426 protein-coding genes and 1 riboswitch (2 of these 427 only partly in view) are annotated in these 453872 nt (G+C 64.8%); of the genes, 225 read left to right on the top strand and 201 right to left on the bottom strand.

The genetic code is table 11. The features are described from left to right. Both X268_RS22335 and X268_RS22330 read left to right on the top strand, forming a co-directional pair. A protein-coding gene (locus tag X268_RS22335) for an ABC transporter permease (protein ID WP_128929346.1) crosses the window boundary here: on the top strand, nt 1–442 show its 3' portion. The gene continues 323 nt to the left of window position 1, outside the view; the window shows 442 of its 765 coding nt (coding positions 324–765); its start codon lies off the left edge, out of view; it ends in the stop codon at nt 440–442. 35 nt (nt 443–477) lie between these two features. Continuing rightward, the gene (locus X268_RS22330; protein ID WP_128926920.1) at nt 478–1524 is read left to right on the top strand and encodes a 2,5-dihydroxypyridine 5,6-dioxygenase NicX family protein; all 1047 of its coding nucleotides are present in this window, start codon (nt 478–480) and stop codon (nt 1522–1524) included. On the opposite strand, the gene X268_RS22325 is transcribed toward X268_RS22330, so the two are convergent. The 5 genes from X268_RS22325 to X268_RS22305 are packed head-to-tail and all read right to left on the bottom strand — an operon-like array spanning nt 1521 to nt 7248. Then, on the bottom strand, nt 1521–2513 hold the full coding sequence (locus X268_RS22325; protein WP_128926919.1) for a 3-hydroxybutyryl-CoA dehydrogenase: 993 nt from the start codon (nt 2511–2513) through the stop codon (nt 1521–1523). The genes X268_RS22330 and X268_RS22325 overlap by 4 nt on opposite strands. Nucleotides 2514–2516: 3 nt before the next feature. Further along, nucleotides 2517–3605: an NAD/NADP-dependent octopine/nopaline dehydrogenase family protein gene (locus X268_RS22320; RefSeq protein ID WP_128926918.1), complete on the bottom strand. Its 1089-nt coding sequence runs from the start codon at nt 3603–3605 to the stop codon at nt 2517–2519. After that, complete coding sequence (locus X268_RS22315) at nt 3602–5128, bottom strand: class I adenylate-forming enzyme family protein (RefSeq protein WP_128926917.1); 1527 nt, start codon at nt 5126–5128, stop codon at nt 3602–3604. Before X268_RS22315 ends, X268_RS22320 begins: the two co-directional genes overlap by 4 nt. Nucleotides 5129–5130: 2 nt before the next feature. Beyond that, entirely contained in the window at nt 5131–6420 is a 1290-nt protein-coding gene (locus X268_RS22310; RefSeq protein WP_128926916.1) for an acyl-CoA dehydrogenase family protein, read from the bottom strand. 12 nt (nt 6421–6432) lie between these two features. Further along, on the bottom strand, nt 6433–7248 hold the full coding sequence (locus X268_RS22305) for an alpha/beta fold hydrolase (protein ID WP_128926915.1): 816 nt from the start codon (nt 7246–7248) through the stop codon (nt 6433–6435). Nucleotides 7249–7443: 195 nt separating this feature from the next. Between X268_RS22305 and X268_RS22300 the strand changes: the two genes are divergently transcribed. The 4 genes from X268_RS22300 (at nt 7444) to X268_RS22285 (ending at nt 12846) form a co-directional block, all read left to right on the top strand. After that, entirely contained in the window at nt 7444–8205 is a 762-nt protein-coding gene (locus tag X268_RS22300) for an SDR family NAD(P)-dependent oxidoreductase (protein WP_128926914.1), read from the top strand. A gap of 43 nt (nt 8206–8248) precedes the next feature. Then, the gene (locus tag X268_RS22295) at nt 8249–9085 is read left to right on the top strand and encodes an enoyl-CoA hydratase family protein (protein WP_128926913.1); all 837 of its coding nucleotides are present in this window, start codon (nt 8249–8251) and stop codon (nt 9083–9085) included. A gap of 103 nt (nt 9086–9188) precedes the next feature. Then, complete coding sequence (locus X268_RS22290; RefSeq protein ID WP_128926912.1) at nt 9189–11540, top strand: bifunctional salicylyl-CoA 5-hydroxylase/oxidoreductase; 2352 nt, start codon at nt 9189–9191, stop codon at nt 11538–11540. Between the two features lie 55 nt (nt 11541–11595). Beyond that, nucleotides 11596–12846, top strand: coding sequence for a flavin-dependent oxidoreductase (locus X268_RS22285; RefSeq protein WP_128926911.1), 1251 nt, complete (start codon nt 11596–11598; stop codon nt 12844–12846). Between the two features lie 40 nt (nt 12847–12886). Here X268_RS22285 and X268_RS22280 read toward each other — a convergent pair whose 3' ends face one another. Both X268_RS22280 and X268_RS22275 read right to left on the bottom strand, forming a co-directional pair. Continuing rightward, on the bottom strand, nt 12887–13339 hold the full coding sequence (locus X268_RS22280) for a cupin domain-containing protein (RefSeq protein ID WP_128926910.1): 453 nt from the start codon (nt 13337–13339) through the stop codon (nt 12887–12889). Between the two features lie 32 nt (nt 13340–13371). Beyond that, a complete protein-coding gene (locus tag X268_RS22275) occupies nt 13372–14544 on the bottom strand; it encodes an ABC transporter substrate-binding protein (protein ID WP_128926909.1) in 1173 nt (390 codons plus the stop codon). Nucleotides 14545–14796: 252 nt separating this feature from the next. Between X268_RS22275 and X268_RS22270 the strand changes: the two genes are divergently transcribed. The 3 genes from X268_RS22270 to X268_RS22260 all read left to right on the top strand — a co-directional run bounded on the left by X268_RS22270 (nt 14797) and on the right by X268_RS22260 (nt 17632). Then, a complete protein-coding gene (locus X268_RS22270) occupies nt 14797–15315 on the top strand; it encodes a MarR family winged helix-turn-helix transcriptional regulator (protein WP_164937862.1) in 519 nt (172 codons plus the stop codon). Between the two features lie 145 nt (nt 15316–15460). Continuing rightward, nucleotides 15461–17152 (top strand): benzoate-CoA ligase family protein, encoded by a 1692-nt coding sequence (locus tag X268_RS22265; RefSeq protein ID WP_128926908.1) that lies wholly within the window; start codon nt 15461–15463, stop codon nt 17150–17152. Between the two features lie 21 nt (nt 17153–17173). After that, nucleotides 17174–17632: a RidA family protein gene (locus tag X268_RS22260; protein WP_128926907.1), complete on the top strand. Its 459-nt coding sequence runs from the start codon at nt 17174–17176 to the stop codon at nt 17630–17632. Nucleotides 17633–17653: 21 nt separating this feature from the next. Here X268_RS22260 and X268_RS22255 read toward each other — a convergent pair whose 3' ends face one another. Then, nucleotides 17654–18382, bottom strand: a complete 729-nt coding sequence (locus tag X268_RS22255) for a CBS domain-containing protein (protein WP_128926906.1) — start codon at nt 18380–18382, stop codon at nt 17654–17656. Between the two features lie 203 nt (nt 18383–18585). On the opposite strand from X268_RS22255, the gene X268_RS22250 reads away from it, so the two are divergent. Further along, entirely contained in the window at nt 18586–20439 is a 1854-nt protein-coding gene (locus X268_RS22250; RefSeq protein WP_128926905.1) for a PHA/PHB synthase family protein, read from the top strand. Here X268_RS22250 and X268_RS22245 read toward each other — a convergent pair. Genes X268_RS22245 through X268_RS22235 form a run of 3 tightly spaced genes read right to left on the bottom strand, consistent with a single transcriptional unit; the run spans nt 20436 to nt 23964 of the window. After that, on the bottom strand, nt 20436–21407 hold the full coding sequence (locus X268_RS22245) for a CHAD domain-containing protein (protein ID WP_128926904.1): 972 nt from the start codon (nt 21405–21407) through the stop codon (nt 20436–20438). The two genes, X268_RS22250 and X268_RS22245, sit on opposite strands and share 4 nt — an antisense overlap. After that, complete coding sequence (locus X268_RS22240) at nt 21394–22956, bottom strand: bifunctional aminoglycoside phosphotransferase/ATP-binding protein (protein WP_128929345.1); 1563 nt, start codon at nt 22954–22956, stop codon at nt 21394–21396. The genes X268_RS22245 and X268_RS22240 overlap by 14 nt, the downstream gene beginning before the upstream one ends. Before the next feature lie 24 nt (nt 22957–22980). Further along, a complete protein-coding gene (locus X268_RS22235; protein WP_128926903.1) occupies nt 22981–23964 on the bottom strand; it encodes a zinc-dependent alcohol dehydrogenase family protein in 984 nt (327 codons plus the stop codon). A 175-nt stretch (nt 23965–24139) separates the two neighbouring features. Here X268_RS22235 and X268_RS22230 point away from each other — a divergent pair, with 175 nt between their 5' ends. Continuing rightward, entirely contained in the window at nt 24140–24979 is an 840-nt protein-coding gene (locus X268_RS22230; RefSeq protein ID WP_128926902.1) for a universal stress protein, read from the top strand. Between the two features lie 65 nt (nt 24980–25044). Further along, nucleotides 25045–27738 (top strand): bifunctional acetate--CoA ligase family protein/GNAT family N-acetyltransferase, encoded by a 2694-nt coding sequence (locus X268_RS22225; RefSeq protein WP_128926901.1) that lies wholly within the window; start codon nt 25045–25047, stop codon nt 27736–27738. A gap of 115 nt (nt 27739–27853) precedes the next feature. Here the strand turns inward: X268_RS22225 and X268_RS22220 are convergent, their stop codons facing one another. Beyond that, on the bottom strand, nt 27854–28354 hold the full coding sequence (locus X268_RS22220) for a phage holin family protein (RefSeq protein WP_128926900.1): 501 nt from the start codon (nt 28352–28354) through the stop codon (nt 27854–27856). After that, complete coding sequence (locus X268_RS22215) at nt 28355–28630, bottom strand: hypothetical protein (protein WP_128926899.1); 276 nt, start codon at nt 28628–28630, stop codon at nt 28355–28357. Between the two features lie 172 nt (nt 28631–28802). Here X268_RS22215 and X268_RS22210 point away from each other — a divergent pair, with 172 nt between their 5' ends. Genes X268_RS22210 through X268_RS22200 form a run of 3 tightly spaced genes read left to right on the top strand, consistent with a single transcriptional unit; the run spans nt 28803 to nt 31816 of the window. Continuing rightward, the gene (locus X268_RS22210) at nt 28803–29939 is read left to right on the top strand and encodes an ABC transporter permease (RefSeq protein WP_128926898.1); all 1137 of its coding nucleotides are present in this window, start codon (nt 28803–28805) and stop codon (nt 29937–29939) included. Nucleotides 29940–29941: 2 nt separating this feature from the next. Further along, complete coding sequence (locus tag X268_RS22205; RefSeq protein WP_164937861.1) at nt 29942–30709, top strand: ABC transporter ATP-binding protein; 768 nt, start codon at nt 29942–29944, stop codon at nt 30707–30709. A gap of 3 nt (nt 30710–30712) precedes the next feature. Then, nucleotides 30713–31816, top strand: coding sequence for an ABC-type transport auxiliary lipoprotein family protein (locus X268_RS22200; protein ID WP_128926896.1), 1104 nt, complete (start codon nt 30713–30715; stop codon nt 31814–31816). Between the two features lie 6 nt (nt 31817–31822). Here the strand turns inward: X268_RS22200 and X268_RS22195 are convergent, their stop codons facing one another. Further along, nucleotides 31823–32140: a c-type cytochrome gene (locus X268_RS22195; RefSeq protein WP_128926895.1), complete on the bottom strand. Its 318-nt coding sequence runs from the start codon at nt 32138–32140 to the stop codon at nt 31823–31825. Nucleotides 32141–32294: 154 nt separating this feature from the next. Here X268_RS22195 and X268_RS22190 point away from each other — a divergent pair, with 154 nt between their 5' ends. The 3 genes from X268_RS22190 to X268_RS22185 all read left to right on the top strand — a co-directional run bounded on the left by X268_RS22190 (nt 32295) and on the right by X268_RS22185 (nt 34233). Further along, complete coding sequence (locus X268_RS22190; RefSeq protein WP_128926894.1) at nt 32295–33008, top strand: helix-turn-helix domain-containing protein; 714 nt, start codon at nt 32295–32297, stop codon at nt 33006–33008. Nucleotides 33009–33098: 90 nt separating this feature from the next. Beyond that, a complete protein-coding gene (locus X268_RS40560; protein WP_283818303.1) occupies nt 33099–33227 on the top strand; it encodes a hypothetical protein in 129 nt (42 codons plus the stop codon). Between the two features lie 277 nt (nt 33228–33504). Beyond that, nucleotides 33505–34233 carry a Crp/Fnr family transcriptional regulator gene (locus X268_RS22185; RefSeq protein WP_128926893.1) on the top strand — a complete coding sequence of 243 codons (729 nt, stop codon included), beginning with the start codon at nt 33505–33507 and terminating at the stop codon, nt 34231–34233. A 36-nt stretch (nt 34234–34269) separates the two neighbouring features. Here the strand turns inward: X268_RS22185 and X268_RS22180 are convergent, their stop codons facing one another. Then, nucleotides 34270–35046, bottom strand: coding sequence for a cyclase family protein (locus X268_RS22180; protein WP_128926892.1), 777 nt, complete (start codon nt 35044–35046; stop codon nt 34270–34272). Between the two features lie 293 nt (nt 35047–35339). Here X268_RS22180 and X268_RS22175 point away from each other — a divergent pair, with 293 nt between their 5' ends. The 4 genes from X268_RS22175 (at nt 35340) to X268_RS22160 (ending at nt 39044) form a co-directional block, all read left to right on the top strand. Beyond that, complete coding sequence (locus tag X268_RS22175) at nt 35340–36311, top strand: TRAP transporter substrate-binding protein (protein WP_128926891.1); 972 nt, start codon at nt 35340–35342, stop codon at nt 36309–36311. Nucleotides 36312–36379: 68 nt separating this feature from the next. Continuing rightward, entirely contained in the window at nt 36380–36931 is a 552-nt protein-coding gene (locus tag X268_RS22170; RefSeq protein ID WP_128926890.1) for a TRAP transporter small permease, read from the top strand. After that, nucleotides 36922–38214 (top strand): TRAP transporter large permease, encoded by a 1293-nt coding sequence (locus tag X268_RS22165; protein ID WP_128926889.1) that lies wholly within the window; start codon nt 36922–36924, stop codon nt 38212–38214. The genes X268_RS22170 and X268_RS22165 overlap by 10 nt, the downstream gene beginning before the upstream one ends. A 23-nt stretch (nt 38215–38237) precedes the next feature. After that, nucleotides 38238–39044, top strand: coding sequence for an SDR family NAD(P)-dependent oxidoreductase (locus tag X268_RS22160; protein ID WP_128926888.1), 807 nt, complete (start codon nt 38238–38240; stop codon nt 39042–39044). Nucleotides 39045–39053: 9 nt separating this feature from the next. Here X268_RS22160 and X268_RS22155 read toward each other — a convergent pair whose 3' ends face one another. The 4 genes from X268_RS22155 to X268_RS22140 are packed head-to-tail and all read right to left on the bottom strand — an operon-like array spanning nt 39054 to nt 43337. Further along, a complete protein-coding gene (locus X268_RS22155) occupies nt 39054–39752 on the bottom strand; it encodes a molybdate ABC transporter substrate-binding protein (RefSeq protein ID WP_128926887.1) in 699 nt (232 codons plus the stop codon). After that, a complete protein-coding gene (locus tag X268_RS22150) occupies nt 39749–41881 on the bottom strand; it encodes a xanthine dehydrogenase family protein molybdopterin-binding subunit (RefSeq protein WP_128926886.1) in 2133 nt (710 codons plus the stop codon). The genes X268_RS22155 and X268_RS22150 overlap by 4 nt, the downstream gene beginning before the upstream one ends. Next, nucleotides 41878–42348 (bottom strand): (2Fe-2S)-binding protein, encoded by a 471-nt coding sequence (locus tag X268_RS22145; RefSeq protein ID WP_128926885.1) that lies wholly within the window; start codon nt 42346–42348, stop codon nt 41878–41880. The genes X268_RS22150 and X268_RS22145 overlap by 4 nt, the downstream gene beginning before the upstream one ends. Nucleotides 42349–42362: 14 nt before the next feature. After that, nucleotides 42363–43337 carry a tripartite tricarboxylate transporter substrate binding protein gene (locus X268_RS22140; RefSeq protein ID WP_164937860.1) on the bottom strand — a complete coding sequence of 325 codons (975 nt, stop codon included), beginning with the start codon at nt 43335–43337 and terminating at the stop codon, nt 42363–42365. Nucleotides 43338–43571: 234 nt separating this feature from the next. Here X268_RS22140 and X268_RS22135 point away from each other — a divergent pair, with 234 nt between their 5' ends. Both X268_RS22135 and X268_RS22130 read left to right on the top strand, forming a co-directional pair. Then, nucleotides 43572–45659 (top strand): molybdopterin-dependent oxidoreductase, encoded by a 2088-nt coding sequence (locus tag X268_RS22135; RefSeq protein ID WP_128926883.1) that lies wholly within the window; start codon nt 43572–43574, stop codon nt 45657–45659. Nucleotides 45660–45788: 129 nt separating this feature from the next. Continuing rightward, on the top strand, nt 45789–46571 hold the full coding sequence (locus X268_RS22130) for an enoyl-CoA hydratase/isomerase family protein (protein WP_128926882.1): 783 nt from the start codon (nt 45789–45791) through the stop codon (nt 46569–46571). A 211-nt stretch (nt 46572–46782) separates the two neighbouring features. Here X268_RS22130 and X268_RS22125 read toward each other — a convergent pair whose 3' ends face one another. The 3 genes from X268_RS22125 to X268_RS22115 all read right to left on the bottom strand — a co-directional run bounded on the left by X268_RS22125 (nt 46783) and on the right by X268_RS22115 (nt 51033). Continuing rightward, on the bottom strand, nt 46783–47211 hold the full coding sequence (locus tag X268_RS22125; protein ID WP_128926881.1) for a GlcG/HbpS family heme-binding protein: 429 nt from the start codon (nt 47209–47211) through the stop codon (nt 46783–46785). Continuing rightward, nucleotides 47204–50179: an FAD-binding and (Fe-S)-binding domain-containing protein gene (locus tag X268_RS22120; RefSeq protein ID WP_128926880.1), complete on the bottom strand. Its 2976-nt coding sequence runs from the start codon at nt 50177–50179 to the stop codon at nt 47204–47206. The genes X268_RS22125 and X268_RS22120 overlap by 8 nt, the downstream gene beginning before the upstream one ends. A gap of 104 nt (nt 50180–50283) precedes the next feature. Continuing rightward, the gene (locus X268_RS22115) at nt 50284–51033 is read right to left on the bottom strand and encodes a GntR family transcriptional regulator (protein WP_164937859.1); all 750 of its coding nucleotides are present in this window, start codon (nt 51031–51033) and stop codon (nt 50284–50286) included. Between the two features lie 132 nt (nt 51034–51165). Between X268_RS22115 and X268_RS22110 the strand changes: the two genes are divergently transcribed. The 6 genes from X268_RS22110 to X268_RS22085 all read left to right on the top strand — a co-directional run bounded on the left by X268_RS22110 (nt 51166) and on the right by X268_RS22085 (nt 57901). Next, nucleotides 51166–52368, top strand: a complete 1203-nt coding sequence (locus X268_RS22110) for a pyridoxal-phosphate-dependent aminotransferase family protein (RefSeq protein ID WP_128926879.1) — start codon at nt 51166–51168, stop codon at nt 52366–52368. 137 nt (nt 52369–52505) lie between these two features. Continuing rightward, complete coding sequence (locus X268_RS22105; RefSeq protein ID WP_128926878.1) at nt 52506–53705, top strand: pyridoxal-phosphate-dependent aminotransferase family protein; 1200 nt, start codon at nt 52506–52508, stop codon at nt 53703–53705. A gap of 57 nt (nt 53706–53762) precedes the next feature. Beyond that, a complete protein-coding gene (locus X268_RS22100) occupies nt 53763–54560 on the top strand; it encodes an enoyl-CoA hydratase/isomerase family protein (protein ID WP_128926877.1) in 798 nt (265 codons plus the stop codon). A 181-nt stretch (nt 54561–54741) separates the two neighbouring features. Then, complete coding sequence (locus X268_RS22095; RefSeq protein WP_128929343.1) at nt 54742–55677, top strand: Bug family tripartite tricarboxylate transporter substrate binding protein; 936 nt, start codon at nt 54742–54744, stop codon at nt 55675–55677. A 152-nt stretch (nt 55678–55829) separates the two neighbouring features. Beyond that, nucleotides 55830–56372, top strand: coding sequence for a tripartite tricarboxylate transporter TctB family protein (locus X268_RS22090; RefSeq protein WP_128926876.1), 543 nt, complete (start codon nt 55830–55832; stop codon nt 56370–56372). 11 nt (nt 56373–56383) lie between these two features. Next, nucleotides 56384–57901 carry a tripartite tricarboxylate transporter permease gene (locus tag X268_RS22085; protein ID WP_128926875.1) on the top strand — a complete coding sequence of 506 codons (1518 nt, stop codon included), beginning with the start codon at nt 56384–56386 and terminating at the stop codon, nt 57899–57901. A gap of 7 nt (nt 57902–57908) precedes the next feature. Here the strand turns inward: X268_RS22085 and X268_RS22080 are convergent, their stop codons facing one another. After that, complete coding sequence (locus X268_RS22080; protein ID WP_164937858.1) at nt 57909–59102, bottom strand: CaiB/BaiF CoA transferase family protein; 1194 nt, start codon at nt 59100–59102, stop codon at nt 57909–57911. Between the two features lie 117 nt (nt 59103–59219). Beyond that, complete coding sequence (locus tag X268_RS22075; protein ID WP_347341900.1) at nt 59220–59432, bottom strand: hypothetical protein; 213 nt, start codon at nt 59430–59432, stop codon at nt 59220–59222. 288 nt (nt 59433–59720) lie between these two features. Here X268_RS22075 and X268_RS22070 point away from each other — a divergent pair, with 288 nt between their 5' ends. After that, nucleotides 59721–63047: a M10 family metallopeptidase C-terminal domain-containing protein gene (locus X268_RS22070; protein ID WP_128926872.1), complete on the top strand. Its 3327-nt coding sequence runs from the start codon at nt 59721–59723 to the stop codon at nt 63045–63047. 193 nt (nt 63048–63240) lie between these two features. On the opposite strand, the gene X268_RS22065 is transcribed toward X268_RS22070, so the two are convergent. The 3 genes from X268_RS22065 to X268_RS22055 all read right to left on the bottom strand — a co-directional run bounded on the left by X268_RS22065 (nt 63241) and on the right by X268_RS22055 (nt 66532). Then, nucleotides 63241–64203, bottom strand: coding sequence for a UDP-glucuronic acid decarboxylase family protein (locus X268_RS22065; protein WP_128926871.1), 963 nt, complete (start codon nt 64201–64203; stop codon nt 63241–63243). 166 nt (nt 64204–64369) lie between these two features. Next, a complete protein-coding gene (locus tag X268_RS22060) occupies nt 64370–65119 on the bottom strand; it encodes a glycosyltransferase family 2 protein (RefSeq protein ID WP_128926870.1) in 750 nt (249 codons plus the stop codon). 12 nt (nt 65120–65131) lie between these two features. After that, on the bottom strand, nt 65132–66532 hold the full coding sequence (locus X268_RS22055) for a capsular polysaccharide export protein, LipB/KpsS family (RefSeq protein ID WP_128926869.1): 1401 nt from the start codon (nt 66530–66532) through the stop codon (nt 65132–65134). A 142-nt stretch (nt 66533–66674) separates the two neighbouring features. On the opposite strand from X268_RS22055, the gene pseG reads away from it, so the two are divergent. The 12 genes from pseG (at nt 66675) to X268_RS21995 (ending at nt 79548) form a co-directional block, all read left to right on the top strand. Beyond that, entirely contained in the window at nt 66675–67784 is a 1110-nt protein-coding gene (gene pseG, locus X268_RS22050) for a UDP-2,4-diacetamido-2,4,6-trideoxy-beta-L-altropyranose hydrolase (RefSeq protein WP_128926868.1), read from the top strand. Between the two features lie 139 nt (nt 67785–67923). Beyond that, nucleotides 67924–68583 carry a formyltransferase family protein gene (locus X268_RS22045; protein WP_128926867.1) on the top strand — a complete coding sequence of 220 codons (660 nt, stop codon included), beginning with the start codon at nt 67924–67926 and terminating at the stop codon, nt 68581–68583. Next, nucleotides 68576–69268, top strand: a complete 693-nt coding sequence (locus X268_RS22040) for a formyl transferase (protein WP_128926866.1) — start codon at nt 68576–68578, stop codon at nt 69266–69268. The genes X268_RS22045 and X268_RS22040 overlap by 8 nt, the downstream gene beginning before the upstream one ends. Continuing rightward, nucleotides 69265–69933 carry a PIG-L deacetylase family protein gene (locus tag X268_RS22035; RefSeq protein ID WP_128926865.1) on the top strand — a complete coding sequence of 223 codons (669 nt, stop codon included), beginning with the start codon at nt 69265–69267 and terminating at the stop codon, nt 69931–69933. Before X268_RS22040 ends, X268_RS22035 begins: the two co-directional genes overlap by 4 nt. Before the next feature lie 96 nt (nt 69934–70029). Further along, complete coding sequence (gene pseI / locus X268_RS22030; protein ID WP_128926864.1) at nt 70030–71139, top strand: pseudaminic acid synthase; 1110 nt, start codon at nt 70030–70032, stop codon at nt 71137–71139. Continuing rightward, the gene (locus X268_RS22025; protein ID WP_128926863.1) at nt 71132–72526 is read left to right on the top strand and encodes a surface carbohydrate biosynthesis protein; all 1395 of its coding nucleotides are present in this window, start codon (nt 71132–71134) and stop codon (nt 72524–72526) included. The genes pseI and X268_RS22025 overlap by 8 nt, the downstream gene beginning before the upstream one ends. A gap of 3 nt (nt 72527–72529) precedes the next feature. Beyond that, nucleotides 72530–74038 carry a lipopolysaccharide biosynthesis protein gene (locus X268_RS22020; RefSeq protein ID WP_128926862.1) on the top strand — a complete coding sequence of 503 codons (1509 nt, stop codon included), beginning with the start codon at nt 72530–72532 and terminating at the stop codon, nt 74036–74038. A gap of 177 nt (nt 74039–74215) precedes the next feature. Further along, complete coding sequence (locus X268_RS22015; RefSeq protein ID WP_245477597.1) at nt 74216–75070, top strand: hypothetical protein; 855 nt, start codon at nt 74216–74218, stop codon at nt 75068–75070. 358 nt (nt 75071–75428) lie between these two features. Beyond that, on the top strand, nt 75429–75995 hold the full coding sequence (locus X268_RS40070; protein ID WP_245477595.1) for a class I SAM-dependent methyltransferase: 567 nt from the start codon (nt 75429–75431) through the stop codon (nt 75993–75995). Between the two features lie 123 nt (nt 75996–76118). Further along, nucleotides 76119–77456, top strand: coding sequence for a DUF6418 domain-containing protein (locus tag X268_RS22005; protein WP_128926859.1), 1338 nt, complete (start codon nt 76119–76121; stop codon nt 77454–77456). Nucleotides 77457–77475: 19 nt separating this feature from the next. Continuing rightward, nucleotides 77476–78324: a GumC domain-containing protein gene (locus tag X268_RS22000; RefSeq protein WP_128926858.1), complete on the top strand. Its 849-nt coding sequence runs from the start codon at nt 77476–77478 to the stop codon at nt 78322–78324. A gap of 15 nt (nt 78325–78339) precedes the next feature. Beyond that, nucleotides 78340–79548 (top strand): HAD-IIIA family hydrolase, encoded by a 1209-nt coding sequence (locus X268_RS21995; protein WP_128926857.1) that lies wholly within the window; start codon nt 78340–78342, stop codon nt 79546–79548. Nucleotides 79549–79685: 137 nt separating this feature from the next. Here X268_RS21995 and pseF read toward each other — a convergent pair whose 3' ends face one another. From pseF to X268_RS21945, 10 genes are read right to left on the bottom strand one after another with little or no spacing between them, the layout of a single operon-like run. Then, nucleotides 79686–80375: a pseudaminic acid cytidylyltransferase gene (gene pseF, locus X268_RS21990; RefSeq protein ID WP_128926856.1), complete on the bottom strand. Its 690-nt coding sequence runs from the start codon at nt 80373–80375 to the stop codon at nt 79686–79688. Further along, nucleotides 80372–81550: a UDP-4-amino-4,6-dideoxy-N-acetyl-beta-L-altrosamine transaminase gene (gene pseC / locus X268_RS21985; protein WP_128926855.1), complete on the bottom strand. Its 1179-nt coding sequence runs from the start codon at nt 81548–81550 to the stop codon at nt 80372–80374. The genes pseF and pseC overlap by 4 nt, the downstream gene beginning before the upstream one ends. Next, nucleotides 81547–82548 carry a UDP-N-acetylglucosamine 4,6-dehydratase (inverting) gene (gene pseB / locus X268_RS21980; protein ID WP_128926854.1) on the bottom strand — a complete coding sequence of 334 codons (1002 nt, stop codon included), beginning with the start codon at nt 82546–82548 and terminating at the stop codon, nt 81547–81549. Before pseB ends, pseC begins: the two co-directional genes overlap by 4 nt. 49 nt (nt 82549–82597) lie before the next feature. Beyond that, on the bottom strand, nt 82598–83437 hold the full coding sequence (locus tag X268_RS21975; protein WP_128926853.1) for an SDR family oxidoreductase: 840 nt from the start codon (nt 83435–83437) through the stop codon (nt 82598–82600). Nucleotides 83438–83451: 14 nt separating this feature from the next. Then, nucleotides 83452–84213, bottom strand: coding sequence for an SDR family NAD(P)-dependent oxidoreductase (locus tag X268_RS21970; RefSeq protein ID WP_128926852.1), 762 nt, complete (start codon nt 84211–84213; stop codon nt 83452–83454). Further along, complete coding sequence (locus X268_RS21965; RefSeq protein ID WP_128926851.1) at nt 84210–85058, bottom strand: sugar phosphate isomerase/epimerase family protein; 849 nt, start codon at nt 85056–85058, stop codon at nt 84210–84212. Before X268_RS21965 ends, X268_RS21970 begins: the two co-directional genes overlap by 4 nt. Further along, nucleotides 85055–85819: an SDR family oxidoreductase gene (locus tag X268_RS21960; RefSeq protein WP_128926850.1), complete on the bottom strand. Its 765-nt coding sequence runs from the start codon at nt 85817–85819 to the stop codon at nt 85055–85057. Before X268_RS21960 ends, X268_RS21965 begins: the two co-directional genes overlap by 4 nt. Further along, on the bottom strand, nt 85812–86501 hold the full coding sequence (locus tag X268_RS21955) for an acylneuraminate cytidylyltransferase family protein (RefSeq protein WP_128926849.1): 690 nt from the start codon (nt 86499–86501) through the stop codon (nt 85812–85814). The genes X268_RS21960 and X268_RS21955 overlap by 8 nt, the downstream gene beginning before the upstream one ends. Next, nucleotides 86501–88420, bottom strand: coding sequence for an N-acetylneuraminate synthase family protein (locus tag X268_RS21950; protein WP_245477594.1), 1920 nt, complete (start codon nt 88418–88420; stop codon nt 86501–86503). The genes X268_RS21955 and X268_RS21950 overlap by 1 nt, the downstream gene beginning before the upstream one ends. Nucleotides 88421–88442: 22 nt before the next feature. Beyond that, nucleotides 88443–89819 carry a GHMP family kinase ATP-binding protein gene (locus tag X268_RS21945; protein ID WP_128926847.1) on the bottom strand — a complete coding sequence of 459 codons (1377 nt, stop codon included), beginning with the start codon at nt 89817–89819 and terminating at the stop codon, nt 88443–88445. 311 nt (nt 89820–90130) lie between these two features. Between X268_RS21945 and X268_RS21940 the strand changes: the two genes are divergently transcribed. After that, complete coding sequence (locus tag X268_RS21940; protein ID WP_128926846.1) at nt 90131–90886, top strand: hypothetical protein; 756 nt, start codon at nt 90131–90133, stop codon at nt 90884–90886. Continuing rightward, nucleotides 90883–91680: a hypothetical protein gene (locus X268_RS21935; protein ID WP_128926845.1), complete on the top strand. Its 798-nt coding sequence runs from the start codon at nt 90883–90885 to the stop codon at nt 91678–91680. The genes X268_RS21940 and X268_RS21935 overlap by 4 nt, the downstream gene beginning before the upstream one ends. A gap of 13 nt (nt 91681–91693) precedes the next feature. Here the strand turns inward: X268_RS21935 and X268_RS21930 are convergent, their stop codons facing one another. Next, on the bottom strand, nt 91694–93910 hold the full coding sequence (locus X268_RS21930) for an acyltransferase family protein (RefSeq protein WP_245477592.1): 2217 nt from the start codon (nt 93908–93910) through the stop codon (nt 91694–91696). A 289-nt stretch (nt 93911–94199) separates the two neighbouring features. Between X268_RS21930 and X268_RS21925 the strand changes: the two genes are divergently transcribed. Continuing rightward, the gene (locus X268_RS21925) at nt 94200–94601 is read left to right on the top strand and encodes a hypothetical protein (protein WP_128926844.1); all 402 of its coding nucleotides are present in this window, start codon (nt 94200–94202) and stop codon (nt 94599–94601) included. 138 nt (nt 94602–94739) lie between these two features. Here the strand turns inward: X268_RS21925 and X268_RS21920 are convergent, their stop codons facing one another. Continuing rightward, on the bottom strand, nt 94740–95963 hold the full coding sequence (locus X268_RS21920; RefSeq protein ID WP_128926843.1) for a phenylacetate--CoA ligase family protein: 1224 nt from the start codon (nt 95961–95963) through the stop codon (nt 94740–94742). A gap of 86 nt (nt 95964–96049) precedes the next feature. Between X268_RS21920 and X268_RS21915 the strand changes: the two genes are divergently transcribed. After that, the gene (locus tag X268_RS21915; RefSeq protein ID WP_164937857.1) at nt 96050–97201 is read left to right on the top strand and encodes an AGE family epimerase/isomerase; all 1152 of its coding nucleotides are present in this window, start codon (nt 96050–96052) and stop codon (nt 97199–97201) included. Here the strand turns inward: X268_RS21915 and X268_RS21910 are convergent. From X268_RS21910 to X268_RS21880, 6 genes are all read right to left on the bottom strand, one after another. Then, complete coding sequence (locus X268_RS21910) at nt 97198–98037, bottom strand: ABC transporter ATP-binding protein (RefSeq protein WP_128926841.1); 840 nt, start codon at nt 98035–98037, stop codon at nt 97198–97200. The two genes, X268_RS21915 and X268_RS21910, sit on opposite strands and share 4 nt — an antisense overlap. 161 nt (nt 98038–98198) lie before the next feature. Then, entirely contained in the window at nt 98199–99482 is a 1284-nt protein-coding gene (locus X268_RS21905; RefSeq protein WP_128926840.1) for an ABC transporter substrate-binding protein, read from the bottom strand. A 44-nt stretch (nt 99483–99526) separates the two neighbouring features. Next, nucleotides 99527–100600: a branched-chain amino acid ABC transporter permease gene (locus X268_RS21900; RefSeq protein ID WP_128926839.1), complete on the bottom strand. Its 1074-nt coding sequence runs from the start codon at nt 100598–100600 to the stop codon at nt 99527–99529. A gap of 3 nt (nt 100601–100603) precedes the next feature. Beyond that, nucleotides 100604–101497, bottom strand: a complete 894-nt coding sequence (locus X268_RS21895; RefSeq protein ID WP_128926838.1) for a branched-chain amino acid ABC transporter permease — start codon at nt 101495–101497, stop codon at nt 100604–100606. A gap of 118 nt (nt 101498–101615) precedes the next feature. Continuing rightward, nucleotides 101616–103547, bottom strand: coding sequence for a long-chain fatty acid--CoA ligase (locus X268_RS21885; RefSeq protein WP_128926836.1), 1932 nt, complete (start codon nt 103545–103547; stop codon nt 101616–101618). Next, nucleotides 103544–104365: an ABC transporter ATP-binding protein gene (locus X268_RS21880; RefSeq protein WP_128926835.1), complete on the bottom strand. Its 822-nt coding sequence runs from the start codon at nt 104363–104365 to the stop codon at nt 103544–103546. Before X268_RS21880 ends, X268_RS21885 begins: the two co-directional genes overlap by 4 nt. A gap of 334 nt (nt 104366–104699) precedes the next feature. Here X268_RS21880 and X268_RS21875 point away from each other — a divergent pair, with 334 nt between their 5' ends. Next, nucleotides 104700–105374: a Crp/Fnr family transcriptional regulator gene (locus tag X268_RS21875; RefSeq protein WP_128926834.1), complete on the top strand. Its 675-nt coding sequence runs from the start codon at nt 104700–104702 to the stop codon at nt 105372–105374. 8 nt (nt 105375–105382) lie between these two features. Here the strand turns inward: X268_RS21875 and X268_RS21870 are convergent, their stop codons facing one another. After that, nucleotides 105383–106645, bottom strand: coding sequence for an MFS transporter (locus X268_RS21870; protein WP_128926833.1), 1263 nt, complete (start codon nt 106643–106645; stop codon nt 105383–105385). 122 nt (nt 106646–106767) lie between these two features. Then, nucleotides 106768–107610, bottom strand: a complete 843-nt coding sequence (locus tag X268_RS21865) for a uroporphyrinogen-III synthase (protein WP_128926832.1) — start codon at nt 107608–107610, stop codon at nt 106768–106770. Nucleotides 107611–107760: 150 nt separating this feature from the next. Between X268_RS21865 and purU the strand changes: the two genes are divergently transcribed. Next, nucleotides 107761–108624 (top strand): formyltetrahydrofolate deformylase, encoded by an 864-nt coding sequence (purU, locus tag X268_RS21860; protein WP_128926831.1) that lies wholly within the window; start codon nt 107761–107763, stop codon nt 108622–108624. 72 nt (nt 108625–108696) lie between these two features. Here the strand turns inward: purU and X268_RS21855 are convergent, their stop codons facing one another. Beyond that, on the bottom strand, nt 108697–108981 hold the full coding sequence (locus tag X268_RS21855) for a hypothetical protein (RefSeq protein WP_128926830.1): 285 nt from the start codon (nt 108979–108981) through the stop codon (nt 108697–108699). A gap of 532 nt (nt 108982–109513) precedes the next feature. Here X268_RS21855 and X268_RS21850 point away from each other — a divergent pair. The 6 genes from X268_RS21850 (at nt 109514) to X268_RS21825 (ending at nt 115452) form a co-directional block, all read left to right on the top strand. Beyond that, a complete protein-coding gene (locus tag X268_RS21850) occupies nt 109514–110704 on the top strand; it encodes an ABC transporter substrate-binding protein (protein ID WP_128926829.1) in 1191 nt (396 codons plus the stop codon). Nucleotides 110705–110884: 180 nt separating this feature from the next. Further along, nucleotides 110885–111754: a branched-chain amino acid ABC transporter permease gene (locus X268_RS21845; RefSeq protein WP_128926828.1), complete on the top strand. Its 870-nt coding sequence runs from the start codon at nt 110885–110887 to the stop codon at nt 111752–111754. 8 nt (nt 111755–111762) lie between these two features. Next, the gene (locus tag X268_RS21840) at nt 111763–112791 is read left to right on the top strand and encodes a branched-chain amino acid ABC transporter permease (protein WP_128926827.1); all 1029 of its coding nucleotides are present in this window, start codon (nt 111763–111765) and stop codon (nt 112789–112791) included. Continuing rightward, nucleotides 112788–113543 carry an ABC transporter ATP-binding protein gene (locus X268_RS21835; RefSeq protein WP_128926826.1) on the top strand — a complete coding sequence of 252 codons (756 nt, stop codon included), beginning with the start codon at nt 112788–112790 and terminating at the stop codon, nt 113541–113543. Before X268_RS21840 ends, X268_RS21835 begins: the two co-directional genes overlap by 4 nt. Further along, entirely contained in the window at nt 113536–114252 is a 717-nt protein-coding gene (locus tag X268_RS21830) for an ABC transporter ATP-binding protein (protein WP_128926825.1), read from the top strand. Before X268_RS21835 ends, X268_RS21830 begins: the two co-directional genes overlap by 8 nt. An 81-nt stretch (nt 114253–114333) precedes the next feature. Continuing rightward, the gene (locus tag X268_RS21825) at nt 114334–115452 is read left to right on the top strand and encodes a cobalamin-independent methionine synthase II family protein (protein ID WP_128926824.1); all 1119 of its coding nucleotides are present in this window, start codon (nt 114334–114336) and stop codon (nt 115450–115452) included. A gap of 106 nt (nt 115453–115558) precedes the next feature. Here the strand turns inward: X268_RS21825 and X268_RS21820 are convergent, their stop codons facing one another. Further along, the gene (locus X268_RS21820; RefSeq protein ID WP_128926823.1) at nt 115559–117277 is read right to left on the bottom strand and encodes a caspase family protein; all 1719 of its coding nucleotides are present in this window, start codon (nt 117275–117277) and stop codon (nt 115559–115561) included. A gap of 173 nt (nt 117278–117450) precedes the next feature. Between X268_RS21820 and X268_RS21815 the strand changes: the two genes are divergently transcribed. The 4 genes from X268_RS21815 to X268_RS21800 all read left to right on the top strand — a co-directional run bounded on the left by X268_RS21815 (nt 117451) and on the right by X268_RS21800 (nt 123230). After that, nucleotides 117451–118806 carry a hypothetical protein gene (locus X268_RS21815; protein ID WP_128926822.1) on the top strand — a complete coding sequence of 452 codons (1356 nt, stop codon included), beginning with the start codon at nt 117451–117453 and terminating at the stop codon, nt 118804–118806. A gap of 60 nt (nt 118807–118866) precedes the next feature. Next, the gene (gene metK, locus X268_RS21810) at nt 118867–120063 is read left to right on the top strand and encodes a methionine adenosyltransferase (RefSeq protein ID WP_128926821.1); all 1197 of its coding nucleotides are present in this window, start codon (nt 118867–118869) and stop codon (nt 120061–120063) included. A gap of 124 nt (nt 120064–120187) precedes the next feature. Then, complete coding sequence (gene ahcY / locus X268_RS21805) at nt 120188–121609, top strand: adenosylhomocysteinase (RefSeq protein WP_092300482.1); 1422 nt, start codon at nt 120188–120190, stop codon at nt 121607–121609. Nucleotides 121610–121769: 160 nt separating this feature from the next. Beyond that, entirely contained in the window at nt 121770–123230 is a 1461-nt protein-coding gene (locus X268_RS21800) for a flavin-containing monooxygenase (RefSeq protein WP_128926820.1), read from the top strand. 20 nt (nt 123231–123250) lie between these two features. Here the strand turns inward: X268_RS21800 and X268_RS21795 are convergent, their stop codons facing one another. From X268_RS21795 to X268_RS21785, 3 genes are read right to left on the bottom strand one after another with little or no spacing between them, the layout of a single operon-like run. Beyond that, nucleotides 123251–124483, bottom strand: coding sequence for a YbfB/YjiJ family MFS transporter (locus tag X268_RS21795; protein ID WP_128926819.1), 1233 nt, complete (start codon nt 124481–124483; stop codon nt 123251–123253). Nucleotides 124484–124513: 30 nt separating this feature from the next. Further along, a complete protein-coding gene (locus X268_RS21790) occupies nt 124514–124750 on the bottom strand; it encodes a tautomerase family protein (protein WP_128926818.1) in 237 nt (78 codons plus the stop codon). A gap of 15 nt (nt 124751–124765) precedes the next feature. Continuing rightward, entirely contained in the window at nt 124766–125476 is a 711-nt protein-coding gene (locus X268_RS21785; RefSeq protein WP_128926817.1) for an SDR family NAD(P)-dependent oxidoreductase, read from the bottom strand. Nucleotides 125477–125680: 204 nt separating this feature from the next. On the opposite strand from X268_RS21785, the gene X268_RS21780 reads away from it, so the two are divergent. From X268_RS21780 to X268_RS21770, 4 genes are all read left to right on the top strand, one after another. Further along, on the top strand, nt 125681–126604 hold the full coding sequence (locus X268_RS21780) for a LysR family transcriptional regulator (RefSeq protein ID WP_128926816.1): 924 nt from the start codon (nt 125681–125683) through the stop codon (nt 126602–126604). A gap of 239 nt (nt 126605–126843) precedes the next feature. Then, the gene (locus tag X268_RS39590; RefSeq protein ID WP_014493894.1) at nt 126844–126999 is read left to right on the top strand and encodes a hypothetical protein; all 156 of its coding nucleotides are present in this window, start codon (nt 126844–126846) and stop codon (nt 126997–126999) included. A 141-nt stretch (nt 127000–127140) separates the two neighbouring features. Then, the gene (locus X268_RS21775) at nt 127141–128070 is read left to right on the top strand and encodes an aspartyl/asparaginyl beta-hydroxylase domain-containing protein (RefSeq protein ID WP_128926815.1); all 930 of its coding nucleotides are present in this window, start codon (nt 127141–127143) and stop codon (nt 128068–128070) included. A gap of 13 nt (nt 128071–128083) precedes the next feature. Beyond that, a complete protein-coding gene (locus tag X268_RS21770; protein WP_164937856.1) occupies nt 128084–128542 on the top strand; it encodes a YybH family protein in 459 nt (152 codons plus the stop codon). A 64-nt stretch (nt 128543–128606) separates the two neighbouring features. Here the strand turns inward: X268_RS21770 and X268_RS21765 are convergent, their stop codons facing one another. From X268_RS21765 to galE, 3 genes are all read right to left on the bottom strand, one after another. Continuing rightward, nucleotides 128607–129308, bottom strand: a complete 702-nt coding sequence (locus X268_RS21765; protein ID WP_128926813.1) for a fumarylacetoacetate hydrolase family protein — start codon at nt 129306–129308, stop codon at nt 128607–128609. 33 nt (nt 129309–129341) lie between these two features. After that, complete coding sequence (locus X268_RS21760; protein ID WP_128926812.1) at nt 129342–131144, bottom strand: ABC transporter ATP-binding protein; 1803 nt, start codon at nt 131142–131144, stop codon at nt 129342–129344. A 118-nt stretch (nt 131145–131262) separates the two neighbouring features. Then, on the bottom strand, nt 131263–132276 hold the full coding sequence (galE, locus tag X268_RS21755) for a UDP-glucose 4-epimerase GalE (RefSeq protein WP_128926811.1): 1014 nt from the start codon (nt 132274–132276) through the stop codon (nt 131263–131265). A 126-nt stretch (nt 132277–132402) separates the two neighbouring features. Here galE and X268_RS21750 point away from each other — a divergent pair, with 126 nt between their 5' ends. Then, nucleotides 132403–133440: a glycosyltransferase family 4 protein gene (locus X268_RS21750; protein ID WP_128926810.1), complete on the top strand. Its 1038-nt coding sequence runs from the start codon at nt 132403–132405 to the stop codon at nt 133438–133440. A 173-nt stretch (nt 133441–133613) separates the two neighbouring features. Here X268_RS21750 and waaF read toward each other — a convergent pair whose 3' ends face one another. Next, nucleotides 133614–134684 (bottom strand): lipopolysaccharide heptosyltransferase II, encoded by a 1071-nt coding sequence (gene waaF, locus X268_RS21745; protein ID WP_128926809.1) that lies wholly within the window; start codon nt 134682–134684, stop codon nt 133614–133616. Between the two features lie 158 nt (nt 134685–134842). Between waaF and rfaD the strand changes: the two genes are divergently transcribed. From rfaD to X268_RS21720, 5 genes are all read left to right on the top strand, one after another. Further along, on the top strand, nt 134843–135823 hold the full coding sequence (gene rfaD, locus X268_RS21740) for an ADP-glyceromanno-heptose 6-epimerase (protein WP_128926808.1): 981 nt from the start codon (nt 134843–134845) through the stop codon (nt 135821–135823). Between the two features lie 12 nt (nt 135824–135835). Continuing rightward, a complete protein-coding gene (rfaE1, locus tag X268_RS21735) occupies nt 135836–137320 on the top strand; it encodes a D-glycero-beta-D-manno-heptose-7-phosphate kinase (protein WP_128926807.1) in 1485 nt (494 codons plus the stop codon). Further along, nucleotides 137317–138603 carry an O-antigen ligase family protein gene (locus X268_RS21730; RefSeq protein WP_128926806.1) on the top strand — a complete coding sequence of 429 codons (1287 nt, stop codon included), beginning with the start codon at nt 137317–137319 and terminating at the stop codon, nt 138601–138603. The genes rfaE1 and X268_RS21730 overlap by 4 nt, the downstream gene beginning before the upstream one ends. A gap of 84 nt (nt 138604–138687) precedes the next feature. After that, a complete protein-coding gene (locus X268_RS21725; RefSeq protein WP_164937855.1) occupies nt 138688–140595 on the top strand; it encodes an SDR family NAD(P)-dependent oxidoreductase in 1908 nt (635 codons plus the stop codon). A 90-nt stretch (nt 140596–140685) separates the two neighbouring features. Continuing rightward, entirely contained in the window at nt 140686–141630 is a 945-nt protein-coding gene (locus X268_RS21720; protein WP_128926804.1) for an NAD-dependent epimerase/dehydratase family protein, read from the top strand. On the opposite strand, the gene X268_RS21715 is transcribed toward X268_RS21720, so the two are convergent. Both X268_RS21715 and X268_RS21710 read right to left on the bottom strand, forming a co-directional pair. After that, entirely contained in the window at nt 141618–142598 is a 981-nt protein-coding gene (locus tag X268_RS21715; RefSeq protein ID WP_128929341.1) for an MraY family glycosyltransferase, read from the bottom strand. The two genes, X268_RS21720 and X268_RS21715, sit on opposite strands and share 13 nt — an antisense overlap. Before the next feature lie 41 nt (nt 142599–142639). Next, complete coding sequence (locus X268_RS21710; protein WP_128926803.1) at nt 142640–143599, bottom strand: lysylphosphatidylglycerol synthase transmembrane domain-containing protein; 960 nt, start codon at nt 143597–143599, stop codon at nt 142640–142642. Between the two features lie 207 nt (nt 143600–143806). Here X268_RS21710 and X268_RS21705 point away from each other — a divergent pair, with 207 nt between their 5' ends. The 10 genes from X268_RS21705 (at nt 143807) to X268_RS21660 (ending at nt 155906) form a co-directional block, all read left to right on the top strand. Continuing rightward, a complete protein-coding gene (locus tag X268_RS21705; protein ID WP_128929340.1) occupies nt 143807–144796 on the top strand; it encodes an NAD-dependent epimerase in 990 nt (329 codons plus the stop codon). Nucleotides 144797–144800: 4 nt separating this feature from the next. Continuing rightward, a complete protein-coding gene (locus tag X268_RS21700) occupies nt 144801–146213 on the top strand; it encodes a mannose-1-phosphate guanylyltransferase/mannose-6-phosphate isomerase (protein WP_128926802.1) in 1413 nt (470 codons plus the stop codon). A gap of 183 nt (nt 146214–146396) precedes the next feature. After that, nucleotides 146397–147401 (top strand): Gfo/Idh/MocA family protein, encoded by a 1005-nt coding sequence (locus X268_RS21695; RefSeq protein ID WP_128926801.1) that lies wholly within the window; start codon nt 146397–146399, stop codon nt 147399–147401. Between the two features lie 51 nt (nt 147402–147452). After that, nucleotides 147453–148604: a DegT/DnrJ/EryC1/StrS family aminotransferase gene (locus tag X268_RS21690; RefSeq protein WP_164938170.1), complete on the top strand. Its 1152-nt coding sequence runs from the start codon at nt 147453–147455 to the stop codon at nt 148602–148604. A gap of 91 nt (nt 148605–148695) precedes the next feature. After that, entirely contained in the window at nt 148696–150222 is a 1527-nt protein-coding gene (gene murJ, locus X268_RS21685) for a murein biosynthesis integral membrane protein MurJ (RefSeq protein WP_128926799.1), read from the top strand. 259 nt (nt 150223–150481) lie between these two features. After that, the gene (locus X268_RS21680) at nt 150482–150757 is read left to right on the top strand and encodes a YjiS-like domain-containing protein (RefSeq protein ID WP_128926798.1); all 276 of its coding nucleotides are present in this window, start codon (nt 150482–150484) and stop codon (nt 150755–150757) included. Between the two features lie 52 nt (nt 150758–150809). Then, on the top strand, nt 150810–151334 hold the full coding sequence (locus X268_RS21675) for a GNAT family N-acetyltransferase (RefSeq protein ID WP_164937854.1): 525 nt from the start codon (nt 150810–150812) through the stop codon (nt 151332–151334). A gap of 161 nt (nt 151335–151495) precedes the next feature. Continuing rightward, nucleotides 151496–153805 (top strand): xanthine dehydrogenase family protein molybdopterin-binding subunit, encoded by a 2310-nt coding sequence (locus X268_RS21670; RefSeq protein WP_128926796.1) that lies wholly within the window; start codon nt 151496–151498, stop codon nt 153803–153805. Nucleotides 153806–153959: 154 nt separating this feature from the next. Beyond that, a complete protein-coding gene (locus X268_RS21665; protein ID WP_128926795.1) occupies nt 153960–154406 on the top strand; it encodes a c-type cytochrome in 447 nt (148 codons plus the stop codon). Nucleotides 154407–154622: 216 nt separating this feature from the next. Next, entirely contained in the window at nt 154623–155906 is a 1284-nt protein-coding gene (locus X268_RS21660; protein WP_128926794.1) for a cystathionine gamma-synthase family protein, read from the top strand. Between the two features lie 72 nt (nt 155907–155978). On the opposite strand, the gene X268_RS21655 is transcribed toward X268_RS21660, so the two are convergent. Beyond that, nucleotides 155979–156395, bottom strand: a complete 417-nt coding sequence (locus tag X268_RS21655; protein ID WP_128926793.1) for a CHRD domain-containing protein — start codon at nt 156393–156395, stop codon at nt 155979–155981. Between the two features lie 155 nt (nt 156396–156550). On the opposite strand from X268_RS21655, the gene X268_RS21650 reads away from it, so the two are divergent. Beyond that, a complete protein-coding gene (locus tag X268_RS21650; protein ID WP_128926792.1) occupies nt 156551–157477 on the top strand; it encodes a c-type cytochrome in 927 nt (308 codons plus the stop codon). 148 nt (nt 157478–157625) lie between these two features. On the opposite strand, the gene X268_RS21645 is transcribed toward X268_RS21650, so the two are convergent. Further along, nucleotides 157626–157871 carry an Lrp/AsnC ligand binding domain-containing protein gene (locus X268_RS21645; protein ID WP_018642903.1) on the bottom strand — a complete coding sequence of 82 codons (246 nt, stop codon included), beginning with the start codon at nt 157869–157871 and terminating at the stop codon, nt 157626–157628. A 75-nt stretch (nt 157872–157946) separates the two neighbouring features. Next, on the bottom strand, nt 157947–159890 hold the full coding sequence (locus X268_RS21640) for a PAS domain S-box protein (RefSeq protein ID WP_245477591.1): 1944 nt from the start codon (nt 159888–159890) through the stop codon (nt 157947–157949). Nucleotides 159891–160234: 344 nt separating this feature from the next. Between X268_RS21640 and thiD the strand changes: the two genes are divergently transcribed. The 4 genes from thiD to X268_RS21620 all read left to right on the top strand — a co-directional run bounded on the left by thiD (nt 160235) and on the right by X268_RS21620 (nt 164171). Beyond that, nucleotides 160235–161035 (top strand): bifunctional hydroxymethylpyrimidine kinase/phosphomethylpyrimidine kinase, encoded by an 801-nt coding sequence (thiD, locus tag X268_RS21635; RefSeq protein ID WP_128926790.1) that lies wholly within the window; start codon nt 160235–160237, stop codon nt 161033–161035. Nucleotides 161036–161237: 202 nt separating this feature from the next. Further along, nucleotides 161238–162050: a UDP-2,3-diacylglucosamine diphosphatase gene (locus X268_RS21630; protein WP_128926789.1), complete on the top strand. Its 813-nt coding sequence runs from the start codon at nt 161238–161240 to the stop codon at nt 162048–162050. Nucleotides 162051–162063: 13 nt separating this feature from the next. Then, entirely contained in the window at nt 162064–163122 is a 1059-nt protein-coding gene (locus X268_RS21625; protein WP_128926788.1) for a glycosyltransferase family 4 protein, read from the top strand. A 65-nt stretch (nt 163123–163187) separates the two neighbouring features. Then, nucleotides 163188–164171: a threonine/serine dehydratase family protein gene (locus tag X268_RS21620; protein WP_128926787.1), complete on the top strand. Its 984-nt coding sequence runs from the start codon at nt 163188–163190 to the stop codon at nt 164169–164171. 180 nt (nt 164172–164351) lie between these two features. On the opposite strand, the gene X268_RS21615 is transcribed toward X268_RS21620, so the two are convergent. Continuing rightward, on the bottom strand, nt 164352–166169 hold the full coding sequence (locus tag X268_RS21615) for a caspase family protein (RefSeq protein WP_164937853.1): 1818 nt from the start codon (nt 166167–166169) through the stop codon (nt 164352–164354). Nucleotides 166170–166334: 165 nt separating this feature from the next. Between X268_RS21615 and X268_RS21610 the strand changes: the two genes are divergently transcribed. Continuing rightward, entirely contained in the window at nt 166335–166778 is a 444-nt protein-coding gene (locus X268_RS21610) for an RbsD/FucU family protein (protein ID WP_128926785.1), read from the top strand. Between the two features lie 71 nt (nt 166779–166849). Then, the gene (locus X268_RS21605; protein WP_128926784.1) at nt 166850–167209 is read left to right on the top strand and encodes a hypothetical protein; all 360 of its coding nucleotides are present in this window, start codon (nt 166850–166852) and stop codon (nt 167207–167209) included. A gap of 168 nt (nt 167210–167377) precedes the next feature. Here X268_RS21605 and X268_RS21600 read toward each other — a convergent pair whose 3' ends face one another. Continuing rightward, nucleotides 167378–168811 (bottom strand): hypothetical protein, encoded by a 1434-nt coding sequence (locus X268_RS21600; RefSeq protein ID WP_164937852.1) that lies wholly within the window; start codon nt 168809–168811, stop codon nt 167378–167380. 75 nt (nt 168812–168886) lie between these two features. On the opposite strand from X268_RS21600, the gene X268_RS21595 reads away from it, so the two are divergent. Beyond that, nucleotides 168887–170083: an MFS transporter gene (locus X268_RS21595; protein ID WP_128926782.1), complete on the top strand. Its 1197-nt coding sequence runs from the start codon at nt 168887–168889 to the stop codon at nt 170081–170083. Here the strand turns inward: X268_RS21595 and dgcA are convergent. Beyond that, nucleotides 170053–171048: an N-acetyl-D-Glu racemase DgcA gene (gene dgcA / locus X268_RS21590; protein WP_128926781.1), complete on the bottom strand. Its 996-nt coding sequence runs from the start codon at nt 171046–171048 to the stop codon at nt 170053–170055. The genes X268_RS21595 and dgcA overlap by 31 nt on opposite strands. 134 nt (nt 171049–171182) lie before the next feature. Between dgcA and X268_RS21585 the strand changes: the two genes are divergently transcribed. From X268_RS21585 to X268_RS21575, 3 genes are read left to right on the top strand one after another with little or no spacing between them, the layout of a single operon-like run. Further along, nucleotides 171183–172316, top strand: coding sequence for an MlaE family ABC transporter permease (locus X268_RS21585; protein ID WP_128926780.1), 1134 nt, complete (start codon nt 171183–171185; stop codon nt 172314–172316). Between the two features lie 2 nt (nt 172317–172318). Continuing rightward, the gene (locus X268_RS21580) at nt 172319–173101 is read left to right on the top strand and encodes an ABC transporter ATP-binding protein (RefSeq protein WP_164937851.1); all 783 of its coding nucleotides are present in this window, start codon (nt 172319–172321) and stop codon (nt 173099–173101) included. Nucleotides 173102–173117: 16 nt separating this feature from the next. After that, nucleotides 173118–173990 carry an MlaD family protein gene (locus tag X268_RS21575; RefSeq protein WP_128926778.1) on the top strand — a complete coding sequence of 291 codons (873 nt, stop codon included), beginning with the start codon at nt 173118–173120 and terminating at the stop codon, nt 173988–173990. 87 nt (nt 173991–174077) lie between these two features. Here X268_RS21575 and X268_RS21570 read toward each other — a convergent pair whose 3' ends face one another. Together X268_RS21570 and X268_RS21565 are read right to left on the bottom strand one after the other, a co-directional pair. Then, nucleotides 174078–179792, bottom strand: a complete 5715-nt coding sequence (locus X268_RS21570; protein ID WP_128926777.1) for an apolipoprotein A-IV repeat region-like domain-containing protein — start codon at nt 179790–179792, stop codon at nt 174078–174080. Nucleotides 179793–179935: 143 nt separating this feature from the next. Then, a complete protein-coding gene (locus tag X268_RS21565) occupies nt 179936–180190 on the bottom strand; it encodes a hypothetical protein (RefSeq protein WP_128926776.1) in 255 nt (84 codons plus the stop codon). Between X268_RS21565 and X268_RS21560 the strand changes: the two genes are divergently transcribed. Together X268_RS21560 and X268_RS21555 are read left to right on the top strand one after the other, a co-directional pair. Continuing rightward, entirely contained in the window at nt 180189–180563 is a 375-nt protein-coding gene (locus X268_RS21560) for an Hpt domain-containing protein (protein WP_128926775.1), read from the top strand. The two genes, X268_RS21565 and X268_RS21560, sit on opposite strands and share 2 nt — an antisense overlap. 165 nt (nt 180564–180728) lie before the next feature. Then, nucleotides 180729–181049: a 2Fe-2S iron-sulfur cluster-binding protein gene (locus X268_RS21555; protein ID WP_028137518.1), complete on the top strand. Its 321-nt coding sequence runs from the start codon at nt 180729–180731 to the stop codon at nt 181047–181049. 15 nt (nt 181050–181064) lie between these two features. On the opposite strand, the gene X268_RS21550 is transcribed toward X268_RS21555, so the two are convergent. Then, on the bottom strand, nt 181065–181532 hold the full coding sequence (locus tag X268_RS21550) for an acyl-CoA thioesterase (RefSeq protein ID WP_128926774.1): 468 nt from the start codon (nt 181530–181532) through the stop codon (nt 181065–181067). 182 nt (nt 181533–181714) lie between these two features. Between X268_RS21550 and X268_RS21545 the strand changes: the two genes are divergently transcribed. From X268_RS21545 to X268_RS21535, 3 genes are all read left to right on the top strand, one after another. Then, entirely contained in the window at nt 181715–182743 is a 1029-nt protein-coding gene (locus X268_RS21545) for an NAD(P)/FAD-dependent oxidoreductase (RefSeq protein ID WP_128926773.1), read from the top strand. Nucleotides 182744–182848: 105 nt separating this feature from the next. Then, on the top strand, nt 182849–183442 hold the full coding sequence (locus X268_RS21540) for a DUF2147 domain-containing protein (protein ID WP_128926772.1): 594 nt from the start codon (nt 182849–182851) through the stop codon (nt 183440–183442). 259 nt (nt 183443–183701) lie between these two features. Then, nucleotides 183702–184058: a hypothetical protein gene (locus X268_RS21535; protein ID WP_128926771.1), complete on the top strand. Its 357-nt coding sequence runs from the start codon at nt 183702–183704 to the stop codon at nt 184056–184058. A 53-nt stretch (nt 184059–184111) separates the two neighbouring features. On the opposite strand, the gene X268_RS21530 is transcribed toward X268_RS21535, so the two are convergent. The 3 genes from X268_RS21530 to X268_RS21520 all read right to left on the bottom strand — a co-directional run bounded on the left by X268_RS21530 (nt 184112) and on the right by X268_RS21520 (nt 186614). After that, nucleotides 184112–184381 (bottom strand): hypothetical protein, encoded by a 270-nt coding sequence (locus X268_RS21530; RefSeq protein WP_128926770.1) that lies wholly within the window; start codon nt 184379–184381, stop codon nt 184112–184114. 191 nt (nt 184382–184572) lie between these two features. Next, nucleotides 184573–185937, bottom strand: coding sequence for a sensor histidine kinase (locus X268_RS21525; RefSeq protein ID WP_128926769.1), 1365 nt, complete (start codon nt 185935–185937; stop codon nt 184573–184575). After that, nucleotides 185934–186614, bottom strand: coding sequence for a response regulator transcription factor (locus X268_RS21520; protein WP_128926768.1), 681 nt, complete (start codon nt 186612–186614; stop codon nt 185934–185936). Before X268_RS21520 ends, X268_RS21525 begins: the two co-directional genes overlap by 4 nt. A 349-nt stretch (nt 186615–186963) precedes the next feature. On the opposite strand from X268_RS21520, the gene X268_RS21515 reads away from it, so the two are divergent. Then, nucleotides 186964–187851: a MipA/OmpV family protein gene (locus X268_RS21515; protein WP_164937850.1), complete on the top strand. Its 888-nt coding sequence runs from the start codon at nt 186964–186966 to the stop codon at nt 187849–187851. Between the two features lie 6 nt (nt 187852–187857). Continuing rightward, nucleotides 187858–188598: a hypothetical protein gene (locus X268_RS21510; protein ID WP_128926767.1), complete on the top strand. Its 741-nt coding sequence runs from the start codon at nt 187858–187860 to the stop codon at nt 188596–188598. A gap of 15 nt (nt 188599–188613) precedes the next feature. On the opposite strand, the gene garD is transcribed toward X268_RS21510, so the two are convergent. The 8 genes from garD to X268_RS21465 all read right to left on the bottom strand — a co-directional run bounded on the left by garD (nt 188614) and on the right by X268_RS21465 (nt 200107). Then, entirely contained in the window at nt 188614–190155 is a 1542-nt protein-coding gene (gene garD, locus X268_RS21505) for a galactarate dehydratase (protein ID WP_128926766.1), read from the bottom strand. Between the two features lie 118 nt (nt 190156–190273). After that, nucleotides 190274–191722 (bottom strand): aldehyde dehydrogenase family protein, encoded by a 1449-nt coding sequence (locus tag X268_RS21500; RefSeq protein WP_128926765.1) that lies wholly within the window; start codon nt 191720–191722, stop codon nt 190274–190276. Nucleotides 191723–191799: 77 nt separating this feature from the next. Next, a complete protein-coding gene (gene gudD / locus X268_RS21495) occupies nt 191800–193143 on the bottom strand; it encodes a glucarate dehydratase (RefSeq protein ID WP_128926764.1) in 1344 nt (447 codons plus the stop codon). A gap of 25 nt (nt 193144–193168) precedes the next feature. Then, nucleotides 193169–194113 carry a 5-dehydro-4-deoxyglucarate dehydratase gene (kdgD, locus tag X268_RS21490; protein WP_128926763.1) on the bottom strand — a complete coding sequence of 315 codons (945 nt, stop codon included), beginning with the start codon at nt 194111–194113 and terminating at the stop codon, nt 193169–193171. Between the two features lie 131 nt (nt 194114–194244). Then, on the bottom strand, nt 194245–195150 hold the full coding sequence (locus X268_RS21485; protein ID WP_128926762.1) for a LysR family transcriptional regulator: 906 nt from the start codon (nt 195148–195150) through the stop codon (nt 194245–194247). Nucleotides 195151–195273: 123 nt separating this feature from the next. Then, nucleotides 195274–196626: an MFS transporter gene (locus X268_RS21480; RefSeq protein WP_128926761.1), complete on the bottom strand. Its 1353-nt coding sequence runs from the start codon at nt 196624–196626 to the stop codon at nt 195274–195276. 362 nt (nt 196627–196988) lie between these two features. Further along, on the bottom strand, nt 196989–198941 hold the full coding sequence (locus X268_RS21470; RefSeq protein WP_128926760.1) for an SGNH/GDSL hydrolase family protein: 1953 nt from the start codon (nt 198939–198941) through the stop codon (nt 196989–196991). 83 nt (nt 198942–199024) lie between these two features. Further along, nucleotides 199025–200107 (bottom strand): lysylphosphatidylglycerol synthase transmembrane domain-containing protein, encoded by a 1083-nt coding sequence (locus X268_RS21465; protein WP_128926759.1) that lies wholly within the window; start codon nt 200105–200107, stop codon nt 199025–199027. A 427-nt stretch (nt 200108–200534) separates the two neighbouring features. Between X268_RS21465 and X268_RS21460 the strand changes: the two genes are divergently transcribed. Beyond that, on the top strand, nt 200535–201041 hold the full coding sequence (locus X268_RS21460; RefSeq protein ID WP_128926758.1) for a YciE/YciF ferroxidase family protein: 507 nt from the start codon (nt 200535–200537) through the stop codon (nt 201039–201041). 450 nt (nt 201042–201491) lie between these two features. Beyond that, on the top strand, nt 201492–203891 hold the full coding sequence (locus X268_RS21450; RefSeq protein ID WP_128926757.1) for a bifunctional diguanylate cyclase/phosphodiesterase: 2400 nt from the start codon (nt 201492–201494) through the stop codon (nt 203889–203891). A 6-nt stretch (nt 203892–203897) separates the two neighbouring features. On the opposite strand, the gene X268_RS21445 is transcribed toward X268_RS21450, so the two are convergent. Continuing rightward, nucleotides 203898–204332, bottom strand: a complete 435-nt coding sequence (locus tag X268_RS21445; protein ID WP_128926756.1) for a hypothetical protein — start codon at nt 204330–204332, stop codon at nt 203898–203900. 78 nt (nt 204333–204410) lie between these two features. Here X268_RS21445 and X268_RS21440 point away from each other — a divergent pair, with 78 nt between their 5' ends. Both X268_RS21440 and X268_RS21435 read left to right on the top strand, forming a co-directional pair. Next, complete coding sequence (locus X268_RS21440; RefSeq protein WP_128926755.1) at nt 204411–204998, top strand: hypothetical protein; 588 nt, start codon at nt 204411–204413, stop codon at nt 204996–204998. A 145-nt stretch (nt 204999–205143) separates the two neighbouring features. Further along, nucleotides 205144–205734 (top strand): YdcF family protein, encoded by a 591-nt coding sequence (locus X268_RS21435; RefSeq protein WP_128926754.1) that lies wholly within the window; start codon nt 205144–205146, stop codon nt 205732–205734. Nucleotides 205735–205737: 3 nt separating this feature from the next. Here the strand turns inward: X268_RS21435 and X268_RS21430 are convergent, their stop codons facing one another. Then, the gene (locus X268_RS21430; RefSeq protein ID WP_128926753.1) at nt 205738–207081 is read right to left on the bottom strand and encodes an aminotransferase-like domain-containing protein; all 1344 of its coding nucleotides are present in this window, start codon (nt 207079–207081) and stop codon (nt 205738–205740) included. Nucleotides 207082–207315: 234 nt separating this feature from the next. Here X268_RS21430 and X268_RS21425 point away from each other — a divergent pair, with 234 nt between their 5' ends. Next, the gene (locus tag X268_RS21425) at nt 207316–207504 is read left to right on the top strand and encodes a DUF1127 domain-containing protein (RefSeq protein ID WP_245477590.1); all 189 of its coding nucleotides are present in this window, start codon (nt 207316–207318) and stop codon (nt 207502–207504) included. A gap of 319 nt (nt 207505–207823) precedes the next feature. On the opposite strand, the gene X268_RS21420 is transcribed toward X268_RS21425, so the two are convergent. After that, complete coding sequence (locus X268_RS21420) at nt 207824–208249, bottom strand: universal stress protein (RefSeq protein WP_128926751.1); 426 nt, start codon at nt 208247–208249, stop codon at nt 207824–207826. An 87-nt stretch (nt 208250–208336) separates the two neighbouring features. Beyond that, on the bottom strand, nt 208337–208867 hold the full coding sequence (locus X268_RS21415) for a SixA phosphatase family protein (protein ID WP_164937849.1): 531 nt from the start codon (nt 208865–208867) through the stop codon (nt 208337–208339). Nucleotides 208868–209020: 153 nt separating this feature from the next. Between X268_RS21415 and X268_RS21410 the strand changes: the two genes are divergently transcribed. The 9 genes from X268_RS21410 to X268_RS21370 all read left to right on the top strand — a co-directional run bounded on the left by X268_RS21410 (nt 209021) and on the right by X268_RS21370 (nt 222577). Next, nucleotides 209021–210478: an NAD(P)/FAD-dependent oxidoreductase gene (locus X268_RS21410; RefSeq protein WP_128926749.1), complete on the top strand. Its 1458-nt coding sequence runs from the start codon at nt 209021–209023 to the stop codon at nt 210476–210478. Nucleotides 210479–210564: 86 nt separating this feature from the next. Continuing rightward, nucleotides 210565–211077 (top strand): peptide-methionine (R)-S-oxide reductase MsrB, encoded by a 513-nt coding sequence (gene msrB / locus X268_RS21405; RefSeq protein WP_164937848.1) that lies wholly within the window; start codon nt 210565–210567, stop codon nt 211075–211077. A 177-nt stretch (nt 211078–211254) separates the two neighbouring features. Beyond that, on the top strand, nt 211255–213507 hold the full coding sequence (locus tag X268_RS21400) for a flagellar hook-basal body complex protein (protein WP_128926747.1): 2253 nt from the start codon (nt 211255–211257) through the stop codon (nt 213505–213507). 34 nt (nt 213508–213541) lie between these two features. Next, nucleotides 213542–215425: a flagellar hook-associated protein FlgK gene (gene flgK, locus X268_RS21395; RefSeq protein ID WP_128926746.1), complete on the top strand. Its 1884-nt coding sequence runs from the start codon at nt 213542–213544 to the stop codon at nt 215423–215425. A 21-nt stretch (nt 215426–215446) separates the two neighbouring features. After that, nucleotides 215447–217330 (top strand): flagellar protein, encoded by a 1884-nt coding sequence (locus X268_RS21390; protein ID WP_128926745.1) that lies wholly within the window; start codon nt 215447–215449, stop codon nt 217328–217330. A 71-nt stretch (nt 217331–217401) separates the two neighbouring features. Further along, complete coding sequence (locus tag X268_RS21385) at nt 217402–218187, top strand: methylenetetrahydrofolate reductase (RefSeq protein WP_128926744.1); 786 nt, start codon at nt 217402–217404, stop codon at nt 218185–218187. Beyond that, nucleotides 218177–219826, top strand: a complete 1650-nt coding sequence (locus X268_RS21380; RefSeq protein WP_164937847.1) for a hypothetical protein — start codon at nt 218177–218179, stop codon at nt 219824–219826. The genes X268_RS21385 and X268_RS21380 overlap by 11 nt, the downstream gene beginning before the upstream one ends. Nucleotide 219827: 1 nt before the next feature. Further along, entirely contained in the window at nt 219828–221081 is a 1254-nt protein-coding gene (locus tag X268_RS21375; RefSeq protein ID WP_128926742.1) for an ATP-grasp domain-containing protein, read from the top strand. Next, nucleotides 221078–222577, top strand: coding sequence for a pyridoxal phosphate-dependent decarboxylase family protein (locus X268_RS21370; RefSeq protein WP_128926741.1), 1500 nt, complete (start codon nt 221078–221080; stop codon nt 222575–222577). Before X268_RS21375 ends, X268_RS21370 begins: the two co-directional genes overlap by 4 nt. A 105-nt stretch (nt 222578–222682) precedes the next feature. On the opposite strand, the gene flbT is transcribed toward X268_RS21370, so the two are convergent. Then, nucleotides 222683–223123, bottom strand: a complete 441-nt coding sequence (gene flbT / locus X268_RS21365) for a flagellar biosynthesis repressor FlbT (RefSeq protein ID WP_128926740.1) — start codon at nt 223121–223123, stop codon at nt 222683–222685. A gap of 319 nt (nt 223124–223442) precedes the next feature. On the opposite strand from flbT, the gene X268_RS21360 reads away from it, so the two are divergent. The 5 genes from X268_RS21360 (at nt 223443) to flaF (ending at nt 234102) form a co-directional block, all read left to right on the top strand. Further along, nucleotides 223443–225710 (top strand): DUF1522 domain-containing protein, encoded by a 2268-nt coding sequence (locus tag X268_RS21360; RefSeq protein WP_128926739.1) that lies wholly within the window; start codon nt 223443–223445, stop codon nt 225708–225710. A 359-nt stretch (nt 225711–226069) separates the two neighbouring features. Further along, nucleotides 226070–228337, top strand: coding sequence for a DUF1522 domain-containing protein (locus X268_RS21355; protein ID WP_128926738.1), 2268 nt, complete (start codon nt 226070–226072; stop codon nt 228335–228337). Nucleotides 228338–228666: 329 nt separating this feature from the next. After that, the gene (locus X268_RS21350; protein WP_128926737.1) at nt 228667–230934 is read left to right on the top strand and encodes a DUF1522 domain-containing protein; all 2268 of its coding nucleotides are present in this window, start codon (nt 228667–228669) and stop codon (nt 230932–230934) included. A 219-nt stretch (nt 230935–231153) separates the two neighbouring features. Continuing rightward, entirely contained in the window at nt 231154–233439 is a 2286-nt protein-coding gene (locus tag X268_RS21345; RefSeq protein ID WP_128926736.1) for a DUF1522 domain-containing protein, read from the top strand. A 294-nt stretch (nt 233440–233733) separates the two neighbouring features. After that, on the top strand, nt 233734–234102 hold the full coding sequence (gene flaF, locus X268_RS21340) for a flagellar biosynthesis regulator FlaF (RefSeq protein ID WP_063682345.1): 369 nt from the start codon (nt 233734–233736) through the stop codon (nt 234100–234102). Between the two features lie 219 nt (nt 234103–234321). On the opposite strand, the gene X268_RS21335 is transcribed toward flaF, so the two are convergent. From X268_RS21335 to X268_RS21320, 4 genes are all read right to left on the bottom strand, one after another. Next, complete coding sequence (locus X268_RS21335) at nt 234322–234681, bottom strand: hypothetical protein (RefSeq protein WP_128926735.1); 360 nt, start codon at nt 234679–234681, stop codon at nt 234322–234324. Nucleotides 234682–234840: 159 nt separating this feature from the next. Continuing rightward, a complete protein-coding gene (locus X268_RS21330) occupies nt 234841–235338 on the bottom strand; it encodes a hypothetical protein (protein WP_128926734.1) in 498 nt (165 codons plus the stop codon). An 11-nt stretch (nt 235339–235349) separates the two neighbouring features. Next, the gene (gene flgJ / locus X268_RS21325) at nt 235350–235718 is read right to left on the bottom strand and encodes a flagellar assembly peptidoglycan hydrolase FlgJ (protein ID WP_164937846.1); all 369 of its coding nucleotides are present in this window, start codon (nt 235716–235718) and stop codon (nt 235350–235352) included. Then, entirely contained in the window at nt 235718–236842 is a 1125-nt protein-coding gene (locus X268_RS21320; protein WP_128926732.1) for a flagellar basal body P-ring protein FlgI, read from the bottom strand. Before X268_RS21320 ends, flgJ begins: the two co-directional genes overlap by 1 nt. Before the next feature lie 284 nt (nt 236843–237126). Between X268_RS21320 and X268_RS21315 the strand changes: the two genes are divergently transcribed. Further along, the gene (locus tag X268_RS21315) at nt 237127–237540 is read left to right on the top strand and encodes a flagellar assembly protein FliX (protein WP_128926731.1); all 414 of its coding nucleotides are present in this window, start codon (nt 237127–237129) and stop codon (nt 237538–237540) included. Between the two features lie 154 nt (nt 237541–237694). Here X268_RS21315 and X268_RS21310 read toward each other — a convergent pair whose 3' ends face one another. Then, on the bottom strand, nt 237695–238066 hold the full coding sequence (locus X268_RS21310; RefSeq protein ID WP_128926730.1) for a winged helix-turn-helix transcriptional regulator: 372 nt from the start codon (nt 238064–238066) through the stop codon (nt 237695–237697). 149 nt (nt 238067–238215) lie between these two features. On the opposite strand from X268_RS21310, the gene X268_RS21305 reads away from it, so the two are divergent. The 3 genes from X268_RS21305 (at nt 238216) to X268_RS21295 (ending at nt 240471) form a co-directional block, all read left to right on the top strand. After that, entirely contained in the window at nt 238216–238827 is a 612-nt protein-coding gene (locus X268_RS21305) for an NAD(P)-dependent oxidoreductase (protein ID WP_128926729.1), read from the top strand. A 216-nt stretch (nt 238828–239043) separates the two neighbouring features. Then, on the top strand, nt 239044–239409 hold the full coding sequence (dksA, locus tag X268_RS21300; protein ID WP_008554760.1) for an RNA polymerase-binding protein DksA: 366 nt from the start codon (nt 239044–239046) through the stop codon (nt 239407–239409). 261 nt (nt 239410–239670) lie between these two features. Further along, the gene (locus tag X268_RS21295; RefSeq protein WP_128926728.1) at nt 239671–240471 is read left to right on the top strand and encodes a phytanoyl-CoA dioxygenase family protein; all 801 of its coding nucleotides are present in this window, start codon (nt 239671–239673) and stop codon (nt 240469–240471) included. A gap of 251 nt (nt 240472–240722) precedes the next feature. Here the strand turns inward: X268_RS21295 and X268_RS21290 are convergent, their stop codons facing one another. Continuing rightward, a complete protein-coding gene (locus X268_RS21290) occupies nt 240723–241121 on the bottom strand; it encodes a winged helix-turn-helix transcriptional regulator (RefSeq protein WP_208764387.1) in 399 nt (132 codons plus the stop codon). Nucleotides 241122–241214: 93 nt separating this feature from the next. On the opposite strand from X268_RS21290, the gene X268_RS21285 reads away from it, so the two are divergent. Both X268_RS21285 and X268_RS21280 read left to right on the top strand, forming a co-directional pair. After that, on the top strand, nt 241215–242243 hold the full coding sequence (locus X268_RS21285; protein WP_128926727.1) for an SDR family oxidoreductase: 1029 nt from the start codon (nt 241215–241217) through the stop codon (nt 242241–242243). 84 nt (nt 242244–242327) lie between these two features. After that, nucleotides 242328–243107: a 2-keto-4-pentenoate hydratase gene (locus X268_RS21280; protein WP_128926726.1), complete on the top strand. Its 780-nt coding sequence runs from the start codon at nt 242328–242330 to the stop codon at nt 243105–243107. Between the two features lie 178 nt (nt 243108–243285). Here the strand turns inward: X268_RS21280 and flgH are convergent, their stop codons facing one another. Genes flgH through flgF form a run of 4 tightly spaced genes read right to left on the bottom strand, consistent with a single transcriptional unit; the run spans nt 243286 to nt 246779 of the window. Continuing rightward, complete coding sequence (gene flgH / locus X268_RS21275; protein WP_128926725.1) at nt 243286–244047, bottom strand: flagellar basal body L-ring protein FlgH; 762 nt, start codon at nt 244045–244047, stop codon at nt 243286–243288. A 9-nt stretch (nt 244048–244056) separates the two neighbouring features. Beyond that, complete coding sequence (flgA, locus tag X268_RS21270; protein ID WP_164938168.1) at nt 244057–245190, bottom strand: flagellar basal body P-ring formation chaperone FlgA; 1134 nt, start codon at nt 245188–245190, stop codon at nt 244057–244059. A 22-nt stretch (nt 245191–245212) separates the two neighbouring features. Beyond that, nucleotides 245213–246001, bottom strand: a complete 789-nt coding sequence (flgG, locus tag X268_RS21265) for a flagellar basal-body rod protein FlgG (protein WP_128926723.1) — start codon at nt 245999–246001, stop codon at nt 245213–245215. Between the two features lie 16 nt (nt 246002–246017). Further along, nucleotides 246018–246779 carry a flagellar basal-body rod protein FlgF gene (flgF, locus tag X268_RS21260; protein ID WP_128926722.1) on the bottom strand — a complete coding sequence of 254 codons (762 nt, stop codon included), beginning with the start codon at nt 246777–246779 and terminating at the stop codon, nt 246018–246020. 377 nt (nt 246780–247156) lie between these two features. Between flgF and fliL the strand changes: the two genes are divergently transcribed. From fliL to X268_RS21235, 5 genes are all read left to right on the top strand, one after another. Then, entirely contained in the window at nt 247157–247657 is a 501-nt protein-coding gene (gene fliL / locus X268_RS21255; protein ID WP_128926721.1) for a flagellar basal body-associated protein FliL, read from the top strand. A 30-nt stretch (nt 247658–247687) separates the two neighbouring features. Further along, the gene (gene fliM / locus X268_RS21250; protein WP_018321852.1) at nt 247688–248890 is read left to right on the top strand and encodes a flagellar motor switch protein FliM; all 1203 of its coding nucleotides are present in this window, start codon (nt 247688–247690) and stop codon (nt 248888–248890) included. After that, entirely contained in the window at nt 248887–249333 is a 447-nt protein-coding gene (locus X268_RS21245; RefSeq protein ID WP_128926720.1) for a DUF6468 domain-containing protein, read from the top strand. The genes fliM and X268_RS21245 overlap by 4 nt, the downstream gene beginning before the upstream one ends. 9 nt (nt 249334–249342) lie before the next feature. Then, nucleotides 249343–250107, top strand: coding sequence for a MotE family protein (locus X268_RS21240; protein WP_128926719.1), 765 nt, complete (start codon nt 249343–249345; stop codon nt 250105–250107). Between the two features lie 102 nt (nt 250108–250209). Then, nucleotides 250210–253962 (top strand): tetratricopeptide repeat protein, encoded by a 3753-nt coding sequence (locus tag X268_RS21235; protein ID WP_128926718.1) that lies wholly within the window; start codon nt 250210–250212, stop codon nt 253960–253962. Between the two features lie 178 nt (nt 253963–254140). Here X268_RS21235 and fliP read toward each other — a convergent pair whose 3' ends face one another. Next, a complete protein-coding gene (gene fliP, locus X268_RS21230; RefSeq protein ID WP_128926717.1) occupies nt 254141–254899 on the bottom strand; it encodes a flagellar type III secretion system pore protein FliP in 759 nt (252 codons plus the stop codon). Continuing rightward, nucleotides 254896–255858: a flagellar biosynthetic protein FliO gene (locus X268_RS21225; protein ID WP_128926716.1), complete on the bottom strand. Its 963-nt coding sequence runs from the start codon at nt 255856–255858 to the stop codon at nt 254896–254898. The genes fliP and X268_RS21225 overlap by 4 nt, the downstream gene beginning before the upstream one ends. Before the next feature lie 354 nt (nt 255859–256212). Between X268_RS21225 and flgB the strand changes: the two genes are divergently transcribed. From flgB to X268_RS21180, 9 genes are all read left to right on the top strand, one after another. Beyond that, nucleotides 256213–256617 (top strand): flagellar basal body rod protein FlgB, encoded by a 405-nt coding sequence (gene flgB, locus X268_RS21220; protein ID WP_128926715.1) that lies wholly within the window; start codon nt 256213–256215, stop codon nt 256615–256617. Nucleotides 256618–256656: 39 nt separating this feature from the next. Further along, complete coding sequence (gene flgC / locus X268_RS21215) at nt 256657–257082, top strand: flagellar basal body rod protein FlgC (protein WP_128926714.1); 426 nt, start codon at nt 256657–256659, stop codon at nt 257080–257082. A gap of 16 nt (nt 257083–257098) precedes the next feature. Continuing rightward, a complete protein-coding gene (gene fliE, locus X268_RS21210; protein WP_128926713.1) occupies nt 257099–257407 on the top strand; it encodes a flagellar hook-basal body complex protein FliE in 309 nt (102 codons plus the stop codon). A gap of 92 nt (nt 257408–257499) precedes the next feature. After that, nucleotides 257500–257763 (top strand): flagellar biosynthesis protein FliQ, encoded by a 264-nt coding sequence (fliQ, locus tag X268_RS21205; RefSeq protein ID WP_128926712.1) that lies wholly within the window; start codon nt 257500–257502, stop codon nt 257761–257763. 180 nt (nt 257764–257943) lie between these two features. Further along, the gene (fliR, locus tag X268_RS21200; RefSeq protein WP_128926711.1) at nt 257944–258714 is read left to right on the top strand and encodes a flagellar biosynthetic protein FliR; all 771 of its coding nucleotides are present in this window, start codon (nt 257944–257946) and stop codon (nt 258712–258714) included. A gap of 9 nt (nt 258715–258723) precedes the next feature. Continuing rightward, complete coding sequence (flhB, locus tag X268_RS21195) at nt 258724–259803, top strand: flagellar biosynthesis protein FlhB (protein WP_128926710.1); 1080 nt, start codon at nt 258724–258726, stop codon at nt 259801–259803. 155 nt (nt 259804–259958) lie between these two features. Next, a complete protein-coding gene (gene cckA / locus X268_RS21190) occupies nt 259959–262541 on the top strand; it encodes a cell cycle histidine kinase CckA (RefSeq protein ID WP_128926709.1) in 2583 nt (860 codons plus the stop codon). Nucleotides 262542–262796: 255 nt separating this feature from the next. After that, the gene (locus X268_RS21185; protein WP_128926708.1) at nt 262797–263792 is read left to right on the top strand and encodes a Tim44 domain-containing protein; all 996 of its coding nucleotides are present in this window, start codon (nt 262797–262799) and stop codon (nt 263790–263792) included. A gap of 230 nt (nt 263793–264022) precedes the next feature. Continuing rightward, nucleotides 264023–264730, top strand: a complete 708-nt coding sequence (locus X268_RS21180) for a glutathione S-transferase (protein WP_128926707.1) — start codon at nt 264023–264025, stop codon at nt 264728–264730. A 105-nt stretch (nt 264731–264835) separates the two neighbouring features. On the opposite strand, the gene X268_RS21175 is transcribed toward X268_RS21180, so the two are convergent. The 4 genes from X268_RS21175 to X268_RS21165 all read right to left on the bottom strand — a co-directional run bounded on the left by X268_RS21175 (nt 264836) and on the right by X268_RS21165 (nt 267986). Beyond that, nucleotides 264836–265510 carry a methyltransferase family protein gene (locus X268_RS21175; protein WP_128926706.1) on the bottom strand — a complete coding sequence of 225 codons (675 nt, stop codon included), beginning with the start codon at nt 265508–265510 and terminating at the stop codon, nt 264836–264838. An 85-nt stretch (nt 265511–265595) separates the two neighbouring features. Then, the gene (locus tag X268_RS21170) at nt 265596–266717 is read right to left on the bottom strand and encodes a helix-turn-helix transcriptional regulator (protein WP_128926705.1); all 1122 of its coding nucleotides are present in this window, start codon (nt 266715–266717) and stop codon (nt 265596–265598) included. Nucleotides 266718–267115: 398 nt separating this feature from the next. Then, complete coding sequence (locus X268_RS39585) at nt 267116–267289, bottom strand: hypothetical protein (RefSeq protein ID WP_164937146.1); 174 nt, start codon at nt 267287–267289, stop codon at nt 267116–267118. A 223-nt stretch (nt 267290–267512) separates the two neighbouring features. Next, nucleotides 267513–267986, bottom strand: a complete 474-nt coding sequence (locus X268_RS21165) for a hypothetical protein (RefSeq protein WP_128926704.1) — start codon at nt 267984–267986, stop codon at nt 267513–267515. 212 nt (nt 267987–268198) lie between these two features. On the opposite strand from X268_RS21165, the gene X268_RS21160 reads away from it, so the two are divergent. Continuing rightward, nucleotides 268199–269854 (top strand): fumarate hydratase, encoded by a 1656-nt coding sequence (locus tag X268_RS21160; RefSeq protein ID WP_128926703.1) that lies wholly within the window; start codon nt 268199–268201, stop codon nt 269852–269854. Between the two features lie 174 nt (nt 269855–270028). Here the strand turns inward: X268_RS21160 and X268_RS21155 are convergent, their stop codons facing one another. The 6 genes from X268_RS21155 to X268_RS21130 form a co-directional block, all read right to left on the bottom strand. After that, entirely contained in the window at nt 270029–270952 is a 924-nt protein-coding gene (locus X268_RS21155; RefSeq protein WP_128926702.1) for an SH3 domain-containing protein, read from the bottom strand. A gap of 15 nt (nt 270953–270967) precedes the next feature. Then, nucleotides 270968–271264: a hypothetical protein gene (locus tag X268_RS21150; RefSeq protein ID WP_036013050.1), complete on the bottom strand. Its 297-nt coding sequence runs from the start codon at nt 271262–271264 to the stop codon at nt 270968–270970. Between the two features lie 95 nt (nt 271265–271359). Then, nucleotides 271360–271914: an inner membrane-spanning protein YciB gene (locus X268_RS21145; protein WP_128926701.1), complete on the bottom strand. Its 555-nt coding sequence runs from the start codon at nt 271912–271914 to the stop codon at nt 271360–271362. 12 nt (nt 271915–271926) lie between these two features. Then, entirely contained in the window at nt 271927–272502 is a 576-nt protein-coding gene (locus X268_RS21140; protein ID WP_128926700.1) for a hypothetical protein, read from the bottom strand. Nucleotides 272503–272577: 75 nt separating this feature from the next. Further along, nucleotides 272578–272835, bottom strand: coding sequence for a hypothetical protein (locus tag X268_RS21135; protein ID WP_430648234.1), 258 nt, complete (start codon nt 272833–272835; stop codon nt 272578–272580). Between the two features lie 134 nt (nt 272836–272969). Further along, nucleotides 272970–274367 (bottom strand): carotenoid oxygenase family protein, encoded by a 1398-nt coding sequence (locus tag X268_RS21130; protein ID WP_128926698.1) that lies wholly within the window; start codon nt 274365–274367, stop codon nt 272970–272972. 102 nt (nt 274368–274469) lie between these two features. Here X268_RS21130 and X268_RS21125 point away from each other — a divergent pair, with 102 nt between their 5' ends. Together X268_RS21125 and X268_RS21120 are read left to right on the top strand one after the other, a co-directional pair. After that, a complete protein-coding gene (locus tag X268_RS21125) occupies nt 274470–275201 on the top strand; it encodes a TetR/AcrR family transcriptional regulator (protein ID WP_128926697.1) in 732 nt (243 codons plus the stop codon). Between the two features lie 48 nt (nt 275202–275249). Further along, nucleotides 275250–275879 carry a DUF6321 domain-containing protein gene (locus X268_RS21120; protein ID WP_128926696.1) on the top strand — a complete coding sequence of 210 codons (630 nt, stop codon included), beginning with the start codon at nt 275250–275252 and terminating at the stop codon, nt 275877–275879. A 10-nt stretch (nt 275880–275889) separates the two neighbouring features. Here the strand turns inward: X268_RS21120 and X268_RS21115 are convergent, their stop codons facing one another. Then, nucleotides 275890–276495, bottom strand: a complete 606-nt coding sequence (locus X268_RS21115; RefSeq protein ID WP_128929338.1) for a hypothetical protein — start codon at nt 276493–276495, stop codon at nt 275890–275892. A 163-nt stretch (nt 276496–276658) separates the two neighbouring features. Between X268_RS21115 and X268_RS21110 the strand changes: the two genes are divergently transcribed. Continuing rightward, nucleotides 276659–277222, top strand: coding sequence for an SET domain-containing protein (locus X268_RS21110; RefSeq protein ID WP_128926695.1), 564 nt, complete (start codon nt 276659–276661; stop codon nt 277220–277222). 143 nt (nt 277223–277365) lie between these two features. On the opposite strand, the gene X268_RS21105 is transcribed toward X268_RS21110, so the two are convergent. Then, the gene (locus tag X268_RS21105) at nt 277366–277764 is read right to left on the bottom strand and encodes a hypothetical protein (RefSeq protein WP_128926694.1); all 399 of its coding nucleotides are present in this window, start codon (nt 277762–277764) and stop codon (nt 277366–277368) included. Nucleotides 277765–277801: 37 nt separating this feature from the next. After that, nucleotides 277802–278032, bottom strand: a complete 231-nt coding sequence (locus X268_RS21100; RefSeq protein ID WP_208764386.1) for a hypothetical protein — start codon at nt 278030–278032, stop codon at nt 277802–277804. A 101-nt stretch (nt 278033–278133) separates the two neighbouring features. Between X268_RS21100 and X268_RS21095 the strand changes: the two genes are divergently transcribed. Both X268_RS21095 and X268_RS21090 read left to right on the top strand, forming a co-directional pair. Then, nucleotides 278134–278955, top strand: coding sequence for a helix-turn-helix domain-containing protein (locus X268_RS21095; protein ID WP_128926692.1), 822 nt, complete (start codon nt 278134–278136; stop codon nt 278953–278955). Between the two features lie 67 nt (nt 278956–279022). Then, complete coding sequence (locus X268_RS21090) at nt 279023–279688, top strand: DsbA family oxidoreductase (RefSeq protein WP_128926691.1); 666 nt, start codon at nt 279023–279025, stop codon at nt 279686–279688. Between the two features lie 6 nt (nt 279689–279694). Here the strand turns inward: X268_RS21090 and X268_RS21085 are convergent, their stop codons facing one another. The 5 genes from X268_RS21085 to X268_RS21065 all read right to left on the bottom strand — a co-directional run bounded on the left by X268_RS21085 (nt 279695) and on the right by X268_RS21065 (nt 284459). After that, a complete protein-coding gene (locus tag X268_RS21085) occupies nt 279695–280864 on the bottom strand; it encodes a GNAT family N-acetyltransferase (RefSeq protein ID WP_128926690.1) in 1170 nt (389 codons plus the stop codon). Nucleotides 280865–281025: 161 nt separating this feature from the next. Beyond that, entirely contained in the window at nt 281026–282465 is a 1440-nt protein-coding gene (ccoG, locus tag X268_RS21080; protein WP_128926689.1) for a cytochrome c oxidase accessory protein CcoG, read from the bottom strand. 39 nt (nt 282466–282504) lie between these two features. After that, on the bottom strand, nt 282505–282708 hold the full coding sequence (locus tag X268_RS21075; protein ID WP_028181089.1) for a YgaP family membrane protein: 204 nt from the start codon (nt 282706–282708) through the stop codon (nt 282505–282507). Between the two features lie 24 nt (nt 282709–282732). Then, the gene (gene trxC / locus X268_RS21070) at nt 282733–283176 is read right to left on the bottom strand and encodes a thioredoxin TrxC (protein WP_128926688.1); all 444 of its coding nucleotides are present in this window, start codon (nt 283174–283176) and stop codon (nt 282733–282735) included. After that, nucleotides 283173–284459, bottom strand: coding sequence for an NAD(P)/FAD-dependent oxidoreductase (locus X268_RS21065; RefSeq protein ID WP_128926687.1), 1287 nt, complete (start codon nt 284457–284459; stop codon nt 283173–283175). The genes trxC and X268_RS21065 overlap by 4 nt, the downstream gene beginning before the upstream one ends. A 114-nt stretch (nt 284460–284573) precedes the next feature. Between X268_RS21065 and X268_RS21060 the strand changes: the two genes are divergently transcribed. From X268_RS21060 to X268_RS21045, 4 genes are all read left to right on the top strand, one after another. Beyond that, nucleotides 284574–284873, top strand: coding sequence for an ArsR/SmtB family transcription factor (locus X268_RS21060; protein ID WP_208764385.1), 300 nt, complete (start codon nt 284574–284576; stop codon nt 284871–284873). A gap of 128 nt (nt 284874–285001) precedes the next feature. Continuing rightward, nucleotides 285002–285997 (top strand): efflux RND transporter periplasmic adaptor subunit, encoded by a 996-nt coding sequence (locus X268_RS21055; RefSeq protein WP_245477588.1) that lies wholly within the window; start codon nt 285002–285004, stop codon nt 285995–285997. Then, nucleotides 285994–289218, top strand: coding sequence for an efflux RND transporter permease subunit (locus X268_RS21050; protein ID WP_128926684.1), 3225 nt, complete (start codon nt 285994–285996; stop codon nt 289216–289218). The genes X268_RS21055 and X268_RS21050 overlap by 4 nt, the downstream gene beginning before the upstream one ends. A gap of 10 nt (nt 289219–289228) precedes the next feature. Continuing rightward, nucleotides 289229–289585 (top strand): carboxymuconolactone decarboxylase family protein, encoded by a 357-nt coding sequence (locus X268_RS21045; protein WP_128926683.1) that lies wholly within the window; start codon nt 289229–289231, stop codon nt 289583–289585. A 77-nt stretch (nt 289586–289662) separates the two neighbouring features. On the opposite strand, the gene X268_RS21040 is transcribed toward X268_RS21045, so the two are convergent. From X268_RS21040 to X268_RS21025, 4 genes are all read right to left on the bottom strand, one after another. Next, on the bottom strand, nt 289663–289995 hold the full coding sequence (locus X268_RS21040) for a hypothetical protein (protein ID WP_128926682.1): 333 nt from the start codon (nt 289993–289995) through the stop codon (nt 289663–289665). Between the two features lie 115 nt (nt 289996–290110). Further along, nucleotides 290111–290581 (bottom strand): PaaI family thioesterase, encoded by a 471-nt coding sequence (locus X268_RS21035; RefSeq protein ID WP_128926681.1) that lies wholly within the window; start codon nt 290579–290581, stop codon nt 290111–290113. A 10-nt stretch (nt 290582–290591) separates the two neighbouring features. Next, on the bottom strand, nt 290592–291182 hold the full coding sequence (locus tag X268_RS21030; protein WP_128926680.1) for a bifunctional transcriptional activator/DNA repair enzyme AdaA: 591 nt from the start codon (nt 291180–291182) through the stop codon (nt 290592–290594). A gap of 96 nt (nt 291183–291278) precedes the next feature. After that, entirely contained in the window at nt 291279–291683 is a 405-nt protein-coding gene (locus tag X268_RS21025; RefSeq protein ID WP_128926679.1) for a hypothetical protein, read from the bottom strand. 164 nt (nt 291684–291847) lie between these two features. Between X268_RS21025 and X268_RS21020 the strand changes: the two genes are divergently transcribed. Further along, nucleotides 291848–292072 (top strand): hypothetical protein, encoded by a 225-nt coding sequence (locus tag X268_RS21020; RefSeq protein ID WP_128926678.1) that lies wholly within the window; start codon nt 291848–291850, stop codon nt 292070–292072. A 118-nt stretch (nt 292073–292190) separates the two neighbouring features. On the opposite strand, the gene X268_RS21015 is transcribed toward X268_RS21020, so the two are convergent. Then, on the bottom strand, nt 292191–292433 hold the full coding sequence (locus X268_RS21015) for a PilZ domain-containing protein (RefSeq protein WP_128926677.1): 243 nt from the start codon (nt 292431–292433) through the stop codon (nt 292191–292193). Nucleotides 292434–292672: 239 nt separating this feature from the next. Further along, nucleotides 292673–293137 carry a PaaI family thioesterase gene (locus X268_RS21010; RefSeq protein WP_128926676.1) on the bottom strand — a complete coding sequence of 155 codons (465 nt, stop codon included), beginning with the start codon at nt 293135–293137 and terminating at the stop codon, nt 292673–292675. A 363-nt stretch (nt 293138–293500) separates the two neighbouring features. Between X268_RS21010 and X268_RS21000 the strand changes: the two genes are divergently transcribed. Together X268_RS21000 and X268_RS20995 are read left to right on the top strand one after the other, a co-directional pair. Further along, nucleotides 293501–293797: a hypothetical protein gene (locus X268_RS21000; protein ID WP_128926675.1), complete on the top strand. Its 297-nt coding sequence runs from the start codon at nt 293501–293503 to the stop codon at nt 293795–293797. 106 nt (nt 293798–293903) lie between these two features. Next, entirely contained in the window at nt 293904–294158 is a 255-nt protein-coding gene (locus X268_RS20995) for a hypothetical protein (RefSeq protein WP_128926674.1), read from the top strand. Between the two features lie 75 nt (nt 294159–294233). Here the strand turns inward: X268_RS20995 and X268_RS20990 are convergent, their stop codons facing one another. Together X268_RS20990 and X268_RS20985 are read right to left on the bottom strand one after the other, a co-directional pair. Further along, complete coding sequence (locus X268_RS20990; RefSeq protein ID WP_128929336.1) at nt 294234–294467, bottom strand: DUF6894 family protein; 234 nt, start codon at nt 294465–294467, stop codon at nt 294234–294236. 162 nt (nt 294468–294629) lie between these two features. Further along, a complete protein-coding gene (locus X268_RS20985; protein WP_128926673.1) occupies nt 294630–294830 on the bottom strand; it encodes a hypothetical protein in 201 nt (66 codons plus the stop codon). Between the two features lie 248 nt (nt 294831–295078). Here X268_RS20985 and X268_RS20980 point away from each other — a divergent pair, with 248 nt between their 5' ends. Further along, nucleotides 295079–295336: a DUF2798 domain-containing protein gene (locus X268_RS20980; protein ID WP_128926672.1), complete on the top strand. Its 258-nt coding sequence runs from the start codon at nt 295079–295081 to the stop codon at nt 295334–295336. Between the two features lie 667 nt (nt 295337–296003). On the opposite strand, the gene X268_RS39580 is transcribed toward X268_RS20980, so the two are convergent. The 3 genes from X268_RS39580 to X268_RS20970 all read right to left on the bottom strand — a co-directional run bounded on the left by X268_RS39580 (nt 296004) and on the right by X268_RS20970 (nt 297090). Further along, on the bottom strand, nt 296004–296171 hold the full coding sequence (locus X268_RS39580; protein WP_164937845.1) for a hypothetical protein: 168 nt from the start codon (nt 296169–296171) through the stop codon (nt 296004–296006). Between the two features lie 143 nt (nt 296172–296314). After that, nucleotides 296315–296515 carry a hypothetical protein gene (locus X268_RS20975; protein ID WP_128926671.1) on the bottom strand — a complete coding sequence of 67 codons (201 nt, stop codon included), beginning with the start codon at nt 296513–296515 and terminating at the stop codon, nt 296315–296317. A 236-nt stretch (nt 296516–296751) separates the two neighbouring features. Next, complete coding sequence (locus X268_RS20970; protein WP_128926670.1) at nt 296752–297090, bottom strand: hypothetical protein; 339 nt, start codon at nt 297088–297090, stop codon at nt 296752–296754. A 585-nt stretch (nt 297091–297675) separates the two neighbouring features. Here X268_RS20970 and recA point away from each other — a divergent pair. Further along, nucleotides 297676–298764 (top strand): recombinase RecA, encoded by a 1089-nt coding sequence (gene recA / locus X268_RS20965; protein WP_128926669.1) that lies wholly within the window; start codon nt 297676–297678, stop codon nt 298762–298764. Nucleotides 298765–299061: 297 nt separating this feature from the next. Here recA and gcvP read toward each other — a convergent pair whose 3' ends face one another. The 3 genes from gcvP to gcvT are packed head-to-tail and all read right to left on the bottom strand — an operon-like array spanning nt 299062 to nt 303489. Then, nucleotides 299062–301944, bottom strand: coding sequence for an aminomethyl-transferring glycine dehydrogenase (gcvP, locus tag X268_RS20960; protein ID WP_128926668.1), 2883 nt, complete (start codon nt 301942–301944; stop codon nt 299062–299064). A gap of 17 nt (nt 301945–301961) precedes the next feature. Further along, on the bottom strand, nt 301962–302330 hold the full coding sequence (gcvH, locus tag X268_RS20955) for a glycine cleavage system protein GcvH (RefSeq protein WP_128926667.1): 369 nt from the start codon (nt 302328–302330) through the stop codon (nt 301962–301964). Nucleotides 302331–302340: 10 nt separating this feature from the next. After that, nucleotides 302341–303489 carry a glycine cleavage system aminomethyltransferase GcvT gene (gene gcvT, locus X268_RS20950; RefSeq protein ID WP_128926666.1) on the bottom strand — a complete coding sequence of 383 codons (1149 nt, stop codon included), beginning with the start codon at nt 303487–303489 and terminating at the stop codon, nt 302341–302343. A 144-nt stretch (nt 303490–303633) separates the two neighbouring features. Further along, a riboswitch (glycine riboswitch) is annotated at nt 303634–303724 on the bottom strand. Nucleotides 303725–304040: 316 nt separating this feature from the next. Between gcvT and alaS the strand changes: the two genes are divergently transcribed. Beyond that, nucleotides 304041–306719: an alanine--tRNA ligase gene (gene alaS, locus X268_RS20945; RefSeq protein ID WP_164937844.1), complete on the top strand. Its 2679-nt coding sequence runs from the start codon at nt 304041–304043 to the stop codon at nt 306717–306719. A 6-nt stretch (nt 306720–306725) separates the two neighbouring features. Next, nucleotides 306726–307955: a cyclic nucleotide-gated ion channel gene (locus tag X268_RS20940; RefSeq protein ID WP_128926664.1), complete on the top strand. Its 1230-nt coding sequence runs from the start codon at nt 306726–306728 to the stop codon at nt 307953–307955. 3 nt (nt 307956–307958) lie between these two features. Here X268_RS20940 and X268_RS20935 read toward each other — a convergent pair whose 3' ends face one another. The 3 genes from X268_RS20935 to X268_RS20925 all read right to left on the bottom strand — a co-directional run bounded on the left by X268_RS20935 (nt 307959) and on the right by X268_RS20925 (nt 310079). Further along, a complete protein-coding gene (locus tag X268_RS20935; RefSeq protein ID WP_128926663.1) occupies nt 307959–308243 on the bottom strand; it encodes a DUF3303 domain-containing protein in 285 nt (94 codons plus the stop codon). 5 nt (nt 308244–308248) lie between these two features. Beyond that, nucleotides 308249–308764, bottom strand: a complete 516-nt coding sequence (locus X268_RS20930; RefSeq protein ID WP_128926662.1) for a DUF3455 domain-containing protein — start codon at nt 308762–308764, stop codon at nt 308249–308251. Between the two features lie 100 nt (nt 308765–308864). After that, complete coding sequence (locus tag X268_RS20925; protein WP_128926661.1) at nt 308865–310079, bottom strand: NADP-dependent isocitrate dehydrogenase; 1215 nt, start codon at nt 310077–310079, stop codon at nt 308865–308867. Nucleotides 310080–310418: 339 nt separating this feature from the next. Here X268_RS20925 and X268_RS20920 point away from each other — a divergent pair, with 339 nt between their 5' ends. Then, on the top strand, nt 310419–311618 hold the full coding sequence (locus X268_RS20920) for a TrmJ/YjtD family RNA methyltransferase (protein ID WP_128926660.1): 1200 nt from the start codon (nt 310419–310421) through the stop codon (nt 311616–311618). 137 nt (nt 311619–311755) lie between these two features. Here the strand turns inward: X268_RS20920 and X268_RS20915 are convergent, their stop codons facing one another. From X268_RS20915 to X268_RS20905, 3 genes are all read right to left on the bottom strand, one after another. Beyond that, nucleotides 311756–313459: an amidohydrolase gene (locus tag X268_RS20915; protein WP_128926659.1), complete on the bottom strand. Its 1704-nt coding sequence runs from the start codon at nt 313457–313459 to the stop codon at nt 311756–311758. A 163-nt stretch (nt 313460–313622) separates the two neighbouring features. Then, on the bottom strand, nt 313623–314378 hold the full coding sequence (locus tag X268_RS20910) for a hotdog family protein (RefSeq protein ID WP_128926658.1): 756 nt from the start codon (nt 314376–314378) through the stop codon (nt 313623–313625). Nucleotides 314379–314413: 35 nt separating this feature from the next. Then, nucleotides 314414–315391 carry an NADPH:quinone oxidoreductase family protein gene (locus X268_RS20905; RefSeq protein WP_128926657.1) on the bottom strand — a complete coding sequence of 326 codons (978 nt, stop codon included), beginning with the start codon at nt 315389–315391 and terminating at the stop codon, nt 314414–314416. Between the two features lie 207 nt (nt 315392–315598). On the opposite strand from X268_RS20905, the gene X268_RS20900 reads away from it, so the two are divergent. Continuing rightward, nucleotides 315599–317140 (top strand): bifunctional AfsR/SARP family transcriptional regulator/alpha/beta hydrolase, encoded by a 1542-nt coding sequence (locus X268_RS20900; protein WP_128926656.1) that lies wholly within the window; start codon nt 315599–315601, stop codon nt 317138–317140. Between the two features lie 80 nt (nt 317141–317220). Here the strand turns inward: X268_RS20900 and X268_RS20895 are convergent, their stop codons facing one another. Next, nucleotides 317221–317865, bottom strand: coding sequence for a TetR/AcrR family transcriptional regulator (locus X268_RS20895; RefSeq protein ID WP_128926655.1), 645 nt, complete (start codon nt 317863–317865; stop codon nt 317221–317223). 282 nt (nt 317866–318147) lie between these two features. On the opposite strand from X268_RS20895, the gene X268_RS20890 reads away from it, so the two are divergent. From X268_RS20890 to X268_RS20880, 3 genes are read left to right on the top strand one after another with little or no spacing between them, the layout of a single operon-like run. Then, on the top strand, nt 318148–318690 hold the full coding sequence (locus X268_RS20890) for an OsmC family protein (protein WP_128926654.1): 543 nt from the start codon (nt 318148–318150) through the stop codon (nt 318688–318690). 35 nt (nt 318691–318725) lie between these two features. Next, complete coding sequence (locus X268_RS20885; RefSeq protein WP_164937843.1) at nt 318726–319880, top strand: acyl-CoA dehydrogenase family protein; 1155 nt, start codon at nt 318726–318728, stop codon at nt 319878–319880. 50 nt (nt 319881–319930) lie between these two features. Further along, the gene (locus tag X268_RS20880; RefSeq protein WP_128926652.1) at nt 319931–320809 is read left to right on the top strand and encodes a sulfurtransferase; all 879 of its coding nucleotides are present in this window, start codon (nt 319931–319933) and stop codon (nt 320807–320809) included. Between the two features lie 8 nt (nt 320810–320817). Here X268_RS20880 and X268_RS20875 read toward each other — a convergent pair whose 3' ends face one another. Continuing rightward, nucleotides 320818–322743: a sigma 54-interacting transcriptional regulator gene (locus X268_RS20875; protein ID WP_128926651.1), complete on the bottom strand. Its 1926-nt coding sequence runs from the start codon at nt 322741–322743 to the stop codon at nt 320818–320820. A 160-nt stretch (nt 322744–322903) separates the two neighbouring features. Here X268_RS20875 and X268_RS20870 point away from each other — a divergent pair, with 160 nt between their 5' ends. From X268_RS20870 to cynS, 4 genes are read left to right on the top strand one after another with little or no spacing between them, the layout of a single operon-like run. Further along, nucleotides 322904–324286, top strand: coding sequence for a CmpA/NrtA family ABC transporter substrate-binding protein (locus X268_RS20870; protein WP_128926650.1), 1383 nt, complete (start codon nt 322904–322906; stop codon nt 324284–324286). 4 nt (nt 324287–324290) lie between these two features. After that, the gene (ntrB, locus tag X268_RS20865; protein ID WP_128926649.1) at nt 324291–325130 is read left to right on the top strand and encodes a nitrate ABC transporter permease; all 840 of its coding nucleotides are present in this window, start codon (nt 324291–324293) and stop codon (nt 325128–325130) included. A gap of 5 nt (nt 325131–325135) precedes the next feature. Continuing rightward, the gene (locus tag X268_RS20860) at nt 325136–326059 is read left to right on the top strand and encodes an ABC transporter ATP-binding protein (protein WP_128926648.1); all 924 of its coding nucleotides are present in this window, start codon (nt 325136–325138) and stop codon (nt 326057–326059) included. 15 nt (nt 326060–326074) lie between these two features. Continuing rightward, nucleotides 326075–326563 carry a cyanase gene (gene cynS, locus X268_RS20855; RefSeq protein WP_104462481.1) on the top strand — a complete coding sequence of 163 codons (489 nt, stop codon included), beginning with the start codon at nt 326075–326077 and terminating at the stop codon, nt 326561–326563. On the opposite strand, the gene X268_RS20850 is transcribed toward cynS, so the two are convergent. Next, nucleotides 326550–327377: an isocitrate lyase/PEP mutase family protein gene (locus X268_RS20850; RefSeq protein WP_128926647.1), complete on the bottom strand. Its 828-nt coding sequence runs from the start codon at nt 327375–327377 to the stop codon at nt 326550–326552. The two genes, cynS and X268_RS20850, sit on opposite strands and share 14 nt — an antisense overlap. A 103-nt stretch (nt 327378–327480) precedes the next feature. On the opposite strand from X268_RS20850, the gene X268_RS20845 reads away from it, so the two are divergent. Continuing rightward, on the top strand, nt 327481–328455 hold the full coding sequence (locus tag X268_RS20845; RefSeq protein ID WP_128926646.1) for a LysR family transcriptional regulator: 975 nt from the start codon (nt 327481–327483) through the stop codon (nt 328453–328455). A 5-nt stretch (nt 328456–328460) separates the two neighbouring features. On the opposite strand, the gene X268_RS20840 is transcribed toward X268_RS20845, so the two are convergent. Then, complete coding sequence (locus X268_RS20840) at nt 328461–328784, bottom strand: DUF1476 domain-containing protein (protein WP_128926645.1); 324 nt, start codon at nt 328782–328784, stop codon at nt 328461–328463. A 323-nt stretch (nt 328785–329107) separates the two neighbouring features. Between X268_RS20840 and purC the strand changes: the two genes are divergently transcribed. Together purC and purS are read left to right on the top strand one after the other, a co-directional pair. Next, nucleotides 329108–329875 carry a phosphoribosylaminoimidazolesuccinocarboxamide synthase gene (gene purC, locus X268_RS20835; protein ID WP_172782948.1) on the top strand — a complete coding sequence of 256 codons (768 nt, stop codon included), beginning with the start codon at nt 329108–329110 and terminating at the stop codon, nt 329873–329875. A 13-nt stretch (nt 329876–329888) separates the two neighbouring features. Next, entirely contained in the window at nt 329889–330128 is a 240-nt protein-coding gene (purS, locus tag X268_RS20830; protein ID WP_014494125.1) for a phosphoribosylformylglycinamidine synthase subunit PurS, read from the top strand. Nucleotides 330129–330286: 158 nt separating this feature from the next. Here purS and X268_RS20825 read toward each other — a convergent pair whose 3' ends face one another. Continuing rightward, nucleotides 330287–331303 (bottom strand): magnesium and cobalt transport protein CorA, encoded by a 1017-nt coding sequence (locus X268_RS20825; RefSeq protein WP_128926644.1) that lies wholly within the window; start codon nt 331301–331303, stop codon nt 330287–330289. Between the two features lie 161 nt (nt 331304–331464). Between X268_RS20825 and purQ the strand changes: the two genes are divergently transcribed. Together purQ and X268_RS20815 are read left to right on the top strand one after the other, a co-directional pair. Beyond that, entirely contained in the window at nt 331465–332166 is a 702-nt protein-coding gene (purQ, locus tag X268_RS20820) for a phosphoribosylformylglycinamidine synthase subunit PurQ (RefSeq protein ID WP_128926643.1), read from the top strand. Continuing rightward, nucleotides 332163–333146, top strand: a complete 984-nt coding sequence (locus X268_RS20815) for a tripartite tricarboxylate transporter substrate binding protein BugD (protein WP_128926642.1) — start codon at nt 332163–332165, stop codon at nt 333144–333146. The genes purQ and X268_RS20815 overlap by 4 nt, the downstream gene beginning before the upstream one ends. A 12-nt stretch (nt 333147–333158) precedes the next feature. On the opposite strand, the gene X268_RS20810 is transcribed toward X268_RS20815, so the two are convergent. Then, the gene (locus tag X268_RS20810; protein ID WP_128926641.1) at nt 333159–334124 is read right to left on the bottom strand and encodes a DMT family transporter; all 966 of its coding nucleotides are present in this window, start codon (nt 334122–334124) and stop codon (nt 333159–333161) included. Between the two features lie 75 nt (nt 334125–334199). After that, complete coding sequence (locus tag X268_RS20805; protein WP_164938167.1) at nt 334200–334679, bottom strand: PaaI family thioesterase; 480 nt, start codon at nt 334677–334679, stop codon at nt 334200–334202. Nucleotides 334680–334862: 183 nt separating this feature from the next. Here X268_RS20805 and purL point away from each other — a divergent pair, with 183 nt between their 5' ends. After that, nucleotides 334863–337073 (top strand): phosphoribosylformylglycinamidine synthase subunit PurL, encoded by a 2211-nt coding sequence (gene purL / locus X268_RS20800; protein WP_128926640.1) that lies wholly within the window; start codon nt 334863–334865, stop codon nt 337071–337073. A gap of 90 nt (nt 337074–337163) precedes the next feature. Here the strand turns inward: purL and X268_RS20795 are convergent, their stop codons facing one another. Continuing rightward, nucleotides 337164–338351 carry an acyltransferase family protein gene (locus X268_RS20795; protein WP_128926639.1) on the bottom strand — a complete coding sequence of 396 codons (1188 nt, stop codon included), beginning with the start codon at nt 338349–338351 and terminating at the stop codon, nt 337164–337166. A 175-nt stretch (nt 338352–338526) separates the two neighbouring features. On the opposite strand from X268_RS20795, the gene X268_RS20790 reads away from it, so the two are divergent. Further along, nucleotides 338527–338700: a DUF1328 domain-containing protein gene (locus tag X268_RS20790; RefSeq protein ID WP_092228199.1), complete on the top strand. Its 174-nt coding sequence runs from the start codon at nt 338527–338529 to the stop codon at nt 338698–338700. 124 nt (nt 338701–338824) lie between these two features. Here X268_RS20790 and X268_RS20785 read toward each other — a convergent pair whose 3' ends face one another. Continuing rightward, on the bottom strand, nt 338825–339184 hold the full coding sequence (locus X268_RS20785) for a DUF427 domain-containing protein (RefSeq protein WP_128926638.1): 360 nt from the start codon (nt 339182–339184) through the stop codon (nt 338825–338827). A 211-nt stretch (nt 339185–339395) separates the two neighbouring features. On the opposite strand from X268_RS20785, the gene X268_RS20780 reads away from it, so the two are divergent. Together X268_RS20780 and X268_RS20775 are read left to right on the top strand one after the other, a co-directional pair. Then, nucleotides 339396–339632 carry a BolA family protein gene (locus tag X268_RS20780; RefSeq protein WP_011088461.1) on the top strand — a complete coding sequence of 79 codons (237 nt, stop codon included), beginning with the start codon at nt 339396–339398 and terminating at the stop codon, nt 339630–339632. A 26-nt stretch (nt 339633–339658) separates the two neighbouring features. Next, nucleotides 339659–340852 (top strand): low temperature requirement protein A, encoded by a 1194-nt coding sequence (locus X268_RS20775; protein WP_128926637.1) that lies wholly within the window; start codon nt 339659–339661, stop codon nt 340850–340852. A gap of 200 nt (nt 340853–341052) precedes the next feature. Here X268_RS20775 and egtD read toward each other — a convergent pair whose 3' ends face one another. Together egtD and egtB are read right to left on the bottom strand one after the other, a co-directional pair. Continuing rightward, nucleotides 341053–342024 (bottom strand): L-histidine N(alpha)-methyltransferase, encoded by a 972-nt coding sequence (egtD, locus tag X268_RS20770; protein WP_164937842.1) that lies wholly within the window; start codon nt 342022–342024, stop codon nt 341053–341055. A 48-nt stretch (nt 342025–342072) separates the two neighbouring features. Next, nucleotides 342073–343368, bottom strand: a complete 1296-nt coding sequence (gene egtB / locus X268_RS20765) for an ergothioneine biosynthesis protein EgtB (RefSeq protein WP_164937841.1) — start codon at nt 343366–343368, stop codon at nt 342073–342075. Between the two features lie 238 nt (nt 343369–343606). Between egtB and grxD the strand changes: the two genes are divergently transcribed. Genes grxD through X268_RS20745 form a run of 4 tightly spaced genes read left to right on the top strand, consistent with a single transcriptional unit; the run spans nt 343607 to nt 347082 of the window. Continuing rightward, on the top strand, nt 343607–343933 hold the full coding sequence (gene grxD / locus X268_RS20760) for a Grx4 family monothiol glutaredoxin (RefSeq protein WP_128926634.1): 327 nt from the start codon (nt 343607–343609) through the stop codon (nt 343931–343933). 3 nt (nt 343934–343936) lie between these two features. After that, a complete protein-coding gene (locus X268_RS20755) occupies nt 343937–344491 on the top strand; it encodes an O-acetyl-ADP-ribose deacetylase (RefSeq protein WP_128926633.1) in 555 nt (184 codons plus the stop codon). Between the two features lie 43 nt (nt 344492–344534). Further along, nucleotides 344535–345821 carry a serine hydrolase domain-containing protein gene (locus X268_RS20750; RefSeq protein WP_164937840.1) on the top strand — a complete coding sequence of 429 codons (1287 nt, stop codon included), beginning with the start codon at nt 344535–344537 and terminating at the stop codon, nt 345819–345821. 1 nt (nt 345822) lies between these two features. Continuing rightward, nucleotides 345823–347082, top strand: a complete 1260-nt coding sequence (locus X268_RS20745) for a serine hydrolase domain-containing protein (protein WP_164937839.1) — start codon at nt 345823–345825, stop codon at nt 347080–347082. Here X268_RS20745 and X268_RS20740 read toward each other — a convergent pair whose 3' ends face one another. The 8 genes from X268_RS20740 to X268_RS20705 all read right to left on the bottom strand — a co-directional run bounded on the left by X268_RS20740 (nt 347083) and on the right by X268_RS20705 (nt 354356). Next, complete coding sequence (locus X268_RS20740; protein ID WP_128926630.1) at nt 347083–348150, bottom strand: threonine aldolase family protein; 1068 nt, start codon at nt 348148–348150, stop codon at nt 347083–347085. An 88-nt stretch (nt 348151–348238) separates the two neighbouring features. Then, nucleotides 348239–348856 carry a 30S ribosomal protein S4 gene (gene rpsD, locus X268_RS20735; protein ID WP_128926629.1) on the bottom strand — a complete coding sequence of 206 codons (618 nt, stop codon included), beginning with the start codon at nt 348854–348856 and terminating at the stop codon, nt 348239–348241. Between the two features lie 200 nt (nt 348857–349056). Next, nucleotides 349057–349824 carry an acyltransferase gene (locus X268_RS20730; protein WP_128926628.1) on the bottom strand — a complete coding sequence of 256 codons (768 nt, stop codon included), beginning with the start codon at nt 349822–349824 and terminating at the stop codon, nt 349057–349059. A gap of 105 nt (nt 349825–349929) precedes the next feature. Further along, nucleotides 349930–350313, bottom strand: coding sequence for a cupin domain-containing protein (locus X268_RS20725; RefSeq protein ID WP_128926627.1), 384 nt, complete (start codon nt 350311–350313; stop codon nt 349930–349932). Between the two features lie 67 nt (nt 350314–350380). Continuing rightward, nucleotides 350381–351154, bottom strand: a complete 774-nt coding sequence (locus X268_RS20720; protein WP_128926626.1) for an HpcH/HpaI aldolase family protein — start codon at nt 351152–351154, stop codon at nt 350381–350383. Between the two features lie 62 nt (nt 351155–351216). Continuing rightward, entirely contained in the window at nt 351217–352014 is a 798-nt protein-coding gene (murI, locus tag X268_RS20715; RefSeq protein WP_128926625.1) for a glutamate racemase, read from the bottom strand. Nucleotides 352015–352214: 200 nt separating this feature from the next. Next, nucleotides 352215–353021: a Crp/Fnr family transcriptional regulator gene (locus tag X268_RS20710; RefSeq protein ID WP_128926624.1), complete on the bottom strand. Its 807-nt coding sequence runs from the start codon at nt 353019–353021 to the stop codon at nt 352215–352217. Between the two features lie 240 nt (nt 353022–353261). Next, nucleotides 353262–354356 carry a SecDF P1 head subdomain-containing protein gene (locus X268_RS20705; RefSeq protein WP_128926623.1) on the bottom strand — a complete coding sequence of 365 codons (1095 nt, stop codon included), beginning with the start codon at nt 354354–354356 and terminating at the stop codon, nt 353262–353264. Between the two features lie 250 nt (nt 354357–354606). Between X268_RS20705 and X268_RS20700 the strand changes: the two genes are divergently transcribed. The 3 genes from X268_RS20700 to X268_RS20690 all read left to right on the top strand — a co-directional run bounded on the left by X268_RS20700 (nt 354607) and on the right by X268_RS20690 (nt 360365). After that, complete coding sequence (locus tag X268_RS20700; RefSeq protein ID WP_128926622.1) at nt 354607–356514, top strand: acyl-CoA synthetase; 1908 nt, start codon at nt 354607–354609, stop codon at nt 356512–356514. Nucleotides 356515–356718: 204 nt separating this feature from the next. Beyond that, nucleotides 356719–358524, top strand: coding sequence for a caspase family protein (locus X268_RS20695; protein WP_245477585.1), 1806 nt, complete (start codon nt 356719–356721; stop codon nt 358522–358524). 23 nt (nt 358525–358547) lie between these two features. After that, a complete protein-coding gene (locus tag X268_RS20690) occupies nt 358548–360365 on the top strand; it encodes a caspase family protein (RefSeq protein WP_128929333.1) in 1818 nt (605 codons plus the stop codon). Nucleotides 360366–360476: 111 nt separating this feature from the next. On the opposite strand, the gene X268_RS20685 is transcribed toward X268_RS20690, so the two are convergent. After that, entirely contained in the window at nt 360477–361649 is a 1173-nt protein-coding gene (locus tag X268_RS20685; RefSeq protein WP_128926621.1) for a M20 aminoacylase family protein, read from the bottom strand. Nucleotides 361650–361776: 127 nt separating this feature from the next. Then, nucleotides 361777–363084: an adenylosuccinate lyase gene (gene purB, locus X268_RS20680; RefSeq protein ID WP_128926620.1), complete on the bottom strand. Its 1308-nt coding sequence runs from the start codon at nt 363082–363084 to the stop codon at nt 361777–361779. Nucleotides 363085–363640: 556 nt separating this feature from the next. On the opposite strand from purB, the gene X268_RS20675 reads away from it, so the two are divergent. Beyond that, nucleotides 363641–364228, top strand: a complete 588-nt coding sequence (locus X268_RS20675; RefSeq protein WP_164937838.1) for a TetR/AcrR family transcriptional regulator — start codon at nt 363641–363643, stop codon at nt 364226–364228. 37 nt (nt 364229–364265) lie between these two features. Here X268_RS20675 and X268_RS20670 read toward each other — a convergent pair whose 3' ends face one another. The 3 genes from X268_RS20670 to X268_RS20660 all read right to left on the bottom strand — a co-directional run bounded on the left by X268_RS20670 (nt 364266) and on the right by X268_RS20660 (nt 366711). Then, the gene (locus X268_RS20670; RefSeq protein WP_128926618.1) at nt 364266–364571 is read right to left on the bottom strand and encodes a hypothetical protein; all 306 of its coding nucleotides are present in this window, start codon (nt 364569–364571) and stop codon (nt 364266–364268) included. Between the two features lie 111 nt (nt 364572–364682). After that, a complete protein-coding gene (locus tag X268_RS20665) occupies nt 364683–365333 on the bottom strand; it encodes a response regulator (RefSeq protein ID WP_128926617.1) in 651 nt (216 codons plus the stop codon). A gap of 7 nt (nt 365334–365340) precedes the next feature. Next, a complete protein-coding gene (locus tag X268_RS20660) occupies nt 365341–366711 on the bottom strand; it encodes a sensor histidine kinase (RefSeq protein WP_128926616.1) in 1371 nt (456 codons plus the stop codon). Nucleotides 366712–366909: 198 nt separating this feature from the next. Here X268_RS20660 and X268_RS20655 point away from each other — a divergent pair, with 198 nt between their 5' ends. The 5 genes from X268_RS20655 (at nt 366910) to X268_RS20635 (ending at nt 371280) form a co-directional block, all read left to right on the top strand. Continuing rightward, a complete protein-coding gene (locus X268_RS20655) occupies nt 366910–367695 on the top strand; it encodes a MotA/TolQ/ExbB proton channel family protein (RefSeq protein ID WP_128926615.1) in 786 nt (261 codons plus the stop codon). After that, nucleotides 367692–368378 carry a DUF2135 domain-containing protein gene (locus tag X268_RS20650; RefSeq protein WP_128926614.1) on the top strand — a complete coding sequence of 229 codons (687 nt, stop codon included), beginning with the start codon at nt 367692–367694 and terminating at the stop codon, nt 368376–368378. The genes X268_RS20655 and X268_RS20650 overlap by 4 nt, the downstream gene beginning before the upstream one ends. Then, on the top strand, nt 368371–368976 hold the full coding sequence (locus X268_RS20645; RefSeq protein ID WP_128926613.1) for a hypothetical protein: 606 nt from the start codon (nt 368371–368373) through the stop codon (nt 368974–368976). Before X268_RS20650 ends, X268_RS20645 begins: the two co-directional genes overlap by 8 nt. A 117-nt stretch (nt 368977–369093) precedes the next feature. Beyond that, entirely contained in the window at nt 369094–369834 is a 741-nt protein-coding gene (locus X268_RS20640; protein WP_128926612.1) for a metallophosphoesterase family protein, read from the top strand. 6 nt (nt 369835–369840) lie between these two features. Continuing rightward, nucleotides 369841–371280, top strand: a complete 1440-nt coding sequence (locus X268_RS20635) for a serine/threonine protein kinase (RefSeq protein WP_128926611.1) — start codon at nt 369841–369843, stop codon at nt 371278–371280. Nucleotides 371281–371302: 22 nt separating this feature from the next. On the opposite strand, the gene X268_RS20630 is transcribed toward X268_RS20635, so the two are convergent. The 4 genes from X268_RS20630 to rpe form a co-directional block, all read right to left on the bottom strand. Then, nucleotides 371303–371494 carry a hypothetical protein gene (locus X268_RS20630; protein WP_128926610.1) on the bottom strand — a complete coding sequence of 64 codons (192 nt, stop codon included), beginning with the start codon at nt 371492–371494 and terminating at the stop codon, nt 371303–371305. A 22-nt stretch (nt 371495–371516) separates the two neighbouring features. Further along, nucleotides 371517–371690 (bottom strand): hypothetical protein, encoded by a 174-nt coding sequence (locus X268_RS20625; protein ID WP_245477584.1) that lies wholly within the window; start codon nt 371688–371690, stop codon nt 371517–371519. An 11-nt stretch (nt 371691–371701) separates the two neighbouring features. After that, on the bottom strand, nt 371702–371845 hold the full coding sequence (locus tag X268_RS39575; protein ID WP_164937837.1) for a hypothetical protein: 144 nt from the start codon (nt 371843–371845) through the stop codon (nt 371702–371704). A gap of 165 nt (nt 371846–372010) precedes the next feature. Further along, nucleotides 372011–372712: a ribulose-phosphate 3-epimerase gene (rpe, locus tag X268_RS20620; protein ID WP_128926608.1), complete on the bottom strand. Its 702-nt coding sequence runs from the start codon at nt 372710–372712 to the stop codon at nt 372011–372013. A 251-nt stretch (nt 372713–372963) separates the two neighbouring features. Here rpe and X268_RS20615 point away from each other — a divergent pair, with 251 nt between their 5' ends. Continuing rightward, nucleotides 372964–373752: an EF-hand domain-containing protein gene (locus X268_RS20615; protein ID WP_128926607.1), complete on the top strand. Its 789-nt coding sequence runs from the start codon at nt 372964–372966 to the stop codon at nt 373750–373752. Between the two features lie 13 nt (nt 373753–373765). On the opposite strand, the gene X268_RS20610 is transcribed toward X268_RS20615, so the two are convergent. Genes X268_RS20610 through X268_RS20600 form a run of 3 tightly spaced genes read right to left on the bottom strand, consistent with a single transcriptional unit; the run spans nt 373766 to nt 377893 of the window. After that, nucleotides 373766–373978: a KTSC domain-containing protein gene (locus X268_RS20610; protein WP_128926606.1), complete on the bottom strand. Its 213-nt coding sequence runs from the start codon at nt 373976–373978 to the stop codon at nt 373766–373768. Nucleotides 373979–374031: 53 nt separating this feature from the next. Next, the gene (locus tag X268_RS20605) at nt 374032–375027 is read right to left on the bottom strand and encodes a P1 family peptidase (RefSeq protein WP_128926605.1); all 996 of its coding nucleotides are present in this window, start codon (nt 375025–375027) and stop codon (nt 374032–374034) included. Between the two features lie 58 nt (nt 375028–375085). Continuing rightward, complete coding sequence (locus X268_RS20600; RefSeq protein WP_128926604.1) at nt 375086–377893, bottom strand: PAS domain S-box protein; 2808 nt, start codon at nt 377891–377893, stop codon at nt 375086–375088. 244 nt (nt 377894–378137) lie between these two features. Here X268_RS20600 and X268_RS20595 point away from each other — a divergent pair, with 244 nt between their 5' ends. After that, nucleotides 378138–378524: a response regulator gene (locus tag X268_RS20595; RefSeq protein ID WP_128926603.1), complete on the top strand. Its 387-nt coding sequence runs from the start codon at nt 378138–378140 to the stop codon at nt 378522–378524. 78 nt (nt 378525–378602) lie between these two features. Here X268_RS20595 and X268_RS20590 read toward each other — a convergent pair whose 3' ends face one another. The 5 genes from X268_RS20590 to X268_RS20570 all read right to left on the bottom strand — a co-directional run bounded on the left by X268_RS20590 (nt 378603) and on the right by X268_RS20570 (nt 383705). Beyond that, entirely contained in the window at nt 378603–379721 is a 1119-nt protein-coding gene (locus X268_RS20590) for a branched-chain amino acid ABC transporter substrate-binding protein (protein WP_128926602.1), read from the bottom strand. A gap of 161 nt (nt 379722–379882) precedes the next feature. After that, entirely contained in the window at nt 379883–380626 is a 744-nt protein-coding gene (locus tag X268_RS20585; RefSeq protein ID WP_128926601.1) for an ABC transporter ATP-binding protein, read from the bottom strand. Beyond that, nucleotides 380623–381468, bottom strand: a complete 846-nt coding sequence (locus X268_RS20580; protein ID WP_128926600.1) for an ABC transporter ATP-binding protein — start codon at nt 381466–381468, stop codon at nt 380623–380625. The genes X268_RS20585 and X268_RS20580 overlap by 4 nt, the downstream gene beginning before the upstream one ends. After that, on the bottom strand, nt 381465–382760 hold the full coding sequence (gene livM / locus X268_RS20575; protein WP_128926599.1) for a high-affinity branched-chain amino acid ABC transporter permease LivM: 1296 nt from the start codon (nt 382758–382760) through the stop codon (nt 381465–381467). The genes X268_RS20580 and livM overlap by 4 nt, the downstream gene beginning before the upstream one ends. Nucleotides 382761–382787: 27 nt before the next feature. Next, a complete protein-coding gene (locus X268_RS20570; protein WP_128926598.1) occupies nt 382788–383705 on the bottom strand; it encodes an ABC transporter permease subunit in 918 nt (305 codons plus the stop codon). 287 nt (nt 383706–383992) lie between these two features. On the opposite strand from X268_RS20570, the gene X268_RS39570 reads away from it, so the two are divergent. Beyond that, complete coding sequence (locus X268_RS39570) at nt 383993–384166, top strand: hypothetical protein (RefSeq protein WP_164937836.1); 174 nt, start codon at nt 383993–383995, stop codon at nt 384164–384166. Between the two features lie 246 nt (nt 384167–384412). Beyond that, nucleotides 384413–384949 carry a hypothetical protein gene (locus X268_RS20560; protein WP_128926597.1) on the top strand — a complete coding sequence of 179 codons (537 nt, stop codon included), beginning with the start codon at nt 384413–384415 and terminating at the stop codon, nt 384947–384949. Here X268_RS20560 and X268_RS20555 read toward each other — a convergent pair. From X268_RS20555 to X268_RS20545, 3 genes are all read right to left on the bottom strand, one after another. Continuing rightward, the gene (locus tag X268_RS20555) at nt 384911–385303 is read right to left on the bottom strand and encodes a carboxymuconolactone decarboxylase family protein (protein ID WP_128926596.1); all 393 of its coding nucleotides are present in this window, start codon (nt 385301–385303) and stop codon (nt 384911–384913) included. The two genes, X268_RS20560 and X268_RS20555, sit on opposite strands and share 39 nt — an antisense overlap. 127 nt (nt 385304–385430) lie before the next feature. After that, nucleotides 385431–386213 carry a 3-oxoadipate enol-lactonase gene (pcaD, locus tag X268_RS20550; RefSeq protein ID WP_128926595.1) on the bottom strand — a complete coding sequence of 261 codons (783 nt, stop codon included), beginning with the start codon at nt 386211–386213 and terminating at the stop codon, nt 385431–385433. 125 nt (nt 386214–386338) lie between these two features. Further along, a complete protein-coding gene (locus X268_RS20545) occupies nt 386339–387694 on the bottom strand; it encodes a 3-carboxy-cis,cis-muconate cycloisomerase (protein ID WP_128926594.1) in 1356 nt (451 codons plus the stop codon). Between the two features lie 172 nt (nt 387695–387866). On the opposite strand from X268_RS20545, the gene X268_RS20540 reads away from it, so the two are divergent. The 12 genes from X268_RS20540 (at nt 387867) to X268_RS20485 (ending at nt 398274) form a co-directional block, all read left to right on the top strand. Continuing rightward, nucleotides 387867–388313 carry an SRPBCC family protein gene (locus X268_RS20540; RefSeq protein ID WP_128926593.1) on the top strand — a complete coding sequence of 149 codons (447 nt, stop codon included), beginning with the start codon at nt 387867–387869 and terminating at the stop codon, nt 388311–388313. Nucleotides 388314–388447: 134 nt separating this feature from the next. After that, entirely contained in the window at nt 388448–388933 is a 486-nt protein-coding gene (locus X268_RS20535; protein ID WP_014494194.1) for a (2Fe-2S)-binding protein, read from the top strand. A 27-nt stretch (nt 388934–388960) separates the two neighbouring features. Then, nucleotides 388961–389767 carry an FAD binding domain-containing protein gene (locus tag X268_RS20530; RefSeq protein ID WP_128926592.1) on the top strand — a complete coding sequence of 269 codons (807 nt, stop codon included), beginning with the start codon at nt 388961–388963 and terminating at the stop codon, nt 389765–389767. A gap of 60 nt (nt 389768–389827) precedes the next feature. Next, on the top strand, nt 389828–390751 hold the full coding sequence (locus tag X268_RS20525) for an AAA family ATPase (protein ID WP_128926591.1): 924 nt from the start codon (nt 389828–389830) through the stop codon (nt 390749–390751). A gap of 146 nt (nt 390752–390897) precedes the next feature. Beyond that, nucleotides 390898–392100, top strand: coding sequence for a vWA domain-containing protein (locus tag X268_RS20520; protein ID WP_128926590.1), 1203 nt, complete (start codon nt 390898–390900; stop codon nt 392098–392100). 10 nt (nt 392101–392110) lie between these two features. Further along, nucleotides 392111–392434, top strand: coding sequence for an XdhC family protein (locus tag X268_RS20515; protein ID WP_097658284.1), 324 nt, complete (start codon nt 392111–392113; stop codon nt 392432–392434). Between the two features lie 2 nt (nt 392435–392436). After that, nucleotides 392437–393138 carry an XdhC family protein gene (locus tag X268_RS20510; protein ID WP_128926589.1) on the top strand — a complete coding sequence of 234 codons (702 nt, stop codon included), beginning with the start codon at nt 392437–392439 and terminating at the stop codon, nt 393136–393138. Further along, entirely contained in the window at nt 393135–394739 is a 1605-nt protein-coding gene (locus X268_RS20505; RefSeq protein WP_128926588.1) for an NTP transferase domain-containing protein, read from the top strand. The genes X268_RS20510 and X268_RS20505 overlap by 4 nt, the downstream gene beginning before the upstream one ends. Before the next feature lie 202 nt (nt 394740–394941). Then, nucleotides 394942–395331 (top strand): DUF4189 domain-containing protein, encoded by a 390-nt coding sequence (locus X268_RS20500; RefSeq protein WP_128926587.1) that lies wholly within the window; start codon nt 394942–394944, stop codon nt 395329–395331. Nucleotides 395332–395397: 66 nt separating this feature from the next. Beyond that, the gene (locus X268_RS20495) at nt 395398–395808 is read left to right on the top strand and encodes a DUF2000 family protein (RefSeq protein WP_128926586.1); all 411 of its coding nucleotides are present in this window, start codon (nt 395398–395400) and stop codon (nt 395806–395808) included. A 140-nt stretch (nt 395809–395948) separates the two neighbouring features. After that, on the top strand, nt 395949–396974 hold the full coding sequence (gene adhP / locus X268_RS20490; protein WP_128926585.1) for an alcohol dehydrogenase AdhP: 1026 nt from the start codon (nt 395949–395951) through the stop codon (nt 396972–396974). A 19-nt stretch (nt 396975–396993) separates the two neighbouring features. Continuing rightward, on the top strand, nt 396994–398274 hold the full coding sequence (locus tag X268_RS20485; RefSeq protein ID WP_128926584.1) for a family 4 glycosyl hydrolase: 1281 nt from the start codon (nt 396994–396996) through the stop codon (nt 398272–398274). Between the two features lie 29 nt (nt 398275–398303). On the opposite strand, the gene X268_RS20480 is transcribed toward X268_RS20485, so the two are convergent. The 3 genes from X268_RS20480 to X268_RS20470 are packed head-to-tail and all read right to left on the bottom strand — an operon-like array spanning nt 398304 to nt 399535. Further along, the gene (locus tag X268_RS20480; RefSeq protein ID WP_128926583.1) at nt 398304–398717 is read right to left on the bottom strand and encodes a GFA family protein; all 414 of its coding nucleotides are present in this window, start codon (nt 398715–398717) and stop codon (nt 398304–398306) included. A gap of 15 nt (nt 398718–398732) precedes the next feature. Beyond that, complete coding sequence (locus X268_RS20475; protein ID WP_128926582.1) at nt 398733–399203, bottom strand: SRPBCC family protein; 471 nt, start codon at nt 399201–399203, stop codon at nt 398733–398735. After that, on the bottom strand, nt 399200–399535 hold the full coding sequence (locus X268_RS20470; RefSeq protein WP_128926581.1) for an ArsR/SmtB family transcription factor: 336 nt from the start codon (nt 399533–399535) through the stop codon (nt 399200–399202). Before X268_RS20470 ends, X268_RS20475 begins: the two co-directional genes overlap by 4 nt. Nucleotides 399536–399642: 107 nt before the next feature. On the opposite strand from X268_RS20470, the gene X268_RS20465 reads away from it, so the two are divergent. The 6 genes from X268_RS20465 (at nt 399643) to X268_RS20440 (ending at nt 405818) form a co-directional block, all read left to right on the top strand. Then, nucleotides 399643–400338, top strand: a complete 696-nt coding sequence (locus X268_RS20465; RefSeq protein WP_128926580.1) for a TetR/AcrR family transcriptional regulator — start codon at nt 399643–399645, stop codon at nt 400336–400338. Further along, nucleotides 400335–401252: an HlyD family secretion protein gene (locus tag X268_RS20460; protein WP_245477582.1), complete on the top strand. Its 918-nt coding sequence runs from the start codon at nt 400335–400337 to the stop codon at nt 401250–401252. The genes X268_RS20465 and X268_RS20460 overlap by 4 nt, the downstream gene beginning before the upstream one ends. After that, a complete protein-coding gene (locus tag X268_RS20455; RefSeq protein WP_128926579.1) occupies nt 401249–402178 on the top strand; it encodes an ABC transporter ATP-binding protein in 930 nt (309 codons plus the stop codon). Before X268_RS20460 ends, X268_RS20455 begins: the two co-directional genes overlap by 4 nt. Further along, nucleotides 402175–403338 carry an ABC transporter permease gene (locus X268_RS20450; RefSeq protein WP_128926578.1) on the top strand — a complete coding sequence of 388 codons (1164 nt, stop codon included), beginning with the start codon at nt 402175–402177 and terminating at the stop codon, nt 403336–403338. The genes X268_RS20455 and X268_RS20450 overlap by 4 nt, the downstream gene beginning before the upstream one ends. Before the next feature lie 107 nt (nt 403339–403445). Beyond that, the gene (locus tag X268_RS20445) at nt 403446–404753 is read left to right on the top strand and encodes an adenylate/guanylate cyclase domain-containing protein (protein ID WP_128929330.1); all 1308 of its coding nucleotides are present in this window, start codon (nt 403446–403448) and stop codon (nt 404751–404753) included. Nucleotides 404754–404903: 150 nt separating this feature from the next. Beyond that, nucleotides 404904–405818 carry a PhzF family phenazine biosynthesis protein gene (locus X268_RS20440; RefSeq protein ID WP_128926577.1) on the top strand — a complete coding sequence of 305 codons (915 nt, stop codon included), beginning with the start codon at nt 404904–404906 and terminating at the stop codon, nt 405816–405818. A gap of 83 nt (nt 405819–405901) precedes the next feature. Here X268_RS20440 and X268_RS20435 read toward each other — a convergent pair whose 3' ends face one another. Both X268_RS20435 and X268_RS20430 read right to left on the bottom strand, forming a co-directional pair. After that, on the bottom strand, nt 405902–406363 hold the full coding sequence (locus X268_RS20435; protein WP_128926576.1) for a DUF488 domain-containing protein: 462 nt from the start codon (nt 406361–406363) through the stop codon (nt 405902–405904). A gap of 7 nt (nt 406364–406370) precedes the next feature. Then, nucleotides 406371–407207: a DUF72 domain-containing protein gene (locus X268_RS20430; protein ID WP_128926575.1), complete on the bottom strand. Its 837-nt coding sequence runs from the start codon at nt 407205–407207 to the stop codon at nt 406371–406373. A 104-nt stretch (nt 407208–407311) separates the two neighbouring features. On the opposite strand from X268_RS20430, the gene X268_RS20425 reads away from it, so the two are divergent. The 4 genes from X268_RS20425 to X268_RS20410 all read left to right on the top strand — a co-directional run bounded on the left by X268_RS20425 (nt 407312) and on the right by X268_RS20410 (nt 410940). Beyond that, on the top strand, nt 407312–407689 hold the full coding sequence (locus tag X268_RS20425) for a hypothetical protein (protein ID WP_128926574.1): 378 nt from the start codon (nt 407312–407314) through the stop codon (nt 407687–407689). A gap of 147 nt (nt 407690–407836) precedes the next feature. Then, nucleotides 407837–408040, top strand: coding sequence for a hypothetical protein (locus X268_RS20420; protein WP_128926573.1), 204 nt, complete (start codon nt 407837–407839; stop codon nt 408038–408040). Between the two features lie 257 nt (nt 408041–408297). Continuing rightward, nucleotides 408298–409431, top strand: coding sequence for a glycosyltransferase family 2 protein (locus X268_RS20415; RefSeq protein WP_128926572.1), 1134 nt, complete (start codon nt 408298–408300; stop codon nt 409429–409431). Nucleotides 409432–409437: 6 nt separating this feature from the next. Continuing rightward, nucleotides 409438–410940, top strand: coding sequence for a glycosyltransferase family 39 protein (locus tag X268_RS20410; protein ID WP_128926571.1), 1503 nt, complete (start codon nt 409438–409440; stop codon nt 410938–410940). Nucleotides 410941–411015: 75 nt separating this feature from the next. Here the strand turns inward: X268_RS20410 and X268_RS20405 are convergent, their stop codons facing one another. Both X268_RS20405 and X268_RS20400 read right to left on the bottom strand, forming a co-directional pair. After that, nucleotides 411016–412902: a CHASE2 domain-containing protein gene (locus tag X268_RS20405; protein ID WP_128926570.1), complete on the bottom strand. Its 1887-nt coding sequence runs from the start codon at nt 412900–412902 to the stop codon at nt 411016–411018. 71 nt (nt 412903–412973) lie between these two features. After that, the gene (locus tag X268_RS20400; protein ID WP_164937834.1) at nt 412974–413498 is read right to left on the bottom strand and encodes a FecR domain-containing protein; all 525 of its coding nucleotides are present in this window, start codon (nt 413496–413498) and stop codon (nt 412974–412976) included. A 648-nt stretch (nt 413499–414146) separates the two neighbouring features. Here X268_RS20400 and X268_RS20395 point away from each other — a divergent pair. Continuing rightward, nucleotides 414147–415238, top strand: a complete 1092-nt coding sequence (locus X268_RS20395; protein WP_164937833.1) for a DUF2778 domain-containing protein — start codon at nt 414147–414149, stop codon at nt 415236–415238. 46 nt (nt 415239–415284) lie between these two features. Here the strand turns inward: X268_RS20395 and X268_RS20390 are convergent, their stop codons facing one another. Both X268_RS20390 and X268_RS20385 read right to left on the bottom strand, forming a co-directional pair. Further along, a complete protein-coding gene (locus X268_RS20390; RefSeq protein ID WP_128926567.1) occupies nt 415285–415914 on the bottom strand; it encodes a glutathione binding-like protein in 630 nt (209 codons plus the stop codon). Nucleotides 415915–415924: 10 nt separating this feature from the next. Next, nucleotides 415925–416518: a cysteine hydrolase family protein gene (locus X268_RS20385; protein ID WP_128926566.1), complete on the bottom strand. Its 594-nt coding sequence runs from the start codon at nt 416516–416518 to the stop codon at nt 415925–415927. Nucleotides 416519–416648: 130 nt separating this feature from the next. Here X268_RS20385 and X268_RS20380 point away from each other — a divergent pair, with 130 nt between their 5' ends. Continuing rightward, nucleotides 416649–417488 (top strand): LysR family transcriptional regulator, encoded by an 840-nt coding sequence (locus tag X268_RS20380; protein WP_128926565.1) that lies wholly within the window; start codon nt 416649–416651, stop codon nt 417486–417488. A gap of 124 nt (nt 417489–417612) precedes the next feature. Continuing rightward, nucleotides 417613–418359: a signal peptidase I gene (gene lepB / locus X268_RS20375; protein ID WP_128926564.1), complete on the top strand. Its 747-nt coding sequence runs from the start codon at nt 417613–417615 to the stop codon at nt 418357–418359. Nucleotides 418360–418469: 110 nt separating this feature from the next. Here lepB and X268_RS20370 read toward each other — a convergent pair whose 3' ends face one another. From X268_RS20370 to X268_RS20360, 3 genes are all read right to left on the bottom strand, one after another. Next, nucleotides 418470–418700, bottom strand: a complete 231-nt coding sequence (locus tag X268_RS20370; RefSeq protein WP_347341899.1) for a GIY-YIG nuclease family protein — start codon at nt 418698–418700, stop codon at nt 418470–418472. Between the two features lie 195 nt (nt 418701–418895). Beyond that, nucleotides 418896–420536, bottom strand: a complete 1641-nt coding sequence (groL, locus tag X268_RS20365; protein ID WP_128926563.1) for a chaperonin GroEL — start codon at nt 420534–420536, stop codon at nt 418896–418898. Between the two features lie 45 nt (nt 420537–420581). After that, on the bottom strand, nt 420582–420896 hold the full coding sequence (locus X268_RS20360) for a co-chaperone GroES (protein ID WP_128926562.1): 315 nt from the start codon (nt 420894–420896) through the stop codon (nt 420582–420584). 376 nt (nt 420897–421272) lie between these two features. Between X268_RS20360 and X268_RS20355 the strand changes: the two genes are divergently transcribed. Further along, nucleotides 421273–421560, top strand: coding sequence for an usg protein (locus X268_RS20355; protein ID WP_028177340.1), 288 nt, complete (start codon nt 421273–421275; stop codon nt 421558–421560). 171 nt (nt 421561–421731) lie between these two features. Here X268_RS20355 and X268_RS20350 read toward each other — a convergent pair whose 3' ends face one another. Further along, on the bottom strand, nt 421732–423861 hold the full coding sequence (locus tag X268_RS20350; RefSeq protein ID WP_128926561.1) for an O-linked N-acetylglucosamine transferase, SPINDLY family protein: 2130 nt from the start codon (nt 423859–423861) through the stop codon (nt 421732–421734). A gap of 221 nt (nt 423862–424082) precedes the next feature. On the opposite strand from X268_RS20350, the gene X268_RS20345 reads away from it, so the two are divergent. Continuing rightward, nucleotides 424083–424610, top strand: a complete 528-nt coding sequence (locus X268_RS20345) for a cupin domain-containing protein (protein WP_128926560.1) — start codon at nt 424083–424085, stop codon at nt 424608–424610. A gap of 159 nt (nt 424611–424769) precedes the next feature. Here X268_RS20345 and X268_RS20340 read toward each other — a convergent pair whose 3' ends face one another. Beyond that, nucleotides 424770–426020 (bottom strand): NupC/NupG family nucleoside CNT transporter, encoded by a 1251-nt coding sequence (locus X268_RS20340; RefSeq protein WP_128926559.1) that lies wholly within the window; start codon nt 426018–426020, stop codon nt 424770–424772. A gap of 160 nt (nt 426021–426180) precedes the next feature. Between X268_RS20340 and X268_RS20335 the strand changes: the two genes are divergently transcribed. Continuing rightward, nucleotides 426181–427419 (top strand): MFS transporter, encoded by a 1239-nt coding sequence (locus X268_RS20335; RefSeq protein WP_128926558.1) that lies wholly within the window; start codon nt 426181–426183, stop codon nt 427417–427419. A gap of 157 nt (nt 427420–427576) precedes the next feature. On the opposite strand, the gene X268_RS20330 is transcribed toward X268_RS20335, so the two are convergent. The 6 genes from X268_RS20330 to X268_RS20305 all read right to left on the bottom strand — a co-directional run bounded on the left by X268_RS20330 (nt 427577) and on the right by X268_RS20305 (nt 433075). Then, nucleotides 427577–428335, bottom strand: a complete 759-nt coding sequence (locus X268_RS20330; RefSeq protein ID WP_128926557.1) for an SDR family oxidoreductase — start codon at nt 428333–428335, stop codon at nt 427577–427579. Between the two features lie 26 nt (nt 428336–428361). Further along, on the bottom strand, nt 428362–429120 hold the full coding sequence (locus X268_RS20325) for a proteasome-type protease (RefSeq protein ID WP_027575998.1): 759 nt from the start codon (nt 429118–429120) through the stop codon (nt 428362–428364). 140 nt (nt 429121–429260) lie between these two features. Continuing rightward, complete coding sequence (locus X268_RS20320; protein WP_128926556.1) at nt 429261–429668, bottom strand: carboxymuconolactone decarboxylase family protein; 408 nt, start codon at nt 429666–429668, stop codon at nt 429261–429263. Nucleotides 429669–429738: 70 nt separating this feature from the next. Next, nucleotides 429739–430587 (bottom strand): transglutaminase family protein, encoded by an 849-nt coding sequence (locus X268_RS20315; protein WP_128926555.1) that lies wholly within the window; start codon nt 430585–430587, stop codon nt 429739–429741. Between the two features lie 119 nt (nt 430588–430706). Continuing rightward, nucleotides 430707–431651, bottom strand: coding sequence for an alpha-E domain-containing protein (locus X268_RS20310; RefSeq protein WP_128926554.1), 945 nt, complete (start codon nt 431649–431651; stop codon nt 430707–430709). 5 nt (nt 431652–431656) lie between these two features. Continuing rightward, nucleotides 431657–433075 (bottom strand): circularly permuted type 2 ATP-grasp protein, encoded by a 1419-nt coding sequence (locus tag X268_RS20305; RefSeq protein ID WP_128926553.1) that lies wholly within the window; start codon nt 433073–433075, stop codon nt 431657–431659. A 277-nt stretch (nt 433076–433352) separates the two neighbouring features. Between X268_RS20305 and X268_RS20300 the strand changes: the two genes are divergently transcribed. The 3 genes from X268_RS20300 to X268_RS20290 are packed head-to-tail and all read left to right on the top strand — an operon-like array spanning nt 433353 to nt 435341. Then, the gene (locus X268_RS20300) at nt 433353–434090 is read left to right on the top strand and encodes a competence/damage-inducible protein A (protein ID WP_128926552.1); all 738 of its coding nucleotides are present in this window, start codon (nt 433353–433355) and stop codon (nt 434088–434090) included. A 36-nt stretch (nt 434091–434126) separates the two neighbouring features. Beyond that, nucleotides 434127–434654, top strand: coding sequence for a xanthine phosphoribosyltransferase (gpt, locus tag X268_RS20295; RefSeq protein WP_128926551.1), 528 nt, complete (start codon nt 434127–434129; stop codon nt 434652–434654). Nucleotides 434655–434678: 24 nt separating this feature from the next. Further along, nucleotides 434679–435341: a hypothetical protein gene (locus tag X268_RS20290; protein ID WP_128926550.1), complete on the top strand. Its 663-nt coding sequence runs from the start codon at nt 434679–434681 to the stop codon at nt 435339–435341. A 25-nt stretch (nt 435342–435366) separates the two neighbouring features. Here the strand turns inward: X268_RS20290 and X268_RS20285 are convergent, their stop codons facing one another. Continuing rightward, nucleotides 435367–436389, bottom strand: coding sequence for a methionine synthase (locus X268_RS20285; protein ID WP_128926549.1), 1023 nt, complete (start codon nt 436387–436389; stop codon nt 435367–435369). Nucleotides 436390–436509: 120 nt separating this feature from the next. Here X268_RS20285 and X268_RS20280 point away from each other — a divergent pair, with 120 nt between their 5' ends. The 3 genes from X268_RS20280 (at nt 436510) to X268_RS20270 (ending at nt 438932) form a co-directional block, all read left to right on the top strand. Then, nucleotides 436510–437211, top strand: coding sequence for a glutathione S-transferase N-terminal domain-containing protein (locus X268_RS20280; protein WP_128926548.1), 702 nt, complete (start codon nt 436510–436512; stop codon nt 437209–437211). Nucleotides 437212–437346: 135 nt separating this feature from the next. After that, a complete protein-coding gene (locus X268_RS20275) occupies nt 437347–437955 on the top strand; it encodes a 2-hydroxychromene-2-carboxylate isomerase (RefSeq protein WP_128926547.1) in 609 nt (202 codons plus the stop codon). Next, nucleotides 437955–438932 (top strand): NADPH:quinone oxidoreductase family protein, encoded by a 978-nt coding sequence (locus X268_RS20270; protein WP_128926546.1) that lies wholly within the window; start codon nt 437955–437957, stop codon nt 438930–438932. The genes X268_RS20275 and X268_RS20270 overlap by 1 nt, the downstream gene beginning before the upstream one ends. A gap of 55 nt (nt 438933–438987) precedes the next feature. On the opposite strand, the gene X268_RS20265 is transcribed toward X268_RS20270, so the two are convergent. From X268_RS20265 to X268_RS20230, 8 genes are all read right to left on the bottom strand, one after another. Beyond that, nucleotides 438988–439878 carry a crotonase/enoyl-CoA hydratase family protein gene (locus tag X268_RS20265; RefSeq protein WP_128926545.1) on the bottom strand — a complete coding sequence of 297 codons (891 nt, stop codon included), beginning with the start codon at nt 439876–439878 and terminating at the stop codon, nt 438988–438990. A gap of 119 nt (nt 439879–439997) precedes the next feature. After that, nucleotides 439998–441419, bottom strand: coding sequence for an amidase (locus X268_RS20260; protein WP_128926544.1), 1422 nt, complete (start codon nt 441417–441419; stop codon nt 439998–440000). Then, nucleotides 441412–442584 (bottom strand): M20 aminoacylase family protein, encoded by a 1173-nt coding sequence (locus X268_RS20255; protein ID WP_128926543.1) that lies wholly within the window; start codon nt 442582–442584, stop codon nt 441412–441414. Before X268_RS20255 ends, X268_RS20260 begins: the two co-directional genes overlap by 8 nt. Before the next feature lie 14 nt (nt 442585–442598). After that, the gene (locus X268_RS20250) at nt 442599–444104 is read right to left on the bottom strand and encodes a M81 family metallopeptidase (RefSeq protein WP_128926542.1); all 1506 of its coding nucleotides are present in this window, start codon (nt 444102–444104) and stop codon (nt 442599–442601) included. Nucleotides 444105–444355: 251 nt separating this feature from the next. Further along, entirely contained in the window at nt 444356–446005 is a 1650-nt protein-coding gene (locus tag X268_RS20245) for an ABC transporter ATP-binding protein (RefSeq protein WP_128926541.1), read from the bottom strand. A 136-nt stretch (nt 446006–446141) separates the two neighbouring features. Continuing rightward, the gene (locus X268_RS20240) at nt 446142–447029 is read right to left on the bottom strand and encodes an ABC transporter permease (RefSeq protein ID WP_128926540.1); all 888 of its coding nucleotides are present in this window, start codon (nt 447027–447029) and stop codon (nt 446142–446144) included. 20 nt (nt 447030–447049) lie between these two features. After that, a complete protein-coding gene (locus X268_RS20235; protein WP_164937832.1) occupies nt 447050–447991 on the bottom strand; it encodes an ABC transporter permease in 942 nt (313 codons plus the stop codon). Nucleotides 447992–448233: 242 nt separating this feature from the next. Then, on the bottom strand, nt 448234–449364 hold the full coding sequence (locus X268_RS20230) for a M20/M25/M40 family metallo-hydrolase (protein WP_128926539.1): 1131 nt from the start codon (nt 449362–449364) through the stop codon (nt 448234–448236). 268 nt (nt 449365–449632) lie between these two features. On the opposite strand from X268_RS20230, the gene X268_RS20225 reads away from it, so the two are divergent. From X268_RS20225 to X268_RS20215, 3 genes are all read left to right on the top strand, one after another. Then, the gene (locus X268_RS20225) at nt 449633–451243 is read left to right on the top strand and encodes an ABC transporter substrate-binding protein (protein WP_128926538.1); all 1611 of its coding nucleotides are present in this window, start codon (nt 449633–449635) and stop codon (nt 451241–451243) included. Between the two features lie 135 nt (nt 451244–451378). After that, a complete protein-coding gene (locus X268_RS20220; protein ID WP_128926537.1) occupies nt 451379–452986 on the top strand; it encodes an ABC transporter substrate-binding protein in 1608 nt (535 codons plus the stop codon). Nucleotides 452987–453216: 230 nt separating this feature from the next. Next, nucleotides 453217–453872: the 5' end (the start) of a glycosyltransferase family 39 protein gene (locus X268_RS20215; RefSeq protein WP_164938164.1), read on the top strand. 940 nt of this gene lie beyond the right edge of the window; the window shows 656 of its 1596 coding nt (coding positions 1–656); the start codon lies at nt 453217–453219; its stop codon lies off the right edge, out of view.

Here is a 453872-nt window from a genome sequence, read left to right as displayed (position 1 = left end):
TGCGCTCTATCCGGCACTCCTGCTCCTGCTCGGATTTGGCCACGGCTCGAAGATCACATTGGTGACTGCGGATGCGCTCTTTCCCATTCTGCTCTCGACCTATTATGGTGCATCGACCGTCGAGCAGAAGCTGATCTGGTCGGCCATGGCGGCGGGAACGCCGCGCACAGCAATTCTGTTCAAGGTGGTACTGCCAGCGGCGATGCCGTCAATCCTGACCGGATGCCGGATCGGGCTTGTCATTTCCTGCATCGTGGTGTTTCTGGCCGAAATGATCACGTCGACGGACGGGCTGGGGCACGCGCTCGTGACCGCCGCCCGTACTTTCCAGGCCGTCGACATGTTCGTGCCGCTGATCACGATCTCGCTGTTGGGGTTGATCCTGAACGCCCTATTGGGTGCTTTGCGGTCTTACCTCTTGCGGGGTTTTCCAGAAGCGTGATCTGGAGGAAGAAGAAACAAGACCGGGAGTGAACTATGCTGGCTGATCGCATCGAGGCAAAATGGATCGACGCATTCTGCGAGATCTTCGAACGTTGCGCCGTCAAGCCCGGCGATACCGCGGCGATCCTCTCGGAAACCCAATCGCGGGCCTTGAATGTTCATCTGGCGGAGCTTGCCCTGCTGCGCATGGGGGCGCGGCCGTTTCACGTCGTGATGCCGACACCGCGCAACCGAAACATCGTTCCGGTTCGTTCCACGGGGGCGAGTGAGGCGATCCAGAAGCTTGGCCCGGTCATCACCGCGCTTCAGCAGGCTGGCTTCGTGGTGGATTGCACCATCGAGGGTCTGATGCATGCGGTGGAGACGCCGGAGATCCTCAAGGCCGGCGCTCGGATCCTGGTGATCTCCAACGAGCATCCCGAGGCGCTGGAGCGGATGGTGCCGGATTCGGCGCTCGAGAAACGCGTTCGGGCGGCGGCGAAGATGCTGCGAGGGACCAAGCGGATGCGGGTGACCTCGAACGCCGGCACGGCGCTCGACGTCGACATGGTCGGTGCGTCTACGGTCGGTGTGTGGGGCTGGACCGATAAACCCGGAACGCTGGCGCATTGGCCTGGTGGAATCGTCGTCAGCTTCCCCAAGAGCCGAACCATCAACGGCACGCTGGTGATGGCGCCGGGCGACATCAATCTCACCTTCAAACGCTACCTGACGTCGGCTGTGAAGATGACGCTGAAGGACGACTATGTCGTCGAGCTTGAAGGCGAGGGCACGGATGCCGCGATGATGCGCGCCTATCTCGCTGCCTGGGGCGACCGCGAGGCCTATGCCGTGTCGCATGTCGGCTTCGGCATGAATCCCGGGGCGCGTTATGAGGCGCTCTCGATGTACGACCAACGCGACACCAACGGCACGGAAATTCGCGCCGTCTCCGGCAATTTCCTGTTCTCGACCGGCGCCAACGAGTTCGCCGGCCGCTACACGGCGGGGCATTTCGACCTGCCGATGATGGGAACGACGATCGAGCTCGATGGCGTTGCCGTGGTCCGGGAGGGCGTGCTCCAGGACGTCTTCGGCTAGTTGTGGTCGAGCACCGGAGGGCGTGCCAGTTCGAAGTGACGGAGCAGGTCGACCATGGCCTGCAGTCGCTTCGCGCGATAGGCGTCCACGTCCAATCCGGAATAATCGAGAAAGCCTGCGCCCGTGCGCAGGCCGATCCGGCCTTCATGCATGTTGCGGGAAATGACCTCCGGCGCTCGATAGCGGTCACTGCCGAGCGCACCCTCGAGATACCGGCTCGCGTAGAAGAGGATGTCGCCGCCGCCCCAATCGATGAATTCGAGCAGCCCGAGCACGGCGTAGCGGAAGCCGAAGCCGTAGCGAATCGCCTTGTCGATCTCTTCCGCGCTAGCGACGCCTTCCTCGACCATGCGTGCGGCTTCGTTCATCGCCAGTGCCTGGATGCGCGGAACGATGAAGCCGGGCGTCGCGGCACAGACCACGGGCACCTTACCAATGCCTTCGAGCAGAGCCTTGACCTCCTCGATGATGGCGAGATCTGTGGCTTTCCCGGGCGAAATCTCGACAAGCGGGATCAGATAGGCCGGATTGAGCCAGTGCACGTTGAGAAAGCGGTGCGGATTCACGATCGCGCCTGAGAGATCGTCGACGAGGATGGTCGAGGTCGTCGATGCGATAATCGTGTCGGGGCCGACCTGTTTTGAAGCCGCCCCCAGCACCTCTCGCTTGAGCTCGACCACTTCAGGAACTCCCTCGAAGACCATTCCGGCTTCCGCCAACGCCGCATCGCTTCGGTTCGCCGGGGTCACCGAGACCCGCGCGATCAGCGGATCAACATCTGCCTCGGTCAGCAGCCCCAGCTTCGACAGGCTGGTGAAGGTCGTCCTGACCTCGGCGAGTGCGTCCGCCTCCAGCCTGGCAAACTCCTCTACTGAGCGAGCCTTGACGTCGATCATCGTGACGTGATGCCCCGCATAGGCGAAGGCGACGGCAATCCCACGGCCCATGCGGCCAGCGCCGAGACAGGCGATATTGGCGCGATTCGTCATTGATCAGAATCCATTGCGAAGCAAGGTCTGCAATTCAGCCTTGTTGAGATTGTCGAGCCCCAGCGTCTCGAGCGTTCGGCCGCCTCGCGCAAAATCCTCGCCGCAGATCGCGCCGCCGATCGACAGGAACGCTTTGGCGAGCGGCGTCGCGACGCCAGCGAGACCAGCGACGGAAGCCAGCAGTGACAGTCCTAGCCGCAGATCCTCCCGCATGTAGCGGTGCTCGGTCAGCACGATCCGCTCGCGCCAGTCGCCGGAATCGGTCAACCGGTCGTGCGAGCCGCGGCCATACATCCAGATCTCGCCTTCCTTGGCGTAGTGATGGGCGAGCGGAAAATGCGGCGCGCCGTAGCCGAGTGCTTCGCGCACGGCGATCCGCTCGGCGTCTAGTGCGTCGGTGACCCGACGAATAGCGGCCTGCGTGCCTTCCTTGTGAATGTCCCAGCGCTCGAAATGCTCGATCGGGCCGGCATTCATCACGATCAACGGCGGATGGATGATGGGTCCCGCGTTCATCAGCGCGCCGGACAGCGCATCTCCGCACGCCTCGATCGCATCGGGAAAAGCACGTCCGATCACTTCGAGGGCATAGGGCGCCTCGTCAAGCGGGAACACGCCGACCGGAAGCCGCTTGGCACGGATGGTGATGGCGACCTCGAACGGCCCGTGCTTGCGGGTCAGCCACGGCAGCGTGCCGGTTTCGGCAAAGCTTGCCTTCGCATGGTTGCCGGCCTCACGCGCTGCCTGCGCGAAGATCATCGAGCCGAATGTCGCCGGCGGCAGAAAGACGACCTGACTGTCCCGCAGATGCGGCGCGAGCAAGCGTGCGATATCTGCTTGCGCGAAGGCAGGGGCCGGGCACAGGATCAGCTCGACGCCGTCGACGGCCTCGGCGATGTCGGTCGTGACCAGCGCCAGCTTCACGTCGTGGCGGCCGTTGTGATCCTTCACCAGGATGCGCGAGCCGGCGGCGCGATGCGCCGCGACCTGATCGGCATCGCGGCGCCAGAGCCGCACCTCATGCGCCGACAGCGCAAAATCGCCCGCGGCCGCGAAAGAGCCGTTTCCCCCACCCAGAACCGCGATCTTCAAGATGCTCCTCCTTGCGCGCGCGATTGCGTATCAAGCTGCTTCAGCAGGAAATGCTGGACCTTGCCCAGCGCCGTGCGCGGCAGGTCGGTGACGAAGACGATCTCGCGCGGAACCTTGTAGCGTGCGAGCTGCGCCTGAAGATGCGTCCTCAGTTCGTCCGCTTCGAGCCGGCAGCCGGATCTCGCAATGACATAAGCGATCGGCACCTCGTCCCAACGCGGGTCCGGCCGGCCGATCACGGCGCATTCGCTGACATCGGGGTGTTCGAGCAGGACGCGCTCGACCTCGGCCGGGTAGACGTTCTCTCCGCCTGAAATGATCATGTTCTTCTTGCGGTCGCGGACCCAGAAATAGCCGTCGGCGTCGCGCAGGCCGATATCGCCGGTGCGATACCAGCCGTCATGCAACGCGTCGCGCGTTGCAGCCTCATTACCCCAATATTCAAAGAACACGTTCGGCCCACGCACCGCGATCTCGCCCGGCGTGCCCGCGAGCGATTCGTTTCCGGCCTGGTCGATCACCTTGGCTTCGCAGCACAGACCGGCAAGACCGGTTGATCCCGCGCGCGAAAGGTCGCCACCAAGCCGCGTGTAGACGGCGATCGGGCAGGTTTCCGTCGAACCGTAGACTTGAAGCACCGGTACGCCCCGGGCGACAAAGCGGTCGATCAGGTGTGGCGGCACGATGGTCGAGCCCGTGGCGACGGCCTTGAGCGACGATAGGTCGGTAGTAGGCCAAGCGGGATGTTCGCTCACCGCCTGGATGATCGCGGGCACCATCACCGTGAGCGTCGGCCGTTCCCGTTCAATGGCTGCAAGCGCGGTATCCGGTGTGAAGCGCGCATGGACCGTCACGGTTGCGCCCAGCTGCAATGCCGGCGTGGTCTGGATGTTGAGGCCGCCGACGTGGAAGAATGGCAGCACCGTCAACACGTGGTCGTCGGACGTCATGTTGTGCATGTGCTGGCTCATGACGCCGTTCCAGAACAGCGCCTCCTGGCGCAGCACCGCGCCCTTTGGCCGCCCGGTCGTTCCCGAGGTGTAGACGATCAGGAGGGGGCATGAGAGATCGGTGTGCGGGTTGCGTCCACCGCCATCGCCGCAAAGCAACAAGTCTTCGAATGTCTTGCCGCGCGGCGGCACGAAATCGAGGCCCACAACGGCTATCCCCGGCGCAAGCTCGGGGAGAACGCCCTCGAACGCCCGTTCGAGCACCAGCACCTTGGCGCCCGCGTCTGTGAGAATGAAGAGTTGCTCGGCGATAGCGAGCCGCCAGTTCAGCGGTACCAGCATCGCGCCAAGTCGCGCGCATGCATAAAGCAGAACCAAATAATCGGGCCGGTTCAGGCTCAGGACGGCGACGCGGTCGCCGCGGCCGACGCCGAGCTCCTGCTTCAATGCCGTCGCGGTCCGCTCGATGCGTGCGGCGAACGCCGCGTAGCTCAGCCGTTGCCCCTCGAAGGCAATGGCCGTCTTGTCTGGCGCGAACGCCGCGTTGCGATCGATCAGACTGCAGAGATCCACCGTCAGTCGTCCGTCTCGCCGGCCTCGTACAGCGCTTCGCGCCCGATGCGATCGAGGCATAGCTCGGCCGTCCAGGGCAGCATCAGCGAGCCGCAGCGGCTATCGCGATAGATTCGCTCCAGCGGCAGCGAGCGGAGCATGGCCTGACCGCCGCAGGTGCGGATCGCAAGCGCGGCAAGCTCATTGGCGCCCTCCATCACCGAATATTGCGCGGCATAAGCTCGCAGCACCTGCTCCTTGCTCGGATTGGCACGGGCTTCGGTGACGGCCTGGAACCAGATCCCCTTGATCTGCTCCAGCTTGATCTGCATCTGCGCAACCGCGATCTGCTTGGTCGGGTACATCCGCCGCTTGACCGGCGGCATGCCCGGAACCTCGCCACGCAAATATCGCACGGTGAAGTCGTAGGCGGCTTGTGCGAGGCCCATATAAGTCGGCGACAAGGTCAGGAACATGTGCGGCCAGCGCATCGCGGCTTGGAAATAGACACCGCGCGGCATCAGTGCAGAATCCTCGGGCACGAACACGTCCTTGAACAGGAGCGTCCGCGAAACTGTTCCGCGCATGCCGAGCGGGTCCCAATCACCGACGACCGAGACGCCCTCAGATTTTGCCGATACCGCGAGGTAAAGCGTGTTGCGTCGAGACGCCTTCTCGCCCTCCTCGATCTCGGTGCAGAGGACGCCGTAATAGTCCGCGTGGCCGGAGAGCGATGCGAAGATCTTCTTGCCGTTGACGATCCAGCCGCCCGAGACCGGCCTTGCTTCCGTGCCGAATGCGACGCCGCCCGCGGCCGCGGCGCCGCCTTCGGAGAAGGGTTGCGAATAGATCGCGCCGTCCTGGACGATGCGCTTGTAGTGGATTGCCCGCCGCCGTTCGTGCTCGTCACGGGTCGCAGTATCCATGTCGAGATCGTCCGCGAGGGGGCCCGACCACAGGGTCGAACACACGTGCATGTTCCAGGTCAGCGCGGTCGCGCCGCAATAGCGGCCGATCTCGGCGGCGGCCAAGGCATAGGTCTGGTAATCCGCGCCGAGCCCGCCGTGCTTCTTGGGAACGGCGATGCCGAGCAGGCCGACGCGATGCAGGTCGCGATAGTTCTCGATCGGAAAGGTCGCCTCGCGATCGTAGGTGGCGGCGCGCGCGGCGAACACGCTCTGGCCGATCTCCCTTGCCCGCGCAATGATGCCGGCCTGCTCGTCGCTGAGGCGGAATGCAATGGGATCGAAGATCGGCGCATCCAGCGCGACCTTGTCGGTCGTGCCGATAGTGTTGCTGACTTGCACGGTCATTGCGCGGTCACCTTACGCTTTGGTCGTAACGAAATTCAGGAAGCGGTCGATCGCCTCGTCGAAGGCGTCGGGACGCTCGAGGTTGGCGAGATGGCCGACGCCGGCGAGCTCAACATATTGAGCCCCAGGGATGTAGGTCGCGGTCTTCGCCATCATGGGCGCGGGCGCGTTGTTGTCCTTGGATCCTGACAGCAACAGCGTCGGGACGGAAATATCGCCAAGCGTGCTGCGCTGATCGAAGCCGATCAAGGCCAGCATCATGTCGCGATAGCTCGCCTCCGGCACGCTGCTCATGCATTCGCGCGCGAGTTCCATTCCCGCCGAATCGGGATCGTCGCCGACCAGCTCCTTCACCAGCGAAGGCGCCAGCGATTTCATCGTCTCGCCGCGATCGAGCGGTCCGAGCCGCGCCGCGATGAATGATTTCTGCCAGTCGCCGTCGGCCTTGCCGAAGGCAGGGCTGGTCTGTGCCAGCACGACCGCGCGCGCCAGTCTTGGGGACTGTGCCAGCCATTTCTGGACGATCATGCCGCCGATCGAATGACCGACCAGGATGGGTCTGGTTGCGCCGAGCTGCTCGATGAACTGCTGGAGCGCCTCCGCCAGGGCAGTGATGCTGACCCGGGCGAGCGGCGCTGATCCGCCATAGCCGGGCATATCCCAGGCGATTGCGCGGAAGCGGCTGCCGAATGTGGCAAGCTGCCTTCGCCAGGCTCGTGCCGCGCCACCGATGCCATGCAGGAAAATCAGAGGTATCGCGTTCGGATCGCCCACCGCTTCATAGGCGAAGCGTCTGTCCTTTGTTATCATTGGCATAGGCTGCGACACGCGACATCCTTTTGCTTGGCCCTTCGATGCTAACAGGCCTTTCGGGGATGGGAAGCGATAATTTTATACTTAAAGCAATTTTCGGGCCGTCTCTCGTGCTGCGGCATTTGCGGCGGCGAGCGCCGCTTTCATTGCAAAAATTTGAAGGTTAAAATATATCGGAGCAACGATCACGAGATCCGAGGGAGCCAGCGCATGTCCGGATTGCCGCACTCGCCGCACGCGCTGGTGACCGGTGGCGGTCGCGGCATCGGCCGTGCGATCGCGGCAGCTCTCGTCGGTGCCGGCGCGACCGTAACCGTGCTTGGCCGGAATGCGGCAGTTCTCGATGAGGCGGTCAAGACGGGTGCCGCGCACTTTGCGGCGGTCGCTGACGTCTCGAACGAAGCGTCGTTGACGGCCGCCATTGCCGCGGTCAGCGCGCGAAAGCCGATCGACATACTGGTTGCCAATGCGGGCAGCGCTGAATCGGCGCCATTCGCGAAGTCGGACACTGCCCTTTTCAAGCGCATGATGGATGTCAATTTCATGGGCGTGGTCCACGCCGTCCACGGTGCGTTGCCGGGCATGAGAAATCGTCCCTACGGCCGCATTGTCGCGATCGCCTCGACGGCCGGGCTGAAGGGCTATGCCTATGTCAGTGCTTACAGCGCGGCCAAGCATGCGGTGATCGGTCTGGTGCGTTCTCTCGCCATCGAGATGGCTGGAAGCAATGTCACCGTGAATGCGGTGTGTCCCGGCTTCACGGACACCGATCTCGTTGCCGGCAGCATCGAGAACATCATGAGCAAGACGGGGCGCAGCCGTGAGCAGGCGATCGCTGAACTCGCGAAGCATAATCCGCAAGGACGTCTGATCACGCCTCAAGAGGTGGCAGACACGGTTCTCTGGCTGTGCGGCGAGGGCGCCGGCGCGATCACCGGGCAGGCGATTGCCGTGGCCGGGGGCGAGGTCTAGCGTGCAAGGCGCGGGCACGGAACAAGGAAGCTAAGGAGATCGCATGAGCAGGCCAGCAAATCCCGTCACCGTGCCGCTTGCGGGCTATTCGCCGCAGCATTTTCTGCTGGCCGTGGTCGAGGGCGTTGCGACGGTCACGCTCAACCGGCCCGAACGGAAAAATCCGCTGACATTCGAAAGCTATCGGGAGCTGACCGATTTCTTCCGCGCCTGCGCGTTCGACGACGAGGTCAAGTCCATCGTCGTCACCGGTGCCGGCGGCAATTTCTCCTCGGGCGGCGACGTGTTCGAGATCATCGGTCCCCTGGTGAAGATGGACACCAAGGGGCTGACCGCCTTCACGCGGATGACGGGCGACCTGGTCAAGGCGATGCGGGCCTGCCCCCAGCCGATCGTGGCAGCCGTCGAGGGCATCTGCGCCGGGGCGGGGGCGATTGTCGCCATGGCCTCGGACATGCGACTTGCCGCAAGTGGGGCAAAAGTTGCGTTCCTGTTCAACAAGGTCGGCCTTGCCGGTTGCGACATGGGCGCCTGTGCGATCCTGCCGCGGATCATTGGACAGTCACGCGCCGCCGAACTGCTCTATACCGGCCGGTTCATGACTGCCGAGGAAGGGGAGCGCTGGGGCTTTTTCAGCCGCATCGTGACGTCGGAGCAGGTGCTGACCCAGGCCCAATTGCTCGCCAAGCAGGTCGCGGAAGGGCCGACCTTCGCCAACACCATGACCAAGCGGATGCTGGCGATGGAATGGGCCATGTCGGTGGAGGAGGCGATCGAGGCGGAAGCCGTCGCCCAGGCCTTGTGCATGACGACCGCGGATTTCGAGCGCGCCTTCGAGGCGTTCGCCAACAAGGTCAAGCCGGTATTCAGGGGCGACTAAACCGGCATTCACGTTTGAAGGCTGGCCCCAGCAACGGGGGGCTTGCGTGAAATTATTTTAGGCTTAAAATAGTTTCATGGCCGGGTGAATTGGCGAGGCTCCCATGAAAGTCGCGATCATCGGTGGCGGACCTGCGGGTCTCTACGCTGCGATCCTGCTCAAGAAGCAGCGGCCGGGCGCCGACATCACCGTGTATGAGCGCAATCGGGCTGACGATACGTTCGGCTTCGGCGTGGTGTTCTCGGATGCCACGCTGGACAATTTCGAAAGGCACGATCCGCCGAGCTATCGCCGCATCACCCAGGAGTTCGCGTATTGGGACGACATCGCCGTGCATTTCCGCGGCACCGTGCACCGAGTCGGCGGTAATGGCTTTTGCGGCTGCTCCCGGCGCAAGCTGCTTCTGATCCTTCAGGAGCGGGCCCGCGAGCTGGGCGTCGTCCTGCACTTCGAGGTGGACGTCGACGACGAATCTCGCCTTGCTGATGCCGATCTCGTCCTGATTGCCGACGGCATCAACAGCCGCTTCCGCGAGAAATATGTCGATCATTTCCAGCCGGAGGTGGACGTCCGCTCCAACAAGTTCGCCTGGATGGGGTCGACCAGGCCGCTCGACGCGTTCACCTTCATCTTCCAGGAGACCGAATGGGGGCCGTTCATCGCCCATGCCTATCAGTACGAGGCCGGGCACTCGACCTGGATCTTCGAGACCGATCCTGAAACATTCGAGCGCGCCGGCCTGACGGGGCTGGACGAGGCACAATCCGCCGCACGGATGGCGGAGATATTCGGCTGGTTCCTCGATGGACACAAGCTGCTCACAAACCGCTCGATGTGGCGCAACTTTCCGATGATCCGCAGCAAGCGCTGGGTCAAGGACAACATGGTGCTGCTCGGCGATGCCAAGGCGAGCGCGCATTTTTCGATCGGCTCCGGCACCAAGCTCGCGATGGAAGACGCGATCGCGCTCGCCGAAGCGGTGGAGAAAGCTCCCAGCATCAAAGCCGCGCTCGATCTCTACGAGCACGGCCGCCGCGAAGAGGTGGAGAAGACACAGCACGCCGCCGACGTTTCGCTGGTCTGGTTCGAGCACGTCGACCGCTTCTGGGATTTCGACCCCGTGCAGTTTGCCTTCGGCGTGATGACGCGATCGAAGGCGATCACCTATGACAATCTGAAGCTCCGTGCGCCCGATTTCGTGGCCGAGGTCGAGACGTCATTTGCCAAACAGGTTCGCGCCGGCGGCTTCGATGTCGATACGGAAAAGCCGGCGGTGCCGCTGTTCCAGCCGTTCAGGCTGCGCGAGATGGAGATCGCCAACCGCGCCGTGATGTCGCCGATGTGCATGTATTCGGCCAAGGAAGGCGTGCCCGGTGATTTCCATCTCGTGCACTATGGCTCCCGTGCCATCGGTGGTGCCGGTCTCATCTTCACGGAGATGACCTGCGTCAGCCGCGATGCGCGCATCACGCCCGGCTGCGCTGGCCTGTGGAACGACGACCAGGAGGCTGCCTGGCGGCGCATCGTGGATTTCGTCCACGGTAATTCGGCTGCAAAGATCTGCCTCCAACTCGGCCACGCCGGTCGGAAGGGCGCCACCAAGTTGATGTGGGACGGCATCGATCGTCCTCTAGAAGAGGGCGGCTGGGACGTCGTCTCGGCGTCCCCGCTGCCCTATTTCCCGGACAGCCAGGTGCCGCGCGAGCTCGATCGTGCCGGCATGACTGCGGTGAGGGAGTCTTTCGTCGCGGCGGCCGAGCGCGGCGAGCGCTGCGGCTTCGACATGTTGGAGCTGCATTGCGCCCACGGCTATCTGCTCGCGAGCTTCGTCTCGCCACTGACCAACACCCGCACGGACGAATACGGCGGCTCGCTTGAAAACCGGCTGCGGTTCCCGCTCGAGATTTTTGAGGCGCTCCGCGCTGTCTGGCCGTCGCACAAGCCGATGTCGGTGCGCATTTCCGCAACCGACTGGGCTGAGGGGGGCATCACCGGTGACGACGCCGTCGCCATCGCGCGCGCTTTCGCCGAAGCTGGTGTCGACCTCGTCGACGTCTCGACGGGACAGACCGTGCGCGATGCGCAGCCAATCTACGGGCGCATGTTCCAAACGCCGTTCTCGGATCAGGTCCGCAACGAGGCGCGCGTGGCCACAATGTGCGTCGGCAACATCACCACGGCGGACCAGGCCAACACCATCCTGGCCGCCGGCCGAGCGGATCTCGTCGCGCTCGGCCGGCCGCACCTGGTGGATCCGTTCTTCGCCATGAGAGCGGCGGCCTGGTACGGGGCAGATGCGGCGTTCTGTCCGCCGCAATATCTGCCGGGAAAAGAGCAAATTTTCCGCAACAGCGTGCGCGACCGGCAGGATCTCGAGGAGCTGAGAATTAAGGCTAAGCCCAAGACCCGGGCCGAGCTCAAGGCGGAGGCGACAAAGCCGCTTGCGGCGGAGTGACCGCCCGTGCGACGTTAACCTCATTGCCTGGCATGTTTCGAGTGGAGTAAGGGCGATGAAAGCGATTATCGTCGGTGGCGGTATCGGTGGCCTCACCACCGCTTTGATGCTGCGCTCGCGCGGCATCGGATGCGAGATTTTCGAACAAGCCGACACCATTCGCGAACTGGGCGTCGGCATTAACACCCTGCCGCACGCCATGCGCGAGCTTGCCGGACTCGGCCTGCTCCAGAAGCTCGACGACGTCGCGATCCGTACCGACCAGCTCTACTACCTCAACCGCCATGGCCAGGAGGTCTGGCGCGAAGCCCGCGGCATCGACGCCGGCCATGACGTGCCGCAATTCTCGATCCACCGTGGCCGCCTTCAGGGTGTCATCCACCGCGCGGTCGAGGAGCGGCTCGGGGCTGATGCCATCCACACCGGTTGCAGGCTCGGTGCGTTCACGCAGGACGAGGGCGGCGTCACCGCCTACTTCTTCGATCGTGCCGGCGCGCATGTCCACACCGCGCGCGCTGACATCCTGATCGGTGCCGACGGCATCCATTCCCGCGTCCGGGAGACGCTGTTCCCGAACGAGGGCCCGCCCTGCTGGAATGGCTTGATGCTCTGGCGCGGTGCGCGCGACTGGCCGCTGTTCCTCACCGGCAGATCGATGATCGTGGCCGGTGGCCTCAATGCCAAGGTGGTGATCTATCCGATCGCGGAGGGATCGAGCGCGGCGAGCCGCCTGACCAATTGGGCCGTGCTGGTGAAGGTCGGCGAGGGCAATGTGCCGCCGCCGCGCAAGGAAGACTGGTCGCGCCCGGGTCGGCGCGAGGAGCTGATGCCGCACGTCGCGCGTTTCTCGGTGCCTTACATCGACGTGCGGAGCCTGATCGCGGCGACGCCCGAATTCTACGAGTATCCGACTTGCGACCGCGATCCTCTGCCATACTGGTCATCAGGACGCGTCACGCTGCTCGGCGACGCCGCGCATCCCATGTACCCGGTCGGCTCCAATGGCGCCTCGCAGGCGATCCTCGATGCGCGATGCCTTGCCGACGCGCTGGTGCGCGCCGAGCATCCGCGCCAGGCGCTGCTCGAATACGAGAAGAAGCGCCTGCCGATGACGGCCGATATCGTTCGCTCCAACCGGCGCGGTGGCCCCGAAGGCGTCATCGACGCCGTCGAGCAGCTCGCGCCCGACGGCTTTGATAATGTCGATAATGTCCTCAGCTATTCCCAGCGCGAAGCGATCGTGCGCGGCTATGCGACCAAGGCCGGTTTTGCCGCCGTGCCGGGGCTTGCCGCGGTGCGTGCTTGAAGCGCGATGCTAAAGCATGATCCGGACCCGCAGGGCCGCGTTAGCCGGGCGGCGGCGGCAGGAAGTGGATGTTGAACTCGGCCGCCAGCGCCACCACGTCTTCGGGCTTCTGCTCCTTCATGTTGTGAAGGCCCCAGAACAGGTCGAACAGTTTGCGGCTGGGTGAGACCCAGAACAGCACTTTTGCGGTCTGCTCCGACTTGTTGAAGATGCCGTGCGGCACGCCCATGCCGAGGCGGATCAGGTCGCCTGCGGTTGCCTGTGCCTCCGAATTGCCGAGCACGAAGTCGAGCTTGCCCTCGAGCATGTAGAGATACTCATCCTGGTCGGGGTGAATGTGCGGCGGCACGAATGTGCCCGGCGGCAGCGTCGCGTGCCAGGAGAAGCTGTTCTCGGCATAGCTCTTCGGCACATAGGTCTGGCCGAGGATGTTCCAGGAGATGCCTTGAATCCCCTCATTGGCCCGCGTGATGCCGGTGATTTCGCTCTTCATTGCAGCAGTCCTCCCTTAATGCGACGCGCGGCTTAGTTCGCCGCCTTGCAGTCCTTGGCATAGCGGTCGCCGTAATTCTCGAAGACCTTCTGGACGATCTCCGTCTGGAACTTGCCGTCCGGACGCTTGGCGACCTTGGTCAGATAAAAATCCTGGATCGGATACCCGTTGGTGTTGAACTTGAAGGCACCGCGCAGCGAGGTGAAGTCAGCCTTCTTCAGCGCGGCCTGGACCGCGCCCTTGTTCGACAGGTCGCCCTTCACGGCCTTGACCGCGCTGTCGATCAGCATCGCGGCGTCATAAGCCTGGAAGGCGTAGGTGCCGGGCACGACGTTGTAGGCGGCCTCATAGGACATGACGAATTTCTTGTTCTGGGGATTGTCGAGATTGGGCGCCCAGTTCGCGCCGCCGAACATGCCAACGGCCGCGTCCTGCTGCGCCGGCAGGGTCGATTCATCCACCGTGAACGCCGAAAGCACCGGAATGCTGTCGGCAAGGCCGGCCTGTCGGTACTGCTTGACGAGATTGACGCCGAGGCCGCCCGGCATGAACGTGAAGAGGGCATCGGGCTTCTGCGAGGAGATCTTGGACAGCTCCGGCTGGAAATCCAGCGTGTTCAGCGGCATGTAGGATTCCTCGACGATCTCGCCCTTGTAGTCGAGCTTGAAGCCTGCCACCGAATCCTTGCCGGCCTGATAGTTCGGCACCATCAGGTACATCCGCTTGTAGCCGCGATCCTGCGCGACCTTGCCGAGGATCTCGTGAACCTGATCGTTCTGGTACGAGGTCACATAGAAGAACGGGTTGCAGTCCTTGCCGGCGAAGGTCGACGGACCGGCATTGGGGCTGATCAGGAAGGTCTTCGATTCCGTGATGGGCCGGTGGATCGCCTGCAGGATGTTGGAGAAGATCGGGCCGACCACGAAGTCGACCTTGTCGCGTTCGAGCAGGCCCTTGACCTTGGTCACTGCGGCGTCCGGCTTCAGCTCGTCGTCTGCAACGATCACCTCGACGTCACGCCCGCCCATCTTGCCGCCGAGATCCTTCACCGCGAGCGCAAAGCCGTCGCGCACCTGCTGACCAAGCGCAGCGGCGGGCCCTGACAGGGGCACGATCACGCCGAGCTTGATCTTCTCCTGGGCGAGGGCAGGGCTCACGGCAGTGCCGAGCAGCAAGGCAGCGGCCAAGGTCAATTGCGTCTTCATGATCTGTCCCTCGTGACGTCAGGGCTTGCGCTACAAGCCTCGTGCTCCAATCCAAGCTTATGCCGACGATGGCTGCCGCGGCAAGCAGCGCTCCAAGTGTCGTCATCCCGTGGGTGGCGGTGCATGCAAGCGGCGCGCCAATTATTTGAAGCCTAAAGAAGTTGGCGTGCGGTCGATTGTTGCAGCTTTGGACTTGCGGCCGGCCTCAATTTATTTGAAGCTCAAAACGTTGGGGAATCCGTGCCGGCGCCAATGCCCGCCAAGAGTGACTGCACCGAGATGCTCGATTCCGAGACCAAGGCCGTCGAAACGCCGGAGGACCATGCCGACGAGCTGCGGCTGTGGTTGCGCCTTCTGACCTGCACGACCCTGATCGAGGGCGAGGTTCGCGGCCGGCTGCGGCAGCGTTTCGACGTCACGCTGCCCCGCTTCGATCTGATGGCGCAGCTCGACAAGGCGCCTGACGGCATGACGCTGTCTGACGTCTCTAAACGCATGATGGTGTCGAACGGTAACGTCACCGGTCTCGTCGAGCGCCTTGTCGAATCCGGCCATCTCGATCGTAGAACCTCGGAAACGGATCGCCGTGTCCAGGTGATCCGCCTGACAAAACTCGGCCGAGCCGAGTTCCGCCGGATGGCTGCGGAGCATGAGACCTGGATCGCGGATCTGTTCGCCGACCTCTCGCCGAAGGATGTGCGCGAATTGATGCGGCTGCTCGCCAAGACCAAGGCGTCGGCGCAGAAATCGGCCGCGCGCCGCCGGCCGTGAGCGCAGGCCGCCAGGCCTCCAATCCTTTTTGCCGCAGGAAAAAGCACGGGATGCCCAAAATCCGCTATTGCGCCGAATTGTTTTAAGCCTAAAATGTTTTCCAGATCGTGCTGCCGGGTGCAATCCATGCTGAAAGGAGCGTGCGATGGCCAACGCCGCCAAGATTCAAGTCACGGGCTCGCATGACGGCACCGCCGCGACGGCCCATATCGATACGTTTGCGCAGCAGCATCTGCCGCCGCGCGAGCTCTGGCCCGAATTCATCTTCACGCGGCCGGAGCTGCACTATCCGCCGCGATTGAATTGCGTCAGTTATTTTCTCGACCGCTGGGTCGAGCAGGGCCATGGCGAGGCGCCTTGCGTCATCAGTCCCGCCGTCAGCTACACCTATCGCGAGCTGCAGGCGCTGGTGAACCGCATCGCCAACGTGCTCGTCGGCAAGCTCGGTCTCGTCCCCGGCGGGCGGGTGCTGCTGCGCTCGGCCAACAATCCAATGATGGTCGCGACCTATCTCGCGGTGATCAAGGCCGGCGGCATCGTCGTGGCCACGATGCCGCTGCTGCGCGCCAAGGAATTGTCCTATCCGATCCAGAAGGCGGAGATCGCGCTGGCGCTGTGCGACGGCAAGCTCGCCGAGGAAATGGAGAAGGCGAAAGCTGCCGCGCCGAATCTCAAGCGGGTGGTTTATTGGAGCAACGGCGCCGCTGATTCGCTCGAGGCGCTGATCAGCGATGCGAGTCCGGAGTTCAGGGCTCTCGATACCGCCTCGGACGATATCTGCCTGATCGCCTTCACGTCGGGCACGACAGGCGATCCCAAGGGCACCATGCATTTTCATCGCGACATGCTCGCGGTCTGCGACGGCTATGCGCGCAACATCTTGCGGGCCGAACAGAAGGATCGCTTCGTTGGGTCGGCGCCGCTCGCGTTCACCTTCGGCTTCGGCGGCGTGCTGTTTCCGATGCACATCGGCGCCTCCTTCGTCGTGCTGGAGAAGACGACGCCCGACGATCTGCTGGCGGCGATCGAGCAATACAAGACCACCGTCTGCTTCACGGCGCCGACAGCGTACCGCGCCATGGTCGGCAAGCTGCCGGGCCGCGACATTTCCTCGCTGCGCAAATGCGTCTCAGCCGGCGAGACGCTGCCGAAGCCAACCTTCGATGCCTGGCTCAATGCCACCGGCATCAAGTTGATGGACGGCATCGGCTCGACCGAGCTGCTGCATATCTTCATCAGCGCGACGGAAGACGAAATTCGTCCGGGCGCGACCGGCAAGCCCGTGCCCGGCTATGAGGCCAGGATCGTCGATGATGACGGCCGGGACGTGCCGCCGGGAACGATGGGCAGGCTTGCGGTACGCGGGCCGACCGGCTGCCGCTATCTCGCCGACGAGCGCCAGCGCAAATACGTCCAGAACGGCTGGAACATCACCGGCGATACCTATCTGATGGATAGCGACGGCTATTTCTGGTACCAGTCGCGTTCCGACGACATGATCGTGTCGGCCGGCTACAACATCGCAGGGACGGACGTCGAGGCGGCCCTGCTCACGCATCCGGCGGTCGCCGAATGCGGTGTGGTCGGCGCCCCGGACGAGGCGCGCGGCATGATCGTGAAGGCCTATGTGATCGCTGCGCCCGGTGTGACGCCGGATGCAAAGCTCGTGGCCGAGTTGCAGGAGCATGTCAAACGCGAGATCGCGCCATACAAATATCCGCGCGCCATCGAATTCGTGACGCAACTCCCGAAGACCGAGACCGGGAAACTGAAGCGCTTTGCTTTGCGGCAACTGGCGCAGGCCGCCGCAACGTCCTCGGGCGTCGCGGCCGAATGAGAGAAGGATGAAGAATTGTCCGTGACGACGCCGAAAGGCCCGCAGCTCGCGGTGCTACCGACAGCCGCTGAGGATGACGCCCCTCCGCGGGTGCAGGTGCTCCAGCCGTCGGGTTGGCCGATGCCGAAGGGCTATGCCAATGGCATAGCTGCCGAGGGACGCATCGTCGTCACCGGTGGGGTGATCGGCTGGGATGCCGAAGAGCGTCTCGCCGACGGCTTCGTCGCGCAGGTGCGCCAGACCTTGCGCAACATCGCCGCGATCCTGGCCGAGGCCGGCGCGCGGCCCGAGCACCTCGTGCGGTTGACCTGGTACGTCGTCGACATGGACGAGTACCTGTCCAACCTGAAGGAGCTCGGCAGGATTTACCGTGCCACCTTCGGCGCCCATTACCCCGCGATGGCGCTGGTGCAGGTGGTGCGTCTCGTGGAGAAGGGGGCGCGCGTCGAGATCGAGGCCACCGCCGTCATTCCACGCTGAGTCTGGCTCAGCTCGCCCTTTCTAGCTTGCCTTGGCGAGCTCGTCGTCCTCAGGCGAGTTCAGATAGATCCCTGACATGGTGTCGACCCAGCACAGATGGTCGTGCACCTTCTTCACGCCCTCGACATTTTCCGCTGCGACCATCGCGGCCTGCCGGGTGCGCTCTTCGGTGATGACGCCGCTGAGGTGAACGATGCCGTCACGGACGATGACGTTCAGCCCGAACGGGCACCAGTCGTTCTTCTCCATGGTCTCGATGATGCGGCTGCGAATGTGATCGTCATCTGCCGTCGGATCCGGCACTTCGCGGGCGAGCCCCGCCACGGCCTGCAGCAGGTTGGCGCGGGAGACGATCCCGACGACCTTGTCGCCGCGCACCACCGGCAACCGCTTGACGTTGTTGCGCTCCATGAGCTCGACGATCTCGGCGAGCGCCGTATCTTCCGTGATTGTCACGACCGTGTCGGTCATCACCTCGGCGACCTTGCGGCCGTGCTCGTGGACGAAATCGCTGGCGGATTTGCCCGGACCGAGGATGAACCGCAGCCAGCGTCCGCGCTTGCGCCCGGTGCCGATCTCACTGCGGCGGATGAAATCGCCTTCGGAGACGACACCGACCAGCTTGCCTGTTTCGTCGACCACCGTGAGGCCGCTGACATGCCGCTTCAGCATGATATTGGCCGCCTCCACGATGCTGGTGTCGGGGGAGACCGAAATGACCGACCGGGTCATGATCTGATGGGCGCGCATGGATAACTCCGCTGGCTTGTTGAATGTCGATGCACGAAAACTAGCTCGGGTATCGAGGTGCGGCTTGACCCAGGTCAATCGGACGACGCCCTTTCATCCCGATTAAGCAGACGTGATCTGCGTCCCGGATTTGATGCAGCTCAACCCGCACGCGAAGGCTGGCCATATCCTGTCAATGAACAGAGCCGACAGGAAATTGAGCCATGAGCGTCGTGCGGATACTTCCACGGGCCGAGGAGCCGGCAGTACAGGCTCTTCCCGTCAATCTCATCGTTGGCCCCGAAGGCCGGACGGTGAGCGCTGAAAAGCCCGTGCCGATGCCGGCTGCCGCCGATCTCTTGCCTGTATCAGAGCCATATCCCTTCGACCGCGCGTTTCACGCCCTACTGGCACGGTTCACGGGCGGAATTTCACCTCTGTCCTTGTCGCTTGCCTGGCTCGACTGGAGCTCGCATCTCGCTGCGGCGCCGCAGCGCCAGATGGAGATCTCCCGCAACATCCTGCGCGACACCGGCCGGCTGGCGCAAGCCGCCGCGCATGCAGCGTCGCCGCAGCAAAAGCCGTGGTCCGTGATCCAACCGCAGGGGCGGGATCGCCGTTTCAGTGGACCACAATGGGAGACCCCGCCGTTCAATCTACTCGCGCAGGCATTTCTGCTCACAGAGAGCTGGTGGCGCGATGCCGCGACGGGCGTGCGCGGCGTCTCGCACGCAAACGAAGCCATCGTCGAGTTCTCGATGCGCCAGATGCTCGACATGCTGGCACCGTCGAATTTCGCGGCAACCAATCCGAAGGTCCTGGAGAAGGCGTTCCAGAGCGGCGGGGAGAATTTCGTCTTCGGCTGGCAGAACTGGTGCAGCGACTTGATGCGCCTGCTCTCCAGCTCGAAGCTGACGGACGACGGGCAGTTCGTGGTCGGCAAGACGGTGGCAGCTTCCGCCGGCAAGGTCGTCTACCGCAACGACCTGATCGAACTGATTCAGTACCATCCGACCCCCGCGCAGGTGCGCCCCGAGCCGATCCTGATCGTGCCGGCCTGGATCATGAAGTATTATATCCTCGATCTCTCGCCGCAGAACTCGCTGGTCAATTATCTGACCAATCAAGGTTTCACCGTGTTCGCGATCTCCTGGCGCAATCCGGATGCCCGGGATCGGGATATCGCCTTTGACGACTACCGCAAGCTGGGCGTCATGGCTGCGCTGGACATGATCGGCCTGATTATGCCGGGGCGGAAGATTCATGCGCTCGGCTATTGTCTCGGCGGTACGTTGCTGTCGATCGCCGCCGCGGCGATGGAACGCGACGGCGACAACCGTCTCGGCACCGTCACTCTTCTTGCGGCCCAGACCGATTTTACTGAGGCCGGAGAGCTGACGCTTTTCATCAACGAGAGCCAGGTCGCCTTTCTCGAAGACATGATGTGGCAGCGAGGCTATCTCGACACGGCGCAGATGGCCGGTGCTTTCCAGCTGTTGCGCTCCAACGAATTGATCTGGTCGCGTTTGTCGCACGATTATCTGATGGGCGAGGGCGCGCCGCCGAGCGATCTCATGGCCTGGAACGCCGACGCCACGCGGCTGCCCTATCGCATGCACTCGGAGTATCTGCGCAAGCTGTTTCTGGACAACGATCTGGCGGAGGGTCGCTATCGCGTCGAACGCAGGAGTGTCTCGCTATCCGACATTCACACCCCGATGTTCGTGGTCGGCACGCTGGCCGATCACGTCGCGCCGTGGCGATCCGTCTACAAGATCCACTACCAGGTCGATGCCGACGTGACGTTCCTGTTGACCAGCGGCGGTCACAACGCTGGCGTCGTCGCGCCTCCGCAGGAGGAGGGCCACTTCTATCAGGTGCTGACCAAGGCTGCCGATGCGCCCTATGTTGGTGCAGACGAGTGGCTGAAGCTGGCTCCCCATGTTGAAGGCTCGTGGTGGCCGGAATGGACCAATTGGCTGGGGGCGCGCTCCGGCGCGCCCTGTGATCCCCCGCAGATCGGGGTTGGAGGCGCTCCAGGTCTGCCCGATGCGCCGGGGGACTACGTCCACACCTAAGCCTCCGGCTCCGAACTCGGCGCGAGATCCGAGGACCGGAACGGTTTGGTCTTGTCCAATTTGCGGTAGGCCGCCGAGGCCTTCCGCAACAGCTTCTTCTCCCGCTTGCGATTGAGGAAGCGTTTGCCGGCTTCGAGGCCGGCGCCGTTCAACGACGCCGCCAATGCTTGTCCTCGTGCGTCGTCGTTCAATTGTCCGAGCGACCGCTGCGCCTTGCGCAATTTCTTGAGGATGGACTTCTGCTTCGTCAATGACTCCTCGGCGAACAGGTCCTGCAGCGACTCGACCGAATAAGTCATCCGCTTGTTGAGAAGTCGTACCTTGTGGCGCTTGTCGACGTCGAGCTTGCGGAGCTTGCGCGCCTTCTTGAGCAGCGTCGTCTCCCAGTCGGTCAGCCGTTCCGTCGCGTGGTCAGCGAGCGTGCAGCGGCGCAATCGGATGGCTTCCTTGCTGCGCCGGGTCGACCAGGGACCGCTCTCGATCCAGCTCGAGGTCTGCTCCACGAGGCGGCGATACCGCGCCGATTGCAGTGCGCGCGCCAGCTGGCGGTGACTCTCGGCGCGCTTTTCGTCCCAGTGTTGAAGCTCGGCGACCACGGCGAGCTCGTCGCCGCTCTCGGCGACGACCCGCTCGATCGCCACGTCGAGGTCGCGCACCATGCCGAGCTGATTGTTCAGCCATTTCAGTTCGGCCCAGACATTCGGCCGCAGAGCGTCGTCGACCATCGGCGAGAAGAAGCGGATGGCCGTCCGCAGATGCGTCAATGCGATGCGGATCTGGTGCAGCGCGTCGGGATCGCCGCGGCAGGTACCGTCATGCTGGGCGAGGACGGCATCGAGGTGGCGGCGCGCGATGATCCGGAACGCTGTATCGCAGGCCATGCCGGGACTGAGACGGCCGGGCAGCGCATTGCGCCGCGCCGCCGGAGTGGCGCGAGCGGCCGTCGAGATTGTGCTAGGTCGTGCCATCTTTGCCAGCGCCAATCAGATTGCCCTGTTTGCCTTCAGCGATCGCATTCCAGCAGTGCTGGAGCGTCTGCTCTTGTGACCCGGATGCATCGATGGCCCCCCAACCGATGCGGCCGATATTATAGTGCTCTTGCAGCGCGGCAACCTCTTGCGTGGCGTCCGATGCGTCGCCCTCTCGGCTTCCGATCCGCCTCTGCCGGGTCGCGAGGTCCGCAACCAGAAACAGCCCGTTCAGCGGCACGCCGCACTCGCGCGCCAGCGCGGAAACCGCGTTCCGTTCGTCCTCGCGGGCGAATACGCCGTCGATGATCGCCGAATGGCCTTGCGCCAGCACCCGCCGGGCGTGCTGGGCCAGCGTGCCGTAGACGCGGGCCGCATGCTCCGGCGTGTAGGCGGACGGCGGCAGGCGCTGCGTATCCTCGACCCCGAACATCCGCTTGCGCACGATATCGCTGCGCAGCACGACAGCCCCGGGCGGCGGCGCGATGCCGGGCGCCAGCGCTTGCGCCAGAACCGTTTTGCCGGTGCCTGATAGTCCACCAACGGCAATCAGGCGCGGGGCCGACGGATGGATCAGTGTCCTGGCGAGGCCAAAATATCGTTGTGCCTGCCCGAGAATGCCGGGGTCGTCGGAGTGCGGCGGCCTCATCCGTGCCAGGGCCACCTGGGCGCGGATCGCCGCCCGGACGGACATGAACAGCGGCAGGGCCGAGAGTGCGTCGAGATTGTCGGCCGGCGTCGCGGCGAGATAGCGGTTCAAGACGATGTTGGCCGCGCGTGGCTGTTCGTGGTGCAACAGGTCCATCAGCGTGAAGGCGAGATCGTAGAGTACGTCGACGGTTGCCATCTGTGCATCGAACTCGATGGCGTCGAACAGCACGGGCCGGTCGTCGATCAGAACGATGTTTGCAAGGTGTAAATCGCCGTGGCAGCGGCGCACGAAGCCCTGATGGCCGCGCTCCGTGAGCAGGGGACGAATACGTCGAAATGCCTCCTGCGAGGCCTTGCCTAGCTTTTCGACGTCGTCAGCGTTGAAATACCCGCCAGCCCGCAGTCCGTCACTGTTGCCCTCAATCAGCGCCGGGATCGATGAGACCCATGCCGTTCCGTCGGCGCAAGTCGCCGCCGCGTGCGAAGCCACGATCGCGTCGGCGGCTGCCGAGGCGAGCTTCGCATCCAGCGGGCCGCCCTTGGCCAGATGATCCAGTGTTCTGCTTTCGTCGAAGCGCGACATGTCCACCGCATACTCGATCGGCCGGCCCCGACCGCCGACTTGCACGGATCCATCCGGCTCTTCCGTGATCGCCACGACGCGATGATAGATCTGCGGCGCCAGCGGCCGGTTGATCCTGATTTCCTCCTCGCACGCCAGCTTGCGCTTTTCCAACGTCGAATAATCGAGGAAGGGAAACCGCACGGCGCGCTTGATCTTCAACGCGCGCTTCCCGTCGAGGAACACCGACGCTCCATGCGTGTCGATCCGCGTCACCCCGGAATGGCTGGTCAGCGTCCGGAAGATCCGCTCCTGGGCCGCCATTTCATCTTTCATGGAAACGGGCATCCGAAAGCACCATCAGGGCGTCAGCACGGCCGTGCCGAGAATCTGACCCGCCCGCAGCATGGTCAGAACTTCATTGGCCTGCTCGAGGGGAAATGCGGTCGTTTCGGCGCGCACGCCGGCTTGTGGAGCGATCTTGAGAAAATCGAGGCCATCCTGCCGGGTCAGATTGGCCACCGAGATAAGCTGGCGTTCCTGCCAGAGCAGATCATACGGAAAGCTTGGAATGTCGGTCATGTGGATCCCGGCGCATACGACGCGACCGCCTTTGCGTACGGCGCGCAGCGCGGCCGGGACAAGCTGGCCGGCCGGCGCGTAGATGATGGCGGCATCGAGCGGCTCGTCAGGCTCCTCGTCCGATGCCCCCGCCCACACGGCGCCGAGGCGACGTGCAAGATCCTGCGCTGCGGCGTCGCCACGCCGCGTGAATGCGTAGACGGATCGTCCCTGCCAGACCGCGACTTGCGCAATGATGTGGCCGGCCGCGCCGAAACCATAGAGGCGGAGCCGGTCGGCCGGGCCGGCTAGCACCAGCGAGCGCCAGCCAATCAGTCCCGCGCATAGCAGAGGAGCAATCTCCACGTCGTTGCCGGCCTCCCCGAGGGGAAAAGCGTAGCGTGCGTCAGCGATGGTGTGGGTCGCGTAGCCGCCGTCGCGCGTGTAGCCGGTGAACAGCGGTGCGTCACACAGGTTCTCCATGCCCTCCCGGCAGAAGCGACAATGTCCGCAGGTGAAGCCGAGCCAGGGAATACCGACGCGATCACCGGGCGCATGCGTTGCCACATTCGGGCCCACGAGATCGACCCGGCCGACGATCTCGTGGCCAGGCACGATCGGATAACGGATATCGGGCAGTTCGGCATCGACGAGGTGAAGATCGGTCCGGCATACGCCGCAGGCGCCGATTTTCACCCGCAGCTGACCCGCGCCGGGTATCGGGTCAGGCCGCTCCTCCATCTGGAGCCGCGTTCGCGGGGCCGGCAACACCATCGCACGCATGAGTCTCTCCGGGGCGAACCGCTCCGACTGAAGTTATTCATAGAGTAGCAGAGCGACCAGTCCTTGACGTCGGTCAACGCGAGTTCCCGGTCGAGCGGACCGGGTTCCCTTGGCTTGACGAGGATCAACTGTCTCGATGAAAGCCAGCCTATTGTGGCGGCCAAGGAGAATCCCGATGCCCATCAAGGATGTCTTTCTGCCGCTTGTCGGCCAGCCGCATGGGCCGGCCTTGGTTGCGATCGAAAAATGTGTGAGCGTCGCCGCCGACCTCGGCGCCAGGATCACGGCGCTCGCGCTCGAGGAGGAGGTTTTCGAGCGACCGAAAGTGATGCTGCTCGACGATCGCGATTCGGCTGATGTCGGCAGGTCGCGTGAGACGAACGATCTGCAGCAGCTCCTGAACGCATTCACCAATGCGGCGTCCCGCGCCAACATTCGCGCCCAGAGCCGAACGGGCAAGGTGCCGGCAGACCAGATCGCAGCGATTCTGGCCGAGCACGCCCGTTTCAGCGATCTCACGCTGCTTCCCGTGAAGCCGCACGACAGCCGAACGGAGCGCATTGTCGAAGCCTTCCTGTTCGGATCCGGCCGGCCGCTGCTGCTCTGTCCGGAACATCTTGCGGACGAGCTTCTGCCCGAATTCGAGAACGTCATGATCGCCTGGGATCACTCCGCGCGTGCGGCGCGAGCGGTGGGCGATGCGTTGCCGTTTCTTCAGGCTGCCAGCTCGGTCCGAGTGTTGACCGTGGCGGAGGACAAGACGGATGCGGTCGTACAATCCGGAACGGCTCTCGTCGACCACCTGCGGGAACACGGGGTCTATGCCGCGTTCGAAACCACCGAAAGCCGCGGCAGCTCGGTCGGCAAGATCTTGGCAAGCTGGGCGAAATCCCATGGCATTGATGCCATCGTGATGGGGGCCTACCATCATTCGCGCCTGAACGAGATCGTCTGGGGCGGTGTGACAAAGACCGTCATTGGCCAGCCACCGTGCTGGGTTATGATCTCACACTAGGCTCTCTACTTTCAGGCCTGATCGTCAACCATCGGAACCGCCACGGACCCGGCGCATTTGCTTTCATGTCCACCTATCGTCTGAACAACCTGCTGTCTCCGCGTTCGGTCGCGCTCGTTGGGGCGAGCGCCCGTCCGGCCTCCGTGGGGCGCGCCGTCCTGGACAACATTCGTAAGGCCGAATTCAAGGGGCAGTTCGGCCTGGTCAACCCGCGGCATGCCGAGATTGGTGGCTTCGCAGCGGTGAAGCACCTGGACAGGCTGGACTTCGTGCCCGAGCTCGTCGTCATCACTGCTCCGGCAGGCGAGATTCCAGGAATTATCGACCAGGCCGGCCGTCGCGGCTCCGCGGGCGCCCTGATAGTGTCGGCCGGGCTCGGCCAGGGGCCGGGATCTCTGCACGAGGCCGCGAGCACGGCTGCCCGCAAATACGGCATGCGGCTGATCGGACCGAACTGCCTCGGGATCATGATACCCGGCGTGAGCCTCAATGCCAGCTTCGCCGCGCATATGCCGGGGGCGGGCAACCTCGCACTGATCTCGCAATCGGGTGCGATCGCGGCCGGCATGGTCGACTGGGCTGCGCAGCGTGGCGTCGGCTTCTCCGGCATCGTCTCGATCGGCGATCAGATCGACGTCGATATTGCCGATTTACTTGACCATTTCGCCATGGATCACAAAACGCGGGCGATCCTGCTCTATATCGAGTCCATCAAGGACGCGCGCAAGTTCATGTCGGCAGCGCGTGCCGCCGCGCGCGTGAAGCCTGTCGTCGTGGTGAAGTCCGGCCGCATGGCGCAGGGCGCGAAGGCAGCGGCCACCCATACCGGCGCGCTCGCTGGTGCCGACGCCGTCTACGACGCCGCATTCCGCCGGGCGGGTGTGCTGCGGGTGTCAGATCTGCGCGAGCTGTTCGATTGTGCCGAGACGCTTGGGCGCGTTGAATCCCCGGCCGGAAAGCGTCTCGCCATCCTGACCAACGGTGGCGGCATCGGAGTCCTCGCAGTCGATCGATTGGTCGAACTCGGCGGAATTCCGGCAACCATCTCGGCCGAAGTGCGCAAGAAGCTCGATGCCGCACTGCCGCCGACCTGGTCCGGTGCAAATCCCGTCGACATCGTGGGCGACGCCGACGCCCCGCGCTACGCGGCGGCGCTGCAGGAACTGCTCGCCGATCGCGACAACGACGCGGTCCTGGTCCTCAACGTGCAGACAGCCATTGCCTCTGCGGCCGATATCGCCACCACCGTGACGGAGCTTGTCGGCAAATATCGCGAGCAGCACCACCGATGGGCCAAGCCGGTGCTGGCGGCTTGGGTCGGGGCCGATCAGCCCATCATTCAGGCACTTTCCGGTGCCGGCATGCCGAACTATCCGACTGAGGATGATGCGGTGCGCGGCTTCATGCATCTGGTCCGGCACCGCGAAGTGGTGGAGGAGCTGAGCCAGGTTCCCCCCGCGATGCCCGATACTTTCGTTCCGGACGCCCAGGGGGCAAGGGAGATCGTTCCCGCCGCGATCGCGGATGGCCGCCAATGGCTCGAGCCGGTCGAGATCAAGCATCTGCTCGAAGCCTACGACATCGCGATGGTGCCGACCTATGCGGCAACCGACGTCGAGCAGGCGGTGACCTATGCGAAGGACATTTTCGCACAGGGCGGCACCGTCGTGCTGAAGATCCTGTCGCGGGATATCATCCACAAATCCGATGTCGGCGGCGTTATGCTCAATCTGACGACGCCGGAGGCCGTGCGGGCGGCGGCTTCCGACATTCTCGCGCGGGCAAGAAAGCTGCGGCCCGAGGCTCGCATCGGCGGTGTCATCGTCCAGGCCATGGTGGTCAAGGCGAAAGCGCGCGAGCTGATCCTGGGCCTCGCCGACGATCCCACTTTCGGCACCGTCGTGGTGTTCGGCCGTGGCGGCACGGCGGTGGAGATCATCAACGACAAAGCGCTTGCGCTGCCGCCGCTGGATTTGCAGCTCGCCCGCGATTTGATCGACCGCACGCGTGTATCGCGGCTGCTGAAGGCCTATCGGGATGTGCCCGCGGTCAAGCAAGACGCGGTGGCCATGGTGCTGGTCAAGCTGGCGCAGATGGCCGCCGATATTCCGGAAATCCACGAATTCGACATCAATCCGCTGCTGGCGGACGAAACCGGCGTGACCGCGGTCGACGCCCGCGTTGCGGTCGGGCCGCCGCAACGGAAGTTTGTCGGCTCCGGCCCGGCCAATTTCGCGGTTCGCGCCTATCCATCGCAATGGGAGCGCCGCCTCAAGATCAAGGATGACTGGCGTATCTTCGTGCGGCCCATGCGCCCCGAGGACGAGCCGACCATCCACGAATTCCTGCGTCATGTCACCCCGCACGATCTTCGCCTGCGCTTCTTCGCGCCGATGAAGGAGTTTACCCACGAGTTCATCGCGCGCCTGACCCAGCTCGACTATGCGCGGGCGATGGCCTTCATCGCGTTCGACGAGGCCTCCGGCGAAATGGTTGGCGTGGTCCGGCTGCATTCGGATTCGGTCTATGAGCGCGGCGAATACGCCATCCTGCTGCGGTCCGATCTCAAGGGCAGGGGGCTCGGCTTGGCCCTCATGCAGCTCATCATCAACTACGCCAAGTCGGAAGGGCTGAAAGTCATATCGGGCGACGTTCTGAAGGAGAATACGGTGATGCTCGAACTGTGCCGGCACCTCGGCTTCGAGGTCAAGCCGGATTCGACCGAGCCTGATATCTGCGATGTCAGGTTGAAGCTCTGAGCGCGTCCGCTAGAGCATGATCCGGAAAAGTGCGAAGCGGTTTTCCGCAAAGATAGAGATCATGCGCAAACAACGACCTAAAGCGCGATGACGATTCACCCAGTCTCATCGGGCTTTAGGGGCGCGCTTCGGCCGAGCTTGCCGCGGCGGATGTCTTGGCGGATGTCTTGGCCGCCGTCCGCAAATTCTTGACGATGATCGCGATCAACGGCACCAGCACCGGCACGATCGTACTGAGCGGATGATGCACCGCGCCCGACACCTCGGCCTGGAGCGCGCGTGCCTCGAGCTGAAGTGCTTCGATGGAGGAATCGTGAATTTCGTTGGCGAGCTCGATGTCACGGCCTGACGGAGCGCGGCCGGCAATCAGAAAGAGAGTGGCCGCGATGGCAAAATTGACGGCGCCGAGAATGGCCGCCGCGGCGATTGCACTCCAGATCTGCACCAGCGCGAAATAGGCCGATAGTTCCAGCATCAGAAGCCCGAACGCTGCGATCAGGGCCGCAAAGGCGCGCAAGCCGAGGCCGACCAGCAGATGGCGCAGCCTGATGTCCGCGATGATTCTGTCGGTGCGCCACAGCACGCGCAGGTGTTTGACGATGTTCTCGGTATTCACCTAGTGTCTCCTCAGCATGAAGCCGACGACCACGCCGAGCGCGAAGGCGGAGGCGAGTGATGTGATCGGACGGTCCGCAATGAGCCCCTGAAGCTGCTCCTGCTCTTCCTCGACAGTCTCGCCGAGCTCGGTCAGCGCGGCCCGAATCTGACCAGCGAGCGCCTCGGCGCGGTCTTTCGAGCTCTCGAACGCCTCCTCGCCGGCGGTGCTCAGCAAGCGCGTGACGTCGACCTTCAGTGCGTGCAGTTCTTCGCTCATGCTGTCACTGTCGAACATGGATATATCCCCATTGAACAAAAACAAGCCTAGGACCCGCGCGCGCGATCGCGCTTGATTTGCGTCAATCCGCGGCATGGTCCAGGGTTTTGAGACAGGTCAAGCCGGCCGCCATATGCCGGCCTAGAAATACCGAATGAATGGGGGCCAATTGCCCCGATGAGGTGGAAGCGTGAACCACGAACCGCTGTTGCTCGCGACGCCGTCCGGCGACGTGCTGAACTTGCGCCCCGAAGGGCCCTGGACCGCCGCGAATGTGGTAACGTTGGAAAACTTGTCCCGGTCGGTCGGAGCCGACGTCGATCGGTCGCGTGTCGTCACGCTGGACATGTCGGGCGTCAGTGCGCTCGACACGCTCGGCGCCTGGGTGCTGGAGAAACTGTCGCGCAGGGCCGCGTCGTCGGGCAGATCGGCTGAATTCGTCGGCGTCGCCGATCACTTCAGCGGGCTGATGGATGAGGTGCGCCAGGTCAACCGCCACACACACGCGCCGACGGTTGCGCCCAATCCGATTCTGGCAAGGCTCGGCGATCTCGGCAAGTCCACGCTCGGTGCGCGGGAGGACATCACGATCTTCCTCCAGATGCTCGGCGCATTGTTCATGGCCATAGTCGGCGTGCTGCGCCGGCCAGCTTCGCTGCGGCTGACCTCGCTGGTGTATCAGCTCTACCGCATCGGATGGCAGGCGATCCCCATCGTCGCGCTGATCACCTTCCTGATCGGCGCCATCATCGCGCAGCAGGGCTTCTTCCATTTCCGCAGATTCGGCGCGGAGTCCTACACTGTCGACATGGTCGGCATCCTGGTGCTGCGTGAACTCGGCGTGCTGATCGTCGCCATCATGGTCGCCGGTCGGTCGGGAAGCGCCTACACGGCCGAGCTCGGCTCGATGAAGATGCGCGAGGAGATCGATGCGCTCTCGACCATGGGGCTCGATCCCGTCGACGTCTTGATCCTGCCGCGCGTCGCGGCCCTGGTCATTGCGCTGCCGATCCTCACCTTCATCGGCTCGATTGCCGCGCTCTATGGCGGCGGGCTCGTCGCGCAGTTCTATGGCGACATGGGGCCGGCGATCTACATCGCGCGGCTGCACGAGGCAATCTCCGTCACGCATTTCGAGGTGGGCATCCTGAAGGCGCCGTTCATGGCGCTGGTGATCGGGATCGTGGCCTGCAGCGAGGGACTGCGCGTCAAGGGCAGCGCGGAGTCGCTCGGGCGGCAGACCACGACGTCGGTGGTGAAGTCGATATTCCTGGTGATCGTGCTTGACGGCCTGTTCGCGGTCTTCTTTGCCTCGATCGGAATGTGACGATGGACGTATCGCAGGACCAGTTCGCGATTCGCGTCCGCAACCTCGTGGTCGGCTTCGGTCGCCAGACCGTGCTCGACCATCTGTCGCTCGACGTCCGCCGAGGCGAGATCCTCGGGCTGGTGGGGGCGTCCGGCGGCGGCAAGTCGGTGCTGATGCGGACCATCATCGGCCTCATCCCGCGTCGGAGCGGGACCATCGAGGTCATGGGGCAACCGACCGGCGGTCACGGTCGAGGCGCGGCCACGACGTGGGGCATCCTGTTCCAGCAGGGCGCATTGTTCTCCTCGCTGACGGTCCGCCAGAACGTGCAGTTTCCCTTGCGCGAAAATCTGGTCCTGTCGCAGGAGCTGATGGACGAGATCGCGATCGCCAAACTCGAAATGGTGGGCTTGCGTGCCGAGGACGCCGACAAATATCCAGCGGAGCTGTCCGGCGGCATGACCAAGCGCGTGGCGCTGGCGCGCGCGCTCGCACTTGATCCGCCGATCTTGTTCCTGGACGAGCCGACCTCGGGCCTCGATCCGATTGCCGCCGGCGATTTCGATGTGCTGATCAAGACGCTGCAAAAGACGCTGGGGCTGACCGTGTTCATGGTGACCCACGATCTTGCGAGCCTGACCACGGTCTGCGACCGCGTCGCCGCGCTCGCCGACGGCCAGATCGTGGCGATCGGCCCGATGCGCGAATTGCTGCAATCCGAACATCCCTGGGTGCGCGCCTATTTCCACGGCAAGCGCTCGCAGATGCTGCAACACGAGATGAGATGAGACATGGAAACCCGCGCTCCCTACGTGCTGATCGGCAGTTTCGTGCTGGCCGCGATCCTTGCGGTGTTCGGCTTCGTCTATTGGCTGAACAACACCGGCGGGATCGGGCCGCGCACGAACTACCACGTGCAATTCCAGGGCCCGGTGCCGGGCTTGCTGGTCGGCGCCGGCGTGCTGTTCAATGGCATTCGTGTCGGTGAGGTAACCCAGCTCGGGCTCGCGCCGGACAACCCGCGCTTCGTTAATGCGACGATTTCCGTTGCGACGGCCACGCCGGTCCGTTCCGATACCAAGGTCGGTCTCGAATTCCAGGGCCTGACCGGCGTGCCGGTGGTGACGCTCGAGGGCGGTATGGTCGTCGCCAAATCCGGCGAGCCGCTGACCTTGATCGCTGAGGCCGGCGCCGGTCAGAGCATGACGCAGGCGGCGCGCGATGCGCTGCGGCGGGGCGATACGGTGCTGCAGGACAATTCCGGCCCGCTCAAGGACACCATCGCGAACTTCAAGACCTTCTCCGACGGGCTCGCGCGCAACACCGGCAAGATCGATGGCATTCTGGCCGGTCTGGAGAAGATGACCGGCGGCGGCGCTCCTGCGCAAAAGGTCACCTACGACCTGCACGCGCCGCAAAATCTCGGCCCCGCCGGCAAGACGCTCTCCACGTCACTGGCCATTCCCGAGCCGAGCGCGGTTGCAATGCTGCAGACCCAGCGCATGCTGTTCGCGCCCGTCGGGGACAGGCCGGGCTTTGCCGACTTCCTCTGGGCCGATAGCATTCCGAAACTGATGCAGGCGCGCTTGATCGACAGTTTCGAGAATTACGACATCGCTCACGCCCCGCTGCGCACGAGCGATCTCGGTCAAGCGGATTACCAGCTCCTGATCGACATCAGGCGCTTTCGGATCGCGACGGAGGGGGAAGCAAAGGTCGAGATCGGACTGTCGGCCCGGATCGTCGACAAGGCCGGCAAGGTGGTGGCCTCGCGCCTGGTCGAGACCAGCGAAAAGCTCGACAAGGTCGAACCAGCCGCTTCGGTCGCGGCCTTCGACGCGGCTTTCGCGCGCATCGTCAAGGAGCTGATCGGGTGGACCGTGCAGGCGGTATGACGCCGTCTATTCCAGCGTCTTCAGGTAGGACAGCAGGTCGTGGATCTGGTCCGGACTGAGCTCGAAGGCCGGCATGTCGGCGTGACCAGTGTAGATCCCTTCGGCCAGCGCTTCACCAAGGGTCTCGATCGGATAACGCAGATGCAGAGTGCGGAGCGGGGGAGCGCCCTCCAGCGAGCTGCGGGAGGCCCGGTCGATCGCGTGACAGCGTGCGCAATTGGCCCGAGCAAAGGCCTTGCCGCGTTGTTCGGCGCTGGGGGCCGCCAGTGCGGGCGTAATCAGAAGCAGCCCAATCAGGCCGTGACGCAGGGCGCCTTGCAGCATGGAAAGTGATCCCGTCGAAGTCCGGAGGCAGAATATGATGGGGATGCCACTCAAATTTGATCTGAGTCAATTGGCTTTGGCGCGGTGCAGTAAAATGCAGCCGCGTGGCGGACTCGGCCGGGGGGCGGAGCTGGACCGACGCTAGGAGCGGTGGATGAAGCCTTCCGTGGTCACGATCGAGCCGAACGGGCACTTCTGCAACGATTGCGCCGTACGCGGAGCGGCGGTTTGCTCGTCGCTGGATGCAGCCGAGCTCAGAGAGTTCGAGCATCTCGGACGTCGCGTTCGTTTCGACGTTGGCGAGACCGTGTTCTCAGAGGAGGACATCACGACCTCCTTCTACAACGTCCTCGAAGGCGTCATGCGGCTGTACAAGCTGCTGCCCGACGGCCGGCGGCAGATCGTCGGCTTTGCCTTGCCCGGCGATTTCCTGGGGATGAACCTTTCCGGCCGGCACAATTTTTCGGCCGATGCAATCGGCGTGGTGATCGTGTGCCAGTTCGCCAAGGCGCCCTTCGGCCGTTTCATCGAAGACCGGCCGCAGCTGCTCAAGCGGATCAACGAGCTGGCCATTCGCGAGTTGGGCCAGGCACGGGACCATATGGTCCTGCTCGGCCGCCGCTCGGCTGACGAGAAAGTCGCGACCTTCTTGCTCGGCTGGCGTGAACGGCTGGTCGCGCTCAAGGGGTTGTCCGACACGGTCCCGCTTCCGATGAGCCGTCAGGACATCGCTGACTATCTCGGTCTGACCATCGAAACCGTCAGCCGCACCTTCACCAAACTGGAGCGTCACGGCGTGATCGAGATCATTCATGGCGGCATCAGCCTGCTCGATCCTGCCCGCGCCGAGGCGTTGGCCGCAGCCTGAGCTTCCGTCCGCAGTGCCTTGCCGTTTTTGATCTCGATCAATGACGCCGTCCGGCTGCAGCAAATAATGCCACGAACTATTGGGAGGAGCATGATGCCTGCGGACGCGTTGCTGGTGACTGTTGTCGTCGTTGCGATCTTCGTCGCATTCGCCGCTGCTCTCGTCTGGGCGGATCGGCAAACCAGCGCAGGTCGGCTCGATCCGGATTCCAAAGGCTGAAGTCTTCGAGGCCTTAGCACGTTCAGACAAACCGACGGCGGACGCTCATCCCGGCGGCCGCCGTACGTTAGCGTCTCAACGCAACATGACTTGCGATGCCTGCAACTCTGCATCGTGCGAAACCTATCGGCGCATCCTTTGGATGCGGATTCCCGGCTCGACCGCGGCTTTTTCGCGGCATTTGCCTTAAATCGCGGGCGTGCTTTCCGGTTGAAAACCCTGGTAACGTTGACTACGCAGGAACTTCAGTGCCTCGCAGTCTTAGGAGCCCCGCGGCGTGCCTCAGGACAAGACCGGCGACCCCCGACAGTCGGCGGGCAACAAACTATCGGTCCTGCGCAAGCACCCGATCTTCGCGGATCTGGAGCCGGAGGCGCTCGATCAGCTCTGCCGCTACGCCAAGCACACCACCGTCAAGCGCGGCGCGACGATCGCCGCCAAGGGCGATCCCGGCAACAATCTGTTCGCGGTGATCTCCGGGACGGTCAAGATCTCCTCCTCCTCGCCGGATGGGCGGAACGCCATTCTCAACCTGATCGGTCCCGGAGAGATATTCGGAGAGATCGCGGTGCTCGACGGCGCGCCGAGGTCGGCCGATGCGACCGCCAACACCAATTGCGAGCTCTACGTCATCGATCGCCGGGACTTCCTGCCGTTCGTGAAGAGCCAGCCGGCGCTGGCGATGAAGTTCATCGAGCTGCTCTGTGCGCGCCTGCGCTGGACCAGCCAGCAGGTCGAGCAGGTGATCCTGCAAAATCTGCCGGGCCGGCTCGCGAGCGCGCTGCTCGGTCTCACGGAGGAGCGCAAGCTCGACTCCGGGAGCGGCACGCTCGCCATCACTCAGCAGGAGATCAGCGAGATGGTCGGAATGACGCGCGAGAGCATCAACAAGCAATTGCGCGCCTGGGCCGGCCGCAACTGGGTTCGTCTCGAGCACGGCGCCATCGTCGTGCTGGATATCGACGCGCTGCGCGAACTCGCCGAGAGCGGTCTCGACGGCGCGTGACCTCCGTTGCAACGATCAGCCTGATCTTATCACGCTCTAGCTATCGATGATGGCGACCGCGCGGGTCCAGCCCGCCGAGGCACGTTCGATCTTCACCGGGAAGCACGAGACCGTGAACCCGGTCGAGGGCAACTGGTCGAGACTATGCAACTTCTCGAGATGGCAGTAGCCGATGTGCCGTCCCGCCTTGTGACCCTCCCAGATCAGGCCGGCATTCTTCGTTTCTGCATATCTCTTCGCTGTGTAGACAAACGGCGCATCCCAGCTCCAGCCGTCGGTGCCGGTCAGCCGCACGCCGCGTTCGAGCAGGTACATAGTGGCTTCATAGCCCATACCGCAGCCGGAATTGACGTAGTCGGCCTTGCCGAACTTCGCGCCGGCGCTGGTGTTGACGACGACGATCTCCAGCGGCGAAAGCGTGTGCCCGATGCGCTTCAGCTCCTTCTCGACGTCCTCGGCGCCCGCCACGTAGCCGTCCGGCAGATGCCGGAAGTCGAGCTTCACGCCGGGCTGAAAGCACCATTCCAGCGGGACCTCGTCGATCGTCCATGACCGTTCGCCGCGGTTCATGGTCGGATGGAAATGCCAGGGCGCATCGAGATGCGTGCCGTTATGGGTCGAGAGCGTGACCTGTTCGACGGCCCAGCCCTGTCCATCAGGCAGATCCTGCGCCTTGAGCCCATCGAAGAATTGCAGCATGCGGGGCAGGCCCTGCTGGTGATCGATATACTGGATGGTCGGATGGTTGCCCGGCGGATCGGCCGTCACGTCGTTTTTGAGCGGCACCGAGATATCGATCAGCTTCCGCGGCATGGGCATTCCTTCGAGATGGTCCGCTGTCTCGGATATCTTGCGGGGCTTCCATTGGCCGCGTCAAGTAACGTGCCGGCGACGCAAGCGGTCCCGCCGCCTTCCACAACGATACGAATTGGGGCAAATTGATCGATGCAACTGTTGCATCGATCAATGCCGGATTTGGCTTGGACAGAGAATGCCGCCCGCCCTAGGGACGACATTGGCGCTTGACTGCACACCTGGAGTGGAGCGACCCAAGGCGGCTGCAGCCTGCCCGACAACGACATAATCAACCCCGGAGGAACGCCCAGATGAAGACACTCACCGGTATCGTCACAGCCGTCGCGTTGGCGCTCTCGGCGCCCCTGGCGACCGCTCGCGACTTCCGCTCCGCCGACGTCCATCCTGCCGATTATCCGACCGTCGAGGCCGTCAAGTTCATGGGCAAGCAGCTCGCGACGGCGAGCGGCGGTAAGCTCGGCGTCAAGGTGTTTCCCAACGGAGCCCTGGGCTCGGAGAAGGACACCATCGAGCAGCTCAAGATCGGTGCGCTCGACATGATGCGGATCAACGCATCGCCGCTCAACAATTTCGTGCCGGAAACCATTGCTTTGTGCCTGCCCTTCGTGTTCCGCGATACGCAGCATATGCGCACCGTGCTTGACGGTCCGATCGGCGACGAGATCCTGGCGGCGATGGAGCCCGCCGGCCTGGTCGGCCTCGCCTATTACGACAGCGGCGCACGCTCGATCTACACCGTCAAGGCACCGGTCAAGTCGCTCGCGGATCTCAAGGGCCTGAAGATCCGCGTCCAGCAGTCCGACCTGTGGGTCGGCATGATCCAGAGCCTCGGCGCCAACCCGACGCCGATGCCGTATGGCGAGGTCTATACCGCGCTCAAGACCGGCCTGGTGGATGCTGCCGAGAACAACTGGCCCTCCTACGAATCGTCGCGCCATTTCGAGGCCGCCAAGTTCTACAACATCACCGAGCACTCCCTGGCACCCGAAGTCCTCGTGATGTCCAAGAAGGTCTGGGACACGCTGAGCAAGGAGGATCAGGCGATGATCCGCAAGGCGGCCAAGGAGTCCGTGCCGGTCATGCGCAAGCTCTGGGACGAGCGTGAGCAGGCCTCCCGCAAGACCGTCGAAGCCGCCGGCGTGCAGGTCGTCACGATCGCCAACAAGGCTGAGTTTGTCGATGCGATGAAGCCGGTATATCAGAAGTTCGCCGGCGACGAGAAGCTGCAGAGCCTCGTCAAGCGCATCCAGGACGTCAAGTAAGCCTATTATCGCATCGGGGCCGGTGTTGCCGCGGAGGCGACACCGGATCCGCGCAGGGAGCTGCGGGAATGACAGACCCACACGTCGCAAGTCACGAGCAGGGTGACACGGCAGCACGTCCGTCGACAGGCTTGCTGACGCGGATCAACGCCCCCGTTGCGCGCGCCGGCATGTATCTGTCCGTGACCGGACTGCTCGTCATCGTCGTCATCGTATTCTATCAGGTGTTCGGACGTTACGTGCTCAATTCCAGTCCGACCTGGACGGAGAACCTCGCACTGGTTCTGATCCTGTATGTCACGCTGATCGGCGCCGCCGTCGGCGTGCGCGATGCCGGACATATCGGCATGGACAGTCTGCTGGTGATGCTTCCCGACCACGCGCGCGAGAAGATCGAGCTCGCGATCCACGTCCTGGTCGCCGTGTTCGGCATCGCGATGGCCTATAATGGCTGGATACTGGGAGCGTCGGTCGGAACCGTGAAGATCCCCAATCTCGGGCTGCCTGAGGTCGTCCGCTACGTGCCGCTGATCGCCTCCGGCGTCCTGATCGTCTCTTTTTCAATCGAGCACATCATTGCTCTCCTGCGCCGCGAAGAGGTCGTCCCCTCATGGAGTTGATCATCCTCGGCGCCACCTTCTTCGGCTTCCTGATCCTCGGCGTCCCCGTTGCCTTTGCCATCGGCCTCTCGGCGATCTGCACAATTCTCTATGAGGGGCTGCCGGTCGCCGTCATCTTCCAGCAGATGATGTCGGGGATGAATATCTTCTCCTTCCTCGCGATTCCATTCTTCGTCTTCAGCGGCGAGCTGATGCTGCATGGCGGCGTCGCCGACAAGATCGTGCAACTCGCCAAGAATCTCGTCGGGCACATCCGCGGCGGGCTCGGCATGTCGAACGTGGTCGCCTGCACCCTGTTCGGTGGCGTCTCCGGCTCGCCCGTGGCCGACGTATCGGCGATGGGCGCGGTGATGATCCCGATGATGAAGAAGGAAGGCTTCGACACCGACTACGCCGTCAACGTCACCACCCACGCGTCGCTTGTGGGAGCCTTGATGCCGACCAGTCACAACATGATCATCTATGCGCTCGCCGCCGGCGGCAAGGTCTCGATCGGCGCGCTGATTGCTGCCGGCCTTCTGCCGGCGATCGTGCTGATGGTGTGCATGCTGGTCGCCGCTTACGCCGTCGCGGTGAAGCGCGGCTACCCGGCCGGCAAGTTTCCTGGCTGGACCGAGGTTTTTCGTTCGTTCGCGGCCGCGCTGCCCGGTCTTCTGATCGTCGGCATCATCCTGGCCGGCATCCTGTCCGGCGTCTTCACGGCAACTGAATCTGCAGCCGTCGCAGTCACCTACACGATGCTGCTGACGTTCTTCATCTACCGCACCATGACCTGGAACAACTTCCTGCGCGCCGCCGCCAAGGCGGTGAAGACGACAGGCGTTGTCCTGCTGCTGATCGGCGTCTCCACCATGTTCCAATATCTGATGGGACTTTACGAGGTTGCCGACCTCGCCGGCGAAATGATGAGCAAGGTGTCGACGCAACCCTGGATGATCTTCTTGCTCATCAACGTCATCCTGTTCGTGCTCGGCACGTTCATGGACATGGCTGCGACCATCCTGATCTGCACGCCGATCTTCCTGCCGATCGCGATGAAGGCGGGCATGGACCCGGTGCAGTTCGGCATGCTGATGCTGATCAACTGCGCCCTCGGGCTGAACCCCCCGCCGGTCGGAACTACGCAGTTCGTGGGCTGCGCCATCGGCGGCATCTCGGTGGGCGCGGTGATGCGCACCATCCTGCCGTTCTACGCTGCGCTGATCGCAGCTCTGATGTTCGTGACCTACGTCCCCGCGTTCTCGCTGTGGCTGCCGCGCCTGTTGATGGGCTACAAGGGATAGCGGCAATACAGGAGAATCCGTTCGTGACTGACTATCGCAAGCTCTTCGATCTCACCGGCAAGACGGCTGTGGTCCTCGGCGCCGGATCGGGCATCGGCAAATCGTCGGCCGAAGCGCTGGCCGGGCTCGGGGCCCGGATCGTCTGCGCCGATCGTGCGCTTGAAGTGGCGGAAGCGACTGCTGCCGGCATTCGCAACAAGGGCGGCTGGGCGGAAGCAGCGAGCTGCGACGCTGCGAGCGCTGCGGACATCGATGCGCTGGCCAAGACCGTGATGCAGAAATTTCCGCGGCTCGACATCGCGGTGACGACACCCGGGCTCAACATCCGCAAGACCATCCTCGACTACACCGAGGAGGATCTCGATCGCGTCCTGAGCCTCAACGTCAAGGGCACCGTCTTCTTCTTTCAGGCCTTCGGCCGCATCATGGTCGCGCAGAAGGGCGGCAGCATCATCGCCTGCTCCTCGGTGCGGGCGGTGACCATCGAGCCGGGCCTCGGCGTCTACGGCTCGACCAAGGCGGCGATCGGCCTTCTGGTGAAGGGCTTTGCCTCCGAGGTCGGCCATGCCGGCGTGCGCGTCAACGCGATCGCGCCCAGCATTGCCGAGACCGCGCTCACCGGTCCGTTCAAGCAACGGCCCGACATCTACAATCTCTATGCGGGCCACACCGTGTTCAACCGCTGGAGCAGTGCCGACGAGGTCGCGACCGCCGTCGCCTATCTCGCTTCGGACGCCGCAAGCTATGTCAGCGGCAGCACGCTGTTCGTCGACGGCGGCTGGACCGCCGTCGACGGTCCGCCGACCGGTCTCACCCAGCTGCACAAATAGGGCGGGCGTTTAGCCGGCGAAGCCCACGCGATGGCGCAGCTCTCGGTGATCTGCACCGGTCAGCAGTGCGATCAGCGCAGCTGCCTCTTTCGGATGTGCGGACTGCGCGGTTACGCCGGCCGTGTACATCGTCACGAGCTCGCATCCCGGCGGCAGAGATCCCGATAGTGCGATACCGTCGGTCGCGATGATCTCGGTCGCCTGCGTGCAGCCGATCGGTCGCGTCGCAGTCGAAGTCGCAAGCTCGCGCATCGCGGTCGCGCCATTTGGAAAGATCTTGAGACGCGAGGCGACCTCATAGGCGATGCCGAGCTGATCCAGCACCTTTGCGACGTGATGTCCTGCGGTCGAGGCTTTGGTGTCGGGGACGTAGATCGCGTCGGCGCCTCTCAGCACGTCGCGCAAATCGGCCTCGGTCTTCACCGTCACCCTGGGATCGCGGTTGCGGACCGCCAGCGCGGTCTCGACCCGGCCGACATCGGCGATCGAGGAGGGAACGACGAGCTTCTCCTCCGCCAGCTTCGCAAGCAGCGCCTGAGTCAGGATCACGAGATCGGCCGACGTGCCCGCCCGCAGCATGTCGGCCATGATGCCGACTGCGCCGAATTCGCCATCGATGTCGAAGCCGGTCCGCACCCTGAAGGCCTCGGCGAGGCCGCGCACCAGGCCTTGCGCCGCGCCGCCGCTCAAGATGGTTACTGTCGTCACGAGGCAAGCTCCGCAGCTGCAATGATCTTGTCGCGCGTAATCGGCAGGTCGCGCACGCGCACGCCCAGGCAATCATGGACGGCATTGGCGATCGCCGCCGTCACCGGGCCGTGTGCGGCCTCACCGGCGCCGACCGGCTCGATCTCCGGCCGCTGGATGATCTCGACATCCACCGCCGGCACTTCGCTGAATGTCAGAATCGGATATTCCGTCCAGGAGGTCGAAGTGATGCGCGTGCGGTCGAAACGGACGCGCTCCTTCAGCACCCAGCTCGTCGCCTGGATCGCGCCACCCTCGATCTGATTGATGACGCCGTCCGGATTGATGGCCTCGCCGACATCGACCGCCAAGGTCAGCCGTCTCACACGGATATCGTCGGCACCCTCGATCTCGGCAATGGCGGCGCAATAGGCACCCATGTTCTTGTAGCGCGCAAAGCCGATGCCGTGGCCGATACCGGGGCGCTTCTTCGGCTTCCATTCGGCACGTCGCGCCGCGGCGCTGATGACGTCTCGCGCCCGTTCGTCGCGCAGATGCCGCAGGCGGAACGCGATCGGATCTTCGCCGCGCAAGGCGGCGATCTCGTCGAGCAGTGACTCGATCGCGAACACGTTGCCTTGCCCGCCCAGCGTCCGCAGCGCCGAGGTGCGCACCGGCATGGTCAGCAGCCGGTGGCTCGTGACGATCCAGGCCGGGAAATCATAGAGCGGAACCGAGTTGCGGTCGCCGCCGCCGCCATTGGCCGCCGGCGGGTTGGACGAGATCATGCGCGGATAGGGATTGGCGATCTCGCTTGCCGCCAGCAGCGCCGGCTGCGCCGCGCGTCCCGGCCTTGCCGTGTGGCCATTGCTCCAGATCGCATGGCGCCAGCCGACGATCTCATTGTCGTTGTCAAGGTCAGCCTCGATCTCGATGGCCATGGCCGCACCGAACGGCGCATGGGACATCTCGTCGTGGCGCGACCATTGCACCCGCACCGGACGGCCGCTTGCCGCCTTGGCCAGCAGCACGGCATCGAGCGCGACGTCGTCGGCCGCGTTGTGTCCGTAGCAGCCGGCGCCCTCCATGTGCTCGACGACGATGTTCTCCGCCGGCAGCCTGAGCACGATCGCGAGGTCGGCACGCAGCAGGTAGACACCCTGGCTGTGCGTCCAGACGTGGACGCGATCACCGTCCCATCGCGCCATGGCACAGGAGGGCGCGATCGAGGCGTGGGCGATGTAGGGGCGGGTGTATTGCCGGCGGAGCGTTCGCGCGGGCTTGTGGGCCGACGCCGGCGCCCTGGTGTCGATGATGGTGGTCTCGACCGGCTGGCTCCGCAGGAAGCCAGCGAGGTCGTCTTCGTCGGGCAGCGGCTCGCCGACTGACCATGCCGCGCTTTTGCGCAGGGCCTTAAGCCCCGCTTCCGCCGCCGGCTCGTTATCGGCGACCACGCCGGCAAAGCCGCCATCGCGGACGATCGCGATGAGGCCGGTGACCGCGCGCGCAGCCTCCTCATCGAGTGCGATCAATTTGGCGCCCGAGATGTCCGGCCGCAACACGCGTCCATGCAGCAGGCCCGGCGGGGGGCAATCATGAATGAAGCGCCGCCGCGCGAACACCTTGTCGGGAATGTCGATGCGCTGGACTGAATGTCCGGCGACGGTGCGCCTGACGATGCTCTTTGCGGTCACGTCCGCGGTGGCATCGCGGTCGAGCGAGACTTCGCCGGCCAGTTCCCAATAGCTGGTCCTGATATTGCCGGGACCCGAGATCGTTCCGTCATCGACATCGAGCAGCGAGGCATCGACGCCGAAGCGGTCCGATGCCGCGCGTAGGAAGCGTTGCCGCACCTCGGCGCAGACGTGCCGGAGTGCGCGGCCGGATTGCTGGATCGAGAGACTCCCCGAGGTGACGCCTTCGTTCGGGCTGGTCGCCGTCGAGGCGCGGATCATGTCGATTCTGGCGGTCTCGACATCGAGCTCGTCCGCGGCGATTTGTGCCAGCGCCGTGACGATGCCCTGGCCGATCTCGACCTTGCCGGGCGAGATCGCAACACGGCCCTCATGGGTGAAACGCACCCAGGACGACAGTCTGGGATTGGCCGCGAGGCTGACCGGCAGCTTCGGGGCAGGGGATGGCGCGCTCATGACGCCGCAATCTCCGCGGCCGCACGAAGCACGGCGCGGACCATGCGGTTATGCGACCCGCAGCGGCACAAATTGCGATCCAGTGCGGTCCTGACTTCCGCCTCCGTAGGTGACGGATTGCGCTTCAGCAGCGCCGCCGCGCTGACAAGGATTCCGGAGACGCAATAGCCACATTGCATGGCCTGTTCGGAGATGAAAGCGCGCTGCAGCGGGTGTGGTCGCTCTGACGTGCCGAGGCCTTCCAGCGTGACGACCTCCTTGCCCGCGATCGACCACATCGGCAGGTCGCAGGAGGCCATTGCGCGGTCGCCGACCATGACGTGACAGGCGCCGCATTCACCCGCACCGCAGCCGAAATGCGGACTGGTGATGCCGAGCCGGCTGCGGAGCACGTCGAGCAGTGACTGGTCAGGATCGATCTCGACCGTCGTCGCCGCGCCGTTGAGCTGGAACTGGATGATGGTCATTGCGCGCTGCGGCCTCAGGACTTGTCGAACTTCTTGACGACGTCGGACCATTTCTCGATATCGCCGCGCAGGAATTTGTCGAACTGCTCCGGCGTCATCGACATGGGCACGGCGCCTTGTTCCGTCCAGAGCTTGACGATGTCGGCCCGCTTCACCATTGCGTTGACGGCGGCATTAAGCTTGTCGATCACAGGCTTCGGCGTGCCGGCCGGCGCCATCAGGCCGAGCCAGATCGTCGCCTCGTAGCCAGGGACGCCAGCTTCGATCGTGGTCGGCACGTTCGGCAGCACAGTCGAGCGCTGCTTGCCGGTCGTCGCGAGCGCGCGCACCTGGTTCTCGGCAATGTTCGGCGCCATCGCCGGCACCGCGTCGATCATCATCTGCACCTGTCCGCCGATCACGCCGCTACGCGCTTCACCGCTGTTGCGATAGGGGACATGGACGAGGTCGATGCCGGCCATGGCTTTGAACAGCTCGCCGGCCATGTGATAGGGCGTGCCCTGACCCGAGGAGGCATAGTTCAGCTTTCCGGGCTGCGATTTGGCGAGGGCGATGAACTCCTGGAGGGTCTTCGCCGGCACACCCGGGTTCACCACGATGACGAGATCGGAATAGTTCACCGGCGCGATGGGCGCGAGGTCGCGCATCAGCTCGTATTTGCGTTTGTCTGGCGTCAGCAGCGATTCATTCGCGGTCTGGGTGTTGGACATCATCAGCAGGGTGTAGCCGTCGGCCGGCGACTTCGCCGCTTCCACGGTGCCGATGACCCCGCCGGCACCGGTGCGGTTCTCGACCACGAAGGGCTGGCCGAAGCTCTCCTGGAGCACATTGCCGATCAGCCGGGCCGCGACGTCGGCCGGTCCGCCGGCTCCGAAGGGCACGACGATCCGGACCGCGTGGGTGGGATAATCCTGTGCGAATGAGGGGGCGGCCGGAACCATGGCCAGCAGGCCGGCAGCCAGCGCCAGCATGAAGCTTCGGGCTGTCATGCCCACCTCCCTGATGTCGTTCTTGTTGGCTGGCACAGTAGCGGGAGGAAATGCGGACTGTCGATGGCCTACAAAACTGGTCGGGCCGGGAATATCGAGCGGTTTTCGGTGTGCTTGCGCCGCATTTCGCGGCCGCAGCAGGAACCCTTGGCGCGCGCGGTTTGAGCAAATCGCATGGGCGTTGCCGGATAAATGCCCTCGGCTGACCGGTATTTTGGTGTTACGAACTGGGACATGAACCAGCACGCCAAGATCGAGATCCGCCATTCGACCTGCCCACATGATTGCCCCTCGGCCTGCGCCCTCGATGTCGAGGTGGTCGAGGGCCGCAGCATCGGTCGTGTTCGTGGTTCGAAAAAGCAGACCTACACGGCCGGCGTCGTCTGCGCCAAGGTCGCCCGCTACGCCGAGCGCATTCATCATCCCGAGCGGGTGATGTATCCGATGCGCCGCACCGGATCGAAGGGCTCGGGGCAATTCGCGCGGATCTCCTGGGACGAGGCGCTGGACGAGATCGGGCACCGCTTCAATGCGGCCGAGCGCGAGTTCGGCGCGGAATCGATCTGGCCCTATTACTACGCCGGCACGATGGGCCTCGTGATGCGCGACGGGCTCAACCGCCTCACCCATGTGAAGAAATATTCGCGCTTCTATCAGACCATCTGCGCCAATGTCGCCCGCGTTGGCTATGCCATCGGCACCGGCAAGATCGCCGGCGTCGACCCGCGCGAGATGGCGCTGTCCGATCTCGTCGTGATCTGGGGCACCAATCCTGTCAACACCCAGGTCAACGTGATGACGCACGCCTCCCGTGCTCGCAAGGAGCGCGGCGCGAAGATCGCGGCGGTCGACATCTACGACAACGAGACGATGAAGCAGGCTGACATCAAGATCATCCTGCGGCCCGGCACCGACGGCGCCTTCGCCTGCGGCGTCATGCATGTCCTGTTCCGGGACGGCTACGCCGACGGAGCCTATATGGACAAATACACGGACTGTCCTGCCGAGCTCGAGGCGCATCTGAAGACGCGCACGCCGGAATGGGCGTCGGCCATCTCAGGGGTGCCGGTGGCGGAGATCGAGGCCTTTGCCAAGGCAGTCGGCGAGACCCAGCGGACGTTCTTCCGTCTCGGCTACGGCTTCACCCGTTCACGCAATGGCGCGACGCAGATGCATGCGGCGCTGTGCATTCCCGCGGTGACCGGCGCCTGGCAGTATGAGGGCGGCGGCGCCTTCTTCAACAATTACGCGCTGTGGCACTTCAACGAATCCATCATCGAGGCCCACGACGCGATTGATCCGAGCGTCCGCGCGCTCGACCAGTCCAAGATCGGCCGCATCCTCACCGGCGATGCCGAAGCCCTGCACGGCAAGGGGCCGGTCAAGGCGCTGCTGATCCAGAACACCAACCCGATGACGGTGGCGCCGGAGCAGGCGCTGGTGCGACAGGGCTTTGCGCGCGAGGATCTGTTCGTCGCGGTGCACGAGCAGTTCATGACCGAGACGGCGCAGATGGCCGACATCGTGCTGCCAGCGACTATGTTCATGGAGCACGACGATCTCTATTACGGCGGCGGTCACCAGCACATCTCGGTCGGCCCGAAGCTGATCGCCCCGCCCGGCGAATGCCGCTCCAACCATGAAGTGTTGCAGGCGCTGGCGCCGCGGCTCGGTGCCAAGCATCGAGGTTTCGAGATGACGCCGCGCGAATTGATCGACGCGACGCTGAAGCTGAGCAACCACGGCGACATTGCCGGCCTCGAAGCCGACATCTGGCGCGACCTGCAGCCGGACTTCCGCACCTCGCATTTCCTCGACGGCTTTGCCCATGCCGACGGGAGATTCCATTTCAGGGCCGACTGGGCGCATCCGCCGTTCGGCGTGACGATGGGCGATGTCGACAAAATGCCTGAGCTGCCGGACCATTGGGGGATGATCGAGCACTCCGACCAGGCGCATCCGTTCCGGCTTTCGACCAGCCCGTCGCGCAGCTTCCTCAACACCACCTTCAACGAAACGCCGTCCTCGCAGGCGCACGAGGGCAAGGCGAGCGTGATGATCCACCCGTTGGATGCAGCCTCCCTCGACATCGCCGACGGTGATGCGGTGACGCTCGGCAACACCCGCGGCGAGACCACGCTGGTTGCGACGCTGTTCGACGGCGTGCGGCGCGGCGTGCTGATCGCGGAGTCGGTTCATCCCAACAAGAACCACATCGGTGGGCGCGGCATCAACATGCTGACCGGCGCTGAAACCGTCGCGCCGATCGGCGGGGCCGCATTCCATGACAACAAGGTCTGGATCAGGAAAGCGGTCGCCTGAGCGCGCCCGGCTATCGCCGCGCAGTTTGCGTCGAGGCGCTAAAGCAGCGCCGCGCGGCAGTTTGCGCTTGCACCCTTCGCCCGAGCTGCTGCAAATGGCGGCAATCGGAGCCACGGAAGCGAACGTGCCATGAGCGACACCACAGCCATCATCACCGAAAAGCGCGGACAGGCGTTCTGGATCACCATCAACCGGCCGGAGAAACGCAACGCGCTGAACGGAGACGTCATCGCCGGCGTCACCAAAGGCTATCGCGATGCGCATGACGACAAGGACGTCCGCGTCATCGTGCTGACGGGCGCGGGCGACAAGGCGTTCTGCGCGGGCGCCGATCTGCAGAATTCCGGCGCCGCGTTCGCGATGGATCATTCCAAACCAAATGTCGACTATGCCGATCTGCTACGTTTGTCACAGAACGCCACCAAGCCAGCGATTGCGCGGGTCGGCGGCGTCTGCATGGCCGGCGGCATGGGCCTGCTCTGCATGACCGACATGGCGGTTGCGGCCGATCACGTCGTATTCGGCCTGCCGGAGGTGAAGGTCGGTGTCTTCCCGATGCAGGTGCTGAGCCTTCTCCAGAGCATCGCGCCGCCACGGCTCGTGAATGAATGGGCGCTCACGGGCGAGCCGTTCGACGCCAGGGCCGCGCACGCTGCAGGTCTCCTCAACTACGTGGTGCCCGCGGCCGAGCTCGATGCCAAGGTCGATTGGCTGATCGGCCGCATTGTCGACAAATCCCCGACCGCGATCCGCCGCGGCAAATACGCCATGCGCGCCATCGCCTCGATGTCGTTCGACGAGAGCATCGCCTACACCGAGAGCCAGATCGCGCTGCTCGCGATGACCGAGGACGCCAAGGAAGGCCTGAAGGCGTTCAGCGAGAAGCGGAAGCCGGTCTGGACGGGGCGTTGAGAACGCGGCCACTGCCCTCTGCTGTCAAGCCCCGCCTAATTGCGCAATTGCGCACGGGGGCGAGGCATCCAGTACGCCGCGGCCTATCCGTATGCTCGCACTGTCTCGGAGTACTGGATCGCCCGCTTTGCGGGCGATGACACCGAGTCTGTTTTCAAGTGCGTGCCACAAGCTCACAATGGCGGAACATGACGACGCGACGTCTCGGGCCTCACCCCGCATTGGCCTTCAGCCCGGCGGCCTGGATGCCCGCGACGGCGCAAGCTTCGTCATTGTCGGAGGTGTCGCCGGACACGCCCACGGCGCCGAGCAGCGTAGTACCGTCCATGATCAGCACGCCGCCGGGGACCGGCACCAGCGCGCCCTTGGCGATCGTGTTCACCGCGTCGATGAAATAGGCCTGCTCCTGCGCGCGCTGGAACAGGGCGCGCGAGCCCATGCCCATGGCGAGCGCGCCATAGGCCTTGCCGTGCGCGATCTCCGCGCGCATCAGGCTGGTGCCGTCCTGCGCGGCGGCCAGCTTGAGCACGCCACGCGCGTCCAGGATGGTGACGACCAGCGGCTTGAGCTTCAGCTCGGCGGGTTTGGCGAAGGCGGCGTCGAGGATTTTTCGGGCGGTATCGAGCGTGAGGTCAGCCATGGCTGGTTTCCTTTGTAGCGGTTGAGGTTGAATTGGTGTCGGCGCGATCGATGCTCAGCGCCAGCACGCGTGCGACGTGAAGCGCCTCGCGCTGCGTGCCGTCGTGGATCTGGTGGCGGCAGGAGGTGCCGTCGGCGACGACGAGGGTATTCTGATCAGCCTTGCGCACGGCGGGCAGCAGCGACAGCTCGGCCATCTCGATCGAGGCGTCATAGGTGTCCGCGCCGTAACCGAACGCTCCGGCCATGCCGCAGCAGCTCGACTCGATGGTTTCGACCTTGAGGCCGGGGACGAGACGCAGCACCTGCTCGATCGGCTTTAAGGCGCCGAAGGATTTTTGATGGCAGTGGCCGTGCACGACGGCCTTCTCGGCAACGTGGCCAAGCGGCAGTTGCAGCCTTCCGGCTGCGGCTTCGCGCACCAGAAACTCCTCGAAGGTGAGGGCATGCGCGCCGATCGCCTTGGCGTCGGCGTCCTTGCGGAGCGAAGCGAGCTCGTCCCGCAGCGTCAGCAGGCAGCTTGGCTCCAGGCCGACGATCGGCACGCCGCGCGCGGCAAAAGGCGCGAAGGCGCTCCCCAGCCGGTCGAGCTCGGCCTTCGCTTCGTCGACGAGGCCGGCAGAGAGGAAGGTTCGGCCGCAGCAGAGCGGGCGGCTGCCGCTTGCAGGCCTGGGCAGATGCACGCGATAGCCGCCCGCTGCCAGCACACGCAGCGCGGCGTCGAGGTTTTCGCGCTCATAGATGCGGTTGAAAGTATCCGTGAACAGCACGACCTCCCGGCCGCTCTCCGGCCCGACCACATCCGCCGGCGGTGCGAATATATCGCTGCGGAAGGCGGGCAGGGTGCGGCGCGCGCTGATGCCGGCAAAGCGTTCGAACAGTTCTCGGAGCAAGGGGCTGCGGTTGCGCAAATTCGCTAGCGGTGCAAAGCGCGAGGCGAGGCCAGCATAGCGCGGCAGATAGCCGACCAGCCGGTCGCGCAATGTCAGCCCGTGAGAAGCGACGCGCGCCGCCAGCACTTCGATCTTCATCTTGGCCATGTCGACGCCGGTCGGGCACTCATGGCGGCAGGCCTTGCAGGAGACGCAGAGTTTCAGCGTCTCCATCATCTCGTCGGAAGAGAGTGCATCCGGGCCGAGCTGGCCGGAGATCGCAAGCCGCAGCGTGTTGGCGCGGCCGCGCGTGACGTCCTTCTCGTTGCGCGTGGCGCGATAGGACGGGCACATCACGCCGCCCTCGAGCTTGCGGCAGGCGCCGTTGTTGTTGCACATCTCGACCGCGCCCTGGAAACCGCCGCCGGCGCCGGGATAGGCAGACCAGTCGAGCCTGGTCCTCAGCTCGCCGACACGATAGTCCGGCTTGAAGCGAAACAGCGAGCGGTCGTCCATCTTCGGCGCATCGACGATCTTGCCGGGATTGAGCACGCCATCGGGATCGAAGCGCTGCTTTACTTCCCTGAAGTCGGCGACGAGGCGCTCGCCGAACATCGTCGCGTGGAATTCGGAGCGCACCAGGCCGTCGCCATGCTCGCCGGAATGCGAGCCCTTGTATTCGCGCACCAGCGCAAACGCCTCTTCGGCGATGGCACGCATCGCCTTGACGTCCTTTTCCTGCTTCAAGTTCAGCACCGGGCGCACATGCAGGCAGCCCTCGGAGGCGTGCGCGTACATCGTGCCGCTGGTGCCATGCCTGGCGAACACCTCGTTCAGCCGCGCGGTGTAGTCGGCCAGATGCGGCAGCGGCACGGCGCAGTCCTCGACGAAGGAGACGGGCTTGCCTTCCTGCTTCATCGACATCATGACGTTGAGGCCGGCGGCGCGGAAATCGGCGATGCCGCTCTGCAGTGCCGGTTCGATGATCTCAACCACGCCGCCCCATTTGCGCGGCTCATTATTCCAGCCGAAGCCGAGATCACTCATCAATTCGCCGAGCTGCTTGAGGCGCACGAGGTTGTCCGCCTGGTCCTCCTCCGCGAACTCCACCACCAGCACCGCGTCCGGATCGCCCTTGATCGCCGTATTGATGATCGGCTTGAACATCGCGATGTCGCGCCCGAGCGCGATCATGGTGCGGTCGACCAGCTCGACCGCGATTGGCTTCAGCTTGACCAGGTGCTGGGCCGCATCCATTGCCTCGTAAAAACTGCCGAAATGGCAGACGCAGAGCGCCTTGTTGCGGATGACGGGCCACAGCTTCAGCTCGACCTTGGTGGTGAAGGCGAGGGTGCCCTCGGAGCCAACCAGTAGGTGCGCCATGTTGTTCGGCGCATTGCGCGGCACCAGCGCATCGAGATTATAGCCGCCGACGCGGCGCTGCACTTTTGGGAAGCGCGCGGCGATCTCATCGGACTCGCGCATTCCGAGATCGAGCATGTCGCGGAACAGGGCGCGGGTGCTGTCGCCGGCGTCGAGATCGGAGAGATCGCGCGAGACCTCGCCGTATCGGCTCAGCGTGCCGTCGGCGAGCGCGGCCTCCATCGACAGTGTGTTGTCGCGCATGGTGCCGTAGCGCAGGCTGCGGCCGCCGCAGGAATTGTTGCCGGCCATGCCGCCGATGGTGGCGCGCGAGGCCGTGGAGACGTCCACCGGGAACCAGAGCCCGTGCTTTTTGAGCTGGCGGTTGAGGTCGTCGAGCACGATACCGGGCTCTACCACGCAGGTGCGGGCCTCGACGTCGAGCGACAGGATCCGGTTCAGGTGCTTTGAGAGATCGACCACCAGCCCGTCATTGACGGTCTGGCCGCATTGCGAGGTGCCGCCGCCGCGCGGGGTGACCTTCAGCCCCCCGTCGCGAGCGATCGCCAGCGCCCGCAGCGCTTCGTCCATGGTCCGGGGGACGACCACGCCCGCCGGCACGATCTGGTAGAACGAGGCGTCGGTGGCGTAGCGGCCGCGGCTGAAGGGGTCGAACAAGACGTCGCCGGTCAATTCCGACCGCAGGCGCTGTTCGAGCGTGGAGGCGTTTGTCATCCCTGATCCCGGACTGCCTCAGCGGGGCCTAGGCCTTGCCGAGTTATTCATTACGGTTCCAGACCGATTATGTTATGAATGCAAAATGAGCAAGTCGACGGCCCTCAAGGCGCTGCCGGCGCGTCATCTTGAGGTTCGGTCAGGTGCTCGATCGCCGCCGTCCGCTTGTTGCGCAGGTGCTGGAACAGGATGTCGCTGAGTTCGCTGCCGGCGCGGCGGCGCAGTGCATCGAGGATGGCCTCATGCTCGCGCATCGCTTCGGCCCAGCGCTGCCGCTTGCGGGCGAAATTGGCGGAGTAGCGGACGCGGCGGATCCGCCCGGCGAAGTTGGCGTAGGCGCTCTTCAGCGTCTCGTTGCGCGCGGCCGCGACGATGCTCTCGTGAATACGCTGGTTGGTCTGGAAATAGCCGTGCATGTCGCGGTGCAGATAGTGGCCGTACATCTCGTAATGCAGTTGCTCGATCGCGATGATTTCCGCATCCGTAATAGCCTCGCAGGCGAGGCGCCCGGCCAGGCTTTCCAGCCCTGCCATCACGTCGAACAGTTCTTCGAGGTCGCGCTGGCTGAGTTGGCGCACGCGTGCGCCGCGGTTGGGTAATAGCTCGATCAGGCCTTCGGCGGCGAGCACTTTCAGCGCTTCACGCAAAGGCGTACGGGAGATGCCGAGCATCTCGCAGAGCTGGCGCTCTGGAACGCGGGCTCCTTCCGAAATGTTGCCTTCGACCACGTAGTCGCGCAGCCGCAGCAGGATTTCGCCATGGAGCGAGGCCTCGTGATGGTTTTCCTGCCGGTCGCCGCCGCTGCCGGCGGGTGGGGTGATCGGAACCCCGGTGTCGGGAATCGTGGATTTCATTTGCAGCACAGTAGTTTGCCCGTTCGGTCGCGTCGATGTCCTCAATCGAATACCAAATTTCGATTGAAAGGACAAAAAATGAATGCAAAATAGCCCCAGGACCGGACATAACCCGTCGCCAGGGAGGTTTTCATGCATCAGGGGCGCCATTTCCTTCAGATTCCGGGCCCGAGTCCGGTCCCCGAGCGCGTCCTGCGCGCCATGGACATGCCCGTGATCGACCACCGCAGCGCGGAGTTCGGCGAGCTCGGCCGCACCGTGCTCGAAGGCAGCCAGAAGATCTTCCAGACCAAGGGGCCAGTGGTGATCTTCCCCTCGTCGGGGACCGGTGCCTGGGAAGCCGCGATCGTCAACACGCTGTCGCCGGGCGACAAGGTGCTGATGGTCGAGACCGGCCATTTCGCGACGCTGTGGCGGCAGATGGCCGGGCGCTTCGGCATCGAGGTCGACTTCGTGCCCGGCGACTGGCGCCGCGGTGCTGATCCCGCGGTGATCGAGGCAAGGCTCACCGAGGACAAGGCGCGCGCGATCAAGGCCGTCATGGTCGTGCACAACGAGACCTCGACCGGCGCGCCCAGCCGCATCGCCGAGATCCGCGCCGCGATCGACCGCACCGGCCATCCTGCCCTGCTGATGGTCGACACCATCTCCTCGCTCGGCTCTGTCGACTACCGCCACGACGAATGGAAGGTCGACGTCAGCGTCAGCTGCTCGCAGAAGGGTTTCATGCTGCCGCCCGGTCTCGGCTTCAACGCGATCTCGGAGAAAGCGCTGGCTGCGTCCAAGACCAACAAGATGCTGCGCTCCTATTTCGACTGGGAGGAGATGCTCAAGCCGAATGCCAAGGGTTTCTTCCCCTACACGCCCGCAACCAACCTGCTCTACGGCCTGCGCGAGGCGATCGCGATGCTGCTCGAGGAGGGGCTCGCCAACGTTTTCGCCAGGCATCAGCGGCTTGCCGCGGCGACGCGCGCCGCCGTCAATCATTGGGGGCTGGAAGTGCTCTGCCAGGAGCCGGCGGAGTTCTCGCCGGTGCTGACGGCCGTGCTGATGCCGCCCGGCCATGACGCCGATCAGTTCCGCAAGATCGTGCTCGACAACTACAACATGTCACTCGGTTCGGGCTTGTCGAAGGTCGCCGGAAAAGTCTTTCGCATCGGCCATCTCGGCGAATGCAACGCGCTCACTTTGCTCGGCGCGCTCATCGGCGTCGAGATGGGCCTGTCGGTGGCCGGCGTGCCGCATCGCTCCGGCGGCGTCGACGTCGCGATGAAGCTCCTGGAGCAGCGTCCGCAAGGCAACGCATCGCCGCATCTGAAGATCGTCGGCACGTAAAGGTGGTCCGCAACGGGGCCGCTCGGGGGCAGGCCGGCCCGCTATGCACGAACGGTCCCTTTGGAGGAGGGGACAAGCCGGCCAAATGGTGCTATTCGGCGGCCATCAAAACCAAGGCTAGACCGGGAAGGACGCCTATGACCGTGCATACTGGAAGGCATTTCTTACAGATTCCAGGACCGACCAATGTGCCCGACCGCGTGCTGCGGGCGATGGACATGCCGACGCTGGACCATCGCGGTCCGGAATTCGCCGAGCTCGGTTTTGCGGTGCTTGCCGCAATGCAGCGCGTGTTCCGCACCAAGCAGCCCGTGATCATCTTCCCCTCGTCTGGCACCGGCGCTTGGGAAGCGGCCATGGTCAACGTGTTTTCGCCCGGCGACAAGGTTTTGATGTGCGAGACCGGCCAGTTCGCCGTGCTGTGGCGCGGCATTGCCGACAAGTTCAAGCTCGACGTCGACTTCATCCCGAGCGACTGGCGCCATGGCGCCGATCTCGCCGAGATCGAGAAGCGCCTTGCTGCCGACAAGCAGCACGCAATCAAGGCGGTGTGCGTCGTGCATAACGAGACCTCGACCGGCTGCGTGACGCCGCCGCTGCAGGTCCGCGAGCTGCTCGACCGCGTCAAGCATCCGGCGCTCTTGATGGTCGACACCATCTCTGGCCTTGGCTCGATGGAATACGAACACGACGCCTGGGGCATCGACGTCTCGGTCGCTGGCTCCCAGAAGGGCCTGATGCTGCCGCCCGGCCTCGGCTTCAATGCCGTCTCGGCGAAGGCGCTCGCGGTCGCCAAGGCCAATCCGGGCATGCGCTCCTACTGGGACTGGCAGGAGGGCATCACCTTCAACAAACTCGGCACCTTCCCCTATACACCTGCGACCAATCTGCTCTACGGCCTGCGTGAAGCCGTGAAGATGCTGGAGGAGGAGGGGCTGGAGAACGTCTGGACCCGCCACAAGCGCCACAGCGCGGCAACGCGCGCGGCGGTCAAGGTCTGGGGCCTGGAGACGCAGTGCTCCGACCCGGCTGCGCACTCGCCTGCGCTGACCGGCGTGCGCGTGCCCGAGGGCTTTGATGCCGACGCCTTCCGCAAGGTCGTGCTGGAGAACTTCGACATGTCGCTCGGCACCGGTCTGAACAAGGTCAAGGGCAAAGTGTTCCGCATCGGGCATATCGGCCATTTCAACGATCTGATGCTGATGGGCACGCTCGCCGGCGTCGAGATGGGCCTGGATCTTGCAAAGATCCCGCACCGGAGCGGCGGTGTGCTGGCGGCAATGGACGTCCTGAAGGGACGCGACGTGGTGCCGATGACCAAGGTTCAGGTGGCCTAAGGATCAGGTCGCTTAAGGGCGGCCTGATTGAACTGTAGTGAAGAAAGTGAGCGCGCGATGAACGCACCGGCAACGACCAACGAAGACCTGCTCTACTCCGTCACCGACGGCATCGCGCGGATCACCTTCAACCGCCCCCAGGCGCGCAACGCCATGACCTTCGCCATGTATGACCGCATGGCGGAGATCTGCCAGGAGATCAACGCCGACCGTTCGATCAAGGCGCTGATCCTGACCGGCGCCGGCGACAAGGCGTTCGCCTCCGGTACCGACATTTCCCAGTTCCGTGCGTTCAAGACCGCGCAGGACGCACTCGACTACGAGGCGCGCATCGACCGCGTGCTCGGCACGCTCGAGCAGTGCCGCGTGCCCGTGATCGCGGCGATCGCGGGGGCCTGCACCGGCGGTGGCGCCGGGATTGCCGCCTGCTGCGATCTGCGCATCGGCACCGAGACGACGCGGATGGGCTTTCCGATCGCGCGCACGCTCGGCAACTGCCTGTCGATGTCCAACATCAGCCGCGTCGTCGCACTGGTCGGACCTGCCCGCACCAAGGATCTGATCTTCAAGGCGCGCCTCGTCGAGGCGCCGGAAGCGCTGGCGCTGGGCCTGCTCAACGAGGTCGTGCCCGACGTCGAGACGCTGCAGCGCCGCGCCGACGAGACCGCAAAGCTCGTCGCCAGCCATGCGCCGCTCACGCTGGAAGCCACCAAGGAAGCGGTGCGCCGCATCCGCCGGACGCTGTCGCGCGAGGAAGGCGAGGATCTGATCCTCAAGGCCTATATGAGCGAAGATTTCCGCGAGGGCATGGACGCCTTCCTCAACAAGCGCGCGCCGGTCTGGAAGGGCAAGTAGCGCGCCTCGTCAGCCGAAAGTCATATGCGACGGAATGTCCACCGGCTTGAACTCACAACCTTTAGTCCGCACAATGCATCGATAAATTTCCCGGCATCACAAAGCCAATAATAACCAGGGGACGAAACTCGTGCGTATTCCAGTGAAAGCCGTCGGGGCTGCGACGGCCCTGTTGTTGAGCATGCCGGCGTTCGCCGGCTGGGAGCCGGCAAAACCGGTGGAGATCGTCGTGGCGGCGGGCGCGGGCGGGGCCTCCGACCAGATGGCCCGGATGATGCAGGCCGCGATCCAGAAGAACAATCTGATGAAGCAGCCGATCGTCGTCTCGCTCAAGGGCGGCGCTTCGGGCGCGGAAGCGCTGATGTACATGAAGTCCAGCGAGGGCGATCCGAACAAGGTGCTGATCGCCTATTCGCTGATCTACATGCTGCCGCTGTCAGCGAAGATCCCGTTCAACTGGCGCGAGCTGACCCCGGTCTCGGTGATCGCGCTCGACCAGTTCGTGCTGTGGGACAACAGCGCCGGGCCCAAGTCGGTGAAGGAGTTTGTCGCGGCCGCGAAGGCTGCGAGCGCACCCTTCAAGATGGGCGGCACCGGCTCCAAGCGCGAGGATCACGTGCTGACCGTCTTCCTCGAGCAGAAGACCGGCGCGAAGTTCTCCTATCTGCCCTACAAGTCCGGTGGCGAGGCCGCGACCCAGCTGGTCGGCAATCACACCGAAGCCAACGTCAACAATCCATCCGAAAATCTCGAAGTCTGGCGCGCGGGCCAGGTGCGTCCGCTCTGCGTGTTCGACAAGGAGCGCATCTCCTACACCAGCAAGGTGACGGACACCCAGTCGTGGGCCGACATTCCGACCTGCAAGGAGGAGGGTGTCGACGTGCAATATCTGATGCTGCGCGCGATGTTCCTGCCCGGCAAGGTCACGCCGGAGCAACAGGCGTTCTACGTCGAGCTGTTCCACAAGGTGACGCAGACTGCGGAGTACAAGGAGTACATGGAGAAGCAGGCGTTGAAGCCGATCTTCCTCACCGGCAAGGACATGGTCCAGTTCCTCGAGGAGGATGATGCGCAGAACAAGTCGCTGATGACCGAAGCCGGGTTCGTCGCGAAGTAACCACCTCCGGTGTCATGCCCTGCCTAGTGCGCAATTGCGCACGGGGGGCGGGGGATCCAGTATCGCACAGAGCTCAACGATACGGCCTCTGCACGGACTACTGGATCATCCGCTTTCGCGGATGATGACAGCGCAATTTGATCTGGCAGCTCATGTCCCAAACCGATCTGGAAATCGTCGTCGACGATCCGACCGCGCCTGAAGACGACTCGCCCTCCGTCGTGTCCTCCGGCACGATCGAGATCGTCGTCTGCGTTCTGCTGCTCGCGCTGGCCGTCACGCTCGGCTACGACAATTGGCGCACCGGCGCGTCCTGGGATACGACCGGCCCCGAGCCTGGCTATTTCCCGTTCTATCTCTCCATCGTCCTCGGCGGCGGCAGCCTCTATGGCCTGATCGCCGCACTGGTCGCGCACCGCAGGGCGCCCGAGACCTTCGTCACGCACGCGCAGGCGCGCCGCGTGATGGCGGTGTTCGTGCCGACCCTGCTGTTCTGCCTGGTCACACAGTTCCTCGGCCTCTATGTCGCGAGCTTCCTCCTGATCGCGGGCTTCATGCGTCTCGTCGGCAAGATCGCGCCGTGGAAGTCGCTGCTCACCGCGTTCGTGTTCACGGCGATCATGTTCGTCACCTTCGACATCGCCTTCGACGTCATCATGCCGAAAGGGCCGCTCGAAGCGGCCTTCGGCCGTTAGGCGGTCGCGCGATGGAAGCTCTTGGTCTCCTGCTTCACGGCTTCGCCGTCCTGCTCACCTGGAAGACACTCGTGCTGATGATGGTCGGGCTGGTGCTCGGCATCTTCGTCGGCGTGCTGCCGGGGCTCGGCGGCCCCAACGGCGTCGCTATCCTGCTGCCGCTGACCTTCACGATGGATCCGACCTCAGCGATCGTGATGCTGTCCTGCATCTATTGGGGCGCGCTGTTCGGCGGCGCGATCACCTCGATCCTGTTCAACATTCCCGGCGAAGCCTGGTCGGTCGCAACCCCCTTCGACGGTTATCCGATGGCACAGCAGGGCAGGGCGGCGGAGGCCCTGACGGCGGCGTTCACGTCCTCCTTCGTTGGTTCGCTGGTCGCGGTGCTGCTGATCACCTTCCTCGCGCCGATGATCTCGTCCTTTGCGCTGAAATTCGGCCCGCCCGAGTTCTTTGCGGTGTATCTGCTCACCTTCTGCTCCTTCGTCGGATTGGGGCGTGAGGCCAAGCACAAGACGGTCATCTCGATGTCGCTGGGCCTGCTGCTGGCCGGCATCGGCATGGACACCGTGTCGGGCAATCTCCGCATGACCTTCGGCTCGCCGGAGCTGCTGCGCGGCATCAACTTCCTGGTCGCCGTCATCGGCCTGTTCGGCATCAGCGAGATCCTGCTGACGATGGAGGAGCGCCTCGCGCTGCGCGGACACGCCGCGAGCATTTCGCTGCGCGTCGTGCTCGGCGTCTGGAAGGACCTGCCGAAATACTGGGTGACGCTGCTGCGCTCATCCTTCATCGGCTGCTGGCTCGGCATCACCCCTGGCGGCGCGATCGCGGCCTCCTTCATGGGCTACAATCTTGCAAAACGCTTTGCGAAAGAACCCGAGAGCTTCGGCAGGGGGCGCATCGAGGGCGTGTTCGCGCCGGAGACGGCGGCGCATGCCTCCGGCACCTCGGCGCTGCTGCCGATGCTGGCGCTCGGCATTCCCGGCTCGGGCACCGCGGCGATCCTGCTCGGCGGGGTGATGGTGTGGGGGCTCAATCCGGGCCCGCTGCTGTTCGTCGAGCACAAGGACTTCGTCTGGGGCCTGATCGCCTCGATGTATCTCGGCAATGTCGTCGGCCTCGTGCTGGTGTTGACGACGGTGCCGATCTTCGCCTCGATCCTGCGCGTGCCGTTTGCCGCGGTGGCTCCGATGATCGTGGTGTCCTGCGCGATCGGCGCTTACGCGATCCAGAACGCGATGTTCGACATCTGGCTGATGCTCGGCTTCGGCGTGGTCGGTTACGTCTTCAAGAAGATCGGCATTCCGCTGGCGCCGTTCACCCTCGCGCTGGTGCTCGGCAACCGCGCCGAGGACGCCTTTCGTCTGTCGATGATCGGCGCCGGCGGCGATCTCAAGGTGTTCTGGTCGAACGGCCTGGTCGGCTCGATCACGACGCTGGCGATCGTGCTGCTGTTCTGGCCGGTGATCGACGGTGTGCTTGCTCGCGTCGGGCTGACCCAGGGGACGAGAGCGACATCGCAATAGGTCGGACTCACACCACCTTGGCGTCCCTGAGCCCCGCAATCTCGTCGGCGCCGAAGCCGAACTCTTTCAGCACCTCGTCGGTCTGCTCGCCGAATTCCGGCGGCCGCGCCACCATCTTGCTCGGCGTGCGGGACAGCGTCACGGGCTGACCGACCAGGCGGATAGGGCGGCCCTCCTCGTTTGGCACATCCTGGGCGATGCCGAGATGCCGGACCTGGGCGTCATCGAACATCTGGTCGATGGCGTAGATCGGCCCGCAGGGCACGCCGGCCTCGTTGAGCTCGCGGACCCAGGTCTCGGTCGACTTCGTCACGGTGCGCTTCTCGATCTCGGCGTTGAGCGCGTCGCGGTTCTTGGAGCGGGCAGGGGCGGTGGCATAGTCGGGATGGGCATAGAGTTCCGGTGCGCCGATTGCCTGCGCGCAGCGTTCCCAGATCCGTCCGCCGGTGGTGGCGATGTTGATGTAGCCGTCAGAGGTCTTGAACACGCCGGTCGGGATGCTGGTCGGATGGTTGTTCCCGGCCTGCTTGGCGACCTCTTTCTCCATCAGCCAGCGCGCGGCCTGGAAGTCGAGCATGAAGATCTGTGCCTGGAGCAGCGAGGTCTGCACCCACTGGCCCTTGCCCGAGACTTCGCGCTCGAGCAGCGCGGTGAGGATGCCCATGGCGCAGAACAGGCCGGCCGTCAGGTCGGCGACGGGAATGCCGACGCGCATCGGGCCTTCGCCCGGCGCCCCGGTGATCGACATCAGCCCGCCCATGCCTTGCGCGATCTGATCGAAGCCGGGCCGCTTGTGATAGGGGCCATCCTGGCCGAAGCCGGAGATGCTGCCATAGACGATGCGCGGGTTGATCTTGGCGAGGCTGTCGTAGTCGATGCCGAGCTTCTTCTTCACATCGGGCCGGAAATTCTCGACCACGACGTCGGCCTTGGCTGCAAGGCGCTTGAACACGGCCAGCCCGCGCTCGTCCTTCAGGTTCAGCGTCATGGCCCGCTTGTTGCGATGCAAATTCTGAAAGTCGGAGCCTCGCCGGGGGCCGCCCGGCTGCTCGCCGCCGGCGTCTTCGGTCAGCGCATCGATCTTGATGACATTCGCCCCCCAGTCCGCCAGCTGCCGCACGCAGGTGGGCCCGGACCGGACGCGGGTCAGATCGAGCACGGTGAAGCGCGACAGGGCTTCCGAGGCATGCGGAAAGGGCATCTTGCAAGGCTCCAGGACAGATTGCGGGCCTACCATAGTGCCGAAAGACCACGCGACAAGCCCGGCCCGGCGCCGGTCCCGCCTGCCGAAATGCCATGCCTGATGCGGTGTCTGCGATCAGCGCGGCAGGCGCTTCAACCCGGCCCGCGCCTGCTCGGCCAGGGGATCATCGCCGTGACGCGCAATGAAGAGCTCGAGCGCCTCGCGCGTTCCCTTGCGGCGCGCAGCTTGGTATTCCTCCGCCACCGCAACGGCGGGATCGCGGGCCATCGGCATGGAGGGCGCGCGCGCCGCCTTGCCGCTGTCGTCCGCCTTGGCCTTCTCCACCATGACAGGCAGTCCTCCGAGGGGGTGATGGGCCGATCCGGCAAGTACGACCAGGGCGCCAAGCAGGCCGGCCCGAAGTGAACGTCGTTTCATGAAGACCCTATAAGTTACGGGTGTTCCGGGAACGAAACCTTTGCGCGTCTCCCGTATGACTACGGGATTTGATGGCTAACACTGCCTTAGGGAAGCGCCGCGAACGCCGCTGCCCCATTTAAACCAAACGTTTAACTCTCTAGCTAGAATCATGTGCCCTCGCGGCGAATCACACGACGCGTTGCTTTGGAGATTCAATTGGCTACCGCTGTAAATGTCAGTGCCACCAACAACGCCGAGATCGATGGCCTGCTGTCGGGCTACAAATGGTCAGGCACGATCACCTACAGCTTTCCTGACGCACCGAGCGACTATGCCAATCCCTACAGCGGCGGCGACAGCGAGCCGACTACGTCGGGCTTTGCCGCGGCGCCCACCCAGATCCAGGCGGCGATCAATTACGCGATCGGGCTGATCCTCAGCTACACCAACGCCAACATCCAGTACGCGGGCACGAACGGCGCCGACATCATGATCGCGCAGTCGCCGGCGGCCAATCCGACCGCCTACGCCTACTATCCCGGTAACTACGCGCCCGGCGGCGACGTCTGGTTCGGCACCCAATATAATTTCTCGCTGGCCAAGCTCGGCAACTATTACTTCACGACCGCGCTGCACGAGCTCGGCCATGCCTTTGGCCTCAAGCACAGCCAGGAGGCCGGCGGCCCCGCCAACGTCGCGGTGCCGAGCGCGCATGACGACAGCGAATACACCGTCATGAGCTACCGCAGCTATGTCGGCGCTTCGACCACGTCCGGCTACACCAACGAGGCGTATGGCTATCCTCAGACCTACATGGCCAACGATATCCTCGCGCTCCAGACGATGTACGGCGCGGACTATACGACCCAAAGCGGCAACACCGTCTACACCTGGAATCCGACCACCGGCCAGGAGTTCATCAACGGTGTTGGGCAGCTGGCGCCGGGCGGCGGCGCCGGCGGCTCGGCCAACCGCATCTACGAGACGGTCTGGGACGGCGGCGGCGTCGACACCTATGACCTGTCGAACTACACGACCAACCTTAGCATCAACCTCAATCCCGGCGCCTCGTCGGTGTTCTCCTCGGTGCAGCTGGCGTATCTCGGCGACGGCCATTACGCGTCGGGCAACGTCTACAACGCCTATCTCTATAGCGGCGACGCCCGCTCCTACATCGACAACGCCATCGGTGGATCCGGCAATGACACCATCGTCGGCAACTCCACCGCCAATACGCTGAACGGCGGCAGTGGTAACGACACCATTACCGGCGGGGCGGGCAACGACACCATCATCGGCGGCGTCGGCACCGACACCGCCGTGTTTTCGGGCAACCGGGCGAGCTACACGATTTCGTACAACGCGAGTACGCAGACCTTCACCATAGCCGATCAGCGCTCCGGCTCGCCTGACGGTACCGACACCATCACCGGCGTCGAATATCTTCAGTTCGCCGATAGCACGATTGCAAGCGTCAGCGTGATCAACGTTGCGATCGAGGCGATCGGGTCGACTAGTCTGGTGCAGACGGGAGACAATTTCTATCTTAAGGCCATCAGCACGGGCAGCGGGCCTGTCCTGAAGTACTCCGGCTCGCCGGTCAGCGCCACTGCGTTTGGGACCTGGGCGCCTATCGCAGCGGAGCAGACCGGCAGCGGATACGACGTGGCCTGGAGGGACACGGCGACAGGTCTCTACACGGTCTGGAGCACGGACAGCAACGGCAACTACACGGCCAATATCGTTCCCCAGGTGACGGGGACGAACGCATCACTTCGATCGATCGAGACCACCTTCCAGCAAGACCTCAATGGCGATGGGACCATCGGTATTCCCAGCGCCACGCTCGAGGCGCAGGGCTCGACCAAGCTGGTGCAGACGGGAGACAATTTCTATCTCGAGGCCATCAGCACGGGCAGCGGGCCTGTCCTGAAGTACTCCGGCTCGCCGGTCAGCGCCCTTGCGTTCGGGACCTGGGCGCCCATCGCAGCGGAGCAGACCGGCGGCGGATACGACGTGGCCTGGAGGGACACGGCGACAGGTCTCTACACGGTCTGGAGCACGGACAGCAACGGCAACTACACGGCCAATATCGTTCCCCAGGTGACGGGGACGAACGCATCACTTCAATCGATCGAGACCACCTTCCAGCAAGACCTCAATGGCGATGGGACCATCGGTATACCCACCGTCACGCTTGAGGCGCAGGGCTCGACCAAGCTGGTGCAGACGGGAGACAATTTCTTTCTCGAGGCCATCAGCACGGGCAGCGGACCTGTCCTGAAGTACTCCGGCTCGCCGGTCAGCGCCACTGCGTTCGGGACCTGGGCGCCTATCGCAGCGGAGCAGACCGGCGGCGGATACGACGTGGCCTGGAAGGACGCGGCGACAGGTCTCTACACGGTCTGGAGCACGGACAGCAACGGCAATTACACGGCCAATATCGTCCCCCAGGTGACGGGGACGGACGCATCACTTCGATCGATCGAGACCACCTTCCAGCAAGACCTCAATGGCGATGGGACCATCGGTATTCCCAGCGTCACGCTTGAGGCGCAGGGCTCGACCAAGCTGGTGCAGACGGGAGACAATTTCTATCTCGAGGCCATCAGCACGGGCAGCGGGCCTGTCCTGAAGTACTCCGGCTCGCCGGTCAGCGCCCTTGCGTTCGGGACCTGGGCGCCCATCGCAGCGGAGCAGACCGGCGGCGGATACGACGTGGCCTGGAAGGACGCGGCGACAGGTCTCTACACGGTCTGGAGCACGGACAGCAACGGCAACCACACGGCCAATATCGTTCCCCAGGTGACGGGGACGAACGCATCACTTCAATCGATCGAGACCACCTTCCAGCAAGACCTCAATGGCGATGGGACCATCGGTATTCCCACCGTCACGCTTGAGGCGCAGGGCTCGACCAAGCTGGTGCAGACGGGAGACAATTTCTTTCTCGAGGCCATCAGCACGGGCAGCGGACCTGTCCTGAAGTACTCCGGCTCGCCGGTCAGCGCCACTGCGTTCGGGACCTGGGCGCCTATCGCAGCGGAGCAGACCGGCGGCGGATACGACGTGGCCTGGAAGGACGCGGCGACAGGTCTCTACACGGTCTGGAGCACGGACAGCAACGGCAACTACACGGCCAATATCGTCCCCCAGGTGACGGGGACGAACGCATCACTTCGATCGATCGAGACCACCTTCCAGCAAGACCTCAATGGCGATGGGACCATTGGAGTTCCTCCGGCGGCTGCTGGGGCCGACGCATCATCTGCAACGGAGCTTCTCCAGCGGCACAACGAAGGTTTCGTTTTCCAACCTGGAATCGAGCTCACTGGTAAGACGGATACCAGTTCTATCCATAGCGGATTGCCGGATCTTTCAAGCCGCCTGCTTGACATTGGATTGCTCTTGGAGACGCAAGCGTCCTCGTTTGATCATGGATCTTGGGAAGGCCAGCGGAGTGATCAGGCCTTCTCCTCTACTGACCATTCAAGCCCATCCCACATCACTGAGCTTCTGATGCGAACCTTCCTATTTCACTAAAGCGCGATGAGATTTAGATGAATCGTCATCGCGCTTTAGGTTGTTGTTTGCGCATGATCATTCCCGGAAAACCGCTTCGCACTTTTCCGGATCATGCTTTGGGCTGAAAAGTGCACCCGCCAAGCGCCGCAGTCGAGATCGCGGACTGAGATGATGTTCGAGAGGCAAGCCATCGTGGGAGCCGTGCATCAAATCAGGCGAACTCGAGCGAGTGCTTGAAATAGGCAATCGTCTCCTTCAGGCCGTCCTCGAGCGCGACTTTCGGTTCCCAATTCAAGATGGCCTTGGCCTTGGTGAGGTTGGGTTGCCGCTGTCGCGGATCGTCCTGCGGCAGCGGCTTGAACTCGAGCTTGGAGCGCGAGCCGGTGAGCTTGATGACCTTCTCGGCCAGCTCGCGGATGGTGAACTCGGAATTGTTGCCGAGGTTGATCGGACCGGTGACGTCTTCGTTCGTCGCCATCAGCCGGGTGATGGCCTCGACGAGGTCGTCGACATAGCAAAACGAGCGAGTCTGGCCGCCGTCGCCGAACACTGTAATCGGTTCGCCCTGGAGCGCCTGGACGATGAACGACGACACCACGCGGCCGTCGTTGGGCTGCATCCGCGGCCCGTAGGTGTTGAAGATGCGCGCGATCTTGATCGGCAGGCCGTGCTGGCGCCAGTAGTCGAAGAACAGCGTCTCGGCGCAGCGCTTGCCCTCGTCATAGCAGGAGCGGATGCCGATCGGGTTGACGTTGCCCCAATAATCCTCGGTCTGCGGATGGATCAGCGGGTCGCCATAGACCTCGCTGGTCGAGGCCTGGAAGATGCGTGCCTTGAGCCGTTTGGCGAGGCCCAGCATGTTGATCGCGCCGTGCACCGAGGTCTTGGTGGTCTGCACGGGATCGCGCTGGTAATGGATCGGCGAGGCCGGGCAGGCCAGGTTGAAGATCGCATCGACCTCGATATAGAGGGGGAAGGTAACATCGTGCCTAACCGCCTCGAACAGCGGATTTGCAAGCAGATGGGCAATGTTGCGCCGGCTGCCGGTGAAATAATTGTCCGCGGACACAACTTCGGCCCCGGCCGCGAGCAGTCGTTCGCAGAGGTGCGATCCGATGAACCCGGCGCCGCCTGTCACGAGGATGCGGCTGTTCTTGTAGCTTTCAAACGGCATCATCGGTTCCAAAATACCCGGCCGGGCAGCTTGAGGAGTGGTATCGGCAACGGCCGGACTCGCCAATAGCCAAATGGCTTAGAGAGAGGTAATTAAACACCGCTACTGTGCATGGGGTTGTTTTCGCACTTTTTCAAACCGGTCGTCCCGCGGTGCCGCGATCAGCTTAGAACTCTCGCCGCTTCAACCACGCCCGCGCGCCCCAATGGCCGAAGCACCAGGCCGATTTGAGCAACGGCAGCTGCTCGATGTTGCGATAGATGTTCCAGACCCATTTGGCAGAGCGCACCGGGCGGCTGGAGACGGACGAACCTCTGACACGATAACGCGCCAGGTCCTCGTTGAGGCCGTGGGCAATGTGACCGCGGCGGAGGATAGACAGCCACAGGCAAAAATCGTCATAGCCCTCGTTGGTCATGGCGACGGGACCTGAAATCTCGCGGTCAACCAGCGCCGTCAGTGTCGCGATTGAGGTGTTCTTCAGGAGCTGGTCATAGCTCAGCTCTGCCGGCACTTCGATCAGCCGGCCCGCCATGGTATTGGCTTCATCGATGCGGCGAAACGCGGTGTAGCTGAGCGCCGCGCGCTTGTCGCGGGCAAAGGCGAGCTGGTGTTCGAGCTTCGTGGGCAGCCATAGGTCGTCGCTGTCGAGGAATGCGAGATAGCGACCTTCGGCCTTGTCGATCGCCGCCTGGCGCGCCAGCGCCGGACCGCCGTTCTTCGGCATCCGGATCAGCTTGACGCGCGGATCGCGCGCGCCGATCTCGGCCACGATCGCGGGCGTGCGATCGGTCGAGCAGTCATCGGCGATCAGCAGCTCCCAGTCACCGAAGGTTTGGGCCTGTACCGAAGCGACTGTTTCCTCGATGAAGCGTTCGACGTTCCAGGATGGCGTGATGATCGAGACGAGGGGCATCTCGCAATCCATTCAACCGGCAACGGCGGTCTCGACTACCGCGGCGCGCAACGAGTCCGCGAAAGTGTCGAGCTGTGTGGCGTCGCTGATATAGAGCTCGCCCGGAAACGACCGCCGCCAGGCGGCCTCGAAATAGGGGGCGCCCCTGGCCGGGTCGAATGGGCCGTCCCGCAGCGCCTCGCGCAGGCGTGTCGGCACGTCGCGCAGGCGGTCGGCGGCATAGATCAGCGGACATGAGCTGTAGAAGGCGTCACCCATCACCACGACCGGCTTGCCGAGCAGGAGCGCCTCAGCGCCGGATTTGCTGTTGACGGATATGACGGCGTCGGAGCGGTTCAGCACGGTGTAATTGTTGGTCTGCGGCGGCAGCAGCACGAAATTGTCGAAGCGGCGCGCCAGCTCGAACAGGCGATCGGCGGAGATCGCGCCGATTTGGGCGGGGTGCTCCTTCGCCACCAGCACGTGCGAATCCGGAATCGTCCGCAGCAGGAAATCGACGGTCGCAACCTGATCGAGATAGTCCGGCGAGCGCAGGGTCAGGGCCATGTCGGCCGGCACGTGGAAGGGATAATAGACGAACCGCTTGTCCGGGATTGGACGATAGAGCTTCTTCAGCCGTGTCGCGTTGAGTGCCATCGCGGCATGCACGCGGGCGTGGCGCAGATTGTGCCCGAATTCCTGGTGCTTGCCGAGCGCGAACTGGTCCCAGAGTTTCTCGGCGAAGCGGCGCGAGTTGCGCAGGTTGACCACCTTCTTGAAGGCCGCCGAATAATGATGCTGGTCCTTCTTGGGGATAACGATGGCCTGCTGCTTCAGGGTGTCGTCGAGATAGCTGCGCACTTCGCGCGACACCTCATCCGCAGGTCTTGCCATCACCTGCGGCGCGGCAAGACTGTCCGGCGTGAAGTACATCCGGCCGCGGAAGAATGACGGCTCGATGAACCAATTGCGGATACCGCGACGCTTCGCAGCGTAGAAGCTCGAGATCACCGAGAGAAAGCCGCCGAGCTCCTGCACCAGCACGGCATGCTTGCCTTGCCCCGCGAGACGGTCGAGCAACGCCTCCATGGCGTTGGCGTAAATCATGAAACGCCGGCGCAGCGCCGCGCTGTCGCGGATTCCGAAAGTGAAGCGCTCATGGCTGAACAGGAAATTGGAGCCGTCGAGGCCATAGGCTTCGATCCGTGCATCAAAAGCCGCCCGCTCATCGGGCGAGGGGCCGGCCTTGAGGCCCTCGCGGTACATGTTCGTGACCGGCACGCCCGCGGCCGCCGCCATCTCGGCGCTGCGATCGTCAAAGGCGAGCAGTTCGACCCCGCATCCTGACGCGCGCAGACGCTGCGCCACCGGAATCCAGAACCGGGTCTGGTATTCGGCAAGCGTCGTGATCAGGATCGTCTTGGAGGAGCTCATGGTAGGTTTGCAGTACGCTTGGTTGCGGTTTCCGCATATAGAAGCTTGCGCGATAGCTCAAGGGTGGATTGAAGTGAGTTCCGGTCCCTGATTGTGGTAGCCGACGGTCTCATCAGCTACGATCGCGGGCAGGACAAGATCGTTGGTTGGGTTCACGAACAGCATGCAGCGAGTCGTCTTTCGCGTTGACGCATCGGTCCAGATGGGTATGGGGCACCTCACCCGATGCCTCACGTTGGCGAATGCGCTCGCCGAAAGGGGAGCGAAGTCGTGCTTTCTCCTGCGCAGCCACGCCGCGGGATTGAGAGCATTCGTCGAAGGATGCGGACACGATGTGCGCCTATTGTCGGATCCGCCGGGGGGCCGTCCCGAAACGGACGACGCCGGCCCGTATGCGGATTGGCTGCCGACGACATGGCGACAGGACGCAGAACAGACCTCGCAAGCCATGGACCGGATCGGCGCGGCCGATTGGCTCATTGTCGATCACTACGCCCTCGATTTTCGCTGGGAAAGCGCATGTCGGCGCGATGCCTTGAGGATTCTCGCAATCGACGATCTGGCCAATCGCCAACATGATTGCGACGTCCTGCTCGACCAGAATCTCGTTCGGGAGATGCACACGCGCTATAAGGACCGTGTGGCCGAGACCTGTACGCAGCTGCTTGGACCGCGATATGCGCTGTTGCGCCCCGATTTCACCCAGCAGCGTCGCCTGTTGACAGCCCGCAGCGGCCAGATTGGCCGTATTCTGGTCTGCTACGGGGGCTCCGATCCCACCAATGAGACCGCCAAAGCGGTGCGAGCGATCGCGAGCCTCGCGACGCCGTCAGTTAAGGTGGATGTGGTCGTCGGGCCGACCAATCCTCATGCGCATGCGATTGTGCAATTGTGCAGCGGGTTATCGGGGGCACGGGTCTATCGGGGGGCTGACAACATTGCTGAGTTGATGCGTCGGGCCGATCTGTCGATCGGGGCCGGCGGGGGGATGAGCTGGGAGCGCTGTTGCCTCGGCTTGCCTGCCGTGGCGGGGGACATCGCCGAAAACCAGGTCGGTGCGCTGACGGCCCTGGCTGATGTGGGAGCGGCGCTTTATTTGGGTTCCGCGCCGGCCGTCACGATTGAGATGCTTGCCGAAAGTCTGCTTTCGCTGCTCGACGATGCGCTTCGCGTCAGGGCAATGGGGGAGGCCGCTCTCGCGCTGGTCGACGGCGAAGGGCGGAACCAGGTCGTGGCCCATATGCGCAACTAGGTCGTTGATTCTGGGCTATAATTCCGCCAAGTGTCCAAAAATTCCGGGGGGTGGGCAGCCAGCTGGTGGCCAAATCGGACTTTCGTGCTAAAGGCGGGACGAAACTCGAGAATCCCGCTGTTCGGTCCGTCGGTTGAAGATGAAGATTTCGATCCTCTGCTCCAGCGCGTCGCATCCGGTCTACCCTTATCTGGAGAACTGGGTCAGCGCGGCTTCGGCCACGCATAGCGTGGAGCTGGTGCAGACCAAAGCGAAACTGAGCGGCGGCGACATCCTATTCCTAATCTCCTGTCACGAGATCATTTCGCGGCAGGATCGTGCACGCTACGGGGCCGCGCTCGTCATTCATTCTAGTGACCTGCCCGAAGGCCGCGGATGGTCGCCGCAGAACTGGCAGATACTCGAAGGCAGAAACAAGCTCGTGGTCTCGTTGCTGGAGGCCGACGACAAGGTCGATTCGGGAGCGATCTGGGCCAAGCGGCCTGTCGAGTTCGAGGGGCACGAGCTTTGCGACGAAATCAATCATAGGCTGTTCTCGGTATGGCTCGAACTGATGGATCATGCGGTCGAACATTTCGGACGCGTGGTGCCGCAGCCGCAGGACGGTCGCGAACCCACCTATTACCGGCGGCGGACCTCGGAAGATTCCCGGCTCGATCCCATCCAATCCATTTCCGCGCAGTTCGATCTTCTGCGCGTCGCCGATCCGGATCGCTTTCCCGCCTTCTTCGATTTCCGCGGTCACCGGTACCATGTGCGTATCTCGAAGGTGTCCGTGTCCGAGGTATCCGATGAGTGAGGTTGCTCCGGTCTATTGCGTTGCCACGGTCAGGCCCTGGAACGTCCTGCAGTTCGAAAGGACGATCCGCCATCTTCCCGGGCAATGGCACCTTATTGCAGGGCAGCCGGACCTCACGCTCGAGAAGCTGCAAGCAATCGGACCCAAGGCGATCTTCTTCCCGCATTGGAACTGGAAGGTCCCCGACCAGATCGTGTCCGCATTTGAATGCGTAGCGTTCCATGCAGCGCCGCTTCCGTACGGAAAAGGCGGTAGCCCGATCCAGAATATGATCGAGCGGGGCTTCGAACAGACCAAGCTAACGGCATTCCGGATGAATGCCGGTTTCGACGATGGCGATATCTATCTTCAGCGCGATCTGTCACTCGCGGGGTCGGCGCATGACATTTTCATCCGCATGGCCGAACTGACCGCGTCGATGATCGGGGACATGGTCAGGGAGTGGCCGACGCCTATTCCCCAAGTCGGCGAAGCCATGACTTTCAAGCGCCGGAAGCCGGAGCAGTCCAGGCTCGACGGCAGCAAAACGCTCGCCAGGCTCTATGATCACATCCGGATGCTCGACGCGCCGGAATATCCCAAATCATTCATCGAGATCGAAAACACGCGGATCGAATTCAGCAATGCTGAATTGGAGGACGGCGCGCTGCGTGCCACCGCGACATTCAGAAAGATCGAGCCGTGACCGAAAGGGTGTTGATTGTCGCTGCGCACGCCGATGATGAGGCGCTCGGCTGCGGCGGAACGATGGCGAGGCACGCCGACGACGGCGACTCCGTGGAGGTCGTGTTCCTTGCCGATGGAGTGTCGAGTCGCGGCGACCGGGCGCTTGCAGCTCGCCATGCGTCGGCCGAAAAAGCGTGCAAGATACTCGGTGCAAATGTACCAATGTTTTTCGACTTCCCGGACCAAAGGCTGGACAGCGCCGGTCTTCTGCCGGTGGTGCAGACCCTTGAACCACTGATCGCAAGAATCCAGCCGACGATCATCTACACCCACCATGGCGGCGACCTTAATCTCGATCATCGCATTGTCCATCAGGCGGTGATGACGGCATTGCGGCCCATGCCGGCAAGCACGTACAAAGCCATCTATGCCTTCGAGGTGGCTTCGTCGACCGAATGGGCGAGCTCCGCAATTGGTGAGGCCTTCCGGCCGGATCGTTTCGTATCGATCGAAAGCACGATTGAGCGGAAGATAGAAGCGCTACAGGCTTACGATCAGGAAATGCGGGACTTTCCCCATGCCAGGTCCTATGCTGCGTTGCGCGCTCTTGCTACCTTGCGCGGCGCCAGCGTTGGTCTCGTTGCCGCAGAAGGTTTCGTGACGCTGAGAAGCGTCGTTCGCTAGAGACAGGATTTTCGCAGCGGTGTTTTCGGATTCCGCAATCAGCGCGATGCGCGGCCGGCGACTCCGGGATAGCTGCGACAGACCGAGGAGTAACCGATGAGCACAACCATCTCCATTGCCGGGCGCGAGATCGGCCAGTCTCACGAGCCGTTCATCATTGCGGAGATGTCGGGAAACCACAATCAGTCGCTCGAGCGCGCGTTGGCGATCGTGGAGGCCGCCGCGAAGGCGGGGGCTCACGCGCTCAAGCTGCAGACCTATACGGCCGACACGATGACGCTTGCGCTCGCGCGCGACGAATTTTTCATCGATGATCCCGACAGCCTGTGGAAAGGTCGTTCGCTGCACGAGCTTTACCAGCAGGCCTATACCCCCTGGGAGTGGCATGGACCGATCTTCGACCGTGCGCGCTCACTTGGCATGATTCCGTTCTCGACTCCGTTCGATGCGACCGCTGTCGATTTTCTCGAAGGTCTCGGTGTCGCCTGCTACAAGATCGCCTCGTTCGAGAACACCGATCTGCCGCTCATTCGCAGGGTTGCGGCCACTGGCAAACCCATGATCATCTCGACCGGCATGGCCACGGTGGCCGATCTCGACGAGACGGTGAGAGCTGCCAGGGCGGCGGGCTGCAAGCAGCTCGTCTTGCTGAAATGCACCAGCACCTATCCGGCGACGCCCGCCGACACCAATCTGCTGACCATTCCCCATATGCGCTCGCTGTTCGGCTGCCAGGTCGGGCTGTCGGACCACACGTTCGGCATCGGTGCGTCGGTCGCAAGCGTTGCGCTCGGTGCGACCGTGATCGAGAAGCATTTCACGCTTGCCCGCGCCGACGGCGGCGTCGATTCGACCTTCTCGATGGAGCCGGAGGAGATGGCCGCCCTTGTGGTCGAGACCAAGCGCGCCTGGCTCGCACTCGGCCACGTCTATTATGGTTTGACCGAAAAAGAGGGCAAGTCGCTCGTGTTCCGCCGGTCGCTGTACGTGGCGGAGGATCTCGCCCCCGGCGACGTGCTCAGCGAGCAGAACCTCCGCATCATCCGGCCCGGTCTTGGCTTGCCGCCGAAATATTTCGAGACGCTGCTTGGCAAGCGTGTAGGGCGCGCGGTTCGGCGAGGACCCCCGATGAGTTGGGATCTGCTCTCGTCTGCAGATGATGCGGTCCCGACGCCGCAAGGCGCGGCGAGGAGCGCCCGTGGCTGATCAGCCGCATGTCTGTCTGGTCGTCGATAACCCGCTTCGCGATCTCGAGGGACTGGTGCTGCTCGCGCGGCAACTGTCGACACGCGGCGTGCAGGCTACGCTGGTGCCCATGTACGAGCAGGGATTCGACGTCCCGGCGTTGCGGCCTGATCTCGTGCTGGTGAACTACACGCGTCCCAATAATGCCGACCTAATCAAGTCCTACAAGAGCGCCGGAATCCTCGTCGGCGTTCTCGATACGGAAGGAATTGGCGGCAAGAACGCGGACCAGTTTGCCAGCATGGTGAAGAGTGCGGGCTGCCCCGACCTTGTCGATCTCTACTGCGTCTGGGGGCAGGCACAGTACGCGGCGTTCCTCCGGCAGGACACGGTCGCGGCCGATCGCCTGCGCGCCACCGGTTGTCCTCGCTATGATTTCTGCGCGCCTCCCTGGCGTGCGGCGTTGCCGAAGCCGTCCGTTGGCTCGGGCTACGTTCTCATCAATACGAACTTCCCGACCGTGAATCCGCGCTTCTCCGGCAGCACCTCTCACGAGGAAGAGTCGATGGTCAAGGCGGGCTTCGAGCGCGAATTCGCCCGGCAGTTCATCGCCGACGGCGCCCATGCCTATCGCAGCGCGCTGGATATGGCGATCAAGCTCGCGCAGCACTTTTCCGACGTGCAATTCGTGCTGCGGCCGCACCCATTCGAGAACATCAGCTCGTATGATGCGTTCGCGACTCTGCCGAACGCCAAGGTCATTCAGAGCGGAACGTCGCTCGAATGGATCAGCGGTGCGCGCCTGCTGGTTCATCAGAATTGCTCCACCGCGATCGAGGCCACCATGCTGAACGTCGAGCCGTTGAGCATGGAGTGGTTCAACACTCCGGCTCTGCGCCTCGACGCGGCGACGCGGGTCAGTCGAGGTGCGGCCCGGGAGGCCGAAATGATCGAGCTGGTCCGGCAGGGTCTCGAGGACCGCATGCCGCCGCTGCCTGCCGAAACCGCCACGTTTCGCCGCGAAATTCTCAGCGAGCTCTATACCGCCGTGGATGGCGCGAGTTCTGCTCGCGTGTCCGAGGTGGTGCTCGCGACAATCTCCGCCGGGCGGGACGAGGCGCCGATGCCTGCCTCAGCGCGGCCTTCGGTGCGCGGGATGGCCGCGGCTGCGGTTCGTCGAAGTCTGGGCCACAGGACAAGTTCGTTGCTGCGTCGTGCTTACAGCTCGGCCGAAGGCGAGCGTCGCCGGGACGGCAAGGCGTTCGGCATCGAGACCGTGAATTCTATATTGAAGCGTCTCGATGGGGCTTCCGTCGACGGCAGGCGCTTTGTTGCGCGGCCAGCCGAGAACGCGCGTGTGAAACGCATGCTGAGTGGAGCGAGCGTGCAACTCGCGGAATTGAACTGACCCGTGCTGCGCCGCTTTGTGCATAACACTGCGATCTCGGCCGTTGCCTACAGCTTTTCTGGCGTGCTGGGCCTGTTTGCCGTCGGCTTGATCGCGAAGTCCTACGGATTGGCCGTGCTCGGCCTGATCGTCCTGGTGCGCGGCTTTCTTCCGAGCGGTTTTCTCGTTCTGATCGATTTCGGCGTATCGGAGGTCGCGACCCAGGCGATCGCTCGCGGGCGGCTCGGGGATTGGGCGGCGGCTGGCGAGAAGATATCGCTGTTGACTGTAATCGCGGTGTTCGCCGGCATCGCCTCGAGTATCGTGCTGTGGGTTGCGGCACCCGGCCTTGCTCTCGTTTTCAGGGTGGCTCCCGAACAGGCCCAGGCGTTCGTGTCGATCCTCCGGATCACCGCGCTCGTCCTTCCGATCGCCTTCGTCGGATTGGTGGTCGAGGGCGCGCTCAAAGGCTTCGAGGAATATAGCTGGCTTCGGTTGACGGAAGTCGGAAGCAGCATTCTCTACGTTGGCTCGATCTATCTCGCCTTCTGGCAAAACGCTGCGTTCGAGTGGATTGCCTATGCGTATCTGGGCGCCATGGCTGCAAAATACTTCGTGCTGGCGTTGGTGATCTACCTTGCGGCACGCGGTACTCCGCTGCGTTTCAGCGTCTGGACGCCTGCGAGCCGGCACGATGTCGCTGATCGCTGTTGGCTCATGTTCAACAACAGGATAGCGGGCGCACTACAGCAAACCCTCATTCCGCTGATGATTGGCGCATTGTATGGACCGGTCGAGGTCGGGACCTTTGACCTGCTGACGCGGCTTCCACGGTTTCTGAAGACGACGATGAGCCCTCTTTACTCGGCGATTCTTCCGATCTCCACCCATCTGGACGAGAAAACCGACGTTCGGCGGCTGCAATTGCTGGGGCGGAACGGTCTGGTTCTACCGGCTGCGATCATTGTCCCGATCCTCGTCGTCATCGGGCTCTTCTCCGAGGACATATTGAGGGTGTGGGTCGGCCCGCAGCATGCGGATCAATGGCCCTGGCTTGCCTTGGCGCTGTTGGTTCCTGCCGTAACGGCCATGTTGGGGGCGGGTCAGACAGCGCTGATGGTGCGATCGGATTTTCTCCGCACTAACACGCGTCTTCTCTATTTCCAGGTGCTAACACAATACATCGCCACAGCGCTCGCCGCGGCTTGGTTGCGCGAGCGTGCCTTTCTTCTCGGTTGGGCAATATCCTACATCCTCTTTGCGCCGATCATCGCCCATCGGATGCTGTCCCTCATGGGCCTGCCAAATTCGCTGTTCTGGCAGCAACTGGGCAGACAGTTGCTGGTGGCGGCGATCCTCGCAGCGATGGCGGCCGGCTACAAGATGTACGACACACCGGCGACCTTGCCGGCTCTCGCCGTCGTGGGAGGGGGCGCGTGCATCGCCGCATGGGCGTTGAGCATCGGCCTGATACTGTCCCGTAGCGACCGGACAATGGTCGGCAAATTTGCCCGGGCGTTGACGCAGCGCTGAAATGTCCGGCGCCCCATGGCGTCGTGGAGTTCCCGACCGACACTCTGCGGTTGCTCGCGTTTGGGGGATTTGCTAAGGCCAAATCGCTTGACTGAGCCCATTGGGAACAGCGCGAGTTCTAGATCCGGCAGGGGCGGGGACGGCAAAATGGGATTGATGTCCAGGGCGCTTTGGCACGTGAACCGTTCGCCGCTCCGTTGGGCGGTCAAGACGGGCGTCAGCACATGGCACCTCAGCGAGAAGCAGGAGCGGCGTCGCCAGGCCGAGCTCCTGACCGTATCGGCGCAGGAGAAAGCCAAGGCCGAGGATTTGAACCGGGACGGCTATGCGGTGGTTACCGAGCTGATGGACCCGTCAATCCAGCAGGCGTTCGCGGACGCGGGCATGATGAGGCTGAAGGATATCGAGGGTCTGGAGGCCAAGCAGAGTTCGACTTGGAAGAAATTCTGGGTGCGCCTGCTCGATGCCGAGATGCAGAATGGTCAGCTCAGCGCGGACAACATCTTCGTCCGCTATGCGATGCAGAAGTCGGTTGTCAACGTTGTCTCGACGGCGCTGGGTGAGGTCCCCTGGCTTGACTACGTGCTGTTGTCCTACTCCCGTTACACTGGTGAGAGCCTGGCCTCTTCGCAGCTTTGGCATCGTGATCATGACGACGTGCGGGTGATCAAGTTCTTCAGCTATCTGACCGACGTCGAGGACGACGCCGACGGTCCGTTCACTTTCCTCCCGAAGCAGTCGACGGACAAGTTCGGCTACCCTCTTCTGGGGAGCCACTTCCCTGACGAGCAGGTGTTCGACAAGGTGCCGCGCGAGGAGATCAAGGTGATGAGGGCACCGCGGCTTTCATCCTTCATGGTCGACACCACGAGATGCCTGCACATGGGGAGCCGAATGGGGCCGGGGCATGGACGGCTGCTGTACACCGCGACGTTCTTCTCGTTTCCGCGGATGTTCCCCGGTGCCAAGAACCGACCATTCTTTGCGACGCCGAATACGACGGCGTTCGAAAAGCTTCTGCTGGGCCTGTGATGGATAGGCACTCCGATCTCATGATCAATCTCTGAAAGGGCGTTTGGTGACGTTTGCGCCTGATTTGAAGCCTGCTTCACGGCTGGAGCTGTCGAGAGCCTATGCCGTCGATATCGCGCGCAGCCTTCGTCGGATCGCGTTCAAGAACGTCAGGCGGACGCACGACATCGTTGATGCCGAATACAATTCGGGGGAATGGGGCCGCATCCTATCCGAGCGCGCTTGGCTTCGCGAACGCTCACTCGAGGACTTTCTGGTCGGCCATAACGAGGCATCGCGCCTCGCCAAGGTCGATGGCCGGATCGTCCGGATTTCCACCAGAGAATACTATCGGTACCGGCTGGGCGCGCTCTCGCGGTTGATCGCGCGGCACGCCGGCGAAGAGACGTCGCTCCTCGAACTTGGCGCGGGCTTTGGATACAATCTCTTCTCGCTGTCGATCGACCGGCGATGGACCAGGCTGCGCGGTCTCGACATCGCCCCGAATGGGATCGAGGCCGGCCGGCAGATCGCGGGCCATTTCGGGCTGGGCGACCGGATCAGCTTCGGGCGTATCGACCTGACCGATCCCGCCGATCCTGCCTTCCAGGAACTCAAAGGCGCGACAATACTGACTTATTTCTGCATCGAGCAGATTCCCCATGCCGTCGAGGCCGTCGTTGATCACATCCTGAAAGCGCGACCGGCGCGCGTCATCAATATCGAGCCCGCAGTCGACATGTTGGACCTTTCCGATCCGCGGGACATCGCCAGCCGGATCTACATTCGATCGATGGACTATCAAACCAGGCTGTGGACGCTGCTCGACGAATTGGATCGCGCTGGCCGGATCCGCGTGAGCGCGAGGGAGCGAATGAACTTTGCACCCACCCTGCACAATGACGGATTGCTCTATGCTTGGGCGCCGCTGGGCGATTCGGACTGATCCGGAACCTGCCCACGTCAGTGGTTCGGCGATCCAGCTGTCGGTGGGGATGAGATGCAGGTCTCTTGGTGGAACATGGAGAGCTTGTTTCCAGCGATGCTTTGCATCAGCGTTGTCGGAGTCATGCTCGCAGCCATGGGTCGCATCGCGATAAGCCGACCCGGCCTCCTGCTGATCCTTTTCTTCTTCTTCTTTGCATTTGCCTGGCGGCTCCTCTCCGTTCTCTACATCGACGTGTTCGGACCAGTCTACTCCGAGCAACTCGAGCGCGAGCTCGGTCCAGGATGTGCCGTGCTGCCGCTGGCGGCGTCCCAGGCGCTCGTCCTGGCGGCATTGCTCGTCTCCTTTCGCCCGCGGCGCCTGCGTGCACTTTCGGATGATTCGGTCATCCGGCTATCTGCTGTGCTGAAGACCGGCGATTGGAGTTTGACCGACGCGGCCTTTCGCGTTGTCGGCTTGTTCGTGCTCGCGCTTTGGATCGAGTTGCTGATCCGCGGTCATATCCCGCTGTTCGCGGGCCTCGAGCGCTTCGACTATGCGCGGCTCTACGGCGGCCCCTTGCATCAGCGGCTGTTGGAATGGGGGCCGATGCTGGCATTTCAGCTCGGCGTTCTCCTGTCACTGCCCGCACTCTACGACAAGCCTCTGGACAAGCGCTTTGGTGCATTGTTTGCGGCCTTGATACTGTATCTGTTTGCGGTTGGGCATCGCTTCTCGTCGTTTTATCTCTACCTTTCATTCCTCATGGTTCCGATGGGAGCCGCGTTGCTTGGCAAGCAGTTCAAGGGCCAGATCTCCTTGGCGAAGGTGTTGCGCCGCGTCTGGTTGCCTGCGCTTGGCTTCGTTCTTCTGGTTGGAGTTGCGCTCGTCTATTCCTACGTGGTCGTTCGCGCCGGTGAAACGGTTGCCCTCCAGACCAAACTCGTCCAACGCATCCTGGTTCAGCAGGGCGAGATGTGGTGGATGACATATGAACGCGTCTTCCTGCACAACGACTGGAATAGCGATCATGCCTTCTTCAAGCTGTTCGTGGACCCGTTCAATCCGAACCGCAACTCGACCATGCAATTCCTGATGGAAATTGGACTGCCGCTCGAGCGCGCCCATTTCATCATCGCGCAGGGATCGGCTTACACCGGAGGGTGGCCAGAGGTCCTTTTCGAGCTGGCAGGTCCAGCCGGAGGCCTCTGTCTCGTCGCCATCTCGGCCATACTGTTCTCCGAATTCATGTTCCTGTTGACCCGCTGCCTCGTGGAAGAGCGTTACGTCACTTGTTTTTTTCTGACTCCGATCTTCTACGCGCTTTCGATCTTCCTCGTGTCCGGGATGGTCAATTCGTTCATACAGGTCACATTCATGATAAAGATTGCTGCCGCTATCTTCGCATATGTTCTGGAGGACAGGTGGCGCTGGAGTATGATCACGGCTACGGCTTCGGTTGCCGGCAAGCCCGTCGTGTGAGACCGGAAGGAATAGCAGTATGAGTAATGCACAGCCGCAGATATCTATTCTCGAGTATTTCGGCGGACTGTCGACGTTTCTCGATCGCTCGGTCCGGAAGCGGTTGGGCATGATCGCGATAGGAACGCTGGCGGTCATGTTCGCGGTGTTCCTCGTCAGTCAGATGGCGCCCGCGACCTATACCGCGACGGCCGGGGTTCGCCTCGCTCGGGTCGACGGCGCGGATCTGATGACGCCGCAGGCGACGGCCGCCCAAATGAATCAGCGGATGTTCCTGGTTCGTGCCCTGGGCGCCTCGGGTGCGGTAGCCGGTCCCGACGACCGGGGTCGGAGCCTCATCCTGGATAGTTTCAACGCACGTCCGAATGTGGCCGATGCATTGACGCTCGTCGTGACGGCGGCGAGCGAGAAGCAGGCCCGAGATGCGTTGGAGGCCGCGGTCAACGAGTTGAACAAGGAGCAGGAGAAGCTGCGCGCTCCCTTGGTCTCCGAGCTCAGCGCTCAACTTGCTCTGGAAGATGAAAACATCGTTAGCCTGACTCGAATCCGAGAATCCTTGGCGACTAGCGATTTGATCTCGCCCTCCGCACCCGGCGATGCCTCCGCGCTAGTGCTGCGCCGCGTGTGGCTGCTGGATCTGACGACGAAGAACGAAGAGAGGTTGGCTGCCGCAAACGCGGAGCGGCGCAGACTGGTGAGCAGGATGGGACCGTCGAAGACCTATCCGGCATCCCTGAGCGAGGACGTGATAGTTGTCCAGTCATCGCCTCGAGCCATCCGACATGCGATCTTTGCCGGAGCAATTGCATTGCTGGCTTTGCTCGTGTACGCCATGATCCGCATGCCGGGCTCTGCCCGCGCACACTAGGGGCGCCGCGCGAACATGTTGAGGCAGGCCGTCATCCTGGTCGGTGGTCTCGGGACACGGCTGGGGGAGCGAACCCGGCTCGTTCCCAAACCACTGCTGGAAGTCGCCGGCAGACCCTTTCTCGACCATCTGCTCGACGAGTTGACGCGCTATCCGACGGTCGAGGAGGTCGTGCTGCTCGCCGGCCACCGCGCCGACGTCGTCGTCGAGGCCTACCACGGCAAGCGCTGGCGCCATGCTTCGGTGACGGTCGTTTGCGAGCCAGCGCCGTGCGGCACGGGTGGTGCGTTGAAGCATGCCGCTGGAGTGCTGCAGGATCGCTTTTTTCTTCTGAACGGCGACTCCTGGTTCGATTTCAACTTGCTGGATCTCGCCCTGCGCGCGCGGAGTTCGTCCGCCATCGTCCATATGGCACTCAAGCGTGACCAGGAGGGAGATCGCTACGGTCGTGTTGTGCTCGAAGGGAGTCGCGTCAGGCGTTTTCTCGGAGCCGGTGCCCAGCCGAACGGGCCGATCAATACGGGCGTCTATTGCATCGACCGGGCAGTTCTCCGGTATATTGACGAACTGCCATGCTCGCTGGAGCAACAGGTGTTTCCGAGGCTGGTCGCCGAAGGACAACTCGAGGCGAGTCTCTACGACGGCTTCTTCATCGACATCGGCATCCCCTCTGATTTCGAGCGGGTCCAGCACGAACTCCCGGAGCGGCGACGCCGCCCAGCGGTTTTCTTCGATCGGGACGGCGTGCTCAACGTCGACAAGGCCTATGTGCACCGGATCGAGGATTTCGAATGGATCGACGGCGCACGCGAAGCGATCAAGCTCTGCAACGATCTCGGGTATTACGCCTTCGTCGCCACCAATCAGTCGGGAGTTGCACGCGGCTATTACGGCGTCGAGGACGTTCACCGCCTGCATGACTGGATGAGCGGAGAACTCGCGGCGGTGGGCGCTCACATCGACGACTATCAATATTGCCCGTATCATGAGGAGGGCACGATTGAGGCGTTTCGGCGCGTCAGCGACCGGCGCAAGCCTGCTCCGGGCATGATCATCGATTGCATGAACGGTTGGCCCGTCCGGACGGAAGGAAGCCTTCTGGTCGGTGACAATGATCGCGATGTCGAAGCGGCTCCCGCCGCCGGGCTGCCCGGGCACTTGTACAAGGACGGCGACCTGGCGGCATTCCTTCGCCCGCTGCTCAAGGCGACTGCGGCGCCTTAGGATTACCGCTGGTCGGGGCTGGCATGTAGCGGGCGGCCTAAAGCATGATCCGGAACAGTGCGAAGCGTTTTCCGGAAAAATCATGCGCAAACAACAACCTTAAGCGCGATGACGCTTCATCTAAGTCTCATCGCGCTTTAGCCGCGACTGATGGCGCGAAACATGTATTCCGCCTGCTCCCAGTCCTCGAGCGTGTCGATGTCCTGCACATACTTCCGCGGAAGAACGATGCCGATCGATCGCTCGGAAAACAGCGGCACATCATCACGAAAGGCGTCGCCCGTTCCCCAGTAGAACTGGCCCGCATCGTGATAGGCCGGCTCGAGGTCCTGAGAGCGGGTCAGACGGTGTTCAGGATAGAAAGCGTCCACCCGTCCTGACGTCGTGATACGCACGGCCCGCTGGATCGGAAAGGCGTAGCTGGTGACCGAAAAGGCGAAGGCGGCGTCCGAGCAAGTGAGGGCCTCGTACCCCTCGCGCAGGTAACGCGGCTGAATCAGCGGTGCGGTGGCGTAAATGCAGCAGGCGTGGCTGATCTCATTGCCTCGTTCGCGGAACCACGTGACGGCGTGTTTGACGACTGCATTGGTGCCGGTGAAATCGTCGGCAATCTCCCTCGGCCGGACGAACGGCGTCGTCGCGCCCAGTTGGCGCGACACCGCTGCGATCTCCTCGTCGTCGGTGGACACGATGATCTCGTCGAACAGGCCGCTCTGGCGCGCCGCATCGATCGAGTATGAGATGATGGGTCTGCCACAGAACGGACGGATGTTCTTGCGGGGAATCCGCTTGCTTCCGCCGCGCGCCGGAATGACTGCGATCTTCACGAGAGGATCTTCGTGAGTGCGCTGACGACGGTGTCTTGTTCGGCATCCGTCATCTTCGAAAACAGCGGCAACGTGATGGCGTCCTGATAGTAACTTTCGGCTTCAGGAAACATGCCTGCGCGGAAGCCGAGACGCTGATAGTAGGGCTGGGTGTGCACCGGGATATAGTGCACGTTGACGCCGATGCCTGCCGAACGCAATGCATCGAAGACCTCACGTCGCGAGAGCTTGATCTCGTTTCGCCGCAGCCGGATCACATAGAGGTGCCAGGCAGAATTCGTGTCAGGGTGTTGCCATGGACTGGTTACCGGCAGCCCGGCGAGCAGGGCATCGTAGCGCTTCGCAAGCTCGCGCCGGCGTGCGACAAAGGCGTCGAGCCGGCCCAGCTGGCTGGCGCCGAGCGCAGCCTGAATGTCGGTCATGCGATAGTTCAGGCCGAGCTCGATCTGCTCGTAGGTCCAGGGACCATGCCGGTCCTCGTTGGAGCGATCCGCTTCAGGCGGATCGGTCTGCACCGGGCGTACAATGCCGTGGGTGCGCAGATAAGCAAGTCGCTCCCCGAGCCTTGGATCGTTGGTGAGCGCCATGCCGCCTTCGCCGGTCGTGATGATCTTCACCGGATGGAAGCTGAAGACCGCGATATCGCTGAGCTGCGCAGCTCCGATCTTCCGTCCCAGATATTCGCCGCCGACTGCGTGCGACGCATCCTCGATGATGCGAAAGCCATAGCGATCAGCCAGCGCGCGGATCGGCGTCATTTCGCAGGACTGGCCGGCAAAGTGGACGGGAATCACCACCTTGGGCAATCTTCCCTCGGTGCTGGCCTGCGCTAGCTTCTCCGAGAGCGCAGCCACACTCATGTTGTAGGTGCGCGGATCGATGTCGACAAAGTCGACGCTGGCTCCGCAATAGAGCGCACAATTGGCCGAAGCTACGAACGTGTTCGGCACGGTCCAGAGGATGTCACCCGGTCCGAGATCGAGCGCAAGACAGGCGATATGAAGGGCTGCCGTTGCGTTTGATACCGCGATTGCGTTGCGGGCACCGCAGTATCCGGCCATCGCCTGCTCGAAGCGGGGACCGGCCTGTCCTTGGGTCAGCCAGTCCGATTGCAGCACCTGCGTGACTGCGTCGATATCCTCAGCGGAAATATCCTGGCGCCCATAGGGGATCATTGGAGGGCAATCTTGTTGAAGTCCCGGATCTCGGCGGGGTCGAGGAAGTGGTCGTTTCGACCGGAATTGTACTCGAAGCCATCAGGAACCGGCTCACCACGTTCGCCGATCTGGTTCGTGAGATAGTCCACATCGCGGCGGAAGAACTTGATCGTCGGCTTGATCACGAAATGATCGTGAAACTTCACCGTCAGATGCGAATCGTCGGTCGGGCACATGACCTCGTGGAGCTTTTCGCCCGGACGGATGCCGATTACCCGGGTCGGCAGTGTTGGGGCCATTGCCGCAGCCAGATCCGGAATGCGAACTGAAGGGATCATCGGAACGAAGATCTCGCCGCCCGACATGCGCTCGAAGCTCTTGATCACGAAGTCGACGCCCTGCTGCAACGAGATCCAGAACCGCGTCATCCGCGGATCGGTGATCGGCAGATGATCCGCACCTGCGGCGATCAGCTTGTTGAATAGCGGCACGATCGAGCCGCGCGAACCGACGACATTGCCGTAACGCACCACGGCAAAGGCCGTGCGATGGCCGCCAGCCATGTTGTTTGCCGCAATGAACAGCTTGTCGGACGCCAGCTTGGTCGCGCCGTAGAGATTGATCGGCTGCGCAGCCTTGTCCGTCGAGAGAGCGATCACCTTCTCGACGTTCGCCGCGAGCGCCGCCTGAATCACGTTCTCCGCGCCATGAACGTTGGTCTTGATGCACTCCATGGGATTGTATTCGGCGGCCGGCACCTGCTTTAGCGCAGCGGCGTGAACGACGAAGTCGATCCCTTCCATGGCCGTGCGGAGGCGCTCGCCGTCCCGGACGTCGCCGATGAAATAGCGCATCGGGGGCTGATCGAACTCCTGCTGCATCTCGTATTGCTTCAGCTCATCGCGCGAGTAGACGACGACGCGGCGCGGCTTGAAGTCCGTCAGCAGGCGGCCGACGAACTTCTTCCCGAACGATCCTGTGCCCCCAGTGATCAGAATGGCTTTTTGATTGAACATGTTCGCTCTTGCGCCGGATCGTTATCTGGAATGGGGAGAATGCCGCTGGTTACCATACGCTCCTGCCGCCGTCCATCACCAGGTTCTGTCCTGTCATGTAGCTCGATGCATCCGAACAGAGGAACTGTACCGCCGCGCGGTACTCGTCCACATCGGCCATGCGGCCCATCGGAATCAGGCGCGTCAGTCGTTCGACGAAAGCCGGGTCCTGGTTGTTGAAGACGCCCCCCGGCGAGATCGCATTGACCCGCACGCCGTGGTCGGCCCAGTAGGTCGCCAGATATTTCGTCAGCCCGATCAAGCCGTGCTTGATCACCGAATAAGTCACCGGCTTCACCGGCTGCTCTTCTTCACGCATCACCTGCGGCTGGCGGTACAGCCGTTGGTCCGGCGCGATCACGCCGAGATCCGAGGCGATGTTGAGGATCACGCCGCGGCCACGCGCCGCCATGGCGCCGCCGAACACCTGCGCACACAGCATCGCACCGGTCAGGCCTACGGCGATCTCCGTCTGCCATTGCGGGACCGGAAATGCTTCGAAGCGCGAAGAATGCATTACCCCCGGTGCGGAGGTCACCTTGGGGTCGATCGCTGCGTTGTTGACGAGGATGTCGACGGAGACGCCGCGCCCGGAAAGTTGCTCGCTGGCTGCCCGCACCGAGTCGAGTGTGGTGACATCGATCGCCAGCGCGATCAGGTCGGCGGACGGCGCCTGCTGCCTGAGCGCGGCAACGGCCGCTTCAGCCTGCGCAAGCCCGACGTCGGTGACGACGACACGCGCGCCGGCCTCGGCAAGCGCGGCGACATGCTGGCGCCCGAGCAACCCGCCTGCGCCGGTTACGAGAGCAGTGCGGCCGGTCAGGTCATAGCGTGAAGACGGGCTTGCCATCCGGAGGCTCCTGTTCAACTGCGCAACTGGCCGCCGTCGGCGACCATGACGCTGCCGGTGATGAATGCCGCGCGGGGTGAGGCGAGGAATGCGACGAGGTCGGCGACCTCGTCCGGCTTGCCAAGCCGGCGCAACGCCACCTCGCGCTCGAGCATCTCCTCGACCGCGGGTCTGTTTTCCGCAAGCTTGCGCGCCCAGGTACCGTCCACCGAGAGGATGTTGCCGGGCGCAACCGCATTGACGCGAATGCCTTCGAGCGCCAGCGGGCGGGCCAGGCCGCGAACGGTCGCATTCAGCGCGGCCTTTGCAGCGTAGTAGGTGACGGGTGCGCCAAGCGCCGCCATGCCTGCGATCGAAGAGATGCAGACGATCGTGCGGTCGCCGCTGCCGCGCGCCATCAGCGGCCGGGCGGCCTCGATCATGTTGGTCGTGGCGAACAGATTAAGGTCCATTACTCGCGACCACTCCGCCGCGGTTTCCTTCCCGGGCGGTACGGAAGCGCCGCTGCCAACGTTGCAGACGAGGATGTCGAGGCGCCCCCAGCGCCGCTCAACCTCGTGTACCAGCGTCGCGGCAGCGACCGGGTCGGTAACGTCGGCCGCGTGCGCCGATGTGCTCCCGCCGATCGCAGCTCGAGCCGCATCAAGTGCATCGGCCCCCCGCGCGGCGAGCGCGACCTTGGCTCCTTCCGCAGCGAGCGTCGTCGCGATCGCAAGTCCGATCCCGCGGCTGGCGCCGGTGACGAGAGCGACCCGATCGTTCAGCTCGAGCTTCATCGCGCCGCGTCCTCGATCCAGCCGATCGTCATGTCGCGATAGCTGGCGAGCGCTCCGGCGTGATCGCCGTCGGCGGCGCGCGCAGTTTGCAGAATGTACTGACCCTTGTAGCCGGAACGCTCGATCAGGCGGATGGTCTTGGGAAGGTCGGCGTTGCCGGTGCCGAGCGGCACGGTGGTGCCGCCGCGAATGCGGTCCTTCACATGCACATTGAGGATGCGCGGCGCGTAAGCGGCGATCTCCTCCTCGCTGTCATAGCCCAGCGAGGCACTGTTGCCGCTGTCGTAGTTGATGCCGAAAACGTCAGTCGGAAACGCCTCCATGAACCTGGCAAGCTCCCGCGGCGGCAGATCGGATTCGAAGACGATCTTGACGTTCCGCCTTGCGAGCTGCTCGGAGCGGGCGAGCAGCACACGCTTCAATGTATCGCTCTCGCTCGCGCGCTCGATCTTGCCGTTGTCGACCAGCGGGATCACGACGAACTCGATGCCGATGCGGCTGCAGGCGGCGATCAGGAGGTCGAGGTCGGCGACGAGCGCGTCACGCACGACGGCATCGACCTTCCAGAATGGCGCCTGCATGAAGCAGTCGCCGGTCAGGCTCGGGATGCGGACGCCGTTCTGGCGCGACAGTGCCAGAATCTCCTGCTGCCCCGGCTCTGTCGCCAGCGGGTTCTCACGCAGCCGTTCCTGATCGATGGTCCATTCCATCCGCGTCAGGCCGAGCTCTTTCGCGCGCGGGAATTCCTCACGCCATTCATTCCATGGGAACGCCTGGATCTTGCCGTCGACGAGCGCCGACAGGCGTCCCTGCATGAAGCCGATGCGTTCGAGCGTTGCGGTCACGATTTGCTATCCGAACTGATGGCGAGGCCTTTGGCGGTCCAGCCGCCGTCGATGAAGATCTCCTGACCGGTCACGTAGGCGGAGGCTTCCGACGCCAGGAAAACGGCCGCTCCCACCATGTCGGCAGGCTGTCCCCAGCGACCGAGCATGGTGTGGCGGCGTCGATCCTCGTGCATGGCAGGATCGGCGAAGCTCCTCGCGGTCATCTCGGTCGCGACGTAACCCGGCGCCAGTGCGTTGACGCGAATGCCGTCGGGCGCGTAGTCGGCGGCGAGGGCGCGCGTCAACCCGGCAAGGCCCGCCTTCGCCGCAACGTAGCCGGGATTGCCGGGAAAGCCGCGGATCGAATTGATGCTGGTGACGTTGACGATTGCGGCCGAGCCCGCCTTCTTCAGGAGCGGATAGGCGGCAAGGATGGTGGCGTAGACGCCGGTGAGGTCGGTCGCGACCGTAGCGCGGAAGCGCGAAAGCTCGCTTTCAGCGCTGTTTGCGGGCAGGCTGATGCCGGCGGCATTGACCAGCGCGTCGATACGCCCGCCTTGCGCCGCGATCATGCCGAATGCGTCTTCGATCGCGTTGTCGTCGGAGAGATCGCAGGCAATCGCGGTGATGTCCCGCGGCGCGGTCCCGGACCGGCTGAGGCCGAACACTGTAGCGCCCGCATCTTGGAGGCCGGCCGCAATAGCGGCGCCGATGCCCCGCGAGGCGCCGGTGACAACCGCGATCTTGCCTTTGAGCGAGAAGGCGCTGAGGTCAGGCATAGCCGTAACTTCGCATGATGGCGGCGCAAAGCTTGACGTCCTCGGGACGGTCGATCTGGAACATCTTGTGACGCTCCATGACGTGGAAACCGATCTTGCCGCCGAGACGGTTATTCTGCTCGCGCAGGAGAGATGGGATCAGGACGTAGAACGAGCCGTTCTCCAGATAGCGCTTCTCGATCTGCTGCCGCATGCGGCGGTTGCGGAAATCGTAGTTGATCGGCTCCGGGCCGTTGGCGCCGATCCGCCAGTTGAAATAGTCCTCGACCTCGCACACCGAGAGCAGGCTGTCGAGGTGCTCGCGGTCGAAGGTCTCGAGGGCCTGCTCGATGTCGGCGGATTCGCGGATCGGCGAGGTCGCCTGGAGCGCGACGATGCGCTCGAAGCGCCCGAGGCGCGCATCGATGGCCTCGAGCGCATGCAGCCAAGCGGATTCGGAGGAAGCGAGGTCGCCGGAAATGTCGTCCGGGCGCCGCACGCCGACAGCTCCAGCGGCCTCAGCCGCGGCGAGGATGTTGTCGCTGTCCGACGAGACCGCCACCACGTCGACGCCCCGCGCCGCGCGGGCCTGCTCGACGGTCCAAGCGATCAACGGTTTGCCGCAGAGATCGAGCAGGTTCTTGTGCGGGATGCCCTTCGAGCCGCCGCGCGCGGCGATCACGGCCAGCGTCTTGCGCGCCATCAGATGTGTCCCTCGAGGCGCTCGAGCGCGGTCCAGAAGCCTTCGCCCATGTTCTTGTGGCCTTGCCATATCTCGGGAATGAACGAGGCGGTCGGTGCATGCTTGCGCAGGACCTGGCCGATCTCGTCGAAATCGATCTCGCCTTCGCCGATCTGGAGGCCTTCGCCGTCGAGCCCTTTGGCGTCGCCGAAGTGCAGATGCGCGGTGTGTGGCCCGAGCTGGGCGAGACCTTGCGCGAAGTCGAAGCCGAAATGATTGGCGGCGAGTTTCGTGTGCGAGATGTCGACGCACATGCGTAAGTTATGCTTGGCGCAGAATGCGGCCGACTCCTCGGGGAAGATAAAGATGTTCTGGTGGCGCTGGCCGCCGAAATGCCAGGGGAACGGCGCCATGGTCTGCGGCGTCAGCTCGACACCATCCATGTCGAGCTCAGTCAAGCTCTGCGCGAAGATGCGGTAGCGTTCCGCCTTCTCCTCTGGCGGCAGCGGCTCGTCCATGGTGAAGCCGCCGATATTGGCGACGATGGGCGGGCGCTTGGTCTTTGGAAAGTACTTCTTCAGGCCGCGGGTGATGTCGATCACCGCCTGTGTCTGCTCCAGTGAATAGCGCCGCAGCGCCTCGTCCGGCGTTGCAAGGTCCATCAGCTTGGAGCCGGCGAACAGCTCGGGCGCGTGCACGACGAAGCCGAGATCGTAGGTACCGGAAAGATAGGCCGCGGGATCGCGCTCCATGTCGCTGTAGCTGAGATGGAACTCGATGATGTCGGGCTTGCAGATTTCCAGAAAGCGCTCGGCGTCGTGATAACGCACGGGCACGCCCCAGGGGCGGTCGAAGCGGTATCGCCGTGCCTTTGCCGCGCCTTCGTCGAGATCGCTTTGGAAGAAATAGTCGTCGGCCGCCATCGTCCGCGTCAGCTTGCGACCGAGCAGCGCTGGCATCTTCAGCGGCGACAGGCCCTGTCCCGGGCTCTTCACGGCGATGTCGGCTTCGGAGATCACGGTGCCGGCCGAAAGGTCGCGCGCGGCCACCAGGCTCTTGGCGAGATTTTCGCGGTTGATCAACTCGCCCTGGCTCAGCGCGCGCTCGGCCCGCTTCTCGCCCCGCGCCGCCTCGACCTCGCGGATGCCGGAGACGAGTGCCTTGAATTCTTCCGGCTCCAGGCTCGCGGCATGGTCCGGCCCCTCCATCTCGCGGTCGAGGGTGATGTGGCGCTCGATGACGACGGCGCCGAGCGCGACGGCGGCGGTCGAAACGGCAATCCCGCGCTCGTGGCCCGAATAGCCGACGACCGGATGGATCTCGCGCAGCGTCTCCATGAAACGCAGATGGATGTTGTGGAGCGCGGCCGGATAAGTGCTCTGGCAATGCAGCAGCACGTAGCTCGCGTTGCGTTCGTCGAGGAATCTTGCCGCGGCCCTGATCTCCTCCGTCGTGCTCATGCCGGTCGAGACGATCAGCGCCTTGCCGGTGGTGGCGAGGCGCGCGAGCAGGGGCAGGTTGGTGAGGTCGGCCGAGGCAACCTTGTAGGCCTGCACGCCGAAGCTTTCGAGCACGGCGACGCTGCTCGCGTCCCAGGGCGTGCAGAGATACTGGATGCCCTTCGCTGCGCAGTACTCGGCGATCTTCTTCTGCTGCGCGGTCGGAAGCTCGAAGCGCCGCAACAGATCGAGCGTATATTCGACCGCGAGGTCGTCGTCCTTGCCGGAGAGGCTCGATGCACGATAGACCTCGTCAAGCTTGCGCATCTGGAACTTGGCGCAATCGGCCCCGGCGGCGACCGCGGCATCGACCAGCGCGATGGCGCGGTCGAAGTCGCCATTGTGGTTGTTGCCGATCTCGGCGATGACGTAGCAGGGTTCGCCGTCGCCCAGAAGATGGTTGCCGATGCGGACCGGAGCGGGCTGCTTGGGCGATGTCATCAACATTCTCGTCTCATAAACGTCAGGTGAATCGCGTGGGAAAGCGCGACTTCCACGTCCTCAGGCCGTTCTCTTCGAACATCACGCGCGAACAGTTGTGCCCCTGTTGTTCCAGTGCACCGATGAGCTGGTAGCGCTCGAATGGACGTACGAAGAACATGAAATATCCGCCGCCGCCGGCGCCCAGCAGCTTGCCGCCGACCGCACCATGCTGCTTGGCGAAATCGTAGACCGCATCGATCGCGTCCGACGAGATCTTCGAGCTCAGCTTCCGCTTGGCGTGCCAGGCCTCGTCGATCAGCCGACCGCATTCGAGCAGCTGGCCGCGCAGGAGGTGTCGCCGGATATCGCGCGTGACTTCCTTCTGCTTGGCAGCCGCGGCGACGGCGTCGCTGGTCTCGTGCTGTGCCTTCTGGTCGCGGTGGATGGCGCCGGAATCGCGGCCGGAGCCGGTGTAGCAGAGCACCAGGCTCTCCTCGAGCTCGGCGATGATGTTGGGGTCGAGACGCAGCGGTACGATGGTGTTCTGGTCGGAGAAGAACTCCATGTGATTGAAGCCGCCGAACACGGTGGCGTACTGATCCTGCCAGCCGCCGGGGATGTTGAGCATCAGCCGCTCGGCCTGGAACGCCATCTCCGCGATTTCGTGGCGGTCCCACTGATCGCTGCGGAATTCGTTGAAGCAGCCGATGATGGCGGAGGTGACCACCGCCGAGCCGCCGAGGCCGGAGCCGACCGGGAAGTCGGCGGAGACTTCGAGCTCGAACCCGTAAGCGGGCTTGATCAGGCGTACGACGGATTTGATCAGCGCCAGATCTCCGTCCGTTCCGAGGTCTGCGAGGTTGTTCGCCTCGATTGTGCGCCGGAAATCGTGCGAATAGATCCGGATGCTGGAATCGTTCCGCCGTCGCAGCGTCGCGTGAGCGTACATCTTGATCGTGGCGTTGATGACCGCGCCGCCGTCATTCGCCACGAAATAGTGCGTGAGATCGGTCCCGCCACCGGAGAAGGAGATGCGGACCGGCGAGCGGGCGCGCGCGAACACCTCGCTCTCCTCGGACAGGTTGAACAGCTCGCGGCTGAACACGTCGACCAGCCGTCCTTCGCCATCCAGCATCGGAACCACATGCACACGCTGGTCGAGCAGTTTGAGAATTTGCTCGCGTGGTCCGCCGGAGCGCGCCCAGACGAAGTTGCGATTCACGCAGGTCGCTACCCGATCGTGGATGGTGAGGCCCGTCAGCATGCGCCTGCGGATATCGCCGTCGGTTACCGCGCCGACGATTCGTCCGCTCGCATCCTGTGCGAATAGAATGCCGAGCATGTTTGCATTGAGGCGCCGGAAGGCTTCTTCAATGGTCTCGGTCTCGGCGATGGTGACGTGGCTCTTGTCTGCCAAGGTTCTGGGTCCAAAAAGCGGAGGCAATTCCAGCCCTTATCCCCGGTGGCGAGCCGCTCGAAAAGGCCTCGATCAGGGTCGTAGATACGGCAGGGGGCCGAACGATGCAAGTTTCCCGGGACTGCCGGAAATGGGGCGCATCTCTTGGTGAGCTCACGAAGGTCCGCCTTGAGTGCGCTCGTATTATTCGACGGAACTCGAACATTGTGTCCGCAGACGTGGTCTGTGACGAGTGTCCGCGGGGCTTGTGCACGGGTCGGTTGACGGGTACCTTCCCGCAACCTTTCGACATTGTATTTTGGGGGACACCCTTGCAACGAAGATTGCTGGTCCCGTCGCTTGCCTCTATCGGGCAAGAGTCGGGCTTCGCGGTAAAAACGAAGGCGACCTCGATCCGGGTTAGGACGTTTCAGGGTGGCTTACTTGCTTCGGTTGCGGAGTTCGATCCAGCTCCGATCGTACGCCTGCGGCGGTCCCAATGGGCTTCACATCTTCCCGTGTCGAACGACGAGTTGAACACGGTTGAGCTTGTGGGCGAGCCCGGGTCCGAGAGTGAAGGCGAACTGCTGTATCGCGATGGCGCGCAGCAGGTCTCGGTGTTGACTGGCCTCGTTCCGCTCCGGGATGCGGGCTTCAAGTTCAGCCCGATCGTGCATCAGGCGCACTACAACGTGCTACTGCCGAATGTCGAGACCTTCGTCGTGCTTGCGAATCTCGTTGCTGAGAGCGACAAGCCGGCGCGACCCAATAAGATGCAGGTCGAGATTAGAAACATGTCGGCGCAAGTCCTTGCAGTCACCGAGATCGATGCTGGCTTGAATTCGACCTACCTTTTGCCCGTTGCAGAATTGGCGCGAAGTCACGGGATCGATCCCAGTCAAGGGCTGTCGCTTCGTATCCGCGGTGGGGCAAGTCAGTTTGCGGTCTTCACCGTATTCCGAAACCTGACCAGCGGCGCACTCGGGATCGAGCACTCGCTTCCCCCGATTTACTTCACGGAGGCACCATTCAATCCGGCTCTCAGAGGACGCTTCCAGAAGGCGGCGTTCGGGGATTTGAAGCTATGACCAATCTCCTCCCTGCGGCACTTGCCCGCGCCGGTCGCGCCCTTGATGCGGCCCATATGAAGCTGAAGAAGGCCAAACCTCACCTGTTCGGGTCGCCGATCCGGCAGAACATGGTTCAGCTATATCGACACGACGCGGATTTCGACACGATCATCAGCATTCCGCACCATCTGAGCTTTCTTGCGCCGGACACCAACATCGACATCACGTACGGTATTCGGGCCTTTGACCGGAATGGCAAGCTGGTGGCCGACCGCGAGCACAGGGTGAAGCATTTCGAGACGCTTCAGAGGCCGATCTCCGAATTGTTGGGGTGTGAACCGGACGAGCACGGCATGTTCTCGATCCGCTGCCACTACAGTTCCCCGTCGGGCATCGACTTCCTTGGCATGACGTCTCCGCAATTCATGACGATCTTCATGCCGCGAAGCGAGCGCGGTGCGCCGCAGATTACGCATTCGCACAAATATATGGATCGATTCCCACCCTTGAAGAACGCATTCGTCCGTCGCTCCGCGCTTCTGGAGGGGGATCCGAACCTGACCGGGATCAGCTACTTCCTTATGAACTCCAGCGGTGTGACCGCGAGCGCCGCGCTCACGTTGACTGGCCCATCCTACTCGGCCAGACACCCTGTCACGGTGAAACCGCACGGCGCCGCGCGGATTGATTTCGATGCCGCGGGCGAAGGTCCCTTCGAACTTGCTTGCGAATGGGATCGCGTCGTGAATCATCGAAAACCCATCGCCTTCCGACGGTTTTCGTCGGGCCTCGTGACCGCCGCGCATTCATAGCGCGGCGGCGTACTCATCGAGCCCTGACGTCCGCCGGGCTCGCTTGAGCGGCGGCTTTTTGGCGATCGTCGGCGAGCGCAGCCGTCAAGCCGATCCTGTCGGCAAAATCCTTTCGCGTCTGCAGGCGCAGATTGCGACGGATATGGCCGATGTCCCGCCAGAGAAACTCATCGTCGAGATGGACGTCACAACCGTCGCTCCGGCACAGTTTCTCGGCCGGAATGACCGCGGTGACGTGAGGGACCGTCTTTGCGAGCTCGGCGAATAGCGCGTCGATGAAGTCCGTCTTCCGCCTGATGATGCGCGCATCCGCCGGCCCGATCGTCGCGGTGCAGGGTGCTCGGAGCAGCGTCGAATTGCTTTGATGGCCGCACTCGACGACGTTACGGGGAAGCTCAGGCACTGTTCCCATCAGGAAATAGCGGCGCTCCGGCCTCGATGTCGCATCGAATAGCTTCAACAGCGCGTTGCGCATCGCCTGAATTCCGAACTCGACATCTCCTTTGCCGATCCTCACGGGCAGATCGAGCCAGTTGGAGGTGATGACGAGTTGATCGATCGCGTCGTCTTCTGCGATGATCTTCATGCCGTTCGCATGAAAGCTCTGGCATCGCTCAGGATATTTGGGAACGTCGACGGAGATGATGTAGTAGTCATCGCCGAGCACCGCTGAACAACCGGCATAAACAAGAAAGGCCCGGTCGGGATCGGTATTGATGGCGGCGAAGATGGGCGCAAAATGCTGCGCATGGCTGTCGCCCCAGATCATTGTCTTTCGTTTCGCGCTTTGCCAGGGAGCGCCAAAGGTGCAAAAGCCGCCAGGGATACCGTTGATTCGCGTCGTCTCTGGACAGGGCCAGTCCCACATGACCTGCATGCTGCGCATGGCTTGCGCTTCGAGTGGGAGTCGCTGCGGAAGCCCGTCGGCGCTGTCGACATACATCGAAGCGCAGAAGACGAACATGATCGAGGCGAAGCCGGCCGCGACCGTACGAGGGGCTGTCCAGCGCGGCTTCCGGAACGGCTGCTCGATGTAGCGATACGACAGGGTTGATATGATGATCGAAACGACCGCAAGGCCGATTGCTTGGGCAATGCTCGGCTTTCCGTTTTCGATATAGATCCGGAAATACACCCAGATCGGCCAATGCCATAGATACAGGCTATAAGAGATCAACCCGATCGGCGCGAGCAATCCGAGGAGTCGGCTCGCGTTCGTGATTTGCGCGCGCGGCCAAATGACGAGGGCAGCGCCGATGCAGGGGAAGAGGGCGGACGCCCCGGGAAATCGCGATGGCGACACGACGAGGAATCCCGCGGCAATCAGCGCCAATCCGACCCAGGCGGCGATCTCGCCGGCAAGCAGCGGTAGAGCGGGGAGAAAGGCCAGAAGAGCGCCGAGCGCAAGCTCCCATGCCCTGGGTAGCGCCATGTAGAACGCACTTTTGGGGTCAACGTGAAAATAGACGATGCTTGCGACGCATCCGATCGTCACGATGACGGCAAGGATCGCGGCAAGCGCCGTTCTCGAACCGACGGTGGCCAACGCGAGCAGCAGCAGCGGCCACACGAGATAAAACTGCTCCTCGACCGCGAGCGACCAGGTGTGCAGCAGCGGCAGAAAATCTGCGACTTGGTCGAAGTAGCCAGTATTAGCCAGAAAAAAGAAGTTCGAGACGCCGAACGCGGCAGCGGCGCTGCTCTTCGCCAGCGAGGCATAATCCCCAGGCATGAGCAGGAACTTGCCAGCCAGAAGAGCAAAAGCCAGCATCGTCAGCAGGGCCGGCAGAATACGTCGCATCCGTCGCTCGTAGAAGCCAAGGACCGAGAACGTTCCGGCGGCAATTTCACCTGCCAGAATCTGCGTGATCAGAAATCCGCTGATGACGAAAAACACGTCAACGCCGGTGACCCCGCCGCGGAGCGGCGCGCCGTAGTGAAAGGCAAGGACCGAAAGAACCGCGATCGCGCGCAGCCCGTCGATTTCGGCGCGATAGCCGGGCCTTGTTGAAAGCTCCATCGTCTCACCTGCCCATTCGCTTGCAGGCGGCATAACATCACGATCTATCCAGAACAAGGCGGGCCGCCACCCCTTGCTCGCCCAACAAGCCCTTGAAACGAGCGATTTTCCGCCTGCCCACAGTCTTTTGGACGGCAGGAACAAGCCGCGGCAGTGGAGGGTTGCCGCGAGCTGTGTTAGGTGCTCTCGACAGCCGACCAATTCGTCCATCGTCTATTTCCGCAAGAAGCTCACCCGCGTGCAATCCCCGGCACACTCTTCAAGTCAGTGGTTCCCGATCAGTGTCAGCGCCCGTCTCGTGCGTCATCGACCCATGTCCCCCGTAAGCTGCATTCGATCATTGCGATAATTCGGCGGTCGGACTTCGTCGGATATCTGAGGCGGGAGCGGCCAGTTTAGGGGCGGCGTCGCGCCAGGCGCGACAATTTGCCCGTAGTTTCGGCGTTCATGGTGCATTCAGCACCATCCGGCGATGCTCCCCTGCGCAGGAGAAAACAAGATGCTGCTGACCACGATTGCGACAATCCTTGCTCTCTATGGAGCTCCAGCACCGCTGACCGAAAGCTCCAACCGCGCACTCGAGGTACAGTATGGCGTGCCGAGGCATCCGCCCCCTTGCGGGCATGGCTGGGACTTGAGCGCTCGAGACGGTCTTTGTTATCCAAACGGTTACCTGCCTCCTCAAGACCAGGAGGCGCGGCAGCGATATTATCGCCCGCGATACGACGGGCCGGGGTACGATGATGAAACTCCGTACCGGTCGTACGGAATGCGCAGACGCCCGGTCCCCTGCGGTCACGGCGCCGATCTCGATATTCGCGATGGCCTCTGCTACCCGAACGGGATGGTTCCGCGCGAGTTTCAGAACCGGCCAGACAATTATTACTACCGCCGCTATTGAGGTGCGAACGCTTCGGGCATCGGTCAGCCAGATCGCTAACTGCGGGGAGACCTGACTGGCGCGATGGTCCAATCCCGACGTTCGATCGAAGCCGGCTGAGATAGGACATCATCAGCCGGCTACGTAGCCAGGCAAGATTCATCGTTCGTCGGCGATCACCTTGCCGTCATTCGGCAGCACGCCGGGGCTGACCAGTTCGACGGTGCCTCCGAGCTTCGTCACGCTGCGCAACGTGCCAGCGATCTCTTCGCGTAGCGCCTCGCTCGCGGCCGCCGTCTCAGCTCGCAATGTCATCGCGTCAGTCTCGCCCTGTCGTGTGACGACGAGGCGTAATCTTCCGAGCGAGGAATGGCGCTTGCCGATCTCGGCGATCTGCTCAGGACGGACAAACATGCCCTTGACCTTGGTGGTCTGGTCGGCGCGGCCCATCCAGCCCTTGATGCGCATGTTGGTGCGACCGCATTTGCTCGGCCCCGGCAGCGCGGCGGTGAGGTCGCCGAGCGCAAGGCGGATCCAGGGATGGTGCGGATCGAGCGAGGTCACCACGATCTCGCCGACGTCGCCGGGCGCGACGGGATCGCCGGTACCGGGCTTGACGATCTCCAGGATCAGGTCCTCGTTCACGACCATGCCCTCGCGCGCCTCGGTCTCGAACGCGATCAGCCCGAGATCGGCAGTGCCGAAGGCCTGGTAGGCGTCGATGCCGCGCGCCTTGATCTCGGCCTGGAGTGAAGGCGGGAACGCGGCGCCCGAAACCAGTGCGCGCTTGATCGAGGAGACGTCGCGGTTCGAGCTCGCTGCCGCATCGAGCAGTATCTTCAGGAAGTCCGGCGTGCCGCTGTAGCCGACCGGCCGGTAGGCCTCGATCAGCTCGAATTGCTGCTCGGTATTGCCGGGCCCTGCGGGGATCACGGCGCAGCCGAGTGCACGCGCCGACGCATCGAAAATGAAGCCGCCGGGGGTGAGATGGTAGCTGAAGGTGTTGAGAACGATGTCATCGGGACGGAACCCGGCCGCGAACAGGGCCCTTGCGCCGCGCCAGGGATCGGCCTGCCGCCCCTCCGGCTCGAAGATGGGGCCGGGCGAGGTGAAGAGGCGGGCAAATGAGCCAGGGGCCGCCGCCACAAAGCCTCCGAAGGGCGCTGAGGCCTTATGCAGCGAGGGCAGTTCCGACTTGCGCAACACCGGCAGGGCCGCCAGCGCCGCCCTGGAGGTCACGGCGGCGGCATCGAGGCCTCTCAGCCGCTCGGCATAGGCCGGGGCGGCCATCGCGGCTCGCAGCACCGCCGGCAGGCGGGAGAACAGATCGGCCTCGCGGGCTGCCGGCTCACGGGTCTCGCGGGCGTCATAATGGGCGGTCATGGCTGTTCTTTCCGTGTTGGCATCCGTTGCGCGCCGCCACCGGCATGGGTATCAGACCGCCATTGGTGAGGCCGAGAGAGGACCCGATGGCGGACGTAAGAAGCATTGCGGCAGATGAGGCTGCGGATGTCGTCGCGCGCCTGAAGCGCCGCATGATCGACGAGGCGCTGCCGCTGTGGTCGACCGTCGGGTGGGATCATGCCGCGGGCGGCTTCATCGATCGGCTGCACCGCGACGGCACCGCGGACACGGCCGCGCCACGGCGCGTATTCGTGCAGGCCCGCCAGATCTATTGCTATGCCAAGGCTGCGCAGTTGGGCTGGTATTCCGAAGGGCGCGCCATTGCGCTGAAGGGATTGGAGCATTTCCTGGCCAAAGCCAAGGCGCCCGACGGCCGGCCCGGCTATGTGCACCGGTTGACGCCGGAGGGGGCGGTGCTGGACGGCCGGCGCGATGCCTACGACCACGCCTTCATCCTGTTTGCTCTCGCGACCGTCTATGCGCTCGACCAGGACGCGCAGATTCGAGCCGAGATCGACGCGCTGCTCGCCTTCCTCGACGGCCATCTCCGTTCGCCGCACGGCGGCGTGCACGAAGGCCTTCCGGTTTCGTTGCCGCGCCGGCAGAACCCGCACATGCATCTGTTCGAGGCGATGATCGCCTGTTTCGATGCGACCCACGATCTGTCGTTCCAGAACCGCGCCGGCGAGTTCTTCGCGCTGTTCCTCGCCAACCTCTACGACAAGCAGAAGCATGTGTTGTCGGAGTATTTCGAGGAGGATTGGTCGAAGATCGAGCCGGTCAGTGTCGAGCCCGGCCACCAGGCGGAATGGGTCTGGCTGCTGAAGGGCTTCGAACGCATCACGGGTTGTCCGACCGGGCAGCGGCGCGCGGAGCTGCTGGCGACCGCGCTGCGCTATCGCGACGAGGCCACGGGCTGCCTGATCGATGAGGGCGATGCGAGCGGCAACATCCGTCGCAGCACGCGCCGGCTGTGGCCGCAGACCGAGATCGCGAAGGCTTGGATCGCGCAGGCCGAATCCGGTGAAGCGGGCGCGACCGAGGAGGCGCGCGCGGCGCTGGTGCGGCTCGAACGGCATTATCTCAGCCATCCCGTGAGGGGTGGCTGGTACGACCAGTTCGACCGCGACGGCAAATCGCTGATCGACACCATTCCCGCATCGTCGTTCTATCATGTTCTCTGCGCAGTCACGGAAGCGGAGCAGGTGCTCGGTTAGAGCCACCGCTTGCGCCGCTTGAAGCTCTTGAGGTTCTTGAAGCTCTTGCGCTGGTCGCCGGCGCCGCCGAGGTAGAATTCCTTGACGTCCTCGTTGTCGCGCAATTCGTCGGCAGTGCCGTCGAGCACGACCTTGCCCTGCTCCATGATGTAGCCGTGGCTCGCCACCGACAGCGCGGCGCGTGCGTTCTGCTCGACCAGGAGGATGGTGACACCGAGGTCGCGGTTGATCTTCTGGATGATCGAGAACACCTCTTTCACCAGCAGCGGCGACAGGCCCATCGAGGGCTCGTCCATCAGGATCATCTTCGGGCGCGCCATCAGGGCGCGGCCGATGGCGAGCATCTGTTGCTCGCCGCCGGAGAGATAGCCGGCAAGCCCGGTGCGCTCCTTCAGGCGCGGGAAGTAGTTGAAGACCATGTCGAGGTCGGAATCGACCTCGCGGTCCCGGCGAGTGAAGGCGCCGAGCTTGAGATTCTCGAGCGAGGTCATGTCGGCGACGATGCGGCGGCCCTCCATGACCTGGAAGATGCCGCGGCGGACGATCTTGTCGGGGTCGATACCGTTGATCCGCTCGCTATCGAACACAATTTCGCCGCGCGTGACTTCGCCGTCCTCGGTCTTGAGCAGCCCCGAGATCGCCTTCAGCGTCGTCGACTTGCCGGCGCCGTTGGCGCCCAGCAGCGCCACGATCGCGCCCTTGGGGACGTCGAGGCTGAGGCCGCGCAGCACCAGGATGACGTCGTCATAGACGACCTCGATGTTACGCACCGCGAGGAGGGGCGGCGTCGCGACAGCGGTGGGAGTTGAGCGGGTTGCTTCAATGGTTTGGGACATGCGTCTTCATTCTCCGCTGTCGTCACCTGCGAAGGCGGGTGACCCAGTATTCCAGAGGCGCCGGAGATTCCTCGAGAAGCTGCGGCGTACTGGATCCCCCGCTCCGGTTCGCAATGCGCACAAGGCGGGGGATGACAGTGTTCGTGTGGTCAAAGCCGGCCTCACCAGCCCAGCAATTCCGGCTTGCGCGGCAGCTCGACGGTCTTCACCTTCTCGAGCTTGATCGTGCCCTTGGCCATGAGGTCGTTGAGATCGCCGTCGGTCGCGCCCGAGACCTTGGTACGGTAGAGATCGACCTTCAGCGTGCCGCGATGGTCCTTGTCGGTCCAGGTCGAGGGATTGCAGACGCCTTCCATTCCGGCCGGTACCCAATCCTTCTTCTGGTAGAAGCCCTTGGCGACGTTCTCACCGGTGGCGCCACCGTTCTTGACGGCCCAATCGATCGCCTCCTTCATGTACAGCGCCGAGCAGACCGCTGCGACGTAGTGCACGGGACGATAGACCTTGCCGCTGGGGTCGGACATCTTCGAGATTTCCATCACCGTCTTCATGCCGGGCGCATCGCCGCCCCAGCTCACCGCGGTGCGCAAGGGGAAGATCACCCCGTTGGCTGAATCGCCTGCCGTCTTGGCGGCGTTCTCGTCCATGCCCCAGACGTTGCCGAGGAACTGGATCTCGACGCCGGCGGTTTTGCAGGCCTTCATCACCGAGATGTTCGAGGCCGCGGTGTTGCCGAGATAGGCGTAGTTGGCTCCGGAGGATTTCAGGCTCAGGCACTGCGCGCTGTAGTCGCCCGGCGTCAGCGCGAACACCAGTGGCGGCAGCACTTCGAAGCCGAGCTCCTGCGCCATGGCTTCGCCGGCGGCCTTCGGTGCGTTCGGATAGGGATGGTTGGCGCCCATATGCACGAATTTCGGCTTGCCGGACTTGCCCTTGGCTTTCCAATCCTCGGCGGCCCACATCAGCATCGCGCGTAGCGAGTCCGAATAGCTCGGGCCATAGAAGAAGTTATAGGGCGCGGGCTTGGCCTTGCCGCTGACGCCTTCTGGATCGGTGAGTGCTGCGGCATAGGAGCCGGACATGTCGGGGATCTTGTCCTGGGCGAGGAAGCCGGTCAGCGCCTCGGTGTCGGCGGTGCCCCAGCCCATGATCGCGGCGACCTTGCTGTCCGGCGCGGACCACTTCTTGTACAGCGCGATCGCGCGCGGCACCTGGTAGCCGTAGTCGTTGGTGTCGACGTTGACCTGCTTGCCGCCGACGCCGCCGTTCTTGTTGACCCAGGCGAAGGTGTCTGCGACGGCCTGGCCATAGGGCGTGCCGACGTCGGAGGTGCCGCCCGAATAGTCGGCGAGGTGCCCGATCGCGATCTGCGCCTGCGCGCCGGCCGAGAATGCGGCGATCGCGAACGCGAGCGATGCGGTGCTCAAAAGGGACTTCATCGTCATGGGTCGGTTCCTCCTGTTTATTGTTTAAGTGAAGTTGCCCGCGCTCAATGCGAGAACGGGTAGAGTTTCCAGTATGCCTTGATCTGCCGCCAGCGATGCGCGAGCCCGTCAGGCTCGAACATCAGGAATGCGATGATGATCACCCCGATCGCGATCTCGCGCAGGAAGGTGATGTTGGTGTTGAGGGAGAGCGCCTTGTCGATTGCGCCGCCCTTCAGGTACAGGCTGATGAATTCCATGGATTCCGGCAGCAGCACCACGAAGGCGGTGCCCATCAGCGTGCCCATGATCGAGCCGGTGCCGCCGATGATGATCATGGCCAGGAATAGGATCGAGCGCTCGATGCCGAAGCCCTCCTGCGACACCACGAGCTGATAGTGCGCGTAAAGCGCGCCGGCGATGCCGGCGAAGAAGGCGGCGAGCCCGAACGACAGCGTGCGGTATTTCGTCAGGTTGATGCCCATGATCTCGGCGGAGAGATAATGGTCGCGGATCGCCACCAGCGCGCGGCCGTCGCGGGTGCGCATCAGATTGGTGACAAGGATGTAGCTCAAGAGCACGTAAGCCAGCACGACGTAGAAATATTGCCGGTCGCCCCGCAGCGTGTAGCCGAAGATCGAAAACGGCTCCGCGCTCGCCGGCACCGAGCCGCCGGAAAACCATTCGGCGCGGGAGAAGAAGTCGAGCAGGATGTATTGCGCGGCCAGCGTCGCGATGACGAGATAGAGTCCCTTCAGCCGCGCCGCCGGGATGCCGAAGATCAGGCCGACCAGCGCGGTGATGACGCCAGCGAGCGGGATTGCGAAGAACACGGGGATCGGCGCGTTGTTGGAGATGTAGGCCGAGGTGAAAGCGCCGAGCAGGAAGAAAGCGGCATGCCCGATCGAGATCTGGCCGGTGAAGCCGACCAGGATATTGAGGCCGAGCGCCGCGATCGAGAAGATGCCGATCTGGATCAGGATGCTGAGCCAGTAGCCGCTGAAGAATTGCGGCGCGAGGCACAGCAGCGCTACGCCTGCAATGGCGAAGTTGCGGCTCGTCGTCGTCGGGGAGATCGTGGTGTCGGCCGCATAGGAGGTGCGGAAATCACCAGCAGGAATGAGGGCAGGGCCGGCCATGGGTCAGATCCGTTCGATGTCGTGGGTGCCGAACAGGCCGTAGGGCTTGATCATCAGCACGATGATGAGGACGTAGAACGGCGCGATCTCGTAGAGATTGCCCCAGTGCAGGTACTCGCTGTCGACATATTGCGCGACGTTCTCGAGCAGTCCGATGATGATGCCCCCGAGCACGGCGCCGCCGACGGAGTCGAGCCCGCCCAGGATCGCCGCCGGAAACACCTTGATGCCGTAGGCGGCAAGGCCCGAAGACACGCCGTTCACGACCGCGACGACGACACCCGCGACCGCCGACACCGTCGCCGAGATCGCCCAGGCCATCGCGAACACGCTCTTCACGGAAATGCCGAGCGACTGCGCGACCTGCTGGTTGAACGCGGTGGCGCGCATCGCAAGACCGTATTTGGAGGCACGGAAGAACCAGGCCATGCCGACCATCATGGCGACCGACACCACGAGGCTCATGACGTAGACGGTCTGGATCTGCAGTCCGAACAGGCTGACCGACTGGCTCTCGAACACGCGCGGGAACGGCTGCGGATTGACCCCGAACATCCATTTCAGCGTCGCCTGCAGCACGGTGGAGAGACCGATCGTCACCATGATCACCGAGATGATCGGCTCGCCGATCATCGGCCGCAGGATCAGCACCTGCACCGCGATGCCGAACACGAACATGAAGACCAGCGTGATCGGCATGCCGATCCAGAACGGCACCTGGTATTTCGCAAGCAAGGCCCAGCACACCCAGGCGCCGACCAGCAGCAGCTCGCCTTGCGCGAAGTTGACGACCTGTGTCGCCTTGTAGATCAGCACGAACGACATCGCGACCACGCCATAGAGCGTGCCGACCACGAGACCGTTGACCAGGAGCTGGATGAGAAAGGCGGTGTTCATGTTGGGTGGCTCGGCTCGTCATTGCCGGGCTTGACCCGGCAATCCATCGATGCGGAAGGAAGATTGTTCGGAAGAGGATGGATGCGCGGGGCAAGCCCGCGCATGACGACTATTTGTGTCACTCCGCAGCCTCCGCCATGTGGCCATGTCCGCCGAGGTCCACCACGCGCAGCGTCGTTCGCACCCGCTGCGTGGTGCCGTCCTGGAAGCGGATCACGGTGTCGACGGGGATGTCGGAATCACCGCGGTAGATGGCGTCGATGATGCCGGCGTATTTCTCGTTGATGACGCCGCGGCGTACCTTTCGCGTCCGGGTGAGCTCGCCGTCGTCGGCGTCGAGCTCCTTGTAGAGCAGCAGGAAGCGCGAGATGCGCTGCGCCGGCGGCAGCGTGGCGTTGACGGTCTCGACCTCCTTCTGCAGCAGCGCGTAGACTTCGGGCCGCGAGGCGAGATCGCTGTAGGTCGTGAAGGAGAGGCGGTTCTTCTCCGCCCATTTGGAGATGATGGAGTAGCGGATGCAGATCATCGCCGCGAGCGCGTCGCGGCCGGCGCCCAGCACCACGGCTTCGGCGATATAGGGCGAGAATTTCAGCTTGTTCTCGATGAATTGCGGCGAGAAGCGCTCGCCGCGCGAGGTCTCGGCGAGGTCCTTGATGCGGTCGATCACGACGAGCTGGCTGTTGGCGTTGAAATAGCCGGCATCGCCCGACAACATCCAGCCGTCTTTGATGTCGGCGACACTCGCTTCCGGGTTCTTGTAGTAGCCCAGAAACATGTTGGGGTGCCGCACCACGATTTCGCCGACGCCATGGACGTCGGGATTGTCGATGCGGATCTCGACATTGTCGGCCATCGGCACGCCGGTGGTGTCAGGATCGACCTTGCCCTCGGGATGCAGCGTATAGGCGCCTAACAGCTCGGTCTGGCCGTACAGCGTGCGCAACGGCACGCCCATGGCCTGGAAGAACTTGAAGGTGTCAGGCCCGAGCGCCGCGCCGCCGGTGGCGGCTGAACGCAGCCGGGTAAAGCCGAGGCGGTCGCGGAGCGCGCGGAACAGGATGGCATCGGCAAAGCCGGACCGCTTGCCCTGTTCGAGGGCGGCGAGGCCGTTCTTCATGCCGATATCGAACAGGCGCTGCTTGAAGGGCGTTGCGTCCATCACCTTGGCGCGGACATCGGCGGCGATGGATTCCCAGACGCGAGGGGCGAACAGGACGAAGGTCGGCGCGATCTCGCGCAGATCGTTCATCATGGTATCGGGCTCTTCGACGAAGTTGATCTTCATCCGGCACAAGAGGCCTTTGCCGAGCACGTAGACCTGCTCCATGATCCAGGGCAGCGGCAGCACCGAGACATATTCGTCGTCCGGTCCCTTCGGATCGAAGGCGAGATAGGTCGCGCAGTGGCCGAGCACGCGGCCGGCGGCGAGCATCGCGAGCTTGGGATGGGACGTGGTGCCCGACGTGGTGCAGAGGATCGCGACGTCCTCGCCCTTGGTGGCATCGACGAGCTTGTCGTAGAGCTCCGGCTCGCGCGTGGCACGTGCCCGGCCGAGCTCGGCAAACTTTTCGGCCGACATCAGCCTGGGATCGTCGTATTTCCGCATCCCGCGCGGATCGGAATAGATGATGTGCTTCAGCTTCGGCGCGCGCTCGGCGAGGGCGAGCAGCTTGTCGACCTGCTCCTCGTCCTCGGCGAAGACGAGCTGCGCCTCGCCATAGTTGAGGAGATAGGAGGCCTCCTCGTCGAGCACGTCGCGATATAGTCCGAGGCTGAGGCCGCCGATGGCGTGCGTCGCCACTTCCGCCGCCACCCAGTCCGGCCGATTGTCGCCGATGATGCCGATGACGTCGCCGCGGCCGAGGCCCATTTCGACGAGACCGAGGGCGAAGTCGCGCACGCGGGCCTGGTAGTCGTTCCACGTGAACAGCCGCCACAGTCCGAGATCCTTTTCGCGCAATGCGATCTCGTTGCCGTGCTCCTTCGCGTTGAGCCGGAGCATCTTCGGATAGGTGTCGGCCTGCGCGACGCGGCCTGAGTAATCCATCATGCCGCGCACTCCGGAGCAACGGGCTTGTCGTCGGGATCGACCAGCACCTCGTCTTCCTCACCCAGATAGGCACGCTTGACATGGGGATCGGCGAGCACCGCCGCCGGATCGCCTTCGGCGATCTTCTTGCCGAAATCCAGCACCATGACGCGGTGGGAGATGTCCATCACCACGCCCATGTCGTGCTCGATCATCACCACCGTCATCCCGAACTCCTCGTTGAGATCGACGATGTAGCGCGCCATGTCTTCCTTCTCCTCGAAGTTCATGCCGGCCATCGGCTCGTCGAGGAGGATGAGGCGCGGCTCCAGCGCCATGGCGCGGGCGAGCTCGACGCGCTTGCGCAGCCCGTAGGAGAGTGTGCCGGCCTGCGCTTTCCGCACCGACTGGAGGTCGAGGAAGTCGATGATCTCCTCGACCTTGCGGCGGTGCTCGAGCTCCTCCTTGCGCGCGCCGGTGAGCCAGTACAGCGAGCCGGTGAGGAAGTTGTTCTTGAGGAGGTGATGGCGGCCGACCATGATGTTGTCGAGCACGCTCATGTGGTGGAACAGCGCCAGGTTCTGGAAGGTGCGGCCGATGCCGAGCGAGGCCCGCGCATTCGGCGTCAGGCCGGTGATGTCGCGCTCCCCATAGAACAGCTGGCCCTCGGTCGGCTTGTAGCGACCGGAAATACAGTTCACGATCGAGGTCTTGCCGGCGCCATTGGGACCGATGATCGAGAACAGCTCGCCGTCCTTGATGGCGAAGCTGACGTCGGTCAGCGCACGGACGCCGCCGAATCGCAAGGACACGCCGCGCACTTCGAGACTGGTAGCCACCAAACGAATCCCTCCCGGTGATGGCGCTTTTTGGCTGCGCTCTTCGTCCGTTCCTGCCAGCGATCCTAGTACGGCCGTACCGGCGAGGCCATGCAGCAGATGGTCTCGACCGGAGCCGCCACTCTCGTTCCCGTCAGGGATCAAAAGCCGCATCGCCCAAGGTGGTCCTCAATAGGGGAAAGCGCTATTTTGAAATGTCTCCCGGCTGACAATTCTGCGACAAAGTTTGCGGGGCGGCAGCGGCCTCCATCTTTCGTCGGATGGCGGTCGAAATCATCATGTTGCAATGCAACAGAAGGCGGAGTGACCAAACGGTGCGGCTGGCCGCGAGATCATGATTGCAGAAGATCATCTGAAGCGCGTCGCCGCCTGGTCGCGCGAGCTCACGCAAGCTGAGATCGAGGTCGCGCGTGCCGGAATCACGGAGCGGTCCTACGGCACCGGCGAGACCGTATTCATGCGCGGTGACACGTTTGCCTATTGGGCCGGCATGGTGAGCGGCCTTGCCCGCATGGGCGGGGTATCGCGCGACGGCAAGGAGACCAGCCTTGCCGGGTTGACGGCAGGGGCCTGGTTCGGCGAGGGCAGCGTGCTCAAGAACGAGCCGCGCCGTTATGACGTGGTCGCGCTCCGCGACAGCCGAGTCGCGCTGATGGAACGCAGCGCCTTCATGTGGCTGTTCGAGAACAGCGTCGGCTTCAACCGCTTTCTGGTGCGCCAGCTCAACGAGCGACTCGGTCAGTTCATCGGCATGCTCGAGGTCAACCGCACACTGGACGCGACCGCGCGCCTCGCTCGCAGCATTGCCTCACTGTTCAACCCGATCCTCTATCCGGAATCGACCGCGCATCTGGAGATCACCCAGGAGGAGATCGGCGCACTCTCCGGCATGTCCCGGCAGAACGCCAACCGTGCGCTGAACCGGTTGGAGAAGGAGGGACTGCTGCGACTGGAATATGGCGGGGTCACTATCCTCGATGTCGAGCGGCTGCGCGGCTACGGGGATTAGAAGTCTCGTTATCGCGCATTGGCGGGCGCGTGGACCCGCCAGAGGTCGGCTCGCCAACGGATCGCGATCGCCAGCATCGCGATCAAGCCTGCGGCGGCATAGAGCGAGCCCGTCGCGGTATAGCCAATGACGTCGATCATGCTGCCGGCCGCCAGGAGCCCGAGCGGCAGGCCATAGATCACCATCATGCGCACGCCCATCACGCGGCCGCGCAGATGTGCGCTCGCCGTGCGCATCAGGATCACGGCTGCCGAGATCATCGACATGCTCTGGGCGATGCCGGCGAGCACGAGGCAGGCCATTGCCACCGGCATGGTCCTGACCTCGACGAACACCAGCAGCATGGCGTACCAGGCGAGCGTCGCGCCGATCAGAAGCCGGGCAATGCGCAGTCCGCTGACGAGGCTGAGCGTGATGGAGCCGGTCAGCGAGCCGACGGCGAAGCTCGCCGAGAGATACCCGAGGCCGGTCTGATCGGTCTGAAAGATCTCCCTGGCGATATATGGCAGCAGTCCGCCGGTGAAGGGAAATGCGGTAAGATTGGCCAGGAAGGCGACGCATAGCGCCGCGCGCATTCCCGGGCCATTCCAGGCGTAGACGATCCCTTCCTTCAAGTCGCCCAGCAATCTCGAAACGGCGTGGCTGTTCGCCGGAAGATCGCTGGTGGTGACGGTCCTTTTCGGCCGGGTCAGGCAAAGCATGAGAAGTGCGGCCGTGAGGTAGAGACAGGCGATCGCCACATAAACGAGGCCAATGCCGAGGACGGCGAACAGCCCGGCGCCCGTCAACGCTCCGGCGATGCGCGCGCTGTCCTGGGTCGTGCGCGCAACGCTGATGGCGCCCACCAGCTGCTCGGCCGGCATGATCTCGGCGAGCAGCGCGCCCCGGACGCCGAGATCGGAGGGGCGAATCAGACCCATGACCGCGACGATGATCATGACACTGAGCGGCGACAGATGTCCGGTCAGTGCCAGAGCCATGATGGTCGACGAGAGCGCCGTGTAGGCAAGACGCATCACGACCAGCAGATCGCGATGGCCCATGCGGTCGCCGATCATGCCGAACACCGGCGCGACCAATGTCCCGACGAACTGGAGCGAGGCAAGCACGGTGAGCAGCAGCACCGATCCGGTCTCGACCATGATGTCCCAGCCGAGCACGAGCGTCTCCACCTCGAACGCCCAGGAGGTGAGCAGATCGGATGGCCATTGGAAGCGATAGTTGCGGATGCGGAACGGCGCGAGCGCCGAAGGTCGTGCGCCCGTGCTCAAGGCGCGATGGCTCGTGTCACGGCGATTCCCTGCCCGTGTGGTTTCTTTTCATTTCGGGCAAGCTAGGGCCGACGACGCGCGTGTCAATCGGAGCCGCCGCATGCCGCTCCCGCGCTCAGCTCCTATCTGGCGGTCGCGGCCGGCTTCCGCTCTGCGAGAGCCGCAGCCATCGCCGAGATCAGCGGGCGCATGAAATAGGCGTCTTCGGCCGGCGAGACATCGGTGCGCAGGCCATGCGCGGCGAGCTCACCGGAGACCGCCGGGCCGACCGACGCAATCAGCGTCTGTTCGAGGCCGGCGCGCAGCTTGGCCTCGCTGCCATGCGCCTTCGCGGCCTCGATCAGGCGGCGCACCTGGCCGAGATTGGTGAGCGCGAGGGCGTCGATCCGCCCCGCGGCCATGTCGTCGACGGCGGCGACGATATTGGCATCCGCCGCCTTGGAGTCGTAGACGTAGGGCAGCACGGTGTCGACCTCGGCACCTTGTGCCGCAAGCGCGCCGGTCAGGGTGCTGTGGTCCTTGTCCGGATAGAGCTGCAGGCCAAGGCGGCGGCCCTTCAGATCGAGCCTACCCAGCATCTCGATCACGCCTTCGGTGGTCGGTTTCTCCGTGGTCTGCTGCGCTTCCAGACCGACCTCGCGCAGCGCCTTGCCGGGCTTGGGGCCGCGGGTGAATTTCCGGGTCTTGGCGAGCGCTGCGACAAGGGCGGCGTCGAGCCCACGGGCGCCGGCGAGCTTCATGATCCGCCGCAGGCCTTCACCGGTCATCAGCACGAGGTCATCGAGGGACTTCTCGATGGCGCGGCGGATCCAGGCCTCGACCGGGGCCGGGTCCGGCGCATCGTGAATGGTAAACATCGGGCACTGCACGACGTCGGCGCCTTGCTCGGCCAGAAGCTTGGAGAACTGCGCTTCCTCGCGCGTTTCCAGGATCAGGATGCGGTAGCCGTTCAAGCGGTCGGCCATGGGGATGCTCCGGTGAGAATTCGCAATCGTCCGTTCATCCTGACTCCGCGGTTGGGATTGGCGCAAGGGCGGGGTCGGTGCTAGAGCAGGGCGCAAATCACGGACAGTTCCGCTGCACAAACCTTCATCAGAGCCAAGCCGTTCATCAACATGCCCGACCATCAATATGTTCTGACCCTGTCCTGTCCGGATCGCCCCGGCATCGTCTCGGCGGTGTCGACGTTCCTCGCGCATAACGGGCAGAACATCCTCGATGCCCAGCAGTTCGACGACATCGAGACCAACAAGTTCTTCATGCGGGTGGTGTTCACCGCGGCCGATCTCGCCGTGGAACTGTCGGCGCTGCAGACCGGTTTCGCCGCGATCGCCGAGCGGTTCGGCATGGAATGGCAGATGCGCGACCGGGCGGCACATCGCAAGGTGATGCTGCTGGTGTCGAAGTCCGACCACTGCCTGGTCGATATCCTCTATCGCTGGCGCACCGGCGAATTGCCGATGGTTCCGACTGCGATCGTCTCGAACCATCCGCGCGAGGTCTATGCCGGGCTCGATTTCGGCGGCATCCCGTTCCACCATCTGCCGGTCACCAAGGAGACCAAGCGCGAGCAAGAGGCACAGATCCTCGACCTCGTCGCCAAGACTGGGACGGATCTCGTCGTGCTCGCCCGTTACATGCAGATCCTGTCGGACGATTTGTCGGCAAAGCTTTCGGGGCGCTGTATCAACATCCACCACTCGTTCCTGCCGGGCTTCAAGGGCGCAAAGCCCTATCACCAGGCCCATGAGCGTGGCGTCAAGCTGATCGGCGCCACGGCGCATTACGTCACGCGTGATCTCGACGAGGGCCCGATCATCGACCAGGACGTCGAGCGCATCAGCCATCGCGACACGCCGGAAGATCTCGTCCGCAAGGGCCGCGACATCGAACGCCGCGTGCTCGCCCGCGCGATCCGCTACCATCTCGACGACCGCGTCATCCTCAACGGCCGCAAGACCGTGGTGTTCGTGGATTAGCGAAGAGTGAGTGGCGAGTAGCGAATAAAAGGGGTTGCTATATTCACCACTCCCTATTCGCCATTCGCTCCCTTAACGCACCGGGCCAGCCGAATTCGTCCCCGTCGTCCCCTTCTGCGCCTGCTCTTCCTTCTCGCGATCGGTCGCCGGCATCAACCGTTTGCGTTCGCGTTCCTTCATATAGGCATCGTATTGCGGGGTGCCCGGGCGCGGCGGAGCGTCGGCCGGCAGGCCGCCAGCCCATTGCGGGACGTAGTCGCCCATGCCGGCGGAAAGCTTCTCGTTGACCGTCCCGCAGCCGGACAGCCCTGCGGCGAGCGCAAGGACGAGGAGGGCGAAACGAAAATTTTGGGACATTGTGTTGGCGCGCACGCATTCGGTCATTGGACGCCAGCCCCCGGGGCGGGCGGGAAGAACGGTAGCCTTCAACAAGGTAAAATAGACTTATTCGAGGTAGGTAATTTATTACCAAGAGGCGGCCGGCCAAGGCGCGCCGATGTACAAATTCTGCAAGGGAAAGACGAAATCCTCCATCCTCGTGATCTCCGTCGTTTCTAAACTGCAATGCTTGGCTCGCGACACCATGGCGTGGCCGGCGGCCGGGGGTTTCGTTGACAAGTCCATTTTCTTTGTACATTCGTACAAATGGAGCGGCCGCCGTCGCGTTGGCTCGGGGTCACCTTGACGTAATTGCCGCGCCGCTTCCGGTCGGTCAGCCTCGGAACGTTTTGCTTGTGCCGAAAGCTCGCCAAACGTCCGATTGACAAGGAGGGCGCGAAAGACGCCCATGTGGCGCGCGATAATCGCTCGCGCGTGAGCTAAGGTTGAGGCAAGGACCGGGCACTCGGTCCAGGGCACAAGAGTCAGGAATGAAGGGGAGGGACATCTGATGTTCGAACGCAAGCAACTGTCTCATAAGGCATCTCGGGCGGCTGCCGTCGCGGCCATCGCGGGCCTTGCGGGTCTTGCGCCAGCCAAGGCCACGGACAGCGTCAAGGTCGGCCTGATCCTGCCGATGACGGGCGGTCAGGCCTCGACCGGCAAGCAGATCGAGAACGCGGTCAAGCTCTACATGCAGCAGAAGGGCGACACGGTCGCCGGCAAGAAGATCGAGATCATCGTCAAGGACGATGCCGCGATCCCGGACAAGACCAAGACCGCCGCGCAAGAGCTGATCGTCAACGACAAGGTCAACTTCATTGCCGGCTTCGGCGTGACACCGGCTGCGCTCGCAGCCGCGCCGCTTGCAACGCAAGCCAAGATCCCGGAAGTCGTGATGGCGGCCGGCACCTCCATTATCACCGAGCGCTCGCCCTATATCGTGCGCACCAGCTTCACGCTGGCACAGTCCTCGACCATCATCGGCGACTGGGCGGTGAAGAACGGCATCAAGAAGGTGGCGACGTTGACCTCGGACTATGCGCCGGGCAATGACGCCCTCAATTTCTTCAAGCAGAATTTCACCGCGGGCGGCGGCGAGGTGGTCGAAGAGGTCAAGACTCCGCTTGCCAACCCCGACTTCGCACCGTTCCTGCAGCGCATGAAGGACGCCAAGCCCGACGCGATCTTCGTGTTCGTGCCGGCCGGCCAGGGCGGCAACTTTATGAAGCAATATGCCGAGCGTGGCCTGGACAAGGCCGGCATAAAGGTGATCGGGCCGGGCGACGTCACCGACGACGACCTGCTCAACAACATGGGCGACGCGGTGCTCGGCACGGTCACCGCGCATCTCTATTCCGCGGCGCATCCCTCGCAGATGAACAAGGATTTCGTCGCAGCCTACAAGAAGGCGTTCGGCAATCGTCCGGGCTTCATGGCGGTGAGCGGCTATGACGGCATTCACCTGATCTACGAAGCGCTGAAGAAGACGGGCGGCGACACCGACGGGACCAAGCTGGTCGAAGCGATGAAGGGCCAGAAGTGGGAGAGTCCGCGCGGCCCGATCTCGATCGACCCCGAGACCCGCGACATCGTGCAGAACATCTACATCCGCAAGGTCGAGAAGGTCGACGGCGAGCTCTACAACGTCGAGTTCGCGACCTTCGAGGCCGTCAAGGATCTCGGCAAGACCAAGAAGTGACGCGCGAAAGCGCGTCATCCCCGGGCCCGCTTAGCGCGAACCCGGGATCTCATGCCCCTTGCTCCGCGTCATGCCCGGACTTGTCCCGGGCTTCCACGCAAAGCCGGGAAAAGAAGGCCTAGACAAGAACGTGGATGGCCGGGACAAGCCCGGCCATGACGATAACTCCAAGCTGAGACGATGACCGCGATCCTCACCAACCTGTTCGATGGCGTTGCCTACGGCATGCTGCTGTTCGTGCTCGCCTGCGGGCTCGCGGTCACGCTTGGCCTGATGAACTTCGTCAATCTCGCCCATGGCGCCTTCGCCATGGCCGGCGGCTATGTCTGCATGGTGCTGGTGAACCGGATGGGCTGGCCGTTCTTCGCCGCACTGCCGCTCGCCTTCGTTTCGTCTGCGGCGATCGGCATCGCGCTCGAACGGACGCTTTACCGCCACCTCTATACGCGCAGCCATCTCGACCAGGTGCTGTTCACCATCGGGCTGACCTTCATGTCGGTTGCGGCCGTCGACTATATCCAGGGGTCCTCGCGGGTGTTCATCAACCTGCCTGCCGCGCTGCAGGGTCAGTTCGACGTGCTCGGCGTCGGCATCGGCCGCTACCGGTTGATGATCATCGTGATCTGTGGCCTGCTCACCATCGGTCTGCAGATGGTGCTGGCCAAGACCCGCTTCGGCAGCCGGTTGCGCGCCGCCGTCGATGATCCGCGCGCGGCGAGCGGCCTCGGCATCAACGTGCCGCAGGTGTTCGCCTTCACCTTTGCCTTTGGCTGCGGGCTTGCCGGTCTCGGCGGTGCACTGAGCGCGGAGATCCTTGGCCTCGATCCGTATTTCCCGCTGAAGTTCATGATCTACTTCCTGATCGTGGTCACCGTCGGTGGCTCCTCCTCGATCACAGGCCCGTTTCTGGCCTCGCTGCTGCTCGGCATCGGCGACGTCGCCGGCAAGTATTACGTGCCGAAGATGGGCCCTTTCGTGATCTACACCATGATGATCGTGATCCTGATCTGGCGCCCGAACGGCCTGTTCGGCCGCACGGCCGCGCGTTGAGTTCGCCGATGAGCGCTTCGTCCGACGTCGGTTATCACGCCCAGCGCCAGGCGCGCTGGCACTACGGTGAAGTCGTCTTCTGGCTGATCGTGCTGGCCTGTGGCTTCGCCTTTCCCAATCGCTATCTGATCATGACCGATATCCTGCGGCTCGCGCTGTTCGCGATGTCGCTCGATCTGATCCTCGGCTATGCCGGCATCGTCTCGCTCGGCCATGCGGCGTTCTTCGGCGTCGGCGCCTATGCCGCGGGGCTTCTTGCGCTTCACGGCATCATCAACGAGCCCGTGCTGGCGCTGATCGCCGCTGGCCTTGCCGCGATGGTGCTCGGCTTTGCCACCAGCTTCCTGGTGATCCGCGGCGTCGACCTGACGCGCCTGATGGTGACACTCGGCATCGCGCTGCTGCTGGAGGCGCTGGCCGAGCGCTTCTCCAACATCACGGGCGGCACCGACGGTCTGCAGGGCATCGAGATGCAGCCGATCTTCGGCGTGATCCCCTTCGACTTGTTCGGCAAGGCCGGCTTCTTCTATTCGCTGACTGTCCTGTTCCTCTTGTTCCTGTTCGCCCGCCGCGTCGTGCATTCGCCGTTCGGCCTGTCGCTGCGTGCGATCAAGAACAATCCGCTGCGCGCCGCTGCGATCGGCATTCCCGTCAACCGCCGGCTGATCGCCATCTACACGCTCGCGGCTCTCTATGCCGGCATCGCAGGCGCGCTGTTCACCCAGACCACCGCGATCGCCTCGCTCGACGTCTTCGCTTTCGAACGTTCGGCGGATCTGATGCTGGTGCTGGTGATCGGCGGCACCGGCTATCTCTATGGCGGGCTGATGGGTGCGGTGGTGTTTCGCCTGCTCCAGGAATTGTTCTCCACCATCACCCCGCAATACTGGCAGTTCTGGATCGGCCTCGTGCTGGTCGTGATCGTGCTGATCGGTCGCCAGCGCCTGCACCGCTGGGTGCTGTACGTTCCCAACCTGGTGATCAGGCAGGTTGCCGGACGCAAGGCCGTCGTTGCCGTACCGGAGGGCGACGCGTGACCATAGCGCTCGAAACCCGGAATCTCGAAAAGCAGTTCGGCGGCCTGCGCGTCACCCGTGATCTCTCGCTCAAGGTCGAGCAGGGCGCCCGCCACGCGCTGATCGGCCCGAACGGCGCCGGCAAGACCACGGTCATCAACCAGCTCACCGGCGTGCTCAAGCCGAATTCGGGCCGCATCCTGCTCGAAGGCCAGGACATCACCGATCTACCCGTGCACAAGCGCGTGTTGCGTGGCCTGTCGCGCACCTTCCAGATCAACCAGCTCTATCCCGACCTGACGCCGCTGGAGACCATCGGCCTTGCCGTCTCCGAACGTCTCGGCCATGGCGGCGACTGGTGGCGGCGGATGGGCACGCGCAGTGACGTCAATGGCGAGATCGCCGATCTGCTCTCGCGCTTCCACCTGCTCGACGTCATGAACGAGCAGACCGTGACGCTGCCTTACGGCAAGCAGCGCCTGCTCGAGATCGCCGTCGCGATCGCGGCCAAGCCGCGCGTGCTGCTGCTCGACGAGCCTGCCGCCGGCGTGCCCGAAAGCGAACGTCACGACATCCTCGCCGTCGTAGGCAGCCTGCCGCGTGACGTCACGGTGCTGCTGATCGAGCATGACATGGACCTCGTCTTCTCCTTTGCAGATCACATCTCGGTGCTGGTCTCGGGCGCGCTGCTGACCGAAGGTCCGCCCGAGCAGGTCGCGCGCGATCCACAGGTCAAGGCGGTCTATCTCGGCGAGGAGGCGGTCAATGTCTGACCTGCTCGCGATCGATTCGCTTCGCGCCGGTTATGGCGAAGCGGTGGTGCTGCCCAACATGTCCTTGCGCCTCGCCGAGGGGCAGGTGCTGGCGCTGCTGGGGCGCAACGGCACCGGCAAGACCACGCTGATCAACTCCATTGTCGGCGTCCCCCGCCGCTTCTCCGGCTCGGTCGCGCTCGCCGGCACCGACGTCACCCCGCTGCGGCCCGACCAGCGCGCCCGCGCTGGCATCGGCTGGGTACCGCAGGAGCGCAACATCTTCCGCTCGCTCACGGTCGAGGAAAACATGACCGCGGTGGCCCAGCCGGGCCCCTGGACGGTCGAGAAGGTCTACGAAATGTTCCCGCGGCTGAAGGAGCGGCGGAGCAACTTTGGTAACCAGCTCTCCGGCGGCGAGCAGCAGATGCTGGCGATCGGCCGCGCGCTGACCCTCAACCCGAAGGTCTTGCTGCTGGACGAGCCGACCGAGGGTCTGGCCCCCATCATCGTCGAGGAGCTCTTGAAGGCGATCGGGACCATCACCCGGGCAGGGGGTATCTGCTCGATCATCGTCGAGCAGAATGCCCAAAAGATTCTGGGGCTTGCCGATCGGGTTGTGATATTGGAGCGCGGAACGATCGTCCACGACGCCCCGAGCTCCGCGCTGAAGGCCGACCCCTCGGTCCTGGAGCGGCACCTCGGCGTCGCAGGGGCGGCGGCCCACTAACTTGTCCGACGCGTTTTCTTCGCGCGAACCGGTCGCCGCTTCGCTTGAAAACGCTATAGAAAATATCCTCGGGAGTAACAAATGCAGCGAACCAAAGCCCCCTTCCGCGCCGACGAGGTCGGCAGCCTCCTGCGACCTGCCAAAATCAAGGAAGCCCGCAACCGGCTCGAGAAGGGCGAGATCTCAGCCGACGATCTACGCAAGATCGAGGACATGGAGATCGAGAAGGTCGTGCACAAGCAGGCCTCGATCGGCCTGAAGCTCGCGACCGACGGCGAATTCCGCCGCTCCTGGTGGCACTTCGACTTCCTGGCCAAGCTCACCGGCTGCGAGCTGTTCCACCCCGACACCGGCATCCAGTTCGCGGGCGTGCAGACCCGTCACGATGCTGTGCGGGTGATCGACAAGCTCGACTTCCCCGCCGACCACCCGATGCTCGACCACTTCCGCTTCCTGAAGAAGTACGCCGACCAGGCTCATGTCACCGCCAAGATGACGATTCCCTCGCCGGCGGTGCTGCACTTCCGCGGCGGCCGCAAGTCGATCTCCAAGGACGTCTATCCTGATCTTGAGGCGTTCTACGAGGACCTCGGCAAGACCTATCGCAAGGCGGTGAAGGCGTTCTACGACGCCGGCTGTCGCTATCTCCAGTTCGACGACACGGTTTGGGCCTATCTCTGCTCGCAGGACGAATTGCAGAAGGCGCGCGAGCGCGGCGACAATCCGGACGGTCTCCAGCAGATCTATGCGCGCATCATCAACTACGCGCTGGCCGAGAAGCCCGCCGACATGGTGGTGACGACCCATGTCTGCCGCGGCAATTTCCGCTCGACCTGGATTTCTTCGGGCGGCTACGAGCCCGTTGCCGAAACCATGCTCGCCGGCACCAATTACGACGGCTACTTCCTCGAATACGACAGCGACCGCGCCGGCGGCTTCGAGCCGCTGCGCTTCCTGCCCAAGGGCAACAAGGTCGTCGTGGTCGGCGTCATCACCTCGAAGTTCGGCGAGCTGGAGAAGAAGGACGACATCAAGCGCCGTCTGGAGGAAGCCGCCAAGTTCGCACCGCTGGAGCAGCTCGCGCTCTCCCCGCAATGCGGCTTTGCTTCGACGGAGGAGGGCAACATCCTCTCCGAGGAAGAGCAGTGGGCCAAGCTCAGCCTTGCCGTCGAGATCGCGAAGGAAGTGTGGGGCAATTGAGGTCAAGTGTCATTCCGGGGCGATGCGAAGCATCGAAACCGGAATCTCGAGATCCCGGGTCTGGTGCTTGCGCACCATCCCGGGATGACGAGCCGTAAACGCGTCGTCACTTCTCCGCCAGGTAGACCTCGCCCAGCAGCGAGGAATTCGACCACGGCACCTGCTTGTTCTTGGTGCTCGACACCACTTCCGCCCGCACCCGCGTCAGCATCTGCTGCACTTCCAGCCCCGGCGTGCCGATATGGCGGGAGAGGGCGGCGGAGAACGGCGAGTTCGCGCCTTCCCCGTCGAGTGCGACCTGCCCTGGCGCGGTTGCGAAGGCGATCAGCGTGCCGGCGCCCAGCGTCGCGCCGCTACCGAGGCTCGTCGGTGCCGCGAGACCGGAGGCGCCTTCAATGGCGCGATTGGTGCCGGCGGATGCGACCTGCTGCGCCATTGGATTGTTGCGGCAGGCATCGAAGATCAGGATGTTGGTGCGAACCTGGTCGTCGAGCCCGGCCATGATCGTGTCCATGTCGATCATCGCCGCGGTCATGGCCGTGCCCGGCTTGAGCTCGACGTCGACGGGAATGAGATAGTTGCGGCCGTCCACCTGCACGCCATGGCCGGCATAATAGACCACGGCAATCTGCGCCCGCGCCGCCTCGCGCAAGAACTCGCGCGTCATTCTCTGCATCGCGGCACGATCGAGATCGATGCCCTCGGCGACGGTGAAGCCGATGTCGCGCAGGCTCTTGGCGACGGCGCGCGCATCGTTGGCCGGATTGGGCAGCGCCTTGACATGCGCGTAGGCGCCGTTGCCGACCACCAGCGCCATGCGCGTGCCGCGAATGGCCGGAGCAGGCGAGGGCGCGGGCGTCGCGCCGGTCTGCTGCGGAGCAGGGGCGGAGGTCGGCTGCGTCGTCGGTGAGGGCGCATCGCGCGGGGGCGGCGCGGCCGGCTCCGTTACCAGCGACAACCGCACCCTGGCGGTGGCCTGATTGGCCTTGCTGCCGGCATCCGACGCCGTGATGGCCAGCGTCGCCCTGTAATCGTCAGTTGCGTGCGCATAGTCGCCCTTGGCCTCATAGGCGAGCGCGCGATGGATGTAGCCGGAGATCAGCACGCTGTTCGGCGGCGTCATGATGTTGACCGGCGGCTTGTCCTTGGCGAGGCGGATCGCCTCGGTGCCGTCGGCGATGGCGCGATCGAGATCGCCCCTGGCGCGCCAGATCGCGGTGCGGTTGATCAGCGGCTGCGGCAGCGAGGGATCGAGCCGGATCGCCTGGTTGATGTCGGAGAGCGCGCCGTCGAGATCGCCGAGTGCCTCTTTCGAGAGGCCGCGATTCTGGAACGAGAATGCCGATTTCGGATCGGCCTTGATCGCCATGTCGTAGTCGGCAATGGCCTTGGCGTAGTCTTGCTTGCCGCGCCAGGCGTTGCCCCGGTTGTGGAAGATGGTGCCGCTGGGCGGCCCGAGCTTCAGCGCGTCGTCGAAATCGCTGATCGCGATCTCGTACTCGCCCTTGTCGTAATAGGCCGACCCCCTGAGATTGTAGGCCGCCTGGCTCGGCTGCAGCCGGATCGCTTCGGTGGCATCAGCGATGACCTTCGAATAGTCGCCCTTCTTGTTCCAGCCCACTGCGCGCCAGAAATGGATCGTCGCCAGCTGCTCGCCTCGAAACACCTTCAACGCGATGATCTTGTTGCAGGCATCGATCATCTTGTCCGCCGGCGTCGTATCGGTGGTGCAGAGCGGCCCAAGCTGATTGCGGGCCTGCGCCAGCGCGGGCGCGGACCACAGGGTTGCGGCGAGCAGACTGAGCGCGACGAACAGGCGGCGCATGGCGATGGTCCCCATCGGAGGAAGAGCGCCTGTTTGTTGCCCGGCAGAGTGGAAGGGTTCACGGCCGGTGGTGGCACGAATGGCGGAGGAGATGCCTCGATCCGCTATTCCCTTGGTGGGCAGATTTTGCTACGAGGGGCAGTCCCACCCGTCCTGCCCACTGCGTCCCACTCATGAAGAATGACGAAATCCTGAGCCAGATCACGGAGTTCTGCCGCAAGGCGGACATGGCGGAATCGACGTTCGGTCGGCGCGCGGTGAACGATGGGAAGCTGGTGCACCGCCTGCGCGAGGGCAAGCGCATCACCATCGACACGCTGGAGCGGATCCAGGCCTATATGGCGGCCTCGATGGCCGGCGGCGTGCCGCCGCCGCGGGGGCTTCAGGTGCCGCCCGAGAAGCGCGATCCGCGCGGCAATTTCCGCTTCTTCGAGAACCGCCAGAAATACCTGCTGTTCGTCCACACCTGCAGCGAGAAGCGGGTGATCGCCGACAGGGTCGCGCTGGAGCTCGCCTCGATCCATCCGCGCCCGCCTGCCCTGCGCATGTTCGACGCCGGCGTCGGCGACGGCACGGTGCTGGCGCGGGTGCTGCGCGCGACGCACCAGCGCTTTCCGCACATGCCGTTCTACGTCGCCGGCAAGGAGCTCAGCCTGGAGGATTTGCGCCTGACGCTGGAGAAGGTGCCGGATCGCATTTTCGAGCATCCGGCGTCGGTGTTTGTCTTCACCAACATGTTCTACTCGGAGGCGCCCTGGCTCACGCCGGCATCGCCAGCGGCGGCGGCTGCGACCGTCTGGCACGAGGTCCCGCTGCGGGGCGCCTCGTCGGGCGAGTTCGAGCAGCAGATCGCAGGGCTTCGGCCGTTCCTGGAGCAGAACTGGCGCGCCGCGATCAGCCCGCGCACCGCCATGCCGCTGTATGAGCGGCCGGTGGTTCTGGTGCTGTATCGCGAGGACCAAAGGTTCCTGCTGGATGCGACCATTCCGCGGCCGGGCCAGACCGAAGCCAATTTCGACCTCGTCATCGCGTCCCAGCCCTACCGCGCCCTGTCCTCGGTCAACTTCCGCGCCAAGCGGATCATCGCCCCCCTGGCGCGCGCGCTTCGGCCGGGCGGGCGCTTGATCGGTATTCACTCCCATGGGCAGGATCCGGGCATGGAAATGATCCAGGCGATCTGGCCTGGAGAAAATCCTTTCGCGGTGAGCCGTCATGAGCTATTGCGCGCCGTTAAGTATGAACTCGGTTCGGTGGGCCGCGACTTAAATTTTAACGCCTATGCAGATAACCGCTCGATCTTCAGGTATGATATGGAAGCGCTGCCCAACGAGGTAACCGGGACGATCGGAACCTCGACGGCCTTTGCAGCGTGGAATGCGGCGGTGTATGTCGCTCAGATTGAGGACGACCGGTTGATAGAAATGACTCAAAACGGCCGCACTCTGGATGCCGCCAGGGACGTGCTGCGAAAGTACAATGGGCTCTGGTTTCTCGACGAATCCTACGTCATCTCGCGTCGGCGTGATTGACATCATCAAAAGTAAACATCGCAAACGCCCGCCGGCTAGCGGCGGAACAAGGGGTTACTGATGCGCGCGTCCTATCTCTTCACCAGCGAGTCCGTGTCCGAAGGGCACCCGGACAAGGTCTGTGACCGGATCTCCGACGAGATCGTCGATCTGTTCTACCGCGAAGGGCCGAAGGCCGGCATCGACCCCTGGCAGATCCGCGCTGCCTGCGAGACGCTCGCGACCACCAACAAGGTGGTGATCGCCGGCGAGACCCGTGGTCCGAAGTCGGTCACCAACGAGCAGATCGAGGGCGTCGTCCGCGGCGCGATCAAGGACATCGGCTACGAGCAGGAAGGCTTCCACTGGAAGACCTGCGACATCGAGATCCTCTTGCATCCGCAGTCGGCCGACATCGCCCAGGGCGTCGATGCGCTGCAGCCGGGAGAGGTCAAGGAAGAGGGTGCGGGCGACCAGGGCATCATGTTCGGTTATGCCACCAACGAGACGCCCGATCTGATGCCGGCGCCGATCTTCTATGCCCACAAGATCCTGCGTCTGATCTCCGAAGCGCGTCACTCCGGAAAGGAGAAGGTGCTCGGTCCGGACTCCAAGAGCCAGGTCACCGTGCAGTACGAGAACGGCAAGCCGGTCGGCGTGCGCGAGATCGTGGTCTCCCACCAGCATCTGATCGAGGACATCTCGTCCAAGCAGATTCGCGACATCGTCGAGCCTTATGTTCGCGAGGCGCTGCCGAAGGACTGGATCACGTCGAAGACGATCTGGCACATCAACCCGACCGGCAAGTTCTTCATCGGTGGTCCCGACGGCGACTCCGGCCTGACCGGCCGTAAGATCATCGTCGACACCTATGGCGGTGCGGCCCCGCATGGCGGCGGCGCGTTCTCCGGCAAGGATCCGACCAAGGTCGACCGTTCGGCGGCCTATGCCGCGCGCTACGTCGCCAAGAACATCGTTGCCGCCGGTCTGGCCGACCGCTGCACGCTGCAGCTCGCCTACGCCATCGGCGTGGCGCGTCCGCTGTCGATCTACATCGACACCCACGGAACCGGTAAGGTGCCGGAGGAGGAGCTCGAGAAGGCGGCGGCGCAGGCGATGGATCTGACGCCCCGCGGCATCCGCACCCATCTCGACCTCAACCGCCCGATCTACGCGCGCACCGCGGCCTACGGCCATTTCGGTCGCACGCCCGACAATGAGGGCGGCTTCTCCTGGGAGAAGACCGACCTCGTCGAGCAGCTCAAGCGCGCGCTCTGATTCACTTGCGTCGTTCCGGGGCGCCGCAACCGCGGCGAACCCGGAATTTCGCACCTTGCCGATTCCGGGTTCGCTGGTTTCACGAGCGCCTCGGAATGACGAGCCAAACAAACAGGAACCTCTCATGAACGCGAAGCCCGGCTTCACCGATTACATCGTCAAGGACATTTCGCTCGCCGATTTCGGCCGCAAGGAGCTCTCGCTGGCCGAGACCGAGATGCCCGGCCTGATGGCCACCCGCGAGGAGTACGGCCCGAAGCAGCCGCTGAAGGGCGCCCGCATCGCCGGCTCGCTGCACATGACGATCCAGACCGGCGTGCTGATCGAGACGCTGGCCGCGCTCGGCGCCGACATCCGCTGGGTCTCCTGCAACATTTATTCGACGCAGGATCACGCTGCCGCCGCGATCGCGGCCGCCGGCATTCCCGTCTTTGCCGTCAAGGGCGAGACGCTGACCGAGTACTGGGACTACACCGCAAAGCTGTTCGACTGGCACGGCGGCGGTCACCCGAACATGATCCTCGACGACGGTGGTGACGCCACCATGTACGTCCATCTCGGCCTTCGCGCCGAGAACGGCGACGCCGCCTTCCTGGACAAGCCCGGCTCCGAGGAAGAGGAAGTCTTCTTCGCGCTTCTGAAGAAGCAGCTCAAGGAGAAGCCGAAGGGCTACTTCGCCGGGATCGCCAAGAGCATCAAGGGCGTTTCCGAGGAGACCACGACGGGCGTGCATCGTCTCTACGACATGCAGAAGGCAGGCACGCTGCTGTGGCCGGCCATCAACGTCAACGACAGCGTCACCAAGTCGAAGTTCGACAACCTCTATGGCTGCCGTGAATCGCTGGTCGACGGCATCCGCCGCGGCACCGACGTGATGCTGTCCGGCAAGGTCGCGATGGTCGCCGGCTTCGGCGACGTCGGCAAGGGCTCGGCCGCCTCGCTGCGCCAGGCCGGCTGCCGCGTCATGGTGTCGGAGGTCGATCCGATCTGCGCGCTGCAGGCCGCGATGGAAGGCTACGAGGTCGTGACCATGGAAGACGCCGCGCCCCGCGCCGACATCTTCGTCACCGCCACTGGCAACAAGGACATCATCACCATCGAGCACATGCGCGCGATGAAGGATCGCGCCATCGTCTGCAACATCGGCCACTTCGACAACGAGATCCAGATCGCCGCGCTGCGCAATCTGAAGTGGACCAACATCAAGCCGCAGGTGGATGAGATCGAATTCCCCGACAAGCACCGCATCATCATGCTGTCGGAGGGCCGCCTCGTGAACCTCGGCAATGCGATGGGCCACCCGTCCTTCGTGATGTCGGCGTCCTTCACCAACCAGACACTGGCGCAGATCGAGCTGTTCGCCAACAACAAGGACGGCAAGTACGAGAAGAAGGTCTACGTGCTGCCGAAGACGCTCGACGAGAAGGTCGCCCGCCTGCACCTCGCCAAGATCGGCGTCAAGCTCACCGAGCTGCGCAAGGACCAGGCCGACTACATCGGCGTGAAGCAGGAAGGCCCGTACAAGAGCGACCACTACCGCTACTGATCCGCCGGTCCGATCGACCATCGACGCGAAGCCCCGGAGCGATCCGGGGCTTCGTTGTTTCGGCACATGGAATTCAACTCGCTTTACGGTTGCTGCCCGCCCGATTGCCGATTGACGGCCAGCAGCGGCGGGCGGACAATCCGTCCTGGCGGAGGAAACCATGCAACAAGAACATTTCGACGTGCTGATCGTCGGTGCCGGCCTGTCCGGCGTCGGTGCGGGCTATCATCTGCAGACCAGGTGTCCGACCAAGAGCTACGTCATCCTGGAGGGACGCGACTGCATCGGCGGCACCTGGGACCTGTTTCGCTATCCCGGCATCCGCTCCGACAGCGACATGTTCACGCTCGGCTATTCCTTCAAGCCGTGGACCGACCCGAAGGCGATCGCGGACGGGCCGCAGATACTGAATTATGTGCGCGAGACCGCCAGCGAGAATGGCATCGATAGGCACATCCGTTTCCGCCATCGCGTCAAGCGCGCGGCGTGGTCGACGCCGGATGCGCGCTGGACGGTCGAGGCCGAGCGCATCACGGGCGAGGGCGCGACCGAGCTGGTGCGCTTCACCTGCAATTTCCTGTTCATGTGCTCGGGCTATTACAAATATGAGGCGGGCTACACGCCGGAGTTCAAGGGCGCCGGTGATTTCGCAGGCCGCATCGTGCATCCGCAGAAATGGACCGAGGACATCGACTATGCGGGAAAACGCGTCGTCGTGATCGGCTCGGGCGCGACCGCGGTGACGCTGGTGCCGGAGCTCGCCAAGAAGGCGGCGCAGGTCACCATGCTGCAGCGCTCGCCGACCTATGTGGTGTCGCGGCCGGCGCAGGATCCCGTCGCCAACAAATTGCGCCGCAACCTGCCGGCGCGGCTGGCCTATCATCTGATCCGCTGGCGCAACGTGATGTGGGGGATGTTCTTCTTCCAGCTCAGCCGACGTCGGCCAGCGAAGGTGAAGGACCTCATCCTCAAGGGCGTCCAGATGGCGCTCGGTCCGGACTATGACGTGGCGACCCATTTCACGCCGCGCTACAATCCCTGGGATCAGCGGCTGTGCCTGGTGCCCGACGGCGACCTGTTCAAGGCAATCCGCGAGCAGCGCGCCAGCGTCGTCACCAGCGAGATCGACACCTTCACGCATGACGGCATCCGCCTGAAGCACGGCCGGGAGCTCTCGGCCGACATCATCGTGACGGCAACAGGGCTGGTGCTTCAGGTGGTCGGCGGTCTCGAGGTCCGCGTCGACGGCCGCACTGTCGATTTCGCCAACACGCTGACCTACAAGGGAATGATGTATGCCGACGTGCCGAACATGGCCTCGGCCTTCGGCTACACCAATGCGTCCTGGACGCTGAAATGCGACCTCACCTGCGAATATGTGTGCCGGCTCATCAACTACATGGACCGGCACAATTTCCGCCAATGCATGCCGCACAATGACGACCCCGAGATCACCGCGCAGCCGTCGCTCGATTTCACCTCGGGCTATGTGCAGCGCTCGGTCGCCAAAATGCCTAAGCAGGGCTCTAAGCGGCCGTGGCGGCTGTACCAGAACTACGCGCTCGACATCGTCTCGTTGCGCTTCGGCCGGATCGACGACGGCGTGATGCAGTATTCCTGATCGCGCCGCCGGCCTGAGGTCTAAGCCTTGCGCATGGTCAGCGCGAGACCGAGGTCGATCGCGAGCGCAAGCACCACGGCGCCGCCGCCGAGTCCGAACAGCACCAGATAGTCGCCGCCGGTCTGAGCGTAGATCCAGGAGAAGCCGTAAGCGGCGGCTGCCTGGAACAGCGCAAAGCTGGTGGTGGCGTGGCTCCATATCGCGCGCTGCTGCTCCGTCGCATGCGGCACGAGCTCGTGGATGCGCCCGAGCACCAGCGGAACGATGCCCGGCGTGAAGCTGCCGACCACGACGCTCGATACGATCAGCGAGAGCGGCGCGGCGCTGACGGTCGGCAGCAGCACGGCCGCCGCCTCGACCAGGAACGCCGCCCGCAACGCCGGCCCGAAGCCCGAGCGATCACCGACATGGCCGGTGACGAGCGGACCGACGATGGCGCCGAGGCCGTACAGCACCCAATAGCGCGATCCCGCAGCGATGCCCTGGCCAAGGCCACGCGCGACGAAATCGACGATGAAGACCATGTGCGGCACCAGCGCCACCGCGTTGAGGCCATACTGGACCAGCAGCGCGCGGGCCGCCGTCGAGGCGCGATGGTGCTTCCCTTGATGCGGAGAAGGCGCAGCATCACCTTTCGCTTCGGTCGGCCAATTCCACCAGCTCGCGAACGTGAGCAGAGCGGATAGGGCCCCCAGGCCATACCAGGCCTGTTGCAAGCCCTGCTGCAGCAGCAACGGCACCAGCGTGCCCGAGGCGGCGACGCCGAGGCCGACCCCGGCAAAGATCACCCCGCCGACAATGCCGCGCCGCGCGGGTGAAGTGTGCGGCAGGATGACGGAGGCTGCCAGCACCATGATGATGCCGCCGGTGAGGCCAGACAGAAAGCGCCAGGCAAAGAACCAGGTGAACGACACTGGTACCGAGCTTGCGAAGAAAGAAAGGGTGGCGAGCAGCATCATGGCCCGTAGTGCACGGACCGCGCCGGTCCAGGCGGCTGCCGTGCGGGCCGCGAGCGCGCCGGCCAGATAGCCGGCGAGGTTCGCTGCGCCGAGATAGACCACGTCGGACGCGCTGAACCATTTGGCCGCGATCAGGGCGGGGATCAGCGGTGTGTAGGAAAAGCGGGCAAGGCCGAGTCCGACCAGCGATGCGGACAAGCCCGCCACCGCATAGCGCCAGGTTGCCTGCGATGTTGATCCCGGCTGCGGATGCAGCCGGGTCTCCAGATGTTGCTTGGTATCTGCTTTGGTCATGTCATCCTCCTGCGCGTAACGGCGCTCGGATCATCCTGTCTGGCTGGCGCGGCGGCGCCGGAATTCCTGCACGGGCAGGCCGCCCCATCCCCAATTGTCGGTGTCGACTTCCTCGATCACGACGAAGGTGGCCTCGAGCGGCTTGCCGAGAACGTCGCGCAGGAGTTCGCTCGATCCCTTGATCAGCGCCGCCTTCTCCTCCGCGGTAACCGACGCCGCTCCCGGCGTCGTTCCCTCGCGGGTCACTTGAATGGTGACGATGGGCATGATGCTTCTCCGCGGTCAGTGGCCGGCGCTCTGGCCGCCGTCGACATGCAGGATCTCGCCGGTGACGAACGAGGCGCCCTCGAGATAGAGCACGGCATCGACGATGTCGGACATCTCGCCCATGTGGCCCACCGGATGCATGGCGCCGTACTGCGCATGCGTCGCGACCGGGTGCATCGGCGACTTGATGATGCCGGGCGCCACAGCGTTCACGCGGATGCCGCGCCTCGCGTATTCGATCGCAAGCGATCTGGTCGCGGCGTTCAGCCCACCCTTGCTCAGCGAGGCCAGCACCGAAGGCACGTTCGAATTGGCGTGGTCGACCAGTGTGGTCGTGATCTGGACCACGTGGCCGGAGCCCTGCCTCTCCATCTCGGCGATGGCGAGCTGGGTGATGTGGAAGAAGCCGGCGACGTTGGTGCCCATCACCGCCGCATAGTCTTCGTCCGTGTACTGGGTGAACGACTTTGCGACGAAGATGCCGGCATTGTTGACCAGCGTGTCGACACGGCCGAAGCGGGCGATGGCCTGCGAGACCACGCGCTCGGCGGTGGCCCGGTCGGCGATGTCGCCGGCAATGGCGAGGACGTCTTCGTCGCTTGACGGCTTGACGGAGCGCGCCGTTGCGACGACGCGGTAGTTGCGATCGCGAAAACCCTGGACCAGGGCGGCGCCAATACCCTGTGATGCACCGGTGACGATGGCGACCTTCTGCTCGATACCCATGATGGGCTCCTGTTGTTGGCTTTCAGAACCTGCGCCAGCGGTGGCTGGCTTCGGCAATGAGGTACGCTGCGCCGCCCCGGCTGCGAATATGCGCTGCCCGGCAGACATTCTTTCGCGGCGCGAACGAATGCCGGATCGACAGTTGTCGCGGCGTGGCCGAACGCCTAGCCTTCGGCTGGAGCCCTGGGGGACGGCGGGAAGCACATGGATCGTCTGGATGCGATGAAAGTATTCGTGCTTGCGGTGGACGAGGGGAGCCTCGCTGCCGCGGGCCGCAAGCTCGGCCGTTCGCCGGCAGCGGTCAGCCGCGCCATCGCCTTTCTGGAGGAGCGCGTCGGCGCCGAGCTGCTGCACCGGACGACACGCGCGATCAAGCTGAGCGAGGAGGGCGAGCGCTATGTCGTGATCTGCCGGCGCGTGCTCACCGAGCTGGAGGAGGCCGACGACATCGCGGCCGGACCGCGCTCCGCGCCGCGCGGTCTGCTCGCGATCACTGCGCCCGTGGTGTCGGGTGAGATGGTGCTGCGGCCGATCCTCGATGCGTTTCTCGATGCCTATCCGACGGTGTCGGCGAAGCTGTTGCTGTTCGATCGCGCGGTCAATCTGGTCGAGGAGGGGGTCGATATCGCGCTTCGCATCGGCCCTCTCGCGGATTCGGCGATGGTGGCGATGCGGGTCGGCGAGATCAGCCGCGTTGTCGTCGCATCTCCGCGCTATCTGAAGCAGCATCCGCGCATCGCCGAGCCCGGCGATCTCGCCAAGCACCAGATCGTGGCGATGGCGCACCTTCCCAATTCCTGGACCTTTGCGCCGCAGGCCGGCTCATCTGCAGCCCGCACGGTGCAGTTCACGCCTCGGCTTGTCGTCAACAGCACTTATGCGGCCGTGGCCTCTGCGGTCGCCGGGCGCGGCGTGGCGCGGATGTATTCGTATCAGGTGGCCGAGCAGGTCGCGCGTGGCGAGCTCGAGATCGTGCTTGCCGGCGACAAGGATCCGGAGATGCCTGCACATCTGATCTGCCCGCAGGGCCGGCTCTCGGTGCCCAAGGTGCGCGCCTTCACCGACTTTGCCGTGCCGCGGCTGAAGAAGCATTTTGCGCAGCTCAAGAAGAGCCTCGCTGCGCACTAGAGCGTTTTCGAGCGAAGTGGACACCGGTTCGCGTGAAGAAAACGCGTCAAAACAAGAATCTGGGGCTTCGGTTCTGATTCAATCAGAACCGAAAATGCCCTCGACATTGCCAATGCGTTGTTTCGCGTATTCGGCCGCCTGACTGAATCGGCGATGGTTCCGTAACGGTTAACGCCGATTTAACGGATGAGTCCTAGCCTGTCTCGGCCGGGGTTACTCGCAAGGCCGAGGTGAGCCCAATGGAAGCCCAGAAGATCGCGGTCGACGCCGTCGTCGCGCTGACTGATTGCGACCGCGACGCCGTGATCGCCTTTATCCGCCGACTCTACCTCGCCGGCGTCACCGATCCCAAGCGCCTGACCTTCAAGGGCCTGCAGGCGCTGTCCCGGGCCTGATTCGGCCGATTTTGGCCGGTTTCGCCCAGTTCCATCCCCTTCGCTCTCCTCGGCGTGATTGCAACCCACCGGTGAATATCTTGCCGCTGGGACCTCCTCGGGCTACACGACACCCCGGCTGGGTCACTTGGGATTGGGGAAATGCTGAAACAGCTTTTTGCGCCGCAACTTGTCATTTTGTATGTGCTTGCGGCCTCGACGATTTACGTTCACTTCCGCGGCAAGCAGCGGCTGCGCTTTGCGCGCCAGCTCGGCGATCACTCGACCTATCTCGCACCCTACAATGTGCTGATGTATGCGGGCTCGGCGGTGCCGAACAGGCCGGTGATCTCGGTCGAGCAGTTTCCGGAACTGAAGCCGTTGAGCGAGAATTGGGAGACCATCCGTGACGAGGCCGTGCGCCTGTTCGACGAAGGTTTTATCCGCGCGGCGGCGAAGAACAACGATTGGGGCTTCTACTCGTTCTTCAAGAGCGGCTGGAAGCGTTTTTACCTGAAATGGTACGACGACTTCCTGCCGTCGGCGAACACGCTGTGCCCGAAGACGGTGGAGCTGCTCAAGTCGATCCCGAGCGTGCATGGTGCGATGTTCGCGATGCTGCCGCCGGGCGGCAAGCTGGGCGCGCATCGTGATCCCTTCGCCGGTTCGCTGCGATATCACCTCGGCCTGGTCACGCCGAACTCGAACAAGTGCCGGATCCTGGTCGACGGCGTCGAATGCGTCTGGCGCGACGGCGAAGCCTTCATGTTCGACGAGACCTTCATCCACAGCGCCGAGAATGCGACCGACGTCAACCGCATCATCCTGTTCTGCGACGTCGAGCGCCCGATGAAGTACGGCTTCATGACTGCGATCAACCGCTGGGTCAGCCATCACATCGTCAAGGCGTCGGCGACGCAGAACGTCGACGGTGAGAATGTCGGCGTGCTCAACAAGGTGTTCGGCAAGCTCTACGAGGTCCATCTCGCCAGCCGCAAGGTGAAGGAGTGGAACCGCAACGTCTACTACACGCTGAAATACTCGCTGACGGTGCTGATCTTGGGCCTGATCGTGTATTCGGCACTGCGGTGATCGGCGCATCGCGATGAGCCCCTTGCCGGTCGCGACGCCAGGGATTGTGGAATTCTTCCATCAATGGCTGGACACTTTCGCGGGCTATGTCCGCGAGGTCGATTACGCCTCGGCGCGGCCACTCTTCCATGCGGACGTGCTCGCCTTCGGCACGCATAACGATGTCATCCCCGGCCTCGATCAATGGGTCAAGACGCAATGGGACAATGTCTGGCCGAAGACGGCCGACTTCCGTTTCGTCCTCGAGCAGACGTCCGTTCTCGCTTCTGCCGACGGCACGATGGTGACCGTGATCGCGCCGTGGACGAGCACGGGCTATCATCCCGATGGCAGCGCGTTCGCGCGTCCCGGCCGGGCGACCATGGTGTTTTCGAGGAATGGCGATGGCTGGCTGTGCGTGCATTCGCACATGTCGCTCAATCGCGGTGTGCCGCAAGCGAGCCACGCCAATCGGCCGGTGAAGGCCTGGTAGCGCGATCGGAATAAAAAAGGCCCCGGTCAGGTCCGGGGCCTTTCAACTGAAATCGTTGGACGGCTTACTCCGGCTGGCCGATCGAGACCTTCAGCGTACCGACGCCGTCGACGCCGCATTCGAGCTTGTCGCCCGGCTGGAGCTGCGACACGCCGGCCGGGGTGCCCGTCATGATGATGTCGCCGGCGGCGAGCTTCACCTGCTGCGAGAGCTGCCAGATGATCTCGGGCACGTTCCAGATCAGCTCGGTGAGGTCGCCCTTCTGAGCTTCCTTGCCGTTGACGGTGAGCCAGATCTTGCCCTTGGCCGGATGGCCGATCTTGGAGGCGGGCTGAATTGCGGAGCACGGAGCGGAGCCGTCGAACGACTTGCCGATCTCCCAGGGGCGCTCCTTCTTGCGCGAGGCGATCTGGAGGTCGCGGCGAGTGAGGTCGATGCCGACGGCGTAGCCGTAGACGTGATCGAGCGCCTTCTCGGCCGGGATGTTGACCCCGCCGCTCTTCATCGCGACGATCAGCTCGACCTCGTGGTGCAGATCCTTGGTCAGCGGCGGATAGGGAATGGTGGCACCATCAGGCACCAGCATGTCGGCGTGCTTGGCGAAGAAGAACGGCGGGGCGCGCTCGTCATTGCCCATCTCGCGGATGTGCTCGAGGTAGTTGCGGCCGACGCACCAGATGCGGCGAACCGGATAGCGGCCGCTTTCCCCGACGACGGGAAGCGAAGCCTGGGGCGGAAGCGGGATGACGTAGGAGGCGGCGTTCATGCGGGTCTCGCTGCTCTTGAGGTGGAACGAACTCTATGCGGTTGCGCTGATCGGCGCCAGAGCGCCGGCGTCGTGATGTTGCAGGCGGAAGAACGAAGCGTAGCGGCCGCCGCGGCGGAGCAGTTCATCGTGCCGGCCCCGCTCGACGATCTCGCCGCCCTCGACCACCAGGATGCTGTCGGCATGCATGATGGTGTGCAGGCGGTGCGCGATCACGATGGTGGTGCGGTTCTGGCAGAGATGCTCGATCGCCTCCTGCCCCTGCCGCTCTGACTCCGAATCCAGCGCGGCGGTGGCCTCGTCCAGGAGGATGATCGGCGCGTTCTTGATCAGCGCGCGGGCGACCGCAATGCGCTGGCGCTGGCCGCCGGAAAGCTGGGTGCCGTGCTCGCCGACCGGCGTGTCGTAGCCGAGCGGGAAGCCCATGATGAAATCATGCGCGCAGGCGGCCTTCGCCGCCTCGACGATCTCGTCCTCGCTCGCGCCAGGGCGACCGAAGGCGATGTTGCTCCGGATGGTGTCGCGGAACAGATAGACGTCCTGACCGACATAGGCGGTCTGCGCGCGCAGCGATTTGCGCGAGACCGCGCCGATCGACTGGCCGTCGATCACGATGTCGCCCTGCGTCACCTCGTGGAAGCGCAAGAGCAGCGCCAGCACGGTCGACTTGCCGCCGCCGGAGGGCCCGACCAGCGCGGTGACCTTGCCGGGCTCGGCAACGAAGCTCATGCGGTTGAGCACGGTCTCGCCGCTGCGGTAGGCGAAGCTGACGTCGCGCAGCTCGATCCGCGCGTCGGTGAGCCGCAGTGCCGGCTTGTCGTCGTCGGAGTGTTCGCTCGCCGGGCTGTCGACGACTTCGAGCAGCATGCGCGCGCCGACGAGCTGGCTGTTCAAATCGATGTTGAGCCGCGCCAGCCGCTTGGCCGGCTCGGTCGCCATCAGGAAGGCGGTCATGAAGGAGAAGAACGCACCGGGCGTGGCGTTGAGGGCGACCACGGCATAGCCGCCGTACATCAGGCAGCCGGCGACCGCGAAACCGCCGAGCATCTCCATCAAGGGGTTGGAGCGGTTGGCGACGCGGGCCATCTTGTTGGCGTTGCGCTCGACGATCGCGATGTTCTCGTCGATGCGCTTCTGCATGGTCTCTTCGAGCGTGAACGCCTTGACGGTGCGAATGCCTTGCAGCGATTCCTGCATCGTCTCCATGATGTCGGCGGTGCCGGTGAACTGGTTGAAGGCGAGTCCCTTGATGCGCTTGACCAGCTTGCGCAGCACCAGCATCGCCGGCGGCACCGCGACGAGGCCGATGAACGACATCAGCGGGTCCTGCCACACCATCACGCCGATCATGGCGAGCAGCATCAACAGGTCCCGCCCGATGGCATTGACCAGCATGTTGAGGACGTCGGTGATCGACTTGGCGCCGGCCGTCAGCCGCGCCAGGAATTCGGAGGAATGGCGCTCGGAGAAGAAGCCGACGCTCTCGCGCATCAGTTTTGCAAAGAGCTGGCGCTGATTGGTGGCAAGGATCGCGTTCGAGATCTTGGTCAGGATCACCATGTGGCCGTAGGTCGCCACGCCCTTGATGAAGAGCAGCAGCACCGTGATGCCCGAGAACATCGCGATACCCGGGATGTTCTTGTCGACATAGGCCTGGTTGATGACCTGGCCGAGCACGTAGGTGGCGCAGGCGGTTGCGCCGGCGGCGACCGCCATCAGCGCGAAGGCGACGAGATAGCGCCGCCAGTACACGATCCCCTGTTCCATGACGAGCCGGCGAATCAGAGTCGCGGCCGCATAGGGATCGTCGGTGATTTTCTTTGGAAACTGGGCCATCCGGTGTCCATTGACGGCGCAGGACAAAGCCTGCCCGCGCGTCAGGGATCGAACGGCCTCTGTGCCCGCTCAGCTACGGTTTTTCAAGCCCAATTAAGGGCTTGCGCTTGGGATGATTCTAGGCCGAGGCCGCGTGGCGGAGCTCGCCATGGCGCTCGCGGAACAGCTTGTCTTCCCAGGCCAGCGCATGGGCGGCGATGGTCTCGAGGTCGTCGTATTGCGGCCTCCAGTCGAGCAGGCTGCGGATGCGGTTGGTGTCGGCGACCATGGTCATGATGTCGCCCGGCCGGCGCGGCGCGTATTGCACGGCAAAGCTGCGGCCCGACACGCGGCGCACGGCATCGATGGTCTCCAGCACCGAATAGCCGCGTCCATAGCCGCAATTGAGCGTCGTCGAGGCGCCGCCATTGCGCAAATAGGCCAGCGCCGAGCGATGCGCCTGCGAGAGGTCGGTGACGTGGATGAAGTCGCGGATGCAGCTGCCGTCGGGGGTCGGATAGTCGGTGCCGAACACGTCGATCTTGGCGCGCTGGCCGGTGGCGGCTTCCACCGCGATCTTGAGCAGATGCGTGGCGCCGACGGTGGCAAGTCCGATGCGCGCGTGCGGATCGGCGCCGGCGACGTTGAAATAGCGCAGGGTCACGTATTGCATGCCGTAGGCGGCGGCGACGTCGTGCAGCATGATCTCGGTCATCAGCTTCGACGAGCCGTAGGGCGACAGCGGCCGCGTCGGCGCGTGCTCTGGCACCGGGACCTGATCCGGATTGCCGTAGACGGCGGCGGTCGAGGAGAAGATGAAGCGGCCGATGCCGCGCTTGACCGCGACGTTGAGCAGGTTGCGCGCGGTCACGAAATTGTTGCGGTAGTAGCCGAGCGGATCGCGCATCGAATCCGGCACGACGACCGAGCCGGCGAAATGGATGATGCTCTCGATGTTGTGCTGGGTGATCACGCCCTCGAGCAGGTTCTCGTCGCCGGCATCGCCGATGAACAGCGGCACGCCTTCAGGCAGATAGGCGGAGAATCCGGTCGAGAGATCGTCGATCACGACGACGTCCTCGCCGGCTTCCGCCAGCGCCAGGACCGTGTGACTTCCGATATAGCCGGCACCGCCGGTGACTAGCACAGTCATGATCTCATCCGTCTTCGATCAACGCGCGAAGCTAGCGCTTGCGTGGTGAAGAGGGGGTATCGGGGCGGCTGAACTGGTCACTATGCTTAATGTTGCGTATAGGGGGCCTGTCAAACGGAGCGTGACGTGGCCAATTCCCCCGGCGATCTCGAAGTGATCGTGCCAAATCTGCACAGGCGCTATTCCGGGGTCACTGCGACCAACCGGATGGTGGCGCCGCGGCTGGCGAGGCTGTATCGCGCCGCCTGGTTCGGCTCCGACGCGCCGGCGGGCATTGCGCGCCTCAACGTCGGAGACTTCCTCAAGCTGTGGCGCCGCAAGGCGCCGCTGATCTGGCACGCCCGGCGCAACAACGAGATGATCGCCGGCGTCGTCCTGCGTGCGCTCGGCTGGCCGCTCAAGCTCGTGTTCACCTCGGCGGCGCAGCGGCATCACAGCTGGATCACGCGCTGGCTGATCCGGCGCATGGATGCGATCATCGCGACCTCGGATATCTCTGCTTCGTTCCTGAAGGTGAAGGCGACCGTGATCCCGCACGGCGTCGATACCGATGTCTATGCACCGCCGCAGGACCGCGCAGCGGCGTTCGCGGAAGCCGCGCTGCCGGGCCGCTACGCGATCGGCTGCTTCGGCCGCGTGCGCGCACAGAAGGGCACCGATCTGTTCGTCGATGCGATGTGCCGCCTGTTGCCGCGCTATCCGGATTTCACGGCAATCATTGTTGGCCAAGTCACCGCCGAGCAGACGCCCTTTGCCAACGAGCTCAGGAAGCGGATCGAAACAGCCGGCCTGCAATCGCGCATCGTCATTACCGGCGAGCTGCCGATCGAAGCGGTGCAGCGCTGGTATCAGCGGCTGACGATCTACGCCTTCACCTCACGCAACGAAGGCTTTGGCCTGACCCTGATCGAGGCGATGGCGGCAGGCAGCGCGCTCGTCGCCGCGCGCGCCGGTGCGGCCGAGCTCGTGGTCGAGGACGGCGTGAGCGGCGTGCTGATCCCGACCGGCGATGCCGATGCGCTGGCTGCGGCACTGGAGCCGCTGATGCGCGACGTGGCCGCTGCGACGGTGATGGGCGAGGGGGGGCGGGCGCGGGTGCTCGAACGGTTCAGCCTCGATGCGGAAGCGGCGCGGATCGGCGAGGTCTATCGGCCGCTGCTTTGAGCCACATCGTGAGGGCCGAAAGCAAAAACGCGAAAACAACCCCATGCACAGTAGCCGGGGCCAGCGAAATCAAGGACTTGGCAGCCGGCACGGCGTTGCGGATGTCACCACGTCAATTGACGCGCCGGGCAAAACACCGGTGCGATGTCATCATTGGCGCGGGGCTCGCACGCTCACGTCGTCGCGTGCGCTGTGGCCTCCCCCAGCACCCGCTGTGCAATCGCCGCCACCTCGGACGCCGCGATATTCCGCATGCAGCGGTGGTCGTTCATCTTGCAGATGGTGCTCTGGCAGGGTTGGCAGGACAGCACTTCCTTGTCCTGCACCACGGTCGCGGCAAGGCCGTTGAGGGGCGCCCAGAGATAGGGGCTGGTCGGGCCGAAGATGCCCATGGTGGGCGTGCCCAGGGCCGCCGCGATGTGCATCAGGCCTGAGTCGTTGGAAATGGCGACGCCGGCTGCGGCCATGGCCAGCACGCCGTTGCGCAGGTCGTTGCCGGTGAGGTCCCGCACGCCGGGGCCGCCTGCCGCGACGATCTCCTGGGCGAGGCCCTTTTCCGCGGGGCCGCCGACCACCCAGACCTCCAGCCCGCGCTCGGCCAGCAGGCGGGCGACCTCAGGATAGTAGGTCCAGCGCTTGGAGACGCCGACCGAGCCGGGGGCGAGCGCCACCGCGGCCCTTAGGCTGAGGCCGTTAGCCTGCCGCCACCGCACGATCTCCTCGGCGGGAACGTGCAATTGCGGCACCGGCCATTCCCGTGGCAGGGCGGCGCCATCGGGCTGCGCAAGGGCGGCGTTCTTGTCGATGAAGCGGGGCAGCTTCTTCTCGCCCCAGCGCCAGCGGTTCAGCAGGCCGAACCGGAACTCGCCGACGAAGCCGACCCGTTCAGGAATACCGGCCAAAGCGGGTGCGATGGCGGCCTTCCAGGTGCGCGGCAGCACCAGGGCCGTGCCGTAGTTCCGCTCGCGAAGGAGCTTCGCCAAGGCCAGCTGACGGCCCACAGCGAGCCGGCCGCGCGGCAGGTCCCAGACGATGCCAGCGCGCACGCCCGGCATGTAGTCGACCAGGGGGGCGCACAGCGAGGTCGTGAGCAGATCGACTGGCCGATTGGGCCAGCGCTGCTTCAGGACCCGCACAACGGTGTGATTCCGGACAAAATCGCCGATCCACATATAGGGAATGATCAGAATCGGGCTCGTGTCGTCCCGATCTGCACTTCCGCTAAATTGCGAATCTTGGTTCATTCTTTAATGAGGCCGAGGCAATCTGATAGGGCGGTTCGGTAGCCGCTCCGGGCCGGCAGGTAAAGCCGGCAGACCGAGCAATCCCAAAACCGCTTACACTTTGCCGGCTCATGCGCTACGGCAGGATCGGGGCTGCAAAGAACGGGCAGGATTTCGGAATGTTGCTGGTGACCGGCGGGGCCGGTTTTATCGGGTCGAATGTCGTGGCTGCGCTCAATGACGCGGGCCGCAGCGACGTTGTGGTTTGCGACCTGCTGGGCTCCGACGGCAAGTGGCGGAACCTCGCCAAGCGCCAGCTTGTGGATATCGTTCCGCCGGGCGACCTGATGGACTGGCTGAAGGGCCGCAAGCTTGATGCCGTGGTCCATCTCGGGGCGATTTCCGCGACCACCGCGACCGATGGCGACCTCGTGTTCGAGACCAATTTCCGCCTGTCGACGCGCCTGCTCGAGTGGTGCACGGCGGGCGCGGTGCCGTTCATCTACGCCTCCTCGGCGGCGACTTACGGCGACGGCGAGAGAGGTTTCGACGACGACGCCTCGATCGCCGCATTGAAGAAGCTTCGGCCGATGAATCTCTACGGCTGGAGCAAGCACATGTTCGATCTCGCGGTTGCCGGGCGCGTCGCCAAGGGGGATCCGCTCCCACCGCAATGCGTGGGCTTGAAATTCTTCAACGTGTTCGGCCCCAACGAATACCACAAGGGCTCGATGATGAGCGTGCTGGCGCGCCGCTTCGATGACGTCAAGGCCGGCCGCGTCGTGCAGCTGTTCAAGTCGCATCGCGAGGGCATCGCCGACGGTGACCAGCGCCGCGATTTCATCTATGTCGACGACGTCGTGCGCGTCATCATGTGGCTCTTGGCGACGCCATCCGTGTCCGGCCTCTTCAACGTCGGAACCGGCAAGGCGCGCAGCTTCAAGGACCTGATGCTCGCGGCCTATGCAGCGCTCGGCACCAGGCCCAACATCGAATATATCGACATGCCCGAGCAGATTCGCGGGGCCTATCAGTACTTCACCCAGAGCGAGGTCGATCGCCTCCACCGTGCCGGCTATAACGGCGGCTTCACGACGCTCGAGGACGCGGTGAAGGCCTATGTCGGGGACTACCTCGACCGGCCCGACCGCTTCCGCTGAGGCACAAAGATCATGCCGACGCCCATTCTCGATTTCGACGCTCTCGCGCAAGCCATCTCGGGCCGAGCGGTGCTGTGCATCGGCGACGTCATGCTGGACGAGTTCGTCTATGGCGAGGTGTCGCGGATCTCGCCGGAAGCGCCGACGCCCGTCATCGCGGCCCAGCGCAGCGAGATTCACATCGGCGGCGCCGGCAACGTTGCCCGCAATATTGCTTCCCTCGGCGCGCGCTGCATTTTCGTCGGCCTCGTCGGCGAGGACGATGCGGGCAAGCGGCTCGCATCGGCGCTGACCGAACTAGGTGCAATCGAAAGCGTGCTGGTATGCGATCCATCGCGGCCGACCACGCGAAAAGTCCGCTTCGTCTCCGAGCATTTTTCCACGCACATGCTGCGCGCGGACTGGGAGCAGGCGGCGCCGGTATCCGATGAGATCGAGACCAGGCTGATCGAGGCGATCCTGCCGCAGATCGCGCGCGCCGACCTCGTGCTGCTCTCGGACTACGCCAAGGGCGTGCTGACGGCGCGCGTCATCCGCCACACCATCGACGCCGCGCGAAAGCTCGCCAAGCCCGTGATCGTCGATCCCAAGAGCCTGAACTGGGCGATCTATCGTGGCGCTACGCTGCTCACGCCCAACCGCAAGGAATTCGCGGAAGCCACCCGCAGCCGCGCCGACACGCCGCAGAGCATCGTCGATGCCAGCGAGGACGTGATGCGGCTTGCCGATTGCGAGGCGATCCTGGTCACGCAGGGCGAGCACGGCATGACGCTGGTGCCGCGCAAGGGCGAGGCGGTTCACGTTCCGGCTGTCCCGGTGAAGGTCCGCGACGTCTCCGGCGCCGGCGACACCGTCGCCGCCGCGCTCGCGGTGTCGCGTGCGGCCGGCGCGGACTGGGATACCGCATTGCGCATGGCCAGCGCCGCCGCCGCCGTCGCCGTCGGCAAGCAAGGCACCGCCAGCGTCAGTGCGGCCGAGCTGCGCCGAAAGATCCTGCCCCACGCCACGCTCGCGGCCGAGGAGAAAATCGTGCTCGAGCCGGGCGCACTCGACGTGCAACTTGCCGAATGGCGCCGGGAGGGCCTGCGCGTCGGCTTTACCAATGGCTGTTTCGACATCCTGCATCCCGGCCATGTCAAGGTGCTGACCGCGGCGCGCGCCGCCTGCGACCGCCTGATCGTCGGCCTCAACAGCGACGCCTCGGTGCGGCGGCTGAAGGGCGCCGATCGTCCGGTCCAGGACGAGCGCGCGCGTGCCGAGGTGCTGGCGGCGCTGGAGGCCGTCGATCTCGTCGTGATTTTCGAAGAGGACACGCCGATCGACCTGATCACTCGGATCAAGCCGGGCGTGCTGGTGAAGGGCGGCGACTACACCCGCGAGCAGGTGGTTGGCTACGACGTTGTCGAGGCAACCGGCGGAGTGGTCGTGCTGGTCGACATCCTCCAGGGCTTCAGCACGACGGCGCTGGTCCATCGCGCGCGGGGAGGGAGCAAGTGACGGTGCTCGCACGCGAGACCACCGGCGAAATGTTGCTTCGCCGCCTGCGCAGTCCGGCCGCCTGGCGCGAGACCGTCGACATATTCGCGATCCTGACCGCGGCCTCGCTGCCCTGGTCGACGTCGCTTACCGGGATCTTCAACGTGCTCATGATGCTCTGCATGGTGCCGTTTCTCGACGTCCGCGCGTTCCTGCAATCCCTGAAGCGTCCGATCTGTGCGGCCCCGATCGCCCTGGTCCTGCTTGCGCTGGTGGGGACGCTCTGGTCGGATGCGACCTGGGGGGCGCGCTTCTATGCCGTCAATCCGACCATGAAGCTGCTGGTGCTCCCGGTTCTGCTCTATCATTTCGAGCGCTCGCAACGCGGTCACTGGATCTTCATCGCCTTCCTGGTGTCCTGCGCCTTGTTGTCGGTGATGTCCTGGCTGGTCGCCTTCTACCCGAATCTCGCGCTCAAGACCGATCCGCCCGAGCGCGGTATCTTCGTCAAGAACTACATCAACCAGAGTCAGGAGTTCGCGCTTTGCGCGGTCGCGCTGGCCTATCCGATCGTGATGCTGCTGCGCGAGAAGCGATTCTGGCTTGCCGGACTGCTGACCGCGCTGGCGCTGAGCTTCTTCGTCAACATGGCCTTCGTGGTGGTGTCGCGCACTGCCCTCGTCACCGTGCCGATCATGTTCGGCGTGTTCGCGTTGCTTCATCTCAAATGGCGGAGCCTTGCAATCATCTCCGCCGCTCTGCTCGGCGGCGCCGTTCTTGCCTGGCAGGCCTCGCCGCAATTGCGCCACACTATCGATCGGTTTACCCGCGATTATAACGGCTATGTGGAGAGGGGCGAGCCGACCTCCATGGGCATGCGGATCGAATTCTGGCGGAAGTCGCTCGGCTTCTTCGCGGAGGCGCCGATCATGGGGCATGGCACCGGCTCGACGCGCGGATTGTTCGAACGCGTCGCGACGCCCGCCGGTGAGTACCGGGCCTCAGCCGAGGTGATCGGCAATCCGCATAACCAGACGCTCAACGTTGCCGTGCAATGGGGCGTGATCGGTATCGCCATTCTCTACGCGATCTGGATATTGCACCTGCGGTTGTTCCGCGGCGACGGGCTTGCCAACTGGATCGGGCTCCTGGTCGTGGTACAGAACGTCTTCACCTCCTTGTTCAATTCCCATCTGTTCGACTTCCATGAGGGCTGGATGTACGTCATCGGCGTCGGCGTCGCCGGCGGAATGGTGATCCGGGCACAACAGGACGAGGCGAAGATGAGGGAAGCCGGTTCTTAAACGGCCGCGCGGCTGGCAAGTCTGGTCCAGATGGGCTATCAGCGCGGTCAGGTTGCATCTAACTGGGTTTTCATCGGTCGGCGGATGACGCGTCTTTCGCATCTCACCTCGCGCAATTTCCTGATTGCGCTCCACGACCTGCTGGCGACCGCGGCGGCGCTTTTTGCGGCCTTCTATGTGCGATTCGAGGGTGGGCCCGGCTTTTACGCCCGCTTGCCGCTGCTGTTCCAGATCCTCCCCTATTTTCTCGCCTTCAGCGTGGTCGTGTTCTTCGTCTTGAATCTGACCACGACGAAATGGCGCTTCATCTCGCTGCCTGATGCGCTGAACATCATTCGCGCGGCGACCGTGCTGACGGTTGCTCTGCTCGTGCTCGACTACATCTTCGTCGCCCCCAACGTGCATGGCGCCTTCTTCCTCGGCAAGGTGACGATCGTCCTCTACTGGTTCCTGGAGGTCTCCTTCCTCAGCGCGCTGCGCATGACCTATCGTTATTTCCGTTATACGCGGGTGCGACGGCATGCGAGGACCGATGAGGCCGCCCCGACGCTGCTGATCGGCCGGGCCGCGGATGCGGAGGTGCTGTTGCGCGGCATCGAAAGCGGGGCGATCAAGCGCATCTGGCCGGTCGGCGTATTGTCGCCGTCGCTTGCGGACCGGGGCCAGTTCATCCGCAACCTGCCGGTGCTGGGCGGCATCGACGATGTCGAGGACATCATCGCGGACTTCGCCAAGCGCAACAAGCCGATCGTCCGCCTCATCATGACGCCGTCGGCGTTCGAACCGGAGGCGCATCCGGAATCGGTCCTGATGCGGGCGCGCAAGTTGGGCCTGATCGTCAACCGGATGCCCTCGCTCGAGAGTGGCGATACGCCGCGACTCACGGCCGTCGCGGTCGAGGACCTCCTGCTGCGGCCGAGCGAGAACATCGACTATGCGCGGCTCGAAGCCTTGATCAGGGGCAAGGCGGTGATTGTCACCGGCGGCGGCGGTTCGATTGGTTCGGAGATATGCGAGCGCGTCGTCGCCTTCGGCGCCGCACGTCTGCTGATCGTGGAAAATTCCGAACCGGCGCTCTACGCGATCACCGAAGCTCTCACCTGCAAGGCAGCCGAGGTCGAAGGGCGGATTGCCGACATTCGCGACCGCGAGCGCATCATGCGCCTGATGACTGAGTTCAGGCCGGACATCGTGTTCCACGCCGCTGCGCTCAAGCACGTGCCGATCCTCGAGCGCGACTGGAGCGAGGGCGTCAAGACCAACATTTTCGGCTCCATCAATGTGGCGGATGCCGCCGTTGCCGCCGGCGCGGAAGCCATGGTGATGATCTCGACCGACAAGGCGATCGAGCCGGTGTCGATGCTCGGCCTGACCAAACGGTTTGCCGAGATGTACTGCCAGGCGCTGGATCACGATCTCGCGGCGGCGGCGCGCGGCGCCAAGTCGCCGATGCGGCTGATCTCGGTCCGGTTTGGTAACGTGCTGGCCTCAAATGGCTCGGTGGTGCCGAAATTCAAAGCGCAGATCGAGGCCGGCGGCCCGGTGACGGTGACGCATCCCGATATGGTCCGTTACTTCATGACCATCCGCGAAGCCTGTGATCTCGTCATCACCGCGGCCACCCACGCGCTCGGAACGCCGCGTCCCGACGTCTCGGTCTACGTGCTCAACATGGGCCAGCCGGTCAAGATCGTCGATCTCGCCGAGCGCATGATCCGCCTCTCCGGGCTGCAACCCGGCTACGACATCGAGATCGTGTTCACCGGCATGCGGCCGGGGGAGCGGCTGCATGAAATCCTGTTCGCCTCCGAGGAGCCGACCCGAGAGATCGGCGTGGCGGGCATCATGGCCGCGCAGCCGAAGGAGCCGCCGATGCTGACGGTGCGCAAATGGATCGCGGCGCTCGAGCAGGCGATCGCGCGCGACGATCGCGCGACCATCAGGACCATCCTGAAGGATGCCGTGCCCGAGTTCGGGTCGACTGCGGCCTGACCATGCAGCCGCGCGGCGGACGACTGCCATGAACGCCTCTGCCGGCCTGATCGACGAGTCGTTGCGCAACACCGAGCTTGCGGAGCAACGATGAGCGAGAAAAAACCAGTGGCGCTCGTGACGGGAGCGAGCGGCTTCCTCGGCCGTCATATCGGGCCCGCGCTGGTGCGCGAGGGATGGTCGGTCCGCCGCGTTGTCCGCAGCCCTGAAAGTGGCGACGAGGTCGTGATCGAATCAATCGGTCCTGAAACGGACTGGCAGGCCGCGCTGGAAGGCGTCGACGCCGTCATCCATCTTGCCGCGCGCGTGCACTACAAGCACGAGGAGCATGCGGTCAAGCTCTACCGCGACGTCAACATCGACGGCACGCTGCATTTGGCGCGTTGTGCGGCGACCGCCGGCGTGTGTCACTTCATCTTCATCAGCACCGTTCTCGTTCACGGCCGCAGCAACGAAGGCCGTGCGCCGTTCAGCGAGGACGACGTGCTGACGCCGCGCGGCCTCTACGGCGAGTCCAAGGCCGCCGCCGAGGCGGGCTTGAGGACGCTGGCGCGCGACACCGACATGAAGATCTCGGTGATCAGGCCGCCGATGGTCTATGGCGCGGGCGCCAAGGGCAATTTCGCAGTGCTGACGCGCGCGGTGAACCTCGGGCTGCCGCTGCCCTTTGCCGCGATCCGCAATCATCGCGCCTTCCTTGCCGTTCAGAATCTGACGTCGTTCGTCCTGCACCGGCTCAGCCATCCCGATCCCGCCAGCAATTTCGAGATCTTCCTGCTCGCCGACAGGGAGCAGGTCTCGACGCCCGAATTCATCGCGCGCCTGGCGACAGCGTCGGGCAAGAGCCCGCACCTGTTCGGCATGCCGCCGAGCCTGCTCGGCGCGCTGCTCAGCGTGACGGGCCGGCAGGATATGCATGACAGCCTGATCCGCTCCCTCGAGCTCAACACCTCGAAGGCGATCGCGACCGGCTGGCAGCCGCAGGTCTCGCTCGACGAGGCGCTGCGGCTGGCGGTGGCGTCTCAGCAGACCTGAGGGCGAGAGAAGCGCCGCAGCACGGATGCGACCGCGACCGCGCCCGCGAGCAAGGACACGATCGTGACCATGGTCGAACCGGCGCGAACGGTGACGATGGCTAGCACCGCCAGCACGAGATTGAGCGCGAACACCGCGCCGATGACCTGCGGGACCTTGAGCCCGTTGTCGGTTGCGCGTTGATAGAAGTGCGTGCGGTGTGCCGACCAGAATCGCTCGCGCCGGATCATGCGCCGAAACAGCGTGGTGGTGGCATCCGCGAGGTAATAGGCGGGCAGCAGCAGCGCCGCAGCGGGCTGTCCGTGCCAGGCAAGCTCCAGCAGGCACCAGCCGAGCAGGAGGCCGATCGGCAGGCTGCCGACGTCGCCAAGGAAGACTTTTGCGGTCGGACGGTTGAACGGCGCAAAGCCGAGCATGGCCCCGCACAGCGCCGTGGCGAGCACTCCAGCCGACGGCGAGAGGTCGCCGAACCATCCGAGCAGCGCGAGCGCGGCCGTGATCGGCACCACCTCCGCCACCGTCATCAGGTCGAGCCCGTCCATGAAGTTGACGAGGTTCACGAACCAGATTCCGGCGAGCAGGACGAGGCCGCGCTCCAGCGCGAGCGGCAGCGCCGGCACGATGCGCGCGGCGTCCGGGGCCGTGAAGACGACGGCGGCCACGGCGGTCGCCTGCAACAGCAGGCGGAGCAGGACGGGCAAGGGCCTGATGTCGTCGACGAGGCCGACCATCGCGATCAGGAGGGCGGACCCGATCAGAGGCAGGGAAAGCGCGCCGTAGGTCCAGGCCGCAGCCACAAGCAGGGTGGCCGCGATCACCGCGATGCCCGCGCCTTGCGGGGTCGGAATCCTGTGTGACGAGCGCGCATTCGGCCGCGCCAACGCATAGCGCTGCAGCAGCGGCATGCTCAGCCAGGTGATGGCGGTGGAGAGCAGTGCAGCCAGCACGGCTGGCGCAAGCGTGAACATCACCAGTCCGGTCGCAGAGTCCGGACCCCAGGCCAACGTCGTCACTCCGGCACTCCGATCGGAGCCGACCCCTGCGCGGCTTTCTCCGCGCTGAGGATCCAGACCAGGCCGCCGACCGCGCCGACGATGAAGTAGACGGCGCCGTATAGCAGCGAGACGTTGACGCCCTCGTTGGCGGCAAGTCCCGCGAAGCCGAACGCCAGGCCCATCGTGGCCTCACGCACCCCCCAGCCGGCGATCGAGATCGGCATCATGGTGATCAGCATCACGGGCGGCACGAGCAGAAAGACGTCGCTGAAGCGAACCGGCGCCGCAATCGACTGCACCACGCACCAGGCGATCACGACAGCGAGCACGTGAACGAGGACCGACAGGATGGCGATGATCGGTCCGCGGGTGCGGCTGAAGATCACCCGATTTGCGATCACCGCACAGGCGTGAATGTGATGCGTGGCCCACCACGTCTTCAGCCAGCCCCAATTCAGAGCGCCGAAGATCAGGAAGCCGAGGCCGCCGGCGAGCGCGAGCAGGTCGATCAGCAGCAGCGCCGAGCGTCCGTGCGCATCGGTGATCAGGCGATAGCTCCAGGGCAGGCTCGCGACGATGAGAACCGCGAGCGCGATCAGGCCGATCGCGCGGTCGACGAAGATGGAGTAGGTGGCCGCGCGCCAGCCGGCGCCGGCGCGTGCGACGAGCCACAGCCGGACCGCGTCGCCACCGATCGCGGACGGCAGGGTCTGGTTGAAGAAAGAGCCGATCACGTTGTAGCGCATGGCCCGTCCGAGCTCGAGCGGCGCGCCGCAGACGGCGCTGATCACGCGCCAGCGCAGCACGCCGACGAAGATCTGCAGGAACGCGATCGCGATCGCGATGCCGATCCAGAACAGGCTGGTCACGGTGAAACGCGAAAACAGTTCGGTGAGATCGACCTTGCGCAGCGCCAGATAGAGCAGCGCCGCGGAAATCAGGATTTTGGCCGTCGACAGCAGGATTCGGCGCATCTCGCCCGCATGAACAGGGTTTGCGAAGATTTGAGGCAACCCGACGCCAGGCGCCGAATTCGGCCGCTTTGGTATGGTTTTGGCGCCGATCTTGCAATAGCCGTCGTTAAGGTCGTCATGAAGGAGTTGTCAGGAGGAACAGGGACCTATTGCGACCCCATCGAGGCGGCGGCTAAACAGGACGGGCCAGGGGTCCCAGGGAACAGGATGATGGATCAGGCGATTTTGGTCACGGGAGCCGCCGGCTTCATCGGCTTTCACGTCGCCCGGCAGCTCCTGGGCGAAGGCCGCACCGTCGTCGGGCTCGACAATCTCAACAGCTATTACGATCCGGCATTGAAGCGGGCGCGCCTCGCGCTGTTGCAGACTTCCTCCCGCTTCTCCTTCGTGGAGGCCGATCTTGCCGACCGCGAGACGATGGCGAGGCTGTTTGCGCGAGATGGTTTTTCGCAAGTTGTGCATCTGGCGGCTCAGGCCGGTGTGCGCTACTCGATCGAGCAGCCGCACGCCTACGCCGATTCCAACCTGCTGGGCTTTCTCAACGTGCTCGAGGGCTGCCGCCACAATGGCTGTCGTCATCTCGTGTATGCCTCGTCATCCTCCGTTTATGGCGCCAACACAAAAATGCCATTTGCGGTGGCGGACCGGACCGATCATCCCGTGAGCTTCTATGCCGCGACCAAGAAGGCGAACGAGGTGATGGCGCAGTCCTACAGCCACCTCTATCGCCTGCCGGTCACGGGCCTGCGCTTCTTTACCATTTACGGGCCATGGGGACGGCCCGACATGGCCATGTTCCTGTTCGTAAACGCCATCATGGCGGGCAAGCCGATCCGCCTCTTTAACCATGGCAAGATGCGTCGCGACTTCACCTATATTGATGACGTGACGCGTGTAGTATCCAAGCTGATCGATCTTGTGCCCGTGGACGATCCGGCTGCCGCAAATGCGCCGTTTAAGCTCTACAATGTCGGCAATCACCATCCGGAGGAGCTGATGCACGTCGTCGGTCTTCTGGAGCGGGAGCTGGGCCGGACGGCGATCAAAGAATTGCTGCCGATGCAGCCGGGAGATGTGCTGGAAACGTTCGCGGATGTCGAGGATTTGATGCGCGACACCGGCTTTGCACCGTCAACGCCGATCGAGCATGGGGTCCATAATTTTGTCACCTGGTACCGGGACTACTTCAAGGTTTGAGATGATGGACAAACGCATAATCCCCCTGATCATGTGCGGCGGTGCCGGCACGCGGCTGTGGCCGGCGTCGCGCGAGGTGCGGCCCAAGCAGTTCCTGCCGCTGTTCGGCACGCGCTCGACCTTCCAGGACACGCTGCTGCGCGTGTCCGATCGTTCCCTGTTCGACCGGCCGATCGTCATCACCAACGCCTCCTATCGCTTCATGGTGCTGGAGCAGCTCGCCGAGATTGGCATCGAGGCCGACGTGATCCTCGAGCCGATGCGGCGCGATTCCGGGCCGGCGATCGCCGCCGGCGCGGTGTTTGCGCAGAACCGCGCCAATGAGGCGATCGTGCTCGCGCTCGCCGCCGATCACGTCGTGCAGGACAATGCCGCTTTCGTTGCCGCCTGCCGCGAGGGCCTCACCGCTGCGAGTGCTGGGCGCATCGTCACCTTCGGCGTCAAGCCGGAGCGGCCGGCGACCGAATACGGCTACATCAGCCCGGGCGAGGGGATCTCCGGCGAGGTGCACGCGGTCGCGCGCTTCGTCGAGAAGCCGGACGCGGTGAAGGCCTCCGACTACGTCAATTCGGGCTATCTCTGGAACAGCGGCAACTTCATGTTCCCGGCGGCCGTGCTGCTCGACGAATATCGCAAGGTCGATGCCGCCAGCGTCGAGGCTGTCACCAATGCGGTCAACAATGCCGGCCGCGATCTCGGCTTTGTCACGCTGGAGCCCGAGGCGTTCGGCGCGGCGAAGGCAATCTCGATCGACTATGCCGTGATGGAGAAGACCTCGCGCGCGGCGGTCGTGCCGGTCTCCTGCGGCTGGTCCGACGTCGGCTCCTGGCACGCGGTGTGGGAATTGTCGGCGAAGGACGCGCAAGGCAATGCTGCGCACGGCAGCGCCGTGTTCGAGGATTCCCGCAATTGCAACGTCACCACCGATTCCGCGCTGGTGGCGCTCGAAGGCGTCGACGATCTCGTCGTGGTCGCGACCGCCGATGCGGTGCTGGTCTCGCGCCAGAAGGATGCCAACGGCCTGAAGCGCCTCGTGACCAAGCTGAAGGCGGTCGCGCCGAAAGTCACCGAGGAGCATCTCAAGGTACACCGGCCCTGGGGCAGCTATCAGTCGGTCGACAATGGCGAGCGCCACCAGGTCAAGCGCATCGTGGTGAAGCCGGGCGGGCGGCTGTCGCTGCAGAAGCACCACCACCGCGCCGAGCACTGGATCGTGGTTCGTGGCACGGCCCAGGTCACGGTCAACGAGACCGTGAAGACGGTGCACGAGAACGAATCGATCTACATTCCGATGGGCGCCGTCCACCGGATGGAGAATCCTGGCAAGATCCAGCTGGAGCTGATCGAGGTCCAGACCGGCAGCTATCTCGGGGAAGACGACATCATCCGGATTGAAGACGACTATCAAAGGTCGTAACCAGCAACCTCCGAATCACGCGCCCCGGGCCGGTTAAGCGGTATCTTTTTCGGCCTAACGCCCGGGGAACGTGTAACTTTTTGAATCAAATCGTGTCCGGCCCGCTAGCGCGCCATTCGCCACAAATGTGGCCTCCGTGCTAGAAGCGCGCCGGGGATTTGGGTTGAATCGGGGTTTGCTCAGATGAGTTCAAAGGGATCTGCACCGGCAAAGGCCGGCTTGCGCGTCGGCGTCATTGGTGCCGGCGTGATGGGCAGCAACCATGCGCGTGTGCTGAGCGGTCTGCCGGGGGTCAGCCTGGTCGGCGTCGTCGACCCTTCGCCGGCGCACCGCACCCGCGCCACCGAGCTCGCCAATTGCCCGAGCTTCGAGACGCTCGACCAGCTGTTCGCCGCCGGCGTCGACGCCGTCACCATCGCAGCGCCGACCCACCTGCATCACGAGGTCGCGCTCGCCTGCATCGCCAAGAACATCCACGTGCTGGTCGAGAAGCCGATCGCATCCACGGTCGAAGAGGGCCGCGAGATCGTCGCCGCCGCGCATAAGGCTGGCGTGACGCTGATGGTCGGCCATGTCGAGCGCTTCAATCCGGCGGTCGCCGCGGTCAAGCAGGCGATCGCGGGCGAGGACATCCTCTCCATCGCCATCACCCGCGTCGGCCCGTTTCCGCCGCGCATGTCCAATGTCGGCGTGGTCATCGATCTCGCCGTGCACGACATCGATCTGATCCGCTGGTTCACCGAATCCGACATCGTCGAGGTGCAACCGCAGCTGTCGAGCGCGGTCGCCGAGCGCGAGGACATCGCGCTGCTCCAGTTCCGCACCGAGAGCGGCGTGCTCGCCCACATCAACACCAACTGGCTGACGCCGTTCAAGGCGCGCAGCGTCACGGTGGCGACCCGCGACAAATACGTGATGGGCGATCTGCTCACGCGCCAGGTCACCGAATGTTTCGGCTTCAAGCCGGATGGCAGCTATTCGATGCGGCATTTGCCGGTCGGGCATGACGAGCCGCTCCGCGCCGAGCTGATCGCGTTCCTCAAGGCGGTGCGCAACGGCGAGACGCCGGCGGTCACCGGCGACGAAGGCGTCGCCAGCCTCGAGATCGCGACCCAGTGCCTCGAGACGCCGTCACGGCCCGCGGCGACGTCGCCTGCCCGCAAGGGGCCGCGCCGCGTCGCCGGCTGATTCCTTTCCATGTCGACCGCTCAAAACCAGCAAGGCGCCGAGAACCCGGCTATGAACCAGCATCTGCGTTCCGAACCCATTCCCTTCATCGACGTCGCCTCGCAGCGCCGCCGGCTCGGCGCCTCGCTCGATGAGGCCGTCAAGCGCGTGCTGGACCATTGCCAGTTCGTCAACGGCCCCGAGGTGTTCGAGCTCGAGAAGCAGCTCGCGGCCTACAGCGGCGCCAAGCACGTCATCGGCTGCGCCAGCGGCACCGACGCGATCCTGATGGTGATGATGGCGAAGAAAGTCGGGCCCGGCGATGCCGTGCTGTGTCCGTCCTTCACCTTCATCGCGACCGCTTCCCCGGTGGCGCGGACGGGCGCGACACCGGTTTACGTCGACGTCGACGAGGCCACCTTCAACATGAGCCCGGAATCGCTCAAGCGCGGCATCGCGACCGCGCGCAAGGCCGGCCTCAAGCCGGTCGCGGTGATTCCGGTCGATTTGTTCGGCCAGCCCGCCGATCACGATGCCATCGCCGAGATCGCCAGCGCCGAGGGCCTGTTCGTGCTCGATGACGCCGCGCAAGGCTTCGGCGCGAGCTACAAGGGTCGTAAGCTCGGCACCTTCGGGCACGCCACCGCGACCAGCTTCTTCCCGGCAAAGCCGCTCGGCTGCTTCGGCGATGGCGGCGCGATCTTCACCGATGACGACGAGCTCGCCGCCACCTTGCGCAGCATCCGCGTGCACGGGCAGGGCGTCGACAAATACGACAACGTCCGCCTCGGCCTCACCGGCCGGCTCGACACCATGCAGGCGGCGGTCCTGATCGAGAAGCTGAAGATCTTTGACGACGAGATTGCCGCCCGCAACAGGGTTGCGGAGCGCTACGCGGGCGGCCTGTCGAACGTCGTCACCGTGCCGCGCCTCGCGCCCGGCAACACCTCGGTCTGGGCGCAGTACACGATCCGCCTGCCCAAAGGCACCGACCGCGACGGCTTCGCCGCCGCTCTGAAGGCCCAGGGCGTGCCGACCGCGATCTATTACGGCAAGTCGATGCATCAGCAGACCGCCTACAAGCATTATCCGGTCGCGGAGGGGGGCCTGCCGGTCTGCGAGAGCCTGTCGCAGGACGTCATCAGCCTGCCGATGCACGCCTATCTGACTGAAGCCGACCAGGAGCGAATCATCGCCGCCGTCCGCGGCGCGCTCGCGGCCTGATTTCTGCCCTCTCCCGCACGGGGAAAGGGCGCAGTAATGCGCATCGCAAGATGCAATCGACCTCCGTCCGATAAGTCTCTAGAACAGACGCATGCTCGGACGCATCTTCACGGTTGGTGGTTACACACTGCTGTCGCGGCTGACGGGGTTTGCCCGCGACATCATGCTCGCGGCGATCCTCGGCGCCGGCCCGGTGGCTGACGCCTTTTTCGTGGCGCTGCGGCTGCCCAATCATTTCCGTGCGATCTTCGCCGAGGGCGCCTTCAATGCCGCCTGGGTGCCGGCCTATGCCCATGTCCATGGCGAGAAGGGGGAGGGGGCGGCGCACCTGTTCGCCGACCGCATCTTCACGCTGCTGCTGGCCTCGCAGGTTCTGCTGCTGGTCGTCGCCTGGCTGTTCATGCCGCAGGCCATGAGCATTTTGGCGCCGGGCTTCAGTGAGGATGCCGAGCAGCGCAAGCTCGCGATCGAGCTGACCCGGATCACCTTTCCCTATCTGCTGCTGATCACGCTGGTGACGCTCTATGGCGGCATGCTCAACGTCATGCAGCGCTTTGCCAGCGCCGCGGCCGCCTCGATCTTTCTCAACGTCGCGATGATGATGACGCTGGCGGTTGCCGTCTGGTTTCCGACCGCGGGCCACGCCGCGGCCTGGGGCGTGCTGATCTCGGGCTTCCTGCAATATTTCCTGCTTGCCGGCGATCTCGCCCGCCATGGCGGCTTGCCGCGCTTTGCGCCGCTTAAGCTCGACGAGGACGTTCGCAGCTTCTTCAAGGCGCTGGGTCCGGCGACGCTGGGCTCGATGGGGACGCAGGTCGCGCTGTTCGCCGACACCATCATCGCGACCTTCCTGCCTGCGGGCGCGCTGTCGGCGCTCTACTACGCCGATCGTCTCAACCAGCTTCCGATCGGCGTCATCGGCATCGCCATCGGCACGGTGTTGCTGCCGGAAATGTCGCGGCGGATCACGGCCAACGATCATGACGGCGCGATGAACGCGCAGCACCGCGCCTTCGATTTCACGCTGCTGTTCTCGATTCCGTTCGTGGCGGCCTTCCTCACCGTGCCCGACGAGATCATGCGCGCGCTGTTCGCCCGCGGCGCCTTCTCGAAGGCCGATGCGGTCGCGGCCGGCGGCACGCTCGCCGCCTATGCCATCGGCTTTATCCCCTTCGTGCTGATCCGCAGCGCTGTCGCGACCTTCTACGCGCGCAAGGACACCGCGACGCCGGTGCGGGCGTCGCTGACCGGCATTGCGGTCAACGTCGCGCTGAAGGTCGCCTTGATGGGGTCGCTCGCGCAGATCGGCCTCGCGCTGGCCACCGCCGTCGGCGTCTGGACCAATCTCCTGCTGGTGCTGTTCTTCGCCGTGCGGCGCGGCTTTCTCGTGCTGGACCGCGCCTGGCTGATGTCGCTCGGCAAATTCGTGCTGACTGGCCTCATCCTCGCCGCCGCGTTCTGGCTGATCGCGCACTTCGGCGCTCCATCTCTCGCCTCGATGCATTTCCACGATGAGTTGATGCTGGTCCTGCTCGCGGTCGGTGGCGCCATCGTCTATGCGCTCGCGATCCTCACCCTGTTCGGCCGCAACTGGCTGGTCTCGCTGGTGCGCGGCTAGCGAGCGCGGCGTTCGCCTCCAGGCTGCAACCAACATCTGCACATCTCTTGATTTTGCGCGATTGCCGTGGTACTCACGCCGCATGATCAAATCCTCGCGCAAAATCAACTTCAACCACATGACCCGCTTCGGCTGGGCCGTGGAAGGAGTCGTGCGCTAGAAATTCGACGACGACATCTTTTCCACCAGGCCCCGCCGGCACCGGACGGGGCCTTTTCTTTGGCCACGCTCCCTGCCGGCTCAACAGCAGGAGCATCCGATGCCACCCCAACAGACGAACATCACAGCCGCGACGGGGCGTGATGCCGCGCGACTTCGCCTCGACCTTTCCACCGTCTTGAGCCTGCTCAAGCGATGCTGGCGAGTGTTTCAGGCGTGGCAGCCGCACGCACGGGCCTCCTTGCACGACCTCAGCGACAGGGAGCTAATGGATATCGGCCTGACGCGCGGCGAGATCGACTGCCTCACACCTGAACGTGCCATCGAGAGGTTGAGAGACAATGCGAGGACTCTGTGGGGCCGCGGCGGGATGTAACCTGCCACCAATCCCTGCCGGTCTTCGCTGCTGCAAAGGAGAGGAGGCGATCATGACGTCGCATGCTGCGGCTGCTCAGGCGGACCTGGAGGTCCGACGATTGACGATCGATGATCTCGATCTCTTTCGCGACATTCGCGCGCAGGCGCTTCGGACGCATCCTCAAACCTTCAGTTCTCCTGAAGAGGACGAGGGCGGTGAGGCGATGATGGCGGCCTATCGCCATTGGCTGAGTGGAACTGTGCTTGGCGCCTTTGGGCGTGGCCATCTGATCGGTGTAGCAGGCTTCTATGTCTCGCCGGACAAGCGATCGCAGCACAGGGGCCACATCTTCACGGTTTACGTGCGGGAGGATGGCCGAGGTCGAGGCGTCGGAGATCGACTCATCAAGGAGCTTCTTGCCCATGCCGAGGCTTGCGTCGAACAGGTGCACCTTGCCGTCCTGGTCGAAGCAACGGCTGCGATCAGGACCTACAGGCGCAACGGCTTTGAAATCTACGGTACCGATCCCGCCGCGGTCCGCATCGGGGAGGCCACGTACGACAAATACTTTATGGTCAGGAAATTCAGCCACTGACGCCGTTCCGCACGGCGGTCCGGCCTGGTCGCGCCAGAACTGTCGAGGGTGGCTTCGCATCATCGGCCCCGATAGGGAACGGCCCTCCTAAACCCGTTTGCCTTGCCAGTTTTTCCACGGCAATATGGCCCGCAAAACAACCATGAGAACGGGAAGACAAAATGGCGGCTCCCATCAAGTTCGGCGTTGGCCAAAGCGTGCTGCGCAAGGAAGATGACGCGCTCATCCGCGGCAAGGGTCGCTATACCGACGATTACGCACCGCAGGCTGCGCTGCGCTGCCTGATGCTGCGCTCGCCGCATGCGCATGCCAAATACACCATCGACGTGAGCCGCGCGCGCGGCTTGGCCGGCGTCGCGCTGATCCTGACCGCCGACGACATTGGGGATCTCGGCAATCTGCCCTGCCTGTTCAACCTCGAGACCGATCCCTTCACCGGCCCGCCGTACCCGATCCTGGCCAAGGACGAGGTGCGTCATGTCGGCGATGCCGTTGCCTTTGTCGTCGCCGAGACCATCGACCAGGCCCGCGACGCGATCGAGGCGATCGATGTCAAATGGTCGCCGCTGCCGGCGGTGACCGGCGTCGTCAACGCCGTCAAGAAGGGCGCGCCGCAGGTCTGGCCGGACAAGCCGGGCAACGTCCTGTTCGACGTCTCGATCGGCGACAAGGCCGCGACGGAGGCTGCCTTCGCAAAGGCGCATGCGGTCGCCGAGATCTCGATCGTCAATCCGCGCGTGGTCGCAAGCTTCATGGAGACGCGTGCGGCGGTGTGCGAATACGACGCTAAGCGCGACCATCTGACGCTGACGATCGGCAGCCAGGGCAGCCATCGCCTGCGCGACATCCTGTGCCAGAACGTGCTCAACATCCCCACCGACAAGATGCGGGTGATCTGCCCCGATGTCGGCGGCGGGTTTGGCACGAAGCTGTTTCCGTACCGGGAATACGCGCTGATGGCTGTCGCGGCGCGGCAATTGAAGAAACCGGTGAAGTGGGCGGCGGACCGCACCGAGCATTTCATGGGTGACGCGCAGGGCCGCGACAACGTCACGACGGCGAAGATGGCACTCGCCGAGGATGGCAAGTTCCTGGCGATGGATTGCGACCTGATGGGTGACATGGGCGCGTATCTGTCGACCTTCGGACCCTACATTCCCCATGGCGGGGCCGGCATGCTGCCGGGCCTCTACGACATCCAGGCCTTCCACTGCCGGGTGCGCACCATCTTCACCCATAGCGTGCCGGTCGACGCCTATCGCGGCGCGGGCCGTCCCGAGGCCGCCTATGTCATCGAGCGCCTGGTCGATGCCTGCGCGCGAAAGCTCGGCATGACGCCGGACGCCATCCGCCGCAAGAATTTCATTCCGCCGAAGGCGCTGCCCTACAAGACCGCCACGGGCAAGGTCTATGATTCCGGCGATTTCGCCGCACATCTGAAGCGCGCGATGGAGATCGCCGAGTGGAAGGAGTTTCCCAAGCGCGCGAAGCTTGCCAAGAAGAACGGCCTGATCCGCGGCATCGGTCTTGCGAGCTATGTCGAGATTTGCGGCGTGATGGGTGAGGAGACGGCCAATGTCCGCCTCGATCCCAATGGCGACGTCACCGTGCTGATCGGCACGCAATCCAGCGGGCAGGGCCACCAGACCGCCTATGCGCAGATTGTCGCAGAACAATTCGGCGTGGCGCCGGAGCGCGTGCACGTCCGTCAGGGCGACACCGACGAGATCGCCACAGGTCTCGGCACCGGCGGCTCGGCCTCGATCCCCACCGGCGGGGTCTGCGTGGAGCGCGCTGCGGGCGATCTCGGCAAGAAGCTGAAGGAGTTCGCCGCGCAGGCGCTGGAAGCCAGCGCTGGCGATCTCGAGATCACCAACGGCGTGATCCGCATTGCCGGCACCGACCGCTCGATTTCCTTCGCCGATCTCGCCAAGCGGCCCGGCGCCGATCCCTCGAAGCTGAACGGCAGCGCGACCTTCGCCAGCGCCGACGGCACCTATCCCAACGGCACCCATGTCGCGGAGGTCGAGATCGATCCGGCCACCGGCATCATCAAGATCGTCAACTACGTGATCGTCGATGATTTCGGCAAGACGCTCAATCCGCTGCTGCTGGCCGGCCAGGTGCATGGCGGCGCCATGCAGGGCATCGGTCAAGCCCTGATGGAGCAGGTGGTCTATGGGCCGAGCGACGGCCAGCTCATCACCGCGACCTTCATGGACTATGCGCTGCCACGGGCGGCTGATGGTCCCGCCTTCGTGTTCGAGACCAACAACGTCCCCTGCAAGACCAATCCGATGGGCGTGAAGGGAGCGGGCGAGGCCGGCGCGATCGGCTCCTGTCCCGCCGTCGTCAACGCCATCGTCGACGCGCTCTGGCGCGAATACAAGATCGACCACATCGACATGCCGGCAACGCCGGAGCGGGTGTGGATCGCGATCAGCGAGCATCACCGCCGCCACAGCCTGTAAGCCCAGCAAACGCGATCGCCCCTATACGGGCTCGACCACATATCCGGAGTGCGACGTTTTATCGTCGTGCTCCGGATGGAATGAAATCTGCCAATCGGTGTTGGCCCATGGAGGGGTCGGCACGATCCTAGCATCAGGGAAAGGGATTTTGCGAATGAAGCGAGTGTTGATTGTTGGGGGCGCGCTGCTGCTCGGGATGGGCGCGGTCTGGGCGCAACAGGACTCCGTCAAGGAAGTGCAGACCCTCATGAAGGGCAACGGCAAGAACGCTGGTGCGATGTCGGCGATGGTCAAGGGCGAGAAGCCCTACGACCAGGCCACAGTGGACAGTGCGCTGGCGCAGTTCGGCGATACCGCCAAGAAGCTGCCGAACCTGTTTCCGGCCAGCGCCAAGGGTGTGAAGCTCGACGGCGACTACTCGACCTCGCCGAAGGTCTGGGAGGACAAGGCCGGCTTCGACGCCAGGATCGCAAGCTTCGCCAAGGTCGTCGGCGAGGCCAAGGGCAAGATCAAGGACCTGGATTCGCTGAAGGCGAACATGCCCGCCATCGGCAAGGAATGCGGCGGCTGCCATGAGACCTATCGCGTGAAGAACGGCTGAGGCTTCATCCGGGCTACTGGGATCAAGAAAGGGCGGTTGCGAAAGCAGCCGCCCTTTTTCTGTTCGCAAGGTCTGACGGATCGTCTTCCGAGCAGTTATCTTCGCAGCAACGGCCGTGGCGTTGATGCGAGTCGGCGCATCTTTTTCCCGACTGCCTCATGACGTCAGGAGTTCCAACGCACGGCGAGCACCTGAATCAAGACAGCGAGACAGGCCATGGCAAAACCGTTTCCGTCGAAGACCCACATCGGCAACCACATGCTGCATCCCGAGACGCTGATGCTGACCTACGGCTATGATCCGCAGCTGTCGGAAGGCGCGATCAAGCCGCCGGTGTTCCTGACCTCCACCTTCGTGTTCAAGACCGCCGAGGACGGGCAGGACTTCTTCGACTATGTCGCCGGCCGGCGCGAGCCGCCGGAAGGCATGGGCGCGGGCCTGGTCTATTCGCGCTTCAACCACCCGAACAGCGAGATCGTCGAGGACAGGCTCGCGGTCTACGAGCGCACCGAGAGCTGCGCGCTGTTCTCGTCCGGCATGGCTGCGATCTCGACCACGATCCTGGCTTTCGTCCGCCCTGGCGACGTCATCCTGCACTCCCAGCCGCTCTATGGCGGGACCGAAACGCTGCTGACCAACACGCTGGCGCGTCTGTCGATCGGCGCCGTCGGCTTCCCCGACGGCATCGACGAGACGGCGGTCAGGCAGGCCGCGGAAGAGGCGATGCGCAAGGGGCGCGTTTCGATGATCCTGATCGAGACGCCGGCCAACCCGACCAACGGCCTGGTCGACGTCGCCATGATCCGCCGCATCGCCGATTCCATCGGCAAGGCCCAGGGACACACGCCGATCATCGCGTGCGACAACACGCTGCTCGGGCCGGTGTTTCAGCGGCCGATCGAGCATGGTGCGGATATTTCGCTATATTCGCTGACGAAATATGTCGGCGGCCATTCCGACCTGATCGCGGGTGCCGCACTCGGCGCGAAGGTGGTCATGAAGGGCATCAAGGCGCTGCGCGGCGCCATCGGCACCCAGCTCGATCCGCATTCCTGCTGGATGATCAACCGCTCGCTCGAGACGCTGAGCCTGCGCATGGAAAAGGCCAATGGCAATGCGCGCCTCGTCGCTGATTTCCTGCGCGATCACCCCAAGGTCGCCAAGGTCCATTACCTCGGTCATCACGAGGAGGCATCGCCCTCGGGGCGCGTGTTCGCGAGGCAGTGCCTGGGTGCCGGCTCCACATTCTCCTTCGACATCGTGGGCGGCAAGGCAGCGGCGGTCAAATTCCTCAACGCGCTGCAGATCCTGAAGCTGGCGGTGAGTCTCGGCGGCACCGAGTCGCTCGCGAGCCTGCCCGCAACCATGACCCATTCCGGCGTCCCCGCCGACATCCGCCAGAAAATCGGCGTGCTTGATTCCACGATCCGGCTCTCGATCGGTATCGAGAATCCGTCCGACCTGATCGCCGATCTCGCGCAGGCCCTGAACGCGGCCTGAGCGCGGTTGGAATCGAAAAGGCCGGACGCCCCTCCTGCGCCCGGCCTTTGCGCAACGAAGCAGCGTTGCGGCTTACTTCGTCACCTGACCGCGGATCTCGCCGCCGGGATTGGCCGCGGTGTGGATGTTGATGTAGTACTTGCCGCCGAGCAGATCGGCGGCCTGCGCGTCCGTCAGCGTTGCTTCGCCCTTGACCGGGCTTGTGGTCGCATTCGGGATCGCCACCGCCACGCCGGCGTTCTTGCCGGCCTCGGCAGGCCCGTGGAAATGCGCGGCAGTGGCGGGGCCGGAGAGCCCGGAATAAGTAACGGTCCAGGACAGCTTCTTGCTGGCCGCATCATAGTTCAGATCGGCGGTTCCGGTGGCGCTGCTGCTTGTCGCCGGCACCTCGGACTTGGCATCGAGCGTTGCCTTGAGCTTTTCGGCGCAGGCCGGGCCGGCAAAGGTCACGGCACCGAGTGCTAACACGGCAAAGACGGTCTTGTTCATGACATTCTCCCTGCTGAACCCGTTTGGGCTGTCAACCTTCCAACAGCCGGTATTTCAGTTTATTCCCGTCGCCGGCCAGGGCGGGCTAAATTCTTCGTGGTTGGAGCCGCGACGACATCGGTCATAAGTTCGCCGTGACGAGTGAACGGATACGCATGTTGCAACGAACAATTCTCGCAGGCCTGCTCGCCGCGGTCCTTGCCGCGGGCGTCTATTGGTGGCTCAGCGCGCCGGTCGTGGCGGCCGCGGGCGGTGCGCCCGCCCACGTGGCAAACCTTGCCAATGGCGAGGCGATATTCAACGCCGGCGGCTGCGCCTCCTGCCACACCACGCCCGACCAGCCCGATCGTGTCCGGCTCGGCGGCGGTGTCGCGATCAAGTCGCCGTTCGGGACGTTCTACGCGCCGAACATCTCGCCCGATCCGAACGACGGCCTCGGCAAATGGACGGAGACCGACTTCGTCAACGCGGTGATGCACGGCGTTTCGCCTGCCGGGCAGCATTATTTTCCCGCCTTCCCCTATACGTCCTATCGACGCGCCAGGCGCGAGGACGTGCTCGATCTCTTCGCTTATCTGAAGACGCTGCCGCCCGTCACCGGCAAGGTGCGCGACCACGATATGCGCTTTCCCTTCGACATCCGGCGTAATGTCGGCATCTGGAAATTCCTGTTTTTGGACGACAAGCCGCTGATTGCCGACGGCAGCAAGTCACCGCAATTCAATCGCGGCGCCTATCTCGTCAACAGCTTTGGTCATTGCGCTGAATGCCACAGCCCGCGCAACGCGCTGGGCGGCATCATCTCCAGCCAGCGTTTTGCCGGCGGGCCCAATCCGGAAGGCGAGGGCTGGGTGCCCAACATCACCCAGAAGCGCCTCGGCGAGTGGAGCACGAAGGATTTCGCCTATTTCCTCAAGAACGGCGAATTGCCCGACGGCGACAGCGTCGGCGGCGCGATGACGCGCGTGATCAAGAACACCTCGCAATTGTCCGACGAGGATATCGCGGCGATGGCGGACTACCTCAAATCGCTGCCGCCGGTGGACGGTCCGCCGCGGCCCAAGCGCAAGCAGGACAGCTAAGTCACGACGTTAGGGGCCGCAGCTTCCAGTGAGACCTTAACCCCTCACCCGGATCGCATCTTCGATGCGCTCCGACCTCTCCCTTCGGGAGAGGTGATCTTCTCGGCTGACACCGGTCCAAGCCAGCCAGACCTCAGGGGTTGCGGGTCTAGCCGGTGCCAAACGCCTTGAAGGTGATGATGGTGAGGGTGTCCTGGATGCCCGGCAGCACCTGCACCTTTTCGTTGACGAAATGGCCGATGTCGGTGTCCTTGTCGACGTAGAACTTCACGAGGAGGTCGTATTGGCCGGCCGTGGAGTAGATCTCGGAAGCGATCTCGGCTTCGGCAAGCGCATTGGCGACCGTGTAGGACTGGCCGAGCTTGCATTTGATCTGGACGAAAAAAGGGACCATCGCGGGACTCCGAAAGCGTATCTGGCGGCCAATAGGCCAAAACCGGCACGATTTAGCAAGCACGCTTGCCGGGATTCAGGAGGCCACGACCGCCGCGGCGAGTGCGTCTCTGAGCCGCTGGGCGAGCTCGACCTTGCGATAGGGCTTGGTCAGCACGATCGCCTGGGAATGCGCGCGGCCCTGCTCGACCAGGGTCTCCAGGGCATAGCCCGAGGTGAACAGGACCGGCAGCGAGGGGCGAATCCGCCGCGCCTGGTCGGCGAGCTCCCAGCCGCTCATGCCGCCCGGCATCACGATGTCGGTAAACAGCATGTCGATGCCGGGATCGGCGCGCAGCTGCTGCAAGGCCTCCTTGCCGTTGACCGCGGCGACGACGCGATATCCGAGCGCCTCGACCCGGCGAATGACGGAGGAGCGGACGAAGGGATCGTCCTCGGCGATCAGGATCGTCTCATACCCGCGCGGCGCCGCCTCCTCGCCGTCGGACAGGTCGGCCTGTGACTGCCCCGCGTCCGCGCGCGGCAGGTAGATCCGGACCGTGGTCCCGAGGCCTGGCTCGCTGTAGATCGAGACGTGGCCGCCTGATTGCTTGGCAAAGCCATAGACCATGCTGAGGCCGAGACCCGAGCCCTTGCCGACCTCCTTGGTGGTGAAGAACGGCTCCAAGGCGCGCTGTGTGACCTCCGGCGTCATGCCTTCGCCGTCGTCGGTGATCGAGATCAACGCGTAGCCGCCGGAGGCGACTTCGGGGTGAACGGCGCGATAGTGGTCGTCGAGCGTCACCAGCTCCGTGCTCAGGGTCAGGTGACCTCCGGCCGGCATGGCATCCTGTGCGTTGAGCGCCAGGTTCAGCACGGCGGATTCGAGCTGGGCGCGGTCTGCGAAGGCCAGGATCGTGCCGGGCCCCGAGGCCGTCGTGATCTCGATGTTTTCGCGCAAGGTGCGCTTGAGCAGCTTGAACATGGACTCGAGCAGGCCCCGGCAATCAATCGTCTGCGGCTGCAGCAGCTGCCGGCGGCTGAATGCGAGCAGGCGCTGCGTCAGCTCGGCACCCCGCTCGCCCGACTGGGCGATGTCGTCGGCAAAGCGTCGCAGGTCGGGCCTGGCCTTGAGCTGCTCGCTCAGATGCTCGGCGTTGCCGATGATGACGGTGAGCAGATTGTTGAAGTCGTGAGCGATGCCGCCGGAGAGCTGACCGACCGTCTCCATCTTCTGCGCCTGCTGGAGCTGCTGCTCGGTCAGCTTGCGCGTGGTCAGGTCGTGGACGATGCCGACGAAGATCGATTCGCCGTCCTGCCGGGCCTGGCCGACCGATACGTCCATCGCAAAGCTCGATCCGTCCTTGCGCAGGCCGGTGGCCTCGCCCGCAGTCGCGAAGTGCCTCGGCTGGCCGTCGGGCCCAGCGCCCGTCTCGGGCATTAGCATCCTGACGTTCCGGCCCATCACCTCGTCGGCGGCATAGCCGAACAGGCGCTCGCAGGCCGGATTGAACAGCAGGATGCGGTCCTGCGCATCGAACAGAATGACGCCGTCGACCGCGGTCTCGACGATCGCGGTGAGGCGCGTCACGCTCTCGCGCATCGCACGCTGTGCGTCGCTGACCTGCCGGAGCAGCAGCGTAGCGTCCCGGCTCTTGATTTCCTCCTCCTCGAGCGCGGCCTTGACCTGGCGCAGCTCGAACGGCGAGGGAATCGTCAGGATCTTCGGCAGCAGCGGCCAGAGCGCGCCGGCCGTGACCACGGACGCCACCGCGGTCGCCGCCTTGACGATGCCCTCGATGCCGTAGATCGGGACCCAGAGCGTGTAGATCGACAGCACATGGGTCAAACCGCACGCCATGATGAAGATCGCGAAGGCCCAGTAGACCCAGCCGAATTTGAGGTCGCGCCGCTTGGTGACCAGAATCGCAAGCGCGAAGGGGATCGAGAAATAGGCGGCCGCGATGCAGGCGTCGGCGACGACATGAAGCCAGATCAGCTCGGGTTCCCACAGCAGGCAGATGCCGTGCGGCGAAAGCATGGACGAGTCGAGGAGACGTTCAAAAAAGGCCCACATCGTTCCACCCCAAGATTCCATTCCAGGCGGCTCGCGGGCCGGGGCGGCCCGGGACGTCGGTATCGCCAGACAGCTCCACACCTGGAGGTCTCGCGCTTCGGCGAAGCAGTTCGAGACTATACCAAGGGCCCGGCGCAGTTGCATTTTCAAGCCCGCACAATTGCGGTGGCGAGGCTCGGCCGTGATTCGTAGTGCGCGCCACCGATCGCGAATCATGGCCGGCCGCCGGCCCGGCGCGCTTGCCGGTGCTCCTCGGGCGCGCTAGGACAGGCCATGGTGGTACCTGTATCCTGCAAATCTGTCCGGCGATGACGACCCCGGTCGCACTCACCATCGCCGGCTCCGACTCGAGCGGCGGCGCCGGCATCCAGGCCGACCTGAAGACGTTCGCGGCGCTCGGCGTCTACGGCGCCTCCGTCATCACGGCCTTGACGGCGCAGAACACGCGCGGCGTCACCGGCATCCATGCCGTGCCGGCCGAATTCGTCACCGCGCAGGTCGATGCGGTGTTTTCCGATCTCGATATTGGCGCGGTGAAGATCGGCATGGTGGCCCAGGCCGCCAGCATCGATGCGATCGCAGCCGCGCTGTCGCGCTGGTCGCCGGGGCATGTCGTGCTCGATCCCGTGATGGTGGCGACCTCAGGCGATCGCCTGCTCGCATCCGAGGCCGTCGATGCCCTGCGCACCAGGCTGATGCCGCTGGCCTCGGTGATCACGCCGAACCTGCCGGAGGCCGCGGCGCTGCTCGACGAGCCGGTCGCGGCGAGCGAGGCGGAGATCGAAAGCCAGGGGCGCCGCCTGCTGGCGCTGGGCTGCCGTGCGGTCCTGATCAAGGGCGGGCACGGCGAGGGCGCCGAGAGCACCGATTATCTCGTCGCTGCCGACCACACGATCGCGCTGTCAGCACCCCGCATCGCCACCCGCAACACCCACGGCACCGGCTGCTCGCTGTCCTCGGCGGTCGCGGCGGGGGTGGCCAGGGGCGAGGATCTGGCAAGCGCCGTGCGCAACGCCAAGGCCTGGATCAGCGCGGCGATCGCCGCCGCCGACCGCTTCAGCGTCGGCCACGGTCACGGCCCGATCCATCATTTCCACAGGTTCTACTGACGCGCGGCTCGTTCACTTCTCCCGCTTGTGGGGAGTGCAAAGCCAATCTGTCTTTGCGCCTCCTGCGGCGCCATGTCGCCTGATTGTCGCATGCGGCTGATATTCGCGGGGAGGGCGAGGCAAGGCGTGATTCGTATCTGAGGGCGCCTCGAGGGTTCAATCGGTCATCCCCCTGTCACGGGACATTGTTACAGGCTGGCGCATGGGAAGTTACGATGTGAGTGACGAGAGCCCGGAGCGGCGCTTTCGCACGTTGTTCATCTCCGACGTTCATCTCGGAGCCCGCGGTTCTCAAGCCGATCTTCTGCTCGACTTCCTGCGCTACCATGATGCCGACACCATCTATCTGGTCGGCGACATCGTCGACGGCTGGGCGCTGAAATCGAGCTGGCACTGGCCGCAATCCCACAACGATCTCGTGCAGAAGCTACTGCGCAAGGCGCGCAAAGGCGCCAAGATCATCTACATCCCCGGCAATCACGACGAGTTCCTGCGCAACTATTACGGCACGCATTTCGGCGGCATCGACGTGGTCGAGAACACCGTCCACACCGGCGTCGACGGCAAGCGCTATCTCGTCATCCACGGCGACATCTTCGATCTCGTGGTGCAGAACGCGCGCTGGCTCGCCCATCTCGGCGACAAGGCCTACGACTTCGCGATCCAGATGAATCGCCTCGTCAACTTCTTCCGCCGCTTGTTCAAGGTGCCCTATTGGTCGCTGTCGCAATGGGCCAAGCAGAAGGTCAAGAACGCCGTCAACTATATCGGCGCGTTCGAGCAGGCGCTCGCCGCCGAGGCGCGTCGCCACGAGGCCGACGGCGTGATCTGCGGCCACATCCACTACGCCGTGATCCGCGACGAGAATGGCATTCGCTACATGAATTGCGGCGACTGGGTCGAGAGCTGCACCGCCCTCGTCGAGCACGACGACGGCCATTTCGAGATCATCACCTGGGCGGATCATTTGCAGAAGCCGGAAGCCGTCCCGCAGGTTGCAGCCAGAGCTGCATGACAGTGGCCGCCTGATGCGCATCCTGGTCGCGACCGACGCCTGGCACCCGCAAGTCAACGGTGTGGTTCGGACGCTGACCAAGCTGGCTGATGCCGCCAAAGGGCTTGGCGTTGAAGGTGCTGGCGTCGAGTTCACATTCCTGACGCCGCAATCGTTCCGCACCTTCGCGATGCCGAGCTATCGCGACGTGCGGCTCGCCATGCCGCGCCCGGCGCGAATCGCGAGGCTAATCGAGGAGGCACGCCCGGACAGCATCCACATTGCGACCGAAGGGCCGATCGGCCTGATGGTCCGCCGCTATTGCCGCCAGCGCAGGCTGCCCTTCACGACCAGCTTCCACACCCGCTTCCCCGAATATGTCCGCGCCCGCGTGCCGGTCCCGGGCTCGCTGATCTGGCGGGCGCTGCGCCGCTTCCATGCCCCAAGCCGCGCCGTGATGGCGGCAACGCCGGCGCTGGCCCGCGAGCTGACCGAGCGCGGGTTCGACAATGTCGTGCTGTGGCCGCGCGGTGTCGATACCGGATTGTTCCACCCCCGCGCGGTCGATCTCTGCCTGCCGGCGCCGGTGTTCCTGTCGGTCGGCCGCGTTGCGGTGGAGAAGAATCTCGAAGCCTTCCTCGATCTCGATCTGCCCGGCACCAAGGTTGTGGTCGGCGACGGCCCCGCGCGGGCTTCGCTCGAAGAGGCCTATCCCGATGCGATCTTCCTCGGCGAGAAGCACGGCGAGGAATTGGCGGACATCTATGCCGCAGCCGATGTCTTCGTGTTCCCCAGCAAGACCGATACCTTCGGGCTCGTTCTCCTGGAAGCGCTCGCGAGCGGCCTGCCGGTGGCAGCCTTCCCGGTGAAGGGACCCCGCGACGTGATCGGCGATGCGCCGGTCGGCGCGCTCGATCACGATCTGCGCAACGCCTGCTTCGCGGCGCTCGGGATCTCCCGGCAGGACTGTGTCACGTTCGCTGCCAACTACACCTGGGAGGCCTCGGCGAGGGTCTTCATCGACGGCATTTTGGCGGTCGGCGCGGTGCTGCCCGGCCGAAACCGCGCGGAACAGCCCCGCCGGGTCGCCTGAGCGGAGCAAATCCCTCGCGTGGAGGTGTCTTGCCCGGGCCTCCTCGGCCGCGATAACATTCCGCCATGACCGAACAGCTCCTCCCGATCGGCCCCGCCGACATCGATGCCGCAGCGCGCGTGATCGCGCCCTACGCCATCCGCACCCCGCTGTTGTCCTTTCCCGTGCTCAACGAGCGCGTCGGCGCAAAGGTGTTCTTGAAACCGGAGATGCTCCAGCGCACCGGCTCCTTCAAGTTCCGCGGCGCCTTCAACAAGGTGTTTTCGATCCCGCAGGACAAGCGCGCTGGCGGCGTCGTCGCGTTCTCCTCCGGCAACCACGCCCAGGGCGTGGCGGCGGCGGCAAAAATCCTCGACATGCAGGCGACCATCGTGATGCCCGCGGATGCGCCGCTGTCGAAGCGCGAGCGCACCAAATCCTACGGCGCCGAGGTCGTGCTCTATGATCGCGACAAGGACGACCGCGAGGCGATCTCGCGCGGCATCGCCGAGAAGCGCGGCGCGACGCTGGTCAGACCTTATGACGATCCCTTCGTGATCGCAGGGCAGGGCACTGCCGGCCGCGAGATCGCGGAAGACATGGCGGGGCTCGGCCTCGCCCCCGATATCGTGGTGGCGCCCGCGTCCGGCGGCGGTTTGATCGCGGGCGTCGCGACCGCGGTGAAGGCGCGCTATCCGCGAGCCGAGATCGTCGTGGCCGAGCCCGAGGCGTTCGACGATCACGGCATCTCGCTGAGCGCAGGTCATCGGGAGCCGCATCCGCCTGCCGGCCGCACCATCTGCGATGCGCTGATGGCGCTGATCCCCGGCGAGATGACGTTTGCGATCAACAGCAAGCTCTTGGCGCGCGGCGTGACGGCATCGGATGCCGAGGTCGGCGCTGCGGTCGCCTTCGCCTATCGCGAGCTGAAGCTCGTGGTCGAGCCGGGCGGCGCCGTCGGCCTTGCCGCGCTGCTTGCCGGCCGCCTCGACGTCACGGGCAAGAACGTCGTCATCGTGCTCTCCGGCGGCAATGTCGATGCGGATCTGTTCGCCGAGCTGGTGGCTTAGTCGTCATGCCGGGGCGCGCGCGAGCGCGAACCCGGAATCCATTTCCCATCAACCCTGCTGCACAGTGGATTGCGGGCCTGCGCCTCTCGGCGCATCCCGGAATGACCAAGTTCAAGAGCTTGGATGAAGAAGGGGCAGAGTGTTTTCGCTCTGCCCCCTTTGTCGTTTTGCGCGCCGCGATTAGTGCATGAAGCCGCCGCGGGGATTGCCGCCGCCGCCCATGCTCGGCGCCTGGTTCATCGACTGCCGGAAGTTGTTGTTGCTGTTGACCATGCGGTTTGGCATCGCGTTGAGCTGGGGGCGATTGGTCTGGACGTTGTTCTGGACGTTGTTTTGGACCTGCACCTTGTTCACCGGGTTGTTGTTCAGCTTCACGATGCCGGTGTTGCCGTTGTTGATGCGAATCGGGTGGTCCTGCGTCTGAACCGGCTTCACGTCGACAGTCGAGCCGCCCTTGCCGACATTCACCGGCATGCTCACGATCTTGCCCGGCTTGCCGTTGGCATTGCTGCCGTTCGGCACGGTGTTGGTTACAGGCAAGGTCACGATCTTGCCGCTTCCACCATTGCTGTTGGTCGTGTTGGTCGGCGCGGGCAGGGTGACGATCTTGCCGGGGGTCTGCGGCGGTGTGCCGTTCTGCTGGCTCGGCTGGGTGTTGTTGCCCGAGGGCAGGTTGACGATCTGGCCGCCATTGCCGAGCTTGCCGATGGCATTGCCGTCGACCGGCTTCTGCACGACTGGCAGATTGCCGCCCATCTGCGAACCACCATTCCCCTGCTGCAGCGGCATGTATTTGGGCTGGCCGAGATTGCCGATCTTCAAGGTCGGGGTGACGTTCTGCGGCGCCAGGAACTTGGTCGCCTGCATCAAGGGGATCTGCTTCGGCTGCGCCTCGAGCTTCAGCGCGACTTGCGCATAGGGGCTGTTGCCATAGCTGTCATAGAAGCTCTTGTAGCCGAGCGGCGAGTTCACCAGCACCGCCTTGTGCCAGGCCTGCGACAGCAGGATGTTGTTGAGCAGCCAGCGGACGTGGTCGCACAGCGGGTCATGCGGATACATCTGGATGAACTCCTGATAGTACTCCGGGCGTCCCTCGGACACGACGTAGTCATAGGCCTGGCGCGTCGAGCGGCTCGGCAGGTTGGCAGCCATCGGCGCTTTGATCGGCGCGCGGCTCGCGGCAACCGCGGTGTCACCGAAGAAGGTGAAGTCCGAGGTCAGCGAGGAGCTCTCCCACGGAATCTGCGCGCCGCTGGTGGTCTGGTTCACCTGCAGGCGGACGCGCTTGAACAGCTGCTCGATCGGCACGTTGGGCTCGCGCGCGACGTTCAGGAAGGCCTGCGTGTACGGGCTGTGGCCGCCCGTGCCATCGAGCGCTTCGGCGCCCGGCGCGGTCGAGTAACCGACGATCGAGCCGTTCGGCGCGTCGACGATGGCAAGGCCGCGGCCGGCGTCGTTGACTTGCGGGAACGGATTGTTGCGGCAGGGATCGAGGATGACGATGCGCATGCGGCTCGGGATCGTCTCGAGCGTCGACATCACGTCGACGAGGCGCACCGAATTGTTGACGAGCTCGGTGGGGCTAGAGACCTTCGCATCGACGGGGACGAGATAGTTCTCACCGGCGAGCTGCACGCCGTGGCCGGCGTAATAGACCATCGCCACCGTGTTCGGGCCGCGCGAAGCGACCTTGGCGGAGAAGTCCTGAACGACGCGGATCATGTCGTTCTGGGTCAAATCGGTCGCTGCGACCACTTCGAAGCCGGCGGAGTTCAGGAATTGCGCCATCGATTGCGCATCGTCGTCGGGGTTCGCAAGCTGCGGCGCATTCTGGTAGTTCGCATTGCCGATCACCAGGGCCACCCGCTGCTCCGGGCCTTGCAGCGCGGTGGGGGCAGGCTGGACCGGAGCAACTTGCGCGGAAACGGGCCCGCAGGTGAAGCCGAACAGGCTTCCCACGAGGCTGGCCGTCATCAGAAGTGGCTTTAGGCGGAACATGGCGTGCTCCTCTGGCACTGATCTCGATGCGAGATTGGTTGCGAGGAAGTTTGGCCGCGTTCGAGCGCGTGGACCGTGATCCCTGTCACCACGGCCGCGGACGTGATCTGAATCACGCTTGGAACCTGCTATGGTTAGCGATCGATTGGGAGGAACCGCCGTCACATGCTGAAATCGATCGATCCGATCCTGACCCCAGACCTGCTCTGGCTGCTCGCCTCGATGGGCCACGGCGACGACCTCGTGGTCGTCGACGCCAACCCCCCCGCCACGCACATCGCCCGCTCGACATCGTCGCAGCGCCTGCTCCAGCTGCCGGGCATGACGATGGAGACGGCGGTCCGGGCCATCATGTCGGTCTATCCGCTCGACGATTTCGATCCCGATCCGGTGCGCGTGATGGCGCCGGTCGACGATCCCGACCGCATGCCCGACGTGCAGCGCGCGGTGCTGGCCGAGATCGCGCGCGCCAGCGGCGGCCCCATTGCTCCCGGCAAGCTGTCGCGGCCGGATTTTTATCGTGCGGCAGCGGCGGGCTTTGGTGTGGTGCAGGTCGGCGACAGCAGGGGCTATGGCTGCTTCCTGATCCGGAAGGGCGTGATCAGCTAGGGTGTCCTTGCCACGCACTCTGCACCCGGATTTGAATGGCGTTCCCGCAGCGGGCTGTCTATCGTTGATTCATGTCCCGCCTTGTGTGTCTATTCGTTGCTATCATCCTATCTCTGTTGCCCGCGGTCGCGCCCGCCGAGCCCGTGCAAAAGCGTCCCAAGCCGGTGTGGAAAGGCTATGGCTTCCTGCCGGGCTATCGCCAGCCGCTGAGCAACAGCATTCCGCTCTACAAGCAGAAGGACGCGATGCGGCGCCTCGCGCGCAACGACCGCCGGCACTGGTACATCGATCCGGTTCCGCAATATTACCGCTGGGACGGCGAGTGGCACTATTTCGGTCGCCCCGGCTTCAACGGCGGCCGCTACAACGGCGGCAGCTATGGCCCGTGCTGGACGCGCACGCCGATCGGGCCGATCTGGAATTGCGGGTGATGATGCCGGACGGCGCTCGCAGCAATGACGCGAAGTCAGCGGCGCGCTCGGATCGATCGCCGTCACCCTGAGGTGCACGCTCAGCAGCGCACCGCGGCGCTTCTCCGGCGATGCGAAACATCGTCCGGCTCAGCGGTGCGCTGCTGAGCCGGGACCCGATGCTCCCTCTTACGAAAAGAACGCGATCTTCTCGGCCTGGGTCATGCGGCGGATCGGGGCGAGGGGATCGTTCGCCGGCGCGCGGGGCTTTTGCAGAATGCCGCTGGCGAGGATGGTAGCGCCGAGCGAGGGTTCTGGGACGGGCGAGGGCGTAGGCAGCGGCGTGGCCGGTGCCACGGCGAAATTGGCGGTGGCTGCCATCGCCGGGGCCTGCTGTTCCATCACTTCGGCGGCGGCCTCCGCGATGGCGTCGGTGAGGCGCGCGAGCGAGTCCATCGCGATTGGCGCCTCCACGGCGGGCTCTTCCACGACGGGGGCGACGACGGGCGGAGACGCAATCGGCTCCGGCAGCTCGGCGGCGACGGGCGCTGTGGCCTCTGCAACCATCGGCGCCGAAACGGCCGCGTCCATCTCGATTGGCGCAATGATCTCGTCGAACTCCGGATCGGGCGCGGCCATCTCCAGCGCGATGGCCTCGAGCACGGCGTCGTCCTCGGCCTGCGCGGCCGCATCGAGCGCGAACGGGTCGGAGACTTCCGTAAAGGCGGCGGGGTCGGTGGCCGGCGCTTCAAACGAGACGTCGTCGGGCGCAGTATCTTCCGCCGCGACATTTTCAGGCACGGCCTGGTCGCGCGCGATGTCTTGAATGGCGGTTTGGCTTTCGACAGCCATCTGGCTTTCGACCGCAATCTCCGTCGTGGCGGACCCCTCCGGCGCCGGCTCGGCAGCGGCAAACGCTTCGGCGGCGCCGGCCGCATCCACGGCGGCTTCTGGCGCGATGTCCTGCGGCGGCTCCGTAAATGCCACGGCTGCTTCGCTGGCCATCGCCGCAACCGCGGTCTCGACGGGCGCTTCGGCGACGGATGACGGCGCCTCCTGCGCCGGGGCCGCCGCCTGCGGCGTTGCGCCGCCCTCGGTCCGCTCGACCCGATCCTTCAGCAGATCGAAGGCGATCCTGAGCTCGACGCGGGGATCGATGGTCGAGACTTGCGCGCAGGCGGCCTCGATCGAGGCGAGCTGCGAATCAATGAGGTCGCAGATGCGCCCGTCGGCGCCGATCTCGCGCCAGCGCCAGGAGATCTCCTTGATGATGCGCACCCCGCGCGGGATCGGTGCGAGACTCGCTTCGACCGCCGCGGGGTCGAAGGCCGCGAGCGCGATGGTCTCGGCCTCGCGGATGGCGCGGCGGATCTCGACCAGCGCTTCGGGCAGGCGATCCTCGACGACGGGTTGTCGCTGCGCCGCAAGGGTTTCCTCGATCTTGGCGACCGCATCGAGCACCATGCGCGTGTCGGCATTGCGGTTGCGCTTGGCGTATTCGCCAAGGAACCAGCGGCCGCGCGCGGTCTCCATGAAGGCTTCGCGGATCGCGTCGTAATCCTGCTCGTTCGGCTCGGCCGCGCGGGCAGACATAGGCGAGAGGGCGAATGCTTCGTTGGCCATGGCAATCTCGTCGCGCAAATCACTGCGCGTTAATGTAACGATCACCACGATATCGACCGAATCGCAATTGGTTTGATGCAGTCCGAATCACAAATCCCCATCGCTGCATCCAGAAAGCGGCGATTCGCCGTCGGCCTCGCCCTGTTCTATTCGGCCGTCTTCGCAGTCTCGGGCACGCATCTGCCGTTCTTCCCGGTATGGCTGAAGGCGATCGGCATCGATGCGGCCTGGATCGGGCTCATCAACGCGCTGCCGGCGATCACGCGCTTCACCACGCTGCCGCAAGTGACCGCCTTTGCCGAAAAGCGCCATGCCATTCGCGCCGCCATGATGGTGTCGGTGCTGGCCACCGCGATCGGATTTACGGCGGTCGGCCTGCAGCAGCAGCCGCTGGCGCTGTTCCTGATCTACGCGCTGACCTGCATGATGTGGACGCCGACGATGCCGCTGACCGATGCCTATGCGCTGCGCGGTGTCGCCCGTTACGGGCTCGATTATGGACCGCTGCGGCTGTGGGGCTCGGCGGCCTTCGCCGCCGGCTCGCTCGCCTGCGGCTATCTCGTCGACAGCATCGCCGCGCGCGACCTGATCTGGGTCATCGTCGCATGGGCCGTGGTTGCGGTCGCAGCCAGCCTGCTGCTTCAACCGCTGGACGATCTCAGGCGCAAGACGACGGAGAGGCATGCCGGCAAGGCGCTGCTGCGCGATGCCGGCTTCTGGGCCGTCATCGTCTCGGCGGCGCTGATCCAGGGCAGCCACGTCGCCTATTACACCTTCTCGGCCATCAACTGGCAGCTCCACGGGATCAGCGGGCTGACGATCGCGACCCTGTGGACGCTGGGCGTGATCGCCGAGATCATCGTGTTCGCGCTGTCGCCGCGCTTCTCGCTGCATCCCTCCACCATGATCGCGATCGGGGGGCTCAGCGCCGTGGTGCGCTGGATCCTCACCGCGAGCGAGCCGCCGCTCGCATTGCTGGCGATCGTCCAGCTCGGCCACGGCCTCAGCTTCGGCATGACCATCGTCGGCACGATGAACTTGCTGGTGCAGCGCGTGCCGCAGCACCAGATCGCGCGAGGGCAGGGCTATTACGCCGCGTGCAACGGCCTCCTGGGTGCCACGACCTCGATCGCATCAGGCGCGATCTACGCCCGCATCGGCGACGGCCTGTATTACGTCATGGCCGCGATGGCCGCCGGCGGCGCGGTTCTGATCTGGTCGGCGCGGCACCGGCTGATGGCTCAGCCCCAGAGCGAGGCGTCCGGCGGATAGACCAGGCTGTCGTCGTAACGCAGCCCATGGTCGCGGTCGCGCGCGAGCAACAGCGGGCCGTCGAGATCGACGAAGCGTGCCTGCGGCGTCACCAGCATCGCCGGCGCCATCGACAGCGAGGTCGCGACCATGCAGCCGATCATGATCTCGAAGCCGAGCGCCTGCGCGGCGTCCGCCATGGCGAGCGCCTCGGTGAGGCCGCCCGTCTTGTCGAGCTTGATGTTCACGGCGTCGTAGCGGTCGCGCAACGGAGCAAGCGACGAGCGGTCATGCACGCTCTCGTCGGCGCAGACCGCGAGTGGGCGCTTGATCCGCGCCAGCGCTTCGTCCCTGCCTGCCGGCAGCGGCTGTTCCACCAGGGTGACGCCGACGGCGGCGCAGGCGGCAAGGTTGGTTTCGAGATTGGCCTCGGTCCAGGCCTCGTTGGCGTCGACGATCAGCTCGGATTCGGGCGCGGCCTTGCGGACCGCGGCGATCCGCTCGGGATCGCCGTCGCCGCCGAGCTTGATCTTGAGCAGGGGCCGGTGCGCCGCCTTGGCGGTCGCGGCGGCCATGGCCTCGGGCGTCCCTAACGAGATTGTGTAGGCGGTGGTGCGCTCGCCCGGCACCGGGCGGTCGAGCAGGTTCCAGGCGCGCAGGCCTGCCGCCTTGGCCTCGAGGTCGATCAGGGCGCAATCCAGGGCGTTGCGGGCCGCACCGGGCGCCATGGCGGCCTGGAGGGCCTGCCGCGTCAACCCGCCCGCGACGGCCTGCTGCATCGCCTGGACGGCCGCGAGCGTCGCCTCGGGCGTCTCGCCATAGCGCGGATAGGGCATGCACTCGCCGCGGCCGGTCAGCCCGTCCCGGCTGACCTCCGCCACGACAGTTACGGCCTCGGTTTTGGCCCCCCGGCTGATGGTGAAGCTGCCGGCGATCGGGAAGCGCTCGATTCGCGTCGCCAGGGACGCAAATTTCATGGAAGTCATTTTGAACTCTGGCGAAATCTGAACCTGCTAGTTACCTCTAGCAACTAACATTAACCACTTGGGGATACCTTCTCTGGGTAAGGGCGCGTGCGCAACCATCTGATTATTTCCGCCCCGGCACGGGAGCGGACATCTTGACTAGCGATCCGAAGCTGGAACGGATTGCCAAGGGCAACGCGCTGGCACTCTGCGCTACTGGGACCTGGACCGCGAGCTTCGCGCCGGTCCTCGAGCGGATGGTGGCCGATGCAGAGAAGCTCGCCGGCAGCCCGCAAAGCATCTTCATCGACGTCTCCGAAGTCGCCAAGCTCGACACGTTCGGCGCCTGGCTGATCGAGCGGCTGCGCCGCAGCCTGACCAAAGGGCCCGTCGAGGCGCAGATCGCGGGGCTGTCCGCCAATTATTCCAGCCTCGTGGACGAGGTGCGGCGGGTCAGGGGGACGGCCGTGGTCGACAGCACCCCGATCACCATCGCCGGCATGCTGGAGCAGATCGGCCGGACGGTGGCCGGTATCGGCGGGGCGATCGCGGGCCTCATCGACATGCTTGGCGCCGTGCTCGCGGCATGGTTTCGCGTCCTGCTCCATCCACGCTCGTTCCGCCTGACCTCGACCGTGCATCACATGGAGCAGGTCTGCTGGCGCGCGGTGCCGATCATCGTGCTGATCACCTTCCTGATCGGCTGCATCATCGCCCAGCAAGGCATCTTCCATTTCCGCAGGTTCGGCGCCGACATCTTCGTCGTCGACATGCTGGGCGTGCTGGTGCTGCGCGAGATCGGCGTGCTCTTGGTCGCGATCATGGTCGCGGGGCGTTCGGGCAGCGCCTACACCGCCGAGCTCGGCTCGATGAAGATGCGCGAGGAGATCGACGCGCTGCGCACCATGGGGTTCGATCCGATCGAGGTGCTGGTGCTGCCGCGCATGATGGCGCTGGTGCTGGCGCTGCCGATCCTGGCGTTCCTCGGCGCCATGGCCGCGCTCTATGGCGGCGGGCTCGTGGCCTGGCTCTATGGCGGCGTCGAGCCCGAGGCCTTCCTGCTGCGCCTGCGTGATGCCATCTCGATCGACCATTTCATCGTCGGCATGGTCAAGGCGCCCGTCATGGCCGCCGTGATCGGCATCGTCGCCTGCGTCGAAGGTCTCGCCGTGCAGGGCAGCGCGGAATCGCTTGGACAGCACACCACGGCCTCGGTGGTGAAGGGCATCTTCTTCGTGATCGTCATGGACGGCGTGTTCGCCATCTTCTTCGCCTCGATCGGGATGTGACGATGGCAAGAGAAGCTCAAGGCGAGATGCAAGACCCGATCATCCGCGTCCGCGACATCACCGTGCAGTTCGGCGCGACGCGCGTGCTCGACGGCCTCAACCTCGACGTCAAGCGCGGCGAGATCCTCGGCTTCGTCGGCCCCTCGGGTGCGGGCAAGTCGGTGCTGACGCGCACCATCATCGGTCTCGTGCCGAAAGTCTCGGGCAGCATTGAAGTCTTCGGCGTCGATCTGGATTCCTCGAGCACGTCGCAGCGCCGCAACGTGGAGCGGCGCTGGGGCGTCTTGTTCCAGCAGGGCGCGCTGTTCTCCTCGCTCACCGTGCGGCAGAACATCCAGTTTCCGATGCGCGAATATATGCGGGTCTCGCAGCGGCTGATGGACGAGATCACGATGGCCAAGCTCACCATGGTCGGCCTCAAGCCCGAGGTCGCCGAGCGGTTTCCGTCGGAGCTCTCCGGCGGCATGATCAAGCGCGTGGCACTGGCGCGCGCGCTGTCGCTCGATCCGGACCTCGTGTTCCTGGACGAGCCGACCTCGGGCCTCGATCCGATCGGCGCCGGCGATTTCGACGAGCTGGTCCGGACGCTGCAACGTACTTTGGGGCTGACGGTTTTCATGGTAACCCACGATCTCGACAGCCTTTACACAGCATGTGACCGCATTGCCGTTTTAGGGAACGGTAAGATCATTGCGGCAGGGTCGATCGCCGACATGCAGGCCTCGCAGCATCCGTGGCTGAGGCAGTATTTCCATGGCAAGCGCGCCCGCGCGGTGATGAGTTGAGTAGCCGGAGCTCCTGATGGAAACGCGGGCGAACTACGTATTGATCGGGTCGTTCACGCTGGCGGTGATCGCCGCGGCGATCGGCTTCGTGCTCTGGTTCCAGTCGCTGCACACCACCAAGCAGCGCAGCCCCTTGCGCGTCGTGTTCGAGGGCCCGGCCGCGGGCCTGCGCAATGGCGGCAGCGTCAACTTCAACGGTATCCGGGTGGGTGAGGTCGTCTCGGTGAAGCTCGACAACCCGCGGCGGGTTGTCGCACTCGCCATGATCGAGAACAACGCCCCGATCCGCAAGGACACCCTGGTCGGCCTCGAATTCCAGGGCCTGACCGGCGTTGCCGCGATCTCGCTCAAGGGCGGCGACGAGGCCGCGGCTCCGCCCCCGCTCGACCAGGACGGCATCCCGACGCTAACCGCCGATCCCAACAAGCTGCAGGACGTCACCGAGGCGATCCGCGGCACGCTGCAGAACATCAACAAGATCGTCGCCGACAATCAGGAATCGGTGAAGAACTCGCTGAAGAATCTGGAGACCTTCACCAACTCGCTCGCGCGCAATTCCGAGAAGATCGACGGCCTGATGGCCAAGGTCGATGGCGTCATGCTCAAGGCCGACAATCTCATGCTCGGCCTCAACACGCTCGCCGGCGGCAAGGACGGCGGCGAGCTGTTCCAGGCCGTGAAGTCGATCCGCGAACTCGCCGACGATTTCGACAGGCGCTCGGGCGCGCTGATAGCCGACGGCCGCCGCACCCTCGGGGACATCAGCCGCGCCGTGAACAATTTCGACCGCAACCCGACCCGGGTGCTGTTCGGCGCCAGCAACTCATCGCAGCCGGCTCCGCCGCCCGAGCCGCCGAAGCCGGCGGCTGCGCCGAGCGGCAGGCGGTAGAGGCGGGCGCGCTCGCCGCGCTATGACGCGCTCAAAAACAAAACGGAGGCCGTGAGGCCTCCGTTTCTATTCGTGTCGTCGTCGCGCTTACCCCAGCCGTCCCGCCGCATGGGCGAGCAACGTGTACACCAGACCCGTCTCCGAGGTCAGGTGGCCGCGCAGCTCCTGCGGGCCGCGGCCGTCGCGGGCGACTTCGTCGAGCAGGCGCTCGAACTCGGCGACGTAGCGGTCGACCGTGCCCTTGAAGTTGCGGTCGGCGCGGTACTTGCGGGCGACCTCGTCGAAGGCTTTCTGGCCGGCCGGCGTGTAGAGGCGCTTGGTGAAGGCTTTGTTCTCGCCGCGCTGATAGCGGTCCCACATCTCGGCGGCGAGGTTGCGGTCCATCAGCCGGCCGATGTCGAGCGACAGCGATTCCAGCGGATTGGCGCTTGCCTGCGGGGCCTGCGGCTGCGGCGCGGCTGCGGCGCGGCCGCGCGGGGCCTCGCGGCCGGTCGGGGCGCCCTGATTGGCGTCCGTCCGGTTGAGCAGGTCCGACAGCCAGCCGTCACGGCCCTGGTCGCTGCCTGCGGGCGCGACCGGCGGCGCTTCGGTGCGGCGCGGGGCCGGCATGCCGAGGTCCGGCGGCGGCAGCGTCGAGGCGCTGCCGGTGTCGCGCATGCGGGTCTCGCCGCCACGACCGCCCGCCGTTGCCATCATCGGCTCTTCCTGCTGGCGCTGGACGGCGACGGAGGCGCGGCCCGCCGTGGTGACGTCGAGGCCACGGCCATGCTGAGCCACGATGCGGTTGAGCTCGGCGAGGGCCTCGATCTGATCGACGATCACCTTGCGCATCTGCGCAGTGCTCTCGGCGGCCTCCTGCGGCATCTCGAGCACGCCGCGGCGCAGCTCGTTGCGGGTGGCTTCGAGCTCGTTGTGCATCTCGAAGGCCATCTGCTTCATGCTGGAGACGAGGTTGGTGAACTTCTCGGTCGACTGCTTGAACATCGCATCCGCCTCGTCCGTGGTCTGGCGGTAGATGTCGTGCATCGCCTCGATGGTCTGGCGGTGCTCCTCCTCGGAGGCCGCGCGCACCGCCTCGAACTGGCGGGGGATCGCGGCGGAGCCTGCGCCGGCCGTCTCGGCGACGACGCGGGCGATGTCGCGGGGGCGCTCCTCGGCCGCGGCCAGCGATTCATCGAGCAGGCCGGTGAAGCGCGACAGCCGCTGGTCGAGATCGGCCGTGCGCAGGTCGATCGTGGTGACGAGCGATTCCAGCGCCTGCTTGCGTTCGGCGAGCGAGGCGGTGGTGTTCTTGTTGCTCTGCTCGACGACCTGCGCGGCCTCGACGAGAGCCTGGCCGTGCTTGTCGAACTGGGTCGACAGCTCGCCGAGATCCTGCAGCGCCTTCGTGGTCTTGCTGTTGAAGACGTTGAGCTGGTCTTCCAGGTTCTGCGTCGCCGCGCCGTTGCGCGAGGTGACGTCGTTCATCGCCGAGACGAAGTCGGCGACGCGCGTCACCAGCGCGCGCTCGAGCGAGTTGAGGTTGTCGTGCGCACCGGTCAGCACCTCCTGGAGCAGGATGTTGCCTTCGCGCAGGCGCTCGAACAGCGCCACCGTGTCGGTGCGCAGGATCTTGCTGGTCTCCTGCATCTCGGTGACGGCCGCGATCGAGACCTGGCGCGACTGGTCGATCGCCGAACGCGAGGCCTGCTCGAGGTCCTTGAGCGACTTGCTGACCGCGCCGGTCGCGATCTCGCTCGCCGCGTTGATGGTGCGGGCGACTTCCGAGCCGTTGCCCATCATGGTCTGCGAGAAGGCCTGGCCGCGCGTCTCGATCGACTTCAGCGCGTCCGAGGTGACGCGGTCGATGTCGAGCGTGAGCTGGCTGCTCTTGGAGCCGATCGCGTCGATCAGCGCGCCGCGCTTGGCGTCGATCATGTTCGACAGACGGTCGGCCTGCTGCTGCACATAGGTGACGATCTCGTCGGTCTTGCCGGTCATGGCCTGGCCGAAGCTGGAGCTGGCGGCGAGCACCGAGCGCTCGACGTCGGCCGAGCTCGACTTGACCCGCGAGCTCGCTTCGTTGGAGGCCGAGATCAGCGCGTTCTGCGCGTTGAGCGCGCTGGTCTGGATGTCGTTGGTGGCGTTCGCGGCGGCCGCGCTCAGCGTGCGCTCGATCTCGGTCGAGATCGTGCGGATCTGGCTCCCGGCATCCGCCGAGGGCGAGGTCAGCGAGGTCTGGGCCTCACGCGCGCTGTTGAGGATGGTCGAGGCGGTGTCGGCGCCGACCGCGGTCAGCGTGCGCTCGATGTCCGTGGTCAGCGACTTGATCTGGGTCGCCGCGTCGGTCGAGGCGGAGATCAGCGAGCCCTGGGCCTCGCGCACGCCGCTCGTCAGCGCCTCGATGGTGGCGCCGCCGGCGGTCGCCAGCGCGCGCTGCATCTCGGCCGCGAGCGAACGGACCTGGCTGGTCTGTTCGGCCGAGACCGCAAGCAGGGTGCTCTGGGCGTCGCGGGCGCTGGTGGTGATCGTCTCGGCGGTCGACTGGCCGACCTGCGAGAGCGAGCGATGCACTTCCGCCGCGAGCGACTTGACCTGGTTCGCTGCATCCGAAGACGAATTGATCAGCGTGCTCTGGGCTTCGCGGGCGCCGGTCATGATGGTCTCGGCGGTCGCGGTGCCGGCCATCGTGAGCGAGCGCTGCACGTCCGAGGACAGCGCCTTGATCTGGTTGGCGGTCTCGGTCGAGGCTGCGATCAGCGCGCTCTGCGCATCGCGCGCGCCGGCGGTGATCGATTCCGCCGTGGTCGTGCCGGCCAGCGACAGCGAGCGCTGCACGTCGGCGGTGAGCGTCTTGACGTGGTTGGCCGCGTCCGAGGACGTCGTGACGAGGGTGGTCTGCACCTCGCGGGCGCCGGCCAGGATCGAGGCTGCAGTGGCCGAGCCTGCCGCCGACAGCGTGCGCTCGACGTCGGCCGCGAGCCCCTTGATCTGGTTGGCGGCTTCGCCCGACGCTGCGACCAGCGTCGACTGCGCCTCGCGGGCGCTGTTCAGGATCGAGTTGGCAGAACCGGTGCCGACCGCGGTCAGCGCGCGCTCGACCTCGGCCGAGGTCATCTTGAGCTGGGCGTTGACGTCGGAGGAAACCGTCATCAGCGACTGCTGGGCGGTGCGCGCACCGGTCTGGATCGTCTCGCTGGTATTGACGACCAGGTTGGTGAGCGAGCGCTCGGCGTCCTCGACATGCGAGCGGATCGCGGTCGAGATCATCTCGGCACGGGACATCATGTCCTCGCTGGCCTGGCGGCCGCTACTTTCGATGCGGCCGGCGACGGCCTCGACGCGCGAGCCGAGCAGGTCCTCGAACTGCGCCACGCGCACGTCGATGTCGCTGGCGACCGAGCCGACCTTGGTCTCGATGGCCTGCCGGATCTCCTGGAAGCGCGCCGTGACCGTGTCGGTCAGATGCATGCTGCGGCCGTCAATGATCTCGGTAACACCGGTGATGCGGCGGTCGACCGCGTCGATCGCCTGGGCGGTACCGTCGGTGAGCGTCGAGGTCAGGAGGGTCAGGCGGGTATCGATCGACTGCACGGCCTGCGAGGCGCCGTTGGTCACGGCGGTGGTCAGGTAGGTGAGGCGGGAGTCGATCGACTCGAGCGCCTGCGTCGCATTGCCCGTCAGCGTCGTCGTGAGATGGGTCAGACGGGTATCGATCGACTGGATCGTCTGCGACGCCCCGTCGGTCAGCGTGCTCGTGAGGTGGTTCAGGCGCGCATCGATGGTTTCGATGGCCTGTGAGGCGCCGCCGGTGAGCGATGTCGTCAGGTGGGTGAGGCGGTAATCGATCGACTGGATCGCCTGCGCCGCGCCGTCGGTCAGCGACGTCGCCAGCGTGTTGATGCGCCCGTCGATGGTGTCGGTCATGGACTTCGCGCGGGTGTCAAACGACTGCTCCAGCGCAGCAACGCGGCCGCCAAGCTGCTCGTCGAAGGTCTTGATATGGCCTTCGATGGTGCCGTCGAGGCTGGCGATCTTGCCGTTCAGCGCGGCGTCGAAATTGCTGACGCGCTCGCCGATCGTGGTCTCGAACTGGACCAGGCGCTGGTCGAGGATCGCGGTGATCTCGCCGCCGTTGGCGGTGAAGCGGGTGTCGAAATTGTCGACATAGGTCTTCAGCGACTCATGGATGTCCTGGGTGCGCTGGCCCATGCGCTCGACGATCTCGCCGCCGAAGGTCTTCACGGTGCGGTCGAACTCGGAGATGTGGCGCGTGATCAGCGCACCCAGCGTGCCGGAGTCGCGGGCGAACTTCTCCACCAGCTCGGTGCCCTGGTTCCTGACCAGCTCGTCGAACGCGCTCATCTGCAGCGACAGCGAATCGTGCGCGGTCTCGGTCTGGGTGGCGACCTTGGCGACGAGGGCATTGACGGTGGCGTTGAGCGCCTCGCCGGCCTTGTCGCCGCTCGTCACGATCTGGTCGGCGAGCCGGTTGCCGGCGTCGTCGATCTTGGCCGAGATGTCGCTGGAGCGCAGCTCGAGCTCGAGCAGCAGCGAGTCGGAGGAGTTCTTCAGGGAATCGTGCACCTGCTCGGTGCGCTCGGAGATGCCGTCGACGATCGCGGCGGAGCGCTGCTCGAATTCGCCGGTGATGCGGTCGATGCGCTCGTTCAGCATCTCGTGGACGCGGTCGGCGAGGTCGACGAACTCGTCGTGGACATGGCCGGTCTTGAAGTTGAGGCTGGTGGTCAGCCGCTCGCTGGCGTCGAGCACGGCGCGCGTGGTCTCGTTGCTGGCCTCCTCGAGGCGGTCGAGCAGGTCGCCGCCGCGCTCGCCGAGCGCCAGGATCATGTTGTCGCCGGCATTGCTCAGCGCCTGGGTGATGTGGGCGCCGCGCTCTTCCAGCGCGCCGGTGATGGACTTGGCGACCTCGTCGACGCGCGAGGCGATTGCATCCGAGATCAACGCGATGTCGTGGCGCAGATCGATCTGCACGCCGGAGATGGCGCTGCGGACCTGCTCGGCCTGGCCGACCAGATTGTCGCGCTGGTGCGCGATGTCCTGGAGCAGGGCGCGGATGCGCACTTCGTTGTCGGAATAGGCGCGTTCGAGCGCGGCGACCTCGTTGGCGACCAGCGTCTCCAGCTCGCCGGCGCGCGCGATGGCGCGCTCGATGCCGTCGCCCATCGCCGCGACCTCGCGGCGGATGGCCTGGCCGACGGTGACCATGGAATCGGAGGCCGAGCCCTCGGGCTCGGAGAAGCGGATCGCGACCTGCGCCATCGCCTGGGCGATCATGCGCATTTCCTGGCCGCGCCAGACCAGGCTCGCCAGGAAGTAGAACAGCATGATCGGCGCGAAGAACATCGCGATCAGGCCGGCGATGACGAGCACGCCGCCGCTCTGGCCCATGGCGGCCTGGATCGAGGGCAGGAAGCCGACGGTCAGCGCGGCGCAGGCAGCAAGCCAGACGCCGGCGAAGACGGTGGCGAAAGTATAGATGCTGCGGGCAGGGCGGCCCTTCTGAAGCGCCTGGAGCAGCTGGCCGATCGTCTCGCGGTCGTCGTTGGCGGCGCGACGCGTTGAGCGCGGCTCCTCGATCGGGTCGAACACGGTCGAGCGTTCGTTGGCGGCAGGGCGCGGCTCAAAGCCCGGCTCGTCGAAGGCCGGCGGAGCCGGCGGCGCAACCTGGGGCGCGGTTTCGTTGCGCATCGCGGCGTTGCGGCTGGGGTCCGCAGCGGTGTCGCTGATGTTGAGGGCTTCCTGGATCGCAGAAAGCGCGACTTCTGTGGGGTCTTTGACCTTTTTCGGAGTGTTCGCCATGTTCAGTCCGAGCCCTCGTTACTTGTACGCGTCCCCCCGCGAGCCCTGCGCGCTGCGCAAGCCCACAGACCGGATCATGCCGCTTGCGCGGATCTCCGAGCCGTCCCCACCCGAACGGCTTGTCCGCCAATTTCTGCAACATCCTATTGGCAGAGCGTGGCGAATGAAATGCCCGCGATTAAGACATTCTTAATCATCGTTAACAGCATCGCGCCGTAACGCCTTAGCAATAAATACAATTCTCCACCGAACTCGGTCGATTGCGGCAACTTTTCGTCAATAAGCAGGCATAACTGCGTCTCTGACCCCAAACATTTCATTAACCATTTCCGTGCTTGGGTGAGGTGAATCACCGCCGCACCGGCGGAACCGTCGCGCGATGCCGGGGCCTGCGCCATGACGCCTGAACTGCAACGGATGGACTGGATGCCCTCGCCCCCGCTTGCACCCATCGACAGCCCGCTCGACCTCGACCATCTCTCCAGGATGACGCTCGGCGATGCCGAGCTGGAACAGGAAGTGCTGGCCATGTTCGCCGAGCAGGCGGTCCGCCTGATGGCGGCGATGGCGACGTTGCCGGCCGAGGCCGGCGCACTGGCCCACAAGCTCAAGGGTTCGGCCCGCGGGATCGGCGCTTTTGCAGTGGCAGATGCCGCAGCAAGCCTGGAGACCGCGATCCAGACCGGCCATAATCAGCGCCACGCCTTGGCCGCGCTGAAGGAGGCGGTGACCGAGGCCCGCGCCGCCATCGAGGCGATCCTGAAGCCTTGAGCTGCGCCGCCGAACCGGGCTGTAGTCTCTTGTTTTGAGACGCATTTTCTTGCCGCAAAGCGGGATTCACGTCACATCAAAACCCTATGGCGCCGGGCTGATCGACCCGTTATAGGACAGCCCGGACCCTCCTTCATTCCCAGCACCGCGGCAGCACGAGCACACATGGCCAAGATTCACTTTGTCGACCACAAGGGCGAAACCCGCACGGTGGAAATCGAGAACGGGGCAACCGTGATGGAAGCCGCGATCCGCAACAGCATTCCCGGCGTCGAGGCCGAATGCGGCGGGGCCTGCGCCTGCGCGACCTGCCACGTGTATGTCGACGAAGCCTGGCGCGAGAAGGTCGGCAGCCCGACGCCGATGGAAGAGGACATGCTCGACTTCGGCTTCGACGTGCGCCCCAATTCGCGCCTGTCCTGCCAGATCAAGGTCACCGACGATCTCGACGGTCTCGTCGTGACGACGCCGGAACGCCAGGCCTGATCCTCCCGCGATAGACTAACCGTTCGGCGGCGCGACCTCGATGCCGCGCTTGTGCCAGGGTCTGAGCTTCTCGATCACCTCCGCAGTCAGCGGGGCCGGCCGACGCGTCGCCTCGTCGAGCAGGACACCGACCGACGTCGCCGAGGCGATGCACCTTCCTTCCGAGAACACGACCTGTTCGAAGGTCACCGACGTTCGTCCGAGCTTGACCACACCGAGGCCGAGCTCGATCGTGTTCGGCCAGTGCAACTCGGCGCGAAAATGCATGTCGAGCCGCACCATGATCCAGGCCAGGCCCGGCGGGGTCAGGCCGTATTCGGGAAGCTTCATCAGCGTGACGCGACCGGTCTCGAAATAGGTGGCGTAGACCGCGTTGTTGACGTGCTGGTTGGGATCGAGATCGCCAAAGCGGACGTTGTCGCTGAGGCGGAAGGGGAAGTCCTCCAGACGCGGCGTCGTGTCGAGGCGGCTTGGTGCGTTCACCGATTGATCTCCGTCATATCCGTGCCCGTTACAGCTCAGTTATCCTGACCCGGCAAGTGGGCGCGGCTGCGGGGCGCTCCCGCTTTTCTGCCTTCCCTGATCCATCCCCGTTGGCTAGACAGGCAGGGTCACCTCTGCCCCCCGGGCGCCGTCCAACAGACAACGACAGATAAAGAGACGACATGAGCGACGCGATCAAAACCGATGTGCTGATTATTGGCGCCGGCCCCTGCGGTCTGTTCGCCGCCTTCGAGCTTGGCCTTCTCGACATGAAGGTGCATTTCGTCGACATCCTGGACAAGGTCGGCGGCCAGTGCGCCGAGCTCTATCCGGAAAAACCGATCTACGACATTCCCGGCATTCCGCAGGTTTCAGGGCAGGGTCTCACCGATGCGTTGATGGAGCAGATCAGGCCGTTTCATCCGACCTTCCATCTCGGCGAGATGGTCGAGACCGTGGAGAAAATCGGCGATCCCTTGTTCCGCTGCACCACGGATGCGGGCAAGGTGTTCGAATGCAAGGTGCTGGTGATCGCGGCCGGCGGCGGCTCATTCCAGCCCAAGCGTCCGCCGGTGCCGGGCATCGAGGCCTATGAAGGCACGTCGGTGCATTATGCCGTGCGGAAGATGGAGACGTTCCGCGACAAGAACGTGCTGATCGTCGGCGGCGGCGATTCCGCGCTCGACTGGACGCTCAATCTGCATCCGATTGCGAAGCGCATCACGCTGCTGCACCGGCGCGACGAGTTTCGCGCCGCGCCCCACAGCGTCGAGCAGATGCGCGCGCTGGTTGCCGGCGGCAAGATGGATCTGAAGCTCGGCCAGGTCACGGCGCTGTCCGGCACCGGCGGCAAGCTCACCGGGGCGACCGTGAAGGGCAATGACAACAGCAGCACCGAAATCCCCTGCGACACCATGCTGCCGTTCTTCGGCCTGACCATGAAGCTGGGTCCGGTCGCGAACTGGGGCATTGCGCTGGAGAACAACCTGGTGCCGGTCGAGACATCCGCGTTCGAGACCAACGTGCCCGGCATCTTCGCGATCGGCGACATCAACACCTATCCCGGCAAGATCAAGCTGATCCTTTGCGGCTTCCACGAGGGCGCGCTGATGTCGCAAAAAGCTCATCGCTATGTCTATCCGGAGAAGCGGCTCGTGTTCCAGTACACGACCTCGTCCTCCAGCCTGCAAAAGAAGCTCGGTGTCAACTGACGGAAGCGGGCGGGCAGGGGATGCCCCATGTTTCTGGTGCTGGAACAGTTCGCGAAATCGCCGTAGTCTGCGGCCATTCCGATCGTGGACTAGCAAGGTGATCTAATGCGGAATTTCTCCAGCTTTCGGCTGCTCCCGTTCCTCGCGCTCGCATTGTCGCTCGCGACGGCGACGCCGTCTGCGGCGCAGACCGCCGAGCCCACCGCGGCGGGCCTGTGGCAGAAGGTCGAAGACGGCAAGACGGTCGGATGGTTTCTCTTCATCGATCACAACGGCGTCTTCGAAGGTGTGATCGCAAAGACCTTTCCGCGGCCCGGCGACAATCCGAACGAGGTCTGCAGCAAGTGCACCGACGACCGCAAGAACGCGCCGGTGCTCGGTATCTCCTTCGTCCGCAACATGACGCGCGAAGGATTGAAGTACGAAGGCGGCAACGTGCTCAATCCGCGCGACGGCCAGATCTGGAAGGCCAACATGAAGGTCAGTCCCGACGGCCAGACCCTGACCCTGCGCGGCTATCTCGGCATCGCCCTGCTCGGCAAGGACGAGACCTGGACGCGTCTGCCTGACGCCAACATCGCCCAGGTCGATCCCGCCATCGTCGCGAAATATCTGCCTGCGAAAGCCGCCGCAGCGAAGCCGCCGGCGCCTGCCACGAAGAAGGGCGGCGGCATGATGGCGCCGGCACCGAAGCAGTAGGGTCCGCAAAGCAAAGTCCTGCCTGATCGGCGGCAGCTTCGGCGCACGGTCATTCCCTTCTGCGGCCACGTTCGCCGAAAGGCGAATGCGTGCCGAGCCTGCTCCAGTAGTTCCCCGGAATGCGCGCTGGCGCCGGATTTGCATAGCTGTCGGCAAAGCCGCTGGGGAGCGAGTCGCCGTCTCCATGCCTGCCGCGCGCGGCGTTGCGGGCAGACGGTGGCGTTTGCCTCGCGGCGATCATTTCGACCGCGGAGACGACATGGGATCTGCAAGACAGTGTGCCGCCGTGCTGCTGGGCCTGACGGCCCTGCTGACGAGTTCAGCGCTGGCACGCGACGACGGGCGCTACGCCAACTCGCCGCTCAAGCCCTGGTTCGAAAGCCTGCACAGCGAATTCGGTCAATGCTGCTCCGACGCTGACGGCTACGTCATTGCCGACGTGGACTGGGAGTCCGACCGCGGCCGCTACCGCGTCCGCATCGACGACGAGTGGGTCGTGGTGCCCGATGGCGCCGTGATCACGGTGCCGAACAAGATCGGCCGCACCATGGTGTGGAAGCACTATATCGACGGTCATCCGCGCGTGCGCTGCTTCATGCCGGGCAGCATGACGTAAAAGCTGACGGCGCCCGCATCAGATGCAGGCGCCGCAGGCGATGCGAAGGCTGCTTAGCGCGCGTCGCTGCTCGAACCTGCGCTGGCGAGCCGCTTCGCGCGCGGCGACAGCACCGAAACCTGCACGGGCGAGGCGGGCATGCCGGCGACGATCATGGTGGGCGTGGCCGGCTGCTCCTCGACGCCGGCACCGCCGAGCACCTGCACCTGTGTCGCCGAGATCGGCAGCGACTGCACTTCATAAGAGGGAAGCTCGCCGGCGAAGGCGGAGGCCGAGCTCGCAATCACGGCGCCGGCGACGGCAATCATTGTGAGAACACGCATTGGAAAAATCTCCGTTGAAGATGGCAATCGGAGTTTGGTCGTGACGATGCAGGGAGAGGTTCGCTCGTGTGCGGGCATTCCCGTCGCTATCGGCGTACAAATTGGTTGCTTGGCGCGAAAGGACGAAACCAGGAAGAAGTTTTTCGTGCCAATGTTTCCGGACTGTTTCGCGGACGGGCGATGCGCCTCGCTTAATGCTCTTGCAGATCGAACTGCGGAGATCTCGCCGGCGCGGTGGCGGGGGGAAAGTGCAGGCTCATCGTCGTGCCACGGCCGGGCGCAGAGGCGATGATCAATTCGCCGTCATGGGCGGTCATGATCTCGCGGACGATCGACAGGCCGAGGCCCGCGCCGTCGCCGGCGGTGTTGCCGGTCTGGAACGGCTCGGGGAGCCCGTGTTCGCCGCCATGGGGCAGGCCTGCGCCGTCATCGTGAATTGAGATGCCGTCGCCGCTCAGGGTCGCGGTGATGCGTCGCGCGCCGCGGGCGTGAATGAGCGCATTGCCGACGAGATTGGCGAGAGCACTGCGAACCGCCGCATCCACGCCTTGCACCATGAATGGAGCTTGCTCGGCCTGCTCCAGCGCGAGCTCGATGCCGGCATCGAGCGCCGAGGGGCCGAAATCCGCCAGCACGTCACGGGCTATTTCGCCGAGATCGATCGGCCGCTTCTCAATCGCATGGTTCTGCAGCCGCGCCAGATCGAGCATGGCGGAGACCAGCGACGTCAGGCGGCGGATATCGCGGACCAATTCGGCCTTGAGGGCCGGCTCGGACACGTCCTCGACCTTCGCGCGGAGCAGGGTTAGCGGCGTGCGGAGCTGATGGGCGGCGTTGCCGAGAAAGCGGCGCTGCATCCTGATATAGGCGTCGATCTCGCCGAAGGCGCGGTTCAGCGCCTCGACCAGCGGCTTCAGCTCGGAGGGGACTTCGGACAGCGATATCAATCCTTGCGGGGCCGAGGGATCGATCGCGAGGGCGCGACGCGCGCCCCGCTCGATCCCGCGTGAGACGAAACGTGCGGCAAGCGCCGAGCCGATCGCGACGGTCGCGGCAAAGGCCAGCGCCACCAGGGCGATCGAATAGACCCTGCGGAGGAGAAACGTCCTTGCAATCCGGGCAAAGCGAACCTGAGGCTCGCCGACCATCATCGCGAGCCGCAACGAGCCCCGTTGTACAGCGGAGAGACAGAAAGTGCTGTTCTGATCGAGCGTGCTGAAGACGGACGAGCCGACGGGCCCGTGGTAGGGGAATACGAAGGGGAGCGCAGGCCGATGTTCGCTGCCGTATTCGCTGAGCAGGTCGCCCGCGGACACGACGTACCAGAGGTTTGGGCTGTCCGCCTTCAATTCCTCAAGGGCAGGAGTCGAACGTACCGTCAGTCTTTGCCCTTCGATGACCGTCGCGCGATCGAGAACGGCAGCCACGACCTGACAGGACCTGAACTCGCGTTCCTCGGTCGGATACCGCCAGATGAAGATGCCGAGCATGGTCAGGAAGATCGTCGTCGCGGCGATGCCGAGCGAGATCGCGAAGGTCCGGGCGATCGACGTCATCGCGGCGTTGCCAGCCGCAGGATGTAACCGATGCCCCGCATGCTGCGGATCTCGACGTCGCCGCCGAGCTCGGCCAGTTTCTTGCGCAGGCGCGACACCTGCGCTTCGAGCGTGTTGGATTCGATCTCGTCGTCGAAGCCGTAGATCTCCTCGATCAGGGCGGCGCGGGTGATGAGGCGGTCCCGCCGCATCAGCAGCGCCCCTAAGATCAGGGCCTCGCGCCGCCGCAGCAGGATCCTGGTGTCGGCAACCACCGCCTCGTTGCTGCCGAGGTGCAGCTCGACATTACCGAGCGACAGCACTGAAGGCGCGAGCAGGCGGGGCCGCCGCAGCACGGCGCGCACGCGTGCGATCAATTCCTGCGGCTCGAACGGCTTGCCGAGATAATCGTCGGCGCCGCTGTTGAGGCCATCGACGACATCCTCCTTGGCGTCCTTGGAGGTCAGCATGATGATCGCTGGGCGCTCCGGCGATTGGCTCAGCGCCGTGACCACCTGGAGTGCATCGCCGTCTGGCAGCATGCGATCGACGATCGCGAGATCATATTTGAAGTTGTCCAGCGCCTGGCGGGCATCGGCGATCGAGCCGACGAGGTCGACGATCCCGTGCAATTGCCCGAGCAGGCGGCTGACATAGGCGCCGATCTGCGGTTCGTCTTCGATCACGAGGGAGCGCACGCGGGTCGTCCTTAACTTTGCTGGGCAACACAGCCCCGAGCGTGCCGCTCCCTGGCCGAAATCTGGCATTTCGGCTCGTCGCAGGGTTCCCATTAAGGCAGCCAGCTTGGCGAATAAAAGGCAGGAGCGAAGCAGCCAACCGGTATTGCCGCTCAAAGTCTCGACGCATGAGGGCGTCCCGGCAATGTTCGGGCAATGTTGGTTCGGCGGCCCGCGACCGGCGCACACCGGCAGCGGATCGGCCAGCGGCTCTCGCCTTGCAATCTTGGGGCAATTTTGCCGGACCACATGCTGGGGCTCCGAACCACATCAGTCGACCAGGCCAGCAAGGCCGGTCCGGGGCCCCGCAATGACGCATCTCGACGAAGCCGCTCTCCGCCTCACGGTGAATGCACGGCTGACGACCGCCTTCCTTGCCGCACTCGGCGCAATCACCGCGATCCCTCAGTCAGCGTCGGCGCAGACCGCGTTCACGCTGCCGGCGCCGCCATTCGAGCTGCCGATGCTGCCGTCGCCGTCGGGAAACTGGACGGTCATGGTCGGCATCGGCGGTGAGTACACGCCTGACTTCGTCGGATCGAAGAACGGCAAGTTCCTTCCGATCCCGATCTTCACCATCCGTCGTGCCGGATCGATCGACCAGTTTCGCGGGCCGCGCGACAGCGCCAGCGTCGCGCTGCTCGACGTCGGAAATTTTCGCGCGGGTCCTGCATTCAAGTTTGTCTCGTCGCGCAAGAGCGACAAATATGCCGAGCTGACCGGTCTCGGCGACGTCAAGGCTGCGTATGAGCTGGGCGGCTTCGTCGAGTATTATCCGGTCGACTGGCTGCGCCTGCGTAGCGAATTGCGCCAGGGCGTGGGTGGTCACACCGGGACGGTGGCCGACATCTCCGCCGACGTCATCGTGCCGCTGATCCAGAGGCTCACGATCTCCGCCGGCCCGCGCTTTACGTGGAAGAGCACCAAGGCGACCGCGCCGTATTTCGGCGTCGATGCCGCGCAGGCGCTGGCGTCGGGGCTGCCGATGTACGATGCCAAAGGCGGCGCGCACTCGGTCGGCTTCGGCAGCCAGATCTCCTATCGCATCAATCCGCAGTGGGAGGTCCATGCCTATGTCGAATACGAGAAGCTGCTGGGCGATGCCGCGGACAGCCCGCTGGTGAAGCTGCGGGGATCGTCGAACCAGACGACGATCGGCCTCGGCGCGTCCTATTCGTTCGATTTCAGGATTCGATGAGCCACCATGCGCCGCATTGCTTTTCTATGGATCGGCCTCGCAGCCGCTTGCGTCGCCCTCGGCGCGGCCGCGGCGTTCGAGACGCGCGCGAGCCGGCTCCAGGCGATCAAGACCGTCGGCATCGTCTCCGCCATCGGCGAGGAGATGAGCCTGACTCAAGCCGGTCTGACCCGACTGGGCGCCACCGCGCAAAGCCTGTCGATCAGCGCGTGGGCGCTGGACGAGTTGATCGTCCAGCAGGCGACCAGACTGCTGGACGGACGTTTCCGCGCGCGGCCGGTCAGCTACAGGCGCGCCGCGTTCGCTGCCATCAGGGATTCGGCGGTTGCGCCCGTCAATCTGTTGCGCAGCGATCCGTTCAAGGAGCTGGTTCGCAGCGATGTCACCCCGCAGGGGTTGGATGCGTACATCATCATCACCCGGGCGAGATCGAAACTCGGCAACGGTCGCAACGTCGAGGGCGTTGGGCTTGCCGAATACCGGACGCTGCTCGCGGATTACGGTTTGATCCACGCGCTGTATGAAGTCCGCGTCATCGACGGCAAGTCATTCGACGTGATCGAGAAGCGAGCGGCCGCGCCGCTCGATAACACCGGAACCATGCGGCTCGCCGGTCCGAGCGGGCCGGTCGACGAGACGTTCGGCAGTTCTGCGTCGAGCGAACGCTTGCGCGCGGCAGTTGTCGACCTCATCACGCGCAGTCTGCCCGTCACGCTAGGTGACATGCATCTGATCGAGGGGCAGTGAAGCCGGTGTCGGCGCTCAGGTCACCGGCGCCGGATTGAACAGGGTGAGATCGTTGTGGATGCCCCAGCGGTCCGACCATGGCTTGGTGCGGCCGGAGGCGACGTCGAGGATGAGGCGGAACAGGTCCCAGCCGCATTCCTCGATGGTCTTCTCGCCGGTGGCGATGCTGCCTGAATCGAAGTCGATCAGGTCCTTCCATCGCCGCGCGAGCTCGCTGCGTGTCGCGACCTTGATCACGGGCGCCGCCGCAAGCCCGTAGGGCGTGCCGCGGCCGGTGGTGAACACCTGCAAGGTCATGCCGGAGGCGAGCTGCAGCGTGCCGCAGATGAAGTCGGACGCGGGCGTTGCCGCGAACAGCATGCCCTTCTGCGTCGCCTTCTCGCCGGGCGACAGCACGCCGGTGATGGCGGAGGAGCCGGACTTCACGATGGAGCCCAATGATTTCTCGACGATGTTGGCGAGGCCGCCCTTCTTGTTGCCGGGCGTGGTGTTGGCGCTGCGGTCGGCGCCGCCGCGGGCGAGATAGGAATCGTACCAGGCCATTTCGCGCACCAGCGCACGGCCGACATCCTCGTTGATCGCGCGGCGGGTGAGCAGCTGGATGGCGTCGCGCACTTCCGTCACTTCCGAGAACATCACGGTGGCGCCGGCGCGCACCAGGAGATCGGCGGCGAAGCCGACGGCTGGGTTCGCGGTGACGCCGGAGAAGGCGTCGCTGCCGCCGCATTGCAGGCCGATGACGAGATCGGACGCCGGACAGATCTCGCGCTTGCGGGTGTTGAGCACCTTCAGGCGGGCCTCGGCCTGGGTCATGATCGCCTCGACGATCGCGCCGAAGCCGTCGAAAGCCTCGTCCTGCATGCGCACGATGGCATCGTTCACGCCCTCCGGCACCAGCCGTTCGGGCGCGAGCTTCTCGCAGCCGAGGCCGACGACCAGGATCTCGCCGCCGAAATTCGGGTTGAGCGCGAGGTTCTGCAGCGTGCGGATCGGCACCACCGCGTCGGGCGCGGTGATGGCGACGCCGCAGCCATAGGCATGGGTCAGCGGCACGACGTCGTCGACGTTAGGGTATTTCGGCAGCAGCTCGGTGCGGATGCGCTTGACCGCATATTCCATCGTGCCCTTGACGCATTGCACGGAGGAGGAGATGCCGAGGATGTTCTTGGTGCCGACCGAGCCGTCCGGATTGCGATAGCCTTCGAAGGTGAAGCCTTCGAGCGGCGGCAGCGGGGCGGGGACGGCGGTGGAGATCTCGAGCTTGTCGAGGGCAGGGGCCTCCGGCATGCGGATGCGCGCCTCGTCCACCCATTCGCCGGCCAGGATCGGCGACAGCGCATAGCCGATGATCTCGCCGTAGCGGATGATCGGTGCGCCTTCCGCGATGTCGACCAAAGCCGTCTTGTGCCCCTGCGGCACGAAGGCGCGCAACGTCAGACCGCAGGCGAAGCGGGAGCCGGCGGGAAGCCCGAAATCATTGACCACGATCGCGACATTGTCGCGCTCGTTGAGCTTGATGTAACGGGGCTGCTCTTTCGCTGCGACGTCCTGGTCCATCGAGGATTCCGGATTTGTAGGGTGGGTTAGCGCAGCGTAACCCACCTCGTCTGCTTCCGCGGACACAGATATTGGTGGGTTACGCTGCGCTAACCCACTCTACGATCCCTACGGTGTCTCAGCCCGGGAACGTATAGGCCGTCTTCACCGTGGTGTAGAACTCGCGTGCGTAGGAGCCCTGCTCGCGGGCGCCGTAGCTCGAGCCCTTCCGGCCGCCGAACGGCACGTGATAGTCGACGCCGGCGGTCGGCAAATTGACCATCACCATGCCGGACTCGCTGTTGCGCTTGTAGTGCGAGGCGTATTTCAGGCTGGTGGTGCAGATGCCGGAGGCGAGGCCGAACTCGGTGTCGTTGGAGATCGCCAGCGCCTCCTCGTAGTTCTTGGCGCGGATGACGGCGGCGACGGGGCCGAAAATTTCCTCGCGCGCGATGCGCATGTTGTTGTTGGCCTCGGTGAACAGCGCCGGCTGCAAATAATGGCCGGGGTTCTCGCGCTTGAGCAGCTCGCCGCCGAAGGCGAGCTTGGCGCCCTCGTCCTGGCCGATCTTGATGTAGCGCAGGTCCTGGTCGAGCTGGCTCTGGTCGACCACGGGGCCGATATGCACGCCGGCCTTGAGCGCGTCGTCGACCGACAGGCTGTTCAGGCGCTCGGCCATTGCCGCGACGAAGCGGTCATGGATGCCCTCGGTGACGATCAGGCGGGACGATGCGGTGCAGCGCTGGCCGGTCGAGAAATAGGCGCCGTTGACGGCGACCTCGACGGCGGTCTTCAGGTCCGCGTCGTCGAGCACGACCAGCGGATTCTTGCCGCCCATCTCGAGCTGGAACTTCTTCATGGGATTTGAGAGCACGCAGGCCTGCGCGATCTTGCGCCCTGTCTGCACCGAGCCGGTGAAGGAGATCGCGGCCACGTCCGGGTGATCGAGCAGAGTCTGGCCGACCACCGAGCCGGAGCCGACCACGAGGTTGAACACGCCGGCGGGAATGCCGGAGCGGGGGATGATTTCGGCGAGCGCGTGGCCCGAGCCCGGCACCAGCTCGGCCGGCTTGAACACCACCGTGTTGCCGTAGCAGAGCGCCGGCGCGATCTTCCAGGCGGGAATCGCGATCGGGAAATTCCAGGGCGTGATCATGCCGACGACGCCGACCGGCTCACGGGTGAGCTCGACGTCGAGGCCGGGACGGACGGAGGCACCCTTCTCGCCGATCAGGCGCAGCGCCTCGCCGGCGAAGAACGCAAAAATCTGGCCGGCGCGGGCGACCTCGCCGATGCCCTCGGGCAGGGTCTTGCCTTCCTCGCGCGCGAGCAGGCGGCCGAGCTCTTCCTTGCGGGCGAGGATCTCGAGCGAAACCTTGTTCAGTGCGTCGAAGCGCGCCTGCGGCGTCGACTGCGACCAGGCCGGGAAGGCGGCCTTGGCGGCGGCGATGGCCTTCTCGGTCTGCGCCTTGTCGGCCTTGGCGTATTCGCCGACGACGTCGTTGGTGTTGGAGGGGTTGATGTTCCTGGTGACGCCGGAGCCGTCGACCCATTCGCCGCCGATGAAGTTCTTCAGGATCGCAGTCATCTTTTCCTCCATGTTCAAGGGCATGATCCTGATCGGAAAACCGGTGTCCACTTTTCCGGGATCATGCCTGAAGTATTTTAACGCACGAGGCAGGGACGCTTGTCGTCGAAGGTCCAGCCTGGGATCAGCTCCTGCATGGCAATAGCGTCATCCCGGGCGCCAAGTCCATGCTGCTTGTAGAGGTCATGCGCCGCGTCGATAGCGGCCCTGTCGATTTCGATACCCAGGCCCGGCCGGTCCGGGACCGCAATCTTGCCGCCCTTGATCTGGAGCGGCTCCCTGGTCAGCGCCTGGCCGTCCTGCCAGATCCAGTGGGTGTCGATCGCGGTGGCCTTGCCGGGGGCGGCGGCTCCGACATGGGTGAACATCGCCAGCGAAATGTCGAAATGGTTGTTGGAGTGCGAGCCCCAGGTCAGGCCGTTGTCGCGGCAGGTCTGGGCGACGCGCACCGAGCCTTGCATGGTCCAGAAATGGGGATCAGCCAGTGGAATGTCCACCGCGCCCAAGCGCAGCGCATGGGAAAGCTGCCGCCAGTCGGTCGCGATCATGTTGGTCGCGGTCGGCAGCCCCGTGGCGCGGCGGAACTCGGCCATGATCTCGCGGCCGGAGAAGCCGGCCTCGGCGCCGCAGGGGTCCTCGGCATAGGCGAGGATGCCGTGCATGCCCTTGCAGAGGCTGATCGCCTCGTCCAGCGACCAGGCGCCGTTGGGGTCGAGCGTCACCCGTGCGCTCGGGAAGCGCTTTGCGATGGCCGTGACCGCCTCGATCTCCTGCTCGCCGCGCAGCACGCCGCCTTTCAGCTTGAAGTCGACGAAGCCGTAATGGTCGTGGGTGGCTTCGGCGAGCCGGACAATGGTCTCCGGGGTCATCGCCTCCTGATGGCGGAGGTTGAACCACTCAGGCTTGCCAGTTTCGCCCGTGACGTAGTCGAGCTTGCTCTTGCGCCGGTCGCCGACGAAGAAGAGGTAGCCGAGCGTCTCGACGCTGTTGCGCTGCTGGCCCTCGCCGAGCAGGGCTGCGACCGGCAGGCCCAGATGCTGGCCGAGCAGGTCGAGCAGCGCGGATTCGATCGCCGTGACCGCGTGGATCATGACGCGGAGATCGAAGGTCTGCTTGCCGCGGCCGCCGGCATCGCGGTCGGCGAAGGCGGTGCGAACGTCGGCGAGGATGTTGTTCATCGCGCCGACGGTTTTGCCGATCACGAGGTCGCGCGCGTCCTGCAGCGTCTGCCAGATCTTCTGCCCGCCCGGCACCTCGCCAACGCCAGTGTGGCCGGCATTGTCGGTGAGGATGACGATGTTGCGGGTGAAGAACGGCGCGTGCGCGCCGCTGAGGTTGAGGAGCATGCTGTCGCGGCCCGCAACCGGGATCACCTGCATCGCCGTGACGACCGGTGCGCCAGAGATCTCAGTCTGGGCCATCGCACGCTCCTCCTCTTGTTTGCTGCTATTCTGCAGCCTGTTGTGACGATCGTGCGGCGGGAAGCTTCTCGACGAGAGCGGTCAGCTCCGCGATCTCCTGCTCGGTGAGGTCGGTGAGCGGCGGACGGACCGGACCGGAGTCGCGGCCGATCACCTTCATGCCAGCCTTGATGATCGAGACCGCATAACCTTTCTTGCGGTTGCGGATCGCGATCAGCGGCAGGATGAAATTCTTCAGGCCGGCCTGGATGGTGGCGTGGTCACGCTTGCGTACGGCCGTGTAGAAATTGGTCGCGAACTCCGGCACGAAATTGAACACGGCCGACGAATAGGTGGTCACGCCCATGTCGAGATAGGGCAGCGCGAAGGTCTCCGCGGTCGGCAGGCCGCCGACATAGGTGAGGCGATCGCCGAGCTTGGTGTAGACGCGGGTCATCAGCTCGATGTCGCCGATGCCGTCCTTGTAGCCGACGAGGTTCGGGCAGCGTTCGGCAAGGCGGGCCAGCGTATCGGGCTGCAGGATCGCGTTATCGCGGTTGTAGACGATGACGCCGATCTTCACGGCGGCGCAGATCGCCTCGACATGGGCGGCAAGGCCATCCTGCTCGGAATGGGTGAGATAGGGCGGCAGCAGCAGGAGACCGTCGGCGCCGGCCTTTTCCGCACCGATCGCGATCTCGCGGGCGATCGCGGTGCCGTAGCCGGTGCCGGCGAGCACGGGCACGCGACCCTTGGTCTCCTCGACCGCGACCTTGACGACTTCAGGAACCTCGGTTGGCGTTAGCGAGAAGAACTCGCCGGTGCCGCCGGCGGCGAACAGGCCGGCAACCTCGTAGCCGCACAGCCAGTCCATGTTGGCGCGGTAGGTCGCCTCGTCGAAGGAGTAGTCAGCCTTGAACGGCGTGACGGGGAAGGACAGGAGGCCCGATCCGATCTTCTGGGCCATTTCCTGCGGGGTCATCTTGCTCACGGGCGCTGCTCCCTTCGTGCGTGTTGTGGAGGACGCGAACCATGAGGCCTGCGCGTCCATGCGCCGTGGTTTAGGAGACCGTTCGATGCGGGTCCAAGCCAAAGCCTATATCGACCGATGCGAAATCAGCATCAATCTTCCGCCACCTCCGCGGAGGACAATTCACCGGCGATTTTGACCAGCGCCGACAGCAGCGGATTCTCGTCCTCGCGGCGCCAGACCATGAACAGCTCGACGGGAACGCGCGTGCGCAGCTTCAGGGGCCGCAGCCGCACGTCGGAAATCTTCAGGCTCGCAGCCGCCGCCGGCACGATGGCAAGGCCGAGGCCGGCGCGCACCATGGCGAGGATCGAGTGGATCTGGCTGAGGTGCTGGACGTAGCGCGGCAGCACGTCGGCGCGGGTGAACAGCGCCACCAGCAGGTCGTGGAAGTAGCGGCTCTCATAGGGCGAATACATCACGAAGGGCTGGTCGTCGAAATCCTTGATGGTGATGCTGTCGGCATTGGCGAGCGGATGCTTCTTCGGGATCGCGGCGAGCAGGGGCTCGGCGACGACGCGGCGGCTGGCGAGCTCGGGGCGCGCGATTGGCGGCCTGAGCAGGCCGGCGTCGATCTGGCCCGAGGTCAGCGCCTCGAACTGATCGCCCGACACCATCTCCTTCAGCGAGAAGTCCACCTCGGGCAGCCTGGCGCGACAGGCGGCGACGAGCTCGGGCAGGAAGCCATAGGCCGCGGCCGCGGTGAAACCGATCTTCAGCGAGCCGGTCTTGCCGAGCGCGATGCGGCGGGCGACCTGCGAAGCGCTTTCGGCAAGCTTGAGGATGCGGCGCGCCTCCGGCAGGAAGCTGCGCCCGGCAGGAGTGAGCCGGACCGAGCGGCTGGTGCGCTCCAACAGCGGGGCATCGATGATGTGCTCGAGCACCTGGATCTGCCGGGATAGCGGCGGCTGTGTCATGTTCAGCCGCACAGCGGCGCGGCCGAAATGCAATTCCTCCGCCACTGTGACGAAACAGCGGAGCTGGTTGAGGTCGAACATCGATACATGCCTTAGATGAATAAGGCGTTTCCCCGGCACTTCTAGCATCGATCACCCCCAAAACAAAGACGGCGGCTTTTGGGGCCGCCGTTGAGTTGCCTGGTCAAGCTCCCATGGGAGCCCTCAGGAGGAACGTTTGAGCGTCACCCGCTCGATCTTGCCGACGACGACGAGATAGGCGAATGCCGCCACCAGCGCGTTGAGGCCGACGAACACCAGCGCCCCGTTGAAGGAGCCGGTCGCGGCGAGGATGTAGCCGATCACGATCGGCGTCGTGATCGAGGACAAATTGCCGAAGGTGTTGAACAGGCCGCCCGAGACGCCGCCGGCTTCCTTCGGCGAGGTGTCGGAGACGACCGCCCAGCCGAGCGCGCCGATGCCCTTGCCGAAGAAGGCGAGCGCCATGAAGCCGACCACCAGCGCCTGTCCCTCGACATAGTTGCAGGCGATGATCGACATCGACAGCAGCATGCCGCCGACGATCGGGATCTTGCGCGCCATGGTCAGCGAGCCGGTCCGGCGCAGGATCGCATCGGAGATGATGCCGCCGAGCACGCCGCCGATGAAGCCGCACAGCGCCGGCAGCGTCGCGACGAAGCCGGCCTGCAGGATCGACAGGCCGCGCTCCTTGACGAGATAGACCGGAAACCAGGTCAGGAAGAAATAGGTCAGCGTGTTGATGCAGTACTGGCCGAGATAGACGCCGAGCATCATGCGGTTGGAGAGCAGCTGGCGGATGTGGTCCCAGCCGGAGCCGGCCTCGGGCGCACGCGCGCGGGGCAGATCGTCCTTGGGCGCATCGAGATCGACCAGCGCGCCACCTTCCTTGATGTAGTCGAATTCGGCCTCGTTGATCGAGGGATGCTCCTTCGGGCCGTAGATGGTCTTGAGCCAGACCAGGCCCATGACGATGCCGAGCGCGCCCATCACGAAGAACACGAAGCGCCAGCCATAGGCGTGCGCGATCCAGCCCATCAGCGGCGCGAAGATCACGGTGGCGAAATACTGCCCCGAATTGAAGAAGGCCGACGCGGTGCCGCGCTCGTTGCCCGGAAACCACGCCGCGACGATGCGGGCATTGGCGGGGAAGGACGGCGCTTCCGCGACGCCGACAAGTAGGCGCAGCGCGAACAGCACGACGACGGCGGTCCCGGCGCTGAGGAAGCCAACCCAGCCCTGCATCAACGTGAACAGCGACCAGATGATGATGCTGAAGGCATAGACGAGGCGCGAGCCGTAGCGGTCGAGCAGCCAGCCGCCCGGCACCTGCGCCACGACATAGGACCAGCCGAATGCCGAGAAGATCCAGCCCATGGCGACGGGATCGAGATGCAGCTCCTTGGAGAGCGCGGGGCCTGCAATCGACAGCGTGGCGCGGTCGGCATAATTCACCGTGGTGACCAGGAACAACATGGTCACGATGAGCAGCCTGACGCGGGTCCTCCTCGCGTCCGCTGCGGACACCACTGCGCTCATCGGGCGCCTCCTTGACTCGAACATTTCCTCAAGGCGACTCCTAGAGGCGCGCGCGGCGAAGTGTCCAAGTTGAAGGCAGTATCGATCGATGCCGTTTTTGGATTGATGGAACGGCGGATGAGGGGAACGACCGTTGTGATGCGTGAGCAAGCTGGTGCTGCGCACTTAAACTGTCATTCCCCGCGAAGGCGGGGAATCCAGTACGCTGCGGCTTCTCGATTCAATCACAGGTGTCTCGGATTACTGGATCGCCCGCCTGCGCGGGCGATGACACCGAGAGTGTGGCGGCAGCGTAGCCCTACATGCGGGGAGAGTTGTCCCGGATTTCGCTTTCGGTCATCCGGGCTACGGCGCTTGCGCCCCTACTGCTGCGCGCTCGGCAACAATTGCGGCAAAAACCCGCGCGTCACGTTCGGCGGTACGGCATCCAGCCCGAGCATGGCGCTTGCGGCCGGCAGTGCCGCATCCGCCATCGCGGCGTGGCCTTCGGCGCTCGGATGCACTGCGCCGCCATAGACGGCGGAGAGCACGCCCCAGGTCGCGTCGTGAATGTCGGTCGGCTGGCTCGCCGCCGGCAAGCCTTGCGGATAGGTCATCGCGGCAAAATAGCTGTCATTGGCGTCGCGGATCCAGCGCGCGCGCGGCAGATAGGCGCGATACTCAGAGGCGCCGCGGCCGCACAGCATCGGCTGGCTCGCCGCGCTGACGATATCAGGATTGAAGCTCTGGCCGTTCTCGGCAAAGCAGCTGCGGTCGAATTCGGGATCATTGCCGGAATGCGCGCAGAAGCCGTGATCGGCGAACGCGGCCTGATGCGCATCGACGAAGGTCATGCGGTCGGACTCCTGATCGCGACACAGCGCGCCGCGCGTGCAGGTGGCGAGCCCCTTCAGTTGCGGCAAGAACTCGGTATCGACGAAGGTCGAGACGCGGGCAAGGCGCTGCGGATCGGCGTTGAAGGATGGATGGATGTCGAAGCCGGCCCGGCCGCCGCGGCAGGGCACGCCGCCGTCGGCGAGCGCGGGATTGGCGTAGGAGACGTAGACCACGTGCGAGAGGTCGCCGCCGACCAGCGGCTTCAGTGCCTCGCGCAGCTTGACGAAGTTCTGCGGCAGCTCGCGCGCCAGCGCGTCGCGGGAATCGTCGACGCTCGCCATCACGCCGGAGCGGCGGAACAGCGCTCGCTCGGTCGCGGTGTCGACGATGACGTCGGCGACGAGTCCGGAGAAATAGACGTCGTTGGCGCCGACCGATAGCAGAACGAGGTCGAGCGTGCGGTCTGGCTGGCGCTTCTTCGCGGCGGTCAGGGCCTCGCGCAGTTCGGCGACTTGCGCGGTCACGCTGGTGTTGCAGACGCCGGACTTGCCGGGCGGGCATTCGCGGGCGCGCTGCGAGCCGAGCAGCCCGTCGCCGATGCTGGCGCCGGTGCAGGCGAGCGGCAGGTAGGTCACGGCGATGTGGGTGTAGCGCACCGCGAGCGCCAGCGCGGTGCGGGTCTGGTAGCTGTACAGCGAGCGGTGGCAGGGTGCATTGAACCAGAGTGCGCTGTAGCGCTGCCAGTTCGCGAGCGTGTCGGGCGCCTCGCAGGCGCGGCCGCCCTTGAAGCCGTGGCGGCTCGGCCGGGAGTACTGCGCGCCAGCCGTGCCGAGATAGGAACGGAAGCAGAAGCCTTCATCCGACAGCGCCAGCGGCCGGTCGGGATTGCCTTCGCCCGAGGCGATGCTGTCCCCGAGGCCGGCGATGAAGATGTCGCGGACCTGGATCTCCGTCTGGACGCGCTGGGTCGGGTCGGAGCCGGAGGAGACGTCGACTGTTGCGACCGTCTGCTTGCCGTAGCGGACGCGCAGATTGATCGGCTCGGCGCAGTCGAAGGTCGATTGTTGCGGACCGTCGCCGTCGTCGAACGACCAGGCGCAGGTGGCGCCGACCGGCACGGCGCCAACGAGGCGCACGGTGACGGGATGGTCGATCGGGGTGAGGTAGTTTTCCTTGGTGTTGTCGCGGGTGCAGGGCTGGTTGACGCGGCCCTGAAGGTCGATGCAGAGGCGGTTGACCATGTTGCGGGCCCAGCCGCGGCCTTCGCTCTGGAGCTCCAGCGATTGCTCGGCGGCCAGGATGCTGCGGTTACGCGCATTCTCGACATGGAGCAGGAAGTCGCGCTCCTCGCGGAACAGCCGGAAGCGGTTACGCACCTCCCAGCTGATCTGCAGGGGACCGGCGTCCTGAGCGGCGGCGCGCTCGGCCGGCAAAATGGTCAAAAGCCCGGCCAGCAGCAGGGCGCCTGCGGAAAGGGTACGAAGGAATACAGGGATCATGGCCCGCGTCTTCAACGGCAAAGTTGAGGCGGAAATAAGAGACGATCGCCCTTCCGGCCGCAACCTTTGTCTAGCCGCGTGCCTTAGCGCTTGTTGGCCTGCCGCAGCAGCCGCTCGCGCTCCATTGGCGTTACCTCTTTGGGCAGATTGGCCTGCGCGCAGGCCTCCGCCAGCCGCCGCCGCTCCTGCCAGGGCTCGACCACGTTCATCCAGAGCTCGCGCGTGCCCATGATGGAGATGGCGAGGCCGAACGGGATCACGAAATAGAGGATGCGGAACACCAGCAGCGTCGCCAGAAGCTGCTCGCGGCCGAATTCGGGTAGTGCCAGCAGCATGGCGGCATCGAACACGCCGATCGAGCCGGGGGCGTGACTGGCGAAGCCGAGCAGCGTCGCCAGGATGAACACCACGGCAAGCGACATGAAGTCGATCGGCGGATTGGCCGGCATCAGGAGGTACATCGCGGTGGCGCAGAAGCCGAGATCGATCACGCCGATCAGGATCTGGACCAGCGTCAGCGGAGCCGACGGCAGCACCACCTTCCAGCCCTTCTGGCCGAGCTCGCGCCGCTTCTCGCCCATGCTGAGCCAGACCAGGTAGGCGATGATCGAGGCGAGGCCGCCAAGCGCGATCAGCCGGTTGAGCGACGAGGGCAGCTGATCCATCGAGGAGGCGGCATCCGGATGGATCGCCATGCCGATCGAGAGCACGAAGATGTTACCGAGCCAGAAGGTCAGGCCCGACAGGAAGCAGATCTTTGCGACGTCGATCGCGTTCAGTCCGTAGTCGGAATAGATCCGGAAGCGGATCGCACCGCCGGTGAAGACGGTGGCGCCGATGTTGTGGCCGATCGAATAGGACGTGAAGCTGGAGAGCGCCGCGATGCGATAAGGCACGTGCTTCTTGCCGATCGTTCGCAGTGCAAAAAAGTCGTAAAAGGTCAGCGTACAGAACGCGAAAAACACGCAGACTGCCGCCATCCCGATACTCCCGCGGGGAATCTCGGTTAACGCCGTCAGGATGACCCCGGTATCGATGCCCTTGAGGGTCCGCACCAGCGTGGTGATCGCGAAGGCGATGATGAAGATGCTCGCGGCAACTCCGAGCCGACGCCAACCGATCCATTTCTTGAAGCCGCGCTTCAGCGCGGGCAGCAGTCCGTGCATTCATCCTCCCAGCGGGGGGCAAGACCGACCGGGCCAGGCATTGGCCGGTCGGGTACGATCATGGCCAAAGGCAGGCATCGATCGCTAGGCATGATCCAGCTCATTTAAGGCAAAAACAGCGGCTTTTGCAGCCCTTGACAACAATAGGTTCTGCGTCGGACCGGCCACTTCTGTCACATGCGGTTCACATCGGAGGCGCGTTAAGCATATGAGTCGTGAAACCGGCCCGGCACGCGCATTTCTTATGTTGGCATGATTGCAGATCCCGGCGCGGTCCGCATTGTTCCAGCGCAAGCGATGCGGTCTTTTTGGAACGTCGATGCCGCGCACTCGTTGTGGCCCCATCAGCAACCGAACATGGCGGAATGAGCGGCTTTTCGCGAGAGCCGCCGCCTTCATGTTCCAGAAACCGGAAGAGGACGGAACGATGGGACTGTTCACAAAAGACATCAAGACCATGAACGACCTGTTCGTGCACCAGCTTCAAGACATCTATTACGCCGAGCAGCAGCTGACCAAGGCGCTGCCGAAAATGGCAAGCAAGGCCACCGATCCGCAGCTGAAACAGGGCTTTTTGACGCACCTTGAGGAAACCAAGCAGCACGTCGCGCGGCTCGAGGAAGTGTTCAAGATGCATGACGTCGCCGTGAAGGCGGTCGACTGCCCGGCGATCGACGGCATCATCGAGGAAGCCGACGAAACCGCCGGCGAAGTCGCCGACAAGGCGGTGCTCGATGCTGCGCTGATCAACGCGGCGCAGGCCGCCGAACATTACGAGATCGTCCGTTACGGCAGCCTGATCGCCTGGGCCAAGCAGCTCGGCCGGAATGATTGCGCCAGCGTGCTGGCCAAGACGCTCGAGGAGGAAAAGGCGACCGACAAGAAGCTGACGACGCTCGCCGAGAGCAAGGTGAACCTGCGCGCGGCGAGCTGATGAAGGTGTCGTGATCGAAGCGCCGCGCGATCATCGGCGCGGCGCTTCTGTTGCGGTCGCCATCCGGTGTCAGGCCCGCGAAGGGGCATCCAATACACCGCGGCACCGATTGGATTTCACAACCCCCGCCGCGGAGTCCCCCGGTCAAGCCGGGCGACGGCATCGTGTGCTCAACGCGACGCGGCAGAGTGGCAGCATTCTCGGCGTCGCATTATTTGGATCGCTGAGCGCGGGGCAGGCGCGTCATGGAACGCCTGCATTTGTCGTTGGTCATTTCAGCGGCGGTGTTGTTGCTGGCTGCGGCGGTGATCGGCCGCGGTGCACCGGCGCGAAAGTGAACAATATGAGAGAACCCACATATTCGCCATTTACCATTTGCGGACCGGCATTGTAGCCGGTTACCGATCGTCCACCTCTGTCGGTTCAAGTGCGGGTCCATAGGGGCCCACGATGTATCAAGTTCTCTACTGTCTCACCGAAGAGCACGATTTGCGGCTGGTCGCGCTTGGCGGCGCGGTGTGTCTGCTCGCCAGCGCGGCGGCGATCAGCCTGTTCCACCGGGCGCGCGCGGTGCAGGGCCTCGGGCGTCTTGCCTGGATCGGCCTCGATGCCGCCGTCAGCGGATGCGGCATCTGGGCGACGCATTTCATCGCGATGCTGGCCTACGGGCCGGGAGGTGCGGGCGCCTACAACATCCCGGTGACGATCCTGTCGCTGATCTTTGCCATCTCCGTGACCTTCGTGGGGCTGAGCATCGCCGTGTCGTCCGTGCGTGCGGTGTGGATCGTCCTTGGCGGGGCCATCGTCGGCGCCGGTGTCGCCGCGATGCATTACACCGGCATGGCGGCGCTGGAGATACCGGCGCGAGTGGACTGGATCGGCGGCACGGTCGCCGTCTCGGTCCTGTCCGGAATCGTCTTTGCGGCACTTGCCCTGTTCGTGGCGGCGCGACGCGACGACCTCTTCCATGCGCTGACGGCGACGGCCCTGCTGACGGTCGCCATCGTCGCGCATCATTTCACGGCCATGGGCGCCGTGTTGCTGACGCCGGATCCGACGCTGGCGATCAGCGGCCTATCGATCCCGCCGGCCTCGCTGTCCTTCCTCACCGCCAGCGCTGCGGTTGCGATCATCGCGATCGCGCTCGTGGCTGCGCTGCTCGACCGCCGTGCCAGGGGCCAATTGGGGGCCCAGCAAATGGTGTTGGACACGGCGCTCGAGAACATGTCGCAGGGGCTGTGCATGTTCGACGCCGACGGCAAGATCATCCTGTTCAACGAGCGCTACGCGGCGATGCTTCGCCGCACCGACATCGCACTCATCGGCCGCCTATTGGTCGACGTATTACGGGAGGAGCAGGCCAAGGGGCATTGGCAGGGCGACGCGGATGAATTCTTCCCCCGCCTCGTCGCCGACGCGCGCGAGGGCCGCACCACGACCGACGTCGTCAACCGGTTCGGCCGCTCCATCCGGGTTGTCAACCAGCCGATGCAGGGTGGCGGCTGGGTTGCGACCTTCGAGGACATCACCGAATGGCTGGAGGCGCAGGCCAAGATCTCGCACATGGCGCGCCACGACGCGCTGACCAGCCTGCCGAACCGCGTGCTGTTCCACGAGCAGCTCGAGCAGGGACTGCGCCGGACCAGGTCGGGCGATCAGCTCGCCGTACTCTGTCTCGATCTCGATCATTTCAAGGACATCAACGACTCGCTCGGCCATCCCATCGGCGATGCGCTGCTGAAGGAGGTCGGCCGCAGGCTGGCGGCCGCCGTCGGCGAAAGCGACACCGTGGCGCGGCTCGGCGGCGACGAGTTCGCCGTGGTCCAGATCGGACGCTCCGAGGAAGCGGCTGCGAGATCGCTCGCCCGCCGTCTCGTCGAGGTGATCTCGGCGCCCTACGACATCGACGATCATCAGATCGTGATCGGCGTCTCGATCGGCATCTCGCTGTCGCCGCAGGATGGCAGCGACCCGGACGAATTGCTGAAAAACGCCGACCTCGCGCTCTATCGCGCCAAGGCGGACGGCCGCGGCACCTATCGCTTCTTCGAGGCCGGCATGGATGCCCGCGCGCAGGCACGGCGCCTTCTGGAAATGGATCTGCGCGCGGCGCTGCAACGCGGCGAGTTCGAGCCCTATTACCAGCCGATCCGCGACGTCGTCAGCGGCCGCGTCGTCGCCTTCGAAGCGCTGCTGCGCTGGAACCATCCGCAGCGCGGCCTCATCGCTCCCGTCGACTTCATCCCGCTGGCCGAGGAGACCGGACTGATCGTCCAGCTCGGCGAGTTCGTGCTGCGCTCCGCCTGCGTCGACGCGGCCACCTGGCCGGACGATGTCGACCTCGCCGTCAATCTGTCGCCGGTGCAGTTCAAGAATCCGAACCTGATCGCGTCCGTGACCGAGGCGTTGGCCGCTTCTGGACTCGATGCGCATCGCCTCGAGCTCGAGATCACCGAATCGGTGCTGCTCCAGAACAGCGAGGCGACGCTGACCACCCTGCACGACCTGCGCGGCATGGGATTGCGGATCTCGCTCGACGATTTCGGCACCGGCTATTCGTCGCTGAGCTATCTGCGCAGCTTCCCGTTCGACAAGATCAAGATCGACCGCTCGTTCGTGTCGGAGCTGGCGACGCGCGAGGACTCCATGGCGATCATCCGCGCCGTGACCGGCCTCGGCCGCAGCCTCGGCATCGTCACCACGGCGGAAGGCGTCGAGAACGACGCGCAGCTCGAGCTGCTCAGGCGCGAGGGCTGCAACCAGGCGCAGGGCTATCTGTTCAGCAGGCCGCGGCCCGCCTCCGACGTGACGATGATGCTGGACCGCCCGCGGCTGCGCGCGTCGGCTTAAGCGGGGTCAGCCGCGGCGTAGCGCGAAATGGGCGCCGCAAAACGCCATGACGGCGCCGAGGCACAGCGCGGCGAGCCCGGCCAGCACGCCCGAGACGGTCGGGATCGGGCTCGGTGCCGAGGCCACTTGGCCCGCGCCCGCCAGCAGGAGCACGCCGACCGCGATCAGGAACTGACGCATCCGCTGCGGGATCTGGCCGGACACCGCGCTCTGCATCAGCGTCGCGGTGAAATAGCCGCCCGAAAAGCCGACCGTGGCAATCAGCCACCAGGCGATCGCCGCGCCCGCGGGGATGAACTCATGCGTGTCGGAGCGCCAGAGCCCGCCGAGGTTGAGCCCGTAGCGCGCGCCCAGCATGTGCACCGCGAGCGCCAGCAGCACGCCTGAGATCATGGCGGCGCCGAGAATCAGGCGGCGCGGAAAAAAGGTCGTCTCAACCATGCCTCGCTTGTAGGATGGGCGAGGGCGATCGCGCAAGCGGATCGCAGGAGGATGGCGCGGACGGGATCGATTGTCGGGATGCAGGGTTCGGAAGCCGCGGCCGCGTCAGTCACGAGCTATGCCTACAAGGCGTCGCTGATCGGCGCGGCGCATCGCTTCGAACTGACGGAGGAGGGGCTGTCCTGGCAGGTCGGCGGCCGGTCCGGCCTGTGGCCTTATGACGAGATCAGCGCGATCCGGCTGTCGTTCCGCCCGGTGTCGATGCAGCAGCACCGCTTTCGCGCCGATGTCAGTCACAGCAGTGGCCGCCGCATCGCGATCCTGTCGACGAGCTGGCAGACCGCGGCGCTGATGGCGCCGCAGGACAATGGCTTTCGGTCCTTCATCGTCGAATTGCATGCGCGGATGGCGAAGGCCGGCAGCCGCGCGGTGCTGACCACCGGCCTCAGCCGCACCGTTTATGGGGCTACGCTGGCATTGCTTGCGGCGCTGACGGTCGCGATGGCGGGTCTGTTGATCCGCGCGCTCGTGATCGGCGAGTTCGCCGGCGGGCTGTTCATCCTCGGCTTCGCCGCGCTGTTCGCCTGGCAGGTCGGCGGCTTCGTGCGGCGCAACCGGCCGCACAGTTACAGCTTCGACCGCGTGCCCAGGGCTCTGTTACCCTGATGGCTCCTGATGGCTCTGTTACCCTGACGGCGCTGTTACCCTGACGGCCTTGCTGCCCCGGCTGCAATCGGCCGCAATCAAACGTGACTTCGCGCACCGGCGCCGGGGCCGCATCTTGCGGCCATGCCAGTCATGGATCCCAGTCATGGATCGCAGCAGACGTCGGCCCACCGCTGACGAGATCGCCGAGATCAACCGCACGCATCTGATCGACACGCCGCTCGCGCCGGCCGATTTGCTGTTCATGTTCGGCACGCGCGAGGACGTTGCACTGCGGGCCGACACTGCCGCGCGGCTGTGGCGCGAGGGCTATTTCCGGTGGTCGATTGTCAGTGGCGGCGTGACGCCGGGCTCGGAGCAATCCGAGTGCACTGTCATCAAGGCGGCGATGATCGCAGCGGGCATTCCAGCGGAACTTGTCCTCGAAGAGCATCGCGCCATGAACACCGGTGAGAACGTGATCTTCTCGCTGCCGATCATCGATGCGGCACTCGGCCTTGCCAACATTCGCAGCGTGATCTGTCTCGGCAACACCTGGACCGCGCGGCGCTATCCCATGACGCTGCACCGGCATTGGCCGGAGGTCGACAAGATGCTGCTCACCGTCGACGGCTTCGCGACGCCGCGCGCGCTGTGGCACACCGATGCCGAATTTAGCCGCCGCATGCTGCATGAATGGGACAAGATCGAGCCGTACAAGGCGAAAGGCTTCATCGCGGACTGGCCTGAGGCCTGAGGGCTACTCCGTCGAGTCGAAATCCTCTTCCTTGGTGCCGAGCAGCGACACCAGCGTGCGCAGGCCGGAATCGAGCTGCTCGAAGGTAGGCGGGGCGAGGGCGAGGCGCACCGCGTTCGGTGCATGGCCGTGCGCGATCGCGAAGGTGGAGGACGGCGTCAGCGCGATGCCGCGCCGGGCTGCAGCGGCGACGAAAGTCTGCGAACGCCAGTGCGACGGCAGCGTCAGCCACAGATGATAGGAGCGCGGGTCGGCGGCGAGCTGGTAGCCGGCGAGCAGCCGTGTGGTGGTCTGCTGGCGCCGTGCCGCGTCGATGCGCTTCAGACGTGTGAGCTCGGCGACAGTGCCGTCGGCCATCAGCCGCTGCCCGGCCGCCAGCGCATGGCCGGAGGCGATCCAGCCGCCGGTGCGCACCGCGCTCATCACGCTTTCGCGCAAATGCGGCGGCGCCACGAGGATGCCGAGCGCAAGCCCCGGCGCGACTTTCTTGGACAGGCTGTCGAGCACGATGCAGCGATCCGGTCCGAGCGCGGCGAGCGGCGTATCGTCGGCGAGAAAGCCGTAGACGGCATCCTCGATGATGGTGAGGTCGAGCTTTTCGGCGACACGCATGATGTCGGCACGCCGCGTCGCGTTCATGGTGACGCCGAGCGGGTTCTGGATGATCGGCTGGAGATAGATTGCCGACAGATGCGCCTCGCGATGCGCCTTCTGGATCGCGTCGGGACGCGCGCCGAATTCGTCCATCGGAAGCGGGACCAGCGTGATGCCGAGCCGCGCCGCGATGCTCTTGACGTAAGGGTAGGTCAGCGCCTCGACGCCGCAGCGGCCGCCGGTGGGAACGAGCGCGGCGAGCGCCGCCGCAAGCGATTGCTTGCCATTGGCCGTGAAGACGATCTGCTCGGGCTGCGGCGCGAAATCCTTGCGCGCGAGATAGGCGGCGGCAGCATTGCGCGCGCTCTTGGTGCCGGTGCTGGTCGAGACGCGCAGCGCCGATTCGAGCGCATCGACGCGCTCCAGTCCCGCAAGGCTCTTTGCGATCATGGCCCATTGCTGCGGCAGCAGCGGGTAATTGACCTCGAAATTGATGCGCGCCTCGGCCGGCTCGCTCAGCGTCTCGACCTCGCGCTTGATGGCGCCGGAGATGAAGGTGCCGCGGCCGACCTCGCCGACGACGAGCCCACGGCGGAGCAGCTCCGTATAAACCCTGCTCGCGGTCGAGACCGCGATGCCACGGTCATAGGCAAAATTGCGCTGCGGCGGCAGCCGGTCGCCGGGCCTTAACGTGCCGTTAGAGATATCCGAGGCAATGGCATCGGCAAGCTTCACGTACTCGAACTTGGACATTATTGCACCGAGAGCAATGTTTTACTTGCTCCGAGCAATGTACTGGAGCATTTAAGTTCCATCAAGGTCCGCGATTGAGCCGAGGTAAGCGAGAGCAATCCGACGGCAAATGAGGTGCAGGCGCCGAGTGCGTCCGCGCCAACGGCATTGGCTTCGCCGCGCGGAATGACAGGCCGGAGAAGAACAATGACCTCGATTTCGCAAACTGCCGGGCGGAGTTTACGCCCATCCTCGATGAGCGGATTTTTCAGCACGCTCGCCCACGCTGTCCACGTCCTGTTCGACCGTCTCGAGCGCCGCTCCGCCGTCAAGACCCTGAACGAGCTCGACGACCGCGCCCTGCGCGACATCGGCATCAGCCGCAGCCAGATCGAGGATGCGGTGTACGGCGAGGTCAAGACCGAGCTGGCGCGGTATCTGTGAGACTCGCGTGTCCCGGACGCGCTGCAACGGGTGAGCGTTGCTGCGCAGAGCCGGGACCCAGCGGACCACAAGGTTCGCTGAAGCATGGGCCCCGGCTCTGCAGCGCACCGCACCAGACGATGCTTTGCATCGCCGGGGGCGCTGCGTCCGGGGCACGAGCGCGAGGGGTGTGGCGCACCACTGTTTCCACATCGTCATTGCGAGCGTAGCCAAGCAGCCCAGAAATGTATCTGCGGAAAGACTCTGGATTGCTTCGCCGCAAGCGCTTCGCGCAGTCCGCGCGGCTGACCGACCCACGAAACCGGGCTATGACGAACCTTCAATGCCTCACCACCAGCACCGAGCACTTGGCGTAGCGCACGACATGCCCGGCGTTGGAGCCGAGGAAATAGGTGCGCATCGCCGGCCGGTGCGAGGTCATCACGATCAAATCGGCCTTCATGTGCACGGCTTCCTCCAGGATCTCGTGGTAGATGCCGCCCTGACGCACCACGCTGGAGATGCGGCCGGGCTCGATGCCGGATTCGCGCGCGACGATGGCGAGGGCTTCTTCCGAGGTCTGGCGCTGCTGCTCGTCGAAATCGGCGGGCACATATTCGGCCAGCATCACCGGCGTCATCGGCAGCACGTTGAGCAGGCGCACCGTGCCGCTCCAGGTCTGCGACAGCGTTGCCGCGGTCGCGATCGCCGGCTTGGCGAGATCGGTGTCGGCGAGGTCGATGGGCACGAGGATGGACTTGAACATCTGCGCCTCCAAATCTTCAGCCCCCTTGATCGCGCTGGATCGACCGGTCGAGACGGCGCCCGCCCATCTCATCCCGATCGAAGCAGCTTATCGAAGTAGCTTGGGGCTTGTGAACAGCACCAGCTTGCCGCGGCGGTAGGCCACGTCACCCCAATCCTTGACGTCAAAGTCGAAGATCGCAAGCCCCGCGGTGGGCAGATTGTCGGCGAGCGCCTTGGCGCCATCGGGATCGCCGCTGCCCATCAGCATCAGCGCGGCCTCGTGCATGCCGGGATTGTGGGCGATCAGCAGCAACTGCTGCGGGTCGGCCGGGGCTGTTGCAGTGCGAATGGCATCCAGGATCTGCGCGGGATCGGCGCCATAGAGTTCCGGCAGGATCTCGACCTGCGGCGTCGGGACGCGGTCCTTCATCGCCTCCCAGGCGATGTCCCAGGTCTGCCGGGCGCGCACGGCGTGCGACACCAGCACGGTATCGGGGAAGGGAGGATGGGAAGCGATCCAATCCCCCATCCGCGCGGCATCCTTGTGGCCGCGCTCGTCGAGGCGGCGATCCTGGTCACGGCCGCTCGGCGCGTCAGTCTCTGTCTTGGCGTGACGCAGCAGCATCAAACGGCGCATGTCATTCTCGAATCGTTCCACGTCCAGAATAATCTACAGGCGCCGGTTGGGGACAAGGTGACAAGCGCCCGGTTGGTATCAAGTTGTTATTTGAGCATGATCTTATCGGAAAATCGCTGCGCACTTTTCCGGATCATGCTCTAAACAAACTGCATGAGCGAGACTTTCACAAGCGTGTCCGAGGAAGAAGCCGGCTGTCGCGACCGTGAGCGGCTGTCCTTCGACCTTGACGCCGACATCTGCGTCATCGGTGCGGGGCTTGCCGGGCTCACCGTCGCGCTCGAGGCGTCCCGGCTCGGGGCTAGCGTCGCGGTGTTGGAGGGCCGTCAGATCGGCTGGGATGCGTCCGGCAACCAACTCGGCACGGTGATGCCGGGATTTGCGCTGCCGCTTAACGAGCTGATCGAGCGCATCGGCTTCGAGGACGCGCGTGAATTGTGGACGCTGTCGAAGGAGGGCGCAGAGTTCGTCCGGGCCAACGCCACGGAAGAGAACATGCCGGGAATAGGCCCGACCGACGGCGTGCTGGAGGTCTCCAACGTCGATGCCGGCGACCGGCTGATCAGCCGCTTGCAGATGCTGAACGAGGATTTCGACACCGAGGTCGAAGGTTGGCAGGTCGATCGCGTCCGCGAGCTGCTCAAGACCGATCGCTACTTCCACGGCGTGTACTATCCCAAGGCGTTCCAGGTCGATGGGCGCAGATATGTGCACGGCCTGGCGGCGCTGGCGCGGCGGGCCGGCGCTCGCATCTTCGAGGATACGCCGGTCGTCAGCATCGATCATTCCGGCATCCGCAAGCGCATCGTCACGCCCTCGGCGCGGCTGCGCGCAACCCACATCGTGCTCGCGGGCAACATCCATCTCGGCGCGCCGTTGCGGCGGTTGTCGGAGACGCTGCTGCCGGTCTGGCGCTATGCCGGCATCACCGCGCCGCTCGGCGAAGGCGTGCACGAGATCGTCGCCTTCAAGGGATCGGTGATGGACTCCGACGGGATCGACCATTTCCGCGTCGTCGACGGCGACCGGCTGATGTGGGAGAGCCCCGAGACCACCTGGGCCGCGCGCCCCCAGCGCTTTGCGGGCGCCGTCAGGCGGCGGATCCGCACGATCTTTCCGGCGCTCGGCAATGTCGAGGTCAGCGAAACCTTTGGCGGCGCCACCGGCCAGACCGTGCACGGCATGCCGCAGATCGGCCAGTTGCGCAAAGGCCTGTGGGTGGTGAGCGGGTTCGGCCGTCAGGGCATGAACACCTCGGCCATGGCCGGGCAGATGATCGCGCGCAGCATCCTGTGGGGCGATGACCGCTGGAAGCTGTTCTCGCCGTTCGAGCTGGTCTGGGCCGGCGGCGCGACCGGACGGGTCGCAGGCCAATTGGTCGGGATCTGGGGCAGGGCGAGTTCCGCCGCCGCAGGCTCGCTCGCCCGCTACCGCGAACGTGCCAGGGTCAAAGACAGGGAGCGCGAGGCGCGGCTCGCCGAAGCCAACCGGGCCGCCGGCACCGGCCCGCGCCGTCCGCCGTCCGGGGTGCGGCCGCGGCCGGCCCCGCCGCCGAAACAAGCGGCCGGAGCCGTGGAACCGGCCTCGCACGACGGCGCCGCCTCTCAATAAGTTGAGCGAAATTCCGCCCGGACGTGTAACGTCGGCCGTTAAAGCCCGTATCTCAGGGCGTGGACTGTCCGCGCACGGAGAATGAGATGTTTGACCGCCGCATCCTGCTAACGACTGTTGCCGGCCTGTTCGGCCTTTCCGCCTTCCGCTGGCTGAGAGCAACGCCTGCCGAGGCTGGCGAGAAGGCCGCGGAAAAGTTCGAGATCACGAAGACGGAGGCTGAATGGCGCGCCCAGCTCACGCCGCAGCAATATGAAATCCTGCGCAACCACGGCACCGAGCGGCCTGGCTCCAGCCCGCTGCTGAAGGAGCATCGCAAGGGCATCTTCGCCTGCGCCGGCTGCGCCCTGCCGCTGTTTGCGTCCGAGACCAAATTCGAGAGCGGCACCGGCTGGCCGAGCTTCTATGCGCCGATCGAAGGCAATGTCGGCAAGACCGAGGACCGGACCTACGGCATGCTCCGCACCGAGGTGCATTGCCGCCGCTGCGGCGGCCATCTCGGCCACGTATTCGACGATGGTCCGAAGCCCACCGGATTGCGCTATTGCATCGACGGTTTCGGGCTGGTTTTCCATCCCGCGGCGGCGTCGGCGACGTAAGGAAGGCCCGGCAATTGTTGCCGATCCCGGCAATTGTGCCCCGGTCATCAGGCCGGGGCTTTTTCATTAAGTCATTGATTTCATGAAAATACCTGCACTGGCATAGCCCTTGCGACAGTCTCCTTCGACTGCGGCCATGGTCGACCGGCCGCCGAGATCGGATTTGGAGACAAAGTTATGGGTATCTTCGATGCAATGAACACCTCGGTGGGTGGCCTGCAGGCGCAGTCCTACGCGCTGCAGAACATTTCCGGCAACATCGCGAACTCATCCACCACCGGTTACAAGGGCATCGGCACCAGCTTCGTCGATCTCATTCCCGACTCCTCGGTTCCCAGCAAGCAGGTCGCGGGCGGCGTGACGGCCAATGCGAAGGCCACCATCACCACGCAGGGCACGATCTCGGGCTCCACCGTCGCCACCAACATGGCGATCACCGGCGACGGCTTCTTCTCGATCCAGAAGGCGAGCGGCGTCGTCGACAACGTGCCTGTCTTCACCGGAGTGACCTACTACACGAGGCGCGGCGACTTCCAGCTCAACGCCAACGGCAATCTGGTCAACGGCGCCGGCTATTACCTGATGGGCGTCACGGTCGACCCGAAGACCGGCAACCCGACTGGTAGCGTGGCGAGCGTCCTGCAATTCCAGAACAACTTCATTCCGGCGCAGGCGACCACCTCGATCCAATACGCCGCGAACCTGCCGACCCAGCCGAACACGGTGGCAAAGACGACCGCGTCGACCGGCACGCTGCTGGCGGCGGGCGGTCTGAACCCGTCCGATTTCTCGGCCAACCCGCTGCCGGTCGGCACGCCGCCGGCGCCCTATGCCAACGCGACGGTGTCAGGCGCGGCTGCAACCGGCAACATCCGCTCGGCCTACTCGTCGACGACGGCCACGGGCACGGTCGCGCTCCAGAACAATTCGTCTGCGGTGGCGTCCACCACCACATCGCTCGACAACACGGTCGGTACCCATCTCGCCTCCAGCATTCTCACCGCGCTGAGCGGCCAGACGCTGACCATCAACGGTAATACCATCACCTTCAACGGTGGCACGACGGTCTCGACAGTTGGCAGCAACACCACGATCGGTCTCGGCGCGGGCACGACGGCCACGGTGGCCAGCATCCTGAACGCGATCCAGACCGCCGGCGGCGCCGGCGTCACCGCCACGCTTTCTGCCAGCGGCAATATCCAGATCTCGACCGGCACCGGCACCGACGTGGCGGTCGGCAGCGGCACGGCCGCCACCGCGCTCGGCATCAGCAGCGTGACCCGCGGCGGCAACGTGCTGTCTTCGCCGGCGATCTCGGGCGCAACGGTGCTGAGCGGCTCGGCGACCGCCGGCGGCGCCCAGGTGCTCACGTCCGGCTTTTCCGCCGGCGACACCATCACCGTCAACGGTCAGACCCTGACCTTCATGGCGTCGGGCGCTTCGGGCAACAACCAGATCAACGTCACCGACAACATCACGACGCTGCTCGGCAAGATTGACGCGCTCTCCGGCGCTTCGGGATCGTCGGTCAGCAGCGGCGGCGTGATCACCCTGAACACCGGCACCGTCTCCAACCTCTCAGTGTCCAGCTCCAACAGCGCTGCCTTCTCCGCGCTCGGCTTCACCTCGACCATCACCAAGAACCGCGATGGTGGCGGCACCGCCGGTACCGGCGGCGTGATCGGCAACGACATCGCCACCTTCACCAAGGAATCGATCAGCGGCGGCGCGGTGACCGCCTACAATGCCGCCGGCACGCCGGTGAACCTGCAATTGCGCTGGGCCAAGACCGACAGCGCATCGCTGGGCGCCGGGCATACCGACAGCTGGAACCTGTTCTACCAGACCGATCCGAACGCGACCGGCACGACGGTCGGCTGGGTCAACACCGGCCAGACCTTCACCTTTGCCGCGGATGGCTCGCTGACCTCGCCGAGCGGCTCCGGCATCACCATCAACAACGTCACCGTCAGCGGCCAGTCGCTCGGCTCGGTCGCCTTCAACATCTCCTCGGGCGGGCTGACGCAATATGCCAGCACCAGCGGCGCGGTGACCATCAACACCATCACCCAGAACGGCTATGCCGCCGGTCAGCTCCGCTCGGTCGCCGTCAACAACAATGGCGTCGTGGTCGGCACCTTCTCCAACGGCCAGAACCTCAACCTCGCCCAGGTGCAGCTGTCGCATTTCAACGGCACCAATTACCTCAAGGCGATGGACGGCGGCGCCTATGCCGCGACCGAACAGTCGGGAGAGGCCATCGACGGCGCCTCGGGCACCATCAGCGGCTCGTCGCTGGAAGGCTCGAACACCGACATCGCCGACGAATTCACCAAGCTGATCGTGACGCAGCAGGCCTACTCGGCCAACACCAAGGTGATCACGACCGCGAATTCGATGGTGCAGGACCTCTTGAACGTGTTGCGCTGATCGGCGCGTGACGTAACCAAAGGCGGCAAGTAACATGGGTTTGAGTTCAGCCCTCGCCAGTGCGATGAGCGGCCTGCGTGCCAACCAGGCCGCGCTCTCGATCGTCTCCTCGAACGTCGCGAATTCGCAGACGCCAGGTTACGTCGTCCAGACACCGAACCAGATCGAGGTCACCACCGGCGACTTCGGCTCGACGGCGATGACGACCGGCGTCAGCCGGGAGCTCGACACCTTCGTGCTGAACCAGCTGCGCACCGAAACCGGCGGCAGCGGTTATGCCGACCAGATGGCCAACATCCTGAAGCAGCTTCAGAATGTCTATGGCACGCCGGGCAACAGCGGCACGCTCGAAGACGCGTTGAACAAGTTCACCACCGCGCTGCAGGCGCTGTCGACCAGCTCGGGAGCGTCGTCGGCGCAGACCGTTGCGCTCGGCGCGGCGCAGGCGCTGGCCACGCAGCTGAACGTCACCACCAAGGGCATCCAGTCGCTGCGTTCCAACGTCGAGCAGGATCTCGGCACATCGGCACAGGCCGCCAACGCGGCGATGCAGCAGATCGCCGCCATCAACACCAAGCTCCAGGGCCTGTCGGGCAACGATCCCTCGGCCGCGACGCTGATGGACCAGCGCGACCAGGCCATCAACACGCTGTCGAAATATGTCGACGTCCGCGTCACCACCGACGGCTCGAACGAGGCCAACATCTACACCACGACCGGCATCCAGCTGGTCGGCGCCGGGCTCGCCTCGCAATTCTCCTTTGCCTCGGCCGGCGCGCTCTCGGCGACCTCGCTCTACAACATCGACCCGTCCAAGTCCGGCGTCGGCGCGCTGACCATCAAGCTGCCGAACGGCTCGCAGCTCGATGTCATCGCCAACAACGTGGTGTCATCCGGCCAGATCGCGGCCGATCTGAAGCTGCGCGACCAGACGTTGGTGCAGGCGCAGAACCAGATCGACCAGCTCGCCGCGACGATGTCGAGCGCCCTGTCCGACAAGACCACGGCCGGCACCGCCGTGTCCGGCCCGCCGGCCGGCTTCGACATCGACCTTGCCGGTGCATTGCCGGGCAACACCGCCACCTTCACCTACACCGATATTGCGACCAATACGCAGCGTCAGGTCACGCTGGTCAACGTGACCGATCCGGCGGCGTTGCCGCTGCAGAACGCGACCAACGCCAATCCGATGCAGATCAGCGTGAACTTCTCCGGTGGCATGGGTGCAATCGCCTCGGCGCTCAACACGGCGCTCTCGAGCTCGCACCTGACCTTCGCCGCAGCGCCGTCGCCGGCGACCGCCACGACCCTGCGGATCACGGACGACAATAGCGGCCTTGCCAAGGTCAATTCGGCCTCGATCAGCAAGACGATCTCGTCGCTGACCTCGGGCAATCCGCAACTGCCGCTGTTCACCGACGGCGGGCAGGCGCTCTACACCGGCGCGATCACCGCCTCGGGTTCGCAGATGACCGGCCTTGCCGGACGCATCGCCGTGAACACGCAGCTGGTCGCCGACCCGACCCGAATGTCGGTGTACAACACCTCGCCGGTGACGCCCGCGGGCGACACCACCCGTTCGGACTACCTCTATTCGCAGCTCACCTCTGCGGTGTTCTCCTATTCGCCGCAGAGCGGCCTCGGCTCGGCGAGCCAGCCCTTCACCGGCAGCGTCTCGAACTATCTGCAGCAGTTCCTGAGCGTGCAGGCCAATGCTTCGACCCAGGCCACCCAGCTCCAGCAGGGCCAGAGCGTGGTGGTCTCGACGCTGCAGGCCAAGTTCGACTCGACCTCCAAGGTCAATCTGGACTCGGAGATGTCGAACCTGATCCAGCTGCAGAATGCCTATGCCGCCAACGCTCACGTGATGTCGGTGGTGCAGAGCATGATGAACACGTTGATCCAGGCTCAATTGTAACAAGTAACAGGGCTCTGAAACATGTCGATCAGCAGCATCAACTACTCCTCGTCGGTTCTCGGCGCGCAGATCCGCAACATCAATCAGCAGCTCACCGACCTGTCGACGCAGCTCGCGACCGGCAAACTGTCGCAGAACTATTCCGGAATGGGAACCAACGAGGGCTTTGCGATCGCCGGGCGCGCGCAGATCTCCAACATCGCCGCCTATACCGACACGATCACCAACGTCAATGTCAGCATCAACCTCGCTAACACCGCGCTGCAGTCGCTGACCAAGATCCGCAGCACGGTGCAGACGGGCTCGGCCAACACCGCGCAGGATCTCAACGTCAACGGCCAGACGATCGCGCAGAACACTGCCGCCGCTCAGTTCGGCTCGATGGTCGGCGTGCTCAACACGCAGACGGGGAACCGCTATCTGTTCTCCGGAACCGCCGTCAACACGCAGCCGGTCGCGGATGCCGGCGACATCATCAACGGCACCACGACGCAGGCTGGCTTCAAGACCGTGATGGCGGAGCGCCAGGCTGCCGATCTCGGCGCCAACGGTATGGGCCGTCTGGTGCAGACCCAGCCGACGCCAAGCTCTATCCAGGTCTCGGAAGACGTCGCGGGCTCGCCGTTCGGCCTCAAGCTCAAGGCGGTGTCCTCGACGCTGACGGGCGCAACCGTCACCGGCCCCAGCGGCTCGCCGGTGTCGTTCTCGGTCGACCTCAACGGCATCAACCCGAACAATGGCGACAAGCTCAGCGTCCAGTTCACCCTGCCGGACGGGACCACCGAGCAGATCGACCTGACTGCCTCTTCAGCGACGCCGACCCCGCTCGGCAGCTTTGCGATCGATGCGAGCGTCCCGGTCAACCCGAACAATACCGCGGCGAACCTCAACACGGCGCTGAACACGGCGATCACCAAGCTCGCCAACACCTCGCTGGTCGCAGCGTCCGCCGTCACCGCCGGCGACAATTTCTTCAACACCGCCAGCTCTGCGATCGGCACGCCCGTCAACAACCAGGCGGCGCCGGCGGCGCCCGTCACCGGCACGACGGCGTTGTCCGGTGCGAGCCCATCGGACTCGATCTCGCCGGGCTTCGTCGCCGGCGACACCATCACCGTCAACGGCACCACGCTGACCTTCGTGGCCTCGGGTGCGACCGGCAACCAGCTCAATGTCACCGACAGCATCCAGACCCTGCTGACCAAGATCGACGCGATCACGGGAACGTCGAAGCCCTCGACGGTCCACGGCGGTTCGATCACGATAAAAACCGACGATGCGGCGAGCCTGAACATCAACAGCTCCAATACCGGCGCGCTCGCCTCGCTCGGTTTCGCGTCGACGCCTGTGACCGCCACCCAGCCGCCGCTGCGCGTCGGCTCCTCGCCCGCGAGCTCGGCGACGACGCTGGTCAACGGCTCGGCCAACACGGTGAAATGGTACCAGGGCAATGACGGGCCCGGCTCGGCGCGCTCCACCGCGATGGCCCGGGTCGATGATGACGTCACGGTGCAATATGGCGCCCAAGCCAACGAGGACGCGATCCGCCGGCAATTGCAGGCGATCGCGGTGTTCGGGACGTTCTCGACCTCGCCGACCGGGCAGTATTCGGGCGGGCAGGTCGCCGCGCTGAGCCTGCGGGTGACGCAGGCGCTGACGCAGCAACCCGGTCAGCAGCGTATCGAGGACATCCAGACCGACATCGCGATGGCCCAGAACACGATGAAGGACGCCTCCACGCGCCAGACCCAGGCCAAGGCGCAGCTCCAGACCATCATCGACCAGGCGGAATCGGCGTCGCCCGACCAGGTCGCGAGCGAGATCCTGGCGCTGCAGAACGCGCTCCAGGCGTCCTACCAGGTGACCTCGAACCTCGCGCAGCTCTCGCTCGTCAAGTTCCTGTAAGGACGCGTTAAGGCGTCGTTAACCATGCCTCTTTACCTCTTGGTGAGGATTGGAGCGGGGCGGAGCTGCCGATGTCGGACAAGATGCAATTGGTGGTGGCAACGCCATGCTTCGGCGGGCAGGTATCGAGCATCTATGCGAGCTCGATCTTCGCGCTGCAGCGCGCCGTGCACGGCATGTCCAATCTCGAGCTCAAGGTGCTGCTGCGGGACGGCGACGCGCTGATCACCCGCGCGCGGGCCAATCTGGTCGCGATGTTCCTTGACGATCCCAAGGCGACGCATTTCCTGTTCATCGACGCCGACATCGGGTTCAAGCCGGAGCAGGTGTTCCGGCTGATCGAATGCGGCGCGGACGTCGTCGCCGGCTGCTATCCGATCAAGCGGGTCAACTGGGACAAGGCAAGGCGTGCGATCCAGTCAGGTCGGACCGACGTGCCGGCGGCCTCGCTCGACTACGTGCTCGAGATCGAGGATCCCGATCGCATCGTCGTCGTCAACGGTTTTACCCGCGTGCGCTATGCCGGCACCGGCTTCCTGATGATCCGGCGCCATGTGCTGGAGGCGATGTGCCGCCATCCGGACTATGCGCCCCTGCAGTTCTTCCGCGAGCATTCGCACGACACGCTGGCTGCGAGCCAGAATCGCTTTGCGTTGTTCGAGTGCATGATCGATCCGGCGACCGGCACTTACCTTTCCGAGGACTTCGCCTTCTGCAAGCGCTGGACCGATATCGGCGGCGAGATCTGGGCCGACATTCAGAGTTCGCTCGATCACGTCGGACCGTCGGTGTTCCACGGCGACATCGCCTCGCAATTCGCACCGGCGCCTGCAGGGGCGGCGGCCGATGCCGCGTGAGCCTTTCGGGATGAGCACCGGCGCATCCCGTCTGTCAGAACCGGAACGCGTATCCGACAGTGGTTCGCGGTACCGCCTGCGCGACCTCTTCACGCCACTGGACACGCTGCTCGTCTCCGGCGGAGATCCACGGCTGGCGCTCGACCCCAGGGATCGCGTCAATGTGTATGGCTGTGCGGCCTCGCCGGAGCCGGAGCTCTGGAATTTCGCCTCCTCGACCGCATCGACGATCTCGCAGGCTGCCTATGACCGTGCCGCGTTGGCGCGCGAAGAGCTGATGCACAAATGCCTGTTCGACGAGGTCGAGATCGCCTTCGATGCGCGCTGCGAGGAGATGCGGGACGAGCTGCGCGGCCATCTCCAGCTGCCGCCGCGCGTCGAAATCGTGTTCTCGCCCTCCGGCACGGACTCCCAGCTCCACGCCCTGTTCCTGGCGCGCGCGGTGCTCGGGGCGCCGCCGGTGACAATCGTGGTCGGCGCCGACCAGACCGGAAGCGGGACCATCCATACCGCCCGTGGACACCATTTCAGCTCGATGACGGCAAGCGGCCTCGCGGTTCGTAAGGACGGCGCAGTTGCGGGGCTCGCCGGCGCCAGTCTCGCATTGCCGCTGCTCGAGACCGGACCCGCGATTGCAATGCGCGCGGATGCGGATGCCGCGGTGCTGCATGCGGTCGAGACCACGATGGCGCAAGGCGCGCCCGTGCTGCTGCAGATCATGGACGCATCGAAGCTCGGCTGGCGCGCGCCGAGCGCGGCCTGCCTCGACGAGATCGCGCGGCGCTGGCCGCGCAAGGTCCAGATCGTCGTCGACGCCTGCCAGGCCCGGCTCGACCGCCGCCGGCTGCGCTCTTATCTCGACCGTGGCCATATGGTGCTGATCACCGGCTCGAAGTTCTTCGGTGGGCCTGCCTTCAGTGGAGCGCTGCTGGTGCCGAAGGGGCTGTCGCGGTCGCTCGGCCGGATCGAGGGGATCGCGCCGGGCTTCCTCGACTATGCCGGCCGTTGCGATTGGCCGATGGCCTGGACGGCGCTGCGTTCGCGCTTCGAGCGCCGGCCGAACTTCGGTCAATGGCTGCGCTGGGAAGCAGCGCTCGCCGAGATCGGCAGTTACTACGCCGTGCCCGAGGCTTTCCGCGCCAAGGCGCTGGCCGAGCTCGCCGCGGGCATCGACAGCATGATCGCGTTGTCGCCGTCGCTTCGTCCCGTCCCAACCGCGGCCAAGACGGCCATGGGTGATGACGAGGAATTTGCACAAACTACGATCTTTCCGTTCATGCTGCTGCGCGGCGGAAAGCCGGTCTCGACCGCCGAGACCAACGCCCTTTATCATGCGCTCGCCCGTGACATGAGTGAGGCGGTCAGCGGCAGCGCGGCGGACCGGCAGGGCGCGGCGCAGCGCAGCCTGATCGGTCAGCCGGTTCGTTTGGAGCGGCAGGACGAGGCATCGCAGGCCGTACTGCGCCTTTGTGTCGGTGCCCGGCTCGTGACCGAGGCCTGGTCGCCGGACGCAGCGAAGGCACAGCGCAATCTGCAGCACGCTCTCGATCGCATCGCCCATGTCCTGGTAAAGATCGAACTGCTGCTTGACCGTGGCGCAGTCGCGGCCGTGCCGGTAAACTCCGCGTTCGAGGTGTGAGATGCAGCATCCGGTTTCTGAGCCGCTTCGCATGACCGCGGCGAACTATGCCGATCGCATCGGCTTTGCGCAGCTGACGCGCCAGGCCTTCGAAGGTGTCGACCTGCATCCGTTGCGCGACCAGCTGGTGGCGCGGATAGCCGCAGGGACGGCGCTGGCGGGGGAAGGGCTGGATCTGTCGTTGGTCACCCAGCTTCTCGGCGACAAGAATCAGGGGCTTGCGATCCAGTCGGAGGTGCTGACCTTCCATCAATTGTTTCGCACCCCGAGCGCGGCTCCGAAGCCGGGCTTGCGCGTGCTCGCGCTTGCGGCGGACATCGATATGGGCGGCAACACGCCGATCGATTTTCTGCTCGAAGGCTCCGACATCGAGCTGTTGACGCTCTACGTGGTCAAGGGCGTCGGCCTGCCGGAGAATTTGCCCGAGCACGACGTCGCCATCGTGGTCGCCTCCGATTCCGAGGAATGCCGTGAAGCGCTCGCCCTGATCGAGAGGAGCGCACCGCATTGGCCGCGGCCGCTGCTCAATCGTCCCGATCGCATCGGCAATCTCGATCGCGACAAGCTGCATCGGCTGCTGGCCGGCGTGCCGGGTCTCGACATTCCCGCGACCATCCACGCCACGCGCGCGCAATTGTCGGATCTGTCGCGAGGGCATATCGCTTGCCGAGACGTCGCTGCTGAATTGCGCTTTCCGATGATCGCGCGGCCGCGCGGCTCGCATGCCGGCGTCGGGCTCGCGAAGCTCGAGGATGCGGCGGCGCTCGCAACCTATCTTGCCGAGCGGAACGAACAGGATTTCTTCGTCGCGCGTTTCGTCGACTATGTGAACGCCGACGGGCTCTATCGCAAATATCGTCTCGCGATGGTCGGCGGCCAGCCCTATGCCTGCCACATGGCGATCGCCGATCGCTGGGATATCTGGTATCTCAACGCCAACATGGCCTTCAGCGAGGAGAAGCGTGCAGAAGAGGCGCTCTTCATGCGCGACTTCGATCACGCTTTCGCCGCGCGCCACAGAAGCGCGCTCGACGAGATGAGCAAGCGCGTCGGCCTCGACTATTTCATCGTCGATTGCGCCGAGAACCAGGATGGCGAGCTCCTGGTCTTCGAAGCCGACAACACCGCCGTCGTTCACAACATGGATTCGCCGGCCGTGTTTCCTTACAAGCCGCCGCAGATGCGCAAGATCTTCGCGGCGTTCTCGGCGATGTTGTCCCGGCATGCAAGAGCAGGCGAGGGGGGTGCTAGATGAACGAGATCATCCGCAACGCGCAAAGCGCCGTCACGCACACCTCGCTCGACCCGCAGGACTGGAGCGCATTTCGTACGCTCGCCCATCGCATGCTGGATGAGACCATCGACGGCATCGCCAACGTCCGTTCGCGGCCCGTCTGGCAGCCGATCCCCGATGAGGTTCGTGCCGCGTTCAAGGCCGACGTGCCGCGCGAGGCGAGCGATCTCGCCGAGGTCTATCGCGAATTCGCCGAGCACGTTGCGCCGTATGCGACCGGCAACGTCCATCCCGGCTTCATGGGCTGGGTGCATGGCGGCGGCACCGCGGTCGGCATGGTCGCGGACATGCTCGCGGCCGGCCTCAACGCCAATCTCGGCGGACGGGACCACATGCCGATCGAGGTCGAACGCCAGATCGTCGCGTGGATGCGCCGCCTGTTCGCCTTTCCGGACAGCGCGAGCGGCATCTTCGTCACGGGCACGTCGATGGCCAATCTGATGGCGGTGCTGGTGGCGCGCACGGCTGCGCTCGGCACGCTGGCGCGGCAGCTCGGCATCGGCAACGAGGGCGCGCTGCTCACGGCCTATACGTCGCAGGCTGCGCATGGCTGCGTCTCCAGGGCGATGGACATTGCCGGGCTCGGCACCGATGCGCTGCGCAAGATCGGCATCGACGCCGATCATCGCATCGATGTCGAGGCGCTGCGCGCGCAGATCGCCGTCGATCGCGAGGTCGGCTTCAAGCCCTTCCTGGTTGTCGCGTCTGCCGGCACGGTCGACATCGGTGCGATCGACGATCTCAAGGCCGTCGCCGAGCTGTGCCGCGAGGAGGGAATCTGGTTTCACGTCGACGGCGCTTTCGGTGCGCTCGCGATCTTCTCGCCCGAGCTCGCGCCGCTGCTCGACGGCATCGAGCTCGCCGATTCCATTGCGCTCGATTTCCACAAATGGGGCCAGGTGCCCTACGATGCCGGCTTCCTGCTGGTGCGCGATGGCGAGCAGCATCGGCAGGCCTTTGCGCAGCCCGCGGCCTATCTGCGCCGCGAGGCGCGGGGACTTGCGGCGGGGGCGATCTGGCCCTGCGATCTCGGCCCCGATCTGTCGCGCGGCTTTCGCGCGCTGAAGACCTGGTTCACCCTGAAGACGTTCGGTACAGAGCGGCTCGGTGCGGCGATCGCGCGAAGCAGTGCACTCGCCAAGTATCTCGAAGCGCGTGTGCTGGCCGAGCCGCGGCTGGAATTGCTGGCACCGGTCAACCTCAACATCGTCTGCTTCCGCTACCGCGCCGACGATGCGGTCAATCGCGAGATCGTTGCCGACATCCAGGAGTCCGGACGTGCGGCGCCGTCGAGCACGACGCTGAACGGCCAGCTCGCGATCCGTGCCGCAATCGTCAACCACCGCACCGAGGAGGCGGACATCGATGCGCTGGTCGCGGCGGTGCTGGAGTTTGGCGGACGGCGCTGCGGCGACGCCGTGATCGAGGTCGAGGCGCCGCCGCTCGCGGCGCAATAACATCCGTCCATGGCTGAAACAGCAACGGCCCCGGAGATGATCCGGGGCCGTCGCCGTTTGCGGGAAAGGTTCGTTCGCGCGGCGTGGCGACGCGAACGCGTCCGGTCAGGCGGCGGAGCTCACGTCGTCCTTGGCCGCTTCCGTCTTGGGATGAGTGGCTTCGAATTGGCTTCGCAGCTTCTCTTCATAGGCGATCAGCTTGCGGGCATCCTTCAGCGCCCGGTAGAGGTCTCCGTTCAGGATGTTGTTGTTGATGCCCTCGATGATCGGCCAGGCGCTTGGCACCGCGGTGACGATGTCACGCACCAGGTTGAAATAGGTGCCGTGCTGGGTCTGCGGATCCGGCGAGATGTACATGAGCTGGACCGCCAGATAGACGAGCTTGGCGGGCGTATCTGCGGTCTCCGGCGTGAGGATGTCGCGCTCGCGCAGGATCGGGACGTTCTCGCCGTCGATCAGGAGGCGGGCGCGCTGGTCCGTGTTGGTAATCACGCAGTTACCGACGATGATACGTTCGTGCGGTCTGAGCTCGACCTTGAGGGCCATGCCTGTTCTCCATCAACGCTTTCGTAACCGAGCGTTCGTTGCGGCCTATCAAGGTGCGATTCTCGCTCGTAACTAGTTAACGAGCTGTAAATTCGCGCCATTGACGCTAAAAAGCTCAATCTTTTCAGAGGCTCATTCGTGCGGCGGCGCAACGACGCGCTCAGCTCCCCCGGCCGAATCACACGCGACGCGGCAAAAGCACGGGTTTCATTTCATGTTTCGTTAGAGGTCTCGGCGGCACGGTCCGCCGTCGCTGGGTCCATCGCGATCCAAGCAGACATGTAACAGTAGCGTCGTTTACCAGAAAGGTAACAGAGTCATGTCCGGTATCGTCCTCTCCGCATCGGTTCGTCAGAACCTGCTCTCTCTCCAGTCCACCGCCGACCTCCTCGCCACCACGCAGAACCGTCTGTCGACCGGCAAGAGCGTCAACTCGGCCCTGGACAATCCCACCAACTTCTTCACCGCCCAGTCGCTCGACAATCGCGCTAGCGACATCAATAACCTGCTCGATGGCATCGCCAACGGCGTGCAGGTGCTGCAGGCTGCCAATACCGGCATCACCTCGCTGCAGAAGCTGATCGACTCTGCGAAGTCGATCGCCAACCAGGCGCTGCAGACCACGGTCGGCTATTCCACCAAGTCCAACGTCTCCGCCACCATCTCGGGTGCGACGGCGGCCGACCTGCGTGGCACGACGTCCTTCGCCAGTGCGACCGCGTCGAGCGACGTGATCTACACCGGCGCTCCCGGCGGCACGACCCCGATTACGGCTGCCAAGACCCTGGGCGCGAGCCAGGGCGTGTTCACCGGCACCGCGGCAACGGCTGGCGACGGCACCACGGCCCTGACCGGAACCATCACCCTGATCGCCACCAGCGGCACGAGCGCCACCGGCCTGGTCGGCAACGCCCAGCCTGCCGACGGCGACACGCTGACGGTCAACGGCAAGACCATCACCTTCCGCAGCGGCGCTGCTCCGGCATCGACGGCGGTTCCGTCCGGTTCGGGCGTCAGCGGCAACCTCGTCACCGACGGCAACGGCAACACCACCGTCTATCTTGCCACGGCGAACGTCAACGACCTCTTGAAGGCGATCGATCTGGCCAGCGGCGTGCAGAGCGCTTCGATCACCGCTGGTGCTGCCACCATCACGCAGAGCGGCGCCACGGTTGGTACGGCCCAGACCATCTCGTCCGTCGCCGGCGGCAAGGTCATTCTGGAGAGTTCGACGGGTGCGGACCTGAACGTGACCGGCAAGGCCGATCTGCTCAAGGCCCTTGGCCTGAGTTCGGCCAGCGGCGGCGGCAACACGAGCGTGAGCGTGGCCCGCCAGACCAGCGCGGGTTCGCTGGGGGCTCTGGTTCAGGACGGTTCGACGCTGAACGTCGACGGTCACATCATCACCTTCAAGAACGCGCAGACGCCGCAGTCGGCAGCCAGCGTGACCTCGGGTGGTGTCAACGGCAACATCGTCACCGACGGCAGCGGCAACTCGACCGTCTATCTCCAGAGCGCGACGGTGACCGACCTGCTCAACGCGATCGACCTCGCCACCGGCGTGCAGACCGCGAAGATCACTTCGGGTGCGGCGGTGCTTTCGACCGCGACCGGTCAGACCAATTCGTCGGTTAGCACGTCTGGCCAGCTCAAGCTCTCGACCGGCGTCAATGCCGACCTCGCGATCACCGGCACGGGCAATGCCCTGAACGCGCTCGGCCTCGCCGGCAACACCGGCACCGCGACCGCCTTCACCGCGGCCCGCACCTCCGGCATTGGTGGCATCACCGGCAAGACCTTGACCTTCACCTCCTTCAACGGCGGCACGGCGGTCGACGTCACCTTCGGCGACGGCACCAACGGCACGGTCAAGACGCTCGATCAGCTCAACTCGAAGCTCCAGGCCAACAACCTGACGGCGACGATCGACGCCAACGGCCTGCTGACGGTCTCGACCACCAACGACTATGCGTCCTCGACCATCGGATCGAGCGCCGCGGGTGGTGCGATCGGCGGCACGCTGACCACGGCCCTGACCTTCTCGACGGCTTCCACCCCCGTCCAGGACACCGTCGCCCAGACGGCTCGCGCCAATCTGGTCAACCAGTACAACAACATCCTGAACCAGATCGACACCACCTCGCAGGACTCCTCGTTCAACGGCGTCAACCTCTTGAACGGCGACCAGCTCAAGCTGGTGTTCGACGAGACCGGCAAGTCGAACCTCAGCATCACCGGCGTGACCTACAACTCCAAGGGTCTGGGCCTCGCTGCGCTGACCAGCGGTGTCGACTTCATCGACAACGCCGCCACCAACAAGGTGCTGACCAACCTCAACGCCGCCTCGAGCACGCTGCGCTCGGAAGCTTCGAGCCTCGGTTCGAACCTCTCGGTGGTGCAGGTTCGTCAGGACTTCAACAAGAGCCTGATCAACGTGCTGCAGACCGGCTCGTCCAACCTGACGCTGGCCGACACCAACACTGAGGCGGCCAACAGCCAGGCGCTGTCGACCCGTCAGTCGATCGCGGTCTCCGCGCTGTCGCTGGCCAACCAGTCGCAGCAGAGCGTGCTGCAGCTGCTCCGCTAAGTCGCGGACGACATCGCACGCAAGATCCGGCGGCGGGGCTTCGGCCCCGCCGCTTTCTTTTTGCGTCGGCATCAAAATGCCGCTCGGCGACTTGCTGACGATGCCTCCGGATGCAGCCAATTGCTCACTCTGAGTTATGGTTGACAACTCGCAAATGCGTCGCCGCTGCGCCAAAAAGCATCATCCGATCATGGCGATATGGGCAGGCGCAATCCGGCCCTGAGCGCGCATATGGTGAATCCGCGTAAGGACTGGCGCCGCGCGCTTCATGCTTTGTTAGCCCACAAAGTTCACCGTCGCGGCATCGATTAATCCTAATCGAAGTTTTGTTGCGTTGCGTACCAGAAGGGTAACACTCAATGTCCGGTATCGTTCTCTCCGCGTCGGTTCGTCAGAACCTGCTCTCTCTCCAGTCCACTGCTGATCTTCTCGCCACCACACAGAGCCGTCTGTCGACCGGCAAGAGCGTCAACTCGGCCCTGGACAATCCCACCAACTTCTTCACCGCCCAGTCGCTCGACAATCGCGCCAGCGACATCAACAATCTGCTCGACGGCATCGCCAACGGCGTGCAGGTGCTGCAGGCTGCCAACACCGGCATCACCTCGCTGCAGAAGCTGATCGACTCTGCGAAGTCGATCGCCAACCAGGCGCTGCAGACCACGGTCGGCTATTCCACCAAGTCCAACGTCTCCGCCACCATCTCGGGTGCGACGGCGGCCGACCTGCGTGGCACGACGTCCTTCGCCAGTGCGACCGCGTCGAGCGACGTGATCTACACCGGCGCTCCCGGCGGCACGACCCCGATTACGGCTGCCAAGACCCTGGGCGCGAGCCAGGGCGTGTTCACCGGCACCGCGGCAACGGCTGGCGACGGCACCACGGCCCTGACCGGAACCATCACCCTGATCGCCACCAGCGGCACGAGCGCCACCGGCCTGGTCGGCAACGCCCAGCCTGCCGACGGCGACACGCTGACGGTCAACGGCAAGACCATCACCTTCCGCAGCGGCGCTGCTCCGGCGTCGACCGCGGTTCCGTCCGGTTCGGGCGTCAGCGGCAATCTCGTCACTGACGGCAACGGCAACACCACCGTCTATCTCGCCACGGCGAACGTCAACGACCTCTTGAAGGCGATCGATCTGGCCAGCGGCGTGCAGAGCGCTTCGATCACCGCTGGTGCTGCCACCATCACGCAGAGCGGCGCCACGGTTGGTACGGCCCAGACCATCTCGTCCGTCGCCGGCGGCAAGGTCATTCTGGAGAGTTCGACGGGTGCGGACCTGAACGTGACCGGCAAGGCCGATCTGCTCAAGGCCCTTGGCCTGAGTTCGGCCAGCGGCGGCGGCAACACGAGCGTGAGCGTGGCTCGCCAGACCAGCGCGGGTTCGCTGGGGGCTCTGGTTCAGGACGGTTCGACGCTGAACGTCGACGGCCACATCATCACCTTCAAGAACGCGCAGACGCCGCAGTCGGCAGCCAGCGTGACCTCGGGTGGTGTCAACGGCAACATCGTCACCGACGGCAGCGGTAACTCGACCGTCTATCTCCAGAGCGCGACGGTGACCGACCTGCTCAACGCGATCGACCTCGCCACCGGCGTGCAGACCGCGAAGATCACTTCGGGTGCGGCGGTGCTTTCGACCGCGACCGGTCAGACCAATTCGTCGGTTAGCACGTCTGGCCAGCTCAAGCTCTCGACCGGCGTCAATGCCGACCTCGCGATCACCGGCACGGGCAATGCCCTGAACGCGCTCGGCCTCGCCGGTAACACCGGCACCGCGACCGCCTTCACCGCGGCCCGCACCTCCGGCATTGGTGGCATCACCGGCAAGACCTTGACCTTCACCTCCTTCAATGGCGGCACGGCGGTCGACGTCACCTTCGGCGACGGCACCAACGGTACGGTCAAGACGCTCGATCAGCTCAACTCGAAGCTCCAGGCCAACAACCTGACGGCGACGATCGACGCCAACGGCCTGCTGACGGTCTCGACCACCAACGACTATGCGTCCTCGACCATCGGATCGAGCGCCGCGGGTGGTGCGATCGGCGGCACGCTGACCACGGCCCTGACCTTCTCGACGGCTTCCACCCCCGTCCAGGACACCGTCGCCCAGACCTCGCGTTCGAACCTGGTGTCTCAGTACAACAACATCCTGAACCAGATCGACTCGACGGCGCAGGACTCCTCGTTCAACGGCGTCAACTTGTTGAACGGCGACCAGCTCAAGCTGGTGTTCGACGAGACCGGCAAGTCGAACCTCAGCATCACCGGCGTGACCTACAACTCCAAGGGTCTGGGCCTCGCCGCACTGACCGTCGGCGTCGACTTCATCGACAACGCCGCGACCAACAAGGTGCTGACCAACCTCAACGCCGCCTCGAGCACGCTGCGCTCGGAGGCCTCGAGCCTTGGTTCGAACCTGACGATCGTGCAGGTTCGTCAGGACTTCAACAAGAACCTGATCAACGTGCTGCAGACCGGCTCGTCCAACCTGACCCTGGCCGACACCAACGTCGAGGCGGCCAACAGCCAGGCGCTGTCGACCCGTCAGTCGATCGCGGTCTCCGCGCTGTCGCTGGCCAACCAGTCGCAGCAGAGCGTGCTGCAGCTGCTCCGCTAAGTCGCGGACGACATCGCACGCAAGATCCGGCGGCGGGGCTTCGGCCCCGCCGCTTTCTTTTTGCTTGCTGCCCGAAGTTTCGAGTGGGCAGGAGAGCGCTCGAAAAAGTAACCAGCGGTTATGGTTAATGGAGCGTAAGCGCCGGGAATTGCCAATGATTTCAGGTGGATTGCGAGCCGTGCCCGCACGTTCGACCCGCTTATGGTGAACCGGCGCTTATGCGGGCTCCATGCGTTTCACCCTTTGTTAGCCACGTCACGGCACGCTGGCCCCGTCACTCGATCCAGAAGCGATCGAACGAAGACGCGTAAGCCAGAAGGGTAAGAGTCATGTCCGGTATTGTTCTCTCTGCGTCGGTTCGTCAGAACCTGCTCTCTCTCCAGTCCACCGCCGATCTTCTCGCCACCACACAGAACCGTCTGTCGACCGGCAAGAGCGTCAACTCGGCCCTGGACAATCCCACCAACTATTTCACCGCCCAGTCGCTCGACAACCGCGCCAGCGACATCAACAACCTGCTTGACAGCATCGCCAACGGCGTGCAGGTGCTGCAGGCCGCCAACACCGGCCTGACCTCGCTGCAGAAGCTGATCGACTCTGCGAAGTCGATCGCCAACCAGGCGCTGCAGACCACGGTCGGCTATTCCACCAAGTCCAACGTCTCCACGACCATCTCCGGTGCGACGGCGGCCGACCTGCGCGGCACGACGTCCTTCGCCAGTGCGACCGCGTCGAGCAACGTGCTGTACACCGGCGCTCCCGGCGGCACGACCGCGATTACGGCTGCCAAGACCCTGGGCGCGAGCCAGGGCGTGTTCACCGGCACCGCGGCAACGGCTGGCGACGGCACCACGGCCCTGACCGGAACCATCACCCTGATCGCCACCAGCGGCACGAGCGCCACCGGCCTGGTCGGCAACGCCCAGCCTGCCGACGGCGACACGCTGACGGTCAACGGCAAGACCATCACCTTCCGCAGCGGCGCTGCTCCGGCGTCGACGGCGGTTCCGTCCGGTTCGGGCGTCAGCGGCAACCTCGTCACTGACGGCAACGGCAACACCACCGTCTATCTCGCCACGGCGAACGTCAACGACCTCTTGACCGCGATCGATCTGGCCAGCGGCGTGCAGAGCGCTTCGATCACCGCTGGTGCCGCCACCATCACGCAGAGCGGCGCCACGGTTGGTACGGCCCAGACCATCTCGTCCGTCGCCGGCGGCAAGGTCATTCTGGAGAGTTCGACGGGTGCGGACCTGAGCGTGACCGGCAAGGCCGATCTGCTCAAGGCCCTTGGCCTGAGTTCGGCCAGCGGCGGCGGCAACACGAGCGTGAGCGTGGCTCGCCAGACCAGCGCGGGTTCGCTGGGGGCTCTGGTTCAGGACGGTTCGACGCTGAACGTCGACGGTCACATCATCACCTTCAAGAACGCGCAGACGCCGCAGTCGGCAGCCAGCGTGACGTCGGGTGGTGTCAACGGCAACATCGTCACCGACGGCAGCGGCAACTCGACCGTCTATCTCCAGAGCGCGACGGTGACCGATCTGCTCAACGCGATCGACCTCGCCACCGGCGTGCAGACCGCGAAGATCACTTCGGGTGCGGCGGTGCTTTCGACCGCGACCGGACAGTCCAACTCGACGGTGAATACCTCCGGCCAGCTCAAGCTCTCGACCGGCGTCAATGCCGACCTCGCGATCACCGGCACGGGCAATGCCCTGAACGCGCTCGGCCTCGCCGGCAACACCGGCACCGCGACCGCCTTCACCGCGGCCCGCACCTCCGGCATTGGTGGCATTGCCGGCAAGACCCTGACCTTCACCTCCTTCAATGGCGGCACGGCGGTCGACGTCACCTTCGGCGACGGCACCAACGGTACGGTCAAGACGCTCGATCAGCTCAACACCAAGCTTCAGGCCAACAACCTGGCTGCGACGATCGACGCCAACGGCCTGCTGACCATCACCGCGTCCAACGACTATGCGTCCTCGACGCTCGGTTCGACGGCGGCGGGCGGTGCGATCGGTGGCACGCTGACCTCGGCGCTGACCTTCTCGACGGCGTCCACTCCCGTCCAGGATGGCGTCGCCCAGACCGCCCGTGCCAACCTGGTGTCTCAGTACAACAACATCCTGAACCAGATCGACACGACGGCGCAGGACTCCTCGTTCAACGGCGTCAACCTGTTGAACGGCGACCAGCTCAAGCTGGTGTTCGACGAGACCGGCAAGTCGAGCCTGAACATCACGGGCGTGACCTACAACTCCAAGGGTCTGGGCCTCGCCGCACTGACCGTCGGCGTCGACTTCATCGACAACGCCGCTGCCAACCGCGTGCTGACCAACCTGAACGCTGCCTCGAGCACGCTGCGCTCGGAAGCTTCGAGCCTCGGCTCGAACCTCTCGGTCGTGCAGATCCGTCAGGACTTCAACAAGAACCTGATCAACGTGCTGCAGACCGGCTCGTCCAACCTGACGCTGGCCGACACCAACGTCGAGGCGGCCAACAGCCAGGCGCTGTCCACCCGTCAGTCGATCGCAGTCTCCGCGCTGTCGCTGGCCAACACCTCGCAGCAGAGCGTGCTCCAGCTGCTCCGCTAATAAGCGACTGAAATATCAAAACAAAACCGAGCGGCGGGGCCCCATGCCCCGCCGCTCTTTGTTGCGTCTGATGGCGGGCAGGGGCGTTCACTGGCCATTAACCCTGTCCCTTAAACCGGCGTTAACCATACTTTAAAGGACACCTCCTAAAACTGGACAAAAGCCCGCTTTCCAGACCGCGCGGCCGATTCGTATCCGGTTCAAGAGGAAGACTCGCCAATGTCCAACATCGTTCTCTCGGCGTCCGTTCGCCAGAACCTGTTGTCGCTGCAGTCGACGGCCGACTTGCTGGCCACGACGCAGGAGCGGCTGTCGACCGGCAAGAAGGTCAACACGGCGCTCGACAATCCCACCAACTTCTTCACTGCGCAGGGGTTGGACAACCGGGCGAGCGACATCAGCAACCTGCTCGACGGGATCAATAACGGTGTGCAGGTGCTGCAGGCCGCCAACACCGGCATCACATCGCTGCAGAAGCTGATCGACAGCGCGAAGTCGATCGCCAACCAGGCGCTGCAGACCACGGTCGGCTACTCCACCAAGTCCAACGTCTCCACCACCATTCCCGGTGCGACGCCGGCCGACCTGCGCGGCACGACCTCCTATGCCAGCGCGACCGCCAAGAGCAACGTGCTCTACACCGGCGCACCCGGCGGCGTGACCCCGGTCACGGGAACTGCCGCACTCGGCGCCTCGCTGGGCTCGAGCGCCGGCACATTGGTCGGATTTGCCGCGACCGCGGCCGACGGGACCACCGTGCTCAGCGGCACCGCTACGCTGGTCGGCACCACCGCGTCCACCCCCTTCGGCGCTCCGCCCGCCGACGGCGACACCATCACGGTGAACGGCAAGACCATCACCTTCCGCACCGGCGTCGCTCCGAGCACGCAGCCGACCGGCTGGGGTCTCGACGCCAGCGGCCACATCGCCACCGACGGCAACGGCAATTCGATCGTCTACGAGGGAACGCCGACTGCGCCCGGGGCGACCATCAACGACGTCCTCACGGCGATCGACCTCGCCAGCGGCGTCAAGACTGCAACCATCAGCGCAAGCGCGGCGACCATCGCGACGAGCGGCGCGACGGTCGGTACCATCCAGACGCCATCCTCCATCTCCGGCGGCCAGGTCACGCTGAAGAGCTCGACCGGTGCCGATTTGAGCCTGACGGGCAAGGCTGACTTCCTCAACAAGCTCGGTCTGACTGGGGCGACCGGCGCGGGCAATGCGACCGTGACTGCGAACCGGTCGACGACCGCCGGCTCGCTCGGCACTCTCGTTCAGGACGGCTCGACGCTGAACATCGACGGCCACACCATCACCTTCAAGAACGCGCAGACACCGCAATCGGCGGCGAGCGTGGCCACCGGCTATGGCGTCAGCGGCAACGTCGTCACCGACGGCAACGGCAATTCGACCGTCTATCTCCAGAGTGCGACGCTGACCGACCTGCTCAACTCGATCGACCTCGCCACCGGCGTCAAGACCGCGAGCATCTTCAACGGCGCGGCGACGCTGTCGCCCACTGCGGGGCAGATCCCGTCGTCGGTCAACAGCAGCGGTCAGCTTGCGCTCTCCACCGGCGTCAACGCCGACCTCTCGATCACCGGCACCGGCAATGCGCTCAGCGCGTTCGGTCTCAGCGGCAATACCGGAACGGCGACCGCCTTCACCGCGGCGCGCACCTCGGGCGTCGGCGGCATCAGCGGCAAGACGCTGACCTTCACCTCGTTCAACGGCGGTACGCCCGTGAACGTCACCTTCGGCGACGGCACCAACGGCACCGTGAAGACGCTGGATCAGCTCAACGCCCAGCTTCAGGCGAACCATTTGACGGCGACGATCGACGCCAACGGCGTGCTGACGGTGACCACCGTCAACGAATACGCCTCCTCGACGCTCGGCTCGACCACCGCGGGCGGCACGGTCGGCGGCACGATCACCAGCGTCCTCGCCTTCACCACGGCGCAGCCGCCGGTTCAGGACCCCGTCGCGCAGACCGCGCGCTCCAACCTGGTCAACCAGTTCAACAACATTCTGGCCCAGATCGACACCACCTCGCAGGACTCCTCCTTCAACGGCGTCAATCTGCTCAACGGCGACACGTTGAAGCTGGTCTTCAACGAGACCGGCAGCTCGACGCTCAGCATCAACGGCGTCGTGTTCAATGCCGCCGGCCTTGGCCTCAGCAATCTCGTCAACGGTGTCGACTTCATCGACAACGGCGCCACCAACAAGGTGCTGGCCAGCCTGAATGCGGCGTCGAGCACGTTGCGCTCCGAAGGCTCTACGCTCGGTTCGAACCTCTCGATCGTGCAGGTGCGTCAGGACTTCTCCAAGAACCTGATCAACGTGCTGCAGACCGGCTCGTCCAACCTGACGCTCGCCGACACCAACGAGGAAGCGGCCAACAGCCAGGCGCTGTCGACCCGCCAGTCGATCGCGGTGTCGGCGCTGTCGCTGGCCAATCAGTCGCAGCAGAGCGTGCTGCAGCTGCTCCGCTAATTTCGCAGCGCAAAGTCGCCATTCGAGATTTCGCGGCGGGGCTAAACGCTCCGCCGTTCTTTTGAGGGAGATCGCTAAGACAAGATTAGCTGAGATCAGCGCGCATCACGCGAAACGAGTTTACACCGTGCGTGCGTGGATCTAGCGTTGCGCTGACGAAGAGCTCCGCGACCCGTAATTATCCGGAGTGCTTCCAAGCGCACACGTAAGCAAATCTTAAGCGGTGCTGCCTAGGGTTGGGAAAGAAATCCTTAAGCGCGTACAACGCGCTAGGTAACCTCCAGGGTGTGATTGATGTCGAATTCCGCTGCCTCGGCTTATGCGCGCGTTGCAACGACAACCGCATCTCCTCGCGACATCGAGGCGCAGACCCTACTCAAGGCCGCCAACAAGCTCCAGGACGCCATCAACAGCGCCGACCCGTTCAGTGAGCAGACCACGCAGGCGCTGATGTTCAATCGCAAGCTCTGGACGATCTTCCTGAGCGAAGCCATGCGCGACAGCAACCCGCAGCCGATCGACGTTCGGCAGAAGATCGCCAACATCAGCGTGTTCGTGCTGAGCCAGACCGCAGCGCTGCAGATGAGCCCGCAGTTCGACCACTTCCGTCCGCTGATCGAGATCAACCGCAATATCGCCGCGGGTCTGTCCGGACGGCCTTAAGCTGGACTCGTGATGGCCGACATCACGAGCATCTTGGCGTTCACGTCCAAATCGAACGTTCTATCGCCTGGCTCTCGCTCATTGATCTGTGCCGCCGTCACGGCAGCGACATCTCGACGTCGGCAGGTGCCGATCGCAATTTGTCGGGTTGTCTCGGCAATGCGAATCTCACGCGGACCGGTCCCGGTCAGGCGCAGAGCAAACGCCGATATGTGATGGTCAGGCGCTGACGTCAGTGCTGAGCGGACGCGAAGGCTCGGACTTCATGTCCAGTGCGTGGAAATAGGCCCGCCGGCGCAGCATCGCTTCGTCGGGAAACTGATTGACCACTGCGTCGGTCTTGTCGTTGACGACCTGGAAGACGAAGGATGCGGCCGCCTGGTCGAACACGACCTGGCGCGAGATGTTCTCGTGGCTCCGCAGATCATTGCGCACGGGCGCGCTGGTGTCCGCCGCGGCGACCGTCTGGCTCACCGGGAGATCAGTTTGCACGGCCTCGTTCGCCGCCGCATTGGACGTCGTTACGATCTGCACGGGGGCCGGGATCCCCACCGGCCGGATGCTGAAATCTGTACTCATGGCAGCCTCCTGGTTGCCTTACTTGAGTCAAATCCCAACCCCTCTCATAACGCAACAATGGAACACCAGGACTGAAGACCTGGTAAGGAAACGTGCCTAACCGCGCGACGATATCGCCGCGCGGTTTTTCGTAAAATTGTCGGTTGTTCTCGTGCGCGTTCAGAGCGAGCGGCTGACCGCGAGCGGGGTGATGTGGCGGGGGCCCGGAGCTGCGCGGCGGCCGGCGGCCGTATAGGTGTTCGGCACGTTACGCTTCTGGATCTCGGTATTGACGCCCCGCACGACGCTTTCGGAGACCGCATGTGCGGTCGCGAGCACGGTGAGATTGACCTGGAGCATCGCGCGGAACGCATCGTGGTGGCGATGCAGCGTCGAGAGCAGCTCCGGCGCGGATTTCGCGAGCTGCGCCTGGTTCGCCTTCAACTGGCCGACGGCACCGACGTAGTTGCGCGACAGCTGCTGCTTCTTGCTCTCGAGCGTCATCGCCTCGCGAACCTTGCCCGCGCGAACGAGCTCGGTCTCGCGCTCGATCAGTCCGAGCAGGGCGCTCATTGCCTCCATCAGGTCCTCGGCGAGCTTGCGCGCCTCGGTGCTGCCGGGCGCGGTGCTCGGACGCTGGGCCTGCATCGGCTGACGTGAGGCGTTGAAATGGTTCATCTCGTTTGACCTTATGCCGTGCGGATGGTTTTCGCCTGCTGCATGATGAGGGTGCGGTAGACCTCGGTGGCGACGCCGACGCCGCCGGCCTTGGCGAAGTTCTTGGAATATTGCTCGGTCAGCATCGAGCGCCACACGCCGGTGCCGGGCGTGTCGCCGAACGGACCTTCGCCCTTCAGGCCCGAGGTCATCTGCGAGAACATGCTGTTGAGGAACATCGCCTCGAAATCAGTGGCGGTCTTCTGCGCCCTGGCCTGCTGCTGCGGCGAGACCTTTTGCAGCGCCGCGGCCAGCTCGAAATCCGGCCGGCCGTTGCGGCTCTCGACCGAAAAGGCCGACGAGCTGGCGAGGCGAGGCGTGTTGATCATGCCGGTCTGCATCACATCACCTCGATGTCGGCTTCGATCGCGCCGGCGGCCTTGATCGCCTGCAGGATGCTGATCATGTCGCGCGGGCCGATGCCGAGGCCGTTGAGGCCATCGACGAGCTGCTGGAGCGAGACGCCGTTCTTGACGAGCGCCAGCTTCTTGCCGTCCTCGGTGACGGTGACGCTGCTGCGCGGCGCGACCACGGTTCGGCCGCGCGACAGCGGGTTGGGCTGGCTCACCTGCGGGCTCTCGGAGATCGTGACGGTGAGGTTGCCCTGCGCCACCGCGACGGTGGCGACCCGGACGTCGCGGCCCATCACGATGATGCCGCTCCGTTCGTCGATGATGATCTTGGCGGCGAGATCGGGGTCGACCTGGAGCTGCTCGATTTCGGTCAGGAATGCGACGACGTTGCCCTTGAACTCGGGCGGGATCGAAAGTTGCACCGTAGAGGGGTCGATCGGTTCGGCGGTCTTGACACCGAGATAGTCGTTGACGGCGGCCGCGATGCGTTTGGCCGTGGTGAAGTCGGCATTGCGCAGCGCCAGGCGCACGTTCGGCAACCGATTGAGCGCGAACTCGATCTCGCGCTCGATGATGGCGCCATTGGCGATGCGTCCCACGGTCGGAACGCCGCGCACGATCTTGGCCGCCTCGCCCTCGGCCTGGAAGCCGGAGATCGCAAGCGAGCCCTGCGCCACCGCATAGACGTTGCCGTCGGCGCCGAGCAGGGGCGTGACAAGCAGGGTGCCGCCCTGCAGGTTCTTAGCATCGCCGAGCGCGGAGACGGTGACGTCCATGCGCGTGCCCTGGGTGGCGAAGGCCGGCAGGTTGCCGGTGACCATCACGGCGGCGACGTTGCCGGTGCGGATGGTGGCGCCGCGGATGTTGACGCCCATGCGCTCGAGCATCGCCTGCAGCGACTGCTTGGTGAAGGGGATGTTGTTGAGCGTGTCGCCGGTGCCGTTGAGGCCGACGACGAGGCCGTAGCCGATGAGCTGGTTCTGCCGCACGCCTTCGATGTTGGCGAGGTCCTTGATGCGCGAGGTTGCAGCCGCCGGTGCGACCGACAGCACCAGCGCCGAAAGCGCGGCGCAGGCCATCCCAACCATCCTCACCCAACGAACGCCTGGCATCCTCTGCTCCCCAAGGCTCTCAAAAGCCTCCTCAAATCGACAAGACCGCGCACGACACTCCCATGACGAGCTGGTCCGGCGCTGTCCTTGCGAGCGCTGTGCCAAACCGAAGCGGCAGAGTTAGGCCGCTGAATAGGTTGAATAAATCTGTTTCGACCGGTGTCAGCCGGCGTTGTCCCTCAGGAGCGAAACTGCCGCCTGTCGGCAGATTTTGCCGGGCCGTTTACGCACCGTTAACCATAAGACAGCGAAGGTGACGGCATCGATCACCCGGATTCTTTCCGATGCGCATCTACGGACCGAACGGCACCACGCTTGGAACGCCGGCCAGCCAGGCCAGGCGGACCAGCTCCGGCACCTTCGTTCTGCCCGACACCTCGTCGGCGCAAGAGACGCGGAGCGCTGCCGCACCGAAGGCCGCCGCCAACATCGATGGGCTGCTTGCCCTGCAAGGCGTCGAGGAGGATCCGGTCGAGCGCCGCAAGCGCTCGGTCGCTCGCGGCCGGACCGCGCTCGACGTGCTGGACGAGCTCAAGATGGGTCTCCTGTCCGGCAATCTCGACGCGTCGACCGTGATGCGGCTGCGCGATGCCGCGGCGAATTTGAAATCCTCCTCAGGCGATCCCGGACTGGACTCGGTGCTCTCGGAGATCGAGCTCCGCGTCGAGGTCGAGCTGGCGAAGGCCGGGCGGGGGTAGTCACTCAGGCAGGCTGTCGTCGCCCGGCTTGACCGGGCGACCCAGTATTCCAGAGAAAGTTGTGATTGGACCGATAGGCCGCGGCGCCCTGCCCGGTAAGGCCGGGGCATGACAGCAAAGTTTGGGGCGAAACCGCGCTTCGCTTCACACGCGCCTACGCCGCCTCTTCCTTCAACTGTGCATCATAGCGGCGCTGAGCAGTGAGAACGTCTTTCAGATTCTGCTCGGCCCAATCGCGCAGCGGATCGACGGCACCGGCGAGCGTCACCCCGAGCTGCGTGATCGAATACTCCACCGTCACCGGAACGGTCGCGATGGCGCGACGCCTGATCAGCCCGTCGCGTTCGAGTGACTTCAGAACCTGGCTCAGCATCTTCTGCGAAATGCCTTCAATCGTGCGGCGTAACTGATTGAAGCGCATCGGCTCCTCGCGCAGCAGCAACAGGATCAACACCGCCCATTTGTCGCCGACGCGGTCGAGGATCTGGCGGGTGGGGCAGTTCGCTGCATAGACGTTGGGTTTCATCGTCGGTCCTCGGAATCCGTGGTCGTCGCTCGCGGTGCGCGTGGAGGTTACCCTCGCGTAATCAAGTAAGCACAAAGTGCTCTCTTAACACCAGCAGTCATTACGATATCTAGTCTCCATTAGTTACCAAAGGAGCTAAGGAGCCTTCCATGAAAATCGCAGTTGCCGGCGCCTCGGGCCGGGCCGGATCGGAGATCACCAAGGAACTGTCCCGCCGCGGCCACGCGGTCACAGCCATCGCCCGGAACCCCGAGAAGATCGCGGTCCTGCCGAACGTCACGCCGACCAAGGGGGACGTGCTCGACCAGGCCGGCCTCGCCAAGCTGTGGACCGGGCACGAGGTCGCCGTGAGTTCCGTGCACTTCCTGGCCAGCGACGCGCGCAAGCTGATCGGCGCGGCGAAGGATGCCAAGGTCGCTCGTTACCTCGTTGTCGGCGGCGCCGGCAGCCTCGAGGTCGCGCCGGGCGTGAAGCTGGTCACGACCCCCAATTTTCCGGCCCAATATAAGGCGGAAGCAGAGGCGGGCTCGGCCTTTCTCGACCTGTTGCGGCAAGAAAAGGAGCTGAATTGGACCTTCATTTCGCCGTCCGCCCTGTTCGTCGAGGGTGAACGTACGGGCAAGTTCCGGCTCGGGACCGATCAGCTTCTCGCAGATGCGAACGGCAAGAGCTGGATCACCTTCGCTGACTACGCCATTGCGCTTGCCGACGAAATCGAGCGCCCGGCCCATGCGAGGCAGCGCTTCACGGTCGGCTACTAGGCCTGAAGCCGCCTCCGGGCCCTCCAGGATAAAACCTTCCTGTGCAAGGGCTTGGGGGCGCCAGCCGGCGCCGCAGGGAAATATTGTCTGTCACAGGAGGCCACTATATAAGGCCCGGCTCAACGGACCTTGTTTCCGTTGCGAGTCGTTGCTTAGACAGATAGGCCGCCCTTGGAAAAGTTGAAAAACTACCGACCGACCGAAAAAGAGCCTTTCATGAACGACCGGCAGAAGGAGTACTTCCGTCTGAAGCTCCTCGCTTGGAAGGATGAGATCCTCAAGGAGTCCAAGCTCACCCTGCAAGCTCTGCAGGAGGAGAATGTGAACCACCCCGATCTGGCCGATCGGGCATCGTCCGAAACCGACCGCGCCATCGAACTCCGCGCCCGCGACCGCCAGCGCAAGCTGATCGCCAAGATCGACGCCGCGCTCCAGCGTATCGAGGACAACACCTACGGCTATTGCGAGGACACCGGCGAGCCGATCTCTCTGAAGCGGCTCGAAGCCCGGCCCATCGCGACGCTCTCGGTGGAAGCGCAGGAGCGCCACGAGAAACGCGAGAAGGTCTATCGCGACGAATAGAGACGGAGCCGCCACGTGCGGCTCTTTTGTTTTTGGCTCACGGCGTCGCTTGAACGCCGCTGATCCTGCGCGTAGATTCGCGCCGCCATGATGATTTGCACCCTCAACATCGCATCGGTTTTCTTCCTGGGCTGAGCGCAGGCGCCCCCGCCGCGGAGGCATCGCGTCCCGCGAGTTCGACTTGCGGCTTCCCAACCGATTGAGCCGGCCGGTTCCGCAGCGAGCCGATGATGAGGGCTGGCGAGCAATTGAGAGATCATCATGACTGCCAATCCCCGCGCGCTTGATGCCGCGCAAATCCAGCAATTCATCCGCGACGGCTTTGTCCGGATCGACAATGCCTTCCCCCGTGAGCTTGCCGAGGCGGCCCGCATCATCATGTGGCGCGATCTGCCATGCAGCGAGCACGACCCCGCCAGTTGGACCCGGCCCGTGGTGCGGTTGCCCTATTATGGCGATCCGCCGTTCCGGGACGCCATCAACACCCCAGTGCTCCATGCCGCCTTCGACCAGATCGTCGGGCAGGGGCGATGGCGACCGCGGCGCGACATCGGCACCTTTCCGGTGCGCTTTCCGCATCCGGACGACCCCGGCGATGCCGGCTGGCATGTCGATCTCAGCTTTCCCGGCGAGGATTACGACCCAGACGAAGCGCAGGATCACTCGGCCTGGCGCGTCAACATCACCTCGCGGGGGCGGGCGCTGCTGCTGCTGTTCCTGTTCTCCGACGTCGGTGAGGACGATGCGCCTACGCGGATCCGGGTCGGCTCGCCCCTGCCGATGGCGCGCTATCTGGCGCCGGCTGGCGATGCGGGCCGGGCGCACATGATGCTGGAGCAGATGGGGGCCGACTGTCCGGTTGCGCTCGCGACCGGTGCGGCCGGCACGGTCTATCTCTGTCATCCCTTCCTGGTCCATGCCGCGCAGAAGCATCGGGGACAGCGTCCACGATTCCTGGCGCAGCCGCCGCTGCATCTCGCCGAGCCGTATCGGCTGGAGCGGACGGAGGGGGACTACTCGCCGGTCGAGGTCGCCATCCGCGCCGCGCTTGGACGCATTTGACGGAGGCGACGCCGTTGCACTCGGCGTTGTCGCGGGTTCCTCGCTACAACGCCGATGTCGTGCGAGGTTGACCGTCGCGGATTGCGAAAAATGAATCGCGATCAATGAGCTAGAGTCGAATCCTCCGCGCTCACGTGAGCCCACATGAGAAACAGCCTTCACTTCAGGTGCGAGGACGTTTTGCGAGTCGCATCAACGAGATCTGGTCGGATGCTGAGACACCGGGGCAGCGGCATCAAGCATCGCTGCAATCAGGCTTCCTGCAACACTGCCAGGCGAGCGTCCCCATAAAGCCTGGACCAGCTCAATATTTCCTTAAACGCCGGCAGCAGGCCGTAGGCCGCATCGGTGAGCTCGTACTCGACCCTCAACGGCTTCTCCGCGAAGGCAGTGCGCGACACGAGGCCATCCTGCTCGAGCTCGCGCAGCTGCGTGGTCAGCATGTGCTGGGTGATGCCGCCGATCGATCTCCGCAAGGCGCCGAAACGAACCGGGCCGTTCATCAGCGCAAACAGGATCTCCAGCTTCCACTTGCCGCCGAGCGCATGGATGGCGCGCTTGAAGTCGGCAAGCAGGGCGGGATCGGGGCTGCAATCGCAGTCGCCGTCGCAAACGCTGGTCAGGTTTTCCATACCGGTCTCGAAATCCATTCTACTTGTCCGGATGCAGATAGTGACCAGATGCGGCCTTGAGCAGGGTGGCGGAACCAATTCGTGGGCCTGCGCGACGCAAGGAATTTGGCAATGAGCACTGTTCTGGTCACAGGCGGGGCCGGCTTCGTCGGCATCCATGTCATCCTGCAGCTTCTTGCTGCCGGCCATCGGGTGCGAACCACGGTGCGCCGGCCGGACCGGCAGGCCGATGTGCTGGCGATGCTCCGCGAGGGCGGGGCGATCTCACCCGAAAGCCTGTGCTTCTTCACGGCCGACCTCACCGCAGACAATGGCTGGCGTGAGGCGGTCACGGGCTGCGACTACGTGCTCCATGTCGCCTCGCCGCTGTCGACCAGTGTTCCCAAGGATGAGAACGAGATGATCATCCCGGCCCGCGACGGTACGCTTCGGGTGCTGCGGGCTGCACGCGATGCCGGCGTGAAACGGGTCGTCATCACCTCGTCACTGGGCGCGATCGGCTACGGTCATCCGCCGCGCGAAAAACCGTTCGACGAGACCGACTGGACCAATCTGGCTGGCAGCGACGTGCAGCCCTACATCAAGTCCAAGACGCTGGCCGAGCGGGCGGCCTGGGATTTCGTTGCGCGCGAGGGAGGTGGGCTGGAGCTGTCGGTGGTCAATCCCGCCGGCATTTTCGGACCCGTGCTGGGGCCGGACTTCTCCGGCTCCATCGAGATCGTCAAATCGCTGCTCGATGGTGCCATGCCGGCGGTGCCGCGGGTCTATTTCGGCGTGGTGGATGTGCGCGACGTAGCCGACCTGCATTTGCGGGCGATGACGGCGCCGGAGGCGAGAGGCGAGCGCTTCATCGCCGTCTCCGGCGAGGCGATGTCGATCCTCGACATCGGCAAGGTGCTGCGGCGGGAACTGGAACCAAGGGCGCGGCGGGTTCCGCGGCTCCAGGCGCCGGACTGGCTGGTGCGGCTGGCTGCGAGCCGTATTCCGCTGCTGCGTGCGGTCGTGCCGATGCTCGGAAGGGTGCGGCATTCCACCAGCGTCAAGGCAAGGTCGCTGCTGGGCTGGGAGCCCCGGTCCAACGACGAAGCGATCCTCGCGACCGCCGAGAGCCTGATCCGCCTCGGCCTCGTCAAGGGCTGAGGGCCCACACCGCCCGCGCTTGTCACGCCCCGGCGGGGATGCTGAAGTGTCGCCCCTGAATGCGTAGCGTGGGAGGCGGCGCCGATGGACAAGATTCTCGAAGCCGCAAAGGCGATCGCGCTGGCGCGCCGCAACCATGCGCCGCTCGCGGCGCTGGAACGTCCGCCCGCCGATGAGGCGGAGGGCTATCAGGTGCAGCGTGCGCTGCACGATCTGCTGCTGGCGCATGCCGGTCCGCTGGTCGGCTACAAGATCGGCTGCACCAGTCAAATCATGCAGGACTATATCGGCATCCCGCATCCCTGCGGCGGCGGGGGGTTCCAGAAGGGGGTGCATGACAGCGGAGCCAAGCTTGCCGCCTCCAACTATGTCCGGGTCGGCGTCGAATGCGAGATCGCGGTGCGGCTGAAGCGCGACCTCGCCGCCGGCGAGGCGCCGTTCACGGCCGAATGGGTCGGCGAGGCGGTCGAGGCCTACCACCCCGCGATCGAGATCGTCGACGACCGCTATGTGAAGTGGGAGACGATGGGCGCGCCGACGCTGATCGCCGACGATTTCTTCGCCGCCGGCTGTGTGCTGGGCGCCTCGGTTCCGCGTTCGTCGGTGCCGGACCTGAAGGCGGTCAAGGGCCGCGCTATCGTCAACGGCGAGGAGGTCAGTCACGGCACCGGCGCCGACGTGCTCGGCCACCCCCACAACGCGCTTGCCTGGCTCGCCAACCATCTCGCCGCCGAGGGCAAGGGGCTGCATGCCGGGCAGCTGGTTCTCACCGGCAGCCTGGTCAAGACGCTGTGGCTGAAGGCCGGCGACAAGGTGCGGATGGAGCTGGACGGGCTGGGGGTGGTGGAGGCGGAGTTTACGTAGCCTCTCTCAGCCCGTCATTGCGGGGAGGCAGCGTCGTTTGCAATTGCGGCATCTGACTCGCTGGTTGCGGTGCTCAAAATACATGCGGCCCTCGCCAGGGGAGCTAGCGAGGGCCGCGTCGTACATCGTCGTTCGCGCCTTTAGTTCGCGAACACGATGTGGGAGCTCTTGAAGGGGCTTAGAAGGGCAGCAGTACGTCCATGACCTGCTGGCCGTAGCGCGGCTGCTGCACGTCCATGATCTGGCCGCGGCCGCCATAGGCGATGCGGGCCTGCGCGATCTTGCTGGAATCGATGGTGTTGTCGCTCTGGATGTCCTCGGGGCGGACGATGCCGCCGACCACGAGCTCGCGGATCTCGTAGTTGACGCGGATCTCCTGCTTGCCTTCGACCACGAGATTTCCGTTCGGCAGCACCTGGGTGACGACGGCGGCGACGTTGGTCTGCAACGCTTCCTGGCGGTTGACCGAGCCTTTGCCGTCGCTGGAGGCGGTGGAGCCGGCGGTGAGAAGGCTGCCGGGCAGGATCTTGTTGGCCTGCGTGATGGTCTTCGCGCCGAGGAAGTCGTTGATCTGGGAGTTTTCCGAATTGGTGCGGCTGCGCTGGGTCTCGTTGGAGAGGTTGGCCTTGTCCGTGATGTTCACGGTCACGGTCAGGAGGTCGCCGACCTGGCGGGCGCGCTGGGCCTTGAAGAAGGCGCGGCTGCCATTGCGCCACAGCGAGTTCGGATTGTAGGAGGCCACTTCCGGCTTCGGCATCGGCATCTGCACCGGCTTGTAGCCCGGCTGCGTCGTCGGATTGTCGATCGCCGACAGCTTCGGCTGCTCGCCGATCTGCGACAGGCGGTCGATCGAGGAGCAGCCGCCCAGCGCGCAAGAGGCCAGCAGAAGGGCGGAGATCGCGATGCGACGAAGACGGTAAGCCGAACTGAAAGCGGACATGACGAACTCTTACTTGGCTTGAGCTTGCGAGACGCGAGCTTGCGGGATCTGAGCTTCTGCGATTTGGGCCGGCGAGGTGGGGGCCTGCACGAGGTTCCGAAGGAGAGCTGCGGTATCGACGGGGGCCGGCGCTTCGTCGCGCTTGAGCGAGGAGGTCTGGTCGACCGCAGGCACCATCGGAGCGGACTGGCTCCCGCCCTGGATCGTCACCTGGCCGCGGCCGGTCACGACACCGGTCAGCGTGCGCTTGGATTGCGGGTTGATCACGCTGACGGTGTCACCCTCGGCGCCGCTCTCGATCGCCTTGCCGCGGGTGGTGAGATAGAGGCCGGGCACCTCATAGATGATGGTGACGGCCTGATCGCGCACCACGAAGTCGGGCTTGACGATGTCGGCGACACGGAGCGGCGTGCCGGCCCGCATCGGCCGGCGCAGCTGCATGCCGATGCTGCGGTCGCGCGAGGCGGGCTCGCCGGTGACTTCGGCCTTCGGCCTGCGCTCCAACGAGAGGTCGGAGGATTTCAGGAGATCGGCACGGTCGATGTCGCGCGTCAGCACGGCCACTTCCACCGTCTCGATCGCGGTGCCGGTGAAGCGCAGCTTGGTCGGGGTCGGGTTGTTGTCGTTGGCAATCTCGAAAGCGATGTCGAACCGGCCGCTGCGGGCATCGTAGCGCGTTGCGACAGGCTGCAGCGCACCGGTGTTGGAGGCATCCAGCCGCATCTCGGCGACGCCGCGGTCGAACGTGACGGTGATGTTGGCGGCGTCCCCGAGGCCGAAGCGGCGCTCGAGCGTCGAGGCGACCGCGTTTTCGAGATCCTTGCTCGCGAGCGTGCGGGCGAGGCGGGGGACCTGGACCTCCTTGATGTCGCCGGTCATCACGCCGATCACCTGCTTGGCGCGGAGCACCGACAGGACCTGCCCGACCGTCAGCGTGCCGGTGGTGCCGAGATCGGGCGAGCGGTAGACCGGGATCAGCGCGGCCGATCCGGCATTGTCGATGAGATCGCCGACCCGCACCACGTCCGCGGTCACGGTGACGCTCGCGCGCAGCGTCGGGGAGGCGATGAAATCGTCCGCGGCCGCGGCCGGCAGGGCCAGCGCGAGCAGGGCGGAGATCGTGGCGAGGGTGGCGCGGATCATCGTCATTGCCTCAATCTTGGCCTCAGCGGAACAGCGCCGTGGTCGATTGCATCATCTGGTCGGCGGCACTGATCACTTTGGCGTTCATCTCGTAGGCGCGCTGGGCGGCGATCAGGTCGCTCATCTCCGAGACGACGTCGACATTGGCCTGCTCGAGGCTGCCTTGCGAGATCTTGCCGTAACCTTCGGCCGTGGCCGTGCCGTCCTGGGGCGGGCCGGAGGAAGGCGTCTCGGTGAACTGATTGCTGCCGACCGGCTGCAGGCCCGCCTTGTTGATGAAGCGGGTCAGGCCGATCTGGCCGAGAATGGTCGAGGTCGAGGAACCCGGCAGCGTCACCGAGACCTGGCCCTGCTCGTTGACCGAAAGGCCCGAGGCGTTTTGCGGGATGGTGATGGTCGGTTGCACCGGGTTGCCCTGCGCGGTGACGACGCGGCCCTGATTGTCCATCTGGAAGGTGCCGTCGCGGGTGTACTGGTAGGTGCCGTCAGGCATCAGGATCTTGAAGAAGCCTTCGCCGGAGACCGCGAGATCGAGATCGTTGCCGGTCTGCGACAGCGTGCCCTGCGTCATGCTGCGCGGCGTGCCGACGGTCTTGACGCCGCCGCCGATGTCGACGCCGACGGGCAGGATGGTGCCCTGGTCTGAGGCCTGCGCGCCGACGCGGCGCACGTGCTCGTAGATCAGGTCCTGGAACGCCGCAGTCTGCTTCTTGAAGCCGGTGGTGCGCAGGTTGGCGATGTTGTTGGAGATCACCTGAACGTTGAGTTCCTGTGCCGCCATTCCGGTCGCTGCGGTGTGAAGCGCCTGCATCTCAGTTCTCCCTCAATCAGGCCGGAACGTCGGCGAGCTTCTCGATCGCCGATTTGTGGAGGTCGCTCTGCTGCTGGAGCAGATTGGCGATCGCGGTGTAGCTGCGCATGACTTCCACCATGCGGGTCATCTCGCCGACCGAGTTCACGTTCGACTTCTCGATGTAGCCCTGGCGGACGCTGGATTTGGTCTCGGCCTGCAGCGTGGCGGAGCCGGCCGAATAGAGATTGGCGCCGAGCTTGGTCAGCCTGGTCGGATCGTCGAACGAGGCCATGCGGATCTTGCCGCGGATCGAGTCGGTCTTGGCGGTGCCCTCGAGCACCGTGATGGTGCCGTCGGGCGCGATGTTGATGTCGTGATCGGTCGGCTGGAAGGTGATCGGGCCGCCGGTGCCGAGCACCAGGTTGCCGTCCGAGGTGACGAGCTGGCCGGTGCTGTTGAGCGAGAACTTGCCGTCGCGGGTGAACAGCTCGCCGCCATTGGCCTGCACGGCGAAATAGGCGTTGCCGTCGATCGCCATGTCGAGCGGATTGTTGGTCGGCTCCATCGGCCCCTGGCCGATGTCGCGGTAGGTGCCGCGGTCCTGCACATAGGAGACACGGCGGTCCGGACCCATGAAATTGTCTTCACGCGCGTTCGAGTTGAGGTACTCCTCGAACAGCGAATGATCGGCCTTGAAACCGTTGGTGTTGGCATTGGCGACGTTGTTGGCGATGACATCCATCTGCCGCTCCAACGTCATCTGCCGTGACAAGCCGATCAGAAGCGCGTTCTGCATCGGAGATCTCCCCTGAGTGGCCTTGCCATTTCGCTCTCCCAAGCGCCTTGGCGGACCCCGTGAACGAGACCTTCAGGTTCTCCCAAACCGTTCGGTCTCGGCCCTCTCTCAGCGAAAGCCGTGCCAACCCGGAAAATATCGTGATTTCAATGTTTTGACGATTTTCGAGGGGCGCGGGAGGGCGGCAGAAAGGTTCTGTTAGCCATGCTTGCCCGGCAGATTTTTCCTAGCGGAAGCCCAATCGAAAGATTCCGTTAACCATTATTACCGTAGCGTTTGCCATGAAAAGGAGCGCATTGCGCCGGGGCATTTGTATCGCGTCACTGTCTTGAGGCTTCGCTCTTTCGACCCCTTTGAGAGACCCGGGCGCGGCAACCATGGCAGAGAATGAAGCGGAAGGTGGCGCAGCCGCCGAGGGCGCGGAAGCCGCTCCGCCGAAGAACAAGCTGAAGCTCATCATCATGGCCGTCGGTCTGCTCGCCGTCCTCGGCGGCGGCGCGGCGACCTGGTTCTTCTTCTTCCGTCATGGCGACGACGAGCATCATGCCGAGGCCGCGCCGCCGCCGAAGCCGCCGGCTTTCGTCGACGTTCCCGACATGATGGTCAACCTCGCCGGCGCGCCGGGCGAGCGTGTGCAATATCTGCGGCTGAAGATCGTGCTGGAGTTGAAGGAAGAGAAGCAGATCGAGGCGATCAAGCCGACGATGCCGCGCGTCACCGACATCTTCCAGACCTATGTGCGCGAGCTGCGCCCCTCCGACCTCAATGGTTCCGCCGGCATCTTCCGCCTCAAGGAGGAGCTGACCAAGCGCGTCAACGCGGCGGTCGCCCCGATCCAGGTCAGCGCGGTGCTGTTCAAGGAAGTCGTGGTCCAGTGATGGGTCCTAGGAAGGTGACGGACTAGCGTCATGGCCGGTAACGAGCAAATGGACCAGGATGCGATTGCCGCACAATGGGAGGCGTCGCTCGATTCCGAGGATCCCGCGGAGGCCGCAAAGGCTGCCGCCGAAAACGAGCTGTCGGAGACCATGGCCCTGCAATGGGCGGCCATGGTCGAGGACGGCAGCCGCGATCTCGGAAGCGGCAAGAACTCCGGCGAGCGGGTGCTGTCGCAGGAGGAGATCGACAATCTCCTCGGCTTCACCGTCGGCGACGTCACGCTCGATGACCATTCCGGCATTCGCGCCATCATCGACTCGGCGATGGTTTCCTACGAGCGTCTACCGATGCTCGAAATCGTCTTCGACCGCCTGGTGCGGTTGATGACGACGTCCTTGCGCAATTTCACCTCCGACAACGTCGAAGTCTCGCTCGACCGCATCACCTCGGTGCGTTTCGGCGACTACATGAACTCGATCCCGCTGCCCGCCGTCCTCACCGTCTTCAAGGCCGAGGAGTGGGAAAACTTTGGCATGGCGACGGTCGATTCCAACCTGATCTATTCGATGATCGACGTGCTGCTCGGCGGCCGCCGCGGCACCAGCCAGCTCCGCATCGAGGGCCGGCCCTACACCACGATCGAGACCGAGCTGGTGAAGCGGCTGGTCGAGGTGGTGCTGGCCGACGCCGAGCAGGCGTTCCGGCCGCTGTCGCCGGTGACCTTCACGATCGACCGGCTCGAGACCAACCCGCGTTTCGCCGCGATCAGCCGTCCCGCCAATGCCGCGATCCTGGTGCGCCTGCGCATCGACATGGAAGACCGCGGCGGCAACATCGAACTGCTGCTGCCTTATGCGACCATCGAGCCGATCCGGGGCGTCCTGCTCCAGATGTTCATGGGCGAAAAGTTCGGCCGCGATCCGGTCTGGGAAGGCCATTTCGCCACCGAGATCGTGCAGGCCGAAATCGCCGTCGATGCCGTGCTCTACGAGGCCGACATCCCGCTCAAGCAGCTGATGCGCCTCAAGGTCGGCGACACGCTGCCGCTCGACATGCGCGCCGACGCCAACGTCACCGTGCGCTGCGGCGACGTCACGCTGACCGAGGGCCGGATGGGCCGGGTCGGCGACCGCGTCGCGATCCGCGTGACGAAACCCTTGCGCAAGCCAAGTACGACACTTGCGATGTTCGAGAAGGTGGACGAGCAGAACAAGATGATGGAGGCCCCATGAACCACTCCCTGGGAATGGCGATCGAGACGCTGGTGGCTGTCCTGTTGATGCTGACGATCGTCTACTGCGTCATGCTCAACAAGCGCCTGACGCGGCTGAAGGCGGACGAGCATTCGCTGAAGGCGGTGATCGGCGAGCTGATCACCGCGACCGAGATCGCCGAGCGCGCGATCGGCGGGCTGAAGCTGGCCGTGCGTGACGTCAACGAGAACCTCGGCAGCCAGCTCGCCGCGGCTACGCAGATGTCGGACCAGCTCCACAAGCAGCTCGGCGAAGCCGACAACGTGGTGCGGCGCCTGTCCAAGATCGCAATCGCCGCGCGCCCCGTCACCAATCCGGAAGCGGTCGCCGCGCCGGCGGCCAAGCCCTCGACCGCGAAGGCGGTGGCGGCTGCGGCCGAAGCCTTCTCCGAGCGCCGACGTTCCAACGGTCTTGCCGCATGAAGTCAGGGTATGAAGTCCTTTCGTAACATCCGCGTCATCCCGGTCGTTCTGGTTGCCGTCGCAGGCCTCGCTACGTTGAAGGTGGCGGGCCTCGTGATCAATGGCGGCTATGTCTTCGACTACAAGCCGAACCAGGCCAAGAAATCCTGGGCGCAGGAGAACCTGAATTTCCCGATCGGTCGCGACGAGTCGGAGATCACCACCGGCTCGACCCATGGCGCGCCGAAGGAGGCGCCCAAGCCCGCCGCGCCCGAGACCAAGCCGGAAGGCACCGTGGTCAAGGTCGACGAAGCCCAGTCGCAGGTCTCGGCCTCCGAGCGCGCTATCCTCGAGCGCTTGCAGGCCCGGCGCCAGGAGATCGAGGCGCGCCAGCGCGAGATCGACATCCGCGAGAGCCTGCTCAAATCGGCCGAGAAGCGCATCGAAGGCAAGGTCGAGGAGATGAAGGCGGTCGAGAACCGCATCTCCGCGACACAGGCCGAGCAGAAGGCCGCCGAGGCCCAGCGCATGAAGGGCCTCGTGACCATGTACGAGGGCATGAAGCCCAAGGACGCCGCACGGGTGTTCGACCGGCTCGAGATGCCCGTGCTGATCGAGATCGCCTCGGCCATCGCGCCGCGAAAGATGTCGGACATCATGGGACTGATGTCACCGGAGGCCGCCGAGCGGCTGACGGTCGAGATGGCCCGCCGCGCCAATGGCGGCGGCGATCAGTCGGCCTCGGCCGGCGACCTGCCCAAGATCGACGGCAAGCCGACGCAAAAGCCGAATTGAGGGCTCATACTTAAGAAGTCCTTAATTGGCAAAACCTTAAAGTCGAGGGCAGGGGCCGGTACCAGGACCGGCGCCAATCGTCGAAACGGAAGAAATCCGCCAATGGCGCGAGAGGCTGCCGCTGGATTTGTGTCGCGAGCCCGCGCTTCGGCGTGGGGGCTGTCGCGTCATGTCCGACATGCGGGCGTGTTGGCGGTGTGCCTGCTGATCGGCCTTGGTGCGCCCGCCCGGGCGGCTGATCCCGTCAGAGGCGAGGCGAGTTTTTCCGCCGGCGGCGGCTTTGCCCGTCTCGTCATCAAGCTCGGCGAGGACGTTCCTTCCGAGGTGACGACCGCGGGCTCCATCCTCATCGTCCGCTTCGACCGGCCCGTCGACGTTCCCGTCGACCGCGTGCCGGAGGGCGCCCCCGATTACATCAATTCCGCGCGCCGCGATCCTGACGGCAGCGCGATTCGCCTGTCGCTGGCGCGGCGCGTCACCGTCAACACCATGAACGCCGGCGAGCGCACCTTCATCGACCTCTTGCCCGAGGGCTGGAAGGGGCCGCCGCCGAGCCTGCCCATGGACGTCGTCAAGGAGCTCGCCGAGCGGGCGCGCATCGCCGAGCGCGCGCTGCGCGCCCAGCGCGCCGCGGCCGAGACCAAGAAGCGTCCGCCGATCCGCGTGCGCGCCTCGGTGCAGCCGACCTTCGTGCGCTTCGTGTTCGAGATGCCCGACGGCGTCGGCGTGTCCTCCGTGCTCAACGAGCAGAAGCTCACGCTCGCCTTCAACGCCAACCTCAATTTCGATCTGGCGGATGCGGTCGTCGCGGCGCCGCCGAACGTCGCCTCGATCAAGCAGAAGGCCGACATCGACCAGACCAATGTCGAGATCGCGCTGATCGGCGATTCCGACGTGCATTCGTTCCGCGACGAGAAGAACTACGTCGTTGACGTCGCCTTCCAGCCCGACAAGGGCAAGACGGCCGCGACGCCCGAGGCGGCGATCTCGCAAATGAAGCCGGCCGGTCACGGACCGGCGCCCGACAAGCCCGCGGCCGAGAAGGACGCCCATCGCGAGATCGCTCCGCCGACCTCCGAGACGATCGCGCGCGAAGCCAAGATCGAGGTCAAGCCCGACGTCAAGCCAGACGTGAAGCCGGAAGCGCCCGCCGCGATGCCGCCCGCCGAAGCGCCGAAACCGGCGCCGGCTCCCATTGCTGAGGCCGCGCACGCCGCGGAAGCGCCCAAACAAGCTCCCAAGGACGTTGCCAAGGAAGTCGCGAAGGAAGTTGCGAAGCCGGCGCCGCCCGCTGCGGAAGCCGCGGCCGCGCCGCCCAAGCCCGCGCCTGTCGAAGAGGCGGCGAAGGAGCCGGTCAAGGAAGCTACCAAGGAAGCCCCCCAAGAAGCCCCGAAGGCCGCGCCGCAGCCGACCGTCGCCAGCGTCGATGCGCGCCGCGACAGCGATGGCTTGCGCGTGACGTTCCCGATTCAAGTCGCAACAGCCGCAGCCGCGTTCCGCCGCGGCGACACCGTCTGGCTGGTGTTCGATACGCCGAAGCCGATCGATGTCGAGGCGATCCGCACCAAGGGCGGCGCGATGATCGGTGAGGTCGGCCGTATCCCGCTCGACAAGGGGCAGGCGGTGCGCATCCGTCTCACCCGTCCGCTGGTCTACTCGCTGGCGAGCGAGGAGGTCGGCAAGGAGACCAACTGGTTGCTGACGCTGGCCGACAAGATCCAGTCGACGCCGCTGCCCTTGATGATGTCGCGCAACATCACCGATCCCGCGCTCGCCAACATCGCGATCCCCTTCGCCAACCCGGGCCTGCTGCACAGGCTGACCGATCCCGACGCCGGTGACACGCTCTATGTCGTCACCGCGCAGCGGCCGGTGCGCGGCTTCATCAAGCGGCAGGATCTCGTCGATCTCTCGCTGCTGGAATCCGCGCACGGCATCGCGATCCGGCCGAACTCCGAAGAGATCGGCGTCGAGGTCGGCTCCGACAAGGTGATCCTCGGCAAGAAGGGTGGACTGACGCTGTCGCCCGTCGACATCTCGGCCGAGCGGGCGCCGACCGCGGTGCGCCCGGTCTTCAGCCCCGAAGGCTGGCGCAAGGGCCAGTCGGAAAACTTCATGGCGCGCCAGAGCGAGCTGATGACGGCGATATCGGTCGTCGAACCGGCACTGCGTTCGCTGCCGCGGCTGGACCTCGCGCAGTTCTACATGTCGCGCGCGATGTATCACGAGGCCAAGGCCGTCACCGACGTCATGCTGACCGATCCCCTCAACAAGGAGGAGAGCGGCGCGCTGATCATGCATGCGATTGCCAATATCCTGATCGGCCGGCCGTCGCAGGGCCTGAAGGACCTCGCCAATCCCGTGATCGGCAACAGCCACGATTCCCAGCTGTGGAAGGCGCTCGCATTTGCGCGTCAGGGCAAATGGGCGGATGCCCGCGAGAAGTTCAAGAACGTCGAATTCGCCATCGCCTCGCTGCCGCTCGACATCCAGCGCATCGTGACGATGGACGCGATGCGCGCCTCGCTCGAGGTGAAGGACTATGCCGGCGCCTCCAAGCGCCGCAGTGAGCTCGAGGTCGTCGGTGTCCCGCCCGAGGCCGCGCCGGGCTTTGCCGTGCTGCGCGGCCGGCTCGCCGAGGCGCTCGGCCACGACAAGGACGCGCTGGACGATTACAAGTTCGCGGTCGCCTCGAATGACCGTCCGGCTGCGGCCGAGGCCAAGCAGCTCGAGGTCGCGCTGCGTCAGAAGCGCGACGAGATCGGCAAGGAAGAGGCACTGCGCGAGCTCGAGACGTTGTCCATGACCTGGCGCGGCGACGCGATCGAGGTCAAGACGCTGCAGATGCTCTCGCGCCTTTATGCCGAGAGCGGACGTTACCGGGACGCGCTCACCGCCGCGCGCACCGCGACGAGGCTCCAGCCGAACGCGGAAGCCTCGCGTCAGGCGCAGGACCTCGCCTCCGAGCTGTTCACGCAGATCTTCCTGGGACCGAAGGGCGACGAACTGCCGCCGGTCGAGGCACTCGGGATGTTCTACGAGTTTCGCGAACTGACGCCGATCGGCCGTCGCGGCGACGAACTGATCCGCCGGCTCGCCGACCGTCTCGCCTCGATCGATCTGCTCGACCAGGCCGCCGAGCTCCTGCAATACCAGGTCGACCACCGCCTCGAAGGTGCCGCGCGCGCCCAGGTGGCCGCGCGCCTTGCCATGATCTATCTCGCCAACCGCAAGCCTGACATGGCGATCACCGCGCTGCGTGCGAGCCGCATCAGCGATCTCTCGGGCGAGCTCAGGCAGCAGCGCCTGCTGCTGGAGGCGCGTGCACAGAGCGATGTCGGCCGTCACGATCTGGCGCTCGACATCGTCTCCAACGTCTCGGGGCGCGAAGTGCTCCGCTTGCGCTCGGACATCTTCTGGGCGGCGCGGCGCTGGCGCGAGTCCGCCGAGCAGATCGAGCTGTACTACGGCGAGCGCTTCCGCGACTTCAAGCCGCTCAACACGGTGGAGAAGAGCGACATCATCCGCGCCGCCGTCGGCTATGCGCTGGCCGACGATTCAATTGGCCTGTCGCGCTTCCGAGAGAAATACGCGCCGCTGATGAGCGAGAGCGCCGACCGTCTCGCCTTCGACATCGCCAGCAAGCCGGCCGCGGCCTCCAGCGCCGAATTCGCCGAGATCGCCAAGCTCGCTGCCAGCGTCGACACGCTTGACGGCTTCCTGCGCGAGATGAAGCAGCGCTTCCCCGACGCCACCGCCCGCGCGCCGGGCACGCCGCAGGCCAAGGACGAAGCCGAGCACACCGGCTCGCTGCCGACGATCCCGGTCGTGCGGCAGATCAAGATGACGCGGTAGGGCTCCTGCTAGTTCTAGGCTCCGTCGCGTGCCGCGTTCTAGGTGTCATCGCCCGCCTTGTGCGTACTTGCGCACTGGGGCGGGCGATCCAGTATTCCAGAGACGGTGTGTAGAAGCGAGAAGCTGCGGCGTACTGGATGCCCGCCTTCGCGGGGCATGACGAGGGAGGTTGGTCGCCTCACCCCCCGTAACTCTGCACCAGGCTTCCCGCCACCAGCGACCAGCCGTCGACCAGCACGAAGAAGATCAGCTTGAACGGCAGCGAGATCGTGGCCGGCGGCAGCATCATCATGCCCATCGACATCAGCACCGAGGCGACGACGAGGTCGATGATCAGGAAGGGCAGGAACAACAGGAAGCCGATCTCGAAGGCGCGCTTCAGCTCGGAGATCATGAAGGCGGGGACGAGGATGCGGAGCGCGAGGTCGTCGGGGGTGGCCGGCGGCGGCTCGCGCGAAAGATCCAGAAACAGCCTGAGGTCTTTCTCGCGCACGTTCTTCTGCATGAAACCGCGCAGGGGGACCGAGGCGCGCTGGAGCGCATCCTCGACGCCGATCTGGTTGGCGACGAGCGGGCGGATGCCGTCGTCGTAGGATTTCTGCAGAACCGGCCCCATCACGAAGAAGGTGAGAAACATCGCCAGCGCGATGATCACCGAGTTCGGTGGCGCGGTCGCCGTGCCCATCGCGGTGCGCAGCAGCGACAGCACGACCACGATGCGCGTGAACGAGGTCATCATGATGAGGATCGACGGCGCGATCGACAGCACGGTGAGCAGCGCGATGAGCTGGATCGCGCGCTCGGTGACGCCGCCACCGCCGGCGCCGCCGCCGAGATTGATGCTGATGTCCTGCGCATGCGCAAGGCCTGCGAGCGAGGCCGCACCGAACAGGACAGAAAGGAAGAGAACTCTACGCGGGAGGGACGGCAGCCTCACGAAGACGGCTTCGGACGGCCGAGCAGCGAGGCCATCTCGTCTTCGAGATTTTCAAAGCTGGTCTTTTCCGCGGCCGGCTTCGGCGGTGGAGCCGGTGGCGTCGCTGGCTCGCTGCGTGCCGCCCGCGGGGGAGCGGCCGGCGGCTCCGGCGCGACGGGAGGCGCGACCGTCTCGCCGGCGGGGCGGCGCAGCGCAGCTTCGAGACGCTGGGCCATTTCGGCGAGGTTCTGCTCCGCGCTCGAGGGCGCAGCCGCGGGCGCCGGCGGCGGCACGGGCGGGACCTGCGGCACGGGAGGAGGCGGCGGTGCTGCGGGACGCTCGGCGCGCACCGGCGGCATCTTCACCGGCTCGCTCTGGCGCGGCGGACGCGGCATCAGCGGCGGCTCGCTGCGCGCGGCGCGCGGCGGCTCGGGACGCGGTTCGCGCTCGGGACGGGGGGCGACCGGCTCGGGCGGAAAGCCACCCATCGGCGGCTCGCTGCGACGTTCGGCCAGCGTAGGCGCGGGCCGGCGCAATTCGTCGGCGAAGGACGGGCGTGTGGGGCGCGGCGGCTCGGGCATTTGCGGCTCGGGGTGATCGAGCAGCTCGGGCCGCGGCGCCTCGTCGGCCCAGCCGGCGGGATCGGGCATGGGGGCAAGGCGTGGCGGCTCCGCAGCGGTCGGACGCTGCGGCAGCTGATCGCGGCCATGCGCGGCGCGAACGATGTTGGGCTCGACGACGATGTCGGTGGGGCCGCCGATCATCAGGAGGTGCTCGACATTGTCACGCCGGACCAGCACCAGGCGGCGCCTTCCGTCGACCGCGGCGGCGTCGATCACCGCGAGGCGGGGCATCCTGCCGCGCTGGGTGTTGGCGCCGAGCCGGCTGCTGGCGAATCGGCGAACCAGCCAAGCAGCGACGCCGATCAACGCCAGAACGACGATGAACGCGACGATGAACGTGATAGGGCTGCCTTGCATACTCGTCCCCGACAAATGGCGCTTTTCTCGTGCCCATGGTCAGACGCGCCAACCACCGGCCTACGATGCCCCAAACTGCGATCTCTTAACGTCCTACGGCAAGTTTTGCCGTCCCCAACTCCCTAATAACCTATGAATCGCTCGATCCAAAACGACTTCTTGGCCTGTGCATCCGCCGCCAAATGGTTGGGTTAATGCCACTTTTGGAGGCGTAGGATCCACGGGGGGCGCAATTCCCGTCCCACGGGGGGACAGGCGCCGATGGCTTCCTTAACCAGCTGTTAACCATACAGGCGGCAAATTCTGCCTAGCTTCGGACCCCGAGGTCCGCAAGAGGCGGAAGGAGCCGCGACGATGTCCATCAACGACCTCCCGGTGCTGTCGGCGCTTCGCACCAAAATGCAGTGGCACCAGGAACGCCAGCGCGTCCTGTCCGAGAACGTCTCCAATTCCGACACGCCCAAATTCCGGCCGCGCGACCTGGTCGAGCCGAAACTCGACAGGAGCGGGGCCGTCACCGGCTCGATGGGCCCCTTGGCGCTGACCCGGACCAGCGGCTCCCACATGACGCCGTCGGGCGCGGCGTCCGGATTCGACCAGAACAAGAACGCGGGCTTCGAGCCCCGCCCCGCGGGCAACGCCGTCAATCTCGAAGAGGAGATGATGAAAGCCGCCAGCAACCAGATGGACTATGCGGCGGCGACCTCGCTCTATTCGAAAAGCCTGCACCTGCTCAAGACCGCGATCGGCAAGGCCTAGAGCATGATCCGGGAACAGAACAGCTAGAGGAGGCGCATCATGGCCAATGACAGCAGCGACTTTGCCCGCTCGATGGCGATCGCGACCTCCGGCCTGCGGGCGCAGGCCGGCCGCATGCGGGTGATCTCGGAAAACATCGCGAACGCGGATTCGACCGCGCAGACCATCGGCGGTGATCCCTACCGGCGCAAGGTTCCGACCTTCTCTTCCGCGCTCGATCGCACGCTCGACGCGCAGGTCGTCACCCTCGGAAGGATCAAGCCCGACCAGTCGAACTTCCGCGTCAAATACGAGCCGAACAATCCGGTCGCGGACGCGGCAGGAAACGTCAAATACCCCAATGTGAACTCGGTGGTCGAAATGACCGACATGCGCGATGCGCAGCGGTCCTACGAGGCCAATCTCAACATCATCAGTGCGACGCGCCGGATGATCCAGCGCACGCTCGACATTCTCAAGAGCTGAACAGGACAATTGAGCCATGGCATCACCGACAATCGCCGCCAACGCCTATGCCAACCTTGCCCGGGTACTGGAGAATAGCGGTGCCGGCAAAGGCACCGAGGCAAGCGGGCAATCCTTCGCCTCGCTGCTGAAGGACGCCGTCGGCAGCGTCATGGAATCCGGCCGCAAGTCGGATGCGCAGACGATCGCGATGGCCTCCGGCAAGGCCAACGTCATGGACGTGGTGACGGCGGTCGCCGACACCGACGTCGCGGTGTCCACGCTGGTTTCGGTCCGCGACCGCGTGATCGCGGCCTATGAAGACATCATGAAGATGCCGATCTGATTTTGGCGAATGGTGAGTAGCGAATGGGGACGTCTCCGATTCGCCATTCGCATGTCCCGGCACGTCAGACAACCAAGAGCGAGTATCAAACAATGACCGGCCCTGAAACCCTCGACGTCGCGCGCGATGCGATCTGGACGATCGTGATCGTGTCCTCACCCCTGATGGTGGTCGGCCTCGTGGTCGGCGTCGTCGTGTCGCTGTTCCAGGCGCTGACACAGATCCAGGAGCAGACGCTGATCTACGTGCCGAAGATCCTCGCCATCTTCGCCACGATGCTGTTGGCATTGCCGTTCATGGCCGACTCGCTGCACGCCCACATGATGCGGATCTCGTCGCGAATCATCGGCGGCTGAGGCACAATGCGTCGTGCGGTGGATTTGACATTCGCCCTGGGGGCTCCGCGAATCGCGTTGGCGAATGTCAAATCCAATGGCCGCACGACTATTGATATTTGCGAATGCCTCTTTGGCTCCAACATTCGCAAAAGTGCCTGCCGCAACGGCATGCGAATGTTGGAGCCGAGGCATTCGGCTATGCGCATCGACGTTTCGCTGCTGCCGGCGCTCGCCGCGTCCTTCATGCTCGCCTTCGCCCGGGTCGGTGCGATGGTGATGCTGCTGCCTGGCCTCGGCGAGACTAACATTCCGACCCGGATCAAGCTGTCGATCGCGCTGCTGCTCACGCTGATCATCCTGCCGCTGCACCGCAACGCCTACCAGGTTGACATGGGCTCGCTCGCGCCGCTCCTGGTCCTGATGCTGCACGAGATCGCGATCGGCATCGTGCTGGGCGCGACCGCGCGCGTGACGCTGTCGGCGCTCCAGGTCGCGGGATCGGTGATCGCGCAGCAGATGGGGCTCGGTTTTGTCACCTCGGTCGATCCGACGCAGGGGCAGCAGGGCGTGCTGGTCGGCAACTTCCTGACCATGCTGGGGGTGACGCTGCTGTTTGCCACCGACAGCCATCATCTGGTGATCGCGGCACTGAATGACAGCTACACGATCTTCTCGCCGGGCGAGACCGTGTCGAGCGGCGATGTCGCCTCGCTCGCGACGCGCGCCTTCGCCGCCGCGTTCCGCCTCGGCCTGCAGCTCTCCGGGCCGTTCCTGGTGTTCGGCCTCGTCTTCAACATCGGGCTGGGCATCCTGGCGCGGCTGATGCCGCAGATGCAGGTCTATTTCGTCGGCGTGCCGCTCTCGATCTTCGCGGGCTTCCTGGTGCTCGCCGTGGTGCTGACGGCGATGATGGGTACGTATCTGGATTACTTCATCGGTGTCATGCACCAGATGATGCCGTTGAAATAAGAGAGATCGATGGCGGAAGACAACGATCCCGAAAGTCAAACAGAAGACCCGACACAAAAGCGTCTCGACGACGCGCTCGAACGCGGCGACGTCGCCAAGAGCCAGGAGATCAACACCTGGTTCATGATGGCGGGCGGCACGCTGGTGGTCTCGACCTTCTCGGGCTCGGTCGGCGGCGGGCTGTTGACGCCGATGCGCAACCTGCTCGCCAATTCCTGGATGATCAAGACCGACGGCAAGGCTCTACTCGCGCTGATGCAGCAGATCGAATTCGCCGTGCTCGCCGCGATCGGCGTGCCCCTCTTGATGCTGATGCTGGCCGCGATTGCCGGCAACATGCTGCAGCACCGCCTGGTCTGGTCGACCGAATCCCTCACACCCAAGTTCAGCAAGATCTCGCCCGGCGCAGGCTTCAAGCGCATTTTCGGCAAGCAGGCGGCGGCCAATTTTCTCAAGGGCATCGGCAAGCTGGTGGTGCTCGGCGTGGTCATGACCATGATCCTGTGGCCGGAGCGGCATCGCATGGAGGCGATGGTCAGGCTCGATCCGGCCGCCATGCTCGGCGCCAGCACCAGCATGACCGTTCACCTGCTCGGCGCGGTGGTCGCAGCGCTCGCGATCGTCGCCATCGCCGATTATTTCTTCCAGTACCGCAGCTGGTTCCAGCGGCAGAAGATGTCGCTGCAGGAGATCAAGGAAGAGTTCAAGCAGTCCGAAGGCGATCCGCACATCAAGGGCAAGATCCGGCAGTTGCGGCAGCAGCGCGCCAAGAAGCGCATGATGGCGGCGGTTCCCAAGGCCTCGGTGATCATCACCAACCCGACCCACTATTCGGTGGCGCTCTCCTACGAGCGCGGCATGTCGGCGCCGATCTGCGTCGCCAAGGGCGTCGACAACCTCGCCTTCAAGATCCGGGAGATCGCCCGCGAGCACGACATCCCGATCGTGGAGAACGTGCCGCTGGCCCGTGCGCTCTACGCCACCGTCGACATCGACCAGGAAATCCCGACCGAGCACTACCATGCGGTCGCCGAAGTCATCGGCTACGTCATGCGGCTGAAGCGCGGATTCAGCGCTGGGCGGGGATAAAGCACCCGAAAAGTACCGGAAATGGCCGTAATCTGGGAATCAGCGTACCTTTCGCCCCCGCTGCCCTTGCACCTCAGGGTCCGATTCAGGCAGGGAGGACCCCGCGCGCCCCGGCGCGCGTTGATTCTCTGCCGACAGGCTGCGCCAGCTCGAGAATGACCGTCGAGACCGACCACGACCTCACACGCGAGCCCGTTGCGGCGCATGAGCCGTCGCCGCGCTCGGGCAGCATTGCGCTGGTGCTGCTGGTGGCCGCCGGCCTCGTCGCCGTCGCCGTCGGGTTGATGACGCTCGGGCGTGCGCAGGCCCAGCCCTATATCCTCGGCATCCTTGCCGTGCTGGCGATGGTCGGCCTGTTCAACCTGTTCGCCTTCGCCGCCGGCATCATCCGCTTCGCGGACCGCAACCTCGATGATCCCATCATCGGCCGCATCTCCGATCACGCGTTCGACGGGCTCGCGGTCACCGATGCTCGCGGCCACGTGGTCTATTCCAACGCCGCCTATCTGACGCTGACCGGCGCCAGCGGCCCGCAGGACGTGCGGCCGGTGGAGCGCGTCTTCATCGGCAATCCTGACGTCTCCGAGGCGGTGTTCCGGCTGCTGAAGGCCGCGCGCGAAGGCAAGCGCCAGCAGGAAGAAGTGCGCATCTCCGGCCATGACGGCAGCCAGGGCCGCTGGCTGCGGATGCGGGTGCGCCCGCTCGGCACCGGCAAGCGCGAGGCGAAATACGCAGTGTGGTCGATCGCCGACATCACTCGCGACCGCGAGCGCCAGGAGGACGTGTTCCAGGAGCTCCAGCACGCCATCGAATATCTTGATCACGCGCCGTGCGGCTTCTTCTCGGTCAACCCGGCCGGCGAGCTCGCTTATGTCAACGCGACGCTGGCGAACTGGCTCGACTACGACCTCGCCGAGATCGGCTCGGGCGGCTTGAGGCTGACCGACATCGTCTCCGGCGACGGCGCCTCACTCTTGACCTCGATCGTGGCGGTGCCGGGCGAAGTGAAGACGGAAGTCTTCGACATCGACCTGCGCATGCGTACCGGCAAGACCATGCCGGTGCGGCTCTATCACAAGCTTGCCTTCGGTGCCGACGGCGCGCCGGGGCCGTCGCGCACGCTCGTCATCAGCCGCGCCCGTGACGAGCGCAGCGATCCCGACCGCGCCGCCGAAGTACGCTTCATGCGCTTCTTCGACCACACGCCGATGGCGATCGCGACCGTCGACCGGGCCGGCAACGTCGTGCGCGCCAATGCGCGCTACGCCAAGCTCGGCCAGGCGCTGGGGCTCGACACTGCCTCCAAGTCGATCTTCCGCGCGGTCAATTCGCGCGATCGGCACCTCTTGATCGCGGCCATCAACCAGGCTGCCGAAGGCCAGGCCGACATCGCCCCCGTCGAGGTGGCGCTGGAAGGGGCCAAGGAGCGCTGGGGCCAGTTCTTCGTCACGCCGGTCGATGCCGCCGAAAACGAGGCGGAAGCCGCCATCGTGCACATGCTTGAGACTACCGAGCGGCGCGCGCTGGAGAATCAGATCAACCAGTCGCAGAAGATGGAGACGGTCGGCCAGCTCGCCGGCGGCATCGCTCACGACTTCAACAACGTGCTCTCCGCCATCATGATGGCAAACGATTTCCTGCTGAACGCGCACAAGCCGACAGATCCGTCGTTCCAGGACATCATGCAGATCAAGCAGAACGCGACGCGGGCCGCGACCCTGGTGCGGCAGTTGCTGGCGTTCTCGCGGCGGCAGACGCTGCGGCCGCAGGTGCTCGATCTCGGCGATGCCTTGAGCGATCTCACCATGCTGCTGCGCCGCCTGATCGGCGAGAAGGTCAAGCTCGACCTCGTCCACGGCCGCGACCTCTGGCCGGTCAAGGTCGACGTCTCCCAGTTCGAGCAGGTGATCGTCAATTTGGCGGTGAACGCGCGCGACGCCATGCCCGACGGCGGCAAGCTGATCATCCGCACCGCCAACGTCACCACTGAGGATGCGGGCAAGCTCGCCTACAAGGGCATGCCGGCCGCGGATTATGTCCGGATCGAGGTTGCCGACACCGGCACCGGCATTCCCGCCGATATCCGCGACAAGATTTTCGAGCCGTTCTTCTCGACCAAGGAGGTCGGCAAGGGCACGGGCCTTGGTCTCTCCACCGTCTACGGCATCGTCAAGCAGACCGGCGGTTTCATCTACGTCGATTCCGAGCCGGGGCAGGGCACCTCGTTCCACATCTTCCTGCCGCGCCATCACGCCGAGCCGGAGGTGCAGGTCGAGCAGCCGGCCGTGGCCGGCGCGAGCAATGGGGCCGCGAAGGACGCCGCGCCCGCGGCCGTCGAGACCAAGCCGCGTACCGATCTCACCGGACAGGGCACGATCCTTCTCGTCGAGGACGAAGAGGGTCTGCGCGCGCTGAACGCCCGCGGCCTGCGCTCGCGCGGCTACACCGTGGTCGAGGCCGAGAACGGCGTCGAGGCCATGGACGTGCTGGACGAGCAGAGCGGCGCGATCGATCTCGTCGTCTCCGACGTTGTCATGCCCGAGATGGACGGCCCGACGCTCCTCAAGGCGATGCGGGAGAAGAACCCCGACATCAAGTTCATCTTCGTCTCCGGCTATGCCGAGGACGCCTTCGAGAAGAGCCTGCCCGAAGGCCAGCAGTTCGACTTCCTGCCAAAACCGTTCACGCTCAGCCAGCTCGTGGCGGCGGTGAAGGAGACGATGACGAAGCAGGGGTGAGGGCGAGCGCTGCGCCGTTCCTGCATTCTCCGTCGCAACGACGGTGGATTGAGTTGCGCTTCGCAACGACGCGGGAGAAAGCTGAAATCCCGCCCCGAACCCGACGGTAACCTGTGACCGCGGTTCCCCCGGCACCGGCCCAAACCCCCGCCCAATATGGGCTTTTGCCACATCCCGCGACTGAGGGCCGCAGCCACAAGTTCCGAAACCGGCTTCACTTTTCGGGAAGTCTGCCCATCTTAAGCGCACGTCCCCATGCCGGGGATTTGGGAAACGCACATGAATTTCTCGTTACGCTCCCGCACTCTCTTCAAGACGCTTGCCGTCGTGCTGGCGCTCGCGCTGCCGACGGCGCTGGCGATCTCGTCCGCCGACGCGCGCGTCGGTGGCGGCATGTCGTCAGGTTCGCGCGGCTCGCGCACCTATTCGGCCCCGCCCTCGACCTCGACGGCGCCGGGCTCGGCCTCGCAGTTCAACCGGACCTACACCCAGCCCGGTGCAGGCATGAACTCGGCTGCTTCTGCGCCCGCCCGCGGCGGCCTGTTCGGCCGCGCCGGCGGCTTCATGGGCGGCCTCGCGGCCGGCTTCCTCGGCGCCGGCCTGCTCGGCATGCTGTTCGGTGGCGGCCTGTTCGGCGGCCTCGGCGGTCTGTCCTCGATCCTGGGCCTGATCATCCAGATCGCGCTCGTGGTCTTGGTGGTGCGGCTGGCGATGTCCTGGTGGCAGCGCCGTCACACGCCGCAGGCGGCCTATGCCAATGCCAACGCAGGTACGGGTCCCGGACCGCAGGTGAACCAGCGCAGCGGGCTTGGCGGCTTCGGCTTCGGTGCCAATGCCAACAACGCACCGCTCGAGATCAAGCCGGATGACTATGAAGCGTTCGAGCGCCTGCTCGGCGATATCCAGACGGCTTGGTCGAACGAGGACGTCGCCAAGCTCCACACGCTCGCAACGCCGGAGATGGTCTCCTACTTCGAGCAGGATCTTGGCCAGAACCGCGCGCGTGGCGTCGTCAACAAGGTGACCAACGTCAAGCTGCTGCAGGGCGACCTCGCCGAAGCCTGGCGCGAAGGCGAGACCGACTACGCCACGGTGGCGCTGCGCTTCACGCTCACCGACAAGACGCTGGACCGCAACAGCGGCACGGTCGTCGCCGGCAGCGAGCAGCCTGGCGAAGCCACTGAGGTCTGGACGTTCGCCCGGCGGCCCGGCAGCGGCTGGGAATTGTCGGCGATCCAGCAGACCAACTGATCGCAGGCGACAAGAAGAAATCAGGGCGTCGTGCTTCCGGCACGACGCCTTTTTCTTTTGGCCCCTTTGCATCGCGGCATCGGAATAAGCGGCAACGCTATCGGGGTGATGTCAGGCGGCCAACGACGAGAGAACGGGAGGACAATGACGTGTGGGGCCGGGTCCCGCCCCACCACGACGGAACTTGCGCTGCGTGCTAGGCTTGTCCTGCGCTCTCAAAGGACAGTCCCATGAAATACGAGCTCTACTACTGGCCCGAGATCCAGGGCCGCGGCGAATATGTGCGGCTGGCGCTGGAGGAGGCGGGGGCCGACTATGTGGATGTCGCGCGCGGAGCGCGCGGCACGGCTGCAATGATGAAGATGATGGACGCGCATCAGGGCACGCCGCCCTTCGCGCCGCCGTTCCTGAAAGCGGGCAAGCTCGTCATCGGTCAGACCGCCAATATCCTGCTCTATCTCGGCGGCCGCCACGGGCTCGCACCGAAGACGGAAGCCGGCCGGCTCTGGGTGCACCAGCTTCAGCTCACCATCACCGATCTCGTGGTCGAGATCCACGACACCCATCATCCGCTCGGGCCCTCGCTCTATTACGAGGACCAGAAGCCGCCGGCGAAGAAGCGCACGGCCGATTTCTGGGACGAGCGGGTGCCGAAATATCTCGGCTATTTCGAGCAGCTTCTCACCGGCAATGGCGGCGCCTATGTCACCGGCCGCAAGCTGACCTATGTCGATCTCTCCTTGTTCCAGATCGTCGCCGGGCTCCGCTATGCCTTTCCCAAGCGCATGAAGGCGTTCGAGACGGACATTCCGGGGCTGGTAGCCTTGCACGATCGGCTCGCGGCGCGGCGGAACATCAAGGCCTATCTCGAAAGCCCGCGCCGCATTCCCTTCAACGAGCAGGGCATCTTCCGCCGCTACAAGGAGCTCGATAGCTAAACCGTTTTCAAGCGAAGCGGATACCGATTCGCGTCGATAAGAAGCGCTAGCCGGTCCGGAGGGAGGCGCGATCTTCTCTGCGGTGCACGGGATAGCGAAGTGCGCTCACCAGACGCCCGGCACCAGGCGATAGCGCACCCGTGATACGTAGTCGGCATAGCCCGGCAGGCCCTCGCGCAAGGTGCGTTCCTCGATTCCGATGCGGAACGCGAACAGCAGGACCAGGATCGGGACCATCGCAACGCCCCACCACGAGCCCAGCAGCAGCGGCACGCCGGCGAAGAACAGCACCATGCCGCTATACATGGGGTGACGGACATGGGCGTAGGGGCCGCCCGAGATCACCCGCTGTGCGCGCTCGGCCTGCAGCTTCACCACGGGGGCAGCGAACGAGTTCTCGCGGAAGACCCAGAGCGTGATCAGCGTCGAGAGCAGGAATAGCGCGAAGCCGACCGCCTGCAACGCGACCGGCATGTCGGACGATTCAAGGCGCCGGTCGACGCCGATCAGCGCCAGCCAGGCCAGCATCGCAACGATGAGCACGCTCATGAACACCTTGTCGGCGGCGGGCTGATCCTTCTGCAGGAGCGGCCGCAAACGCTCGGCGAGCAGCGCCGGATCGATCCGGTAGAGCCACCAGCCGCAGAGCGGGCCGAGCAGGATGCATGTCGAGAGGAACAGCCAGGCCGAGGGCCAGCGCAAGGTCCCGGCGGAGGCGAACAGCAGCGCACCCATCGCGACGGTCGTGATCGTGTTCTGCAGCAGCAGTCTGGCGATCATTGTCGATCTTGCTCGATCCCAAGCCGGCGCATTGATAGCGTTTCTTTCCGGCAAACATGCGGCCGCGCCGGGCCGGGAATTGGGGTCAGACCTTGATCGGCGGTGTGAAGGCCGCCACCAGCCGAACCAGATCCGCCTGCCGCTTGGTCCCGGTCTTGGCGAAGATCCGGGCGAGATGGGTCTTGATCGTCGTTTCGGCAATGCCCATGCTTCTGGCGACGTCAGGACCCCCGCCGATCTCGACAATCGACAGGAATACGCGCAGCTCTGTCGGCGTCAGCTTGAACAGTTTGCGGATGAGGTCGGGTGCGACGATCGTATCGAGCGCTGCCTTGCTGACGAACAGCACGGCGCAGGCATCGTAGCTGGCCCCGAATCTTTGCCGGCGCCCGGCGGTCAGCGGCAGCAGATGCGCGACATAATGCGAGCCGTCGCGCGCCGTCAGATGCAGCGAGATGCTCGCGCTCGTCATCGCCCGGTCGCCGAGAACCGTGTCCGCCAGCGCCTGCCGCAGCACGCGATCGGCGTTCGGGTCGGACGTCACCAGCCGGCCATGGACCGAACGAAGGATTTCGGCCTCTTCCAGGATGTCGCGGGCGCTCGCATTGAAGTGCGTGATATGACCTTCGGCATCGAGCAGCAGCACGGCGGTTCGCAGCGCGTCGAGCGTGCGGACCGAATTCGTCTCCAGCTCGTCCTGCTGCAGCAGCTTCTGTCTGACCAGCATGGCCCGTTGCACGTGCGGCGTGAGGTGGGAGATCACTGCGTACATCCTGCGGTCGACGGGACCGCCGGCCTTCATGATGGAGAGGCGGGATATTCCCTCGGAGGATTTGTCGAGCAAAACATTGGCGGCGTCCTCGAGACCCTGCGGCCGCGTCCATTCGTTGTAGAACATGGTCGTCCGGAACTCGTCGACCTCGATCCAGTCCCCGATCGTCTGGATCTGGCCGACCGGCGCGTGGAGCACGCCGCGCGACGGATCGAATGGCTCGTAGGTTTCGATGTAGGACTGAATATAGGCCGGGTCGACGCCGACGGCATGCGAGATCACGGGTTCGCCGGCTGCCCCTATTCGGACCAGGCCGCCGCTCTGGCCACCGGCGGCGTCGACGATGCTGCCGAGCGTGGCCGGCCATCGGGAATCGTCGAGCGCTGCATCGTAGATGTCCGCCACCAGCGACAGCAGCTTTTCATTCATTTCCATTGGCATGTCCCACAGACGCTCGCCCACAAGACGGTTGGACGGGCTCGTTCGGCCTCGCAGATGAGCACGCCGGATACGGAAATTTCATGAGCCGGATCACACTTGACCACGCTTTCCGATCCGAACGCGGCGGTCTACCAGCCGATGATACGCGGAGGGGAGATGGCCGCGGCGGGGCCACGTGCAAGACCGGACATGCGGAGAGCCGGTGCGCCATCTGCGCAAACGGAACCGGCCGCGCGCCGATGGCGGCAACCAGGATCAGGTTCGGTAATTGCGGTCTTGCGATCATGCGCAGGTCCCGAGCGGCCGCGCATGTATGATCGCGCTATCCGGCAAAGATGCGGCCGGACGCGAAAGGGGCCTGATCGACCGGATCGGGCCCTTGGGAGGACCGATCAGGCGAGCTGATCGATCCGCGTGCCCTGACCCGGCGGCAGCGGCGCCGGCGGCTGCGGCTTGAAGGTCGGATCCTCGTCCTTGACCTTGGTCTGGTCATCCTGCTGCTTGGTCGTGTCGTAGCTCGGAACCACGATCGCGATCGGCGGCGGTGCTACGGTAGAAACCTTCATCCGCAAATCCTCACACATGGAAACAATTGAGCCTGCGCGGTGAGGAACGAAAATTCCTTCAAGGCAATCGTTAAAATGCGAGGGAATTGGTGCGGTGGATGGCCGTGTACGCGTGGCGCGGCGCAGCTCACCAGTACTCCGCAATGACGGGGAGAGGCCTGGTCGTCTCGGTTTGCACCGCGCGGATGAGACACGCATCCGCAGCGAAATGGGAAGCTCCGCTCTATTCGTCCTTGCCGCGGGTGATCGCGATGGACGCCTCCGTCTTGGTGCGGGTGCATTCCATGTTGAGGCGACGATAGCGCATGGTGATCTTGTCGCCACGGAGCAAGCCCATCCGCTTCAGGCAGCGTGTCGCGCCCGTTGTGGTGTCGTCCTTGGTCACAGTGAAGACGATCGCCGCCATCGATCCGACCAACGTATAGAACTCTGGCTTCGGCTTGCGATCACCCTTGGCATAGAGCTCGATGGAATATTTGTCGCCGCGGCAGCCGACCGACAGCTCCTTCGCGGCCGGGTGAGTCAAATAGACGATATTGGCGGCGCGGAAATTCACCTTGAGGCGGTCGATCTGGTTCGCCAGCTCCTTGGCGCTGTCGTCACAGCGATCGGCGCGGGCAGGCGAAGCGAGAGCCACAAGGCCGGTGAGGGCGGCGGCGACCAGGATCGCGCCGCGGACGTTCAGTTTCAATGTCATGATGAAAAGCCCCTTAGGGCGCGCATTCAAGCGTCGGCGAACGCTAAGCGCAAGGGCGGGGGTAGGGCTTTCCACGTGCTGCGTCCGTGCTTACCGCGCCTGAGCCAGCCCATCCCATGCGTGCCGTTCCCTTTCCTTTCCGCTCAAAATGGGCTTAGAACGCTTCTATGCTGAGAGGCCCGCCAGGGCCCCAAAACCCCGAGATTTGCCCCATGAACGCTCCGACCGCCTTCCCCGACCAGTCCAAGCCCGTTCCGCCCTACAAGCACACCCCGCTGTTCCCGCTGGGCAAAGACGAGACGCCCTACAAGAAGATTTCGTCCGAGGGCGTCCGGGTCGAGAAGGTGCTCGGCAAGGAGATGCTGGTGGTCTCGCGCGAGGCGCTGCGGGCGCTGTCGGAGGCGGCTTTCGGCGACATCAATCATTACCTGCGCCCAGGGCACCTGAAGCAGCTCCGCTCGATCCTGGAGGACGGTGAGGCGAGCCCGAATGACAAGTTCGTCGCGCTGGACTTCCTCAAGAACGCCAACATCGCGGCCGGCGGCGTGCTGCCGATGTGCCAGGACACCGGCACCGCGATCATCATGGGCAAGAAGGGCTGCAACGTCATCACCGACGGCGACGACGAGGCGGCGCTGTCGGAAGGCGCGCGCGATGCTTACTTGCGCCGCAATCTGCGCTACTCGCAGGTCGCGCCGCTCTCGATGTACGAGGAGAAGAACACCGCCAACAATATGCCGGCGCAGTGTGAGATCTACGCCGAGGGCGACGACGCTTACAAGTTCATGTTCATGGCCAAGGGCGGCGGCTCCGCCAACAAGAGCTTCCTGTTCCAGGCGACGCCTTCGGTGCTGACCAAGGACCGGCTGCTCGCGTTCCTGAAGGAAAAGATCCTCACGCTCGGCACCGCGGCGTGCCCGCCTTATCACCTCGCCATCGTGATCGGCGGCACCTCGGCCGAGCTGTGCATGAAGACGGTGAAGCTCGCCTCGGCGCGCTATCTGGACGCGCTGCCGACCCACGGCTCGCCCGACGGCAACGCCTTCCGCGACGTCGAGATGGAGAAGGAAATCCACAAGATGACGCAGTCGCTCGGCGTCGGCGCGCAGTTCGGCGGCAAGTATTTCTGCCACGACGTGCGCGTGATCCGCATGCCCCGTCATGGCGCCTCGCTCCCGATCGGGCTTGGCGTGTCCTGCTCGGCCGACCGCCAGGTGCTCGGCAAGATCACCAAAGACGGCGTCTATCTCGAGGAGCTCGAGCACAATCCGGCGCAATATCTGCCTGAGGTCGAAGAGTCGCTTGGCGGCGAGGTCGTCAAGATCGACCTCAACCAGCCGATGAAGGACATTCTGGCGACGTTCTCTAAGTACCCGATCAAGACCCGGGTCTCGATGACCGGCACCATGATCGTCGCGCGCGATAGCGCCCACGCCAAGCTGCGCGAGCGGCTGGAGAAGGGCGAGCCGCTGCCGGATTACTTCAAGAACCATCCGGTCTATTACGCCGGCCCGGCCAAGACGCCTGAGGGCTACGCCTCCGGCGCGTTCGGTCCGACCACCGCGGGCCGTATGGATTCCTTCGTCGACCAGTTCCAGGCCGCCGGCGGTTCGATGGTGATGGTTGCCAAGGGCAACCGCGCGCCGGCCGTGCGCGAGGCCTGCAAGAAATACGGCGGCTTCTATCTCGGCTCGATCGGCGGCGCCGCGGCGAACCTTGCCGAGCACTGCATCAAGAAGGTCGAGGTGCTCGAATATCCCGAGCTCGGCATGGAAGCGATCTGGCGCATCGAAGTCGTCGACTTCCCCGCCTTCATCGTCATCGACGACAAGGGCAACGACTTCTTCAAGGAGTTGAATTTGGGCTGAGTTATCATGGCCGGGCTCGACCCGGCCATCCATCGGTCGTCAGAAGATGGATACGCGGGTCCCTGCTCCGCCAAAGGCTTCGCCGGGCTTTTGACCTCGGGCCGGCGAAGCCCTGGCGAAGACGGCAAGCCCTCGTATGACGAGGTCGAGTTATCGACGAAGTCTCGGTTCACCCTAACTGCAGGTGGTGACCTGGTTGGAGCACAGCGCGCGCCACCAGCCGCGGACGCCGTCGTGGCTCTCGACGAGGCCCCAATATCCGCTGCAGGCAAGAAGCCGCTTCGGTCCGCCGTCGCCGTCGATCGGGCCGCCGAGCTGGCGTTGGGCCGGCATCCATTTGGCATCGATGAAGGGCGCCTGAAACAGCCCGCCCGCCCGCGTGGCGCCATTGGCGTAACTCGCGCCGACCTTGTTCGAGGCGACCCAGCCGCGTCCCGCATAGGGTTTTGGCGCGCTACGCGGATATCGCTTCTCATCCTCGTAGTCCTTGCCCGGCGGCTTCGCGCCTTCGATCAGGAACCAGCCGTCCCTGAAGCCGATGATGCGGAATTCGGTGAGCCAGCCGCCCTCGGGCGTGTTCTCGGCGCCACCGAGCTTCAGCCGATAGGGTGGCGGCAGCGTGCCGAGCACGCGCGCTTTCACCGAAGGCTCGGCGCGCACGTTGAGGCCATCAGGATCCTTGTCAATCGACCAGGCGCCGAGATCGCAGGGCTCGGTGCCCTCGGGCAGGCTTGCGCGCCTTGCGGCAAGCTCGGCGTGCAGCTTGGCGAAATCGGTGTCGTCGTCGTCAGGATCCGGCGCGGCTCGCGGCTTGATCTCGGCCGATACCGCGCGCGTTGCGTCCGGCGTCAGCGTGACGACGAGGACCTGACGCGCAGCGAACACGCTGGCCGGAGTCTTCGGATCGTTCGATGGCGCGGGATAGACGGCGAGATAGCCGGTCGAGCCTTCGGTCCGGTAGGCGAGGCCAGCGACATGCCCCGCCGGCACCATGGCGAGCGCGCTGGCGCGCCACGCCGGTTCGGTGTCGTCCGCGCCCGCCGCTTGTGTCGCAACAGACAGCAGCAACATTGCCGCGACGAGACGGAGCACGCGCATGATGGCTGCGCGGCCTTACGCGCGGGCGCCCGTGAACGGGAAGCTGCCCATCGGGCCGATGCCCATCTCGCCACTGATGCTGTCGCCAGAGACGGTGCCGGTGAATTCGAGCGTGAGCGGCATCGGCTTGTCGATCGAGACCTTCCAGGAGACGTTGTCGCCGGAGACAGTGCCGTCGAAAATTTCGGTGGTATTACCTTCCGCCCCCTGCGTGCCCGTCAGCGTGCCGCCCGCGGCCTTCAGGCTCAGCGTTGCTTGGCGCTCGCCCATCGGCGTCGTCATGGTCAGATTCCAGTTGCCGTCTACGGCCATTCCCGTCTCCCGAACAATCCCGGCGGACCGCGACGATCCGCGGCCAGTCCTTGAGCGAGCCTATAACCCAACTCGCAGCTGCCTCGATAGGGCATTTAAGCGCGGGCGGCGGCGCGCCGGCGGCTGGTGACGATGAGCCTGAGAACGACGTATTGCACGGCAAAGGCGAGGATCTTGGCGCCGCCGGCGACCACCGTGAGATAGAACGCCCACAGCTTCAGATCGCCCGTGGAGGCGACCACGATCATGCCGGCGCCGATCACGAACATCAGCGCTGCCCAGGCATAGCCTGCGGCCGTCACATATTCCGGAACGGTTTCGGTGACGATCGGCGGCATGTAGCGCAGCATCCAGCCGCGCTTGAGCATGATGAGGCCGATCGCGAAATGCGCGATCGAAGGCTTGGCCATCATGAAGCGGGGATCATTGGTCAGCAGCGTGATCGCGCCGAGGCCAACGACCAGGGCGAGGCTCGCATAGGTCATGTAGTTGAGCTTCTGGCCCTTGACGCGGGCGTAGATCACCTGCGCGATCGCGCCGGCAACTGCCACCGATGTCGCCAGGATGACGTTGTCGGTGACGAGGTAGATGACCAGGAAGAGGATGGCGGAGAAGAGATCGGAGGCGAGGCGGGCGAATACGTCCTTCATCGTCAATCCTGTTCAGCGGGCGTCGGGCAATGCGCGGGCCGGCGTACCGTACTTGATCTGGCGATACTCGGGATACCATTTTGTGAAGTAAATCGCGCTGTTGCGGGCGGCGAAGGCGACCGCAAGGCTCGACCAGAGAGGCAGGCCGGGGATGTAGAGCAGCACGAGATTGGCGGCCGCCATCAGCAGCGCGGCCACGGTCCAGGCGCCCGTGATGACGTAATTGGCATGGAGAAAGCCTGGCATCGCCGCGGTCTCGGCCGGCACCGCTTCCAGCGCATATTGCAGCGTGAAGGGACGGCGGATCAGCATCGAGCCGAGCGAGATCACGAAGATGCCGATGTCAACCGACAGCTTGACGCCGAGCGTGCCGAGCTGCGGATCGAACAGCACGAGGTAGAGCCCGATCGCGGCGAACACGATCGCCGAGCCCGCAGCCAGGGTTTTCACCGAGCGTCCACGCGCGACATCGATCGCGATGGTGGCGAGGCAGATCGCGGAGGCCGCGAACACGCTTGAAGCGGCCGAGGCCACCAGCATCAGGAAGGTGTAAACGCCGTAGGGCGCGAGGATCAGGAAAATCGTCATGGCCGCCTTTGGAAGGCCGATCTTTACATTGTAAAAATAGCTAGCTCGGGACGGGCGGTGGGTCAAGCGAAATCTTTACAGTGTCAAAATGACGTAGGCGGCATGTAAAAGTTGAATTGCTGCAAGGGCTTGATCAGAGGCCTCCTCGGCCAATTCCGCCCATGGCAGGCGCGACAGGATCGGGAGCGCGGCCGCGACGGCAAAGGCCATTGCGAGCAGGACGCCGCCGTTGAAAACGGCCTGTCTGCTGCGCTGGAGCCGGATCGTCAGGACGGCGAGAGCGGCGCAGGCCAGAGCGAAGATGACGAGACAGACTGCGGTGATCGAAGGCATGTGCATGGAAAACTCCTCTGTCCGTCATTGCGGGATGCGCGTCAGCGCGAGCCCGGAATCCATCGGGCGGCAACACGTCTAGCGACATGGATTCCGGGCTCGCGAATTCGTCGAGTCCCGGAATGACCGGCGCGCTACGCCGCGCCCACCCAATTGCCGTGAAATCCGTCGGGCACGCGGTGGCCGAGTTGCACCAGCGCCACCGGGCCGGCCTCGACATCGGTGGCGTTGAATACCGCGAGGTCGCTGCGGTTCTCGCGCGCGCGCCAGACCACCGCGAGCAGCCAGCCATCGCCCTCAGCCGCATACTTCGATCGCTCGACGAACACCGGTTCGGAGATGGTATCGCCGGCGGGCAGCAGATAGTGGCCGAGCCGCCTGCCGTTGCCGTCGACATGGACGACGCCGGAGAGTGCGCCGAACATCGGCAGCTTTGGATTGGCGCAGGCGTACCAGCCGTGACGGCTTCTCAGCCCGGCGCGACGGTCGTCGATACGCGGAAATTCGCCGGTGAGATCGTCGAGGTAAGTCTGCTGGAAGCGGTCGGTATTGCCTGCGAGATCGAATGTCCAGCGGCAGTGGCGTGCGCGCGACTTCTCCGGATCGGTCGGCCGTCCGTCGGGATGCGGAAACAGCGGTGCTTCCTCGAACTGCATGACGTCGGCGATGATGCGGTTCTCGTCCTCCCACGCATTCATGACGTGAAAGACGTAGCAGGCCTCGGCACGGAACCAGACGATGTCCTTCGTGCTGCCGCTGCGCTTCATGACGCCGACATAGGCGCCCTTGTCCGGCTCCCAGGCGTAGGGCGGCCGTCCGCTCATTGCGCGCTCCATGCTGCCTAATATCGGCAGGATCGGAAACAGCACATGGTTCGCGGTGACGATGAAGTCGTGCACCATGCTGGCATAGGGTGCCTCGAACCGCTCGAAGCGCATCGCCTTGCCGGAGGCGTCGATCGATCCGTAGGAGAGGGCAGGGGTCAACGGACCTGCAGCGTTGTAGCCGAAGAACACGAGCTCGCCGGTGACGGGATCGACCTTCGGATGCGCGGTGAAGCTGCCGGCGATGCGGCCCTGATAGTTGTGATAGCCGCGCGTCGCCAGCGTGCCCGGCTCGATCTCGGTCGGCAGATGCGCCTCTTCCAGCGCGAGCAGCTTGCCGGCATGGAAGATGATGTTGGTGTTGGCGACGCCGCCGTCGGTGAGATCAGCCGGAGCATCCGGCAGCTTGCGGCCGAAGCCTCCGAACAAGGCGCGGCCGGCATCGTGCTCGGCCAGCCATTTCGGCGTGCGGATCCAGCGGTTGCGGTAGCTGGCGCGGCCGTTCTCGAGATGGAAAGCGTGCAGCATGCCGTCGCCGACGAACCAATGCGCGCCGGGCGAAGCGAACTGCGGATTGGGACCGTTGCGATAGAGCGTGCCGTTCAGATCGCGCGGCAACTCACCGATGATCGTCGGGAACGCTGCGTCCGCTTCGAACGGGATTGGCGCGATATTGTTGCGGCGCTCGGCGGTGGCGTCGTGCTGCACGGCATCCTCCCATCTTTACATCGTAAAGATCAGATAGCGCCGATCGTCATTCCGGTCAAGTGAAATCTTTACACTGTCAATATTGCGTCATATAGCTTGCAAATGGCCAAGACCGACACCAAGACCGAAACGGCGCGAGGCTCGCGCGCCTCCAGACGAACGACATCGACCGCGGCATCGCGCAGCTCACGCCGCCCGACGAGCGCGAAGACCGAGACGCCGTATCATCACGGCGCCTTGCGCGAGGCGCTGCTCCAGGCCGCCGAGCGCGTGCTTGAGCGCGACGGCCTCGCCGGGCTCACGTTGCGTGCGGTGGCGCGCGAGGCCGGCGTCTCACATGCCGCACCGACTCATCATTTCGGTGATCTCACCGGTCTCCTCAGCGAACTCGCGGCGGTCGGCTTTCGCCAATTCAACGCGGCGATGGCGTCGTCATGCGACGCCGCCACCACGCTGCTCGACCGCGCGCTGGCGCGGCCGAAAGCCTATGTCGCCTATGCGCAAGCCCATCCCGGCATGTACGGCATCATGTTCCGCACCGAGCGGCTCGACTATTCCAGGCCGTCGCTGCACGAGGCCGCCGAGGCCTCCTTCGCGGGCCTTGCCAATGCCGTCGGCATGATGCGGCAGGAGCAGATCAGCGGCGACGCGCTGACGCTGAACCAGGGCGCCGCGATCGCGCGCGCCTGGTCGATGGTGCACGGCTTCACCACGCTTCTGCTCGACGGACGGCTCGAGGACATTCTCGGGCGGCTGCCCGAGGGGACGACGGCCGAGCGGCTGCTCGAGGCGATGCTGACGGCGCCGATCGCGGTGAAGCCGCCCGGCGCCTGATCGTTGCGAAGCGACGCAACCCTTGCCGTGATCAGGCGTTGACGCCGCATGGCAAGAACACCCCGCGCTCCCTGGAAACGGTCAAACCCCCGCAAGCGGGCCGGAAAATCCTCCAAGCATCTCAGTCTTGCGCAGAAATCGGCCGCCAAGGCGCGCGCCCGTCGCGCCGGCCGCCGCTATCCCAACCTCGTGGACAACATGCGCATGGCAGCGAAGAAGACCTCCAAGAAGAAGACCTCGAAGTCGAAACTGTCAAAGGCAAAGTCGGCGAAGACATCTGCAAAGAAGACCCGCAAGCGCACCGCAAAGAAGACGGCCAAGTCGTCGCGTAAGCGCAGCGCGTCGGCGCGCGAAAAGGGTCCGCGCGGCGGCCTGACCGCAGCGGGCCGCAACGCGTTTGCGCGCAAGCAGGGTGCCCATTTGCGCCCGGGCGTCACAAAGAGAGAGTCTGAGATGACCCCGCAGGAGATGCGGCGGAAGGGCAGCTGGGCCGTGCGCTTCTATGGTCGCGCGAAACTGCCGCCGCTGGTCGATGCCAAGGGCCGGCCAACCCGGCACGCATTATCCGCACATGCCTGGGGCGAGCCCGTTCCGAAGACGGTGGCTGCCGCTCGGCGTATTGCCGCGAAGGGGGAGCGGCTGCTAGCGCGCTACCGCCGCAGCAAGGCGAGCCGGTAGCGCAGAGGACCTACCGCATCGTCGCCAGCTCGACGGCGCGGCCGCGCGTGCCGATGATCTTCACCTCGTCCTTGCCGCAAATGAAGCTGCGGGCGAAATCGTCCGCGGCCTTGCGCGCAAGCTCGTTGGCGGTGGTATTGGCGATCGCATCGACATAGGCGACGTGGCAGACCGGGCCGGGCGGTAGCCGGGTCACGACCAGCATGGCCTTGGTGTTCGGCCGGCCCTGCTTGTCGGGATCGCTGTTGTCGGCGATGTGCCAGCGCTGGATGATCGCGAACGGCTTTGTGCCGGCCGCGCGCCATTCGATCGTGGTCTCCGATGAATTGAACGGTGCGAACCAGACCTTGGCCGCCGGTTCCTCGGCGGCAGCCCTGCGATTGCGGCCGACCGAGACGATTTCGCGAAGATCGTCCTCCGCGATCAGCACCACGAGCCCGTCCTTGCCCTTGCATACCCGCGTGGTGCTGCCGTCGAGCTCGCTGGGCTTGCCGATCTGGCGGCAGTCCTTTGCCGCCGTCGAGGTGTAGGTGCTGCCTACGGATTGAGCGGCGGCGCTGTGCAGGCCGATGCAAATCATCAAGACGGCGAGGCCTATGCTGGCGATGTGGTTCATCATGAGGCTTTGACGGTATTGGAACTTCCTTGCATCAGACGTCTTCATTGTGGGCAAGGTTCAAACTGGGGCGGGATAGACCTGACAGCGGCGCGGAATCGTTCTAGAAGAGCGGCTTCGCTTGGGCTCTTCCTGCCTCGTTCGCGTCCTCCTTCGCTTGATCATGCCAGCCATCTCAAACAACCCCTATCGCGTCGGCCGCTCCAAGACCGGGCTCGGCCTTTTCGCCACCAAGCCGATCAAGAAGGGCACCCGGATCATCCGCTATTTCGGACCGATCCTGGACTCGCGCATTCCCGAGCACGACGAGATCGAGAACAAATATCTGTTCGAGCTCAACGGCCGCTGGACCATCGACGGCTCGGTTCGCAAGAACCTCGCCCGCTACATCAACCATTCCTGCCGGCCCAACGCCGAATCCGACGTTCGCCCGCGCGAGCGCAAGGTCTTCATCCGCGCCATCAAGAACATCGAGCCGGGCGACGAGATCAACTACGATTACGGCACCGACTATTTCAAAGCCTATCTGAAGCCGATCGGTTGCAAATGCGACTCCTGCGAGAAGAAGCGCAAGAAGCTGCGTGCCGAGGCGCGGGCGGAAGCCGCCAAGGCGAAGGCCCGGAAGGCCAAGAAGGCGGGAGCCACGAGTCCGTCAAACAAGGCCGCCAAAAAGAGGAAGCTCAACGGTCACGCCGTCGGCAAGGCCAACGGTCGCGCGCGGGCGTAGCCCGCGCTTAGGCCTCTAGCCCCGCCGTCATGCCCCGCGAAGGCGGGGCATGCAGTACGCCGCGGCTTCTTCGCATACGTTTACTGCCTCTGGAATATTGGGTCGCCCGGCTAAACCGGGCGACGACAGCAGCGGATTTGGTCTCACGCCGCCACGACACCCGCACTCTTCCGCAATCCCACATATTGCAGCTCGGCAAACACGCCGGTGGCGATCGCCTGCGCGACGACCATCAGCTCGCCGGCGATATTCGGCGACACCGCGCCGGAGAGCAGCAGCGCGATGCTGCCGACGGTCCAGGCCGCATTGCCGATCACGACCAGCAGGACCAGCGGTTTCGCCACCGTGGCGCGGGAGGCGAGCCAGCCGACCAGGGCGGTATAGGCGATCAGGAACAGCCCGGTCTCGCGCAACAGCGCTTCGGGCAGATTGAACAGCGTCGCGAATGCGCTGGCGCCGAAGCTGAAGCCGAGAGCGGCGACGCCGCTGAAGACGGCATCGGCGAGCAGCGCGCGGCGCAGGAACGTGGAAGCATCGATCATCGGGGGTCTCCGTGGTTGGGTGGGCTCGGGGTGAAACTCAGTGCCGTCCGCGCCACCATGCGCGGAGCAGGCGGGCCAGGCGGAACGGACAGAGGCTTCTGCCGACGCCGTGCTCGAAGGCGATGACCTGTGCGACCACGTAATCGCCGGTCGAATGCACCAGCGGCTCCGGCATGTTGAGGCTGCGCGCCAGCAGCCGGGTCGCGAGCGTCATGGCCCAGGGAACAAGGTGGTCGGCGACGGTCCGGTAGAGCAGCAGCGCGATCATGGTCATCTCCTGTTGCAGCCGAAGATGCGCCGGCCCGCGGGCCAATTCGATTACCTCGCTGGTAATGGAAGGGCCGAAATCTGCGTGATAGGTTTCTGCTCATGAACGCACATGCATCCACGGCACGTACCGAACGCAGCCAGCCGGTCCATATCGGCGACCATTTGCGCGAATGGCGGCAGCGCCGCCGCATGAGCCAGCTCGATCTCGCGGGTGAGGCCGAGATCTCGGCGCGTCATCTGAGCTTCGTCGAGACCGGCCGCGCCGCGCCCTCGCGCGACATGGTGCTGCGGCTCGCCGAGCGGCTGGACGTGCCCTTGCGCGAACGCAACGTGCTGCTGGTGGCCGCCGGCTATGCGCCGGCATTCCAGCAGCGCCCGCTGGAGGATCCCGCCTTGAAATCAGCCCGCCAGGCGATCGACCTCGTGCTCAGGGCGCATGAACCCAATCCCGCGCTCGCGGTGGACAGGCACTGGAATCTGGTGTCGGCCAACCGCATGGTGGCGCCGCTGCTCGACGGGATTCCGCCGCATCTGCTCGGCCAGCCCTTCAACGTGCTACGGCTCGCCTTTCACCCCGAGGCGCTGGCATGGCGCACGGTCAATCTCGCGGAGTGGTGCGGGCACCTGCTGGAGCGGCTGCACCGGCAATGCGAGGCGACGGCCGATCCCGAGTTGATCAAGCTCTATGGCGATCTCAAGAGCTACCCGATTCCGGCGCGCGCGGGGCCGCTGTCGAGCGATAACGTCGCCATCCCCTTCAAGCTGCGCCACGAGGGCGAGATCCTGAGCTTCTTCTCCACCACCATGGTGTTCGGCACGCCGGTCGACATCACCCTGTCGGAGCTGGCGCTGGAGACCTTCTTCCCGGCGGACGAGCGCACCGCCCAACGGCTGAAGCAGATCGCGGCAGCCATGACATAGCGCCCTTGCCTCGGGGCGGGGTCGGCTTATCTTTGGGCCAACCTTTGCCGCCAAGGAGGCGCCTGACATGAGCACGCTGAAACCGCTCCAGATCGACGTCGTCTCCGATGTGGTGTGCCCCTGGTGCTATATCGGCAAGCACCGGATCGAGAGCGCGCTGGCGCTCGTCCCGGACGTTCCGGTCAAGCTCAACTTCCGCCCGTTCTTCCTCAATCCCTGGGTGCCGCGCGAGGGCATCAGCCGCGAGGCCTATCTCACCCAGAAGTTCGGCTCGGTCGAGGCCTACAAGGGCATTGCCGGGCGCGTCGTCGCGGCCGCCAGCGAGGAGGGCCTCGTCTATAAGCCGGAGCTGGTCGCGCGCCAGCCCAACACGACCGACTGCCATCGCCTCATCCTGTGGGCGGACGCGATCGGCAAGGCGCCCGAGATGAAGCAGCGCCTGATGGAGCTCTATTTCCGCGACGGCGGCGATCTGACCGATGTGAACGTGCTGGTGCAGGCGGCCGCCGATATCGGTCTCGATGTCGAGGACGTGCGCAAGCGCCTCGCCACCGAGGAGGACGTCGCGCGCGTCTCGGCGGATGCGCAGGAGGCCGCCGAGAAGGGCATCTCCGGCGTGCCGACCTATGTGTTCGCGCAGAAATACGCCGTCTCCGGCGCGCAGGACCCGAACCTGCTCGCGCGCGCCATCCGCCAGGTCTCTGAGGAGATCAACGCGCAGGCGGCGGAGTAGCGTCGCTCATTTGCGAAGCCGGCGAACCACCCCGCGCGCGGTCTCGTGCGCGGCGTTGAGGCCGAGCAACGTGCCATGCACCAGCGCTACGATCGGATCGTTCCGCCGGAGCGGGATCAGCACATCGCCGATCGCAAAGCGCCCCCGCCAGATCGGGTTGATCATGGGGTGGTCGGCGCTTGCGGTGGAATCCGCGCTGGCGATGGCGGGGTCGGCGCAGAGATGACGGGTGAGATCGAGCGTGAGCTGCACGCCCGGCGAATATCTTGCAAAGCGCTCGTCGATGCCGAGCTTGAAGAAGAAGGCGCGATCCTGATGGCGCAGCACGATGCCGGCAGCAATCGGCGTCGCGTCGGCGCGAAGCGTGATGATCTCGCACTGCGCGGTCTCCGCCAGCGCCGGCACAGCGCGGCGAATGAAGGCCGCATCGCCTGCATGCTGGACCAGCGCGGTGCCGCGCTTGCCTTTCCAGCCGCTGGCTTCGAGCTGCAGGAAAGTTTCGAGGGCGGGCCCGATCTCGTCGGGCCGGCGTGCGACCTCGAATGTAACAGGACCATGCTCTTCGAGCCGATGACGCTGGCGGCGCAGCTCCTTGAGCTTCTTGGCGCCGAGCGCGTCGCGCAGCAGCGTTTCGTCGTCCTGCGTCGCATCGAGGCTGGCACGGATGTAGGAGGAAAGCACGCGCGGCTTCAGGCCGTCGCGGTTCAGGACCTGCTTGAGCGCCTTCATCGCGGCGCCGTCGAGCGCGACGTCGTTCAGCACGAGCGCACGCGCGCCGGCCCGACGCGCCTGCCGCAACAATTGCGTGGCGGCCTCGATCGGGGCATCGCGGGCGATCAGCGGGCTGCACAGCGTGCCGTAGGGATGCGCGCTCACCAGAGCGGGCAGGGGAATCTTCCAGGCCCGCCATAGCGAGATCACCGGCATTAGCCCGATCAGCCGCGGCGAGGAGCCGTCGAATGCAGCCAAAGCAGAGGCTTTGGTGCGGCCGCGCGCGGAGGCGCTGACGGCGAGTTCCCAGGCGGGCAGGTAATATCCGTTCGGCTCAATCGCCCGCTGCGCGAGGGCGCGCCACTGGCCGGAGTCGATCGCCGCGAGTTGGACGCGCGCGCGCGCAGCTCCGGCATTGCTTGCCGATGCCGGATTGATCGCCGCCTGCTGCGCGATGTCGGCCACGTCCCGTCGTCCCCACTCACGCGGGCTGAGCCCGTGTTTCGCGGCCATCCTTAGCGCAAAGAATGGAAGATACCGTTGGGACCCTGCTTCAATTCGAGCGGTCGTGTTAACGTCTCGTTGACCATCCGGAGCCTGGCCGCCGGCTGGTCCCAACGCGGGCGCTATTGCTCGCCCGGTACGAAATGGTCGCGCGCGCTCGCCCGTCCGCCTCCCGCGATATCGGTGATGGCAATGTCGATGTCGCGCGAGGTCTTCGGCAGGTCGGCTCGGCCGACCTGAATCGACAGCCTGACCTCGCGGGTCTGATCCTGCCCGACCTCGATGACCGGCTTGCCGTCGGGGCCCGCCTCGACGCCGGCGACGCGGAGGGGTGCGCCCGGCAGGCCCGAGAGCTCCAGCGCGAACGATCGCTGTACGCTCTTGTTGAGAATGCGCACTGTATAGTCGTTGCGCACGCCGCCATCCGAGAGCTGAACGAACAGCGGATTGCGCTCGTGCAGCACGTTGACGTCCATGGTCGCGCGCGTGGCGAGCGTGTAGAGCATGATGCTTCCGACGATCGCGATCGCTGCCGTGTAGATCAGCGTGCGCGGGCGGACGATGCGATAGAGGGGGGGCTTGCCCTCGCGCCGGCGCTGCATGTTGATGTCGGTGTCGTAGCCGATCAGGCCCTTGGGCCGGCCGATCTCCTGCATGACGTTGTCGCAGGCGTCGATGCACAGGCCGCACTGGATGCAGCCGAGCTGGATGCCGTGGCGGATGTCGACGCCGGTCGGACAGACATTGATGCACTGGTGGCAGTCGACGCAGTCGCCGGCGAGATCGCCCTGGGCGCGGGCGGCGTCCGCTTTCTTCACCGACATGCGCGGCTCGCCGCGGGCGCGGCGATAGGTGACGTTGAGCGCCCATTCGTCGGTCAGGGCCGCCTGGATGCGCGGCCAGGGGCACATGTAGATGCACATCTGCTCGCGGGCGTGGCCGGCGAAGACGTAGGTCGTGGCGGTGAGAATGCCGATCCAGAGATAGGCGATGAACGGGGCCTGAAAGGTGGCGAGCTCCTTCACCAATGTCGGCGCATCGTCGAAGTAGAGCACCCAGGCGCCGCCGGTCCACCAGGCGATCATGATCCAGAGAAAGTGCTTCAGCGCGACCTTTCGAATGTGGCCGAAAGTCCAGTAGCGCTTGTCGCCTTGCATGCGCTCGCGCCGGTCGCCTTCGACCCAGCGTTCGACGGCGTAGAACAGGTCGGTCCACACCGTCTGCGGGCACAAATAGCCACACCACAATCGTCCCGCGACTGCGTTCATCAGGAACAGCGTCATCGCCGCGACGATGAGCAGGCCGGTGAAGTAGTAGACCTCCTGCGGCCATAATTCGATGAAGAAGAAGTAGAAGCGCCGATGCGGCAAGTCGATCAGCACGGCCTGGTCGGGCAGGCCGTGCCCGCGATTCCAGCGCACGAACGGCAGGAGATAATAGATCCCGAGCGTGACGCAGAGGATCGTCCATTTGATGCGGCGGAACGGCCCGTGGACCGACTGCGGATAGACCTTCCTGCGCTTCTCGTAGAGAGGCCCCTCGATGAAGGTGTCGTCGGTCATGGCAAATTCCCCTGCATCACAAACTGCATCGGCGCGCGTTCAGGAGAACGCGCAGCCGCTGCTCAGGCCGAGCTTCCTGAACACGATGGCTGCCGGGCAGAAGCCCGTGAACGAGGCCTGCAACATGTTCAGGCCGGCAAAGGCCGTCAGCAGGTACCAATACGCATTCACATAGGTGCCCAGTGCGAGACCGAGCAGGACGACGAATCCCGCGAACGCGAGAACGGCTTTGTCGACATTCATGGCAGGCTCCTTTTGCTTGTAACGCTACGAACGGGTCAGGTTGGCTTCGGTCCAGGCGACGATGCTGCGCGTATCCATCGCGCCGGACTGGCGGGCGATCTCGCGGCCGCCACGCATCAGCAGCAGCGTCGGAATGCCGCTGATGTTGAGCCGCGACGACAATGCGGGTGCGTTGTCCGAATTCAGCTTCAAGAGCCGCACGGCGGGCTCGAGCTGCTGCGCCGCGCGCTCGAACATCGGTGCCATGGCGCGGCAGGGGCCGCACCATGGCGCCCAGACGTCGACGAGCACGGGAATATCGCTGCTGGCGACATGGCGACCGAACGCTGCTTCGTCCACCTCGATCGGTTGGCCGGTGAACATCGGCTGGTGGCAGGCGCCGCAGCGCGCACCTTCCGCTGCGCGCTCGGCGGGCAGGCGGTTGATGCGGCCGCAGCGTCCGCAGACGATCTGGCGTGTCGTGCTCATGTGCCGGTTCGGACCTCCTTGATCTTGGCGATATTGAGCCTGTCGAGCAGGAAGCGCTCGTAGAACGGCTCGCTCTCGCCGCGCCGCATCTTGCGCAGGAAGTATTTCTCGAAGGCGACCTTGGCGAAGTGCACCCATTCGCCCTTGGAGGACCAATTGACGTTGCGCGGCGGGATCTGCGGCTGCGCCAGGAAGGCGACCCCGGAGTCGCCGAAATCGGCGAGGCAGATCGCATTCCAGGTCGGCTGCGCCGTCGTCGCCTTGCCACGGAGCAGCGCGCCGATGTTGATCGCGGTCGCCGTCACCATGGATTCGATCATGAAGCCGGTCTTGGGGACGCCGACCGGCACCGGCGTTGCGCCAACCGGCGCGATCGCCACGCAGACACCGACCGCAAACACGTTGGGGAAGGCGGGGTTCTGCTGATGCTTGTCGACCACGAGGAAGCCGCGCGGGTTGGTCAGCTTCTCGATGCCGCGCACCGCCTCGACGCCGCGAAAGGCGGGCAACATCATGGAGTAGACGAATGGCAGCTCATGAGCCTTGCGGGACATGCCGTCGTCGGAAAACTCCTCCACCGTCATCATGCCGGGGGCGACATTGTCGACGCGGGCGTTGGTGATCCACTTGATGTGCTTCTCGCGCATCTCGCTTTCCAGCAGACCCTTGGTGTCCCCGACGCCGTCGAGACCGAGGTGGCCGATATAGGGCTCCGAGGTGACGAAGGTCATCGGAACCCGGTCGCGCAGCTTGCGCCGGCGCAGCTCGGTTTCCAGGATGAAGAGGAATTCGTAGGCCGGGCCGAAGCAGGAGGCGCCCTGAACAGCTCCGATCACGACCGGGCCGGGATTGGCCGCGAGCTTCTCGAAGGCTTCACGAGCGTGCGCGGCGTGATCGACGTGGCAGATCGACTGGGTATGACCCTGCGGCCCGAGGCCGGGGATTTCGTCGAATGCAAGTTCAGGGCCGGTCGCGACGACCAGATAGTCGTAGTCGATCGACGTGCCGTCGCCGAGCTCGATCCGGTTCTCGGTCGGGTGGACGCGCTTTGCGCCCTGCGTCAACAGCCGCACTCCCTTGCGCTTCATCACGTCCGCGAGATCGATCTCGATCTCTTCGCGCTTGCGCCACCCGACCGCGACCCAGGGATTTGATGGGACGAAATGATAGACGGCGCCTTGCGAGATGACGCTGAGGCGATCGTCCTTTCTCAACTGGGGCAGCAATTCATAGGCCATCAGCGTTCCGCTCAGACCGGCTCCGATAATTACAACTTCCGCCATGGGTACCTCCGTTGGACCAGGCTGCTCCGCCGGTTCAGGTCCGCCGTCGTGCAGTGCTTGACTATATATTCGTAATTTCATATATACGCAAGTATGAATATAAATTCTGAGATCATGGAGCGGGCGGCGGATCAGGCGAGTGAGCTGCTGAAGGCGCTCGCCAATCGACATCGCCTGCTGATCATCTGCCAGCTGATCGATGGCGAGCACTCGGTTGGCGAACTCGCTGAGTTCCTGAACCTGCGGGACTCCACGGTGTCGCAACATCTTGCGCTCCTTCGCAAGGATGGCCTGGTGTCCGCTCGGCGTGAGGCACAGACGGTCTTCTATTCGATCGCCAGCGAGCCGGCGCGCGAGGTGCTGAAGACGCTGTACCAGGCATTCTGCGCGCCGAACTCCGCGAGGACCAAATGAAACCTAGGAGCGCTTGGGGGAGGGTGCCTTGAGCAGGATCAACGCGCCCTATTCTCCCGCAGATGAAATGAGCCGCCCAGCGGCATGGTGATGCTTTGATCATGACACGGAATCGTTCCATGCGATGTATGGCGAGATATTTGGGCTTGCTGGCCGCGTTCGCGGCGACCGGCCTGTCTGGAACACCTGCGACCGCGGCCGAGACGCTCGTCGTCACGCCGCAATCGATCGCAGACGAAAAGGCGGTATTCGCCACAGTTGAAAGCATCAGCGTGGTGCCGGCGCGCGGACGCATCGGCGGCACCGTGGCTCAGCTCAAGGTCAGGGAAGGTGATCGCGTTGCCGCCGGCCAGGCGATCGCGACCATCGGCGACGACAAGCTCGTGCTGCAGATGAAATCGCTCGACGCGCAGATCGAGGCGCTGCAGGCGCAGGCGAATCAGGCGCAGCTCGACTTCACCCGGACCGAAGGGCTGGTCGAGCGCGGTATCCTGCCACGGGTCAAGCTCGACGAGCAGCGCACCGCGCTGAACGTCGCCGAGAACGGCCTGCGTGCCAAGACTGCCGAACGTGCGGTGATCAACGAGCAGCTCAACCAGGGGCAGGTGCTGGCGCCGGCGGATGGCCGCGTGCTGAAGAGGCTCATCACCGTGGGATCCGTGGTGCTTGCCGGCGATCCGATCGTTACCGTCGCCCAGCAGAATTTCAAGCTGCGGCTTCGCGTGCCGGAGCGGCATGCGCGCTGGCTCAAGCCGGGGGACAGGATTCGCGTCGACGGCGCTGAGTTCGTCGGCGAAGCCGCCAAGTCGGGCGTCATCGACCTCGTCTATCCCCAGATCGAGGAGGGGCGCGTCATTGCGGACGCGACCGTCGAGGGGCTCGGCGAGTATTTCGTCGGCGATCGCTTGCGGGTCTGGATCGCCGGCGGGGCGCGGCCGGCCTTCGTCATCCCTGCGAGCTATGTGACCACCCGTTTCGGCATCGACTACGTCCAGCTCCGGAAAGGCGGCGAGACGATCGACGTGCCGGTGCAGCGCGGCCGCGAGATGCCGACGCCCTCGCTTCCCGACGGCCTCGAGATCCTGTCGGGCATCCGGGCCGATGACCAATTGGTGCGGCCGTGAATCTCGGGCTGTCCGGACGGTTGACCAAGTCGACCATCGCATCACCGCTTACGCCGCTATTCCTGCTCGGGGCGCTCGTCGTGGGGCTGATCGCCGTCGTGGTGATCCCGCGCGAGGAGGAGCCGCAGATCAGCGTCCCCATGGTCGATATCCGCGTCAACGCCGACGGCCTGCGCGCGCCCGACGCGGTCGAGCTGGTGAGAAAGCCGCTAGAATCGATCGTCAAGGGCATCGACGGCGTCGAGCATGTCTACAGCCAGACCGAGGACGACCGCGTGATGGTCACCGCGCGTTTCCTGGTCGGCACCAAGTTCGAGGATGCCATCCTGCGGGTCCACGAAAAGATCCGCGCCAATCTCGACCGCATTCCTGTCGGCATCCCCGAGCCGCTCATCGTCGGCCGGGGCATCAATGACGTTGCGGTGACGGTGCTGACGCTATCGCCCAAGCCGGAGGCCGCCAGCCGCTGGACCGACAAGGATCTCTACGAGCTCGCCGACAAGCTGCGGGCGGAGCTGATGAAGGTCGACGACATCGGCCTGACCTACATCTCCGGCGGCGCGGCGCAACAGATCCGGGTCGAGCCCGATCCGGAGAAGCTGTCGCTGTTCGGTATCACGCTGCAGCAGCTCGTGGCCAAGGTGAAGGACGCCAATCGCTCGTTCCTGGCCGGGCAAGTCCGCGATGCCGGCATCGTGCGGAACGTCGCGGCGGGGCAGACGCTGTCCGGCATTCCCGACATCGGGCTGTTGCTAATCACGAGCCGCGACGGCCGGCCGGTGTATGTCAAGGATGTTGCCTCCGTCGTCGTTGGTCCAAGCACCATCGAGCATCGCGTCTGGACCGATTCCCGCGACCCTGTCGGGCAGTGGGCGCGTACGCCCGCCGTCAGCCTGGCGCTGGCCAAGCGGGCCGGTGCCAATGCCGTCGTCGTGTCCGAGAACATCGCGAGGCGCCTCGAAGACCTGAAGTCGCGCCTGATCCCTGGGGATATCCAGGTGACGTTGACCCGCGACTACGGCGAGACTGCCAACGACAAGGCCAACGAGCTGCTGTTCCACCTCGGCCTTGCGACCGTCTCGATCGTCGTCCTGATCGCGATCGCGATCGGCTGGCGCGAAGCGCTGGTGACGTTCGTCGTGATTCCCACGACGATCCTGCTCACGATGTTTGCTGCCAATCTGATGGGCTACACCATCAACCGCGTCAGCCTGTTCGCGTTGATCTTCTCCATCGGCATTCTCGTCGACGACGCCATTGTCGTCGTCGAGAACATCGCGCGGCACTGGGGCATGCGCGACGGCCGGCCGCGCCTGCAGGCGACCATCGAGGCGGTGGCGGAGGTCGGCAACCCCACCATCGTCGCGACATTGACCGTGGTCGCCGCGCTGCTGCCGATGCTGTTCGTGTCGGGCCTGATGGGCCCCTATATGGCCCCGATCCCGGCCAATGCGTCGGCGGCCATGCTGTTCTCGTTCTTCGTTGCGATGGTGGTCGCGCCTTGGCTGATGCTCAAGCTGGCACCGAGGGGCGAGGTCGTCTCGGCGCATGCGGCCCACGATGAAGGCCGGCTCGGCCGGCTCTATCGGCGCTTCGCCACGCCGATCGTGCGGAGCAAGCGGTCGGCCTGGATATTCCTGCTCGGCGTCGGCATCGCGACGCTGCTGTCGATGACGCTGTTTGCAACCAAGTCGGTGACGGTCAAGCTTCTGCCGTTCGACAACAAGTCCGAGATCGCCGTGGTCGTCGACCTGCCGGAAGGCGCGAGCCTGGAGGCGACCGAGCGCACCCTGTTCGAGGCGGCCGCGATCGCACGGCGATTGCCGGAGGTCACCTCGCTGCAATCCTATGCCGGCACGCCGGCGCCTTTCAATTTCAACGGCCTGGTGCGTCACTATTACTTGCGCCAGAGGCCCGAGCTCGGCGAGGTGCAGGTCAACTTGGCTGCGCGCGGTGAGCGCAAGCGGGCGAGCCATGAGATCGCGCTCGAGCTGCGCGAGAAGCTGAAGGCGCTCGATCCGCCCGCGGGCACCAGCATCAAGGTGGTCGAGGTGCCGCCCGGGCCGCCGGTGCTTTCGACGCTGCTCGCCGAGGTCTACGGTCCCGATGCGACCACGCGCCGTGCGGTCACGGCCGAGCTCAAGAAGGTGTTTGCCGAAGTGCCGTTCATCGTCGACATCGACGATTCCATCGGCGAGAAGCGGCCGCGGCTGCGGCTCTCGATCGACCAGGACCGGCTCCAATTCTTCGGCGTCGAGCAGCGCGACGTCTACGACACCATCCAGGCGCTGTTCGGTGGGATATCGATCGGCTACTCGCATCGTGGCGAGGACCGCAACCCGATCGAGATCGCGGTGCATCTTGGAAAGCGTAATCTGGTCTGGGACGAGGCGCTGGCCTCGACGCCGGTGCCGGCCAACACGTTGCCCGGCAGCAAGACGGTGGTCGAACTCGGCCAGGTCGTGAAGGCGACCATGGAGGAGGGCTCGCCTACCATCTTCCGCCGTGACGGTCGCTTCGCCGACATGGTGATGGCCGAGCTTGCCGGGCGCTTCGAGGCACCGCTTTACGGAATGCTCGCAGTTGCCGATCGTGTGGATGCCCATGACTGGGGCAGGCTGCCGAAGCCAGCGATCAGCCTGCACGGCCAACCATCGGACGAGTCGCGGCCTACGCTGCTGTGGGACGGCGAGTGGGAGATTACCTGGGTGACCTTTCGCGACATGGGCGCCGCCTTCGGTGCGGCCATCCTCGGCATCTACGTGCTGGTCGTCGCCCAGTTCAGGAGCTTCCGTTTGCCGCTCGTGATCCTGACGCCGATTCCGCTGACGTTGATCGGCATCCTGATCGGGCACTGGCTGCTGGGTGCGCCGTTCACCGCGACCTCGATGATCGGCTTCATCGCGCTGGCCGGCATCATCGTGCGCAACTCGATCCTGCTGGTCGATTTCATCAGGCACAGCGGTGGAGACCGCAAGTCGCTTCGCGAGGTGGTGCTGGAAGCCGGCGCGGTCCGCTTCAAGCCGATCCTGCTCACCGCGCTTGCGGCGATGATCGGGGCTGCGACCATCCTGCTCGATCCGATCTTCCAGGGATTGGCGATCTCGCTCCTGTTCGGGCTTGCCTCGTCAACGCTGCTCACCGTGCTGGTCATTCCCGCGATATATATCGCCTTGCGCGCCCCGCGCGAGGCGACTCCGACCACAGCCAAATCCAGCTAACGAGGGTCCGATGGACAAGAACTACGTCGACATCACCAGGAACATCTCGGCCAACCTGAAGAAGCTGCGAAGCGACATTCCCGACACCATGAAGGGATTTTCCGCACTCGCCCAGGCCGCGACGCGTGACGGCGCGCTGGACAAGAAGACCAAGGAGCTGATGGCGCTGGCGCTCGGCGTCGCGGCGCATTGCGACGGCTGCATCGGCTTTCACACCGAAGCGCTGGTCAAGCTCGGTGCGACACGCGAAGAGATCGAAGAAACGCTCGGCATGGCCGTCTACATGGGCGGCGGGCCGTCACTGATGTACGCGGCCGATGCGATTGCGGCGTACGAACAGTTCCAGCAGCAATCGGCCGCCGGATAACGGCGGTCGCCTGATAGGATCAAACGAACGGGACCGGCGAGTCGTCTCGGCCGGTCCCAACCGTCAAGCCTTTTCGATTACCAGCGATCGTCGACGCCCACGCCGACGCTGACGCCAGGCGCGCGAATACCGACGCCTGCGCGCGGCCCGTCGTCCCAATCGCGATGATAGGTACGACGCTCGTAATAGCGTTCGCGCGGCATGTAGTTATAGGAATCGCGCACGATCACGCGCGAACCGCTGCGCGTGCGATAGCAACGGCCGTCCTCGTCGCAGACCAGCCGAACCTGCTGAACCAGATCCGGATTGCTGTACTCGCTGGTCGCATAGATATCGGAAGCCTTCGCCCCCGACACGGCTGCCAAGGCACCCACGCCCGCCAACAGCGCAATCGCAAATGTCTTCATCATGTCCTCCTCCGAAACTGCCCTCGGCCGTAACAAGAAGGGGAAGCGGTGATCGTTCCCGGCCGCGATGCTGGTTTTTCCCGGAACCTTCGGCTTTGCAGAGGCTGTTCCCGAAATCTCAAGTCGGGAAAATCAGGCACGTGGTCGTGCCGTGAGCGAGCAATCGGCCCTGTGCATCTGTCACACGTCCGTCGGCTGTTCCGATGCGACGTCCGCAGTTCAGAACCTTGCCTTCGGCCGTAATTAGGCCGGTCTCCGGTGTGATGGGGCGCAGGAGCGAAATCTTGAACTCGATCGTGGTCTGGCCGATCCCCTTGTCGAGGGTCGACTGGACCGCCAGGCCCATGCAACTGTCGAGCAAGGTCGCCGTGAGACCACCGTGCACCGTACCTGCCGGGTTGAGGTGAGCGCTGGTCGGCACCAGCGCGACGACGACACGGCCGTTCTCGGCCTCCACCACGTCATAGCCGAGGGTCTGCGCGATCGTGTTGAGGGGCAGGGTTCCGGCGGCAAGGCCCTGGACGAACTCCAGCCCGCTCATCCGCTTCTGTCGTTCGGCGTCGACCGTTCCATGTCTCTTCGTGATCATCTGACTCTCCTCATCGCACCCACCTGTGTCGGAGTTGCGAAGCGTCGGCCTTTTTCCGGAAGGTCGACGGCGGACGTCCGTACAGTCGCGCGAATGCGGTGCTCATGCGGTGTGCGCTCGAAAAGCCGGAGCGTTCGGCGACGGCGGCCATCGGAAGATCGCTTGCATCAAGCAGGCGCCTGGCGCGCCGCACTCGGACCGACAGCGCCACTTGCAGTGGAGAGGCATCGAGATGTCGCACGAACAGGCGCGCCAGGTGCCGCGCACCGACTCCCAACTGTTCAGCCAGCCGCTCCACGCCGCCGTGGTCGAGCTCTCCGTTCTCGATGAGGGCGAGCGCGCGTTCGACCGTTGTCCTGGAGCCTTTCCATGCAGGACAGAACGGCGCTGTTTCCGGGCGGCATCTCAGACAAGGACGGAAGCTGGCATGTTCGGCCGCGGCTGCGCTGCGATAGAAGGTTACGTTGCGGGCGAGCGGCGTGCGCGCGGGGCAGACGGGACGACAATAGATGCCCGTTGTTTTCACCGCGACGAATATCACGCCGTCCAACGTGACGTCGCGGCGGCGAAGGGCGTCGTACTGAGTGTCGAAGTCGAGCATGGAGCCCGCTATAGCGTCCACATTCTTGCAGTGCGAGTCCGATGCGATGATGGCGTCCGAAAACGACCGGGCGAGACCCTCATCGCCGCGGCCGCGCTAGATCGGCTCGTAAGTCTCGGTCCCGCAGATGTCGTCAGCCTCCGCCCGCCGGCGGTCCACGACCTTTCCGCCATTGATCGTCACGATGTAGGTCTGGGCGCCGAGCGAGGAGCCGGTTGCGGAAGTGAGCTGTGCGCGGACGCATGCGGTCCAGCCCGGCCCTCGCACCTCGCGATGAGGCGGGGCGACGTGCACCTCGCGCGGATAGGAGGTGGTGAGGAAGACGACGTCGATCTGCTCGCGCACCACCCGTTTGACATCCGGAGGCGCTTCGGGCGGCGGCTGCTCGGCCTCCTTGATGCGCATGAAGTCAGGCACCGGTGCGCGGCTGTCGGCAAAGCCGCAGGCACCAAGCGCGAACGCGCCGGCGAGCAGCGCCGCATGAGCGACAATCCGTAACATCCCTGAGGATCCCCTGCGGGCGAACAGATAGGCACGAATGCGGTCCGGCGAAGCCCTTGCCGATCAAGATTTGCTGAAGTCTCCGCCCCAGTCTTGGAACCCGCGGTATTTGCTATTCCGCGATGGCGGGCTAGTTTGCACCCCAGAGGAAGGGGATTGCACCAATGAGGATTTTGGTCATTGCGGCCGCCGTGCTGGCGTTGACGGCTGCCTCGGCGCAGGCGCAGAGCCGGCGGCAACCCGCTGACGCGGGCAAACCGGCGGACAACCAGCCCAAGATCGACGAGAAAGCCTATAAGGCTGCGCTCGAGCGCATTCCCGAGCCCAAGGACAAGTACGACCCCTGGGGCGGAGCCCGTCCGAGCGAGCCGGCCAAAAAGCCGAAATAGAAGAGCCGGGCTTCGGCTCGGTCTTCGAATTCCGCGCCCGCGGTCTCACGGTGCACCCGCCCGAGGTGCGGTCATCGTGTTGCAGATGCGATGCGAACGTTCGTTCACATCGCGCGGACTATTGCACAAAGGCGAGGCCGACGCGCTTGTCACTGCGCCAAACTGTGCGACAATTCCGGACGAAGTCGTCGCGCGCGATCGAGAGCGTTAACGATCGCGGCAACGTGACGGGGGCGTCGAGGTCGATCGCCGCGCCGCTCGCCGACATGTTGCGCACCGTGCAAGCGATGCCGTTGTGCGCGAAGGTGATCTTGCCAGCTTTGAAGACACGGTGACGTTGTGCTGTCCGCTTCTCGATCATCGGTGTCAATCCATCGTGATGATCTCTGGAGTAGTCCATAGAAATTACATTGAACTAAACTCAATGCTGATGCTCTTTGCACAGCGATTCAGACTTCGTTTACGACGTTCGAGCGGAGAGTTTCCCCGCCCATTTTACCGCAAGCCTTTCCTTTATGGCGCTCCGCGCCGGCGGAGATGATGCGATCGTGACGGAGAGCCGCGATGCGCTTTGCGCTCACGCGGCTCTCGCTCTTTGGATCATCCCGGCAACATCGCGAACGCGCTGGACACCATTGCGACCGGCTTGTTGTCGCCGGCCGACAGCAGCGTGACGCGGCCAAAGCTCATGGTGCGCCCGAGCCGCACCACGCGCGCATCCGCCAGCACGTCCATTGAGGAGACCGCGCGCATGAAATGCGTGGTCTGGTCGACCGTGGTCATCGGGCGATAGCCGCGATTGGCGGCGAGGATCGCGATCACCATCGCGGTGTCGGCGAGCGCCATCAGGGCCTGGCCGCAGACCACGCCGCCGTTCCGGCACAGCCGCTCCGAGAACGGCATGCGCAGCAGCGCGCCCGGCTGCCAGTCCGGCACATCCGCCGGCTGCGCGTGCTCGATGCGCTCGACCGCGAGGTCGAGATCCTGGACCCAGGGCGCAAAAACCTCGCCGAGGATGCGCCTGGCGTCGGCGAGGCCGAATTCGGCGTCTGGCTGCATTTGCATTGCTGTCGCACTCTCCTGTATTGCGGGACGTTTCGCCCCATTGTGCGCGCACCGGCGCGGCAAAGTCACCCGGTCTCGCGCCGGTCCGGTCGGCTTGAAAATGCCTGACTTGGCCCGGTATGATGCCTGGCTTGGGTACGGGTGGATGATGTTGCGTCGGTGTGTCCTTGTTGTTTCCATGGCCGCGCTCGGCCTCGCGCTGAGCGGGTGCACCAGATGCGGCCCGATCTGGGACGACTGGCTGCATGGGCCGAAATCGTGCAGGTCGGATCGGCTCTAGCGGGGCCCGGCGATCGCGACCGGCGGCGACCAGGATGACACAGCGCGGGCGATCCGTGCCCAGGGATGATCAAGGAGCAGAGAATGAAGCTTTTCCGTTTGGCCGCGGTGCTGGCCGTCGTGCTGGCGGGACCTGCCTATGCGCAAATGCCCAATCTCAATTTGCTGCAGGACGCCCCGAGCAAGACCCCCGAGGAGAAAGCCGCGGAAGCCGAGCGCGACAAGGCCTACAAGGAAACGCTGAAGAAGATTCCGGATTCCAAAGCGTCCAACGATCCCTGGGGCGGGATGCGCTCCGATCCGCCGAAGCAGCCGGCGCCGAAGGCATCGGCGGCAACCAGCGCGCCGAAGAAGTCGAAGGGCGGCACGGCCGCCAACTGACGGTGGCTCCGTTCGGGGCGGCAATAGCCGTTCGGACGGGACTCCTCTTCGTCCGGCCCGCGTCCTACATTTGGCCGTGAGCGTTGTGCGTAGAGGAGGGCAGGACATGGCCGATCGTCCGCGGGATCTCGCCGAGCGGATGGCGCGCCGGCGTAAGACGGCCGGCAAGCCCGGTCCAACGGTCGGCGACGGCTATCTGCGCGAGACCTTCACGTTGCCGCGCGCGGCGGCGCGGCAACGGGCGCAGGCCTTCTTCGCCCGCTACCCCAAGGCCGGCTACATGAGCGCGGTCGAGACTTGGCGCGAACTGCCCGGCGGCGACATCGAGTTCACGATGCGGCGGCTGCCCAGCGCGGATTAAAGCGCGATCCTTGCGGAAGATTGCTGCGCAGTCTTCCGGATCGCGCATGAGGGCAGGCTTGATGCGGAAGTCCTGCTAGTCGAGGGTTTCGGCAACGATGCGGATCCGGAACACGGGCTCCTTGGCCTCGTCCAGCAGCTCCATGTGCCATTCGGAATTTTCCTGGAGCTTGCGGGCAATGCCGGCGGTCATGTCGGCGCAGACGCTGGTCATTTCTTTCCAGGCGGAATCGCGATCGGCGAATTCCGTCGCCTGATCCGCGCAGCCGGAATAACGGCCATTTCGGATTCGGAAGAAAAAGAGCGGCATGGCTGGCACCGATCGCGCACGCAATGGCCTCGTCCCCAAGGCCATGAGCACGCGCAGTCCAATCCCAAACCGGCGTCAGATCAATTCCGGGCGGCTACGGATGATGCGGCCGCCGGGTCCTGCCGGCCCGGTGCGGCGCACAAGGCGCGGTAAGCCCGATTCTTATCCGGCCGGCTCGGACCGTCCTCCCGCCGATCGCTTCAGCTCCCGATCGATCCGCAGCTGCACGCGCCGGACCGCGAGCAGGTCAATTTTCGTTTCGGTCTTGCCGGTCTTGACCTGCTCGCCAATGCGGAACTGCCACTGCCAGATTCCGGGAATCGCCGTCTTGGCGATGGTGAACTCGACGCCCCTGTGATTCATGGCGACCTCCCACGATTCACTCTCCATCACGGCTAACATGTTGGTCGCAATAATATTCCGGAGACAAGGAAAATCTGTCTGACCCCGTGGTTCTCCGTCCATGAACAAAGTTCCTGGGCTGCGCCCCCGGTTGCCGGTCGTAGAGATCGACACCCGCGTATGGCGCCCGCTGGACGGGGTCTTGATTCCCGGCAAGCTGCGGCACGTGCCTTGCTTGGTCTGATGACGGTTACGCAACAGGGCCCGCGATGCTCGGCATTCCCCGCCGCTACAGTCATTTCGTGTTCGGCATCATCCAGTCCGGATTGACCTCGCTGATCGCGGCTGGGATCGCCAGCTTTCCCGCAGACAATGCGATGACGTTCGTCGCGCACTGGATGGTGTCGTGGCTGATCGCCTGGGCCGCGATGTTGCCGATCGTGCTCCTGGCCGCGCCGGCGATCCGCGCCTTCGCGCTGCTTCTGACGCGGGACGAGAGGGATCCGCGAGCCGGCCGGCAGGCATGAAAAAGCCCCGCCTGGAGAGAGCCAAGCGGGGCAGAGAAGTTATTGGAGGCTGAGGTGCTGGGCTGCAACACCATAGCCGCGTCATCCTAGCCGGCTCCGCTTACGGCAGCCTGACAGGCGGCGGGTTTCCGAGCGCCGCTCGCGGGCCGCAGACTGGCCCCGCACCCGTCTCAATTTCGACATCCGTTCGCACAACTGCGGACACACCGGTCGGCAAGATTCCGGATCGTTCGGCGCAGCCATGGGGGAAACGTGGCACGCCGGCAACGGGGTGGCATCATGGATAACGTAGAGCGGTCATTTGCCGCCGCGACGGCGGCTGGCTTCGTGGTGCTGGTAATCGGCCTCGTGCTGCTCGCGCTGCTGTAAGACCGGCGGGGGGCAGCCGCGCTCTGCGGTGACCGGGGGCGCGGGCACGCCGCCATGCTCAAAACTGGAAAACAACCCCATGCACAGTAGGCAGCATGGAAATGTCCTCGCTGTCTCAATGGCTTAAGGTTAGTATTTAGATACCTCAACTGCGCGCGCCCGCTCTCTCGGGCCTTGCGCGTCGCCATGCGATGACGCGCCGGGGCCGAAACCGGCCAGCGTCAGCGAGGTCGCGGGTGGCGCGACGTCAGCCGCCTCGGCGGCGAACCGTTGCGGGCTACGAACCGGGCTCCGGGACCTAGTGGATATTGATTTCGTTCAGGGAAAGATGGAGCTCGCTGGCGCGTTCCTCACGATCCTTCTTGCGGAATTCGTTTTCCTTGCGCTCGAACTTCATCATCTCCTCATGCGCCGCCTGCAGCAGGCGATTGCGCTTGATCGTTTCGCGGTGCTCGTTTTGCGCCATGACTGAGATCCCCAGAATGTCGGTCTCGTCCGGGAGAAGGCCGGAGACCGCGAAAAGGTTGCCGCAGGATTACGGAATTATGACGGCGGCTGTGTCTTTGATGGAGGTCAGCTTCGGTCCGGCCGGGCGCCGTAGCTGCGCTGCTATTTCGGCGGTTGCAGCCCGGGGGATTTGACCCAATCGTGCAGATCATTTGCCAACTCGGCCTGGCGAGCCTTCTTCAGGAGAGCGTCCCGCTCGGGGCCGGATGGCAACCTGGCGGCGTCTTCCTTGACCTGCTTCACCCATGCGGAGAGCCGATCCTGAAGGGTCAGTTGTTGCCTGAAACGTCGCCGCTTGAACATGGCACGCTGCTTTCCGTGCGAGGAAGGCGGGAGCGCGATCGGCGTCCTCATCACCGATAGCTGCCGCGGTCCGTGCGGTGACAGCCGATTTAAGGGCCATTGATGGATCGGCGTCTGTCCAATTGTGTGCACAACGGCACCGACAGCCGAAAATGAGCCTCAGAACTCCATCAATGCCTCCGCCCGACGACATCGGGCGCGGCCGCGAACAAGCCCTGCATCGGAGGCAGTCTGCTTCACAGCGGACGATCGTTCACGTCGCGGCGCATCTGGTGACAGAAGGTTTCGACGAACTGGGCAAGTGATTCGAAATTGACGAACAGCCTTTCAGCGCGCACCCAATCGTCCGAACCGGGGGCGAATGAATCCATCAATCGCCTTTGTCGGTCGGCGCGCTCCCGGCACGTTGCAGCCCTGCTCTCGGCGAACTCGAGTTGCGCATTCTCGCGGCCAAGCCTGTTTTCCTCTTCGATCAAAAGCTTCGTGATCGTTGACCTCGTATGGGTCGAGATGTCCGGGACCTTCAGCAGATCGAGGTAATGATCGACATTCGCACGGGCGATGAATCTTTCCATCGGTGCACTCCCTTGGCTGCGCCTAGCCGATGTCCATGCTGCTACGGGATCGCGGGATAGGCGAGTCGAATCTGGAACCCGGTGCCTCAAGAAGGCGCCGCGGCCCGTCGACGAATAGCGCGGCGCTTACGGCCTCCGGATAATCGAACCGCGCAGACCTATGGCGCCCGGACTTAAATATGAACAGCTCCGATTCAGGTGCTGTCGTAATCAGGACGCCCGCGATGCGAAATTAGGATATCGATTCACATTCGATATGGCCGGAACTCGATACGTCGGGAAAACTTGGTAAGCCGAGGCTGGTATTTCATCCCGAACAATTATTGCGATCGGCAAGGGGCTACCGCGAGGTGGCCCCTTTCGATTCCCGCACCCGCTCCAGCGGCAGGACCGCATCAATCAAAGTCCTCATCGACCGGACACGATCAGAGTGCGACCCGCAGGTGCGGTCCGCAGTACCCAAATCAAATCCGCGAAAGAACATATTGCGAACCTAGAACAAATAGGGTACATTGCTTTTATCGCCGAGCCGCCTCGCAACCGTTTGTCCCCCACGCGAATCCTCGCCATAAGGAGCACGACCCAATGTCCGCAACTGCCCTGCGTATCGTCGAAGGATCTTCCATGGACAAGAGTAAAGCTCTGGCCGCCGCGCTCTCCCAGATCGAGCGCCAGTTCGGCAAGGGCTCGGTGATGAAGCTGGGCAAGAACGACCGCTCCATGGACATCGAGGCGGTGTCCTCCGGCTCGCTCGGGCTCGATATCGCGCTCGGCATCGGCGGCCTGCCCAAGGGGCGCATCGTCGAGATCTATGGGCCGGAATCCTCGGGCAAGACCACCTTGGCGCTGCACACGGTGGCGGAAGCGCAGAAGAAGGGCGGCATCTGCGCCTTCATCGACGCCGAGCACGCGCTCGACCCGGTCTATGCGCGCAAGCTCGGGGTCAACATCGACGAGCTCCTGATCTCGCAGCCCGACACCGGCGAGCAGGCGCTGGAAATCTGCGACACCCTGGTGCGCTCCGGCGCGGTGGACGTGCTGGTGGTCGATTCGGTCGCGGCGCTGGTGCCGAAGGCCGAGCTCGAGGGCGAGATGGGCGAATCGCTGCCGGGCCTGCAGGCGCGTCTGATGAGCCAGGCGCTGCGCAAGCTGACCGCCTCGATCAACAAGTCCAACACCATGGTGATCTTCATCAACCAGATCCGCATGAAGATCGGTGTGATGTACGGCTCGCCCGAGACCACCACCGGCGGCAACGCGCTGAAGTTCTACGCCTCCGTCCGCCTCGACATCCGCCGCATCGGCGCGATCAAGGAGCGCGATGAGGTCGTCGGCAACACCACGCGCGTCAAGGTGGTGAAGAACAAGCTGGCGCCGCCGTTCAAGCAGGTCGAGTTCGACATCATGTACGGCGAAGGCGTCTCCAAAATGGGCGAGATCCTCGATCTTGGCGTCAAGGCCGGCATCGTCGAGAAGTCCGGCGCCTGGTTCTCTTATGACAGCCAGCGCCTCGGCCAGGGCCGCGAGAACTCGAAGGCGTTCCTGAAGGCCAACCCCGACATCACCGCCAAGATCGAGACCGCGATCCGCCAGAACTCCGGCCTGATCGCCGAGCAGGTTCTGGCCGGCACGCCGGAGCGCGACGCCGACGGTGAGGAGCCGGCAGACGAGTAAGCCTTAGCGCGGAAAAGTTTTTCGCGAGGAGCGGGCGCTGAAGACGTTGAGTTGCCGACGTCTTCGGTGCCCGTTTCGTTTGGTGATACAAGAGATACCGGATCAATTATTGAGGCCGGGATCGTCGAGAGTTGGAGTCAATCCGACGTCATCGCGGCTCGCCGGATCATCATTGAGACGGCGAAAGTGCCGTAGGGAAGGCAAAGGCGCGTAAGCGCCATGCCCACCATCTTCCAACAGGCGCGAGGTGGTGGGCACGCTGACGCTTTGCCCACCCTGCGAGAACTCCGTCGCGTCTTACTCCGCGGCTTCTGCGTAATCACTCACCGGCGGGCACGAGCACACGAGGTTACGATCGCCATAGACGTTGTCGACGCGGCCGACCGGGCTCCAATATTTATCGGTGCGCGACACGCCGTCGGGGAAGCAGCCTTCGCTGCGGGTGTAAGCGCGATTCCACGCATCGTCCGCGATGTCGTGCACGGTGTGCGGGGCGTGGCGCAAGGGCGAAGCTTCGATCTTGAAGCGGCCGGCCTCGACCTCGGCGATCTCCTTGCGGATCGCGATCATGGCATCGCAAAAACGATCCAGCTCGGCCTTGGATTCCGACTCCGTCGGCTCGATCATCAGCGTGCCCGGCACCGGGAAGCTCATGGTCGGGGCGTGGAAGCCGTAATCGATCAGGCGTTTTGCGATGTCGTCCACGGTGACGCCCGAGGTCGTCTTCAGCGGACGGGGATCGACGATGCACTCATGGGCAACGCGGCCCTTCGTGTTCTTGTAGAGCACCGGGAAGTGCGGATCGAGGCGTGCTGCGATGTAGTTCGCGTTAAGGATCGCGATCTCGGTCGCGCGCTTCAGGCCCTCGCCGCCCATCATCAGGATGTAGATGTAGGAGATGGTCAGGATCGAGGCCGAGCCGAACGGCGCGGCCGAGACCGGGCCGACCGGAGCATCGGCCTTGGTTGCGGGATGACGATTTTCAGGATGACTTGGCAGGAACGGGGCGAGATGCGCCTTGACGCCGATCGGGCCCATGCCAGGGCCGCCGCCGCCATGCGGTATGCAGAAGGTCTTGTGCAGATTGAGGTGGCTGACATCGGCACCGTAATCGCCGGGCCTGCTGAGGCCGACCTGTGCATTGAGGTTGGCGCCGTCCAAATACACCTGGCCGCCATGGCCGTGAACGATGTCGCAGATCTCGCGAATGTGCTCCTCGAACACGCCGTGGGTCGAGGGATAGGTGATCATGACCGCGGCGAGATTGCCCGAATGCTTCTCCGCCTTGGCACGGAGGTCATTGACGTCGACGTCGCCGTTCTTCTCGCAAGACACAACCACCACGTCCATGCCGACCATCGCGGCCGAGGCCGGGTTGGTGCCGTGCGCGGAGGAGGGGATCAGGCAGATCTTGCGATGGCTCTGTCCGCGCGCGGCATGGTAGCCACGGATCGCGAGCAGCCCGGCATATTCGCCCTGCGCGCCGGAATTCGGCTGCAGCGAGATCGCGTCATAGCCGGTGATGTCGCACAGCCACTTTTCCAGCCGCGCGAACAGCGCATGATAGCCTTTGGCCTGCTCGCGCGGCACGAACGGATGCAGCGTCGCAAACTCCGGCCAGGTCAGCGGCATCATCTCGGTGGTCGCGTTCAGCTTCATGGTGCAGGATCCCAGCGGGATCATGGCGCGGTCGAGCGCGAGATCGCGATCGCTGAGCTTGCGCATGTAGCGCAGCATCTCGGTCTCCGAGCGATGCGCGTGGAACACCGGATGAGTGAGGAAAGCCGTGCCGCGCTTCAGCGTCTCGGGCAGCGCCTCGCGGGTGGTGGCATCTAACTCGGCGTAGGAAAGCTGGCCGCCGAAAGCGCGCCAGACCGCCTCAATGGTTGCCGGCGTGGTGGTCTCGTCGAGCGCGATGCGCAAGCTGGTCTCACCGACACCGAGATTGATCTTCTCGGCGGCCGCGCGCGCGACGATCTCGGCGCACTTGGCGCCGGCATCGACGCTGAGCGTGTCGAAGAAGCTGTCGGACTGCGGCGCAAAGCCGAGCTTGCGCAGGCCGCTCGCGAGCACGGCGGCGCGGCGATGGACGTTGCGCGCGATCTGCGAGAGGCCCTCGGGTCCGTGATAGACCGCGTACATCGAGGCGATCACGGCCAGCAGCACCTGCGCCGTGCAGATGTTGGAGGTCGCCTTCTCGCGGCGGATGTGCTGCTCGCGGGTCTGCAGCGCGAGGCGGAAGGCCGGCGCGCCCCGCGAATCCACGGAGAGGCCGACGATGCGGCCGGGCAGCGAGCGCTTCAGCGCATCGCGCACCGCCATATAGGCCGCGTGCGGGCCGCCATAGCCCATCGGTACGCCAAAACGCTGGGCAGATCCGATCGCGATGTCGGCCCCGAGCTCGCCGGGCGAGGCGAGCAGGGTCAGCGCCAGCAGGTCGGCGGCTAGAATCGCGAGCGCGCCCTTCGCCTTCAGCGTGGCGATCGCGGGCCTGAGGTCGCGCAGCGCGCCCGAAGAGCCCGGATATTGCAGTAGCGCACCCAGCACGTCGCTGTTGTCGAGATCGGTGAGGGGATCGCCGACGACCAGAGTCCAGCCGAGCGGCTCGGCGCGGGGGCGCATCACCGCCAGCGTCTGCGGATGCACGTCCTTGTCGACGAAGAAGGCTTTTGCTTTCACCTGCGAGTGCCGCTCGGCGAGCGCCATGGCTTCGGCGGCGGCGGTGGCCTCGTCCAGCAGCGAGGCGTTGGCGACGTCGAGCCCGGTGAGATCGCAGATCATGGTCTGGAAGTTGAGCAGCGCTTCCAGCCGGCCCTGGCTGATCTCGGGCTGGTAGGGCGTGTAGGCCGTGTACCAGGCGGGATTTTCCAGGATGTTGCGCTGGATCACCGCGGGCAGGATGGTGCCGGAATAGCCTTGGCCGATCAGCGAGGTGAAGACCTGATTCTGGCCCGCAAGCTCGGCCATATGCGCGATCGCCTCGGTCTCGCTCAGCGGCTTGCCGAGATCCAGCGGGGGGGCCTGCCGGATCGAGGCCGGCAGCGTCTCTGCCATCAGCGCATCGACGCTCTTGGCGCCGACGGTCTCCAGCATCGCGGTGACATCACGCACTGAGGGGCCGATATGGCGACGAACGAAACTGGCGGCGGTGTCGCCGCTGGATTTACGGTGCGCGGTCATCGCTTGCTCCATCGTCCTTAAGCCGTATGTGCCTTGTAGGCGGCTTCATCCATGAGGCCGCCGAGCTCGCTCTTGTCGGCGATCTTGATCTTGAAGAACCACGCCGCGCCTTGCGCGTCCGAGTTCACCAGCGCCGGCTCGGCGGCCAGCGCCTCGTTGGTCTCGAGCACTTCGCCGGAGATCGGTGCGTACACGTCCGAGGCCGCCTTGACGGACTCGACGACAGCGGCGGCTTCCGCCTTCTTCAGCGCCCGGCCGATCTTGGGCAGCTCGACAAACACGACATCGCCGAGCTGCTGCTGGGCGTAATCGGTGATGCCGACGGTGGCGACATCGCCGTCGATCGCCAGCCATTCATGGTCGGAGGTGTACAGCGTCGTGGTCATTCTGGAGTCCTCAGCGTTTGTAGGTGTTCTTCACGAAGGGCATGGCGGCCACGGTGAGCGGCAGCCGCTGGCCGCGCACCTCGGCGAAGAGCTTTGTGCCGAGCGCGCTCAGAGCCGTGGGCACGTAGCCCATCGCGACCGGCGCATTCAGGCTCGGCCCGAAACCGCCCGAGGTGACCTTTCCGATCGCCTCGCCGCCGGCGCTATCGGCAAACAGCAGCGCGCCCTCGCGCACCGGCGCACGGCCCTCGGCACGCAGGCCGACGCGACGGCGGGCCGCGCCGTGATCGAAATGCGCCAGGATCGCCTCAGTGCCGGGAAAGCCGCCGGCGCGCGCGCCGCCACTGCGGCGGCTCTTCTGCACCGACCATTCCAGCGCGGCCTCGACCGGCGTGGTGGCGGTGTCGATGTCGTGGCCGTAGAGGCAGAGCCCGGCTTCCAGCCGCAGGCTGTCGCGGGCGCCAAGGCCGATCGGCATCACATCGGGATTTTCCAGCAGCGTCTTCGCTAGGCGCTCGGCGTCCGCAGCGGGGACCGAGATCTCAAATCCGTCCTCGCCGGTGTAGCCGGAGCGCGAGACGAAGCAGTTGAGGCCGGCGACCTCATGCGGGCCGGCATCCATGAACTTCATGGACGGCGCCGCTGCACAGAATTTCGCCAACGCGGCTTCCGCCTTGGGGCCCTGCAGCGCGATCAGCGCGCGGTCGGCAAGGGACTCTATGACGCAGTCGCCGGAGAGATTCGCGCGCAGATGGGCCTCGTCCGCCTCCTTGCAGGCGGCGTTGACGACCAGGAACAGGTGATCGCCGAAATTGGCGACCATGAGATCGTCGAGAATGCCGCCATCCGCATTCGTGAACTGGGCGTAGCGCTGCCGTCCTGGCGCAATCGCCACGATGTCCTGTGGCCCCAGCCGCTCCAGCGCGCGGGCGGCATCCTCCACCTTGCCGGATTTCGGCCGGAGCGCGATCTGGCCCATGTGGGAGACGTCGAACAGGCCGGCGGAGGCCCGGGTCTGGAGGTGCTCCTTCAGCACGCCGGCGGGGTACTGCACGGGCATGTCATAGCCCGCGAACGGCACCATCTTGCCGCCCAGGGAGACGTGAAGGTCGTAGAGGGGGGTACGTTTCAGGGAGTCTTTGTCGTCACGCGCAAGCATCGGGGGGCCCTCGGCGGTTCCCCGGGGACGATTCCCCGAGACAAACCAGTCGAAGCCCCATCTGTCGCTGTGCCTGAGAGTATTATCCCGTCGGCGGGTGCCATCCGGGTCTAAACCCGTCGGCGCCTCTTTCCAGATGTCGTCAAAGCCACGCGGTCCTTTTGCCTGAGAGTTTCCGGGGCGGTTGCTCCTTCGGCGCCGGCTAGCAGTTGCCGGTCTCTCCCGACGTGGCCGTACGATACAGATGGGTACAGACCACAGCGGGGCCAAGCCTGTCAACGCGTCCGCGCGCCCTATCCAACGGGATTGCAAGGGGATGACGCGCCTGCGGCAACCCTCTGATCTCCTTGCACAGTTTCTGGACAGCGAAGCTGGCCTTGTCTAAAAGCGCTTTGGCCCGCAGATATCAGCCTTAACGTTACGGTTTGGATGGCGAGAAGCGGGTTCTAAAGCGCGTCATCGCGCTTTAGCTCTTTGTTTGAGCATGATCTTTTCGGAAAACCGCTTCGCACTTTTCCGGATCATGCTCCAGCACACCCGATTGGATGAACATGAGCGGCGTCAACGAGATCAGGTCGACCTTTCTGAACTTCTTTGCCGAGAACGGCCACGAGATCGTGCCGTCCTCGCCATTGGTGCCGCGCAACGATCCGACGTTGATGTTCACCAATGCCGGCATGGTGCAGTTCAAGAACGTCTTCACCGGCGTCGAGAAGCGGCCCTATCAGCGCGCCACCACGTCGCAGAAATGCGTGCGCGCCGGCGGCAAGCACAACGACCTCGACAATGTCGGGTACACCGCGCGCCATCTCACCTTCTTCGAGATGCTCGGCAACTTCTCGTTCGGCGACTACTTCAAGGAGCGCGCGATCGAGCTCGCCTGGAAGCTGATCACCGGCGAGTTCGGGCTGAAGAAGGACAAGCTGCTGGTCACGGTCTACCACACCGACGACGAGGCGGCCGGCCTGTGGAAGAAGATCGCGGGCTTCTCCGACGACCGCATCATCCGCATCCCGACCTCGGACAATTTCTGGGCGATGGGCGACACCGGCCCGTGCGGCCCGTGCTCGGAGATCTTCATCGACCGCGGCGAGCACATCTGGGGCGGGCCTCCGGGCTCGCCGGAAGAGGACGGCGACCGCTTCCTCGAATTCTGGAATCTCGTGTTCATGCAATATGAGCAGGTGACGAAGGAGGAGCGCGTGGATCTGCCGCGTCCCTCGATCGACACCGGCATGGGCCTCGAGCGCATGGCCTGCATCCTGCAGGGCGTCGACAGCGTGTTCGAGACCGACCTGTTCCGCCATCTGATCGACGCGACATCGTCCGCGCTCGGCAGCGGGCCGACCGAGCAGAACGTCGCCTCGTTCCGCGTCATCGCCGACCACTTGCGCTCCTCCGCCTTCCTGGTCGCGGACGGCGTGCTGCCCTCGAACGAGGGCCGCGGCTATGTGCTGCGCCGGATCATGCGCCGCGCGATGCGCCATGCGCAGCTCTTGGGCGCGAAAGAGCCGCTGATGCATCGGCTGGGGTGGGCGCTGGTGCGCGAAATGGGCCAGGCCTATCCCGATTTGATGCGCGCGGAAAACCTGATCGAGGAAACGCTGCGGCTGGAGGAGACCCGCTTCCGCAAGACTCTTTCGCGCGGCTTGGCCATCCTGGACGAGAAGAGTGCGTCCCTGAAGAAGGGCGACATGTTCGACGGCGACGTCGCCTTCACGCTGTACGACACCTACGGCTTCCCGCTCGACCTGACGCAGGACGCGCTGAAGTCGCGCGGCATCGGCGTGGATCAGGCGGCGTTCACCGACGCGATGGAGCGCCAGAAGGCCAAGGCGCGCGAATCCTGGAAGGGGTCTGGCGAAGCGGCAAGCGAGGCGGTCTGGTTCCCGCTGCGCGAAAAGCTCGGCGCGACCGAATTCCTCGGCTACGAGACCGAGAGCGCCGAGGGCGTGGTGTCCGCGCTGGTGAAGGATGGCGCCGAGGTCACGAGCCTGAAGGCCGGCGAGACCGGCGCAATCGTGCTGAACCAGACGCCGTTCTACGCGGAGTCGGGCGGCCAGGTCGGCGACACCGGCGTGCTGACGGGCGAGGGCGGCATCAAGGTCCGCGTCACCGACACGCAGAAAAAGCTCGGCGATTTCTTCGTCCATATCGGCAAGGTCGAGCAGGGTGAGCTCAAGCTCGGCACCGCGCTGCAGCTCGAGGTCGACCATTCCAGGCGGTCCTCGATCCGCGCGCATCACTCGGCGACGCATCTGATTCACGAGGCTCTGCGCCAGGTGCTCGGTGACCACATCGCCCAGCGCGGCTCGATGGTCGCGCCGGACCGGCTGCGCTTCGACTTCGTGCATCCGAAGCCGATCACGGCGGAGGAGCTTGCCCGCGTCGAGGACATCGCCAACAACGTGGTGCTGGAGAACGACGAGGTCACCACGCGCGTGATGGGCGTCGACGAGGCCCGCGAGGCGGGCGCCCGCGCCTTGTTCGGCGAGAAATACGGCGACGAGGTCCGCGTCGTCTCGATGGGCAGGACCGCGCGCGAGCGCGGCGCCAACGCGCTCGGCTGGTCGGTCGAGCTCTGCGGCGGCACCCATGTCAGGCGCACCGGCGATATCGGCCTGATCACGCTCACCAGCGAGAGCGCGGTGGCCTCCGGCGTGCGCCGCATCGAGGCGCTGACCGGCAATTATGCGCGCAAGCATGCCAACGACACCATGGCGCTGGCGAAGACCGCGGCGAACGAGCTGCGCACCTCGCTCGACGACGTGCCGGCGCGCATCGCCGCGCTGATGGAGGAGCGCAAGAAGCTCGAGCGCGAGCTGTCCGACGCACGCAAGAAGCTGGCGATGGGCGGCGGTTCGACTGCCGGCAATGGCGCAGCCGCGGGCGTGCGTGAGGCCGGTGGCGTAAAGCTGATGGCGCGCGCGGTCGAGGGCATCGAGATGAAGGATCTCAAGAGCCTCGCCGACGACGGCAAGAAGCAGATCGGCTCGGGCGTCGTCGCCATCGTCGGCGTCACCGAGGACGGCAAGGCCGGCGTCGTGGTCGGCGTCACCCAGGACCTCACCGCGCGCTTCAACGCCGTGAATCTGGTGCGCGTCGCTTCCGAAGCGCTCGGCGGCAAGGGCGGCGGCGGCCGGCCCGACATGGCCCAGGCCGGCGGCCCCGACGGCGCCCGGGCGACCGAGGCGCTCGCGGCGATCGAAAAAGCGATGGCGGGCGCTTAAATCGCCATGCGCCCTGTTCCGCGAGGGCGTGGGCTTCGCGATCCCGATCTTCGGGATCGCCTCTACGAATTGCTGGAGCACGACCCGCTGGCCTATTCGGCCGGGTCGCGCTTCATCCAGCTCATCATCGGCGTCATCGTGCTCAACGTGGTCGCGATGATCCTCGCCTCGGTGCCGGAGCTGGACGCGCAGTTCGGCACGCTGTTCGAAGCCGTCACCATCCTGTCCGTGATCGTGTTCGCGCTGGAATATCTCGCGCGGCTGTGGACCGTGGCGGGCCACACCCAGCACAAGGCGTCCGCGCTGTCCGACCGGCTCTCTTACGCCTTCTCCGCGCTCGGCATCATCGACCTCATGGCGTTCCTGCCGGCCGCCATCGTGCTCGCCACCGGCCGGCACGCGCTGCTGGCAGCGCTCGGCGTGCTGCCGTTCTTCAAGCTGATCCGCTATTCGCCGGCGATGCGCTCGCTGCTCGCCGCCGTGCATGCCGAGCGTCGCGCGCTGATCGGCTGCGTCGTCATCCTGATCGGCGCGGTCTTGACCTTCGCCTCGCTGCTCTACGCCATCGAACGCGACGTGCAGCCGGACAAGCTCGGCACCATCCCGCAGGCGATGTGGTGGGCGATCGTCACGCTCGGCACCGTCGGCTATGGCGACGTCGTGCCGGTGACGCCGCTCGGCAAGCTGATCTCGACCTTCGCCATCATCTCGGGCTTCGCCATGATCGCGCTGCCGGTCGCGATCATCTCCACCGCCTTCGCCGAAGAGGTGAAGCGGCGGGATTTCGTCGTCACCTGGGGCATGCTGGCGCGGGTGCCGCTGTTCTCGCATCTGTCGGCGGCGGAGATCGCCGATATCATGCGGCTCTTGCGCGCGCGCACCATCGAGCAGGGCGAGATTCTGGTGCGGCGGGGCGATACGGCGTCGTCGATGTATTTCATCACCGCCGGCGAGGTCGAGATCGCGCTGCCGAGCCAGCATGTGCGCCTCAGCGATGGCACTTTCTTCGGCGAGATCGCGCTATTGCACAAGACCAAGCGCAGCGGGACGGTGACGGCGACGCGCAAGACGCGCCTCCTGGTGCTCGACGCCCAGGATTTTCACGCCCTGATCGCGCGCATGCCGACGCTGGCCGACCACGTCCATACTACAGCAAAGGCGCGGCTCGCCGACAGCGGCGATCTTGCGCTGGCGGAGCTGGCCCAGGCGGAGCAGGACGAGGGCCCGGCTGCGTAGCGGTCACTCGCGATCGAGGAAGGGTGCCACGACCTCGCGCGTCTCCTTGCTGGGCACGACCGGCACGATCTCGAAGGTCATGCCATTGCCCTGGCAGTTCAGCACCCATTCCTGCAGCAGGCGGGCGTCGTCGCATTCCATCAACTGGAAGCAGCGGTCGAAATTCGGCTCGATCCAGCTGCCGTGATATTTCAGCCCGTCCGGAAACTTGACGCCCTCGTCGCGCACGCGCCGGTAGACCGGGATGGGATCGCGATCTCTAAAGCGTTCGATCACCATGAAGAGCATCGGCGTCAGCCCTTCTTCAGGAAAATGTAGTCGGCCGAGTAGGGCAGGCTTTGAAAGGTGCCAGCCGTACCGCAGGGATCGTCATTCAACCAGCCCCCCTTGGTATGAACACGCTGTACCGTCGTGACATCGCTCAGAAGCCCCGTGCCCCGGTGGCTGGTCACTTCCAGTTTGAGCCACGGGATATCGGTGGTCTGGCCTGACGCGTTGGCGATGGCCAGCCTGCCGACCATCTTGCCGACCACGGCGCTGCTGTCGGCGAGCTCCCAGGTCGGGCCGGCATAATGGCGGCCGACGGTCTTGCCCTCGGCGAGCAGGGTGGCGACCGGCTCGCGGAAGGCCCAGGCGAGCTTGCCGTCGGCGGCGGCCTTGCACTCATAGACCTGCGCGCCCTCGGCGTGGACGCTGAGCACGAGGCTCTCGCCGGGCGCCGCGATGGCCTCGGGAAGTGGCTCCGCAGCCGCGGCCGGCCCGATCAGGGCTGCAACCAGCAGGGTGGGGGCAGCGACCTTGATGAACATGGCGGTCTCCGCGAAAGCTCTCAAAAAAAGAAACGGGCCGCGCTAGTCACGCGGCCCGTGATGATGTCTGGCCTAGTCGGGCGAAATTGCGGATGGCCGCTTACGCCGCCAGCGCCTTGGTCAGGTTTTCCGCGACCTTGTCGAGGAAGCCGGTGGTCGAGAGCCAGCGCTGGTCGGCACCGACCAGCAGCGCGAGGTCCTTGGTCATGTAGCCGGCTTCGACGGTGTCGACGCAGACCTTCTCCAGCGTGTTGGCGAACTTCGCCAGCTCGGCATTGTTGTCGAGCTTGGCGCGGTGCGACAGGCCACGGGTCCAGGCAAAGATCGACGCAATCGAGTTGGTCGAGGTTTCCTTGCCCTTCTGGTGCTCGCGGTAGTGGCGGGTCACCGTGCCGTGGGCGGCTTCGGCCTCGACGGTCTTGCCGTCGGGGGTGAGCAGCACCGAGGTCATCAGGCCGAGCGAGCCGTAACCCTGCGCGACCGTGTCGGACTGCACGTCGCCGTCGTAGTTCTTGCAGGCCCAGACGTAGCCGCCGGACCATTTCAGCGCCGAGGCCACCATGTCGTCGATCAGGCGGTGCTCGTAGGTCAGGCCCTTGGCGTCGAACTCCTTCTTGAACTCCTTGTCGAAGATCTCCTGGAAGATGTCCTTGAAGCGGCCGTCATAGACCTTCAGGATCGTGTTCTTGGTCGACAGGTAGACCGGGTAGCCGCGCAGCAGGCCGTAGTTGAAGGAGGCGCGGGCGAAGTCGATGATGGAGTCGTCGAGATTGTACATCTCCATGGCGACGCCGGCGCCCGGCGCCTTGAACACTTCCTTCTCGATCACGGTGCCGTCCTCGCCGACGAACTTCAGCGAGAGGGTGCCCTTGCCCGGGAACTTGATGTCGGTGGCGCGATACTGGTCGCCATAGGCGTGGCGGCCGATGATGATCGGCTTGGTCCAGCCGGGAACCAGGCGCGGCACGTTCTTGCAGATGATCGGCTCGCGGAAGATCACGCCGCCGAGGATGTTGCGGATGGTGCCGTTCGGCGACTTCCACATCTGCTTGAGGTTGAACTCCTTCACCCGGGCTTCGTCGGGGGTGATGGTGGCGCACTTGACGCCGACGCCGACCTTCTTGATGGCCTCGGCCGCATCGATCGTGACCTGATCGTTGGTGTGGTCGCGGTACTCCATGCCCAGGTCGAAATAGAGCAGCTCGACATCCAGGAACGGGTTGATCAGCTTGTCCTTGATGTACTGCCAGATGATCCGGGTCATCTCGTCGCCGTCGAGTTCGACGACGGGATTGGATACCTTGATTTTTGCCATGGTCGGGGAAGCCTCTTGGGAACGGCGCTTTTGGCGCGCCACGGGAATATCCGCCGCCTCTTAGCACCGCCGCGCGGCGGGCGAAAGCCAAGGGATTATGCACTTTTAGCCGATCCAGCTTCCCCAGGCGGGGGGCGGGAGACGCCCTGCCGCAGGGCCCGATCCCGAGAATCCGGAAGAGATTCAAAAGTCGAATCCAACCCGTTATTTCCCTTGAGAATTTCGTCAGGACAGGCAAACGACAGACGGCGATGGCGGGCGCGGTCCTCGGGGCCGCTTGAATCAATTCCTAAAGCGGCCTTGCCAAGGCCTTGAGACGAAGAGTGAAAGCGGAGCCAGATGTCGGGGACTGACAAGAGCAAAGCGAGCCTTTCCCTCGATGGTCCCATCGTGATCCTGGTCGAGCCGCAGCTCGGCGAAAACATCGGCATGGCCGCGCGCGCCATGGGCAATTTTGCGCTCGCTGCCCTGCGCATCGTCAACCCCCGGGACGGCTGGCCCAACATCGCCGCCCAGCGGGCGGCGGCCGGCGCCGACCATATTTTGGAAAAGGCCGAATTGTTCGACACGGTGGAGCAGGCGGTTGCCGATCTCGACCTGCTGTTCGCCACCACCGCGCGCCCCCACGACCAGGCCAAGCCCGTGGTCGGGCCGGAGGCGGCAGCGGCCGAGATCGCCGGGCACGTCGCGACTGGCGGCAGGTGCGGTATCTTGTTCGGCCGGGAGCGCTGGGGGCTGACCAACGAGGAGGTTGGCCTCTCGAACCGCATCATCACCTTCCCGGTCAATCCGGGCTTCGCCTCGCTCAACCTTGCCCAGGCCGTGCTGCTGGTCGGCTATGAGTGGTTCAAGCGCGCCACCTCGGGCGCGCTGCCGCACGTCATGCCGGAACGGTCCGAGCGCGCCTCGCAGCACCAGATGCAGGCCTTCTTCGACAATCTCGTGCGCGAGCTCGACAAGGTCGAGTTCCTGCGCCCGGCCGAGAAGCGCGACACCATGCTGGTCAACCTGCGCAACATCTTCAGCCGGATGGAGCCGACCAAGCAGGACATGCACACTCTCCATGGAGTCGTCATGGCGATCGCCGAGGGGCGCAAGGGGCCGGCCAAAGGCGGCGTGCTCGACGGCGAGCAGGCCACGCGCTTGCGCGCGCTGCTCGCCGAGCACGGGCAGGGCGGCGGTGTCTCCGACAGTGGCTCGACCGTGCGCGGCCTTGCCCGGCTGCTTCGCCGCAATCCGACCGACGCCGAGCGCCTGCTCTGGCAGGCCCTGACCCGGGACCGCCGCTTCGCCGGCCAGTTCAAGCGCCAGACCCCGGTCGCCCGCCACATCCCCGACTTCGTCTCGTTCCCGCACCGGATCGCGATCGAGCTGGTCAATCCCGGCGAGGGCGAGACGATCGCGGCGGACCGCGCGGGGCGGCGGACCTGGCTCGAGGCGCGCGACTATCGGGTGCTCGACATTCGTGCGGCGGACGTCGAGCGCGATCTCGAGGCGGAGCTGGTGCGGCTGCAGGGGATGATGGAGCAGGGTGCGTAGATTTCGCGCCGGTCTCGTAGGGCAGGCAAAGCGGAGCGTGCCCACCATCTTTCGCTGATCATCAAGAGAAGGTGGGCACGGCGCTGTGCGCCTTTGCCCACCCAACGGCACTTCCTTCTGGTCCGCGTCGAATGACGTCAGCGCTGGAAGACAACCTTGCCGCCGACCAGGGTCAGATCGACCTTGATGTCCTTGATCTGCTCCTCCGGCACGGCCGTGTAGTCGGCGGAGAGCACCGCGATGTCCGCCAGCTTTCCGGGCTCAATGGTGCCTTTGCGCGTTTCATCGAACGTGTAGCGCGAAGCTGCGCTGCTGTAGAGCCGTAGCGCCTGCTCGCGCGTAATGGCCTCCGCCAAGCCGTAGACGTTCCCGTTGGGGTCTTTCCTCGTCACCATGATGTACATGTTGAGGAAGGGGTTGATCGGGTTGACTGGAAAATCCGTCCCGGCGCCGAGGCTGTTGAGCCCCATTTTCTCGATCAATGTCCTGGTCGGCACGGCGCGGTCAGCGGTCGCTTTCCCGAGAAAGCGTTCGACGGTCGCCGCCTTGTCCCACATGAAAACGTTCTGGAAATCGATGCGGACTCCTAGCCTTTGCGCACGCTCCATCTGTTCTGGCCGGATCAGACTGGCGTGGATGAGGACGAAGCGACGGTCGCGGATCGATTTTTCCTTATCCGCGGCCTCGAAGGCATCGAGCACCTGGTCAATACCCAGGTCGCCCACCACGTGGACGCCGACACGCCAGTCATAGCGGTTGCAGATGGAGATGAGCTGCTTCAGCCGCTCAGGCGTCTGCTGCGTGATGCCGTGGTAGTTGTCGTGTGAATCGGGATACACGTCGCGCATGAGCGCTGTCTTCAGCGTCATGCCGCCGTCGTAGAAGATCTTGATGCCGGCGAACTTGAGCCAATCGTCACCGAACCCCGATGAGGCTCCATTGCCTGATATGATCGCTTCCCATGCGGTCAGATCGGCCGGAGGCTCCGGTCGAAACATCACGCCGGTGCGCACAGTGGCTTTCCCGGCAGCGACAAGCTTCTGCAGCGTGCGGACATCACGCGGCTCTGTTGCGCCTTCGATCACACTGGTGATCCCGACGCTGTTCAGCACGCCTTCGGCAATGGTGAATTGCCGCATTTCGTCGTCTTCTGTCCAGGGTGGTACGGCCTTCTCGACTCGATCGATCGCTGCCTCCACCAGCACGCCGGTCAATTCACCGGCTGCGTCGCGCTCGAACTTTCCACCACTCGGATCCTCAGTGGTCTTGTCGACACCGACCGCTTGCAGAGCCATGGTGTTCGCCATCGAGAAATGCCCGACGGTGCGAAGATAGACCGGGTTGTTCGGAGCAACGCTGTCGATCTCCTGCCGCGTGAGATAGCGCTTCTCGGCCAGTTGTGACGGCGGATGCCACGCGCCGCCGACGATCCACTCACCCGGCTTCTTCTTCGCAGCGAATGATTTGATGGCCTCGAGCGCTTCCGCAACGGTCTTGGCGCGGGCCATGGTCACGACATAGTCGCCCAGACCCGCGGCCTTGAAGTGAGCATGCGTGTCGATCAATCCGGGGATGGCGGTCTTGCCCGACAGATCGATCACGCGGGTCCGGGCACTTGCAAGCGCCTTCATCGCAGCGCTGGGTCCGGTTGCCAGGATCTTTCCATCCGCGACGGCGACTGCCTCCGTGACGGTCGATCGGTCGTCCAAGGTCAGAACCTTGCCATTGATGAGGACCAGGTCAGGCGCGTTAAGCTCCGGCTGCTGCGCCTCGGCATTTGCGACGCCCGCGACGAACATGCCAGTGGCAACGATTGCAAATGCCGTCGACTTGCGGACCATCACGCCCCCCGATCTTCGTAGACGAACATTCGAAAGCGTATCGTTGATCAAACATGGGTTCAACGCTTCTCGCGGCCTGGCAGGCTCGACATGTGGGCAAAGCGGAATGCCCAGTGTTTGGCCGAAAAGCTGGCAGGCCCGGAGCCAGGCGCCCCTGTCGCCGCTACGGAAGACGGCCGAGCTGCACCTCGCGTTCCACCGCGATCCACGTCGTCCTTGCTACCGCCAGCAACCTGCCGGCTTCATCGTGAAGCGCGGCGTCGGCCATGCGCTTGCGGCCGTCGCGGCCGGTGGGCCAGGCCGTGATGATGCAGGGCGCGCCGGGGCGGGGACGGGTTTCGATGCGGGCTGACATCCGCCCGAGCAGGAGCGGGGTCTTCTCGAAGCTGCCGCTCTCTTGATCGTAATTGCAGGCAAAGCCGGTGGGGCAATCGAGCGCAGACCAGAGAAACTCGGACGCGACGAGGCCATCCGCGACGGCAAGATTCGGATCGGGTGCCCAGCTCGCGGCGAGAACGGGTGTCCGTGCCCGACGGCGGAGCGGGCCGGCGAAGATGCGCAGGCCGTCGCCGTTCGCCCTTGCGGGACCGCAGACGAAACAGTGTGGTAGCGGATGCTCGTGCGGCCTGAACAGCGCCAGCAATTCGGCCGCGCGCGCCTCCGCCAGGCTGGCGGTCTCGATCTGCGCCAGCTCGACGCTCGCCCCGCGCCCGGTGGCGACGACCTTGCCGCCGTCGCGAAGCTCCCATGTGCCATCGTCCGTCATGCCGGCAGCGAGCGGCGTGTCGAGGGGAGGCGGCGCGCGCAGCGTCACCTCCGCAGGCCCGGGAATGTGACGGGCGAGCCGGCCACAGACATAGCCGCCGTTGCCGGAGTTCGGAGGGCCGCAATAGCTCTTGTTGATGATGATCTCTGGCAACGATCGTGTTCCTGTCTTGTCCGTCCTTCACCACTCTATCGGATCTTGAGCACAATTCGCCCCCGAACCGTGCGGTCGGCCACGGCGCGCATGGCTTCCGCGGCCTCCTCCAAAGGGAGGACGCGGTCGATGTGCGGGCGGATGTGTCCGTCGGCCAGCCACTGCATCAGCGTGTCGTTCATGCGCGCGGCCTCGTGTGGGAATTTCTCCGCCCAGGCGCCGGCGAAGACACCGATGATGGAATAATTCTTCAGCAGCGGCAGGTTCATCGGCAAAGACGGAATCTCGCCGCCGGTGAAGCCGATCGGCATCAGCCGGCCGCCCCATTTCATCAGACGGGCCATCTGCTCGAAGATCGCACCGCCGACATTGTCGAAGCCGAGATCGATGCCTTCGCCTGACGTGATCGACTTGATCTGGTCGCGTAAATCCTGGCTGCGATAGTTGATGACGTCGCCGGCACCGTAGTCGCGCACCAGCGCGGCCTTGTCGTCGGAGCCGACGCCGGCGACGACGCGCAGGCCCAGATGGCGGCCGAGGTCAACGGCGGCAAGTCCAACCCCGCCGGCCGCGCCGGTGACGAACAGCGTTTCGCCGCGCGCGGCGCGTGCCCGCTCGACCAGCGCATAATAGGCAGTGCCGTAGTTATGCAGCACCGTGGCCGCCGCCTCGAATGCAACGCCATCCGGCAGGCGCACGCACTTGGATTGCTTCGCGATCATCCGTTCGGCGTAGCCGCCGGTCCAGCTGCTGCAGGCCACGCGATCGCCGGGCGCGAATTTTGTCACCTTGTCGCCGATTGCGACGACGGTTCCGGATGCTTCCGTGCCGGGCACGAAGGGCGTCGGCGGCCGCATCTGGTAGAGGCCCGAGACCAGGAGCTGGTCCATGAAGCTCACGGACGCCGCGTGGACGTCAATCAGGATCTCGTCGCCTGCAGGCTTGGGCACATCGATCTCACCGAGGCGCAAATCGCCAGGGCCAGTGAACGAATGGCACAGAATTGCCTTCATCGCGGCGCTCCGGTTTTGCGACAGGCGAACATGCGTGGCAGCGGGCGTGCGAACATGACGATCTTCCCTTAAGGTGTCGGCGCAAATGACGCCGCATGGAGGATGTGAGCCCTTCGCCCGCGAGCGGGCTGGGTGCGGCCCGACACTTATCGCTGGACCGTCCCCCGTGCGTCCCCCGAAGGAGGCGACGGGGCAGGGAGGATTTTCATGACGGTCGTCTCGCTTCATGGGCTCGGATTTCCCGAGGTTCACGCTGACGACCGCCCGGTCAGGCTGAACCTGCGCAAGGCGCTTGCGCTGCTGATCTATCTGGCGGAGGCCAAGGGCGCCGTCGCGCGCGACGTCCTTGCCGCGCTGCTGTGGCCGGAGGCCGCCCGCGAGACCGGTCTTGCGCGATTGCGGCGGCTGCTGCATCGCATCGAGCTTGCGCTTGGCCAGCCCGTTTTCGAGACGGACCGGACCAGCGTGCGATGGTCTTCGGCGACCACGGTGAGGCTCGACACGCATCTGTTCGAGAGCGCCTGTGACCGCGGCAGTTTCGAACAGGCCTGCCAGATCTACCGGGGCGACTTTCTCGCAGGCTTCGCGCTTGATGATTGTCCTGAGTTCGACGAATGGGCGTTCTTCCGCCGCGAGGCGCTGAGGGGCCGGCTGATGCACGCGCTGGAGCGTCTCGTGCAGGACGAGAATGCCGCTGGCGAGCATTTTGCCGCAACGGTGCATGCCCGGCGGCTGGTCGAGCTCGATCCGCTCAGTGAAGTCTATGGCCGGCATCTGATCTGCAGCCTGCTGCTCGCCGGAGACCGCAGCGCGGCAGAGCGGCAACATGCAGGCCTGACACAGCGGCTGCGGGACGAGCTCGGGGGTGCGCCGGAAGCCGAGACCGAGGCGCTGATGAATCCCGCAGCAGCGCCGCACGCCGTTCCCACGACGCGCTACGTGAAGGGCGCCGGCGTGCATCTGGCCTATCAGGCCTATGGCAGCGGACCGCTCGATATCCTGGTGATGCCCGGCTTCGTGTCGCATGTGGAGCGCGCATGGGAGCATCCGGCGAGCCGGATGTTTCTAGCGTCGCTGATGAAGCTCGGGCGTCTCGTCGTGTTCGATCGCCGCGGCATCGGGCTGTCCGACCGGGTCGGATCGGCACCCGGCATCGACGTCACCGCGGAAGATATCGGCACCGTGCTGCGCGCTGTCGCCTCGCGCCGCGTCGTGCTGTTCGGCGCATCCGAGTGCGGGCCGGCCTGCATCAAATTCGCGGCGGATGAACCGCGCCGTGTGGCCGGGCTGATTCTGTTCGGCGCACTGGCAAAAGGCAGCTGGTCAGAGGACTATCCGCACGCGCTGCGCGCGAGGCAGTACGATGTCTGGAGCAAGCATCTGATCGCGCAATGGGGCGGGCCGGTCGGGATCGAGACCTTCGCGCCGAGCCTTGCCGGCGATCCAAAGGCGCGCGCCTGGTGGGCGGGGCTGTTGCGTGCGGCCTCCAGTCCCGGCGGCATCTCGGCGGTGCTGGAGGCGTTTCGCGACGCCGACGTGCGTCACCTTCTGCCTGAGATCACCGTGCCGACGCTGGTGCTGCACAGGCGCGGCGATCAGGCCGTACGCATCGCCGCCGGCCGCGACATCGCGAGTCGGATCAAGGGCGCGGAGTTCGTCGAGCTCGATGGCAGCGACCACTGGTTCTTCGCGGGGGATCAGCAGCCGGTGCTGGAAGCGATCGGGGGATTTATGAAACGGATCTCGTAGCCCGGATGGAGCGAAGCGCAATCCGGGACAAGTTTCCCCGCGTTCCGCTGCGCTCCATGCGGGCTACGAAATGAGAGCGATCACACCGCCTCCAGCTCCCGCTTCTTCTTCGTCTTGGACTGGCCGAGCAGGGGACCGGCCGTCAGCGCCGCGGTATCGGCCACGCCCGGGTCGCGCGAGATCATCGCCGCGACGATGGCGCCGTCGATGATGAGGCCGAGCTGATGCGCCAGCACCGCGGGCTCGCTCGCCCCGAGCTCGCCGGCGAGCTTCTCGATGTGGCCGAGCACGATCTTCTTGTGCTTCAGCGCGATGTTGCGGAACTGCTTGGCATCCTTGTCGTGCTCGCCGACGGCGTTGATGAAGGGGCAGCCGTAGAAGCGTTCCTCCGCGAACCAGCTCTTCAGGGCGGGGAAGATCCGCGTGAGTTTCGCCTGGGCATCGCCGCCGCCGTCCTCCATGGCTCCGATGAACCATTCGCGCCACTGCTTGCCTTCGCTCTCCAGCACCGCATTGACGAGGTTGGTCTTGGAACCGAACAGTTTGTAGAGCGTGGTCTTCGCAGTGCCGGCCTCCTCGATGATCGCATCGATGCCGGTCGCGTTGATGCCGTTCTTGCAGAACAGATGCGAGGCGGCGCTGAGCAGGCGCCCGCGCGCGGATTCGTCGTCGCCGGCACCGGAATGCGGCGCGCTTGCCGGCTTCTTCGCTGATGACTTCGCCAATGCCTTACCCGATGACCTGCCCAGGGACTTGCTGATGCGTTGCAACTTACTCGCAGCCGCGCGGTAGCATCAAGCCGCATCTGGTTCGCGCCGAAAATATTCGCATCGTCGAACCCGTCTGCATCGCCTTTGAGCAGCGCGAGGCTGATCAATCCGCAGGCGGCCATCGCTAAGCGGCTCCAATGCCTCGCATTTCGTTTTCGGTCCGCTCTGGCACGCTCCATGCAAGGAAACAGACCGTTCGGTATCCTGCCGCGCTCCGCGGCTGCCAGGGAGAAAAAGATGACTGCCGTCGTTCAAAAGACAGTGCTGACGGGGTGCCTCGCGCCCATCGACAAGAATGGCCTCGAACAACTGATCGCGAGCGGCAAGGCCAATCCGAAGGTCGTCAAGACCTTGAAGTGCAAGACGGTCGCGGAGGGAAAATTCCGCCACGCCAACTACATCCGCAATCTGCCGCCCTACATCGTCGACGAGCCGCCGGGCCTGCTGGGTGACGACACCGCGCCCAATCCGTCTGAAGCCTCGCTCGCCGCGCTCGGGTCGTGCCTTGCGGTCGGCCTGCATGCCAACGCGGTGCATCGCGGCTGGATCGTCAACAAGCTCGAGCTCGAGCTCGAAGGCGATCTCAACATCACCGCGGTCTGGGGCACCGGCGATCCCTCCGACAAGCCGGTCGGCTTCACCGACGTCCGCGTCAAGGTCGACATGGAATGCGAGGGCGTCTCGCCGGACGAGATCAACGCGCTGGTGGCCCATGTGAAGAAATGGTCGCCGGTCGCCAACACCTTCACTCGCCCGGTCAATCTCGAGGTCGGCATCTAGCAGGCGGCAATCAGGACAGGGTGCGGGAGACGATCATGGGTTCACTGGCTTTATCGCGGGCCGAAGTTTTGGATCAGCCCGCACCGTCCATTGCAGGAGAGGTGGCGCGGATTGCGCGCGAGCAGCTCGCGCCGCTTGCTTCCGGTATCGACGACGGGTCGATCTATCCGGCCGAGGTGTTGCGCAAGTTCGGCGCGGTGGGCGCCTGGAGCAGTCACGTGCCTCAGGAAGGCCCGGCGGACCTGCGCTGCGCCATTCAGTCGATGGCTGCTATCGGCGAGGTCTGCGGCGCGACCGCCTTCATGGCCTGGTGCCAGAACACGCTGGTCTGGTACGCGGCGAATTCCACCAATGTGAAGCTGGCGAAGCGTTTTGGCGATGCGTTCTCGACCGGGCGCGTGCTCGGCGGCACCGGCCTGTCCAACCCGATGAAGAGCTTTTTCGGCATCGAGAAGCTGAAGCTGAGAGGAAAGAAGGTCGACGGCGGCTATATCGTTCGCGGCGCGCTGCCCTGGGTCTCCAATCTCGGTTCCGACCATTTCTTCGGCACGATCTTCGAGCGGGAGGACGAGCAGGGCATCGCAAGCGGCGAGCCCGGCATCGCAAGCGGCGAGCCCGGCACCGTCATGTTCCTGGCCGATTGCTCCGACCCCGCGATCACGCTGACGCCGTGCAAGCCGTTCCTCGCCATGGACGGCACCGGCACCTATGGCGTCCAGTTCCGCGACGTCTTCGTGCCGGACGAGCTGATCCTCGCCGACCCCGCCGGTCCCTTCGTCAAGAAGATCCGCGCCGGCTTCATCCTGCTCCAGGCCGGCATGGCGCTCGGCCTGATCAAGGATTGCATCGACATCATGGGCGAGGTCGACGCTCCGCTCGGACACATCAACCGCTATCTGCCGCAGCAGCCGGTGCATTTCCGCGATCTCGCCGCCGAGCTCGAGGCCGAGACCATGGCGCTGGCGCGCGATCCCTACAACGAGGAGGAGACCTACTGGCGCAAGGTGATCGCGCTCCGGCTTCGCGCGGGCGAGGCCAGCGTCGCGGCGGCACATGCGGCCATGCTGCATTGTGGCGCACGCGGCTATCTCAAGAGCCACCGCGCGCAGCGGCGCCTGCGCGAGGCCTATTTCGTCGCGATCGTCACGCCTGCCACCAAGCAGCTGCGCAAGATGCTCGCCGACAGCTGATTTTTTGCGAGTCCACCCGAAGACCCCCCAACCTCAACGGAGAGGCTGCCATGACTGACGTTCTGATCACTGCCGTCGAACTCGCCGATCTCTTGAAGACCGAGCCGTGTGTCGTCATCGACACCCGCAATCCCGATGCCTATGCCGCCGGCCATTTGCCTGGCGCCGTGAATGTGCACGAAATCTTCACGTTCCTGGCGACCTCGACGCCGGAGGGCATGGCCGAGCTCAAGACCAAGTTCGCCGACGCGTTCGGCGGCGCAGGTCTCTCCGGCAAGGAAACGGCCGTGATCTACGAGCAGTCGATGAATTCGGGCTTCGGCCAGTCCTGCCGCGGCTACTACCTGCTGACCATGCTCGGCTATCCCAAGGTGAAAGTGCTGCATGGCGGTTTCGATGCCTGGTCGGCCGCGGGCTTCCCGGTGACGAAGGACGTGCCCACGCCGGCCAAAGCCTCGTTCTCGATCGTGCCCGAGGCGGGCGAAAACCTGATCGATGCCAAGACCATGCTTTCCGCGGTCGGCAAGCCCGGCATCGCCATCCTCGACGTGCGCGACGTCGACGAGTGGATCGGCGACAGCTCTTCGCCCTACGGCAAGGATTTCTGCCCGCGCAAGGGCCGCATCCCCGGCGCCGTCTGGCTGGAATGGTATCGCATGATGAAGCCGACCGCCGAAGGTCCGCGCTTCAAGTCCAAGGACGAGATCTTGGCGGAGTGCGCTACCGTCGGCATCTCGCAGACCACCCCGGTGTATCTCTACTGCTTCAAGGGCGCCCGTGCCTCCAACACCTTCCTGGCGCTGAAGAATGCCGGCGTGAAGGACGTCCGGATGTATTTCGGCTCCTGGAACGAATGGTCGCGTGATCCCTCGCTGCCGATCGAGCAGGGATTGCCGATCGCATCGGATGTCACCACCAAGGCAGCCTGAGCGCGCGATCACATGGCCCGCGGACGAGGCGCGATCCCCAGCGCCTTGATCCGTGAGGCCAACGTGGTGGGCTTGATGTCGAGCATCTCGGCCGCGCCGCCGGGGCCGAAGATTTTTCCGGCGCAGGCCTCGAGCGCGGCGACAATGTTGGCGCGCTCGTGGTCACGCATTTCCGACGACGTCATGACGGCGGGGCGCGCATCGGCCTTCTGACGGGCGGTGCCGGCCGCCGCCTGCACGCCTGATGTCCCCGGCAGATCGATGCGCAGGCGGCCGTTCTGCGACAGGATCGCGGCGCGCTCGATCACGTTCTGCAATTCGCGGACATTGCCGGGCCAGTCGTAGCCGGTCAGCCGCCGCGCATCGCCTTCCGACAGGCGCAGGTTCGATTTCAGCGCCTTGCTTTCGCGCATCAGGAAATGCTGGGCGAGCAGCGGGATGTCCTCGCGCCGTTCGCGCAAGGGCACCGTTTCGATCGGGAAGACGTTGAGGCGGAAATAGAGGTCTTCGCGGAAACGTCCGCGCTGCACCTCCTGCTTCAGGTCGCGATTGGTCGCGGCGATGACGCGGACGTCGACCGCGCGGGTGCGGGCCTCGCCGACGCGCTCGAAATGTCCCTCCTGCAACACGCGCAGCAGCTTGCCCTGCAGTTCGAGCGGAATCTCGCCGACCTCGTCGAGGAACAGCGTGCCGCCGTCGGCGAGCTCGAAGCGGCCGATGCGGTCGCGCGTCGCGCCGGTGAAGGCGCCGCGGACATGGCCGAAGAACTCGCTCTCGAACAATTCGCGCGGGATCGCGGCGCAGTTGACGCGGATCAGCGGCCGGTCACTGCGGGTGGAAGCCTCGTGGATGGCGCGGGCGATCAGCTCCTTGCCGGTGCCGGACTCGCCGGTGATCATCACCGCCGCCGTGGTCGGCGCCACCAGCTTGACCTGGCGAAGCGTCTTCTGGATCGCTTCGCATCCACCGATGATGCCGCGGGGATTGGTCTCGATGCGGATTTCCTCCTGGAGATAGGCGTTCTCCAGCTCCAGCCGCTCGCGCAGGCGGTCGACCTCGGTAAGGGCGGCGTGCAGCTTCTCGTCGGCCTCGCGGCGCTGGCTGACGTCGCGAAACACCACGACGGCGCCGACCACGACACCGCGATCGCGGATCGGGGTCGAGGTGTATTCGACCCAGGCGGGCGAGCCGTCCTTGCGCCAGAACACCTCGCCGTCGACCTGGTGCACGGCGCCGTCGCGGAACGCCGCATAGATCGGGCAATCGTGATTGTGATAGTGCCGGCCGTCGTGATGGGTGTGGTGCACGATCGGGTGGATCTCCTTGCCGACCAGCTCTTCCGCGGTCCAGCCCAGCATCCGCTCCGCCGCGGGATTGACAAACGTGGTCCTGCCTTCCGCGTTCACGCCATAGATGCCTTCGCCGGCGGCGCGCAGGATCAACTGATTCTCGCGCTCGATGTCCTGGAACACGCGCTCGACGCGCTGCCAGGTCGAAATGCCGCCGCGCATGTGATCCTCGGCGGCGGCATCGACATTGCGCCGGCGGCGCGCTTCGAGGTCGGTCAGGGTGAGCAACAGCAGCGAGCGGCCGTCATGCGGCAACAGGCAGCCGGCATATTCGAGCCGAAGATCTTGCCCCGTGGCATGGCGGGGGTTGAGCGAAGTGGTCCAGTAGGCGCCCTTGTGCAGCACGGCCTGCGTGAAGACGGTGAGGGCGGGAAGCTCGCCGGCGTGGAGGGTAGAGGCCCGGGTCTGCCGCAGCAGGGTGCGGTCGTAGCCGAGCAGGGCGCAGGCGGCGGGATTGGCATCGACGATCTGGTCGCTGAAGGGGTCGACCAGCAGCGTGGCCTCGACCGAGGATTCGAACGCCGCGATGCGTGGATCGAGGGCATGGGCCGCATCGTCGTGGCCAGGCATTGGCGTCGTTGCCATTGCGAAATCTCGTAATTGAACTACGAAATATCGTTTATCACGAATTTTCGTAGTGGCCAAGCGCCGGGAAAAGTGGCGCGTCATCAAGGCGCTGGCTGATCTCAGGACCGTGGCATGCTCCTTGCGTAATTGCTCCTTGCAATGACGCGCAGGAGGGCCGATGTCCACGTTCGACAATCCGTTTGATCCCGATCGCAACCTTCGAGCCGGCTGTGCCTGCGGCCAGCATCGTTCCGCGGCAGAGCACGAGCAGGCGGCCTTGGCGCTGCGCTGCCAGCCGGCCGAGAGCGAGGAGAAGCGTTACGAGGGCGTCGTCGCGTCCGCCGTCATGCGCGCGATGTTTCCGCAGGACATGGCGCGGCGCGCGTTCCTGAAGTCGGTCGGGGCCTCGACCGCGCTCGCCGCGCTGTCTCAGTGCTTCCCGCTCAAGACTGCGACCGAGGTGTTCGCGCAAGCCGGTGCGCCCGAGAAAAAGGATCTCAAGGTCGGCTTCATCCCGATCACCTGCGCGACGCCGATCATCATGGCGGCGCCGATGGGCTTCTATTCAAAGCACGGGCTCAACGTCGAGGTGGTGAAGACCGCCGGCTGGGCCGTGATCCGCGACAAGACCATCAACAAGGAATACGACGCCGCGCACATGCTGGCGCCGATGCCGATCGCGATCTCGCTTGGCCTTGGCGCCAACGCCATTCCCTTCGCGGTGCCCGCGATCGAGAACATCAACGGGCAGGGCATCGTGCTGGCGACCAAGCACAAGGACAAGCGCGATCCGAAGGACTGGAAGGGCCTGAAATTCGCGATTCCGTTCGACTATTCCATGCACAATTACCTGCTGCGCTATTATCTCGCCGAGCACGGTCTCGATCCCGATACCGACGTGCAGCTGCGCTCGGTGCCGCCGCCGGAGATGGTCGCGAATTTGCGCGCCGACAATATCGACGGCTTCCTCGCGCCCGACAACATCTGCCAGCGCGCTATCTATGACGGCGTCGGCTTCATGCATCTGCTCTCCAAGGAGATCTGGGACGGCCATCCCTGCTGCAGCTTTGCCGCCAGTCGCGAGTTCATCACCACCGCGCCGAACAGCTTTGCGGCGCTGACGCGCGCCATCGTCGATGCCACCGCCTATGCCTCCAAGGCCGAAAACCGCAAGCAGATCGCGGAAGCGATCGCACCGGCCAACTACATCAACGCGCCGGTCACCGTGCTGGAGCAGGTGCTGACCGGCACCTATGCCGATGGTCTCGGCGGGGTGAAGACGGACGCCAAGCGCGTCGATTTCGATCCGTTCCCCTGGCAGTCCTTTGCGGTGTGGATGCTGACGCAGATGAAGCGCTGGGGCCAGATCAAGGGCGACGTCGACTACAAGGCGGTGGCCGAGCAGGTGTATCTCGCCACCGACACCAAGAAGCTGATGACCGAGATGGGCCTGTCGCCGCCGGCGACGGCTTACAAATCGTTCGCGGTGATGGGGAAGAATTTCGATCCGGCCAAGCCGGAGGATTATCTGGCGAGCTTCAAGATCAAGAAGGGGGCGTGAGGATATGACATCCTCCCTCCGTCTCCGTGCCGGGCTCGTCTCGATCGCGCTGCTCGCCGCGTTCCTCGGCATCTGGCATCTTGCGACGCGCTCGGCCGGCACCACCACGACGATGAGCCCGGAATACGCCAAGCTGATGGGCCTTACCGCGACGCAGGGCAAGTCGGCGATGCCCGGGCCGCTCGACGTCGGCGCCAAGCTCTGGGAGCATCTGAGGCGGCCGTTCTACGACAACGGGCCGAACGACAAGGGGCTCGGCATCCAGCTCGCTTATTCGATCGCGCGCGTCGGTACCGGCTATCTGCTCGCCGTGCTGGTCGCCATCCCGCTCGGCTTCCTGATCGGCATGTCGCCGCTGCTGAGCAAGGCGCTCGATCCGTTCATCCAGGTCTTGAAGCCGATCTCGCCGCTGGCCTGGATGCCGCTCGCGCTCTACACCATCAAGGATTCCTCGGTCTCGGCGATCTTCGTCATCTTCATCTGCTCGATCTGGCCGATGCTGCTCAACACCGTGTTCGGGGTGGCGAGCGTGCGCAAGGAGTGGATCAACGTCGCGCGAACGCTGGAGGTCGGCACGGTCAGGCGTGCCTTCACCGTGATCCTGCCCGCGGCGGCGCCGACGATCCTGACCGGCATGCGCATCTCGATCGGCATCGCCTGGCTCGTGATCGTCGCGGCCGAGATGCTCGTCGGCGGCACCGGCATCGGCTATTTCGTCTGGAACGAGTGGAATAATTTGTCGATCACCAACGTCATCATCGCGATCCTCTTGATCGGTGTCGTCGGCATGCTGCTCGACCAGATCCTGGCGCGCTTCACGCGCATGGTCACTTTTCCGGAGTAGGAGCTGTGGCCGACAAGTTCATCTCCATCGAGGGTATCGCCAAACGCTATCCGGGCGCGGGCGGAGTTACGACGACGATCTTCGAGAACCTCTGGCTCTCGATGGCGCGCGGCGAGTTCTGTTGCGTGATCGGCCATTCCGGCTGCGGCAAGACCACCGTGCTCAACATCCTCGCCGGCCTCGATGCGCCGAGCGAAGGCGCCGTCATCGTCGACGGGCAGGCGATCTCGGGCACCAGCCTCGACCGCGCCGTGATCTTCCAGAGCCATGCGCTGTTGCCCTGGCGTACCGTGCTCGGCAACGTCGGCTATGCCGTGAGCTCGAAATGGCGAAGCTGGGACCGCGCCAGGGTGAAAGCGCACGCGCAGAAATTCATCGATCTCGTCGGTCTCACCGGCTCCGAGCACAAGCGTCCGTCGGAACTGTCGGGCGGCATGAAGCAGCGTGTCGGCATCGCGCGCGCGCTGTCAATCACGCCGAAGATGATGCTGATGGACGAGCCGTTCTCGGCGCTGGACGCGCTCACGCGCGGCACGCTGCAGGACGAGGTGCGGCGCATCTGCCTGGAGACCGGGCAGACCGCCTTCATGATCACCCACGATGTCGACGAGGCGATCTATCTCGCCGACAAGATCTTCCTGATGACCAACGGGCCGGGCGCGGTGCTGGCCGAGGTTGTCGAGAATCCGCTGCCGCGGGATCGCGGTCGCACCGATCTGCACCGCCATCCGCTCTATTATGCGCTGCGCAACCACATCATCGATTTCCTGGTGACGCGCAGCAAGACCTTCACCACCGAAAAGCCGGATCACAATCCGCGCAATGTGCCGGTGATCCATATCGGCAAGCCCGGCCTCTCGATCGCATCGACCGGCGAAGAGCCGCGACAGACCCGAATGCCGGGGACAAATCCCGGATTGAGCGCCTAAAAAGGAGACGCCAACATGAAACGCGAAGACCTCACCGAGAAGCTGCTCGACATCAAGCGCGAGAAGGGCTGGAGCTGGAAGCACATCTGCGACAAGATCGGCGGCTATTCCGAGGTGCTGATCGTCGGCGCCATCCTGGGTCAGATGAAATTGACGAAGCCGCAGGCGGCCAATGCCGGCGAGCTGTTCGGCCTGTCGAAGGCGGAAGTCGCGATGCTCAACGAGGTGCCGATGCGCGGCACCGGCACGCCAATGCCGCCGACCGATCCGCTGATCTACCGCTTCTACGAGATGGTGATGGTGAACGGTCCGGCCTGGAAGGCGCTGATCGAGGAGGAGTTCGGCGACGGCATCATGTCGGCGATCGACTTCGACATGGGGATCGAGCGCGTCGCCAATCCGAAGGGCGACCGCGTCAAGATCACCATGAGCGGCAAGTTCCTGCCGTACAAATATTACGGCGCCAGCGGCAACGTGCCGGAATACGGCTTCAAGGAGGAGTGACCGCGGCGAAGGCGCGGCGCAGCGCGCCGACGTCTGCCATCTCGCGAATGTAGGTGAAGGATCCCTTGTCCTTCATCTCGCGCGCGCAGTTCAGGAAAGCGGCGAGCGCGTAGCGCGACATGGCCCCGCCGACGCTGATGCGCTTGACGCCGGCGGCGGACAATTGCCCGACCGTCAGTGTCGGGTCGGCAAAACCCATGACGTGGTTGACCGGCTTGCCGAGCGAGGAGACGACGGTCCGGATCGTGGCGAGATCGTACAGCCCCGGCGCGTAGAGGACATCGGCGCCCGCGGCCTCGAAGGCCTGCAGGCGGCGAATGGTATCGTCGATGTCCTTGCGGCCGTGCAGGAAGTTCTCCGCCCGCGCGGTCAGCGTGAACGGAAATGGCAGCGCGCGCGTGACTTCGACGGCGGCCTGGACACGTTCGACGGCGTGCGAAAAGTCGTAGATGGGGCGATCGCGGTCACCGCTGAAATCCTCGATCGAGCCGCCGACGGCGCCGGCTTCGGCCGCGCGCTGAATGGCCTGAGCGGCACGCTTCGGCTCGTCTGCGCCGCAGTTCTCGAGGTCGACGCTGACGGGCAGGTCGGTGGCTTCGACGATTGCGCGCGCGTTGGCGAGGATCACGTCGAGGCTGACGCCGCTGCTGCCGAGCATGTTGGCGACCCCGAGGCTCGTGGTGGCCAGGGCCTCGAAGCCCATCGCCGCAAGCAGCTTGGCCGTGCCGGCATCCCATGGATTGGGAATGATGAAGGCACCACGTCGCTCGTGCAGGGAGCGGAAGGCGGTCGCCTTGTTCAGTTGGCTCGTCATGGCTGGGCTCCGTGTTGTCGGTCCGGCAGCCTTAGGCGCGTTTTCCCCATTCGCCAAATTTGTTATTCTTTCCAGGCTCATCAGTTTCTTGCATGAGGTCGGGATGGATAGCGACGCCCTCAACACCTTTCTGACCGTTCATCGCAAGGGCGGCATTTCGAATGCCGCGAAATTCCTGCACCGCTCGCAGCCGGCGATCTCGCGCCGCATCGCGCTGCTGGAGCAGGAGCTTGGCGTGGCGCTGTTCGAGCGGGTGGCAGGCCGCACCCGGCTTAGCGACGCCGGGCGTGTGCTGATCCCCTATGCCGAGCGCGCGGTTGCTGCGGCGCAGGACGCCGAGCAGGCGATACGCGCGTTGACCAGGCAGAATGCCGGACCGGTTTCGCTGGCGGTGACCGGCACGCTGGCGGACGGCCGCCTGTCGACCATCATGAAGCGGTTCGCAAAGGAAAATCCGGCCGTCACGCTGGCTCTGCGGACGGCGACCAGCGCGGAGGTGAGCGATCTCATCCAGCGCGGCGAAGCGACGATCGGCCTGCGCTACAACACGGACCGCTCCGGCGACCTCGCCTGCGAGCTGGTGCTGAGCGAGCCTTTGCAGGTGGTGTGTGCGCCCGACCATCCTTGGGCCGGAAAGCGCGTGAAGCGCCTCGCGGAGCTTCGCGGCGAGCGCTGGATCGCATTTCCGGCGATGCGCGGGCGTCGTGAGGTCGCCGCGGCTCACGTGTTCGCGCTGTTTCTCACGCAGGGGCTCGGCGAAGTGGCGTGGACGGCGGTGGATAGCCTCACCGCACAAAAGCGGCTGGTGGAGGCGGGCTTTGGCCTTGCGCTGCTGGCGCGAAGCCACATGGCCGAGGAGCTGCAAGCGGGCTTGCTCGCGACGATCGCGGTGGGCGATCTTGCCGCCGACCAGGACATCGTCCTCGTCACGCGTCGCGGCGGCTTTCTCAGCGCCGCGGCCCAGCGCCTGCTCGAGACCATCCGCCGCGACTATGCGGCGCCGGATGTCTTGGCCCCGCGGGACACCAGAAAGCGATCGCCGGCGCGCAAGGGTATTGCGCGCCGGCGCCTCGCCTGACTCAGTTATTTCCCGGCCTTCACCTCGGCGGCTGCGACGGCGAGCAGCTCGCTCATCTTGGCGCGGATCGCCTGCTCGGTGACGGCGACGTTCTTGGCGGCGAAATCGGCCGTCAGCTTGCGCAGGACGTCGGCATCGCCGGCCTCCTCGAAATCGGCCGCAACCACTTCCTTGGCGTAGGCAGTGGCGGCATCGCCGGTGATGCCGAGCTTCTCGGCCGCCCATAGCCCGAGCAGCCGGTTGCGGCGGGCCTCCGCCTTGAATTTCTGCTCCTCGTCGAGGGCGAACTTCTTCTCAAAGCCTTCCTCGCGCTTGCTGATCTCGCTCATGCCTTGTTCCAAATCTCCTGCTCAATCGCGCGGGAGCCTTCCGTTGCGGCGACCCGGCTGCATGCCTACATAAATAGCACGAATCGGCAAAACAACGGGCCGTTAAGCCGCAGGCAAGAGGGTATAAGTTGATGCCGGACGGCCGGATCGATTGTGCTGGGACAGCCAATCGGATAGGTTGCCTAAAGGCTTGGTTCCCGTTCTGTTTCCTCGGGTTCTAGATGGGGTTCCCAGCCGTTCACGGCAGCTCCGCTGTGGGTCGTAATCCTAATCAACCGGAGCACACCAAATTCATGGATTTCAACAAAACACGGTACATCCCCATGAGCCGTCGGCGTCGCATTTATGAAGGCAAGGCAAAGGTTCTCTACGAAGGCCCGGAGCCCGGTACCCTGATCCAGCACTTCAAGGACGACGCCACCGCGTTCAATGCGAAAAAGCATCAGGTGATCGAGGGCAAGGGTGTCCTCAACAACCGGATCTCGGAGTACCTGTTTCAGCACCTCAACGACATCGGGGTGCCGACCCATTTCATCCGCCGCCTCAACATGCGCGAGCAGTTGATTCGCGAGGTCGAGATCGTGCCGCTCGAGGTGGTGGTGCGGAACGTCGCCGCTGGCTCGCTGTCGCAGCGCCTCGGCATCGAGGAGGGCACCCAGCTGCCCCGTTCGATCATCGAATTCTACTACAAGAACGACCAGCTCAATGACCCCATGGTGTCGGAAGAGCACATCACCGCCTTCGGCTGGGCGACGCCGCAGGAGATCGACGACATCATGGCGCTCGCCATCCGCGTCAACGATTTCCTCACCGGCCTCTTCCTCGGCATCGGCATCCGCCTCGTCGATTTCAAGATGGAGTGCGGGCGCCTGTTCGAGAACGAGATGATGCGCATCATCGTCGCCGACGAGATCTCGCCGGACAGCTGCCGCCTGTGGGACATCAAATCGAACGAGAAGCTCGACAAGGATCGCTTCCGCAGGGACCTCGGTGGTCTGCTGGAAGCCTATACGGAAGTTGCAAAGCGTCTCGGCATCCTCATGGAGAACGAGCGTCCCCAGGGCACCGGCCCGGTGCTGGTGAAGAGCTGAAGAGGATTTTGACGTGAAGGCACGTGTCACCGTTACCCTGAAGACGGGCATCCTCGATCCGCAGGGCAAGGCCATCGAAGGCGCGCTGAAGTCGCTCGGCGTCGACGGCGTCGCCAGCGTCCGCCAGGGCAAGGTGTTCGACATCGAGCTCGCCGGAGCCGACAAGGCCAAGGCGGAAGCCGCGCTGAAGGAAGCTGCCGACAAGCTGCTGGCGAACACCGTGATCGAGAATTATCGGGTGGAGATCGTCTGAGCTGTCGCTCCTCATGCTGAGGAGCGCACACTTCGCGCGCGTGTCGAAGGATGAGGGCCGAGGTGTCGAAGCCGGGCCTGCATGGTTCGAGACGGCGCTTACGCGCCTCTCGCCATGAGGGTCTTGTGGTCAAGACGATGTTGTTGACTGCCCCGCGCTCACAGCCATCCGGCGCTGCGGAAACGCCAGTACAGCGCACCGCACGCCGTCAGCATCACGCCGAGTAGCATGTAGTAGCCGTACTCCCATTCCAGCTCCGGCATGTGCTTGAAGTTCATGCCGTAGATGCCGGCAAGCGCGGTCGGAATGGCGATGATTGCAAGCCAGGAGGCGAGCTTCTTCGACACCGCCGTCTCCTGCGCCTGGCCGACCAGCAAGCTCGCCTCGAAGGCGAAGGCCAGCACCTCGCGCATGGAATCGATGCGCTCCTGAATGTTGCGGACGTGGTCGGTGACGTCGCGGAACAGCGGCTGCATCGCCTGCCGCACCATCGACAGCTCGTCATGCTCCAGCCGGCGACAGACCTCCACCAACGGGCCGATCGCGGTCCGGAGCCGCAACAGGTCGCGGCGCAGCATGTAGAGCCGCTCGATCTGCGCCCTGCTGATCGGCTTGGAGAGCACGTCGTCCTCGATACCCTCGACCTCGTCTTGGATGCTTTCGAGCACGGGCGAGTAATTGTCGACGATGAAGTCGAGGATCGCATAGAGGATGTAGTCCTCGCCGCGCGCGAGCGCCCGCGGACAGCTTTCGCAGCGCTCTCGCACCGGTGTGTAGGAGGTCGAGGCGCCGTGGCGCACGGAGACGAGATAACCTTCGCCGACGAAAATGTGCGTCTCGCCGAAGGCGATCCGGCCCTCGATCAATTGCGCGGTGCGCGCGACGATGAAGAGAGCTTCGCCATATTGCTCGATCTTGGGCCGCTGATGGGCGTGGTTGGCGTCCTCGATCGCGAGGTCGTGCAGGTCGAATTGCTTCTGCACCGCGCCGAGCAGTGCCATGTCCGGCTCGTGCAGGCCGATCCAGACCACGTGGCCGGGCTTGGCTCGCCAGCTCGAGGCCTCGCTGATGGCGATATTGGCGACGCGCCGGCCGTCGACATAGGCGCCGGCCGCGACGACGCCCTCGGCGGACACCGGCTCGGAGGAGGATGTGGGGAGCGACGGGACGTTCATGGCTTCAATCCCGGGCAAGATCGGCAAAGTCCGTGGCTATGGCCTGTGTACAAGGCCGCTCGGCAAGGCTAGCACTGGTAAAATTCCCGTCAAATGGCTATGTCTCCTGGCGAATTGGCCCTTTGGCCAGCCCGATTCCCGCCACCATCGGAACCTCTGCCATGAAAGCCGCCATCCTCGTCTTTCCCGGAATCAACCGCGAGCGCGACATGGCGCGGGCGCTGAGGCTGATCTCCGGCAGCGAGCCCGCGATGGTGTGGCACGCCGAGACCTCGCTGCCTGCGGGGACCGATCTCGTGGTGGTGCCGGGCGGCTTCTCCTACGGCGACTATTTGCGCTGCGGCGCCATCGCGGCACGTGCACCGGTGATGGATGCTGTGCGCGACTACGCGGCCAAGGGCGGCCTCGTGCTCGGCGTCTGCAACGGTTTCCAGATCCTATGCGAGTCCGGCCTCCTGCCGGGTGTGTTGATGCGCAATGCGCGGCTGAAATTCATCTGCCGCGACGTGCACCTGCGCGTCGAGCGATCCGACACGCCATTCACTCGCGGCTACAATGCCGGCCAGGTGATCCGCGTGCCCGTCGCCCATGGCGAGGGCAATTACGAGGCGGATGACGAGACCATCAAGCGGCTCGAAGGCGAGGGGCGGGGGCTCTATCGCTATTGCTCCGCCGCCGGCGAAGTCGACGATTTCAACAACATCAACGGCGCGGCACATTCGATCGCCGGCATCGTCAACGACAAGGGCAACGTGCTCGGCATGATGCCGCATCCGGAGAATCACGTCGAAGACATCATGGGCTGCACCGACGGCCGCGGCCTGTTCGCCGGCCTCGCCCAGCACCTGGAAAACGCCGCGTGATCTCGTTCGGGCTGAGGCGGTCTCTCGCCACAATCGCAGCGCTGTCGCTCGCGTCATTTTCGCTCGTAACTGGCGCATTCGCGCAGGATTTCCCCAAGCGTCCGATCACCATGATCGTGCCGTTCGCGGCCGGCGGCACCTCGGACGTGATCGCGCGCGCGGTGGCCGAGCAGATGGGCATCGCGCTCGGCCAGACCATCGTGATCGAGAACGTTGCCGGCGCCGGCGGCTCGACCGCGCTGGCGCGCGCCTCCCGCGCCGAGCCCGACGGCTACACCATCGCGATCGGCAATGCCGGCACCAATGCCGCGACCTACACGATCTATCCGAAGCTGCCGTTCACGCCGGACTCGTTCGTGCCGATCGCCATGGTGGCGAAGACGTTCGGCATCATCGCGCTGCGCAAGGACTTTCCGGCGAAGGACCTCAAGGAGTTCATCGCCTATGCCAAGGCCAATCCGGGCAAGATCAATCTCGGCCATGCCGGCGTCGGCTCCTCGAACTATCTGATCTGCAAGAGCGTCACCGCCGCCGGGATCGACGCGACGCTGGTCGGCTATCGCGGCGCGGCACCCGCGCTCACCGACGCGGTCGGCAGCCAGATCGACGGCGTCTGCGATGCGGCCGCCTCGGTCTCGCAGTCGATCAACGAGAAGTTGGTGAAGGGCCTCGTGGTCGGCTCGACCGTTCGGCTCGCCACGCTGCCGGATCTGCCGACCTCGGCGGAAGCGGGGCTGCCCGAGTTCGAGGCGCAGGGCTGGAACGGCCTGTTCGCGCCCAAGGGCACACCGCCGGCTGTGATCGCGAAGCTGAACGCCGCCGCGCGCACCGCCGTCGAGACCGAGGCGGTGAAGAAGCGCTTCGCCGACCTGTCGACCGTCGCGCCCGATGCCAACGAGCACGCGCCGGAGCTGCTGCAGCAGCTCGTGACGCGCGATGTCGAGAAGTACCGGAAGATGCTGGCGGACGACGCCAAGTAGTTACGGGTCGCGCTAGCGCCACTTCAGCCGCTCCGCCGGCACCGTCATCGCCGCGACGCCGGCCATGACCAGCAGCAGGCCCAGCGCCAAGTTTGACGGCACGCTCTCGCCGAGCAGCAGCACCGACAGCCCGACGCCGATCGGGATGCGCAAATAGCCTTGCGCGTTCGTCGTCAACGTGCCGAGCCGGCCAAGGCAGACGTAGAACAGCATCAGGCCGAGAGCGCTGGAGACAATGCCCATGACGATCGTGGCCACGATCGCAGTTGGAGTCGGGTGCAGCGTCCAGGGCTGGTCGATGATCAGCGCGGGCGGCAGCAGCACGAGACCACCGAACAAGAGCGAACCGGCCGCCACCACCATCGGGTCGTACTCGGAGAGCCGCAAGCCGAAGATCGTCGCGCACGCGAAGGAGATGGTGGCGAGCAGGATCGCGATCTCCGCCACGATCTCGCTGCCAAAGCCGCGCAGCGCGTCGAGGCCGACGATGGCGACGGTGCCGGCAAGGCCGAGGATCGCACCGGCGAGCTTGAGCAGCGTTGCCGGCTCGTGCCGCGTGACCAGCGAGGGGATCAGGAAGGCGAAGATCGGCGTCGTCGAGGCCAGCACCACCGTGTTCGATGCCGGCACATATTGCTGCGACCAGGTGATGATCAGGAACGGGAAGGTCGAGTTGATCAGCTGCTGGGCCGCGAACAATTTCCAGGTCTTGGCATCGGTCGGGACCCTGATGCCGCGCATCCACAGGATCGCGAACAGGAAGGCGGCCGCGATCAGCGAGCGGGCCGAGATGAAGGTGATGGGCGGGATGGTGGGAAGCGCGAGCTTGGCCAGCGGATAGGTCGAGCTCCAGCAGCAGGCGAGAGCGAGCAGCAGCGCATAATCGCGCCAGTTGCGCGCGCCTGCGGCGGGCATGGACGGCAACGGCGATGCTGCGGAGGCCGCTGTGCGACCCCTCGACGACGTGCTCTGCGGCACCTTGTTCCTGCTCCCCGGCGCACAAGCGCTTGCCCAGACTGTGGGCGAGAGGGCGCAAAAAGGGAAGGCGCCGAGCTATGCGTTTGGCTGGGGGAGCGACTTCCGCTTCATCCGCTTGATCGTGCCGGAAAAGGTGAGCAGCAGCCGCTCGCCGGACGTCATCTTGCCGCGCAGGAAGATCAGCGAACCGCCGGCGCGGGTGACCTCGCCGGCGCATTCGATGAGCTCGCCCTCCCGTGCCGCGTCGAGGAATTCGCAGGCAAAATTGGTCGTCACCGCCCGGCTGTCCAGAACATGGGTGGCGATCGCAAACAGGGAGTAGTCGGCGAAGGCCATGTAGCAGCCGCCATGGACGTTCCCGGAGCCGTTGAGGTGCTTCTTCTCGACCCGGAAGGCGCTGCGGACGCTGCCGTCCGCCTCGATCCGGTGCCAGAAGGGGCCGACATGGGACTCAAAACTGTCGCGAATCCAGGTCCGCCAGCCCACAAATTCGCCCTCGGTGGCGACATGGAGGTCGGGGCGGCGGGGCGGGGGTGCTTTGGTCAATTCGTGCAATGACATGGGCCTTCAATTGCGGGTCTTTAGCCCTTAAATCCGATCCGTCAGCGCCGTGCAATTCCTGTTCCCGCAGTCCCCTGCCGCAAAACGTGGGACAGCGGGAAAATGCGCCACAAAGGGCTTTTCCCGGCCCTCCGATCTTCCTAAGAACGGCAAAACGCCGCCGAAAGCCCCGAATCCATGAAGAACGAACCCAAGATCACCCCCGAACTGGTTGCCGCCCACGGGCTCAAGCCCGACGAGTATGAGCGCATCCTGAAGCTGATCGGGCGGGAGCCGACCTTCACCGAGCTCGGCATCTTCTCGGCGATGTGGAACGAGCACTGCTCGTACAAGTCCTCGCGCATCCATCTGCGCGGCCTGCCGACCAAGGCGCCCTGGGTGATCCAGGGTCCCGGCGAGAATGCCGGCGTGATCGACATCGGCGACGGCCAGGCCGTGGTCTTCAAGATGGAGAGCCACAACCATCCGAGCTACATCGAGCCCTATCAGGGCGCGACCACCGGCGTCGGCGGCATCCTGCGCGACGTCTTCACCATGGGCGCGCGGCCGATCGCCTGCCTGAACGCGCTGAGCTTCGGTGCGCCCGAGCATGCCAAGACGCGGCACCTCGTCTCCGGCGTGGTTGCAGGTGTCGGCGGCTACGGCAATTCCTTCGGCGTGCCGACTGTGGGCGGCCAGGTGCGCTTCCACACCCGCTACGACGGCAACATCCTCGTCAACGCGATGGCGGTGGGCCTCGCCGATGCCGACAAGATCTTCTATGCGGCCGCCTCCGGCGTGAACATGCCGATCGTCTATCTCGGCTCCAAGACGGGGCGCGACGGCATCCACGGCGCCTCGATGGCCTCGGCCGAGTTCGACGACAAGTCCGAGGAGAAGCGCCCGACCGTGCAGGTCGGCGATCCCTTCGCCGAAAAGCTGCTGCTGGAAGCTTGCCTCGAGATCATGGAGAAGGGCTGCGTCATCGCGATCCAGGACATGGGCGCGGCGGGCCTGACCTGCTCGGCCGTCGAGATGGGCGCCAAGGGCGACCTCGGCGTCGACCTCGATCTCGACGCGGTGCCGACCCGCGAGACCGGCATGAGCGCCTACGAGATGATGCTCTCGGAGAGCCAGGAGCGCATGCTCATGGTGCTCAAGCCCGAGAAGGAGAAGGAAGCCGAGGCGATCTTCAGGAAGTGGGGCCTCGACTTCGCCGTGGTCGGCTACACCACGCCGAGCAAGCGTTTCGTCGTCAAGCATGGCGGCGACATCATGGCCGATCTGCCGATCAAGGAGCTCGGCGACGAGGCGCCGGTCTACGATCGCCCGCATGTCCCGTCCGCCGCGCTGCCGGTCGTGCATGCGCGCGAGGTGCCGGCGCCGATGGGCCTCGGCGCGGCGCTGGAGAAGCTGATCGGCACGCCCGACATGTGCTCGAAGCGCTGGGTCTGGGAGCAGTACGACCATGTCATTCTCGGCAATACCATGCAGCGCCCGGGCGGCGATGCCGCCGTCGTGCGCGTTGAGGACGGGCCGAAGGGACTGGCGCTGACGGTGGACGTCACGCCGCGCTATTGCGAGGCCGATCCGTTCGAGGGCGGCAAGCAGGCCGTCGCGGAAGCCTGGCGCAACATCCCCGCGGTCGGCGGCAAGCCGCTCGCGATCACCGACAATCTGAACTTCGGCAACCCCGAGCGGCCCGAGATCATGGGCCAGTTCGTCGGCTGCCTGAAGGGCATTTCGGAAGCCTGCCGCACGCTGGACTTCCCGGTCGTGTCCGGCAACGTCTCGCTCTACAACGAGACCAATGGCCGCGCGATCCTGCCCACGCCCTCGATCGGCGGCGTCGGCCTGCTCGACGACTTCACCAAGTCTGCTTCGCTCGCCTTCAAGGCCGAGGGCGAGGCGATCCTCCTGATCGGCGACACCCATGGCTGGCTCGGCCAGTCGGTCTACCTGCGCGACATCTGCGGTCGCGAGGAGGGCGCGCCGCCGCCGGTCGATCTCGCCGCCGAGAAGCGCAACGGTGATTGCGTGCGCGGCATGATCCACGCGGGCACCGCCACCGCCGTGCACGACCTCTCCGACGGCGGCCTCTTGATCGCGCTCGCCGAGATGGCGATCGCGAGCGGCATCGGCGCAAAGCTGCTCGCGGCGCCGCCCGCGCTGGTGCCGCACGCCTATTGGTTCGGCGAGGATCAGGCGCGCTATCTCGTCACCGTGCCGGAAACGGAAGCCGGCCGCGTGCTCGCCAAGATGCGTGGCTGCGAGGTGCCCTGCGTGCGGATCGGCACCACCGGCGGCGATGCGATCGCGATCGCCGGCGAGGCGCCTGTGACGATCGACACGCTGCGGACGTCGCACGAGCGCTGGCTGCCGGAGTATATGGGCGGAAAGGCGGCCTGAGGTCATTCCGGGGCGCGCGAAAGCGCGAACCCGGAAATCTCGAGATTCCGGGTTCGATGCTACGCATCGCCCCGGAATGACTCGGCTCAATCACAACACCTTCGACGCGCCCGGGATCTGCCGCAACGCTCGCGTCAGCGCCCAGCTCGCCGCGACTGTTAGTACAAACCCGATCGTGGCCTTGACGATCGCCGGCAGGTCATAGTCGAACAGCCAGTATTGCAGCCACAGTGCGATCGGATAGTGCACCAGGAACATTCCGAACGCGTCGCCCTGCATTGGATCGAGCAGCCTGGCTGAGCCTGATTGCTTGAATCTCTGGAAAAAGGCCAGGATCAGAAACATGATGGCCACGCTGAACACAGTGAAGCAGATGGCATAGAGCGCTTCATACCAGTCCGGCAACGGCGACGGGTTGCCCAGTATTTCGCGCTTGATGAAGATCAACACCCACAAGAGGCAATACGGAACGATCGCCAGTACCATCCAGTCCCAGCTGACCTTTGCCATGCGGCCGTCGACAGCGAGCAGCCCCCGATCCATTTGCGCAACGCCGATCCCGGCACCGAAAAAGAAGTAGGTCGCGTAGAGCATCACGCGCCCGTGCTGGACCGAGAACGGCCCGAATTCGAACCAACTGCTTGGTCCGAAGTGAACCCGCCCGGGAATGTAGAAAGCCGCAGTGACGGCCAGCATGACCGCGAAGAACGCGGCTGGCCGACGGCGACCGTGCAGCGAGAGGCGATTGATCGGATCGAGCAGATTGGGCGACAGCCGGTGCAGTAGGCAGGCAACCAGGTCGAAGGCGAACAAGACCCAAAGGAACCAAATCGGCCCGCTCGGCCATGGGCCCTTCGTGACCATATTCCACCAGTATTCCGAAAAGCCGATCTCGGGATGCTGCCGCAGGGAGATCGCGTAGTACGCGACCGGAATGATCGTAAGGGCACAGATCGCGAAGGGTAAGCCAAGGCGAAGCAGGCGATCTGCCAAATAGCTCCGCACTCCCTTGCGGGCGATGCCGGACCAGGCGAACAGTCCCGACAGGAAGAAGAACATCGCCATGAAGAAACTGTCGGTGGCGAGCACGATCATGTCGAAGCCGAAGAAATACTTCGGATCGGTATGACCGAAATAAGTATAGGGGATCACCGCGTGATGCAGCAGCACCACCAGAGTCAGGAAGGTGCGGGCGCGATCAATCGCCAAATTGCGCGCCTTGCTCGTCGGCGCGGCACGCACCTCTGCGCCGATCGCCGCTGAATGTGACATCGTCATCGTGGCCGCCCCGATCGCGTTCCTGATCCCAACAGGACTGTGCCGCCGGGAACTCGATTCAGCAAGGGCAGTTATGCCATAGGTCAGCCCTGGCGCCATTAGGAACCAGGTCCGCGCCGCGAAGTTAGCGCCAAAGATGCGAGGGCCGCAAGAAAGCGGCAGTTCGGAGCTGGCAATGACGATCCTGAAATGGGCGCTGATCTTCCTGCTGATCTCGATCGTGGCCGGCGTGCTCGGCTTCACCGGCATTTCGGCCGCCTCCGCCGATGTCGCCCGCTTCCTGTTCTACGTGTTTGTCGTGATCTTCCTGGTGCTGCTGATCTTGGGGCTCACGATCTTCAGGGCATAGCCGGGCTGCTCCCACATGCTCGGTCGTCATGCCCGGGCTTGTCCCGGGCATCCGCGCTTTCTTACCTGCGGCAACCAAGAACGTGGATGGCCGGAATAAACCCGGCCATGACAGAAGGAAGCTGCTACCCCACTTCCTCGATCTTCACCTTGTCCGGATAAAACGCCAGATGGCCCGAAATCTCGGTCATCGCGGGGAACGGGGTCTCGTAGGTCCAGATCGCATTGTCCAGCGTCTTGCCGCCGGCCTTGACGCTGTAATAGCTCGCGTCCCCCTTGTAGGGACAGTGGGTGACGCGGTCGGTCCGTTCCAGCAGGGCCATGTTGGTGTCCTCCCGCGGCACATATTGCACTGCCGGATATCTGGCCTCCTTTAAGGTCAGCGCCTTGCTGGTCTCGGCGATCACGATGTCGCCCGCCGTGACGCGGACGCGCCTCGGGTTGGGGGTGATGGTGATCGGGTGGTCGGGCCCTGGAAGCTTCATGATTTCACGCCTTTTCGATCGATCTGCCGCGCGCGGCACTTTGTCGTGCCTTTATCCTGATGGGATCAGGGATATAGTGCCGGAAAGCGTGACGTAGAAGGCCGTTCACGCTAAGTTTGCCTCCGCCGGCAAGTCTGGCTTTTCAGATCGGGACCCGGCAAGCGATTCGACGACGAGGCTGCTGTGCAGCCGAATGAGGAGCACGACCCGAATGCCCATGGACGCCCACGATATCGAGGCGATGATCAAGGCGGCGATCCCCGATGCCGAGGTGACCATCCGTGACCTCGCCGGCGACGGCGATCACTATGCCGCGACCGTGATCTCGGAATCCTTCCGCGGCAAGTCCCGCGTCCAGCAGCACCAGATCGTCTACCAGTCCCTGCGCGGCCAGATGGGCGGCGTGCTGCATGCACTGGCGCTGCAAACCGGGGTACCTGGTACCTGATCTGACCAGCGCGACGGGGGCCGAGGATGGCTGCGGACAATCCGCGCGGCGCGATGTTCCGCGTCATCACGCCGAACCAGCACAGCCGCGTCACCAATGCCGAGCTGTTCTTCGACCTTGTCTTCGTCTTTGCCGTCACGCAGGTGTCGCACACGCTGCTGCACCATTTCACGCCGCTCGGCGCGGCGCATGTCGCGGTGCTGTTTCTCGCGGTGTGGTGGGTGTGGGTCTACACCGCCTGGGTCACCAACTGGCTCAATCCCGATCTGACGCCGGTCCGCCTCCTGCTGTTCTCGATGATGCTGGGCGGCCTCGTACTGTCGACCACGATTCCGACGGCGTTCGAAGGGCGTGGACTGTGGTTCGCCATCGCCTACGCGACCATGCAGGTCGGGCGCACCGCGTTCTGGCTGTTCGCGACGCCGGTGCATCAGACCTTGGTGCGGCACAACGCGATCCGCATCCTGGCCTGGCTCTCCGTCTCCGCGATCTTCTGGATCCTCGGCGGCCTCGCCCATGACGAGGCGCGCCTGTGGTTCTGGGTCGCTGCCCTGACGATCGAATACATCTCGCCGGCGGCCCGCTTCTGGGTCCCCAGGCTCGGCTTCTCCTCGATCGAGGCCTGGGCCGTCGAAGGCGGCCACATGGCCGAGCGCTGCTCCCTGTTCGTCATCATTGCGCTCGGCGAGGCCGTCGTCGTCAACGGCGCGACCTTCGCCGAGCTGGAATGGACCGCGGCCAACATCCTGGCCTTCGTCTCGGCGCTGGTCGGCAGCATCGCGATGTGGTGGGTCTATTTCCACAAGGGCGCGGAAGCCGGATCCGAATGGATCTCGAAATCCGCCGAATCCGGCCGTCTGGCGCGGCTCGCCTACACCTATCTGCACCTGCCCATCGTCGCCGGCATCATCCTGACTGCGGTGTCGGACGAGCTGGTGTTGAAGCATCCGACCGGCCATTCCGATGTCAGGACGGTTCTGAGCACGATCGGTGGCCCGCTGGTGTTTCTGGTCGGCACCATCCTGTTCAAGCACTCTGTCCGGGGCTTCCTCCAGCTCTCGCACGGCATCGGCATCATCGCGCTCGCGGTGCTGTGGTGGTTCGCCGCCGAGCTGTCGCCGCTCTGGCTGTCGGTGGCGACCAGCGTGATCATGATCGTGGTCGCGGTGTGGGAGTCGGTGTCGCTGGGATCGGCGCCGGTGGAGGCCGAGGAGCATTGAATCCGGAGCGGCCTGCGCCAATCGCCTCGTCCTTCGAGACGACCGCTTCCAGCGGTCTCCTCGGGATGAGGCTAAGCGGCAGCGCTGATGCGCGTTGAAACTGCGCCGCACACTCCGTCCTCATCCTGAGGAGCCCGCCCAAAGGCGGGCGTCTCGAAGGATGCGTCGCAGTGAAAGTGCTCGACAGGACGCCGGAACGGCTACTCCACAACCTGCAGCGCATGCACCGAGAACATCTTTGCCGCATCCGTCCAGCTCTCGCGCCCCCGCCAGCCGGCGCCCTGCGCCAGCGCGGCAAAACGCTCGATGCTGTATTTGTAGCTGTTCTCGGTGTGGATGCTCTCGCCCGGGCGGAACGAGAAGCTGGTGCCGAGCAGGCGCACGGTCTGGCTCTTCTTGCTGATCAGGTGCATCTCGATGCGATGCCGCTCGCGATTGTAGATCGCGCGATGGGTGAAGGCGGAGAGGTCGAAATTGCCGCCGAGCTCGCGGTTGATGCGCACCAGCACATTGAGGTTGAAGCGCGCGGTGACGCCCGCGGCATCGTTGTAGGCATCGTAGAGCACGCGCTCATCCTTCTCGAGGTCGGCGCCGATGATCATCTGCGCACCGCTGCCCAGGATCTGGCGCGCGCTCTTCAGGAACGCCTGGGCTTCATGCGGCTCGAAATTGCCGATGGTCGAGCCGGGGAAGAAGCCGACCTTGGGCATGGCGGCGACCGCCTTGGGCAGCTCGAATGGCGTGGTGAAGTCGGCCGCGACCGGATAGATGCCGAGCGACGGGAAATCCCGCTTCAGGCCGTTGGCCTGTGCCTTCAGGAAGTCGCCGGAGATATCGACGGGCACATAGGCCGCGAACCTGCAGTGATTGAGCAACAGCCGGACCTTCGTGGTCGCGCCGGCGCCGAACTCGACCAGCGCGGCGTGTTCCGGGATGATCTTTGCGATCTCGCTGCCGCGCTCCTTCAGGATCGATAGCTCGGTGCGCGTCGGATAATATTCCGGCAGCTTCGTGATCGCCTCGAACAGCTCCGATCCAGTCGCGTCATAGAAGTATTTCGGCGACAGCTTTTTCGGCTGCTGCGAGAGGTCCTCGATGGCCTCGCGGGCGAAAGCGGTGGTCTGCTCGTCGGGAAGATGGGCTTCAGCCAAAGCGCTGGCGTGCACATTCATGATACTCTCCTGAACGCGCTGTCCGGCGCGCATCTGTCATCGGAATTTTTAGTCGTAGTCGGCAAGCCGCAGTCCGGTGAACTGCCAGCGGTGGTGCGGATAGAAGAAGTTACGATAGGTGATACGGCTGTGGTCCGCCGGAGTTGCAAGCGAGGAGCCGCGCAGCACCAGCTGGTTGACCATGAACTTGCCGTTGTACTCGCCGAGCGCGCCCTCGACGGCGCGATAGCCCGGGTAGGGCGCGTACGAGCTGCGGGTCCATTGCCAGACGATGCCGAAGGCGTCGTTGAGCTGGCCGGTGCGCGCCGCGACCTCCCATTCCATCTCGGTCGGCAGATGCTTGCCGGCCCAGCGCGCGAAGGCGTCGGCCTCGTAATAGCTGACGTGGCAGACCGGCGCGTCGGGATCGACCGGCTGGAGGCCGGCGAGCGTCATCACCTGCCATCCACCGTCGCCCTCGCGCCAATGGCCGGGGCCCTGCCAGTCTTCCTTGCTGGCCGCGGCAAAGCCGTCCATCAGCCACAACGTAGCGGTTCGGTAGCCGCCGTCGCGCATGAAGGCGAGCCAATCGGCATTGGTGACGAGATTGCGCGCGACCCTGACCGGACCGACGAGGGCGCGATGCGCCGGCTTCTCGTTGTCGAAATGAAAGCTGTCGTCGACATGGCCGACGGTGTGGATGCCTTCGTTCAGCGCCAGCCAGCCCTCGCCGGTGCGCGTCGCGGACGGAAAGCGCCAGTCCGGGTCATAGGCCGGATAGACCGGGTTCTGCGCAAAGGCGTGCAGGATGTCGGTGAACATCAATTCCTGATGCTGCTGCTCGTGGTTGAGCCCGACCTCGACCAGCGGCGCGATCTCGCGGAGCTTGTCCGCATCGGCCTCGCGGAAGAACTTGACGACGGCGGCATCGACATATCTGCGGTAGGCCCCGACCTCGTCGGCGCTCGGACGGGTGATGTCGCCGCGATGATTGCGGGCATGCCGCGGACCGGCGCTGACGTAATAGGAATTGAACAGGAATGCGAAATCGGGATGGAAGGGCCGATAGCCGGGGGCATGCTCGCCGAGCAGAAATTGCTCCCAGAACCAGGTGGTGTGGGCGCGGTGCCATTTCGTCGGGCTCGCATCCGGCATGGACTGGATCTGCTGGTCCTCCGGCGAGAGCGGCGCGGCCCGGCGTTCGGTCTCGTTCCGGACGGCAATAAACGCGTCTGCCAGCCTCTGAGCGAGGCCGCCCTGAACGGAGGGTGACGAAAGCGGGGCGGTCGCCGTGGCGGAGGCTTGTTTCGTCACGTTTTTCTCCAGACAGGACAAGAGAACGTTGTTGGCGTGACCCGGTTCCATGAACAGGGTTCGTCCTAGATAGGGGCTCCGTTACGGTATGAAAGTCCTCTCCGGCGATGATATTGATGTCGTCAGCCTATGGACCGGGCCGGGTCAAACCGGCCGCCGGGGACGCGTCGCCGCCATTTTACTTTGGATGCACAACGGTTTGGGCTACATATATAGGCAGGTATCGGGTTAAATCGGCTGAGCCGGCCCGAGGATATTGTTGAGGGCTCTGCCCCAGAAGGACACGGATATGAGCATCGCGGAATTCATCGACAACGAAGTGAAGTCGAACGACGTGGTTCTGTTCATGAAGGGTACGCCGCAATTTCCGCAGTGCGGTTTCTCCGGTCAGGTCGTCCAGATCCTCGACCATGTCGGCGTCGGCTATAAGGGCCTCAACGTCCTCGAATCCGCCGAGCTGCGCAATGGCATCAAGGAATACTCGAACTGGCCGACCATCCCGCAGCTCTATGTGAAGGGCGAGTTCATCGGCGGCTGCGATATCGTCCGCGAGATGTTCCAGGCCGGCGAATTGCAGCAGCTCTTCTCCGAGAAGGGCGTCGTCGTCGCGGCCTGATACGTGACCGCGCTGACGCGCCGGATTGGCGGCGCGGAGCTCGAGGTCATCGTTGCCGACATCACCACGCTCGGCGTTGACGCCATCGTCAACGCCGCCAACACGTCGCTCCTTGGCGGGGGCGGCGTGGACGGGGCCATCCATCGGGCAGCCGGCCCCGATCTGCTGGCCGAATGCCGCACGCTTCGCGGCTGCAAGACGGGCGATGCCAAGATCACCGCGGGCTACCGCCTCAAGGCCGCCCATGTGATCCACACCGTCGGGCCGGTCTGGAATGGCGGCACAAGCGGCGAAGACGACCTGCTTTCCTCCTGCTATCGCCGTTCGGTGGAGCTGTGCGGGACGCACAGGCTGACCTCGATAGCATTTCCTGCGATTTCCACCGGCGTTTTCCGCTTTCCCGCCGACCGGGCGGCCGACATCGCCGTGCGTGCGACCATTGAAGGGCTCGCCGCGGCGCCGTCCGTGACCCGCGTCGTGTTCTGCTGCTTCGCCGAGCCGAGCGCCAGGCTCCATGCCGCGGCCCTTGCCCGGCACGCCGGCCCTTGTGCCGATTGAGCCGGCCGGTACACTCCGCCGGACCATGTTCCGGGGAGGGGATATGATTTCACAGTCTGGACTGCGTGCATTGGTTTGCGGCGCGCTGCTGTCGCTTGGCGCGATGTCGATGGCGCGAGCGGAGGGCACCTACGAGATACCGGCCGGCGCACATTTCAATCAGGACAAGCTTGCCAGGATCAGCGATTTCTTCAAGAACGAGGTCGCGACCGGCAAGATCGCCGGCGCAACCGTCCTGATCCAGCAGCATGGCAAGCCGGTCTACCACGAAGCGTTCGGCGTGCAGGACGTCGTCAGCAAGGCACCGATCACGGACAAGACGATCTTTCGCCTGTTCTCGATGACCAAGGCGATCACCTCGGTGGTCGCGATGCAGTTGATCGAGGACGGCAAGATCAAGCTCGATGATCCCGTCTCGAAATACATCCCGTCCTTCGCCAATGTGAAGGTCGGCGTCGAGAAGAAGGCCGAGGATGGCACCAAGTCGCTCGAACTGGTGCCGCCCAACCGGCCGGTCACGGTGCACGATCTGATGACGCACACCTCGGGCGTCACCTATGGCTTCTACGGCGACAGCCTGGTGCGCAAGGCGTATCGCGAGGCCAACATCTATGCCGGCGACTTCGATCTCGCCGAGTTCGCCGAGCGCATCGCCAAACTGCCGCTGCACAACCAGCCCGGCGCGCTCTGGCAGTACGGTCATTCCACCGACATCCTGGCGCGGGTGATGGAGGTCGCGGCCGGAAAGCCGCTGATCGACATTATGCGCGAGAAGCTGCTCGATCCGCTCGGCATGGTCGACACCGGCTTCCTCGTCACCGATCCCGAGAAGCAGAAGCTGGTGGCCCAGCCGGTGCCGAACGACAGCGATTTCCGGGTCGGCCGCATCAACGACCCGACCGTCGTCAAGAAGATCATGTATGCCAGCGGCGGCATGGTCACGACCATGGCGGACTACAAACGCTTTTCGCAAATGCTGCTCAATGGCGGCAGTCTCGACGGCAAGACCATCCTCAAGCCCGAGACGTTCAAGCTGATGGTGACCGATCAGATCGGCCCGGGCTCCGGTGTCGATCGCGACTTTTTCTACTTCCCGGGCGACGGCTTCGGCTTCGGCCTCGGGCTCGCGGTCCGCACCGATCCCGGCAACGCAAAGCCGCCGCCGCCCGGCAATCTCGGCGAATTGAAATGGGACGGCGCCTCCGGCTGCTACTTCGTGATCGACCCCAAGCAGGACATGTTCTTCGTGCTTCTGGAGCAGACCCCGAGCGAGCGCCAGCGCGTGCAGCGGACGCTGAAGCTGCTGGTCTATGAAGCCATGGAGAACTGACATGGGCGGGCGCCGCGCGCTGATCGCGGCGCTCGCTATTATGTTTGCTGTTGTCGGTGCGACGGCCGGTGCCGAGGAACGCGCTGCCCGCAGTTTCTCGCCGGAAGGACTGGCAAAGGTCTCCGACTACATCAGGAACGAGGTTGCGACCGGCAAGATCCCCGGCGCCATCCTGTTGCTCCAGCAACACGGCAAGCCGGTCTATTACGCCAATTTCGGCGTCCGCGACGTCGCCACCGAGCTGTCGATGAGCGCGGACACGATCTTCCGTCTCTATTCGATGTCGAAGCCGATCACGTCGGTGATGGCGATGATGCTGGTCGAAGACGGCAAGCTCGCGCTCGATGATCCCGTCGCAAAGTACATTCCGGCCTTTGCCAACATGAAGGTCGGTGTCGAGAGCAGCAAGGGCGGTAAGGCTGCGCTGACGCTGGAGCCGCTGGAGCGTCCCGTCACGATCAAGGACCTGCTCCGTCATACGTCGGGCCTGCCTTACGGCGCCTATGGTGGCGGCTCGGTGCGCGAGCTCTATGCTGTGGCCGACCTGTTCAATAGCGAGCTGTCCAATGTCGATTTCGTCGCGAAGATCACGACGATGCCGCTCGCCGAGCAGCCGGGCAGGGTGTGGGATTACGGCTTCGCCACCGACGTGCTCGGCCGCATCGTCGAGGTGGTTTCGGGCAAGACGCTGCTGCAGTTCGAGCAGGAGCGGCTGCTCGATCCGCTCGGCATGACCGAGACCGCGTTCTACGTCGCCGATCCCGCCAAGTTTCCGCGCATCGCGGAGCCGATGCCGGAGGACCGCAGCATCAGCCCGACGACGCAGGTGCGTGACATAAGGCGCCCGACGATTTGGGAATCGGGCGGCGCAGGCATGGTCGGCACGGTCGGCGACTACGCTCGGTTCGCGCAGATGCTGCTGAATGGCGGCACGTATGAGGGGCGCCACTATCTCAAGCCCGAGACCGTTGCGCTGATGGCGTCGGATCATATCGGACCCGAAACCAAGGTCGCGCGCGACCAGTACTATTATCCGGGCGCCAGTTCCGGCTTCGGCCTCGGCTTTGCCGTGCGCACATCGGTGCCAACAGGCACGTCGTGGCCGCTGGGCGAATATCGCTGGGATGGCGTCGGCGGAACGTTTTTCTTCATCGATCCCGAAGACGATCTGTTCGGGATCTTCATGGTGCAGACACCGTCGCAGCGTGGCCGGATTCAGCTGGCGCTGAAGACACTGATCTATCAGGCGATGGGGCGGTAGCTACGCCCCGCGCACGATCTCTCTGACGTATCCGATCGTCTCCTCGACCTGGCTCGCATTGACGTCGAGATGCGTGCAGGCGCGGATGCGGCCGTCCATCATCGCCAGCGTGACCCCGCGCTGGCGCAGCGCCGCGACCATCCTGTCGCCGGGAATGCCGGCGCCGTCGGGCTTGAAGAACACCAGGTTTGTCTCGGGCTCCTGCACCTCGATGCCCGCGATCTGCGACAGCCCGCGGGCGAGTGCGCGCGCATTGGCGTGGTCGTCTGCAAGCCGCTCGACGTGATGGTCGAGCGCGTAGATGCAGGCGGCGGCGCAGATTCCGGCCTGCCGCATCGAGCCGCCGAGCCGCTGTTTCCACTGCCAGACCGCGTCGATGAAGGCGCGCGAGCCCGCGAGCACGCCGCCGATCGGCGCGCCGAGGCCCTTTGAGAAGTCGATCCAGGCCGAATCCCAGCCCGCGGTCATGTCGCGCGGGGAGATCCCGCTTGCGACGGTGGCGTTGAGCAGGCGTGCGCCGTCCATGTGAGTGACGAGGCCGTGCTGCTTGGCGATCGCGACGATCTCGTCGAGCGCAGCCTTCTTCCAGATCGTGCCGCCGCCGATATTGGCGGTCTGCTCGATGCTGACGACGGTCTGCGGCGGCTGGTAGCGCGTGCGCGGATGCAGCGCCTTGCGAAAGGTCTCCGGCGTGAACTGGCCGTCAGGGCCCTTAAGTTGGGTGACCTGGAAGCCGCCGATCGCGGCATGCGCACCGCCTTCGCGGGCGATGATGTGCGCGGTCTCGTGCGCGAGGATCTCGTCGCCGGGGCGGCAATGCACCAGCGTCGCGGTGACGTTGCACATGGTGCCCGAGGGCATGTAGACCGCAGCTTCCTTGCCGAGCAGATCCGCAACACGCTCGCACAGCGCGTTCACGGTCGGATCGTCGCCGACCTGCTCGTCACCGACTTCGGCGCGTGCCATCGCCTCGCGCATCCCCGCCGTCGGCTTGGTCTGCGTGTCCGACAGCAGATTGATGCGCACCGGCGGCGCCTTGGGATCGATGGGGGGAGGGGTGTAGAGCATGCGACGGCTCCTTACGCATTGCGGCCACTGAAGTGTGGCTCTTAAGCAAAAAGGCCCCGGCGAACCGGGGCCTTTCGATATTCAGATCTTAGCGCGAATAGAATTCGACGACCAGATGCGGCTCCATCTGCACCGGGAACGGCACGTCGGAGAGGCCGGGAATGCGGGTGTACTTCGCGGTCATCTTGCCGTGGTCGACTTCGAGATAGTCGGGGACCTCGCGCTCGGGGAGCTGGCTGGCTTCGAGCACATGGGCAAGCTGCTTGGAGGCTTCCTTGACCTCGATCACGTCGCCGACCTTGAGCTGGTAGCTCGAGATGTTGACCTTGCGGCCGTTCACCTTGATGTGGCCGTGGTTGATGAACTGGCGGGGGGCGAAGATCGTGGAGACGAACTTGGCGCGGTACACGACCGCGTCGAGACGACGCTCCAAGAGGCCGATCAGGTTCTCGCCGGTGTCACCCTTGAGGCGGCTCGCCTCGACATAGATGCCGTGGAACTGGCGCTCACTGATATTGGCGTAGTAGCCCTTCAGCTTCTGCTTGGCGCGCAGCTGCACGCCGAAGTCGGAGAGCTTGCCCTTGCGGCGCTGGCCGTGCTGGCCGGGACCGTATTCGCGGCGGTTCACGGGGCTCTTCGGGCGGCCCCAGATGTTCTGGCCCATACGGCGATCGATCTTGTACTTCGCCTCACTGCGCTTAGTCATCGCGTCCTCTTCGGTTGCATGGTTTGAGGAAACGCGCCCTCCTGTGTGACGGGCTAGGCCCGGCACCGACAGGTCCGATCCCCAAAGCTTAAAGGGACTAGACCACGGGTCGCGAAACGCTTCGCGGGCCGAAATCGGCCCGCGAGCAGGCGGCTTTTAGGGGAGTTCGGGGCTCGCTGTCAATGCGAATGGTCCCGGAATCAGGTTCCGACCGCCCGGATCGGCTTGGGGCCGGCTGCCCGCAATTCGGCAGCGATTTCAGTGTTCAGGACCTGTTCCAGCCTGGTCAGGACCCGCGCGATGGGGGCAGCGTCCGTGACCCGGTGATCCCAGCGGATCACGACGTGGATGGTCTGGTCGGGTTCGACCACCCCATAGCTGACGATGTAAGGGCCCGGCGTGACGGGATGGAGCTCACCGCCGCCATAGGCCGCCACCGAGCTCACCGCGAAGCTGCCGAACCAATTGCCCCGCTGCCGGCCAAAATTCAGCCCGATCGCCCAGGACAGGCGCCGCAGCGGCAGCGGCAGGCGGGGTGCCCGCATGATCTTGCGGAACATGGGTACATCAGCGATCCGTGCCGTCTTGGCGCGCCGAATCTCGGCATCGACCGCGGCCAGCGGCAGGGCTTCGGGGGCCGCGATTCGCTGCGGCATCACGCATTCCTCACCATCCTCGACCCGGGCAATGGCCACCAGCGCGACGCTTGTCGGCAGCTCGTAGAACATGGGTCGGGGCCATTTGGCGTAGACTGTGCGCAGGATCGGCTCCTCCCTGGCGACCAGGGCGAAGGCCTTGACGAACATCGCCGCCCAGCCGGCCGGCGCAGCGGCGCCGGCACGGGCCTCCAGCAGGGGACGGATATGGAGCGTACGGGATAGCGACACGAACGGCACGTCCGCTGAGGCGTGCATGAGGTCGCAAATCAGGCGACGCGGCAGCGAAATGGTCTTGGGCTTCCCGCGCATCGCTCTTCCGGTTCCCGCGGATCAAAAAATGTGCAGCGAGCGGGTCTCCGCTCGCCGCCTGCTCTAGCACGGACCAACCCGCTTGGGGGCGGTCGGTTCGCCGCATCAGGGCGCCGGGGAGGCCAGCGGCTTGGTCTTGTCCACGACGTAAACTCCCAGCACTTTCATGGCCTTATCGCCATGAGCCTTGGCATCGTGCACGACGCCGGCCGGGATCTGGTAGGAATCGCCGGCTTTGAGGGTCTTCTCCGGCTGCCCGTCGATGAGAAGATTCAGCTCGCCTTCGAGCACGTAGCCGGTCTCGATGCCCGGATGGGTATGGCGTCCGGCGGCGCCGCCCGTTGGGATTTCCGCTATGGCGGTGATGGTATTATAGCCCTCCGGAAACTCGACCTTTTGGAGCGGGGTGCGTTTGATGCCAGGCTGCTGGGCGAAGGCGGCAAAGGCGAGGCCGGCAAAGGACAGGGCAAGCAAAGTCTTTTTGAGCATGGTTGTTTTCCTCCCGGGAACGACCCTAACAGGGCCTCTGTTCCCGGCAAGGTGGCAATCGGCCGGCTCAGCGCCTGATGCCCTCGAACGCGGTCATGATACCGCGCTGAAATAGCGACCAGTCGAAGCCGAGCGCGATGGCGCGATAGCCCCGGTCGATCAGGGCGTTGGCCTGGTCGGCGGTGCGGGCGACGCCGCCAATCGGCACGCCGCTTCTGAGGATGCCGGCCTCGGCGCGCGCGACCAGCTCGAGCAGCTCCGGATCGTCCATCTGGCCGCGCTTGTTGATGGAGGTGGCGAGATCTCCGGGGCCGATGACAGCGACGTCGATGCCGGGGGTCGCCATGATCTCGTCGATGCGGTTGACCGCCTCGACATGCTCGATGGTGATCATGCAGATCATCTCGTCATCGGCGCCGGCCATGTAGTCCGGCATCGTCTGGCCCCAGCGGAACGGCGCGTGGAACGGGCCCCAGAGACGATCGCCCCGCGGCGGATAGCGGACGCTGCGCACCGCCTTCTCGGCATCCGCGCGGCTCGTGATCATCGGGAAGTTGATGCCGAAGGCGCCGATGTCCATCGGTGCCTTCGCGAGCCACGGCTCGTTCGCCGCGATCCGCACCAGCGGCGTGCACGGCGTGCCGGTGGTCGCGGCGATCATCGCGTGGGCTTCGGTGAGCCCGATCGGACCGTGTTCGAGATCGACGATGATCCAGTCGAGCGAGCGCGCCATGATCTGCACCATCTGCACGCTCGGAATGGTCGCGATCGCGCCGAAGGCGGGGCGCCCCTCGCGCCAGAGCTGGCGGAGACGGTTGAGTGGCGTGGACGGGACCGACATGGAAGGGGCCTGCGGCTAGGTGACGACGGCAAAACCTAGCAGCGCGGCGCCGAGACGCAAAGTCAGGCCAGCGCGCGCCCGCCGAAGAACGGCGTCAGCGTGGACGAAAGGCCGTGCACGCGGTTCGAGGTGAAGATCATCTCGGCGCCGGACTGCGCGATGGCGCCGGTGCGCGGACCGAGCAGATCCGAGACGCGGCGGGCGATCGCCGGCGCCGGATCGATCCAGTCGACCGGCCAGGGCGCCAGCCGCTTCAGCCGGTCGAGCAGCAGCGGATAATGGGTGCAGGCGAGCACGACGGTGTCGGTGCGTGCGCCGGCGTCCTCGGCATCGCCGACGAAGCAGGGTGTGAGCTCGGCAAGGATGTCGCCGTCGCTGATCGGGTTGCCGCCAAGCGCGGCCTCGGCGAGCGAGGCGAGCTCGGGCGAGCCGACCAGCGTCACCTCGCAACCTTGCGCGAAATCGCGGATCAGAGCTTTGGTGTATTCACGCTTCACCGTGCCCTTGGTGCCGAGCACCGAGACGCGGCGGGTCTTCGACTGCGCGCAGGCCGGCTTGATCGCCGGCACCGTGCCGACGAAGGGCACGGAATAAGCGGCCCGCAAGTGCGACAGGACCAGGGTGGACGCCGTATTGCAGGCGATGACGACCAGGTCGGGAGCATGGCTGCCGATCAACTCCCCCATCAGCGGCACGACACGGGCGATGATCTCGTCCTCGCTGTGGTGGCCGTAGGGGAAGAAGGCGTCGTCGGCGACATAGACAAAGTGCGCGTCGGAACGCGCGGCCACGACCTCGCGGAGCACCGTGAGCCCGCCAAGGCCGGAATCGAACACCAGGATCGTCGGAGAATTGGTCACGCCATTACCCTAGCCCCTCATGGTTACCATTCGGTTTTTGGGGCGATTTTGCGGCGGGCCGTTTGCGCGGTCTGGAGCCGTCAATTTCGCAAATGGCCGCATCTTCCCGCAATCCGCGGCGATGCTGCACCGCGGGCCGGACACGTCCGCAAAACTCCGGGTTTTGACGTTTCAGAGGCATGGGCCCCCGCCGCCCACGGTCAGGCGATCCTGTTCGTCGTCGCCGCCTGCGCGGTCGCCAGCTGCTTCTGCAAGCGGTCGATGTTCTGCAGCAGGCGCTGGCTGGTCAGCACCAGGAAATAATAGCCGAACTGCGGATCCTGGAAGTAGATCTCGAGCAGCCGGTCATAGGTGATCGTCAGCACCTGGCCGTCCTCGATGCATTCGATTGTGCCGGTGCGCCGGTTATCCGGCGTGAGGAAGCCGAGCTCACCCATCAGCGCGCCCGGCCCGATCTCGACATTGATCTCCTTGACCAGGAACTTGCCGGTGACGGTGAGCAGCATCTCCTTGGCGGGATCGCCCAGTTTGAACAGCGTGTCGCCGCGGCGATATCGGCGCTCGGTCATGAACGGCTTGAGCCATTCGATCGACATGTCGCCTTCGGCCGCATGGCGCGCTTTCTTGACCAGCTTGAGCATCTGTCGCAGGCGCAGGGCGTTGATCGGAAGCATCAGGAGATAGAGCAGAAACGTCGCGACGTTGGCGGAGAGCGCTCCGAAGACGGCGAAGAACGCGCAGCCGATCATGTTGGCGACGCGGAGCGGCACCATCGTTCGCATCAAAAGCGTGGCGACAAAGAAGCCAGCGCCGACCACGGCGAACAGATTGGCGAAGGTGATGTTGTGGACGAAGATCTCCAGCAGCCGGTTGAAGATCGCGTCGTAGGTGACGTCGTTGGGATCGAGGCCCATCTGCACCAGGATCTTCGCGATCCTGAGATTGTCCGTGGCCGCATCGAGAATGCGGTCGAGGATCGAGGAAATGTCTGCGCTGCCGGACGGCATGGTACTAACCCCGCGTAAGGCCTTCAGTCCTGGTCGGTATGCTCGACACGTATAGCCGAAATCGCATGACGGCTGCCTGAAATGAAGCCCTCGGCCGCCATCTCGCAAGAGGCAAATTTTAGCCCGATCGGGCGTTTCGGCAATTGCCCGTAAGTTGCGCATCTGGCTTTGGCGCGGCCGTGATTCGGCGCCGCGGAGGGGATCGGGGCCCCAGGCGTGGAACGCCGGACGAGCTTTGGCTTATGGCCTGGCGGCAGGCTGCAGGACCTGCTGCTCAATGAGGCCGAGATGTCCCGGGAGCGATCCGGCGCGCAGCATCATGGCGACGCTGCTCGCTTCCTCCAGCGTGAAATTGCCGGAGATCTGGCCCGATCCGCCGGTGATGGGCTCGCGGATCACGGGCGCGGAGATCACCTTGTCGTCGAGCACGATGGCGAACGGTCTTCCGACGTTCTCCGCGGTGATGTGGGCGAAGCGCCGCGTGCCGCGGCCGTTGAAGCGGAACGAGGCGATCGGCTCCTTCGTGGCGCTCGCAAATCCGGGTCCTGCATAGCTGATGTCGTTGCCGTCGAGCACGCTGTCCTTGGCGACGAGATAGGGCTTGTCGTCCTTGAAGCCGAGCAGGACTTCCGTGCCTGCGGGCGGCGCGCCGGATTGCGCCTGCTCCGCCGGCATCGAGAGATCGACCAGGCGGAAGCCGACCTTGACCTTCCTGGCGAACATCGCGGTGATCCGTTCGGGCTCCATCATATCAGGCAGGAAGATGCGAATGCGCTCCCTTCCCTCGGGCTGGACGCTGGCGAGCTTGATGCCGGCGTCCTTGAGGCGCTGCTCGATCATGGCGATCGAATCGTCGACGAGATCGTGCAGCCGCGCGGCGGAGGCGGCGTCGGTCGGCGCCAGCCTGAGCAGTCCGTCGCCGCCGTCGCTCGCGGTGAGCGCGTGCGAAGGCAATCCCTCCGCGGCCGACGCGAGCTTGCGCACGAGCTGTTCGCGGCCCTTGGCGTCGGCGATCCTGACTTCGACGCCACAGTCGCGGATCGCAAGACCGGAAAAGGCAATCTTGGCTTCACGCAGCGTCTTGTAGACGTCGTCGCGCAAATCCGTGACGACGCTCTCGCGCAAGCCGTCGCTGTCCACCTTGTAGATGATGCGCGAGCCGCCCAGCTTCTCCATCTTGTCGGCGACGAAGGCCGCGATCTTGGCGCGCATCTTGTCGAACTGGCTGTCGGCGAGCGCGGTGCAAGGCAGGGCGATCGCCACTGCCATGAGCATCGATGCCAACGCGCGGGCGGCGAATGGCCGAGAGAAACGGTCCCGCGGGGGCGTGGTCATAATCACCTTAAGTCTTGCGGCAGGACGCTGGCAGACCAATTCAATGCTTGTTCTTGGTCCCCGGATCGGGCGCGGAGGTTCAATCGCCGTCCAAGCCGAGATCGATCGCGGCAGCCGTTAGAGAATGGACGAACGCCAAATCATCCATCATTGTGTCCGCGCTTCGACCGGTCATCGGTCGGCGCCCCGTCGAACCGAATTGTCAAAAGACAGGAGACGGGGAAGTGAACATGAGGGAGGACGGAATTCCATGGCGGGCATCCACGCGCTCGATCGGCTCATCGGCAGCGACTATCCTGAACTTCTGACCGACGCGGAGGTGCAGGCCTTCCAGCAGGTCCCCTACGCCGAGCGCATCGCAGCCGCGAGCACTTACGACGCGATTGCGTTAGGTGCGGCGCGTAATCCCGACGGGGCGGCGATCCAGTTTCTGCAAAACGCTGATCCCGCCGACACGCCGCTGGTGGTCACGTACCGCGATTTCATCGCGCGCGTGACGCAGGCCGCCAACATGTTTCACGCGCTCGGCGCGGACAAGGGCGACGTCATCAGCTTCATGTTGCCGCTGGTGCCCGATGCCTTCGTGACGCTGTTCGGTGCCGAAGCCGCCGGCATCGCCAATCCCGTCAATCCGCTGCTCGAGCCGCACCAGATTGCGGAAATTCTGGAAGCTGCGAACACCAAGATCCTGGTGGCGCTTGGGCCGATGCCGGGCACCGACATCTGGCAGAAGGTCGAGCAGATCCGCCCGCAGCTCAAGCACCTCAAGGCGATCGTGCAGGTGTTCGGCGGTGGCGATCCGGGCAAGGGAATTTTCGCTTTCAACGATCTGATCAAGCAGCAGCCGTCGGACCGGCTCGTCAGCGGGCGCAAAATTCTCGGCAGTGACATCGCCGCCTATTTCCACACCGGCGGCACCACCGGCACGCCGAAGCTGGTGCGGCATACCCACGCCAACCAAGTCTATCAGGCCTGGGCGCTCAATCTGTTGTTGAAGGGCAAGCCCGGCGCCAATCTCTTGTTCGGCATGCCGTTGTTTCACGTCGGGGGATCACTGACACAGGTGTTGACGACGCTGTCGAGCGGCAGCTCGCTGGTCGTGCTGTCGCCAAGCGGGTGGCGCAATCCGAATGCGGTGAAGAATATCTGGCAGCTCGTGGAGCGCTTCAAGCCCGAAGCGCTGTCGAGTGTGCCGACGGTGCTGGCCGCGACGCTCGGGGTGCCGCCGGGCAATGCGGATATCTCCAGCCTGAAATATGCCGCCGGCGGCGGCTCGGCGATCCCGGTCGCCGTGGGCTCGGCAATCCAGGACAAGCTGAAGCTGCGCGTCATCGAGGTCTACGGCATGACCGAGACCTCGAGCGTGCACACGCTCGCTTATCCCGGCCGGCCGATCCGGCTCGGCTCGGTCGGGCTACCGATGCCCTATGCGCGCGTGCGCATCGTGCAGCTCGATGCCGACGGCCGCCTGATCCGCGACTGCAAGCCGGATGAAATCGGCGTCGTCATCATGGCGGGACCCGGCGTGTTCAGCGGCTATCTCAATGACGAGCACAACAAGGGCGCCTTCGTCGACGAGGTCTGGGTCAATTCCGGCGATCTCGGCCGTCTCGATGCCGACGGCTATCTCTGGATCACCGGCCGCGCCAAGGATCTCGTGATCCGCGGCGGCCATAACATCGACCCGGCACCGATCGAGGAGATCATGTTCCGCCATCCCGCGGTCGGCTTCGCCGCCGTCGTCGGCCAGCCCGACGCCTATGCCGGCGAATTGCCGGTGGGGTATGTGCAGTTGAAGCCCGGCGCGGCCGTTCAGCCGGGCGAGCTCGAGGCGTGGGTGCGCGAGCGCACGCCGGAGCGCGCCGCCGTTCCGGTGCAGGTAATTCCGATTGATCCGATGCCGGTGACGGGCGTCGGCAAGGTGTTCAAGCCGCAGCTGCGCTGGGACGCGGCCGAGCGCGTGTTCACCAAGGTGCTCGGGCCGCTGGTCGAGCGCGGCATCGATTGCAAGGTCAAGGTCGGCGCCCATGGCAGTCACGGATCGATCGCGACGGTGACGCTGAGGGGCTTGCCGGCGGGGCAGCGCGAAGCGGTCGAGAGAGAGGGGCACGCGCTGCTCGCACCATTCGTAATGCGCCATGAGGTGGTGCAGGTATAGCCACCCTCAGGGATCTGGCCTCACTCAATTGGACAGGAGGGGACGCTTCGCCGCGTTATCCATAACGCCGTCGAGAGCCTCTGTGTGACAGGTATCACATAGGAACAGTTGGAAATCAGCGACGCTACCGAATAGTCTCATGGAATTGCATCCGGGGGGACGCAAGTGATTCTGTTTCGGCTATTTGCTTTGTTGATATTGGCGGTGGGACTTGCCTGCGGACCGGCGCATGCCGACCGACGGGTGGCGCTCGTGATCGGCAATTCCGCCTACAAGAGCGCACCGAAGCTCGGTAATCCCGTCAACGATGCCACTCTTGTCGGCGGCATGCTCAAGAAGGCCGGCTTCGATTCCGTGGACGTCAGGCTGGACCTCAGTGCCAGCGAGATGCGGCGCATGCTGCGCGAGTTCGCCGGCAGGACGCGCGAAGCGGACATGGCGGTGATCTATTACGCCGGCCACGGCATCGAGCTCGACGGCAACAACTATCTCATTCCGACCGACGCAACACTGGAGACCGACGGTGACGTGCTCGATGAGACCATTCCTGTCGAGCGTGCATTGTTCGCCGTCGAGCCGGCCAAGCAGTTGCGCCTGATCATCCTGGATGCGTGCCGCGATAATCCGTTCGCGAAAACGATGAAGCGCACGCTGGCCTCGCGCGCGATCGGACGCGGCCTTGCGAAGGTCGAGCCGACCAGCCCCAATACCATGATTGCCTTTGCCGCGAAGGCGGGATCGACCGCATCGGACGGCGATGCCAGAAACAGCCCGTTCGCTGCCGCGCTCGTCGAGCACCTGCCGAAGCCTGGGCTCGACCTGCGCAAGGCCTTCGGCTTCGTCCGCGACGATGTCCTGAAGGCGACCGGCTACAAGCAGGAGCCCTATGTCTATGGTTCGCTCGGAGGCGACGACGTTCCTCTCGTCGTGAAGCAAGCCGCAACGGGGCCCCAGGCAAATCCGCAGGACGCCATCCGCAGGGACTACGAGCTCGCGCTCCAGCTTGCGACGCGCGACGCCTGGGAAGCATTTCTGGCAGCATATCCCGACGGCTTCTACGCCAACCTCGCCAAGGGCCAGTTGAACAAGATCGGCGCCGAGGAGACGCGCGCCGCAGCCGAGCAAAAGGCCAAGGCGGCCGAGCAGGAAAAGGCGAGGCTGATTGCCGAGCGCGCCCAGAAGGTCGAACAGGAGAAGGCGGCAGCTGCCGCCAAGGCGGCCGAAGAGGCGCGCGTCGCGGCCGAGAAGCAAAAGCAGATCGAGCAGGCGAAGGCGGAAGCTGCCGAACGGCAGCGCAAGGCCGCCGAGGCGGCGGCTGCGAAGGCGCTGGCCGAGAAGCAGGCTGCCGAGAAGGCCAAGGCCGAGCTGGCAGCCAGGCAGGCGGCGGAGAAGGCTGAGCAGGCGGCCAAGCCGACGGCCGATCGGCAGATGCCTGAAGTCGAGCAAAAAGTCGCGGCGCTGTCGCCCGGGTCGACACCGGCATTATCCGCGGCCGACCTCGCGAAGTCCGTGCAGAGCGAGTTGCGCCGTGTCGGCTGCCTCACGTCGGCTCCGGAAGGCGAGTGGTCCTCGGCTGCGCAGCGTTCGCTGACGCTCTTCAACAAATACGCTGGCACCCAGTTCGATGTGAAGCTTGCCAGCGTCGACGCCCTCGATGCGCTCAAGGCGAAGCCGGGACGGGTCTGCCCGCTCGTCTGCAATTTCGGCTTCAAGGCCGACGGCGATCAATGCGTGAAGATCACCTGCCGCGCCGGCTATCGCGTCGGCGACGACAACGAGTGCGAGAAGGTGCCGGAGAAGAAGCCGGTCGCGACGCGTGAGGACACGAGAAAGCGCGACGCAGATCGCAGGGCGAACGAAGCCGCGCCATCGGCACCGCAGGCATCTGGCCAGATATTCTGCAACGCTGCCGGCTGCCGCCCCGTAGGCAAGGGATGCAGAATAGAGCGAGCCGGCACCGCTGATGCGAGCTCCGTGATGGCCGGGCGCACGAAAGAGGTCTGCAATTGAGGGCGTATCAGCTCGTTGCTGCGATGATCTTCGGGGCCTGGCTCGTCTGCGGGCCGGCGCAGGCCCAAAAAAGGGTTGCGCTCGTCATTGGCAATTCCGCCTACAATAGTGTGCCGAAGCTTGCCAATCCGGTGAACGATGCCGGCTTGATCGGGGGCATGCTCAGGAAAGCCGGCTTCGACACGGTCGACGTCCGGCAGGACCTGAACGCGCCCGAAATGCGTAAGGCGCTGCGCGAATTTGGCACCAGGACGCGGGATGCCGATGTCGCGGTCATTTACTACGCTGGCCACGGCATGGAGGTGGACGGTACTAACTACCTGATCCCGACCGATGCCGCGCTCGAGACCGACATCGATGTCTACGACGAGGCGTTGCCGATCGATCGCCTGTTGGTGAGCATCGAGCCCGCCAAGCAGCTTCGGCTCGTCATCCTCGATGCGTGCCGCGACAATCCGTTCTCCAAGACGATGAAGCGCACGGTGGCCTCGCGCGCGATCGGGCGCGGCCTCGCCAAGGTCGAGCCGACCAGCCCGAATACGATGATCGCATTCGCGGCCAAGGCCGGTTCGACGGCGTCCGATGGAGATTCCCGGAACAGCCCGTTCGCCATGGCTCTCGCAGACCACCTGCCAAAGCCCGGCCTTGACCTGCGCAAAGCATTCGGCTTCGTGCGCGATGACGTACTGAAGAGCACCGCCAACAAGCAAGAGCCATTCGTGTATGGCTCGCTGGGCGGCGATGACGTCCCCCTCGTTCCTGCCAAGCCGGTTGCGACCGGCCCGCAACCCAATCCTCAGTCTGAGCTCAGGCGAGACTATGAACTTGCGCTTCAACTCGGCACCCGGGACGGTTGGGAGGCGTTCCTGGCGCAATATCCCGACGGCTTCTACGCCAATCTCGCCAAGGGGCAGCTGAACAAGATCGGCGCCGAGGAGACGCGCGCGGCAGCCGAGCAAAAGGCCAAGGCGGCCGAGCAGGAAAAGGCGAGGCTGATTGCCGAGCGCGCCCAGAAGGTCGAGCAGGAGAAGGCGGCAGCTGCCGCCAAGGCGGCCGAAGAGGCGCGCGTCGCGGCCGAGAAGCAAAAGCAGATCGAGCAGGCGAAGGCGGAAGCTGCCGAACGGCAGCGCAAGGCCGCCGAGGCGGCGGCTGCGAAGGCGCTGGCCGAGAAGCAGGCTGCCGAGAAGGCCAAGGCCGAGCTGGCAGCCAGGCAGGCGGCAGAGAAAGCGGAGCAAGCCGCGGCAAAGCCCGCCGCGGATCGGCAGCTGCCCGAAGTCGAGAACCAGAAAGTGGCGGCGCTCTCGCCGGGGCCAACATCCACATTGTCGGCGGCCGAGCTCTCCAAATCGGTACAGAGCGAATTGCGCCGTGTTGGTTGTCTGGCCTCGTCTGCAGAGAGCGAGTGGACTTCCGCCGCCCAGCGCTCGCTGACGCTGTTCAACAAATATGCTGGCACCCAGTTCGACGCGAAGCTTGCCAGCGTTGACGTCCTCGATGCGCTCAAGGCGAAGCCCGGACGGGTCTGTCCCCTGGTGTGCAATTTCGGCTTCAAGGCCGACGGCGATCAATGCGCGAAGATCACCTGCCGCGCCGGCTATCGGGTGGGTGACGACAATGAGTGCGAGAAGATCCCGGAGAAGAAGCCGGTCGCGACGAGGGAGGAATCGAGGAAGCGTGACCAAGGCCGGAAGGAAGTGGAATCGACTGCTCCAAAGTCAGAAGCCTCAGGACAGATAATCTGCACGAGTACCGGCTGCAGGCCGGTCGCCAAGGGGTGCCGTATCGTGCGGGATCCCAGGCCGGGTAGTGCAGGCATGATCCAAGCGGAAGTTTGCAATTAGGCGTGCTGCGCGCCAGGAGAAATGTGATCGAGGTCTGCAGCCGATGTCCTCCAAGCCTCCGACCGGCCTTGTCGAGGTTGGCTTCATCATCTGACCTTTACGAATGCGCGACTATCCCGCCGGCATCCGCGTCTCGACCAGCCGCGCCCAGAACGAGGCGCCGTGGCCGAGGATGTTGTCGTTGAAGACGTAGGCCGGGTGGTGACACTCGTTGCCGTCGCCCATGCCGACCAGCACCATGGCGCCGGGACGCGCCTCCAGCATGAAGGAGAAGTCCTCGGCGCCCATCATCGGGATGAACTTGTCGTTGACGCGATCGGTGCCGACGATGTCGCGGGCGACGTCGGCGGCAAGGCCGGCTTCGCGCGCATGGTTCATGGTCACGGGATACATCCGCGTGTACTTGGTCTCGGCCGAGCCGCCATAGGCCCGCGCGACGCTGTCGGCGACTTCGCCGATGCGGCGCTCGACGAGATCGCGCACTTCAGGGTCGAGCGTGCGCACGGTGCCGCCGAGCTCGGCGACCTCGGGGATGATGTTGAAGGCCGTGCCGGAGTGGAATTGCGTGATCGAGATGACGGCTGACTTCAGCGGATCGACGTTGCGCGCCACAATCGATTGCAGCGCATTGACGATCTGCGAGCCGATCAGCACGCTGTCGACGGATTTGTGCGGACCGGCGCCGGCGTGGCCGCCCTTGCCGTGGACCGTGATCTGGATGTTGTCGGAGGAGGCGAGCATCGCGCCGGGCGTGGTTGCGAAGTGCCCTTCCGGCAGGCCCGGCATGTTGTGCATGCCGTAGACCTCCTCGATGTTCCAGCGCGTCATCAACCCGTCCTCGACCATGGCCTTGCCACCGCCGCCGCCTTCCTCGGCGGGCTGGAAGATCATGATCGCGGTGCCGTCGAAATTGCGCGTCTCGGTGAGATATTTGGCCGCGCCCAGCAGCATCGCGGTGTGGCCGTCATGGCCACAGGCGTGCATCTTGCCGGGGACCTTCGAGGCATAGGGCACACCCGAGGTTTCCATGATCGGCAGCGCGTCCATGTCGGCGCGCAGGCCGATGGTCTTACCGGAATTGGACTTGCGGCCGCGGATCACCCCGACCACGCCGGTGCGGCCGATGCCGGTCACCACCTCGTCGCAGCCGAACTCGCGCAACTTTTCGGCGACGATGCCGGCGGTGCGGTGGACTTCGTAGAGCAATTCCGGATTCTCGTGGAAGTCATGTCGCCAGGCGGCCATTTCGTCGGAGAGAGCAGCAACGCGGTTGACAATGGGCATGGGTACTCCGTGCTTTGTGGGGCTTGGCGTTGTTCCGGGGCACGCGAAGCGTGAACTATGGTGCGCACTTGCGCACCAGAGAACCTCGAGATTCCGGGTTCGATGCTCGACCCGGAATGACTGAAATTCAGCTCTCGCCGAACACGCGCTTGAAGATCGTGTCGACGTGCTTGAGGTGATAGCCGAGGTCGAACTGCTCCTCGATCTCGGTGTCGGTGAGATATTGCTTCACCTCGGCGTCCTTCTTCAGGAGCTGCAGGAAGTCGCCTTCGCCGCGCCAGACCGGCATGGCGTTGCGCTGCACCAGCTTGTAGGCGTCCTCGCGGCTCCCGCCCTTCTGCGTCAGTGCCAGCAGCACGCGCTGCGAGTGCACGAGGCCGCCGAGGCGGTCGAGGTTCTTCTGCATGTTGGCGGGGTACACCAGGAGCTTGTCGATCAGGCCGGCGAGGCGCACCAGCGCGAAGTCGAGCGTGACGGTGGCATCCGGACCCATCATGCGCTCGGCCGAGGAGTGCGAGATGTCGCGCTCGTGCCAGAGCACGACGTTCTCCAGCGCCGGCGTCACATAGGCGCGCACCATGCGGGAGAGGCCGGTGAGGTTCTCTGACAGCACCGGGTTGCGCTTGTGCGGCATGGCGGAGGAGCCCTTTTGTCCCTCCGAGAAGAACTCTTCGGCCTCCAGCACCTCGGTGCGCTGCATGTGGCGGATCTCCACTGCGACGCGCTCGATGGAGGCGGCGATCACGCCGAGGGTCGAGAAGTACATCGCGTGGCGGTCGCGCGGGATCACCTGGGTCGAGATCGGCTCGGGGACGAGGCCCATGGCCTTGGCTACGTGCGCTTCGACGCGCGGATCGATCTGTGCGAAGGTGCCGACGGCGCCTGATATGGCGCAGGTCGCGACTTCCTTGCGCGCCGCGATCAGGCGCTCCTTGGCACGGGTGAACTCGGCATAGGCATAAGCGAGCTTGAGGCCGAAGGTCACCGGCTCGGCATGGATGCCGTGGCTGCGGCCGATGGTCGGCGTCATCTTGTGCTCGAAGGCCCGCTTCTTCAGCGCGGCCAGCACCTTGTCGAGGTCGGCAAGCAGCAGGTCCGCGGCCCGGGTGAGCTGGACGTTGAGGCAGGTGTCGAGCACGTCGGAGGAGGTCATGCCCTGGTGCACGAAGCGCGCCTCGGGGCCGACGATCTCGGCGAGGTGGGTGAGGAAGGCGATGACGTCGTGCTTGGTCTCGCGCTCGATCTCGTCGATGCGGGCGACGTCGAAGGTGGCGTCCTTGGCCTTGGCCCAGACCGTCCGGGCGGCTTCCTTGGGGATGGTTCCAAGCTCGGCGAGGGCGTCCGCCGCATGCGCCTCGATCTCGAACCAGATCTTGAACCGGGTCTGCGGCTCCCAGATCGAGGCCATTTCGGGACGGGTATAGCGGGGGATCATCTGACGGCTCCAGAAGGTGGGCGGGGGCGGTCCTGAGGGGCGCGCCGGCCAAAATGCTTTTTACGCCGTGATTTAACAGAGCCGGCAGGGCGAAACAAACGGTCTGGGCGCCAGGGGAGGGGGAACGCCGAGCTTTCCACCGGACCGGTGGACAGGCGACGGCGACCCCCGCCGCAAATATTAACTGTCAATCACGGATCATTGACTGACAGATATTGAAATCTGTCAGCTGGGCGTGTATATGCGTTTCCGGACGCTCCGATTGGGCGTCCCGCGACAAGCCCCGGAGAGCCTGACATCCGAAGCGGATCGGAAGGCGGATTGAAGAACGGGGACCCGCGGACGAATGGAGACTTGAGACGATGACGACCGAAATCCTCAATTTTACCGGCGTTATTGGGCATTGGCTCAATTTGCTGGTGGCGCGCCAGATCGCGGCGCAAGCTGCAAAACTGCCTCATTAAGGCATAGGCTTTCCGAAACGACCGGCCAGGGCGCTTCGGAAGCAGCCCTACTGCCGGAGTAACTGAGCCCTGAACGGGAACATGGTGCTGGCATGAATGAAGCTGTTGTCTTGACGCCGGAGCGGATCCTCGAAGTCACCGAGGACGTGCTCAGGCGGTTTGGACTTGCCAAGGCCACCGTGGTCGACGTTGCCCGTGCGCTCGATGTGAGCCATGGCAGCGTCTATCGCCATTTCCCGAGCAAGGCCTCGCTGCGCGAGGCCGTCGCCAAGCGCTGGCTTGACCGCATCGATGCGCCGCTGCGCCAGATCGCCGAGGAGCAGGGCCCGGCGCCGGCCAGGCTCGAGCGCTGGCTGCGCACGCTGTTCGCCGCCAAGCGTTCGCGCGTGCTCGACGACCCCGAGATGTTCGAAACCTATCTGACGCTGGCGCGCGAGGCTTGCGCGGCCGTCAAATGCCACAAGGATACCATGATCGAGCAGATCGCGGCGATCCTGACTGACGGCGTGAAGCAGGGCGTGTTTGACGTTGCCGACACCAAGATCACGGCGCGCGCGATCTTCGATGCCACCAGCCGCTTTCACCATCCGGCCCATGCGGACGAGTGGAAGGACGCAGAGTTGCCGGCGCGTGTGGACGCGATGCTCGCGCTGCTGCTGCGCGGGTTGAAGGCGGCCTGAGGCCGCGAGGATTCAAGTCCATTCGCCGTGCGGCTGGTCAACCTCTCGTCTTGTGAAGAAAGGCGCCGTCGCGAAGCGACGGCGAAGCTGCCGAGTGCCTTCGCGCGTTGAGCGCAGGGTCGGACGATGGCACCACTGGCGGACTCTCCGGATAGGCATTGACCGCGATCTCGACGGCGTCCTTTGACCGCTTTCGAAGGCGGTAGAATGTGAGCTCCTGGTCGAACATGGGGCAGCGGAAGTGGACGATGGCCGTGTCGGGCAGGCGGCAGAGTTCGTCGATAAGCTCGCCTACCGTGATGATTGGGGGATGGTCGGCTGTCTTGTGATGACCCTTACTCATGACCCTGTACTCCTTCATTGCCGTGTTAACCGGAACCGGATGGTCTCCGTTCCAATTTCGTTCGGCAGATTGAGAAGCCCGAGAGACCAAGACGGCGCGGCAGCTCTGCGCTTAGATCCTCGTCAGCCCGCAGGTCGCGGCGAGCCGCACCAGCTGCGCATCCGTGCGCGCGCCGGTCTTGGTCTTGATCAGGTAGTGATAGTTCTGCACCGTCTTCACACTCAGGTTGAGATGCGCTGCGATCTGCTCGGTGGTGGCGCCGCCGGCGAACTGGCGCAAGATCTCGATCTCGCGTTCGCCAAGTTGATCCAGCGCTGAGCCCGCCGACAGACTGTCCTCGGCGAGGATATGCGCGATGTCGTCGCTCATGGCGCGCTCGCCGCGCGCGACGGCGCGGATGGCGCCGACCACGGCGGATGGCTCGCTGCTCTTGGTGACGAAGCCGCTGGCGCCGGCGCCGAAGGCCGCTTTCACCAGCACGGCCTCGTTGTGCATGGTGAAAACCAGGATCCGCGCCCGCGGGCTGCGCGCGCGGATGTTGCGGATCGCCTCCAGCCCGCTCGCGCCCGGCATCGAGATATCGAGCACGACGACATCGGGGTCGTGCGCCTTGAAGGCGCCATAGGCGTCCGCGGCGTTGTCGGCTTCCGCCACAACATGCAGATCGCCCTGGCTTTCCAGCACGCGCCGATAGCCTTGCCGGACGATCGGATGGTCGTCAACGAGGAGCACGGAGATCCCTGTTGCTGCAACCTCGCTCATGCCGGCCTCACGCGGCGAGCGGGATGGTGGCGGCGACGCTGAGGCCGCCGCGGGCAGGCAGGATCGACAACGAACCGCCCGCGGCGGTGATGCGCTCGCGAATACCAGTCAGACCAAAGCCGGCCGATTGCGCGACGCGCTCCGCATCGCCGCCGCCATCGTCCTCGACGCGGATCAGCAGCGCATCGTCCTCGCCGGCCCGGCGCTCGATCCGCAAGGAGATCTCGCGCGCTGCGCTGTGGCGCAGCGCGTTGGTCAGGCATTCCTGCGCGACGCGATAGGCCGTGGTGGCGGCCGGCCCCCGCACGTCCGTCAGATCGCCCCTGAGGTCGAGCTGGATCGTCGGCCGCGCCGCGCTCTGCGAACGCCAGCTATCGACGAGATTGACGAGGCTCGCCTCGAGTCCCAGCTCCTCGGGCAGCGGATTGCGCAGGCGCTTCAGCGCATCGCGCAGCGAGGCCATCAGGTGATGGGTGGCCTGCGAGATCATGCGCGCATCCTGGGCGATGCCATGATCCCTGTTGTCCTTCGCGCTCGCTGTCTCGATCGTGTTGGCGAAAGCGAGGATGGCGGAGAGGTTCTGCCCGAACTCGTCGTGCAGCTCGCGGGCGAGGGCGCGGCGCTCGTCGTCGCGGATTTCGATCAGGCGCCGCGTCAGCGCGGCGCGCTGCTCGGTGGCTTCCTCCAGCCGGCCGCCGAGCTCGCCGACGGCGCCGCCGATCATCGCCAGCTCCATGGAGCGGAAGCGCGGCAATTTGGTGCGATACTGGCCGCGCGCCATACGCTGCAGGGCGGTCACGATCGCGCGCGCCGGTGCCAGCGCATGCGCGATCGCAAGCGATGCCAGCAGCGCGATCGCCGCGGCCATCAACAGTGCGACGTCGATCACGTTGAGGATGTACTCCCAGGCGAGCGAAATGGCGGCCGCGGCATCCGGCGTCGCGACCACGGTGCCGGCAGAAGCGGCGCGGGGACTGACCGGCCGCACCACCTCGGCGTGGCTGCCGAGGAAGGTGGGCACCATGGCGGCGAACCAGCGCGGCGGCGTCTTGCCGAGCCCCTCGCTCTGGCCGCAGAGCGGCTTCTCGAATGCCGCGGCGGGCTGGAACTCGACGCAGACCCCGGGCGAGATCAGCTTCATCGTCTCCAGCGTGCGCCAGTCTGGAACCGGCAAGAGATGCTCGCGCGCTCTGCTGCTGCGCAGCAAGAGCTCGCGCCAATACAGTGCCTGGAGCGCCTGCGCGACCCGCTGCGCCGAGGCCGCCGTCGACCGGTCGACGCTGCGATAGGCGTCGAACGTGGCCCATATCGTCGCGGCACCGAGGCACAGTGCCACGATGAGCAGCAGACGGGCGACAAGCTGAAGCACGAGGCGCATGCGATCACCCCCGACGTTTGATAAGCTCAGCCTAACAACGCCGCCGCGCCTTGCCAATTGCGAGGTGGGCCAGGATGGCAGCTCGGGCAAATTTCCCAAGCCGGATTGGGCATGGGTCTTTGGACCGGGCGCGACGGCTTTGATCTAATCGGGTGGAATCGTTGCAGGCTAATCCCTGCAAGCCGGGAGCAGTGCAGCATGAGTTCGATGACGATTGGACCGATCGCGGGATCTGCTGCCGACCCATCCGAGCGCAGCGCGCTGCTGTTCTGGATGATCTTCACCGGGCTTTCGATCTTCGCCGTCGTGCTGTTGTGGCGGTTCGGCCTGATCCATCTGATGCTGACCTCGGACCGCACCTACATTTCGAGCGTCATCGCGGTGCTCTACATCGTCACCTGCGGCCATTGCTTCCTGCGCACGCGGGCGATCGCACGGGAAGGAGCCGCCGCGCGGCGCTGTCGGGCGGCGCTCGCGGCGCCCGATGGCAGCAAGGTGCTCGATGCGCGCGCGACGGCGCTGCCGCGCGGGCTGGTGCGCGATCACATCGAGAGCCTGGTGACGAAGGCCGCCGCGCAGGACTACCGGCCGGTCGATCAGACCCTGCTGCTGCGGACGCTCGCCGATCGCCTGCGCGGCTCCAACGGGTTCGGTGCCTTCGTCTCGGACACGCTGATGAAGCTCGGCCTGCTCGGCACCATCATCGGCTTCATCATCATGCTGGCGCCGATCGCAGGGCTGGACGCCGCCGACAAGGTCGCGATGCGCTCGTCGATGGGCTTGATGAGCGACGGCATGGCGGTCGCGATGTACACGACGCTGGCCGGTCTTGTCGGCTCGATCCTGGTTCGCGTCCAGTACTACATGCTGGATGCCGCGACCCAGCGTGTGTTCTCGGATGCGGTGGTGCTGACCGAAACCTACGTGGCGCCGGTGCTCGAGCGCCGGGGCGCTGGAATTCAAGGCGCTGGAACGCCGTCATGATGGATGATTTCGGTCTCTATCCGCGCGAGGAGCCGTTCGACCCACTGGGCGTGATGCTGTTCAAGGCGCTCCAGGTGATCGCGTTCCTGTTCTTCCTGGCGCTGCTCGCGGTCTCTCCCGACGCCAAGGAGGGCAAGATCGACTCCAAGGCCGAGTTCATGATCACGCTGGACTGGCCGGACAACCATCCCGACGATCTCGACCTGTTCGTGCAGGATCCCGCCGGCAACATCGCCTGGTATCGCCACCGCGAGGCCGGTTTCCTGACGCTCGACCGCGACGACCGCGGCGGGGCCAACGACTTCATCATGGTCGCCGGCAAGAAGATCGCCTCGCCGATCCGCGAGGAGATCGTGACGGTGCGCGGCATCCTCGCCGGCGAATACACCGTCAACGTCTCGCATTTCGTGGCGACGACCGGCGAGCCGGTCACGGCCAATGTGAAGGTGCAGAAGCTCAATCCGACGGCGCAAGTGGTGTTCGACAACAAGTTCACGCTCGACCACACCGGCGACGAGAAGACCGCGGTGCGGTTCCGCATCGATGCAGAGGGCAAGGTCATCAATGTCGACCAGCGGCCGAAATCGCTGCTGGAGACGTTCCGCAGCAGCTGGCGCAACGGCGCCGATCTCGACCCGAGGACCGGTGTGAGCAAGAACCCTGTGAGGGTACGCCGTGACTAGCCTGCAGACGGTCATTCTGACGCTGTCGGTCGCCTACGCCGTCATCGGCGCGCTTCTGCTCGTCGTGCTGGTCTATGCGCGGCTGCACTGGTCGCTGAAGGCGGTGGCGGTGGTCGTGACCAGCGCCTTCTATGTCGTCAGCTTTTCCGAGATGCGCGGGCTGCTCGGCTGGGCCAGCTCCGACCGGCTGCCGACGGCCTTCAAGCTGCTGAAGGCCCGCATCGTCGAGCCGCATTCGCTTCAGGGTGATCCCGGCTCGATCTATCTCTGGGTCGAGGCGCTGGACGAGGACAATCGTCCAAGCGGTATCCCGCGGGCCTTCCGGGTGCCCTACAATGACAGCCTCGCCGACAAGACCCATGCCGCCGAGAACGAGATTGCGTTGGGGCATCCGCAAGGGGGCCGCGCGGCCGATTTCGGCGGCGGCGATGGCAGCCTCATCGACATGGTCCGGGAATATGTGACGCCCAAGACGATCATGGAGACGAGCGGCGGCGATTCCTCGACCGGCGAGTTCATCGCTCCGCCGGCCGGCGCGCAAGGCTCCGTGTTCACCCCGATTCCGCCGCCGCGGATGCCCCCGAAAGACGAGCAATAGGCTCTTCACCATCCCCGCAGGGCGGCGCTGGTCAACGGCGCCGCGCTGGCGCATGTTCTTGACCTCCCTCAATTTGGCCTTATCGGACTTCAATAAGAATTGGAGGGTGGAGGATGCGTGCTCCTAGCTGTCTTCTCGGATATTCACGGCAACCGGCAGGCGTTCGAGGCGTGCCTGAAGGTGGCGCGGACGCATGGCGCGGAGCAGTTCGTCCTGCTCGGCGACTTCGTCGGCTATGGTGCCGATCCGGAATGGGTGGTGGATACCGCGATGGAGCTCGTTGCCCGGGGAGCCATCGCCGTGCGCGGCAATCATGATCAGGCGGTCAATTCCTCGGCCGAGACGATGAATGCCGAGGCGCAGATTGCGATCGAATGGACCCGTGGCCGGCTCGACGCCGCGCAGCGCCGCTTCCTGGCCGAATTGCCGATGCTGGTGGACGACGGCGATCGCCTGTTCGTGCATTCGGAAGCCTCTCACCCCCAGCGCTGGCACTATGTCCGCTCCACGGTGGACGCCGCCAAGAGCCTGATCGCCACGCCCGCCCATGTCACGTTCTGCGGCCATATCCATCGTCCCGCACTCTATTCGATGTCGGTGACGGCGAAGATGACGAGCTTCGTGCCGAAGACCGACGTCCCGGTACAGCTCCTGCGCGGACGGCAATGGCTCGCCGTGCTCGGCTCGGTCGGGCAGCCCCGCGACGGTGATCCGTCGGCGGCCTTCGTGTTGTTCGATACCGAGTCGTGTCAGATCACCTATTGCCGCGCGCCCTATGACGTCGCGACCGCAGCGGGCAGAATTCGCGACAACGGTCTGCCGCACTGGCTTGCCGACCGGCTGTCGCAGGGGCGCTAGAGGTCGATGCCGAAATCACTGGTCAAATCCGGCGCGGAGATCGACGGCTACACCATCGGTGAATGCGTTCATGCCGGCGGCATGGCGACGCTGTGGACGGTTACCCATCCCGGCATCGACGTGCCCCTGCTGATGAAGATACCGCGGGTGTCGGAGGGCGAGGCCCCCGCCGCGATCGTCTCCTTCGAGATGGAGATGATGATCCTGCCGCGGCTCGCGGGGCCGCACGTCCCGACCTGTTTCGGCACCGGCGATTTCGCGCGCCAGGCCTACGTCGTGATCGAGCGCATTGGCGGCGCCACGCTCTACAAGCGGCTGTCCGAGCTGCCGCTGCCTTATGACGAAGCGCGGCTGCTCGTCGCCAGGATCGCAACCGCGCTGGCCGACCTGCACCGGCAGAACGTGATCCATCACGACATCAAGCCGAGCAGCATCATGTTCCGCGACAGCGGCGAGGCGGTGCTGATCGACTACGGCCTGTCGCATCACAACCATCTGCCGGATCTGTTGCAGGAGGAATTCCGCCTGCCTTACGGCACCGCCCCCTACATGGCGCCCGAGCGGCTGTCGGGGGTGCGCGACGATCCGCGCAGCGATCTGTTCTCGCTCGGCGTGCTGCTCTATTTCTTCACCACGGGCGAGCGGCCGTTCGGCGAGGGCGAGACCTTGCGTGCGATGCGGCGCCGGCTGTGGCGCGATCCGCATCCGCCACGCAAGCTCCGCGCCGACTATCCGCCCTGGCTTCAGGAGGTGGTGTTGCGGTGTCTCGAGATCGAGCCGGTGTGGCGCTATCCGACGGCATCCCAGCTCGCCTTCGATCTTGCCCATCCGGACCAGGTCAAGCTCACCGCGCGCGCGGAGCGGCTCAAGCGCGATTCCCTCGGCGTCGCCTGGCGGCGCCGTTTCAATCAGGGCGTCATGGCACCGCGCGCGAAATCGGATGTCGCGGCCCAGATCGCGTCGAGCCCGATCCTCGCTGTTGCGCTCGACACGGTGGAAGGTGCGCCGGAGCTGAACGAGGCGCTGCGCGTCACCACCGAACGCATCCTAGCCACCTTGCCGTCAGCGCGGCTTGCCTGCGTCAACGTGCTCAAGCTGAACCGGATCGCGATCGACCGTACCCTGGACGAGCAGGGGTCCAACAAACATATCGACCGCCTGGTCGCGCTCAGGCATTGGGCGACGCCGCTGAAGCTCGACGAAAGCCGGCTGTCGGCCCATGTGCTGGAGGCGGTCGATCCCGCCGCCGCGATCCTGGAGTTCGCCGAGGTCAACCAGGTCGACCACGTCATCATCGGCGCGCGGCAGAGCTCGTTCCGCCGCACGCTGCTCGGCAGCGTCTCGGCCAAGGTGGCCTCGGAGGCGAGCTGCACCGTCACCGTGGTCAGGCCGCCGCGGATGGCGGGAGATGTCGGTGAGACTGACGCCGGCAAGATGGCCGGATAAGGCCGCGCGTCCGGCGCCCGGATCAGGCTGCGTGAACGGTGTGGGCGACGCGCTTGCGGCGGATCGGCCAGGCGAATTGCGGGCCGGGTTCGCCGTGATCCGCGCTGCCGCCGAAATACTGGATGATCTCGCGGCAGGGCTCGCAATTGAACAGGTTACGCGACGCGGGTGCCTTGGTCATTTCCTTGAGACAGTTCGGGCAGTGCGGTTTCATGGGGCGGTCCGGTAACGAAGTCTCAGTGTCGGCGTTGCGAAGCGAACGAATGGTCGAGGTCCGAATTGTCGAGCCCGGCATCGTCGTCCAGCGTGCCATCGGCGCGATCGAGGCGGCCGAAGAAATAATCGAGGCCCGGGTGCGGGCGACGCGGGATCCGGCACCTGCGTTTCGGCTGGCGCTTCACGAGCGGCATCTGCATGGCGCTCAGCCCCGGCGACGATGAAGATGGATGATGCGGGCGGAAGCCACGGCCTTCACCGGTCGCGCCGCGTAGAGGCCGCGGGCCACGATCGCCGCATTGAACCCTAACCACAACGCTACGCCAGTCCAAACCAGGGTCGTCGTCATGATGTCCTCCCGTCAAAAGCAGGCAGGACTCACTTGCGATGATTTGCGCGAATCAGTGAAGTCCGGATGAGTACGGATCACGACTGCAATTTTAGGCATTGCGCGCTGCAACACCCGTAGGTGCCGCGGGATTTTCCGTCGTCCGGCCGTAAGGCCAGATCCAGCTCAAATCGCTTCGCCGCGCGCCTGCAGCGCCGCGTTGCGGATCGCGGCGATGTTGCTCTTGTAGGCCTCCAGCGTGCCGCCCCTGAAGACGGACGTGCCGGCGACGAAGGCGTTGGCGCCGGCCGCGGCGAGTGCGCCGGCCACATCGGGTCCGACGCCGCCGTCGACCTCGATATCGATGGGCCGCCCCGCCGTCATTGCGCGGATGTCGCGGATCTTTGCGATCGCGGATGGAATGAAGGCCTGGCCGCCGAAGCCGGGATTGACCGACATCACCAGCACGAGGTCGACGAGATCGAGGACATATTCGAGCGCGCTGATCGGCGTGCCGGGATTGAGCGAGACGCCGGCCTTCTTGCCGAGCGCGCGGATCGCCTGCAGCGAACGGTGCAGATGGGGGCCGGCCTCCGCATGCACGGTGATGTGGTCGCAGCCGGCTTTGGCGAAGGCCTCGAGATAGGGGTCGCACGGCGAGATCATCAGATGCGCGTCGAAGATCTTCTTCGTGTGCGGGCGCATCGCCTTGATGACGTCGGGACCGTAGGAGATATTGGGAACGAAGTGACCGTCCATTACGTCGAGATGGATCCAGTCGGCGCCGGCGGCATCGACGCTGCGCACCTCCTCGCCGAGCCTGGAGAAGTCCGAGGCCAGGATCGAGGACGCGATGGCCAGGGGGGGGGGGGCGAAGGCTTGGGTCATGGCGCGGTTTCCCGTGGCGGCCGTGAAGGATGGCCTCGCCTAACATGGGCCTCCATGGCGGGCAATGCAGGGGAGGCGTGCTTCCTGTGGGCGGAAATTTCTGCCGTGACCGGCACGAATTGCCGGTGTTTCCAGGCCGTCCAAGGCGCGGCGGCGGCGGATTTCATTGAGCTTTTTGCGCTGGCACGACGCTTGCTGACATCAGCTGCAGAACATTGGCCGCGGCATGCCGCACGGGTTGGAGTTGTGCAATGTTGTTTGCCCTTGGTGCCGTATCGAGCGCACTCGACGCGATCCAGTCGCTGACGAACTCGAAATCGTCCTCGTCGACGCACAAGGCGGGGGCGGCGCAGGGCGCGACCAATCCGTTCGCGATCGACAGCGGCAGCAACAGCCCGACCAGCGGCGCGACCTCGTCGGTCAATTCGGGCAAATATCCGCAGATCTCGCCGGAGACGATGAACGCGCTGTTTGCGGCGCAGAGCCAATCGTCGGACGGCACCGGCAGCGCGACGACTTCGACCTCGTCGAGCGCGACCTCCTCGACGCCGCAAGGCCGGAATGCCGCACTCAAGGATCTGTTCTCGCTGATCGATGCGGACGGCGACGGCAGCATCACCAAGTCCGAGTTCGAGGACGCGCTCGGCGCCGGCGGCACCAACCTCGCGCAGGCCGACGACGTGTTCTCCAAGCTGGATTCGAATGCGGACGGCAGCGTCAGCCTGGACGAGATGTCGAAGGCGCTGAAGAGCGGTCACCGCGGCCAGCACGCTCACGGCGCGGGCGATGCTTCCGGCGGTGGCTCGGAGTCCTCGTCGGGCGGCGGATCGACCTCGACCACGACGACCAACGCCGATGGTTCGACCACCACCACCGTCACCTATGCCGACGGCTTCAAGATGTCGACGACGGTGCCGGGCGCCTCCAGCTCCTCACGTAACTCGGCTTACGATCTGTTTGCACAATTGATGCAGCAGCAAGGCGGGCACGGGCAGGGCTCTTCGGCGGCTGCCGGCTCGTCGATGTCGATGAGCGTGTGAGCGGCATCCGAGATTAGCCGGCATACGCGCGCGTGATGTCACGGTAGACATACCGGTCACGGATTTCGTGGTTGAAGAACACTCCTTTTGCGCGCGCTTCCTGGAATGCTGCAGCGACCTCGGGTGGAACGTCCTCATAGACATAGAGGCGTCCGCTGACGAAAGTCACCTTCAGCTCCCGCGTGTCGGGCGCATAGCGGAAAAACCGGATCACGGAAGACGGCATGGCGGTACATCTGGGGATGGTGCCGAGACAACGCCGTATCGGCCGTTTCGTTTCTAACCGAATCTGTCCTTCCAGGCCGGCTGCGCCCCCGGGAACGGCAGAGCTGCCGCACTGTACACGCCGCGGGCTATCGCTCGCGCCACCACGTTGGCCGCGACGGTGCCGAGCTCGGTGAGGCCGACCAGCGGATCGATCGGCTTCTCCCCGGTTGCGGCAGCAAACAGCACATCGCCGTCGGTCGGCGCGTGCACCGGATAGATCGCGCGGGCGAAGCCGGTGTGTGCGATCATCGCCAGCCGCTTGGCCTGGGGCTTGGTCAGCACCGCATCGGTGACGACGGCGCCGATCGTCGTGTTCTCGCGCGCGGTTGCTGCCGGCCCACCTTTGATGCGCATGCGCAGCATGTCGTCGGTGAACGCGTCGGGCAGGCCGCGGCCGCCGAACTCGCCGGCCAATTCGAACGGTGCCGCCCAGAACCAGGGACCGTTGCCCACGGTGACGCTGCCGACGGCGTTGACGGCGACGATCGCCGCGACCTTGACGCCATCAGCTGTCCCCGCCGAGGCCGAGCCGAGCCCGCCCTTGAACGTTGCGGTGGTGGCGCCGAGGCCGGCGCCGACGCTGCCGAGTGCGAACTCGGTGCCCGCGGCGGCTGCCGCGGCGTAGCCGAGGTCGCGGTAGGGCGAGAAGCGGCCCCAGGCCTTGTCGCCCCCGTTGAGCAGGTCGAACAGGATCGCGCCCGGCACGATCGGGATCAGCGCTTCGCGAACCCGGTGGCCGCGGCCCTGCTCGGCGAGCCAGGCCTGCACGCCGCCGCCGGTGTCGAGGCCAAAGGCGGAACCGCCCGACAGCGCGATCGCGTCGACGCGCTCGACGGTGTTGGCGAGATCGAGCAGCGCGTCTTCGCGCGTGCCGGGACCGCCGCCGCGGACGTCGATCGCCGCGACCGCCGGCTGGTCGAAAATGATCGCGGTCGTGCCGGAGGCCACTTTCGCATCTTCGGCATGGCCGACGCGGACGCCGGCAATATCGGTGAGCGAATTATTCAAGGCGGCCTCGTCGTTGAGTGCGGTTCGCGGTCTGCGATAGCTCAGGGCCGCCGCGGGCTCAACTGGCGAGCGCGGTTCTGAGCATCTTGGCGAGCTCGGTCTTCCGGTAGGGCTTTGCCAGCAGCAGCACGCCGGAATCGAGGCGGCCGTGATGGACGATGGCATTCTCGGTGTAGCCCGAGGTGAACAGCGTCTTCAGGTCGGGACGGCGGCGGGCGGCCTCGTCGGCCAGCTGACGGCCGTTCATGTTGCCGGGCATGATGATGTCGGTGAAGAGCAGGTCGATGCCGCGGTCGGCGTCGATGATGGTGAGGGCTTCGGCCGCGTTGGCGGCTTCGAGCGCTGTGTAGCCGAGGCTCTTGACCTGGGTCACCACATATTGCCGCACCAGCGCATCGTCCTCGACGATCAGGATCTTCTCGTCGCCGCCGGTGATGGGCGCGTTCTGCAGCACCTCGTACTCGCTTTCCTGCACGCCGCTCGAACGCGGCAGGTAGATCTTGACGCTCGTGCCGTGGCCTTGCTCGCTGTAGATCTTGATGTGGCCGCCGGACTGCTTAACGAAGCCGAATACCATGCTGAGGCCGAGCCCGGTGCCCTTGCCGACCTCCTTGGTGGTGAAGAAGGGATCGAACACCCGGTCGATCAGCTCCGGCGGGATTCCGGAGCCGGTGTCGCTGACCGCGATCATCACGTAGCTGCCAGCGACGACGTCGGGGTTCATGCTGGCATAGCCGTCGTCGAGGAAGATGTTGCGGGTCTCGAGCACGAGGGTGCCGCCCTCGGGCATGGCGTCCCGGGCGTTGAGCGCGAGATTAAGGACCGCCGTGGACAGCTGGCCGGGATCGACCAGCGTCGGCCAGGCATCCTCGGTGAGCTGCGGCACGATGGTGATCTGCTCCCCGAGGGTCGGGTGGAGCAGCTTGGCGGCTTCGAGCACCAGCGCATTGACGTCGATCTCGCGCGGCTGGAGCGGCTGCTTGCGGGCGAAGGCGAGCAGATGCTTGGTCAGCTGGGCGCCGCGCTCGGCGGCATCGTCGATCAGCTTGGTGATCGCAGCAAGCTCCGGCCGGTCGGCGACCGCGTCGGCCAGGATGCCGATCGTGCCGGTGATGACGGTCAGCACGTTGTTGAAGTCGTGAGCGACGCCGCCGGTGAGCTGGCCGATGGAGTCCATCTTCTGCACCTGGCGGAACTGGGCTTCGGCCGCCTGCTTCTCCGTCAGATCGCGACCGATGAAGAAATGGCGCCTCACCGGCTCCGACCAGGTGCCCATCCAGTTCAGCGAGACCTCGTGGCCGTCGTAATGATAGTAGCGCGCCTCGAAGCTGCGCTTGATCGCACCGCGCCGCGCCGCTCGCATCTCCTCCCGCGTCTTCTCGAGGTCGTCAGGGTGGATGAACTCGGTCGCGCTGTGCCCGATCAGGTCTTCCGGGCTGAAGCCGAGGATGTCCTTCACGCTCGGGCTGACCTGGATGAAATTGCCGTAACCGTCGGTGACCAGGATCAGGTCCTGCGAGGTCTCGAAGATGCGCTGGCGCTCCTCGATCTCGCGGCGAAGCTTCTCCTGTGCCTGCTTCTCCTCGGTGATGTCGTGGGCGATCTTGGAGGCCCCGATGATCTCTCCGTTGTCCGATCGCAGTGGAGAGACATTCAGCACGACGTCGAGCGCGCGGCCATCCTTTCGAATCCGCACCGTCTCGTGCTGGGCGATCGTCTCGTTGCCGGCGATCCGGTTGAGGATGCTCCTGACTTCGCTCTTTCGGTCCGGCGGCACGATGATGTCGATCGACCTGCCGACAGCCTCCGCGGCGGAATAGCCGAACAGATGCTCGGCGGCCTTGTTCCAGCCGGTGATGATGCCGTCGAGCGTCTTCGTGATGATGGCGTCGTTGGAGGATTCGACGACGGCGCCGTACAGCGCAAGACGCTTGCCATAGAAGTCGCGATCCGACGCCGATTGCTCCCGCAGCCTGCCGACAAGGCCCACCGTCCGGGCCTGAAGGCGAACGTTCTCGATCAGCAGCACCCCGAGCACGAAGCTCGACGCGCAGAGACCATAGAGACGGCCGGCGTAGAAGCCGAGATCGAAGCGCGCGACATTGACGATCGCAGACAGGGCGATGTCGAACAGCCATGCGCACATCACGACCATGAGCCAGACGTCGATCACCGAATGTGGGCGCCGGAACCACAGCGAAACCAAGGCGGCGAAGCTCAGCGACCACACGAAGGACACGACCCCGATCATGGTCGGGGTGTAGCGGCCGTCGCGGAGCAGGACCGGCAGCAGATCATGCTGGGCAGTGACGACCCAGGTGAAGACGGCCATGGTTGCGACGACGCCGATCACGGTCGCGTAGATCGCTTTGCTCGTTGCGGTCCGGATCCTCGGGCCGCCGTCCTTTTCCTTGAGCCAGGCATAGCCCAGCACGAACAGTGGGAAGACGCCATGCCAGATCATGTAGAGCCAGACGGTGGTCTGGCTGCCGGCGCCAAACAGCCCGGTCGGTGTGAACAGGCCGGGGAAGGTGAGGGCATGGACCAGCGCCGCGGCGGCGGTGAACAGGTAGCCGGTCGACAGCCACAGCAGCGCGCGGGTCCGCAGCACCGAAAACTGCGCCAGCAGCAGCGCGGCCGTGATGATGTCGCTCACGGCCAGGGCTGATTGATAGCTCGCGACGAAGGCGGGGACCGGCAGTAGTGCAATACCTGCGAACGGAACGGCCAGCGCGAACAGGATCGAGGAAACGCCGACGATCCATAATGCCGCGGTTCGATCGGCCGAAGAGGCCGGCAGGGTTGAGAGAAAGGTGCTTCGGTCGATCGCAGGCGCGTTCATCTCGTGCAGACCCGTTTTGAGCATCTCCGCAATTCCAAGATCCGGGTTGGCTTGACCTCCACCACCCCACGGTAGCGCGTTCCGGGCGCGTGCCGTGAATTGTTGCAGCGACGACTCAACCGAAGGTTACAGCTTACTTAATTTTGGTGGGGACGCGGAATAGGGATCGGGTAAGATGCGCTTTACTGGGCGGTGTCATAATGCCCTGCCGTCACGGCGGGGTCCAGGTTTGAATCGTACGATTTGTCGATTTGCGGGAGTTGTTCCCATGCCTCGCGTTCTCATCATCGACGACCAGAAGGACGTGCGCGCGATGGTCGCGATCGTGCTTCGGGTCAACCAATACGATGTTGCCGAGGCCGACAGCGGTGTGGCCGGGCTGAAATCCTTCGCCGAGGGCCCTTTCGATGCGGTGATCGTCGATATCTTCCTGGGCGACATCAGCGGTGTCGATGTCATCGCGGCCCTGCGCGAGCGTGCGCCGGGGCTCCCAATCGTCGCGGTATCCGGCATGACGGCGCTGGACTTCATGGAGCAGTCGCCCCACCTCGCCGACGTGATTTGCCTGCAAAAGCCGTTTCGGCCGAACGATCTCCTGCAGGCGCTTCGCAAGGCCCAGGCCGCGTCGGCCGGCGAGCTGCCTGCGGCCGTCTGATCCCGCCAAAAAAGAACGCCCCGGGCTAAGCCGGGGCGTCGTGATGATCGATGGCGGGCGCAAGACCCGGCAAGCGCGTCAGGTGCCGTTGCCCTTGATCTCGGCGTAGCCGCCCTTGGCGTCCCATTTGTAGACGACGTAGTCGATCTGCTTGATGTCGCCCTTGGCGTCATACTCGATCGGGCCGATCACGGTGTCCCACTTGCCGGCCTTCATCGCCTCCATGACCTTCTTGGCGTCGGTGGTGCCGGCCTTCTTGGCGGCCTGCGACCACACCTGCATCGCCGCATAGGTGTAGAGGGTGTAGCCCTCGGGATCGATGTTCTTGGCCTTGAAGGCCTCGACGATCTTCTTGGCGGTCGGCTTGTTGCGCGGATCGGGGCCGAAGGTGAACAGCGTGCCTTCGCCGGCCGGGCCGGTGATGGAGGCATACTCCTTGTCGGCGAGCGCGTCGCCGGCCATCAGCACGGTCTTGAGGCCCTGGTCGCGCATCTGACGCAGGATCAGGCCGCTCTCCTGATGGTAACCGCCGACATAGACGAGGTCGATGTTGTCACGCTTCAGGCGCGAGACGATCGCGTTGAAGTCCTTGTCGCCCTTGTTGTAGGACTCGTACATCTTCTCGGTGATGCCGGCCTTGTTGAGCGCCTTCTTGGTCTCGTCGGCAAGACCCTTGCCGTAGGTGGTCTTGTCGTTGAGGATCGCGATGTTCTTGCCCTTGTAGTTCTTGGCGATGTACTGCGCCGCGATCAGGCCCTGCTGATCGTCACGGCCGCAGACGCGCGCCACGTTCCAGAGCTTGCGCTCGGTGAACAGCGGGTTGGTCGAGGCCGGGGTGATCTGGAGCACGTTGCCGTCGGCATAGGCTTCCGAAGCCGGGATCGACGACGACGAGCAATAGTGCCCGGCGACGAACGGGATCTTGGCTCCGGCGATCTTCTCGGCAATCGAGCGCGCCTGCTTCGGGTCGCAGGCGTCGTCCTCGACGGACAGCGCGAGCTTCTTGCCGTTGACGCCGCCGGCGGCATTGATATCGGCCACGGCCATTTCGGCGCCGTTCTTCATCTGGCGGCCGAAGGCGGACTCGCCGCCGGTCATCGGGCCTGCGACTGCGACGGTGACATCCTGCGCGAATGCCGCGCTCGACAGCGCGAGCGATGCGCCGAATGCCAGACCGATGAGCTTCAGTGATTTCATGAGATACCTCGCGGGTGGTCGCCTGTGGAAGTTGCCGGGACATGCCCGGTTCAAACCGCCGCCATTCTTGAATGAATTCGAGGAGAAGTCACCGGCAAAATACGGGCATTGGCGGAGTTATCTCGCCACATTCGACCGCACTCGCCCGCCCTGGGGCTCGGTCAGCCGTGGCGGCCGCCTTCCAGATAGGCGGCGCGAATCTCGGGGCGCTGCAACAATTCGCTGCCGGTCCCGGCCAGCGTGATCAGGCCATTGACCATGACATAACCGCGGTGGGCGAGCTTGAGGGCGTGGTTGGCGTTCTGCTCGACGATCAGGACGGTCAGGTCGTCCTGCCGGTTCAGGGTACGGATCGCATCGAAGATCTGGCGCGCGATCAGCGGCGCGAGGCCGAGCGAGGGTTCGTCGAGCAGCAGCAGGCGGGGACGGCTCATCAAGGCGCGGCCGATCGCCAGCATCTGCTGCTCGCCGCCGGACAGGGTTCCGCCGCGCTGGGCGTAGCGTTCCTTCAGCCGCGGAAACAGCGTGAAGACGCGCTGCAGCGTCGCCTCGCGTTCGCCTTCGGTGCACCCGGTGGCATCTGCTCCCATCTGGAGGTTTTCCGCCACGCTCATGCGCGGGAAGATGCGGCGGCCTTCCGGCGATTGCGCGATGCGCAAATGCGCGATCTCGTGGGTAGGGACGTCGGTGATGTCACGGCCTTCATACAGGATCTGGCCGGCACGGGCGCGCGGCTTGCCGAAGATCGTCATCATCAGCGTCGACTTGCCGGCGCCGTTGGCGCCGATCAAAGCCACGATCTCGCCGGCATTGATCTCGACGTCGACGCCCTTCAGCGCTTCGATCTTGCCGTAGGCGGCGCGCAAGCCGCGGATCGCGAGCAGGGGAGACGGCGCCGACGTCACGAGCCGCCCTCCATCACAGCGGCCGCCTCTTCCTCGTCGGCGCCGAGATAGGCCGCGATCACCTTGGGATCATCGCGGACCTCGCGCGGCGTGCCTTCCGCGATCTTGACGCCATGGTCCATCACCACGATGTGGTCGGAGATTTCCATCACCACGGACATGTCGTGCTCGATCAGGAGGATCGAGGTGCCGAGTTCGTCGCGGATCGAGAGCAAGAGCTCGCTCAACGCCGCGCTCTCGCGCGCATTGAGGCCGGCGGCGGGCTCGTCCAGGCACAGCAGCGCGGGCTCGGTGCACATGGCGCGCGCGATCTCGAGCCGGCGCTGGTCGCCATAGGCGAAATTGCCGGCGGCATCGTCGGCGCGGTCGAGCAGGTTGACCCGCTTGAGCCAGTCGGTGGCCAGATCGATCGCGCGCTTCTCGGCGTCGCGATAGCCGGGCGCGCCAATGAGGCCGAGCAGGGTGAAGCCGGAGGCGCGCATCAAGGCATTGTGCTGCGCCACCATCAGGTTTTCCAGCGCGGTCATGCCGGGAAACAGCCGGATGTTCTGGAAGGTGCGGGCGACCTTGGCCTGCTTGGCGATGCGGAAATCGTTCAGCCGCTCCAGCGCGATCGTCCTGCCGTCGTCATGGGTGAGGCGAATGGCGCCGCCGCTCGGCTTGTAGAAGCCGGTGATGCAGTTGAACACGGTGGTCTTGCCGGCGCCATTTGGTCCGATCAGCGCGGTGATCTTCTTCCGCGCCGCCGAGAACGACAGATCCTGCACCGCCACGATGCCGCCGAAGCGCATGGTGAGCCGGTCGACGCCAAGAATCCTGTCGCTCATCTTGTCGCCGCTCATCCGTGCCCTTCCTTGACGAGGTCGGAGGAGATCGCCTGCGCCTTGGTCAGATAGACGGTGGGCGCGCGATGGCCGATCAAGCCGCGCGGCCGCCAGATCATGATCAGCACCATGGCCATGCCGAACACCAGCATGCGATAGGTCTCGAGGCTCCGGAACAATTCGAAGCCGCCGATCATGGCGAGCGCGGCCAGCGCGACGCCGAGCTGGGAGCCCATGCCGCCGAGGACGACGATGGCGAGCACCAGCGCCGATTCCTGGAAGGTGAAGGATTCCGGGCTGATGAAGCCCTGGCGGGTGGCGAAGAACGCGCCGGCAAAGCCGCCGAACATCGCACCGGTCGCGAACGCCGTGAGCTTGGTGGTCGTGGTATTGATGCCGAGCGCGCGGCAGGCGACCTCGTCCTCGCGCAAGGCTTCCCAGGCCCGCCCGATCGGCAGACGGCGCAGGCGGATCGTCGCCCAGTTGGTGAGCAGGGCAAGCGCCAGGATCAGATAGAACAGGAAGACGATGCGGTGGGTCGGCGAATATTCGATGCCGAGCTTGGCGGCGAGGCCGTCATCGCTGTTGTCGAGCGGGATGCCGAAGAAGGAGGGGCGGGGGATGCCGGAAACGCCATTCGGGCCGCCGGTGAGCTCCTGCCAGTTGATGATAACGAGGCGGATGATCTCGCCGAAGGCGAGCGTCACGATGGCGAGGTAGTCGCCGCGCAGGCGTAGCACGGGGAAGCCGAGCAGGACGCCCCAGAACGCGGCAAGGATGCCGGCGAGCGGCAGGCAGATCCAGAACGACCAGCCGAAATTGGTCGCAAGCAGTCCATAGGAATAGGCGCCGACCGCATAGAAGGCGACGTAGCCGAGATCGAGCAGGCCGGCGAGCCCGACCACGACGTTCAATCCCCAGCCCAGCATGACATAGGTGAGCACGAGGATGGCGAGGTCGAGGATGTAGCGCTGGTCATAGAAGATCACCGGCACCAGCAGCGTGAAGATCAGAAGTGCCGGCGCCAGATAGCGGCCGATGAAGGACACGCCGCTCTTCACCGCGGGCGGCACCAGCTTCTCGGCACCGGTCGGGCCGATCCATTGCCGCAGCAGCTCGATGACGATGGAGCCGCCGAAGACCGCAGCGACGAGGGAGGCGAGTTCGCCGAAGCGCGTCCAATAGGTAAGCTGGCCGGAGGCGCCCGCCTCGGTGCGGATGCCGACCATCAACGAGAACAGCACCAGCGCGATCAGGGCGTTGACCAAAGCTGTCTTCAAGATGGCGGGGATGCCCGATTTGGCCTTCATGGGTGGGGAAGCTGCCACGCGCGACCGTCAGACTTTTTCGACTTCGGGACGACCGAGCAGGCCGGTCGGCATGAAGATCAGCACGACGATCAGGATCGAGAACGCCGCGACGTCCTTGTACTCGACCGAGAAATAGGCGGACCAGAACGTCTCGATCAGGCCGATCGCAAGCCCTCCGAGCATGGCGCCGGGCAGCGAGCCGATGCCGCCGAGCACGGCGGCGGTGAACGCCTTGATGCCGGCGACGAAGCCCATGAAGAAATCGACGAGGCCGTAATAGAGCAGGTACATCAGGCCCGCGACAGCGGCGAGCGCGGCGCCGATGACGAAGGTCATGGAGATGGTGCGGTCGACGTCGACGCCGAGCAGCGCCGCCATGGTCTGGTCCTGCTCGCAGGCGCGCATGTCGCGCCCGAGCCGCGTGCGCGACACCAGCCAGGTGAACAGGGCCAGCAGCACGATCGTGGTGATGACCACCATGATCTGGATGTTGGAGAGCTGGATCACAAAGCCGTCCGTGCTCTCATGCAGGGTGTAGCCGCCGGTGATGAAGGGCGGGATCGGCTTGACACGCGCGCCTTGCGCAACCTGCGAGTAGTTGGTCAGCACGAACGACATGCCGATCGCCGACAGCATCGGGGCGAGGCGAAAGGAATGCCGCAGCGGCCGGTAGGCGATGCGCTCGATGGTCCAGCCATAGAGCGCAGTGATCGCCATCGAGACCAGGAGCACCACGAGCAGGATCAGCGGTATCGCGGTCAGGCCGAGCGAGATCAGGATCAGGAAGGTGATCAAGGCGATGAAGCCGCCGATCATGAAGACATCGCCATGGGCGAAGTTGATCATGCCGACGATGCCATAGACCATCGTGTAGCCGATCGCGATCAGACCGTAGATCGAGCCGAGCACGAGGCCGTTGATGAGCTGCTGGGCGAAATAATCCATGGGCTGCCGTTACCAAACCTGACGCGGCTCAAAGGGAGCTTTCGAGAGAGTGTGATTGAGTTTCTTCCCGGGCCCCGGCAGCCCCACGCATTCTTCCCGTTTTGTAACAGGAGGGAACTGGCGGCTGCAACTGGCCAGACCTCGGCATAAAGGTTTGTACAGAGGTCATTTCATGGCGGCGGGCATTTCGGGGTTCCGCAGCTGCGAGGAACCGGGTTCCGCAGGGCAACCAAATTGGAAGCCCGTCGTTATCCTCCCCGTGACGTCCAACAAGGGAGTTTCCCCGAATGACGAAGCAGCAGAACCAGAATCCGGGTCAGCAGAGTCAGAACCCCGGCCAGCGCAATCCGCAACAGCAGCAGGGCGGCGGTCAGAAACCCGGACAGCAGCAGCAGGATCCGATGCGCCAGGGCGAACGTCCCGGCCAGCAGCAGGGCGGCCAGCGCAGCCAGGACGACTAGTTGAGAGCCCAAGCGCAAGGGTCGCGAGTAAGGGTAGTGAGGAGGGCCCCGCCGCAAGGCGGGGCCCTATTCGTGGCCTTCTAGGCCGTCATTCCGGGTTCGATGCATCGCATCGGCCCCGGAATGACGAAAGTCGGGTCAGTTAAGGTAAACAAAGGGTTTAAATTGCCGCCACAGTCTGATGCGAGTTAGCTCCCTAGCAAAGCCGTTCATCGAGGGCGAACGGCAGGTGAAGCGGGAAGCGGCATGTTCAGGAATTGGCGGATCGGCTCGGTCAACGGCGCGCTGCTGGCGGCCTATTTCATTCCGGTCTGGACCCTCGTCGCCTTCAACATCATCGTGGCCCCGGTGCACGGCCTCTACGAGCGGCCGAGCGTCGCAGTGGCACTCTTCCTCAGCGACCATCTCCAGATGGCGGGCATGGATACGGTACGCGCCGCGTGGCTGCTGGCGCTGGGCCGTCTGACCGTGGTGGCGTTCTTTGCGATCTATCTCGTGCTGCTCTGTATTCCCCGCACTCGCAGGAACGGAGGCAGCGACGAGGCGCTTAGCATCGCCCTGGCGATCGGCAGCCTGATCTCGTTTGCCAGCATGGTCATGGCCTCGAAGGTCGGCGAGATGGCCGCGCTCCGGCTGCATGCGACCGAGCTCCTGCTCTTGCTCGGTGCCGCCATCGTGGTCGTGATCGAGAAGCCGGCGCCAGCGCCCAAGGCCGTTCAAAAGCCCGTCGAGATCGCCGCGTCGCTAGGTCTTGAGCAGGCCGAGCTCCTGCACAATCGCTGAGGCTTCCTTCACGGCGTGGTTCGCGGCTGGCACGCCGCAATAGATCGCCTGCTGCAGCAGGATTTCCTTGATATCGTCGGGCGTGAAGCCGCCCTCGGCCAGCGCCGCGCGCACGTGCAGGCGGAATTCGTCCCATTGGCCGAGCGCGACCATGGTGCCGATCACCAGCACGCGCCGCGTGCGCTCGTCGAAATGCGGCCGGGTCCAGATCTCGCCCCACGCATAGCGCGTGATCATGTCCTGGAAATCGGTGTTGAAGGCGTTGCGGTTCGCGATCGACTTGTCGACCCAGGCATTGCCCAGCACCTTGCGGCGCACGCTCATGCCGGCATCGCGGCGCTTCTGGTCATCCATGGTGTTTCTCCGGATCAGTCATTCCGGGGCGCCTCGAACAGGCGAACCCGGAATCTCGAGGTTGTGAATGCCGATCGAGATTCCGGGTTCGATGCTTTGCATCGCCCCGGAATGACGATGGGCGCGATCAGCGCTGCGTCAGAAAACCCACTACCGCGTCGGTAAACGCGTGCGGCTGTTCGACATTGGAAATGTGCGCGGCGTCGATGATGGTCATGCTGGCGCCGGGAATGTTCGAGCGGATCAATTCGCCTGCCGAGATTGGCGTCGCCACGTCGTGGCGGCCGGCGATCACCAGCGTCGGGCTCTTGATCTTCGGCAGCAGCGCGCGCTGGTCCAGCGTCGACAGCGCCTCGCAGCAGGCAAGGTAACCGTCGACCGGCGAGGCGAGCAGCATCGCCTTCATCTTTGCGGTGATCGCAGGCTCGCGCTCGCGAAAATCCTGCGTCAGCCAGCCTGCGATCACGGCGTCGGCAACCGCGGCGATGCCGCCCTTCTTCACCGCATCGATGCGCTCCAGCCATTTGGTCGGTTCGGCATAGTAGCAGGAGGTGTTGGCGAGGATGAGCTTGCCGAAGCGCTCCGGCGCGTTGGCGCCGAGCCATTGCCCGACCATGCCGCCCATCGACAGGCCGCACCAATGCACCTTCTCGATGTTGAGGTCGTCGAGGATCGCGAGCACGTCGCGGCCGAAGCGCTCCATCGTGTAGGGGCCCGGCGGAACGTTGGACTTGCCGTGGCCGCGGCGGTCGTAGCGGATGACGCGGAACACCTGCGTCAGCGCCTTCATCTGCGGCTCCCACATCTGAAGCGTGCAGCCGAGCGAGTTGGACAGCATCAAGGTCGGCCCGCCGTCGCGGCCCTCGACGGAGACGTTGAGCAGGCATCCGTCGGCATCGATCATGGGCATGGCATGCTCCTCGTTATGCGCGGGTAACAGCGCGAAGCGCGTCTTAGCCTGGATGACCCGCGCATCCATCTCAAAAGCGAATCTATCCAGGATGATGGATTGCCGGGTCAAGCCCGGCAATGACATCAGGAGAGATCCAGTGAATCCAGCAGCCGGTCGATCAGGGCCTGGGAAGCCCCTTGATAGGCCATCGGCTCCAACAATGCCGCAATTTTTTCCGGCGAAAGATGCGCAGTGACCTGCGAATCGGCCGACAGCACCTCGCGCAGATGCTTCTTCTCGGCGACCGCGCGCTTGCTGGCGGCCTCGACCAGATGATGCGCATCGCTCTTGCCGATCTTGTCGGCCAGCGCGAACGTGACCGCCTCGGCCATGATCAGGCCGTGCGTCGCATCGAGATTGCGGAGCATACGCGCAGCATCGACGTCGAGCCCTTCGGCGATGTCGACGATGGCGGTCAGCGCGCCCGAGGCGACCAGCATCAATTGCGGCAGCGTCGGCCATTCCGCGTGCCAGGGGCCGGCGCTGCGCTCGTGATCTTGCACCTGGGCTGCGAAGATCGTCGCGGCAAGCTGCGGAGCCATGGTGGCGGCGCCCAGCGCGCTCGCGGCGGCGACCGGGTTGCGCTTGTGCGGCATGGTCGAGGAGCCGCCGCGGCCTTCGCCGGCCGGCTCGAACGCTTCGGCGACGTCGGTCTGCATCATCAGCGAGACGTCCCGCGCGATCTTGCCGCAGCTGCCGGCGAGAATGGCGAAGCAGGATGCGGCTTCCGCGATCCGGTCGCGGTGGGCGTGCCAGGGCGCTTCCGGCAGCGGCAGGTCGAGCTCCCGCGCGAGGCGCTCGGCCACCGCAAGTCCCTTGTCGCCGAGAGCCGCGAGCGTGCCGGCGGCGCCGCCGAATTGCAGCGCGAGGCCCTCGCGGCGGAGCCGCCGCAGGCGACAGCGGGCGCGGGCGAGGCTGGATGCATATTCGGCGGCCTTCAGGCCGAACGGCATCGGCAGCGCATGCTGGAGCCAGGTCCGTGCCACCATCGCGGTATTGCGATGGTGGCGCGCCAGTGCAGCAAAGCCCTTGATGGCACGGCTGAGGTCGGCGTCCAGCACATCGATGCCGGCGCGGAGCGCGAGCATGGTCGCGGTGTCGATGACGTCCTGGCTGGTGGCGCCCCAATGCACATAGCGCGCAGCCTCCTTGTCGGCCTTGCCGACATTGGCAGTCAGCGCCTTGACCAGGGGGATCGCAAGATTCCCTGATCGCGTCGCGGCCTCCGCCAAGGCGGCCATGTCAAAGCCATCGGCCTTGCACGCGGTCTCGATCGGCCCCACCGCAGATGCCGGAATCACAGCCGTGGCAGCCTCGGCGCGGGCCAGGGCTGCCTCGAAATCAAGCATGTTCTGCAGAGTGGACCGGTCGTCGCAGACCACGCGCATGGCGGCGCTCGACAGCATCGGTGCGAGCAGGGGGGAGAGGGACGTGCTCATATTGCGCGCGACCTAAGCATCATGGCCCGGCCGTGCCAATCCCCCACCGCCTGCACACGTCTTTTTGCAGTTGCGAATATGCATTGCACGTGACCGGGCGCCGCCCTTTCCTTTGCCGCGTCCCTGCGTTACTTGATCAGCACTATAGTTACGCGATCCGGGAGGCACCCTCATGGCCATGACGATGAACGGCGAAGTCCAGCTTGCGGCGCCGCGCGAGGCCGTGTGGGCCAAGCTCAACGATCCCGAGGTGCTGAAGGCCTGCATCCCCGGCTGCGAGGAGCTCGAGAAGACCGAGGACGGCGGCTTTCGCGCGACGGCGAAAATGAAGGTCGGCCCGGTGTCGGCGCGCTTCAAGGGCAAGGTCACGCTGTCCGATCTCGACCCGCCGAACGGCTACAAGATCTCCGGTGAGGGCGAAGGCGGGGTCGCTGGCTTCGCCAAGGGTGGCGCGGCGGTCAGGCTGGCGGAGAAGGACGGCGGCACGCTGCTCTCCTACGACGTCGAGGCGCAGATCGGCGGCAAGTTGGCGCAGCTCGGCCAGCGCCTGATCAACGGCGCCGCCAAGAAGCTCGCCGACGAGTTTTTCGCGAACTTCGCCAAGGCCGTACAGAGCTGAAGGTCATCGCCTCCGGCATGGCGCCTTGCGCCCCGGGCGATGTTGCCCCGGGGCATAATGGCCCATATGATGGGTTGGAATAATTATAAGAACCGCTTCGATGGGACCCGTCGGGGCGCTGATAGAGAGTGCTTATGGCAAAAATCTCCCTCATCGTGAACGGCAATCCTGTCACGGCCAATGTCGATCCCCGCACCCTGCTGGTGCAATTCCTGCGCGAGAATCTGCGCCTGACCGGCACCCATGTCGGCTGCGATACCTCGCAGTGCGGCGCCTGTGTCGTGCATCTCGACGGCAAGGCCGTGAAGTCCTGCACCACGCTTGCGGTGATGGCCGACGGCCATGAGGTCAAGACGATCGAGGGGCTGGCTGCCGACGGCGCGCCGCTGCATCCGATGCAGGAGGCCTTCCGCGAGCACCATGGCCTGCAGTGCGGCTTCTGCACGCCGGGCATGATCATGACCGCGATCGACATCGTGCATCGCAAGGGTCATGAGCTCGACGACCATACGATCCGGGAAGAACTGGAAGGCAATCTCTGCCGCTGCACCGGCTACCAGAACATCGTCGCCTCCATCTCCGCCGGCGCCAAGGCGATGGCGAAATCCGACCTCGCGTAAAGCGCATCCCGCGATCAGGACATTCAGATGTACGAATTCAAATATCATCGCCCCGGCACCGTTCGCCAGGCGGCCAATCTGCTGGTGAAGAACGAGGACGCCAAGGTGATCGCCGGCGGCCACACGCTGATTCCCGTCATGAAGCAGCGCCTCGCCAGCCCCCCGCATCTGGTTGACCTCTCCCATATCGAGGGGCTCAACACGATCGAGATGAAAGGCCGCTCGCTGGTGATCGGCGCCACCGCCAAGCACGCCGAGGTCGCCACCTCCGCGATCGTCGGCGAGGCGATCCCGGCGCTGGCGAATCTTGCCGGCGGAATCGGCGATCCCGCCGTGCGTCACAAGGGCACGATCGGCGGCTCGCTCGCCAACAACGACCCAACCGCGGACTATCCGGCTGCCGTGCTCGCGCTGGGCGCCACCATCGTCACCAACAAGCGCCGCCTCAAGGCAGAAGAGTATTTCCAGGGCCTGTTCACCACCGCGCTCGAAGCCGACGAGATCATCACCAAGGTGATGTTCCCGCTGCCGAAGAAGGCGGCCTACATCAAGTTCCGCAACCAGGCCTCCCGCTATGCGCTGGTCGGCGTGTTCGTGGCGCGGCGTCCCTCGGACGTGCGGGTTGCCGTGACCGGTGCCGGCTCCGAAGGCGTCTTCCGGGTCACCGCGTTCGAGGAGGCGCTGAAGAAGCGCTTCTCGTCCAAGGCGCTGGACGGCATCGCCGTCCCGGCTGAGGGGCTCAACAGCGACATCCACGGCAGCGCCGAATACCGCGCGCATCTCATCGGCGTGCTGACGCGGCGCGCGGTCGATGCAGCCAACGCCAAGGAGTGAGGTGACCTCACTTCCCGGCACATGACTTGCCCGTGAGGGCGCAAACGAGACTGGCCTTTCATGACTTCAGCGGCCAATACTTCTGATGCCTTGCCGGCATCGGTCGATGCGATGCTCGAACTCCTGACCTCGCGCGGCTATCTGGCCGAGCGCTCGCTGGCGACGGTGACGTACCTGTCGTTGCGGATGGGGCGGCCGCTGTTCCTGGAAGGCGAGGCCGGCGTCGGCAAGACCGAGATCGCAAAGGTGCTCTCGGCGGCGCTGGGGCGGAAATTGATCCGCCTGCAATGCTACGAAGGCCTCGACGTCTCCTCCGCAGTCTACGAGTGGAATAGCGCTGCGCAGATGATCGCGATCCGGATGGCGGAAGCCGCCGGCGATACCGATCGCGATCAGCTCTCGAGCGACATCTTCGCCGACCGCTACATGATCAAGCGGCCGCTGCTGCAGGCGCTGGAGCCCGACGTCGCCGGCCCACCGGTGCTGCTGATCGACGAGCTCGACCGCGCCGACGAGGCCTTCGAAGCCTACCTGCTCGAAATCCTCAGCGACTTCCAGGTGACCATTCCCGAGTTCGGGACCGTCAAGCCCCCACCCCCGCCGATCGTCATCATCACCTCCAACCGCACCCGCGAGATTCACGACGCCCTGAAACGGCGCTGCCTCTATCACTGGGTCGATTATCCCGCCGCCGAGCGCGAGCTCGCCATCGTCAAGACGCGCGTGCCCGGCATCTCCGCCAAGCTGTCGCAGCAGGTCGTGCGCTTCGTGCAGGCGCTGCGCAACCAGGACTTCTACAAGTCGCCGGGCGTTGCCGAGACCATCGACTGGGCCACGGCGCTGTCGGAGCTGGATGCCCGCTCGCTGACCCCGCAAGTGGTCGGCGACACGCTGGGCGCGCTGCTCAAGTACCAGGACGACATCACCCGCATGCAGGGCGACACCCTGCAGAAGGTGCTGAAGGAAGCGACGAGCGAGAATTGACGCGCGTGCGTCATAACGAGCTCGTCATTCCGGGGTGCGCGTAGTGCGAGCCCGGAATCCATCGGGCCGCAGGGTTGGTGGAGAATGGATTCCGGGTTCGCGCCAAGTGGCGCGCCCCGGAATGACGAGGAGATGGATACGAGACCATGGCCATCAACCACCTTGCCCCCGAGCAGACCGAGCAATTCGCCGACAACATCGTCGGCTTTGCCCGCGCGCTGCGCGCGGCAGGGATGCCGGTAGGCCCGGGCGCGGTCATCGATGCCATGAGCGCGCTCCAGGTGATCGACATCGGCAAACGCGCCGACGTCTTCACCACGCTGGAGGCGATCTTCGTCAAGCGCCATGAGCATGCGCTGGTCTTCAGCCAAGCCTTCAACCTGTTCTTCCGGCCTTCCGAAGAATGGAAGCACATGCTGGATTCGGTGCCGCTGCCGGACGAGGCCAAGAAGAAGCCGAAGGCCGGCTCGCGCCGCGTGCAGGAGGCGATGTCGCAGCCGCGGATGACCGAGACGCAGCAGCACCAGGAGCAGGATCTGCGCCTGTCGGTCTCCGACAAGGAAATTCTTCAGAAGAAGGATTTTGCGCAGATGAGTGCGGCCGAGATCGCCGAGGCGCTCCGTGCCATCGACCGCATGCACCTGCCGCAAGCCGAGCTGTTGACGCGTCGGCACCGGCCCGATGCGCGTGGGCTTCGCCTCGACTTGCGCCGGACCCTGCGCGCATCCTTGCGCACCGGGGGCGACATCATCGACATCCGTCGGCTCGGGCGGATCGAGAAGCCGGCACCGATTGTCGCGCTGCTCGACATCTCGGGCTCGATGAGCGAGTACCCCCGCCTGTTCCTGCATTTTCTGCATGCCATCACGGACGCGCGCAAGCGCGTCTCGGTGTTCCTGTTCGGCCCCCGCCTCACCAATGTCAGCCGCGCGCTGCGCCAGCGCGATCCGGACGAGGCGCTGGCGAGTTGCTCCGCCTCGGTCGAGGATTGGGCGGGCGGTACGCGGATCTCGGCCTCGCTGCACAATTTCAACAAATTGTGGGCGCGCCGTGTGCTGAGCCAGGGCGCCATCGTGCTCCTGATCTCCGACGGGCTGGAGCGGGAGGCCGATTCCAAGCTCGCCTTCGAGATGGACCGGCTGCATCGCTCCTGCCGGCGGCTGATCTGGCTCAACCCGCTGCTGCGGTTCGGCGGCTTCGAGGCCAAGGCACAGGGCATCAAAATGATGCTTCCGCACGTTGACGAATTCCGCCCCGTGCATAATTTGAGTTCGATCCAGGAGCTGATCACGACGCTCTCCCAGCCGTTGCCGCCGCATCACCGCAGCCTGATCCGCTCCGCAGCTTGAGAGGCACCCCATGCTCGATCGCGACGAGGATATCCTGAAGGCGGCCGAGGACTGGCAGAAGGCCGGCCATGGCGTCGCGCTGGCGACCGTGGTGGAGACCTGGGGCTCGGCGCCGCGCCCGGCGGGCTCGAGCCTCGTCATCAACGACGAGGGCACCTTCCTGGGCTCGGTCTCCGGCGGCTGCGTCGAGGGCGCCGTGGTCACCGAGGCCATGGACGTGATCCAGAGCGGAAAACCGAGGATGCTGGAGTTTGGCGTCGCCGACGAGACCGCCTGGAATGTCGGGCTGTCCTGCGGCGGCACCATCCGCGTCTTCGTCGAGAAGGTCGGCTAGCCGTGAAGCTCGAGATCCTCCACGAACTCAATGCCGAGCGGGCCGCGCGCCGGCCGGCGATCCTGGTGACGGACACCGAGAGCGGCGAGCAGCGCCTGGTGAAGGCGAAGGATTTTGCCAGAGATCCTCTGCGTGCCGAGCTTGAGAAGCAGCTTCGCATGGGCAAGAGCGCCAGTGTCGAAGCCGGCGGCAAGAAGCTGTTCCTCAACGTTTACGCGCCGACCGCAAAGCTCGTCATCGTCGGCGCGGTCCATATCAGCCAGGCCCTGGCGCCGCTGGCGCGCTCGCTCGGCTATGACGTGACGGTGATCGATCCGCGCACGGCATTCGCAAGCCCGGAGCGCTTCCCCGACATTCCGCTGATCGCCGAATGGCCCGACACGGCGCTGCCGCCGCTCAATGTCGATGCCTACACCGCCTTCGTCGCGGTGACGCACGATCCGAAGATCGACGACCCGGCGCTGCTGCATGCCTTCGAGCGCGGCTGCTTCTATATCGGCGCGCTCGGCTCGCGGAAGACGCACGCCAAGCGCGGCGACCGGTTGCGGGCGCAGGGTGCGAAGGAGAGCGACATCGCCCGCATTCACGCGCCCATCGGGCTTGCGATCGGTGCGGTCTCGCCCTCCGAGATCGCAGTCGCGATCATGGCGGAGATCACGGCCGTGCTCCGCCTGCCTCCCAAGGAAAAAGAAGAAGCAGCATGAAGTTCGGCCCGGCGAGTCCTGAGGATGCCATCGGCGGGGTGACCGTCCACACCCTGCGCCAGGGACCGCTGGTGTTGAAGAAAGGCACGACGATCGGCCCCGCCGAGGTCGAGGCGCTGACGCGCGCCGGTATCAAGGACATCGTCGTGGTGCGCATGGAGGCGGGCGACGTCTCCGAGGACGTCGCGGCCGCCAGTATCGCGCTTGCCGTGGGCGGCGAAGGCATCCATGTCGAGCGCGCCTTCACCGGTCGCGCCAATCTGTTCGCCGCGCGAGCGGGTGTGCTGGTGATCGACCGCGCCGCGGTCGACCGCATCAACAATATCGACGAGGCCATCACCTTTGCCTCGCTGACCGCCTACAAGCCGGTGGTCGAGGGCGAGATGGTCGGCACCGTCAAGATCATCCCGTTTGGTGTCGAAGGACGCCTGCGCGATGCCGCGGTGAAGGCGGCGGGCAGGGACGTGCTCAGAATAGCGCCTTACGTCATCAAGCGCGTCGGCGTGGTCTCGACCCTGCTGCCGGGCCTGTCGTCCAAGGTGATCGACAAAACGCTGCGCGTCACCGCCGAGCGGCTCGCGCCGGCCGGAGCCGGCATCATCGCCGAGCGGCGCGTGCAGCACGATGAGCGCGAGCTGTCGGCCGCGATCAAGGAATTGCTCGCGTTGGGGGCCGAGCTCGTCATCGTGTTCGGAGCCTCTGCGATCGCCGATCGCCGCGACGTGATCCCGGCGGCTGTCACCGGCATCGGCGGCGAGATCGAGCATTTCGGCATGCCGGTCGATCCTGGCAACCTGTTGCTGATTGCGCGCGCCGGCAATGTGCCGGTGCTCGGCGCCCCCGGCTGCGCGCGTTCGCCGGTTGAGAACGGTTTTGACTGGGTCTTGATGCGGCTCCTCGCCGGCATCAAGGTGACGCGGTCCGAGCTGATGGGCATGGGCGTCGGTGGCCTCTTGATGGAGATCGTGACGCGGCCGCAGCCGCGCGCGAAAGCGGAGACCGAGGGCAACAGCGAGGTCGCCGCCATCGTGCTCGCGGCTGGCCGCTCAACCCGCATGGGCGGGCCGAACAAGCTGCTCGCCGAGCTCGACGGCAAGAAGCTGGTGCGCATCGCCGCCGAGCAGGCGCTCGCCTCGAAAGCATCCGAGGTGATCGTCGTCACCGGCCACCAGACCGAGCTGGTCGAGCAGGCGCTGCAGGGCCTGAAGGTGAAATTCGTCAAGAATCCGGATTTCGCCGGCGGCATCGCAAGCTCGGTCAAGGCCGGCATCGCCGCCGTGCCGGAGAGTTGTGATGGCGCCCTGGTCTGTCTCGGCGACATGCCGCTGATCGATGCCGGCCTGATCGACCGTCTCATCGACGGCTTTGCGCCGGACCGCGGCAATCTCATCGTCGTGCCCGTCAGCGAAGGCCGCCGCGGCAATCCCGTGCTGTGGTCGCGCCGCTTCTTCAAGGAATTGATGACGCTCGACGGCGACGTCGGCGCGCGGCATCTGATCGCCAAGCACACCGAGGCCGTGGCCGAGGTGCCGGTGGACGGCGACAGCGCCTTCCTCGACATCGACACGCCGCAGGCGCTGGAAGCGGCAAGGCGGGGATGAAGGTGCCGCAAACGACGGTGGGCAATGGCGCGGAGCGCCGTGCCCACGGTCTCTTCGTTGCGATCGACAATTGGTGGACACGCTGCGCTTTGCCCGCCCTACGGCGCCCCCCGAAGCCTGCCGATTTCAACCACCCGTTCACCATCTGGAAACGACCGCCGCTTAGACTCGCCTCCGCCTGCCTCGGGGGAGGGGTTTTTCCATGGCTTCGAACGTCGTCGCGCGCCGTTGCGCGATGTTTTTCTTTGCGCTGTCCGTGTGTGTTTCCGGCGCCCGCTATATGACAGAAGCCCATGCCGCCGGCGCCTTTGCGGTCGGCAAGTGCGGCGCTTATGGCCAGGCTTTTGATTATGGCCACGAGCACGAGGCTCGCGCCGCGGCGCAGAAGCAGTGCAAGGGCGATTGCACCACCGTGACGATGAAGCGCGCCTGTGCTGCGATGTCGGTCGATATGACGAATCCGTGCGGCGCCTACGGTTACGCCGTCAAGCCGAAGATCTCGGCTTCTCTCAACGCCGCCACGCGCGAATGCTACAAATACGGCGGCAAGGAATGCGTGATCCGCGCCTGGGCCTGCGACGCCAAGGGGTGATTTTTCCTTGCCGTCATTCCGGGGCGATGCGTAGCATCGAGCCTGGAATGACAGTCGAGGGAATACATGCAGTTCGACACCAAGATCGCGATCGTGATCCGCACCGATCTTCAGGCCTGGCAGAAGCTCAACGTCGCATCCTTCCTATCCAGCGGCATCGCCGCGGCCTTTCCCGAATGCATCGGCGAAGCCTATGAAGACGCCTCGGGGACGAAATATCATGCGCTGATCGGCCAGCCGATCCTGATCTACGGCGCCGACGGTCCTGCGCTGTCGCGCGCGCTGGATCGGGCACTCGCCCGCAACGTCAAGCCGGCTGTCTATACCGAGGACATGTTCAGCACCACGCACGATGCCGCCAATCGCGAGGCGGTGAGGGCCGTGGCGCGCACGGATCTCAATCTCGTCGGCATCGCCATGCGCGCCGAGCGCAAGGTGATCGACAAGATCGTCGATGGCCTCAAGTTCCATAGCTGACAGGTCGGGAGCACCGCGCGGCGTCATCGTGGTGTCATGATGGGCCGGGCCTTGAGCAAACTTTGTGCTGTTTGACTCCCGTCAAAGGTACGCCGGGCGGCGTCGCTATTCTGCTTCACAAAGCACAGAGGAGCAGACAGATGCCGACCATGAAAGCCGCGATCGTCAAGCAGTTCGGCAAGCCACTGGTGATCGAGGACGTGCCGGTGCCTCAGCCTGGTCCCGGCGAGGTTCTGGTCAAGGTCAAGGCCTGCGGCGTCTGTCACACCGATCTGCATGCAGCCTCCGGCGATTGGCCGGTGAAGCCGGTTCCTCCCTTCATTCCCGGCCACGAGGCGGCCGGCATCGTTGCGGCGCTCGGACCCGGCGTGAAGAATCTGAAAGTGGGAGATGCCGTCGGCGTCGCCTGGCTGCACGACGCCTGCATGTCGTGCGAATATTGCGAGACCGGCTGGGAGACTCTGTGCGAGCACCAGCACAACACCGGCTACAGCGTCAACGGCGGCTTCGCCGAATACGTCATCGCCTCGGCTGCCTTTGCGGCAAGGCTGCCGGCGACCATCGATTTCGCCGCCATCGCGCCGATCCTGTGCGCCGGCGTCACCACCTACAAGGGATTGAAAGAGACCGAGGCGAAGCCCGGCGAGTGGGTGGTGATCTCGGGCGTTGGCGGGCTCGGCCATGTCGCGATCCAATACGCCAAGGCGATGGGGCTCAAGGTCGCCGCGATCGACATTGCCGAGGACAAGCTCGCGCTCGCACGCGAGACCGGCGCTGATCTCGCGGTCAATGCCCTCGCAGCCGGCGCGGTCGACAAGGTTCTTGCGGCAACCGGCGGCGGGGCCCACGGCGTGCTGGTGACGGCGGTCTCGACCGCTGCGTTTGCCCAGGCGCTCAAGATGGTGCGCCGCAAGGGCACCGTCAGCCTCGTCGGCCTGCCGCCGGGCGAATTCCCGACGCCGATCTTCGACGTCGTGCTCAAGCGCATCACCGTGCGCGGCTCCATCGTGGGCACGCGGCGCGACCTCGACGAGGCTGTCGCCTTCGCCGCGGACGGCAAGGTCAAGGCCGAAGTGACGAAGGTGCCGCTTGCGCAAATCAACGACGTCTTCGACCGGATGAAGGCCGGCAAGATCGACGGCCGCATGGTGCTGGATTTCGGCTAGTTTCCCCGAGGAGCAGAGCGTGGCCCGGCCAACGAAGATCGTCTTTCTCGGTGCGAGCAGTGCATCCTTTGGGATGAGCATGTTCCGGGATCTGTTTTCGAGCCGCGATCTCTCCGGCGCGACACTCGTGCTGGTCGGACGAAACGTCGACCGGCTCGGCCGGTCGACGCGGCTTGCGAAACTGCTCAACGAGAAATCCGGTGCCGGTTTTACAATCGAGGCAACGACGGATTGGCGCTCGGCGCTCGACGGTGCCGAGTTCGTGGTGCATTCCACCGCGATCGATCGTAACCGGCTGTGGCGGCTCGACTTCGAGGTTCCGCGCAAGTTTGGCGTCCGTCATACGCTGGGTGAAAACGGGGGACCCGGCGGCTTGTTCTTCACGCTGCGCACCTTGCCGGTGATCTTCGACTTTGTGCGTGAGATGGAGTTCCGTTGTCCGCGTGCGACCTTCATCAACTACTCCAATCCGGAAAGTCGCATCATCCTGGCGCTGGGCCGGTACAGCAACATTCGCAGCATCGGCCTGTGCCACGGGATATTTCTTGCCCGCGCGAATGTCGCCCGAATCTTGGGGATGCGGGAAGACCAGGTGGAGGTATGGGGTGCAGGCCTCAATCATTTCCAATGCCTGACCGAAATTCGCGACCGCGAGACGGGTGAGGACCTCTATCCGCTCCTGCGCGAGAGGGAGAGGGATTTCGATCCCACCTTCTCACCGCTGACGCGCAAGTTGTTGCATGCCTTCGGCTACTGGCTCGGCTGTGGCGACAGCCATGTTGGCGAGTATCTCTCGTATGGCTGGGAGGCCGGCGAGGGCGGCTACAACTACGACTGGGATGAGGGCGAGCGCGCCAAGCTGACGCGGCTGATCGATGACGTGCTCGCAGGAGTGGCCGAGATGCCTGACTGGTGGTCGGTGCCTTCGGGGGAGCGTGCGACCGGCATCATCACCGCCGTTGTTCATAACCGCCGGCAACTCTTCGAATCCGCCGTCATTTACAATCAACAGGTGATCCCGAATCTGCCCGCGGATGCTGCGGTCGAAGTGCCGGTGGTGGCAGATATCGGGGGTATCCACCCTGTCTCGCTCGGGCCGCTGCCCGACGCCGTGGCCAAGCTGATGACCATTCAGGTTCAGGTTCAGCAGCTGGCCGTAGAAGCGGCGATGCATGCGTCGAAGGAGACAGCGCTACAGGCATTGCTGCTTGACCCCGTCATCCAATCCGAGGAGGCGGCGCGCGGGCTGCTTGATGAATTATGGGAAATCAACCGGTCCTACATCCGGGCGTGCATTTGAGCCGCCGATCAGCCTCGGCGCGCCCGATCCTATGCCGGCGGCATGCCGGCAAATTTCGGCAGATCGGGGTCGAGATGATCCCAGCCATGTCCGCGCGCGGCGTAGGTGACAACCTGCGGCTGGTAGCGGGCGGGCTCGTCGAGGCTTGCGGCGCGGATGGTGAAGACGTCGGGCTGTGCCGCAAAGGTCATGTACACCGGCACGCCGCATTGCGGGCAGAAGCCGCGCGTTTTGACCTGGCCGCTGTCGGCGACCATGTCCCAACGCTTCGCCTCGCCGGTGACCGTGACGCCGGCACGCGCGAAGGTCGCGTACGAGCCGTGGCCGCTGCCGCTTTCCCGCTGGCAGTCCCGGCACTGACAATGATTGCTGAACAGGGGCTCACCCGCAATCGAATAGCGGATCGCGCCGCAGGCGCAGCCGCCGGTATAGGGCTTGTCCATCGCGATGTCTCCCACTCAACCTTCGCCGCTGATCTCATCGAGCTTGCGGACGACCTTCTTCCAGCCGCCGCTCATGACCGAGTAGGCCGACTCGTTCCGGGGCAGGACGAAGCCGGCATGAACCAGGCTGATCCGCGTGCCGGCTTCGACCGGGGTGAGGGACCACGTCACGACAGTGTCGAGCGGAGCGCCATAGCCGGTGTTGCGCGCATCGCCGCCCTTCCAGGCGTAGGCGAGGCGGCGGTTCGGCACGACCTCCAGAACTTGGCAATGGATCACGCCGTCCCAGTTGCCGCCGGGAGTGGTCTGGAAGGTGAAGGCCTTGCCTTCGATGGCCTCGAAGCCGGTCGGCTGCATCAGCCAGCGCCCGATCAACTGCGCGCTGGTGAGCGCCTTCCAGATCGTCTCGGCGGTGTGAGGGAAGACCTCGTCGATGACGATGTCTCTGGTTTGGTGTCGGGCTTGCGCATTGGGAGCAGCACTCATGGATCAATCTCCTTCAACAGGTCACGCAGGTTCTGGAAACGCTCGCGCCAGAACACGCCGTAATGGTCCATCCAGGTGACCAGGGGTTCGAGCCCTTGCGGCGCGGCGCGGTAATAGACGTTGCGGCCCTCGGCGCGCTCGGCGACGAGGCCTGCCTGCTTCAGCGACTTCAGGTGCTGCGAGATCGCGCCCTGCGTCACGCCGCTGCCGCGCGTCAGCTCGGCGACGCTGATCTCCCTGCTTTCGAACACGCGCTCGAACACGGCCCGGCGGGTGGGGTCGGCGAGGGCGCGCATCACGGTGGTGACGGGGTTTGGCGCAGCTTCGATCATGCAATTCAATTAGTAGATACTAATGCATTAGTCAAGGCTAATTCATTAGCCAAACAGGGCCACATCACTGCCTTGACTATGACTGACTAGTCAGTCATAAATGAAACATGATCCAGAAGCCCATCAAGACCGCCTTGCCGTCCGCAACTCGTGCCAGCGCGAAGGACCCTGCGGCAGCAGGCAGCGGAGAGGCGCCTGCCTCAAGCCGAGCGGCGCGCGCGCTGGAGCGGCGTGCGGCAATCGTGGAAGCCGCGATGGAGGAGTTCATCGCCCGCGGCTTTGCCGCAACGCGCCTGGACGACATCGCCAAGCGCGCCGGCGTCGCCAAGGGCACGATCTATCTGCACTTCAAGGACAAGGAATCGATGTTCGAGGAGCTGGTCCGCATCGTGATCGTGCCGGTGGTGGAGCGGCTGACCACGCTGCCGCCGCCGACCGGGAGCGTGCGCGACCTCGTCGAGAGCTTCGCCGGCAATTTCCTGAAAGAGGTCATCAACACCAGGCGGGGCGATCTGGTCCGCCTGATCGTGGCGGAGGGGCCGCGCTTTCCCGCTGTCGCCGACTTCTACTACCGCGAAGTCGTCTCGCGCGGCATCGCCGCCATGCGCGCGCTGATCGAGCTCGGCATCGCCCGCGGCGAGATCCGCCAGAAGAACCTCGCGCGCTATCCGCAGATCCTGGTCGCGCCGGCGATGATCGCGGTGATCTGGCAGAGCCTGTTTGCGCGGCACGCGCCGCTCGACGCGCAGGAGATGCTGCGCGTCCATCTCGATTTGATTTTTGGCGAACGGAGGACGACATGAGGTCGTCGCGCAACACCTCTCACCTCATCCTGAGGAGCGCGGAACGCGCGTCTCGAAGGATGCAGGCCCGGCTGTGGCTCCTCGCCCTTCGAGACGCTGCTTCGCAGCTCCTCAGGGTGAGGGATCGACAGCACAATCTGCCGCGTCTCGGCACGATCGCCGCGCTGGTCCTCGCAATCTCGCTGGCCGGGTGCAAGGAGAGGCGCGATCCCGGCTTCCAGGGGTGGGTGGAGGCCGATATGATCTTCGTCAGCCCGGACGAAGCGGGGCGGGTGACCAAGCTCAGCGTCCGCGAGGGGGACGAGGTGAAGGTCGGCGATCAGCTCTATTCCGTCGACGACGATCTCCAGCTCGCCGATCTCAACCAGAACAAGGCGACCCTGGCCAACGCGCAGCAGACCTATGATCGCGCGGCCTCGCTCAGCAAGACCGGCTCGGGCACCCAGGCCAATCTCGATTCCGCCGTGTCCGCCCTGCGCGTTGCCGAAGCGAAGGTTGCGACGTCGGAGACGCGGATGGCGCGGCGCAAGGGCTTTGCGCCCGTTGCCGGCACCATTCAGCAGATCTACTTCCGCGAAGGCGAGATGGTCGCGGCGCAGCGGCCGGTGCTGTCGATCATGCCGCCCGGCAACATGAAGCTGCGCTTCTTCGTGCCGGAAACCGCGCTGCCGAAGCTCGCGATCGGCGATACGGTGCGCGTCTCCTGCGACAATTGCGCCGCCGACCTCACCGCGAAGATCTATTTCATCGCGACCTCGGCCGAATACACCCCGCCCGTCATCTACAGCCTCGATGAGCGCAACAAGCTGGTCTATCTGATCCAGGCGCGGCCCTCGCGCCCGGACGCGCTGCGGGTCGGACAGCCGATCGACGTCTATCTCAATCCCAAAACCCCGGTAGCAGACAAGCGATGAATGGCGGCAACGGCATCGCGATCGACGTCAAGGGCCTGAGCAAATCATTCGGCGGCCGCGAGGTCGTGCATGATCTGTCGATGCAGGTGAGGCGCGGCTCGATCTACGGGTTCCTCGGGCCAAACGGCTCGGGCAAGACCACCACCATCCGCATCCTCTGCGGGTTGCTGACGCCCGACAGCGGCGAGGGCACCTGTCTCGGCTACGACATTTTGCGCGACTCCGAGAAGATCAAGCGCCAGGTCGGCTACATGACCCAGCGCTTCAGCCTGTATCAGGATCTCTCCGTGCGCGAGAACCTCGAATTCGTCGCGCGCCTCTATGGTCTTGCCGATGCGCGCGGTGCCGCACGCGACATGATCAAGCGGCTCGGGTTGTCCGGGCGCGAGGAGCAGCTTGCGGGCGAGCTCTCCGGCGGCTGGAAGCAGCGATTGGCGTTAGGCGCCTGCACGCTGCCCAATCCGCAATTGCTGCTGCTGGACGAGCCCACCGCCGGCGTCGATCCCAAGGCGCGGCGCGACTTCTGGAACGAGATCCACGCGCTTGCGGCCGAGGGCCTCACCGTGCTGGTCTCGACCCATTACATGGACGAGGCCGAGCGCTGCCACGAGATCGCTTATATTGCTTATGGCCATCTCCTGGCGCGCGGGACCGTGGACGAGGTGATCGCGAAGTCCGCGCTGACGACCTACACCGTCACCGGCGAGTTGGGCGGCCTCGCGGCCGAGCTCGACGGCAAGCCCGGAATTGACATGGTGGCTCCGTTCGGCACCTCGCTGCACGTCTCGGGCCGCGACGTTGCGGCGCTCGAGGCCAGCATCGCACCCTGGCGCGAGCGGAGTGGCCTGCACTGGCAGAAGTCGCATCCATCGCTGGAAGACGTCTTCATCGAACTGATGAACCGCTCCAGGGACAATTTCCAATGAGCACCATCCAGGCAACCGGTCCCGTACGGGAGATCCGCGACCGCTTCGGCTTCTGGCGCCGTACCTATGCCATGATGGCGAAGGAGTTCATTCAGCTTCGGCGCGACCGTGTCTCGTTCGCGATGATCGTCGCGATTCCGGTGATGCAGTTGCTGTTGTTCGGTTATGCCATCAACACCACGCCGCACCATCTGCCGAGCGCGGTGCTGTTGCAGGAGGAGTCTGACCTCGCCCGCTCCGTCCTGAAGGCGTTGGAAAATACTGCCTATTTCCGTTTCGTCTACGAAGTGCACGATGTCGACGATTTCGACAATTTGCTGAAGTCCGGCAAAGTACTGTTCGGCGTCGAAATCCCGCGCGGCTTCGAACGGGCGGTGCGGCGCGGCGACAAGCCGGCACTGCTGGTTGCGGCGGATGCGACCGATCCGGTCGCCGCCAGCTCCGCACTCGGCTCGCTCGGGATGATCGTGCAGACCGCTCTCCAGCACGATCTCTATATCGGCGCTGCGCCGGTACTGCCGTTCGAGATCCGGGCGCATGCGCGCTATAATCCGGCTGCGGAATCGCGGCTCAACATCGTGCCGGGACTGGTGGGCACCATCCTGACCATGACCATGCTGATCTTCACGGCACTATCGGTGACGCGCGAGATTGAACGCGGCACTATGGAAAGCCTCTTGTCGATGCCGATCAAGCCGGTCGAGGTCATGCTCGGCAAGATCATTCCCTACATCCTGGTCGGCTTCATTCAAGCCTTCCTGATCGTCAATATCGGAGTGTTCCTGTTCGGCGTGCCGGTGCTCGGCAATCTCGTTCTGCTCGCGGCACTCTCGACCCTCTTCATCGCCGCAAATCTCGCGATTGGCTACACGTTCTCCACCATCGCACAGAATCAACTGCAGGCGATACAGATGTCGTTCATGTTCTTCCTGCCGAGCATTCTCTTGTCGGGCTTCATGTTTCCGTTCGCAGGCATGCCGGCCTGGGCGCAATATGTCGGCGAATGCCTGCCGCTGACCCATTACCTGCGCATCGTCCGCGCCGTCATGCTGAAGGGCGCGACCATGCAGAATTTGCGCTTCGACACGCTGGCGCTGGCGGCCCTGATGCTGGTCGCCATGACCATCGCCGTGACGCGCTTCCGTCGCACGCTGGATTGAGGCAAACTGTCTCGATGTCATTCCGGGGCGATGCGCTAGCATCGAACCCGGAATCTCGAGATTCCGGATTCGCGGCTGTGCCGCGCTCCGGAATGACTGGGGGAATGATGGTCCGGTTTGCGAGCAGGAAGTCGCGGCAGCACGCTGTGCTATCGGAGGATTTCGAGCGCGAGCTGACACGCGAGGTGCTGCGCACCGAGCTGCTCCGGGTACGGGCGCTGATCATGACCGGCTGCGTCATGATGGTGCTGCTCACCGCGATCTATTTGATCGATCCCACCGTGGTGAACCGGGTGTGGCGTGGAACGGAAGGGCTTGTCGATGTCTACGGCCTGCTCGGCGGCTTCATCCTGTTCGAGGTCTGGGTCCACACCCAGATCAGGAAGAACCTCCGGCTCGATCGCGATCTGCCGGTGATCAGGCGCTATGTCGGCACGCTGATCGAGACTTCGCTGCCCACGGTGATCCTGATCCTGCAAACCCGGACCATGGGCCCAAGCCAGGCTCTCGGCTTCGCCGTGCCGCTGATGTACTTCATCTTCGTCATCCTCTCGACGCTGCGTCTCGATTTCTGGCTCTCTGCGTTCACAGGTTTCGTTGCCGCGGCTGGGCTTCTGGCCGTCGCGCTGTACTACAACGCGGCTGACGAAGCCGGCGATCCCCTGATCTATTTCCACGCCGTGCGTAGCATCGTGATCCTGATCTGTGGCGCTCTGGCGGGTGCGGTCGGCGCTCGGCTGCGCCGCCAGTTTGCCGCGAGCATCGCAGCCGCCACCGCGCGCGACCGTGTGACCAATTTGTTCGGCCAGCACGTCTCCCCGCAAGTGGTGGAGCGCTTGATGGCGGCGGAGACCAGCGGGGGCGGTGACGTCCGCCGCGTCGCGGTGATGTTCGTCGACTTCCGCGGCTTCACCGCCGGCGCGCAGTCGCGCACCCCGCAGCAGGTGGTCGACCGGCTCGACGGCGCCTTCGCGGTGCTGGTCGACGTCCTCGACCGCCACGGCGGCATCGTCAACAAGTTTCTCGGCGATGGCTTTCTCGCGCTGTTCGGCGCGCCGCTCGAGGCCTCCGACGCCGCGCAGCGTGCGGTCGCCGCGGGCCGCGAGATGCTGCGCGCAATGGATCGCATCAACGCAGAGACAAGCTGGCCGCTTCGCATTGGCATCGGCATCCATTTCGGCGAGGTCGTTGCCGGCAATATCGGCTCGCCCCGGCGCAAGGAGTACACGGTGATCGGCGACACCGTGAACTTCGCCTCGCGACTGGAGGCACTGAACAAGGAGTTCGGCTCGCAGCTGCTGATTTCCGCGACCGTGCGCGAGGCGCTTGGCGATGACGGCAGCGATGCCGTCGCGCTCGGCGAGGTCGAGGTGCGCGGCTACGAGCAGAAGGTGGCGGTGTTTCAATTGGGGTAGCGCGCGCCCACGCTGCTGCGCGTAATTCTCGCCATCATCTGCGATTGCTCCGATTGCTCCGAATTTTGGGGCATGACGAGCGATATCGCCGGCCTGTAGAGTGCCGGCGAAGCGGCCGGTTGCGGCCGCGACTTGCATGGGGGAGTGACGATGCAGCGCCGCTACATCACCGTCGACGTGTTCACCGACCGCGCCTTCGGTGGCAACCAGCTCGCCGTGGTGCTCGACGCTGGCGGGCTCACGACGCAGCAGATGCAGGCGATCGCGACCGAGTTCAACTATTCCGAGACCACCTTCGTGCTGCCGCCGCGCGACAAGGCCCATGATGCGGAGGTGCGCATCTTCACGCCGGTGCAGGAAATTGCCTTTGCGGGCCATCCCAACGTCGGCACCGCCTTCGTGCTCGCCTCGATGGCGACGGAGCCGAAGCCGCGTCTGCTGTTCGAGGAGAAGGCCGGGCTCGTGCCGGTCGAGATCGTGAGAGAGCAGGGCCGGGTGAACAGAACCGAGCTCACCGCGCCGCAGCCGCTACAGCGGCTCTCGCGGCTGTCGGCTGCCGAAGCCGCGAGCTGCATCTCGCTCGTTGCGGACGACATCAGGACAGACAATCACGAGCCTGAGATCGTCACCGTCGGAAACGCGTTTCTGGTGATGGAGCTGCATTCGCGCGAGGCGCTGAAGCGCGCCCGGCCGGATGCGGCAGCCTACGGCAGGGGCCTGCCGCGCGATGGCGCCCGTTCGGTGTGGTTCTATACGCGCGACGTGCCGGCGGCGGAGACGCCTTGCGAGCGCCAGGCGCGAATGTTCATGCGCGGCGCAAGCGGTCTGGTCGAGGACCCCGCGACCGGCAGCGCCACGGTTGCTGCCGCTGCGCTGTTCGCCGATCTCGATTCCGCGCGTGACGGCGAGCTGAAGCTCATCGTCGGCCAGGGTTTTGACATGGGCCGGCCGAGCATTCTCTCGACCCGCGTGCGCAAGCAGGGCGGCAAGATCGTCTCGGCCCATGTCGGCGGCAGCTGCGTGCCGATGATGGAGGGGACGTTGAGGCTGGCGGGGGGGGGCTGATTGTCATTCCGGGGCGCGCGTCAGCCTGAACCCAGAATCTCGAGGTTCCGGGTTCAGCCCTTCCGGCTGCCCCGGAACGACGCTCAGGCCTGGCGCCCTGCCAGATTCTTCACCGCAACGCCATCACGCTCCTCGATAATCTCCGCGATCATCTGGCGATGGCAATGGGTGTGGTCGCGCTCGTAGCAGAGCAGGCACACCGGGCCAGCCTTCTTCACTAGTGCCGAGAGCTCGTCCATCGCTTCCCTGGCCTCGGGCGTCTTCAGGTGCTTTGAGAAGATCTTCTCCAGCACCTCGTACTGTCCGCTGCGCGCGGCGAGGCGGCCCTCCTTCGGCGTGCCGAGCGCGGCGAGGTGGACATAGGCGATGCCGCGTTCGTCGAGCCCTGCCGACAGCTGCTTCTTGGAGAAGCCCGGCCGCCGCGACGACGTCACCGCCCGCACGTCGACCACGAGCTTGACGCCGGCCTCTTGCAGCTCGTCCAGCACCGCCTTGGGCGGCGTCTGCTCATAACCGATGGTGAAGAGCTTCTTGGCTTTTGCCATGAACACCTCAGCTCACCCGCGCGATCAGTTCCATGGCGCCGGCCGGTGCGCGCACCTTGCCCTCGTGAATGACGTAGGCGAACACGTCGCGTGGCTCCTTCTTCGGTTTCGCCTTGTCAACTTTCGGCAGATCGTCCGGTTCACTGCCGGAGGCCCAAGCCTGAAAGCGCTCGGCCCAAGCGTCGAGCTGTTTCGGCGGGTAGCACGTCTTGATCTCGTCATTGCCCTTCTGAAGCCGGGCATAGACAAAGTCGCCGGCGACGTCGGCAATGGCTGGATATTTGCCGTGCTCTGCGAATACCACAGGCGTCTCGAACTCGCGGATCAGCGCCACGAAATCCGGCGTGCAAAAACTGTCGTGGCGAACCTCGACGACATGGCGGAGTGCGCGTCCCTCGAGCTTGCGCGGCAGCAGCTCGAGGAACTTGCCGAAATCGGCGCCGTCGAATTTCTTGGTGGGCGCGAACTGCCACAGCACCGGCCCGAGATGATCGCCGAGTTCCAGCACGCCGGAATCATAGAACCGCTTGATGGAGTCGCCGGCTTCCGCCAGCACGCGGCGGTTGGTGGCGAAGCGCGGCCCCTTCACCGAGAACACGAAACCCTCGGGCACCTCGCTCGCCCATTTGCGAAAGCTCTCCGGCTTCTGCGAGCCGTAATAGGTGCCGTTGATCTCGATCGAGGTGAGCTTCGAGGCCGCGTAGGACAGCTCCTTTGCCTGTGCCAGCTTCTCCGGATAGAACACGCCCCGCCAGGGCTCGAAGGTCCAGCCGCCGATGCCGATGAAGATGTTGCCGGATTTTTTGGACGCGGTTTTTGCTTTGGCCACGGGAGGATCTCGCATCGACGGGGGAGGGATGACTCCATCCTAGTCAAACGAGATGTGATTGGCCAGTTCTCGCCTCCAGTCTAAGCTCGGCAGTGCGATCTGCGACAAGGGAGAGCAAGATGCGGATGCTGATGATGGGAGCGGCGCTCGTCGTGATGACAACTGCTGCCATGACGTCTTCAGGCATGGCGGACGACGATGCGAAGGGTGCGCAGAAGCTCGCCCAACAGGGCCGTGACGATTATTGGCATTGCCTGGCGCGGGAATATTCGCGCGACAGCAATCAGGGAATGACTGAACAAGATTTTGGCCGCTCGGTCGCGGGCGCCTGCCCTTCGGAGCGGCAATATTACCGGGTGGCGCTGCTCGACTATCTCACCACGCAATATCCCGGCATCGATGCCGGCGCCCATCTCGCGACCGCGAACAGGGCGGTGGAGTCCGCGCAGAAGGACATCGTGACGGCCTTCGTCAAGCACAGGCCGCCAGCGAAGTAGGGAGTGGCGAATGGCCAATCGCGAATAGGGCGAGAAAACGGGTCTTCCTCATTCGCCACTCGCCATTCGCTACTCGCCCCAAGGCCTTCCGGCGCCTCGCGCATCCGTGGTATCACAGCGCGCATCTGGAACAGGGGTGGATTTCCAATGGCGTCTGAGTCGGTGGGGGGCATTTTGGGCGCGATCGTTGCCGCGATCGTGCTTGCAGTCGCCGTCGTGTTCGGGCCGATCGGCCAATACGGCAAGCCGCCCAAACCGGCGAAGGTCGAACCGGCCCCGGCTGCGGCGCCCGCAGCCCCCGCCGCGCCGGCGCCACGCGGGCCGATCATTCGGGAAGTGCCGAACCAATAGGGCGAGAAACCGAGGGCGCGAAAATCGTGTTTTTCGCCCCCTTGCGGAGCGGCCTTGCCGCTCCTATCTAGCTTCTAACGGCGCCGTTGAGCGAAAACTCCGGCGCTGGGACGACCTTGGAATAGCTTAAGGCTTGCGCCGGATGTACGCGCAGCCCGCCGTTCCGGGGTCGTTGGCATTTTGGGACCCCTTTTGGGTCGTTTCCCACAGATCCCCCGGCTTGGCAGCGCAGGATGCGGCAGATATACGCTGCCGTCATGAACGAAGCGATCAGACCAGGCTCCGACGTTCCCCCGCAGGCTCAAGAGGGCCCGGAACTGTCGGTCATCGTCCCGACCTTCAACGAGCGTGACAATGTCATGGTGCTGTACCGGCGCCTGGAGGCAACGCTCGCCAACGTCGCCTGGGAAGTCGTGTTCGTCGACGACAATTCGCCCGACGGCACCTGGGACGTCGTGCGCGCGCTGGGGCAGCGCGACAACCGCGTGCGCTGTGTCCGCCGCATCGGCCGCCGCGGCCTGTCCGGCGCCTGCATCGAGGGTATCCTGGCCTCGAACGCGCCCTTCGTGGCCGTGATCGACGCCGACCTCCAGCACGACGAGACGCAGCTGCCGAAGATGCTGTTGCTGCTCGCGAGCGACGAGGCCGACCTCGTGGTCGGCAGCCGCTACATCGAGGGCTACAAGAGCGAGGGCTTCAACAAGCAGCGCGCCGGCGCCAGCGCGCTGGCGACCGAGGTCGCCAAGAAGGTGCTGCGGGTCGAGATCGCCGATCCCATGAGCGGATTTTTCATGATCCGCCGCGATCGGTTCGAGCAGCTCGCGCCGAAACTGTCGGTGCACGGCTTCAAGATCCTGCTCGACGTCGTCGCGACCGCGCATGGCAGCTTGCGGGCGGTCGAGATTCCCTACACGTTCGGCGCGCGCCAGCACGGCGAGAGCAAGCTGGATTCCATGGTCGCGCTCGACTTCCTCGGTCTCGTGCTCGCCAAGCTGACCAACGACATCGTTTCGCTGCGTTTCGTCCTGTTCGCGATGGTCGGCGGCATCGGCCTTGTGGTGCATCTCACCACGCTGTTCATCGGACTTCAGCTGTTCAAGGCGCCGTTCGCGGAGGCGCAGGCCGCCGGTGCCATCGTCGCCATGACCAGCAATTTCGTCCTCAACAACTTCCTCACCTATCGCGACCAGCGCCTGAAGGGTTTTGCGCTGCTGCGCGGCCTGATCGCTTTCTACATCGTGTGCAGCGTCGGCCTGCTCGCCAATGTCGGCGTTGCCTTCTCGGTGTACGACCAGGAGCCGATCTGGTGGTTGGCCGGCATGGCGGGAGCGCTGATGGGCGTGGTGTGGAACTACGCGATGTCAGGCCTGTTCGTCTGGCGCAAGAAATAGTGCGAGATGGGCGGAGCTGACGCGCGGATCGTCCGCAACACTGCGCTGCTGATTCTCGCGCTGGTGGCGCTGCGGCTGGTCGCAGCCGCGTTCACGCCGATCACCTTCGACGAAGCCTATTACTGGATGTGGTCGAGCAACCTCGCCGGGGGCTATTACGACCACCCGCCGATGGTCGCCTACGTGATCCGCGCCGGCACCATGATCGCGGGCGACACCGAGCTCGGCGTCCGTCTGGTCTCGATACTGCTGGCGCTGCCGATGAGCTATGCGGTCTATCGCTCGGCCGCGATCCTGTTCGCGGACATGCGCGTGGCTGCGACCAGCGCCATCCTGCTCAACGTGACGATGATGGCCTCCGTCGGCACGCTGATCGTGACGCCCGATGCGCCGCTGCTGGTCGCCTCCAGCTTCGTGCTGTTCTTCCTCGCAAAAGTGCTGCAGACCGGCCGCGGCATCTGGTGGCTCGCGGTCGGCGCCGCGGTCGGTGCGGCGCTGCTGTCGAAATACACCGCGATGTTCTTTGGCGCTGCGATCCTGATCTGGCTCGTGTTCGTGCCGGAACTCAGGCGCTGGTTCCTCTCGCCCTGGCCCTATCTCGGCGGCCTCGTTGCGCTGGCCCTGTTCGCGCCGGTGATCCTCTGGAATGCGGACCATCAATGGGTGTCGTTCGCAAAGCAGCTCGGTCGCGCCAAGATTGAAGACTTCCGTCCGGTCTTCATCGCCGAGCTGATCCCGACCCAGATTGCGTTCGCAACCCCGCTCGTCTTCATCCTCGGCGCGATGGGCCTGCACGCGTTGACCTGGCACCGGGCCGGCGCGCCGGCCTCGCGCGTGCTGATCGAGGCGATGTTCTGGACCATCGTCGCCTATTTCGTCTGGCATTCGCTGCATGCCCGTGTCGAGGCCAACTGGTTTGCGCCGGTCTATCCGCCCTTCGTCGTTGCGGCGGCGGCCGCGGCCAATCTCGTGCAGTGGAAGCCGCGCGCGCGGCGCCTCGCGGATTTCTGCCTGCGCTGGGCGGCGCCCACCGGCATCGTGATGTTTGCAGCCCTGATCGTGCAGGCCAATACCGGCTGGCTGTCCGGCCATCGCCGCGACGCCACCGTGCGCAGCGTCGGCGTCGGCTGGCGCGAGCTCGCTGCGGGAATCGAAGCGGTGCGCGCGCGCCATGGCGCGACCTGTGTGCTCGCGCAGGACTACGGCACCACGGCCTGGCTCGCCTTCTACTTGCCGCGCGGCACCTGCGTGGCGCAGCAGAACCAGCGCATCCGCTGGGTCAACATGAGCGAGCCGGATCCAAAGCTGCTTGCGGGCAAGCTGCTCTATGTCGACGAGCTGCGCCCCGACGGTCATCCCGTCCTCAACGACCTCTTTGCGAAGGTCACGCAGGTTGCGCAATTGCAGCGCAAGCGCGGCCCGCTGGTGGTCGAGACCTACGGCATCGATCTGCTGGAGGGTGCCAAGGGCGACGTGCTCGACCGCTCGCCGCCGCCGGAGGCAAGGTAGGCCTCAACTCCTCCACGCTGTCGTCCCAGCGGACTCGGGAACGACGGCGGAGTGCGTGGCGTGCAGCAATGACTATTAGTTGATGGCCTCGGCCTCGGCCGCGTCCTGCCTCGGCCCGCCGTGGTCGCGCCAGAACCACACGGTGACGACGCCCGAGCGGCCGCGGACGCGGGCGAGCAGGGGGCCCGACACAATGCCGTCGGGAGCGCCGTGGAAGTCGGCCGCATCCAGCAACGTATCGCTCAGCGCGAGCTGCGCGCCGTTCTGGACGGCCACCTCCATCAGCCGGCTCGCGACGTTGACGGTGTCGCCCGTCGCCGTGATGTGCTGGTGACTTTCGCCGAGGCGGGAGGCGACGATCTCGCCGAAATGCGCGCCGATCTTGAAGCCGAGCCGATCGCCGATCGCCGATGGCAGCGAGGCGATCCAGCGTTCCACGCCGCGATGCAGGTCGATCGCACATTTCAGCGCGCGGGCCGAATCGTCGGGCATCGCGCCCGGAAGCCCGAACAGGATCATGGCGCCGTCGCCGAGAAAGCCGGTGATGGTGCCGCCGCAATCGACCGCGGTCTTGTCGATCAGTGCGTGAAATGTCTTCAGGATCTCCTGGACGGCATCCGGATCGGTCTGCTCGCTCAGGGCCGTGAAGCCTGAGAGATCGATGAAGACCACGGCTGCGTTCTGCCGCACGGGCTTGGACAGGAAATTGGGATCGCGCGCCAGCCATTCCTGCATCGCAGGTGCCTGGAACTGGGCAAGCGACCTGCTCTTGGCTGCAAGATATTGTGTGCGGCGGCCTCCGGCCCAGAGCTGGACGCCGGCAAAGATCGCAACTGGGGGCACTGCGGCGGCGAGCGTGGTCGCTGCGTTCAGCCAGACGCCATGGGTGAACGCGAACGCATTGAGTCCGGCCCAGGCGATCATCACCGCGGCCGCCGTCATGATGCCGAGCGCGCTGCGCCGCCAGGCGAGCAAACCAACCAGGAGCAGCGGCAGCAGGATCGCGGTGAGGGCATCGGCGATATGAACCCTGTGGTCGCGCACGATGCCGTCGCCGGCAACCAGATGCGTGATTGCGGTCGACACCACCTCGACGCCGGGCATCAGGGAATCGAACGGGGTCGGATAGAAGTCGCCGCCGCCGGCGACCGCGGCGCCGATCACGACGATCCGGTTCTCGATCGCCGCGCGATCGAGCGTGCCGTCGAAGATGCTCTGTGCGCTGACGGTGCGGATGGTGCGTCGCGGACCGTAATAGGTGATCGGCAGCGCGAAATCGGTGTCGGTCGGCACCGCGCGCTCGCCGAGCATGAGATGGTCCGGCGCGATCGTCAGCGGCTTGTCGAGCGCGCGGGGGGCGACCCGCAAGGGGAACGACAGCTCGACCTTGTCGGCCGTCCGGAACAGCATCGGCACCGAGAGCGGCGATCCTGACTGCCCCGTCGCGACGTTGACGACCCCGACCTCGGCGTGATCGGCGAATGCCGGCAGCGGCAGCAGGAAACGTTCGGCCTGCGGCAGCACGGCGAGGGGCCCCTGGCTGCTGGCCTCTACGGTCTCGCTGGCGCTGGAAAAGATCGCGGCAGCGGCGAGCACCATGGGGGCGGTGGCGAGCGTGTTGGCCAGCGTGGCGTCGCCGATCGCGGCGCTGCGGTCGACGAGCAGGAGATCGATCGCGACGACCTTCGGCTTGAATTGCACGATGGTGTCGACGACGCGGGCGAGGTCGGCGCGCGGAAGCGGATAGCTGCCGCCGCGCTTCACCACGGTATCGTCGATCGCAATGATGGTGACGATATCCGGCGGACGCTGCACGCCGCGGATTTGGGTCCGCCAGTCGGTCAGCGTTGCTTCGAGACGATCGAGAAAGCGCAGATGGCCGCCTGCATGGGCGGCATAGATGCCCGCCCCCCACAGCGCGGTGAGGACGAGTGCCACCAGGATCTGAACGCGTCTAGTCACTACCCGCTGCAATCTTCTTTGTTCTAAGTCCGATTGACCAAGCCTTGTTGGCGAGCCTTATTGAGCAAGCCTTATTGACCTAACCTTGCCATCAGCGCGTCGACGCGCGGCTGCCCCCAGGTCTTGACGGTCAACGGCCCGGTCGCTTCCACGTCGACGCCTTCGCCGGGGCCGAGAACGACGCCGCGTCCGCGGCTCCTGCGCGTAACGCCGACACGGCCATCGCTGACGAAGACCGAAGTCTTGGCGTCAGCGACGTCAACCGCCCACCGGGTGCCGCGCACTGCAGCGATCGCCTGCGGCGTCAGCACCTTGAAGGGATTGCCTCGGGGCTTCTTGGGCACCTCGACCAACAATGCTTTGTTGCTCAATTCCACGGAGTCTATATGTCCGTCGCGATTGGCGTCCTTAAGTTCAAATCTGGCACCGCTTTCGGCAACGATGGTGACGCCGTTGTCGCAGCGCCAGACTTGCGTGCCCGCGGCGGAAGGCGATGCCGCGCAGCCTGCATTGGCAGCAGGCTGTGCACTTGCAGAGCCGATCAACAAAACCGACCACGCCAAAGTGAAAAACCCAGCGCGCGCGAACCCAATCATGCCAGCCTCCGTTTGCGTGCTTGGCACAGTTCAAGGCGATGTTGATACGGTACCGTATCACACGCAGAGGCTGCTGAAAAGTGCCGCTTCTCGCGAGCTATTTCCCCGCCGTGGCATTTTCCAGTCCGGTTGCGATCAACTTTCGGTCAGGAATCGTGCCCCATCAGTGCGCCGGGACGGCGGCACCGGCCGCTGCGAGAGGTGAAGACGGTGGTCCGCACCCCAGCCTCGCGCAATGCTTCCCCGGTATCGTGCGGGCATTGAAGACCACGAAAAGGACTTGGTTGGATGTGCTTAAAGGGCGGCCGGCGAGGGCTGCTGAATGCGCTGATCCGGCCGAGAATTATGGTTAACAAGCGCTCCTAAGTCCGTAATTATACGGGCTTTTTTCTCAGAATGAGACAGCGTTAACGAGCTGCCCCACATCCGCCCGAACTTAATCCGCATTTAACTAAAAGTCGCCTTAATGACGCTCCGACCCTCTGCGAGATGCTGTTCCCGGATCGTGACCAGCGGCACTTCGAAGGGGGACTGAGTGACACCGTCCTGGACGCAAGGCGAATGAGTACGAGTATCGCTGCGCAAAATAACGCGGCACGGAAGTCCAAAAATCCTGGCAAGAATTCTCTTCGGAAGCCTTCCCGGAAAATGACCCCGACCAATTGGCTTGGCGCCGCGGCGATCGGCTGCGTCGTGATGGGCGCCGGCTGGACCATCTACAGCAACGTCTTCGGTGCGAGCGTCTATCCGACCGTCGGCAGCATTGGCTATGACGAGCCCGTGATCAAGCGCGCGCCCAGGGTCGCGCTGCGCGAGGCCAGCGAGGCCATCAAGGAAACATTCGCGCTGCTGCCCGACCAGCTTCAGGTCGCAGCTCCAATCTCGCGCGAGATGTTCAACGAGCGTTTCGCCGCCGCGGCGACGCAAGGCGTGCCCTCGAATGCGGCGAGCGCCGCGCCGGCAACCCAGGTTGCGGTGGCCAAGGATCCACCGAAGCAGAGCGTGATCGCGAAGGTCGCGGAAGCGCTGAAGCCGTCGGCCCCGGCCAAGAGCACTGACAAGAGCGCTGACAAGGCCGCAGACAAGGCCAAGCGCGCGCCGGACGCCCAGGTGCAGTTGGCCTCGGCCGATCCGGCCCAGATCGTGCCGGCACCTGAAGCAAAGAAGTCGTTCGCCGATCGCGCCAAGGCCGCGGTGATGTCGATCACCGGTCCGCGGCAGTCGATGGTCGAAAAACTCTGGGGCAAGCGCGAGCCGTCCGGCGGGCTCCTGGCCTATGCCTCGGCCGATGCCAGCGTGACCGCGTCGATCGCGCCGAAGGAGCAGAACCCGATGTTTGGCGGCGCGCCGCCCTATGAGCGCGACACCGCGGTCTACGACATCACGGCCAAGACGGTGTATCTGCCCGACGGCACCAAGCTCGAGGCGCATTCCGGCCTCGGCTCCAATCTCGACGATCCGCGCTCCTCGAAGGTCCGCATGCGCGGCGTGACGCCGCCGCACATCTACACGCTGAAGCCGCGCGAGGCGTTGTTCCACGGCGTGCCGGCGCTGCGCCTGACACCGGTCGGTGGCGAGAGCGCGATCTACGGCCGCGACGGCCTGCTCGCGCACACCTTCATGCTCGGGCCGAACGGCGATTCCAACGGCTGCGTGTCGTTCAAGGACTATTATGCGTTCCTCGACGCCTACCGCAACAAGGGCATCCGCAAGCTCGCGGTGCTGGCGCGGGTGGAGTGAGGCGCAGCGCGCCTCACCATCCAAATCCGGCGGCCGTGACGTCCTGTTACGCCGCCAGGGTTTTGCGCAGCGCCATCTCCGTTGCGATCGCATCCCGCACCACGGGGCGTGCCTGCATGCGGCCGAGATAGGCCGACAAGGAAGGCCATTGCGCGGGATCGATCCCTGCCGGACGGAGCAGCAGCAGCGCCCAGGTGAGATGGGCGTCCGCGACCGTGAAACTGTTGCCGACCAGGAATTCGCGCTGCGCCAGATGGGCAGATGGCACCGATAAGGTCTGTGTGATCCTTGCGCGCGGCTTGGCGAGCGAGCCGTCGTCCTTGTACCAGAAGGTCGGAAACAGGAAAGCCTTGTGGATTTCGGCGCCGATGAAGCTCAGCCATTCCTGAAGCCGATAGCGGTCGGGATCACCGAAGCGCGGCGCGAGCCCGGCCTCCGGTTTTGCGTCGGCGATGTATTGCAGTACAGCCGCGCTCTCGGTCAGCCGTTCGCCGTTCTCCAGCACCAGAACCGGCACCGCGCCTTTCGGCGACAGGTCGCGAAAATCGCTGCCGTCGTCCACGATCCGCTTGGTCCAGATATGGGCGAGATGATACTGCGCCTCGATGCCGGCCTCCATCAGCGCGATGCGGCTCGAGAGCGAGCAGGCCATCGGAAAGAAATAGAGCTGCAGCATGGTCGCCTCCTCAGGTCAGCGCATCGCTCTGCGCGATGATCGCGAAGCGGTCCGAGAGCTCGGCCAGTGCGACCTCGTGAATCGTTCGCGCGTCCAGCGTGCCGCCGCGGCCATCCGGCAGGTCGCGAGTGGCGCAGGCATCGGTGGCGATCGTCGTGCGCAGGCCGAGATCGAGCGCGGCGCGGGCGGTCGAGGAGACGCACATATGCGTCATGAAGCCGGCCAGCACGATGTTCTTGCGTCCAGTGGCGGCAAGCCTGGCTTGCAGGTCGGTGCCGGCGAACGAGTTCGGCAGCGCTTTCTCGATCACCGGTTCGCCCGCGAGCGGCGTCAGGCGCTCGACGATCGCGCCGCGCGGGGCCTCGCGGTCGAACAGGCCGCCGGCGCGGCCCTTGTGCGCGACATGGAAGATCGCCGCGCCATTCTCCCGGGCCCGCGCCAATAGGCGCGCCGCGGCGGCGATCGCTGCTTGCGCATCGGGCAGGGCCAGCGGGCCGGCGCAATATTCGTTCTGGATGTCGATCAGCACGAGGCAGGCCTCGTGGAGCTTCGGCGGATTGAGGTCGGCGCCGGCGAGTTCGAGCAGGGTCTTGGGAGCGGTCATGCGAGTCAGGCCTCCAGGAAACATCGGATGGCGCGACACTAGCGCAGCGGCGGCCTGCCATTGTGCAGGACTATTGCAGCTTATGGCTGCAGATTTGCAGGATGCGGCATCGCCTGCTAGGCTCGCCGGAATGAACTGGGACGATCTGCGCATCATCGCCGCGGTGAGGGACGAGGGCACCTATGCCGGCGCCAGCGCGCGGCTGCGCATCGACGAGACCACCGTCGGCCGCCGGCTCGCGCGCATCCAGCGCGATCTCGGCGTGCCGTTGTTCGATGCGGTGGACGGCCAGCGCCGCCCGACCCGCCATTGCGAGGCGGTGCTCGAGCATGTCGGCGCGATGGCCGCCCATGCCGCGGCGATCGATCGCATCAAGGAGAGCGAGGTAGGCCCGGTCGGGCGCCTGCGCATCGCCTCGACCAATGCGGTCGCCGAAGAACTGCTGGCGCCGCGGGCCAGCAGCTTCCTGCGCGACCATCCCGGCCTGACCCTGCAATTCCTCACCTCCAGCGGCAACGTCAAATTCTCGCGCTGGCAGGCCGACCTCGCCATCCGCCTGCGCAAGCCGGAGAAGGGCGACTTCACCATCTCCAAGCTCGGCGATGTCAGACTGTATTTCTTCGAGCCTGCCGACCGCACCAGTGGCGAGCCGGTCGCCTGCGTCTATCCGGACGAGCTCGAGACGATTCCGGAATCGCAATTCCTGCGGGTCAAGCGGCTGAAGAACATCCGCTGCATCACCGACAATGTCCGCATCATCAGGACCATGATCCAGTCGCATCAGGCCGTCGGCGTGCTGCCCGAGCACAGCTGCGAGGGTTTGCTCGCCGACCGCAGCCTGCTCGCCACGCTGCTGCCAAGACGGCGCGACGTCTGGCTGCTGGTGCAGAACCATCTCAAGCGCGATCCGGCGACGCGCGTGACGATCGACTGGGTGAGGCACTGCTTCAAGGATCTGTCGCACGGCTGACCCCGGCGATGTTCAGGCCTTCGCATTGAACGCGGTCGGCGCGATGTGCGACCAAGATCACGGAGCCGGGATTGCGCGCGCGCCAAGGTTGCGTAATCTCGCGAGACCTGAGCAGGGCCAGCGCATGACCAGTCTTACCGGAGCCATCCCGCCATCGAGGGCGCAATCGCGGGAATGGAAGGCGATCCTCGTCCTGATCCTGCTGATCCCGGTGCTGTGGTCGCCGCTGATCCTGTTTCGCTTCGTGCTGTACCAGCCGTTCAACATCCCGTCCGGTTCGATGGCGCCGACGCTGATGGTCGGCGACTACGTCTTCGCCGCGAAATATGCCTACGGCTACGGCCGCTATTCCATCCCCTTCGCGCCGTCCTGGATCGCGGGCCGTGTCCTGGCCGCCGACCCGGAGTACGGCGACATCGTCGTGTTCCGGACGGCGAAGGACAATTCGGTCGACTACGTCAAGCGCGTGGTCGGGCTGCCCGGCGACCGCGTCCAGATGCGGCAGGGCCGGCTCGTCCTTAACGACCGGCCGGTGACGCGCGTCGCTCTCCACAGCGAGCCAGCCGGCTCGACCTGCGGGGCCGACGAGGATGCCAAGGCCAAGCGCTGGCGCGAGACGCTGCCGAACGGCGCCTCCTATGTCACCAACGATTGCGTCGACGACGGCTATCTCGACACGACCGCCGTCCTCACGGTGCCGCCGGGGCACTTCTTCGTGCTCGGCGACAACCGCGACAATTCCACCGACAGCCGCATGTCGAGGTTCGGTTTCGTGCCGATGGACAATCTCATCGGCAAGGTGACGCGGATATTCTGGTCGCTCGACGAAGACGGCGAACCGCGCTTGGAGCGGCTTGGGAAGGTGCGGTGAGGGTGGCCGTCAGTCCAGGGCGGGGCGAAGTATCTAATTGTGCCGTGCTCCATCCGCTTGTCATTCCGGGGCGCGCGAAGCGCGAGCCCGGAATCCATCGATCTGCAAGCTCAGCTCGCAATCTGTGGATACAAATCGATCCAGTGGGGATTCTTCTCCTCAATGAGCCGCACCTTCCATTCCCGTCGCCACTTCTTCAGTTCTTTCTCTCGCGTGATGGCGTTGACGGGATCGTCGTGGATCTCGAACCAAACCAATCTGTCGACGGAATACCGCTTGCTGAAACCCGCGGCGCCTTTGCTCTTATGTTCGTGGATGCGGCGGATGATGTCGTTCGTCACGCCGATCTAAAGCGTGCCGTATTTCTTGCTGGCGAGGAGGTAAACGTAATAGGCCATGAGCAAGCGGTGGGATGGATTTCGGGCTCGCGACTTCGTCGCGCCCCGGAATGACCAATCTTGCTGCTTTTGTGTCTGATGCAAAACAAAAACCCCGGCATCGCTGCCGGGGTTTCGTCATTCTCGAGGTGGTTGGCCTTAGAAGTCCATGCCGCCCATGCCGCCGCCGGGGGGCATCGCCGGGCCGGCGCCGCCCTTCTTGGGCAGCTCGGCGACCATGGCTTCCGTGGTGATCAGGAGCGCGGCCACCGAGGCTGCGTTCTGGATCGCGGTACGAACCACCTTGGTCGGGTCGATGATGCCCTTCTTGACGAGGTCGGCATATTCGCCGGTCTGGGAGTCGAAGCCGTAATTGTAGGTCTTGTTCTCCAGGATCTTGCCGATGATCACCGAGCCGTCTTCACCGGCGTTGATCGCGATCTGGCGAGCGGGAGCCGACAGCGCCTTGCGCACGATCTCGACGCCGGTCTTCTGGTCGTCGTTCTTGGTGCGCAGGCCCTTGAGCTGCTCGGAAGCACGGAGCAGGGCGACGCCGCCGCCCGGAACGATGCCTTCTTCCACGGCCGCGCGGGTCGCATGCATCGCGTCATCAACGCGATCCTTGCGCTCCTTCACCTCGACCTCGGTCGCGCCGCCGACGCGGATCACCGCGACGCCGCCTGCGAGCTTGGCAAGACGCTCCTGGAGCTTCTCACGGTCGTAGTCCGAGGTGGTCTCCTCGATCTGCGCCTTGATCTGGGCCACACGCGCCTCGATGTCGGCCTTCTTGCCGGCGCCGTTGACGATCGTGGTGTTCTCCTTGTCGATCATCACCTTCTTGGCGCGACCGAGCATGTTGAGCGTGACGTTCTCGAGCTTGATGCCGAGATCTTCCGAGATCGCCTGGCCGCCGGTCAGGATCGCGATGTCCTGCAGCATGGCCTTGCGGCGATCGCCGAAGCCCGGAGCCTTGACGGCCGCGACCTTCAGGCCGCCGCGCAGACGGTTCACGACCAGGGTCGCGAGCGCCTCGCCTTCGACGTCCTCGGCGACGATGACCAGCGGCTTGCCGGTCTGCACCACGGCCTCGAGCAGCGGCAGCAGCTCATTCAGCGAGGAGAGCTTCTTCTCGTTGATGAGGATGTAGGCGTCGTCCATCTCAACGCGCATCTTGTCGGCGTTGGTGACGAAGTAGGGCGAGATGTAGCCGCGGTCGAACTGCATGCCCTCGACGACGTCGAGCTCGGTCTCGAGCGACTTGGCTTCCTCGACGGTGATGACACCCTCGTTGCCGACCTTCTTCATGGCGTCGGAGAGGAACTTGCCGATCTCCTGGTCGCCGTTCGCCGAGATGGTGCCGACCTGGGCGATCTCGTCGTTCGAGGTGACCTTCTTGGAGTTCTTCTGGAGGTCCGCAACGACGGCTTCGACCGCGAGGTCGATACCGCGCTTGAGATCCATCGGGTTCATGCCGGCGGCGACGGACTTGGCGCCTTCCTTCACGATCGCCTGGGCGAGCACGGTGGCGGTGGTGGTGCCGTCGCCGGCCGCGTCAGCGGACTTGGAGGCGACTTCGCGCACCATCTGGGCGCCCATGTTCTCGAACTTGTCGTCGAGCTCGATCTCCTTGGCGACGGTGACGCCGTCCTTGGTGATGCGGGGAGCGCCGAACGACTTGTCGAGTACGACGTTGCGGCCCTTCGGACCGAGCGTGACCTTCACCGCGTTGGCGAGAACGTCGACGCCGCGCAGCATCTTGTCGCGCGCCTCAACCGAGAATTTGACTTCTTTGGCTGCCATCTGGATTTTTCCTTGAGGATTTTGACTGGAGGGAGAGAGGGGCTCTTAGGCCGCCTTCTTCTTGGAAGCGGGGACGTCGAGGACGCCCATGATGTCGCTTTCCTTCATGATCAGCAGGTCTTCGCCGTCGATCTTGACTTCGGTGCCGGACCACTTGCCGAACAGCACGCGGTCGCCGATCTTCAGGTCGATCGGGATCAGCTTGCCAGCTTCGTCGCGGCCACCGGGGCCGACGGCGACGACTTCGCCCTGCGAGGGCTTTTCCTTGGCAGTGTCGGGAATGATGATGCCGCCAGCGGTCTTCTCTTCTGCGTCGATGCGCTTGACCACGACGCGGTCGTGAAGCGGACGGAATTTCATGCAGTCCTCCTAAGCATTTGCACGAGTTGAGGATTTTGAGATTGTTAGCAATCGTTGCCCGCGAGTGCTAGCACGAGCGAGGCTGAAATAGGACAGGAATTTTGCGGGGGCAAGGGTTTGTAGCAAAAAAATCAGCACTCGGAAGTGCGCTCTGCCAACTTCGCTGGACCATCGTTAACCGAGCTTGGTACCCGTATTAGCACGGAGCGTTCTCTGCTGCTAACGCATTGAATTTCAACAGCTTGTTAAACTTTTGGGCTTGAGATGAATTGTCAGTTTGCGTCACATTTCTCTCATGTGAGCGCATCGTTTCCGGGTGGCTCCCCGGGGCACCGACCAAGCCACCCCTCAATGCGCTCCTGCAAAGGAGGTTGGCATGGGCTTGCGGAGTGGGGGCGTTTCCGAGGATTTCCGGAAACAGATGCTGGGCTACGGGCTGACGACGGCCCAAATTCTTTACCGGATGCCGGACCATCCCTCGCTGCTCCAGACTTACGTCTGGCAGAACTACGACATGTTTCCGAAATTTCCGGCGCTGAAGGATTTCCTGGCGTTCTGGCAGGAGAAGCTCGACGGCCCGCTCCATTCGGTCACCGTGGCGCATTCCAAGCTGATCAAGCCGGCCGAGCTGCGCGCCGTGGATGGCGTGTTCCGGCTGCACTGAAGGAAGCCGCAGTCTCGTAAGGTGGGCAAAGGCGCGCTCGTCGCGCGCTGTGCCCACCATCTATCTCCAATTGCGAGGGTCGTGGGCACGCTTCGCTTTGCCCACGCTACGATATCTCCGTTGCAGCTGCGTCTCGCGAAGGCGCTATTCTGGTGATCGCCTGAAGGGCAATCAGGCGCCGCCGTTGCAATAGCGCTGCCACATCGCGCGATAGGCATCGTCCACGGCTTGCACGTATGAGACCGGGTTGCCGGCGGCCGCGGCATTGATCTGTCCAGGCAGGTCGCGGCGCAATCGATCGAGCTCACCGATCTTGGCGGCATGGCCGACTGCGATGTCGGCATAGGCCTCATCGTCATTCCCGACCCAGTCAGGCAGGCCGAGTGCGGTGAGGATGGAGGCGGCGGCGCGGCTCGGCAGGCTGTTGCCGAGTTTCGCGACCACCGGCACGCCCATCTGCAGCGCTTCCCACGTGCTGACGCCGCCATTCTGCGGGAAGGGGTCGAGGCAGATGTCGACGCGATTGAACGAGGCCAGATGTTCGCCCCGCAAAGTGGCTCCAAGCAGATCGACGCGTTCGGCCGACAACCCGCACGCCGCAAGCCGCGCCAGCAGATTGTCGCGGACCAGTTGATCATCCAGCGCAACGTCCTTGATCAGCAGTCGCGAGCCCGGCAGCCGCTCGAGAATCCTGGCCCAGACGTCCGCGGCCTCGTCCGAAATCTTGCTGATGCGGTTGAAGACACCGAAGGTGACGAAGCCGTTCGCGATCGCCGGGGTCGGCGCCCGCGCAATTCCGGCCGGTAGCGGCGTCAGCGTCACGAAGCACGGCAGGTCGACGACCGTCTCAGCGAACAGGTGCCGAACCTCGACGGGAATCGCGACGGGGTCCGAGAACAGATAGTCGATCGTCGGCAGCCCGGTTCCGGTGCCGTGGCCCCAGCCATGGACCTGGATCGGTGCCGGCTTGCGCGCAAATACGCCGAGGCGGTTTCCTCTGGTATGGCCGGACAGATCGATCAGGATATCGACGCCATCGGCGCGGATCTCGGCGGCGAGGCGATCGTCGGTCCATTGCGAGGCGTCGCGCCAGCGATCGGCGATAGCCTGAAACTCGCTGGTGGTCGCGTCCACTTTCGGCGAACAGGCATAGCACACGATCTCGAACTGCGCCCGGTCATGGTGCTGCAGCACCGGCTTGAAGATGAAGGCGGCCGAGTGCGCGTTGAAGTCCGACGAGACATAGCCGAGCACCAGACGGCGATCCGGATCGCGGCTGTTGTCATGCGGTCTTGCCTGTTCTGACGCGATCTTCGCACCGATCCGCTCCCACCACATCTGCCGCGCCTGCTGATGCTGCTCGACACTGGCGTCCGCCATGAAATCGAGCGTGAAGATCTTGTTGGAGATCGCGCTCTGAAAATCGGGCTGGATCTCGAGTGCTCGATCGAAGCTGGCGAGGGCTTCCTCGACCCGGCCAAGCCCGGCGAGACAAAGGCCCAGCACCATGTGAGCTTGAAGGGAATCGGGAGCGAGCGCGAGGGCCTGCTCGCAATCGCGCGATGCCTTCGCGATTTGCTGGATCTGGAGTAGCACACCGGCCCGCGCGAGCCATCCATTCGCGTCGTCGGGTGCCAGCGCGACTGCCCGATTGCCGTCTGCCAGCGCTTCGTCAAATCGCTGAAGTTCCCGCAATGCAGTGGCACGGTTCGCGAGCGCCGACGCATAGCCGGGCTTGATCGACAGCGCGCGGTTCAGGCTGGCCAGGGCCTCGTCATAGTTGCGCAGACGACAGAGCGCCCAACCCCGGCCGTTATGGGCTTCGGCAAGGTCTGGGTTGAGTGCGAGCGCCTTGTCGTAGCTGTTCAGCGCCTCCTCGTGAAGGTCGAGGGCTTCGTTCGCATTGCCGAGATTGGACAGGGCGAGGGCGTGGTTGGGCCGCAAGGCGAGGGCTTTCCGATAGCTCGCGCGAGCCTCGTCGTGACGCCGTAGTCCGTTAAGGGCGACGCCCAGGCTCATAAGAGCATCGGCAGATCGCGGATCGACGGCAACCGCGCGGTTCAAGAGGATTTCGGCCTGCTGATAATTCTTGGCATCGGACTCCAAGACGCCGAGCATGTGCAGCGCGATGAACTGGTTGGGTGCGATCTGCAGGAGTTGGCGATAAGCGGCCTGAGCTTCGGGGAAAAGACCCATCTTGTGCAATTGCAGGGCGTGCCCGAGCAACGGCAGCACTTCGGCCTTCTGTCGTTTCTGAAGCCGGGCATTTTGAAATGCACGCTGGCCGACGCTGTTGCCCATGAATCAATCCCCCAAAATCTTGCGGCCGAGACTAAATCAGCGTGAGAACCAATACGAGACGCGCGCCGCTCGGCACGACAGCCTGGGACAAGCTACGACTTCGATCGGAACTTCGAGGGGCTGGCCTTGGGCCCCGCAATTGCTGCCTCGCCCGAGACTGGATAGTCTGCCTTCGGCTTGTACCCGTCCGGCGGGCGCGGCTCAGATCAGGGAGGCAGACAATGGCCAAGCAAAAGGCATCAAGACCGGCAACGAAGACGGCGGTGAAGAAGCGCAGCGGAGCAAAGGTCGCGGCGCGATCGTCGGCGCGCAAAGCGGTGAAGGCGAAGGCGCGCACAGCGGCCCCGAAGAAGCCCGCGCGCCCCCGGCAGCGCATCGCGATCAGCCATCACCGCGAGGAGGACTTCAAGGCCGACGGCCTGCGCGCCTATGCCAAATATCGCGACCTCGGCATTGCCGCAGCGACCCACGGGCTTGCGCAAGCGCATGTGATCCGCCTGCAAGGCCCCTGCGATCCGGCCGAGGTGTCGAAGCTGCACTTCCACGACGTCGAATTCCAGATGGTCTACGTCCTCAAGGGCTGGGTGAAGACCTACATGGACGGGCAGGGCGAGACCCTGATGAAAGAAGGCAGCGCTTGGACCCAGCCGCCGAAGATCAAGCACATGATCCTGGATTACTCGGATGATGTGGAGCTGCTGGAGGTGATCCTGCCGGCGGAGTTCAAGACGGTGGAGTTGAAGGCTTAGGGTGCGCGTCCCACCGTCCGAGCTGTCGTGCATTTCTCCGCCGTCATTCCGGGGGCGATGCGCAGCATCGATCCCGGAATCCATCGGGCGACAGTACGCGCGGGTAAATGGATTCCGGGCTCGCGCCTTCGTCGCGCCCCGGAATGACGAGGGGCGAGATTACGCCAACATCCCCACCACCGCGCCCATCAAGCATGTCGTCAGCGTCCCCGACACGATCGATTTCAGCCCGAGCGTATTGATCTCCTCGCGCCGCTCCGGCGCCATCACCCCCAAGCCGCCGATCATGATGCCGAGGCTGGCGAAATTGGCGAAGCCGCACATCGCATAGAGCATGATCAGGCGCGAGCGCGGATCGAGCGCATCGGCCGGCAGCTTCGAGAACTCGACATAGGCGATCAATTCGTTGAGCACGGTCTTGGTGCCCATCAGGCTGCCCGCGGTGACGGCCTGGTCCCATGGCAGTCCCATCAGCCAGCACACCGGCGCCATCACGAGGCCGAGCAGACGCTGCAAGGAGATCGCGGCGCCGCCGAGATGTGGCAAGAGGCCGAGGATGGCATTGACGAGATAGACCAGCGCCACCAGCACCAGCAGCATGGCGACGATGTTGATCAGCAGCTCGATTCCCGCGCTGGTGCCTTTCACGATCGCATCCATCGTGCCTGACACCTCCATCTCGGGGTCTTCCAGCGAGCCGCCGGTGCGCTTGTCGGAGATTTCAGGCACCATGATCAGGCTGACGAGGATCGCCGCCGGCGCCCCCAGCACGGAGGCGATGACGAAATGCGCGGCCGCATCAGGAATAAGAGGAGCAAGGAGCGTCGCATAGAGCACCAGCACCGTGCCGGCGATGCCGGCCATGCCGCCCGTCATCACCAGAAACAATTCGCTGCGGGACATCTGCGAAAGATAGGGGCGCACGAACAGCGGTGCCTCGACCATGCCGAGGAAGATGTTGGCGGCGGTCGATAGGCCGCCCGCGCCGCCGACGCCGAGCGTGCGCTCCAGCAGCCAGGCCATGCCGCGCACGATCGGCGGCAGCACGCGCCAGTGGAACAGCAGCGTCGTCAGCACGCTCATGACCAGCACGATCGGCAGCGCCTGGAACGCCAGGATGAAATCGGCGCCGGGCACTTTGACGTCGAAGGGCAGGGTGCCGCCGCCGACATAGCCGAACACGAAGGCGGAGCCGGCGCGCGAGGCCGCGGAGATCGCGCCGACCGCATCGTTGATGGCGCCGAAGGCATGCGCGACGACCGGCAGCTTCAGCAGCACGATCGCGGTGACGAACGTGACGACGAGGCCGATCGCCGCCCGTCGCAGCGACACGGCGCGCCGATCCTCAGCCAGCGCGAAGGCGATCAACAGCAATGCGAAAATGCCGAGTGCCGATTGCAAGCGCAGCATGATGCCCCCAAACCCTCAACGATTATGGCCGTGCCTGCGCTGCAAAGGCAATGCCGACAGACCACGGACGTGTCCTGTTGTTGACAAGCGGACCCGTCTCAGCCACGCGGGAAGACCCATCAAATCAAGGGCCGGACAGTCCGAGGTGACCGAAGAGGCGATGCCAGAGCAGCCTAGATCCGCAACCCCGCCGGTCAGCGCCGGCGCGCTTCTTGCCCACCGCGCCTTTCTGTTCTTCCTGCTCTCGCGCAGCCTGTCGCGCTTTTCCAGCCAGATCGCGGCGGTCGCGATCGGCTGGCAGATCTACGATCTGACCGGGTCGGCCTTCGATCTCGGCATGGTCGGCCTGGTGCAGTTCCTGCCCACCGCGCTTCTGGTGTTCGTCGCCGGCCACGCCGCCGACCGCTTCGAGCGCAAGCGCGTGGTCCAGCTCTGCCAGCTCGTGGAAGCGGCAACCGCGCTTTATCTCGCCATCATCACCTATCTCGGCGCGGTCGGCGAGGTTCAGATCTTCATCGCGACCTTCATGCTCGGCATTGCCGGCGCCTTCGAGAGCCCGACCACCGCGGCGCTGCTGCCGCTGATCGCGCCGCAGGGATCGCTGCAGCGTGCCACCGCCGTCTCCAGCGGCGCGGCGCAGGTCGCGACCATCACGGGGCCTGCGCTCGGCGGCTTCGCCTATGCGGTCGCTCCGCACCTTGCCTATGCCGTGATGGTGCTGTTCTGGATTCTCGGGATGATCCTGACCGGCTTCATCCGGCCGCGCCCGCAGGCGATCGCGAAGGACGGAACGGACTCGGACAATGTCTTCGCCGGGGTCCGCTTCATCCGCAGCAATCCGGCGATCCTCGGCACCATCTCGCTCGACCTGTTCGCCGTGCTGTTCGGCGGCGTCACGGCTTTGCTGCCGATCTATGCCCGCGACATCCTGCAGACCGGCCCGGTCGGGCTTGGCGTGCTGCGCGCTGCGCCCGCGGTCGGCGCGTTGTTGATGACCATGGTGCTGGCGCGTCACGCCATCTCCAGGCATGTGGGCCTGCGCATGTTCCAGGCCGTGATCGTGTTCGGCCTCGCCACCATCGTGTTCGCGCTGTCGTCCTGGATGTGGCTGTCGGTGCTGTCGCTCGCCGTTTTGGGCGCGGCCGACACGATCAGCGTCGTGATCCGCTTCTCGCTGGTGCAACTCTCCACGCCCGACGAGATGCGCGGCCGCGTCGGCGCGGTGAACTTCCTCTTCATCAACGCCTCGAACCAGCTCGGCCAGTTCGAGAGCGGGGTCGCAGCCGCGCTACTCGGTGCCATGCCCGCCGCCGTGCTCGGCGGCGTCGCCACCGTCGCAGTGGCGCTGCTCTGGATGAAGCTGTTTCCCAGCCTGCGCAAGGTGGAAAGCTTGGAGTAGGGGAGGTTTGGGCCCCGGCTCTGCAGCGCGTCATTTCATGCCGCGCAGCGTCCGGGGCATGATGCCGGGGACCTGGGATGTCCCGAAAGTCGCAGACAAAGCACAGAGGGATCAATGGGATCCCTACTGTGCATGGGGTTGTTTTCGCAGTTTTGGTTCAGCCCCGTCCAACGAACGGCATCTTCGTCGCCATCACCGTCATGGTCAGCACGTTGGCGTCGAGCGGCAGGCCGGCCATGTAGGCCACGGCATCGCCGACCGCCTTGGCGTCCATGCGCGGCTCGTGCTTGGTGGTGCCGTCGGGCTGCAGTACGCCGGGGCCGTTGACCATGCGATCGGTCATCGGGGTGGCGGCATTGCCGATGTCGACCTGGCCGACCGCGATGTCATACATGCGGCCGTCGAGGTTACTCGCCTTGGTGAGGCCCGTGATGGCGTGCTTGGTCGAGGTGTAGGCCGCCGAGAACGGTCGCGGCGCATGCGCCGAGATCGAGCCGTTGTTGATGATGCGGCCGCCGCGCGGGGTCTGGTCCTTCATGATGCGGAAGGCGTGCTGGGTGCACAGGAACGGGCCGGTGAGGTTGGTGTTCACCACCGCCTGCCACTGCTCGAGGCTGAGGTCCTCGAAGTTCACGGCCGGAGCGCCCATGCCGGCGTTGTTGAAGAGCACGTCGAGGCGGCCATAGGTGGTCTTCACCTTGTCGAACAACGCGGCGATCTGGTCCGGCTTGGTCATGTCGGCGGTGACGCAGAGGCTCTTTCCGGCGGGGCCGAGCTTTGCGGTCTCCTCGAGCATGTCGAGGCGGCGCCCTGCGAGCACCACGGTGAAGCCGGTGTTCATCAGCGCCAGCGACGCCGCGCGCCCGACGCCGGTGCCGGCGCCCGTCACCAGGGCGATCTTCTTTGCTTCACTCATTGTTTCCTGCCTTTTCTCTTGAGCTGTCAGGTTTTGGGTTCTTTTTCGTTCTTGTAGGGCGGCCGCGGAATGTTCTGATGCGCCGCGCGCAGCGCCGCCGACCAGCGCGAGCGCAGGTCGTGGAAATAGGGCTCGCCGGCTTCGATGCGGTGGTTGAGATCGGCTTCGCAGGCATCGGTGCGCACCACCAGCACGTCGATCGGCAGGCCGACGCCGAGGTTGGAGCGCATGGTCGAATCCATCGAGATCAGGCCGGTCTTCAGCGCCTCGTAGAGCTCAACGTCGTAGTGCATGGCGCGGTCGAGCACCGGCTTGCCGTATTTGTGTTCGCCGATCTGCAAGTAAGGCGTGTCGGTGGTGCACTCGATGAAATTGCCGGCGGTGTAGACCATGAACAGGCGCATGCGCGCGCCCTTGATCTGCCCGCCGAACAGGAAGGAGACGTCGAAGGAGACGTCCTCGGACTTCAAGGCAGGGCCTTCGGTGGCATGCACGGCGCGGATGGCCCGGCCGATGCGCTGGGCGGCCTGGAACATGGTCGGCGCGTTCATCAGCGTCTCGACCTCGCCCGTGTTGGGGTCCTCCAGGCCTTCGGTCAAGGTGGAGAGCACCGACTGGCTGATGGCGAGGTTGCCCGCGCTGGCGATCGCCATGATGCGCTCGCCGGGCTTGGAGAAGATGTGCAGCTTGCGGAAGGTCGAGACGTTGTCGAGCCCGGCATTGGTGCGGGTGTCGGCGATCATCACCAGACCGTCCCGAACCAGGATTCCGCAGCAATAGGTCATTTCCAGTCCCCGAACGCGTTTGCGCGGAATTACTAGCCAATTTCAAGGGCCGGTCCAACCCCGATTCCCGGTTGTCACTCCGGGCTCGCGACTTCCTCGCGTTCCGGAATGACAGGCCAGCTCTGCGACCGAGACCGACCTCAATCCGCCGCATCGACCAGAAACGCCGCGTCGACCGGCACGCCGAGGGCCGTGACCAGCCGGTTGGTCTCTGCGGCCATGCCGACGATGGCGAGCAGCTCGCCATATTCGGCCTCGGTCATGCCTTTGGCCCGCGCCGCGGCGGTGTGGGAGTGGATGCAGTAGCTGCAGCCATGCGCGATCGACACTGCGACATAGAGCATTTCCTTGACCTTGGGATCGAGCGCGCCCGGAGCCATCACCTCTTTGATGCTCTCCCAGGTCCGCCGCAGCGTCTTCGGATCATGCGCCAGCGCCCGCCAGAAATTGTTGACGAAGTCCGATTTCCGCACCTTGCGGATGTCGTCGAAGACAGCGCGCGCTTCAGGAGAGAGTTCATCGTCCGAAAGCAGCTTCACGGTTGCCATGGGGTACCTCGCGGGGGGCAGGTCTGATCCCCGCAAGTGTAGCACGACCCACGTGCCCGGACGGCCGCGGCTAGCCCTGCCGCTGGGATTGCGATTGCGAAGGCCCGCCGCGGCCGGCCTGCTCGACCTTCACGGTCACGTCCAGCGTCTCCGCGCCGCCGCCATAGCGGGTGCCGCGCACCGGGGCCGCACCGAGATAGTCGAGCCCGATCGCGACGCGGACATGAGCGTCGGTGGCGCAGATGCTGTTGGCGGGATCGAAGCCGACCCAGCCGAGATCAGGCACGAAGGCTTCTGCCCAGGCGTGCCCGGCCTCCTGATGCAGCAGACCGTCCGAACGCAGGAAATGGCCGGAGACGAACCGCGCCGGCACGCCGCCGGCCCGGGCGCAGGCAATGAAGATATGCGCATAGTCCTGGCAGACGCCGCGCTTGAGCGTGAACGCCTCCGCCGCCGAGGTGCCGCTGGTGGTCGGGTCCTCGTCGAACGTCATGTGATCGGCAATCTCAGTCATCAGTGTATGCAGGAAGCCGAGCGTGTCGCTTTCGGCTTCGCTGCGCAACTGGCGCGCAACCGCCAGCATCGCCGGATTGACGGAGGTGAGGTCGGTCGAGCGCAGGAACATGCCCGCCGGAAACCGTTCGTCGGTGCCGCGCAGCACGCCGCCGGTGTCGTGGGTCTCGATCAGCCCTTCGGCGGTGATCTGGATGTCGCCGACGGGTCCGCAGGACAGCACATGGGTGACGTTGCCGAACGCGTCTTCATGAGTGTCGAGCTTGGTGTCGGTCGAGACGTCGATCTGCCACTCCGCCACATATTGCCCGTCATGGCTGCCGGGCGTGATGCGCAGGATCTGGATCACGCTCGTGGCCGGCGGCTCGTAGCGATAGGTCGTGGTGTGGCGGATTCGCAGGCGCATGGTGTTTCTGGATCGGTCATTCCGGGATGGTCCGAAGGACCAGACCCGGAATCTCGAGATCCCGGCTTCGATGCTTCGCATCGCCCCGGAATGACGAAGGGTGAGAGTTTCGGTTCTGACTAGATCAAATACTGCTTCGTGATGATTTCGCCCAGCCTGGAATTGTCCGCGATGAATTCCTGAATGAATTCATGCACGCCATGCTGGAAAATGTCGTTCATGTTGCTGTGTTCCAGCCGGTTGCGGATGCCGCGGGCGTGGCGCTGGGCCGGGCCCTGGCGGCCATAGGCGACGCCGATCTGGTCCAGATTGCGCACGAGATTGTCATAGCAGCTCGCCAGCGAGCGCGGCAGCGTGCCGTTGAGGATGAGCAGATCCGCAACCAGCCACGGTTTCAGTGTCTCGCGATAGACCCAGTGATAGGCCGTCAGCGCCGACACCGAGCGCAGGATCGAGCTCCACTGATAGAAGTCGAGGGGGCCGCCGACATGCTCCTCCTCGGGGAGCAGCACATGGTACTTCACATCGAGAATGCGCGCGGTGTTGTCTGCGCGCTCAAGGTGCAGGCGGAGCCGTGAGAACCAGTAGGCGTCGTTGCGCAACATGGTCCGGTAGGCCGAGCCGTCGAAGCGGAGCGAGGTCTCCTGCACGAAGCGCAGGAATTTTGCGAGGTCCTCGCGCGTCGAGGTGCCCTTGCTCCAGACCTCCTGCAGCTCGATCCAGGCCGAGTTGATGGTGTCCCACATCTCGCTGGTCAGCGCGGTGCGCACCGAGCGCGAGTTCAGCCGCGCCGCCTCGATGCAGTTCCTGATCGAGGACGGATTGTTCACGGAGAAGGAGAGGTAGTCGACGACGTTGTGCTCGTTGGCTTCCTCATAGGTCTGATAGAAGCTGGCGGCGACGCCGGCGGTGAGCAGCGCCGAGTCCCATTCATTGGTTTTGCCGACATAGGCTGCGGGAAGCGCGGTGACGCGCAGCGTCGCATCGATGGTGCGCGCGAGATATTCGGCCCGTTCGACGTAGCGGGCGAGCCAGTAGAGGTTTTCGGCGGTACGCGACAGCATTCTCTCTACTCGTCCAGGATCCAGGTGTCTTTGGTGCCCCCGCCCTGGCTCGAATTCACCACCAGGGAGCCTTCCTTCAGCGCGACGCGCGTCAGCCCGCCGGGCACGATGGTCGTGCTCTTGCTGCCGGTGAGCACGAAGGGCCGCAGGTCGACATGGCGGGGCGCAAGGCCCGAGGCGGTGCAGGTCGGGCAGGTCGAGAGCGCCAGCGTCGGCTGGGCGATGAAACCTTCCGGCTCGCGCTTGAGCTTCTCGCGGAAGGCTTCGATCGTGGCTTTCGTCGCGGCGGGACCGATCAGCATGCCGTAGCCGCCGGAGCCATGGACTTCCTTGACCACGAGCTCGCTCAGATTGTCCAGCACATAGGCGAGATCCTTCGGCTCGCGGCAGCGCCAGGTCGGCACGTTCTTCAGGATCGGCTCTTCGCCGAGATAGAATTTCACGATGTCGGGCATGTAGGAGTAGATCGCCTTGTCGTCGGCGATGCCGGTGCCGACGGCGTTGGCGAGCGTGATGTTGCCGGCCGCATAGGCCGACATCAGCCCGGGCACGCCGAGCACGGAATCGGGACGGAAGGTGAGGGGATCGAGGAAGTCGTCGTCGACCCGGCGATAGATCACATCGACCCGCTTCAGCCCTTCCGTCGTCCGCATGAACACTTCGTTGTTCTTGACCACGAGGTCGCGGCCCTCGACCAGCTCGATGCCGAGCTTGTCGGCGAGGAAGGAGTGCTCGTAATAGGCCGAATTGTAGACGCCGGGGGTGAGCAGAGCCACCGTCGGCTCGCCCGAGGCGCTGTGCGGCGCGACCGAGCGGAGCGCGGAGAGCAGCTCGTCCGGATAGCGCTCGACCGGCGCCACCCTGTGGCGGGCGAACAGATCCGGAAACAGCCGCATCATGATCTCGCGGTTTTCCAGCATGTAGGACACGCCGGACGGCGTGCGGGCGTTGTCCTCCAGCACGATGAAGTCCTCGGCGTCGACCCGGACGATGTCGATGCCGGCGATGTGCACGTAGACGTCGTGCGGCACCTGCTGGCCGTTCATCTCGGGCCGGAACACCGGATTCTGGAAGATCAAATCGTCAGGCACGACCTCGGCGCGGAGGATGTCGCGGCCGTGATAGATGTCGCGCAGGAACATGTTGAGCGCGCGCACGCGCTGCTTCAGGCCCTTTTCCAGCAGCGCCCATTCCTTGCCGGACATGATCCGGGGGATGACGTCGAAGGGGATCAGGCGCTCGGTGGACTCCGAATCGCCGTAGACCGCGAAGGTGATGCCGATCCGGCGGAACAGGAGCTCGGCCTCCTGGCGGCGATATTCGAGCGCCTCGGGAGGCGTCTCCTTGAGCCAGCGCGCCAGCTCCTGATAGGCGGGGCGAAGGTCCCCGCCGGGAATGTTCATTTCGTCAAACGCGACTGCCATAGATCCCGACTTGTCTCCGCAAGGCGTTGCGCCGTTGGACAGGTCGCCAAGCCCTCATGAAGACCGCAACGTCCTGGCCATGCGGCAAGAGTGCATGACTCTGAGGTGGTAGCAAGGGCCGGGCCAGCGCGATAAGCATGGACTGGCAGCATTTGCCGGGCGTGATCGGCGGCTTGCCTGAAAAAATGGCTGAGGACTGCTTATTTCGGCAGCAAAACCGCGTGACTTCAACGCGTTGCCCCGGCAAAGTCGGCGCCACAGGTGAGGGACTTAAGGCATGAGCGAGATCGTCACGGCGGGCATTCTGGTCATTGGGGACGAAATCCTGTCAGGCCGGACCAAGGACAAGAATATCGGTTTCATCGCCGAATACCTGACCAATATCGGCATCGACTTGAAGGAAGTCCGGGTCGTCTCCGACGACGAGGCTGACATCATCGCTGCCTTGAATGCACTGCGGCATCGCTACACCTACGTCTTCACCACCGGCGGGATCGGGCCGACCCATGACGACATCACCGCCGATAGCGTCGCCAAGGCGTTCGGCGTCGGCATCGACCACCACCCGGAGGTGGTTGCGCGTTTCCGCGAGCGCTGGAGCGAGCAGGACCTCAATGAGGCCCGCTTGCGCATGGCGCGCATCCCTGATGGTGCCGAGCTGATCCAGAGCGCGACCATCCTCGCGCCTGGCTTCAAGATCGGCAACGTCATCGTCATGGCGGGCGTGCCCTCGATCATGCAGGCGATGATGGACATCGTCTCGCCCAAGCTGAAGTCGGGCGTGCGCATGCTCTCGGACTCGGTACGCGCCAATGCGCGCGAGGGCGACATCGGCAGTCCGCTGCGGGCGATCGCCGCCGCCCATCCCGACACCATCATCGGCAGCTATCCCTTCATGGACGAGGAGCAGAAGCCGAACACCAATCTGGTGGTGCGCTCGCGCGACCCGGAGAAGCTGGCGGCAGCGATGGCTGCGGTGAAGGACATGCTGGCAGGATTGAACATCACGCGCTAGCGACGCGGCTGCCGACAGACGAAGCAGGAGATGACGATGGCTGGTGAAGCACCGGAACTGAGTGCGCAGGAGCGGGCGGGCAGGGCCTTCCCGGTTTCATGGGACCAGTTCCACCGGGACTGCCGGGCGCTGACCTGGCGGCTCAACGAGGTCGGTCCGTTCCACGCGGTGATCGCGATCACGCGCGGCGGCCTCGTGCCGGCCGCGATCGTGGCGCGCGAGCTCGGCGTGCGCGTGATCGATACGGTGTGTATCGCGAGCTACGATCACGACAAGCAGGGCGAGCTCCAGGTCCTCAAGGGGATCTCTGAAGCGGCCATGAAGCTTGGCGGCGGCACCGGCAAGGGGTTGTTGATCGTCGACGACCTCGTCGACACCGGCAAGACCGGCAGGATGGTGCGCGAGATGCTGCCCGATGCGCATTTCGCCACGGTCTACGCCAAGCCGATGGGACGCCCGCTGGTCGACACCTTCATCACGGAAGTCTCGCAGGACACCTGGATCTTCTTCCCCTGGGACACTGCGCTGTCCTATCCCCCGCCGCTGCGCGACGGCGCGTCGTGAGCGCGTGCGAATGGTGAGTGGCGAATGGCGAGTAGTGAATCCCCAATTCGCAATTCGCCATTCGCTGCTCGCCCGCTCCAAAACCGCGTCACGCCCGCGGGCGACATCATCGCCACCCCGCATCGCGGCATGTTCACCGGCAACCGCGGCATCATCCACGATCCCGCGACCAGGACGCTGCTGAAGAAGCGCTGGTCGTCGCCGGCCTGGATTACGTGCCTGTGCGAATTCCGCGGCTGGCGGCGCCCGGTGATGGCGCGGCGGAGCTGGACCGAGCTGTTCTTCCTCGACGAGGCCACCGCCTTCGCCGCTGGACACCGTCCCTGCTTCTTCTGCCGCCGCGACGATGCCAACCGCTTCCGCGCCGCATGGGAGAACGGCAATGGCGTAAGCAAGGTGAGCGCAAAGGCGATGGACGCCCAGCTGCACCTGGAGCGTCTGGACCACGGCCGCAAGCGGCTGCACGCGCTGCAGGGGCCGCTTGCAGATTTGCCCGATGGCGCGATGGTGCAGCGGGGCGAGGAGAGCTTTCTGATAACGAAGGGCCGGCCGCTGCTGTGGTCGCCGGCCGGCTATGCCCGAACCCAGCACAAGCTGGAGAGCCCGATGCTGCTGACGCCCCCGTCCGCACTGCGAGCGCTCAGCGCCGGCTATCAGCCGGCGCTGCATCCGACCGCTCTGGGCTAGCAGAGTGACTGTCGGATCACCGTGATCACGCCAGTTTCTCGCGCGCCAGCGCGGCACCCGCGCCGAGCGCCATCAGCTTGGCTTCCGCGATCTCGCGTCGCATCGGCGCCATGCCGCAATTGGTGGTGGCGATGATGTTGCTCTTGGGCACGAATTTCGACACCGCCTCGATCACCTTCACGACGTCCTCGGCGGTCTCCACGGTGTCGCTGGCGACGTCGATCACGCCGGCCTGCACGATCTTGTTCTTCAGGAGCGCGAGCAGGTCGAGCGGCACCTTCGAGTTGCGGCATTCGATCGCGACCTGCTGAATCGGGCTGGCGTCGATCGCCGGGAAGATCTGCTCGTACTGCCGCCATTGGCTGCCGAGCGTTTCCTTCCAGTCGGTGTTGGCCTTGATGCCGTAGCCGTAGCAGATGTGCACGGCGGTGGTGCAGGTCAGCCCCTGCGCGGCGCGCTCGAGCGCCTTGATGCCCCAATCATTGACCTCGTCCATGTAGACGTTGAAGGCGGGCTCGTCGAACTGCACGAGATCGACGCCATCGGCCTGCAATGCCTTGGCTTCCTCGTTAAGCAGCTCGGCGAAGGCAAACGCCATCTTCACGCGATCGCCATAGTAGCGATCGGCAATGGTGTCGATGATGGTCATCGGGCCGGGCAGGGTGAACTTCAGCTGCTTCCTTGTGTGCGTGCGCGCCACGCGCGCCTCGAAGGCATGGACGCGCCCCTTCAGCCGGAGCGGCGCGACCACTTGCGGCACCATCGCCTTGTAGCGATCCTTCCGGATGCCCATCTCGACCTTGTGGGCGAAGTCGATGCCGTCGATCTTCTCCAGGAAGCCGTGGACGAAATGCTGCCGGGCCTGCTCGCCCTCGGTGACGATGTCGACGGCGGCGTCCTCCTGGATCTTCAGCCAGATCAGCGTCGCGTCGCGCTTGGCACGAAGAAGCTCGTCGCCTTGCGATTTCCAGGGCGCCCAGAGCATGTTGGGCTCGGCGAGCCATTCCGGCTTCGGCAAGGAGCCGGCGATCGTGGTTGGAAACAGCATGGCGGCCCTCCCGGCAGGTTGTGTTGCGCCCCTTCCTGCCATGTCCTAACGTCGAGGTACAGAACAACAAAAGTCGCCATTGGCTGGTGGCAGCGACAGGGACGGCGCAAGGGAAAGGCCATGATCGACCTCTATTACGCGCCGACGCCGAACGGCTGGAAAATCTCGATCATGCTGGAGGAGCTCGGCCTTCCCTATAAGGTGATCCCTGTCAACATCCGCGCCGGCGAGCAGTTCAGCCCCGAATTTCTGGCCATCTCCCCGAACAACCGGATCCCCGCGATCGTCGATCACGATCCCGCCGACGGGGGCAAACCATTCTCTGCCTTCGAGACCGGCGCAATCCTGATCTATCTCGCTGAAAAGCCCGGCCGCTTTCTGCCCGCCGATCTGCGCGGCCGCTCCACCACCATCCAGTGGGTGATGTGGCAGATGGCCGGCCTCGGACCGATGCTCGGCCAGCACGGTCATTTCGCGCTCTATACGGCGGAGAAGATCCCGTATGCGATCGAGCGCTATCGCGACGAGGCGGCACGGCTCTATGGCGTGCTCGACCGGCAGTTGGAGAAGACCGGTTCCCATGTCGCCGGCGACTATTCCATCGCCGATATCGCCTGCTTTCCCTGGACCATGACCCACAAGGCGCAGGGCTTTACGCTGGACGACTATCCGAACGTCAAGCGCTGGTATGCCGAGGTCCGCGCCAGGCCGCAGGTGCAGGCGGGGCTTGCGATCGGCAAATTCGTGAAAGAGCCGTTCGACGAGGAATCACGCAAGATCATGTTCGGGCAAAGGGCTAAGGAAGTGCTGGGAAAGAGGTAACGGCCACGCCGTCATTCCGGGGCGCGACGAAGTCGCGAGCCCGGAATCCATCGAGCCGCAGAACCAGGAGCGAAATGGATTCCGGGTTCTCGCCAAGAGGGCGCGCCCCGGAATGACCAGAGAAAAGGAAACGCCATGATCGAATTCTTCTTCGACTGCTCCAGTCCCTGGACCTATCTCGCCTTCCACAACATCCAGCCGCTTGCCAAGGAGCTGGGCGCCGAGATCGTCTGGCGGCCCATCCTGGTCGGCGGCATCTTCAACACGGTCAACCCGAGCGTCTATGCGCAGCGGGAAAAGCCGGTGCCGCTGAAGGCGCGCTACATGAAAAAGGATCTTCAGGACTGGGCGCGCTCGGCAGGTCTTGCGATCAAGATGCCGCCGACCGTGTTCCCGGTGAACAGCGTCAAGGCGATGCGCGGCTGCATCTGGTCGGCTGCGGACATGGTGCCGTTCGCGACCGCCGTGTTCGAGGCCTATTGGGGCGCGGACAAGGACATTTCGCAGGACGCGGTGCTTGCGGACATCTGCAAACAAGTCGGCATCGACGCGCCAAAATTCTTCGCCGGCATCTCGGAGCAGGGGATCAAGGATCAGCTCAAGGCAAATACGGAAGAGGTCGTCGCACGCGGCGGCTTTGGCTCGCCGACGATCTTCGTGAACAAGACCGACATGTATTTCGGCAACGACCGCCTGCCGCTGATCCGCGAGGCGCTTACGCGCAGCAAGGCGAGCGCGGCCTGATGGTGCGCGCCGTCGTCTGCCGCACGCTCGGCACGCCCGAAGCGTTGCGGCTGGAGGAGCTTCCATCGCGCGCCCTCAATCCGGGCGAGGTGCGCGTCGCGATCCGCGCCGCCGGGCTGAATTTTCCGGATGTGCTGATGGCCGCCGGCCAGTATCAGCTCAAGCCGGAGCTGCCGTTCACACCGGGCATGGAGGCGGCCGGCGACGTGACCGAGGTGGGCGCGGAGGCGAGAGGTGTTGCGGTCGGCGACAAGGTCATCGTCAAAATGCGCCATGGCGCCTTCGCTGACGAAGCCGTCGTCACCCCGTCACAGCTCACCCCGATGCCGTCGACGTTCGACTACGCGGAGGCTGCGACCTATCTCGCCGGCCACGGCACCGCCTATCATGCGCTGATCGATCGCGGCCGGGTCGAGCCGGGCGAGGTGCTGCTGGTGCATGGCGCCGGCGGCGGCGTCGGCCTTGCCGCCGTCGAGATCGGCAAGATGCTGGGCGCGACCGTGATCGCAACCGCGTCCAGCGACGAGAAGCTCGCGATTGCCAAGGCGCGCGGCGCCGATCATCTCGTCCGCTACGACCGCGAGCCGTTTCGCGATGCCGTCAAGCGCATCACCGACGGTCGCGGCGCGGACGTCGTGTTCGATCCCGTCGGCGGCCAGGTCTTCGAAGATTCGATGCGCTGCATCGCCTGGGGCGCGCGGCTCCTGGTGATCGGCTTCACCGGCGGCATCGGTTCGGCCAAGACCAACCTCCTGCTGATCAAGGGCGCCAGCGTGCTTGGCGTGCGGGCCGGTGAAGCGGTACGGAAAAACCCCGCGCTCGGCCAGGTGCGTCTGAAGGCGCTGCTGCAATGGGCGGAGGAGGGCAAGCTGCGCCCCAACGTCTCTCATCGCCTGCCGCTGGAAGACTATGCGAGCGCGATGCGGCTCCTGATCGACCGCAAGGCGATCGGGCGCGTGGCGTTGATGATGGAGTGACCTCTAACGTCGTCATTCCGGGTTCTCGCTTCGCGAGCCCCGGAATGACCGTGAACTATTTGTATTCCCGCTCGGTCCACCACGGGAAATAGTCCGGCATGTCGCTCGACACCTTGTTCTTGAACTGCGCGGGGCGCTTCTCCAGGAACGCCACCACGCCTTCCTTCACATCGTCCGAGCGGCCGCGGGCGTAGATGCCGCGGCTGTCGACCTTGTGGGCTTCCATGGGGTCGTCGGCGCCCATCATGCGCCACATCATCTGGCGGATCAGCGCGACCGAGACCGGCGCGGTCTTTGCCGCAAACTCCTGGGCGAGCGCGCGGGCGGTCGGCAGCAGGTGATCGGGGGGCACGACCTTGCTGACGAGGCGTCCGGCAAGCGCCTCCTGCGCCGGGAATACGCGGCCGGAATAGCACCATTCCAGCGCCTGCGAGATGCCGACGATGCGCGGCAGGAACCAGCTCGAGGCGGCCTCCGGCACGATGCCGCGCTGAGAGAACACGAAGCCGAACCGGGCGGCCTCCGAGGCAATGCGGATGTCCATCGCGAGCTGCATGGTGACGCCGATGCCGACCGCGGGGCCATTCACCGCGGCGATCACGGGCTTCAGGCACTTGAAGATGCGCAAGGTCACCTGGCCGCCGCCGTCGCGCACCTGGGGATCGCTGTAGTCGACCTTGCCGTCGGCAAAGCGCTTGACCGGCCCGCGCCGGGCGTCGCGATCGAACGTGTCGGCACCGGAGGAGAGATCGGCGCCCGCGCAAAAGCCGCGGCCGGCACCGGTGACGATGATGGCGCGGACGTTGTCGTCCTTGTCGGCCGCGTCGAATGCGTCGATCAGCTCTCCTTGCATCTGCGCGTTGAAGGCGTTGAGTTTGTCGGGCCGGTTCAGCGTGATGGTGAGGATCTGCTCGGCGACCTCGTATTTGATCGTCTCATACGCCATGGCTAGTTTCCTTCCCTGTCATTCTTGAATCGATTGTGTCATTGCCGGGCTTGACCCGGCAATCCATGTTTCCTGAAGAGGATGGATGCGCGGGGCGAGCCCGCGCTTGTGCTCAGACGCTACTTCGTCGGCGGCTTCGGCCAGGGCCGCTGCGGGCCGCGCAGGCTCTCGAACGCCTTGGCCATGCCGAGCACGCCGATATCGTCGAAGCGGCGGCCGACGATCTGCACGCCGATCGGAAAGCCCCTGGCGTTGAAGCCGCCGTTGATGGAGATCGCGGGGTTTTCCGACATATTCCACGGCACGGTATAGGCGATGTGCTCGAACGGCTTCATCGGATCGTTGGTGGGGGAAGCCCATCCGGCCGCATAGTTCACGTTCGGTGCGGTCGGCGAGATCACATAGTCGAGTTCGCAGAACAGCTTTGAGGCCGCGGCCCGGATCGCCATGGTCTGGTTGAAGCCGCGGATGACGTCGACGCCCGAGAGCCTGGCGCCGGACTCGCCCCATTTGAAGATGTAAGGCAGCACCTTGGCCTGCTCGGCCGGCGTCAGCTTCGACAGATCGTCCCACATCCGCGCGCGCCAGAAATTGTCGAGACCGTCGAGCATCTCGCGCGTCAGGATGCCGTCGACCTCGGTGACGACACTGCCTGCGGACTCGAACGCTTTCGCGGCCTTCACCGCAACCTCGCGCACCGGCTTCTCCAGCGGCAGGCCGCAGCCGGGATCGAGCATCAACCCGATGCGCAGTTTTCGCGGAGATTTCTCCAGGCTCTTCCAGTTGAGCGGCTCCGCCGGCAGGCTCATGCCGTCACGCCGATCGGGCTTTGCGATTGCGCTCATCATCAGCGCGCAATCATCCACCGTGCGGGTCATGGGACCGGCGACGCGGCCGACATAGGCCGGATCGATCGGCACGCGGCCGAAGCTCGGCTTTAGGCCGACGAGGCCACACCAGCCGGCGGGCAGGCGCACCGAGCCGCCGATATCGGTGCCGAGATGCAGCGGGCCATAGCCGGCTGCGGCCGCGGCGCCGGCGCCCGCGCTGGAGCCGCCGGGATTCTTGCTGAGGTCCCAGGGGTTGCGCGCCAGCGCATGGAAGCTGGAGAGCCCGGAGGACAGCATGCCGTAATCGGGCATGGTGGTCTTGGCAAAGATGATCGCGCCGGCTTCGCGCAGCCGCGCGGCGGGCGGGGCGTCCTTCTCGGCCGGGACGAGCTTGACGCTGGCGGCGCCCAGCGGCACCGGCACGCCCTTGGTCGCGATGTTGTCCTTCACCGTCACCGGCACGCCGTCGAGCGCGCCGGACGGCTCGCCGCCGGTCCAGCGCGCGGTCGAGGCCTTGGCGGCGTCGCGTGCACCGTCGGGGTCGAATGCATAGAGTGCCTTCAGATGCGGTTCCCACGAAGCGACGTGCGCGAGCACGTCCTCCAGCACCTCGCTCGGCGAGAACTGCTTGGCCCGATAGCCCGCGATCAGATCGACCGCGGACAGATCGTGCAGCGAGGTGACCGCCTCATCGACGCTCTTTTTATGCATTGCCACCCACCGGCATGCGGGTCTCGATGATGCGGGCGAACATGCTGGCGCCGATCGGCAGGATCTTGTCGTCGAGCACGAAGCCGGGATTGTGCACCGGCACCGAGCCGTCATGGCCGACCCAGAAATAGGCGCCGGGAATGGTCTCCAGCATGTCGGCGAAATCCTCGCTGCCCATCTTGGGCTGGGCGCGGGTGATCACGTTGGCGGGATCGACGATGGTGCGCGCGACCTCCTCGACCACCTTGGACTGCTCGACCTGGTTGATCAGCACGCCGAAGGTGTCGCGGATGTCGACGTCGATCACGCAATTATAGGCGCTGGCGATGCCGGCGCAGATGGTGCGGATGCGTTCGCTGACCAGGCTGCGGACTTCCTTCGAGAAGGTGCGAATGGTGCCGCAGAGATGCGCATCGCCCGGAATGACGTTGTAGGCGGAGCCCGCGTGGATCTGGGTGATAGACACGACCGCAGCCTGCAGCGGCTCGACGTTGCGGCTGACGATGGTCTGGATCGCCTGTGCCAGCGTGGTCGCGATGACCACTGCGTCCTTGGAGCGCTCGGGCATCGCGCCATGCGCGCCGTAGCCGGTGATGCGCAGGTCGAAGAAGTCGGCGCTGGCCATGGCAGGTCCCGGCAGGATCGCGATCTCGCCATGGTTGAGGTCGGGCGCGTTGTGCAGGCCGTAGAGCTCGTCGCAGGGGAACTTCTCGAACAGGCCGTCCTTGATCATCGCGCGGGCGCCGCCGAGGCCTTCTTCGGCCGGCTGGAAGATCAGATGCACGGTGCCGTCGAAATTCCGGGTCTCGGCGAGGTAGCGCGCGGTGCCGAGCAGCATGGTGGTGTGGCCGTCATGGCCGCAGCCGTGGAAGCGGCCGGGGATCTTCGAGCTCCATTTCAGATTGGTGTTCTCCTCCATCGGCAGCGCGTCCATGTCCGCGCGCAGGCCGATGCGCTTGCCGCCAGAGCCCTTTCCCTTGATGACGCCGATCACGCCGGTGCCGCCCAGGCCGCGATGCACCTCGATGCCCCAGCTCTTCAGCTTGTCCGCGACGATGCCGGAGGTGCGCACTTCCTCGAAGCCGATCTCGGGATGGGCGTGGAGGTCGCGGCGGATGGCGGTGAGCTCGTCGGTGTAGCCGTCGATGCGGTCGATCGTGGGCATGTGGTCCTGTCCGGTTAGCGTGAGGGTGGCGTGAAAACGGGGCCGTTCGGCTTGATGCGAATGCCCGGGCGCAGGCGCGTCCAGGGCAGCGAGGCGGTGTCGGCCGGCATCGCGCCGGGCGCAGCGCAGATCATCAGCTTTTCCGCGATCGGTTCGAAATCGGCGCGGAAATGCACCGAGCTCTTGTTGACCAGGATCTTCTCCTGCGTCGGCTCGATGCCGACATAGCGGTACATCGCCTGGTCGGCGAGCTGGGCCTTGTGCGAGGAGACGACGACGCGGACGTCGCCGATGCGCAAGGCTGCGGAGGGGCCCATCTCCATCTCGCGGCCGCCAAAGTAAGGGCCGGGCGCAATGAAGCGGCCGTCTGAGAGCTGTTCGACCACGAAGCTCTCGCGATAGGGCTCGTCGCCGGGAATGCCGGACTTGCCGCCGAGTGAGAGCGTCACGGTGGCGCCGACGCCGGCCGCATGCGCGGCCTTGGCCGATTCCGGATCGTAGATCGCGCCGGTCGCGGCGCTCGCTCTGTTGCGCACCAGCGCGCGCAGCATGCCGGTCGTGTCGGAATCGCCGCCGGCGCCGGGATTGTCCTGGGTGTCGGCGATGACGATCGGCTTGCTGGCAGTCTTCGCGAGTTCCATGGCGTGGCGCACGCCGTCGTCGGGCGTCCAGATCTTGCCGTCGAAATCGTCCTCGTGGCTTTCGATCAGCTTGACGATGGCGTCCGCTGCGCGGTCGGCGTCTTCCTGCGTCCTGCCATAGGCGAACACGCTCGGGCCGCAGTCGCGAAAATCGGCAGCGGGAAAGCCCGGCGCGAATGAGAGCGTCGGAACCGCGTCGCTCTCCAGCGCGGCGAGCTTTTCGTAGATGCCTTTGGTGGGGAAGTCATTGGTGCATTGCCAGCTGATCGCGATCAGGAACGGCAATTGCCGGAACGACTTCGCAAAGCGCTGCTTCGACTTCAGCAGAAAGGCGAGATGGCGCGCGGAGGCGCGGCCGGTGTCGGCCATGTCGACATGTGGATAGGTGCGGTAGGCGATCAGCGCGTCCGCATGTTCCATCATCTCGGGCGTGACGTTGGCGTGGAGGTCGAGGCTCGCGACCAGCGGAACATCCTTGCCGATGACGCGACGGACGCGGGCGAGGATTTCGCCTTCGCCGTCGTCGAGATGCTCGGTCACCATGGCGCCGTGCAGATCGAGATAGACCGCATCGAGCGGGCCCGCGGCCGCGATGCCGTCGACCATCACCTTCACGATGCGCTCGAAGGCGTCCTCGGTGACGTGCGCAGACGGGCTCGCGCCGCAGGCGATGGTCGGAACGAGTTCCCAGCCGTTGGCCTCGGCGCTGTCGACGAAACCGGCGAGGCCCACATTGATGCGCCGCATCACCTTCAGCACGTCGGCACCTCTGGTCATCGCCGGCCACCCGCCGCCATGCTCGAAATCGGCGAACGTCGCCTTGGTCGGAGCGAAAGTGTTGGTCTCGTGCAGGAAGCCGCCGACGGCGATGCGTGTCATCAATTCAAGTCCAGTCTTTGAAAGTGCGCGACGTTAGCCTTGGCTCTGCGGAGAGAGCAAGGTGAGAGGCCATCGCGCCGTGCATAGGGTCAAGACGTTTTGGGAATGCTGCGGATGCGATCCATCCTCCGTCGTCATTCCGGGGCGCCCCGTTGGGCGCGAACCCGGAATCCATTGTGCGACAGAGTCCGCGGCCAGATGGATTCCGGGCTCATCGCTTCGCGATGCCCCGGAATGACGGGCGGATGAAGCTACGCGCTCGCCGCCACGGCCTCCGCCACCGGCCGGAAGTTGGCAAAGTCCCAGTTGCGCCCTGGCGCGGCGTCCAGCAGGGCCTTGGTGTAGGCCTCCTTCGGATGCGTCAGCACCTCGGCGGCGGGGCCCTGTTCGACGACGCGGCCGTGCTGCATCACAACGACCTCGTCGCAGATCTGCGCGGCGACGCGCAAGTCGTGAGTGATGAACAGAATGGCGATGCCGAGGCGCTTCTGGATCTCGTCCAGGAGTTCCAGCACCTGCGCCTGCACCGAGACGTCGAGCGCGGAGACCGCTTCGTCCGCGACCAGCACGTCGGGATCGAGCGCGAGCGCGCGGGCGATGGCGATGCGCTGGCGCTGGCCGCCGGAGAACTGGTGCGGATAGCGCGACACCGCATCGGCGGGCAGGCCGACCAGTTCGAGCAGCTCGCGCGCGCGTTTCATCGCGTCAGCATGCGCGACGCCGTAATTGATCGGGCCTTCGGCGATGCTGTCGCCGACGGTGACGCGCGGGTTGAGCGAGCGGTAGGGATCCTGGAACACAATCTGGATCTTCTGGCGGTGCGGCTGCAGCAGCCGGCGCGAGATGTCGGCGATCTCGCGGCCGGCGAGACGCACGCCGCCGGAGGTCGGGTCGATCAGGCGGACGATGCAGCGTGCCACCGTCGACTTGCCCGACCCGCTTTCGCCGACGATGCCGAGCGTGCGGCCCTTGCGCAGCGTCAGCGTGACCTTGTCGGCGGCGACGACCTCGCGGCCTTTGCCGAAGAAGGCACGCTCTTTGTAGACCTTGCTGAGTTCGTTGGCCTCGAGCACGATCGGCTCGCGGCTTTTCTCCCCCGCCGCCCGCGGCACCAGGCTCGGCACCGAGGCCAGCAGGTTGCGGGTATATTCCATGGTCGGATTGCGCAGCACGGTCTCGAGCGGGCCGGTCTCGACCAGGCGACCCTGCCGCATCACCGCGACGCGGTCGGCGATCTCCGCGACCACGCCCATGTCATGGGTGATGAACAGCACGGCGGTGCCGTGATCGCGCTGAAGGTCGCGGATCAGGGTGAGGATCTGCTTCTGCGTGGTGACGTCGAGCGCGGTGGTCGGCTCGTCCGCGATCAAGAGCTTCGGCTCCAGCACGAGCGCCATCGCGATCATGATGCGCTGGCGCTGGCCGCCGGAGAGACGGTGCGGGTAGGAGGCGAAGATGCGCTCGACCTGGGGCAGGCGGACCTGCTCCATCATGTCGAGGATGCGCTTCTTGCGCGCCCTCGCGTCGAGATTGGTATGGGCGCGCAGCACCTCGTCGATCTGGCGGCCGACCGGCACCACCGGATTGAGCGCGGTCATCGGCTCCTGGAAGATCATCGCCATCTGCGTGGCGCGCAGCTGCCGCAGGCGGCGGTCGGTCGCGGTGAGCAACTCCTCGCCGACCAGCTTGACGCTGCCGCCGGTGGGAACCAGCATCCCCTTCGGCAGGAGGCCCATGGTGGTGAGTGAGGTCACCGACTTGCCCGAGCCGCTTTCACCGACGAGGCACAGCGTCTCGCGCTCGCGCACCTGGATCGAGATGCCGTCGATGATGTTCGCGCCTTTCGGCGTCTTGCCGACGGACACGACGAGGTTGTTGATGTCGAGGATGATGTTGGTCATGCCGCAGAACTCTCGCTCGTCATTCCGGGGCGCGCGTTAGCGCGAAGCCGGAATCCATTGAGCCGCAATCCAAGTGGTGAAATGGATTCCGGGTTCGCGCCAAGGGGCGCGCCCCGGAATGACGGTGCTACTCGCATCACTTGCCCTCCCGCTGCTTCATGCGCGGATCGAGAGCGTCGCGGGCGGCGTCGCCGATCAGGTTGATGCTGAGGATGGCGATCGAGAGCAAGAGGCCCGGCCAGAAGATCAGCGACGGCTTGATCTGGAAGTACTGGCGGCCTTCGGCCATGATGTTGCCCCAGGTCGGCGTCTCCGGCGAGATGCCGGCGCCGAGGAAGGAGAGGATGGCCTCGGTGAGGATGGCGCTCGCGCAGATATAGGTGCCCTGGACGATCAGCGGCGCCACCGTGTTCGGCATCAGATGCCGCCACATGATCTTAGGCAGGCTGGAGCCGACCGAGATTGCGGCTTCGACGTAAGGCTCCTCGCGCGCCGACAGCACGACCGAACGTACCAGGCGCGCCACGCGCGGAATCTCGGGGATCGTGATCGCGATCAGCACGGTCCAGAGGCTGGCGCCGGACAGCGACACCACGGCGATCGCAAGCAGGATGCTCGGCATCGCCATCAAGCCGTCCATGATGCGCATCATCACGGAATCGATCAGCTTGAAGAAGCCGGAGACGAGCCCGATCGCGAGGCCGATGACGATCGACAGGATCGCCGAGCCGATGCCGATCAGGAGCGAGAGGCGGCCGCCATAGATCACGCGCGACAGCAGGTCGCGGCCATAGGCATCGGTGCCGAGCAGGAATTGCGCGGAGGCGGGCTTGAGCCGTTGCGAGGGCGCGAGCTGGATCGGATCATGCGGCGCGATCAAGGGCGCCAGGATCGAGATCATGATGACCAGCGCGAGCAGGACCGTTGCCGTCGCGATGATCGGCGTCGAGGTGAGAAACCCGAAACGCGGCCGCAGCGGCGACGTGATCGGAATGGACGACTGGGGAAGGGTATCGACCGACATGTTTGTCCTTAATCCTTGCCTCAGTACCGGATCCGGGGATCGAGCAGGGTGTAGGCGACGTCGATGAGGAGATTGACGACGACATAGATCAGCGACGTCAGCAGGATCATCGCCTGGATCACCGGATAGTCGCGCGCCAGCACCGCATCCACGGTGAGACGGCCGATGCCGGGAATGTTGAACACGCTCTCGGTGACGACGACGCCCGAAATCAAGAGCGCAAAGCCGGTGCCGATCACGGTAATCACGGGCACGGCGGCGTTGCGTAGGGCATGGCGCATCATCACGGCGACCTCGTTGATGCCCTTCGCGCGCGCGGTGCGCACATAGTCCTCGCCGAGCACGTCGAGCATCGCTGCGCGCGTCATGCGAGCGATCAGCGCGATGTAAATGAAGGAGAGGGCGCAGGTCGGCAGGATCATGCGCTCGAAGAACGGACCAAAGCCGTTGAAGATGCTGCGGAACCCCTGCACCGGCACCCACCGCAGCTCGATCGCGAAGAGCTGGATCAGGATGTAGCCGACCACGAACACCGGCACCGAGAAGCCGAGCACCGACAGCCCCATCACGAAGCGGTCGATCCAGGTGCCGTGCTTCCACGCCGCGATCACCCCTAAGGGAACTGCGACGATGACGGCGAGGATGATGGTGCACAGCGCGATCGAGATCGACGGCTCGACGCGCTGGCCGATCATCTTCATGACAGGCAGGTTCGAGATCAGCGAGGTGCCGAGGTCGCCGTGCAGCAGCTTGTTCACCCAGGTGATGAACTGCACGATCAGGGGCTCGTTGAGGCCGAGCGAGGTGCGGATGCGCTCCAGCCGCTCGGGCGTCGCATTGTCGCCGGCGAGGATCGCGGCGGGATCACCGGGGGGGAGGCGGAGCAGGAGGAACACGAACAGCGCGACGACGCCCATCACGGGCACGGCGGCGAGAATTCGGCGAAGGAGATATCCGAGCAAGTTGGATCCGTCTAATTAGAGTCAAATCGGTGGTAGCGGTTTATCGCTGTTCTGCCACCAGCCTAACATTTCAGCAATTCCCGTGCCATCAGGGCCACAGATTTTGCAGTGCGGTCAGCAGATTTGGGGATGGCGCACGCTTGGCGACGCAATGTCATTCCGGGGCGCGCGTAGCGCGAACCCGGAATCTCGAGATTCCGGGTTCGATGCTTCGCGCATCGCCCCGGAATGACGGGCCCAAATTACTCCAGCGTCGCCAGCAGCCCCGCCATCAATCGACCGCGCTCAACGAGACTCTCGACCTCGATATACTCCTCAAGCGTGTGGCCGTTGCCGCCGCGCACGCCCAGGCCGTCGAGTGTCGGGATGCCCATCGCGCCGGTGAAGTTGCCGTCAGAGCCGCCGCCGGAACTCGCATGCGGCAGTTCCGCGCCGAGGGATTTGGCAATGCCGCGCGCCTTTTCATACAGGGCCATGGTGCCGGCATCTGGCTCCCAGACCGGCCGCGTCACGCCGCGCGTCACCTTGAAGGTGACGTCGTTGTTGGTGCCTGAGAGCGCCAGCATTCGCTCGACGCCGCGGTCGAGATCGGCCTGCCGCTTGGCCATGGAGAGCGCTTCGCCGGTGGCGGTCGTTGCGACGCAATTGACCCATTGCCCGCCATGCACGACGCCGACCGAGAAGGTGCAATCGTCCGACGTCATGGCATCGATCGCGAGAATCTGCCGTGCCATCTCGCGGATGGCCGAGCGTCCCGCCGACAGCGTCGCCCCGGCGTGGCTGGGCCGCCCCGTCGCCTCGAGATTGAAGCGCGCGATGGCGTAACGTCCGGTGGTGACGCCGTTGTCGGCGCGGCCGGGCTCGGGCACCAGCACGTATTTGTTGCGCGCGGCTTCCGCCTCGATGATGTCTCGCGTCGAGGGCGTGCCCACTTCCTCGTCCGGCGTGAACAGCACGGTGATCGGTAGCGGCGTGGTGAAGGATGCGCGCGCCAACTGCCGGATCGCTTCCAGCGAGAGATAGTTGCCGCCCTTCATGTCGTAGATGCCGGGCCCGTAGCACCTGTTGCCCTCGCGGCGCCATTTCAGCTTCTCGATGGTGCCGACCGGGTGGACGGTATCCATGTGTCCGGCGATCAGGATGCCGGGCTCGCCCTGCTTCGGATGGGGAAAGCGCGCGCGGATCACGCCGCCGAAGCCCTGCCGGCCGGCGATGCGCTCGATCGTCGCACCCATGATGGCCATATCCCGCGCTGCGATATCGAGCATGCCGTTCACGGCACCAGCGTCCCAGGTCGGGCTTTCGCATTCCACCCATGTGCGCAGGCCTTCGAGCATGGCCTCGGAATCGAAGGGAAGATTGGCTGGATTCATCTCAATGTCTCTCAAGCTTCGAAGGTGGAACGCACATTGCATTGCGCTGGGGCAGGACGAGTGGACAGTGTTGTAGAGCCAAACCGATCTTTGTGGAGCCCGTGCGCGCGCCGCCAGGGCTTGCAGCGAAACCGGATTGACGCGCTAGGCACGGTCTGCAAGTCTCGAAAGATAAAGGCATTGCATGGAGTTAGTTCGCCCAAGGAACGAACCACATGCTCAATCAATAACCCGCCTTTGAACAGTTTCACGTCAGGAGAGACTTTTTATGTTCCACTTCATGCGCCGGGGGCCTCGCGCGTTCGCCTCCAAACTTGCGCTGTCTGTCGTCGCGCTTTCGACGGCGCTCGCCTCGCCGGTGCTCGCGGCCGGCAAGACCATCACGGCGGTGATGCATTCGGACCTGCGCATCATCGATCCGATCTTCACCACGGCCTACATCACGCGCGACCATGGCTACATGGTCTACGACACGCTGTTGGCTCCCGATTCGAGCTTCAAGATCCAGCCGCAGATGGCGGATTGGAAGATCTCCGACGACAAGCTCACCTACACCTTCACCCTGCGCGACGGCCTGAAGTGGCATGACGGCGCGCCGGTGACGGCCGAAGACTGCGTCGCTTCGCTGAAGCGCTGGGCCGCGGTCGACGGCATGGGCCAGAAGCTCATGGACTTCACCGCGAGCCTCGAGGCGACCGACGCCAAGACCATCACGCTGAAGCTGAAGGAGCCCTACGGCCTCGTGCTCGACTCCATCGGCAAGCCGTCCTCGCGCGTTGCCTTCATGATGCCGAAGCGCCTTGCCGAGACACCGGCGGACAAGCAGATCCCGGAGCAGATCGGCTCCGGCCCCCTCAAGTTCGTGGCCTCGGAATTCCAGCCCGGCGTGAAGGCGGTCTACGTCAAGAACACCGACTACGTGCCGCGCAAGGAGCCGGCGAGCTGGACCTCCGGCGGCAAGGTCGCGAAGGTCGACCGCGTCGAATGGATCACCATGCCGGACTCGCAGACCGCGGTGAACGCGCTGCAGTCGGGTGACATCGACTTCATGGAGAACCTGCCCTACGACATGCTGCCGGTGCTGGAAGCGAACAAGGAGATCACGATCGAGGTCTCCAACAAGTTCGGCTTCCAGACCCTCGGCCGGATGAACTTCCTCTACCCGCCCTTCGATAACGTGAAGGTGCGGCGCGCCGCCTTCCTGGCGATGAACCAGAAGGACGTGCTCGACGCGCTGGTCGGCAATGCCAAGTACCAGAAGATCTGCGGTGCCTTCTTCGTTTGCGACACGCCGCTCGCGACCGAAGTCGGCGCCGAGACCCTGGTGAAGGGCAGCGGCATGGCCGAAGCCAAGAAGGCGCTCGCCGAGTCCGGTTACGACGGCACGCCGGTCGTGATCATGGCGCCTGGCGATGTCACCACCCTGAAGGCCCAGCCGATCGTCGCGGCCCAGCTGCTGCGCGAGGCCGGCTTCAAGGTCGACCTGCAGGCGACCGACTGGCAGACCGTGGTGAGCCGCCGCGCCAGCCAGAAGCCGCCGAAGGAGGGCGGCTGGAACATGTTCTTCACCAACTGGGTCGCGGCCGACGTCTCCAACCCGATCGCCAATCTCTCGATCGGCGGCCAGGGCAAGAAGGGTGGCTGGTTCGGCTGGGCGGAAGACCCCAAGATCGAGCAGCTCAAGGACGCCTTCGTCCGCGCGCCCTCGCTCGACGAGCAGAAGAAGATCGCGGCCGACATCCAGAAGGAAGCCTATGAGCAGGTGATCTACATCCCGCTCGGGCAGTATCTGCTGCCGAGCGGCTGGCGCAAATCGCTGACGGGCGTGCTCGACGGCCCGGCGACGCCGCTGTTCTGGAACGTCGACAAGTCGGAGTAAGGCCAAGTCCAAATAAGGAAAGGCGCTTCTCGCGCCTTTCAGCTCGACCATCGCGCGGCGCCGCTGTCATCAGCGGCGCCGCTTGCCAGGAGAACTGCCAAGAAGACTGCCAACAGAACTGCCAGGAGAACTTCGATGCTCCAACTCATCCGCCAGGGACGTCTCGCGTTCGCCTCGAGACTTGCGCTCTCGATCGTGGCGCTTTCGGCACTGGCCTCGCCAGTTCTTGCCGGGGGCAAGACCATTACAGCCGTGATGCATTCGGATCTGCGCATCCTCGATCCGATCTTCACCAGCGCCTATATCGCTCGCGATCATGGCTACATGGTCTATGACACGCTGATCGCGACAGATTCAAATTTTAAGATCCAGCCGCAGATGGCGGACTGGAAGATCTCCGACGACAAGCTGACCTACACCTTCACGCTGCGCGACGGTCTGAAGTGGCATGACGGCGCGCCCGTCACCGCCGAAGATTGCATTGCCTCGCTGAAGCGGTGGGCCGCGGTCGACGGCATGGGGCAGCAGCTGATGCTGTTCACCGCGAGCATGGAGGCGACCGACCCGAAGACGATCACGCTGAAGCTGAAGGAACCTTACGCGCTGGTGCTGGAATCGATCGGCAAGCCGTCCTCGCGCGTGGCTTTCATGATGCCGAAGCGTCTCGCCGAGACGCCGGTGGACAAGCAGATTCCCGAGCAGATCGGCTCAGGTCCCTTCAAATTCGTGGCATCGGAATTCCAGCCCGGGGTGAAGGCGATCTACGTCAAGAACACCGACTACGTGCCGCGCAAGGAGCCCGCGAACTGGACCACCGGGGGTAAGGTGGTGAAGGTCGACCGCGTCGAATGGATCACGATGCCGGATGCGCAGACGGCGTTGAACGCGCTGCAGTCGGGTGACATCGACTTCATGGAATTTCCCGCCATCGACATGTTGCCGGCCATTGAAGCCGACAAGGACCTCAAGCTCGGCATCCTGAACAAGTTCGGATTCCAGACGGGCGCGCGGATGAACTTCCTCCATCCACCGTTCGACGACGTCAAGGTCCGCCGCGCCGCATTCCTGGCGGTCAAGCAGAAGGATGTGCTCGATGCGCTGATCGGCAATCCGAAATACTACAAGACTTGTGCTGCAGCTTTCATCTGCGACACCCCGTTCGCGACAGACGTTGGCGGAGAGACGCTGGCGAAGGGCGGCGACATGGCTGCGGCCAGGAAGGCGCTGGCCGAATCCGGTTACGACGGAACACCTGTCGTGCTGATGGCGCCGGGCGACGTGCTGACGCTGAAGGCGCAACCCATCGTCGTCGCGCAGCAACTGCGCGAAGCCGGCTTCAAGGTCGATCTGCAGGCGACCGACTGGCAGACGGTGGTGAGCCGGCGCGCCAGCCAGAAGCCCCCGAAGGAGGGCGGTTGGAACATGTTCATCACCAATTGGGTCAGCGCCGACGTGGACAACCCGATCTCCAACGTGGCCGTCGGCGGGCAGGGCAAGAAGGGCGGCTGGTTCGGCTGGGCGGAGGATGCCAAGATCGAGCAGCTCAAGGATGCCTTCGTTCGTGCTGCCTCGCTCGATGAGCAAAAGAAGATCGCGACCGAGATCCAGAAAGAGGCCTACGATCAGGTGCTCTACATGCCGCTCGGCCAGTATCAGGCGCCGAGCGCCTGGCGCAAGTCGCTGACCGGCGTTCTCGACGGCCCGGCGACGCCGGTGTTCTGGAACGTCGACAAGTTGGAGTAGGCGGACGGCGTATCCACGCCCATCGGCTCGACCATTCCGCGGCGCCGCTGTCATCAGCGGCGCCGTTGTCATTTGTCAGCTTCGCGTCAGGACGAAATCGGTGGAGCTTTAACCCGTCCAATTTCCAATCATTGCTATTTGTTTCAGTCCTGAAATAGATGTGTTGTCCTTACGCATCATTTCCCGTCTGCCATTTGAGTTCCGTGCCGATCGATTTTGCATTCCAGGCGATGGCCGAACGGTCCGATCGCGCGCCGGCGCGCTGGCGGCGACCCTTCCTGTATTGGCTCGATGGCGTCGAGGCGGGCTGGGCCGTTCCGCTGCTCATCGGCTGTTTCGTTGCGGTCTGGACGCTCTATCTGGTGATCGCCTATGCCGGCGGCGGCCTGCACCCCGATACGCTCGAGGCCTGGGCCCTGGGGCGGCATTTCGCCTGGGGCTATCACAAGCATCCGCCCCTGAGCGGCTGGATAGCCGCGAGCTGGACCGCCGTCTTTCCGCTCACCGACTGGTCGCTGCAGTTGATGGCGATGGTCAATGCCGGGCTCGCGCTGATCTTCGTCGACCGGATCGCCCGGCACTTCGTGACCGGGCATAAGCGCATCCTGGTGCTGTTGCTCCTGATGCTGACGCCGGCCTATCAATTCCATGCCCAGCGCTTCAATGCCAATTCGGTGCTGCTCGCGACCTGGCCGCTGGCGACCTGGTGCTTCCTGCGCGCATTCGAGACGCGCGCCCCGCTGTGGGCGGTTGCGGTGGGGTGCACGACAGCACTGGCGATGGTTGGCAAATATTATTCGATCTTTCTCGTCGCGAGCTTCGCGCTTGCCGCGTTGGCGCACCCGGCGCGGCGCCCCTATTTCACCTCCGCTTCGCCCTGGATCTC

Source organism: Bradyrhizobium guangxiense, assembly GCF_004114915.1.
In the GTDB taxonomy this organism is placed as follows: Bacteria; Pseudomonadota; Alphaproteobacteria; order Rhizobiales; family Xanthobacteraceae; genus Bradyrhizobium; species Bradyrhizobium guangxiense.
Note: the sequence above shows the minus strand (reverse complement) of the source record. Positions and strands in the feature narration are given on the sequence as shown.

Bases quoted from the DNA above. Each gene is read 5' to 3' on its own strand.
- X268_RS20415 (WP_128926572.1), top strand. From the start codon at position 408,298: ATGAACGAAGCGATCAGACCAGGCTCCGACGTTCCCCCGCAGGCTCAA.
- X268_RS20890 (WP_128926654.1), top strand. From the start codon at position 318,148: ATGACTGCCGTCGTTCAAAAGACAGTGCTGACGGGGTGCCTCGCGCCC.
- purU (WP_128926831.1), top strand. From the start codon at position 107,761: ATGCCCGACCATCAATATGTTCTGACCCTGTCCTGTCCGGATCGCCCC.
- X268_RS20970 (WP_128926670.1), bottom strand. From the start codon at position 297,090: ATGGAAAGATTCATCGCCCGTGCGAATGTCGATCATTACCTCGATCTG.
- purB (WP_128926620.1), bottom strand. From the start codon at position 363,084: ATGATCCCCCGCTATACCCGTCCCGAAATGGCCTCGATCTGGGAGCCG.
- X268_RS20825 (WP_128926644.1), bottom strand. From the start codon at position 331,303: ATGAACGTCCCGTCGCTCCCCACATCCTCCTCCGAGCCGGTGTCCGCC.
- X268_RS21240 (WP_128926719.1), top strand. From the start codon at position 249,343: ATGAAGTCCTTTCGTAACATCCGCGTCATCCCGGTCGTTCTGGTTGCC.
- X268_RS20545 (WP_128926594.1), bottom strand. From the start codon at position 387,694: ATGAGCACGTCCCTCTCCCCCCTGCTCGCACCGATGCTGTCGAGCGCC.
- X268_RS20635 (WP_128926611.1), top strand. From the start codon at position 369,841: ATGCCGAAATCACTGGTCAAATCCGGCGCGGAGATCGACGGCTACACC.
- X268_RS21845 (WP_128926828.1), top strand. From the start codon at position 110,885: ATGACCGCGATCCTCACCAACCTGTTCGATGGCGTTGCCTACGGCATG.
- X268_RS21780 (WP_128926816.1), top strand. From the start codon at position 125,681: ATGGATCGTCTGGATGCGATGAAAGTATTCGTGCTTGCGGTGGACGAG.
- X268_RS21425 (WP_245477590.1), top strand. From the start codon at position 207,316: ATGAGCGGATTTTTCAGCACGCTCGCCCACGCTGTCCACGTCCTGTTC.
- ccoG (WP_128926689.1), bottom strand. From the start codon at position 282,465: ATGACCGACGACACCTTCATCGAGGGGCCTCTCTACGAGAAGCGCAGG.
- X268_RS20630 (WP_128926610.1), bottom strand. From the start codon at position 371,494: ATGAAACCGCACTGCCCGAACTGTCTCAAGGAAATGACCAAGGCACCC.
- cynS (WP_104462481.1), top strand. From the start codon at position 326,075: ATGAAACGCGAAGACCTCACCGAGAAGCTGCTCGACATCAAGCGCGAG.
- X268_RS21720 (WP_128926804.1), top strand. From the start codon at position 140,686: ATGAGCGAGAAAAAACCAGTGGCGCTCGTGACGGGAGCGAGCGGCTTC.
- X268_RS20925 (WP_128926661.1), bottom strand. From the start codon at position 310,079: ATGGCAAAAATCAAGGTATCCAATCCCGTCGTCGAACTCGACGGCGAC.
- X268_RS20870 (WP_128926650.1), top strand. From the start codon at position 322,904: ATGTCCACGTTCGACAATCCGTTTGATCCCGATCGCAACCTTCGAGCC.
- X268_RS20705 (WP_128926623.1), bottom strand. From the start codon at position 354,356: ATGACCACGCCCCCGCGGGACCGTTTCTCTCGGCCATTCGCCGCCCGC.
- X268_RS20670 (WP_128926618.1), bottom strand. From the start codon at position 364,571: ATGAGTAAGGGTCATCACAAGACAGCCGACCATCCCCCAATCATCACG.
- flgF (WP_128926722.1), bottom strand. From the start codon at position 246,779: ATGCAGAACGCGCTTCTGATCGGCTTGTCACGGCAGATGACGTTGGAG.
- X268_RS20340 (WP_128926559.1), bottom strand. From the start codon at position 426,020: ATGCTGCGCTTGCAATCGGCACTCGGCATTTTCGCATTGCTGTTGATC.
- X268_RS21930 (WP_245477592.1), bottom strand. From the start codon at position 93,910: ATGGACGAATTGGTCGGCTGTCGAGAGCACCTAACACAGCTCGCGGCA.
- X268_RS20590 (WP_128926602.1), bottom strand. From the start codon at position 379,721: ATGAAATCACTGAAGCTCATCGGTCTGGCATTCGGCGCATCGCTCGCG.
- X268_RS21580 (WP_164937851.1), top strand. From the start codon at position 172,319: ATGGCAAGAGAAGCTCAAGGCGAGATGCAAGACCCGATCATCCGCGTC.
- X268_RS22110 (WP_128926879.1), top strand. From the start codon at position 51,166: ATGCATCAGGGGCGCCATTTCCTTCAGATTCCGGGCCCGAGTCCGGTC.
- X268_RS22120 (WP_128926880.1), bottom strand. From the start codon at position 50,179: ATGACAAACGCCTCCACGCTCGAACAGCGCCTGCGGTCGGAATTGACC.
- X268_RS21020 (WP_128926678.1), top strand. From the start codon at position 291,848: ATGAGGATTTTGGTCATTGCGGCCGCCGTGCTGGCGTTGACGGCTGCC.
- X268_RS21680 (WP_128926798.1), top strand. From the start codon at position 150,482: ATGCCACCCCAACAGACGAACATCACAGCCGCGACGGGGCGTGATGCC.
- X268_RS20320 (WP_128926556.1), bottom strand. From the start codon at position 429,668: ATGGCAACCGTGAAGCTGCTTTCGGACGATGAACTCTCTCCTGAAGCG.
- gcvH (WP_128926667.1), bottom strand. From the start codon at position 302,330: ATGACCACGACGCTGTACACCTCCGACCATGAATGGCTGGCGATCGAC.
- X268_RS20480 (WP_128926583.1), bottom strand. From the start codon at position 398,717: ATGGACAAGCCCTATACCGGCGGCTGCGCCTGCGGCGCGATCCGCTAT.
- X268_RS22165 (WP_128926889.1), top strand. From the start codon at position 36,922: ATGGAGTTGATCATCCTCGGCGCCACCTTCTTCGGCTTCCTGATCCTC.
- purL (WP_128926640.1), top strand. From the start codon at position 334,863: ATGAAGAACGAACCCAAGATCACCCCCGAACTGGTTGCCGCCCACGGG.
- X268_RS20995 (WP_128926674.1), top strand. From the start codon at position 293,904: ATGGCCGATCGTCCGCGGGATCTCGCCGAGCGGATGGCGCGCCGGCGT.
- X268_RS21935 (WP_128926845.1), top strand. From the start codon at position 90,883: ATGACCAATCTCCTCCCTGCGGCACTTGCCCGCGCCGGTCGCGCCCTT.
- X268_RS21440 (WP_128926755.1), top strand. From the start codon at position 204,411: ATGCAGGGTTCGGAAGCCGCGGCCGCGTCAGTCACGAGCTATGCCTAC.
- gudD (WP_128926764.1), bottom strand. From the start codon at position 193,143: ATGGCCCAGACTGAGATCTCTGGCGCACCGGTCGTCACGGCGATGCAG.
- X268_RS20850 (WP_128926647.1), bottom strand. From the start codon at position 327,377: ATGACGAGCCAACTGAACAAGGCGACCGCCTTCCGCTCCCTGCACGAG.
- X268_RS22080 (WP_164937858.1), bottom strand. From the start codon at position 59,102: ATGCCCTTTCCGCATGCCTCGGAAGCCCTGTCGCGCTTCACCGTGCTC.
- X268_RS39580 (WP_164937845.1), bottom strand. From the start codon at position 296,171: ATGGCGCAAAACGAGCACCGCGAAACGATCAAGCGCAATCGCCTGCTG.
- X268_RS22300 (WP_128926914.1), top strand. From the start codon at position 7,444: ATGTCCGGATTGCCGCACTCGCCGCACGCGCTGGTGACCGGTGGCGGT.
- X268_RS21290 (WP_208764387.1), bottom strand. From the start codon at position 241,121: ATGGATTTCGAGACCGGTATGGAAAACCTGACCAGCGTTTGCGACGGC.
- X268_RS21605 (WP_128926784.1), top strand. From the start codon at position 166,850: ATGTCCCGCCTTGTGTGTCTATTCGTTGCTATCATCCTATCTCTGTTG.
- X268_RS20460 (WP_245477582.1), top strand. From the start codon at position 400,335: ATGAGGTCGTCGCGCAACACCTCTCACCTCATCCTGAGGAGCGCGGAA.
- pseC (WP_128926855.1), bottom strand. From the start codon at position 81,550: ATGATCCCCTATGGGCGCCAGGATATTTCCGCTGAGGATATCGACGCA.
- dksA (WP_008554760.1), top strand. From the start codon at position 239,044: ATGAACGACCGGCAGAAGGAGTACTTCCGTCTGAAGCTCCTCGCTTGG.
- X268_RS22325 (WP_128926919.1), bottom strand. From the start codon at position 2,513: ATGACGAATCGCGCCAATATCGCCTGTCTCGGCGCTGGCCGCATGGGC.
- X268_RS21830 (WP_128926825.1), top strand. From the start codon at position 113,536: ATGTCTGACCTGCTCGCGATCGATTCGCTTCGCGCCGGTTATGGCGAA.
- X268_RS20315 (WP_128926555.1), bottom strand. From the start codon at position 430,587: ATGCGCCTGCGAATCCGCCACACCACGACCTATCGCTACGAGCCGCCG.
- recA (WP_128926669.1), top strand. From the start codon at position 297,676: ATGTCCGCAACTGCCCTGCGTATCGTCGAAGGATCTTCCATGGACAAG.
- flgA (WP_164938168.1), bottom strand. From the start codon at position 245,190: ATGATCCGCGCCACCCTCGCCACGATCTCCGCCCTGCTCGCGCTGGCC.
- X268_RS20430 (WP_128926575.1), bottom strand. From the start codon at position 407,207: ATGCGAGATCCTCCCGTGGCCAAAGCAAAAACCGCGTCCAAAAAATCC.
- X268_RS39570 (WP_164937836.1), top strand. From the start codon at position 383,993: ATGACGAAGCAGCAGAACCAGAATCCGGGTCAGCAGAGTCAGAACCCC.
- X268_RS20990 (WP_128929336.1), bottom strand. From the start codon at position 294,467: ATGCCGCTCTTTTTCTTCCGAATCCGAAATGGCCGTTATTCCGGCTGC.
- X268_RS21705 (WP_128929340.1), top strand. From the start codon at position 143,807: ATGATGGATCAGGCGATTTTGGTCACGGGAGCCGCCGGCTTCATCGGC.
- X268_RS21280 (WP_128926726.1), top strand. From the start codon at position 242,328: ATGGACAAGATTCTCGAAGCCGCAAAGGCGATCGCGCTGGCGCGCCGC.
- X268_RS22175 (WP_128926891.1), top strand. From the start codon at position 35,340: ATGAAGACACTCACCGGTATCGTCACAGCCGTCGCGTTGGCGCTCTCG.
- X268_RS21760 (WP_128926812.1), bottom strand. From the start codon at position 131,144: ATGGCCCAGTTTCCAAAGAAAATCACCGACGATCCCTATGCGGCCGCG.
- X268_RS21995 (WP_128926857.1), top strand. From the start codon at position 78,340: ATGTTGAGGCAGGCCGTCATCCTGGTCGGTGGTCTCGGGACACGGCTG.
- ntrB (WP_128926649.1), top strand. From the start codon at position 324,291: ATGACATCCTCCCTCCGTCTCCGTGCCGGGCTCGTCTCGATCGCGCTG.
- X268_RS21015 (WP_128926677.1), bottom strand. From the start codon at position 292,433: ATGATCGAGAAGCGGACAGCACAACGTCACCGTGTCTTCAAAGCTGGC.
- X268_RS20240 (WP_128926540.1), bottom strand. From the start codon at position 447,029: ATGTCGGTCGATACCCTTCCCCAGTCGTCCATTCCGATCACGTCGCCG.
- X268_RS21840 (WP_128926827.1), top strand. From the start codon at position 111,763: ATGAGCGCTTCGTCCGACGTCGGTTATCACGCCCAGCGCCAGGCGCGC.
- X268_RS22295 (WP_128926913.1), top strand. From the start codon at position 8,249: ATGAGCAGGCCAGCAAATCCCGTCACCGTGCCGCTTGCGGGCTATTCG.
- X268_RS21925 (WP_128926844.1), top strand. From the start codon at position 94,200: ATGCTGCTGACCACGATTGCGACAATCCTTGCTCTCTATGGAGCTCCA.
- X268_RS21330 (WP_128926734.1), bottom strand. From the start codon at position 235,338: ATGAACCATTTCAACGCCTCACGTCAGCCGATGCAGGCCCAGCGTCCG.
- X268_RS21700 (WP_128926802.1), top strand. From the start codon at position 144,801: ATGGACAAACGCATAATCCCCCTGATCATGTGCGGCGGTGCCGGCACG.
- X268_RS20600 (WP_128926604.1), bottom strand. From the start codon at position 377,893: ATGCTCAAAACGGGTCTGCACGAGATGAACGCGCCTGCGATCGACCGA.
- X268_RS20325 (WP_027575998.1), bottom strand. From the start codon at position 429,120: ATGACCTATTGCTGCGGAATCCTGGTTCGGGACGGTCTGGTGATGATC.
- X268_RS20660 (WP_128926616.1), bottom strand. From the start codon at position 366,711: ATGCGCCTCGTGCTTCAGCTTGTCGCCCGTCTGCTGCTCATCGTGGCA.
- X268_RS22125 (WP_128926881.1), bottom strand. From the start codon at position 47,211: ATGGCTGACCTCACGCTCGATACCGCCCGAAAAATCCTCGACGCCGCC.
- X268_RS21110 (WP_128926695.1), top strand. From the start codon at position 276,659: ATGCCAGCCATCTCAAACAACCCCTATCGCGTCGGCCGCTCCAAGACC.
- flgK (WP_128926746.1), top strand. From the start codon at position 213,542: ATGGGTTTGAGTTCAGCCCTCGCCAGTGCGATGAGCGGCCTGCGTGCC.
- X268_RS20985 (WP_128926673.1), bottom strand. From the start codon at position 294,830: ATGAATCACAGGGGCGTCGAGTTCACCATCGCCAAGACGGCGATTCCC.
- X268_RS21895 (WP_128926838.1), bottom strand. From the start codon at position 101,497: ATGAACACCGCCTTTCTCATCCAGCTCCTGGTCAACGGTCTCGTGGTC.
- X268_RS21315 (WP_128926731.1), top strand. From the start codon at position 237,127: ATGCGCATCTACGGACCGAACGGCACCACGCTTGGAACGCCGGCCAGC.
- X268_RS21540 (WP_128926772.1), top strand. From the start codon at position 182,849: ATGCGGAATTTCTCCAGCTTTCGGCTGCTCCCGTTCCTCGCGCTCGCA.
- rpsD (WP_128926629.1), bottom strand. From the start codon at position 348,856: ATGACTAAGCGCAGTGAGGCGAAGTACAAGATCGATCGCCGTATGGGC.
- trxC (WP_128926688.1), bottom strand. From the start codon at position 283,176: ATGAGCACGACACGCCAGATCGTCTGCGGACGCTGCGGCCGCATCAAC.
- flgG (WP_128926723.1), bottom strand. From the start codon at position 246,001: ATGCAGGCGCTTCACACCGCAGCGACCGGAATGGCGGCACAGGAACTC.
- X268_RS21115 (WP_128929338.1), bottom strand. From the start codon at position 276,495: ATGAACCACATCGCCAGCATAGGCCTCGCCGTCTTGATGATTTGCATC.
- X268_RS21035 (WP_128926681.1), bottom strand. From the start codon at position 290,581: ATGATCACGAAGAGACATGGAACGGTCGACGCCGAACGACAGAAGCGG.
- msrB (WP_164937848.1), top strand. From the start codon at position 210,565: ATGTTTGACCGCCGCATCCTGCTAACGACTGTTGCCGGCCTGTTCGGC.
- X268_RS20220 (WP_128926537.1), top strand. From the start codon at position 451,379: ATGCTCCAACTCATCCGCCAGGGACGTCTCGCGTTCGCCTCGAGACTT.
- X268_RS22130 (WP_128926882.1), top strand. From the start codon at position 45,789: ATGAGCGACACCACAGCCATCATCACCGAAAAGCGCGGACAGGCGTTC.
- X268_RS21305 (WP_128926729.1), top strand. From the start codon at position 238,216: ATGAAAATCGCAGTTGCCGGCGCCTCGGGCCGGGCCGGATCGGAGATC.
- X268_RS22225 (WP_128926901.1), top strand. From the start codon at position 25,045: ATGTCCACCTATCGTCTGAACAACCTGCTGTCTCCGCGTTCGGTCGCG.
- X268_RS21105 (WP_128926694.1), bottom strand. From the start codon at position 277,764: ATGATCGATGCTTCCACGTTCCTGCGCCGCGCGCTGCTCGCCGATGCC.
- X268_RS20350 (WP_128926561.1), bottom strand. From the start codon at position 423,861: ATGGGCAACAGCGTCGGCCAGCGTGCATTTCAAAATGCCCGGCTTCAG.
- X268_RS20330 (WP_128926557.1), bottom strand. From the start codon at position 428,335: ATGAGTGAAGCAAAGAAGATCGCCCTGGTGACGGGCGCCGGCACCGGC.
- X268_RS20300 (WP_128926552.1), top strand. From the start codon at position 433,353: ATGAGCGAGATCGTCACGGCGGGCATTCTGGTCATTGGGGACGAAATC.
- X268_RS39585 (WP_164937146.1), bottom strand. From the start codon at position 267,289: ATGAAGGTTTCTACCGTAGCACCGCCGCCGATCGCGATCGTGGTTCCG.
- X268_RS21695 (WP_128926801.1), top strand. From the start codon at position 146,397: ATGAGTTCAAAGGGATCTGCACCGGCAAAGGCCGGCTTGCGCGTCGGC.
- egtD (WP_164937842.1), bottom strand. From the start codon at position 342,024: ATGAATGTGCACGCCAGCGCTTTGGCTGAAGCCCATCTTCCCGACGAG.
- X268_RS21165 (WP_128926704.1), bottom strand. From the start codon at position 267,986: ATGACATTGAAACTGAACGTCCGCGGCGCGATCCTGGTCGCCGCCGCC.
- X268_RS20515 (WP_097658284.1), top strand. From the start codon at position 392,111: ATGCTCGATCGCGACGAGGATATCCTGAAGGCGGCCGAGGACTGGCAG.
- X268_RS21400 (WP_128926747.1), top strand. From the start codon at position 211,255: ATGGGTATCTTCGATGCAATGAACACCTCGGTGGGTGGCCTGCAGGCG.
- X268_RS21525 (WP_128926769.1), bottom strand. From the start codon at position 185,937: ATGACGTCGATCGCCCGGACCTTCGCGATCTCGCTCGGCATCGCCGCG.
- X268_RS21410 (WP_128926749.1), top strand. From the start codon at position 209,021: ATGAGCGAGACTTTCACAAGCGTGTCCGAGGAAGAAGCCGGCTGTCGC.
- X268_RS21185 (WP_128926708.1), top strand. From the start codon at position 262,797: ATGCCGGGGATTTGGGAAACGCACATGAATTTCTCGTTACGCTCCCGC.
- X268_RS22045 (WP_128926867.1), top strand. From the start codon at position 67,924: ATGAAGATTTCGATCCTCTGCTCCAGCGCGTCGCATCCGGTCTACCCT.
- X268_RS22255 (WP_128926906.1), bottom strand. From the start codon at position 18,382: ATGCGCGCCCATCAGATCATGACCCGGTCGGTCATTTCGGTCTCCCCC.
- X268_RS21420 (WP_128926751.1), bottom strand. From the start codon at position 208,249: ATGTTCAAGTCCATCCTCGTGCCCATCGACCTCGCCGACACCGATCTC.
- fliQ (WP_128926712.1), top strand. From the start codon at position 257,500: ATGACCGGCCCTGAAACCCTCGACGTCGCGCGCGATGCGATCTGGACG.
- X268_RS21065 (WP_128926687.1), bottom strand. From the start codon at position 284,459: ATGGCGGAAGTTGTAATTATCGGAGCCGGTCTGAGCGGAACGCTGATG.
- X268_RS20245 (WP_128926541.1), bottom strand. From the start codon at position 446,005: ATGACCAACATCATCCTCGACATCAACAACCTCGTCGTGTCCGTCGGC.
- X268_RS21565 (WP_128926776.1), bottom strand. From the start codon at position 180,190: ATGGCGCAGGCCCCGGCATCGCGCGACGGTTCCGCCGGTGCGGCGGTG.
- X268_RS21090 (WP_128926691.1), top strand. From the start codon at position 279,023: ATGAGCACGCTGAAACCGCTCCAGATCGACGTCGTCTCCGATGTGGTG.
- rfaE1 (WP_128926807.1), top strand. From the start codon at position 135,836: ATGCCGACGCCCATTCTCGATTTCGACGCTCTCGCGCAAGCCATCTCG.
- X268_RS21125 (WP_128926697.1), top strand. From the start codon at position 274,470: ATGGCCAAGACCGACACCAAGACCGAAACGGCGCGAGGCTCGCGCGCC.
- X268_RS21295 (WP_128926728.1), top strand. From the start codon at position 239,671: ATGACTGCCAATCCCCGCGCGCTTGATGCCGCGCAAATCCAGCAATTC.
- X268_RS21435 (WP_128926754.1), top strand. From the start codon at position 205,144: ATGGATCGCAGCAGACGTCGGCCCACCGCTGACGAGATCGCCGAGATC.
- X268_RS22195 (WP_128926895.1), bottom strand. From the start codon at position 32,140: ATGCTGCAAGGCGCCCTGCGTCACGGCCTGATTGGGCTGCTTCTGATT.
- X268_RS22245 (WP_128926904.1), bottom strand. From the start codon at position 21,407: ATGGCACGACCTAGCACAATCTCGACGGCCGCTCGCGCCACTCCGGCG.
- X268_RS21335 (WP_128926735.1), bottom strand. From the start codon at position 234,681: ATGAGTACAGATTTCAGCATCCGGCCGGTGGGGATCCCGGCCCCCGTG.
- X268_RS21960 (WP_128926850.1), bottom strand. From the start codon at position 85,819: ATGCCTGACCTCAGCGCCTTCTCGCTCAAAGGCAAGATCGCGGTTGTC.
- X268_RS20720 (WP_128926626.1), bottom strand. From the start codon at position 351,154: ATGTCGGTCCCGTCCACGCCACTCAACCGTCTCCGCCAGCTCTGGCGC.
- X268_RS20980 (WP_128926672.1), top strand. From the start codon at position 295,079: ATGCTCGGCATTCCCCGCCGCTACAGTCATTTCGTGTTCGGCATCATC.
- flgH (WP_128926725.1), bottom strand. From the start codon at position 244,047: ATGTCCGCTTTCAGTTCGGCTTACCGTCTTCGTCGCATCGCGATCTCC.
- X268_RS22310 (WP_128926916.1), bottom strand. From the start codon at position 6,420: ATGACCGTGCAAGTCAGCAACACTATCGGCACGACCGACAAGGTCGCG.
- X268_RS20445 (WP_128929330.1), top strand. From the start codon at position 403,446: ATGGTCCGGTTTGCGAGCAGGAAGTCGCGGCAGCACGCTGTGCTATCG.
- X268_RS21710 (WP_128926803.1), bottom strand. From the start codon at position 143,599: ATGCGCCGAATCCTGCTGTCGACGGCCAAAATCCTGATTTCCGCGGCG.
- X268_RS21245 (WP_128926720.1), top strand. From the start codon at position 248,887: ATGAACCACTCCCTGGGAATGGCGATCGAGACGCTGGTGGCTGTCCTG.
- X268_RS22280 (WP_128926910.1), bottom strand. From the start codon at position 13,339: ATGAAGAGCGAAATCACCGGCATCACGCGGGCCAATGAGGGGATTCAA.
- X268_RS21975 (WP_128926853.1), bottom strand. From the start codon at position 83,437: ATGGCAAGCCCGTCTTCACGCTATGACCTGACCGGCCGCACTGCTCTC.
- X268_RS21555 (WP_028137518.1), top strand. From the start codon at position 180,729: ATGGCCAAGATTCACTTTGTCGACCACAAGGGCGAAACCCGCACGGTG.
- X268_RS20675 (WP_164937838.1), top strand. From the start codon at position 363,641: ATGAATGAAGCTGTTGTCTTGACGCCGGAGCGGATCCTCGAAGTCACC.
- X268_RS21285 (WP_128926727.1), top strand. From the start codon at position 241,215: ATGAGCACTGTTCTGGTCACAGGCGGGGCCGGCTTCGTCGGCATCCAT.
- X268_RS21500 (WP_128926765.1), bottom strand. From the start codon at position 191,722: ATGACTGCGATCCTGAAGAACTTCATCGGCGGCGAATGGGTCGACGGC.
- X268_RS20425 (WP_128926574.1), top strand. From the start codon at position 407,312: ATGCGGATGCTGATGATGGGAGCGGCGCTCGTCGTGATGACAACTGCT.
- X268_RS22055 (WP_128926869.1), bottom strand. From the start codon at position 66,532: ATGAGCTCCTCCAAGACGATCCTGATCACGACGCTTGCCGAATACCAG.
- X268_RS21470 (WP_128926760.1), bottom strand. From the start codon at position 198,941: ATGATCCCTGTATTCCTTCGTACCCTTTCCGCAGGCGCCCTGCTGCTG.
- X268_RS20280 (WP_128926548.1), top strand. From the start codon at position 436,510: ATGATCGACCTCTATTACGCGCCGACGCCGAACGGCTGGAAAATCTCG.
- ahcY (WP_092300482.1), top strand. From the start codon at position 120,188: ATGAACGCGAAGCCCGGCTTCACCGATTACATCGTCAAGGACATTTCG.
- X268_RS21855 (WP_128926830.1), bottom strand. From the start codon at position 108,981: ATGTCCCAAAATTTTCGTTTCGCCCTCCTCGTCCTTGCGCTCGCCGCA.
- X268_RS20570 (WP_128926598.1), bottom strand. From the start codon at position 383,705: ATGGATTATTTCGCCCAGCAGCTCATCAACGGCCTCGTGCTCGGCTCG.
- X268_RS20335 (WP_128926558.1), top strand. From the start codon at position 426,181: ATGCCAGAGCAGCCTAGATCCGCAACCCCGCCGGTCAGCGCCGGCGCG.
- livM (WP_128926599.1), bottom strand. From the start codon at position 382,760: ATGAAGGCCAAATCGGGCATCCCCGCCATCTTGAAGACAGCTTTGGTC.
- murJ (WP_128926799.1), top strand. From the start codon at position 148,696: ATGCTCGGACGCATCTTCACGGTTGGTGGTTACACACTGCTGTCGCGG.
- X268_RS20270 (WP_128926546.1), top strand. From the start codon at position 437,955: ATGGTGCGCGCCGTCGTCTGCCGCACGCTCGGCACGCCCGAAGCGTTG.
- X268_RS21100 (WP_208764386.1), bottom strand. From the start codon at position 278,032: ATGATCGCGCTGCTGCTCTACCGGACCGTCGCCGACCACCTTGTTCCC.
- X268_RS21140 (WP_128926700.1), bottom strand. From the start codon at position 272,502: ATGACGATTTTCCTGATCCTCGCGCCCTACGGCGTTTACACCTTCCTG.
- X268_RS20385 (WP_128926566.1), bottom strand. From the start codon at position 416,518: ATGACCGCTCCCAAGACCCTGCTCGAACTCGCCGGCGCCGACCTCAAT.
- X268_RS20230 (WP_128926539.1), bottom strand. From the start codon at position 449,364: ATGAATCCAGCCAATCTTCCCTTCGATTCCGAGGCCATGCTCGAAGGC.
- X268_RS20400 (WP_164937834.1), bottom strand. From the start codon at position 413,498: ATGATTGGGTTCGCGCGCGCTGGGTTTTTCACTTTGGCGTGGTCGGTT.
- X268_RS22215 (WP_128926899.1), bottom strand. From the start codon at position 28,630: ATGTTCGACAGTGACAGCATGAGCGAAGAACTGCACGCACTGAAGGTC.
- X268_RS21915 (WP_164937857.1), top strand. From the start codon at position 96,050: ATGGCGGACGTAAGAAGCATTGCGGCAGATGAGGCTGCGGATGTCGTC.
- X268_RS20685 (WP_128926621.1), bottom strand. From the start codon at position 361,649: ATGCCCATTGTCAACCGCGTTGCTGCTCTCTCCGACGAAATGGCCGCC.
- X268_RS22150 (WP_128926886.1), bottom strand. From the start codon at position 41,881: ATGAGCGCGCCATCCCCTGCCCCGAAGCTGCCGGTCAGCCTCGCGGCC.
- rpe (WP_128926608.1), bottom strand. From the start codon at position 372,712: ATGACCCAAGCCTTCGCCCCCCCCCCCCTGGCCATCGCGTCCTCGATC.
- X268_RS22290 (WP_128926912.1), top strand. From the start codon at position 9,189: ATGAAAGTCGCGATCATCGGTGGCGGACCTGCGGGTCTCTACGCTGCG.
- X268_RS22250 (WP_128926905.1), top strand. From the start codon at position 18,586: ATGAGCGTCGTGCGGATACTTCCACGGGCCGAGGAGCCGGCAGTACAG.
- X268_RS21360 (WP_128926739.1), top strand. From the start codon at position 223,443: ATGTCCGGTATCGTCCTCTCCGCATCGGTTCGTCAGAACCTGCTCTCT.
- X268_RS20495 (WP_128926586.1), top strand. From the start codon at position 395,398: ATGCAGTTCGACACCAAGATCGCGATCGTGATCCGCACCGATCTTCAG.
- X268_RS20285 (WP_128926549.1), bottom strand. From the start codon at position 436,389: ATGCTGTTTCCAACCACGATCGCCGGCTCCTTGCCGAAGCCGGAATGG.
- X268_RS20450 (WP_128926578.1), top strand. From the start codon at position 402,175: ATGAGCACCATCCAGGCAACCGGTCCCGTACGGGAGATCCGCGACCGC.
- X268_RS21625 (WP_128926788.1), top strand. From the start codon at position 162,064: ATGCGCATCCTGGTCGCGACCGACGCCTGGCACCCGCAAGTCAACGGT.
- X268_RS20310 (WP_128926554.1), bottom strand. From the start codon at position 431,651: ATGCTGTCGCGTACCGCCGAAAACCTCTACTGGCTCGCCCGCTACGTC.
- X268_RS22115 (WP_164937859.1), bottom strand. From the start codon at position 51,033: ATGAAATCCACGATTCCCGACACCGGGGTTCCGATCACCCCACCCGCC.
- X268_RS21795 (WP_128926819.1), bottom strand. From the start codon at position 124,483: ATGACCAAAGCAGATACCAAGCAACATCTGGAGACCCGGCTGCATCCG.
- fliM (WP_018321852.1), top strand. From the start codon at position 247,688: ATGGCCGGTAACGAGCAAATGGACCAGGATGCGATTGCCGCACAATGG.
- purQ (WP_128926643.1), top strand. From the start codon at position 331,465: ATGAAAGCCGCCATCCTCGTCTTTCCCGGAATCAACCGCGAGCGCGAC.
- X268_RS21150 (WP_036013050.1), bottom strand. From the start codon at position 271,264: ATGGCCGTAGACGGCAACTGGAATCTGACCATGACGACGCCGATGGGC.
- lepB (WP_128926564.1), top strand. From the start codon at position 417,613: ATGACCAGTCTTACCGGAGCCATCCCGCCATCGAGGGCGCAATCGCGG.
- X268_RS21670 (WP_128926796.1), top strand. From the start codon at position 151,496: ATGGCGGCTCCCATCAAGTTCGGCGTTGGCCAAAGCGTGCTGCGCAAG.
- X268_RS21910 (WP_128926841.1), bottom strand. From the start codon at position 98,037: ATGTCCCAAACCATTGAAGCAACCCGCTCAACTCCCACCGCTGTCGCG.
- galE (WP_128926811.1), bottom strand. From the start codon at position 132,276: ATGACTGTGCTAGTCACCGGCGGTGCCGGCTATATCGGAAGTCACACG.
- X268_RS20920 (WP_128926660.1), top strand. From the start codon at position 310,419: ATGTCGGGGACTGACAAGAGCAAAGCGAGCCTTTCCCTCGATGGTCCC.
- X268_RS21075 (WP_028181089.1), bottom strand. From the start codon at position 282,708: ATGAATGTCGACAAAGCCGTTCTCGCGTTCGCGGGATTCGTCGTCCTG.
- X268_RS21345 (WP_128926736.1), top strand. From the start codon at position 231,154: ATGTCCAACATCGTTCTCTCGGCGTCCGTTCGCCAGAACCTGTTGTCG.
- X268_RS22190 (WP_128926894.1), top strand. From the start codon at position 32,295: ATGAAGCCTTCCGTGGTCACGATCGAGCCGAACGGGCACTTCTGCAAC.
- X268_RS21535 (WP_128926771.1), top strand. From the start codon at position 183,702: ATGGGATCTGCAAGACAGTGTGCCGCCGTGCTGCTGGGCCTGACGGCC.
- X268_RS21950 (WP_245477594.1), bottom strand. From the start codon at position 88,420: ATGACATCGCCCAAGCAGCCCGCTCCGGTCCGCATCGGCAACCATCTT.
- X268_RS20345 (WP_128926560.1), top strand. From the start codon at position 424,083: ATGGCCAAGCAAAAGGCATCAAGACCGGCAACGAAGACGGCGGTGAAG.
- X268_RS22240 (WP_128929345.1), bottom strand. From the start codon at position 22,956: ATGAAAGATGAAATGGCGGCCCAGGAGCGGATCTTCCGGACGCTGACC.
- X268_RS21665 (WP_128926795.1), top strand. From the start codon at position 153,960: ATGAAGCGAGTGTTGATTGTTGGGGGCGCGCTGCTGCTCGGGATGGGC.
- X268_RS22090 (WP_128926876.1), top strand. From the start codon at position 55,830: ATGTCCCAAACCGATCTGGAAATCGTCGTCGACGATCCGACCGCGCCT.
- X268_RS21865 (WP_128926832.1), bottom strand. From the start codon at position 107,610: ATGGCCGACCGCTTGAACGGCTACCGCATCCTGATCCTGGAAACGCGC.
- metK (WP_128926821.1), top strand. From the start codon at position 118,867: ATGCGCGCGTCCTATCTCTTCACCAGCGAGTCCGTGTCCGAAGGGCAC.
- X268_RS21595 (WP_128926782.1), top strand. From the start codon at position 168,887: ATGCAGTCCGAATCACAAATCCCCATCGCTGCATCCAGAAAGCGGCGA.
- X268_RS21620 (WP_128926787.1), top strand. From the start codon at position 163,188: ATGACCGAACAGCTCCTCCCGATCGGCCCCGCCGACATCGATGCCGCA.
- X268_RS21480 (WP_128926761.1), bottom strand. From the start codon at position 196,626: ATGAGCGCAGTGGTGTCCGCAGCGGACGCGAGGAGGACCCGCGTCAGG.
- X268_RS21235 (WP_128926718.1), top strand. From the start codon at position 250,210: ATGGCGCGAGAGGCTGCCGCTGGATTTGTGTCGCGAGCCCGCGCTTCG.
- X268_RS21790 (WP_128926818.1), bottom strand. From the start codon at position 124,750: ATGCCCATCGTCACCATTCAAGTGACCCGCGAGGGAACGACGCCGGGA.
- X268_RS39590 (WP_014493894.1), top strand. From the start codon at position 126,844: ATGGAAGCCCAGAAGATCGCGGTCGACGCCGTCGTCGCGCTGACTGAT.
- X268_RS20410 (WP_128926571.1), top strand. From the start codon at position 409,438: ATGGGCGGAGCTGACGCGCGGATCGTCCGCAACACTGCGCTGCTGATT.
- pseI (WP_128926864.1), top strand. From the start codon at position 70,030: ATGAGCACAACCATCTCCATTGCCGGGCGCGAGATCGGCCAGTCTCAC.
- X268_RS21610 (WP_128926785.1), top strand. From the start codon at position 166,335: ATGCTGAAATCGATCGATCCGATCCTGACCCCAGACCTGCTCTGGCTG.
- X268_RS20250 (WP_128926542.1), bottom strand. From the start codon at position 444,104: ATGACACGCATCGCCGTCGGCGGCTTCCTGCACGAGACCAACACTTTC.
- X268_RS22005 (WP_128926859.1), top strand. From the start codon at position 76,119: ATGCTCGCAGCCATGGGTCGCATCGCGATAAGCCGACCCGGCCTCCTG.
- X268_RS20470 (WP_128926581.1), bottom strand. From the start codon at position 399,535: ATGATCGAAGCTGCGCCAAACCCCGTCACCACCGTGATGCGCGCCCTC.
- X268_RS20730 (WP_128926628.1), bottom strand. From the start codon at position 349,824: ATGCGCGGGAAGCCCAAGACCATTTCGCTGCCGCGTCGCCTGATTTGC.
- X268_RS20305 (WP_128926553.1), bottom strand. From the start codon at position 433,075: ATGGCAGTCGCGTTTGACGAAATGAACATTCCCGGCGGGGACCTTCGC.
- X268_RS20260 (WP_128926544.1), bottom strand. From the start codon at position 441,419: ATGCATAAAAAGAGCGTCGATGAGGCGGTCACCTCGCTGCACGATCTG.
- groL (WP_128926563.1), bottom strand. From the start codon at position 420,536: ATGGCAGCCAAAGAAGTCAAATTCTCGGTTGAGGCGCGCGACAAGATG.
- X268_RS20540 (WP_128926593.1), top strand. From the start codon at position 387,867: ATGGCCATGACGATGAACGGCGAAGTCCAGCTTGCGGCGCCGCGCGAG.
- X268_RS21350 (WP_128926737.1), top strand. From the start codon at position 228,667: ATGTCCGGTATTGTTCTCTCTGCGTCGGTTCGTCAGAACCTGCTCTCT.
- X268_RS21820 (WP_128926823.1), bottom strand. From the start codon at position 117,277: ATGCGCCGCCTGTTCGTCGCGCTCAGTCTGCTCGCCGCAACCCTGTGG.
- X268_RS22085 (WP_128926875.1), top strand. From the start codon at position 56,384: ATGGAAGCTCTTGGTCTCCTGCTTCACGGCTTCGCCGTCCTGCTCACC.
- X268_RS21920 (WP_128926843.1), bottom strand. From the start codon at position 95,963: ATGACCGCCCATTATGACGCCCGCGAGACCCGTGAGCCGGCAGCCCGC.
- X268_RS22135 (WP_128926883.1), top strand. From the start codon at position 43,572: ATGAACCAGCACGCCAAGATCGAGATCCGCCATTCGACCTGCCCACAT.
- X268_RS21560 (WP_128926775.1), top strand. From the start codon at position 180,189: ATGACGCCTGAACTGCAACGGATGGACTGGATGCCCTCGCCCCCGCTT.
- X268_RS22275 (WP_128926909.1), bottom strand. From the start codon at position 14,544: ATGAAGACGCAATTGACCTTGGCCGCTGCCTTGCTGCTCGGCACTGCC.
- X268_RS21575 (WP_128926778.1), top strand. From the start codon at position 173,118: ATGGAAACGCGGGCGAACTACGTATTGATCGGGTCGTTCACGCTGGCG.
- X268_RS21045 (WP_128926683.1), top strand. From the start codon at position 289,229: ATGGACAAGAACTACGTCGACATCACCAGGAACATCTCGGCCAACCTG.
- X268_RS20290 (WP_128926550.1), top strand. From the start codon at position 434,679: ATGGCGAGTAGTGAATCCCCAATTCGCAATTCGCCATTCGCTGCTCGC.
- purC (WP_172782948.1), top strand. From the start codon at position 329,108: ATGAGCCGTCGGCGTCGCATTTATGAAGGCAAGGCAAAGGTTCTCTAC.
- X268_RS20360 (WP_128926562.1), bottom strand. From the start codon at position 420,896: ATGAAATTCCGTCCGCTTCACGACCGCGTCGTGGTCAAGCGCATCGAC.
- flgJ (WP_164937846.1), bottom strand. From the start codon at position 235,718: ATGCAGACCGGCATGATCAACACGCCTCGCCTCGCCAGCTCGTCGGCC.
- fliE (WP_128926713.1), top strand. From the start codon at position 257,099: ATGGCATCACCGACAATCGCCGCCAACGCCTATGCCAACCTTGCCCGG.
- X268_RS20975 (WP_128926671.1), bottom strand. From the start codon at position 296,515: ATGTTCAAGCGGCGACGTTTCAGGCAACAACTGACCCTTCAGGATCGG.
- X268_RS22040 (WP_128926866.1), top strand. From the start codon at position 68,576: ATGAGTGAGGTTGCTCCGGTCTATTGCGTTGCCACGGTCAGGCCCTGG.
- X268_RS20935 (WP_128926663.1), bottom strand. From the start codon at position 308,243: ATGCTCTTCATGGTGATCGAACGCTTTAGAGATCGCGATCCCATCCCG.
- X268_RS21725 (WP_164937855.1), top strand. From the start codon at position 138,688: ATGACGCGTCTTTCGCATCTCACCTCGCGCAATTTCCTGATTGCGCTC.
- X268_RS20700 (WP_128926622.1), top strand. From the start codon at position 354,607: ATGGCGGGCATCCACGCGCTCGATCGGCTCATCGGCAGCGACTATCCT.
- flgC (WP_128926714.1), top strand. From the start codon at position 256,657: ATGGCCAATGACAGCAGCGACTTTGCCCGCTCGATGGCGATCGCGACC.
- X268_RS21175 (WP_128926706.1), bottom strand. From the start codon at position 265,510: ATGATCGCCAGACTGCTGCTGCAGAACACGATCACGACCGTCGCGATG.
- X268_RS20785 (WP_128926638.1), bottom strand. From the start codon at position 339,184: ATGAAGCTTCCAGGGCCCGACCACCCGATCACCATCACCCCCAACCCG.
- X268_RS22140 (WP_164937860.1), bottom strand. From the start codon at position 43,337: ATGACAGCCCGAAGCTTCATGCTGGCGCTGGCTGCCGGCCTGCTGGCC.
- flbT (WP_128926740.1), bottom strand. From the start codon at position 223,123: ATGGCCCTCAAGGTCGAGCTCAGACCGCACGAACGTATCATCGTCGGT.
- X268_RS21825 (WP_128926824.1), top strand. From the start codon at position 114,334: ATGCAGCGAACCAAAGCCCCCTTCCGCGCCGACGAGGTCGGCAGCCTC.
- X268_RS21690 (WP_164938170.1), top strand. From the start codon at position 147,453: ATGAACCAGCATCTGCGTTCCGAACCCATTCCCTTCATCGACGTCGCC.
- X268_RS21380 (WP_164937847.1), top strand. From the start codon at position 218,177: ATGCCGCGTGAGCCTTTCGGGATGAGCACCGGCGCATCCCGTCTGTCA.
- X268_RS21515 (WP_164937850.1), top strand. From the start codon at position 186,964: ATGACGCATCTCGACGAAGCCGCTCTCCGCCTCACGGTGAATGCACGG.
- X268_RS21310 (WP_128926730.1), bottom strand. From the start codon at position 238,066: ATGAAACCCAACGTCTATGCAGCGAACTGCCCCACCCGCCAGATCCTC.
- X268_RS20275 (WP_128926547.1), top strand. From the start codon at position 437,347: ATGATCGAATTCTTCTTCGACTGCTCCAGTCCCTGGACCTATCTCGCC.
- X268_RS20525 (WP_128926591.1), top strand. From the start codon at position 389,828: ATGACTTCAGCGGCCAATACTTCTGATGCCTTGCCGGCATCGGTCGAT.
- X268_RS20610 (WP_128926606.1), bottom strand. From the start codon at position 373,978: ATGCCGTCTTCCGTGATCCGGTTTTTCCGCTATGCGCCCGACACGCGG.
- X268_RS20710 (WP_128926624.1), bottom strand. From the start codon at position 353,021: ATGCCGTCCGGCAGCGCAGACATTTCCTCGATCCTCGACCGCATTCTC.
- X268_RS20440 (WP_128926577.1), top strand. From the start codon at position 404,904: ATGCAGCGCCGCTACATCACCGTCGACGTGTTCACCGACCGCGCCTTC.
- X268_RS21900 (WP_128926839.1), bottom strand. From the start codon at position 100,600: ATGGCCGGCCCTGCCCTCATTCCTGCTGGTGATTTCCGCACCTCCTAT.
- adhP (WP_128926585.1), top strand. From the start codon at position 395,949: ATGCCGACCATGAAAGCCGCGATCGTCAAGCAGTTCGGCAAGCCACTG.
- X268_RS21170 (WP_128926705.1), bottom strand. From the start codon at position 266,717: ATGGAAATGAATGAAAAGCTGCTGTCGCTGGTGGCGGACATCTACGAT.
- X268_RS22230 (WP_128926902.1), top strand. From the start codon at position 24,140: ATGCCCATCAAGGATGTCTTTCTGCCGCTTGTCGGCCAGCCGCATGGG.
- X268_RS21355 (WP_128926738.1), top strand. From the start codon at position 226,070: ATGTCCGGTATCGTTCTCTCCGCGTCGGTTCGTCAGAACCTGCTCTCT.
- X268_RS21450 (WP_128926757.1), top strand. From the start codon at position 201,492: ATGTATCAAGTTCTCTACTGTCTCACCGAAGAGCACGATTTGCGGCTG.
- X268_RS21850 (WP_128926829.1), top strand. From the start codon at position 109,514: ATGTTCGAACGCAAGCAACTGTCTCATAAGGCATCTCGGGCGGCTGCC.
- X268_RS21615 (WP_164937853.1), bottom strand. From the start codon at position 166,169: ATGTTCCGCCTAAAGCCACTTCTGATGACGGCCAGCCTCGTGGGAAGC.
- X268_RS21660 (WP_128926794.1), top strand. From the start codon at position 154,623: ATGGCAAAACCGTTTCCGTCGAAGACCCACATCGGCAACCACATGCTG.
- X268_RS22095 (WP_128929343.1), top strand. From the start codon at position 54,742: ATGCCGGCGTTCGCCGGCTGGGAGCCGGCAAAACCGGTGGAGATCGTC.
- dgcA (WP_128926781.1), bottom strand. From the start codon at position 171,048: ATGACTTCCATGAAATTTGCGTCCCTGGCGACGCGAATCGAGCGCTTC.
- X268_RS21095 (WP_128926692.1), top strand. From the start codon at position 278,134: ATGAACGCACATGCATCCACGGCACGTACCGAACGCAGCCAGCCGGTC.
- gcvT (WP_128926666.1), bottom strand. From the start codon at position 303,489: ATGCTTGCGCGTGACGACAAAGACTCCCTGAAACGTACCCCCCTCTAC.
- X268_RS20530 (WP_128926592.1), top strand. From the start codon at position 388,961: ATGTACGAATTCAAATATCATCGCCCCGGCACCGTTCGCCAGGCGGCC.
- X268_RS21545 (WP_128926773.1), top strand. From the start codon at position 181,715: ATGAGCGACGCGATCAAAACCGATGTGCTGATTATTGGCGCCGGCCCC.
- X268_RS20880 (WP_128926652.1), top strand. From the start codon at position 319,931: ATGACTGACGTTCTGATCACTGCCGTCGAACTCGCCGATCTCTTGAAG.
- gpt (WP_128926551.1), top strand. From the start codon at position 434,127: ATGGCTGGTGAAGCACCGGAACTGAGTGCGCAGGAGCGGGCGGGCAGG.
- X268_RS21675 (WP_164937854.1), top strand. From the start codon at position 150,810: ATGACGTCGCATGCTGCGGCTGCTCAGGCGGACCTGGAGGTCCGACGA.
- grxD (WP_128926634.1), top strand. From the start codon at position 343,607: ATGAGCATCGCGGAATTCATCGACAACGAAGTGAAGTCGAACGACGTG.
- X268_RS20690 (WP_128929333.1), top strand. From the start codon at position 358,548: ATGATCTTCGGGGCCTGGCTCGTCTGCGGGCCGGCGCAGGCCCAAAAA.
- X268_RS20505 (WP_128926588.1), top strand. From the start codon at position 393,135: ATGAAGTTCGGCCCGGCGAGTCCTGAGGATGCCATCGGCGGGGTGACC.
- X268_RS20875 (WP_128926651.1), bottom strand. From the start codon at position 322,743: ATGGCAACGACGCCAATGCCTGGCCACGACGATGCGGCCCATGCCCTC.
- X268_RS21765 (WP_128926813.1), bottom strand. From the start codon at position 129,308: ATGAACGCCGCCTCCTACGTCATCCCGCTTCCGCCCCAGGCTTCGCTT.
- X268_RS21570 (WP_128926777.1), bottom strand. From the start codon at position 179,792: ATGGCGAACACTCCGAAAAAGGTCAAAGACCCCACAGAAGTCGCGCTT.
- X268_RS22170 (WP_128926890.1), top strand. From the start codon at position 36,380: ATGACAGACCCACACGTCGCAAGTCACGAGCAGGGTGACACGGCAGCA.
- X268_RS21000 (WP_128926675.1), top strand. From the start codon at position 293,501: ATGAAGCTTTTCCGTTTGGCCGCGGTGCTGGCCGTCGTGCTGGCGGGA.
- X268_RS21160 (WP_128926703.1), top strand. From the start codon at position 268,199: ATGAACGCTCCGACCGCCTTCCCCGACCAGTCCAAGCCCGTTCCGCCC.
- X268_RS20780 (WP_011088461.1), top strand. From the start codon at position 339,396: ATGCCCATGGACGCCCACGATATCGAGGCGATGATCAAGGCGGCGATC.
- flaF (WP_063682345.1), top strand. From the start codon at position 233,734: ATGTCGAATTCCGCTGCCTCGGCTTATGCGCGCGTTGCAACGACAACC.
- X268_RS21385 (WP_128926744.1), top strand. From the start codon at position 217,402: ATGTCGGACAAGATGCAATTGGTGGTGGCAACGCCATGCTTCGGCGGG.
- X268_RS21785 (WP_128926817.1), bottom strand. From the start codon at position 125,476: ATGGGTATCGAGCAGAAGGTCGCCATCGTCACCGGTGCATCACAGGGT.
- X268_RS21510 (WP_128926767.1), top strand. From the start codon at position 187,858: ATGCGCCGCATTGCTTTTCTATGGATCGGCCTCGCAGCCGCTTGCGTC.
- X268_RS21030 (WP_128926680.1), bottom strand. From the start codon at position 291,182: ATGCTCGACTTCGACACTCAGTACGACGCCCTTCGCCGCCGCGACGTC.
- X268_RS20520 (WP_128926590.1), top strand. From the start codon at position 390,898: ATGGCCATCAACCACCTTGCCCCCGAGCAGACCGAGCAATTCGCCGAC.
- X268_RS20555 (WP_128926596.1), bottom strand. From the start codon at position 385,303: ATGGATGACCAGAAGCGCCGCGATGCCGGCATGAGCGTGCGCCGCAAG.
- pcaD (WP_128926595.1), bottom strand. From the start codon at position 386,213: ATGCCCATGATCGATGCCGACGGATGCCTGCTCAACGTCTCCGTCGAG.
- X268_RS22285 (WP_128926911.1), top strand. From the start codon at position 11,596: ATGAAAGCGATTATCGTCGGTGGCGGTATCGGTGGCCTCACCACCGCT.
- X268_RS20475 (WP_128926582.1), bottom strand. From the start codon at position 399,203: ATGAGTGCTGCTCCCAATGCGCAAGCCCGACACCAAACCAGAGACATC.
- cckA (WP_128926709.1), top strand. From the start codon at position 259,959: ATGACCGTCGAGACCGACCACGACCTCACACGCGAGCCCGTTGCGGCG.
- X268_RS21955 (WP_128926849.1), bottom strand. From the start codon at position 86,501: ATGGCGCGCAAGACGCTGGCCGTGATCGCCGCGCGCGGCGGCTCGAAG.
- X268_RS21630 (WP_128926789.1), top strand. From the start codon at position 161,238: ATGGGAAGTTACGATGTGAGTGACGAGAGCCCGGAGCGGCGCTTTCGC.
- X268_RS21800 (WP_128926820.1), top strand. From the start codon at position 121,770: ATGCAACAAGAACATTTCGACGTGCTGATCGTCGGTGCCGGCCTGTCC.
- X268_RS20395 (WP_164937833.1), top strand. From the start codon at position 414,147: ATGACCCCGACCAATTGGCTTGGCGCCGCGGCGATCGGCTGCGTCGTG.
- X268_RS21885 (WP_128926836.1), bottom strand. From the start codon at position 103,547: ATGATGGATTACTCAGGCCGCGTCGCGCAGGCCGACACCTATCCGAAG.
- fliR (WP_128926711.1), top strand. From the start codon at position 257,944: ATGCGCATCGACGTTTCGCTGCTGCCGGCGCTCGCCGCGTCCTTCATG.
- X268_RS21390 (WP_128926745.1), top strand. From the start codon at position 215,447: ATGTCGATCAGCAGCATCAACTACTCCTCGTCGGTTCTCGGCGCGCAG.
- X268_RS22060 (WP_128926870.1), bottom strand. From the start codon at position 65,119: ATGCCCCTCGTCTCGATCATCACGCCATCCTGGAACGTCGAACGCTTC.
- X268_RS21055 (WP_245477588.1), top strand. From the start codon at position 285,002: ATGGCGAGATATTTGGGCTTGCTGGCCGCGTTCGCGGCGACCGGCCTG.
- X268_RS20420 (WP_128926573.1), top strand. From the start codon at position 407,837: ATGGCGTCTGAGTCGGTGGGGGGCATTTTGGGCGCGATCGTTGCCGCG.
- X268_RS20840 (WP_128926645.1), bottom strand. From the start codon at position 328,784: ATGAGCGAGATCAGCAAGCGCGAGGAAGGCTTTGAGAAGAAGTTCGCC.
- flgB (WP_128926715.1), top strand. From the start codon at position 256,213: ATGTCCATCAACGACCTCCCGGTGCTGTCGGCGCTTCGCACCAAAATG.
- X268_RS21905 (WP_128926840.1), bottom strand. From the start codon at position 99,482: ATGACGATGAAGTCCCTTTTGAGCACCGCATCGCTCGCGTTCGCGATC.
- X268_RS21600 (WP_164937852.1), bottom strand. From the start codon at position 168,811: ATGGCCAACGAAGCATTCGCCCTCTCGCCTATGTCTGCCCGCGCGGCC.
- X268_RS20265 (WP_128926545.1), bottom strand. From the start codon at position 439,878: ATGGCGTATGAGACGATCAAATACGAGGTCGCCGAGCAGATCCTCACC.
- X268_RS21225 (WP_128926716.1), bottom strand. From the start codon at position 255,858: ATGCAAGGCAGCCCTATCACGTTCATCGTCGCGTTCATCGTCGTTCTG.
- X268_RS22065 (WP_128926871.1), bottom strand. From the start codon at position 64,203: ATGCCGTTTGAAAGCTACAAGAACAGCCGCATCCTCGTGACAGGCGGC.
- X268_RS20845 (WP_128926646.1), top strand. From the start codon at position 327,481: ATGGATAGCGACGCCCTCAACACCTTTCTGACCGTTCATCGCAAGGGC.
- X268_RS20595 (WP_128926603.1), top strand. From the start codon at position 378,138: ATGCCTCGCGTTCTCATCATCGACGACCAGAAGGACGTGCGCGCGATG.
- X268_RS22180 (WP_128926892.1), bottom strand. From the start codon at position 35,046: ATGCCGCGGAAGCTGATCGATATCTCGGTGCCGCTCAAAAACGACGTG.
- rfaD (WP_128926808.1), top strand. From the start codon at position 134,843: ATGTTGCTGGTGACCGGCGGGGCCGGTTTTATCGGGTCGAATGTCGTG.
- alaS (WP_164937844.1), top strand. From the start codon at position 304,041: ATGAGCGGCGTCAACGAGATCAGGTCGACCTTTCTGAACTTCTTTGCC.
- X268_RS20930 (WP_128926662.1), bottom strand. From the start codon at position 308,764: ATGTTCATCAAGGTCGCTGCCCCCACCCTGCTGGTTGCAGCCCTGATC.
- X268_RS21320 (WP_128926732.1), bottom strand. From the start codon at position 236,842: ATGCCAGGCGTTCGTTGGGTGAGGATGGTTGGGATGGCCTGCGCCGCG.
- X268_RS20580 (WP_128926600.1), bottom strand. From the start codon at position 381,468: ATGAGCGGCGACAAGATGAGCGACAGGATTCTTGGCGTCGACCGGCTC.
- X268_RS20625 (WP_245477584.1), bottom strand. From the start codon at position 371,690: ATGCCGCTCGTGAAGCGCCAGCCGAAACGCAGGTGCCGGATCCCGCGT.
- fliL (WP_128926721.1), top strand. From the start codon at position 247,157: ATGGCAGAGAATGAAGCGGAAGGTGGCGCAGCCGCCGAGGGCGCGGAA.
- X268_RS22205 (WP_164937861.1), top strand. From the start codon at position 29,942: ATGGACGTATCGCAGGACCAGTTCGCGATTCGCGTCCGCAACCTCGTG.
- X268_RS20725 (WP_128926627.1), bottom strand. From the start codon at position 350,313: ATGCTCAAAAAGACTTTGCTTGCCCTGTCCTTTGCCGGCCTCGCCTTT.
- X268_RS20435 (WP_128926576.1), bottom strand. From the start codon at position 406,363: ATGGCAAAAGCCAAGAAGCTCTTCACCATCGGTTATGAGCAGACGCCG.
- X268_RS21120 (WP_128926696.1), top strand. From the start codon at position 275,250: ATGGCAAGAACACCCCGCGCTCCCTGGAAACGGTCAAACCCCCGCAAG.
- X268_RS20775 (WP_128926637.1), top strand. From the start codon at position 339,659: ATGGCTGCGGACAATCCGCGCGGCGCGATGTTCCGCGTCATCACGCCG.
- X268_RS20465 (WP_128926580.1), top strand. From the start codon at position 399,643: ATGATCCAGAAGCCCATCAAGACCGCCTTGCCGTCCGCAACTCGTGCC.
- X268_RS21640 (WP_245477591.1), bottom strand. From the start codon at position 159,890: ATGCTTTCGCCGCACGGCATCTGCCTGCTGTGGGAACCCGAGCTGATC.
- X268_RS21040 (WP_128926682.1), bottom strand. From the start codon at position 289,995: ATGATGAAGACATTTGCGATTGCGCTGTTGGCGGGCGTGGGTGCCTTG.
- X268_RS20615 (WP_128926607.1), top strand. From the start codon at position 372,964: ATGTTGTTTGCCCTTGGTGCCGTATCGAGCGCACTCGACGCGATCCAG.
- X268_RS21155 (WP_128926702.1), bottom strand. From the start codon at position 270,952: ATGCGCGTGCTCCGTCTCGTCGCGGCAATGTTGCTGCTGTCTGTTGCG.
- X268_RS21135 (WP_430648234.1), bottom strand. From the start codon at position 272,835: ATGCCTTCGATCACCGCAGTCTGTCTCGTCATCTTCGCTCTGGCCTGC.
- X268_RS20255 (WP_128926543.1), bottom strand. From the start codon at position 442,584: ATGCCCACGATCGACCGCATCGACGGCTACACCGACGAGCTCACCGCC.
- X268_RS20940 (WP_128926664.1), top strand. From the start codon at position 306,726: ATGCGCCCTGTTCCGCGAGGGCGTGGGCTTCGCGATCCCGATCTTCGG.
- X268_RS21460 (WP_128926758.1), top strand. From the start codon at position 200,535: ATGGGACTGTTCACAAAAGACATCAAGACCATGAACGACCTGTTCGTG.
- X268_RS20390 (WP_128926567.1), bottom strand. From the start codon at position 415,914: ATGCTGCAGCTCTATTTCTTTCCGATGGCCTGCTCGCTCTCGAGCCGC.
- X268_RS22105 (WP_128926878.1), top strand. From the start codon at position 52,506: ATGACCGTGCATACTGGAAGGCATTTCTTACAGATTCCAGGACCGACC.
- X268_RS22200 (WP_128926896.1), top strand. From the start codon at position 30,713: ATGGAAACCCGCGCTCCCTACGTGCTGATCGGCAGTTTCGTGCTGGCC.
- X268_RS21465 (WP_128926759.1), bottom strand. From the start codon at position 200,107: ATGCACGGACTGCTGCCCGCGCTGAAGCGCGGCTTCAAGAAATGGATC.
- X268_RS22235 (WP_128926903.1), bottom strand. From the start codon at position 23,964: ATGCGTGCGATGGTGTTGCCGGCCCCGCGAACGCGGCTCCAGATGGAG.
- X268_RS21815 (WP_128926822.1), top strand. From the start codon at position 117,451: ATGAAGAATGACGAAATCCTGAGCCAGATCACGGAGTTCTGCCGCAAG.
- X268_RS20740 (WP_128926630.1), bottom strand. From the start codon at position 348,150: ATGCTCTACACCCCTCCCCCCATCGATCCCAAGGCGCCGCCGGTGCGC.
- X268_RS21415 (WP_164937849.1), bottom strand. From the start codon at position 208,867: ATGCGCCGTTTGATGCTGCTGCGTCACGCCAAGACAGAGACTGACGCG.
- X268_RS20665 (WP_128926617.1), bottom strand. From the start codon at position 365,333: ATGAGCGAGGTTGCAGCAACAGGGATCTCCGTGCTCCTCGTTGACGAC.
- X268_RS22100 (WP_128926877.1), top strand. From the start codon at position 53,763: ATGAACGCACCGGCAACGACCAACGAAGACCTGCTCTACTCCGTCACC.
- X268_RS20885 (WP_164937843.1), top strand. From the start codon at position 318,726: ATGGGTTCACTGGCTTTATCGCGGGCCGAAGTTTTGGATCAGCCCGCA.
- pseB (WP_128926854.1), bottom strand. From the start codon at position 82,548: ATGTTCAATCAAAAAGCCATTCTGATCACTGGGGGCACAGGATCGTTC.
- X268_RS20905 (WP_128926657.1), bottom strand. From the start codon at position 315,391: ATGAAGGCAATTCTGTGCCATTCGTTCACTGGCCCTGGCGATTTGCGC.
- X268_RS21445 (WP_128926756.1), bottom strand. From the start codon at position 204,332: ATGGTTGAGACGACCTTTTTTCCGCGCCGCCTGATTCTCGGCGCCGCC.
- X268_RS21010 (WP_128926676.1), bottom strand. From the start codon at position 293,137: ATGCAAATGCAGCCAGACGCCGAATTCGGCCTCGCCGACGCCAGGCGC.
- X268_RS20500 (WP_128926587.1), top strand. From the start codon at position 394,942: ATGGCTTCGAACGTCGTCGCGCGCCGTTGCGCGATGTTTTTCTTTGCG.
- gcvP (WP_128926668.1), bottom strand. From the start codon at position 301,944: ATGACCGCGCACCGTAAATCCAGCGGCGACACCGCCGCCAGTTTCGTT.
- X268_RS22330 (WP_128926920.1), top strand. From the start codon at position 478: ATGCTGGCTGATCGCATCGAGGCAAAATGGATCGACGCATTCTGCGAG.
- X268_RS39575 (WP_164937837.1), bottom strand. From the start codon at position 371,845: ATGACGACGACCCTGGTTTGGACTGGCGTAGCGTTGTGGTTAGGGTTC.
- X268_RS21430 (WP_128926753.1), bottom strand. From the start codon at position 207,081: ATGTCCAAGTTCGAGTACGTGAAGCTTGCCGATGCCATTGCCTCGGAT.
- X268_RS20900 (WP_128926656.1), top strand. From the start codon at position 315,599: ATGACGGTCGTCTCGCTTCATGGGCTCGGATTTCCCGAGGTTCACGCT.
- X268_RS20790 (WP_092228199.1), top strand. From the start codon at position 338,527: ATGACGATCCTGAAATGGGCGCTGATCTTCCTGCTGATCTCGATCGTG.
- X268_RS21650 (WP_128926792.1), top strand. From the start codon at position 156,551: ATGTTGCAACGAACAATTCTCGCAGGCCTGCTCGCCGCGGTCCTTGCC.
- waaF (WP_128926809.1), bottom strand. From the start codon at position 134,684: ATGAACCAAGATTCGCAATTTAGCGGAAGTGCAGATCGGGACGACACG.
- X268_RS21375 (WP_128926742.1), top strand. From the start codon at position 219,828: ATGCAGCATCCGGTTTCTGAGCCGCTTCGCATGACCGCGGCGAACTAT.
- X268_RS20225 (WP_128926538.1), top strand. From the start codon at position 449,633: ATGTTCCACTTCATGCGCCGGGGGCCTCGCGCGTTCGCCTCCAAACTT.
- X268_RS21370 (WP_128926741.1), top strand. From the start codon at position 221,078: ATGAACGAGATCATCCGCAACGCGCAAAGCGCCGTCACGCACACCTCG.
- X268_RS21025 (WP_128926679.1), bottom strand. From the start codon at position 291,683: ATGTTACGGATTGTCGCTCATGCGGCGCTGCTCGCCGGCGCGTTCGCG.
- X268_RS21875 (WP_128926834.1), top strand. From the start codon at position 104,700: ATGATTGCAGAAGATCATCTGAAGCGCGTCGCCGCCTGGTCGCGCGAG.
- X268_RS21970 (WP_128926852.1), bottom strand. From the start codon at position 84,213: ATGAAGCTCGAGCTGAACGATCGGGTCGCTCTCGTCACCGGCGCCAGC.
- X268_RS21485 (WP_128926762.1), bottom strand. From the start codon at position 195,150: ATGTTCGACCTCAACCAGCTCCGCTGTTTCGTCACAGTGGCGGAGGAA.
- X268_RS20535 (WP_014494194.1), top strand. From the start codon at position 388,448: ATGGCAAAAATCTCCCTCATCGTGAACGGCAATCCTGTCACGGCCAAT.
- X268_RS20455 (WP_128926579.1), top strand. From the start codon at position 401,249: ATGAATGGCGGCAACGGCATCGCGATCGACGTCAAGGGCCTGAGCAAA.
- X268_RS22265 (WP_128926908.1), top strand. From the start codon at position 15,461: ATGGCCAACGCCGCCAAGATTCAAGTCACGGGCTCGCATGACGGCACC.
- X268_RS21770 (WP_164937856.1), top strand. From the start codon at position 128,084: ATGAGCCCCTTGCCGGTCGCGACGCCAGGGATTGTGGAATTCTTCCAT.
- X268_RS21145 (WP_128926701.1), bottom strand. From the start codon at position 271,914: ATGAAGGACGTATTCGCCCGCCTCGCCTCCGATCTCTTCTCCGCCATC.
- egtB (WP_164937841.1), bottom strand. From the start codon at position 343,368: ATGGAACCGGGTCACGCCAACAACGTTCTCTTGTCCTGTCTGGAGAAA.
- X268_RS22075 (WP_347341900.1), bottom strand. From the start codon at position 59,432: ATGGTGGAGAAGGCCAAGGCGGACGACAGCGGCAAGGCGGCGCGCGCG.
- X268_RS22270 (WP_164937862.1), top strand. From the start codon at position 14,797: ATGCCCGCCAAGAGTGACTGCACCGAGATGCTCGATTCCGAGACCAAG.
- X268_RS21060 (WP_208764385.1), top strand. From the start codon at position 284,574: ATGGAGCGGGCGGCGGATCAGGCGAGTGAGCTGCTGAAGGCGCTCGCC.
- X268_RS21180 (WP_128926707.1), top strand. From the start codon at position 264,023: ATGAAATACGAGCTCTACTACTGGCCCGAGATCCAGGGCCGCGGCGAA.
- X268_RS20560 (WP_128926597.1), top strand. From the start codon at position 384,413: ATGTTCAGGAATTGGCGGATCGGCTCGGTCAACGGCGCGCTGCTGGCG.
- X268_RS20915 (WP_128926659.1), bottom strand. From the start codon at position 313,459: ATGGTCCGCAAGTCGACGGCATTTGCAATCGTTGCCACTGGCATGTTC.
- X268_RS22145 (WP_128926885.1), bottom strand. From the start codon at position 42,348: ATGACCATCATCCAGTTCCAGCTCAACGGCGCGGCGACGACGGTCGAG.
- X268_RS20650 (WP_128926614.1), top strand. From the start codon at position 367,692: ATGATGGATGATTTCGGTCTCTATCCGCGCGAGGAGCCGTTCGACCCA.
- X268_RS21715 (WP_128929341.1), bottom strand. From the start codon at position 142,598: ATGTTCACGCTTGCGCCAGCCGTGCTGGCTGCACTGCTCTCCACCGCC.
- X268_RS21530 (WP_128926770.1), bottom strand. From the start codon at position 184,381: ATGCGTGTTCTCACAATGATTGCCGTCGCCGGCGCCGTGATTGCGAGC.
- X268_RS21655 (WP_128926793.1), bottom strand. From the start codon at position 156,395: ATGAACAAGACCGTCTTTGCCGTGTTAGCACTCGGTGCCGTGACCTTT.
- garD (WP_128926766.1), bottom strand. From the start codon at position 190,155: ATGGACCAGGACGTCGCAGCGAAAGAGCAGCCCCGTTACATCAAGCTC.
- X268_RS20745 (WP_164937839.1), top strand. From the start codon at position 345,823: ATGGGCGGGCGCCGCGCGCTGATCGCGGCGCTCGCTATTATGTTTGCT.
- X268_RS40560 (WP_283818303.1), top strand. From the start codon at position 33,099: ATGATGCCTGCGGACGCGTTGCTGGTGACTGTTGTCGTCGTTGCGATC.
- X268_RS20355 (WP_028177340.1), top strand. From the start codon at position 421,273: ATGGGCTTGCGGAGTGGGGGCGTTTCCGAGGATTTCCGGAAACAGATG.
- X268_RS21775 (WP_128926815.1), top strand. From the start codon at position 127,141: ATGCTGAAACAGCTTTTTGCGCCGCAACTTGTCATTTTGTATGTGCTT.
- X268_RS20750 (WP_164937840.1), top strand. From the start codon at position 344,535: ATGATTTCACAGTCTGGACTGCGTGCATTGGTTTGCGGCGCGCTGCTG.
- X268_RS20380 (WP_128926565.1), top strand. From the start codon at position 416,649: ATGAACTGGGACGATCTGCGCATCATCGCCGCGGTGAGGGACGAGGGC.
- thiD (WP_128926790.1), top strand. From the start codon at position 160,235: ATGACGACCCCGGTCGCACTCACCATCGCCGGCTCCGACTCGAGCGGC.
- X268_RS20795 (WP_128926639.1), bottom strand. From the start codon at position 338,351: ATGACGATGTCACATTCAGCGGCGATCGGCGCAGAGGTGCGTGCCGCG.
- X268_RS22000 (WP_128926858.1), top strand. From the start codon at position 77,476: ATGAGTAATGCACAGCCGCAGATATCTATTCTCGAGTATTTCGGCGGA.
- flhB (WP_128926710.1), top strand. From the start codon at position 258,724: ATGGCGGAAGACAACGATCCCGAAAGTCAAACAGAAGACCCGACACAA.
- X268_RS21645 (WP_018642903.1), bottom strand. From the start codon at position 157,871: ATGGTCCCTTTTTTCGTCCAGATCAAATGCAAGCTCGGCCAGTCCTAC.
- X268_RS20655 (WP_128926615.1), top strand. From the start codon at position 366,910: ATGAGTTCGATGACGATTGGACCGATCGCGGGATCTGCTGCCGACCCA.